At 72.1% G+C, this 375,500-nt stretch carries 390 protein-coding genes, 2 tRNA genes, 5 pseudogenes and 2 riboswitches; of the genes and pseudogenes, 122 read left to right on the forward strand and 275 right to left on the reverse strand.

The genetic code is table 11. The annotated features are described in order from the left end of the window. Window positions 1–148: 148 nt before the first annotated feature. From ACF061_RS00015 to ACF061_RS00035, 5 genes are all read right to left on the reverse strand, one after another. On the reverse strand, window positions 149–988 hold the full coding sequence (locus ACF061_RS00015; protein WP_392264460.1) for a carbohydrate ABC transporter permease: 840 nt from the start codon (window positions 986–988) through the stop codon (window positions 149–151). Then, window positions 985–2,361 (reverse strand): ABC transporter permease subunit, encoded by a 1,377-nt coding sequence (locus ACF061_RS00020; RefSeq protein ID WP_392264461.1) that lies wholly within the window; start codon window positions 2,359–2,361, stop codon window positions 985–987. Before ACF061_RS00020 ends, ACF061_RS00015 begins: the two co-directional genes overlap by 4 nt. Window positions 2,362–2,367: 6 nt before the next feature. Next, window positions 2,368–3,699, reverse strand: coding sequence for an ABC transporter substrate-binding protein (locus ACF061_RS00025; RefSeq protein WP_392264462.1), 1,332 nt, complete (start codon window positions 3,697–3,699; stop codon window positions 2,368–2,370). Window positions 3,700–3,740: 41 nt separating this feature from the next. Then, window positions 3,741–5,375: an alpha-amylase family glycosyl hydrolase gene (locus ACF061_RS00030; protein ID WP_392264463.1), complete on the reverse strand. Its 1,635-nt coding sequence runs from the start codon at window positions 5,373–5,375 to the stop codon at window positions 3,741–3,743. A 212-nt stretch (window positions 5,376–5,587) separates the two neighbouring features. Continuing rightward, a complete protein-coding gene (locus ACF061_RS00035; protein WP_392264464.1) occupies window positions 5,588–6,859 on the reverse strand; it encodes an ABC transporter substrate-binding protein in 1,272 nt (423 codons plus the stop codon). A 128-nt stretch (window positions 6,860–6,987) separates the two neighbouring features. On the opposite strand from ACF061_RS00035, the gene ACF061_RS00040 reads away from it, so the two are divergent. The 3 genes from ACF061_RS00040 (at window position 6,988) to ACF061_RS00050 (ending at window position 10,632) form a co-directional block, all read left to right on the forward strand. Further along, window positions 6,988–7,503 (forward strand): PadR family transcriptional regulator, encoded by a 516-nt coding sequence (locus tag ACF061_RS00040; RefSeq protein ID WP_392264465.1) that lies wholly within the window; start codon window positions 6,988–6,990, stop codon window positions 7,501–7,503. Next, on the forward strand, window positions 7,500–8,279 hold the full coding sequence (locus ACF061_RS00045) for an ABC transporter ATP-binding protein (RefSeq protein ID WP_392264466.1): 780 nt from the start codon (window positions 7,500–7,502) through the stop codon (window positions 8,277–8,279). The genes ACF061_RS00040 and ACF061_RS00045 overlap by 4 nt, the downstream gene beginning before the upstream one ends. A 76-nt stretch (window positions 8,280–8,355) precedes the next feature. Next, on the forward strand, window positions 8,356–10,632 hold the full coding sequence (locus ACF061_RS00050; RefSeq protein WP_392264467.1) for an FtsX-like permease family protein: 2,277 nt from the start codon (window positions 8,356–8,358) through the stop codon (window positions 10,630–10,632). Window positions 10,633–10,810: 178 nt separating this feature from the next. Here the strand turns inward: ACF061_RS00050 and ACF061_RS00055 are convergent, their stop codons facing one another. The 11 genes from ACF061_RS00055 to uvrC form a co-directional block, all read right to left on the reverse strand. Then, window positions 10,811–12,091, reverse strand: coding sequence for an MFS transporter (locus ACF061_RS00055; RefSeq protein ID WP_392264468.1), 1,281 nt, complete (start codon window positions 12,089–12,091; stop codon window positions 10,811–10,813). Between the two features lie 347 nt (window positions 12,092–12,438). Further along, on the reverse strand, window positions 12,439–12,774 hold the full coding sequence (locus tag ACF061_RS00060) for an RNA polymerase-binding protein RbpA (RefSeq protein ID WP_006349936.1): 336 nt from the start codon (window positions 12,772–12,774) through the stop codon (window positions 12,439–12,441). A 288-nt stretch (window positions 12,775–13,062) separates the two neighbouring features. Continuing rightward, the gene (gene secG / locus ACF061_RS00065; protein ID WP_392264469.1) at window positions 13,063–13,299 is read right to left on the reverse strand and encodes a preprotein translocase subunit SecG; all 237 of its coding nucleotides are present in this window, start codon (window positions 13,297–13,299) and stop codon (window positions 13,063–13,065) included. A gap of 162 nt (window positions 13,300–13,461) precedes the next feature. Continuing rightward, window positions 13,462–14,238, reverse strand: a complete 777-nt coding sequence (gene tpiA, locus ACF061_RS00070; protein ID WP_392264470.1) for a triose-phosphate isomerase — start codon at window positions 14,236–14,238, stop codon at window positions 13,462–13,464. Between the two features lie 6 nt (window positions 14,239–14,244). Beyond that, the gene (locus tag ACF061_RS00075) at window positions 14,245–15,456 is read right to left on the reverse strand and encodes a phosphoglycerate kinase (protein ID WP_392264471.1); all 1,212 of its coding nucleotides are present in this window, start codon (window positions 15,454–15,456) and stop codon (window positions 14,245–14,247) included. A 186-nt stretch (window positions 15,457–15,642) separates the two neighbouring features. Next, window positions 15,643–16,650, reverse strand: coding sequence for a type I glyceraldehyde-3-phosphate dehydrogenase (gap, locus tag ACF061_RS00080; RefSeq protein WP_392264472.1), 1,008 nt, complete (start codon window positions 16,648–16,650; stop codon window positions 15,643–15,645). A 249-nt stretch (window positions 16,651–16,899) separates the two neighbouring features. Then, window positions 16,900–19,854, reverse strand: a complete 2,955-nt coding sequence (locus tag ACF061_RS00085; protein WP_392264473.1) for a M14 family zinc carboxypeptidase — start codon at window positions 19,852–19,854, stop codon at window positions 16,900–16,902. A 1,065-nt stretch (window positions 19,855–20,919) separates the two neighbouring features. Further along, window positions 20,920–21,909, reverse strand: coding sequence for a DNA-binding protein WhiA (gene whiA / locus ACF061_RS00090; protein WP_392264474.1), 990 nt, complete (start codon window positions 21,907–21,909; stop codon window positions 20,920–20,922). Continuing rightward, window positions 21,900–22,967, reverse strand: a complete 1,068-nt coding sequence (gene yvcK / locus ACF061_RS00095) for a uridine diphosphate-N-acetylglucosamine-binding protein YvcK (RefSeq protein ID WP_392264475.1) — start codon at window positions 22,965–22,967, stop codon at window positions 21,900–21,902. The genes whiA and yvcK overlap by 10 nt, the downstream gene beginning before the upstream one ends. Continuing rightward, entirely contained in the window at window positions 22,964–23,965 is a 1,002-nt protein-coding gene (rapZ, locus tag ACF061_RS00100) for an RNase adapter RapZ (protein WP_392264476.1), read from the reverse strand. The genes yvcK and rapZ overlap by 4 nt, the downstream gene beginning before the upstream one ends. 17 nt (window positions 23,966–23,982) lie before the next feature. After that, on the reverse strand, window positions 23,983–26,175 hold the full coding sequence (gene uvrC / locus ACF061_RS00105) for an excinuclease ABC subunit UvrC (RefSeq protein WP_392264477.1): 2,193 nt from the start codon (window positions 26,173–26,175) through the stop codon (window positions 23,983–23,985). A 369-nt stretch (window positions 26,176–26,544) separates the two neighbouring features. On the opposite strand from uvrC, the gene ACF061_RS00110 reads away from it, so the two are divergent. Then, window positions 26,545–27,492, forward strand: coding sequence for a hypothetical protein (locus ACF061_RS00110; RefSeq protein ID WP_392264478.1), 948 nt, complete (start codon window positions 26,545–26,547; stop codon window positions 27,490–27,492). A gap of 33 nt (window positions 27,493–27,525) precedes the next feature. Here ACF061_RS00110 and ACF061_RS00115 read toward each other — a convergent pair whose 3' ends face one another. Beyond that, the gene (locus ACF061_RS00115; RefSeq protein WP_392264479.1) at window positions 27,526–27,948 is read right to left on the reverse strand and encodes a Rieske (2Fe-2S) protein; all 423 of its coding nucleotides are present in this window, start codon (window positions 27,946–27,948) and stop codon (window positions 27,526–27,528) included. A 281-nt stretch (window positions 27,949–28,229) separates the two neighbouring features. Here ACF061_RS00115 and ACF061_RS00120 point away from each other — a divergent pair, with 281 nt between their 5' ends. Next, window positions 28,230–29,141, forward strand: a complete 912-nt coding sequence (locus tag ACF061_RS00120; protein ID WP_392264480.1) for a carbohydrate kinase — start codon at window positions 28,230–28,232, stop codon at window positions 29,139–29,141. 72 nt (window positions 29,142–29,213) lie between these two features. On the opposite strand, the gene uvrA is transcribed toward ACF061_RS00120, so the two are convergent. Then, window positions 29,214–32,225: an excinuclease ABC subunit UvrA gene (gene uvrA, locus ACF061_RS00125; protein ID WP_392264481.1), complete on the reverse strand. Its 3,012-nt coding sequence runs from the start codon at window positions 32,223–32,225 to the stop codon at window positions 29,214–29,216. 234 nt (window positions 32,226–32,459) lie between these two features. On the opposite strand from uvrA, the gene ACF061_RS00130 reads away from it, so the two are divergent. Then, on the forward strand, window positions 32,460–33,146 hold the full coding sequence (locus tag ACF061_RS00130; RefSeq protein ID WP_392264482.1) for a maleylpyruvate isomerase family mycothiol-dependent enzyme: 687 nt from the start codon (window positions 32,460–32,462) through the stop codon (window positions 33,144–33,146). Between the two features lie 66 nt (window positions 33,147–33,212). Next, window positions 33,213–33,869, forward strand: coding sequence for an MBL fold metallo-hydrolase (locus tag ACF061_RS00135; RefSeq protein ID WP_392264483.1), 657 nt, complete (start codon window positions 33,213–33,215; stop codon window positions 33,867–33,869). Between the two features lie 353 nt (window positions 33,870–34,222). On the opposite strand, the gene aroQ is transcribed toward ACF061_RS00135, so the two are convergent. The 7 genes from aroQ to ACF061_RS00170 all read right to left on the reverse strand — a co-directional run bounded on the left by aroQ (window position 34,223) and on the right by ACF061_RS00170 (window position 43,321). Further along, window positions 34,223–34,696, reverse strand: a complete 474-nt coding sequence (gene aroQ / locus ACF061_RS00140) for a type II 3-dehydroquinate dehydratase (protein WP_392264484.1) — start codon at window positions 34,694–34,696, stop codon at window positions 34,223–34,225. A 107-nt stretch (window positions 34,697–34,803) separates the two neighbouring features. Then, the gene (locus ACF061_RS00145) at window positions 34,804–35,904 is read right to left on the reverse strand and encodes a calcium:proton antiporter (RefSeq protein ID WP_392264485.1); all 1,101 of its coding nucleotides are present in this window, start codon (window positions 35,902–35,904) and stop codon (window positions 34,804–34,806) included. Between the two features lie 126 nt (window positions 35,905–36,030). Beyond that, window positions 36,031–37,032, reverse strand: coding sequence for a TerC family protein (locus ACF061_RS00150; RefSeq protein ID WP_392264486.1), 1,002 nt, complete (start codon window positions 37,030–37,032; stop codon window positions 36,031–36,033). Window positions 37,033–37,326: 294 nt separating this feature from the next. Continuing rightward, entirely contained in the window at window positions 37,327–39,387 is a 2,061-nt protein-coding gene (locus ACF061_RS00155) for a TerD family protein (RefSeq protein WP_392264487.1), read from the reverse strand. A gap of 74 nt (window positions 39,388–39,461) precedes the next feature. Beyond that, window positions 39,462–40,040, reverse strand: a complete 579-nt coding sequence (locus ACF061_RS00160; RefSeq protein ID WP_392264488.1) for a TerD family protein — start codon at window positions 40,038–40,040, stop codon at window positions 39,462–39,464. Window positions 40,041–40,242: 202 nt separating this feature from the next. Continuing rightward, on the reverse strand, window positions 40,243–42,408 hold the full coding sequence (gene uvrB, locus ACF061_RS00165) for an excinuclease ABC subunit UvrB (protein WP_392264489.1): 2,166 nt from the start codon (window positions 42,406–42,408) through the stop codon (window positions 40,243–40,245). A gap of 40 nt (window positions 42,409–42,448) precedes the next feature. Beyond that, the gene (locus ACF061_RS00170; RefSeq protein WP_392264490.1) at window positions 42,449–43,321 is read right to left on the reverse strand and encodes an MHYT domain-containing protein; all 873 of its coding nucleotides are present in this window, start codon (window positions 43,319–43,321) and stop codon (window positions 42,449–42,451) included. A 280-nt stretch (window positions 43,322–43,601) separates the two neighbouring features. On the opposite strand from ACF061_RS00170, the gene ACF061_RS00175 reads away from it, so the two are divergent. Both ACF061_RS00175 and ACF061_RS00180 read left to right on the forward strand, forming a co-directional pair. Next, on the forward strand, window positions 43,602–44,474 hold the full coding sequence (locus ACF061_RS00175) for a glycerophosphodiester phosphodiesterase (protein ID WP_392264491.1): 873 nt from the start codon (window positions 43,602–43,604) through the stop codon (window positions 44,472–44,474). A gap of 78 nt (window positions 44,475–44,552) precedes the next feature. Beyond that, window positions 44,553–45,125: a methylated-DNA--[protein]-cysteine S-methyltransferase gene (locus tag ACF061_RS00180; protein ID WP_392264492.1), complete on the forward strand. Its 573-nt coding sequence runs from the start codon at window positions 44,553–44,555 to the stop codon at window positions 45,123–45,125. A gap of 19 nt (window positions 45,126–45,144) precedes the next feature. On the opposite strand, the gene ACF061_RS00185 is transcribed toward ACF061_RS00180, so the two are convergent. Beyond that, window positions 45,145–45,573 (reverse strand): VOC family protein, encoded by a 429-nt coding sequence (locus ACF061_RS00185; RefSeq protein WP_392264493.1) that lies wholly within the window; start codon window positions 45,571–45,573, stop codon window positions 45,145–45,147. Window positions 45,574–45,676: 103 nt separating this feature from the next. On the opposite strand from ACF061_RS00185, the gene ACF061_RS00190 reads away from it, so the two are divergent. Then, window positions 45,677–46,582, forward strand: a complete 906-nt coding sequence (locus ACF061_RS00190) for a pseudouridine-5'-phosphate glycosidase (protein ID WP_392264494.1) — start codon at window positions 45,677–45,679, stop codon at window positions 46,580–46,582. Window positions 46,583–46,602: 20 nt separating this feature from the next. Next, a pseudogene (locus ACF061_RS00195) lies at window positions 46,603–46,884 on the forward strand (PfkB family carbohydrate kinase); the annotation flags it as partial. Here the strand turns inward: ACF061_RS00195 and ACF061_RS00200 are convergent. Together ACF061_RS00200 and ACF061_RS00205 are read right to left on the reverse strand one after the other, a co-directional pair. Continuing rightward, window positions 46,872–47,672: a methyltransferase domain-containing protein gene (locus ACF061_RS00200; protein WP_392264495.1), complete on the reverse strand. Its 801-nt coding sequence runs from the start codon at window positions 47,670–47,672 to the stop codon at window positions 46,872–46,874. The pseudogene ACF061_RS00195 and the gene ACF061_RS00200 sit on opposite strands and share 13 nt — an antisense overlap. 38 nt (window positions 47,673–47,710) lie before the next feature. Continuing rightward, on the reverse strand, window positions 47,711–48,343 hold the full coding sequence (locus ACF061_RS00205) for a uridine kinase (protein WP_392264496.1): 633 nt from the start codon (window positions 48,341–48,343) through the stop codon (window positions 47,711–47,713). A gap of 65 nt (window positions 48,344–48,408) precedes the next feature. Between ACF061_RS00205 and ACF061_RS00210 the strand changes: the two genes are divergently transcribed. Both ACF061_RS00210 and ACF061_RS00215 read left to right on the forward strand, forming a co-directional pair. Beyond that, window positions 48,409–49,104, forward strand: coding sequence for a DUF2293 domain-containing protein (locus ACF061_RS00210; RefSeq protein WP_392264497.1), 696 nt, complete (start codon window positions 48,409–48,411; stop codon window positions 49,102–49,104). 125 nt (window positions 49,105–49,229) lie between these two features. Beyond that, window positions 49,230–50,717, forward strand: coding sequence for a glutamate synthase subunit beta (locus ACF061_RS00215; protein WP_392264498.1), 1,488 nt, complete (start codon window positions 49,230–49,232; stop codon window positions 50,715–50,717). Window positions 50,718–50,970: 253 nt separating this feature from the next. Here ACF061_RS00215 and ACF061_RS00220 read toward each other — a convergent pair whose 3' ends face one another. After that, the gene (locus tag ACF061_RS00220) at window positions 50,971–51,246 is read right to left on the reverse strand and encodes a DUF397 domain-containing protein (protein WP_392264499.1); all 276 of its coding nucleotides are present in this window, start codon (window positions 51,244–51,246) and stop codon (window positions 50,971–50,973) included. Then, window positions 51,247–52,107 carry a helix-turn-helix domain-containing protein gene (locus ACF061_RS00225; RefSeq protein ID WP_392264500.1) on the reverse strand — a complete coding sequence of 287 codons (861 nt, stop codon included), beginning with the start codon at window positions 52,105–52,107 and terminating at the stop codon, window positions 51,247–51,249. It lies immediately after the preceding gene. A gap of 205 nt (window positions 52,108–52,312) precedes the next feature. Between ACF061_RS00225 and ACF061_RS00230 the strand changes: the two genes are divergently transcribed. From ACF061_RS00230 to ACF061_RS00240, 3 genes are all read left to right on the forward strand, one after another. Further along, window positions 52,313–53,002: an ATP-binding protein gene (locus ACF061_RS00230; RefSeq protein ID WP_392264501.1), complete on the forward strand. Its 690-nt coding sequence runs from the start codon at window positions 52,313–52,315 to the stop codon at window positions 53,000–53,002. Continuing rightward, a complete protein-coding gene (locus ACF061_RS00235) occupies window positions 52,993–53,508 on the forward strand; it encodes a hypothetical protein (RefSeq protein WP_392264502.1) in 516 nt (171 codons plus the stop codon). Before ACF061_RS00230 ends, ACF061_RS00235 begins: the two co-directional genes overlap by 10 nt. Before the next feature lie 306 nt (window positions 53,509–53,814). Next, window positions 53,815–55,752: an ABC transporter ATP-binding protein gene (locus ACF061_RS00240; RefSeq protein WP_392265358.1), complete on the forward strand. Its 1,938-nt coding sequence runs from the start codon at window positions 53,815–53,817 to the stop codon at window positions 55,750–55,752. Between the two features lie 58 nt (window positions 55,753–55,810). Here the strand turns inward: ACF061_RS00240 and ACF061_RS00245 are convergent, their stop codons facing one another. The 3 genes from ACF061_RS00245 to ACF061_RS00255 all read right to left on the reverse strand — a co-directional run bounded on the left by ACF061_RS00245 (window position 55,811) and on the right by ACF061_RS00255 (window position 58,010). After that, entirely contained in the window at window positions 55,811–55,996 is a 186-nt protein-coding gene (locus ACF061_RS00245) for a hypothetical protein (RefSeq protein WP_392264503.1), read from the reverse strand. 426 nt (window positions 55,997–56,422) lie between these two features. Next, window positions 56,423–57,184 (reverse strand): nucleotidyltransferase domain-containing protein, encoded by a 762-nt coding sequence (locus tag ACF061_RS00250; protein ID WP_392264504.1) that lies wholly within the window; start codon window positions 57,182–57,184, stop codon window positions 56,423–56,425. 97 nt (window positions 57,185–57,281) lie between these two features. Beyond that, a complete protein-coding gene (locus ACF061_RS00255) occupies window positions 57,282–58,010 on the reverse strand; it encodes a uracil-DNA glycosylase (protein ID WP_392265359.1) in 729 nt (242 codons plus the stop codon). 73 nt (window positions 58,011–58,083) lie between these two features. Between ACF061_RS00255 and ACF061_RS00260 the strand changes: the two genes are divergently transcribed. Then, window positions 58,084–58,638 carry an RNA-binding S4 domain-containing protein gene (locus ACF061_RS00260; RefSeq protein WP_392264505.1) on the forward strand — a complete coding sequence of 185 codons (555 nt, stop codon included), beginning with the start codon at window positions 58,084–58,086 and terminating at the stop codon, window positions 58,636–58,638. Between the two features lie 34 nt (window positions 58,639–58,672). Here ACF061_RS00260 and ACF061_RS00265 read toward each other — a convergent pair whose 3' ends face one another. Next, on the reverse strand, window positions 58,673–59,080 hold the full coding sequence (locus ACF061_RS00265; protein WP_392264506.1) for a DoxX family protein: 408 nt from the start codon (window positions 59,078–59,080) through the stop codon (window positions 58,673–58,675). 66 nt (window positions 59,081–59,146) lie between these two features. After that, a complete protein-coding gene (locus tag ACF061_RS00270) occupies window positions 59,147–59,827 on the reverse strand; it encodes a class I SAM-dependent methyltransferase (RefSeq protein WP_392264507.1) in 681 nt (226 codons plus the stop codon). Between the two features lie 126 nt (window positions 59,828–59,953). Here ACF061_RS00270 and ACF061_RS00275 point away from each other — a divergent pair, with 126 nt between their 5' ends. Further along, a complete protein-coding gene (locus ACF061_RS00275; protein ID WP_392264508.1) occupies window positions 59,954–60,223 on the forward strand; it encodes a DUF6343 family protein in 270 nt (89 codons plus the stop codon). 49 nt (window positions 60,224–60,272) lie between these two features. Here ACF061_RS00275 and ACF061_RS00280 read toward each other — a convergent pair whose 3' ends face one another. The 4 genes from ACF061_RS00280 to rpsA form a co-directional block, all read right to left on the reverse strand. Next, on the reverse strand, window positions 60,273–60,653 hold the full coding sequence (locus tag ACF061_RS00280; protein WP_392264509.1) for a tetratricopeptide repeat protein: 381 nt from the start codon (window positions 60,651–60,653) through the stop codon (window positions 60,273–60,275). Window positions 60,654–60,703: 50 nt separating this feature from the next. Next, window positions 60,704–61,324, reverse strand: a complete 621-nt coding sequence (coaE, locus tag ACF061_RS00285) for a dephospho-CoA kinase (protein WP_392264510.1) — start codon at window positions 61,322–61,324, stop codon at window positions 60,704–60,706. A 57-nt stretch (window positions 61,325–61,381) separates the two neighbouring features. Beyond that, on the reverse strand, window positions 61,382–62,320 hold the full coding sequence (locus ACF061_RS00290) for a PAC2 family protein (RefSeq protein WP_392264511.1): 939 nt from the start codon (window positions 62,318–62,320) through the stop codon (window positions 61,382–61,384). 151 nt (window positions 62,321–62,471) lie between these two features. Beyond that, window positions 62,472–63,968, reverse strand: a complete 1,497-nt coding sequence (rpsA, locus tag ACF061_RS00295) for a 30S ribosomal protein S1 (protein ID WP_392264512.1) — start codon at window positions 63,966–63,968, stop codon at window positions 62,472–62,474. A 369-nt stretch (window positions 63,969–64,337) separates the two neighbouring features. On the opposite strand from rpsA, the gene ACF061_RS00300 reads away from it, so the two are divergent. Further along, window positions 64,338–65,150, forward strand: a complete 813-nt coding sequence (locus ACF061_RS00300) for a class I SAM-dependent methyltransferase (protein WP_392265360.1) — start codon at window positions 64,338–64,340, stop codon at window positions 65,148–65,150. Between the two features lie 106 nt (window positions 65,151–65,256). Next, the gene (locus tag ACF061_RS00305) at window positions 65,257–67,938 is read left to right on the forward strand and encodes an ATP-dependent RNA helicase (protein ID WP_392264513.1); all 2,682 of its coding nucleotides are present in this window, start codon (window positions 65,257–65,259) and stop codon (window positions 67,936–67,938) included. A 354-nt stretch (window positions 67,939–68,292) separates the two neighbouring features. Here ACF061_RS00305 and ACF061_RS00310 read toward each other — a convergent pair whose 3' ends face one another. From ACF061_RS00310 to polA, 3 genes are all read right to left on the reverse strand, one after another. Continuing rightward, window positions 68,293–70,113, reverse strand: a complete 1,821-nt coding sequence (locus ACF061_RS00310) for a lytic transglycosylase domain-containing protein (RefSeq protein ID WP_392264514.1) — start codon at window positions 70,111–70,113, stop codon at window positions 68,293–68,295. Window positions 70,114–71,294: 1,181 nt separating this feature from the next. Beyond that, entirely contained in the window at window positions 71,295–71,738 is a 444-nt protein-coding gene (locus tag ACF061_RS00315; RefSeq protein ID WP_392264515.1) for a hypothetical protein, read from the reverse strand. 316 nt (window positions 71,739–72,054) lie between these two features. Further along, complete coding sequence (polA, locus tag ACF061_RS00320; protein ID WP_392264516.1) at window positions 72,055–74,781, reverse strand: DNA polymerase I; 2,727 nt, start codon at window positions 74,779–74,781, stop codon at window positions 72,055–72,057. 322 nt (window positions 74,782–75,103) lie between these two features. Here polA and ACF061_RS00325 point away from each other — a divergent pair, with 322 nt between their 5' ends. The 9 genes from ACF061_RS00325 to ACF061_RS00365 all read left to right on the forward strand — a co-directional run bounded on the left by ACF061_RS00325 (window position 75,104) and on the right by ACF061_RS00365 (window position 85,337). Then, on the forward strand, window positions 75,104–77,383 hold the full coding sequence (locus ACF061_RS00325) for an FdhF/YdeP family oxidoreductase (RefSeq protein WP_392264517.1): 2,280 nt from the start codon (window positions 75,104–75,106) through the stop codon (window positions 77,381–77,383). Between the two features lie 51 nt (window positions 77,384–77,434). Beyond that, entirely contained in the window at window positions 77,435–77,923 is a 489-nt protein-coding gene (locus tag ACF061_RS00330; protein WP_392264518.1) for a hotdog fold thioesterase, read from the forward strand. 242 nt (window positions 77,924–78,165) lie between these two features. Continuing rightward, the gene (locus ACF061_RS00335) at window positions 78,166–78,588 is read left to right on the forward strand and encodes a hypothetical protein (protein ID WP_392264519.1); all 423 of its coding nucleotides are present in this window, start codon (window positions 78,166–78,168) and stop codon (window positions 78,586–78,588) included. Continuing rightward, on the forward strand, window positions 78,585–79,202 hold the full coding sequence (locus ACF061_RS00340; RefSeq protein WP_392264520.1) for a hypothetical protein: 618 nt from the start codon (window positions 78,585–78,587) through the stop codon (window positions 79,200–79,202). The genes ACF061_RS00335 and ACF061_RS00340 overlap by 4 nt, the downstream gene beginning before the upstream one ends. A 287-nt stretch (window positions 79,203–79,489) precedes the next feature. Beyond that, a complete protein-coding gene (locus ACF061_RS00345; RefSeq protein ID WP_392264521.1) occupies window positions 79,490–80,722 on the forward strand; it encodes a branched-chain amino acid ABC transporter substrate-binding protein in 1,233 nt (410 codons plus the stop codon). Between the two features lie 121 nt (window positions 80,723–80,843). Next, window positions 80,844–81,776 carry a branched-chain amino acid ABC transporter permease gene (locus ACF061_RS00350; protein WP_392264522.1) on the forward strand — a complete coding sequence of 311 codons (933 nt, stop codon included), beginning with the start codon at window positions 80,844–80,846 and terminating at the stop codon, window positions 81,774–81,776. A 5-nt stretch (window positions 81,777–81,781) separates the two neighbouring features. Continuing rightward, the gene (locus ACF061_RS00355) at window positions 81,782–83,611 is read left to right on the forward strand and encodes a branched-chain amino acid ABC transporter permease (RefSeq protein WP_392264523.1); all 1,830 of its coding nucleotides are present in this window, start codon (window positions 81,782–81,784) and stop codon (window positions 83,609–83,611) included. Between the two features lie 5 nt (window positions 83,612–83,616). Beyond that, window positions 83,617–84,624 carry an ABC transporter ATP-binding protein gene (locus ACF061_RS00360; protein ID WP_392264524.1) on the forward strand — a complete coding sequence of 336 codons (1,008 nt, stop codon included), beginning with the start codon at window positions 83,617–83,619 and terminating at the stop codon, window positions 84,622–84,624. Then, window positions 84,621–85,337: an ABC transporter ATP-binding protein gene (locus ACF061_RS00365; protein WP_392264525.1), complete on the forward strand. Its 717-nt coding sequence runs from the start codon at window positions 84,621–84,623 to the stop codon at window positions 85,335–85,337. Before ACF061_RS00360 ends, ACF061_RS00365 begins: the two co-directional genes overlap by 4 nt. A 79-nt stretch (window positions 85,338–85,416) precedes the next feature. Here the strand turns inward: ACF061_RS00365 and ACF061_RS00370 are convergent, their stop codons facing one another. Continuing rightward, a complete protein-coding gene (locus tag ACF061_RS00370) occupies window positions 85,417–86,091 on the reverse strand; it encodes an ANTAR domain-containing response regulator (RefSeq protein ID WP_392264526.1) in 675 nt (224 codons plus the stop codon). Window positions 86,092–86,195: 104 nt separating this feature from the next. Between ACF061_RS00370 and ACF061_RS00375 the strand changes: the two genes are divergently transcribed. Both ACF061_RS00375 and ACF061_RS00380 read left to right on the forward strand, forming a co-directional pair. Continuing rightward, window positions 86,196–86,270 (forward strand) — tRNA-Leu (locus tag ACF061_RS00375). Window positions 86,271–86,376: 106 nt separating this feature from the next. Next, window positions 86,377–87,147, forward strand: coding sequence for a helix-turn-helix domain-containing protein (locus tag ACF061_RS00380; protein ID WP_392265361.1), 771 nt, complete (start codon window positions 86,377–86,379; stop codon window positions 87,145–87,147). Between the two features lie 5 nt (window positions 87,148–87,152). On the opposite strand, the gene pyk is transcribed toward ACF061_RS00380, so the two are convergent. Together pyk and ACF061_RS00390 are read right to left on the reverse strand one after the other, a co-directional pair. Continuing rightward, window positions 87,153–88,589 (reverse strand): pyruvate kinase, encoded by a 1,437-nt coding sequence (gene pyk / locus ACF061_RS00385; protein WP_392264527.1) that lies wholly within the window; start codon window positions 88,587–88,589, stop codon window positions 87,153–87,155. Window positions 88,590–88,751: 162 nt separating this feature from the next. After that, on the reverse strand, window positions 88,752–89,486 hold the full coding sequence (locus tag ACF061_RS00390) for an SIMPL domain-containing protein (RefSeq protein WP_392264528.1): 735 nt from the start codon (window positions 89,484–89,486) through the stop codon (window positions 88,752–88,754). 149 nt (window positions 89,487–89,635) lie between these two features. Between ACF061_RS00390 and ACF061_RS00395 the strand changes: the two genes are divergently transcribed. Continuing rightward, the gene (locus ACF061_RS00395; protein ID WP_392264529.1) at window positions 89,636–91,468 is read left to right on the forward strand and encodes a bifunctional metallophosphatase/5'-nucleotidase; all 1,833 of its coding nucleotides are present in this window, start codon (window positions 89,636–89,638) and stop codon (window positions 91,466–91,468) included. Between the two features lie 46 nt (window positions 91,469–91,514). On the opposite strand, the gene ACF061_RS00400 is transcribed toward ACF061_RS00395, so the two are convergent. Together ACF061_RS00400 and ACF061_RS00405 are read right to left on the reverse strand one after the other, a co-directional pair. Then, a complete protein-coding gene (locus tag ACF061_RS00400) occupies window positions 91,515–92,945 on the reverse strand; it encodes a lysine N(6)-hydroxylase/L-ornithine N(5)-oxygenase family protein (RefSeq protein ID WP_392264530.1) in 1,431 nt (476 codons plus the stop codon). Then, the gene (locus ACF061_RS00405) at window positions 92,942–94,327 is read right to left on the reverse strand and encodes a pyridoxal phosphate-dependent decarboxylase family protein (RefSeq protein ID WP_392264531.1); all 1,386 of its coding nucleotides are present in this window, start codon (window positions 94,325–94,327) and stop codon (window positions 92,942–92,944) included. The genes ACF061_RS00400 and ACF061_RS00405 overlap by 4 nt, the downstream gene beginning before the upstream one ends. A 212-nt stretch (window positions 94,328–94,539) precedes the next feature. Between ACF061_RS00405 and ACF061_RS00410 the strand changes: the two genes are divergently transcribed. Next, window positions 94,540–95,091: a GNAT family N-acetyltransferase gene (locus ACF061_RS00410; protein ID WP_392264532.1), complete on the forward strand. Its 552-nt coding sequence runs from the start codon at window positions 94,540–94,542 to the stop codon at window positions 95,089–95,091. Between the two features lie 139 nt (window positions 95,092–95,230). On the opposite strand, the gene ACF061_RS00415 is transcribed toward ACF061_RS00410, so the two are convergent. From ACF061_RS00415 to ACF061_RS00425, 3 genes and pseudogenes are all read right to left on the reverse strand, one after another. Further along, a complete protein-coding gene (locus tag ACF061_RS00415) occupies window positions 95,231–96,064 on the reverse strand; it encodes an NAD(P)H-binding protein (protein ID WP_392264533.1) in 834 nt (277 codons plus the stop codon). A 139-nt stretch (window positions 96,065–96,203) separates the two neighbouring features. After that, entirely contained in the window at window positions 96,204–98,711 is a 2,508-nt protein-coding gene (pepN, locus tag ACF061_RS00420) for an aminopeptidase N (RefSeq protein WP_392264534.1), read from the reverse strand. Window positions 98,712–99,176: 465 nt separating this feature from the next. Then, a pseudogene (locus tag ACF061_RS00425) lies at window positions 99,177–99,287 on the reverse strand (chorismate mutase); the annotation flags it as partial. Between the two features lie 537 nt (window positions 99,288–99,824). On the opposite strand from ACF061_RS00425, the gene ACF061_RS00430 reads away from it, so the two are divergent. Continuing rightward, window positions 99,825–100,055, forward strand: a complete 231-nt coding sequence (locus ACF061_RS00430) for a helix-turn-helix domain-containing protein (RefSeq protein ID WP_392264535.1) — start codon at window positions 99,825–99,827, stop codon at window positions 100,053–100,055. A gap of 105 nt (window positions 100,056–100,160) precedes the next feature. Here ACF061_RS00430 and ACF061_RS00435 read toward each other — a convergent pair whose 3' ends face one another. Both ACF061_RS00435 and ACF061_RS00440 read right to left on the reverse strand, forming a co-directional pair. Next, window positions 100,161–100,370, reverse strand: a complete 210-nt coding sequence (locus tag ACF061_RS00435) for a hypothetical protein (protein WP_392264536.1) — start codon at window positions 100,368–100,370, stop codon at window positions 100,161–100,163. Next, on the reverse strand, window positions 100,367–100,567 hold the full coding sequence (locus ACF061_RS00440) for a hypothetical protein (RefSeq protein WP_392264537.1): 201 nt from the start codon (window positions 100,565–100,567) through the stop codon (window positions 100,367–100,369). Before ACF061_RS00440 ends, ACF061_RS00435 begins: the two co-directional genes overlap by 4 nt. Window positions 100,568–100,727: 160 nt before the next feature. Between ACF061_RS00440 and ACF061_RS00445 the strand changes: the two genes are divergently transcribed. Beyond that, window positions 100,728–100,949, forward strand: a complete 222-nt coding sequence (locus ACF061_RS00445) for a GntR family transcriptional regulator (RefSeq protein WP_392264538.1) — start codon at window positions 100,728–100,730, stop codon at window positions 100,947–100,949. 55 nt (window positions 100,950–101,004) lie between these two features. Here the strand turns inward: ACF061_RS00445 and ACF061_RS00450 are convergent, their stop codons facing one another. Genes ACF061_RS00450 through ACF061_RS00460 form a run of 3 tightly spaced genes read right to left on the reverse strand, consistent with a single transcriptional unit; the run spans window position 101,005 to window position 102,568 of the window. After that, window positions 101,005–101,697 carry a hypothetical protein gene (locus tag ACF061_RS00450; protein WP_392264539.1) on the reverse strand — a complete coding sequence of 231 codons (693 nt, stop codon included), beginning with the start codon at window positions 101,695–101,697 and terminating at the stop codon, window positions 101,005–101,007. Between the two features lie 32 nt (window positions 101,698–101,729). Further along, window positions 101,730–101,966, reverse strand: a complete 237-nt coding sequence (locus ACF061_RS00455) for a hypothetical protein (protein WP_392264540.1) — start codon at window positions 101,964–101,966, stop codon at window positions 101,730–101,732. Then, entirely contained in the window at window positions 101,966–102,568 is a 603-nt protein-coding gene (locus ACF061_RS00460; RefSeq protein ID WP_392264541.1) for a hypothetical protein, read from the reverse strand. The genes ACF061_RS00455 and ACF061_RS00460 overlap by 1 nt, the downstream gene beginning before the upstream one ends. A 113-nt stretch (window positions 102,569–102,681) precedes the next feature. On the opposite strand from ACF061_RS00460, the gene ACF061_RS00465 reads away from it, so the two are divergent. Both ACF061_RS00465 and ACF061_RS00470 read left to right on the forward strand, forming a co-directional pair. Next, window positions 102,682–102,960: a sigma-70 family RNA polymerase sigma factor gene (locus ACF061_RS00465; protein ID WP_392264542.1), complete on the forward strand. Its 279-nt coding sequence runs from the start codon at window positions 102,682–102,684 to the stop codon at window positions 102,958–102,960. A gap of 34 nt (window positions 102,961–102,994) precedes the next feature. After that, a complete protein-coding gene (locus ACF061_RS00470) occupies window positions 102,995–103,192 on the forward strand; it encodes a hypothetical protein (RefSeq protein WP_392264543.1) in 198 nt (65 codons plus the stop codon). 161 nt (window positions 103,193–103,353) lie between these two features. Here the strand turns inward: ACF061_RS00470 and ACF061_RS00475 are convergent. Then, window positions 103,354–103,430: transfer RNA gene (locus ACF061_RS00475), tRNA-OTHER, on the reverse strand. A 126-nt stretch (window positions 103,431–103,556) separates the two neighbouring features. On the opposite strand from ACF061_RS00475, the gene ACF061_RS00480 reads away from it, so the two are divergent. Further along, window positions 103,557–103,757, forward strand: a complete 201-nt coding sequence (locus tag ACF061_RS00480) for a hypothetical protein (protein ID WP_392264544.1) — start codon at window positions 103,557–103,559, stop codon at window positions 103,755–103,757. Between the two features lie 72 nt (window positions 103,758–103,829). Here the strand turns inward: ACF061_RS00480 and ACF061_RS00485 are convergent, their stop codons facing one another. Together ACF061_RS00485 and ACF061_RS00490 are read right to left on the reverse strand one after the other, a co-directional pair. Continuing rightward, on the reverse strand, window positions 103,830–104,006 hold the full coding sequence (locus ACF061_RS00485) for a hypothetical protein (protein WP_392264545.1): 177 nt from the start codon (window positions 104,004–104,006) through the stop codon (window positions 103,830–103,832). A gap of 20 nt (window positions 104,007–104,026) precedes the next feature. Further along, a complete protein-coding gene (locus ACF061_RS00490; protein ID WP_392264546.1) occupies window positions 104,027–104,239 on the reverse strand; it encodes a hypothetical protein in 213 nt (70 codons plus the stop codon). Between the two features lie 23 nt (window positions 104,240–104,262). Between ACF061_RS00490 and ACF061_RS00495 the strand changes: the two genes are divergently transcribed. Then, entirely contained in the window at window positions 104,263–104,601 is a 339-nt protein-coding gene (locus tag ACF061_RS00495) for a DUF6233 domain-containing protein (protein WP_392264547.1), read from the forward strand. A gap of 475 nt (window positions 104,602–105,076) precedes the next feature. Here ACF061_RS00495 and ACF061_RS00500 read toward each other — a convergent pair whose 3' ends face one another. The 3 genes from ACF061_RS00500 to ACF061_RS00510 form a co-directional block, all read right to left on the reverse strand. Beyond that, the gene (locus ACF061_RS00500; protein ID WP_392264548.1) at window positions 105,077–105,544 is read right to left on the reverse strand and encodes a hypothetical protein; all 468 of its coding nucleotides are present in this window, start codon (window positions 105,542–105,544) and stop codon (window positions 105,077–105,079) included. 283 nt (window positions 105,545–105,827) lie between these two features. After that, complete coding sequence (locus ACF061_RS00505; RefSeq protein ID WP_392264549.1) at window positions 105,828–106,007, reverse strand: hypothetical protein; 180 nt, start codon at window positions 106,005–106,007, stop codon at window positions 105,828–105,830. Next, window positions 106,004–106,591 (reverse strand): recombinase family protein, encoded by a 588-nt coding sequence (locus tag ACF061_RS00510; protein ID WP_392264550.1) that lies wholly within the window; start codon window positions 106,589–106,591, stop codon window positions 106,004–106,006. The genes ACF061_RS00505 and ACF061_RS00510 overlap by 4 nt, the downstream gene beginning before the upstream one ends. A gap of 93 nt (window positions 106,592–106,684) precedes the next feature. Between ACF061_RS00510 and ACF061_RS00515 the strand changes: the two genes are divergently transcribed. The 4 genes from ACF061_RS00515 (at window position 106,685) to ACF061_RS00530 (ending at window position 108,429) form a co-directional block, all read left to right on the forward strand. Further along, window positions 106,685–107,017, forward strand: coding sequence for a hypothetical protein (locus ACF061_RS00515; RefSeq protein WP_392264551.1), 333 nt, complete (start codon window positions 106,685–106,687; stop codon window positions 107,015–107,017). A 172-nt stretch (window positions 107,018–107,189) separates the two neighbouring features. After that, window positions 107,190–107,333: a hypothetical protein gene (locus ACF061_RS00520; RefSeq protein ID WP_392264552.1), complete on the forward strand. Its 144-nt coding sequence runs from the start codon at window positions 107,190–107,192 to the stop codon at window positions 107,331–107,333. Continuing rightward, window positions 107,330–107,641, forward strand: coding sequence for a hypothetical protein (locus ACF061_RS00525; RefSeq protein ID WP_392264553.1), 312 nt, complete (start codon window positions 107,330–107,332; stop codon window positions 107,639–107,641). The genes ACF061_RS00520 and ACF061_RS00525 overlap by 4 nt, the downstream gene beginning before the upstream one ends. Window positions 107,642–107,790: 149 nt before the next feature. Next, window positions 107,791–108,429, forward strand: a complete 639-nt coding sequence (locus tag ACF061_RS00530) for a hypothetical protein (protein WP_392264554.1) — start codon at window positions 107,791–107,793, stop codon at window positions 108,427–108,429. Between the two features lie 160 nt (window positions 108,430–108,589). Here the strand turns inward: ACF061_RS00530 and ACF061_RS00535 are convergent, their stop codons facing one another. The 18 genes from ACF061_RS00535 to ACF061_RS00620 all read right to left on the reverse strand — a co-directional run bounded on the left by ACF061_RS00535 (window position 108,590) and on the right by ACF061_RS00620 (window position 123,711). Continuing rightward, complete coding sequence (locus ACF061_RS00535) at window positions 108,590–109,357, reverse strand: hypothetical protein (RefSeq protein ID WP_392264555.1); 768 nt, start codon at window positions 109,355–109,357, stop codon at window positions 108,590–108,592. Window positions 109,358–109,422: 65 nt separating this feature from the next. Continuing rightward, window positions 109,423–109,593, reverse strand: a complete 171-nt coding sequence (locus ACF061_RS00540; protein WP_392264556.1) for a hypothetical protein — start codon at window positions 109,591–109,593, stop codon at window positions 109,423–109,425. 3 nt (window positions 109,594–109,596) lie between these two features. Further along, window positions 109,597–109,926 (reverse strand): hypothetical protein, encoded by a 330-nt coding sequence (locus ACF061_RS00545; RefSeq protein WP_392264557.1) that lies wholly within the window; start codon window positions 109,924–109,926, stop codon window positions 109,597–109,599. Continuing rightward, window positions 109,923–110,153, reverse strand: a complete 231-nt coding sequence (locus ACF061_RS00550; protein WP_392264558.1) for a hypothetical protein — start codon at window positions 110,151–110,153, stop codon at window positions 109,923–109,925. Before ACF061_RS00550 ends, ACF061_RS00545 begins: the two co-directional genes overlap by 4 nt. Continuing rightward, window positions 110,116–110,436: a hypothetical protein gene (locus ACF061_RS00555; RefSeq protein ID WP_392264559.1), complete on the reverse strand. Its 321-nt coding sequence runs from the start codon at window positions 110,434–110,436 to the stop codon at window positions 110,116–110,118. The genes ACF061_RS00550 and ACF061_RS00555 overlap by 38 nt, the downstream gene beginning before the upstream one ends. Window positions 110,437–110,468: 32 nt before the next feature. Next, on the reverse strand, window positions 110,469–110,825 hold the full coding sequence (locus ACF061_RS00560) for a hypothetical protein (protein WP_392264560.1): 357 nt from the start codon (window positions 110,823–110,825) through the stop codon (window positions 110,469–110,471). 23 nt (window positions 110,826–110,848) lie between these two features. Continuing rightward, window positions 110,849–111,754: an endolysin gene (locus ACF061_RS00565; RefSeq protein WP_392264561.1), complete on the reverse strand. Its 906-nt coding sequence runs from the start codon at window positions 111,752–111,754 to the stop codon at window positions 110,849–110,851. Between the two features lie 2 nt (window positions 111,755–111,756). After that, the gene (locus ACF061_RS00570) at window positions 111,757–112,566 is read right to left on the reverse strand and encodes a hypothetical protein (RefSeq protein ID WP_392264562.1); all 810 of its coding nucleotides are present in this window, start codon (window positions 112,564–112,566) and stop codon (window positions 111,757–111,759) included. Window positions 112,567–112,625: 59 nt separating this feature from the next. Beyond that, window positions 112,626–113,246: a hypothetical protein gene (locus tag ACF061_RS00575; RefSeq protein WP_392264563.1), complete on the reverse strand. Its 621-nt coding sequence runs from the start codon at window positions 113,244–113,246 to the stop codon at window positions 112,626–112,628. A 14-nt stretch (window positions 113,247–113,260) separates the two neighbouring features. Next, window positions 113,261–113,875, reverse strand: coding sequence for a hypothetical protein (locus ACF061_RS00580; protein ID WP_392264564.1), 615 nt, complete (start codon window positions 113,873–113,875; stop codon window positions 113,261–113,263). Beyond that, complete coding sequence (locus tag ACF061_RS00585) at window positions 113,872–114,891, reverse strand: DUF5047 domain-containing protein (RefSeq protein ID WP_392265362.1); 1,020 nt, start codon at window positions 114,889–114,891, stop codon at window positions 113,872–113,874. Before ACF061_RS00585 ends, ACF061_RS00580 begins: the two co-directional genes overlap by 4 nt. A gap of 77 nt (window positions 114,892–114,968) precedes the next feature. After that, the gene (locus ACF061_RS00590; RefSeq protein WP_392264565.1) at window positions 114,969–117,200 is read right to left on the reverse strand and encodes a hypothetical protein; all 2,232 of its coding nucleotides are present in this window, start codon (window positions 117,198–117,200) and stop codon (window positions 114,969–114,971) included. An 11-nt stretch (window positions 117,201–117,211) separates the two neighbouring features. After that, complete coding sequence (locus ACF061_RS00595) at window positions 117,212–121,381, reverse strand: hypothetical protein (RefSeq protein WP_392264566.1); 4,170 nt, start codon at window positions 121,379–121,381, stop codon at window positions 117,212–117,214. A gap of 21 nt (window positions 121,382–121,402) precedes the next feature. Then, the gene (locus ACF061_RS00600; protein ID WP_392264567.1) at window positions 121,403–121,675 is read right to left on the reverse strand and encodes a hypothetical protein; all 273 of its coding nucleotides are present in this window, start codon (window positions 121,673–121,675) and stop codon (window positions 121,403–121,405) included. 137 nt (window positions 121,676–121,812) lie between these two features. Then, window positions 121,813–122,232, reverse strand: coding sequence for a hypothetical protein (locus ACF061_RS00605; protein WP_392264568.1), 420 nt, complete (start codon window positions 122,230–122,232; stop codon window positions 121,813–121,815). Window positions 122,233–122,320: 88 nt separating this feature from the next. Beyond that, window positions 122,321–122,929: a phage tail protein gene (locus tag ACF061_RS00610; RefSeq protein ID WP_392264569.1), complete on the reverse strand. Its 609-nt coding sequence runs from the start codon at window positions 122,927–122,929 to the stop codon at window positions 122,321–122,323. A gap of 57 nt (window positions 122,930–122,986) precedes the next feature. Further along, a complete protein-coding gene (locus ACF061_RS00615) occupies window positions 122,987–123,379 on the reverse strand; it encodes a hypothetical protein (protein ID WP_392264570.1) in 393 nt (130 codons plus the stop codon). After that, entirely contained in the window at window positions 123,376–123,711 is a 336-nt protein-coding gene (locus tag ACF061_RS00620) for an HK97 gp10 family phage protein (RefSeq protein ID WP_392264571.1), read from the reverse strand. The genes ACF061_RS00615 and ACF061_RS00620 overlap by 4 nt, the downstream gene beginning before the upstream one ends. Before the next feature lie 35 nt (window positions 123,712–123,746). On the opposite strand from ACF061_RS00620, the gene ACF061_RS00625 reads away from it, so the two are divergent. Beyond that, window positions 123,747–124,067, forward strand: coding sequence for a DUF4429 domain-containing protein (locus ACF061_RS00625; protein ID WP_392264572.1), 321 nt, complete (start codon window positions 123,747–123,749; stop codon window positions 124,065–124,067). On the opposite strand, the gene ACF061_RS00630 is transcribed toward ACF061_RS00625, so the two are convergent. The 36 genes from ACF061_RS00630 to ACF061_RS00805 form a co-directional block, all read right to left on the reverse strand. Continuing rightward, window positions 124,064–124,435, reverse strand: a complete 372-nt coding sequence (locus ACF061_RS00630) for a hypothetical protein (protein WP_392264573.1) — start codon at window positions 124,433–124,435, stop codon at window positions 124,064–124,066. The two genes, ACF061_RS00625 and ACF061_RS00630, sit on opposite strands and share 4 nt — an antisense overlap. After that, window positions 124,435–124,851 (reverse strand): hypothetical protein, encoded by a 417-nt coding sequence (locus tag ACF061_RS00635; RefSeq protein WP_392264574.1) that lies wholly within the window; start codon window positions 124,849–124,851, stop codon window positions 124,435–124,437. Before ACF061_RS00635 ends, ACF061_RS00630 begins: the two co-directional genes overlap by 1 nt. A 9-nt stretch (window positions 124,852–124,860) precedes the next feature. Further along, window positions 124,861–125,892 (reverse strand): glycosyltransferase family 4 protein, encoded by a 1,032-nt coding sequence (locus ACF061_RS00640; protein ID WP_392264575.1) that lies wholly within the window; start codon window positions 125,890–125,892, stop codon window positions 124,861–124,863. Window position 125,893: 1 nt separating this feature from the next. Next, the gene (locus tag ACF061_RS00645; protein ID WP_392264576.1) at window positions 125,894–126,847 is read right to left on the reverse strand and encodes a phage major capsid protein; all 954 of its coding nucleotides are present in this window, start codon (window positions 126,845–126,847) and stop codon (window positions 125,894–125,896) included. A gap of 12 nt (window positions 126,848–126,859) precedes the next feature. Continuing rightward, a complete protein-coding gene (locus ACF061_RS00650; RefSeq protein WP_392264577.1) occupies window positions 126,860–127,513 on the reverse strand; it encodes a hypothetical protein in 654 nt (217 codons plus the stop codon). 60 nt (window positions 127,514–127,573) lie between these two features. After that, window positions 127,574–128,290, reverse strand: a complete 717-nt coding sequence (locus ACF061_RS00655; protein ID WP_392264578.1) for a hypothetical protein — start codon at window positions 128,288–128,290, stop codon at window positions 127,574–127,576. Between the two features lie 40 nt (window positions 128,291–128,330). Beyond that, a complete protein-coding gene (locus ACF061_RS00660; RefSeq protein ID WP_392264579.1) occupies window positions 128,331–129,794 on the reverse strand; it encodes a phage portal protein in 1,464 nt (487 codons plus the stop codon). After that, window positions 129,791–131,467, reverse strand: a complete 1,677-nt coding sequence (locus ACF061_RS00665) for a terminase TerL endonuclease subunit (RefSeq protein ID WP_392264580.1) — start codon at window positions 131,465–131,467, stop codon at window positions 129,791–129,793. Before ACF061_RS00665 ends, ACF061_RS00660 begins: the two co-directional genes overlap by 4 nt. Before the next feature lie 4 nt (window positions 131,468–131,471). Next, window positions 131,472–131,960, reverse strand: coding sequence for a hypothetical protein (locus ACF061_RS00670; protein ID WP_392264581.1), 489 nt, complete (start codon window positions 131,958–131,960; stop codon window positions 131,472–131,474). Window positions 131,961–132,385: 425 nt separating this feature from the next. Beyond that, complete coding sequence (locus tag ACF061_RS00675) at window positions 132,386–132,649, reverse strand: hypothetical protein (RefSeq protein ID WP_392264582.1); 264 nt, start codon at window positions 132,647–132,649, stop codon at window positions 132,386–132,388. 4 nt (window positions 132,650–132,653) lie between these two features. Continuing rightward, complete coding sequence (locus ACF061_RS00680; protein WP_392264583.1) at window positions 132,654–132,875, reverse strand: hypothetical protein; 222 nt, start codon at window positions 132,873–132,875, stop codon at window positions 132,654–132,656. Between the two features lie 2 nt (window positions 132,876–132,877). Next, window positions 132,878–133,171, reverse strand: coding sequence for an HNH endonuclease signature motif containing protein (locus ACF061_RS00685; protein WP_392264584.1), 294 nt, complete (start codon window positions 133,169–133,171; stop codon window positions 132,878–132,880). Then, window positions 133,168–133,896, reverse strand: coding sequence for a hypothetical protein (locus ACF061_RS00690; RefSeq protein ID WP_392264585.1), 729 nt, complete (start codon window positions 133,894–133,896; stop codon window positions 133,168–133,170). The genes ACF061_RS00685 and ACF061_RS00690 overlap by 4 nt, the downstream gene beginning before the upstream one ends. Then, a complete protein-coding gene (locus ACF061_RS00695; RefSeq protein WP_392264586.1) occupies window positions 133,896–134,072 on the reverse strand; it encodes a hypothetical protein in 177 nt (58 codons plus the stop codon). Before ACF061_RS00695 ends, ACF061_RS00690 begins: the two co-directional genes overlap by 1 nt. A 25-nt stretch (window positions 134,073–134,097) precedes the next feature. Further along, window positions 134,098–134,646: a DUF6221 family protein gene (locus tag ACF061_RS00700; RefSeq protein WP_392264587.1), complete on the reverse strand. Its 549-nt coding sequence runs from the start codon at window positions 134,644–134,646 to the stop codon at window positions 134,098–134,100. Window positions 134,647–134,671: 25 nt separating this feature from the next. Next, a complete protein-coding gene (locus ACF061_RS00705) occupies window positions 134,672–134,974 on the reverse strand; it encodes a DUF305 domain-containing protein (protein ID WP_392264588.1) in 303 nt (100 codons plus the stop codon). A 215-nt stretch (window positions 134,975–135,189) separates the two neighbouring features. Further along, window positions 135,190–135,744 (reverse strand): class I SAM-dependent methyltransferase, encoded by a 555-nt coding sequence (locus ACF061_RS00710; protein ID WP_392264589.1) that lies wholly within the window; start codon window positions 135,742–135,744, stop codon window positions 135,190–135,192. Window positions 135,745–135,752: 8 nt separating this feature from the next. After that, on the reverse strand, window positions 135,753–137,102 hold the full coding sequence (locus tag ACF061_RS00715; protein WP_392264590.1) for a hypothetical protein: 1,350 nt from the start codon (window positions 137,100–137,102) through the stop codon (window positions 135,753–135,755). Continuing rightward, entirely contained in the window at window positions 137,099–138,214 is a 1,116-nt protein-coding gene (locus ACF061_RS00720) for a hypothetical protein (RefSeq protein ID WP_392264591.1), read from the reverse strand. The genes ACF061_RS00715 and ACF061_RS00720 overlap by 4 nt, the downstream gene beginning before the upstream one ends. A 10-nt stretch (window positions 138,215–138,224) precedes the next feature. Beyond that, entirely contained in the window at window positions 138,225–138,611 is a 387-nt protein-coding gene (locus ACF061_RS00725) for a hypothetical protein (protein ID WP_392264592.1), read from the reverse strand. A gap of 205 nt (window positions 138,612–138,816) precedes the next feature. Further along, window positions 138,817–139,059 (reverse strand): DNA-binding protein, encoded by a 243-nt coding sequence (locus ACF061_RS00730; RefSeq protein ID WP_392264593.1) that lies wholly within the window; start codon window positions 139,057–139,059, stop codon window positions 138,817–138,819. Window positions 139,060–139,191: 132 nt separating this feature from the next. Beyond that, window positions 139,192–139,521, reverse strand: coding sequence for a hypothetical protein (locus ACF061_RS00735; protein WP_392264594.1), 330 nt, complete (start codon window positions 139,519–139,521; stop codon window positions 139,192–139,194). Beyond that, the gene (locus ACF061_RS00740; RefSeq protein WP_392264595.1) at window positions 139,518–139,754 is read right to left on the reverse strand and encodes a hypothetical protein; all 237 of its coding nucleotides are present in this window, start codon (window positions 139,752–139,754) and stop codon (window positions 139,518–139,520) included. The genes ACF061_RS00735 and ACF061_RS00740 overlap by 4 nt, the downstream gene beginning before the upstream one ends. After that, the gene (locus ACF061_RS00745) at window positions 139,751–140,146 is read right to left on the reverse strand and encodes a hypothetical protein (protein ID WP_392264596.1); all 396 of its coding nucleotides are present in this window, start codon (window positions 140,144–140,146) and stop codon (window positions 139,751–139,753) included. Before ACF061_RS00745 ends, ACF061_RS00740 begins: the two co-directional genes overlap by 4 nt. Beyond that, complete coding sequence (locus tag ACF061_RS00750) at window positions 140,143–140,865, reverse strand: hypothetical protein (protein ID WP_392264597.1); 723 nt, start codon at window positions 140,863–140,865, stop codon at window positions 140,143–140,145. Before ACF061_RS00750 ends, ACF061_RS00745 begins: the two co-directional genes overlap by 4 nt. A 146-nt stretch (window positions 140,866–141,011) precedes the next feature. Next, complete coding sequence (locus ACF061_RS00755) at window positions 141,012–141,350, reverse strand: hypothetical protein (RefSeq protein ID WP_392264598.1); 339 nt, start codon at window positions 141,348–141,350, stop codon at window positions 141,012–141,014. 7 nt (window positions 141,351–141,357) lie between these two features. Beyond that, window positions 141,358–141,582 carry a hypothetical protein gene (locus ACF061_RS00760; RefSeq protein ID WP_392264599.1) on the reverse strand — a complete coding sequence of 75 codons (225 nt, stop codon included), beginning with the start codon at window positions 141,580–141,582 and terminating at the stop codon, window positions 141,358–141,360. 7 nt (window positions 141,583–141,589) lie between these two features. Beyond that, window positions 141,590–141,778: a hypothetical protein gene (locus tag ACF061_RS00765; protein ID WP_392264600.1), complete on the reverse strand. Its 189-nt coding sequence runs from the start codon at window positions 141,776–141,778 to the stop codon at window positions 141,590–141,592. Continuing rightward, window positions 141,775–141,939: a hypothetical protein gene (locus tag ACF061_RS00770; protein WP_392264601.1), complete on the reverse strand. Its 165-nt coding sequence runs from the start codon at window positions 141,937–141,939 to the stop codon at window positions 141,775–141,777. The genes ACF061_RS00765 and ACF061_RS00770 overlap by 4 nt, the downstream gene beginning before the upstream one ends. Window positions 141,940–141,943: 4 nt before the next feature. After that, on the reverse strand, window positions 141,944–142,237 hold the full coding sequence (locus ACF061_RS00775; RefSeq protein ID WP_392264602.1) for a hypothetical protein: 294 nt from the start codon (window positions 142,235–142,237) through the stop codon (window positions 141,944–141,946). A 126-nt stretch (window positions 142,238–142,363) separates the two neighbouring features. Next, window positions 142,364–142,663 (reverse strand): hypothetical protein, encoded by a 300-nt coding sequence (locus ACF061_RS00780; RefSeq protein WP_392264603.1) that lies wholly within the window; start codon window positions 142,661–142,663, stop codon window positions 142,364–142,366. Further along, the gene (locus ACF061_RS00785; protein ID WP_392264604.1) at window positions 142,657–143,022 is read right to left on the reverse strand and encodes a hypothetical protein; all 366 of its coding nucleotides are present in this window, start codon (window positions 143,020–143,022) and stop codon (window positions 142,657–142,659) included. The genes ACF061_RS00780 and ACF061_RS00785 overlap by 7 nt, the downstream gene beginning before the upstream one ends. Next, a complete protein-coding gene (locus ACF061_RS00790) occupies window positions 143,019–143,291 on the reverse strand; it encodes a hypothetical protein (RefSeq protein ID WP_392264605.1) in 273 nt (90 codons plus the stop codon). Before ACF061_RS00790 ends, ACF061_RS00785 begins: the two co-directional genes overlap by 4 nt. Before the next feature lie 8 nt (window positions 143,292–143,299). Beyond that, the gene (locus ACF061_RS00795) at window positions 143,300–143,713 is read right to left on the reverse strand and encodes a hypothetical protein (RefSeq protein WP_392264606.1); all 414 of its coding nucleotides are present in this window, start codon (window positions 143,711–143,713) and stop codon (window positions 143,300–143,302) included. 60 nt (window positions 143,714–143,773) lie between these two features. Next, window positions 143,774–144,103 (reverse strand): hypothetical protein, encoded by a 330-nt coding sequence (locus ACF061_RS00800; protein WP_392264607.1) that lies wholly within the window; start codon window positions 144,101–144,103, stop codon window positions 143,774–143,776. Window positions 144,104–144,160: 57 nt separating this feature from the next. After that, complete coding sequence (locus tag ACF061_RS00805; protein WP_392264608.1) at window positions 144,161–144,592, reverse strand: hypothetical protein; 432 nt, start codon at window positions 144,590–144,592, stop codon at window positions 144,161–144,163. 88 nt (window positions 144,593–144,680) lie between these two features. On the opposite strand from ACF061_RS00805, the gene ACF061_RS00810 reads away from it, so the two are divergent. The 3 genes from ACF061_RS00810 (at window position 144,681) to ACF061_RS00820 (ending at window position 145,790) form a co-directional block, all read left to right on the forward strand. Beyond that, window positions 144,681–145,004 carry a hypothetical protein gene (locus ACF061_RS00810; RefSeq protein ID WP_392264609.1) on the forward strand — a complete coding sequence of 108 codons (324 nt, stop codon included), beginning with the start codon at window positions 144,681–144,683 and terminating at the stop codon, window positions 145,002–145,004. Then, a complete protein-coding gene (locus ACF061_RS00815) occupies window positions 145,001–145,510 on the forward strand; it encodes a GIY-YIG nuclease family protein (RefSeq protein ID WP_392264610.1) in 510 nt (169 codons plus the stop codon). Before ACF061_RS00810 ends, ACF061_RS00815 begins: the two co-directional genes overlap by 4 nt. Before the next feature lie 82 nt (window positions 145,511–145,592). Next, the gene (locus ACF061_RS00820; protein ID WP_392264611.1) at window positions 145,593–145,790 is read left to right on the forward strand and encodes a hypothetical protein; all 198 of its coding nucleotides are present in this window, start codon (window positions 145,593–145,595) and stop codon (window positions 145,788–145,790) included. A 1-nt stretch (window position 145,791) separates the two neighbouring features. Here ACF061_RS00820 and ACF061_RS00825 read toward each other — a convergent pair whose 3' ends face one another. The 15 genes from ACF061_RS00825 to ACF061_RS00895 form a co-directional block, all read right to left on the reverse strand. Then, window positions 145,792–146,094: a hypothetical protein gene (locus tag ACF061_RS00825; protein WP_392264612.1), complete on the reverse strand. Its 303-nt coding sequence runs from the start codon at window positions 146,092–146,094 to the stop codon at window positions 145,792–145,794. A 10-nt stretch (window positions 146,095–146,104) separates the two neighbouring features. Continuing rightward, complete coding sequence (locus ACF061_RS00830) at window positions 146,105–146,623, reverse strand: hypothetical protein (RefSeq protein WP_392264613.1); 519 nt, start codon at window positions 146,621–146,623, stop codon at window positions 146,105–146,107. Further along, the gene (locus ACF061_RS00835; RefSeq protein WP_392264614.1) at window positions 146,620–146,805 is read right to left on the reverse strand and encodes a hypothetical protein; all 186 of its coding nucleotides are present in this window, start codon (window positions 146,803–146,805) and stop codon (window positions 146,620–146,622) included. Before ACF061_RS00835 ends, ACF061_RS00830 begins: the two co-directional genes overlap by 4 nt. A 90-nt stretch (window positions 146,806–146,895) precedes the next feature. Further along, on the reverse strand, window positions 146,896–147,300 hold the full coding sequence (locus ACF061_RS00840; RefSeq protein WP_392264615.1) for a hypothetical protein: 405 nt from the start codon (window positions 147,298–147,300) through the stop codon (window positions 146,896–146,898). Window positions 147,301–147,523: 223 nt separating this feature from the next. Continuing rightward, window positions 147,524–149,623 (reverse strand): hypothetical protein, encoded by a 2,100-nt coding sequence (locus tag ACF061_RS00845; RefSeq protein ID WP_392264616.1) that lies wholly within the window; start codon window positions 149,621–149,623, stop codon window positions 147,524–147,526. Between the two features lie 8 nt (window positions 149,624–149,631). After that, window positions 149,632–151,023, reverse strand: a complete 1,392-nt coding sequence (locus ACF061_RS00850; RefSeq protein WP_392264617.1) for a hypothetical protein — start codon at window positions 151,021–151,023, stop codon at window positions 149,632–149,634. A gap of 23 nt (window positions 151,024–151,046) precedes the next feature. Beyond that, window positions 151,047–151,247 (reverse strand): hypothetical protein, encoded by a 201-nt coding sequence (locus ACF061_RS00855; RefSeq protein WP_392264618.1) that lies wholly within the window; start codon window positions 151,245–151,247, stop codon window positions 151,047–151,049. Between the two features lie 91 nt (window positions 151,248–151,338). Next, window positions 151,339–151,542, reverse strand: a complete 204-nt coding sequence (locus ACF061_RS00860) for a hypothetical protein (protein WP_392264619.1) — start codon at window positions 151,540–151,542, stop codon at window positions 151,339–151,341. A 34-nt stretch (window positions 151,543–151,576) separates the two neighbouring features. After that, window positions 151,577–151,843, reverse strand: coding sequence for a hypothetical protein (locus ACF061_RS00865; RefSeq protein WP_392264620.1), 267 nt, complete (start codon window positions 151,841–151,843; stop codon window positions 151,577–151,579). 20 nt (window positions 151,844–151,863) lie between these two features. After that, the gene (locus tag ACF061_RS00870; protein ID WP_392264621.1) at window positions 151,864–152,106 is read right to left on the reverse strand and encodes a hypothetical protein; all 243 of its coding nucleotides are present in this window, start codon (window positions 152,104–152,106) and stop codon (window positions 151,864–151,866) included. A 45-nt stretch (window positions 152,107–152,151) separates the two neighbouring features. Then, a complete protein-coding gene (locus tag ACF061_RS00875) occupies window positions 152,152–152,430 on the reverse strand; it encodes a hypothetical protein (RefSeq protein WP_392264622.1) in 279 nt (92 codons plus the stop codon). 97 nt (window positions 152,431–152,527) lie between these two features. Then, window positions 152,528–152,680 (reverse strand): hypothetical protein, encoded by a 153-nt coding sequence (locus tag ACF061_RS00880; protein WP_392264623.1) that lies wholly within the window; start codon window positions 152,678–152,680, stop codon window positions 152,528–152,530. After that, window positions 152,680–152,898 carry a hypothetical protein gene (locus ACF061_RS00885; RefSeq protein WP_392264624.1) on the reverse strand — a complete coding sequence of 73 codons (219 nt, stop codon included), beginning with the start codon at window positions 152,896–152,898 and terminating at the stop codon, window positions 152,680–152,682. The genes ACF061_RS00880 and ACF061_RS00885 overlap by 1 nt, the downstream gene beginning before the upstream one ends. Window positions 152,899–152,939: 41 nt before the next feature. Further along, the gene (locus ACF061_RS00890) at window positions 152,940–153,104 is read right to left on the reverse strand and encodes a hypothetical protein (protein WP_392264625.1); all 165 of its coding nucleotides are present in this window, start codon (window positions 153,102–153,104) and stop codon (window positions 152,940–152,942) included. After that, window positions 153,101–153,433 (reverse strand): hypothetical protein, encoded by a 333-nt coding sequence (locus ACF061_RS00895; protein WP_392264626.1) that lies wholly within the window; start codon window positions 153,431–153,433, stop codon window positions 153,101–153,103. Before ACF061_RS00895 ends, ACF061_RS00890 begins: the two co-directional genes overlap by 4 nt. A 253-nt stretch (window positions 153,434–153,686) precedes the next feature. On the opposite strand from ACF061_RS00895, the gene ACF061_RS00900 reads away from it, so the two are divergent. The 8 genes from ACF061_RS00900 (at window position 153,687) to ACF061_RS00935 (ending at window position 158,209) form a co-directional block, all read left to right on the forward strand. Beyond that, on the forward strand, window positions 153,687–153,941 hold the full coding sequence (locus ACF061_RS00900) for a hypothetical protein (protein WP_392264627.1): 255 nt from the start codon (window positions 153,687–153,689) through the stop codon (window positions 153,939–153,941). Between the two features lie 145 nt (window positions 153,942–154,086). Further along, window positions 154,087–154,722 (forward strand): NUDIX domain-containing protein, encoded by a 636-nt coding sequence (locus ACF061_RS00905; RefSeq protein ID WP_392264628.1) that lies wholly within the window; start codon window positions 154,087–154,089, stop codon window positions 154,720–154,722. Further along, complete coding sequence (locus tag ACF061_RS00910) at window positions 154,719–155,126, forward strand: NUDIX hydrolase (RefSeq protein ID WP_392264629.1); 408 nt, start codon at window positions 154,719–154,721, stop codon at window positions 155,124–155,126. Before ACF061_RS00905 ends, ACF061_RS00910 begins: the two co-directional genes overlap by 4 nt. A 266-nt stretch (window positions 155,127–155,392) precedes the next feature. Continuing rightward, window positions 155,393–155,692: a hypothetical protein gene (locus ACF061_RS00915; RefSeq protein ID WP_392264630.1), complete on the forward strand. Its 300-nt coding sequence runs from the start codon at window positions 155,393–155,395 to the stop codon at window positions 155,690–155,692. 140 nt (window positions 155,693–155,832) lie between these two features. After that, window positions 155,833–156,087: a hypothetical protein gene (locus tag ACF061_RS00920; RefSeq protein WP_392264631.1), complete on the forward strand. Its 255-nt coding sequence runs from the start codon at window positions 155,833–155,835 to the stop codon at window positions 156,085–156,087. Window positions 156,088–156,584: 497 nt separating this feature from the next. Next, window positions 156,585–157,412, forward strand: coding sequence for a hypothetical protein (locus ACF061_RS00925; protein WP_392264632.1), 828 nt, complete (start codon window positions 156,585–156,587; stop codon window positions 157,410–157,412). Then, entirely contained in the window at window positions 157,412–157,699 is a 288-nt protein-coding gene (locus tag ACF061_RS00930; RefSeq protein ID WP_392264633.1) for a hypothetical protein, read from the forward strand. Before ACF061_RS00925 ends, ACF061_RS00930 begins: the two co-directional genes overlap by 1 nt. A gap of 12 nt (window positions 157,700–157,711) precedes the next feature. Further along, window positions 157,712–158,209 (forward strand): CopG family transcriptional regulator, encoded by a 498-nt coding sequence (locus tag ACF061_RS00935; protein WP_392264634.1) that lies wholly within the window; start codon window positions 157,712–157,714, stop codon window positions 158,207–158,209. Window positions 158,210–158,328: 119 nt separating this feature from the next. On the opposite strand, the gene ACF061_RS00940 is transcribed toward ACF061_RS00935, so the two are convergent. The 19 genes from ACF061_RS00940 to ACF061_RS01030 all read right to left on the reverse strand — a co-directional run bounded on the left by ACF061_RS00940 (window position 158,329) and on the right by ACF061_RS01030 (window position 169,524). Next, window positions 158,329–158,571 (reverse strand): hypothetical protein, encoded by a 243-nt coding sequence (locus tag ACF061_RS00940; protein ID WP_392264635.1) that lies wholly within the window; start codon window positions 158,569–158,571, stop codon window positions 158,329–158,331. 108 nt (window positions 158,572–158,679) lie between these two features. Next, window positions 158,680–158,964, reverse strand: a complete 285-nt coding sequence (locus ACF061_RS00945) for a hypothetical protein (RefSeq protein WP_392264636.1) — start codon at window positions 158,962–158,964, stop codon at window positions 158,680–158,682. Between the two features lie 146 nt (window positions 158,965–159,110). Continuing rightward, on the reverse strand, window positions 159,111–159,506 hold the full coding sequence (locus ACF061_RS00950; RefSeq protein WP_392264637.1) for an SLOG family protein: 396 nt from the start codon (window positions 159,504–159,506) through the stop codon (window positions 159,111–159,113). Further along, the gene (locus ACF061_RS00955; RefSeq protein ID WP_392264638.1) at window positions 159,503–160,000 is read right to left on the reverse strand and encodes a helix-turn-helix transcriptional regulator; all 498 of its coding nucleotides are present in this window, start codon (window positions 159,998–160,000) and stop codon (window positions 159,503–159,505) included. Before ACF061_RS00955 ends, ACF061_RS00950 begins: the two co-directional genes overlap by 4 nt. Next, complete coding sequence (locus tag ACF061_RS00960; protein ID WP_392264639.1) at window positions 159,997–160,611, reverse strand: hypothetical protein; 615 nt, start codon at window positions 160,609–160,611, stop codon at window positions 159,997–159,999. The genes ACF061_RS00955 and ACF061_RS00960 overlap by 4 nt, the downstream gene beginning before the upstream one ends. Next, on the reverse strand, window positions 160,608–160,856 hold the full coding sequence (locus ACF061_RS00965) for a helix-turn-helix transcriptional regulator (RefSeq protein ID WP_392264640.1): 249 nt from the start codon (window positions 160,854–160,856) through the stop codon (window positions 160,608–160,610). Before ACF061_RS00965 ends, ACF061_RS00960 begins: the two co-directional genes overlap by 4 nt. Beyond that, window positions 160,853–161,092, reverse strand: coding sequence for a hypothetical protein (locus tag ACF061_RS00970; RefSeq protein WP_392264641.1), 240 nt, complete (start codon window positions 161,090–161,092; stop codon window positions 160,853–160,855). Before ACF061_RS00970 ends, ACF061_RS00965 begins: the two co-directional genes overlap by 4 nt. Window positions 161,093–161,152: 60 nt before the next feature. Continuing rightward, entirely contained in the window at window positions 161,153–161,545 is a 393-nt protein-coding gene (locus ACF061_RS00975) for a hypothetical protein (RefSeq protein WP_392264642.1), read from the reverse strand. A gap of 82 nt (window positions 161,546–161,627) precedes the next feature. Continuing rightward, the gene (locus ACF061_RS00980; RefSeq protein ID WP_392264643.1) at window positions 161,628–162,035 is read right to left on the reverse strand and encodes a hypothetical protein; all 408 of its coding nucleotides are present in this window, start codon (window positions 162,033–162,035) and stop codon (window positions 161,628–161,630) included. Beyond that, window positions 162,028–162,633: a hypothetical protein gene (locus ACF061_RS00985; protein ID WP_392264644.1), complete on the reverse strand. Its 606-nt coding sequence runs from the start codon at window positions 162,631–162,633 to the stop codon at window positions 162,028–162,030. Before ACF061_RS00985 ends, ACF061_RS00980 begins: the two co-directional genes overlap by 8 nt. Before the next feature lie 70 nt (window positions 162,634–162,703). Then, window positions 162,704–163,183 (reverse strand): hypothetical protein, encoded by a 480-nt coding sequence (locus tag ACF061_RS00990; protein WP_392264645.1) that lies wholly within the window; start codon window positions 163,181–163,183, stop codon window positions 162,704–162,706. A 168-nt stretch (window positions 163,184–163,351) separates the two neighbouring features. After that, window positions 163,352–163,732 carry a DUF4326 domain-containing protein gene (locus ACF061_RS00995; RefSeq protein ID WP_392264646.1) on the reverse strand — a complete coding sequence of 127 codons (381 nt, stop codon included), beginning with the start codon at window positions 163,730–163,732 and terminating at the stop codon, window positions 163,352–163,354. 86 nt (window positions 163,733–163,818) lie between these two features. Next, window positions 163,819–164,841, reverse strand: coding sequence for a hypothetical protein (locus ACF061_RS01000; protein ID WP_392264647.1), 1,023 nt, complete (start codon window positions 164,839–164,841; stop codon window positions 163,819–163,821). A gap of 83 nt (window positions 164,842–164,924) precedes the next feature. After that, window positions 164,925–165,107 (reverse strand): hypothetical protein, encoded by a 183-nt coding sequence (locus ACF061_RS01005; RefSeq protein WP_392264648.1) that lies wholly within the window; start codon window positions 165,105–165,107, stop codon window positions 164,925–164,927. After that, window positions 165,104–166,285, reverse strand: a complete 1,182-nt coding sequence (locus tag ACF061_RS01010) for a DNA cytosine methyltransferase (RefSeq protein ID WP_392264649.1) — start codon at window positions 166,283–166,285, stop codon at window positions 165,104–165,106. Before ACF061_RS01010 ends, ACF061_RS01005 begins: the two co-directional genes overlap by 4 nt. A gap of 88 nt (window positions 166,286–166,373) precedes the next feature. Then, entirely contained in the window at window positions 166,374–166,544 is a 171-nt protein-coding gene (locus ACF061_RS01015; RefSeq protein WP_392264650.1) for a hypothetical protein, read from the reverse strand. Window positions 166,545–166,562: 18 nt separating this feature from the next. Continuing rightward, the gene (gene dnaB / locus ACF061_RS01020; protein ID WP_392264651.1) at window positions 166,563–167,939 is read right to left on the reverse strand and encodes a replicative DNA helicase; all 1,377 of its coding nucleotides are present in this window, start codon (window positions 167,937–167,939) and stop codon (window positions 166,563–166,565) included. Continuing rightward, on the reverse strand, window positions 167,936–168,523 hold the full coding sequence (locus ACF061_RS01025; protein WP_392264652.1) for an ATP-binding protein: 588 nt from the start codon (window positions 168,521–168,523) through the stop codon (window positions 167,936–167,938). Before ACF061_RS01025 ends, dnaB begins: the two co-directional genes overlap by 4 nt. After that, window positions 168,523–169,524 (reverse strand): helix-turn-helix domain-containing protein, encoded by a 1,002-nt coding sequence (locus ACF061_RS01030; RefSeq protein ID WP_392264653.1) that lies wholly within the window; start codon window positions 169,522–169,524, stop codon window positions 168,523–168,525. The genes ACF061_RS01025 and ACF061_RS01030 overlap by 1 nt, the downstream gene beginning before the upstream one ends. A gap of 126 nt (window positions 169,525–169,650) precedes the next feature. Here ACF061_RS01030 and ACF061_RS01035 point away from each other — a divergent pair, with 126 nt between their 5' ends. Beyond that, window positions 169,651–169,959, forward strand: a complete 309-nt coding sequence (locus ACF061_RS01035) for a type II toxin-antitoxin system prevent-host-death family antitoxin (RefSeq protein ID WP_392264654.1) — start codon at window positions 169,651–169,653, stop codon at window positions 169,957–169,959. Between the two features lie 168 nt (window positions 169,960–170,127). Here the strand turns inward: ACF061_RS01035 and ACF061_RS01040 are convergent, their stop codons facing one another. Then, complete coding sequence (locus ACF061_RS01040) at window positions 170,128–171,207, reverse strand: DNA-methyltransferase (RefSeq protein WP_392264655.1); 1,080 nt, start codon at window positions 171,205–171,207, stop codon at window positions 170,128–170,130. 34 nt (window positions 171,208–171,241) lie between these two features. On the opposite strand from ACF061_RS01040, the gene ACF061_RS01045 reads away from it, so the two are divergent. Beyond that, window positions 171,242–171,757 carry a hypothetical protein gene (locus tag ACF061_RS01045; RefSeq protein ID WP_392264656.1) on the forward strand — a complete coding sequence of 172 codons (516 nt, stop codon included), beginning with the start codon at window positions 171,242–171,244 and terminating at the stop codon, window positions 171,755–171,757. A 98-nt stretch (window positions 171,758–171,855) separates the two neighbouring features. On the opposite strand, the gene ACF061_RS01050 is transcribed toward ACF061_RS01045, so the two are convergent. The 20 genes from ACF061_RS01050 to ACF061_RS01145 all read right to left on the reverse strand — a co-directional run bounded on the left by ACF061_RS01050 (window position 171,856) and on the right by ACF061_RS01145 (window position 180,729). Next, window positions 171,856–172,095 (reverse strand): WhiB family transcriptional regulator, encoded by a 240-nt coding sequence (locus ACF061_RS01050; RefSeq protein WP_392264657.1) that lies wholly within the window; start codon window positions 172,093–172,095, stop codon window positions 171,856–171,858. After that, complete coding sequence (locus tag ACF061_RS01055) at window positions 172,092–172,940, reverse strand: hypothetical protein (RefSeq protein ID WP_392264658.1); 849 nt, start codon at window positions 172,938–172,940, stop codon at window positions 172,092–172,094. The genes ACF061_RS01050 and ACF061_RS01055 overlap by 4 nt, the downstream gene beginning before the upstream one ends. Beyond that, complete coding sequence (locus ACF061_RS01060) at window positions 172,937–173,152, reverse strand: hypothetical protein (protein ID WP_392264659.1); 216 nt, start codon at window positions 173,150–173,152, stop codon at window positions 172,937–172,939. The genes ACF061_RS01055 and ACF061_RS01060 overlap by 4 nt, the downstream gene beginning before the upstream one ends. Then, entirely contained in the window at window positions 173,149–173,511 is a 363-nt protein-coding gene (locus tag ACF061_RS01065; protein ID WP_392264660.1) for a hypothetical protein, read from the reverse strand. Before ACF061_RS01065 ends, ACF061_RS01060 begins: the two co-directional genes overlap by 4 nt. After that, on the reverse strand, window positions 173,508–173,777 hold the full coding sequence (locus tag ACF061_RS01070; RefSeq protein WP_392264661.1) for a hypothetical protein: 270 nt from the start codon (window positions 173,775–173,777) through the stop codon (window positions 173,508–173,510). The genes ACF061_RS01065 and ACF061_RS01070 overlap by 4 nt, the downstream gene beginning before the upstream one ends. 71 nt (window positions 173,778–173,848) lie before the next feature. Continuing rightward, complete coding sequence (locus ACF061_RS01075) at window positions 173,849–174,247, reverse strand: hypothetical protein (RefSeq protein WP_392264662.1); 399 nt, start codon at window positions 174,245–174,247, stop codon at window positions 173,849–173,851. A gap of 63 nt (window positions 174,248–174,310) precedes the next feature. After that, window positions 174,311–174,988 (reverse strand): hypothetical protein, encoded by a 678-nt coding sequence (locus ACF061_RS01080; protein WP_392264663.1) that lies wholly within the window; start codon window positions 174,986–174,988, stop codon window positions 174,311–174,313. 66 nt (window positions 174,989–175,054) lie between these two features. Continuing rightward, entirely contained in the window at window positions 175,055–175,882 is an 828-nt protein-coding gene (locus ACF061_RS01085; protein ID WP_392264664.1) for a hypothetical protein, read from the reverse strand. Continuing rightward, on the reverse strand, window positions 175,879–176,733 hold the full coding sequence (locus ACF061_RS01090) for a PD-(D/E)XK nuclease-like domain-containing protein (RefSeq protein ID WP_392264665.1): 855 nt from the start codon (window positions 176,731–176,733) through the stop codon (window positions 175,879–175,881). The genes ACF061_RS01085 and ACF061_RS01090 overlap by 4 nt, the downstream gene beginning before the upstream one ends. Beyond that, window positions 176,730–177,017, reverse strand: coding sequence for a hypothetical protein (locus tag ACF061_RS01095; protein ID WP_392264666.1), 288 nt, complete (start codon window positions 177,015–177,017; stop codon window positions 176,730–176,732). Before ACF061_RS01095 ends, ACF061_RS01090 begins: the two co-directional genes overlap by 4 nt. Before the next feature lie 123 nt (window positions 177,018–177,140). After that, window positions 177,141–177,335: a hypothetical protein gene (locus ACF061_RS01100; protein ID WP_392264667.1), complete on the reverse strand. Its 195-nt coding sequence runs from the start codon at window positions 177,333–177,335 to the stop codon at window positions 177,141–177,143. A gap of 108 nt (window positions 177,336–177,443) precedes the next feature. After that, on the reverse strand, window positions 177,444–177,695 hold the full coding sequence (locus ACF061_RS01105; RefSeq protein ID WP_392264668.1) for a hypothetical protein: 252 nt from the start codon (window positions 177,693–177,695) through the stop codon (window positions 177,444–177,446). Beyond that, the gene (locus tag ACF061_RS01110) at window positions 177,695–177,937 is read right to left on the reverse strand and encodes a hypothetical protein (RefSeq protein ID WP_392264669.1); all 243 of its coding nucleotides are present in this window, start codon (window positions 177,935–177,937) and stop codon (window positions 177,695–177,697) included. Before ACF061_RS01110 ends, ACF061_RS01105 begins: the two co-directional genes overlap by 1 nt. Beyond that, on the reverse strand, window positions 177,934–178,203 hold the full coding sequence (locus ACF061_RS01115; protein ID WP_392264670.1) for a hypothetical protein: 270 nt from the start codon (window positions 178,201–178,203) through the stop codon (window positions 177,934–177,936). The genes ACF061_RS01110 and ACF061_RS01115 overlap by 4 nt, the downstream gene beginning before the upstream one ends. Continuing rightward, window positions 178,200–178,811 carry a hypothetical protein gene (locus ACF061_RS01120; protein WP_392264671.1) on the reverse strand — a complete coding sequence of 204 codons (612 nt, stop codon included), beginning with the start codon at window positions 178,809–178,811 and terminating at the stop codon, window positions 178,200–178,202. Before ACF061_RS01120 ends, ACF061_RS01115 begins: the two co-directional genes overlap by 4 nt. Beyond that, window positions 178,808–179,533 carry a hypothetical protein gene (locus ACF061_RS01125; RefSeq protein WP_392264672.1) on the reverse strand — a complete coding sequence of 242 codons (726 nt, stop codon included), beginning with the start codon at window positions 179,531–179,533 and terminating at the stop codon, window positions 178,808–178,810. Before ACF061_RS01125 ends, ACF061_RS01120 begins: the two co-directional genes overlap by 4 nt. Next, the gene (locus tag ACF061_RS01130; protein WP_392264673.1) at window positions 179,530–179,790 is read right to left on the reverse strand and encodes a hypothetical protein; all 261 of its coding nucleotides are present in this window, start codon (window positions 179,788–179,790) and stop codon (window positions 179,530–179,532) included. The genes ACF061_RS01125 and ACF061_RS01130 overlap by 4 nt, the downstream gene beginning before the upstream one ends. A 5-nt stretch (window positions 179,791–179,795) precedes the next feature. Continuing rightward, window positions 179,796–180,140, reverse strand: coding sequence for a hypothetical protein (locus ACF061_RS01135; RefSeq protein WP_392264674.1), 345 nt, complete (start codon window positions 180,138–180,140; stop codon window positions 179,796–179,798). An 86-nt stretch (window positions 180,141–180,226) separates the two neighbouring features. Then, window positions 180,227–180,517: a hypothetical protein gene (locus tag ACF061_RS01140; protein WP_392264675.1), complete on the reverse strand. Its 291-nt coding sequence runs from the start codon at window positions 180,515–180,517 to the stop codon at window positions 180,227–180,229. Continuing rightward, window positions 180,514–180,729 carry a helix-turn-helix domain-containing protein gene (locus tag ACF061_RS01145; RefSeq protein ID WP_392264676.1) on the reverse strand — a complete coding sequence of 72 codons (216 nt, stop codon included), beginning with the start codon at window positions 180,727–180,729 and terminating at the stop codon, window positions 180,514–180,516. The genes ACF061_RS01140 and ACF061_RS01145 overlap by 4 nt, the downstream gene beginning before the upstream one ends. A gap of 219 nt (window positions 180,730–180,948) precedes the next feature. Between ACF061_RS01145 and ACF061_RS01150 the strand changes: the two genes are divergently transcribed. The 3 genes from ACF061_RS01150 (at window position 180,949) to ACF061_RS01160 (ending at window position 183,229) form a co-directional block, all read left to right on the forward strand. Beyond that, complete coding sequence (locus ACF061_RS01150) at window positions 180,949–181,452, forward strand: helix-turn-helix domain-containing protein (RefSeq protein WP_392264677.1); 504 nt, start codon at window positions 180,949–180,951, stop codon at window positions 181,450–181,452. Between the two features lie 101 nt (window positions 181,453–181,553). Next, entirely contained in the window at window positions 181,554–181,955 is a 402-nt protein-coding gene (locus tag ACF061_RS01155; protein WP_392264678.1) for a hypothetical protein, read from the forward strand. An 11-nt stretch (window positions 181,956–181,966) separates the two neighbouring features. Continuing rightward, complete coding sequence (locus ACF061_RS01160) at window positions 181,967–183,229, forward strand: hypothetical protein (protein ID WP_392264679.1); 1,263 nt, start codon at window positions 181,967–181,969, stop codon at window positions 183,227–183,229. Window positions 183,230–183,273: 44 nt separating this feature from the next. Here the strand turns inward: ACF061_RS01160 and ACF061_RS01165 are convergent, their stop codons facing one another. After that, window positions 183,274–183,624: a chorismate mutase gene (locus ACF061_RS01165; protein WP_392264680.1), complete on the reverse strand. Its 351-nt coding sequence runs from the start codon at window positions 183,622–183,624 to the stop codon at window positions 183,274–183,276. Between the two features lie 240 nt (window positions 183,625–183,864). On the opposite strand from ACF061_RS01165, the gene ACF061_RS01170 reads away from it, so the two are divergent. Continuing rightward, window positions 183,865–184,800, forward strand: coding sequence for a hypothetical protein (locus tag ACF061_RS01170; protein ID WP_392264681.1), 936 nt, complete (start codon window positions 183,865–183,867; stop codon window positions 184,798–184,800). Window positions 184,801–184,932: 132 nt separating this feature from the next. Here ACF061_RS01170 and ACF061_RS01175 read toward each other — a convergent pair whose 3' ends face one another. The 3 genes from ACF061_RS01175 to ACF061_RS01185 form a co-directional block, all read right to left on the reverse strand. Further along, window positions 184,933–186,396: a glutamate synthase subunit beta gene (locus ACF061_RS01175; protein ID WP_392264682.1), complete on the reverse strand. Its 1,464-nt coding sequence runs from the start codon at window positions 186,394–186,396 to the stop codon at window positions 184,933–184,935. Continuing rightward, window positions 186,389–190,900, reverse strand: coding sequence for a glutamate synthase large subunit (gltB, locus tag ACF061_RS01180; RefSeq protein ID WP_392265363.1), 4,512 nt, complete (start codon window positions 190,898–190,900; stop codon window positions 186,389–186,391). The genes ACF061_RS01175 and gltB overlap by 8 nt, the downstream gene beginning before the upstream one ends. 483 nt (window positions 190,901–191,383) lie before the next feature. Then, window positions 191,384–192,115, reverse strand: a complete 732-nt coding sequence (locus tag ACF061_RS01185) for a VIT1/CCC1 transporter family protein (RefSeq protein WP_392264683.1) — start codon at window positions 192,113–192,115, stop codon at window positions 191,384–191,386. 283 nt (window positions 192,116–192,398) lie between these two features. Between ACF061_RS01185 and ACF061_RS01190 the strand changes: the two are divergent. The 6 genes and pseudogenes from ACF061_RS01190 to ACF061_RS01215 all read left to right on the forward strand — a co-directional run. Next, window positions 192,399–193,637, forward strand: a pseudogene (locus ACF061_RS01190) (ADP-ribosylglycohydrolase family protein); the annotation flags it as partial. Window positions 193,638–193,837: 200 nt separating this feature from the next. Continuing rightward, on the forward strand, window positions 193,838–194,959 hold the full coding sequence (locus tag ACF061_RS01195; protein WP_392264684.1) for an ADP-ribosylglycohydrolase family protein: 1,122 nt from the start codon (window positions 193,838–193,840) through the stop codon (window positions 194,957–194,959). 8 nt (window positions 194,960–194,967) lie between these two features. Next, complete coding sequence (locus tag ACF061_RS01200) at window positions 194,968–196,200, forward strand: ADP-ribosylglycohydrolase family protein (RefSeq protein WP_392264685.1); 1,233 nt, start codon at window positions 194,968–194,970, stop codon at window positions 196,198–196,200. Next, window positions 196,188–197,567 (forward strand): ADP-ribosylglycohydrolase family protein, encoded by a 1,380-nt coding sequence (locus ACF061_RS01205; RefSeq protein ID WP_392264686.1) that lies wholly within the window; start codon window positions 196,188–196,190, stop codon window positions 197,565–197,567. Before ACF061_RS01200 ends, ACF061_RS01205 begins: the two co-directional genes overlap by 13 nt. Beyond that, the gene (locus ACF061_RS01210; RefSeq protein WP_392264687.1) at window positions 197,564–198,850 is read left to right on the forward strand and encodes a CaiB/BaiF CoA transferase family protein; all 1,287 of its coding nucleotides are present in this window, start codon (window positions 197,564–197,566) and stop codon (window positions 198,848–198,850) included. The genes ACF061_RS01205 and ACF061_RS01210 overlap by 4 nt, the downstream gene beginning before the upstream one ends. Beyond that, a complete protein-coding gene (locus tag ACF061_RS01215; protein WP_392264688.1) occupies window positions 198,847–199,701 on the forward strand; it encodes an HpcH/HpaI aldolase/citrate lyase family protein in 855 nt (284 codons plus the stop codon). Before ACF061_RS01210 ends, ACF061_RS01215 begins: the two co-directional genes overlap by 4 nt. A 252-nt stretch (window positions 199,702–199,953) precedes the next feature. On the opposite strand, the gene lgt is transcribed toward ACF061_RS01215, so the two are convergent. The 11 genes from lgt to hisI all read right to left on the reverse strand — a co-directional run bounded on the left by lgt (window position 199,954) and on the right by hisI (window position 209,184). After that, window positions 199,954–201,054 carry a prolipoprotein diacylglyceryl transferase gene (gene lgt, locus ACF061_RS01220; RefSeq protein WP_392264689.1) on the reverse strand — a complete coding sequence of 367 codons (1,101 nt, stop codon included), beginning with the start codon at window positions 201,052–201,054 and terminating at the stop codon, window positions 199,954–199,956. Window positions 201,055–201,183: 129 nt separating this feature from the next. Continuing rightward, the gene (locus tag ACF061_RS01225; RefSeq protein ID WP_392264690.1) at window positions 201,184–201,957 is read right to left on the reverse strand and encodes a DsbA family protein; all 774 of its coding nucleotides are present in this window, start codon (window positions 201,955–201,957) and stop codon (window positions 201,184–201,186) included. 129 nt (window positions 201,958–202,086) lie between these two features. After that, complete coding sequence (gene trpA / locus ACF061_RS01230; protein ID WP_392264691.1) at window positions 202,087–202,905, reverse strand: tryptophan synthase subunit alpha; 819 nt, start codon at window positions 202,903–202,905, stop codon at window positions 202,087–202,089. Then, window positions 202,902–204,185: a tryptophan synthase subunit beta gene (gene trpB / locus ACF061_RS01235; protein ID WP_392264692.1), complete on the reverse strand. Its 1,284-nt coding sequence runs from the start codon at window positions 204,183–204,185 to the stop codon at window positions 202,902–202,904. The genes trpA and trpB overlap by 4 nt, the downstream gene beginning before the upstream one ends. Window positions 204,186–204,285: 100 nt before the next feature. Then, the gene (gene trpM / locus ACF061_RS01240) at window positions 204,286–204,486 is read right to left on the reverse strand and encodes a tryptophan biosynthesis modulator TrpM (RefSeq protein ID WP_392264693.1); all 201 of its coding nucleotides are present in this window, start codon (window positions 204,484–204,486) and stop codon (window positions 204,286–204,288) included. A 46-nt stretch (window positions 204,487–204,532) separates the two neighbouring features. Beyond that, window positions 204,533–205,342, reverse strand: coding sequence for an indole-3-glycerol phosphate synthase TrpC (trpC, locus tag ACF061_RS01245; protein ID WP_392264694.1), 810 nt, complete (start codon window positions 205,340–205,342; stop codon window positions 204,533–204,535). Between the two features lie 172 nt (window positions 205,343–205,514). Next, window positions 205,515–205,967, reverse strand: a complete 453-nt coding sequence (locus tag ACF061_RS01250; RefSeq protein WP_392264695.1) for a DUF2752 domain-containing protein — start codon at window positions 205,965–205,967, stop codon at window positions 205,515–205,517. 124 nt (window positions 205,968–206,091) lie between these two features. Continuing rightward, the gene (locus tag ACF061_RS01255; protein WP_392264696.1) at window positions 206,092–206,340 is read right to left on the reverse strand and encodes an HGxxPAAW family protein; all 249 of its coding nucleotides are present in this window, start codon (window positions 206,338–206,340) and stop codon (window positions 206,092–206,094) included. Window positions 206,341–206,481: 141 nt separating this feature from the next. Beyond that, window positions 206,482–207,129 (reverse strand): TIGR02234 family membrane protein, encoded by a 648-nt coding sequence (locus ACF061_RS01260; RefSeq protein ID WP_392264697.1) that lies wholly within the window; start codon window positions 207,127–207,129, stop codon window positions 206,482–206,484. 70 nt (window positions 207,130–207,199) lie between these two features. After that, window positions 207,200–208,705, reverse strand: coding sequence for an anthranilate synthase component I (locus tag ACF061_RS01265; protein ID WP_392264698.1), 1,506 nt, complete (start codon window positions 208,703–208,705; stop codon window positions 207,200–207,202). A gap of 11 nt (window positions 208,706–208,716) precedes the next feature. After that, window positions 208,717–209,184 (reverse strand): phosphoribosyl-AMP cyclohydrolase, encoded by a 468-nt coding sequence (gene hisI / locus ACF061_RS01270; RefSeq protein WP_392264699.1) that lies wholly within the window; start codon window positions 209,182–209,184, stop codon window positions 208,717–208,719. 136 nt (window positions 209,185–209,320) lie between these two features. Here hisI and ACF061_RS01275 point away from each other — a divergent pair, with 136 nt between their 5' ends. Then, window positions 209,321–209,956 carry a TIGR03085 family metal-binding protein gene (locus ACF061_RS01275; RefSeq protein WP_392264700.1) on the forward strand — a complete coding sequence of 212 codons (636 nt, stop codon included), beginning with the start codon at window positions 209,321–209,323 and terminating at the stop codon, window positions 209,954–209,956. A 14-nt stretch (window positions 209,957–209,970) separates the two neighbouring features. Here the strand turns inward: ACF061_RS01275 and ACF061_RS01280 are convergent, their stop codons facing one another. The 10 genes from ACF061_RS01280 to hisD form a co-directional block, all read right to left on the reverse strand. Further along, window positions 209,971–211,224 carry an MFS transporter gene (locus tag ACF061_RS01280; protein ID WP_392264701.1) on the reverse strand — a complete coding sequence of 418 codons (1,254 nt, stop codon included), beginning with the start codon at window positions 211,222–211,224 and terminating at the stop codon, window positions 209,971–209,973. Window positions 211,225–211,237: 13 nt separating this feature from the next. Continuing rightward, window positions 211,238–211,825 carry an ArsR/SmtB family transcription factor gene (locus ACF061_RS01285; RefSeq protein WP_392264702.1) on the reverse strand — a complete coding sequence of 196 codons (588 nt, stop codon included), beginning with the start codon at window positions 211,823–211,825 and terminating at the stop codon, window positions 211,238–211,240. A gap of 210 nt (window positions 211,826–212,035) precedes the next feature. Beyond that, window positions 212,036–212,791 carry an imidazole glycerol phosphate synthase subunit HisF gene (gene hisF, locus ACF061_RS01290; protein ID WP_392264703.1) on the reverse strand — a complete coding sequence of 252 codons (756 nt, stop codon included), beginning with the start codon at window positions 212,789–212,791 and terminating at the stop codon, window positions 212,036–212,038. Further along, a complete protein-coding gene (locus ACF061_RS01295; RefSeq protein ID WP_392264704.1) occupies window positions 212,788–213,192 on the reverse strand; it encodes a RidA family protein in 405 nt (134 codons plus the stop codon). Before ACF061_RS01295 ends, hisF begins: the two co-directional genes overlap by 4 nt. Next, complete coding sequence (gene priA / locus ACF061_RS01300; RefSeq protein ID WP_392264705.1) at window positions 213,189–213,914, reverse strand: bifunctional 1-(5-phosphoribosyl)-5-((5-phosphoribosylamino)methylideneamino)imidazole-4-carboxamide isomerase/phosphoribosylanthranilate isomerase PriA; 726 nt, start codon at window positions 213,912–213,914, stop codon at window positions 213,189–213,191. Before priA ends, ACF061_RS01295 begins: the two co-directional genes overlap by 4 nt. Window positions 213,915–213,917: 3 nt before the next feature. Next, window positions 213,918–214,571, reverse strand: a complete 654-nt coding sequence (gene hisH / locus ACF061_RS01305) for an imidazole glycerol phosphate synthase subunit HisH (protein ID WP_392264706.1) — start codon at window positions 214,569–214,571, stop codon at window positions 213,918–213,920. After that, window positions 214,562–214,726: a hypothetical protein gene (locus tag ACF061_RS01310; protein ID WP_392264707.1), complete on the reverse strand. Its 165-nt coding sequence runs from the start codon at window positions 214,724–214,726 to the stop codon at window positions 214,562–214,564. Before ACF061_RS01310 ends, hisH begins: the two co-directional genes overlap by 10 nt. Beyond that, window positions 214,723–215,325 carry an imidazoleglycerol-phosphate dehydratase HisB gene (gene hisB / locus ACF061_RS01315; RefSeq protein WP_392264708.1) on the reverse strand — a complete coding sequence of 201 codons (603 nt, stop codon included), beginning with the start codon at window positions 215,323–215,325 and terminating at the stop codon, window positions 214,723–214,725. The genes ACF061_RS01310 and hisB overlap by 4 nt, the downstream gene beginning before the upstream one ends. Then, window positions 215,322–216,437 (reverse strand): histidinol-phosphate transaminase, encoded by a 1,116-nt coding sequence (locus ACF061_RS01320; RefSeq protein WP_392264709.1) that lies wholly within the window; start codon window positions 216,435–216,437, stop codon window positions 215,322–215,324. The genes hisB and ACF061_RS01320 overlap by 4 nt, the downstream gene beginning before the upstream one ends. Next, on the reverse strand, window positions 216,434–217,759 hold the full coding sequence (hisD, locus tag ACF061_RS01325; protein ID WP_392264710.1) for a histidinol dehydrogenase: 1,326 nt from the start codon (window positions 217,757–217,759) through the stop codon (window positions 216,434–216,436). The genes ACF061_RS01320 and hisD overlap by 4 nt, the downstream gene beginning before the upstream one ends. Window positions 217,760–218,007: 248 nt before the next feature. Here hisD and ACF061_RS01330 point away from each other — a divergent pair, with 248 nt between their 5' ends. From ACF061_RS01330 to ybaK, 4 genes are all read left to right on the forward strand, one after another. Continuing rightward, on the forward strand, window positions 218,008–219,588 hold the full coding sequence (locus ACF061_RS01330; protein WP_392264711.1) for an oxidoreductase: 1,581 nt from the start codon (window positions 218,008–218,010) through the stop codon (window positions 219,586–219,588). A gap of 286 nt (window positions 219,589–219,874) precedes the next feature. Then, window positions 219,875–220,936: a hypothetical protein gene (locus ACF061_RS01335; RefSeq protein WP_392264712.1), complete on the forward strand. Its 1,062-nt coding sequence runs from the start codon at window positions 219,875–219,877 to the stop codon at window positions 220,934–220,936. 11 nt (window positions 220,937–220,947) lie between these two features. Then, window positions 220,948–221,688 carry an LON peptidase substrate-binding domain-containing protein gene (locus ACF061_RS01340; protein ID WP_392264713.1) on the forward strand — a complete coding sequence of 247 codons (741 nt, stop codon included), beginning with the start codon at window positions 220,948–220,950 and terminating at the stop codon, window positions 221,686–221,688. A 29-nt stretch (window positions 221,689–221,717) separates the two neighbouring features. Then, entirely contained in the window at window positions 221,718–222,221 is a 504-nt protein-coding gene (gene ybaK / locus ACF061_RS01345) for a Cys-tRNA(Pro) deacylase (RefSeq protein WP_392264714.1), read from the forward strand. A gap of 309 nt (window positions 222,222–222,530) precedes the next feature. Here ybaK and ACF061_RS01350 read toward each other — a convergent pair whose 3' ends face one another. From ACF061_RS01350 to ACF061_RS01365, 4 genes are all read right to left on the reverse strand, one after another. Then, on the reverse strand, window positions 222,531–223,187 hold the full coding sequence (locus ACF061_RS01350; protein ID WP_392265364.1) for an AAA family ATPase: 657 nt from the start codon (window positions 223,185–223,187) through the stop codon (window positions 222,531–222,533). A 205-nt stretch (window positions 223,188–223,392) separates the two neighbouring features. Then, window positions 223,393–224,220 carry an ABC transporter permease gene (locus ACF061_RS01355; protein WP_392264715.1) on the reverse strand — a complete coding sequence of 276 codons (828 nt, stop codon included), beginning with the start codon at window positions 224,218–224,220 and terminating at the stop codon, window positions 223,393–223,395. Window positions 224,221–224,288: 68 nt separating this feature from the next. Beyond that, window positions 224,289–225,263 (reverse strand): ABC transporter ATP-binding protein, encoded by a 975-nt coding sequence (locus ACF061_RS01360; RefSeq protein ID WP_392265365.1) that lies wholly within the window; start codon window positions 225,261–225,263, stop codon window positions 224,289–224,291. Window positions 225,264–225,423: 160 nt separating this feature from the next. After that, window positions 225,424–226,644, reverse strand: coding sequence for an NYN domain-containing protein (locus tag ACF061_RS01365; protein ID WP_392264716.1), 1,221 nt, complete (start codon window positions 226,642–226,644; stop codon window positions 225,424–225,426). Between the two features lie 249 nt (window positions 226,645–226,893). On the opposite strand from ACF061_RS01365, the gene ACF061_RS01370 reads away from it, so the two are divergent. After that, a complete protein-coding gene (locus ACF061_RS01370; protein WP_392264717.1) occupies window positions 226,894–227,067 on the forward strand; it encodes a hypothetical protein in 174 nt (57 codons plus the stop codon). Between the two features lie 118 nt (window positions 227,068–227,185). Here the strand turns inward: ACF061_RS01370 and dnaE are convergent, their stop codons facing one another. Then, window positions 227,186–230,725 carry a DNA polymerase III subunit alpha gene (gene dnaE / locus ACF061_RS01375; RefSeq protein ID WP_392264718.1) on the reverse strand — a complete coding sequence of 1,180 codons (3,540 nt, stop codon included), beginning with the start codon at window positions 230,723–230,725 and terminating at the stop codon, window positions 227,186–227,188. Between the two features lie 268 nt (window positions 230,726–230,993). On the opposite strand from dnaE, the gene ACF061_RS01380 reads away from it, so the two are divergent. From ACF061_RS01380 to ACF061_RS01395, 4 genes are all read left to right on the forward strand, one after another. After that, window positions 230,994–232,322: a DUF2252 domain-containing protein gene (locus ACF061_RS01380; protein ID WP_392264719.1), complete on the forward strand. Its 1,329-nt coding sequence runs from the start codon at window positions 230,994–230,996 to the stop codon at window positions 232,320–232,322. 69 nt (window positions 232,323–232,391) lie between these two features. Continuing rightward, window positions 232,392–233,093 (forward strand): hypothetical protein, encoded by a 702-nt coding sequence (locus ACF061_RS01385; protein ID WP_392264720.1) that lies wholly within the window; start codon window positions 232,392–232,394, stop codon window positions 233,091–233,093. Between the two features lie 80 nt (window positions 233,094–233,173). After that, window positions 233,174–234,016, forward strand: a complete 843-nt coding sequence (locus ACF061_RS01390) for a thioredoxin domain-containing protein (RefSeq protein WP_392264721.1) — start codon at window positions 233,174–233,176, stop codon at window positions 234,014–234,016. Between the two features lie 106 nt (window positions 234,017–234,122). After that, window positions 234,123–235,805, forward strand: coding sequence for an alkaline phosphatase D family protein (locus ACF061_RS01395; protein WP_392264722.1), 1,683 nt, complete (start codon window positions 234,123–234,125; stop codon window positions 235,803–235,805). A 6-nt stretch (window positions 235,806–235,811) separates the two neighbouring features. Here ACF061_RS01395 and ACF061_RS01400 read toward each other — a convergent pair whose 3' ends face one another. Next, window positions 235,812–236,381, reverse strand: a complete 570-nt coding sequence (locus ACF061_RS01400; RefSeq protein ID WP_392264723.1) for a dienelactone hydrolase family protein — start codon at window positions 236,379–236,381, stop codon at window positions 235,812–235,814. A 161-nt stretch (window positions 236,382–236,542) separates the two neighbouring features. Here ACF061_RS01400 and ACF061_RS01405 point away from each other — a divergent pair, with 161 nt between their 5' ends. Then, entirely contained in the window at window positions 236,543–237,736 is a 1,194-nt protein-coding gene (locus ACF061_RS01405; protein WP_392264724.1) for a mechanosensitive ion channel family protein, read from the forward strand. A 12-nt stretch (window positions 237,737–237,748) separates the two neighbouring features. Here ACF061_RS01405 and ACF061_RS01410 read toward each other — a convergent pair whose 3' ends face one another. From ACF061_RS01410 to ACF061_RS01435, 6 genes and pseudogenes are all read right to left on the reverse strand, one after another. Further along, window positions 237,749–238,489 carry an SDR family NAD(P)-dependent oxidoreductase gene (locus ACF061_RS01410; RefSeq protein ID WP_392264725.1) on the reverse strand — a complete coding sequence of 247 codons (741 nt, stop codon included), beginning with the start codon at window positions 238,487–238,489 and terminating at the stop codon, window positions 237,749–237,751. A 70-nt stretch (window positions 238,490–238,559) separates the two neighbouring features. Then, window positions 238,560–240,146, reverse strand: coding sequence for a Na+/H+ antiporter (locus tag ACF061_RS01415; protein WP_392264726.1), 1,587 nt, complete (start codon window positions 240,144–240,146; stop codon window positions 238,560–238,562). Between the two features lie 90 nt (window positions 240,147–240,236). Next, the gene (locus tag ACF061_RS01420) at window positions 240,237–240,713 is read right to left on the reverse strand and encodes a GNAT family N-acetyltransferase (protein WP_392264727.1); all 477 of its coding nucleotides are present in this window, start codon (window positions 240,711–240,713) and stop codon (window positions 240,237–240,239) included. Beyond that, window positions 240,710–241,654: an RluA family pseudouridine synthase gene (locus ACF061_RS01425; protein WP_392264728.1), complete on the reverse strand. Its 945-nt coding sequence runs from the start codon at window positions 241,652–241,654 to the stop codon at window positions 240,710–240,712. The genes ACF061_RS01420 and ACF061_RS01425 overlap by 4 nt, the downstream gene beginning before the upstream one ends. Window positions 241,655–241,717: 63 nt before the next feature. Then, window positions 241,718–242,422, reverse strand: coding sequence for a signal peptidase II (lspA, locus tag ACF061_RS01430; protein ID WP_392264729.1), 705 nt, complete (start codon window positions 242,420–242,422; stop codon window positions 241,718–241,720). A 61-nt stretch (window positions 242,423–242,483) separates the two neighbouring features. Continuing rightward, window positions 242,484–243,026, reverse strand: a pseudogene (locus ACF061_RS01435) (TraR/DksA family transcriptional regulator); the annotation flags it as partial. Between the two features lie 1,736 nt (window positions 243,027–244,762). Here ACF061_RS01435 and ileS point away from each other — a divergent pair. Beyond that, the gene (gene ileS / locus ACF061_RS01440) at window positions 244,763–247,942 is read left to right on the forward strand and encodes an isoleucine--tRNA ligase (RefSeq protein ID WP_392264730.1); all 3,180 of its coding nucleotides are present in this window, start codon (window positions 244,763–244,765) and stop codon (window positions 247,940–247,942) included. Window positions 247,943–248,301: 359 nt separating this feature from the next. Here the strand turns inward: ileS and ACF061_RS01445 are convergent, their stop codons facing one another. From ACF061_RS01445 to rsmH, 16 genes are all read right to left on the reverse strand, one after another. Continuing rightward, window positions 248,302–249,567 (reverse strand): DivIVA domain-containing protein, encoded by a 1,266-nt coding sequence (locus tag ACF061_RS01445; RefSeq protein WP_392264731.1) that lies wholly within the window; start codon window positions 249,565–249,567, stop codon window positions 248,302–248,304. Window positions 249,568–249,619: 52 nt separating this feature from the next. Then, window positions 249,620–249,910 carry a YggT family protein gene (locus ACF061_RS01450; protein ID WP_009188102.1) on the reverse strand — a complete coding sequence of 97 codons (291 nt, stop codon included), beginning with the start codon at window positions 249,908–249,910 and terminating at the stop codon, window positions 249,620–249,622. A 51-nt stretch (window positions 249,911–249,961) separates the two neighbouring features. Then, complete coding sequence (locus tag ACF061_RS01455) at window positions 249,962–250,603, reverse strand: cell division protein SepF (RefSeq protein WP_392264732.1); 642 nt, start codon at window positions 250,601–250,603, stop codon at window positions 249,962–249,964. Window positions 250,604–250,730: 127 nt separating this feature from the next. Beyond that, window positions 250,731–251,450 carry a YggS family pyridoxal phosphate-dependent enzyme gene (locus ACF061_RS01460; RefSeq protein ID WP_392264733.1) on the reverse strand — a complete coding sequence of 240 codons (720 nt, stop codon included), beginning with the start codon at window positions 251,448–251,450 and terminating at the stop codon, window positions 250,731–250,733. Window positions 251,451–251,456: 6 nt separating this feature from the next. Next, complete coding sequence (gene pgeF / locus ACF061_RS01465) at window positions 251,457–252,188, reverse strand: peptidoglycan editing factor PgeF (protein ID WP_392264734.1); 732 nt, start codon at window positions 252,186–252,188, stop codon at window positions 251,457–251,459. Then, window positions 252,185–253,387, reverse strand: coding sequence for a cell division protein FtsZ (gene ftsZ, locus ACF061_RS01470; protein ID WP_392264735.1), 1,203 nt, complete (start codon window positions 253,385–253,387; stop codon window positions 252,185–252,187). Before ftsZ ends, pgeF begins: the two co-directional genes overlap by 4 nt. Before the next feature lie 279 nt (window positions 253,388–253,666). Beyond that, window positions 253,667–254,461: a cell division protein FtsQ/DivIB gene (locus tag ACF061_RS01475; RefSeq protein ID WP_392264736.1), complete on the reverse strand. Its 795-nt coding sequence runs from the start codon at window positions 254,459–254,461 to the stop codon at window positions 253,667–253,669. A 28-nt stretch (window positions 254,462–254,489) separates the two neighbouring features. Then, entirely contained in the window at window positions 254,490–255,578 is a 1,089-nt protein-coding gene (gene murG, locus ACF061_RS01480; protein ID WP_392264737.1) for an undecaprenyldiphospho-muramoylpentapeptide beta-N-acetylglucosaminyltransferase, read from the reverse strand. Between the two features lie 6 nt (window positions 255,579–255,584). Further along, window positions 255,585–257,072, reverse strand: coding sequence for a putative lipid II flippase FtsW (ftsW, locus tag ACF061_RS01485; protein ID WP_392264738.1), 1,488 nt, complete (start codon window positions 257,070–257,072; stop codon window positions 255,585–255,587). 96 nt (window positions 257,073–257,168) lie between these two features. After that, window positions 257,169–258,590, reverse strand: a complete 1,422-nt coding sequence (gene murD / locus ACF061_RS01490) for a UDP-N-acetylmuramoyl-L-alanine--D-glutamate ligase (RefSeq protein ID WP_392264739.1) — start codon at window positions 258,588–258,590, stop codon at window positions 257,169–257,171. After that, complete coding sequence (mraY, locus tag ACF061_RS01495; protein WP_392264740.1) at window positions 258,572–259,645, reverse strand: phospho-N-acetylmuramoyl-pentapeptide-transferase; 1,074 nt, start codon at window positions 259,643–259,645, stop codon at window positions 258,572–258,574. Before mraY ends, murD begins: the two co-directional genes overlap by 19 nt. Next, window positions 259,642–261,057 (reverse strand): UDP-N-acetylmuramoyl-tripeptide--D-alanyl-D-alanine ligase, encoded by a 1,416-nt coding sequence (gene murF, locus ACF061_RS01500; protein ID WP_392264741.1) that lies wholly within the window; start codon window positions 261,055–261,057, stop codon window positions 259,642–259,644. Before murF ends, mraY begins: the two co-directional genes overlap by 4 nt. 28 nt (window positions 261,058–261,085) lie before the next feature. Further along, a complete protein-coding gene (locus tag ACF061_RS01505) occupies window positions 261,086–262,741 on the reverse strand; it encodes a UDP-N-acetylmuramoyl-L-alanyl-D-glutamate--2,6-diaminopimelate ligase (protein WP_392264742.1) in 1,656 nt (551 codons plus the stop codon). 104 nt (window positions 262,742–262,845) lie between these two features. Further along, window positions 262,846–264,804, reverse strand: coding sequence for a peptidoglycan D,D-transpeptidase FtsI family protein (locus ACF061_RS01510; protein ID WP_392264743.1), 1,959 nt, complete (start codon window positions 264,802–264,804; stop codon window positions 262,846–262,848). Window positions 264,805–264,809: 5 nt separating this feature from the next. After that, window positions 264,810–265,385: a septum formation initiator family protein gene (locus ACF061_RS01515; protein ID WP_392264744.1), complete on the reverse strand. Its 576-nt coding sequence runs from the start codon at window positions 265,383–265,385 to the stop codon at window positions 264,810–264,812. A 13-nt stretch (window positions 265,386–265,398) separates the two neighbouring features. Next, window positions 265,399–266,355, reverse strand: coding sequence for a 16S rRNA (cytosine(1402)-N(4))-methyltransferase RsmH (rsmH, locus tag ACF061_RS01520; RefSeq protein WP_392264745.1), 957 nt, complete (start codon window positions 266,353–266,355; stop codon window positions 265,399–265,401). A gap of 424 nt (window positions 266,356–266,779) precedes the next feature. On the opposite strand from rsmH, the gene ACF061_RS01525 reads away from it, so the two are divergent. The 4 genes from ACF061_RS01525 (at window position 266,780) to ACF061_RS01540 (ending at window position 272,583) form a co-directional block, all read left to right on the forward strand. Then, entirely contained in the window at window positions 266,780–267,328 is a 549-nt protein-coding gene (locus ACF061_RS01525) for a beta-class carbonic anhydrase (RefSeq protein ID WP_392264746.1), read from the forward strand. Between the two features lie 292 nt (window positions 267,329–267,620). Continuing rightward, window positions 267,621–268,658, forward strand: coding sequence for an AAA family ATPase (locus ACF061_RS01530; protein ID WP_392264747.1), 1,038 nt, complete (start codon window positions 267,621–267,623; stop codon window positions 268,656–268,658). Then, on the forward strand, window positions 268,658–270,205 hold the full coding sequence (locus tag ACF061_RS01535) for a DUF58 domain-containing protein (protein WP_392264748.1): 1,548 nt from the start codon (window positions 268,658–268,660) through the stop codon (window positions 270,203–270,205). The genes ACF061_RS01530 and ACF061_RS01535 overlap by 1 nt, the downstream gene beginning before the upstream one ends. Beyond that, the gene (locus tag ACF061_RS01540) at window positions 270,202–272,583 is read left to right on the forward strand and encodes a DUF3488 and DUF4129 domain-containing transglutaminase family protein (protein ID WP_392264749.1); all 2,382 of its coding nucleotides are present in this window, start codon (window positions 270,202–270,204) and stop codon (window positions 272,581–272,583) included. Before ACF061_RS01535 ends, ACF061_RS01540 begins: the two co-directional genes overlap by 4 nt. Before the next feature lie 430 nt (window positions 272,584–273,013). Here the strand turns inward: ACF061_RS01540 and ACF061_RS01545 are convergent, their stop codons facing one another. From ACF061_RS01545 to ACF061_RS01555, 3 genes are all read right to left on the reverse strand, one after another. Then, window positions 273,014–273,403, reverse strand: coding sequence for a DUF3040 domain-containing protein (locus ACF061_RS01545; protein ID WP_392264750.1), 390 nt, complete (start codon window positions 273,401–273,403; stop codon window positions 273,014–273,016). A 294-nt stretch (window positions 273,404–273,697) separates the two neighbouring features. Beyond that, complete coding sequence (locus ACF061_RS01550; protein WP_392264751.1) at window positions 273,698–274,525, reverse strand: methyltransferase; 828 nt, start codon at window positions 274,523–274,525, stop codon at window positions 273,698–273,700. 352 nt (window positions 274,526–274,877) lie between these two features. Beyond that, window positions 274,878–275,468, reverse strand: coding sequence for an SAV_6107 family HEPN domain-containing protein (locus ACF061_RS01555; RefSeq protein ID WP_392264752.1), 591 nt, complete (start codon window positions 275,466–275,468; stop codon window positions 274,878–274,880). Window positions 275,469–275,848: 380 nt separating this feature from the next. Between ACF061_RS01555 and ACF061_RS01560 the strand changes: the two genes are divergently transcribed. After that, window positions 275,849–276,478 (forward strand): TetR/AcrR family transcriptional regulator, encoded by a 630-nt coding sequence (locus ACF061_RS01560; RefSeq protein WP_392264753.1) that lies wholly within the window; start codon window positions 275,849–275,851, stop codon window positions 276,476–276,478. A gap of 441 nt (window positions 276,479–276,919) precedes the next feature. Further along, window positions 276,920–278,437: a phytoene desaturase family protein gene (locus tag ACF061_RS01565; RefSeq protein WP_392264754.1), complete on the forward strand. Its 1,518-nt coding sequence runs from the start codon at window positions 276,920–276,922 to the stop codon at window positions 278,435–278,437. A 150-nt stretch (window positions 278,438–278,587) separates the two neighbouring features. On the opposite strand, the gene ACF061_RS01570 is transcribed toward ACF061_RS01565, so the two are convergent. The 6 genes from ACF061_RS01570 to ACF061_RS01595 all read right to left on the reverse strand — a co-directional run bounded on the left by ACF061_RS01570 (window position 278,588) and on the right by ACF061_RS01595 (window position 283,699). After that, entirely contained in the window at window positions 278,588–279,571 is a 984-nt protein-coding gene (locus tag ACF061_RS01570; protein ID WP_392264755.1) for a hypothetical protein, read from the reverse strand. 56 nt (window positions 279,572–279,627) lie between these two features. Continuing rightward, a complete protein-coding gene (gene metF / locus ACF061_RS01575) occupies window positions 279,628–280,551 on the reverse strand; it encodes a methylenetetrahydrofolate reductase [NAD(P)H] (protein ID WP_392264756.1) in 924 nt (307 codons plus the stop codon). Window positions 280,552–280,812: 261 nt separating this feature from the next. Beyond that, window positions 280,813–281,469: a thiamine phosphate synthase gene (thiE, locus tag ACF061_RS01580; protein ID WP_392264757.1), complete on the reverse strand. Its 657-nt coding sequence runs from the start codon at window positions 281,467–281,469 to the stop codon at window positions 280,813–280,815. A gap of 144 nt (window positions 281,470–281,613) precedes the next feature. Beyond that, window positions 281,614–281,979 carry an Rv2175c family DNA-binding protein gene (locus tag ACF061_RS01585; protein WP_392264758.1) on the reverse strand — a complete coding sequence of 122 codons (366 nt, stop codon included), beginning with the start codon at window positions 281,977–281,979 and terminating at the stop codon, window positions 281,614–281,616. Window positions 281,980–282,058: 79 nt separating this feature from the next. Further along, complete coding sequence (locus tag ACF061_RS01590) at window positions 282,059–283,288, reverse strand: NAD(P)/FAD-dependent oxidoreductase (RefSeq protein WP_392264759.1); 1,230 nt, start codon at window positions 283,286–283,288, stop codon at window positions 282,059–282,061. Between the two features lie 72 nt (window positions 283,289–283,360). Continuing rightward, a complete protein-coding gene (locus tag ACF061_RS01595) occupies window positions 283,361–283,699 on the reverse strand; it encodes a hypothetical protein (protein WP_392264760.1) in 339 nt (112 codons plus the stop codon). Between the two features lie 54 nt (window positions 283,700–283,753). Then, window positions 283,754–283,865: riboswitch (TPP riboswitch) on the forward strand. On the opposite strand from ACF061_RS01595, the gene thiO reads away from it, so the two are divergent. The 5 genes from thiO (at window position 283,863) to ACF061_RS01620 (ending at window position 289,228) form a co-directional block, all read left to right on the forward strand. Further along, window positions 283,863–285,029, forward strand: coding sequence for a glycine oxidase ThiO (thiO, locus tag ACF061_RS01600; protein ID WP_392264761.1), 1,167 nt, complete (start codon window positions 283,863–283,865; stop codon window positions 285,027–285,029). It overlaps the preceding riboswitch by 3 nt. Further along, window positions 285,026–285,226, forward strand: a complete 201-nt coding sequence (thiS, locus tag ACF061_RS01605; protein WP_392264762.1) for a sulfur carrier protein ThiS — start codon at window positions 285,026–285,028, stop codon at window positions 285,224–285,226. Before thiO ends, thiS begins: the two co-directional genes overlap by 4 nt. Window positions 285,227–285,229: 3 nt before the next feature. After that, window positions 285,230–286,024 carry a thiazole synthase gene (locus ACF061_RS01610; RefSeq protein WP_392264763.1) on the forward strand — a complete coding sequence of 265 codons (795 nt, stop codon included), beginning with the start codon at window positions 285,230–285,232 and terminating at the stop codon, window positions 286,022–286,024. 282 nt (window positions 286,025–286,306) lie between these two features. After that, window positions 286,307–288,244 (forward strand): Stk1 family PASTA domain-containing Ser/Thr kinase, encoded by a 1,938-nt coding sequence (pknB, locus tag ACF061_RS01615; protein WP_392264764.1) that lies wholly within the window; start codon window positions 286,307–286,309, stop codon window positions 288,242–288,244. Between the two features lie 84 nt (window positions 288,245–288,328). Next, a complete protein-coding gene (locus tag ACF061_RS01620; RefSeq protein WP_392264765.1) occupies window positions 288,329–289,228 on the forward strand; it encodes a deoxyribonuclease IV in 900 nt (299 codons plus the stop codon). A 36-nt stretch (window positions 289,229–289,264) separates the two neighbouring features. On the opposite strand, the gene ACF061_RS01625 is transcribed toward ACF061_RS01620, so the two are convergent. Then, window positions 289,265–289,933, reverse strand: a complete 669-nt coding sequence (locus ACF061_RS01625; RefSeq protein WP_392264766.1) for a sulfite oxidase-like oxidoreductase — start codon at window positions 289,931–289,933, stop codon at window positions 289,265–289,267. A 152-nt stretch (window positions 289,934–290,085) separates the two neighbouring features. Here ACF061_RS01625 and bfr point away from each other — a divergent pair, with 152 nt between their 5' ends. Further along, window positions 290,086–290,604 (forward strand): bacterioferritin, encoded by a 519-nt coding sequence (gene bfr / locus ACF061_RS01630; RefSeq protein WP_392264767.1) that lies wholly within the window; start codon window positions 290,086–290,088, stop codon window positions 290,602–290,604. Between the two features lie 100 nt (window positions 290,605–290,704). Here bfr and ACF061_RS01635 read toward each other — a convergent pair whose 3' ends face one another. From ACF061_RS01635 to ACF061_RS01645, 3 genes are all read right to left on the reverse strand, one after another. Next, entirely contained in the window at window positions 290,705–290,962 is a 258-nt protein-coding gene (locus tag ACF061_RS01635) for a bacterioferritin-associated ferredoxin (RefSeq protein WP_392264768.1), read from the reverse strand. Window positions 290,963–291,118: 156 nt separating this feature from the next. After that, window positions 291,119–292,471, reverse strand: a complete 1,353-nt coding sequence (locus tag ACF061_RS01640) for a class II 3-deoxy-7-phosphoheptulonate synthase (protein ID WP_392264769.1) — start codon at window positions 292,469–292,471, stop codon at window positions 291,119–291,121. A 94-nt stretch (window positions 292,472–292,565) separates the two neighbouring features. Next, entirely contained in the window at window positions 292,566–293,789 is a 1,224-nt protein-coding gene (locus tag ACF061_RS01645; RefSeq protein ID WP_392264770.1) for a glycoside hydrolase domain-containing protein, read from the reverse strand. 359 nt (window positions 293,790–294,148) lie between these two features. Between ACF061_RS01645 and ACF061_RS01650 the strand changes: the two genes are divergently transcribed. Both ACF061_RS01650 and ACF061_RS01655 read left to right on the forward strand, forming a co-directional pair. Continuing rightward, complete coding sequence (locus ACF061_RS01650; RefSeq protein ID WP_169435375.1) at window positions 294,149–294,211, forward strand: trp operon leader peptide; 63 nt, start codon at window positions 294,149–294,151, stop codon at window positions 294,209–294,211. 121 nt (window positions 294,212–294,332) lie between these two features. Then, window positions 294,333–296,294 carry an anthranilate synthase family protein gene (locus tag ACF061_RS01655; protein WP_392264771.1) on the forward strand — a complete coding sequence of 654 codons (1,962 nt, stop codon included), beginning with the start codon at window positions 294,333–294,335 and terminating at the stop codon, window positions 296,292–296,294. Here ACF061_RS01655 and ACF061_RS01660 read toward each other — a convergent pair. The 5 genes from ACF061_RS01660 to ACF061_RS01680 all read right to left on the reverse strand — a co-directional run bounded on the left by ACF061_RS01660 (window position 296,246) and on the right by ACF061_RS01680 (window position 301,435). After that, window positions 296,246–297,241: a 2-hydroxyacid dehydrogenase gene (locus ACF061_RS01660; RefSeq protein WP_392264772.1), complete on the reverse strand. Its 996-nt coding sequence runs from the start codon at window positions 297,239–297,241 to the stop codon at window positions 296,246–296,248. The genes ACF061_RS01655 and ACF061_RS01660 overlap by 49 nt on opposite strands. An 85-nt stretch (window positions 297,242–297,326) precedes the next feature. Further along, complete coding sequence (locus ACF061_RS01665) at window positions 297,327–298,355, reverse strand: 6-phosphofructokinase (RefSeq protein WP_392264773.1); 1,029 nt, start codon at window positions 298,353–298,355, stop codon at window positions 297,327–297,329. A gap of 164 nt (window positions 298,356–298,519) precedes the next feature. Continuing rightward, a complete protein-coding gene (locus ACF061_RS01670; RefSeq protein WP_392264774.1) occupies window positions 298,520–299,227 on the reverse strand; it encodes a response regulator in 708 nt (235 codons plus the stop codon). Further along, window positions 299,224–300,531 carry a MacS family sensor histidine kinase gene (macS, locus tag ACF061_RS01675; RefSeq protein ID WP_392264775.1) on the reverse strand — a complete coding sequence of 436 codons (1,308 nt, stop codon included), beginning with the start codon at window positions 300,529–300,531 and terminating at the stop codon, window positions 299,224–299,226. The genes ACF061_RS01670 and macS overlap by 4 nt, the downstream gene beginning before the upstream one ends. Before the next feature lie 28 nt (window positions 300,532–300,559). Beyond that, window positions 300,560–301,435 (reverse strand): 1-acyl-sn-glycerol-3-phosphate acyltransferase, encoded by an 876-nt coding sequence (locus tag ACF061_RS01680; RefSeq protein ID WP_392265366.1) that lies wholly within the window; start codon window positions 301,433–301,435, stop codon window positions 300,560–300,562. A 210-nt stretch (window positions 301,436–301,645) separates the two neighbouring features. On the opposite strand from ACF061_RS01680, the gene ACF061_RS01685 reads away from it, so the two are divergent. Both ACF061_RS01685 and ACF061_RS01690 read left to right on the forward strand, forming a co-directional pair. Continuing rightward, window positions 301,646–302,425, forward strand: a complete 780-nt coding sequence (locus ACF061_RS01685; protein ID WP_392265367.1) for an alpha/beta hydrolase — start codon at window positions 301,646–301,648, stop codon at window positions 302,423–302,425. Next, window positions 302,418–303,086 carry a hypothetical protein gene (locus ACF061_RS01690; protein WP_392264776.1) on the forward strand — a complete coding sequence of 223 codons (669 nt, stop codon included), beginning with the start codon at window positions 302,418–302,420 and terminating at the stop codon, window positions 303,084–303,086. Before ACF061_RS01685 ends, ACF061_RS01690 begins: the two co-directional genes overlap by 8 nt. Before the next feature lie 136 nt (window positions 303,087–303,222). On the opposite strand, the gene ACF061_RS01695 is transcribed toward ACF061_RS01690, so the two are convergent. The 6 genes and pseudogenes from ACF061_RS01695 to ACF061_RS01720 all read right to left on the reverse strand — a co-directional run bounded on the left by ACF061_RS01695 (window position 303,223) and on the right by ACF061_RS01720 (window position 308,674). Continuing rightward, window positions 303,223–303,981 (reverse strand): endonuclease/exonuclease/phosphatase family protein, encoded by a 759-nt coding sequence (locus ACF061_RS01695; RefSeq protein WP_392264777.1) that lies wholly within the window; start codon window positions 303,979–303,981, stop codon window positions 303,223–303,225. An 81-nt stretch (window positions 303,982–304,062) separates the two neighbouring features. Continuing rightward, complete coding sequence (locus ACF061_RS01700) at window positions 304,063–305,016, reverse strand: ROK family glucokinase (protein ID WP_392264778.1); 954 nt, start codon at window positions 305,014–305,016, stop codon at window positions 304,063–304,065. Window positions 305,017–305,137: 121 nt separating this feature from the next. Next, the gene (locus tag ACF061_RS01705; RefSeq protein ID WP_392264779.1) at window positions 305,138–305,662 is read right to left on the reverse strand and encodes a DUF5304 domain-containing protein; all 525 of its coding nucleotides are present in this window, start codon (window positions 305,660–305,662) and stop codon (window positions 305,138–305,140) included. Window positions 305,663–305,718: 56 nt separating this feature from the next. Then, the gene (locus ACF061_RS01710) at window positions 305,719–306,888 is read right to left on the reverse strand and encodes an ArsA family ATPase (protein WP_392264780.1); all 1,170 of its coding nucleotides are present in this window, start codon (window positions 306,886–306,888) and stop codon (window positions 305,719–305,721) included. A gap of 172 nt (window positions 306,889–307,060) precedes the next feature. Continuing rightward, window positions 307,061–307,504, reverse strand: coding sequence for an SRPBCC family protein (locus tag ACF061_RS01715; RefSeq protein WP_392264781.1), 444 nt, complete (start codon window positions 307,502–307,504; stop codon window positions 307,061–307,063). 334 nt (window positions 307,505–307,838) lie between these two features. Beyond that, a pseudogene (locus ACF061_RS01720) lies at window positions 307,839–308,674 on the reverse strand (metallophosphoesterase). A 315-nt stretch (window positions 308,675–308,989) separates the two neighbouring features. Here ACF061_RS01720 and ACF061_RS01725 point away from each other — a divergent pair. Continuing rightward, a complete protein-coding gene (locus ACF061_RS01725) occupies window positions 308,990–310,786 on the forward strand; it encodes an AMP-dependent synthetase/ligase (RefSeq protein WP_392264782.1) in 1,797 nt (598 codons plus the stop codon). Between the two features lie 493 nt (window positions 310,787–311,279). Here the strand turns inward: ACF061_RS01725 and ACF061_RS01730 are convergent, their stop codons facing one another. From ACF061_RS01730 to ACF061_RS01755, 6 genes are all read right to left on the reverse strand, one after another. Beyond that, a complete protein-coding gene (locus ACF061_RS01730; protein WP_392264783.1) occupies window positions 311,280–312,422 on the reverse strand; it encodes a glycosyltransferase family 4 protein in 1,143 nt (380 codons plus the stop codon). A gap of 132 nt (window positions 312,423–312,554) precedes the next feature. Further along, entirely contained in the window at window positions 312,555–313,745 is a 1,191-nt protein-coding gene (locus tag ACF061_RS01735; RefSeq protein ID WP_392264784.1) for a hypothetical protein, read from the reverse strand. A 32-nt stretch (window positions 313,746–313,777) separates the two neighbouring features. Then, on the reverse strand, window positions 313,778–314,809 hold the full coding sequence (locus ACF061_RS01740; protein ID WP_392264785.1) for an NlpC/P60 family protein: 1,032 nt from the start codon (window positions 314,807–314,809) through the stop codon (window positions 313,778–313,780). A gap of 243 nt (window positions 314,810–315,052) precedes the next feature. Then, window positions 315,053–316,108: an NlpC/P60 family protein gene (locus ACF061_RS01745; RefSeq protein ID WP_392264786.1), complete on the reverse strand. Its 1,056-nt coding sequence runs from the start codon at window positions 316,106–316,108 to the stop codon at window positions 315,053–315,055. 525 nt (window positions 316,109–316,633) lie between these two features. After that, a complete protein-coding gene (locus ACF061_RS01750; protein ID WP_392264787.1) occupies window positions 316,634–317,983 on the reverse strand; it encodes an NYN domain-containing protein in 1,350 nt (449 codons plus the stop codon). A gap of 60 nt (window positions 317,984–318,043) precedes the next feature. Further along, a complete protein-coding gene (locus tag ACF061_RS01755) occupies window positions 318,044–318,283 on the reverse strand; it encodes a hypothetical protein (RefSeq protein WP_392264788.1) in 240 nt (79 codons plus the stop codon). A gap of 154 nt (window positions 318,284–318,437) precedes the next feature. On the opposite strand from ACF061_RS01755, the gene ACF061_RS01760 reads away from it, so the two are divergent. Both ACF061_RS01760 and ACF061_RS01765 read left to right on the forward strand, forming a co-directional pair. After that, complete coding sequence (locus ACF061_RS01760; RefSeq protein WP_392264789.1) at window positions 318,438–319,241, forward strand: rhomboid family intramembrane serine protease; 804 nt, start codon at window positions 318,438–318,440, stop codon at window positions 319,239–319,241. Next, window positions 319,238–319,519 carry an Lrp/AsnC family transcriptional regulator gene (locus ACF061_RS01765; RefSeq protein ID WP_392264790.1) on the forward strand — a complete coding sequence of 94 codons (282 nt, stop codon included), beginning with the start codon at window positions 319,238–319,240 and terminating at the stop codon, window positions 319,517–319,519. The genes ACF061_RS01760 and ACF061_RS01765 overlap by 4 nt, the downstream gene beginning before the upstream one ends. Before the next feature lie 32 nt (window positions 319,520–319,551). Here ACF061_RS01765 and ACF061_RS01770 read toward each other — a convergent pair whose 3' ends face one another. The 6 genes from ACF061_RS01770 to ACF061_RS01795 form a co-directional block, all read right to left on the reverse strand. Then, window positions 319,552–320,940 carry an aminotransferase class V-fold PLP-dependent enzyme gene (locus ACF061_RS01770; protein WP_392264791.1) on the reverse strand — a complete coding sequence of 463 codons (1,389 nt, stop codon included), beginning with the start codon at window positions 320,938–320,940 and terminating at the stop codon, window positions 319,552–319,554. Window positions 320,941–321,159: 219 nt separating this feature from the next. Continuing rightward, window positions 321,160–321,276: riboswitch (SAM riboswitch) on the reverse strand. 161 nt (window positions 321,277–321,437) lie between these two features. Then, window positions 321,438–322,502 (reverse strand): anthranilate phosphoribosyltransferase, encoded by a 1,065-nt coding sequence (gene trpD, locus ACF061_RS01775; protein ID WP_392264792.1) that lies wholly within the window; start codon window positions 322,500–322,502, stop codon window positions 321,438–321,440. A 148-nt stretch (window positions 322,503–322,650) separates the two neighbouring features. Continuing rightward, entirely contained in the window at window positions 322,651–324,291 is a 1,641-nt protein-coding gene (locus ACF061_RS01780) for a cytochrome bc complex cytochrome b subunit (RefSeq protein WP_392264793.1), read from the reverse strand. Continuing rightward, complete coding sequence (locus tag ACF061_RS01785) at window positions 324,288–325,346, reverse strand: Rieske 2Fe-2S domain-containing protein (protein WP_392264794.1); 1,059 nt, start codon at window positions 325,344–325,346, stop codon at window positions 324,288–324,290. Before ACF061_RS01785 ends, ACF061_RS01780 begins: the two co-directional genes overlap by 4 nt. Then, a complete protein-coding gene (locus tag ACF061_RS01790) occupies window positions 325,343–326,152 on the reverse strand; it encodes a c-type cytochrome (protein ID WP_392264795.1) in 810 nt (269 codons plus the stop codon). Before ACF061_RS01790 ends, ACF061_RS01785 begins: the two co-directional genes overlap by 4 nt. 62 nt (window positions 326,153–326,214) lie before the next feature. Continuing rightward, window positions 326,215–326,835 (reverse strand): heme-copper oxidase subunit III, encoded by a 621-nt coding sequence (locus ACF061_RS01795; protein ID WP_392264796.1) that lies wholly within the window; start codon window positions 326,833–326,835, stop codon window positions 326,215–326,217. Between the two features lie 202 nt (window positions 326,836–327,037). Between ACF061_RS01795 and ACF061_RS01800 the strand changes: the two genes are divergently transcribed. Next, a complete protein-coding gene (locus tag ACF061_RS01800) occupies window positions 327,038–327,439 on the forward strand; it encodes a hypothetical protein (protein ID WP_392264797.1) in 402 nt (133 codons plus the stop codon). 101 nt (window positions 327,440–327,540) lie between these two features. Here the strand turns inward: ACF061_RS01800 and ACF061_RS01805 are convergent, their stop codons facing one another. The 4 genes from ACF061_RS01805 to coxB all read right to left on the reverse strand — a co-directional run bounded on the left by ACF061_RS01805 (window position 327,541) and on the right by coxB (window position 332,178). Continuing rightward, window positions 327,541–328,809 carry an Ig-like domain-containing protein gene (locus tag ACF061_RS01805; RefSeq protein WP_392264798.1) on the reverse strand — a complete coding sequence of 423 codons (1,269 nt, stop codon included), beginning with the start codon at window positions 328,807–328,809 and terminating at the stop codon, window positions 327,541–327,543. Between the two features lie 284 nt (window positions 328,810–329,093). Next, window positions 329,094–329,492 (reverse strand): cytochrome c oxidase subunit 4, encoded by a 399-nt coding sequence (locus ACF061_RS01810; protein WP_392264799.1) that lies wholly within the window; start codon window positions 329,490–329,492, stop codon window positions 329,094–329,096. After that, window positions 329,489–331,222 (reverse strand): cytochrome c oxidase subunit I, encoded by a 1,734-nt coding sequence (ctaD, locus tag ACF061_RS01815; RefSeq protein ID WP_392264800.1) that lies wholly within the window; start codon window positions 331,220–331,222, stop codon window positions 329,489–329,491. Before ctaD ends, ACF061_RS01810 begins: the two co-directional genes overlap by 4 nt. Beyond that, window positions 331,219–332,178 carry a cytochrome c oxidase subunit II gene (gene coxB / locus ACF061_RS01820; protein ID WP_392264801.1) on the reverse strand — a complete coding sequence of 320 codons (960 nt, stop codon included), beginning with the start codon at window positions 332,176–332,178 and terminating at the stop codon, window positions 331,219–331,221. The genes ctaD and coxB overlap by 4 nt, the downstream gene beginning before the upstream one ends. A gap of 362 nt (window positions 332,179–332,540) precedes the next feature. Between coxB and ACF061_RS01825 the strand changes: the two genes are divergently transcribed. Then, window positions 332,541–333,917, forward strand: a complete 1,377-nt coding sequence (locus ACF061_RS01825; protein WP_392264802.1) for a cysteine desulfurase/sulfurtransferase TusA family protein — start codon at window positions 332,541–332,543, stop codon at window positions 333,915–333,917. A gap of 76 nt (window positions 333,918–333,993) precedes the next feature. Here ACF061_RS01825 and ACF061_RS01830 read toward each other — a convergent pair whose 3' ends face one another. Beyond that, window positions 333,994–334,968 (reverse strand): carbohydrate kinase family protein, encoded by a 975-nt coding sequence (locus tag ACF061_RS01830; RefSeq protein WP_392264803.1) that lies wholly within the window; start codon window positions 334,966–334,968, stop codon window positions 333,994–333,996. 176 nt (window positions 334,969–335,144) lie between these two features. Here ACF061_RS01830 and ACF061_RS01835 point away from each other — a divergent pair, with 176 nt between their 5' ends. Beyond that, window positions 335,145–335,357: a hypothetical protein gene (locus ACF061_RS01835; RefSeq protein ID WP_392264804.1), complete on the forward strand. Its 213-nt coding sequence runs from the start codon at window positions 335,145–335,147 to the stop codon at window positions 335,355–335,357. Window positions 335,358–335,521: 164 nt separating this feature from the next. Next, window positions 335,522–337,216 (forward strand): hypothetical protein, encoded by a 1,695-nt coding sequence (locus tag ACF061_RS01840; protein ID WP_392264805.1) that lies wholly within the window; start codon window positions 335,522–335,524, stop codon window positions 337,214–337,216. A gap of 120 nt (window positions 337,217–337,336) precedes the next feature. Here ACF061_RS01840 and erpA read toward each other — a convergent pair whose 3' ends face one another. Further along, window positions 337,337–337,693 carry an iron-sulfur cluster insertion protein ErpA gene (gene erpA, locus ACF061_RS01845; protein ID WP_392264806.1) on the reverse strand — a complete coding sequence of 119 codons (357 nt, stop codon included), beginning with the start codon at window positions 337,691–337,693 and terminating at the stop codon, window positions 337,337–337,339. Between the two features lie 311 nt (window positions 337,694–338,004). Here erpA and nadA point away from each other — a divergent pair, with 311 nt between their 5' ends. Next, window positions 338,005–339,189: a quinolinate synthase NadA gene (nadA, locus tag ACF061_RS01850; protein WP_392264807.1), complete on the forward strand. Its 1,185-nt coding sequence runs from the start codon at window positions 338,005–338,007 to the stop codon at window positions 339,187–339,189. Between the two features lie 151 nt (window positions 339,190–339,340). Here the strand turns inward: nadA and ACF061_RS01855 are convergent, their stop codons facing one another. The 5 genes from ACF061_RS01855 to ACF061_RS01875 all read right to left on the reverse strand — a co-directional run bounded on the left by ACF061_RS01855 (window position 339,341) and on the right by ACF061_RS01875 (window position 345,797). Next, window positions 339,341–342,445: an efflux RND transporter permease subunit gene (locus tag ACF061_RS01855; RefSeq protein ID WP_392264808.1), complete on the reverse strand. Its 3,105-nt coding sequence runs from the start codon at window positions 342,443–342,445 to the stop codon at window positions 339,341–339,343. 202 nt (window positions 342,446–342,647) lie between these two features. Then, window positions 342,648–343,328, reverse strand: a complete 681-nt coding sequence (locus ACF061_RS01860; protein ID WP_392264809.1) for a response regulator — start codon at window positions 343,326–343,328, stop codon at window positions 342,648–342,650. Beyond that, window positions 343,325–344,572, reverse strand: coding sequence for a sensor histidine kinase (locus ACF061_RS01865; protein WP_392264810.1), 1,248 nt, complete (start codon window positions 344,570–344,572; stop codon window positions 343,325–343,327). The genes ACF061_RS01860 and ACF061_RS01865 overlap by 4 nt, the downstream gene beginning before the upstream one ends. Window positions 344,573–344,648: 76 nt before the next feature. Beyond that, complete coding sequence (locus tag ACF061_RS01870; RefSeq protein ID WP_392264811.1) at window positions 344,649–344,927, reverse strand: hypothetical protein; 279 nt, start codon at window positions 344,925–344,927, stop codon at window positions 344,649–344,651. A 78-nt stretch (window positions 344,928–345,005) separates the two neighbouring features. Beyond that, the gene (locus ACF061_RS01875) at window positions 345,006–345,797 is read right to left on the reverse strand and encodes a PspA/IM30 family protein (protein WP_392264812.1); all 792 of its coding nucleotides are present in this window, start codon (window positions 345,795–345,797) and stop codon (window positions 345,006–345,008) included. Between the two features lie 252 nt (window positions 345,798–346,049). Between ACF061_RS01875 and ACF061_RS01880 the strand changes: the two genes are divergently transcribed. From ACF061_RS01880 to ACF061_RS01890, 3 genes are all read left to right on the forward strand, one after another. Then, entirely contained in the window at window positions 346,050–346,679 is a 630-nt protein-coding gene (locus ACF061_RS01880; RefSeq protein ID WP_392264813.1) for a DUF3043 domain-containing protein, read from the forward strand. Window positions 346,680–346,759: 80 nt separating this feature from the next. After that, entirely contained in the window at window positions 346,760–347,500 is a 741-nt protein-coding gene (locus ACF061_RS01885) for a methyltransferase domain-containing protein (RefSeq protein ID WP_392265368.1), read from the forward strand. A gap of 359 nt (window positions 347,501–347,859) precedes the next feature. After that, window positions 347,860–348,975, forward strand: coding sequence for a S1C family serine protease (locus ACF061_RS01890; RefSeq protein ID WP_392264814.1), 1,116 nt, complete (start codon window positions 347,860–347,862; stop codon window positions 348,973–348,975). Window positions 348,976–349,213: 238 nt separating this feature from the next. On the opposite strand, the gene ACF061_RS01895 is transcribed toward ACF061_RS01890, so the two are convergent. Further along, window positions 349,214–349,432, reverse strand: coding sequence for a hypothetical protein (locus tag ACF061_RS01895; protein ID WP_392264815.1), 219 nt, complete (start codon window positions 349,430–349,432; stop codon window positions 349,214–349,216). Between the two features lie 114 nt (window positions 349,433–349,546). On the opposite strand from ACF061_RS01895, the gene ACF061_RS01900 reads away from it, so the two are divergent. Beyond that, window positions 349,547–350,749 (forward strand): bifunctional adenosylcobinamide kinase/adenosylcobinamide-phosphate guanylyltransferase, encoded by a 1,203-nt coding sequence (locus ACF061_RS01900; RefSeq protein ID WP_392264816.1) that lies wholly within the window; start codon window positions 349,547–349,549, stop codon window positions 350,747–350,749. A gap of 88 nt (window positions 350,750–350,837) precedes the next feature. Here the strand turns inward: ACF061_RS01900 and ACF061_RS01905 are convergent, their stop codons facing one another. Next, window positions 350,838–351,920 (reverse strand): class I SAM-dependent methyltransferase, encoded by a 1,083-nt coding sequence (locus tag ACF061_RS01905; RefSeq protein ID WP_392264817.1) that lies wholly within the window; start codon window positions 351,918–351,920, stop codon window positions 350,838–350,840. Window positions 351,921–352,099: 179 nt separating this feature from the next. Here ACF061_RS01905 and cobT point away from each other — a divergent pair, with 179 nt between their 5' ends. The 5 genes from cobT (at window position 352,100) to ACF061_RS01930 (ending at window position 357,853) form a co-directional block, all read left to right on the forward strand. Beyond that, window positions 352,100–353,212: a nicotinate-nucleotide--dimethylbenzimidazole phosphoribosyltransferase gene (cobT, locus tag ACF061_RS01910; RefSeq protein ID WP_392264818.1), complete on the forward strand. Its 1,113-nt coding sequence runs from the start codon at window positions 352,100–352,102 to the stop codon at window positions 353,210–353,212. A gap of 85 nt (window positions 353,213–353,297) precedes the next feature. After that, window positions 353,298–355,178 carry a phosphatidylglycerol lysyltransferase domain-containing protein gene (locus ACF061_RS01915; protein WP_392264819.1) on the forward strand — a complete coding sequence of 627 codons (1,881 nt, stop codon included), beginning with the start codon at window positions 353,298–353,300 and terminating at the stop codon, window positions 355,176–355,178. Between the two features lie 10 nt (window positions 355,179–355,188). Then, window positions 355,189–355,926 (forward strand): hypothetical protein, encoded by a 738-nt coding sequence (locus ACF061_RS01920; protein WP_392264820.1) that lies wholly within the window; start codon window positions 355,189–355,191, stop codon window positions 355,924–355,926. Between the two features lie 184 nt (window positions 355,927–356,110). Then, window positions 356,111–356,902, forward strand: a complete 792-nt coding sequence (locus tag ACF061_RS01925) for an adenosylcobinamide-GDP ribazoletransferase (protein ID WP_392264821.1) — start codon at window positions 356,111–356,113, stop codon at window positions 356,900–356,902. Between the two features lie 84 nt (window positions 356,903–356,986). Next, window positions 356,987–357,853 carry an RDD family protein gene (locus tag ACF061_RS01930; RefSeq protein WP_392264822.1) on the forward strand — a complete coding sequence of 289 codons (867 nt, stop codon included), beginning with the start codon at window positions 356,987–356,989 and terminating at the stop codon, window positions 357,851–357,853. Here ACF061_RS01930 and ACF061_RS01935 read toward each other — a convergent pair. Next, complete coding sequence (locus tag ACF061_RS01935; protein WP_392264823.1) at window positions 357,813–358,697, reverse strand: endo alpha-1,4 polygalactosaminidase; 885 nt, start codon at window positions 358,695–358,697, stop codon at window positions 357,813–357,815. The two genes, ACF061_RS01930 and ACF061_RS01935, sit on opposite strands and share 41 nt — an antisense overlap. A 277-nt stretch (window positions 358,698–358,974) precedes the next feature. Between ACF061_RS01935 and ACF061_RS01940 the strand changes: the two genes are divergently transcribed. The 7 genes from ACF061_RS01940 to ACF061_RS01970 all read left to right on the forward strand — a co-directional run bounded on the left by ACF061_RS01940 (window position 358,975) and on the right by ACF061_RS01970 (window position 369,786). After that, window positions 358,975–360,501 (forward strand): leucyl aminopeptidase, encoded by a 1,527-nt coding sequence (locus ACF061_RS01940; RefSeq protein ID WP_392264824.1) that lies wholly within the window; start codon window positions 358,975–358,977, stop codon window positions 360,499–360,501. Window positions 360,502–360,746: 245 nt separating this feature from the next. Beyond that, complete coding sequence (gene lpdA, locus ACF061_RS01945; RefSeq protein WP_392264825.1) at window positions 360,747–362,135, forward strand: dihydrolipoyl dehydrogenase; 1,389 nt, start codon at window positions 360,747–360,749, stop codon at window positions 362,133–362,135. 62 nt (window positions 362,136–362,197) lie between these two features. Further along, window positions 362,198–364,039: a 2-oxoglutarate dehydrogenase, E2 component, dihydrolipoamide succinyltransferase gene (gene sucB / locus ACF061_RS01950; RefSeq protein ID WP_392264826.1), complete on the forward strand. Its 1,842-nt coding sequence runs from the start codon at window positions 362,198–362,200 to the stop codon at window positions 364,037–364,039. A 269-nt stretch (window positions 364,040–364,308) separates the two neighbouring features. After that, complete coding sequence (locus tag ACF061_RS01955) at window positions 364,309–364,932, forward strand: GntR family transcriptional regulator (RefSeq protein ID WP_392264827.1); 624 nt, start codon at window positions 364,309–364,311, stop codon at window positions 364,930–364,932. Window positions 364,933–365,279: 347 nt separating this feature from the next. After that, the gene (gene aceE / locus ACF061_RS01960) at window positions 365,280–367,982 is read left to right on the forward strand and encodes a pyruvate dehydrogenase (acetyl-transferring), homodimeric type (protein ID WP_392264828.1); all 2,703 of its coding nucleotides are present in this window, start codon (window positions 365,280–365,282) and stop codon (window positions 367,980–367,982) included. Between the two features lie 80 nt (window positions 367,983–368,062). Then, entirely contained in the window at window positions 368,063–369,145 is a 1,083-nt protein-coding gene (locus tag ACF061_RS01965; RefSeq protein ID WP_392264829.1) for a helix-turn-helix transcriptional regulator, read from the forward strand. A 122-nt stretch (window positions 369,146–369,267) separates the two neighbouring features. Further along, on the forward strand, window positions 369,268–369,786 hold the full coding sequence (locus tag ACF061_RS01970; RefSeq protein WP_392265369.1) for a DUF4240 domain-containing protein: 519 nt from the start codon (window positions 369,268–369,270) through the stop codon (window positions 369,784–369,786). Between the two features lie 72 nt (window positions 369,787–369,858). On the opposite strand, the gene ACF061_RS01975 is transcribed toward ACF061_RS01970, so the two are convergent. Further along, window positions 369,859–370,629 carry a peptidoglycan recognition protein gene (locus ACF061_RS01975; RefSeq protein ID WP_392264830.1) on the reverse strand — a complete coding sequence of 257 codons (771 nt, stop codon included), beginning with the start codon at window positions 370,627–370,629 and terminating at the stop codon, window positions 369,859–369,861. Between the two features lie 294 nt (window positions 370,630–370,923). On the opposite strand from ACF061_RS01975, the gene ACF061_RS01980 reads away from it, so the two are divergent. Then, window positions 370,924–372,108, forward strand: a complete 1,185-nt coding sequence (locus ACF061_RS01980; protein ID WP_392264831.1) for a MarP family serine protease — start codon at window positions 370,924–370,926, stop codon at window positions 372,106–372,108. A gap of 41 nt (window positions 372,109–372,149) precedes the next feature. On the opposite strand, the gene ACF061_RS01985 is transcribed toward ACF061_RS01980, so the two are convergent. Continuing rightward, on the reverse strand, window positions 372,150–372,647 hold the full coding sequence (locus ACF061_RS01985; protein ID WP_392265370.1) for a GNAT family N-acetyltransferase: 498 nt from the start codon (window positions 372,645–372,647) through the stop codon (window positions 372,150–372,152). 62 nt (window positions 372,648–372,709) lie between these two features. Here ACF061_RS01985 and ACF061_RS01990 point away from each other — a divergent pair, with 62 nt between their 5' ends. Together ACF061_RS01990 and ACF061_RS01995 are read left to right on the forward strand one after the other, a co-directional pair. Further along, window positions 372,710–373,606, forward strand: coding sequence for a TIGR01777 family oxidoreductase (locus tag ACF061_RS01990; RefSeq protein ID WP_392264832.1), 897 nt, complete (start codon window positions 372,710–372,712; stop codon window positions 373,604–373,606). Window positions 373,607–373,818: 212 nt separating this feature from the next. Continuing rightward, window positions 373,819–375,327 (forward strand): NAD(P)/FAD-dependent oxidoreductase, encoded by a 1,509-nt coding sequence (locus ACF061_RS01995; RefSeq protein ID WP_392264833.1) that lies wholly within the window; start codon window positions 373,819–373,821, stop codon window positions 375,325–375,327. Window positions 375,328–375,500 lie beyond the last annotated feature (173 nt).

A 375,500-nucleotide genomic window follows, 5' to 3' on the forward strand; every position in this document is an offset into this window, starting at 1 on the left:
GGGGGGCCCCCCCCCGGGGGGGCGGGGCGCCGGGGGGGGGGGCCCCCCCCCGGGGGGGGGGCCGCCCCCCCCCCCCGCCCCCCCCCCGGGGGGGGGGCCCCCCCGGGGGCCCCCCCCCCCCCTGCTCTTCCCCCCGCGTGGCGGACCGCTACTTAACCGACCCCGCCATCACGCCCTGCACGAAGTGCCGCTGGAAGGCGAAGAACACCACCACCGGCACCACCAGCGACAGGAACGCCCCCGGCGCCAGCACGTCGATGTTGCTGCCGAACTGCCGGATCTGCGACTGGAGTTCCACCGTGAGCGGCTGTGCGGAACCGTCCGCGAACAGCAGCGCCACCAGCATGTCGTTCCACACCCACAGGAACTGGAAGATGGCGAGGCTGGCGATGGCCGGCCGTCCCACCGGCAGGACGAGCTGCGCGAAGACGCGCCACTCCCCGCCCCCGTCCATCCGCGCGGCCTCCAGCATCTCCTTCGGTATCTCGGCGAAGTAGTTGCGCAGCAGGAACACCGCGAACGGCAGCCCGTAGGCCACGTGGAAGAGGACGACCCCCGGAATCGTCCCGAACAGCCCGAGCTGCCCGAAGAGTTTGGCCACCGGCAGCAGGCCGATCTGCACCGGCACCACCAGCAGTGCCACCACCAGCAGGAACAGCGGTTCGCGGCCGGGGAAGTCGAGCCAGGCGAAGGCGTATCCGGCCAGCGCCGCGATGACGACGACGAGGACCGTCGCCGGCACCGAGATCAGCACCGTGTTCCAGAACGCCTGGGTCATGCCGGCGTTCTTCAGCAGGGCCGAGTAGTTGTCGAAGGAAAGCTGCCCGGGGCTGCTCAGGGCCGTCCACCAGCCGCCCTTGGCGGTGTCCTGGGACGACCGCAGCGAGGAGACGAACAGCCCCGCCAGCGGGGTCAGCCAAATCAGGCCGACCACCACCAGACAGGCCTGCACCAGCCCGTTGCCCAAGCCCCTGCGGACCGCGTTCATCGCTGACTCCTTCGGAAACGGCGGACGTTGAGGACCATCGCCGGGATCACCAGGAGCAGCAGCAGGACACCCAGCGCGCTGCCGAGCCCCTGGTTGTTGCCACCGCCGAAGGACACCAGCCACATCTGGGTCGCGAGCACGGTGGCGTCCTCCTGCACCGGGCCGGGCGCGATGATGTAGACGAGGTCGAAGACCTTCATGACGTTGATGACGAGGGTCACGAAGACGACCGTCAGGACGGGGGCGAGCAGCGGGACCGTGATGCGACGGAAGACCTGCCACTCGTTGGCCCCGTCCATCCGGGCCGCCTCCAGCGCGTCCCGCGGCAGGCTGGACAGCCCCGCGCCGATCAGGACCATCGCGAACCCGGTCCAGATCCACAGGTAGGCCCCGATGATCGCCGGCGTGACGAGGGTCGGTCCGAGCCAGGAGATGCCCTGGTAGGGGGGTGCGAAGTTGGACTTCGGCAGCTTGAGCGTGTACGACCCGGCGGACAGGCCGGAGAAGTGGAAGGAGCCGTCGGAGGCGGTCGTCGTGCTCGCGACGCTCCGTCCGTCGCGCAGTGCCTGGACCTTCATGCCGGGCAGACCGCTCTCCTGCCGGTCGACCTTGCCCTGGGTGCCCGCTCCGCCGGGGGTGAAGTCCAGGTAGACGACGCCGCGCAGCTCGCCGGGGGCGGCCTTCCGCCCGGCCGCCGGGTATGCGGACGAGGCGCCGCCCGGCAGGTCCTTGGGCAGCACGCCGACCATCGGGAGCGCCACCGAGGCGCCCGGCGAAACGGCGGTGTTCGTGGTGTAGGAGCCGTCGCGGCCCTGGGTCAGCAGCCCCTGGGGGCCGGTGCGGGCCCGCGCCGTCGGGTACGACGACGTGCCGGTGAAGGCGTCGTGGACAGAGACGGCGGCGGCGTTCAGCACGCCCTTGTCGGGGTCCTGGTCGTAGGCGAGGCGGAAGGTGATCCCGGCGGCGAGGAAGGAGACCGCCATGGGCATGAACAGCAGCAGCTTGAACGCCGTCGCCCAGCGGACCTTCTCCACCAGGACGGCCAGGATCAGACCGAGGCCGGTCAGCAGCGTGGGGGCCACGACGATCCAGATGACCGTGTTCCGGATGGCTTTCAGCGTCGCCGGGTCGCGGAACATCTCAGCGTAGTTGTCGCCGCCGACGAACCGGGTGCCGGAGGCGTCGAAGAAGCTGCGGCCGATGGAGAACAGCACCGGGTAGACGACGAGTGCGCCGAGCAGCAGCAGTGCGGGGAAGGCGAACAGCACGGCGATGATCCGTCCCCGCCGCCGGGCGCGCCGTGCGTTCTCGGCGTGCGCGGCGGGCGGCGGGGGGCTCGTCGCCTTGTCCTTGGTGAGGGTGGCCGTGGTCATGACGGCTCAGTCCTGGGCCCGGTAGGCCTTGGCCGCGGCGGCCTCGAGCTTCGCCGCGGTGCCCCTGGGGTTCGACGGGTCGCTCAGGAAGTCCTGGAGCAGCTTCCACTCGCCGGTGCCCTTGGTGCCGCCGAAGGCCGCCGGGGCCTGGTCGGACATGTCGAAGCGGACCGAGTCGCCGGCGCCGATCAGGGACTTGGCGGTGGCGCGGGTGACGTCGTCGCCGTAGTTCTTCAGGTCGAGGCCCTTGTTCGGGGAGAGGAAGCCTCCGGCCTTCGCCCAGACGGCGGCGGCCTCGGGGGTGGCCAGGTACTCCAGGAGCTTCATCCCGGCCTTGGCGTTCTTGGCGTCCTTGAGGACGACCGCCGCGTCGCCGCCGCTGACCACCGGCGCCTTGCCGCCGTCGACCGCGGGGAAGGGGAAGAAGTCGGCGTCCTTGCCGATGGTCCTGCCGAACTGGTCGTGGGCGACGCCGGCGACGAAGTCGCCCTCGTAGACCATGCCGGCCTCGGGCTTGGGTCCGAAGACCTTCTCGACCGAGCCCGGGAAGTCGGTGTTCAGGGCCTCCTTCGGGCCGCCGGCGATCAGCTGCTTGTCCTTGAACAGCCTGCCGAGCGTGCCGAGCGCCTTGATGACGCTCGCGTCGGTCCATTTCAGCTTGTGGGCGGCGAGGGCGTCGTACTTCTCCGGTCCGGCCTGGGAGAGGTAGATGTTCTCGAACCAGTCGGTGAGGGTCCAGCCGTCCTGCCCGGCGACGGCGAACGCGGCGAGTCCGGAGTCGGAGACGGTGTGCCCGGCCTTGAGCATGTCGTCGTAGGTCGCCGGCGGCTTGACGCCGGCCTGGGCGAGGGCGTCGGGGCTGTACCAGACGGTGGACTTGTGGGCGGCCTTGAAGTACAGGCCGTACAGGGTGTCGCCGACGCTGCCGTACTTCTTCCACACGGGCGCGTAATCGGCGGTCACCGACTGCTGGGCGGTGGCGGACAGCGGTGTGAGCCAGCCCTTCCGCGCGAACTGCTGGAGCACGCCGACCTGCGGGACCATCACCACGTCGGGGGCGTTGCCGCCCTCGATCTTGCTTCCGACGACCGTGGAGACGTTGTCGCCGGTGGAGACGAACTGGGTCTTGGCGCCGGTCTTCGCGGTGAAGGCGTCCAGCACCTTCTGGAAGTTCTTCTGCTCGCTGCCGGACCAGACGCCTGCCACGGTGACGGTCTGGCCGCTGAGCGCCTTGTCGCCGCCGCCCGCGGAGACGGGGTCGTCGCTGCCGCAGGCGGTGGCGCCGAGGGCGAGGGCGAGCGCTGTGCAGCCGGTGAAAAGGTGGGTACGTCGTCGCATCGTCGTGGGTGTCCTCTCGATGGGTGGGAAGTTGACGGAGTTCAGCGGTCCTCGGTGTCGTCGGCGATCCACCAGGCGGCGGTGGAGCCGGCGAGCACTCCGGGCGGGCAGGGGCCGCTGGCCAGCAGCGGTGTGCCGGGAACCGGTGCGGGCGTGGGGGCCGTGCCGAAGTTGACGGCGCAGACCAGTCCGTCGCCGCGGACGAACCCGAGGACACCGGGCGGGGTTTCCAGCCAGCGCAGGGTGCCCTCGCCCAGCTGGGGCAGAGCGGCGCGCAGTTGGAGACCGTCGCGGTACAGGTGCCAGAAGGAGCGGGTGTCGGCGAGGGCGCGGTCGGTGGCGTACTCGGCGAAGTACTCCGGTTGCGGCAGCCAGGGTTTGGCGCTCTCCGCTCCGGGGGTGAAGCCGAACGGGGAGGCCTGGCCGGACCAGGGCAGCGGCACCCGGCAGCCGTCCCGGATGCGGGCGCGGCTCCCGGTGCGGCGGAAGATCGGGTCGGTGAGCACGTCGTCGGGCAGGTCGACGACCTCGGGCAGGCCCAGTTCCTCGCCCTGGTAGACGTACGCGGCCCCGGGCAGCGCCAGCATCAGCAGCGCGGCGGCGCGGGCGCGGGCGGCGCCGAGGCCGCTGCCCGCGGGCGCGGGCTCGCCGTAGCGGGTGACGGTGCGGACCTGGTCGTGGTTGTTGAGGACCCAGGTGACGGTGGAGCCCGTGCCGGCGATGTCCTGCATGGCCTCGGAGACGACCTTGCGGAAGGCGTCGGCGTCCCAGGGGGCGCTGAGCAGGTCGAAGAAGAAGGCCTGGTGGAGTTCGTCCGGGCGGACGTAGCGGGCGTGTTCGCGGGCGTTGGGCACCGACACCTCGCCGACGAGGAGGCGTTCGCGGCCGTCGCGGGCGGTGTACTCCTCGCACACGGACCGCCAGTGCCGCCACACGTCGTGCACCTCGGGCTGGTTCCAGGCGAGCGGGTTGACCGAGTCACGGGTGCGGGCGTCGGCCTCCGGGTCGTCGGAGTCGGGCAGTTCGGGGTGCTTGTAGAGACCGGCGGCGACATCGATGCGGAAGCCGTCGACGCCCCGGTCCAGCCAGAACCGCAGCACCTGGTCGAACTCGGCCGGGATCTCGGGGTTGCGCCAGTTCCAGTCGGGCTGTTCGGGCGTGAACATGTGCAGGTACCACTGGCCGGGGCGGCCGTCGGCCTCGGTGACCCGGGTCCAGGCGGGGCCGCCGAACATGGCGTGCCAGTTGTTGGGCGGCTCGGCGCCGCCGGGGCCGCGGCCGTCGGCGAAGTGGAAGCGGGCGCGGGCCGGGCTGCCGGGTCCGGCGGCGAGCGCCTCGCGGAACCAGGGGTGCTCGCTGGAGCAGTGGTTGGGGACGATGTCGAGGAGCACCCTGATGCCCAGCCGGCGGGCGGCGGTCATCAGCCGGTCGAACTCGTCGAGGTCGCCGAAGAGCGGGTCGACGCCGCGGTAGTCGGCCACGTCGTAGCCGTGGTCGTGCTGCGGGGAGGGGTAGAAGGGGCTCAGCCAGATCCCGTCGACGCCGAGCTTCTTCAGGTACGGCAGCCCGGCCCGGACCCCGGCCAGATCGCCGATGCCGTCGCCGGTGCTGTCCAGGAAGCTGCGGACGTACACCTGGTAGATCACCGCGTCACGCCACCAACGATGCCTGTTCAACCCAAGGACCTGTCTCTGTGGAGGGGACAGCTGGACGCCAGCCGTTATGCATGCATGTTAGGTAGGCGTGTCACGAGAGTGTCAATGAGGAGAACGCAGGCTACCGGTCAGTCGCCTCGCCAAACAGGGCCATACCGGGGCAGGGCGAACCCATCCGTGATGCGCGCGTTACCCAACAAGTAACTAGCGAGCGGGCGACGGGGTCGAATCGGCTACCGACGGGCGATGGCGTCGAGTTCCCGCGCCAGCCGCCGGACCGCGCTCTCGGGCGTCTGGCGTCCGGTCAGCGCGTCGTGCACGACCGCCTGCACCGCCAGGCTGACCTGGTCGTAGTGCGGGCTCTTGGGGCGCGGCGCGGCCGAGAGCACGGCGGCGCGCAGGGTCGGCAGGTAGGGGAACCGCCGGACGAGCGCGGGGTCCTCGTAGAGATCGGCGCGCACCGGCGGCAGCGCGCCCGCGGTGAGCACTTGGCGCTGGACGCGTTCGCCGGTGAGGTACGCGATCAGGCGCGCGGCGGAGTCGGGGTGCCGGGCGTGGGTGTTGACGGCGAGGTTGGACCCGCCCAGGACGCTGGTGCCCGGACCGTCCGGCCCCGGCAGCGGCACGGCGCCGATCCTCCCGGCGACCTTCGAGCCCGGGGCGGAGGCGACGGCGTACGCGTAGGGCCAGTTGCGCAGGAAGAGCAGCCGGCCGTCCTGGAACGCCTGCTTGGACTCCTCCTCCTTGTAGGTCAGGGCCGCCCGGGGTATCCAGCCCTCGCGGAAGCCGCGCACCAGGAACCCGATGCCCTCGCGGGCCGCCGCGGAGTTCACGGTGACGCGCTGGCCCTCGTCGCCGAGGACGGTGCCGCCCGCCGAGTACACCGCCTCGGCCGCGTTGACGGTCAGCCCTTCGTAGGGCAGGAACTGGCCCGCGTAGCCGTCGAGTCCGTGCCGGGGCGCGATGGTCCTCGCGTCCTGCTCCAGCTCCGCCCAGGTGCGCGGCGGCGGCACGCCCTCCTCGGCGAGGACGTCCTTGCGGTACAGCAGCAGACCGGCGTTGGTGACGTAGGGCACCGCGTACAGCCGGCCCTCGTACGTCGCCGTGTCGACGACCGGCGGCAGGAAGGACCGCAGCGGGAAGCGGTCGCGCGGCAGCGGACGGATCCAGCCGGCCGCCGCGAACTCCGAGGTCCAGTTGACGTCGATGTTGAGCACGTCGAACCGGCTCCGGTCGCCGCCGCGCAGGTCGGTGCTCATCTGCGCGTGGGTCTCGTCGGCGGAGTCGGGCAGCTCGACGAGGGTGACCTCCTCGCCGGGGTGGGTGCGGTTCCAGCCCTGGAGGAGGGGGCCGAGGTAGCCGGTGAGGTCCCCGGCGGTGGCCAGGGTCAGCGGGCCGCGCCCGGCGCCGCCGCCCTCCTCGGCACGGGCGCCCGAGGCGACACAGCCGGTCATGACCACCGCCCAGACCAGGAGGCCCCTACCGGCGGCACGCATCCACCGCATAGGTTCCTCCTTGCACACCGGCGCCGGGCACCTTCGCCGGACGTCAGGCCATGTATACCCGTTAGGTATGGGCGATACTAGGGCCTGGAGCACATCAGACAGATGACGGAGCTAGGAGGACAGCACGAGTGCGCCTGCCCCTCCTGGCACTCCTCGCGCGCGGCCCCGCCCACGGCTACGAGCTCAAGCAGGATCTTGAGCAACTGCTGGGCTCCGCGTACCCTCAGCCGAACGTCGGCCAGATCTACGTGACCCTGGGCCGCCTCGAGAAGTCGGGGCTGATCGAGGGCGAGGAGGTCGAGCAGTCAAGCCGGCCCAACAAGAAGATCTACCACCTCACCGACGCCGGACGGGACGAGCTGCGCGGCTGGTTCGCGGAGCCCGAGGACGAGCCGCGGGTGCGCGACGAGTTCTTCATGAAGCTCGCCCTCGCCCCGCGGACCGGTCTCGCGGACCAGATCGCCCTCATCAACAAGCAGCGGCGCCAGTACCTCAACACCATGCGCAACCTGTCGAAGCTGGCCGCGGCCGAGGACCGGGACAACCGAATCGCCCATCTGCTGATCGAGGGCGCCATGCTGCACCTCCAGGCCGACCTCGACTGGCTGGAGCGGTGCCAGGAGGAACTGGAGGAGCCGCAGTGAGCGACGGCCACGCTCCCGAGCCGCCGGCCGAGGGCCGCCCCGTGCCCGTGCTGCGCGCCGAAGGCCTGGTCAAGACCCATCACGGCGAGGGCGCGCCCGCCCGTGCCGTGCGCGGCGTCGATCTGTCGGTGCGGCGCGGCGAGTTCGTCGCCGTCACCGGCCCCTCCGGCGCCGGCAAGTCCACGCTGCTGCACCTGCTGGGCGGGTTGCAGCGGCCGGACGAGGGCAGCATCTGGCTCGACGGCCGGTGCACGGACTCCTACGGCGAGGCCCGCTGGGCCGAGGAGCGCCGGAGGCACATCGGCATCGTCTTCCAGTTCTTCAACCTGGTCTCCAACCTGTCGGTCGCCGACAACGTCGAGCTGCCCGCCCTGCTCGCCGGCCGTTCGCCCCGGCAGGCGCGCGCCGAACGGCGGGAGTTGCTGGCCGAGCTGGGGCTCGACGGCAAGGAGCGCAGCATGCCCGGCGAGCTGTCCGGCGGCGAGCAGCAGCGGGTCGCCCTCGCCCGCGCCCTGGTCAACCATCCGCCGCTGCTGCTGGCCGACGAGCCCGCCGGCAGTCTGGACAGCAAGGGCACCCGTGAGGTGATGCGGCTGCTGTCCCGCTTCCACCAGCGGGGGCAGAGCATCGTCCTGGTCACCCACGACGCTCGGCTGGCGAGCGCCGCGGACCGGGTGATCAGCTTCTTCGACGGCCGGATCGCCGACGACGCGGAACTGGACGGGACTCCCGCGCGGGGCGCGGGGATCTCGGGTGTGCTGGAGCTGAGGGACTGAGTGCGGTGCGCGAACACCTGACGTCCCCGCGCCCGGCGTACCGGGCCGCCCGCCCCGGGCCGAGGGGCTGAGGCCGGTGCGAGCCACGTTGCGCTGGGCGCACTCCGATCTGCGCACCCACCGCGGGGAGGCGCTGTTCATCGTGCTGGCCACGGCCGGCATCGTCGTCTCGCTGCTGCTGGCGACCGCGCTGTTCGGATACGCGACCAACCCCTGGCAGCGGGTCTTCACCCAGTCCCGCGGCGCCCATGTGTGGATCCACACCCTCAAGTCCGCGGACACGGCCCGGATCGCCGGGCTGGACGGGGTGCGGGCCGTCGCCGGGCCGTACGAGACCGAGACCGTCACCGTCTCCTCGCGCGGCGCGCGCGCCACGGTGGAGCTGCGGGGCACACCGGCGCCGCCCTCCGTGGGCCGCCCGCTGCTCACCGCCGGGCACTGGCTCGACGTCCGCGACCCCGGCGGCGTGGTGCTGGAGAGCAGGCTCGCCCGCGCGCTGCTGGCCGAGCCCGGGGACGCCCTCACCGTGCCCGGCACCGCGCGCACCCTGACGGTGGTGGGCGTCGCCGAGAGCGCCGAGTCGCGCTACCGTCCGGGCGAGCAGCCGGGCCTGGTGTGGGCGCCGCCGGCCGCCGTGCACGACTTCGGCGGCCGGGTGGTCGGGCTGCGGCTGTCCGACCCCGCCGACACCGACTACGCGGTCCAGCGCGCCGTCACGGTGCTCGGCGCGGGAGCGGTCGGCGAGGTGTCCACCTGGCAGCAGGCGCGGGCCGAGGCCCAGGGCGACAACCGGCTCCTCGGGCAGGTGATGGGCCTGTTCGGGCTGGGCGCGCTGGTGGCGGCTGGGTTGGCGGTGCACGGCGCGATCGGCACCCGGATCCGCGGTCACCTGCGGGACATCTCGGTGCTGAAGGCGATCGGGTTCACCCCCGGTCAGGTGGTCCGCGTCTTCCTGCTCCAGCACGTGGCGTACGCGCTGCTCGGCGCCGTGGCCGCGGCGGCTCTCACCCAGGGCCTCGGTACCCGGGTGCCGGGGCGGCTCGGCGACGCGGTCGGCGTGTGGCAGGGGCTCCCGGAGCACACCCTCGCCCTGTTCGCGGTGCCGGTGGGCGCGGTGCTGTTCATCGGCGCGGTGACCGCCCTCGCGGCCTGGCGGGCCGGACGGGTGCCCCCGGTGCCGCGCGTCGCGGCACCGGCCGGCGGACGGCTGTCCGGCCCGGCCCGCCGGGCTCTCGGCCTGCGGCTGCCGCCCGGGCTGGTCCTGGGCTGGCACCGGGCCTTCACCCGCCGCCCGCGCACCCTCGCCACGGTCGGCCGGCTGGCGCTGCCGCTGCTGCTGATCGTGGTCGCGATGAGCGCCTGGACGACCATCGACCGCTTCCACCGCAGCCCCGAGCGGCTGGGCCTGCCGGCCGCGCTCACCGTCCGCGCGGACAGCGCCCTGGACGACCGGGAGACCCGGAACCTGCTGGCGCACGAGCCGCGGGTCGCCACCGTCTATCCCGGTGTGCAGACCGCCGCACTGGTGCCCGGCCAGACGGCCACGATCGCCCTGCGCGGCCTGGGCACCCGCCAGGACCCCTACCCGTACACCCTCGCCGAGGGCCGCCCGGCGAGCGGTCCCGACGAGGCCGTCGCCGGGCAGGGTCTGCTCGACCTCCTCGACGTGCGGGTCGGCGACTGGGTGCGCATGACGGTGGGCGCCCAGCCGCAGATCCTGCACATCGTGGGCCGCAGCATCGAGCCGGAGAACGCCGGCCGGGTCATCTCCACGTCCCTGGACACCGTGCGCGAGAACGACCCGAGCCTGAGCCCCACGCTCTACCAGCTGCGGCTGCGCCCCGGCACGGACCCGCACCAGGTGGCCACGGCCCTGCTCGCGGCCGGCCGCGGGCACCTCGACGTGCACGCCGTGACCAATCCGGCCGACGGACTGTCCCCACTGCGCGCGGTCGTCGCCGGGCTGGTCTGCGTCCTGGCCCTGATCGGGCTCATCGAGCTGCTGACGGCGATCGGCGGCACGGTCCGCGAGGGCGAGCGGGACCTGCTGGCCCTGAAGGCGATGGGGCTGACGCCGCGCCAGATCACCGGGATCACGGTGACGGCGACCGGCTGCACGGCGCTGGCGGCCGTGCTGGTCGCCGCGGCGGCCGGTCTACCCCTCGCCCACTGGCTGATCGACGCCCAGGGCCGCTCCAGCGGCATCGGCGCCGGAATCGCCGCCCTCCCCCCGGTCCCGCTGCTGCTGCTGTTCGGCGCCGCCGCCGTGCTGGGCGCCGCGGCCCTCGCCGCCGTGCCCGCCTCCCGGGCCGCCCGGCGCCGCATGGCGGACACGCTGAGCGCGGTGGCCTGAGCGCGGCGGCCTGAGCGCGGCGGCCTGAGCGCGGCGGCCCGGGCGGGCGCGGGCCGGGCGGGCGCGGGCCGGGCGGGCGCGGGCCGGGCGGGCGCGGGCCGGGCAGACCGGCGGAGCGGCCGTAGGTGTCCGGAGCGCCCCGCGGGGCCGGGGGTGCCGCCGGCCCCGACTCGGTCGGTCAGCGGTCGCCCTGAACGGCCGTCACCTCCTCGTCCCCGGCGTCCCGCGCCCGGAGCCGGTCGCGCGCGAGGAGCAACGCGGCGACGGACAGGACGAAGAAGGCGGCCGTGAGCAGAGCGGGGGTGTTCGGGCCCCAGGCGGTGGCGACGACGCCGCCGAGCAGCGCGCCGAGGGGCGCCCCGGCGACCGCGAGGGTCCGGAAGGCGGCGCTGACCCGGCCCAGCATGCCGACGGGGCTGCGCTGCTGCATCAGTGTGGTGATGTTGACGTTCCACACCATGCCCATCAGCCCGAAGACGGCCATCGCGGCCACCAGCGCGGACAGGTGGCGCACCGAGCCCATCACGACCAGGGCGGCGATCTGCACCGTGCCCGCCAGGAGCACGGCCCGAAGACCGCCCAGGCGTCCCACGGCACGGCGGTTGACCGCGCCGCCGGCCAGGCTGCCGAGGGTGTAGGCGGTCATCGCCGCCGCGTATCCGCCGGGCCCGGCGTGCAGCCAGCCGGTCACCAGGACCACCAGGGCGGCTATGAGGGCGCCCATTCCGACGTTGCACAGGGCGGTGGCGGCGCACAGCGCCCGCAGCGTCCGGTCCCGTGCGAGGACGCGCAGACCCTCGGCGATCTCGCGGCGCAGGGTGCTGCCCTCCGGGCGCGGTTCGCGCCGGGGCGCGGGGGTGCGCAGCGAGGCCACCAGTGCGGCGGCCACCAGGAAGGTGACGGCGTCGGCGGCGAACGGGGCGGCGACGGTGACGGCGATCAGCAGCGGCACGACCGGGCCGCCCAGCAGTCCGCCGGCGATGCGCTGCCCGGTCATCAGCCGGGTGTTGGCGACGCCGAGCGCCTCGCGTTCCACCAGGGCGGGCAGCAGGGCCGTGGCTGCGTTGTCGAAGAGCGTCTGGAGCGTGGTGAGCGCGAAGGCGAGGGCGATCAGCAGGGCGATCGAGGCGTGTCCGAGCGCGACGGTCACCGCGAAGCCGCCGACCAGTACGGCCCGTACCGCGTCCACCGTCCACATCGCCCGCCGCTGGTCCACGCGGTCGGCGACGGCCCCGCCGATCAGTCCGAAGACGAGCCAGGGCAGGTAGCCGCAGGCCGTGACCGAGACGATGAGCAGGGGGTCGCCGGTCAGGGTGGCGGCGAGCAGGGGCAGCGCGGCCGTACGCAGCGCGTCACCGAAGCTGGACAGCACCGCGGCGCTCCACAGCCGCCCGAAGGCCCCGCCCCACGGGAGCCGCTCCGCGGTCTGGGCGGCCCCCGCCGTCCCGGTCGTCGTCACCGCTGCCGTCCCCCTCACGATTCGCGCCGATGCGCACACCGTAGGAGACGCCACTGACAATCGGTCAGCCGCGGCGGGCCGCGCGGGGGAACGGGTCCGGCCCGTGCCCGTCCGGCCGGGCGTGGAGGAGGTGTCGGGGTCTTCCGTTCGGAGCAGGCCGGATCAGTGGCCGGGGCGTCGCGAGCCCGGCGTGGTCCGAACGGGGAGGACCTAGTGCCGCGGCGGGCGACGTTCGCCCGTCTAGGAGCGGCGTCCGGTGCGTGCTCTCTGGGGGTCCCCCCCTGCTCGAAGAGCCCGGGGGAGGCGTGCCGGGCGTCGCGACGGGGCGAACGCTGCCTGCCGCGGCACTAGATCTCGCCGCGCAGCTTGGCGAGGGCCTCGGCGAGGATCGCCTCGCCGTCCGCGTCGCTGCGCCGTTCCCGTACGTACGCCAGGTGCGTCTTGTACGGCTCGGTGCGGGGCGGGTCCGGCGGGTTGTCCTGGTCCTGTCCTGCCGGGAAGCCACAGCGCGGGCAGTCCCAGGTGTCGGGGACCTGCGCGTCGCTGGCGAAGCTCGGCTGGGTCTCGTGCCCGTTGGAGCACCAGAAGGAGATGCGCAGACGCGGCGCGGACTCGCCGCGCTCGGCCTCGCCCATCGGCCCCGCCCCGACCCGGCTTCCCCGGATCGCGTTGCCACTTGCCACGGTCGTAACTCCCTGCGTGATGGTGCCGCGAAGCGAGTCGGCGTTTCTCTTCACTGCGAGCGCCTCAGTCTACGTAAGGCCCAACGCGCGTCCAGTGATTGGAGTTACCGCCCCCCACACACAGACGCAGGCCCCATGATAGGCCGCGCTCACAGGCGCGTACCCACCATGGGGCCTTACGTGCGGAATGTGCGGTGTCCGCGGCCGGCGACCGGGACCGGCTGTTCGCCCAGCCGTTCGTCAGCTGTCCGGCTCAGTCGTCGGCGGGGTGTTCGTCAGCCGTTCGACTCAGCCGTTCGACTTCATGAGGATGCCGAGGACGACGATGCACGCCAGCCACAGCAGACCGATCACCAGGGTGATGCGGTCGAGGTTGCGCTCGGCGACCGAGGAGCCGCCGACGGACGACTGCATGCCGCCACCGAACATGTCGGAGAGGCCGCCGCCCTTCCCCTTGTGCATCAGCACCAGCAGCATCAGCAGCAGGCTGAAGACGATCAGGGCGATCGAGAACCCCAAAACCACGGCTGGACCAACTTCCTCGGATACGGATGGACGACAGGGGCACGGCAGGCGCCACGCGGCTGGGCCGCATGTCGGCACGCTTGCCATGCCCCCGCAAGGGTACGACGGATCGCCGCTACCGCATACTCACAGCTCGGCCCGCCGTCCGGCGTACCGCCGCCGTCACTGCTCGCGGAACCGGACGATCTTGACGAACTCGTCGGCGTCCAGCGAGGCACCGCCGACCAGTGCGCCGTCGATGTCGGCCTGCGACATGATCTCGGCGACGTTGCCCGACTTCACGGAGCCGCCGTACTGGATGCGGACCTTGTCGGCCACCTCCTGGGAGTACAGCTCGGCGATCTTGCCGCGGATGGCGGCGCAGACCTCCTGGGCGTCCTCCGCGCCGCAGACCTTGCCGGTGCCGATGGCCCACACGGGCTCGTAGGCGATCACGACCGTCTCGGCCTGCTCGGCCGTGAGGTCCTTCAGGCCGCCCTCGACCTGGGCGAGCGTGTGGGCGACGTGGTTGCCCGCGTCGCGGACCTCCAGTTCCTCGCCGACGCACAGGATCGGGGTCAGGCCGTGCTTGTAGGCGGCCTTGACCTTGGCGTTCACCAGCTCGTCGGTCTCGTTGTGGTACTGCCGGCGCTCGGAGTGGCCGATCGCCACGTAGGAGCACTTGAGCTTGGCCAGCATCGGGCCGGAGATCTCGCCGGTGAAGGCGCCGGAGTCGTGCTGCGAGATGTCCTGGGCGCCGTACTTGATCTTGAGCTTGTCGCCGTCGACCAGGGTCTGCACCGAGCGCAGGTCGGTGAAGGGCGGCAGGACGGCGACCTCCACGGCGTCGTAGTCCTTGTCGGCCAGGGCGAAGGCGAGCTTCTGGACGTGCGCGATGGCCTCGAGGTGGTTGAGGTTCATCTTCCAGTTGCCCGCCATCAGCGGCGTGCGGGTGGTCATTGAGGTTCAGTCCTCCAGTGCGGCGAGGCCGGGGAGCGTCTTGCCCTCGAGGTATTCGAGGGAGGCGCCGCCGCCGGTCGAGATGTGGCCGAATGCCGACTCGTCGAAGCCCAGCGTACGGACGGCCGCGGCGGAGTCGCCGCCGCCGACGACGGTGAAGCCGTCCGAGTCGACGAGAGCCTGGGCGACGGCCTTGGTGCCCTCGGCGAAGTCGGGGTGCTCGAAGACGCCCATCGGGCCGTTCCAGAACACGGTGGCGGCGTCGGCGAGTTTCGAGGCGTACAGCTCGCGGGTCCCCGGACCGATGTCCAGACCCTCCTGGTCGGCCGGGATGGCGTCCGCGGCGACGGCGGTGGGGTTGGCCGGGGCCTTGGTCCTCAGGTCCGGGAAGTCCGGCGAGACCAGCGCGTCCACCGGCAGGACCAGCTCGACACCGGTCTTCTCGGCCCGCTCCAGGTACTCCTGGACGGCCGGGATCTGGTCCTCCTGGAGCAGGGACTTGCCGACCTCGTACCCCTTGGCCTTGAGGAAGGTGTAGGCCATGCCGCCGCCGATGAGCAGCCGGTCGGCCTTGCCGAGGAGCTGGTCGATGACGGCGAGCTTGTCGGAGACCTTGGCGCCGCCGAGGGCGACGACGTAGGGCCGCTTGAGGTCCTCGGTGAGCTTCTTCAGGACGCCGACCTCGGTGGCGATGAGGTAGCCGGCGTAGTGCGGCAGGCGGCCCGGCAGGTCGTAGACCGAGGCGTGCTTGCGGTGCACCGCGCCGAAGCCGTCGCCGACGTAGATATCCGCGAGGGCGGCGAGGGCGTCGGCGAACTCGCCGCGCTCGGTGTCGTCCTTGGACGTCTCGCCGGGGTTGAAGCGCAGGTTCTCGATGACCGCGACCTGGCCGGGCTGGAGGCCGTTCACGGCGTCGTGGGCGGCGGGGCCGACGGTGTCCTGGGCGAACGCCACGGGTGCGTCCAGCAGTTCGCCGAGGCGCTCGGCGGCGGGCAGCAGCGAGAAGGCGGGGTCCGCGGCGCCCTTGGGGCGGCCCAGGTGCGAGGCCACGACCACCTTGGCGCCCGCCTCGGCGAGGGCCCTGACGGTGGGCAGGACGGCGCGGATGCGGCCGTCGTCGGTGATGACGCCGTCGGACAGCGGCACGTTGAGGTCGGCGCGGACGAAGACCCGCTTGCCGTTCACGCCTTCGGAGAGAAGTTCGTCGATCGTCTTCATGGATGGGACTCCTGGGGAGGGGCTCTTGATCGTACGAGGGCTGATCGATCCGCACGCGAACCGGGGTCGCGCACCGGCACGGGACCGGCGTCGTGGCCCGGCCCGCCGTACGTGCGTCAGGGCCCGGGCGGCGCCGTCGTGCGCTGCCCGAGCCCTGATCTCACATCGAGGTGCCTGCCCTGCCGATCAGAGCTGGTTGCCGACGAAGACCGTCAGGTCGACGAGCCGGTTGGAGTAGCCCCACTCGTTGTCGTACCAACCGATGACCTTCACGTTCTTGCCCTCCTGGACCATGGTCAGGGAGGAGTCGAAGGTGCAGGACGCCGGCGCGTTGACGATGTCGGAGGAGACGATCGGGTCCTCGGTGTACTCGAGGATGCCCTTCAGCTCGCCCTCGGCGGCCTTCTGGAAGGCGGCGTTGATCTCCTCCTTGGTGACCTCGCGGGAGAGCTCGAGGACGAGGTCGGTGACCGAGCCGGTGGGAACCGGGACGCGCATGGCGATGCCGTCCAGCTTGCCCTTGAGCTGCGGCAGCACCAGGGCGGTGGCCTTGGCGGCGCCGGTGGTGGTCGGGATGATGTTCTCGGCGGCGGCACGGGCGCGGCGCAGGTCCTTGTGCGGGAAGTCCAGGATGCGCTGGTCGTTCGTGTACGCGTGCACCGTGGTCATCAGACCCTTGACGATGCCGAAGTTCTCGTCGAGGACCTTCGCCATCGGCGCCACACAGTTGGTGGTGCAGGAGGCGTTGGAGATGACGTGGTGGTTCGCCGGGTCGTACTTGTCCTGGTTGACGCCCATCACGATGGTGACGTCCTCGTTCTTCGCCGGAGCGGAGATGATGACCTTCTTGGCGCCGCCGGCGATGTGCTTCTCGGCGTCTTCCTTCTTGGTGAAGATGCCGGTGGACTCGATGACGATGTCGACGCCCAGCTCGCCCCACGGGATGTCGGCGGGGTTGCGCTCGGAGAGGACCTTGATGGTCTTGCCGTCGACGGTGATGGTGTCCTCGGTGTGCGAGACCTCCTGCTTGAGGCGCCCGAGGATGGTGTCGTACTTCAGCAGGTGAGCGGTGGTCGCGGTGTCACCCAGGTCGTTGACAGCCACGATCTCGATGTCTGCACCCTGCTCCAGCAGCGCGCGGAAGTAGTTACGACCGATGCGGCCAAAGCCGTTGATGCCTACGCGGATCGTCACGAACCGATCTCCTCGTTGGTACGCCGGTTTCGACACCGGCGAGCTGTATTGGGATGTCCCCGACCACCCCCGACCCTACCCCTCACAGGCCCCCGAAGTGACATTCGGCGGCCCCCCGCACGGCACGGCGGTCCGTACCCGTCAGTAGGGGTACGGACCGCTCGCGCCGAGCGTCCGGATCACTCCTTTTCGCTACCTATGTCGGTACCGGGTTGACCGCATTGGTCACTCTTTCGTGAGCACCTCGGCTCACATGTGAAGTGCCGCGATCGCCTTGCCCATCAGGGCCGTCCGCTCGGCCGCCGACGGCAGGTGTTCGAGGCCGAATCCGAGCAGCACGGTACGGTCCGTGGTGACCGCTCCATAGGTCTTGAAGAGGGTCCCGGAGCGGGTCCAGTCCCTGAGCACGGCCGGGCTGCCGGGGGGCGGTCCGGACACGGTCCAGGGGCCCAGCGACGTCTCGAACCCCTCGGTGTCCCGTGCCGTGCCGCCGACCACGAGCGAGGCGTCGTCGGCGAGGACGCCGTGGCCGCCGGCGCCCGGGTCGGTGACGTAGGCGAGGGAGACCTCCACCGTCCTGCCGGCGTACGCGCTCAGGTCGAAGTCCGCCCGCTGCCAGCCGCCGGAGGACCCGGTGAAGGCGTTCCACGCCCCGCTGGTGCCGTGCGGCTCGCAGCCGCCCGGTCCGAGCGTCAGATAGTGCCTGAGCCACGGGTGCTCGTCGACCAGGAACCCGGCACCGCAGTCGGCGGGCACCGCCGCGCCGGACCGGCCGCCCGCCTCCGGCAGCGTCGTCCAGTCGTCCGCGCCGGCGGTGCGGATCTCCAGCAGCGCGTGGTCGTAGCCGGGCTCGGTGTCCCACAGGAGCCGGGTGCTGAGCGTGGGTCTGTCGGCCGCGGCGACCCGGGTGAGGTCGATGGTGCGGGTGAGGCGTTTGTAGGCGTCGTCGGTGTGCACGGCGGCGGCCATGTAGGCGCCCGTGTAGGGGCCGTACGGATTGACGGCCCCGGCGAACTGCCCGGCGCCCGCGCTCGCGAACCGCGGGTGGTCCGCGACCGGCAGCTCGTCCGAGGTCACCCCGTAGGCGCCCGCCTGGCCCAGCGGGGCGCCCGGTGCGTCGCCGAGCGCGCCGGTGAACCCGGACAGCTTCCCCGAACCGGTGAACCCGGTGACGCCCCGGGTCGGCGTACGCGAGTAGGCGCCCAGGTAGTACTGGCTGAAGTCGTCGGAGAGGGTGCCGCCGCCGAGGTCGACGCTGCCGCCGGCCCGCTCCCCCGCCTCGATCAGCCTGCCGCCCTCGTTCAGGTAGGCGCGCAGCTGGAGCTGGGTGGCGTTGCCCGGGCCGCCGGCGCCCGAGTAGTGGACGACCGTCCGGAAGTGCTTCAGCACCCCGAGCGCGTCCGGAGCGCCCTGCGCGGCGACGTCCCAGACGACCGCGCGGCGCCCGTTCGCCCCCAGCGCGTCCACGTACGTGCGCGCCTGCGTGGCGCTCGTGCCCTCCTCGGCGACCACGAGGGTGTCGGCCCGCGGCCGGCGCGCCACCGTGTAGGTGAAGTGCCCGCTCGACGTCTTCCCGCCGCCGCTCGCCCGGCCGGTGAACCACACCTCGACCTCGTCGCCCGGGTTCGCGCCCTCGACCCGGGCCCGGTACTCGTCGAAGTAGAGGTGGTCCGATCCGCCGTAGGTCGTGCCGCCCTTGAAGGCACGCAGCGTCGCCTCGTGCGTACGGCCGCCGTTGACGCGGTAACGGAGCTCCTTGTCCCGCACGGACTTGCGCACGACGACCGACACCTCCTGGCCGGCTCCGCGCGCGTACGACGTCGGGAAGGCGGCCGGGGTGAAGTCGGGGGCGCTCAGGCCGACCGGGGAACTCGGCCGGTCGGGGTGGGCGGCGGTCTCGGCGACGGAGAGCGCGAACGGGACGTTCTTCTCGAACTCCTGCTCGATCAACTTCTCGTCGTCAGGGAAGTTGAAGACGGAACGGCAGTCGGCCGCCTTCCAGGCGTCGTCCGGGTCCGCGTCGGAGGCGGTCTGACAGGTCGACATCTCCGGGGTGAACATCGCCATCCCGTTGACGTTTCCGGCGTGGCCGTCCGCCTCGCCGTTGGTGGTGTACAGCTCGGAGGAGACCTGCGAGTGGTAGCCCGGCACGGCGGGCTTGTCCGGGGTGCCGGCGAGCGCCCTGTAGAGGACGTCGTCCGGGGTCGGGGTGGCCACCTGCCAGCCGACGCCGTAGAGGAGCAGTTCGGCGGCGGAGTGGTAGTTGATGCCGTAGCGGAAGCGGACGCGCTTCTCGAACCGGTCGAGCGCCTGTGTCTCGGGCTCGGAGGCCGGGGCCCCGCCGCGGTAGGTCTCACTGGTGGGGTTGGGCGACGAACCCTCGTCGTCGTAGCCCCACTTGTAGGGGAAGTTGCGGTTGAGGTCGACGCCGTCACCGGTGGAGACGACGCCGTCGCCGTTGACGTCCCGCATGTTCTTGCGCCACAGACGGGTCGTGGGGTCCTTGAAGGTGTAGTCGTACCCGTCGGGGTTGGCGGAGAGCACGAACCACAGTTCGGTGGTGTCGACGATCTTCCTGACCCGCTTGTCGGTGTCGTAGTGGTCCAGGTAGTGGTGCATCAGCCGGCGGGTCGTCTCCGGTGTGATCCACTCGCGCGCGTGCTGGTTGGACATGTACAGCACGGCGGGCCTGGAACCGTCCTTCACGCGCCTCGCGTTCGTCGTGAGCTTGAGCGCGAGGATGTCCTGCCCCCGGACGGTCCTGCCGATGGAGACGACCTTGGTGAGGCCGGGGTGCTCCTGCCCGGTCCGCAGGATTTCCTCCTTGAGGCCGCCCGCGCCGCTGTAGGGCCGGAACACGCCCTGCGAAGCGCTCTTCACCCTGGTGGTGGCGCCGGTCGTGAGCGTGCGCTCGGTGAGCCGGACGCCCTGTTTCCGGAGACTCGCGGCCTGTGCTCCGGTGAGGTAGAGCTCGACGGCGGTCCGGCCCCCGCCGGTCACCCGGTCGCCGAGTTCGTGGCCGTCCTGGCCTGCCTTCAGGAGCAGGGGTACCTGCTGTTCGGTGACATCGGCGCGGAAGACCCTCACCTCGTCCGGATCCGGTCCGGGTGAACTCCCGCTCTGCGCCTGTGCGACGGGCGCCAGGCCCGCGCCGCCGAGCAGGAGCGCGCCGACAGCGAGGATCGATCTCGCTCTGTGTCTCATGAAACCCCCTGGCGGTGGTCCGCCACAGCGGCGAACGGCTGCCAGGTTCATGTCACTTCTTGATCGAGTCAAGGGTGCCTCAAAGACAGGGAAACACCGGTGCTCGCGGCCTCGTACGACTTCGGGCACCGGCGTGTCGGCCAAGGGGGAAGGTGGGGACGCGGAGGGAGCGCGGAAGGGGCGGTAGCGGGTGGAGGAGAGCTCCGGCCGCCGCTGGGCGGCGGTGCCGTGGGTGCGGCGGCGCTGTGGGTGCGGCGGGGCTGTCGGGGTGGAGCCGTGTGGGGCGGTGCCGTCGGGGCGACTCCGTGGGGGCGGCGGTTCGGCGGAGTCGTAGCGTGCCGCGGTGCGGTGCGGTGACTCGGTGGCGGCGCCAGAGTACGGGCGTCGCCACCGACCGGGCGGCCGCGGCACGCACGCCACGGCCGGTACCGCGCGGACGGCGTACGGCGTCCGACGAGCGGCGTACGGCAAGTGGTGGACGGGCGTACGACATGCCGACCGAGGCGTACGGCGCGGGGCGCGCGGGCGGAGGCACGGGGCTTGCGGGCGCGCGCGGTACGGCGTACGGCTCATGGCGTACGGGCGAACCGGCGAACGACGTACGGCTGAAGGGTGCGGGGGGAGGGCCGGCCGATTGTGGCGGGGTGAAGGGCGTGCGGGTGAAGGGCCGGCCGACTGTGGCGGTGGGCGGGACACCCCCGCCCTGCGGCCGGGGTCCGGCGACGGCCGGTGGGCCCGCCGGACAAGGGCCCCGGGGGTCCGGCCGAGCAGGCTCTCGGCGCGCGTCGTCGGCAGCCGGACGGACCGACGACCGCGAGAAGGCCCGACGCCCCTACCGGCCCCGGAACGCGGAAACCCGCGATCACCCGGCCCGACAAGCCCTGAGCATCGTCGGCAGCCGGACGGACCGACGACCGCGAAGGAGCCGGCACCCCGGCAGCCCACGAACTGCGGAAGAGCCCGCGCTCACTCAGGCGGACGCGCCGGAGTGCGCACCGGCCCCGACCGGCGCCGTGGGAGCGGCGACACGCGCTCCCCGCTCCCGTCCGCCCGCGGGTGTTCGGGTCAGCCCGCGAGGTTGTCCGCCAGTTCCTCGGAGAGGTTGGCCTCGGTGCTCGGGATCCCCAGGTCGGCGGCGCGCTTGTCGGCCATCGCCAGCAGCCGGCGGATACGGCCGGCGACGGCGTCCTTGGTGAGCGGCGGGTCGGCGAGCGCGCCCAGCTCCTCCAGGGACGCCTGCTTGTGCTCCATGCGCAGGCGTCCCGCGGCGGCCAGGTGCTCGGGCACGTCGTCGGCCAGGATCTCCAGGGCGCGCTGGACCCGGGCGCCCGCGGCGACGGCGGCGCGTGCCGAGCGGCGCAGGTTGGCGTCGTCGAAGTTGGCCAGCCGGTTGGCCGTGGCGCGGACCTCGCGGCGCATCCGACGCTCCTCCCAGGCCAGCACGGACTCATGGGCGCCGAGGCGGGTCAACAGCGCGCCGATGGCGTCACCGTCGCGGACGACGACCCGGTCCACCCCGCGCACCTCGCGGGCCTTCGCGGCGATGGACAGCCGACGGGCGGCGCCGACGAGGGCGAGTGCCGCCTCCGGACCGGGGCAGGTCACCTCCAGCGACGAGGAACGGCCCGGCTCGGTGAGCGAGCCGTGCGCCAGGAAGGCTCCGCGCCAAGCGGCCTCGGCGTCGCAGGTGGCCCCCGAGACCACCTGCGGCGGCAGGCCCCGGATCGGCCGGCCCCGGCCGTCGACGAGCCCGGTCTGGCGGGCCAGCTGATCGCCGCCCGCGACGACGCGCACCACGTAGCGCGAGCCCCGGCGCAGTCCGCCCGGGGCCATCACGATCAGTTCGGAGCTGTGCCCGAAGATCTCCAGGATGTCCCGCTTCAGGCGTCTGGCCGCCATCGCGGTGTCCAGTTCCGCCTCGATCACGATGCGCCCGCTGACCAGGTGGAGGCCGCCGGCGAACCGCAGGATGGCGGAGACCTCCGCCTTCCTGCAGCAGGTCCGGGTGACGGGGAGCCGGGAGATCTCGTCCTTCACCGCTGCCGTCATCGCCATGGGCCGATCCTTCCATGCATCCGAAAAATACGGTCGTACGCGGCGGCCAGCTGCTCCGGGTCGTGCCGCGGAGTTCCGTCCCTCCGGGCCACCGGTGCGAGCTCGACCGCGGCGCCGAACCGCTTGGCGGCCTCGGTGAGCACTTCGCGGTCGGGCACGGCGGCCTCGTCGGCCAGCACCACGTCCAGGGCGAGTTTAGGGGCGTGTCGTCCCAAAACCTCCAAATGACGCTGCGGTGAGAAGCCGTCCGTTTCTCCCGGCTGCGGAACGAGGTTCAGGGAGAGTACCCGGCGCGCCTTGGTCTCGGTGAGCGCGTCCAGGAGCTCGGGCACCAGCAGGTGCGGGATGACCGAGGAGAACCAGGAGCCGGGGCCGAGCACCACCCAGTCCGCGTCCAGGACCGCCGCGACGGCCTCGGGCACGGCGGGCGGGTCGTGCGGGACGAGGTGCACGGACTGCACCTCGCCGGGGGTGAGCGCGACGGTCGCCTGGCCCCGGACGGTGTCGACGTCGTCGGGCCGGTCCGGGTCGTGCCCCTTGACCAGTGCCTGGAGCTCCAGGGGCACGGCGGACATGGGCAGCACCCGTCCGTGCGCGCCCAGCAGCTTGCCGACCAGGTCCAGTGCCTGGACGTGATCGCCCAGCTGCTCCCACAGGGCGACGATCAGCAGGTTGCCGACCGCGTGGTCGTGCAGGTCGCCCTGCGAGGCGAAGCGGTGCTGGATGACGCGAGCCCAGGTCTGGCCCCAGTCGTCGTCACCGCACAGCGCCGCCAGCGCCTTGCGCAGGTCGCCGGGCGGCAGGACGCCCAGTTCGTCGCGCAGGCGCCCGCTGGAGCCCCCGTCGTCGGCCACGGTGACGACGGCGGTGAGGTCGCCGGTGATGCGGCGCAGTGCGGCGAGCGAGGCGGACAGGCCCATGCCGCCGCCGAGGGCGACCACCTTGGGCTGGGCGCCCCGGCGGCGCGGCCGGGCGCCGCGGGCCTCCACGGGCCGGTCCGCGCGTCCCTCGGGCACCGCACGGCGCAGCCTGCCCAGCCGCAGAGTACGTCCGGTCACTCGCGCCCCATGTCCCGGTGGACGACGACGGTCTCCACGCCCTCGGCCGCGAGCCGTGCGGCGAGCTTCTCCGACATGGCCACCGAGCGGTGCTTGCCGCCCGTGCAGCCGATGGCGATGGTCACGTAGCGCTTGCCCTCGCGGCGGTACCCGGCCGCGACGAGCCGGAGCAGCTCGGCGTAGCGGTCCAGGAACTCCTTGGCGCCGGGCTGGTTGAAGACGTACGCGGCGACCTCCTCGTTGAGGCCGGTGTACGGGCGCAGCTCCGGGACCCAGTGCGGGTTGGGCAGGAACCGCATGTCCGCGACGAGGTCGGCGTCGACCGGGAGGCCGTACTTGAAGCCGAAGGACATCACCGTGGCCCGCAGCTCGGGCTCCTCCTCGCCGGCGAACTGGGCGTCCATCTTGGCGCGCAGCTCGTGCACGTTGAGGCTGGAGGTGTCGATGACGAGGTCGGCGTCGCCGCGCAGCTCGCGCAGCAGTTCGCGCTCGGCGGCGATGCCGTCGACGATGCGGCCGTCGCCCTGGAGGGGGTGCGGGCGGCGCACCGACTCGAAGCGGCGCACCAGGGCGTCGTCGGAGGACTCCAGGAAGACGATGCGCCGGGTGACGTGCTTGGCCTCCAGGTCCGCCAGGGACTCGCGCAGGTTGTCGAAGAAGCGCCGGCCGCGGACGTCCACGACGACCGCGATGCGCGCGACATTGCCCTGCGAACGGGCGCCGAGCTCCACCATGGTGGGGATCAGCGCGGGCGGCAGGTTGTCGACGACGAACCAGCCGAGGTCCTCCAGACACTTGGCGGCCGTGGACCGGCCGGCTCCCGACATGCCGGAGATGATCACCAGCTCGGGAATGGCCGCGTCGGGGACGCCGGCCGTGTCGATGCCCGTACTCACCTGTGCTCCGTACTCCTGGACCGCGTGCTGCCGCTGGTCCTCGTGTGTTTCCTCGTGAGCCTGATCTCGTCCCGCTGTGGGCCGTGTCTCGTGCTCGGTCATCTTTCCTGCCCCCGTCGTCACTCGTCCGGGGCGCCCGTGGGCACGGGCTCCCCCGCGACGTCCCGCGTCGTCTCCGACGACGGGTCCGCCGCGTCTTCCATGATCTCTCCGGTCGCCGTGTTCACGGCGGGTGCGGCCGGGGCCGCCTGGGCGAGGGCCGCGGCGATGGTCTCGGCCGTCTTGCGGCCTATGCCGGGCACCTCGCGGATCTGGTCGATCGTGGCGGACCGGAGCTTCTTCACCGAGCCGAAGTGCTTGATCAGAGCCCGCTTGCGGGTCTCGCCCAGGCCCGGCACGTCGTCCAGGGGGCCGGCGCGGAACCGCTTGGCCCGCTTGGTGCGCTGGTAGGTGATGGCGAAGCGGTGGGCCTCGTCGCGGACGCGCTGGAGCAGGTAAAGCCCCTCGCTGGTGCGGGGCAGGACCACCGGGTCGTCCTCGCCGGGCAGCCAGACCTCCTCCAGTCGCTTGGCCAGGCCGCAGACGGCGATGTCGTCGATGCCGAGTTCGTCCAGCGCCCGCCGCGCGGCGGCGACCTGCGGCTGCCCGCCGTCGACGACGACGAGCTGCGGCGGGTAGGCGAAGCGCTTGGGCCGTCCGTCGTCCTCGGTGAACGGCGGTCCGTCGGCCCCGTCGGCCGTGCCCGGCCCGCCGGTCCCGCCCGCGGAGGAGCCGTCGGCGGTGGCGCCGGGGGCGACGGCCGTGCCGAGGGGCACGGCGCTCTCGGCGGTCGGCACCGCCGTCCCGTCCGCCGGGAGCGCCGTCCCGGCGGCGTCGGCGGTCTCCTCGCCGTCGGCCCACTCGCCGGTCCGTTCCTTCTCGGCGAGGTAGCGGCGGAAGCGGCGGGTGATCACCTCGTGCATGGAGCGGACGTCGTCCTGACCCTGGAAGCCCCTGATCTGGAAACGGCGGTACTCGCTCTTGCGCTGCAGGCCGTCCTCGAAGACGACCATGGAGGCCACCACGTCGTCGCCCTGGAGGTGCGAGATGTCGTAGCACTCGATCCGCAGCGGGGCGCTGTCCAGGCCGAGTGCCTCGGCGATCTCCTCCAGGGCCCGGGAGCGGGTGGTCAGGTCGGAGGCGCGCCTGGTCTTGTGCAGGACGAGCGCCTGCTGGGCGTTGCGCTGCACGGTCTCCATGAGGGCCTTCTTGTCGCCGCGCTGCGGGATGCGCAGCGAGACGCCCGAGCCGCGGCGGTCGGTGAGCCACTGCTGGACCGGCTCGACCGGCTCGGGCAGGGCCGGGACGAGGACCTCCTTGGGGACGGCGTCCCCGCTCTCCTCGCCGTACAGCTGCTGCAGGGCGTGCTCGACGAGGGCGCCGGTGGTGACCTCCTCGACCTTGTCGGTCACCCAGCCACGCTGGCCGCGCACGCGCCCGCCGCGCACGTGGAAGATCTGCACGGCGGCCTCGAGTTCGTCCTCGGCGACGGCGACGAGGTCGGCGTCGGTCGCGTCGGCGAGCACGACCGCGTTCTTCTCCATGGCCTTCTTCAGGGCCTCGACGTCGTCGCGCAGGCGGGCGGCCCGCTCGTACTCCATCTCCTCGGCCGCCCGCATCATCCGCTCCTCCAGGCGGCGCAGGTACGCGCCCGTGCGGCCGGCCATGAAGTCGCTGAACTCCTCGGCCAGTTCGCGGTGGTCCTCGGCGCTGATCCGGCCCACGCAGGGCGCCGAGCACTTGCCGATGTAGCCGAGCAGGCAGGGGCGGCCGGTGCGGGCGGCGTTCTTGAAGACGCCGGCCGAGCAGGTGCGCACCGGGAAGACGCGCAGCAGCAGGTCGACGGTGTCGCGGATGGCCCACGCGTGCGCGTACGGCCCGAAGTAGCGCACGCCCTTCTTCTTGTGGCCGCGCATCACCTGTACGCGCGGGAACTCCTCGTTCATCGTGACCGCGAGGTACGGGTAGCTCTTGTCGTCGCGGTACTTGACGTTGAACCGGGGGTCGTACTCCTTGATCCAGGAGTACTCCAGCTGAAGCGCCTCGACCTCCGTCGACACCACCGTCCACTCCACGGACGCGGCCGTGGTGACCATGGTGCGGGTGCGCGGGTGCAGGTTCGCCAGGTCCTGGAAGTAGTTCGCCAGGCGCTGGCGCAGGCTCTTCGCCTTTCCGACGTAGATCACCCGGCGGTGCTCGTCGCGGAACCTGTAGACCCCGGGAGAGTCCGGGATGTCTCCCGGCTTGGGGCGGTAGCTGGAGGGGTCGGCCATGTCTCACACCCTACTGGCGGGGGCCGACAGCGCGGCGATCCTGTGGACAACGCGGGCGGCGGCGCCACCGACGGCCCGACTGGTGTACGACTACCTGCTGTGACCGGCGTTCTTCGCCCGGTGCGCGCCCGCGGCCCTGGGCGCCCCGGGTCGTCCGCCCCGGGGGTGCGGACTCGGCCAGGAGTGCGCGCCATCGGGTCACAGGTGTTGTCGGGGCCTGGTCGACACGCTTCAATGCGTGGGAAGTCGGGGCCGGGAACGACGGCGTACGGATGTGAAGAGGCCCTCCGCCCGCACCACAGGTGCGTCCCGGCGACGCGCGTGAACCGGCCCGACCGGCCGCCCGCACCTTCACAGAGAGGCCCGTGCATGCCGTACGCCCCAGAGCAGGCGGACGTCGCCACCGCGGAACTGGACGCGGCCCTGCGGGGCGGCCCCTTCCACGTGGCGCTGCGCGCCGCGATCGCCGCCCGCGGGCTGCCGTTGCAGCGCGTGCAGCACCATCTGTCGCGCCACGGGGTCAGGGTCGGGGTCACGAGTCTGAGCTACTGGCAGCAGGGTGCCCGGCGCCCGCAGCGTCCGGAGTCTCTGCGGGCGGTCCGTGCCCTGGAGGAGATACTCCGGCTGCCGGAGGAGTCGCTGATCCGCCTGCTGGCCGAGGCCGGGGAGCCCACGGCCGACCGCCGGCCCGCCGCCCGCTCCTACCGGTCGCTGGTCGAGGCGTCGGACGTGCTGCGGCGGCTGCTGGCCCAGCTGGACGCCCCGCCCGACGGCGGGCTGCAGACGCTCGGGCACCACGAGCGGGTACGGGTCGGGGCGCGCCGCGAACTGTCCGGACGCGAGTCGCACCACATCGTGCGCGCCCACCGGGACGGTGTGGACCGCTTCGTGGCCGTCCACCACGGCGACCCGGGGTGCGTGCCGGAGCGGATGGCCGTGCACGCGCTGGAGAACTGCCGCGCCGGGCGGGTGCGGTGGCACCACGACACGGGGGTGCTCGTGGCCGAGCTGCTGTTCGACACCCGGCTGCGGGCGGGGGACACGTTCCTCTTCCGGTACGCGGTCGAGGACGGCACGGCCGGTGTGGCGCGCGAGTACGTCCGGGGGGCCGACACGGCGGGCGGGCAGTACGCCCTGCAGGTGCGGTTCGACGCGGGCGCCCTGCCGGTGCGCTGCCACCGGTTCACCCAGCAGTCGGCGGCGGCCCCGCGCGCCGGCCGGCGGGAGCTGCCGGTGAGCGAACGGCACCGCTCGGTCCATCTGGTCGAGCCGCGGCTGCGGCCGGGGATCGTGGGGATCGGCTGGGACTGGGAGTAGCGGCCGGTCACCGCGGGGGCGCGCGGGCTGGAATCAGGCGCCGGGCCCCGCCACGATCTTGCCGCCCTCCGCCCGGACCGGAAGCTCGGCCAGCGGTTCCGTGGCCGGGGACCGCACCACCTTGCCGGTGGTGGCGTCGAACTCACTGCCGTGACACGGGCAGACCAGAGTCGTGCCGCGCAGCTTGTTGATGGCGCACCCGGCGTGCGTGCAGATCGTGCCGTACGCCTTCAGGGCTCCGTTCGTGTCCCTGCTGACGACCACGTTGTGGTCCCGGTACAGCTTGGCCCCGCCCTCGGGTACCTCGCTCTCGGCGCCGAGGTCGACCGGGGCCGTCGGGGTCGCGGGGGTCGAGGCGCCGCCCGGTCCGCAGGCGGCGATCCCGAACCCGGCGACGGGCGTGAGGGCCGCTCCTCGAAGGATCGTTCGACGGCTCGTGGGGGGACGGCCGGGCATGAGGAGCTCCACTGGTCTGGCGTGCTTGACATTCCGACGATACCCACCACGCCCACCGCGCCCTCCGCGGGGTCGCCCCGGCTCCTGAGCCGGGGCGGGGCACCCCGTCCGCCGTGCCGTGCCGAAGGCCCCTCGCCGTGCGGGTGCGGGCCGGTTCCGCCGCGGTGGGTGGGCCCGCCTCGCGGCGGCGGGCCGGGTCGCCGTACGGTGCGACTGCCCCGTGGCGTCGTCCGCCGCACGTCCCGCGGTCGCCCCGCGCATCCGGAGAAAGGAACCCACTCGTGATCGTCGTCGCCGGTGAGGCCCTGATCGACCTGGTTCCTCGGGGCACGGGCGCCCTCGCGGACCTCAAGCCGGCGCTCGGCGGCGGCCCCTACAACACCGCCGTCGCGCTCGGCCGCCTCGGCTCCCCCACGGCGTTCTGCTCGCGCACCTCGTACGACGCCTTCGGCCGGGCGCTGCTCGACGGGCTGCGGCGGGCCGGAGTGGACGTCTCCGGGGTGCAGCGCGGTGACGAGCCGACCACGCTGGCGGTCGCGACGGTCGGCGCCGACGGCTCGGCCGCCTACTCGTTCTACGTCGAGGGCACCGCCGACCGGCTGTTCACGGCGCCGGCCGCGCTGCCCCCGGGCACCCGCGCGGTGTCCTTCGGCACCTGCTCACTGGTGCTGGAGCCGGGCGCGAGCGCCTACGAGGAGCTGATGCGGACCGCCGCCGCCGAAGGGGTGTTCACCGCGCTGGACCCGAACATCCGGGCCGGGCTGATCCCGGACCCGGACGCCTACCGGGTCCGCTTCCGCGGCTGGCTTCCCTCGGTGTCGCTGCTGAAGCTCTCCGAGGAGGACGCGCGGTGGCTGGGCGGCACACCGCGCGAGTGGCTGGCGGCCGGGCCCTCGGCCGTCGTGATCACCCACGGGGGCGACGGGCTCACCGCGTACACCAGGGAAGGCGCGGAGCATTCCGTGCCGGGTGAGAAGGTCGAGGTCGTCGACACGATCGGCGCGGGCGACACGGTGAACGCGGCCCTGCTGCACGGGCTGGCCGCCCGCGACGCGCTCTCCCCGCAGGGCCTCGCCGCGCTGGACGCCACGGGCTGGGTCCGGCTGCTGCGGTTCGCGGCCCGCGCGGCGGCGATCACCTGTTCCCGCGCGGGCGCGGAGCCGCCGTACGCCTCGGAGGTGGGCGAGCCGTAGCCGCTGGGGAGATACGGGCCGGCGCCCCGCGGGAGAAGGTCCCACGGGGCGCCGGTTCCGGAAAGCGGTGGCTCAGGCCTTGCGGGCCCGCGCCGTCTTCTTCGCGGGCGTCGCCTTCTTGCTCGCCGTGTTGTTGGCGGTCCTGGCCGTGGCGGTCCTCCGGCCGGTCGCCGAGGCAGCCGCCACCGCCTTCCTGGCGGCGGCCTTGCGCGGGGCCTTCACCGGCTCGGCGTCGCTGATCCGGTCGGCGTCCAGGATCTCCCGCAGGAACTTGCCCGTGTGGCTGGCCGGGACGGCGGCGACCTGCTCGGGGGTGCCCTCGGCGACGACCAGACCGCCGCCCGCGCCGCCCTCCGGGCCCATGTCGACGATCCAGTCCGCGGTCTTGATCACGTCGAGGTTGTGCTCGATGACGATGACCGTGTTGCCCTTCTCGACCAGGCCGGACAGGACCTTCAGCAGCTTGCTGATGTCCTCGAAGTGCAGACCGGTGGTCGGCTCGTCCAGGACGTAGACCGTGCGCCCGGTGGAGCGGCGCTGCAGCTCGCTGGCGAGCTTGACGCGCTGCGCCTCACCGCCGGACAGCGTGGTCGCGGACTGGCCGAGGCGGACGTAGCCCAGGCCGACGTCCTTGAGGGTCCTGAGGTGGCGGGAGATCGCCGGAACCGCCTCGAAGAAGTCGGTGGCCTCCTCGATCGGCATGTTCAGCACGTCGGCGATGGACTTGCCCTTGTAGTGGACCTCCAGGGTCTCCCGGTTGTACCGGGCGCCGTGGCAGACCTCGCACGGGACGTAGACGTCCGGGAGGAAGTTCATCTCGATCTTGATCGTGCCGTCGCCCGCGCAGTTCTCGCAGCGGCCGCCCTTGACGTTGAAGGAGAAGCGGCCGGGCAGGTAGCCGCGGACCTTCGCCTCGGTGGTCTCGGCGAACAGCTTGCGGATGTGGTCGAAGACGCCCGTGTACGTCGCCGGGTTGGACCGCGGGGTGCGGCCGATGGGCGACTGGTCGACGTGCACCACCTTGTCGACGAGGTCGTCGCCGTCCACACGGGTGTGCCGCCCCGGCACGTTGCGCGCGCCGTTCAGCTCGCGGGCCAGGTGCGTGTAGAGGATGTCGTTGACCAGCGTCGACTTGCCGGATCCGGACACGCCGGTGACGGCGGTGAAGACGCCCAGCGGGAAGGACACGTCGATGTCCTTGAGGTTGTTCTCGCGGGCGCCGTGCACGGTGAGCTGCCGGGACGGGTCGAGCGGGCGCCGGACGTCCGGCAGCGGGATCGACTTCCGGCCGGACAGGTACTGGCCGGTCTGCGACTCGGTGTTGGCGAGCAGCTCCTTCAGGGAGCCGCTGTGCACGACCTTGCCGCCGTGCTCGCCCGCGCCGGGGCCGATGTCGACGATCCAGTCGGCGACCTTGATGGTGTCCTCGTCGTGCTCGACGACGATGAGCGTGTTGCCCATGTCGCGCAGCCGCACCAGGGTCTCGATCAGCCGGTGGTTGTCCCGCTGGTGCAGGCCGATGGAGGGCTCGTCGAGGACGTACAGGACGCCGACGAGGCCGGAGCCGATCTGGGTGGCCAGGCGGATGCGCTGGGCCTCGCCGCCGGAGAGGGTGCCGGCCGCGCGGTTCAGCGACAGGTAGTCCAGGCCGACGTCGACCAGGAACCGCAGCCGCTCGTTGACCTCCTTGAGGACCCGCTCGGCGATCTTCTTGTCGCGGGCGGTGAGCTTCAGCTCGCCGAGGAAGTCCGCGCAGTCGCTGATCGACATCGCGGAGACCTCGGCGATGGACTTGTCCATGATCGTGACGGCGAGGACGACCGGCTTGAGGCGGGTGCCCTGGCAGCCGGGACAGGGCACTTCGCGCATGTAGCCCTCGAAGCGCTCGCGGCTGGCGTCGCTCTCCGCCTCGCTGTGCCGGCGCTTGACGAAGTTGACGGCGCCCTCGAAGGAGGCCATGTAGACGCGCTCGCGTCCGTACCGGTTGCGGTAGCGGATCTCGATCTGCGTCTTGTGGCCGTACAGCAGGGCCTTGCGGGCGCGCTGCGGCAGGCCGGCGAAGGGGATGTCGGTGCGGAAACCGAGGGCCGCGGCGAGGGCGTTGATCTGCCGGTCGAAGTAGTCCTTGGTGTGCCCGTGCGACCAGGGGTGGATCGCACCCTCGTCGAGGGTCTTGTCCGGGTCCGGGACGATCAGCTCCGGGTCGACCTCCATGCGCGTGCCGATGCCGGTGCACTCGGGGCAGGCGCCGAAGGGCGAGTTGAAGGAGAACGAGCGGGGCTCCATCTCCTCGAAGGACAGGTCGTCGTACGGGCAGTACAGGTGCTCGGAGTACATGCGCTCGCGCTCGGGGTCGTCCTCGGGGAGGTCGACGAAGTCGAGCACGACCATGCCGCCGGACAGGCCGAGGGCGGTCTCGACGGAGTCGGTGAGCCGACGCTTGGCGGAGTCCTTCACCGTGAGGCGGTCGACGACCACCTCGATGGTGTGCTTCTCCTGCTTCTTCAGCGTGGGCGGACTGGACAGCTGGACGGTCTCGCCGTCCACGCGCGCACGGGAGTAGCCCTTGGTCTGGAGATCGGCGAACAGGTCGACGAACTCTCCCTTGCGCTCGCGCACCAGCGGCGAGAGCACCTGGAACCGGCTGCCCTCGGGCAGTTCGAGGACCCTGTCCACGATGGCCTGCGGCGACTGGCGCGAGATCGGCCGGCCGCACTCGGGACAGTGCGGCTTGCCGATGCGGGCGAAGAGCAGGCGCAGGTAGTCGTAGACCTCGGTGATGGTGCCGACCGTGGAGCGCGGGTTGCGCGAGGTCGACTTCTGGTCGATGGAGACCGCCGGGGAGAGTCCTTCGATGAAGTCGACGTCCGGCTTGTCCATCTGCCCGAGGAACTGCCGGGCATAGGAGGAGAGCGACTCCACGTAGCGCCGCTGGCCCTCGGCGAAGATGGTGTCGAAGGCCAGGGAGGACTTGCCCGACCCGGACAGGCCCGTGAAGACGATGAGCGAGTCCCGAGGCAGGTCGAGCGAGACGTTCTTCAGGTTGTGCTCGCGCGCGCCACGGACGATGAGACGGTCGGCCACGCCGGTCCGCACCTTTCTTGAGAGAAGTGACAGGGGCGGGGCCCCCGTCGTTCTTCAGACTAGGGGGAGCCACTGACAACGCCGGGTGGGATTCCCGGATCCGCCCGGTTGCACAACAATCCCCGGCTCTCCAGCATGCCCGACGCCACGTCCGACCTTATAGCACGTACATTCGATTTATGGCCCAGGTCGGCCGCCTTCACCCGAAGGTGTGGCGGGGCTAGGGTCGGCGCCATGATGGATCACGTGCGCGACCTGCGGTCTGTACACCTCGCCACCGAACGACTGCTCACCGCGGTCGCCGAACTGGACAACGCCGCTGTGACCGACCAGTCACGGCTGCCCGGCTGGACCCGCGGTCACGTCCTCGCCCATGTCGCCCGCAACGCGGACGCGCTCGTGAACGTCCTCCAGGGGCGTCCCATGTACGTCTCCGGCGCGGCCCGCGACGCGGACATCGAGCGGGACGCCCCGCGCCCCCTCGACGCCCAGCTCGCCGACGTGCGGGCCAGTGCGGCCCGGTTCGACGAGGCCGGGGCCGCGCCGGCCGACTGGTCGCGCACCGTGGAGCTGCGCAACGGGGTCACCGACTCCGCCTCGCGGGTGCCCTTCCGGCGCTGGGTGGAGATCGAGCTGCACCATGTGGACCTCGGGATCGGATACGAGCTGGAGGATCTCCCGGAGGAGTTCACGGAACGGGAGATCGACTTCCTCGCCCAGCGGTTCACCGGCGCCCCCGACGTGCCGCCGGTCCGGCTGACGGACGGCACCCGCGCGTGGCGCACGGGCCGGGAGGCCGCCGAGCCCGCGATCACCGTCACGGGCGGCCCGGCGGACCTGCTCGGCTGGCTCGCCGGCCGCCGGGACGGCTCCGCGCTCTCGGCGGCCGGCGGCCCGCTGCCGTCGCTGCCCGCGCTCTAGCGCGCCAGCGCCGCCGCGGTGCGCGGGCGGGCCCCGGAGCGGCTCCGCGGCGATAGGCTGATCACCATGACGTACAGCGGAGAGGTGCGGGTCGGCGGCCCGGCGGACGTGCACGAGCTGAAGGACCTGATGATCACCAAGATCGCGGTCGGTCCCATGGACAACAACGCTTATCTGCTGCGCTGCCGGGCCACGGACGAGCAGTTGCTGATCGACGCGGCCAACGACGCGCACACGCTGCTCGGCTCGATCGGTGACGACGGCATCGCCTCCGTCGTCACCACCCACCGGCACGGGGACCACTGGCAGGCGCTGGCCGAGGTCGTGGCGGCCACGCGTGCGCGCACCTACGCGGGCCGGGACGACGCCGAGGGCATCCCGGTGCCGACCGATGTCCCCGTCGAGGACGGGGACACGATCCGGGTGGGGCAGGTGGAACTCACCGCCCGCCACCTCGTGGGCCACACCCCCGGCTCGATCGCCCTGGTCTACGACGACCCGCACGGGCATCCGCACGTCTTCACGGGCGACTGCCTCTTCCCCGGCGGCGTGGGCAACACGCACAAGGACCCGAAGGCCTTCGCCAGTCTGATCCACGACGTCGAGACGAAGATCTTCGACGCCCTGCCGGACGAGACCTGGGTCTACCCCGGTCACGGCAACGACACCACGCTGGGCGCCGAGCGCCCACACCTGCCGGAGTGGCACGCGCGCGGCTGGTGAGGCGCCGCACGCCCGCACCGCGGTCGAGGAGGGCACACCCCGGTACGCCCGCGCCCGAGTCGCAGGCGGTGGACCGCTCCGTGGCCGCGGCCGGTGAACCGGGGTGCGGGCGCGCGCCCTCGCACCCCGTGTGAACCCCGCGCACGCGCCGGCCGCACGCGCGCGCTCCCCGCTCGGCGCCGTGCGCGGTGAACTGGTGACAGCCCCGCGCAGGAAGACGCGGCTCCTGGGCGGCACGGGCCGCCGGCCTCATTCCCCGTCCCCGACCGGCGGCCCCGGCTCCTGCCCGCGCCCCAGCCCCAGCCCCAGCCCCAGCCCCAGCCCCAGCCGGGCACGTCCCGTCCCGGCGGGGTCTACGCGTCCGCCCGTGCCGCTCCGGCCAGCGTCGCGACCCGGTCCACCGCGAAGGCGTAGCCCTGCACCCCGCAGCCCGCGATGACGCCGTCGGCGCGCAGGGAGACGTAGGAGTGGTGGCGGAACGACTCGCGCTGGTGGACGTTGGAGATGTGGACCTCCACCACGGGCATGCCGTCGCAGGTGTTCAGCGCGTCCAGGATCGCGACGGAGGTGTGGGAGTAGGCCGCGGGGTTGATCACGATGCCGCAGTGGTGCAGCCGCGCCTCGTGGATCCAGTCGACCAGTTCCCCCTCGTGATTGGTCTGCCGGAAGTCCACGGTGCCGCCGTGCGCCGCCGCCGCCTTGACGCACAGGGCCTCGACGTCCGCGAGGGTGTCGGAGCCGTAGATCTCCGGCTGCCGCTGCCCGAGCAGGTTCAGGTTGGGGCCGTTGAGAATCATGATCGGCGCGTCGGCCGGGGTGCGGGGCACGGTTCCTCCATGTCCGTCGGACGTACGGCGGTCCGTGGAGGACCGCTGCTCGCACCCGGTCTATCACGGCTCCCGGAGGGCGAGACCCCGAACCGTGGGCTGCCGCTCTAGGGGTTGATCGCCAGCTCCAGGTAGGCCGCGAAGATCACCAGGTGGACGCCGCCCTGGAGCGGTGTGGCCCGGCCCGGCACCACGGTCAGCGAGCCGACCACCACCGTGAGCAGGAGCAGCAGCATGTGGGTGGAGCCGAGGCCGAGCACCAGCGGGCCCGGCAGCCACACGGAGGCCAGCGCGACGGCCGGGATGGTCAGGCCGATGCTGGCCATGGCGGAGCCGAGGGCGAGGTTGAAACTGGTCTGCACCCGGTCCCGCCGCGCGGAGCGCAACGCGGCGATGGTCTCGGGCAGCAGCACCAGCAGGGCGATGATCACGCCGACGACCGCGTGGTGGAGTCCGGCCGCCGCCACCCCGGACTCGATGGTCGGCGAAACCCCCTTGGCCAGGCCGACGACGCCGACCAGGGCGAGGCCGAGCAGTCCCAGGCTGGTCCAGGCCGCCCGCGCGGAGGGCCGCGCCGCGTGGTCCTCCGAGGTGATCACCTCGCCCTGCCGGGTGATCGGCAGGAAGTAGTCGCGGTGGCGCACGGTCAGGGTGGCCACGAACAGGCCGTACAGGATCAGTGAGGACAGTGCCGCGAAGGTGAGCTGCACACCGGAGAACTCCGGGCCCGGCTTGCTGGTGGTGAACGCCGGGAGCACCAGGCTGAGGGTGGCCAGGGTCGCCACGGTGCCGAGTGCGGCGATCGTGCCCTCGGCGTTGAAGACGGCGACGTTGTGACGGACCGAGGCGACGAGGAGGCACAGTCCGACCACGCCGTTGCAGGTGATCATCACCGCCGCGAAGACCGTGTCCCTGGCCAGGGTGGTGCTCTTCGCGCCGCCGTCCGCCATCAGGGTCACGATCAGCGCGACCTCGATGACGGTGACGGCGATGGCGAGGACCAGGGAGCCGAAGGGTTCGCCGACCCGGTGGGCGACCATTTCGGCGTGGTGGACCGCGGCCAGGACCGAGCCGGCGAGCACCACGGTCACCAGCGCGACGAGCCCGACAGGCAGGCCGCGCCCCCAGGTGAGGGCGAGCAGGACGACCGCGAGCACTGGCACGACGGTCGTCCACGCCTTGGTGAGCGCCCTGAGCCGCGTGATCATGCTGCGATCGTCGCAGAGGCCCGGCGGGTTCGCATTCCGGTCGCCGCCCGGGGGCGGGCCCCCGGCGCCTTCGTTCCACGGGGCCCCGCTCCGGTCGCGGCGCGGGACGGGGCTCCGTCGCGGCGGTCAGGCATCGACGCTGTCCTTCGCGACGCCGTCGCCCTGTCGTTCCGCCACCTCCTGCGCCGCCCGGTTCCTGGTGACCGTCAGGCTGGTGATCGTGGTGACGGCCAGGACCGCGCAGATCACGCCGAGGGAGACGGGGATGCTCACCTCGGGGACGTGGACGCCGGACTCGTGCAGCGCGTGCAGCACCAGCTTGACGCCGATGAAGCCGAGGATGACCGACAGGCCGTACGACAGGTGGACCAGCTTCTTCAGCAGGCCGCCGATCAGGAAGTACAGCTGCCTGAGGCCCATCAGCGCGAAGGCGTTGGCGGTGAACACGATGTACGGGTCCTGGGTCAGGCCGAAGATCGCGGGTATGGAGTCGAGGGCGAACAGCACGTCGGTGGTGCCGATGGTGAGCATCACGACCAGCATCGGCGTCATCACGCGCTTGCCGTTCTCCCGGATCCACAGCTTGGTGCCGTGGTACCGGTCGGCGACGCCGAAGCGGCGTTCGGCGGCCTTGAGCAGCTTGTTCTCCTCGAACTCCTCGTCCTCGTCGCCGGACCGGGCGTCCTGGATCAGCTTCCAGGCCGTCCAGATCAGGAAGGCGCCGAAGAGGTAGAAGACCCACGAGAAGCTGGCGAGGATCGCGGCTCCGGCGGCGATGAACACCGCCCGCAGCACCAGGGCTATGAGCACGCCGACCAGCAGCACCCGTTGCTGGTACCGCGACGGCACGGCGAACTTCGCCATGATCAGGACGAAGACGAAGAGGTTGTCGACGCTCAGCGACTTCTCGGTGATGAAGCCCGCGAAGAACTCCCCGGCCGGCCGGCCTCCGCCGAAGAGGAACAGGCCGAGGCCGAAAAGGCCGGCCAGGGTGATCCAGGCGACGGTCCAGATCCCGGCTTCCTTGACGGACACGTCGTGGGGCTTGCGCCCGATGAAGAAGTCGACCGCGATCAGGGTGGCGAGGCCGACGATGGTCAGGACCCACAGGGTCGTCGAGACTTCCACTGCTGCTCCTCCGGCAGGTGCGTACGTCATGGCAAATGTGTCAGCGTCGTCGCTGCCGGAGGTCTCTTCCACCCGGGACGGGTCGGCGCCCCGGGACCGGGGCCGATCCGGTATGGATCCGATCCGGTCCGTATTGACGGGCACGCCGCAGCAGATAGGGAGTACTCCCCTCCGTACGAAAAACAGTACCGAATCCCCAAGGATTGGTAAAGGGGAAGGCAAAGAAAGATCAAAAGTCCCTGGTCGGGGCGGCTTTACTCGTACTTGGGATGAGGTCGGCCGGAGTGTGCGCGGTCACCCGCGCCGGTCGCGGCGAGCCGCGGCGACCTGGGCGAGCACCTGCTGGAGCACCTGGCTGCCGGACGGCACCCGGGACGGCTCGTACGTCCAGGCGTGTCCGACCCACGGGTCGGCGAGGTGGTCGTCGGGGACCGGTGTCAGTCGCAGCAGCGAACGCCACAGCGGGTCGAGCAACGGACCGTAGCCGGCGGCGTCCTCCCGGTCGGCGACCATCATCAGGTGGACGCCGACGGCCGGTCCCTCGTCCGCCAGGTAACGCAGCCGGGTCACGGCACGGTCGTCGAAGCCGTGCGGGAAGTCGTTGACGATCAGCAGTTGCCCGGAGGTGTCGAAGTCGGGCGGCAGCGCGTCGGACGCTCCACCGCGCACCGCCATCTGCACCAGGTCGACCCGCTGGGTGAGCCGGTTCAGGACGTCGGTGACACCCGCGGCACCGGTCGCGGGCGGCCCCGCCAGCACGCCCGCGCGCACCAGTGGCGCGAGCGCCCGCGCGGCGGACCCGGCCGGATCGACGACGTGCAACGCGAACTCGCCCGCCGGGTACACGGCGAGCAGCCGCGCCGCGTGGACCACGGCCGCTTCCATCGCCAGACGGCGCAGCTCCCCCTCGTCGCCGAAGTCCTCGTCCCACGCCCCGGAGCCGCCGCTGTCGATCCACAGGCCGCGCTCCAGCGGCAGCCTGACCAGCATGGGAATGCGCAGGGAGGGGTCCTCGGGCAGGTGGAGGTCGCCGAGGCGGACGGCCATCGGCATCTCCATCGGCACCCGGTAGCCGTGCCAGACCGGGTTGTCCCAGCCGGCGTACGCGGGCGGCAGCGCGGGCTCGACCACCTCGGACTCCGCGGTGAGCTGGGCCAGGTCGCGGTCGAGAGCGGCTCTGGCCTGATCGACCAGCTGCGTGTGCCGGTCGCGGGCCGCCTCCCGCGCGGCGTCGCCCGGCCCGCCGATCCTGCCGCGCGGGTCGGCCAGGGCCTGGTCCAGCTCCCGCTCCAGCCGTGAGTCGGCGAAGTCCACGGCTCCGCGGTACGCGGCCATGGACCGGGCCAGGTCCTCGAACATGCCCCAGACCTGGTTGTAGAGCCGCTCCTCCATGGACCAGCCGGTCGCGTCCCCCGCGACCGGCTGCGCGGGCCGTCCGGGCGGAGCCGGGGGCGCGGCCGGCGGGGGCGGTTGCGGGGCGGTCGTACGGCGCCGCGGGTGGCTGTAGTCGATCGGCCCGCCCTCGGGCGCGGCCGGCCGGTGCCCGGCCGCGGGGTCCGGTGGCGCGGATCCGTCCGGGTACGACGGCCGCGGGGCCGCGCCGGCCGGGTACGGAGGCTGCGGGGCCGGCTGTGCGGGTCCGCCGGCCGCCTGGCCGGTGTACGCCGACCCCGCCTGCGTCTGCGGGCCGGCCGGGGCGGTCTGGGCCGGCCGCGGGGCCGCCGGGGTGGCCCGGTCGGAGGCGGGGGGCTGCGGCGAACCGTCGCCGTCACGGCCGCGGCTCGGCGGGACGGCCGCCGGGTGGGCCGGGCCCTGCGCCACCGCCTCGGCGATGGCGCTCGCCACGCGATGCGCCTCGGGGAGTCCGCGGTCGGCCAGGAGCTCGACGAGGCCGCCGGCGTAGCCCTGGCCGACGGCCCGCACCTTCCACGCGTCCTGCCTGCGGTAGAGCTCCAGGGCGATCACGGCCGACTCGGCGTCCAGGCCGGTGACGGTGTACTCGGCGAGCCGGGCGCCGGTGGGACCGGTGACTCCGACGAACGGAGCGGCGACCGCGCCGAACCGGCTCGGTCCCTGGCCGCCGGGCAGAGCGAGCAGCACGTCGACGCGGTGCACCGTCTCCGGCAGTGCGCTCAGGTCGACGGCGAGCCGGTGCTCGGCGGCGGCCCGGCGGGGGACCTGCACGCCGGGCAGGACGGGCGAGCCGGGATGGGCCACCCGGTCGGCGTCGCGTACCCTGCCGTGCTCGTCGGCGGCCGTGACGGCGGCCACGACCGGCGTGCCGGCCGAGACGCGGATGTCGAGACGCGTCTCGGAGAGCGGGTGGTTCTGCCCCCGCACCAGCTCGGCCGTCATCGCCTTCTCCCCCTGTGCCGTCTCGTGTGCCGTGTCCGCCCGCCGGTCGTCGCCGCCGGCGCGTTCCGCCGGCCCTACAGGTGCGGCAGGATCGCCGGCATCAGGTCCTGGAAGGTGCGGCCGTTGGCCGGGCTGCCGAGGGCCGTCATGGTCCAGCCGGTCCCCGCCCGGTGCACCTTCGCCATCACCTGGGCGGTGTAGTTGCCGCCGCCGGCCAGGGTGTAGCGGGCGAGTTCCTGGCCGTTGGTCTCGTCGACCAGGCGGCAGAAGGCGTTCTGGACCTCCTGGAACGTCTGGCCCGTGAAGGAGTTCACGGTGAAGACGATCTGGTCGATGTGGACCGGGACGCGCTGCAGGTCCACGAGGATGGCCTCGTCGTCGCCGCCCTGGCCGGCACCGCCGACCAGGTTGTCCCCGGTGTGGCGCACGGAACCGTCGTCGCTCACCAGATGGCGGAAGAAGACGACGTCGACCGGCTGCTTGTCGGCGAAGAGCACCGCGGAGGCGTCGAGGTCGATCTCCCGCGTACGCGAGCCGAACAGGCCGCGGCGCGGGGCCGCCTGCCAGCCGAGACCCATACGGACCGCGCTCAGGCTGCCCCCGTCGTTCTTCTGCAGACTGATGGCCTGACCCTTGGTCATGTTGACGGTCACGGCTGCTTCCCCTCTCGTGCTTCTCCCCTGTTGCCGCGCATCGCGCGGTTGACCAGAACCCTACGCAGAGGCCCCCGTTCCGCCGGGCACCGGTCCGCACTTTGTGTCGGTCTTGCAACACAGCGCCTGCGGAGACGGGCCCGGGGACGACGGCGCGTGCGGGGGCGCCCGGTTCCGGCCGGCCCGGGCTCCCCCGACGGAATCAGGCCAGGCCGGCCTCCCGCATCTGGCGCAGTTCCTTCTTCATCTCCGAGATTTCGTCGCGCAGCCGGGCCGCGACCTCGAACTGGAGCTCGGCCGCGGCGGCGCGCATCCGCTCGGTCATCTGCTCGATCTGCTCGGCGAGCTGGGCCGCCGGGCGGTCGGTGGGCACCGTCTCCGCCGCCTTGCCCCTGGCCGACTTCGCGGACTTGGCGGACTGCCCCGCCTTGGCGCCCTTGACCGCGTGGTCACCGAGCGAGGGCACCGGGGCCTTGGCGCCCTTGCCGTCCTTGCCCTTGCGGTAGCCGGTGCCGAGCAGCTGCTCGGTGTCGACCTCCTCGCGGGCGATCTGCGCGACGATGTCGTTGATCTTCTTGCGCAGCGGCTGCGGGTCGATCCCGTTCGCCTTGTTGTAGGCGATCTGCTTCTCCCGGCGGCGGTTGGTCTCGTCGATGGCCTTCGCCATCGCCGGGGTGATCTTGTCGGCGTACATGTGGACCTGGCCGGAGACGTTGCGCGCCGCGCGGCCGATGGTCTGGATGAGCGAGGTGCCCGAGCGCAGGAAGCCCTCCTTGTCGGCGTCGAGGATGGCCACCAGGGACACCTCGGGCAGGTCGAGGCCCTCGCGGAGCAGGTTGATGCCGACCAGCACGTCGTACTCGCCGGAGCGCAGCTCGCGCAGCAGCTCGATGCGGCGCAGCGTGTCGACGTCGCTGTGCAGGTAGCGCACCTGGATGCCCAGTTCCAGGAAGTAGTCCGTGAGGTCCTCGGCCATCTTCTTGGTGAGCGTGGTGACCAGGACGCGCTCGTCCTTCTCGACACGGCCCCGGATCTCGTGCACCAGGTCGTCGATCTGCCCCTCGGTGGGCTTGACCACGACCTCCGGGTCGACGAGGCCGGTGGGACGGATGATCTGCTCGACCTGGCCGTCGGAGCGGGACAGCTCGTACTGCCCGGGGGTGGCCGACAGGTACACCGTCTGGCCGATGCGCTCCTGGAACTCCTCCCACTTCAGCGGGCGGTTGTCCAGGGCGGAGGGCAGCCGGAAGCCGTGGTCCACCAGGGTGCGCTTGCGGGAGGCGTCGCCCTCGTACATCGCTCCGATCTGGGGGACCGTGACGTGCGACTCGTCGATGACGAGCAGGAAGTCGTCCGGGAAGTAGTCGAGCAGGGTGTTGGGCGGGGTGCCGGGGGCGCGGTCGTCGAAGTGCATCGAGTAGTTCTCCACGCCGGAACAGGTGCCGATCTGGCGGAGCATCTCGATGTCGTAGGTGGTGCGCATCCGCAGCCGCTGGGCCTCCAGCAGCTTGCCCTGCTTCTCCAGTTCGGCCAGGCGCTCCTTGAGCTCCTCCTCGATGCCCCGGACCGCCCGCTCCATGCGCTCGGGGCCGGCGACGTAGTGCGAGGCCGGGAAGACGTACAGCTGCTGGTCGTCGCTGATGATCTCGCCGGTGAGCGGGTGCAGGGTGGACAGCGCCTCGATCTCGTCACCGAACATCTCGATGCGGACGGCCAGCTCCTCGTAGACCGGGAAGATCTCGATGGTGTCGCCGCGCACCCGGAAGGTGCCCCGGCTGAAGGCCATGTCGTTGCGCGTGTACTGGATGTCGACGAAACGGCGCAGCAGCTCGTCGCGGTCGAGTTCGTCACCGACCCTGAGGGGGACCATGCGGTCGACGTACTCCTGCGGTGTGCCCAGGCCGTAGATGCAGGAGACGGAGGCGACCACGACGACGTCCCGGCGGGTGAGCAGCGAGTTGGTCGCGGAGTGGCGCAGCCGCTCGACCTCCTCGTTGATCGAGGAGTCCTTCTCGATGTAGGTGTCCGACTGCGGGACGTAGGCCTCGGGCTGGTAGTAGTCGTAGTACGAGACGAAGTACTCGACGGCGTTGTTGGGCAGCAGCTCGCGGAACTCGTTCGCCAGCTGGGCGGCCAGGGTCTTGTTCGGCGCCATGACGAGCGTCGGGCGCTGGAGCTTCTCGATCATCCACGCGGTGGTGGCGGACTTGCCGGTGCCGGTGGCGCCGAGCAGGACGACGTCCTTCTCGCCTGCCTGGACGCGCCGGGCGAGCTCGGCGATGGCCTGCGGCTGGTCGCCGCTGGGCTGGTAGGGGCTGACGACCTCGAAGGGCGCCACCGTGCGTTCGATCTGGGAAACGGGCCGCATGTCATCCACCGTACGACCCGCCACCGACAACGGGCCCCGGTCAGCGGTTCTGGGGGGTGCGCGAGGGGTGCGCGGCGCGCCGGACCGGGATGCGGGCGGGGTCCGGGCGCCCGGCGGAGTACGGGACGAGTTCGCGCGCGGGCACGCCCGGCTTGCGCTCCACCGGGGTCCAGTCGGCCCTGCTCATGACCATCAGCGGGTCGAACATCACGACGACGCCGGCCAGGAGCAGGAAGGCGAGCGGGCCGATCAGCATGGGCGCGAGGAGGGCGGCGGGGGCCTCCCCGGCGACGGGGTCGCCGCCGGCGTCGTGCAGGTGGACGCTGAGGGCGGCCATGCCCATGTAGTGCATGCCGCTGACGGCGAGCCCCATGACGAGGCTGGCTCCGACGCTCCACAGCAGTCCCCTGACCTGTCCGGCCGCCCACAGCGCGGCGGTGGCGGCGACGACGGCTATGACGACGGAGGCGGAGACGGTGAGGACGTTGTACTCGAAGACGCCGTCGAACTGCATGCCGGCCATGCCCAGGTAGTGCATGGAGGCGACGCCGAGCCCGGTGATCGTCCCCCCGGTGAACAGCGCCGACCCGTTCGCGCCCTTGTAGCCGACGATGAATATCCCGACGCCGACCATGACGATGGCGACGACCAGACTGGCGTAGGTCGTCGGCCGGTCGTAGTGGATCGGCGCTCCTTCGACGCTGAAGCCGGTCATCGCCACGAAGTGCATGGTCCAGATGCCCGAGCCGATCGCCGCGGAGGCGAGGGCCAGCCAGCCCGGGCGCCAGGAGCGCGCGACGAGGGCGCGGGTGGTGCAGCGCAGTCCCAGGGCCCCGCCCAGGCAGGCCATGAGATAGGCCACCAGCGGGGTGACCAGCCCGTAGCTGAATCCGTCGACCGTGCCGTCGTGCATGCGCGGTTGCCTTTCCGCCCTGTTGAATCGCGATGAGGTGAATCCGCCCCCGCTTCCCGACCGTCCCCACGGTCGGGGTTGACGCAGAGAGTATGACCCCCACCGGATCGGCCGAACGATTTTCCGGCAAAGAAACACGACCTTGCCGCAGATGTGCGGCAGCGGTGAGCGGTCGGCGACCACTCCCTCGATCAAGTGGCCTCTCCGCACCCGGCCCGCGCCGGTGACCGCGTGCTGTCACGCTTGTGCTGTCCGTGATCGCACGACGCGAGGAGTACGCATGCACGCGCGCGTAGTCGCCGCCACGACGGCCGCCCTCCTGGGAGCCATGACGCTGTCGCCCGCCTCCCAGGTCCGGGCGGCGGGGGCCGCGCGGCAGCCCGTGATCGTCGCCCACCGGGGCGCTTCCGCCTACGCCCCGGAGAACACGCTGCCCGCGATCGACAAGGCGGCGGAGCTGGGCTTCCGCTGGGTGGAGAACGACGTGCAGCGCACCAAGGACGGCGAGCTGGTGGTCCTGCACGACGACAGCCTGCGGCGGACCACCGACGCCGCCCGGGTCTTCCCGGACCGGGCGCCCTGGAAGGTGAAGGACTTCACCGCCGCCGAGATCGCCCGTCTGGACGCGGGCAGCTGGTTCTCCCCCACGTACGCGGGCACGCGCGTGCCGACGCTGGAGCAGTACATGCGCCGGGTGGAGCGCGACCGCGAGAGCCTGCTCCTGGAGGTCAAGAATCCCGAACTGTATCCGGGCATCGAACAGCAGACCCTCAAGGTGCTGGGCGAGGAGGGCTGGCTGGACCACCGGCACCTGGCGGGCCGGCTGATCGTGCAGAGCTTCAGCGCCGCCAGCGTGCGGACCGTGCACGACCTCGCTCCCGCCGTCACGACCGCCCTCCTGGGCCGGCCGGACACGGCCGACCTGGACCGGTACGCCGGCTTCACGGATTCGATCAACCCGTCCTACGGGACGCTCGACGCCGACTACGTCTCCGCCGTGCACGCGCTCACCGGGCCGCACGGCGACCCGGTCAAGGTCTTCACGTGGACGGTGGACGACGCGGTCCGGGCCCGGACCGCCGCCGGATACGGCGTGGACGGCCTCATCACCGACAGACCGGATGTGGTGCGGGCCGCCCTGGAGGGCCCGTGACCCCTCTCGGCGGTGCCCGCGACGGAGCGGAAGCGCAGGTAGCGGGGCGTTGTCAGTGGAGGGTCGTACGGTAGCGGCATGGACAGCCTGGACAGTCACGAGCGAGCCGGGAACAGCGGGCGGCAGGTCGTGTGGACGGTGGCCGACACCGGCATCGGCCCACTGCTGCTGGCGGCGACCGACGACGGCCTGGTCAATGTCGTGTTTCATGCCACCGGCACGGTGCGGGAGCGGACGCTCGACCGGCTGGCGTCACGGCTGGGCGCCGAGCCGGTCGAGGCGCCCGGCTCGGCGCTGCTGGCGGAGGCGATACGCCAGCTGGAGGCGTACTTCGCGGGCGAGCGGCAGGACTTCGAGCTGCCCCTGGACTGGTCCCTGATATCGGGCTTCAACCGGCGGGTGCTGCGCGAACTGGCGTCGGGTGTCCCGTACGGCACGGTCGTGGGCTACGGCGATCTGGCCGGGCGGGTCGGTCAGCCCGGGGCGGCCCAGGCGGTGGGCGCGGCGATGGGCGCCAATCCGCTGCCGGTGGTGGTCCCGTGCCACCGGGTCGTGGAGAGCGACGGGGGCATCGGCGGTTTCGGCGGGGGCCTGGAGACCAAACGCACCCTGCTCGCACTCGAAGGGGTGCTTCCCGAGCCGCTGTTCTGACCGCACCGCACGCGAGGAGCTAGTCGTAGTGCCGGGCCTCGAAGACGTTGCCGTCCGGGTCGCGGAAGTAGAAGCTGCGCTTGGCGTTGCCGCGGGCTCCTGAGGAGTCGTAGGAGAGTTCGGAGACGGGGACGTCGTTCTCCTCCAGGCGGGTGCGCAGCCTGTCGAAGGCGGCGGCGGGCAGGGACAGGCAGACGTGGTTCACCGGGTGGCCCGCGCTGCCCGAGGCGCCGGGGAGCATGTTCATGCGCGGGGCGAGGTCCAGCGGGGCGAGGTCGAGGATCGTCTCGTCGTTGACCCGTACGGAGGGGAAGGACACCTCGCCCGCGGTGAACTCGTCGACGTTGATCGGTTCCAGGCCGACCGCCCGATCGTGGAAGCGGGCCGCGGCGGCGGGGTCCCGCACCCACAGGACGACGTGGTCGAGGCGTGTCGTGTTGTCCGTCATGCGTCCAGGCTGGTGTTGTGTTCGCCCGGGCCGCAAGGGTTTGACCGGGTCCGCGGCCCGCCAGAGATGAGGAGGGAGGAGCCGACCGAGGGGAGGCAGGCACGTGCTGGTGGTGTCCGAAGAGGTGCGGGAGGCGCTCGCCGCGCGCCGCCCGGTGGTGTCCCTGGAGTCCACGATCATCGCCCACGGGCTGCCGCGTCCGCGCAATCTCCAGGTGGCGCTGGAGCTGGAGGACACGGTGCGGGAGGAGGGCGCCGTACCGGCCACGATCGCCGTGCTGGACGGACGGCCCCATGTGGGCCTGGACAAGGGGCAGCTGGAGCGGGTCGCGAACGAGGAGGGGATCCGCAAGCTGGGCCACCGCGACCTGCCGCTCGCCGTGGCCGCTGGGGTGAGCGGGGCGACCACGGTGTCGGCGACGGCCTGCCTGGCCGCGCCGGCGGGCATCCGGGTGTTCGCCACGGGCGGGCTGGGCGGGGTGCACCGGCAGTGGACGGTCACCCAGGACGAGTCCGCCGACCTCGCACTGCTGGCGCGTACCCGGATCACCGTGGTGTGCGCCGGGGTGAAATCGGTCCTGGACGTGCCTGCCACCCTGCAACGGCTGGAGACGCTGGGGGTCGCGGTGGCCGGGTACGGCACGGACCGCTTCCCCGGCTTCTACCTCAGCGACTCGGGCCATCCGGTGGACTGGACGCTCGGAACGCCCGAGGAGGTGGCCGAGGTGATGCGGGCGCAGAACGCGTTGCGCGCACCGGAGTCGGCGCTGATCGTCGCCAATCCGGTGCCCCGGGAGGAGCAACTGGACCCGGAGCTGCACGCGCGCGTGCTCACCGAGGCGCTGCGCGCGTGCGAGGAGCGGGGGGTCACGGGGCAGGCGGTCACCCCGTTCCTGCTCGACCACCTGGTACGCGGCACGGACGGCGCCTCGCTGCGCGCCAACCTGGCCGCCGTGCGCGGCAACGTCCGGCTGGCGGCGCGCATCGCGACGGCCTGGACCCGCGTGTGACACCGGACGACACGACCAGCGCGGACGCGGCGGCCAAGCTCAGCCGCCACGTCCCGCTGGTGGTGGCCAAGCAGGGCGCCGAGGGGGCGCTGGTGGCCCGTTCGGGCGCCGTGTGCGCCCGGGTGCCCGCCGTCCCCGCCGCGCCCCGGGACACCACGGGTGCCGGTGACGCGTTCACGGGGGCGTTCCTCGCCGCGCTGCTCGGCGGCGCCGACGCCGGGAGCGCGGCGGCGCGGGGCTGCCGGGCGGGTGCGCTGGCCGTGGCCCGGGTGGGAGCGAGACCTCCGCGTCAGGCCTTGTAGCCCCAGGCCGAGATCATCGGCGCCGTGGCCAGGTCCATGGAGCCGGAGGCCACATTGGCCAGGTGGCGGTCGATCTCCTCGTCGGTGGCCAGTCCCGCGCCGACGAGCCGGTCGCGGATGTGACGGACCGTGGCGGATTCCAGGGCGGTGCAGGCCGCCGAGGCGACCGGGAAGTACGCGTCGGCCTCGACCCGGCGCAGCCCCGCCTCGCGCAGCAGCCTCGGGAGTCTGCGCCCGTAGGACAGGTCGGCCCCGCGGTCGGCGAGGAGCCGGCGGAAGCCGCGCCGCAGCCGGTTGGCCAGTTCCTCGGCCGGCCCGTGTTCGTCGGGGCAGAGCAGCGGCTGCAGTGCGGGGTCGGCGTCCTCGATCAGCAGCCGGCCACCGGGGCGCAGCGCCTCGATCATGGACCGCAGCGCCCGGTCCCGGTCCGGTACGTGGACCAGGACGAGCCGGGCGTGCACCAGGTCGAAGTCCGCCCCCGGCGGCTCCTCGGCGCCCACGTCGTGGACCCGCACCTCGACCGGCGGGCGGCCCGCCGGGGCGACCCGCGAGGTGTCGATGTCGGTGGCGACGACCCGGCCGGTGGGACCGACCCGCTCGGCCAGCCAGGAGACGACCGACGTACCGCCGGCGCCGACCTCCCAGCACCGCCCGCCGCGCTCCACGCCGAGCCTCTCCAGGTGCCGGAAGGTCGTGGGGTCGAAGAGCCGGGTGAAGGCGTCGAAGCGCTCGCCGGCCTCGTCGCGCCGGTTGTCGAGCAGGTATCCCTCGTCGTCGCCGTGTGTCATGCCGCGATCATCACGCACTTCGCGGGCCGTTCCGTGTCTCAGCCGCGCCAGGCCGGGTGGCGCGGGTCGTCGGCGCGGACCAGCACGTCCGCCGTGCCGGCCGGGTCGGCCTCCGCCTCGTAGCGTTCGAAGGCGGGCAGCGTCCAGTGGTCCTCCTCGGGGGTGCGCCGGCGCAGCGCGCCCGGGGAGAGCATGAGGTGGACGCTCAGGTCGAAGGGGAACCAGTGCCGCAGCAGGAGGGGGCCGTGCAGCAACAGCAGCCCGCCGGGCGGGAGCCGGACGCGGGGACTGCGGGTCGCGCGGTCCGTGGCGGGGTCTCGCAGGTCGGGCAGGACGCGGCCGTCGCCCCCGGGTTCGAGCGGCCCGAAGACCTCCCGCCACAGGGCGCCGGTGTCGAGCCAGCCGTCGTAGTACGACTCCACGTCCCGGTGGCCGTGTTCCAGCCGCAGGGACGCCGGGCGCAGGAAGCCCTCGGCGCCGACGACCAGCGAGGGGCGGCCGAGCGGGCGCAGCGCCTGCGAGACGCGCTCGGCCAGGTCGCCCGGCCGGGCGGCGGGGGCGCCGTCGAAGGCGACGCGCGGCCAGGGGCCGGCGTCGCCCGGTTCCAGATCGAGCAGTCGTTCGGCCAGCAGGTCGCCGAGCCGTTCCCAGGTGATCGCTTCGAGTCGCACACGGCCATGATGCGCCCGGCCGGGTCACGGGTGCCGCAGGGGGCCGGAGCGGGCATGTACCTCCTATGGCCCGCCTCCCAACTCCCCCATTCCGCTTCGGGCTCGTCGTCGTCCAGCCGCTCCGGGGCAAGCGCTGCGCCCAGTGCCGCCGCGGACCGCTGCCCATGATCGTCCTGGAGGAGGGGGCACCCCGCTGTCTGGTCTGCGCCGACCTCGGGCACCTGGTGTTCCTGCCGCGCGGCGACACGGCGCTGACCCGCAGGGCGCGCGAGGAGAGCGGACTGTCCGCGGTGGTCGTGCGGTTCAACCGGCGCAAGGCGCGCTACGAGCGGCAGGGCGTACTCGTCGAGGAGGCGGCCCTCGCCCGGGCCGAGCGGCGGTGTCTGGCGGACGCCGAGGCGCGGCGCCGCCGCCGGGCCCGGGACGCGCGGCGGCGGGCGGCTCAGGACGTGCGGTTCACGGCCGCGTTCGCGGCGGAGATCCTCCGGCTGTTCCCGGGGTGCCCGCCCGGCCGGGCCCGCGAGATCGCCGCCCATGCCTCGGTGCGCGGCAGCGGGCGGGTCGGGCGCAGCGCGGCGGGACGGGCGCTGGCCGAGGGGGCGGTCGTCCCGGCCGTGCGGGCCTCCGTACGGCACCTGGACACGCCGTACGACCGTCTGCTGATGGACGGCGTGGTCCGGCACGAGGCCCGGCGGCGGACAGCGACGGACGTGGACTCCGTGCTCCGCGGGTGGCGTGCGCCGGACGGTGCCGGGGGCTGACGGCCGGGCCTCCCGCGCGCTCTGCGGGTGCGGCCCGGCGGACGTATCGTGACCGCAAGGCCCGAGGACGCGCAGCCGTCGTCCGCCCGTCATTCAGCCCGTGTGCGCACGCAAGGGGGACGGCCATGGCCGATCCCAAGGGATTCCTGTCCACGCCCCGCCGGGAGTGGCCCCGCAGGCCGGTGGAGGAGCGGGTCCGGGACTGGGACGAGATCTGTGTTCCGGGTGCGTTGCTGCCGATCATCGCCAAGCAGGCGGACCGCTGCATGGACTGCGGCGTCCCGTTCTGTCACGACGCCTGTCCGCTGGGCAATCTGATCCCGGAGTGGAACGACCTGGTCTCCCGGGAGGACTGGCGGGCGGCGAGCGACCGGTTGCACGCCACGAACAACTTCCCCGAGTTCACCGGCCGGTTGTGTCCGGCACCGTGCGAGGCGGGGTGCGTGCTGGCGATCAACCAGCCGGCCGTCACGATCAAGAACGTGGAGTGTGCCATCGCCGACCGGGCCTGGGAGGAGGGCTTCACCGCGCCGCGGCCGCCGGACCGGCTGTCGGGACGGACCGTCGCGGTGATCGGTTCGGGGCCGGCCGGCCTCGCCGCGGCCCAGCAGCTGACCCGCGCTGGGCACACGGTCGCCGTGTTCGAGAAGGACGACCGGCCCGGCGGCCTGATGCGGTACGGCATCCCGGAGTTCAAGATGGAGAAGCGCCGTCTGGAGCGGCGGCTGGAACAGATGCGCATGGAGGGGACCAGGTTCCGCACCGGCACGACGGTCGGGCGGGACGTCGCGGCGACGGAACTGCGGGCGCGCTACGACGCGGTGGTGATCGCCACGGGGGCAACGGCCTGGCGCGAGCTCGACGTGCCGGGGCGTGGGCTGGCCGGTGTCCATCAGGCGATGGAGTACCTGCCGCACGCCAACCGGGTGTGCGAGGGGGACGTCGAGGTCTCGCCGCTGTCGGCGGCGGGCCTGCACGTGGTCGTGGTGGGCGGCGGCGACACGGGGGCCGACTGTCTGGGCACCGCCGTGCGTGAGGGCGCCGCCTCCGTGACCCAGCTGGACATCTACGCCCGGCCCGGCACGGAGCGTGACGAGGACGCGGAGCCGTGGCCGACCTACCCGAAGATCTACCGGCTCTCGGGCGCGCACCAGGAGGCCGGGGAGCTGCGGACCGCGCCCGTCGCGGACGCGGACGCACGCCTGTTCGCCGCGTCGACGCTGCGGTTCACCGGTGACGCGGACGGGCACGTGCGTGAGCTGCACCTGGTCGAGGTGGACGCGCGGCGGCGTCCCCTGCCCGGCACCGGACGGACGCTCCCGGCCGGCCTGGTGCTGCTCGCGCTCGGCTTCTCGGGGCCGAGCCGGGAGGACGGCCTCATCGACCAACTGGGACTCGAACTGGCGCCGCGCGGCACGATCGTGCGCGATCCCGGCTTCGCGACCGGCGTCCCCGGCGTGTTCGTGGCCGGGGACGCCGCGCGCGGGCAGTCGCTCATCGTGTGGGCGATCGCGGAGGGACGCGCGGTGGCGGCGGCGGTCGACCGGTACCTGACGGGCAGTTCACGACTGCCCGCCCCGATCGGACCGTACGACCGTCCGATGACCGCGTAGTCACGCCGCCCGGTGAGACCGCCGACCGTTCCCGGCCCGGCACGGTGCCGCGCGGCAGGGCCGGGAGTGTGCCGGCCCCTCTCCTCGTCGCCGGCGATCGTCCTTGCCTCCAGGGTGTCGGTCGTGGGTGCGGGTGGGACGCGGTCTGCCGGTGTGCGAGCGATGGATGTCGGAAGAGGGAGGGGGCGTCGAGTCGGAAGTGTTCAAGTTGGTGCCAAGGCTTAGGAATTGAGCAAACAAAAGGCCGCGCCGGTCAGGAGAGAAGGAAATCGGCCTCCCCGGCCTTGGCCCCCTCGATGAAGGCGGTCATCTCGTCCGTGGTGTAGATGAGGGCCGGCCCGTCCGGGTCGGTGGACTGGCGCACCGCTATGCGGCCGTCGGCCAGCTTCATCGCCTCCAGGCAGTTACCGCCGTTGCCGCCGCTCCAGGGCTTGTGCCAGCCATCGCTGCCCAGGTCACGGGCGGGCATGCCGTTGTAGATCCGCCCGCCGCCGATCCGCGGCCTGGGCTGGGATGTCCTGCGATCCATTCACAACTCCTTGCGGAGATCCCGGAGGATCTCCTTCGTGCGATGTGCCGTGGCGGCCTGCGCCGCCATGCGGTCCATGACCTCGAGGTGGGTCGCCACCTCGCTGCGCGCGTCCAGGTAGACGGCGCCGGTCAGGTACTCGCTGTAGACCATGTCCGGCAGTTCCGGCATGGCGAATCGGAACAGCACGAAGGGCCCGTACGTGCCCGGGTGCGGCCCCGAGGAGAACGGGGCGACCTGGAGCGTCACGTTGGGCAGCTTCGTGGCGTCGAGCAACTTGTCGATCTGGGCACGCATCACCTCCGGGCCGCCGACCGGGCGGCGCAGCGCGGTCTCGTCCAGCACCGCCCAGAACCTGGGCGCGTCGGGGCGGCTGAGCAGGTCCTGACGCTGCATGCGCAGCGCGACATGGCGTTCGATGTCCTCGGGGCTGGTCTGGCCGATCGCCCCCGACCTGAGCACCCCGCGCGCGTAGTCCTCGGTCTGCAGCAGGCCGGGCACGAAGTGGGGTTCGTAGGACCGGATGAGGGAGGCGGCGCCCTCCAGGCTGACGTACATGGAGAACCAGCCCGGCAGGATGTCGTGGAACCGCTGCCACCAGCCGGGCCGGTTGGCGTCCTCGGCGAGCCGTACGAAGGCCTCGGCCTCGTCGTCGCAGACGCCGTACGCCTTCAGCAGGACTTGCAGGTAAGGGATCTTGAGGGCGACCTCGGCCGTCTCCATACGGCGGATCGTGGCGGGGGCGACCCGCAGGACGCGGGCCGCCTCCTCGCGCTTCAGCCCCGCGCGTTCCCGCAGGTCGAGCAGGCGCCGGCCGAGCACGACCTGCCCGACGGTCGGCGCGGACCGCGGTTCGCTCACGCTCCACCTCCACCACCGCCGAAGAGTCCTGACAGCCCTGCGGCGCCATTCGAAGATCTATTCGAAGACCCGTGGATCCCCGCCGATCCCAACTGGCGCCGCGCTACGTGCTGTTACGAGCAGTGTGCCATGGCCCCTCACCGCGTCATACAGCACTCTGCATTTTTCAGAGTGACTCTTGCCAAGTGTTCATGGCGGGGAGATAGTGGCAAGCGTGATTCCGTCCTCGCCCTTAGGAACAGTCGCCGCCGCGGGCCTCCTCGACCCCGGCGCCCCCACGGCAACGGGCCCCGACGCAGCCGGCGCCCAGCGCCGGTTCCGCTTCGAGCTGGCCGCCCACCCGGGTTCACCGGCCCAGGCCAGACGCCTGACCAGGGCCCGGCTGACCGGCTGGTCCGTGTGCGAGGACACCTGTGACACCGCGGCCCTGGTCGTCTCCGAGCTGGTCACCAACGCCATCGTGCACACGGCCAGCAGCCATGTGGTCTGCGAGCTGTCCGACGGCGCCGGCCTGGTGCGCATAGCCGTGCGCGACGAGGGCTGCGCGCCGGGCGAGCCGCACCCCTCCCCGCAGCGTCCGGAGGAGGAGCACGGGAGGGGGCTGCTCCTCGTCGAGGCGCTGTGCCTCGCCTGGGGCACCCAGGAGCACGGCCCGGGGCTGGTGGTGTGGGTGGAACTGCCGCGCACGGCCGCGCCCGCGGCGCAGGAGACGTACGAGGCCCGGCCCGCGGACAACGGCGAGGCACGGTGCGACCTCGGCTGGGGCGCGCCCAGGCCCGCCCCGGACCACCGGCCGCACCCCGGCGGCGAGGACGCGCCGCGCGAATCCACGCCCGGGACCGCGCACGCGGCACCGCACCGAACGACACACGGAACGGGGGCCGCATGGCTGTGAGCGGTGGCTTCGGCTCGAATCGGACACTGAGCCTGGACACCCTCGTACGCCTGGGGCGCGAGACGCGCGCGCCCGGCGCACCGGACACCACCGCGCGGTCCGGCGGAGCCGGCGCGTCCGGCGCAACCGCGGCGTCCGACGCGCCCCTCCGGCTGCGGCTGCCCGAGGGCATGACGCTCCCCCTCGGCTGCGACGCGGTGGCCGTGCCCGCCCGCCTCGGCCCCGCGCTGATGCCGCGGCTGCCGCGCGTGGGCTGCGTCTACGCCGACGACACGCACTGGTGGTGGATCGTCCCGGCCGACTCCGACTACGCCCTGCGCTGGCCGGCCCCCGCGCACTACTCGGCCGGCGCGGTCCTTCCCGACGCCTCGCCCGCGAGCGGGCCCCCCGCCCTCGTCCACCGGCCCGCCGGCCCGGTGCCCTACACCCCGCCGATCCCGCTGTACCTCGCGCTGTGCCGTGTGACGGGCACGGCCCCGGCCTGGTCCCGTCCGGTCAGCGCGTGAGCACACGGGCACGCGGGCACCATGGGTACGTGAGCCGCGCACGCGCCTGAGCCGCGTGCGCACGTGAGCCGCGTGGCCACGTGGGCGACGGGCGGCCGTACGCGCCGTGCGCTTCGTCCGCCGGGTCACGCGCCCTGCCCCAGGCGGTCCCGCCCCGCGATAGTGGCCTGCATTCGCGATCGGGGGAGGCCATCGGTGAAGACGAGGCGCGGGCGGCTCGGCAGGAAGACCTCACCACAAGCACCCGCACCGGGAGCGCCCGCAGGCGGAGGGGGACCGGTCGGGGAACCCGCCGCCGGCCCCTCGATCTCCGAGTCCGAGCGTCTGCTCTTCGGCGGCCCGTTGCGCTACGACACCGGCTGGAGTCAGCACAACGACGCCTTCCTGGAGCTGAACTTCCGCGGCATGGTCCGGCGGCTGCCCGGTCTGCTGGCCGCCAGCTTCCGGCTGGCCCGGCAGGCCGACCGGCGGGCCACGAACACGGTGCTGACCGCCGAGGCGGTCCGGGGCGTGACGCAGGCGATCGGCCTGCTCGCGGTGAACAGCGTCCTCAGCCGGGTGATCGGCGGCGGCGCCCTGGCGGACCGGCTGCGCGGCGCCGTGCCCGCGCTGGTCGTCATGGCGGCGGTGACACTGCTCGGCGCGCTGCTGCGGGCCGCCTCGACGTACGCGACCGGCCGGCTGGAACCGAAGGTCGAACGGGTGGCGACCGAGCTGTACCTGGAGCGGGCGGCGGGGGTGGAACTGGCCGCGATCGAGGACCACGCCTTCCACAAACTGCTGGACACCGCGCAGTACGGCGCCTCGTCCGCGCGCCGGATGATCATGTACGGCGCGCGGGTGGTGAACGCGATGATCTCGCTGGTCGCGGCGGCGGGCGTGCTGACCGTGCTGCACCCGGTGCTGCTTCCGCTGCTGGTGACGATGACCCTGCCGAGCGCGTGGAGCGCGCTGACCAACGCCCGGCGCCGCTACGAGTCCTTCCACGTCTGGGTGCAGCACGCGCGTGCGGGACATCTGCTCAGCGGCCTGCTCACCGAGCCCGCGGCGGCCCCGGAGATCCGGGTGCACGGCGTGGGGCCGTTCCTGCTGCGCCACTACCGGCAGATGTCGGAGACCGCCGAGGCGGAGCAGGCCCGGCTGGCCCGGCTGGCGGCCCGCACGGGACTGTTCGCGGCGGCCTGGACCGGGCTGGCCACGGTGGCGACGTACGCGACGCTCGGCGGGCTGCTGCTGGCCGGGGCGATGGCGCTGTCGGTCGCCGGCACGGCGGTCATCGCGATCCGGACCGGCTCGGCGAGCCTGGACACCCTGGTCCTGGAGGTGAACCAGCTGCACGAGGAGGCGCTCTTCGTCGGCGATCTGCACCGCCTGTACGCCGAGGCGGCGAAGCGGGCTATCCCGGCCGGCGGGGAGTCGCTGCCGGAGGATCCGCGCGAGATCCGCTTCGAGCACGTCACGTTCAGCTATCCCGGCGAGGCGGGGTGCGGCACGGCGACCGCCCGCCCCGCGCTGGACGACGTGTCGCTGACCGTGCCGCTCGGCCGGATCGTGGCCCTGGTCGGCGAGAACGGTTCCGGCAAGACCACCCTGGTGAAGCTGCTGGCCGGCCTGTACACCCCGGACCGGGGCAGGATCCTGTGGGACGGCGTGGACGCGGCGCGGGCGGACCGGCACGCGCTCGCCGAGCGCATCGCGATGGTGGCGCAGGACTTCAAACGCTGGCCCTTCACCGCCCGGGTCAACGTCGCGGTCGGCCGGCCCTCGGCTCCGCTCACCGAACAGCGGCTGGCCGCTGCGGTCGCCGACGCGGGCGCGGAGGAGCTGGTCGCGGAACTGCCGCGCGGCCTGGACACGCTGCTGGCGCGCCACTTCAGCGGCGGGCACGAACTCTCCGGCGGCCAGTGGCAGCGGCTGGGCATCGCGCGGGCCGCCTACCGGCGCGGCCGGATCCTGATCGTGGACGAGCCGACGGCGGCGCTCGACGCCCGCGCCGAGCTGGAGGTGTTCGAGCGGATCCGGAAACTGGCGGACAGCGGGCAGACGGTCGTGCTGATCACCCACCGGCTGGCGTCCGTGCGCCACGCGGACCTGGTGCACGTCCTGGACCAGGGCCGGCTGGTGGAGTCCGGCCCGCCGGAGGAGCTGCTGGCCACCGGCGGCCTGTACGCGGAGCTGTACGCGCTCCAGGCGGGGCAGTTCGCGGCGAAGGTCCCGGCCCCGGCCGTACCGAAGACCGGCTGACCGCGGGGGACCTCCGGCCAAGTCGTGTTCACGTCACCCAGGAGATCCACGGCGCCGCTCAGGGGCCGGCGTCGCCGCCGCCCTCCGTTCCCCGGACGATCACCAGGAAGGTGTCCGTCGCGAGGTCCATCACGACCTCGGCGGGCAGGCCCTCCAGACGCCGCGCGTGCGCGAACTCCTCCGCCGGCCACGACCCGCGCGGCCCGCCGGCGGGAAAGCGCTCGAGCACCGTTCGCCCGTTCACCCTGCACCTCCACACAATCCCGTACTCAGAGATTCAAACGCCAAGCATGGGGTGTTCGGCCCGCTCAGTGACGCTACTGAGACGTACGCGACACGAGTTCAACGCCGAAAGTGCGTCCGACCTCACACTTCCGGCTCAGTCGATCACTTTCCGCGTCAATCGCAGTGCACTCGGTGTTCACCTTTTCGGGGTAATGCCGCTGGACGCCGCCGTCGGCCGCCACCCCCTTCCGAGGCCCGACCGGGCGCCGCGCGGGCATCGCGGTGCCCCGGGACCGGCCGACGGCCGTGGACGCCGGTGCGTCCGGTGCCGCGCGTCGAACGGCCGGGCCCGGAGCGCGACGGCCATACCGGCGTCCGAGTGCGCCCGCGCTCGCTGCCGGGCCGCCGGGCCCGCCCGCCCGAGCCGCTTGCCCGCCCCCTGCCGTCACCCGAGGGACGCCCGCAACAGCGCCTCGGCGTCGGCGCAGGCTGCGGCCAGCGCAGCGGGCTCCGGCCGCAGCCCCGCCACGATGTCGTCGACCGCGCACAGTCCCGCGCGGGCGAGGAGGCCCTTGTCATTGGTGGTCCACTCCCCGCGTGCGGCCAGGACCGCGTGGGCGGTCTGGGTAGCGGCGAGGGCGAGGGCCCCGGCGACCTGGGTGAGGGCGCCCTTGGGGGCGTGGCCGTCCTTCGCGTAGGCGAGGGTGGCGACGGCCAGGCCGTACCAGTGCCCGGGCGCGGCGCGGCGCAGGGCGGGCGGATAGGCGGCCGGGCGGGGCAGCTCACCGCGCAGCACCCGGTTGACCGCGAGCTCCGCGACGACCAGGTAACTGGGGATCCCGGCGAGGTGGAACATCAGCGGCTCCACCCGGAACCGCCCTTCCCCGGCCTGGACCCACTCGTGCTCGACGACGTCCAGGTCCCGGTAGTGCACATCGACCCGCCGCCCGTCGACGGTCAGCCACGCTCCCCCGTTGAACACGCCCCCGCCCCACTCCCCGATCCCGGAGACCTCGCCCTCCCAGCCGACGGCGCGCAGATCGGCGGGGTCGAAGCGGTGGCGGTAGTAGACGGCGAGGTCCCAGTCGCTGTCGGGACGGTGGGTGCCCCGCGCCCGGGAGCCGCCGAGGGCGACGGCCCGCACTCCGGGCAGGGCGGCGAGACGGTCGGCGATGGTGTCGAGGAAGGTCTGCTCCGGCTTCGTCATCGGTTCCTCCGGGTCGTTCCGCCCGGTTTCCCGGGAGGCCGGGACGTCGGTCCTCGGGACGGGGGCACCGTAATCGCCGTGCGGCGCCTTCGTCACCTCACTTCTCCCCGGGCCCGCCGGGCGAGTAGGCCGGAAGGTCCGCCGCCCGCGCCGCCGTGCGCAGGACGTCGCGGAGCATGCCGGGGGTGAGCCTGCCGGTGAAGGTGTTGCGCTGGCTGACGTGGAAGCAGCCGAACAGGTCGATGCCGTCGAGGGCGACGCGGGCGCCGTGGGCGAAGGCGGGGCGGGGGCGGGGCACCGCCCAGCCGGCCTCCGTGAACGCCGGCAGCGCGGCCTGCCAGCCGAAAGCGCCCAGGACGACCACCGCTTTGAGGGTGGGGCGCAGCAGGTGCAGTTCCTGGACCAGCCAGGGGCGGCAGGTGTCCCGTTCGCCGGGTGTCGGCTTGTTGGCGGGCGGGGCGCAGTGCACGGGTGAGGTGATCCGTACGCCGAACAGTTCCAGGCCGTCGTCGGCGGAGACAGCGGTGGGCTGCGAGGCGAGCCCGATGTCGTGGAGCGCCTGGTAGAGGACGTCGCCGGAACGGTCCCCGGTGAACATGCGGCCGGTGCGGTTGCCGCCGTGCGCGGCCGGGGCCAGTCCCACGATCAGCAGCCGGGCGTCCGGCGGCCCGAAGCCCGGTACCGGCCTGCCCCAGTACGTCCAGTCGGCGAACGCGGCCCGCTTGGTGCGGGCCACCTCCTCCCGCCAGGCCACCAGACGTGGGCAGGCCCGGCACTCGGTGACCCGCCGGTCGAGAGCGGCGAGGCTGCCGCCGGCCGTATCCATGTCCATGCCGTTGCCCATGGTTCCACCGTAAATTCCTCCGGCACGGGCGGTCCAAGAGGCTAAGGTCGGGGCCATGGCTTCCGAGGACGGCAGGGACCGCGAGCAGGACGGGCACGAGGGCGGCGAGGACTCCGCCGGGACGCCCTCGACCGCCACCGCCGTGGACCCGAAGGTCGCCGCTGCCATCGCCGCCGCCGAGGCGGCCGGCCCGGCGAGCGGTGAGACCGTGCGGATCGACAGCTGGATCTGGGCCGTCCGCCTGGTGAAGACCCGTTCCGTCGGCGCCACCGCCTGCCGGGGCGGCCACGTCCGGGTGAACGGTGAGCGGGTGAAGCCCGCCCACTCCGTGCGCGTCGGCGACGAGGTGCGCCTGCGGGGCGAGGGCCGGGAGCGGATCGTCGTCGTCAAGCGGCTCATCCGCAAGCGCGTCGGCGCCCCCGTGGCCGTGCAGTGCTACATCGACAACTCCCCGCCGCCCCCGCCCCGCGAGGCCGTCGCCCCCCTGGCCGTCCGCGACCGCGGCGCCGGCCGCCCCACCAAGCGCGACCGCCGCGAGCTGGAACGGCTGCGCGACATGGGTGGCCTGGACGGCCCGAGCGGCCCGGTCGGCCGGCCCCGGAGCCGCTGACCGTCCCCTGAGGCCCCCGCGCGCCGGACGGCCGTCAGGCCTGCCGGCGGACCAGCCGCAGCAGCTCCGCGTTGTGACCGCGGCGGGTCCAGGCGATGAGGGCCAGCGGCACGATCAGGACGAGCGGGGTCGCCGCGTTCTGCCCGTCGAAGGCCGTGAGCTGGACGACGAACGCGCCCACCATCAGCGCGCTCAGCGCCGTCGCCGCCACCGACTGCAGCACCGGGACCAGCAGCGCCACTCCTCCGGCCAGTTCCAGCGCGCCGATGGCGTACATGCCCGCGCTGCTCCAGCCCATCCGGTCGAAGGACTCGACCGCCGACGGATGCGCGATCAGCTTGGGCAACGCGCTCGCCAGCCCGAAGAACAGGGCGAGCAGCACCTGCACCACACGCAGGGCGCGCAGGGCGAGGGACGGGGCGGGGGCGGTGGTCTCGGACATGCGGGTCTCCTCCGGGAAGCGCTGCGCTGTGCTGTCACCGAGATGGACCGGGCCGAGCGCCGGAACTCATCGCACGGGCACCGCCCGGACCCAGATTCCGTCCTCCGTCAGATACCGGTCGACCCTCAGCCCCGCCTCCGCCAGCGCCTCCTCGAACTGCTCCCTGGTCAACGGCCGGGCCAGGAACGTCTGGGTCCAGGTGGCGTCCGGGAACTCGTACTCCGCGCGCACCGAGTTCACTCCGTCCCCGACCGGCTCGGACGACGCGATCCGCACCGTGAAGCCTTGGGGGTCGATCCGCTCGCGCGGCAGATCGGTGTGGTAGTCCGCCCCTTCCCGCTGGATCAGTACGCAGCCGTCCTCCGCGACATGCCGGGCGCAGGTGCGCAGCAGCCCTCGCCGTACCTCGACGTCGCCGGCGTGCACGAGGAAGGAGGCGAGCATCACGACGTCGAAGGTCTCCCCCAGGTCCAGGTGCTCGATCGGACCGCATATGGTCCGCGCGCCGCGCACCCGCCGCAGCATCTCCGGTGACTCGTCCACCGCCGTGACGCCGAAGCCGCGCTCCAGCAGCGGGTGGGTCACCCGGCCCACCCCGCACCCCAGCTCCAGGATGCGCGCTCCCTCGGGCACGGCCCCGGCGACGATGTCCGGCTCGTCGTCCACGGGCAGCCGGGCGTACAGCTCGACCGCGCAGCCGTCCGGCGTGATCGCCCCCGGTCCGGTTCCCTGATACCCCTGACGCATTCTCAGCTCCATGCCCGGACAACGGCCCGTGCCCGCACGCCCGTTCCCGACTCGCACTGGTTCACCCGTACGAGTGAGAGGAGGGCGGGAGAGGAGTACGTTGCAGAGGAGGAGTGGTGAGCGGTCATGCGTACGGGCAGTGAGCCGACGACCGCGCGCAGTGCTCTGCGGGCGCGGTTCTGGCTGAGCGTGTGGGGGCTGGTCTGGGCGATGTTCGGCACGGCCGTGTTCGTGCTGGTCGGACGGCCCGGATGGGCGGCGGCCTGCGGGGTGCTGTGGCTGGTGATCGCCGTCGACTTCACGCTGATCGTCCGGCATCTGCGGCAGGGTCCGCACTACCAGCCGGACCGGGACGTCCCGCCGTACCGGCCGCCGGGGGACCGGGGCGGCCCGTAGGCCCGGGTGTCACTTCGGCGGGCCGGCTCGTCGGCGGGCGGGGCGCCGGTCAGGTGTCGAACCGCGCCCGCTGCAGGTACTCCGGGTTCGGGTCCAGTGCGGCCGCCAGCCGGAAGTGGCGCTTGGCCTGGTCGGCGCGGCCCTGCCGCTCGTAGGTGCGGGCGAGCGCGAAGTGCGCGAACGCGTTGTCCGGCTCGCGCTCAAGGACGATCGTGAACTCCAGCTCGGCGGGTCTCAGTTGCGCCGCCGCGAAGAAGGCCCGGGCACGCAGGAGACGGGCCGCCGTGTTCTCCGGGTGCGCGGCGATGACCCCGTCGAGCAGCTTCACCGCGCCACGCGGGTCCCGCGCGGCGAGCAGCTGCTCGGCCGCACGGAAGTCGATGACATGCGTTTCCGGAGTACGTCCGGTCGAACCGCTGGTGTCGGGCACAGCAGAGTCCTTCCCTCGCCGACCGGGTTCAACGCCCCGCGCGGCGGCCACTATTCCTCGGACGCCGCCCGGGGGGCGTGCGCTCGCCGCACGAGGTCGGCCCATACCCGCGTCACCCGCCGCCGCAGCTCCTCGAGCGGAACGTCGTTGTCGATGACGACGTCGGCGATCTCCAGTCGCTCGTCGCGCGTCGCCTGGGCGGCCATGCGGGCGCGGGCGTCCTGCTCGGTCATACCGCGCAGCCGTACGAGCCGGTCGAGCCGGGTCTCGGGGCTCGCGTCCACGACGACCACGAGGTCGTAGAGCGGGGCCAGGCCGTTCTCGGTGAGCAGCGGGACGTCGTGGACCACGACGGCGTCCTCGGCGGCGGCCTCCTCCAGCCGGCGGGAGCGGGCGCCCACCAGCGGGTGCACGATCGAGTTCAGCTCGGCCAGCCGGTCCGGGTCGGCGAAGACGATGGAGCCCAGTTTCGGCCGGTCCAGGCCGCCGTCCTCGGCGAGCACGTCCCGGCCGAAGGCCTCGACGACCGCCGCGAGGCCGGGCGTGCCCGGTGCGACGACCTCGCGCGCGATGCGGTCGGCGTCGATCAGCACGGCCCCGCACTCGACGAGCAGCCGCGACACCTCGCTCTTACCGGCTCCGATGCCCCCGGTCAGGCCCACCTTCAGCATGTGCGGCAGCTTAGGGCCTGCCGCCGGCGACGCAGCCGGGGGGCCTCGGTTCCCGGCTCAGTTGTCGCCCTCTCGTTCGGCGAGGAACTTCTCGAACTCGCGGCCGATCTCGTCCGCCGACGGGATGTCGACGGGCTCGGCGAGCATATTGCCCCGGGTCTCGGCGCCCGCTGCCGCGTCGTACTGGTGCTCGAGCCCCTGGACGAGGGAGGTGAGTTCCTCGTCGCCCTCGCGGATCTGCCGCTCGATCTCCGTCTGGGTGCGGTGGGCGTCGTTGCGCAGGGAGTGCGCGAGGCCGGGCAGGACCAGTCCGGTGGCCGACGTGATGGCCTCCAGGACGGTCAGCGCGGCGTCGGGGTAGGCGGAGCGGGCGATGTAGTGCGGCACGTGCGCGGCGACGCCCAGGACGTCGTGTCCGGCCTCCGTCAGGCGGTACTCCACCAGCGCCTCCGCGCTGCCGGGCACCTGCGCCTCCTCGAAGGGGCTGCGGTGGCCGGGGACGAGGTCGCTGCGGTTGCCGTGCGGGGTGAGGCCCACCGGGCGGGTGTGCGGGACGCCCATGGGGATGCCGTGGAAGTTCACCGACAGGCGTACGCCCAGCCGTTCCACGATCTCCCGCACGGCCGCCGCGAAGCGCTCCCACTCCACGTCCGGCTCGGGCCCGGCCAGCAGCAGGAAGGGCGCGCCGGTGGCGTCCTGGACGAGGTGCACCTCCAGGGCGGGTTCCTCGTACGCGGACCAGTGGTCGTTCTTGAACGTCAGCAGCGGGCGGCGGGCCCGGTAGTCGACGAGCCGGTCGTGGTCGAACCGCGCCACGACCTGGTGGGGAAGCGAGTCGAGAAGTCCGTCGACGATCTGGTCGCCGGTCTCTCCCGCGTCGATGTATCCGTCGAAGTGGTAGAGCATGACAAGGCCGGCCGACTCCTGGGCGAGCGCCATGTCGACGACTGCCAGGCCCTTCGGCTCCCATGCGTACAAACCCTGCGGATCAAGCACTTGTGACCGCCCCTCCTCGTGTTCACCGGTGTACAACCAGGAACGGGACGCCGGCATTCCCCGCCGGGGAGGGCGGCGTACAACGGGCCGCGGCCCGCACCCCGGGGGGGGTGCGGGCCGCGGCCGTCGGCCGATGCCTGGCGGTGAGCGATCAGCTCTGGCCGCCGGCCAGCTTCTCACGCAGAGCGGCCAGCGCCTCGTCCGAGGCCAGGGCGCCGGAGGTGTCGCCGCCCTCGGAGGAGTACGAACCGCCGGACGCGGCCGGAGCGGCACCCGCGGCGCCGGCACCCTCGGCCTCGGCCTGGGCGTCCGCCTCGCGGGACTTGATGACCTGCGCCTGGTGCTGCTCGAAGCGAGACTGCGCCTCGGCGTACTGGCGCTCCCACTCCTCGCGCTGCTTCTCGTAGCCCTCGAGCCAGTCGTTGGTCTCGGGGTCGAAGCCCTCGGGGTAGATGTAGTTGCCCTGGTCGTCGTAGGACGCGGCCATGCCGTACAGGGTCGGGTCGAACTCGACCGCCGACGGGTCGGCACCGAAGGACTCGTTGGCCTGCTTCAGCGAGAGGCTGATGCGACGGCGCTCGAGGTCGATGTCGATGACCTTGACGAAGATCTCGTCGTTGACCTGGACGACCTGCTCCGGGATCTCCACGTGGCGCTCGGCCAGCTCGGAGATGTGGACCAGACCCTCGATGCCCTCGTCCACGCGGACGAACGCACCGAACGGAACCAGCTTGGTGACCTTGCCGGGGACGACCTGGCCGATCTGGTGGGTGCGGGCGAACTGCTGCCACGGGTCTTCCTGGGTCGCCTTCAGCGACAGGGAGACGCGCTCGCGGTCCATGTCGACGTCCAGGACCTCGACCGTGACCTCCTGGCCGACCTCGACGACCTCGGAGGGGTGGTCGATGTGCTTCCAGGACAGCTCGGAGACGTGGACCAGACCGTCGACGCCACCCAGGTCCACGAAGGCACCGAAGTTGACGATCGAGGAGACCACGCCGGAGCGGACCTGACCCTTCTGCAGGGTCGTGAGGAACGTCTGGCGGACCTCGGACTGGGTCTGCTCCAGCCAGGCACGGCGGGACAGGACCACGTTGTTGCGGTTCTTGTCCAGCTCGATGATCTTCGCCTCGAGCTCCTTGCCGACGTACGGCTGGAGGTCGCGGACGCGGCGCATCTCGACGAGGGAGGCCGGCAGGAAGCCACGGAGGCCGATGTCGAGGATGAGACCACCCTTGACGACCTCGATGACGGTACCGGTGACGATGCCGTCCTCTTCCTTGATCTTCTCGATGGTGCCCCAGGCACGCTCGTACTGGGCGCGCTTCTTCGAGAGGATCAGGCGGCCTTCCTTGTCCTCCTTCTGGAGGACCAGGGCCTCGATCTCGTCGCCCACGGCGACGACCTCGTTCGGGTCGACGTCGTGCTTGATCGAGAGCTCGCGGCTCGGAATGACACCTTCGGTCTTGTAACCGATGTCGAGCAGGACCTCGTCCCGGTCGACCTTCACGATGACGCCGTCGACGATGTCGCCGTCGTTGAAGTACTTGATCGTCTCGTCGATCGCTGCGAGGAAGGCTTCCTCGTTACCGATGTCGTTGACCGCTACCTGCGGGGTGGTGGCGGTGGTCTCGGTGCTGCTCGTCATGTGGGAAAGGGCTCCGGTACGGACATTGAAGTCGTAGGTACTGCTTACGCCGAAAGCCCGTTTCGCTCTGCAGAAGCCGGACAGCCAAGGAAGCACCACCCGAAAACGCTGGTGGCGCCTCGAAAACCGAGGGGACATACAACAGACGCGAGCGCAGCCTGCTAGGTCTGAGGAGCGCAGGCTCGCAGCGCAACTTGTAGCATACGGGGGCAGCCGGACAGGGTCAATGCGCGAAGCCGCACACGCGGGACGGTTCGCCGCATTTCCGGCACAAAACCTGCCTCCCGAGGGCCTGCCGGCACCCGGACACCCCTCCGACGGCGCACCACCGGGCGGCGGGTTGGACGGAAGAGTACGACGAGGGAGCCGATCATCCAAGAGCCAGAACTGTTCGAGCCGGAGGCCACCCGCCGCGCGGCAGGTGTCACGGAGAGCACCCGGGCCAACCGGGGCTGGTGGGACCGGAACGCGGACGAGTACCAGGTCGAGCACGGCACGTTCCTCGGCGACGACCGCTTCGTGTGGTGCCCCGAGGGACTGGACGAGGTGGAGGCGGAGCTCCTCGGCCCGTCGGAGGACCTGAAGGACCGGGACGTCCTGGAGATCGGCGCCGGCGCGGCCCAGTGCTCGCGCTGGCTGGCCGCGCAGGGCGCGCGCCCGGTGGCCCTGGACCTGTCCCACCGCCAGCTCCAGCACGCGCTGCGGATCGGCGGACCGTTCCCGCTGGTGTGCGCCGACGCCGGCGCGCTGCCCTTCGCGGACGGCTCCTTCGACCTGGCCTGCTCGGCTTACGGGGCGCTGCCCTTCGTCGCCGACCCCCGGCTGGTGCTGCGCGAGGTACGCCGGGTGCTGCGGCCGGGCGGCAGGTTCGTCTTCTCGGTGACGCACCCCGTCCGGTGGGCCTTCCCGGACGAGCCGGGCCCGGAGGGGCTGTCGGTGTCCGCCTCCTATTTCGACCGCACGCCGTACGTCGAACAGGACGACGAGGGCCTGGCGGTCTACGTCGAGCACCACCGCACGCTGGGCGACCGGGTCCGCGACATCGTGACGTCGGGCTTCCGCCTGGTGAACCTGGTGGAGCCGGAGTGGCCCGACTGGAACACCTCCGAGTGGGGCGGCTGGTCGCCGCTGCGCGGGCACCTGATCCCGGGGACGGCGATCTTCGTCTGCGAGCGGGACTGAGGGCGCCGCGCCCGGACGCCTCCCGAGTGCGAGGGGTGTCCGGGCGTACGCGTCGTGCGAACGGCCGCCCTGCCGGGCGGCCGTTCGCACGTACGACACTGGGGGCGTGATCCGTTACGACGCCCTGGAGGCGCTGCCCGTACGCGGTGCCCTGCCCGCCCTGAACGACGCGCTGGAGGGCCGCGGCACCGCCGTGCTCGTCGCCCCGCCCGGCACCGGCAAGACGACGCTGGTGCCGCTCGCGCTGGCCGGGCTGCTGGGCGAGGGCCCGGCACGGCGGGTGGTGGTGGCCGAGCCCCGGCGGATCGCGGCGCGCGCGGCGGCCCGGCGGATGGCGTGGCTGCTGGGCGAGCAGCCGGGCGGGAGCGTCGGCCACACGGTCCGCGGGGAGCGGGTGGTCGGACGGGACACTCGCGTGGAGGTCGTCACGACCGGTGTGCTGCTCCAGCGGCTGCAGCGCGACCAGGAGCTGACCGGCGTCGACGTGGTGGTGCTCGACGAGTGCCACGAGCGGCACCTGGACGCGGACACGGCGGCGGCGTTCCTGTGGGACGTCCGCGAGACGCTGCGGCCGGAGCTGAGGCTGGTCGCCGCGTCGGCGACCACGGACGCGGCGGGCTGGGCACGGCTGCTGGGCGGGGCAGAGGTGGTCGAGGCGCCCGGCGTGTCCCATCCGGTGGAGGTGGTGTGGGCGCCGCCCGCGCGCCCGGTACGGCCGCCGCACGGACTGCGGGTGGACCCCGCGCTGCTGACGCACGTGGCGTCGGTGGTGCGCCGGGCGCTCGCCGAGCGGACCGGGGACGTGCTGTGCTTCCTGCCGGGCGTGGGCGAGATCGGTCGGGTCGCCGGACAGCTCGGGGAGCCCGGGGACGTCGACGTGCTCCAGGTGCACGGGCGCGCGCCGGCGGACGTCCAGGACGCGGTGCTGGCGCCGGGGCCGCGGCGCCGGGTGGTGCTCGCCACCTCGGTGGCCGAGTCGTCGCTGACGGTTCCCGGGGTGCGGGTAGTGGTCGACTCCGGGCTCGCGCGGGAGCCGCGCGTGGACCACGCGCGCGGACTGAGCGCGCTGACGACCGTACGGGCTTCGCAGGCGGCCGGGCGGCAGCGGGCGGGCCGGGCCGGGCGGGAGGCGCCGGGTGCGGTGTACCGCTGCTGGGCGGAGGCCGAGGACCGTCGCCTGCCGCGTTTCCCGTCGCCGGAGATCAAGGTGGCCGATCTGACCGCGTTCGCCCTGCAAGTGGCGTGCTGGGGAGACCCGGACGCCTCCGGGCTGGCGCTGCTGGATCCTCCGCCGGGCGGGGCGATGGCGGCGGCGCGGGGCGTCCTGGCCGCCGTGGGCGCGGTGGACCGCGCCGGCCGGGCCACGGAGCGGGGGCTGCGGCTCGCCCGGCTCGGGGTGCATCCGCGGCTGGGCCGGGCGCTGCTGGACGCCTCCGGCGGGCCGGCCTCGAACCGGTCGGCCTCGGACCGGTGGGCCTCGGACCGGTGGGCCTCGGACCGGACGCCCGCCGGCGGGCCGGCCTCCGGCGGACCGGCCTCCGGCGGACCGGGCGAGGCCGCGGAGGTGGTGGCACTGCTCAGCGAGGAGGCGCCCCGGGAGTACGGCGACGATCTCGCCGCCGCCCTGCGGGCCGCCCGGCGCGGGGGCGACGCCTACGCCGCGCGGTGGCGTGCGGAGGTGCGGCGACTGCGGGCCGCCACGAACGAGGTCTCCCGCCCGCCCGCCGGTGCCGTCGGTGACCGGGACGACGCCCGGGCGCCGTCGGGCGTCCCCGGCGGGAACGGCGGCGGCTCGGGAACCGCCGGCGGGGAGCGGGGCGATCGGGTCGTCGGGCTCGTGGCCGCTCTCGCGTTTCCCGAGCGGGTCGCCCGACTCGACGGCGGGTCGTACCTGATGGCCTCCGGTACGCGTGCGGAACTGGCCGACGGGTCCCCGCTGCGCGGGACGCCCTGGATGGTCGTCGCCGTGGCGGACCGGCCGCTCGGCAGGGCGCACGCGCGCGTGCGGCTCGCCGCGACGATCGACGAGGACACCGCCCGGTGGGCGGCCGGGGCGTTGTTCGAGGAGCGGGCGGAGGTCCGCTGGGCCGCCGGGGACGTCGTCGCACGGCGTGTGGAACGGCTGGGGGCGGTGGAGCTGGCGGCGCGCCCGCTCGCCGATCCCGATCCCTCGCTGGTGCGCGAGGCACTGCTCGACGGGCTGCGGCAGGAGGGGTTCGGGGTGCTGCGGTGGTCCGCCGAGGCCGGCGTGCTGCGGCAGCGGCTCGCCTTCCTGCGCCGGCGGCTCGGCGAACCGTGGCCCGACGTGTCGGACGAGACGCTGCACGCGCGCGTGGCGGAGTGGCTGGAGCCGGAGCTGGGCCGGGCCCGGCGGCGCGCGGACCTGGCCCGGATCGACGCCGGGCAGGCACTGGCCCGCCTGCTGCCCTGGGCCTCGGGCGAGGCGGCCCGGCTGGACGAGCTCGCTCCTGAGCGGATCACCGTGCCCAGCGGGTCCAGGATCCGGATCGACTACACGGATCCGGAGCGGCCGGTGCTCGCGGTGAAGCTCCAGGAGATGTTCGGTCTGGAGCGGTCACCGGTCGTCGCCGGGGTGCCGGTCGTCGTGCACCTGCTCTCCCCCGCCGGGCGCCCCGCCGCCGTCACCGCCGACCTGGCCTCCTTCTGGCGCGACGGCTACCGGGGCGTACGGGCGGACCTGCGCGGCCGGTACCCGAAGCATCCCTGGCCCGAGGACCCGGCGACGGCGGAGCCGACCCGGCACACCAACGCCCGGCTCGGGCGCTGAGCGAGGCCGCGGAACCGGCCGGGGCCGTACCCGGCAACAGCCCACGACCACCGGCGGGGCCGACTTCGCCGCCGCGCCGGCCGACCCGGGTGCCGTCGCCCCGCGCCGCGGGGCTCCTCGCGTTCCCGTGCGTGCCACGACGCCGGGGCGGAGTGCCCCGGCGTCGTGGCGGAGGACGCTCCTGGTCCGGGCCGCCGAGCCTGGCCGGGGCGCTCGCGTCTTGTGCGGGCCGCCGCGCCCTGCCCGAGCCGCCGTGCCCTGTCCGGGCCGCCGTGCCTTGTGCGGGCCGCCCGCCGGGTGAGCGCCAGCGCGGTTCACGGGGGCGCGGCGCCCGTCACAGGGACACGGCTCGGTTCACGAGGCCGCGGTGGAACCGGTCGACGGGCTGGGGTCGGTCGACGGGTCCGCCTCCGGGCTCGGGTCGGCCGACGGGCTCGGGCTCGGGCTCGGGCTCGTCGAGGTGTCGGCCGCGGCGACCTTCAACTCCACGGTCAGCGTCGCGCCGCCGGTGGTGGTGATGCGGAGCAGGAAGGTGCCGGTGGTGTCGTCCGCGTACAGCTTCGGCAGCTTCAGCAGGCCCTTGGCGTCCGTGCCGAGGTTCTTCAGGGTCCGTACGGGCTTGCCGTCGGCGTCCTTGAAGTAGGGGCCCTCGTCGTTCTCGGCGGGGTCCTCGGCCGACCTGACCAGGGTGGCGGTGGCCGCGACCTTGTCCGCGACGGCGCCCTTGTAGGTGGCCCTCACCTCGACCTGGTCGGCGAACTCGCCCCCCGGGACGCAGGTGAGCGGGGTGGCGCTGGTGCGGACGAGGGTGTCGGCGGCGCGGGCGGTGACGGTGGCCGTGTAGTCGAGGCCCCCGACCGTACGGCCGACGACCAGGGCCCGGACGGTGAACTTCCCGGTCTTCTCGCCGGCCTGGAGCGCGGGCGCGGTGGCCACGCCGGAGCCGTTGGTGACGACCGCGGCGACCTTCTCTCCCCCGGCGAAGGTGGCGTCGGTGTCGCCCTCGATCACGAACCGGACCCGGACCTTGGCGACCGACTTGCCGGTCTTGGTCTCGGCGCGGGCGGTGATCCGCTGTGTGAACGCGTCGCCGGCCATGGCGGTGAGCCGGGGCGTGTTCGCGTCCTTCAGGTGGTCCACGATGTCGGTGCGGGTGGGCGGCGGGGCGGGCTTGGACGGAGGGGTCGGCTTGGACGGAGGGGCCGGCTTCGACGGCTGGGTCGGGCTGGGGTCGCCGCTCGGCTTGCCGGGCTTGCTCGGCGTGTCCGGCCGGCTCGGCGTGCCCTGCGTGGGGCTGCTGGGCAGCGGCAGCGTCGGCTCGGGGCTCGTTCCGGCCGTGCCGCCGCCGCGGTGGGACGGCAGCGGGCCGGTGCCGTCCGGGACGGAGTGGCTGCCCTTGCGGTAGTACTCGAGCCAGGACAGGACGGTGTTGAGGTAGTCCTCGGACTTGTTGTAGCTGAGGATCGCGCTCCGCAGGTCGCCGGCGTCGGCCAGGTCCCAGCCGAAGCGGCAGAGGTAGTGGCCGGTGGCGAGAGCGGCGTCGTAGACGTTGTTCGGGTCCTTCTTGCCGTCGCCGTTGCCGTCCTGGCCCGCCCACTTCCAGGTGGAGGGGATGAACTGCATGGGGCCGACCGCGCGGTCGTAGGTGGCGTCACCGTCGTAGGCGCCGTGGTCCGTGTCGCTGATGTTCGCGAAACCCACGCCGTTGAGGACCGGGCCGAGGATGGGGGTGAGCGTCGTGCCGTCGGCGGTGACCCGGCCGCCGCCGGCGTGGCCGGACTCGACCTTGCCTATCGCGGCGAGCAGTTGCCAGGGCAGGTTGCAGCCCGGCTTGGCGGCGCGCAGTTCGGCCTCGGCCTTCTTGTAGGCGTCCAGCACGGTGGCGGGGATGCCGGCCTCGGACTCGGTCGGCGTCGTGACGGCCGGGGCGCCGGCGGTGGGCATCGGCTTGGGGCTGTTCAGCGGTGGCAGCGCCGTGTAGTAGTCCGAGTTGCCCGTCGCGGTGTCGCCTGCGGCGGGTTCGGGGGCGGGCGTCGCGCCGGCGGCGGTCTGTCTTCCCTGGTCGCTGACTGTCGCGCCGGGAGCCTCGGAGGCGGAGAGCGCCGCGACCGCGACCGCGGCCACGGCCGTGGTCGCCGCCCCCTTGTACAGCCTCCTGCCGAAATGCGCCGCCATGGAGTGAACCCCTCCCGTGGACGCCGAGCGTCCGTCCGTGCCTGCCTGTTCGCCCTGTTGTGACGGTTGACCCGCGGTACTGGTTGCCCTCGTGGGACCTTCCGGTTGTACGAACCCAGGTGACCCTACGACAACTTCCTTTATGGCGGGACCGGTTCGTGCCCGGTTTTCACCGATTGGCCACTTACCGTTGTCCGGGGTGCGCGTACGGGGCGGGGCGCGCACGGTTCCCGCTCTCTGGACCGTCGCGATCGTCCGGGCCGACGGTCCCGCCGACGCGTCCACCGGGGTGCCTGGTTGCCGTTCGCTTCGACCTGTGCGGCGACCGTGCCGGGCGCGGCGACGTTCCGGGACGGCGGCGGCCGGCAGCGGCGGCGCTCGTGGCGGGTTCCTCCTCGCCGGGCCTGACCTGCTGCGCGGCGGGGGTCCCGTCCTGGGCGATGGAGTTCGGCACGGCGGTACGTCCCCGCCGTGCCGGGAGCGCCGACGCGTGGTGCGGGGGCCCTCCCGGACCTCGATTCGGTTGGGGCGGTGCGGGGTGTCGCCGGTGCCGGGCCGACGGGTGGCGAGCTCGCCACTCCACCGGTGCCTGCGCTGCGATGGTTCGGCGGTGGCCGCTGCGGTGATCAACACGCTCGTGGTCCACCACGCTCGTAGGCCCACCGCGTTCATGGCCCTCGCGCCGCGGCTGACGCCAGCGGGCGGGCCGGCCGAGGCCGCCGTCGGTCGCGCGAGGGCCGGGGGGCTGAAGGTCACCCGGTGGCGGTCCGGGGACGGCAAAGGGGGACGCCCGGGGAGTCAGGGACACCAGGAGGACCCCCGGGACGGAGGGACACCCGGTGGCGATTCCGACGTGGAAGGTCACCCGGTGGCGATCCGGGCACGACAGAGGGACGCGCGGGGACCGGGGACGAGAGAGGGGCCCGGGGACCGGGGACGAGAGAGGGGCCCAGGGACCGGGGGGACGGCCGGGGACCGTGGGGACACCCCGCAGCGATCCGGAAGGTCACCCCGTGGCGATCCTGGCGCGGAAGGTCACCCCGTGGCGATCCTGGCGTGGAAGGTCACCCGGTGGCGATCCGGGCGCGGGCCGTCGGCCGGTCCGCGTGATGCGGTGCCGGTCGTCTGCTTCCGCGCGGGCGTCGGACCGGCGCCGGACCTGCCGGCGTACGCCTCGTGGGTCAGGGCACGGGGTCCGGTCCGGGTCCCTGCCGGGGGCGGTCCGGGTCCGGGCGGTGCGGACGATGGGGGTGCCGTCGAGAGCGGTCCGGGCGTGGCCGTCCCGACGGCGGGCCGCTCGGGCGGCCGCCGGCCGGGAACGGGGGCGTCGCGACGAAGACCGTGACGGTGTGCGCCTGGCCCGGCCTCGGAAGACGGGTGAGCAGGAGGGCGACATAGCCGCGGGGCAGGTCGGCCCACAGCCGCCAGGGCAGCGGCTCGCGGAGGGTGAGGCGACGGCGCAGGCCGGTCGCGGCACGGCGCACGGTGGCCGCGAGGTCGGTGGGGATGCGGGCGGTGCTTGCGTCGGCCGCTTGGGCCGGAACCGGCGGGAGCGGCGCGGCGAGAGCCGCGCCGACGGCTGTCTGGGGTGCCGCCGGCCGGTGGTTGAGCATGCGTATACCCATGCCCGCATCCTGGCGGTCCGCATGGGCGGCTGCGTTTCTGCGGGGGCCACGTGAGTGACGGGGCGGGGCGGGGCGGGAAGGCCGCGGAGCGGGGCCCCGTGCCTGCCCGGCCGCGACCTCCGTACGGCCTGACGTACGCACCACCGCGCGCCCCGCCCTCGCGGGCTGCGCGCACCCCCGCAGGCGCCGGCGCGCCCTCCGGTACCGGTGTTCCCCTCGCGGGACGGGCCCGAAGCGCCCGGCACGCCGAGAGCGCGCACCGGACGCCGCGGGGCCGCCCTCCCGGCGACCACGGGAATGTGAGGACAGGCCCTTCTTAGTGCGCCGCCGACTCCCAGTCCGTGCCCACGCCCACCGAGACGTCCAGTGGCGCCCTGAGCCGGACCGCGCCGGACATCTCGCGGCGGACGATCTCCTCGGCGGACTCGCGCTCGCCGGGGGCGATCTCCAGGACGATTTCGTCGTGGACCTGCAGCAGCATGCGGGACGTGAGACCGGCTTCGCGCAGCGCCCGGTCCACGTGCAGCATGGCGATCTTCACGATGTCCGCCGCCGTGCCCTGGATCGGCGCGTTCAGGGCCATGCGCTCAGCCGCCTCACGGCGCTGGCGGTTGTCGCTGTTGAGGTCGGGCAGGTAGCGGCGACGACCGAAGAGCGTCGCCGTGTAGCCCGTCGCCCGTGCCTCGTCGACCGCCCGGCGCAGGTAGTCCCGCACACCTCCGAAGCGCTCGAAGTAGGCGTCCATCAGGGCGCGGGCCTCGGCCGCCTCGATGTTCAGCTGCTGGGAGAGGCCGAAGGCCGACAGCCCGTACGCCAGGCCGTACGACATCGCCTTGATCTTGCGGCGCATCTCCGCGTCCACCGCCGACCGGTCGACGCCGAAGACCTGCGAGGCCGCGGTGGTGTGCAGGTCCTCACCGGAGGTGAACGCCTCGATCAGACCCGCGTCCTCGGAGAGGTGGGCCATCACCCGCAGCTCGATCTGGCTGTAGTCGGCGGTCATCAGCGACTCGAAGCCCTCACCGACCACGAAGCCGCGGCGGATGGCCCGGCCCTCGTCGGTGCGGACCGGGATGTTCTGGAGGTTCGGCTCGGTGGAGGACAGCCGGCCGGTCGCGGCGACGGTCTGGTTGAACGTGGTGTGGATACGGCCGTCCGCCGCGATCGTCTTGATCAGGCCCTCGACGGTGACGCGGAGCTTGGCCTGCTCGCGGTGGCGGAGCATGATCACCGGCAGCTCGTTGTCCGTCTGGGCCGCCAGCCAGGCCAGGGCGTCGGCGTCGGTGGTGTAGCCCGTCTTGGTCTTCTTGGTCTTCGGCAGGGCCAGCTCGCCGAAGAGGACCTCCTGGAGCTGCTTGGGCGAGCCGAGGTTGAATTCGTGCCCCGCTGCCGCGTGCGCCTCCTTCACGGCCTGCTGCACCGCACCGGCGAACGTCTGCTCCATGGCTTCGAGATGCGTCCGGTCCGCGGCGATGCCGTACCGCTCCATCCGCGCGAGCAGCGCGGAGGTGGGCAGCTCCACGTCGCGCAGCAGGTCCGCCGCGCCGACCTCCTCGAGCCGGCCCTCGAACGCCTCACCGAGGTCGAGGATCGCCCGCGCCTGGATCATCAGGGCCTCGGCCTCGGCGGCCTCGTCCGCACCGAAGGCCAGCTGGCCGTCGGCCGCGGCGGCGGGCGCCAGCTCCCGGTGCAGGTACTCCAGGGAGAGCGCGTCCAGGTCGAAGGAACGGCGGCCCGGCTTGACGAGGTAGGCGGCGAGCGCGGTGTCCATGCGCACGCCCTCGACGCTCCAGCCGTGCTCGGCGAGGACCCGCATCGCGCCCTTGGCGTCGTGGAAGACCTTGGGCCGCTCGGCGTCGGCCAGCCACGAGGCGAACGCCCTCTCGTCCGACTCGTCCAGCTGGGACGGGTCGAACCAGGCGGCCGCTCCCCCGGCCGCGGCCAGCGCGACCTCGGCGACCGAGCCCGCGCCCAGCGCCCAGGCGTCGACCGTGGCGACACCCAGCCTCTGCGCACCGTGCCCGGCCAGCCAGCCGGCCAGTTCGCCGGTGCCGAGCACCGTGCCGTCCAGTTCCACGCCCTCCGCGACGACCGGCGTCGCCTCGGCCTCCTCCGCGCCCGGGTCGACCGCGAAGAGCCGCTCGCGCAGCGACGGGTTGCGGATCTCCAGGGAGTCCAGGACCGTCGCGACGGCCTTGCGGTCGTACGCCGTCCGGGCGAGGTCGGTGACCGCCTTCGGCAGCTCCACGTTCCGCTCCAGCTCGGTGAGCCGGCGGTTGAGCTTGACGGCCTCCAGGTGGTCGCGCAGGTTCTGCCCGGCCTTGCCCTTGACCTCCTCGACCCGCTCGACCAGCTCCGCGAACGAACCGAACTGGTTGATCCACTTCGCGGCCGTCTTCTCGCCGACGCCGGGGATGCCCGGGAGGTTGTCCGACGGGTCGCCGCGCAGCGCCGCGAAGTCCGGGTACTGGGCGGGCGTCAAGCCGTACTTCTCGACGACCTTCTCCGGGGTGAACCGGGTCAGCTCGGAGACGCCCTTGGTCGGGTACAGCACCGTGGTGTGGTCGGAGACCAGCTGGAAGGAGTCGCGGTCGCCGGTGACGATCAGCACCTCGAAGCCCTCGGCCTCGGCCCGGGTGGCGAGGGTGGCGATGACGTCGTCCGCCTCGAAGCCCTCGACGGCGAAGCGGGAGGCGTTCATCGCGTCGAGCAGCTCGCAGATCAGCTGCACCTGGCCCTTGAACTCGTCCGGGGTCTTGGAGCGGTTCGCCTTGTACTCCGTGAACTCCGCCGAGCGCCAGGTCTGACGGGAGACGTCGAACGCGACCGCGAAGTGCGTGGGCGCCTCGTCACGCAGCGTGTTGGCCAGCATCGACGCGAAGCCGTAGATCGCGTTCGTCGGCTGGCCCGTCGCGGTCGTGAAGTTCTCCGCGGGCAGCGCGAAGAACGCGCGGTAGGCCAGCGAGTGCCCATCCATGAGCATCAGCCGGGGACGGGTGCCGCCGGGGGCGTTGTCGGTCTTCTTCGGTGCTGTCTCTGCCACGTCCTCGATCCTGCCACGCCCCACCGACAGTCGTGGCCCGGCCGCCCCGGGGCCCGCTGCCCCGCGCCCCGGCCCGGCGGAGAGCCGGGACCGCACGGCCGGGCTCCGACGGACGGACCGACGGATCGCATCCCCCGCCCCCATGGACACCCGCCCCGACCCCCGCCCGCCGTTCACGCAACCTCTGTTCCCGGCCTCCGCCCGCCCGGCCGGGTTCGTCGTCACCGCGGCGTGCGAGGATCGGAGGGCTCCGGGGCCGGCCCGAGAAACACCTCACGTGCCCGGGAACACACCGCGAAGCGCAGTCGAAGGGGAGGGTGCGATGGCCACGAAGCCGCCCAAGGGTGATCCGGTCCAGGACGCGCCGCAGGTCGCCGAGCCCAAGCACGCGGCGGCGGGGCTGCCGGCCATCGGGCACACCCTGCGCATCGCCCAGCAGCAGATGGGTGTGCGCCGCACCGCGCTGACGCTGCTGCGGGTCAACCAGAAGGACGGCTTCGACTGCCCCGGCTGCGCCTGGCCCGAGCCGGAGAACCGGCACCGGGCGGAGTTCTGCGAGAACGGCGCGAAGGCGGTCGCCGAGGAGGCCACCCTGCGCCGGGTCACACCGGAGTTCTTCGCCGCGCACCCGGTCGCCGACCTGGCCACGCGCAGCGGCTACTGGCTGGGCCAGCAGGGCAGGCTGACCCACCCCATGTACCTGCCCGAGGGCGCCGACCGCTACGAGCCGGTCACCTGGGAGCGGGCCTTCGGCATCGTCGCCGAGGAGATCGCCGCGCTCTCCTCCCCCGACGAGGCCGTCTTCTACACCTCGGGCCGCACCAGCAACGAGGCGGCCTTCCTCTACCAGCTGTTCGCCCGCGAGCTGGGCACCAACAACCTGCCCGACTGCTCCAACATGTGCCACGAGTCCTCCGGCTCGGCGCTGTCGGAGACCATCGGCATCGGCAAGGGCAGCGTCCTGCTGGAGGACCTGTACCAGGCCGACCTGATCATCGTGGCCGGCCAGAACCCGGGCACCAACCACCCGCGCATGCTCTCCGCGCTGGAGAAGGCCAAGGCGAACGGCGCGCGGATCATCAGCGTCAACCCGCTGCCCGAGGCCGGCCTGGAGCGCTTCAAGAACCCGCAGACCCCCAAGGGGCTGGCCGCCGGCGCCGCGCTCACCGACCTGTTCCTGCAGATCCGCATCGGCGGCGACCAGGCCCTCTTCCGCCTCCTCAACAAGCTGATCCTCGAGACCGACGGCGCCGTCGACGAGCTGTTCGTCCGCGAACACACCCACGGCTTCGAGGAGTTCGCCGCCGCGGCGCGCGCCGCCGACTGGGACGAGACGCTCGCCGCGACCGGCCTCACCCGCGCCGAGATCGACCGGGCGCTGAGGATGGTCCTCGCCTCGAAGCGCACCATCGTGTGCTGGGCGATGGGCCTCACCCAGCACAAGCACTCCGTGCCGACCATCCGGGAAGTGGTCAACTTCCTCCTGCTGCGCGGCAACATCGGCCGCCCGGGCGCGGGCGTGTGCCCGGTGCGCGGCCACTCCAACGTGCAGGGCGACCGCACGATGGGCATCTTCGAGCGCCCGGCGCCCGCCTTCCTGGACGCGCTGGAGAAGGAGTTCGGGTTCGCGCCCCCGCGCGAGCACGGCTACGACGTCGTACGGGCCATCCGCGCGCTGCGCGACGGCGAGGCGAAGGTGTTCTTCGCCATGGGCGGCAACTTCGTCTCCGCCTCCCCCGACACCGAGGTCACCGAGGCGGCCATGCGCCGCGCCCGGCTGACGGTGCACGTGTCGACCAAGCTCAACCGCTCCCACGTCGTCACGGGCGCGCGCGCCCTGATCCTGCCCACCCTGGGCCGCACCGAGCGCGACGTGCAGAGCAGCGGCGAGCAGTTCGTCACCGTCGAGGACTCCATGGGCATGGTGCACGCCTCGCGCGGCCGGCTGGAGCCCGCAGGGCGCCACCTGCTGTCCGAGCCGGCCATCGTCGCCCGGCTCGCGCGCCGGGTGCTCGGCGAGGACAGCGTGGTGCCCTGGGAGGAGTTCGAACAGGACTACGCCGCCGTCCGCGACCGGATCGCCCGGGTGATCCCCGGCTTCGAGGACTTCAACGCGCGCGTGGCCCGTCCCGGCGGCTTCGCCCTCCCGCACGCCCCGCGCGACGAGCGCCGCTTCCCCACCGCCACCGGCAAGGCCAACTTCACCGCCGCGCCGGTCGAGTACCCGCGGCTGCCCGAGGGCCGGCTGCTGCTGCAGACACTGCGCTCGCACGACCAGTACAACACCACGGTCTACGGCCTCGACGACCGCTACCGGGGCATCCGCAACGGCCGCCGGGTGGTCCTGGTCAACCCCGAGGACGCGCGCGGGCTCGGGCTGGCCGACGGCTCGTACGTCGATCTCGTCGGCGAGTGGCGCGACGGGGTGGAGCGGCGCGCCCCGGGATTCAGGGTCGTGCACTACCCGACGGCCCGGGGCTGCGCGGCGTCGTACTACCCGGAGACCAACGTCCTGGTGCCGCTGGACGCCACCGCGGACACCAGCAACACCCCGGCCAGCAAGTCCGTCGTGGTGCGTCTGGAACAATCGGCGACCGACTGAGCGTTTGCTCAGTGCCTAAGTGGCCGATCGACGCGAACGGAGCCGGATCCCATGGGCGAGCAGCACGACGTGAAGTTCCCGCAGGAGGTCGTCGACGAGTACGCCGCGCTCGGCGTCGACCTGCCCTCCCTGTTCTCCGCCGGGCACCTCGGCACCCGGATGGGCGTCGAGATCCTCGAGGCGTCCGCCGAGCGTGTCGTGGCCACCATGCCGGTGGAGGGCAACACCCAGCCGTACGGGCTGCTGCACGGCGGCGCCTCCGCGGTGCTGGCCGAGACCCTGGGTTCCATCGGCGCGATGCTGCACGGCGGCAGCTCCAAGATCGCCGTCGGTGTCGACCTGAACTGCACCCACCACCGCGGCGTGCGCTCCGGGCTGGTCACCGGCGTCGCCACCCCACTGCACCGGGGACGCTCGACGGCCACCTACGAGATCGTGATCAGCGACGAGCAGGAACGACGGGTGTGCAGCGCCCGCCTGACCTGTCTGCTGCGCGACGTGAAGCCGGCCGACGGCGGCCGGACGTCCGCGGCCGGCTGACCCGCCGCCCCGACGCCGCGGCCTGCCGGCCCACGCCCCGGCTCACGGCAGGCCGGCGCCCCGCCACCCGGCCGGGGGCGGGGCACCGGCCGGGTCGAGGGGCACACCGGCCGGGTGGCGGGGCGCCCCCTCCACCGGGCCACCGGCCGCCCGGTCCAGCCCTCCGTGGCGCCGGCCGACCGTCAGGTTCCGCTTCCGTCGCCGCCGTTGCCCCTCGGCGCCGCGCGCCCTAGCGTCATGGCATGGGAACGCGAGGAGCCCCGCGGTCCGGGGCGACGGCACTCGGGGCGCGGCTCGCGCCGGTGTTCCTGGCGGGCGTGCTGACGGCCGGCTGCGGCGGTGGCGCGACGGGCACCGGTCACGGCGCCCCGCCCCGGTCGCCGTCCCCACCGCCCTCTTCGACCATGTCCGCCGAGGAGCTGTGCGTCCGGATCGTCACGCACTGGTCCGAGGAGGTGCTGGACGGCGACACCTACGGCGACTACCAGTCGATGGGCCTGTCCAACGGACAGTACGAGATCCTGCGCCGGACGGTGGCCGCCGCACGTACCGTGGAGCGGCGCCAAGGACGCGAGGCCGCCCACGAGTCGATCGAGCGCCGGGCACGCGCCGGCTGTGCCGCCCGGTACCGCCGCGGCAATCCGGGCACGGAGCCGTGGCGGTGAGCGGCGTCGGCCCCCCGGAGCCGGGCGAGGGCACGCGCGCGTGGAACGCCCCCGACCCGGACGGCCCGCTCGTCGCCGGTCCGCCGTCCCGGCGTCCGGTCCGGCTCGGTCACCGGCGCCGCCGCACCGCGCTGACGGCCGCGGCGCTCGCCGCCCTCCTGGCCGGCGGCGGCTCGCTGTACCTCACCCGGGAGCGGCAATCCCCGCCGCCGGCACCGCCGTTCCCGTCCCAGGTGGTCGACGTCTCCTACCTGGACCCGGCGCCCGTCCCGCGCGACGCACCTCCGGGGAGCTTCGGCTTCGCGCTGCTGCTGAGCGTGGAATCCGGCCCTCCGGTCACCGTTTTGGCGATGAAACAGCCCTATGCGGGACTTTCCCTGATCTCCGTACCCCGCCCCCCTTTCCGGACGAAGTCCGGCACCGCCCGCAAGATCCTCATCACCATGCATGTCACGGAATGCGGGAGAGTACCGGAGAATGCCGGACTCCCTTTCGTGGATGTGACACTGCGTAACGCCCGCGCAATGGAGGTCCAGAGTTTCATCCTGGGGTCACGCTATGCGCACGCGCTCTCCGAGGCGTTGCAAGTCGCCTGCGGCAACGATTCTCGGTAATCACCAAAACCCCTGACACACCTGAACTCAGCCCGGTTCGTCCTGCGGGTTCTCAGAATGCGGACAGGGCGAATCGGCCTGAATTCCGCTGTTCCACCCGTCGAGTACCGCTCCGCAATACGTCGTGTCATAACAAGAACGTCACAGCCTTGGCCAGACCCTCCTCCCCGTTCCCCGCACACGCCTAGAGTCACGGCCAGTCACCGCGCGGTCGGAAATCCTCTTCGGGCCGGCGCTCGACTCGGCCCCTTCCAGGGGGGAGGGCCGTGCCAGGGAAAGGACTGATCGTGCGTCAACGTTCGCTCATCGCCATCACCGCCGCGCTGGCGGCGGGAGCACTCACCCTCACCGCCTGTGGCTCCCGGGACGGCGGCGACAAGGACTCCGGCTCCGGCAACGACGGAACCACCGTCACCATCGGCGTCGACGCCCCGCTGACCGGCGACCTGTCCGCCCTCGGCCTCGGCATCAAGAACTCCGCAGACCTCGCCGTCAAGACCGCCAACAAGAAGAACTACGTCAAGGGCGTCACCTTCAAACTCGACGCCCGCGACGACCAGGCCCAGCCCTCCTCCGGCCAGCAGAACGCCACCACCTACGTCGCCGACAAGAGCGTCCTCGGCGTCGTCGGCCCGCTGAACTCCTCCGTCGCCGAATCCATGCAGAAGGTCTTCGACGACGCCAAACTGGCCGAGGTCTCCCCGGCCAACACCGGCCCCTCCCTCACCCAGGGCCCCGACTGGCGCACCAAGAAGGTCCGCCAGTACAAGTCCTACTTCCGCACCGCCACCACCGACGCCATCCAGGGCCCGTTCGCCGCCCAGTACGTCTACAACGACGCCAAGAAGAAGAAGGTCTTCGTCATCGACGACAAGAAGACCTACGGCGCCGGCCTCGCCGGAACCTTCACCGACGAGTTCAAGAAACTCGGCGGCCAGGTCGTCGGCACCGAGCACATCAACCCCGACACCAAGGACTTCTCCGCCGTCGCCACCAAGGTGAAGAACTCCGGCGCCGACGTCGTCTACTACGGCGGCGAATACCCGCAGGCCGGCCCGCTGAGCAAGCAGATCAAGGCAGCCGGCGCCAAGATCCCCCTGGTCGGCGGCGACGGCATCAACGACGCCACCTACGGCAAGCTCGCCGGCCCCGCCGCCGCCGGCGACCTCGCCACCTCCGTCGGCGCGCCCGTCGAGAAGCTCGACTCCGCCAAGCAGTTCGTGACCGACTACAAGGCCGCCGGCTACAAGGAGGGCTACGCCGCCTACGGCGGCTACTCCTACGACTCCGCCTGGGCCATCATCGAGGCCGTCAAGAAGGTCGTCGACGACAACGGCGGCAAGCTCCCCGACGACGCCCGCGCCAAGGTCACCGAGGCCATGGCGAACGTCTCCTTCGACGGTGTGACCGGCAAGGTCTCCTTCGACGAATACGGTGACGCCACCAACAAGCAGCTCACCGTCTACAAGGTCGACAACGGCACCTTCGTGCCCGTCAAGTCCGGCACCTTCACCGGCTGACCCACACCCACACCGCTCAACAGCCGCGCGGGGCGCTGTTCCACTGGCGCCCCGCGCGGACTGGCATCCGGTCACAACCGGTCACATCCGTCGAACGTCCGAAAGTCTCGGAGGACATGCGGTGAACGAACTGCCGCAGCAGCTGGTCAACGGCCTGCTACTGGGATCCATGTACGGCCTCGTCGCCATCGGCTACACAATGGTCTACGGCATCGTCCAGCTCATCAACTTCGCCCACGGCGAGATCTTCATGACCGGCGCCTTCGGCGCCCTCACGGTCTACGCGTACATCCTGCCCGACGGCACCTCCATGTGGGTCGCACTGCCCCTCATGCTCCTCGGCGCCATCATCGTCGCCGTACTCGTCGCCGTAGGAGCCGAACGGTTCGCCTACCGCCCCCTGCGCACCGCCCCCCGCCTCGCCCCCCTCATCACCGCCATCGGCCTCTCCCTCGCCCTCCAGCAAGCCGTATGGGCCTGGTACCCCGACGCCAAATCCGCCCGCCCCTTCCCCCAGATCCCCGGCGGCCCCTTCCACATCGGCAGCGTCACCATCCAGACCGGCGACATCTTCCTCCTCCTCGCCGCCCCCATCAGCATGGCCATCCTCGGCTACTTCGTCATGAAGACCCGCACCGGACGCGGCATGCAGGCCACCGCCCAGGACCCCGACACCGCCAAACTCATGGGCGTCAACACCGACCGCATCATCGTCGTCGCCTTCGCCCTCGGCGCCGCCTTCGCCGCCGTCGGCGGCCTCGCCGACGGCCTCAAATACGGCCAGATCGACTTCAAAATGGGCTTCATCCTCGGCCTCAAAGCCTTCACCGCAGCCGTACTCGGCGGCATCGGCAACATCTACGGAGCCATGATCGGCGGCCTCACCCTCGGCGTCGCCGAAACCCTCGCCACCGCCTACATCGCCGATATCCCCGGCATGGACAAATTCGGCAGCAACACCTGGGCCGACGTCTGGGCCTTCGTACTCCTCATTCTCGTGCTCCTCTTCAGGCCCCAAGGCCTGCTCGGCGAGCGCGTCGCGGACAGGGCGTGACACCGATGACCACACAGACCACCACACCCGAAACCCCCAGCGCCCCCACCCACGGCGCCACCCGAACCGGCCTCATCGGCATACCCGAACACCTCGGCCGCGCCCTCGCCACCGGCGGCAGCGTCCTCACCATCGCCGCCACCTTCCTCGCCTGGACCTGGACCACCGACTTCCCCGGCGACCTCACCGTCTACGGCTACCCCGGCGGCCTCCAAGTCCTCGTCCTCATCGGCGCCACCCTCACCACCCTCCTCGCCCTCGCCTCCTACGGCATCAAGGGCCTCGGCTGGCTCACCCCCGCCGGCGCCGACGCCGCCGTCAAACTCGCCGCCCTCGCCACCTTCGCCACCGCCTGGTACACCGTCATCTCCATCAGCGTCGAACTCGGCGGCGTCGTCAACCTCGAACCCGGCGGCTACATCGTCGCCATCACCACCCTCACCACCCTCCTCGGCGCACTCGCCCTCCCCTTCCAACGCCCCGAACCCGACCCCATCGACCCCGACACCACCGGCTGGGACCGCTACAAACACCACCTCGGCCACACCTGGGAAACCACCAAAGCCGTCTTCACCGCCCCCACCCCCCGCCCCCTGCCCCCACTCCCCCCCTACGCCGAAATCCTCATCATCGTCGCCGTCATGGCACTCGGCCTCACCGTCTTCACCTACGGCATCGGCACCCCCTACGACGAACTCTTCATCGGCTTCCTCCTCCTCGCCGGACTCGGCTTCGCCGCCCTCAACAAATCCGGCCTCATCCCCCACCTCTCCCAGATCACCGCACGCCACCAGTCCATCTCCACCTGCGGCGCCTTCATCACCGCCGCCCTCTTCCCCTTCACCCAGACCGACGACAAATACGCCACCCTCGGCGTCTACATCCTCATCTTCGCCACCGTCGCCCTCGGCCTGAACATCGTCGTCGGCCTCGCCGGCCTCCTCGACCTCGGCTACGTCGCCTTCCTCGGCGTCGGCGCCTACGCCGCCGCCCTCGTCTCCGGCTCCCCCACCTCCCCCTTCGACGTCCACTTCCCCTTCTGGGCAGCCGTCCTCGTCGGCGGAGCCGCATCCCTCGTCTTCGGCGTCCTCATCGGCGCCCCCACCCTCCGACTCCGCGGCGACTACCTCGCCATCGTCACCCTCGGCTTCGGAGAGATCTTCCGCATCACCGCCAACAACCTCGACGGCACCTCCGGACCCGACCTCACCAACGGCTCCAACGGCATCGCCTCCATCCCCAACCTCGACATCCTCGGATTCGACTTCGGCATCCCACACGACGTCGCCGGCTACACCATCGGCCGCTTCGCCAACTACTTCTTCCTCATGCTCATCATCACCGCCGTCGTCGTCCTCGTCTTCCGACGCAGCGGCAACTCCCGCATCGGCCGCGCCTGGGTCGCCATCCGCGAAGACGAAACCGCCGCCCTCGCCATGGGCATCAACGGCTTCCGCGTCAAACTCATCGCCTTCGCCGTCGGCGCCTGCCTCGCCGGCCTCGCCGGCACCGTCCAAGCCCACGTCACCTACACCGTCACCCCCGAGCAATACCTCTTCGCCGGAGCCGTCCCCCCCAACTCCGCCTTCCTCCTCGCCGCAGTCGTCCTCGGCGGCATGGGCACCATCGCCGGCCCCCTCATCGGCGCCGCACTGCTCTTCCTCATCCCCAACAAACTCCAGTTCCTCGGCAACTACCAGCTCTTCGCCTTCGGACTCGCCCTCATCCTCCTCATGCGCTTCCGCCCCGAAGGCCTCGTCCCCAACCGACGCCGCCAACTGGAATTCCACGAAGAAGCCGACGCGCCCGCGGCCCTCGGCAAGACAGGGGCCTGACCACCATGACCACCGACACCACCACCAAGGACACCACCCCGGGCCCCACCACCCCCGGCACCACCGTCCTCGACGCACGCGGCGTCACCATGCGCTTCGGCGGCCTCACCGCCGTACGAAACGTCGACCTCACCGTCAACAGCGGCGAAATCGTCGGACTCATCGGCCCCAACGGCGCCGGCAAAACCACCTTCTTCAACTGCCTCACCGGCCTCTACGTCCCCACCGAAGGCGAAGTCCGCTACAAAGGCACCCTCCTCCCACCCAAATCCTTCAAAGTCACCGCAGCCGGCATCGCCCGCACCTTCCAGAACATCCGCCTCTTCTCCAACATGACCGTCCTCGAGAACGTCCTCGTCGGCCGGCACACCCGCACCAAAGAAGGCTTCTGGTCCGCCGTCCTCCGCGGCCCCGGCTTCCACCGCGCCGAAAACGCCTCCCGCCAACGCGCCATGGAACTCCTCGACTTCGTCGGCCTCGCCGACAAAGCCGACCACCTCGCCCGCAACCTCCCCTACGGCGAACAACGCAAACTCGAAATCGCCCGCGCCCTCGCCAGCGAACCCGGCCTCCTCCTCCTGGACGAACCCACCGCCGGCATGAACCCCCAGGAAACCCGCACCACCGAAGAACTCGTCTTCGCCATCCGCGACATGGGCATCGCCATCCTCGTCATCGAGCACGACATGCGGTTCATCTTCAACCTCTGCGACCGCGTCGCCGTCCTCGTCCAAGGCGAAAAACTCATCGAAGGCGACAGCACCACCGTCCAGGGCGACGAACGCGTCATCGCCGCCTACCTCGGCGAACCCTTCGAAGGAGCCCCCGGCGACGAAGAAGCCGCCGAAGTCGCCCACGCCGAAGCACACGCCCACACCACCACAGCCACCACCCCCGACCACACCCCAGCCAACCCCACGCCCGGCGACACCACCCCCGACGACACCACAGCAGCCCCCACGCCCGGCGACACCGGCGACCACGCCACGCCCGGCAAGGAGAACGACCGATGACCACACTGCTCGAAGTCGAGGACCTCCGAGTCGCCTACGGCAAGATCGAAGCCGTCAAGGGAATCTCCTTCAAGGTCGACGCCGGCCAGATCGTCACCCTCATCGGCACCAACGGCGCCGGAAAAACCACCACCCTGCGCACCCTCTCCGGCCTCCTCAAGCCCGTCGGCGGACAGATCAAGTTCAACGGCAAGTCCCTCAAGAAGATCCCCGCCCACCAGATCGTCTCCCTCGGCCTCGCCCACTCCCCCGAAGGCCGCCACATCTTCCCCCGCATGACCATCGAGGACAACCTCCGCCTCGGCGCCTTCCTCCGCAAGGACAGGGACGGCATCGAAAAAGACATCCAACGCGCCTACGACCTCTTCCCCATCCTCGGCGAACGCCGCAAACAAGCCGCCGGCACCCTCTCCGGCGGCGAACAGCAAATGCTCGCCATGGGCCGCGCCCTCATGTCCCAACCCAAACTGCTCATGCTCGACGAACCCTCCATGGGCCTCTCCCCGATCATGATGCAGAAAATCATGGCGACCATCGCCGAACTCAAATCCCAGGGCACCACCATCCTGCTCGTCGAACAGAACGCCCAGGCCGCACTCTCCCTCGCCGACCGCGGCCACGTCATGGAAGTCGGCAGCATCGTCCTCTCCGGCACCGGACGCGACCTCCTCCACGACGAATCAGTACGCAAGGCCTACCTCGGCGAGGACTGACCCACCGCCCCACACACGACGAGGCCCGCACCCCGACCCGGGGTGCGGGCCTCGCCCCGCGCCTACGCCAACCAGCGGCTCAGCCCTCCTCGGGCCTCGCACCACCCTTCGCGGCCTTCTTCTCCTCGCTGTCCTGAATGACCGCCTCCGCCACCTGCTGCATCGACATACGGCGATCCATCGACGTCTTCTGGATCCAGCGGAACGCCGCCGGCTCCGTCAGCCCGTACTCCGTCTGCAACACCGACTTCGCACGATCCACCAGCTTCCGCGTCTCCAACCGCTGCGAGAGGTCCGCGACCTCCTTCTCCAGCTCCTTCAGCTCCGTGAACCGCGACACCGCCATCTCGATCGCCGGCACCACATCACTCTTGCTGAACGGCTTCACCAGATACGCCATCGCACCCGCGTCCCGCGCCCGCTCCACCAGATCACGCTGCGAGAAAGCGGTCAGCATCAACACCGGCGCGATCCGCTCCTCGGCGATCCGCTCCGCCGCCGAGATACCGTCCAGCTTCGGCATCTTCACATCCAGGATCACCAGATCCGGCCGATGCTCACGGGCCAGCTCCACCGCCCGCTCACCGTCCCCGGCCTCACCCACGACGGAGTACCCCTCCTCCTCCAGCATCTCTTTGAGATCCAGCCGGATCAGCGCCTCGTCCTCCGCGATGACGACACGGGTCGTCAGCGGAGGCACGTGCGACTTCTCGTCGTCGGGCACGTCAACGGGCTGGGGCGACTCGGCGGTCACGGGGGCGCTCCTTGTTCCGGGGGAGGCAGATGCTGCTCCCAAGAGCCTACCTAGCTGCGGTAAGGTAGTGGGCACGGAGTCACGGGTAACCTTTGATTCCATGGGCCCCGGTAGTCCAATTGGCAGCAGACGATGGTCTCAAACACCATACAGTGTGGGTTCGAGTCCCACCCGGGGCACTTTTCCTTAATTTCCAAGGTTGCTTTCGGCAGGTGAGGGATCACGTTCGCGTGATCCTCACTCTTTTGCCGCGCGTCACTCCGTCCCATGACGCACCGTGTCCGTGTGAACCAGTACGGCACACAAGTGCGACAGACGGCCCTGGCCCTGCTGAGGGACGGCGTGAGGAACGCGGACGTGGCAAGACGACTTGACGTCCCCCTCGGAACGATCAGCTACTGGAAGCACGTGGACCGCGCCAAGCGTGGAGAGTGCCCGGGCGCGCACCAGTCAGCGTGCCCACGGTGTGACCGAGACTTGAACGAAGAGGCTTACGCCTACCTTCTCGGTCTGTACCTCGGTGACGGGCACATCATCCAGAACCGGGCCATGCGAACACCCAGCCTCTCCGTCGCCTGCACCGAGTCGTGGCCCGGGCTCATGGACGCCTGCGAGGAGGCCATGCGCTCGGTGTTCCCAGGCAACTCCGTCTGCCGCGTCCGCCGTAAGGGCTGCAGAGAGGTCAAGCTCTACTCGAAACATCTCTGGTGCCTCTTCCCCCAGCACGGCCCCGGCAAGAAGCACGACCGCCGCATCGCCCTCGAACCGTGGCAGCGAGAGATCGTCGACGCGCACCCGTGGGACTTCATCCGGGGCCTCATCCACTCGGACGGCTGTCGCATCACCAACTGGGCGACCCGTCTCGTCGGCGGTGAGCGCAAGCGCTACGAGTATCCCCGGTACTTCTTCACCAACCTGTCGGAGGACATCATCCGGCTGTTCACGGACACCCTCGACCGGGTTCACGTCGACTGGAAGGCGAACGGCCGCAACATCTCCGTCGCCCGCAGAGCCTCCGTGGCCCTGCTGGACGCCCATGTGGGCCCCAAGCACTGAGGGGACTACTTCGGACTGTCGTCCTCTCCGATGTGGTGCACCCGGACCAGGTTCGTCGTGCCCGCCACGCCGGGAGGGGAGCCCGCGGTGATGACCACCACGTCGCCCTTGCGGCAGCGGCCGTACTTCAGCAGCAGTTCGTCCACCTGGTCGACCATCGCGTCGGTGGAGTCCACGTGCGGTCCCAGGAAGGTCTCCACGCCCCAGGTCGCGCTGAGCTGGGAGCGGGTGGCCGGTTCCGGGGTGAAGGCCAGGAGCGGGATGGGCGAGCGGTAGCGGGAGAGGCGGCGGGCGGTGTCGCCGGACTGGGTGAAGGCGACCAGGAAGCGGGCGCCGAGGAAGTCGCCGATCTCCGCGGCGGCGCGGGCGACCGCGCCGCCGTGGGTGCGGGGTTTGTCGCGGTCGGTGAGCGGGGGGAGGCCCTTGGCGGGGAGGTCTTCCTCGGCGGCCGCGACGATCTTGGCCATGGTGCGGACGGTTTCGACCGGGTGCTTGCCGATGCTGGTCTCGCCGGAGAGCATGACCGCGTCCGTGCCGTCGATGACGGCGTTGGCGACGTCGCTGGCCTCGGCGCGGGTGGGGCGGGCGTTGTCGATCATGGAGTCGAGCATCTGGGTGGCGACGATCACCGGTTTGGCGTTGCGTCTGGCCAGTTTGATGGCGCGCTTTTGGACGATGGGGATCTGTTCGAGGGGCATTTCGACGCCGAGGTCGCCGCGGGCCACCATGATGCCGTCGAAGGCGGCGACGATGTCGTCGAGGGCTTCGACGGCCTGGGGTTTCTCGATCTTGGCGATGACGGGGAGGCGGCGGCCTTCGTCGTCCATGATGCGGTGGACGTCGAGGACGTCTCGGCCGCTGCGTACGAATGACAGGGCGATGACGTCGAAGCCGGTGCGCAGTGCCCAGCGGAGGTCGTCTTCGTCTTTCTTGGAGAGGGCGGGGAGTGAGACGGCGGCGGAGGGGAGGTTGAGGCCTTTGTGGTCGGAGACCATGCCGCCTTCGGTGACCGTGGTGTGGACTCGGGGGCCGTCGATGTCGGTGACTTCGAGGACGACTCTGCCGTCGTCGATGAGGATGCGTTGGCCGGGGGTGACGTCGTCGGCGAGGCCGGCGTAGGTGGTGCCGCAGATGTGGCGGTCGCCCTGGGTGCCTTCTTCGACGGTGATGGTGAAGGTGTCGCCGCGTTCGAGGAGTACGGGGCCTTCGCGGAAGCGGTCGAGGCGGATTTTGGGGCCTTGGAGGTCGGCGAGGGTGCCGACGCTGCGGCCGGTGGCGTCGGCGGCTTGGCGTACGTGTTGGTAGCGCGCCTCGTGTTCGGCGTGGGTGCCGTGGCTGAGGTTGAGGCGGGCGACGTCCATTCCGGCGTCGACCAGTGCTTTGATCTGGTCGTATGTGTCGGTGGCGGGGCCAAGGGTGCAGACGATTTTTGCTCGGCGCATGGTGTGAGCCTAGGCCTTACCGTTCGGTAGGGGTTTGGTGTGGGGTTACTGTCCAACGTCCTTTGGGTGAAGGTGTGTTGACTTTCGTCGGGGTGTGCGGGTGGTTGTTCCCGGGGGTGTTCGGGGTGTTCCTCGGTCGGTCGTCGGGGGGTTCTGATGTGGTTACAGTTTGGGCGGTTTCATGGTGAATCGCGCGTTGAGTTGCGCGTATACGTGCTGCCGTTCGGGTTCCAGGTCGAGGGGGGCTGGTTCGTCGGGCGCCGCGGGCGCGCCGTAGGCGGCCATGGCGCGCATGCGGGTGCCGGTTGCGCCGGGTGGGTGGGGTGGGGGGTTGTCCGCGGCGGTGTCGGCGATCTCGGTGAGGGCTTGGAGTGTGGTGCCGAGTGCTTCGGCGTATTCCTTGGCGCGTTGTACGGCTTCGCGTACGGCTTGTTGTCGGGCTTGTCGGTGGGTGGGTGAGTCGGGGCGCAGTGCCCACCAGGGGCCGTCCACTCGGGTGAGTTCGAGGTCGGCCAGTCGGGTGGTGAGTTCGGCGAGGGCGGTGAAGTCGTTGAGTTCGGCGGTGAGGTGGGTGGTGCCGTGGTAGGTGCGGATGCGTTCGCCGCGGCCGTGTCCGGTGAGTTCGGGGGTGAGGGTGAGGGTGCCGGTTTCGAGGCGTTCGACGGCTTGGCCGTAGGTTCTGACGAGGTCGAGGGCGGCGGTGTTGCGCCGGGTGAGGTCGTTGAGGGTGGAGCGGCGGTCTTTGCCGCGGGCGGTGACGGTGATGGTGATGCGGGCGATTTCAGGGTCGACTTCGAGGTGGGCTTCGCCGCGGACGGCGATGCGGGGGGTGTCGGGGGTGCCGTAGGGGGTGTGGGGGTGGGTGGGTGGGGGTGGCTCTTCGGGGTGGTGGGTCATGTGTCCCACTGTGTCAGTCGTGGTGGGTCCGGTGGTTGTGGGTCATCAGATCGCAACCTGCGGGGGGTGTTGCGGTTCGCGGTGTTCCGGTCAGAATCTACGCGCGTCCATCTACGCGCGTCGTTGATCTTTCGCTAGGAGAACCAGACATGGCGTTGAACCGCCGGAAGTTCCTGAAGAAGTCCGCGGTGACCGGGGCGGGGGTGGCGTTGGCGGGTGCGGCGGCGGCTCCTTCGGCGGAGGCTGCGGAGGCTGCGGAGGCTGCGGAGGCTGCGGCGGGGCGTGGCCCGGGTGGGCGCTCCAAGCGGTACTCGTTGACGGTGTTGGGGACCACGGATCTGCACGGGCATGTCTTCAACTGGGACTACTTCAAGGACGCGGAGTACGTCGACAAGGCGGGCAACGCGCAGGGTCTGGCCCGGGTCTCGACGCTGGTGAACCAGCTGCGTGCGGAGCGGGGGCGTGAGAACACGCTGCTGCTGGACGCCGGGGACACGATTCAGGGCACGCCGTTGACGTACTACTACGCGAAGGTGGATCCGATCACCGCCGAGGGCGGTCCGGTGCATCCGATGGCGCGGGCGATGAACGCGATCGGGTACGACGCGGTGGCGTTGGGCAATCATGAGTTCAACTACGGCATCGAGACGCTGCGGAAGTTCGAGCAGCAGTGCGATTTCCCGCTTCTGGGCGCCAACGCGCTGGACGCGAGGACGCAGCGGCCGGCGTTCGCGCCGTATTTCATGAAGACGTTCAAGGTGCACGGTGGTCCGCCGGTGAAGGTGGCCGTGCTCGGTCTGACCAATCCGGGCATCGCGATCTGGGACAAGGCCTATGTCCAGGGGAAGCTGACGTTCCCGGGGCTGGAGGAGCAGGCGGCCAAGTGGGTGCCGAAGCTGCGTTCGATGGGTGCGGACGTGGTGATCGTGTCGGCGCACTCGGGTACTTCCGGTGTCTCGTCCTACGGTGACCAGTTGCCGTACGTGGAGGATGCCGCGGCGAACGTGGCCAGGCAGGTGCCGGGTATCGACGCCATCCTGGTGGGCCATGCCCATCTGGAGATCCCTGAGCTGAAGGTCGTCAACGAGAAGACCGGGAAGACGGTCGTGCTGTCGGAGCCGCTGTGCTTCGCGGAGCGGCTCAGTGTCTTCGACATCGAGCTGGTGTTCGCCAAGGGCCGGTGGGAGGTGGAGTCGGTCGCCGCCTCGCTGCGGGACTCCAGCACGGTCGCCGACGACCCGAGGATCACCGGGCTGCTGGACGACGAGCACGAGAAGGTCGTGGCGTACGTCAATCAGGTGGTGGGCCGGGCGACCGACACCCTGACGACGGTGGAGGCCCGTTACAAGGACGCGCCGATCATCGATCTGATCACCAAGGTGCAGGAGGACGTGGTCAAGGCCGCGCTGGCCGGCACCGAGTACGCGGCGCTGCCGGTGATCGCGCAGGCCTCGCCGTTCTCCCGGACCTCGGAGATCCCGGCCGGGGACGTGACGATCCGGGATCTGTCGAGCCTGTACGTGTACGACAACACGCTGGTGGCGAAGTTGATGACGGGTGCGCAGGTGCGGGCGTACCTGGAGTACTCGGCGGAGTACTACGTGCAGACGGCGGCGGGCGTGGTCGTCGACGTGGAGAAGCTGACGAACGCGAACAACCGTCCGGATTACAACTACGACTATGTGTCGGGGCTGGCGTACGAGATCGACGTCGCGCAGCCGGCGGGTTCGCGGATCAGGAACCTGACCTTCGGTGGGGCGCCGCTGGACGACGCTCAGCAGTTCGTGCTGGCGGTGAACAACTACCGGGCCAACGGCGGTGGTGCGTTCCCGTACGTGGCGTCGGCGAAGGAGCTGTGGTCGGAGTCGACGGAGATCCGTACCCGGATCGCCGAGTGGGTGACGGCGAGGGGTGTGCTGGACCCGAAGGACTTCGCGTCGGTGGACTGGAGGCTGACGCGGAACGGCACGCCGGTTTTCTAGTCCTGGCGGCGGTGCCGGGGTGAGCCGGCGGTGAGGGGGCGCGGCCTCAGATTCCGTCCGCCAGGGGTGAGAGGGTTTTCATCCGGTGGGTGTGCGGGATCTGGGGCCGTCGTTGTTCGAGGCCGAAGGTGGTGAAGGCGGTGCGGGCGGGCAGGGGGTAGGTGTCCTTTCCGGTGACCGAGTTGAGGATGGTGGCGCTGCGCCAGGCGGCGAGGCCGAGGTCGGGGGTGCCGACGCCGTGGGTGTGGAGTTCGGCGTTCTGGACGTGGACGTGGCAGCCGGTGGCGGTGATGGCGGGGTCGAGGACGAGGCGGTGGCGTTCGTCGACGCGGGGCCGGCCGCGGCTGTCGCGGCGCAGGTGGGGGTCGAGGCCGGCGAGGAGTGGGGTGAGGGGGCGCCTGCGGTGGCCGGTGGCCAGGACGACGGCGTCGGTGGTGAGCCGGGTGCTGGTGCCCTGCTGGGTGTGTTCGAGGTGGAGTTCGATTTTGTGGGGGCTGGGGCGGCGGGCGGTGCGGACGCGGATGCCCGGGGTGAGGACGGTGTCGGGCCAGCCGCCGTGCAGGCTGCGGCGGTAGAGCTCGTCGTGGATGGCGGCGAGGGTGTCCGCGTCGACGGCCTTGTGGAGCTGCCACTGGGCGGGGACCAGCCGGTCGCGGACGGGCTCGGGCAGGGCGTGGAAGTAGCGGGTGTAGTCGGGGGTGAAGTGTTCCAGGCCGAGTTTGGAGTACTCCATGGGGGCGAAGGCCTCGGTGCGGCCGATCCAGTGGAGGCGTTCTCGTCCGGCGGGGCGGTGGCGGAGCAGGTCGAGGAAGATCTCGGCGCCGGACTGTCCGGAGCCGATGACCGTGATGTGGCCGGCGGTGAGGAGGGCGTCGCGGTGGTGGAGGTAGTCGGCGGCGTGGACGGCGGGTGCGCCGGACGTGTCGAGGAGGGGGCGTAGCGGGGCGGGGACGTGGGGTTGGGTGCCGACGCCGAGGACGACGTGGCGGGTGTAGGTGCGGCCCAGGGCTTCGGTTTCGCCGTCGGTGTCGAGCTGGGTGAAGTCGACTTCGAAGAGGTGGTGTTCGGGGTTCCAGCGGACGGTGTCGACCTGGTGGCCGAAGCGGAGGGCGGGGAGGTTGCCGCAGACCCAGCGGCAGTAGGCGTCGTATTCGGCGCGTTGGATGTGGAGGCGTTCGGCGAAGTAGAAGGGGTAGAGCCGGTCGTGGGCCTTCAGGTAGTTGAGGAAGGACCAGTGGCTGGTGGGGTCGGCGAGGCTGACGAGGTCGGCGAGGAAGGGCACTTGGACGCGGGCGCCGTCGATGAGCAGTCCGGGGTGCCAGTGGAAGCGGGGGCGTTGCTCGTAGAAGGCGGTGGACAGTCCGGTGAGCGGGTGGGCGAGGGCGGCGAGGGAGAGGTTGAACGGTCCGATGCCGATGCCGACCAGGTCGCGGGGGGTGGCGGGGGTGTGGCGTGGTGGGTGCTGGGGGTGGTTCATCCGAGGGTGGTTCCTTCCACCAGTTTCAGCAGGGTGGCCAGGTCGTCGGTGGTGGTGTCGGGGTTGAGGAGGGTGGCCTTGAGCCAGAGCCGGTCGTCGAGGCGGGCGCGGCCGAGGACGGCGCGGCCTTCGCCGAGGAGTCTGCGGCGGACGGTGGCGACGGTGTCGTCGGTGGCGTCGGTGGGCCGGAAGAGGACGGTGCTGATGGTGGGGCGGTCGTAGAGCTCGAAGCCGGGGTGTTCGAGGACGAGGTCGGCGAGTTCGCGGGCGTGGGCGCAGACTTGGTCGACCAGGGCGCCGAGGCCGGTGCGGCCGAGGGTTTTGAGGGTGACGGCGATCTTGAGGATGTCGGGGCGGCGGGTGGTGCGCAGTGAGCGGCCGAGGAGGTCGGGGTAGCCGGCTTCGGTGTCGTCGTCGGCGTTGAGGTAGTCGGTGTGCTGGTGGAGGATGTCGAGGTCGCGGGGGCGGCGGACGGCGAGGAGTCCGGCGGCGGCCGGTTGCCAGCCGAGTTTGTGCAGGTCGAGGGTGACGGTGTGGGCGGCTTCGAGGCCGGTGAGTTTGTCGCGGTGGCGGTCGCTGAGGAGCAGGCCGCCGCCGTGGGCGGCGTCGATGTGCAGTCGGGCGCCGTGGGCGGCGCACAGTCCGGCGATTTCGGGGAGCGGGTCGATGAGGCCCGCGTCGGTGGTGCCGGCGGTGGCGGCGACGAGGAGGGAGCCGCGGGGGCCGGCGATGTCGGTGAGGGCTTCGTGCAGGGCGGCGAGGTCGATGGTGCCGGAGGGGGCCGGGACGATGACGGGGTCGGGCAGGCCGAGCAGCCAGGCGGCGCGGGGCAGGGAGTGGTGGGCGTTGGCGCCGCAGACCAGGCGGACGCCGCCGTCGTGGGTCTCGCGGGCCAGTAGCAGGGCGAGTTGGTTGGCCTCGGTGCCGCCGGTGGTGACGACGGCGTCGGCGAGGCCGGCCTCGTGGGCCAGTTCGCGGGTGACGAGGGCTTCGAGTTCGGAGGCGGCGGGGGCCTGGTCCCAGGAGTCGAGGGACGGGTTGAGGGCGCCGGCGGCGAGGTCGGCGGCGACGGCGACGGCGAGCGGCGGGCAGTGCAGGTGGGCGGCGCACAGGGGGTCGGCGGGGTCGGCGGCGCCTTCGGCGAGGGCGTGGACGAGGACGCGCAGGGCTTCGGGGTCGCCGTGGTCGGGCAGGACGTCTCCCACGGCGTCGCGCAGCCGGGCGGCGACGGCGTCGGGTCCGCCCGCGGGCAGGGGGCCGCCGCGGGCGCGCCGGCCGCTGTCGAGGGCGCCGAGCACGGTGTCGAGCAGCGGTCGCAGGGCGGCGGGGCCTTGGGGACCGGAGGCGAGGGCCCGGAGTGCGGGCGGGGGCGGGGTGCTCATGGGCTGTCCTCCGGGCGCGCGGGCAGGGAGGTCCAGCTTGTACGGCGGGGGTCCGGTGTGCCCGGAAAGCCGGGCGAGCGGAACCCGAAAGGGGGTACTTCCGTACGGGTAGGTGGTGTTGGGGCCGGTGAGGGCCCTGCCGTCGCCGGCTGTCCGGACGGATGGGCGGGGGCGGGTGGACGGATGAGTGGAGGGACGGGGTGGACGGGTCGATGGATGACGTCTTGTCGGTCGACGTGCCGGGTGAGCGGGTGGTGGTGCGGGAGCCGGGGCCGCGGGACGAGGGGCCGTTGCTGACCCTGTTCGAGGAGTGCGAGGACTGGTTCGTGGCGGCGACGGGGCTGCCGTCGGGGCCGGGTGATGTGCAGAGTCTGTTCTACGCGCTGCCCGAGGGGGCGGATCCGGATGCCAAGACCTTGTGGGTGGTGGAACGGGACGGGTTGGTGGCGGGTCTGGTGGACGCGGTGCGCGACCATCCGGAGCCGGGGGCGGTGGCGGTGGGTCTGTTCCTGCTGGCGCCCTGGGCGCGGGGGCGCGGGCTGGGCCGGGCGGTGGCCGAGGCGTTGCTGGCGCGTGCGGGGGGTGTGACGCGGGTGACCGCGACCGTGCCGTGCGGCTGGCGGTCCGGGGAGGGTTTCGTCGAGCGGCTGGGTTTCACGCTGGAGGACGTCTCGGCGCCGTCCGCGGCGGTGGGCGACCGGCGGGCCGGGCCGCGTGGAGGCGGGCTGCGCAGGGCCGTGTTGCGGCTCGGCCCGCGCTCCTGAGACCGCGGGGCCCGCGGAGCGCCGGACCGGGCGGCCGATCCTTGCGGCACGTGGACCCCGCGGCCCGTACGGTCCACCGGGGAGTGGGCCGGTGCGGGGTGCTCCGGTCCGGTGTGGTGGTCCGTGCGGGGTTGTCCGGTCAGGCGCGGAAGTCGGCCGTGTGGTCCTCGGCCCAGCGGGCGAAGGCGCGGGCCGGGGAGCCGGTGATCTTCTCCACCGTGTCGGTGATCTCCGGGGTCGCGTCCACGGCGGCCCGGAAGCTGTCCAGCAGGCCCTGGAGCATATGCGGGGGCACGTGCGGGAAGAGTTCGGGGCCGGCTTGCTCGGGCGGCACCTCGACGAAGCTCAGGTCGCGGCCAAGGGCGCGGCCGATCGCGGCGACCTGTTCGGCGTTGCTGGTGGCCTGCGGTCCGCTGAGGCGGAGGACGGCGCCCTCGTGGCCGGTGTCGAGGAGGGCGCGCTCGGCGACGGCGGCGATGTCGTCCTCGTGGATGGGGGCGGACCGGGCGCCGACGAAGACCCCGCGGACGGTGTCCCCGGCGCGGATCTGCGGCGCCCACTGGAGGGCGTTGGTGGCGAAGGCGCCCGGCCGCAGGAAGGTCCACTCCAGTGCGCTGTCCTGAATCGCCCGCTCCACGGTGGCGTGCATGACGTGGATGGGGTGGGTCTCGTCGGCGCCCTCGGCGATGATCGCGGAGGAGAGCAGGACGACGTGCCGGACGCCGGCCTCGTGGGCGGCCCGCAGCAGGTCGGCCGGCTGCGGGCCGGCGGCCTGGGCGTAGAGGAACAGCTTGGTCGCCCCGGTGAACAGGGCGGCCGGGTCGTCCGGCCGGAACCGCACCACCTCGGCCCCTGCGGGCAGGCCGGCCCGTTGCGGGTCGCGGGTCAGGGCCCGCACGGGCCGGTCGGCGGCGAGGAGGCGTTCGAGGAGTGCACGGCCGACATTGCCGGTGGCGCCGGTGAGTACGATCACGGTTTCCTCCGTGGCTCGGGCTGATCGTCCTGTTAGACGTGCCGAGCCTAGGAAGAAGGCCCGCCCCGGCGCATCGTCGTCGGGGACCAGGCGTGTCGTACGTCCCGGGGACTACGTCCGCGCCTGGCGGGTCCGAGCCCTACCGGGCCTCCCGTGCCCGCAGTGCCCGCGCCAGGTCGTCGAGCTGGTCGACGAGCCGGCGGCGCAGGGCGGGTACCGGGTCGCCGTCGCGCAGGCAGGCCTCGCCGAGGGTCAGGTGCGCGGCGTCGACGGCGTGGGCGGGGAAGGCCCACCGGCCGGCGGCGGCGGCGATGGCGGGGCCGCGGCGGGCGGCGGGCGCGAGTACGTCCTCGTAGTAGCGCGGCACGTAGTCCCGTACGAGGTCGGCCTGTTCGGGCTGCCAGAAGCCCTGGGCGGTTGCGGTGAAAAGGTAGTTGGAGAGGTCGTCGCCGGAGAACATCGCCGTCCAGGCGGCGCGCTTGGCGTCCGGGTCGGGCAGGGCGGCGCGGCAGCGGGCGGCGCCCTCCTGGCCGGTGGCGGACGGGTCCCGCTCGAGTTCGGCGGCGATGGCGGCCTCGTCGGTGGCGCCGAGGACGGCGAGCCGGGCCAGGACGCGCCAGCGCAGTTCGGGGTCGAGTTCGGGGCCGCCGGGGACGGTGCCGTCGGCGAGCCAGGCGGCGATGGTCTCGGGGTGCGCGGCGACGTCGATGAACTGGCGCACGGCGATCAGCCGCAGTCCGGGGTGGTCGCCGTCCTCGGTGCGGCGGATGAGGTCGCGGCACAGGTCGGCGAGGGTGGCGAGGGCGGCGGGCCGCTGCTCGGGGGTGAGGTAGCGGTCGGCGATGTGGACGCGGGCGAAGGCGAGGACGGCTTCGGCGAGGGCGAGGTCGGTCTCGTGCGGCAGGTGGACGCGGGCGGTCTCGAGGTAGGCGGTGGCGGGGAGTTCGCCGTCGCGTACGGCGTCGCGCAGCGCGTTCCACACCACGGCGCGGGTCAGCGGATCGGGCAGGCCGGACAGGCCCTCGCGGATCGCCTGGGAGGACTCGGGGTCGAAGCGGACCTTGGCGTAGCCGAGGTCGGCGTCGTTGAGGAGGAGCAGTGCGGGGCGCTTGCCGATCGGCTGGGGGCCGGTCTGCGGCACGTCGAGGTCGAGGCGGGTGCGCAGGGTGAGGCGGCCCTCGTCGGTGAGGTCCTGGTCGTACAGGCCGACGGCGATGCGGTGCGGGCGGCTGCCCCGGTGGTCGACGGTGAGGGCGCAGGTGCCGTCGGCGGTGGGGGCGACGCGCGGGCTGAGGGTGTCGACGCCGGTGGTGCGCAGCCAGGCCTCGGCCCAGGCGTGGACGTCGCGGTCGGTGGCGGAGGCGAGGGAGTCGATGAAGTCGGCGAGGGTGGCGTTGGCGAAGCGGTGTCGTTCGAAGTGGGTGTTGATGCCGGCGAGGAAGTCCTTCTCGCCGAGCCAGGTCACCAGTTGGCGCAGCGCGGAGGCGCCCTTGGCGTAGGAGATGCCGTCGAAGTTGAGCAGTGCGGAGGCGGTGTCGTCGACGGCTTCGGGGGCGACGGGGTGGGTGGAGGGGCGCTGGTCGGCGTCGTAGCCCCAGGCCTTGCGGGAGACGCCGAACTCGGTCCAGGCGCCGGTGAAGCGGGTGGCGTCGACGGTGGTCTGGTAGCCCATGTACTCGGCGAAGGACTCGTTCAGCCAGATGTCGTCCCACCACTTGAGGGTGACGAGGTCGCCGAACCACATGTGGGCCATCTCGTGGGCGATGACGACGGCGCGGGTCTGCCGCTCGGTGTCGGTCACGGCGGAGCGGAAGACGAACTCGTCTCGGAAGGTGACCAGTCCGGGGTTCTCCATGGCGCCCGCGTTGAACTCGGGGACGAATGCCTGGTCGTAGGAGTCGAAGGGGTAGGGCTCGGTGAACTTCTCGTGGTAGCGGTCGAAGCAGGCTCGGGTGATGTCGAGGATCTCGTCGGCGTCCGCGTCGAGGTGCGGGGCGAGGGAGCGGCGGCAGTGGATGCCGAAGGGCAGGCCGCGGTGTTCGGTGCGCACCGAGTGCCAGGGGCCGGCGGCGACGGCGACCAGGTAGGTGGAGATGCGGGGGGTGGTGGCGGCCCGCCAGACGCCGTCGCCGGTGTGCTCGGTGATGCCGTTGGCGAGGACGGTCCAGTTCTCGGGGGCCTTGACCGTGAGGTCGAAGACGGCCTTGAGGTCGGGCTGGTCGAAGGCGGCGAAGACGCGCTGGACGTCCTCCATGAACAGCTGGGTGTAGAGGTAGGTCTCGCCGTCGGCGGGGTCGGTGAAGCGGTGCATGCCCTCGCCGGTGCGGGAGTAGCGCATGGCGGCGTCGATGCGCAGTTCGTGCTCGCCGGGTGTGAGGTTCTTCAGCGGCAGGCGGTTCTCGATGAGGCCGCCGGTGTCGAGGGGTTGTCCGTCGAGGGTGGCGGAGCGCAGTTCGGCGGGCTTGAGCTCGACGAAGGTGTCCGTGGCGTCCTGGCCCGTGCCGGGGCCGGTGCGTACGGTGAACCGGATGACGGTCAGGGAGTCGAAGGTGTCGTCCCCAACGGTCAGGTCGAGGTCGACGGTGTAGCGGTGGACGTCGAGGAGCTGGGCACGGGTCTGCGCTTCGTCGCGCGTCAGTACGGACATGGACGACATGCTGCCTGATGGCACGGGCAGGGCACGAGGGGGTTACGGGGACAGGTCGGGCGGGGGACGCCGCCCGCGCGCGCCGGGTGGGGTCCGGCGCGCGCCGGGGCCGTGTCGTGGGCGCGGGGTCCCGTGTTCGGGGAGCGGGGAACCGGGCGCCGGGTGCGTCGTGTGCGTCGTGTCATCGGGGGCCCGGTCCGGTGCCGTGTACCCGTGCCGGGGCTGTGCCGCGTACGCCGGGTCCGAACGGACCGCCCGTGCTGTGCCGCGTACGCCGGGTCCGAACGGACCGCCCGTGCTGTGCCGCGTACGCCGCGCCGGGACCGGGCGCCTGTGCCGTGCCCGGGCCGGCCGCCCGTGGCGTGCCGCGCACGCCGTGCGGGGCCGGGCGCTGCCCGGCGTGCCGTCGGGCTGGTCGGCGCTCCCCCGGCGTCTCCGGGCGGCGGCGGTGTGTCCCGGCCGGGGTCAGCCGACCGTCGTCGGGTCGCCGCCGGCGGAGTCCTCGGCGATGCGCTCGTGGTGGCGGATCACCTCGGCGATGATGAAGTTCAGGAACTTCTCGGCGAACGCCGGGTCTGCAGGCTGCAACCCCGGAAGGGCAGGTCAGACGCGTTACGCACTGCACCATCCTGCTTCATCTGCCATCTTCACTACATGCTGCCCACGTATCCAATACAGGGTCGCCACGCAGTGTCGCCCCCTATCCGTCCCCTAAATGATCACAGCATCACGGCAGGTCACAGGGGGAGTTCACGAGCAGACGGCCCCTCGCTTCCACCCCCCGGTGATCGGCGAGGGGCCGCTCCTCGCGTGCCAGGGAACCGCCGAGGGGGGCCTACCCAAGTTCGACGGTTCCCGGCACGTATCTGTCGGCTATCCGTCTAACCAGACGGATGCAGCCGATTCCCCAGTTCACCCTTTCGAGTGAACGTATGTTCGTATTCGAACACTACCTACCACCCTGCGGCGCACGCCAGGACCGCAGGGCTACATGTGGGGGTAGGCGCCGCCTCCTGACGCCGGACGGCGCCGCTTCCTGACGCCTAACGAAGATCAACTAATGCCGCAAAACTGCTGCTGACTTAGGATCAAGATCGCTAAAGCGTTGATCGGGTGCCAGCCTCTGATCACCCGCAGTGGATTACCGACGCCCGTCGGGCGGCCGGCGACCGCATACGAGTGCGGCGGCTGCACCAGAACATGACTCAGGAGTCCCTGGCCTACGCCAGCGGAGTCGACCGGTCGACGATTCAGCGCATGGAGGCTGGACAGGAGATGAAACTGAGCCACATCCTGGCGGTCGCGCACGCGTTGAGAGTGCACGTCACGGACCTCCTCCACTGATGTTGTTCAGTACACAACATCCTGTTGAACCATTCCGCAAGGGTGAAGGTGGCACGTATCTCACCCGTTACCGTGTGATCGATTACGGCGCGTGTAGGCCCTGGCTTACATCTGCCTCCCAGGCAAGTTGTGGGCGCCGTCTTTTGCCTGCCAGGTCCGGTTGGTGCGCACCCGGCCGCGGTGGCAGCGGCACGAGCAGCGCAGCAGCGGCACGGCCGGGCCGGGGCCCGCGAGGAGGTCGATGTTGCCGGTGCAGTGCTGGTGCTGGCCGAGGCTGCACGCGGCCTCGAGGCCGTCGTCGGGGCGGGTGGTCATGCGGCAGGCCCCGCGTACTGCTCGCCGAACAGGGGCGCGTCGTCCGGGCAGGCGTAGATGGACCGGCCGGCCCCGGACGGGGTGTACGCCTCGCCGACGAGGACCGGCTGCCGGGTGAGGCCGCCGCAGTGGCAGCACAGTTGCGGGATCACGTCGGCGGTCTGGCGCCCGGGCGTGGGATCCGTAGGGTGAGTCATCGTCGACGCTCCCTGAAGCGTTGGCCATGCCCCCGGGGTGGCGGCCCACGCTGCCCTGGGGGTCTTTCCTGCTCAGACGGTACCGCTATATGCCGCTACATGGTGCCCCATACGGCCACCTGCGGATGCTCGGGGTGGGGTGCCGCCCTACGGTCCGATCATGAGTGAGGAGCCGATCGGCTACGTGTACGTGCGGGTCGCCGACCAGGTCGAGGCGGAGATCCGGTCCGGCCGGCTACCGAAGGGTGCCCGGCTGCCGAACGAGCGGGACATGGGCGCCGAGTACGGGGTGGCTCCCGGTACGGCTCGGCGGGCGGTGCAGGAGCTGCGCGACCGCGGCTTGGTAACCACCTTGCCAAATAAGGGGACCTACGTCTTGTAGGCCCCAGGCATGGCGATGCCCCCCGACGGAGGACATCTCGCTGTCAGGCTGCCTGCTAGTCCGACTGGGGATCACTCAGGCGGGCGAGAGCATCTGGGTCTGCGCCTGTGGTCAGTGCCCGCTGCGGCGTCCAGCCATGACTCAGCCTCCACTGGATGGTGCCCGCCTTCATCCCAAGCAGCTCTGCCCACTCGGCGAGCGCCTTGGTCTGACCTCGGAAGGTGACGAGCCGGTTGTTGCGCTTATTGCGCTGGTTCGCAACGTGCGGTATCCAGCGGACGTTCCCGGGCTCGTAGCCTCGCGAGTTGTCGATCCGGTCGATTTCGAGCCGAGGGTCGAAACCATCGGTCACGTCGCGCGCGAACGCCTCGAACGACTCTCGCCACTCCGGATACACCGTGATGCCTCGGCCGCCATAGTTGGCGTAGCTCTTGCTCCTCGGGTCGGTGCAGCGCTGGATCATGCTCTGCCAGATCACGTGCAGGCGTGTTCCGCTCTGGCCGTGGGTCCGCCTGCGGGCGGCGGACTGTTCGCGGTGGTAACAGCCACACGAGAGAGTCTTTCCGGTGCGAAGGCGAGTCCCCTGCACCACGACCTGGCGGCCGTCACATGAGCAGCGGCACCGCCATAGAGCTTTCCCCTGCTTGTCGAAGCCGACATGCTCCAGGGCTGCGAGGCGGCCGAACTGGAGGTTCGTCAGGTCGACGATACGGGTGCCGGGTATGTAGCGGCGCGCGGGTTTGCTCACGTCATCCTGCCTTTCAGGGGGCGGGTGGTCGTTCAGGCCACGATCTTCAGTGCGCTCTTCGGTATGCCGCGCTCGATCATCAGGTTCCGCAGCCATTCGGCATCCTCGATGTCTTCGCAGGCCACCTCGACCAGGTCTCCCGGTATCGCCGCGGTGACCGTGGTAAACCGCCAGTGCGGCCCGCGGGCCCTGTACAGGGCCCACCAGCTGGCTGCATCGCGTGAGCAGTAGAGGTTCACGATGACTTCGTTGACGCGGAGGGCTGCCATCAGGCGGCCTGGGCGTAGAGCTCGGTGCGGAGCTGGGCGAAGAAGCGCTCGCCCTCGCCGACGTTCGAGATGCCGGCGTCGATCATGTCGCCGAGGAGGGCGCAGAACTGGTAGGGGGTCAGGCCCTTGATGTGGGAGATGACCTTGCAGTCGGCGCGGTAGCCAGCGATGTGCTTCTCGTAGGACATCCAGGCACCGAGGGCGGTACGGAAGGTCTCCTGGCGGGCCGCATCGTGGGAGCCCTCGTGCCAGGCGGCGCTGGTGATGGACTCCAGGATCTGTGCGTGGAGGTCACTGCCCTTGCGGTAGCGGCGGGTGCGGGCGCCGATGTGAAGGTGGGTGCGCATCTCACGGGCGAAGTTCTGGCCCTTGGTGGAGCGGGCGGCGAGCTTGGCGGCCTTCTCGCTCTTGCGCTCGGCGGCGAGGAGGTCGTCGATGGCGGCCTGGGCGGTGTCGCCGCAGCCGGCGAGCTCGCCGCGAGTGGCGCGCCAGGTCAGGTTGGGGCGGAGACGGAGGTCGATGCTCGAGGCGGTCCAGGTCACGGCGCTGGTGGCGGTGAGGGTGGCCTTGATGCCGTTGATGGTGATGGACTGCTCGATCATCTCTGTCTCCTCGCCTGCTGTTCCCGATGAGCCCAAATTTAGTGGGTACCCATCAATCATGTCAAGTGGGTACCCACTGGATTGTCTGGCGGGTACCCACTACCCTCACCCCCATGGACAAGCCGCCCGCCCCCTTCACGCAGCTCGCCGACCTCCTAGCCGGCGCCGAAACCATCGACCAAGCCAAGCTGCTCACCGACGCCCTCAGTGCCGTGCCCGACCTGCAGAAGTGGCTCCGCGAGCGCCGGCAGCACGTCGTCCGCACCCTGCATGAACGCGACGGCATGAGCTACACCGACATGGCACCGCACCTCGGCGTCAAACCCGAACGCGTCAGCGGCATCGCCCGCGGCCACAGCCGGAGCCCGAGGAAGCCGCGCGACGATTCCTAGGTACCTGTCAGACCTCGGCCGTAGGATCGGGTGCATGTCCTCGTCTTCCCCGGTGCCGGGTGGTGCGGTGCGGCCTGCTGCGGTCGTGAACGCGGACATTCGTGCGCTCGTGCTGTCGTGCGGCGGCTGGCTGTACGGGGAGGCCCGTCAGCGGTACGAGCTGTTGGTCGCGGAGTGGACTGTCGCGTGCGCGGCCGAGCGTGGACGTGAGGACGTCGTCGCCGCGGCTTAGCTTCTTGCCGGGGTCGGCAAAAAGCGTGGTCAGGTAGCCAGCACGCACGAGCGCCCGCCTCCTGTGGGGCGGGCGCAAGGCGATCGTCTCCGGGGGCCGCTCCAGCCCCGCCTGCGGCGGGAGGGTCCAGTTGCCTGGTCCCGACCTGATCCCGGCAGACGCGTGCGGGGCCGGAGTTGAACCGGCGTCCGTGCCGGGGATGAGTCCGGCCGCTCTGTACCCAGTGAGCTACCCGCGCCCCCAGGATGCCACGGGGTGGAGGCGCTGAGCCGGGCCAGCGACTTGATCGCTTTACGGGTGCCCGTAGAGCGATGCGTCACCGCTGGTCACAGCCGATGGGGCGGCCCGGACGTAGACTCCGCTCGTGAGCGCCATCGACTTCCCTGACGACCTGCTGGCCTTGGAGCGATCTGCCTGGGAGGCACAGCAGGCCGGGACCCTCACCTCCGAGCAAGCCGCCGCCGTACAGGCCCGCGTGACCGCGTTCGCGGCCGAGCAGGGACTCGACCGGTATCAGGTGGAGATGGAGCTCAAGCGGGCCGTCCGGCACCCGGAAAGCGACTGACGCAGCAACGCCCCGCCCGGGCGCTGTACCGGGCGGGGCGTCTCAGCGCCAGAGCATGGGCTGATTGATGACTCAACTGTACGAGCCGCCGCCGACAATCCCGGGGCGCCGAGTCGACAGCACGTACACGCCGGGCCCCGCCGACAGGACCCGGCCGGCAGGCAGCAGACGGTCCGGCAACTCGTTGCGGTGGCGGCGCATGATCTGCCGCAGCGCGCGGGCACGGACCGGGTACGGGCGGTGAGTCATGACCCGCATCATGGCAGAGGTCACGGCTCGTCCGGCCACGTCGTCAACGTCGCGCCGGTCGTCTCGTCGGTGAGGGTGATCCGGGCGCCGGGCATGCTGCCGTACTCCCCCACCCAGCCGACGAACTTCCGGCGGGCGGTCGCCTCGCTCCCCCACCAGCCGTGCTGCACCGGCCGGCCGCCAGAGGAGAGCAGCAGGTGGTACCGGCTGGGGGTGTCGGATGGTGCTGTCACCCCGCCATCATAGAATCGAACTTGTGAACGATTTGCCGCCCGATCTGCCCCGGCTCCGCACCCTGGAGACGTGGCTCGCCCTCCAGCTCGACCAGGTGCGGCAGCGGATCACGGCAGTCGAGCGGCAAGAGCAGGAGCGGCAGCAGGGCATCGACGCCCGGCCGCCCGTCCCGGACTGGGTCCTCGAGCGCGGCCTCAACCGCGACTCGCCCCCGGCCACCGTCCACGTCGGAGACTGCCCCATGGCCGGCAAACGGGGCCAAGGCGTACCGCGGGACGTCGCACTCCGGGCACTCGCCGAAGGAGTCGAAGCCTGCGGGCACTGCCGGCCGGACTCGGAGCTCGGATTCGTCGACGGATGACGGCAGCCGCAAAGCCTCCCGTGGGGAGCCGGGAGGTGCGGCGGGCCCCGCCGTCCGCAGCGGACGGCAGGGCCCGAGGAGGGGCGTCCCCTGGGGGATTGGAGGGCGTCCCGTGCGGACCACCATGCACCACAACCAGCCAGAGAGAAAGAGATCAGCCACGGGAATCTGTGCAGCACGGACAGCGCCCGCCAGGACGGGGGGCCTGACGGGCGCTGCGGTCAGTGTGGCACTAGGTGGTGACAGGACGGGCCAGTTCCGCGTAGCGTGTCCCCGCGGCCTGCCTCGTTCGCAGCGACCCCTTCGGGGGCGTGGGGAGTAACCCCCCGGCAGGCCGCACCTTCGTCTCTACAGTCCGATGTCCTCGGATGCGGCGTCGGTCCACTTGTCGGCTTCGCGGATGTAGCCCCAGAAGGTGGGGCTGTTCGCAGCGTGCCCTGACTGGGCGCGGATCTCCTCCTCGCGCCTCCGCGCGCTAGTGGTCCCATGGCAGATCGCGCCACACTCGCCCAGTCCGGATCATCGACACCAGCGAGGAAGTGACGCCGTACTCCTTGGCCAGCTGCGGGTTCGTCATAGTCCCTAGCTTGCTTTTGATCTGCCGGACTTCCTCCTCGGTGAGCTTCGCGCCGGAGCGTGACCCATCACGCAGGGAGACACCTCGCTTCCTGAGCACCCGGCCAACCTGGGTCTTTTCCATGCCGAAGCGCTCCGCGATGTCCCGGAGGCTGAGCGCCTCCTCCTCGTACAGGCGCTGCATTTCAGCCCTCTCCGTCTCTATCCCCTCCCTGGGCGCCGGGAGAGGAAGGTGCCCATCACCGATACGCTCCTTCAGCTGGCTTCGGCGCTGCTCGGAGTAGTCTTCGTCGCAGATGCTGTCCTTTCGTCGCAGGCCTGCGAGGCGCCGCAGTTCCTCGGGGCCGATGCCGTGCGTCTTCGACACGTGGCCAGCCAGCATCGTCCAAGGCCCCAAGCCGCACACCGGGCACATCTGGGACTCAATCGCCTGACGGTACGCCTCCGGAGTCGTGGGGAGTACGTGCTGTGCCTGGCTCGCGGCAGCGTGCCGCATCCGTTGCGCCTGGGACAGGTTCCGGTACCCGCGAGCCCGTGTCCTTTTCGCGCCTCCCTCGAAGGATCCCGACTCCCTACCCGTCATGAGCGCCCCGGATGGGGGTAGATGGCGGTGCAGGGGACGCCGAGCTCGCCGGTGACGTCTTGGCGCTTCACTTCGCCTCCCGGGTCATGGCAGTGACGACGGGCGCGAAGATGACACGCAGGGTGGCCTTCTGCTCGACAGTCAGCGGCGGAGCAGTGGCGGCGTTGCGCTCGACGCGTGCCCAGTAGGCGGCATTGCGGACCGGGTCGGCGTCGCGCACGGGGCGGTCGGGGCGGTTCTCGCTCATCGGTTCTCCTTCTTGCGGGCGTTGTCGGTTGAGCGGTCAAGGTGTCCGTACACGGTGGTGCGAGGTACGCCGAAGAGATCGGCGATCTCCTGCACCGTCTTCTTTCGCTCGTCGTACAGCTCTTGCGCAAGCGCAGCCTGATCGGCTGTGAGCTTGGGGCGACGCCCTCCGATGCGCCCGCGAGCCCGTGCAGCAGCAAGGCCGTCCATCGTGTTCGCCAGGATGAGCTCACGTTGCAACTCGGCCATCACACCGAGCATGCCGAACATCGCACGACCTTCGGGGGTCGAGGAGTCGATGCCCTGCTCGATGATGTGCAGCCCGATTCCGCGCTCTTTCAGTTCGGCGCCGAGCGTGACGAGATGGAGGAGCGAGCGAGAGATGCGGTCCAGGCGCGTCGCCTTGAGCGTGTCCCCTTCACGCATCCGCTTCATGAGGATGTTGAACTCGGGCCGGGACGCCTTGGCGCCACTGGCGTAGTCGATGTGGATGTTCTGTTCGTCGACGCCCACGCGGCGGAGGGCGTCTATCTGGTGGTCCGGGTTCTGGTCAGCAGTGGAGACCCGGGCGTATCCGAAGTCCATGACGACAACCGTACACGGCTACCGTTCTCCGTCATAGATTTTCGACACGAGTTATCGACAGCAACTTGCTGCAGCGATAGGCTCGTTGACGAGATGACGACAGACGGTGGTTTGTCGTCGAACTTCGATCTTGGGGGGGCAGTGGGAAGAAGTGAGCCGAGAGCAGCCGTGGCGCTGAAGGCGAGGATCGACGCGACCACGCAAGGATTGGCCTACCAGTGGGCTGAGGTGTGGCTGGAGAGGAATCCTGGAGCTACCGCTAAGGAGCTCCTCCTGTTCCTCGCCGAGCGTGCGGAGGCTGCTCGCAGGACTGCTATTCAGGCAGAGATGGAGGCGGGCAAGCTGGACGAGCTAGAAGCGGCCCAACTGGTCGACAAGTACATGGACTACCGCGACGCCATCATCGGAGAGCTGGACGAGGGCTGATCCCGAACGCCACGCGGGGCCCCGCTCCGAGAGGAGCGGGGCCCGCGATATGGCATGTTATCGAGGGTGCCGTCGCCCAACCGGGCACGCTTCAGGGAACGTTATGCGCTACTCCATAGCAACTCATGACGGCAAGTCTTGACGTCAAGTCTTGGCTTGCTAACCTGAGTTCATGCCTGCCTATCGAATGAACCTGACCGTCTACTCCGAGGCCGACACCGCGAGCGAGGCCGCAGCGGAGTTCCTGGCCGCGACCGAGGACGCCGACATCTCCTTCGACATCCTCGAGACCGTGAAAGCCGAGGCCAGCCAGTGAGCGACAAGCCCCGCCTCCTGCCCACTGGCAACTGCTGGTGCGGTTGCGGCCGCGAGGTCGGCTTGGGGAAGTTCTTCGCTCAAGGCCACGACAAGACCGCCGAGTCCGCTCTCATCGCCCTCAAGTACGAGGGCAGCGTGCCGCACTTCCTGCACGCGCACGGGTTCGGTCCTCAGCACTCCGTCACGGGGGCCGCAGTCGACAAGACCGACTGGGAGGAGTGCGACGAGTGCGTCAGCAGGCCCGGCTACCGAGGAGCGCCTGCCAGCATCGCCAAGCACAAGCGCAGGTACCACCCGCCGGCCTAGAAGCCCATACGCCGAAGCGCCCCCGCTCCCCTGCCGGTTGGCAGAGGTGAGGGGGCGTTGTCATGTCACAGCCTGGTGACGGGCGTTCACGTTTCCTTCACGGGTGCTCTAGCGTGTGCCGCCTGTACTAGCTTCATCCGGGGGGACTCGTGCGTACCCGCATCATTAGCGCTGCCCTGCTCTGCGCTGTCGCAAGCCTGACTGTCGCCTGCCAGCCGAACGACACCAACTCCAGCGACAGTGGCAGCGGCTCGTCGTCGGCGCCCAGCAGCGCCTCATCCAAGGACGACAAGCCTGCCGGGGCTGTGTCGAAGACCGTGCAGAACTTCGTCGGGATGGGCCTGCAGTCCGCGCAGGACGCCGCGCAGGCCGACGGGTTCTACTCGCTGAAGTCGCATGACGCGCTCGGCCGTGACCGCATGCAGGCCTTCGATCGGAACTGGAAGGTGTGCTCCCAGAACGTGGCCGTCGGGAAGTCCGTGCCGACGGACACCACTCTGGACTTCGGAGCGGTGAAGCTCGAGGAGTCGTGCCCTTCGAAGGACGAGAAGGAGCCGACTGTCTCGGGCGGCAGGATGCCGGACTTCGAGGGCAAGTCGGTGAAGGCGGCGCGGGCCGCGCTGGATTCGGGGACGTCGTTCACGGTGAAGGACGCCTCCTCGGACAGCCGGTGGATCCTGGTGGAGAGCAACTGGCAGGTCTGCTCCCAGACGCCGGCCGCAGGTGCCTCCCTGAACGGGCAGCCGGTCGCGCTCACCGCGGTGAAGTTCGGTGAGACCTGCCCGTAGCCGCATGGAAGACGCCCCGTTCCTGCTGAGCAGGAACGGGGCGTCTGTCATTCGCTGTCGTCGGCCGGCAGTGCCGGGTGCGGGTAGCGCGGCTCGAGGAACGGCCACGGGCTGAGCCAGAACGGGGTGCCGTCGTCTTCGTCGTCCACGATGCCCGCCCTCATCCGGCGCTGTAGTTCGCGAGGAGCTGCTTGAGCCCTGGGACGTCGAAGGCGGTCGAGAACTTGCCTGCTTCCACCGAGTAGGCCGTCCTGCCGGTCGAGTCGCTCGTGACTGTGGGCAGGGGGTTCCCGCGGTTCGGGGAGCACATGATCGGCTTGAGGCCGGTCGAGGTCTGGACGCACTCGCCGGCCGCCACGGTGCCGTCGCCGTTCAGATCCTGGTTGGGGTGGGCCAGCCCGAGGGCGTGTCCCAGCTCGTGCGTGACCGCGTCGCGCTGCCGGGCCGTGTTCACCGTCGGGTCGCTGGAGAACCAGCCCGGGACCGTCCAGTATTCGGAGTCGATGAGCAGGTGGCCGCCCCAGGCGCTGCCGTCGGCGATGGCGTGGCAGGCGTAGGTCTGGGACATGCCCGCGGTGCCAGCAGGCCGGTACAGGTAGTGCACGACGATGCGGTGCCGGGGCGGGCACGCGTCGACGGGGGTGGTGTCGAGGGTGTCGGTGACGGTGATGGTCACGCCGACCGCGTTGGTGACCTGTGCGGCCGGCATCTTCAGGTACGGGGCGAGCTGGGTGCGGGCGGTGTCGTCGGCGAACACGACCTCGTAGGGGTCGGGGCTGAGGCTGACGATGCTGTTGTCGGTCCATGCCCGCCAGCCGGTGCCCGAGTACAGGGCGGTCGCCGCGGTCGCCTGCCCGCTCGTGAAGAGCAGCAGCAGGGCGGCGGCGAGGGCGGGCAGCAGGGTGTAGCGGGCGCGGGCTCGGCGCATGAAAAGTCTCCGGGAATGACGAAGACCCCGCCGGATTCGGCGGGGTCTTCGAGGGGTTGGTCAGGTCAGGCGGCGGGCGGCGGGTCGTCGCTCGGCGGGTCGTCGCTCGGCGGAGGGTCCGGCTCGTCGGCCGGCGCGGGCACGGGGGGCGGGTCGACGTGGCCGAGACGGACAAGGCTGCCCACGTCCGCGGCCGTCTCGTCGACGCGCGGCGGCAGCGGAATCGGATCCGGCACCAGTCACACTCCAGTTCGGTCATGGTGGTCCCGCTGGGCTTCCAGCAGCAGCCAGATCCGCTGCACCACCAGGACGCCGACTGCCAGCCGGACGGTGATGCTGATGATGCGGAGCACGAACAGCAGGCGCTCGTTGCCCTGCCCGACCGTGGCCAGTGCTGTGTACAGGCACAGCAGGCCGATGACGGCGATGAACGCCATCTGGTTGCGGCCCACTTCGGATCGCCACCATGTGGCGCGCAGGTGGTAGATGGTGACGAACGCAGCGCAGGCCGCCGCGTCCAGCGCCGAGACGACCGCGTTCATCCAGGCATCAGTCCCCAGATCTGTCATTGCGCTGCTCCTCTGCGGGCGGCATACGCGGCCTCGATGCGTTCCGCCCAGTGGTTGTCCACGCGGGCCCGCCGGATGGGGGCGACGACTGACTCGACGATGGAGCGTCGTTCCTCGGCCTGTTGGCGGGCGGTCCGTGTCCGTTCGAGGGCGGCTTCGGAGTCGGTCTGCTCGGCCTGGGAGGTCGGCTCAGAGCCGTGTGCGAGGCGCCGGATCCATCCGAGCATCGGCGTTCACCTCCTCCTCGTCCGCCTGCCCCGGGCGGGGCAGTGCGGTGAGGATGTGGCCGCCCAGCTTCGCCAGTTCCAGCAGTTCCTCGACCTGCTCGTGCTCGACCGCGCGGGCCTTCTCTGACTCCATGAAGGCCGACCGCCAGTTGTCGCGGTCGGCGAGGAGGTCTTCGTGGGTGCGTCTGGGTACGAGGCCGCCTCTGAGAATCAGGAGGACGACGAGGGTGAGGAGCGCGCCGAGCCCGATGTCGCTGGGGTTGATGCCGAACAGCTCGCTCACCGTGCCCTCCCCTGCTAACCAGTTCACTGTGCTCAGACGGCCGTCGGTCCCGTCGGTGTGGACGGACTGGACGGTGTCACCTGCGCTCGCGTGAGCAGGGTGAGCACGGCGAGGACGGCCGTGTTGACGGCGCCGGCGGTGGTCTGGCTGACGTCGTAGCCGAACGCGGCGACGAGGACGGCCCCGGCGGCGACGACGGCGGTGAATGCCTGCGGGGCGATCGGTCGGGTCATGGCGGCGGCGATGGCGCCGAGGATCGCGGAGACGGCGGCGACGATCGCGCCGGCCTGCTCGGCGGTCAGGCTGGTGATGCCCAGGCTGACGATCAGGCCCAGGACCGCGGACAGGGTGTTCAGGATGACGACCGGCTCGCGCCCGAACAGTCTCATGATGGTCTCGCTTCTCGTGGTGGTCAGTTGGTGACGGTGAAGCCGTGCTTGTCGCCGAGGCGGACGAGGCTGGTCTTGCCGGGGATGCCGTCGGCGTCGGAGCCGGTGTAGCCGTAGCGGCGCTGGAGGGCCGCGTAGGCGCTGAGCGTCTTCGTGCCGAACGAGCCGTCGACCCACTGCGAGGCGAGCAGCCCCTCTGCCTGGAGCGCCTTCTCCACCAGCAGCACCTCGGTCTTGTAGGTGGCGTGGCCCTGTGTGGCGGCCGGGTCCTTGTGGGCTGCGGCGACGACGTGGGTGAGAGACACCGACGGCTTGCTGGTCGGCGTCGGCGGCTTGGCGGGCGTTGAGGTGACGAACGGCGGCCAGGACCCGGGGTCTTGGTGGTCGTTCTCCGGCACCTGGCTGTGCCCGTACCAGCCGGCCTGCTTCTCCCACACCGACTCGCTGCGATGCGGAGTGAAGTCTGTGGGCCGCCCCATGGGCCATGTGTTCGGCACGCCCCAGGAGTGCACCCAGTCCTGCAGCTGCTGCCAGCCCTTGCACGGGGTGTCCGAGAGCTTGGCGTACACCTTGCCGTCCACCCGGCAGTAGGGGAAGAACAGGGCCTCGATCTGGATGACCACGCTGCCGGCACGGTTGGTGCGGGTGCCGCCGGGCGCGTCGACGAGGCTCTTGGAGCGGGAGTTGGCGGGCACGAACTGGGCCACGCGGCCGTCGAACGGGTTCCAGAGGAGGTGTGGAGCGACGCCGGCGCCGCCACCGGAGAAGTAGGAGCGGAGTGCCTCGAAGGAGACGATGTCGGCGGGCTTGGCCGCGGTCGCGTTGCGGTCCCACGTGATGTGCGCGATCGCCTTGGCGGGGCCGCCGTCGGTCGGGGCGTGGTCGCCGATGTCCAGCTTCTGCGCGCCGGGCATCCACAGGTCGGGCATGGTCAGACTCCGTTCTGGGTGAACAGGCCGCGTATCTGGTCGGCGAGGTCTTCAGCCGTGATCGCGGGCTTGGGTGCCGGTGTGGGGTCGGGCTGTGGTGCGGCGACCCAGGTGGGGACGGTGACGTCGCCGTCCTGGGCCAGGAGCCAGGCGAGGTTGGTCTGCGTGAGCCAGGCGGAGCCGCGGGCGGCCCAGGATTCGCCCCAAGAGTTGTCGATGCGGTACGCCTGCCGGTTCACGTCGTAGGCGGAGATGACGTACTCGTGGCCGCCGGCAACGCTGCTCTTGCGGTCGACGACGACATAGCCGTCGGGGTCGACGTCGAACATCGACTCCATCCAGACCGTGCCGACCATGACGGGCCCCGTCTGGAGCGCGGACTTGAGGGCGTCGACGGAGAAGGCGTGCTTGTAGGCGGAGGCCAGCCCGAGCTTGATGAGGGCCTTGGCGGCGCCGAGTCCGGATGAGCCGGTGTCGTCGGGCGGGTAGACGCCCTGGATGTCGTCGAGCTGGGTGGCGAGCGAGTAGACCTGCGTGGCGAGGGTCTCGTCGACGGGCAGGATGTGCCCGCTGATCTCGACGGAGGTGAGACCGGTACGGGCCGCGCAGTCAGTGCCGACGAGGCCGGCCGCGGCGTTGCCTGTGCAGCTGCCGGTGCGCCCCTGGTCGAAGATTGGCGCGCGCCGGGTCCAGTCGACGGACCTGATCGCCGACTTGGGGAGGACCCCGTGGGCGTAGGTGAGGGACCGCGGGTCGTGCTGAACATGCCGGCCCAGGCGGGGGTCCGTCGGCTCGTAGTGGTGCGTGCGCAAGAGCCCTCCTGGGCATGAAAAAAGCGCCCAGGTCGGGGCGCGTCGGGGAAGTGCGTGGGCTAGAGGCTGGCGAATACGCCGTTGAAGGCGACCCACGGTGGTTTGGTGTCGGCCTGGGTGCCCCACAAGCTCAAGTGGCCATCGGCCTGCACGTCCATCTTCAGGCTGATCCGGACGCTGTTGACGTCGGAGCAGGGCACACTCACGGTGCGCTTCGTCGACGGGCGGGCGGATGAGGGCAGCGGCGTGGAGGTGAGCGTCCACGAGCCGGGCACTGGCGACGGGTACGACGCCCTGGAGATCCCGCCTCGGAACTGGATGATCTCTGCACCGGCCTCGTTCACCAGCCGGTACTGGAAAGTTCCGTTGTCGCTGCCGTTGTGGGCCCAGCCAGAGGCGAGGGGCACCGTGGTCCACGCACGGTTGCCGACGGAGACCGTCACCCAGGTGGTGCCATCCCACATGTCGAGGCGGCCCACGTCGGTGAGCCAGGTCATCATGCCGGGGATCGGTGTCGCGTCCTTGACGAGGGTGGCGCCGCGGGCGGACGCGGACGCGAAAGTCAACGTCAGCCGCGGCAGCACGCCCTTGGCGAAGAGCGCGATGGCGTCGGGGATGCTGGGCGCGTCGGTCATCTGCCAGAGGCCGATGCCCTGCCCGTAGCTGTCTGGTGTGGGCAACGTAGCCCCCTCTCTCAGATGAGCCGGTAGTGGCTGAAGACGTCGTACTGGGCGAGCTTCTGCCCGGTCGTGTTCAAGGTGGCGCTGAAGTCGCCGAGGGTGATGTTGCCGTTGGGGAAGAGAGTCATGGCGGCGAAAATGCCGGTCACGACCTCGACCGTGCACCGCACCTGGCTCGCCGGGCACGCCTCGGCGGGGAGGGTGGCGACGGTCGTACCGGAGGTGAGGGTGCCGGTCATGGAGGCCATCCCGCTCAGGCTGGCGGTGCCGTCGTCCCACAGCCGGTACGCCGGCTCGTAGTAGGCGGCGAGCCGGGTCCAGCCGGACGCCAGCGGCAGCGTCGTCCAGGCGCGGGTGACGGTGGCGAGCCGGTTGAGGGCGATCCACTGGCCGCTGCTCGACTGGCTGACGATGACGACGTCCCCGGCCTTCGGCGCCGTGTAGGCGGTGAGGCAGCGGCAGGTGATCCCGTCGGTAGTGGTGATCGTGCCATCGCCGGGAGCGGTGGCGACGACGCCCTGCCGCCAGTCCGCGCCCCGCACGGTCGCGTTGCGCTCCCCCGCCCGTTTCGCCTGCTGTTGCAGGGCCCACGTCAGATCCCGCAGGCTCCCTTGGGTGGACCGCGTCACCCGTCCTCCTTCGCGCTGATCGTCGAGATGGGGAAGTCGCCGCCGACGTCCAGCGGCACGGTGAACGCGGCGACTTGGTGGAGCTCGCGGGAGTCGTCCTCGTGCGTGACCCGCAGGACGTCGCCCGGCTCGAGCGCCGGGTTCGGCAGGCTCTTGAGGTCCCCGGTCGCATTCGGGGTCTTCGTCAGCGCGAGTCGCAGGTTGGCTGCCTGCTGACAAGCGGCCACCGACGTCAGCGTGCTGGACGAGTAGAAGTCTGGTCTCCGCCCGTAGGGGCCGCCCCAGTACGTCGGCGAGTTGGGGTCGTTGTCGACGGCGAGGTAGGAGACGGGCGGGACGTTGTCCGTGGTGTTCTCCCCGCGCGCGAGGACCCCGTTGAACACTTTGTCGCTGGTCATGGCCCTGTTGGCGGATATGTAGACGCCGCCCTCGACGGCTTCGACAGCCCACACGGGCGGGGTGGTCAGCAGGTCCGGCAGCGTCGCGATGACGAAGCTGCCGTCCGCGTTGCAGTACACCTCGGCTCCGGCTGCTGCGGCGATCTCCTGGCAGCCAGCCCACGGGTCGGCCTGGTAGTCGTAGACGCGGCTGCCGATGCTGGCATCGGTGATCCGGCTGATGACGTCGGCGTCGGGCAAGCTCCGCTGGATCAGTGCGGTGATCGCGCCGGCCACGGTCCCAGATGCCTTGTACGGGGTCGTGAACTTGTCGTCGGCGACACAGGCTGCCAGATCCTTCCCTTGCAGGTTGACTGGGCCGTCGTTGACGTCGCCGTCGACGCTGTCGAGCCGGAAGACGCCGAGCGGCACCAGCTCGGTGGAGCCGTCGCCGTAGTCGACGCCGCGGAAGATCCGTAGCCGGGCGCCGTAGGTGGCGAGCTGGTCGGCCGGAGTCCGCGGGATCAGCGAGACGTCGCAGCCGGTGACGGTGCAGGTGCGGCGGATCGCTTGCGCCCGGTCCACGGTGACGCTGCCGCCCGTGTGCTCCAGGTCGATGACCTGGCCCGTGGTGAGCATCAGCTGCACTCGGGTTGCGACCGTGTGCGATTCCGCGAGCCGGGCCAGGAACCGATCCGAGACGGGGTACAACGACATCACCCCCGGCGGTCGAGGAGCAGTGCCTCGCTTGTGGCGTAGGTGGCCAGTACGTCCGCGCACGTCGCGAACTCGGCGACGACGTCGATCCAAGTTCGGCCGGCCGCCCCGTTCACCGCGATGGTCGTCGGCATGTCCACCTCGGTCAGCGGGAGCGTCCACGTCCGCCACGGCTCCTGCGCGAGCGCAACCGAGCGGGCCTCGGTGACCGAGGCGACCGACACGTACATGTCCGTGACGCCCATGCCGGGCGCCGCCTGCCACAGCAGCGTGTTGCCGGAGTCCAGGAGGAGGTGCAGCCGGTCCCGGTCGTCCTCGCTGCGGGTCCATACCTGCAGCTCGCCCTCACGGCCCTGCCGCGGCCCGCTGAGCACGACCTTGTTGCGGCGCCCGCGGACCACGTAGGAGCTCTGCTCGATCGGGCGCTGCCAGTCCGGCGCTTTCGCCACCGAGACCAGTGTGTTGCGCTGCGGGTTCGCGGGGTCCTTCAGCCACGCTGTATTGACGTCGCCGAGCGTGAGTGTCACCGGCGACGAGGACCGCGTCGACGACACGACCCCGGCGCTCGAATACAGGACGATCCGGTAGAAGAAGGGCGTGTTCAGCGGTGCCTCGTGGTCCTCGATGACCATGGCGTCGGAGGTGATGGGCTGCTGGTCGATCAGCCCGCTCTCACCCCGGACCAGTGTCATCACGCGGTTCGCGCCGATGCGGTACACGCTCAGCAGGTAGCCGGCCGGGAGCTCCCGCAGGGTCAGGGTCAGGTAGCCGCCGTCATCGACGGCCTCGACCGCGGTCTGTGGCAGCACCTGCCACAGGGCGACCGTATCCACGTACATCGCGGACGAAGCGGCCGACGCCGTGCCGACGACCTCAACAGCCGCCTGAGTGGTGCCCGCGGGCGCGACAGCGTCCGTGGACATCAGCCACCAGCCGCTGCCCGGCAGCACGTACTGGCTGCCGCCGCTGACGCCGAGGTCTCCGCCAGCGTCGTCGTACCAGTGCACCTTGACCGTGACCGACGGCCACGACCCGGCAGCGTTCGACGTGGCGATCCGAGCCCGCCAGTTCAGCCCGGGGGCATTCGGGACGGGGAACAGCGGAGAGCGGAGCGTGGACGACGTCGCAGTCGACGAGCTCACTCGTAGCGAGTAGTTACCGTAGTAGGAGGTTGACGCCCACGGCGTGGACCGGGCCAGCGTCGCCACCCCGGTCACGGTCGACCAGCCACCCGTGCCAGCCTCGAAGTTTCCGCTCTCCCAAGTGACGACGCTGCCAGCCACAATCGGGGAGGGCCGGGTCACCACGAGCGTTTCCACACGCAGTACCTGGCCGGCCGACGCGCCGTCCAGACCCACGGCTATACCGCAGGTGGCCGCGTTCGCGGGCGCTGTGCCTGAGACCATCTGCCGATAGAAGCCCGTCCCCGGCGGGGCGAGGACGGCTCTGGTCGCCTGGATCTGGTTGCCGTTGGCGTCGTAGTACCGCAGTTCGATCCACGCTTGCGATGCGAGAGTGGGCGGCTGCAGGTAGGCGTATGCCTGGTATTCGGCACCAGGTGTCACCTTGGGCCGGTCCACCGTGCGAATGGCCGCGTTACCGGCGGCAGTCGCGGTCATCGCGATGGTGTGACCGCCAGCCGTGTACCAGCCCACACTCCAGATGATGGCAGGCACCTGGCGGCTGATCGTCGCGTTCGCCTCGACCATCCACGCCGAAGCGTCGACCTCGGCGCTCTCCGCGTTGAACCCGAACAGGTTGCCGGTCGTTCTGATGGGCAAGCCGAGGTAGACGTTCTCGAAGTAGGAGACGACGCCTGCCGCTGCCGGGGTGGACGACAGCAGTACCTGCGCCCGCTCGGTTCCCATGGGCGCCACCCCGGCCACGCTAATGCGGTGCCAGAAAGACGCTGCTGTCAGCGTGGTCAGCGACCACGTGATGCCCAGCTCGGCGCCCCCGTGGTCGAGCCAGCGGATCCCGATCCGCTCCGGGACCGTGGCCCCGGAGGCGTCCGCGAATGTCTCGTACAGGGTGCCCGCTGTGACGAGGACAGAGCCGACGATGCGGGCCTGCATCTCGCCCGCTGCGAGGCTCTTGACGGCGAGACAGCCGTCGCCGTTCCGGCCGCCCGTCCCCTTGCTGATCGTGCAGTTGCGTTGGGGTGTCCAGCCCGTCACCACCGGATCCATGGACTCGGTTGACGGCGCCAGGAGGTTCCCGGGGATGGCCATGAGGCACCTCCTCAGCTGGCGTTGATGACCTGGATGAGCTTCTGCTGGTGGTTCTGGACGCGGACGTCAATGAAGTCGCCGAGCGCGCCTTCCTTGGCGTGCAGTTCGACGATGAGCGGCTGCTGGGCGCCGTCACCGCCGCGGGTGGCGGCACCGTGGATCGCGCTCCACTGGCCCGGCGTCAGCACCGCCTCCGGCTGGCCGAGCCCGTTGTACATGAGGTTCATGCCGGGGGGCATCCAGCCGCCGGAGTCGTAGCCACCCGGCCGGTCATACGCCCGCGACAGGCTGCCGTAGGCGCCGAGCGCGTACCGCATCGACGAGTACACGTTGGCGAGCGGGTCGACGGAGACGCCGTAGGAGAACGGGCCCCGCCTCAGGTACTTCCCCGCGTAGGAGCGGAACGTCGGCCCGATGACCTGCATGAGGCCCACGGACGGTGTGCCGCGCTGCCAGTTGGAGTCCCACTTGTTGACGATCGTCGGATTGCCACCCGACTCCTGGTTCATACGACGCAACGTCGACCCGGCAAGGCTGGACGGCTGCCCCACCTCCCTGAGGGATTGCAGGACGACAGGCCGCCACTGCGCGACGCCAGCGCCCGGCTTGTAGTCGACGTTCGGCGAAGCCTTCTCGTCGCCCTTCGTGCCCGCGCCGACGAGCCGGGCTACCGCGCCCTTCATCAGGTCTTTCAGGAGGCCGACGAAGCCGATACTCCCACCGGGGATCTTCTCGATGAGTGGGTTGACGACGTGCGTCACACCAGCCTTGAGAGCCCCACTGAAGCTGTCCTTCAGCCAGGATGCCCCCTTCTTGACCTTGTCCCAGGCTCCCGACAGGACGTCGCCGATGCCGTCGAAGATCCCGCCGTCCTTGAACCCCGGCAGGCCGAGGGCGCGCTGCACTCCCGTCACGCCACCCGCCCGGGCCGCCGCGTTCATGCTGTGGACGTAGCCGGCGCCGACCGCGCGGGTCCACTCCGGCCGCATGATCGCCTCACCGCCGGACAGGGCCGCCAGATGCACGTCACGGCCCGGCGTGTAGCCAGGCAAGATGCCGCCCGTCGCGAAGGTCATCGGGTCCAGATGCTTGCCACCGAACGCGTCGGTTACAAGATTCCAGACTTTTCGGATTCCCTCGTTGTAGACAGTGTCCACGATGAACTTGACCGGGGCCTTCGCAATGTCCTTGATCTTGTCCCAGGCGGTCTTGATGCCAGCGCGGGCATTGTCGAACGCGCCGACGATCTTGTCGGCGAGTGTGGTCCCCCAGCCGGGAATCGTCTTGGTGAAGAAGTCCCGGATCGGGTAGATCACCCAGGTCTTGATGTTCGACCAGGCGGTCGACACGCCCGAGCGGGCAGTGTCGAACGCGTCGACGATCCGCCGCCGCAGCGTGTCGCCCCAACCTGGGATGGTCTTCGTGAAGAAGTCCCCGATCGGGTAGATCACCCAGGCTTTGATCTTGCCCCAGGCGTCGCTGACAGCGCCCGGTAGCGTCTTCGCGAAGAAGTCGACGAAGGGGCCCTTGAACCAGTTGTAGACGGCGACCGCAGCCGTCTTGATGCCAGACCAAGCCACTTGCACTGCGGTACGGAACCAGTCGAAGTGCTGATAGGCGTAGATCACCGCCACGACCAAGGCCATGATCGCGGTCACGATGAAGCCGATCGGGTTGGCCTCCATCGCAGTGTTCAGCGCCCACTGCTCACCGGTGAAGATGTTCGTGACCACCGCCGCGAGCTGCACTGCAATCCGCCAAGCGCCCAAGGCGAGCGCAGCCAGCTTCGAGCCGATCGCGATCGATGCGAACGCGACGCCCACCGTGGTGAGTACGCCGACCGGCAGGGCATTGATCACGCCCGCAATCGCCGTGATGAACGAGGTGGCGGTCCCCGCCATCGGCGCCAGCGCCAGCCCCAGCTTGAAGACTGCTCCGAAGAGTTGACCGAACATCTGCCCCAAGATCGGGGCCTGCTGCGAAGCGTAGGACAGGAAGTGCTCGAACTCAGGACTGCCCTTTAGGTTCTTGCCCCAGGTCGCGAACCGCTGCGTGATCGTCTGCATCCGGGTCGAGATGCCGTCCATGTGCGGCAAGAAGGCGTTGATGATGCCTGCCATGCCGGTCATGACGTTCCCGAAGGCGACACCGAGACCAGTGATCGCAGGGACCACACCGGCCTGCAAATCTCGCCTGAATCCCTGCCAGAACGGCGACTTGATCTGCTGTGCGAAGCGGTCCTGGAGCCCCTTGACGGCGCTGGCAGCAGCCAGCACGAGCGGCGTCAGTCCAGGCAGAGCTCTCCGCATCCCGTCCAAAGCGCGCGTGAAGATCGGCATGACCGCCGGCTGGAGGCTGCGTGACCACGCGCTGAAGGCGTCCTTCAGGCTCACGAACGCGTTCAGCGTGCCCCGCGCGCTCGGCGTGAGCTTCGCCAGCGCCTCCTGATACTTGGCCTGCGCGATGGCAGCCTGATCAACGCCCCCGGCCGCCGACAGCGACGCGGAGGCAATCTGACGCTGAGCAGACGCGATGGAATCCGCAGCGGACTGCTGCGCAGTGGCGAGACGCTCCTGAGCGACCGCGACCGCCTCAGCGCCGGCACGCTGCGTCTCCGCGACGTTGGCCTGCGCCGCAGAGAGCTTCTGCTGCGCGTCCGCGATAGCCCGCGTGTTCTGGATCTGTGTCTTCGCGGCGGCAGCCTGGGCGTCCTTCAGTGCCTGTGTCTTGTCGGTGACGTCCTGCTGAGCCTGGGAGACCCGGTCCTGGGCGTCCTTGACGGTCTTCGACCCGTCGACGCCGGCCTTGTTCGCTGCGTCCGTCTCGTCCTTGAGCCGGGTTGTCTCGGTGGTCTGTTCCTTGAGCCGCTGCACCGCCTGGTCGTAGGCCAGCAGCGCTTTCTGCTTGTCCAGCTCGGTGGCGTTCGCGTTCTTCAGGACCGCGTCGCGCTGCTTCGTCGCCTCCTCGAGCGCGATCTCCGCGTCCCGCTGCGACAGCTGCGAGTCGGTGAGCCTGTTGTTCAGGTCTTCCAGCTGCTGCGCGGCATCCTTCCTGGCCTGCGTCAGGTCGACCTGGGCCTGCTGCGCAGTCTTCTGCGCTGCCGCGAGATCCCGCTCGGCGGACGTGACCTGTCGGGTCGCCTGCTCCATACGGTCCGCGGCCTGCTGGTAGGCGTCCGCCAGCGACTGCTTCGCCTGCTTGACCTGCTGCGCGGCCTGCGCGTTCGCCTGCGCCGCCTGCCGTTCCGCGTCCGTCACCCCGCGCTCGGCGTCAGAGATCTGCCGGGCAGCATTCCGCTGCGCCGTCGCCAGAGACTGCGCAGCAGACGCCTGCTGCAGCGCGCGCTGCGCCGACTGCGACGACGCCTGCCCACCCCGAAGAGTGGAAGTCGTCGCCGCATCCTGCGCCGCCTTCTGCGCCTGCAGCACGGTGCCGATCTGCTTAAAAGCCGGCACCGCCACCAGTGCAATGCCGCCGATGCCCGCAGCGGCAGCCGTCGCAGCCGCGGCAATCGCACCGAGACCAGCGGCCACTACCGGCAGAGCCGGGATTATGGCAGGGCCAAAAGCCAGCGCCGCTGTCGTCAGAGCAGAGAAACCGCCGACTGCTTGCTGAGTGCTGATGTCGATGCTCTTGCCGTCCACGGCATCGACCACAGCGCGCACAGCGGCAAGCTGCGCCAAAGCCGCCGCGGTATCCACCCGTACCTGCACGTTAGGGTGCTCGGCACCCAGCCTCTTCAGCCGCGCCTCAATGTCCGTGACCTCGGCCAGGGCACGTGCCGCATCGATGTCGACGCCGATCCGCTTGTTCGACAGCGTTTCCATGCGGGCCCGTAGCCGGGCTAGGTCAGCGTCCACCCCGGTGTCCGACAGGCGGATGTCCGCCTTCGGCAGGGACCGGAACGCGGCCTCAAGACGCGCCTTCAGTGACCGGGCGAACGCGCCACCCGTCTCCTCGCCGCCACGGACCGCCGCCGGCTGGGCAGTACGGGCACCGCGCTGCAGCCCGTCCCGGATCGACGAGGCGACGTGAGACGTCAGGTAGCGGCCGATGATCCGACCGACCTCGTCGCCTACCTCGTTGGCGGCCGGGACGAGCTGGTTCTGCAGCCGCTGCCGGACACCCTGAGCGTTGGGTACGACATCGACCTCTACCGAGCCGACACTGATGGCAGGCACCAGGAGCCTCCTCCCAGCGCCCTATCCGGCGCCCCCGTTGATCAACTGGAACAGGAAGTTCGCGCTGCTCTCGTTGAGCTTCGCCTTCGGCCGGGCTTTCTTGGCCATCGGCCGACGAACAGGCTCTGGAGGTGCCGGCTGCTTCGCCTTGCTCGCTACGTGCGCAGACACATAGACGTGCTCCAGCATCGCGATGCGGTCGACGACCATCGCGAGAAGCTGCTCCACATGCGACCAGCGGCCCTTCTCCGGCTCCGCCTTCTCCGCCTGCTCGGCCAGCTCCTCCTCCGACATCCCATTGCGAAGGGCGGTCCACGTCGCCGATTCGGACGGCAGGTGCTGAATGAGGACCCTCAGCCGCCGCCACGACATCCGCCCGCGGTGCACATCCAGCAGGTCGACGCCGTTGTAGTAGCGGAGCAGGTCGGCCTCTACCGCCTCCGCGTGCTTCGAGACGACTTGGCGGGTCCACGCGAGTTTCCCAGGCTCTCACCGGCCCGCTGCGCCGCTCCCTCGGTGAACTGGAACCACTCCGCCATCGTGGGATCGAGCTCCAGGTACAGCGCGAAGTCGTCCGGGTGCAGGACCTTCTCGGCGAAGGCGTCGATCTGCCCCTGGTTCAGGAGCCGCTGCCACGATGCCCGCCACGCGGTCGGCGGCACGACCTGCACTTCCTCACCGCAGAGGTCTGCGGTGATGTAGTGACCCTCGCCCTCGATCTCCTGCGCCTCGACGGCAGACACCTCCGGCTCGTCGACCTCGGGCTCGACGGCCGGTCGAGTGGACGGGCGGGATGCGGCACGGGCAGCGGTGCGCGGCTTCCTGCTGGTGGTGGTACGCGTGTTGGCCACGGCGCGGGCCTCCTCTATTCAGGGCGCGGGCAAGGGGGTGAAGGTGGACGGGCCGGGCCCGCGCCAGGGTGGCGGCCCGTCCACCAGCTCAGGAAGCGCTGTACGCGGGCGTGGTCGGCAGCTTGTCCGTGTGATAGACCGTGTTGCCGGCCTCGTCCGGGTAGGCGGTGATGGTGATCTCGTAGCCGCTCATTTCGTCCTGCTTGAACGTGACGTCCGAGCGGTCGCTGACCTCGCCCTGGGGGACGTAGAAGCCGCGGGCGGTCTCGCCGTCGAGGACGACGAACCACCAGGCGCGGCGGTCGGCCGAGGGGCTGGCGGTCTCCGCGAACGAGGTGAGGCCGGACTCGCTGTCGGGGGCGAGGTCGCCCTCCGGGATCCGGTACATGATCGACTGGACGCTGATCCTCGCGGTCTCCCAGAGCGTCATTTTGAACGTGCGCACCGACTTGGTGACGACCGTCCGGAACGGGCTGGTCTGGCCCCACGGCGTGAACTCCTGCGAGTCCTCGTCGAAGCCGTACACGAGGCCGTCGTCGCTCACCGCGCCGAGCGGCTTCCACGGGGCGACGGGCTGGTCGAGCGGCGACGTCGGTGCCGTGGTGCCGGTCGCCGACACCCAGCCCCCGCCGTTGGCGCCGATGACGGTCAGGTCCGCCGCGCGAGTGATGTTGACCATGATGGGGTCTCCAGACATGCGAAAACCCCGCACGGCGGCGGGGTCGGATACAGGGTCCGGCGCGGGCCCAGCCGGTCAGGAGACCGGGTGACAGTAGATCTCGTAGGTCGCCCCGACACGACGGAGCGCAGTGTTCTCGTAGGGACGCACAGCAGGCAGGGTGATAGCTCCCGTGCGGCCGATGACCGCAGTACTGCTGGTACTCCCCCGCAGTTCGCGCGTCACCCAGTCATGGACCTCGCGGGCCAGGGTGATCGCGTCCGCGCGCTTGGGCGCGTACACGTCGATGTCGACGAGCATCCGGGCCAGCCGGACGCCGTCCTCAGAGCCCGCCGGGACCTGCTGGATCTGGATCGTCGGCAGTTCCTCGAGGAGGCGGTTGTCGAGCTCGTCCCGCACCACCGCGGCCGGGAACCGGGCCGTGGCCCGCGTGATGAGCTCCAGCTCGATGTCGATGAGCGCGGTCACTGGTTCCGACCGCCCATCGCCGCAGCCCGCAGCAACACGTGATGTGCCGGCCCGGACGGCTCCCCGTTCCCGTACTCCACCCAGCGCGCGTAGTAGGCCGTGTTCCGGACAACCGCGACCGCACGATCCCGGCGACGGCCACCCCGGTTAGTGCTGTCCGTCTCCCAGGAGTCCTTGTAGTGGCCCGGGTGCGGGCCCTGCTCGTCCACCGGAGACAAGGCGATCGCGATGCCCTTGATGACCTCCGCGCGGCGCAGCATCTCCGCCTGCATACCCGGCATCCGCAGCATGTCGCCGACGCCTTTGCGCTTCATCTTGAACCGTGCTGCCATAGCCCCTCCACTAACTCAAGCCACAGGGGGCGGACATGGACGTTCAGGGCGTACTCGGCAGCATCAGCTTCGACGGAACCTGGGTCACCATCACCAAAACGCGTGCCGGGTCTCGGCCGGCACCCGTGCGGCTGCGGGCCGCGGACATCACCGGCACCCGGTTCAAGCCCGGCAGCCGGCTGATGCACGGCTACGTACAGTTCCTTGTGCCTGGCAGCATCGCGGCAGGCGAACAATCCGGAGTGATGCAGGGTGGCAGGCCGCCGTACTCGGACCCGCACAGCCTGTCCATCCCCCGCAAGTCGAACGACGCCGCGGAGAAGCTCGTCGCTGCTATCGAGCAGGCGCGCGGCTAGCCGGTCACTCGGTCCGCCGCGAACTGGATCGGCCCGCGGGCCCCGGTGAACGGGGAACGCCCCCAGTCGCCGGGCTCGCCCGTGATGTCGCACGTGACGCCTCGCACCACCGCGCGGTCGGTGGTGCGGAGCGGCATCCGTGGATGCCCAGGCGGCGCGTACACGGTCCAGCCGACGATGACCGTGTCCCGGCCCTGCTGCTCCGACCCGCCCACCTGCGGGCTCTCCGCGCGCGGCGTGACCACACAGCCCTCCAGGTCGAAGGACTCGTCCGGGCCGGGCAGCGGCTGACCGCGAGGATCCCGGCCCGGCGACGGGCCGGTACGCAGGATCCGCACCGTCTCCCCGAACGGGAACGGGAAGGGCATCAGTAGTACCCCCAGCCCGGTTCGAAGTCCGTGAACTCGGCTCCGTCCTCGTCATACGGGTACGTCGGCGACGGGGACGCCTCCAGCGGCGTCGGGTCTACAGTGAACGCACCCCCGCGGCCGGCCAGGCTCTTGAGGGCGGTCCTGTCGGCCTTCGTCAGGTACAGGCCGCCAGAGCCCTGAGGCCGCTGCACCGACATCGGGCCGATCGTCTCGTAAGACACCTGCTGCGGATTCACGTAGGCCCGGCCCGAGACGCTCAGCACCACGGCTTCCGCACCCTCTGGCAGCGGCTTGACGATGGTCTGGCACAGTTGGATCGCCGTCTGGATCAGGAGATCCGCCCGGGCCCCGTCGATCTCCCCGAGCCCCAGATACAGGCCCAGCTGCTCGGCCGTCGGAGGGGTGAATGCCACGGCAGCCTCCTACGCTCGCAGGGCCTCGACTGCACTGCACCACGCCGCCAGATCCGCCGACGGATCCAGCTCAGCACTCCGTGTTTTGGCTCGCTTCGACGCCAGCCGGTACTCCGACGGCTGCATGAGCTTCCGCAGCACCGCCTCGTAGCCGTCGACATCGCTGCGGTCGACGAAGACGCCGGCCTCGCCGAGCGACTCGCACAGACCCGGCGTCGGATGGGCGACCACCGGGATTCCCGAAGTGAGCGCCTCCACGCCGGCGCGGCCCCACGACTCGTAGGACGACGGCATGAGCAGCACCCGCGTGCGGGCATACACGCGGTCCCGCATGTCCGAGCCGTCGACGTGGTCGACGACCTCAACGTTCGGCAGATCCGGCAGGATCTGCTCCCCGTAGGCGCCCTTGACGGCGAGGAACTGCTGATCCGGCATGCGTTCGGCCAAGGCCTTGAGTACCTTGCCGCCCTTCTCCGGATTGCAGTTGACCAGCGTGATCGCCTTCCCGGGGCGCGTCGCGTACTCGTCGGCGACCACCGGCGGGCGCACGATGATGCTGCCCGTCGGGCGGATCGCCTGCGGGTACTCGGCGAAGAACAGCTCCGCCTCCCGCTCCATCCAGCGCGAGTTGTAGACCGCCAGCGCCGTCCCGCCCGACGCCATGTCACGGAACGTTGGCCTGTGCGTGTTGTGGCAGAGCACCACCAGCGGCCGACCGTACCCGCGGGCCAGGCTCGCCGTCGACGGGACCGTCTCCAGATGCGCCACCAGCAGATCCGCCTTCCGGGCGGCCGTAGGCCAGTCCAGACGAGCCTCCAGAGGCACCACCCGGATGTCCCGGTAGTCGTACACCTGGTGGGCTTTGCTGTAGCGGGACAGCCACACCGACACGTCATGCCCGCGCTCCACCAGCGGACGCAGCATGCTGACGAGCATGTGCTCGGCGCCCGCGTTGTGCTCCGGCGGCATCGCATGCGCACGCACCACCACCCGCAGCGGGCGCGCGGTCCCGCCCGGCGCGGAAGCCGGGACCGCGGCCACCTCAGGACCCCGAGGGAGCGTTGGTGTACTTCACGAACGCCTGCTCGTCGCCGAGGACGAAGCCGTAGTAGGCCTCCGCCAGCAGCAGCACCAGGTTCTCCTGGAACGCCGAGTGGACGCCACCGTCCTCGTCCACGTAAGTGGCCTCCTTCGAGATCCGCACAGTGATGTCCATGCCGATCCCGTAAGCCGCCTGCGACCAGTCACCGCCGATCGCCCGCAGGCCCGTGTCCACCGAGGTGGACTGGCGCCGCTGCTTGCCCGACACCGACCGTGAGTAGGCAAGCGGCTCGCCGATCAGGGTGCCGGCCGCTGCCATGTTCGTGCCCGGGGTCTGCGTATCGACGAGGATCGGCTGACCGTTGGCATCGGTCGCCCGCAGCAGTTGCGGCTTCAGTCGGTGGTCGGCCACGGTGCCGGTGTAGTCCCAGTCGCCATCGACGACCAACTCCATGCCGTCGACGAAGTCGGCCCAGATGCCGCCCTCATCCCTCGGCGCGCTGCCCAGCGCGATGCTGTTCGTCGTCGCTGCCAGGTAGTCCTGGAAGGGGCCAGTGGCACCCTTCATCGTCTTGCCGTGGATCGCGGCGTGGTCGAACGCGCGGGCGAACGCGGTCGGGAGATCGCGCTGAAGCTGCGTCCACAGACCGCCCGCATTGGTCGTGACAACCTCTTCTGCGACCGGGATGAGGACGGCAACCTTCTTCGCCTGCATCTGCTTGACGCCGACGCCGCCGGACGACAGCGGCTTGCGTGCCGCCTGCCCGACCCAGTCCGCCTGCGGCACGTCCATCGGGATCGGCACGCTGGTCGTCGCGTCCAGCGCCAGCGGCGCCGGTCGGGCCAGCTGCATGACTGCGCTGGTCTCGACAGACTTCTCGAAGATGGGCCCCGCCAGAGTGCGGGGCAGTAGTGCGTCGTTGACGTCGGACAGCTTGAGAGCGGCCGTGGCCATGGTCTACCTCTTTCAGCGGCGCAAGAGCCGCGAGTTCATGAACCCCTCGAACTCGTCCGCGGGGTTGAGGGTCCGTTGCTTGTTTGCGCCGGACGCCTGAGTGCGGTCCGGTGCGGGACGCCGCGGGCCCTCCTGGGGCGGGGCAGGCTTTGCCCAGTGCGGCTTGCGCTCGAGGAGCGCGTCGAGGTCTGCCTTGATGGCCGCCTCGTCGATGTCGCCGTCGGAGTCGATGTACGAGTCGAGATCCAGCGCGCCGACCGCGTCCTCCGGGTCCGCGAACGAGAGCCCGGCCAGTGCCTGCACCTGCGTGCGCACCAGCTTCTGACGCGTCCGCGTGATCTGCTCGTTCGCGGCGGTGAGCTGCGCGTTCAGGCGCTCGGACTCCGACATCTCGGATTCCTTGATGCGCTGCAGTTCGGCCGCCTTCGGCTCCAGCTCCTTCAGACGCTTGCGGAGGTTCGCAGCCTCGTTGTTCGCCTTCCGGATCTTCGCCTCGGCCTGCTTCCGGTCGAACGGCTCCTCGCGCTTGCCGTCGGCCGCCTCCTGGGCGCCCTCGACCTCGCTGGTGCCACCCGCTCCGGCCTCGCTCGCCGTCGACTCGTCGACGGTCTGCTCGGCCTCGGAACCGGACTGCTCGGTGCTGGACTCTGTTGTCTCTTCAGGCATGACGAAACAGCCCTCCAGGGGCTCGAAAACGGGAACGGCCACCACCAGGGCAGCCAGGGATCAGTGAGCGCCGGGCAGCGGATTGCTGTCGTGCTCGGCGAGCGCCCGACGGAACAGGCGCAATTGGTCACCGGAGTGGCCGGCGGCATACTCCTGGTACAGCCGCTCCCACTCCTTCGCATGCGAGGACAGCTCGAACCGCTGCCCCCGGAAGATCGGGATCACACCGCAGTGGCAGCCGTCATGAGCCCGGAAGTCGACCGTGTCCTGCTTGTAGACGGCCCCGCGGGTGGCGAGCAAGCGGCAGAAAGCGCAGGAGCCGAGGGCTGCTGCGCGTGCCCAAGCCACCGCCTGTCGGTCCCGCCGCACCGCCTCTTGGACAGTGCCGCGGCCCGTGTCGGTGACCAGCTTCTGCGCCACCTGCTCGGCCTTCTTCTCCGCCTGCGCCAGCCGCACATCCACCGGCTGTCGCTGCGCCTCCGTAGTCCGGTCATCCTCCGGATCGCGCGGCCACAAGTCCTTCGTCGCCCACCGCAGCGACGCCTCCGTCTGCTCCGGCGGAGGAGGATCAGCGACCGGCACCGTGAACACGCCCGGCACGCCAGCCGCGTCCCGCTGCCCGTCGTAGAACTCGGCCGCCAACGCCGACGACGTCCGCGCGTACTGCTCCACCACCGCGTTCATCGCCGCCAGCCAATCCGGCACCGACGACTGCAACCGAGACGGAATGATCAAACGACGCAGACCGCGAACATCCCGCACCAGCAGACGAGTCAACCCGAGCTGAGCAGACCGGAAGCGACGAGCCGACTCCCCACTATCCGAGACCGTCGCCGCCACCCGACACCTCCGCCGCGGCCGGCAGGTTCCCGGCCGGCCGCTCGTTCAGTGCGGCGAGGCGGTCCAGGAGACCGCCGCCAGTCGCGGCAGCACTCGAACGCCGACGGTCTGCAGCAACACGCTGCCGCTGCTCCTCCGTCAACCCCGCCATCTCCAGCGCAACGTCAGAGTCAGCGGGAAGGATCCCGGTCGTGACCAGCTTGGTGACCGCGTCGACCTGAGCTGCCAAGGTCGGCGTCGCAGGGTTCCGCCACACCGTCTCGATCCGCCGCGTCTTGTCCGGCGCCTCACCGTGGCGCACCCACAGAGCCAGCCGCATCGCCTCACGCCACGACGCCCCGAACCGCCTGATGCGCCGCTCGGCCTTCTTCACCAGCATGGCCTCGCTCGAACGGATCGCGTCCGCGGAGGCCGGGTTGTCGCTGGTGTAGCCCAGCATGTGCGGCGGCAGCCCCAACTGCGTCGCCATGATCCTGGCGTACAGGTCGATGATCCGCGTCATCGCCGTCGGGTCGTGCGCCGCGAACTGGCCCACCGCCGGCACCTGGCCGTCCTCGTCCCGCTCCAACGCCAGGACCCGACCGATGTACGTCTCCCACGCCGACTTCGCGTTGCCCTCAGCGTCCTGAAACGCCGACTCCGACGCCCCCAGGATGTACCGCTGCGGCGCCCCGAAGAACTCCGCGGCAACCTCCATGCCCATCAACCGCCGGCACGCCGCGTCCGTGATGGACATGACCTCCGGGGTGATCTCGCTCCGACCCACGCGATCCGCGGTGCGCTGCCGGTTCGCCATCCTGATCACCGGCACCACACCAAGGTTGTGGATGTCCCGGTCGACGACCACCCAGCCTGTGCCCTGCTCGTTGGGCACCGCGTACACCGTCTGATCCGGCAGATACAACACGATCATCTTGTCGTCCGTGCTGCCGCCCAGCCAGTCCGGCTGGCACTCCCGCAAGGCGGCCGTACCCATCCGCAGCCGGGCATCCCACTGGAGGGTCATGTCCAGCGGCGACTCCACCGTTATGAGCGGCGGAGCATCGTCCCCGTCGGCAGAGCCGACCGCCAGGTACTCACGGCCGTAAGTGAGCGCGTCCAGATGCGCGAGCGAGGCCTCGTCAAAGAGGTCGTTCGCGTCGGCGATCTCCGACAGCTCGGCGGCGTCCGAACCGTCCGCCCACCGGAACGCCTCCAAGTCGAGGCGCTGCTCCAGGGCCTCCACACCGATCCGCGGCCAGCCGATCACCGTGTGCAGGCCTCGAAGTTGCGGCGGGATGCTGATGCCGAGATCCCGAACCAGTTGCTCGCCGTTGAAGTACGCGTCCCGCAACGCCAGGTTGTACCGGTCCGACAGCAAGTCCTGCCGCAGCGCCTGCACCAACGCCAGCTCATCATCCGACAGCGTCAGCAGAGGCAACTCGGGGATGGAGACGGTCACCGCAACACCACCACCCGTCCCGACTTGCCGGCCTTCTTGCGGCCGAGCCCCTTAGCCATCGCATCCACGCGGCACTGCCAAGCAAGAACAGCGGCGATCGCCGCGTCGATCTTCCGCGGGCTGTCTGGATGCTCCTTCATGATCTGTATGCCGCTACGGGACTCGCGGCGCCGCGCGTTGAGGATGTGCCGCGTGAGAACGCTCGACCCATCGTGTGACAACTCGCCGTCCGCCACGCTCGACCTGAACTTCTCCAGGGCGCGCACGATCTGCACTGCCCGGCCGCCGGTCATCCACCACTCGATCGGATGGTTCGTCGACGCCTTCACCTTCAGCCGGCGCCCGAACTTTGCTTCCCAAGCCGCGATGTGCGATTCCCACTTCGCAGGGTCCGCGTACATCCCGACCACCCGGTAGTCCCTGAACGCGTCCTCGACTGCGGCTAGCACCTCGACCGTGGGCACCTGCCAGTCCTGGCCGAACGGCCCCTCCGGCTGCTCCCAGCAGCCCAGCAGGAACAGGTGCCCGTCCGACACCCGGCAACCGACCAGTGCAGTCGCGTCCGTCACGCCACGGTTGCGGCGGCGAGATCCGTCGAACCCGAGAACCACTTCATCCTGATCCGCGATCACCTTCTCGACCGCTGCAACGCTGGCCCATTCCGGCTGGCTGATCCATCCATCTGTGGCATGCGTGACCTGGTTGAGGTAGTACCGACGAGCGTCCTGGGGGTCCGTGTCCGGGTCCCAGTACTCGGCCAGTAGGCGGCGCAGGTTTACCCAGCCGCCGTTCCTGTCCGCCGAGTCACCGTAGGCGACCGCCAAGCCGTTCATCAGCGACCGCTCGTTCGCCGGGTCCGTCTCCGCAGGGGCCTCGCGGTGATCGAATAGCAAGCCCTCGTCCAGCTTCAGCTTGCCTTCCTGCTGCTTCGTCCACGCCTCAAACGACCGCTCGGCTACCGACCCATCGCCCGGGATGAAGGCGTTCGGCGTCTCCACAGAGCAGCCGTTCACCTTGCCGAGGTTGCGGCGGATGGTTGCCGCGAGCTTACGACCGCCATTGGACGGGGTCCACGACTCCGTCTGGTCCATCGCCGAGAACACGGGACGGAATCCCTCACGGCTGGTGCCCGAACTGGTCACGAACTCGACACGTCCGCGGGGGACGTTGACGAAGGTCTCCATCGGCTCGATGTCGTAGGCGTCCAAGACAGGGCCGCCCCGCGCCATCTCCAGCAGGGGGTCCCAGGTATTCGCCGTCTGGTCCTCCGACACTGCGACGATCTGCACCTTCGCCTTGAAGCCCAGAGAGGTCCACGGCCGCCCTACCGGCTCCCCCTCCGCGTCCCATCCATCCGGAACGACGTCCGCCAGCGCCTCGGCCAAGCACAGTGCCGCAACCAGCGGCGACTTCCCCCAGCCCTTCGGCCTGGACAGCACCGCACGCCGGATCCGGCGCCCATTACGCAGCGCGCGCCCTCCGACGGCTGGCCCCTCAAAGTGGGGGTCGATGGCGTAGAGCTGGAGCACGAACATCGCCTGCTCGTCCGTAAACTCCAGCGGCTCGCCGGCCGCGGGACCGTCGGGAACAATCAGGTGCTCGGCGATCCAGCCGAGGATCTGGTAACCGAGGGTTGGGATCTCCCCGGGATAGCTAGGGCCACGCCATGGCATTGGATCACCCCCCGGAAGCTTCACCCTCCTTGCCGGGCTTGATAACCCGCAGCTTCGCGTACCGCTCCTTCGCCGCCTCGGCACCCGACGAGCCCTGCCCCCCGTCCGCGCCATCAGCCTCGGCGAACGCCATCCGCAGCCGTGCCCGATCCTCCATCGTGGCTCCATGCTTGGCCACCCGAAGGCGAAGCTCAGCAGCCACGGACAAGTCCCCACACCAAAAGCGCGCATGGATCAATGCCGTATCCAGCAGGAAGTCCCAGTCGGTCGACCCGAAGTGCTCGGCCTGCGGCGAGTCGATCCACATCTGCCACCACTCGCGGGTGCGCTCGGGCCAGATGAACTCGACCAGGTCGCCATCTTTCTCGATCCGAAAGTCAGGCAACTCGGGGGCTTCCGCCCGTTCGAAGCGAAGGATCGTCTGAGGCTGCGCCTCCTTGTTCCGGCGAGCCCTCCGGGAGGGATCCTTCGGAGCCGGCCCGGTGCCTGCCATAAGACCACCTCCCAGAATCCCCAGACCCGTACAGAAGGACAGCGTGTATACGGCCCCGATCCGAAAGGATCTTGGGGTGGGGGGCATGCCCCCTATGTCCGATTAGGGCATCTTGAGTGACTTTGCATCACTACAGGCCACAAATGGACCAACGCCCGCATTGATGTGATCTTAGATCATTAGCTTCACTCGTGAAGCATTCGACGTTTTAGCCTCTTGATGACCAAAGTCGTTGAGCTCGCAGCACGATGACCATGAGCGCATCGGCCTGCCTCGCCCGTGCCTGCCCTGCCCACCACCCAGGCCTGCCCCACCCAGGTAGGGGCGGCCGGCGGGCTGGGCACCACCTACCCCCTCGGCCTACTCACCGAGAGAGCAGTGCGCTAGCAGGAGCCTGTCGGCTTGGGTCGTGCGTCCTCGACTGGTCACCGCCGCTTGCGGGTTCCGCCTCGCGTGGCCTTGGCGTGCGCGCTGGTGGTCATGCCGGTCGCGGCCATGTGCCGGAGCTGGCAGTAGCCCTTGGCTCGCGGGCCCATGTACTTGCTGACCTGGCGGACGCAGCGGGACCAGTCACCGGGAGTTCCCCATCGGATCTTGGCTGCTCCGGTTCCGTGGGTCCAGTAGTCGCGGAGGGTCTGGGCGTTGCCGCCGCCTCCGCGCCGGCCGTTGCCCTGTCGTCCGCGTGCCATGGCGTCACTCTCCCTCGGGCTGGGGCGCGGGCTTCTGTTGGTCGTCTACCCGTTCGATGCGGGCGACTTGTGCGGCGGGGATGGCGATGGCGACCCGGTTGGGTTGGTCGGGCCCGCGGTCGGTGAAGAGGACCCAGCCGTCAACGAACTCGACGGCGAGGTCAGGGTCTTCGATGAGCTGGTCGTCGCCGTGGCGTTCGGGGTGGATGACGAGGTAGGCGGGCACGGTCACCTCAGTCCGGGGTGTGGTTCCTCGGGCCGGCGCCGTCCGGCCCTGGGGTTGGCGCGCTGGGCGTCGTTGCCTTCCCGGCTGCTCTTCAGTCCGTGGCAGGTGGCGCAGACGCCTTGGAGCCGGTCTTCGGCGTGGGCGTCGGTCTTAGCTTCGATGTGGTCGCAGTGGGTGCTGGGCCTGACGCCGCAGATCTTGCAGATGGGATCGCGGTCGAGCACCTTGCGGCGGATGGTCGCCCAGTTCGACGGCAGTCTCGCCTTGCGGTCGGACCCGGCCCAGCCGCCGCTCATGACTGGTTCTTCTCGCCGCTGCCCGTCGCCGGTGTGGGCGGGTAGGTGGCGCGCTTAGCTTCGCGGACAGCGACGCCGTAGCCGTGGAGGTAGCCGACCGAGTCGGGATGCTGGGCGTCCATGATCTCGGGCTGCTCAGGCAGCCGACGGACGCGGCTGAGCGCTTCGTCGTACTCGGCTGCCTGCTTGAGGTGCTCGCAGGTGTCGATGTGCGGTGGCCACTCTTCGGTGAGCCATGCGGGCGCGACGCCGTGGTCGGTCCATCCGCAGTGGCGTTGGCCGATCTCGTAGCCGTGCCGCGCCCAGGTGCGGGCTTCGTGGCAGTCGGCGGTGAGCCGCTCGATCCACTCGTTGGCGGCTCGGAGTTCGGCGTCCTTGTCGCGGGCCTTGCCTTCGTCGGGTCCGTACCACCGCGTGGCGTACTCGACGCCCCGCCGGACTGCTTCTTCGGCGTCGCCTTCGATGTGCACCTGGACCGTGGCAGGTGCGGTCTGCCGGGTGTCGAGGTAGGCGCTGGTGTCGTTGGCGGGGATGTCGACGGTCTCCGGCGTGACGATGACGCCCCGTGCTCCGATGCGGTCGGCGAGGGCCTGCCAGTAGTCGCCGAAGGTGGCGTCAGCCTTGAGGGCGATGCGCTGCGGTACGCACTCGTCCACGACGAGAATGAACGGCGGCTGGTCGTCGCTGCTGCCTGCGGGGAGTTCGAGGATCTGCAGGCGGGCCATCAGTCGGTCGCCGCCTCGTCGTCCTGGAGGATGATGCTGCGGACGTTGGCGCGCGGGATGTGAGCGACGATCTTGCCATTCACATACCCGGTGTACTGGTAGCCCTCTTCGTCGACGGTGTCAGCTTCAATGGTGTCGGTGTCGCCGGTCAGGTAGTTGATCAGGTACTGGGCCATGGCGCGGGCTCCGTGGTTGGTGGGGTCAGGGTGTCCAGTTGGGGCCGCGTAGCGCGGCGGGCACGTCCCGCATCGGTGTGTACGGGGCGAGGATGTCGGCGAGGCTGCGCGGCTTCACCTCGGGCGCCTGGGGTCGGTCGAGTCCGGCGAGGATGTCGTCAGTGATGCCGTGCGCGTGGGCGAGGTCCAACAGTTCCGGGCAGTCGTTGATGTTCTGGGTGACGGGGTCGTCGCAGTCGCCTTCGGTTCCGCATCCTCGGCAGGCGGTAGCGAACAGACGGCTGTCAGCAGCAGCCGGGTCGACTGCGTGTCGGGCGAGGATGCGCCGGTCGGCGTGACAGCGGCGGAGGACGGTCGCGGGGTCATTCATGGCGATGTGTCGGGCGTCGGCTGCCGACTGCTTGGGGTCGTCGTCGGGTCCGCCGGTGAAGGCGACCCACTCGGCCTCGTCCGTTGTTCCGACTCGGAAGCCGTGTTCGGGTGAGGTCTCGTCGCGCCAGCTGTGCGGTGTCGCATCCAGGGCAGCGACCTGGACGCGGTCGACTTGCTGGGTGATCCAGGCGTGGAGGTCCATGGGCGCGGGCCTTCCGGTTGTGGGGTTACATGCCGCCGCACTGGCAGCCGTCGGGCGTGTCGCCTTCGTCGCCGTTGTCCTCGCCGTCGCCCTGGTCGCCCTCTCCGTCGTCGGCGGGGAGTTCGATCCCGGCCTGGGTGAGCCAGGACCGCATGTCGGTGGCCGCCTGCCCCTGCGTGTCCACGACGGACCGGGCGAGGTCGGCGATCCGCGACTGGCGCTGCGCCGGGCTGCTGTTGTCGAGGTAGCCCTGCGCGATCCGCACCCCAGCGTCGCTGTGCTGGATCATCAGGTCGAGGAACTGGACGTCATCCATACTGATCGCCACGGCGGGTCTCCTCTCGTCAGCGGCGGGGGTGGTCTCGGCGGGCCCGACAGGTCTCGTTGTGCCAGCCGAACAGGCGGCAAGCCAGACGGCGGGGAGCGCAGTAGGCGAAGTCGCGCGGCTCGTAGATGGCGTACCCGACCCAGTACGCGAGGCCGCGGCGGACCATCCACTCAGCGCGCGGGTCCGGCCTCCCGCGCGGCAGCAGAGCTGACCTGTCAGGCACGGCGGGACCACCACCAGACGCCGAGCGTGTTCCCCCTCATCGACTCGGTCTTGCCGCCGAGCTGGGCGAGGACCTGGTCCATGTCGTCGGGGTCCCACTGGTGGAGGTGGGCTTCGTGCGGGTTGCCGTCGACCTCACCCTGCGGCGAGTCGACGATGGGCAGACTGACGAGGATGTTCCACGCGCCGGCTGCTTCGGCCCGCTGGAGCAGGGTCACCGCGTCATCGCGTTCGACGTGCTCCAGGACGTCACCGAAGATGACGAGGTCGCGGTAGTAGAGGTGGTCGGGGGCCTCGCGGGCGTCGAGGTTGTGCACCTCGTCGTACATGTCGGTCCGCTTGGCCGTGTTCTTCAGCCCATAGCGCCGGATGTACGGCTTGTGGATCTCCACTGCCGTCCACCACACGCCGGGCTCGTCGGGCCCGTGGGGCCGGAACAGCTTGGCGTAGGTGCCCTCTCCGGGCCCGACGTCGCACACGGTCTTCGGCAGGTGGCGCTTGAACCGTTCGAGGGACCAGTCTTTGCCCTCGGCGTCACTGGTGGGCATCAGGTCTCCTAGCTGACAGCGGCCCAGACGTTGTTGGCGTCCGGCGTGTATCCGGACAGGGTGATGCTGGCGGGCAGGCTCGTCTGCCCGGACGCGGAGCGGCAGAACCGGTAGCTGCCGGCGGCGAGGTTCGCGTTGCCGGGGGTGAAGGTACTGCCGAACGTGGACCCGGCCGCGAACGTCGGGCTCGTGGTGCCGTTGAAGAGCATCGCGATGTAGTAGCGGCCAGCCGGCGCCGAGTACGAGCCGGTGAGGCTCATGGCCTTGTTGCCGACGCTGTTCCACGTCGTCGACATGTCCGCGGTGATGCCGCGGCGGGTGCCGGCCGAGTCGTACAGGCCGGCGAGGCACTGGCCTGCGGTGAGCGTGGCCCCGGCGGTACCGATCACCGCATTGACCTTGCTGATCGTGGTGGCCTGCCGCAGCACGACCCCGAGCAGGTAGATGAACCCGGCGGACAGCGTGGTGCCGGTGGTGGTGCAGGCGGCCGGGTCCAGCGACCAGGCGATCAACCCGTGATCCGATGGCGTCCACACGTTGCCGAACGTGGCGAGCCCCGCGTACAGGCCGTCTGCTGTGGTCTGGGTGAGCGCGCCGATCGATGCCGGACTGACCGGGTCGCTGCCGCCCGATGCGTGCGTCGAGGCGTGCGCGGTGGGGGTGCGCGCGTTCGTCAGCCGGGTGTCGTCGCCCGCCGCGACGGTGCCCGTTGTGGTGCCGACGTTCAGTGTCGCGGCCCCGCCCAGGCCCAGGTTGGTGCGCGCTGTGGCCGCTGACGCTAGATCAGACAGGTTCGATGCCTTCTGCGCGGCGCCGGTGAGCCGGCTGTCGTTGCCCGCTGCAACGGTCCCGGCCGCGGTGCCTACGGCGAGCGTGGCGGCGCCGCCGAGGCCGAGGTTCGTGCGGGCGGTGGATGCGCTGCTGAGGTCGGACAGGTTCGCGGTCTTCTGCATGGCGCCTGTGAGCCGGCTGTCGTCTCCGGCGGTGACGGTGCCCGTGCTGGTGCCGATGTTGAGGAGGGCTGCTCCGCCGAGGCCGAGGTTGCTGCGGGCGGTGCCGGGGTTCGCTAGGTCGGACAGGTTCGCCGTCTTCGACAGCTTGTTGGTGTCGGCGTAGGCGCGGTCGCCGTGCGGGTCGGTAGCCGCGGTGTGCGTGTTCACCGCGGTGGTGGCGGTGCCTGCGGGGTCGGCTCCGACGCTGCCTGCGTCGAGGGTGACGTCGCCGGCCTGCCCGTTGACGGAGGTGACGTCGCCGCCGCCCGTGCTGATCGCCGTGTCGACTTCGATGACCTTGAACGGCTGCCCGCCGGTTACGTCGATCGCGTCGGGGTCGGCTTCGCCGGTGACTTGGATCCTCACCGGGTCACCTCCAGCGACACGACGACTTTGCCTTGCAGGATGCGGACGACGGTCGTGCCCTTGGCCATCTCCAGGTCCCACACGCCGTTGCGGGTGAGGGTTTCGGTGACGGTGGCGGGGATGGACAGGCGGACGCTGGGTCCGTCGACCACGAGGTGCGGTTGCAGGTCGAGGAGGAGCGCGCCCTGGTCGGCGGGCATGGACCGGATCTGCGCCCGCGCCGACCATCCCTCCCATGTCCATCCGTCGTCGAGGACGGTGTACGTCTGCATGAACGTGGCGCCCTGTTCGATGAGCAGGTCGTGGGTTCCGGCGGACAAGGCGGCCACCTCCGGAATGCCCTCGGCGGAAGCGTCGGCCGTCAGGTCGGACCCGGCGGTGAGGGTGGCGGCACCGTGCTGGACGAGGACCGCGCCCGCGGTCAGGGCACTGTCCGCGCCGAGTACGGCGCCGGCTTCGGCGGTGACTTTCCCGGCTGCTGTCAGCCTGCTGTCTGCGGCAAGGCTGGCTGTGCCGGTGATGACAGCACCGTTGGCGAGGGTGTTGGCCAGGTCGTATTCGGCGTAGTCGGCGGTCCCGGCATCGCGGTGCGCGGACATGTCGAGGGCGCACTGCTCGACGGAGCTGGCGACCCAAGCCGGGGTGGCGAGGGTTCGGCGGTTCGTCCACGTGGTGCCGTCCGGGGACGTGTCCCAGTAGACGTTGCTGCCGTCCTCGCGGAGCCGCAGGAATGCGTGCGTCGTCGCACTGTAAGTGATCTCGACGGCGGACGGGTCGGTGCCTGCGGTGTCGGACTGCATCCGCAGCATGCCGGTCACGGCGTTGACGGTGAAGCCGATGCGGGTTCCGCTGGTGTCGTAGTCGGGGGCGTTGACGTACACCCCGCAGTACGCGGTGGTCGCGGTGCTCTTGGCGGGGGTCGTGACGACCTTCACGTAGAAGGTGGCGCCGGCGAGTGTCCAGCTGTAGGCGGTCTGGTAGCCGGCGTATCCGGTGGCGCAGGGGACTCTGGCCCGGCCACCGGTCTCAGTGACGCCACCGTAGGAGTTGCCCCAGTTCGGCCCGATGACCCCATCGTTGAAGTTGTCGACGAGAGTGGAGAGGGACGGCACAGCGCCTCCCCTACGTGAGCGCCAGCTGCAGCGAGGACGCGACGAGCTTAAAGTCATCCCCGGCGTTGACCGTCTTGCTGGCGGTGAGCGCCCCGTACCAGAGCCGCACCGGCGTGCTGGCGGAGTCCCAGACTTCCACGCCGACGACGGTGCAGGCGGGCATGGACGACCAGACGAGGTCCGTGCTGTTGGCGGTGGCGCCGCCAACGGACGCGGCGACGGTAAGGGACTGCCGCGAGTACCCGCCGCCGGTCACCTCGGTTCCCGCGGTGGCGTCGTCGCCGGACGCGGTGACGAGCGCGACCTTCAGCGGGGTGGTGGGCCTGGTCGGGGAGCCGACCCCGTTGATCCAGTCCAGGGCCAGATTCTCGGCGGTGTTGCTGAGCGCGTCGGGCACGGCGGCACTCCTTCATGCTGGGCGCCGCGCGGCGCTGGTCGGGTCCCGGCGCCCGGGGCAGGGTGGGCGGCGGGCCGGGGCGTAGGACCGGACACGCCCCGCTCGGGGTTGTGTTGTCCGCCCGGCCCCCCACTTGGGCCGGGCGGACAACAGGGCCGAGCGCGTGGCGCTACGAGGCCCGGCCTGCGCCACCGCGCGCAGGAGATCAGGCGGCGAGTAACCCGGCGTCGATGATGTCGGGGGTGGGGCCGGGTTCGATGAGTTCGCGGGTGTCGGGGTTCCGCTTGGCTTCGGGGAGTTCGGCGAGGTCGTAGAGGACGCCGTTGCGTCGCCGTGCGGGGTCGTGGTGCCGGGTGAGTCGGCCTTCGGCTGCCCAGCGCCGGATGGTGGTGGCGGGGCGTCCGGTCCAGTAGGCGGCGAGGTCTTCGGTGACGAGCTGCGGGGGCATTCGATCACCCCCTAGATGCACGGAAGGGCCGCCCGTGGCGGCCCTCCAGACACAGCGAGATCGATTGGAGCACACCATACGCTCAGTGCTGATCAGATGGCAACCCCTGTTGCTGAAGTTGCAAGACGTGTGTCAGGCGGGCCGTACAGTGAGCGCGCGTCCGTCCCACGCAAGCGTGTCGCCGATCCCGGCGACGAGCGGGGTTTCGTCGTCGCGCTGGATGACGAAACCGCCGATTCCTGCGATGGCCCGGTAGCCGTGTTGACGGCACCAGCGGTCGGGGATGTCGAGGAGCGTCGACATGGTGATGGTGAGCTGTGCTGGGTCGGCGGCTTGCCGGTTGCAGACCATGCGGCGGAAGAGGGAGGACGTGTTGCGGCAGTCGTCGCGGGTCTGCTGCCAGAGGCAGCGGGATGCGCGTCGGTCGTAGTCGGCGGCTAGGCCGAGCAGCGTGTCGCTCATGCCGCCTCCGTGGTGTGGGCGATGGCGCGTGCTTCGAGTGCGTCGGCTTCGATGTCGATGGCTTCCCCGGCGCCTCGGAGGGTGCAGTCGGGGTCGTCGGCGAGGTTGCGGCAGGACTCGGCGACGGCCCGCAGCAGCGCGAGGACGGCGTCGCAGGCGATGTACGGCTGCCCGTTGCTGGCGGTCACGATCGGCAGCCGGTCCGCAGCGTGCGGCAGGGGCGGCCGGCTCATGCCGTCTGCCCATCCACGGGCACCTGCCAGCACTTGCTAGTGCAGTCCTCCCCATCGTGGGGCAGCCCGGCGTCGTGCATCTGCTCGAACGGCACGGCCTTCATGGCTTGCAGGCACCAGACGCCCTTGGTTGTGAGCCACGACCCGTTGATCGTGGAGCCGTGCTCGGTGAGCTCTGCCGTGTCCAGGAGGGACAGGGCGATCTGCTGCGCCGCTCCTCCCCCGGTGAGGGCTTCAGCGAGCCGCCAGCCGTCGTTTTCATAGAGCGGGCAGAGGGCGAGAAGGTCACGGACCAGGACGTAGACGTCTTCCGGGTTCCCGCACCCGCAGATGCCGAGGTCTTCGTAGAAGATCCGGTACAGGTGGTCCAAGACGTGCTCGCCTGGGGTCACGCTGCCGCTCCTTGCTGCTGCTCGGCCACGGCCTCCTGTGCGGCGTGGAGGTCTCGCCACTCCCCCAGCGTTTCCCACCTGCTGCCGCAGCCGATGCAGCGGACGCGGTGGCTGGCGGCCGTGGCGGTGAGCGGGGTGCCGCAGTAGCCGTCGCCGACCGGGACGGGGCAGACGCCGATCTGGACGCGGCCCGGGCGGCGTTCGCCGGCGACGAGGGCGGTGCATTCGGCGTGGAGGCGGCGGATCTCCTCGATGTCCTGCCCGACCGACTCGTAGGACGAGCATGCCCACAGCAGGTTGTTGGTGAGGAACTGCACCTGGTGCGGGACGGCTTGGGCGGGGTTGCCGCGCCAGGCGGCGATGCCCCAGCCGAGCGCGGCCCGCCACGAGTCCTCTACCGCGGCGAGTCGGGCGGAGATGCCGCCGGGGCCGACGAGGGCAAGGACGTCGAGGCGGGGCGGGATGGGTGGCGTCTTCGATCCGCTACCGCCGCCGCTGCCGGGCGGGCGCGCGCCACGCATGAGGGCCGCCGTGGTGTTCAGTTGCCGGAACAGGCCGGTGAGTTCGCCTATTCGCCGAGCGGTTTTTGTTTCGCAGGGTCGGCAGACGAGTCGGTCGAGTTCGTCGGTCCACAGGGGGTGGGCGCCGTGTCCGTGGGTTGGGCCGGCGGCGCATGTCGGCCAGTCGTAGCCGTCGTCGTTCGGGGCGTGGTCGTGCATGGTGCGGCTCCTCGGCGGTGGTGCGGGAAGCAGGGGCACTACTGAGCCAATGGTGCACCACAGGGTTGACGACGGGAGCCAATGGTCCAGTCGAACGCGCCCGTGGCCCGCCCCGGACGGTGGGGCGGGCCTCGACGGCGGAACGGTCAGGCGCCGCGCAGGATCTGGTACCTGCGCTCGGCTTCGGGTGACCGTTCGAGCAGCCAGCCTTCGCCGTGCTGGTCGCAGTACCGGCTGTCCTCGTCGCTGCCTCGGTGGAGGAAGCAGAGGTTGTGTTCGTTGACGCGGGGGCAGCAGCCGCAGGTGGCTTCGCAGCACTCCTCTTCGGGGGTGCAGTCCTCGCAGCGGTCGCCGGTGCAGTAGGGCTGGCCGCTGGTGCGCTGCTCGTCTTGCCCGGCCAGGTAGACGCCGGGTTGGATCTGGGTGGGTGGTCCGAGGTGGCAGTGGCAGGGGATCACGGTGTGGCAGGTCCGGCAGAGCGCCATTCTCGCCTCACTTCTCGGCGGCGGCGTCACGTACAGCGGCGACGGTGAACGGTCCGCCGCTGGTGATGCCCTTCGCGTCGGCCTGGTCGCAGAGCGCCAGGACGGCGTTGAGCCGCAGCCGTAGGGTGCTGTTCTGGGCTTCCATCTGCCGCATCAGTTCGGCTGCGGCGAACTCGGCTCGCGCGTCGAGGGCGTCGGCAGTCTCGCCCGGATCGATACCGATCATGCTCACGGTGTCCTCACTTCTCGTCTCGTGTGACGGTCGCGTGCTCCCAGACCCATCCGTCGAGCTCGTCGAAGTCGCCGGGGTTGACGATGAGACGTCCGGCCTTGTCGCGGACGATGTCGCGGACCCTGACGGTCCGGCCGTCGGTGTGGACCAGGTCACCGACCTGGAAGTCGTCGGCGGGGAGATAGAGGTCGGTCACGTGCGGGCCTCCCAGTGTGGGCAGTTGGTAATGGGCTGGTTGAGCGTCTCGGGTCCGTCCTGGTGGCAGCAGGCTTCGGGCCAGGAGTCGCATCCGCAGTCGAGGCCGGGGATGCACTGGTGGCTGGTGACGACGACCGGGATCGGCAGGACGACGGGCATCGGTTTACGCTTCATCGGCGGCGCGTTCGGCGAGCCGGGCGAGCGCGGTCGCGTAGTCGGTGACCGTCCCGGCGAAGCCGCCACCCCGCCCATAGGCGCACGTGGACTGGTTCGGAACGCACGGGATGCTGATGGAGCCGACGAAGGCGTCATCGGTGGGCTGGCCGCCTTTGAACAGCCACATATAGGGGGTGCCGAGGCTGTCGGTGCCGGTGGCGATGCTGTGCCCGGGCGGGGTGTCATCGTCGACTCCCTGCCAGTTGATGGTGCAGTGGGCGGAAGAGAACTTCGCGGGCATCGGTCTACTCCTCAAATCGGTCGGTCCAGTAACGGCGGTCAAGGCGTGCGGCTTCGGCGGGGGTCTCCCACCATGCCGGGTCTGGCGGGGGCGGTTCCTCGGCCTGGGCCGGCTCGGGCGGGGCGGTCACTGTGTCGCCGCCGTGGCCCAGCGCAGCCAGTCGGCGAGTCCGCGGGCGGCGGCCTGTTCGCGGGTGGTCTCGCGCCGGGCGTCTCCGGACGGACCCAACTCGGCGATCCACCACCGCCACCCGTTCCGGCCGCTACGCGACGTACCGCCGTAGGACGGGGCAACCACGACGATCAGCCGGCCGTCGGAAACGACATGCCACCGACGGGACTCCGACCAGTCCGACGCCTTCACCAGGACGGCTGCCTCGATGACGGTCCGGGCCGCGCGGGCGGAGAGCGGCTTGCGGGTCACCATGGCTCCTCGTCGTAGTCGGCGGCCAGGAGGACGGTCCGTGCGGCGGCGCGCTCGGTGTCGAGGCGGTTCTGGATGCGCCAGTAGCGGGGGCAGTCGATGCGGTGGCAGGTCGCGCAGATCGGGTCCCCGCCGGTGCCGGGGTACGCGTCCGCGTGCACCGCCCGCATCCGGTCCTGAGCGGTGACCGGGCGGGCGGGCCGGGCGGCACGGCGACGCTGCATCCGGTCGAGGATCAGCTCCTCGTCGGGCGGCGTCCACGAGTGCACGCCGACGCTCGACCTCCAGCGCCGCCCGTGAAGGTGGCGCTCCTCACCGCACCACAGGCAGCCGTAGGGGACTGCGAAGTCCAGGCGGGTCACGAGCTACCCAACTGCGTGCTGGTGATCAGCGGGTGCGGCTCCAGGGAGACCCAGTCGCATCCGCCGTGGGCGTGCACGGCTCCGTCGTCGTCCTGCCAGGCGCTGTCGAGGTCGAATGGGATGCGCTTAGCAGCCTCAACGAACGGACCCTTGGCGGCTTCTTTGTTGGCGTAGACGCCGAGGACGGTGCCGCCTTCGTGGTCCTCTCCCTGGGACAGGATCCAGACGACCGGGCCGGCTGGTTGCTGACGGTTGGCGAGTGCGCTCACGAGTTCTCCTAGGCGGTGAGTTCGCGGGGGATGGTGAGGAGGAGCATGTCGGGCCGGTAGGTGGTGCAGCCGTCGACGGTCCAGTAGCCGGAGTCGGCGCTGATACCGAGGACGTAGGCGTTGTGCGTGCACCAGTCGCAGTGCCCGGGGTTGAACGGGCGCGCCCCGCCAGCCTGCGGCCGACTGGTGTGGGAGAAGTACGACACCCACTGGGCGCGGTCGACCGGGTTGAGCTGGTGGTCGTAGTGCGGCTGGATGGTGCCGACCAGGGCGTCACCGGGGCGAATCTCGGCGACCGGGGTGATGCGCACGGCGGCCGGGTCAAAGCTGCCCTCGGGCGGGGTGGCCATGCGCCAGCCGGACGCGGTCTCGGTACTGGGCGCGCGCACGATCACCCGGTGGAAGGGGATGAGCTCGGGCATCAGGGGCTCCTTACGCGACAACAGTGGGCCCGGCCTGCCGCGGCCGGGCCCCTGGATGGTTCAGGCAACCTCGCGGGCGTAGGCCACGGCCTGGGCGAGCATGCCGGGCACCTCGTCCGCTCCGTCGCCGTTCCAGCCGGCGAGCGGAATCCAGCGCTTCGCCGCTGCGTCGTCCTCGTCGCGGGGGTCGATGTCGTCGGCGGTCGAGGTGCGGAACGTTTCGACGGTGTAGGGGGACCAGCGGTTGTTGGGCTCTGCGGTCGCCACGATGAACACGGTGCCGACCCGCTGGACATCCAGGATGCGGGCGTCGACCGGGACGCCGATGTCGGTGAGGGCGCGACGGGCGATGGCTTCGCGGAGCTGGGTGATTCGGGCGGTGGTCGTCAACGTGGGCTCCTCACGGATGGTGCTGGCCGGGTTCGTCTGGTGCGCCGTGAAGTTGGTTTAGGCGGCCTCCGTGTAGGCGGCCTGGAAGAGGGAGGGCTGGGCGAGGTGCTTGGTCTGCTTGTAGGTGACGAGGCCGACGTAGAGGGCCATGTCGAACGGCCGGTAGACGTGGACGTGGATCCAGCGGCCGGTCGACCGGTGGCGGACCCAGCAGCGGACGGGCTCGGTGCCGGTGGCGGCGATGTGGGCCTTCTTGACGTGCCGGCCGTACCAGGACTGGTAGCCGTCCTTGAGGTCGCTGGCGCCGAGGCGGTCGAGGACGTCGCCAGTGCGGATCAGCAGTCCGGCTTCGACCTGGGTGATGATCTGGCCGCTGCGGGCGCGGTAGGTGAGGGCCTTGCAGACGCGGCGGGCCGCAGCGTGGGTGCGGCGTATGACGGTGATCGCGCGGGCCTTGACGATGCGGCGGCTGCGGTTCGAGCTGAGCATTGCGGGTCCCCCCTGGTGCGGCTTACTGCCAACTTTCTTGGCACTTCGATAGTGACACGACCAACCAGCGGAGTGCAACATAGTTGGCATGACGAATCCCCGAATCACTGCCCACTCAGTTGGCGTCGAGCTGCCTACCGACTTGGCAGCCACGCGTGAGACGATCTGGGACATGACGCCACGCCCCGACCCGCAGACCGAAGCCTCCTGGCTGCGCAAGCTCGACCGAGCAACGACCGCCCACGAGAAGGCGCGCGCTGCCCTGGACGAGCTGATCGCCGACGCGCGGGCGGCCGGTGTCCCACTCATGACCATCGCCAAGCACACGCCCTACAGCCGCGAGTGGGCACGGAAGATTGCCGACCGCATCGATAACGAACGGTCAGCTCAGGCCGGAAAGGATCAGGCATGACTGCGGGCGCGGTCCGTACCTCTCTCTATCGCCTTTACGACGCGGGTAACGTGCTGCTGTACGTCGGCATAGCCGAGGACCCTGCGAAGCGATGGGCCGAGCATGCTGCGAACAAGACATGGTGGCCGAACGTAACCCGCCGAGATGTCGAGTGGTTCCCCGCCCGCGAGCTAGCGGAAGACGCTGAACGCATCGCCATCACCACCGAGCGCCCTGCACACAACATCCGCCATGCTGTACCCCACCTCTCCGACAACGAGCGCGCTGATCTGTTCGCTCGGTACAAGGAAGCAGTCAGAACGGAGCGCGACCTGCGCCCCCAGGTGAAGGAGGCCGCAGTGCAGGAGATGTTGGCCGGCGCCTCGGTCACCCAGCTCGCCAAGCTCACCGGCATGACCCCCGAGGTGTTCCGCCGCATCGCGCGCGCCGAAGGAGTAGAGCGGAAGCGGGAGCCCACAGTCGGCCGCGAGGTCGAGGCGAAGCGGGCCGGCAGGGATGCCTCGTGACCGCGGACCTGCCAGAGTGGCGCCCATAGCCGTTTCCCGTTTCCCGTCCCGCTCCCCCACTGTGCTGGGGCAGACTGCGGTCATGGCGCTGAGGTTCACGGTGCAGGGCGAGGACGAGCAGGAGACGGCGGAAGGGCTGCGGCTGCTGCTGGCGGCCGGTCTGAGTCTGGCGATGCCGCCCCGGCAGATGGTCGGCAACGGCTGGATGGCCCGCGCTGTACCTGTACGCAACACGGAAGCCCCGACCCGTGAGGGCCGGGGCTCTGTCGTGTCTGGGTAGGTCAGTCCCACACCCAGTTCTGCCGGGCTTGCGCGGCCCGGTTCGCGGCGCCGCCGAGGAGTGTGGCGAGTTGCGCCCACTCCGGGTTCATGGCCCGGCTGCTGGCCGCTTTCATGAGGAGCGCGGCGACCCGGCCGGCCTCGGCGGGCGGCGTGACGAGGGGCGTGTACAGCCGCCCGTCGAACAGGTGCCGGACCTCTCGCCACTCCGAGCTGGTGAGGGTGTGGGCGAGGTGCTGGCCGAGGGTGGCGATGGTGGTGGCGGACCGGGTGTTCGGCACGCCGTGGCTGATGCTGATTCCCATGGGGGTCTCCTTAGAGGTTGCGGGTGTGGGCGAGTTCGGCGGCGCGGTCGAACGCGAGGATTACCGGGGCGGGGCTGGTCTGGGCGTCCTGCCAGGACGGGATGGTTTCGGCGTCGGGGAAGCCGCGGCGGATGGCTTCGAGGAGGACGGCGCAGGCGTCGTCGGCTTGGCCGCGGTTGGCGGCGACGGCCCGGATGTGCCCGATGGCGCAGGCGGCGCCTTGCTCGTCACGTAACTGGCCGCGGAGCCAGCCGTTCTGCTGGAGCCGGGTCTGCGCCTGGTGGAGCACGGTGGCGAGCGGCGTGGTGTACGGGCAGGGTGTCGGCTGCGGGACGAGGTGCGGCGGGGCGGTGATCTCGGGCAGCGGGTCCGCGGCGGGCAGGTGGGCGGTGTTCACGTCGACGGCCAGGTGCGCGAGGGTGATCCGCTCGTCCATGACCGCGCCGACGAGCGCGAGCCGTGCGTCGAGGTCGAGGACGGGCGCCGCCTCAGGCGGAGCGGCGACGGCGACGGCGGCGGCGGCGGTCACGGCTTGGCCTTCCCGGTGCCGTCGCACTCGGAGCAGGGCACCGAGAACTGGTCGCCGCCGAAGGCGCTGAACAGCCGACGCTTGCCGGAGCACTTCCAGCACAGGCCGCGGGCGGTGGCTTGGGCGGGTGGGAGGCTGCCGTTCTGGGCCTCCCATTCCTCGTCGGTCATGGGGTGGGGCATGATGGTGTCTCCTCGTCTGATCTTGGATTGGGTTGAGGAACCGGGCCGCCCCTGGTCGCTTCCAGGCATTCGAGGGGCGGCCCGGCTTGGTCAGAGCCGCCAGGAGCCGAGGGGCCGGCGGGTACGCGGGTCGGAGCCGTTCCGGACGTGCTTCTCCAGGCCGCGGATCTCGGCTTCGTCGAGGATGCCCTCGTAGTCGTTGGAGCCGAGCGGGCCGGTGACCTGCGGGCCGGGCTCACCGGAGCGCCGCATCCGCGGCTTGGTGTCGTAGACCGGTCCCCAGTTCCGGCAGAGTTCGGTGGCGGTCATGCCGCCGTCGGTGCGGGGTGTGCCGGTGAGGCGGGAGCACTCGGTGAAGATGTGCTCCTCGTACCGCTGGGCGTCCTCGAACGAGGCCCGGCGGGTCTCCAGGTCACGGATCACGTAGTAGGGCTTGCCGAGCTTCAGTTCGCGGGCGAACTTCTTGTCCTGGTGGGGCTGCCACGTCTGGGCCATGATGTTGATCTCCATTCCGGTTTGTGATGGTTTGTCCTTGCTGATCTGTGGTGCTCGTCGGGAGAAGCCGCAGGTCAGGCGCACCCTGCCCCCTGATCGGCCGCCGCTCGGAGCGTGAGCCGATCAGGCGCCGATCAGCGACTCACGTGTCCGTGACCTGCGTGTTTGTCGGACGAGCAGCGCCGAGCGGCGGCCGATCAGTGGGGCATTAGGGATTTAACGGTCACAGCAGGTGGCGGAGACGATCACGCTTGAAGCCGCGCGGGTTCTTCTCCTCGCCGATCGGACCGAGCGTGATCGGCGAACCCGCGCCTGCCTGCTTCATCAGCGCCTTCAGCTCCTCGGCACCCATCTCCCCGTAGGTGTCGGCGTCGAAGTCGCGGAGCGCCGCGAGCAGCACCTCGGTCTTCATCCGGTCGACGCCCGCCTTCTCCATGACGGCGACCGCGTCCTCAACCGCGGCCCGCGCCGGACCATCCGTCAGCTCCGCGCCCGCGGGCGGCTCGGCGCCACACAGGCGCAGCAGCCGTTCCCACGTCAGGAGTTCGACCGGCGCCGGCTTCTTCAGGTCGCCGTCCTTGTCGTACTCCGGCTCGACGTACTCCGGCAGGTCCACGGTGCGCATCGCATCGAGGCTGTCCTGGTCCGGCTCGACCAGCCCGGCCTCCAGGCGCTCCGCGGCCAGCTTGCGCAGCGTCTCGGACGGCGTCTCGTGGACGGCGTACTCGATCGGCTCGTCGGGCCGACCCGGCACGCCCTGGATGTACACGTGCCCCGCGTCCTTGGGGTCGGTGTCGGTGGCCGGGGACAGCTTGTGCGGCAGCCAGCCCTCGGCGACGGCCCCGTCACCGAACACGGCACGGGTGTCGCCGACCTTGCACGGGCCGACCGCCTTCAACGCGATCATCTGGGCGATGTTCTCCCCCAGGTAGAGCTTGGTGCCGCCCTGCGACGCGATGATCAGGGTGACGGCTTCCTTGCGGCCGACGAGCAGCAGGTCGAACGCGAGCCGCTTGGCCAGCTCGGACCCCTTCGGGAACTCGTCGAAGACGATCGTGAAGTGGGGATGTTCCTTGCTGACCTTCCACTTCTTGCCCATGCCGAGCTTCGCCCGCAGTCGGGCGCGTCCCTTGGACAGCATCAGGAAGAACAGCAGGACGGCTTCGATCTGTTCGTGGCTGCGGCCGGTGACGCGTACCGCGTCGTGCAGGTCTTCCAGGCCGTCGCCATGCGGGTCGAGGTCGATGGTGATGTTGTCGTAGCAGGCGGTGGTGATCTCGCCGATCGCCTGCAGCATGCCGGTCTTGCCGCCACCGGACGCGGCAACGACCAGGCCCATGACGCCGGCGAACGCGGCGTCGAGGGAGTCCCCGCCGACCGACGTGCCGAGGCGGGACTTGTCTGTGATAGAGATCGACTTCGGGGCGCGGTAGGGCAGCCCGGGTGCGGTGGCGAACGGATTGCCCTCGACCAGGCGGAGGATGGCGCAGGCCCGGCGCTCGACTACCGGCTGCGGTCGGACGCCGTTAGTGGGCAGGTCGAAGCGGGTCTCGAGGCCGCCAGCCTTGGCGATGATGGCCTCAGGGGTGCCTTCGCCGACGCGGACCTTGCACTGCCAGCCCCACGGCTGGCGTTCCATGTCCCACACCTCGACGACGGGGACGTTCTCGGCGACCATCGCGAGGAGCACGCATACGGCGGCCTGCTGCGGGGTCTCGGCCCGGCGGATCGGGAACGGCCGGGCGCCCTCGGGGAGGTCGTCGAGGGTGACGGAGCCGTGGGTGCGGGCGGTGTCGTCGGCGGGCAGGCCGAGTGCTTCCTCGACGCCGGGCTCGCTGCGGTCGCGGCCGTGGAAGGCGCCGATCCCGAAGGCTCCGAGTCCGGCGATCAGGTCGATCCAGAGGCTGCCGGTGACGGCGCCGAAGCCGACTCCCCCGGCGACCGCGCCGGCCGCGGTGGCGGTCTTGCCAAGGAATGTCTTGCGGTGCTGCCTGTACTCGGCGCGGTGCTTGTCGGCCTCCTTCTTCCAGGTCCCTGCCAGAGCCGGGTCGCCGGCTGCTTCGCGGACCGCCCGGTCGGCGTCGGCGATCAACTGCGGGTAGTGGTTGTGGTAGCGGTCGAGCCACAGCCGGCCGAGCTGCTTGTAGCCGCGGACGGTGTGCGGCAGCCGGGCCAGGTGCGCGACCCGGTTGGTGTGGGCGGCGACCTTACGCACCGACTCCAGCGGCTTCCGGGTGGCCGGCTCGTCCTTGAAGACCGGGGCCGCGGCGGGCGACGGGACGAGCGTCAGGGTGGGGCGCTCGTCGTACAGCGGGGTAGCCATGGCGGGTGTCAGTCCTTCGTCTCGAGGGCGATCTTCGCGGCGGTCTGCTTGGCTGTGATGGCGGCCTGACGGCGGGCGCCGGGCGTGTACTTCACGTCGCCCTTGGTGCGGCGTCCGCGTCGCGATGGCGGGTTGTAGACGCGGGACTTCTTCGCACCGGGCACTTGCGATGCGACCTGCTGTGTTGATCCGTTTACGGGGCGCTTCTGGCGGGCCGCTTCGACCCTCAGTTCGGCCGCGTTGCGCATCCGCAAAACCTCCGCGGACTCGCCCGGCTTGGCGCCTTCGACGTCGAGCTTGGCGCGCTCCCAAATGGCCTGGGTGACGGTCGTCTCGCCGAGGTCCGCGGCGAGCTTCACGGCGTGCTCCCACACCTTCGGGAAGTGCGTCTTCCGACGCTCCGCCAGCTGCTTCGAGGTCTCCGCCGTGGCCTTCGCGGCAGCCTCCTTCTGGGCCTGCTGTTGTGCCTCTTCGGCGGCCCTCTGGGCGGCCTCTGCCTTGGCTGCTTTCTCCGCCGCGCGCCGCTCCCGCCGGCTGGGTACGCCGTCGCGCTTGCGGATCCGGCCGTGCTCGTGGAGGTCCCAGACGCCGGGGCCGGCGATCGACGCGAACGCCGTACCGATCGCGGTCGCCGGGTCGAAGGCGCTCAGGCCGTGCCACAGGTTGATGCCGGCGGCGAGGAACGCGAGCATCCAGGCGATCAGCCGGTAGTGCCAGTGCGGCCGGTGGGAGGCCACCGCGGCGGCGGCGCCCTTGAGGACGACCCAGGCGCCGCCTTCGAGCATGAGCGGGGCGGCCATCAGCCACAGCGCCTTCGGGTTGTAGAAGGCGGCTACCTGTACGGGCAGGGCGACGATCGCGCAGACGATGTAGAAGCTGCGGGCGTAGCCGCGCCACCGGTCTTCGGCCTCGGTGATCTCGGCTGCCTCGGCGGCGGCTGCGGCCTGCTGTTCGGCGGCCCGCCGGTCGGCGTCCTCGCGGGCGCGGTCGGCGTCGGCCTTGCGCTTCCGGCTCTCCGCGATCCGCGCCTCGGTAGCGGCGTCGTCCTCGCGGGCCTTGCGCTCCTGCCGGTCGTTGGCGAGGCGCAGCTTCCGCGCCTCCTCCTCCGCCTTCGTGCGGATCGCGTCGGCCTCGGCTTCGGCCAGCTTGAGCGCGGCTTCCTTCTCGGCTTCGGCGGCGAGGCGCTGCTTCTCCGACTCGGCCCATGCCTGGGCGCGGATTGCTTCGGCCTGCGCCTGGGCGATGATGTCGCTCTCCGGCTGCGCCTCGACCGGCTCGGGCACGGCTGACTTGGGCTCGGTGGTGGGGGTGGCGGCGGCTCCTATGGGCTGCCAGTCCCCCAGCACGGGCACCGGCTGCGGCCTGGTGTGGCCGTTGACCTTCGGCGGGCTGGCAGTCATGGCGGATCAAGTCCTCTCAGGTGTCAGGCGGTCTGGGTGGCGGGTGCGGGCTGGTGCTTGCGCCAGGCGATGCCGGCAGCGATCAGCCAGACCGGGCCGGGGACGAGTCCGGCGATCACGGCGAGTCCGGCGAGGAGCAGGGTGATCGGGGCGGCGGCCGGCGGCCACAGCCCGACGGTGATCAGGTACAGGGCGAGCAGGGTGAGCAGGATGATGCGGATCATGACGACCTCACTCGGGGTCGGAACGGATGGTGGGGGTGCTGGTCAGTTCTCCTTGGCGCCCGGACCGGGGCCGGACGCCGCGGGCAGCCGATCAGCTGGAGCGGCTGGCGGGGGCGAGGTCGTCGTCGGTGAACGCGTAGCCGACCAAGCCGCCGAGGAGGCCGAGGCCGGTGACGATGTTCAGGTCGTTCTCGTGCAGGGTGACGGTGCCGGTGCGGCCGATCAGCCGCTTGGCCCGGGGAGACGGCAGACGGCTGGTGCTGACCACGGTGACGCGGGTGCCGATCAGGTACATGAGGCGCTCCTCTCGGGTCGGGTCGGGCGGCCGGTCAGGCGGCGGTCTCGGTCTGGAGGTCGGCGAGCTTCTGCCGCAGTCGCCGATTCTCGGCCTCCAGTCCCGCATTGACGGTGCGGAGGCTGTCGGCGCTGGTGGCCAGGCGTTCGGCGTGGTCGGACATGGTCCGGAGCGTCTCCGTCAGCCGGACCATCAGCACCGTGACGGCCTGGCGGGGCAGGTCCGGGTTGGTGATGTCGGCGGCCTCGGCCTCGCCGATCACGCGGCGACTGTCCTCGACGTAACGGGCGGTGAGATCCATCGGGGCGGCCCTTCCGGGGGTCAGGCGGCGGCCGGGTAGTGGAAGCCGTCGAGCTCGGCGAGCAGGTCGGCGTCGGCGGCGAGCCGGATCGTCGCCATCCGGGTCCGGTCGCCGGACGCGACGGCGGCGGCGTAGTCGGCGAACAGGTCGGAGATGCTGCGGACGTTCACCTGCGCGTCCAGCTCGGCGACCGTCGTGGTGGCGCGGACGTGCCGGCCGATGTCGGTGGAGCCCAGGTCGGCGGAGATCAGGTACGGGGACATGACGGATCACGGATCCTCTCGGGTCGGTGGTGCTGGGGGTGGTGGTCAGGCGGTGACGGGGGTCAGGTCGAAGCGGGTGACGGTGACGAGTGCGAGGTCGACGTCCTCGCAGACCTGGCGGACGAAGTGGTCGCGGATCACCTCGCGCCCCGCGTGCTCGGTCAGGTCGAATTGGCCGAAGGCGTACCGGACCCCGGTCGTCAGCTGCGCGTCCTCGTTACGGAACTCGGGGGGCGTGTGCTCGGGAATGTAGACGCTGGGGAACTCGACCTTCAGGTCGTAGTCGTAGCGGCCGGGCGCGATGATCTCGCCGGAAACGGGCATGGCTGTACTCCTCGGTTGGTCATGCCGGGATCGGATGGGGTGCCGCGGGTGGCGGGACGGGGGCGTCGGAGACCGCCACCCGCGGCGGATCGGGGGGTTAGCGGGGCCGGTTCTCGGACCGCTTGTTGGCCTCGGCGACCTTGCGGGACAGTTCGGCGTGGCCCGCGTCGTCAAGGCAAAGGATGAAGCCGGGGTGACCGCCGCGCGGACGGGTCGGCAGGGGCTCCTTCGCCCGCTCGTGCTCGGCCATCACCGGCCCCGCTTCTTCTCGTCGCGGAACGTCGCGTAGTCGCCGGGCGGGTAGACGTAGTTCGTCAGCGCACCCTCAGCGGCCACAGCAGCGGCACCAGCGGTCGCGATCACGGCAGCGGTCCCGGCGTGCCCGTGGTTCGAGGCTGCCTGCGCGGCCACCGACGCCACCTGCGTGGCGCGACGAGCGGAGGCGGGCGAGCCGTCAGCGGTGTTCATCGCTCCGTAGAGAGCGTCACGAGCCCTGTCACGTAACCCCATCACGCCGCCCCCTCGACGACGACGAGGAAGGTGTCGTTCGGCAGGTCGAGTACCACCTCAGCGGCTACGCCGTTGCGGCGCTGCTCGGCGGCGAACTCCTCGGCCGGCCGGGAGCCGCGCGGGTGGCCGGCCGGGAACTCGGCGAGGACCGTGCGGGCGCTCACCGAGCCAGTCCGATCAGGTCCAGGAGGTCAGCGTCGGCCAGGACAGCGCGGGCACCGGCCATCAGGTCTACGGCGGCGGCCAAGCTGTCGGCGTCCAGGTCCGTCATTCGGCCCGACGCGGCGACCGCGGCCAGGTCCCGGGCATGCTCGGCGGCCACCTCGTACTCGGTGACCGCACGGACCACGTCCGGGTTCATCGGCAGGGCCAGCGCCCAGCCGAGACGGCGCATCGCGGCGACGGCGGCCGGCGACGCCGGCTCGGTCAGGACCGGCGCGGTGGCCGGGTGCTCGGCGCGCACGGGCGTGCCGATAAGATCGGTGGTAGCCACAGGGTCTCCTTCACAGAACCTGGTGGTTAGGGCCGACCTGCGAGGTGAGAGTCGCGGTGTTCGGCCCGATCTTCTTTTGTGCACCGTTCGCGGACTGGGTCCGGTGAGAGTGAACGGCGAAGCCACCTTCAAGGTGCTGCCTTGAAGGGCGACTGATACGACCGTAGAGGTCTCCACGGGGCGAGTCAAGCGCACAACTCGACTCTTCTAGCTGAGCCTTGAGCAGTCGTCGGATCGCCCGTACTCTCGCGTCATGGCCGACTCCCCCGACTCTCCTTACGCCCGGCACGACGAAGAACTGCGCGCCATCACGGACCTCACCGAGCGCTGGTCCGCCTACCTGGAGCGCGCCGCTTTCCTGGAAGACGAGTTGGAACTGTGGCGCCGCCGGCAGCGGCAGGAGATCGCGCTGGGATTCCGGGAGCAGGGAAAGACCTGGAAGGAGATCGGCCAGATCATGGGGGGCGTCACGTTGCAGCGCGCCCACCAGTTCGGCAAGGGCGAGTGAAGCATCCATGGGTCCAGTCAACGCGTGCGCCCACGCGATGCCCATGAAGCAGCAGTGCAGCACCATGCAGTGATCTGCAGCGGCCCATGCAGCAGCATGCAGGCCCGCCGCAGCCAGGCCCACGACCGCGGCCCGGAGGCCGATAGTGGACAACGTTCAGTGGACCGGGCAGACAGCTGCCCGACTCCAAGACGCGTTCGAAATGACCCAGGAACAGTTCGCCGGGAAGCTCGGGGTGTCGGTGCGCAGCGTCGCCGCATGGCGCGCCAGCCCCACCATGGTCCCCCAGCCAGAAACCCAGCGAATCCTGGACACGGCCTACAGGAGGGCAGGTGATGCGGTGCGCCGCCGGTTCATCCACTTGTCGCGGATAGCGGCGCCGCAGCCGGAAGCGCAGGCGCTGCGGGTGGCGATCGCTGTGGTCCGCCGCAACGGCGACGTGCTGCTGGTGTGCCGGCAGGACGGCGACGACATCGCCTGGCAGTTCCCGGCCGGCATCGTGAAGCCGGGCGGCTCCCCATCGAAGGTCGCCGTCCGGGAGACGCTGGACGAGACCGGCGTGCACTGCCTGGTCCGCGAGCATCTGGGTGAACGGCTCCACCCTCGGACGCGCGCAATGTGCGACTACTTCGTCTGCGACTACGTGCACGGCGAGGCGGTCAACGGGGACGCCTCCGAGAACGTCGCCGTGGCCTGGGCTCCGATCCGGGAGCTCTCCCGGTTCATCCCCGCCGACCGTATCTACCCGCCGATCCTCGACGCCCTGGAGGCGACCGTATGACCACCGAGAAGAAGCCCGACGTCAGTGCCGCGATCATCACCGACGGGCAGCGCGTGCTGATGGTGCGCCGCCGGGTCTCCGAGGGCGAACTGTCGTGGCAGTTCCCGGCCGGCGGTGTCGAGGACGGGGAGACGGCGGAGCAGGCCGCGGTCCGGGAGACGCTCGAGGAGACGGGGCTGACCGTGAAGGCGGTCAAGTACATCGGAGACCGGGTGCACCCGAAGACCGGGAAGTTCATGGCGTACACCGCCTGCGAGGTCGTCGAGGGTGAGGCTCGGGTCGCGGATGTCGAGGAGCTGGACGCGGTGACGTGGGCGCGGCACGAGGAGCTGCCTGGCCTGGTGCCCTACGGGCTGTTCGAGCCGGTGCAGGCCTACCTCGACGACGTACTGCCGCACGCGTAGGCGGCTTTCCGTCACCTCGCTCAGTGACGGCCGACCGTCATCCGGTCACAGGGTGTTCCGCCGCCCAGCTCATAGCTATGACCTGCGGAAATCCCACTCTACTGCGCCAACTGTCTCTCGATTCGATCTAGCCTCCGACGTCCAGCACGGGCGGCGAAAGGCGGATAGAACTGGAACGGCCGGGTGCGCGAACACCCGGCCGGTTGAACCGGCGAGCGCGAACTCGCCGATCACGCAATCCCGTCTCGTCAAAGAAGGACTACAGCATGAAGGTAGCAGCCTCCCCCTGCCCCGCGCCGCTCGCTTTGTCGACACAGCACCTTATGGATACGCCGCTCGACGCGCTCCTCGCCGAGCTGGACGTGGATGTGTCGGTGCTTGAGGCAGGCCCCGGTTTCACGGGCGGCACCTATGTCCGCGACGACGGCTCGGTGCTGCTCGCCCGGCCGGCGGGCCGTCCCGAAGCGGAGTGGGAGATGCTGGCCCGCGCGATGCTGGGCTGCCTGCTGCGGGTGCCGATGCCGCCTCTGCCGGAGCCGTACCAGCTGACAGTGATCGCGAAGTAGGCCGTTCGCGTGACGGTGCGCCCCCGACCGGGATGGTCGGGGGCGCTTCGCGTGCGCCGGTTTCGCGCTCTTGTGGCCGCACCGCCCTCCCCCGACCGTGGTGCACGACTGCAGTTGCACCGCGACGATAGGGGGCTTTCGTGCGGCGTAGGTGGGATGACGCGGTGGGCTGGCTGCTGCTGCGGCTGGCCGCGGTGCTGCACCGGAGGGTGGCGAGCCGGTCGGCGTGGGGGCGGTGGCAGGACCGGCGGGACTGGGCTATCCGGACGGCGGAGCGGAAGGGGGTGCCGGTGGAAGCGTTGGCGAAGCGGATGCGGTTGACGCCGGGCCGGATCCGGCAGGTACTCAGCGGGAAGAGGCTGGACGAGCCGCCTGCCGTCGAGGATGCCGCCTGACGAGTCTGGCCCCGCTCAAGGTGGCGCGGGTCTGAGTAGCCGGCCATCCCACTCTGCAGCGCCGTCGGAGTGGGCCAGGCGCGCGTTCTCCTGCGGGCTGTCAGGGCCCTGTGCCATAGTGGCCATGCCATCGGGAGACCGGTGGCTGCTCCCCGCCGATGCGGGGGTGGCCCGAGACCTATAGGGGCTTTGCGTTGCTCCCCATGCACGTGGGGATGGTCCCAGGCTCAAGGGCCGTGGTAGATGCTCCCCGCCGTTGCGGGGGTGTTCCAGTGGATGGGCATGGCGATCATTCGTGATGGCCGTTTTCCCCGCCGATGCGGGGGTGTTCCCGTTCACTACTTGCAGTTGTCCCCGCCTCCGCGGGGTTGAGCCCCGGCCTTTGGGTCGGGGCCTTTTCCGTTCCCCCTCACCAACCGGTTGACGCATGCGGTTACCCCTGCCATCATCGAGACAGTAAACGCATGCGGAAACCATCCGCATGGAGAGGGGGACCGATGAACACCACCACCGCCGCCACCCAAGCGCACGTCACCGTCGCCACCATCCGCACCTGGTGCCGCCGCGGAGTCATCACCGCCACCAAGACCGCCGGCCAGTGGGTCATCGACACCGCCTCCCTCAACCACCGCATCGCCATCGGCCAGAGGAAGGCCCGCATGACCGCCACCACCTACCGCATCGAAAAGGGCACCACCGTCAAGTACGGCACCGAGCACACCACCTGGACCATCACCCGCACCGACGGCACCCCAGCCGGCTACGGCCCCGGCAAGGACTCCCGCATCTACGACGCCACCTTCTACAGCCGGGAAGCCGCCGAGTTCTACGCCAAGTTCTACGAGAACACCCCCGCCGGCTTCCGTCTCGAGAAGACCATCCCCCGCGCCGGCCGCATGGACAGGTCCACCTACTGGCGGATCACCGGCAGCACCAACGGCGACCCCCGCGACATCGACCAGAAGATCAACGCCGACAGCGACCCCTTCGACACCGCCAAGGCCGACATCCTCATCCAGTGGGCAACCCAGCACGCCGCTGGCGCCCCGGACCGGATCGCGAAGAAGGCCGAGGCGGACGCTATCGCCGCCGCCGAGGCCACCGTCCGCGAGGCCCGCGAGGCGCAGCTCAAGGAAGCCCGCCGCCAGAAGGGCCCCCTGGCCACCCCGAAGCAGGTCGACTACATCCTCACGCTCCTCGCTCGCCGCGAACGGACCGGCGAAGGCGGCGGCTTCTTCTACGGCCCCACCGACCGCGCCGGGCTGGAGCTGCTGTCCCGCAGCGACGCCTCCTCCTACATCACCTCCCTGAAGGGCGACTACTGATGAGCCGCGACGACAGCCGACCCCTCACCGGTGACGAGCCCATCGAGACAATGACTCTGCGGGACGTCATCGCCAGCTACGACAAGCGCAACGTCGGCATCGTCCACGGCCAGCGCTTCACCTGGGTCCACGGCTACAACGTCACCAACCCGCAGCCCCTCATCGGCGGGGGCACCGGACCCCGCATGGTCTACCTCACCGACTGCTACGGCGACGAGATCCCCGGCACCTACGGCTACCGGGCTGCCGAAGTCCAGACCGTCGTCACCGAGCACCCCACCGCCTGACCAGGAGCGACCATGAACCGGATCACCATCTACAGCACCCAGCCCAACGATCAGGGCGGTTACGACCGGCTCGGCTGGTTCGACCTCGACGCCGCCGAACACATCCTCGAGGAGGACTCCCGCTGGGACGGCCAGAACATGCGCGGCGTCATCTCCGGCATGCAGATCAACCGGGCGCAGCTGTATCGCACCAGCAGCGGCCGGTGGGTCGAGAACCAGGACGCCCGCCCCGAGTTCAACGGCCCCGACCAGTGGCGGTTCCTCACCGACGACGAAGCCCGCGAATGGATGATCAAGAGCGGCGACCGAGAGGCCGAGGAGGCCCTGGAGAAGTGGTTCCCCGACACCCCCGACGAGTCCGGGCCCAACCTCGGCGGCCGGCCCACGGTCGGCCCGAAGGTCGAGGTACGCCTCGCCCCCGAGGTCCTCGCCAAGGTCGACGCCCGCGCCGCCGAGGCAGGCGTGAAGCGCGCTGAAATGCTCCGCCGGATCATCACCGACGCCGTCTGACCACACCGCCCCAGAGAGGAACGACACCAGGGCCGCCGACTTCCGGGCGTTCACCACGACTCACTGACCTGACAGACGAAGGAGCCCCCGGCCGCGGTGTGCGGTCGGGGGCTTCGTCGTCAGCCGAGGTAGGTGATCTGGAAGATGGTGATCACGTCCTCCTGCTTGCCGACCATGAGAACGGCGAAGGCCTGCGGGGTGATCAGCATGCGAGTGATGCCATCGTCTACGCCCCAGGGCTCGGTGACCGCGAAGGGGTCGTGGCAGGCGTCGGCAAGCGCGAGGGTCAACGCTTCACTGGCGGCCGGCGGCATCGCCTCGTGGACGGCTTCGGCGGCAGGGTCGTACTTGAGGCGATACATTCGCGGGCCTTCCTGCGTGCACGTGATCTCCCAGTTGCCCCGATGACTTGCGTGCCCCGATGATGCGGAGTGTAGCGAATGGGTGACTGGGGGTGTGACGTGTTGCGATCAGGCTACGCCGCGAGCGCGAGCACGCTCCGCTTCACCGAGGACCCGCTCAGTAGCGTCGGTCCAGTCGGCGGTTGGATCCTCGCCCCGCTCCTGCGCTGCCGCGATGTCCCGCCCGCGTTCGACGGCGACGACAATGTCCTTGGCGATGCGCTCCCAGCGGGCGAAGACTTGCAACAGCTCGTGGGCTGGCGCGCGATTGATCTCACGGAGAAACCGCTGGGCTAGGGCCGGGTTACCGAGGGCGTCGCGAATGGACTCGATAGTCCACTGCTGCTCGCTCATCGTCGCCTCCTGGGCCCAGCAGAATTCATGGAGCGTGATATCACCGTAGCGCACGGCCTAGGCCGAGATGACGGCACCAGCCCGGAACATCGCTAGGTGGTGATCTGGCGTATGCCGTCGGCATATGCCCTAATGCCGCTCCCTCGTCACGCCTCCCACCGCCGCACTGGGATGCCAGCGGCTTCGGCGAGCCGGGCGGTGTGGCTGGCGCCACGGGAGCCGTCGCGGACGAAGGCCAGGCAGACGTCGGCGCCGAGCTGGACCATCGCGGCGTTGCGGCGGAAGCCAGCCGACCGGTCGAGGAAGCCACCCGGCCGCCAGTCCGCGGGATGCGGCTCCTCGATGACCCCGTCGGCGAACTGGGCGGCGACCGCAACCCACTCGGCGGCCTGCGCGTCGGCTCCTCGAAGACAGGCGCCGTGCACGACGACCAGGCGCCGGCCGGCGAGCAGCGCCTCGTGCAGGGTGTCGTTGAGGGCGGCCCACACCACGCCGGGCGTGGGCCAATCCCTCGAGCCGGTCACCAGGACCCGGTAGGTCACGGCTGCTCCTGGTCGAGTCGGATACGGATGCGCTGCCCGGCGAGTTGGGTGATGCGGTCGGCCCAGGTCAGGCTGAGGGTGGAGCCGCCGTTCAGCATCATGCTCAGGTGCTTGGTGCTGATGCCGAGGCGCCGGGCGACCGCGGCTTGGGTGAGGCCGGCGTCCGCGAGTGCCTGCCGGACGAGGCGGCGCACCTGGCCCTCGAGGCCGTTTGCTGGTTCGGGCAGACTCTCGGTCCGCGGAGTGACGGACTCACCTCGTCCGCGGGCGGTGAGCTGGTAGTAGCGGCGCGGCGGCCGACCAGGGTGCGGGCTGTCCTCAAGCCAGGCTTCGACCCAGCCGTGCCCATTGAGCCGGTTGAGGATCGGGTAGATCGTCCCGGACTTCAAGCCGGTCGTGCGGCAGATGTCGAACCCCCAGACCGGCTCGTCCGCGTCGCGGAGCGCGGCGAGGACCAGCCGGGTCGGGGTGGTCAGACGGAACGGGGCAGTCACGGCCGCTCCCGGCCGGCGTCGTAGGCGGGCTGCCGCGCACCCGGACCGGGCAGCGCCGGGTCAGCGGGCGCGGGCCCGGATTCGCCGAACTGCCCCGGCTGGCCGGTCTCTTCGGTCCCTGACCTGCTGGTGGCCGACCGTTTTCCGCTGAGCGCTTCGGCAAGTGCCGCCTCTGCCCGTTCGGCGCGCTCCAGCTCTCGGATGCTGGCGTCGAGCACGCGGGCACACGACGTGCAGGTGGTCATCCAGTTGATGGCGTTCTCGTACTCGGCGAGCGCATCCAGCTCGCGCTTCAACTCGGCGAGGACGGCGTTGGCGACCTTGCGACGTGCGGAGAGAGGCAGCCACTCCCCGGCATCACGCAGCGCAGGCAGGACCGCGTTGAAGGCCCGGGCTTCAAGTCGGTTCCAACTGGCGGCCTGCTCAGGCGCTTTGGCCCCTGCCGTCACCCGCTGCCGGCTCTCCGCCGTGTCCGGATGCCCGGGGCACAGGAACGGGTAGGGCGGGTTCGGGTCGGTGCACAGCGGGCAGTCCTCCGCGTTGCCGTTGCAGCACCAGTGCGTGCGCTCCGGCTCAGCGTCCAAGTCGTCGAGCGTGGGACGGTCGGTCATGCGGCACGCTCCTGGCTTGTGGGTTGGGCGATGGTGGCGAGGTCGGCGAGGCTGATGTCGCCGCACCAGATGGCGAGGGCGACGGCGTGGGTGCGGTCCCGGGCGCCGAGGCGGCGGTAGGCGGTGCCGAGGAGTTCGTTGACGGTGCCGCTGGTGATGCCGAGGCGGGCAGCGATGGCCGCGTTGGTGTTGCCGCCGGCGGCGAGGAGCAGTACCTGCCGCTGTCGCGCGGTCACCCGGGTCACGACTGCGCCTCCTGCCGCGCCTGCCGGATGGGCACGACGGGTGCGAGGGCGTCCCGCAGGTCGGCGAGCAGCTGGTCGCGCTCGACCTCGTCCATGTCGGGCCGGACGGACAGGTGCAGGCGGGCGTCGAGGGTGCCGTCCTGCCAGCCGATGTCGATCGGGTCTCCGTGCGCGACCAGACCACCAGTCGGGGCGCTGGTGGCGGGTGGGACGGGCACGGGCGTCTGGTCGGTCATGACGTGCTCCTGGTGGGTTGGGGTGGGGCCGCCGCGGGTGCGGCGGCCCCGTCGGGTGGGCTACTGGCGGTCGGGGTCGACGTCGGGGTGCGTGAACTGGACCGGCTTGCCCAGGCTGCGGGCGTAGGCGATCTCCGAGCGGGTGGAGTCGCCGATGTAGTCACCGACCACCAGCACCTCGTCAGCGAGGCGGATCTTCGCCCGGTGCAGACCATCCAGCCGGACCTTCCCGGCCTCCGCTTCGACCGGGTCCGCCCACAGGTCATGCGGCGTCTTCATGTCGCAGCCGGGCTTGACCACGATGTGCCCGGCCCAGGTCAGCTCCCGGTCGGCGTCGGCCATCTCGCGCATGAAGCGGGTGCTGCCGCAGATGACGGTGATGGTGGGAATGTTCAGCTGTGCCTTGCCGCCGGCGAGCTTCTCGGCCGGGGTGAGCAGTTGCGGGTACGTCACGGTGATCTCCTTCGGGTGATGGGTTGGTTGGTACGGTGCGGGCGGGTCCGGCCGGATGCCCGCCGGCCGGACCCGGTCGGCGTCACGGGGTGGGCTGCTGCGCCTTGGCCTGCTCGTAGCGGCGGCGGGCGGCGATGAACTCGGCGTCGGTTCCGCCGCGGTCCGGGTGCGCGTCGGCCATCTCGGCACGCAAGGCCCCAAGGTCCGGCTTGGCCGGCTGCTCGAGCTCGGGCGGGTTCAGGTAGACCGTCGCGTCGGGCTCCCACCAACCAGCCGAACGCCGCCGGACTTCACCGTCCCGTTCCAGCGCGACCCGGTCCACGAACCGCTGCACGGGACGCCCCCAGTTCTCGGGGATGTAGTAGATCCGCTTCGGGGTCTTCTTCGTGATCCGGAACCGGACGATGTGGGGCGGCTCGTAGAACCGGTCGTCGTCGGCCACGCTGCTGTCGACGCCGTACAGGAACTCGGTGCGCTCCAGGTCAGCCACTGTGCGCCCCGCCCTGCCGCGCCTCGTCGGCGGGCTGGTGCTCGGCCTCGACGGTGTACGTGGTCGTCTCCCGGACGAGGCGGCGCTCCACGGGCGTGCCGTCCTTCCACGCCGGAGCGTGCTGGATGGCAGCCTCATAGCGCTGCACGGCGTGGTGCCGGTTGAGGAATCGGGTGCCGGGGATCCACTCGTCCGCGACCGGGTCACGGAACTCGGCGGCCCAGCGGTGGGACGGCGGCTGGTGCTCGACGGGCCGCGCCTCGTCGGCCATGCGGCGCAACTCGGCGGCCACGGTCTGCCACTCGGCGTAGGTCTGGCTCTCCGGCCGCAGAATGGCAACGGCTCGGGCCTCAAGATGGCGGGCGATCGAGCTCAGGGTGTGCGGGCGCACCGAGGCGAAGGTGGCGGCCCGGTCCACGGGCGGCTGCTGCACGGCGGGCGCACCCAGCAGCGTCCGCAGGGCGGCCAGCCCCTCGGCGGTGAGACCCACGTCGGCGGACCACACCTGCGTGTCCACGTGGGTGATCTCCGGCAGGTGCAGGATGACGCCATCGCCATCCGGGTTCGGCGTGATGGTCGGGGCGGTCTGGTCGGTCATGGTTGGCCTTTCGAGTCGGGGTGGGATGCCGGCCGCCCACCAGCAGGCAGGCGACCGGCAGGAGGTGGCGTCAGGCAGCGACGAGGGGACACGACTCGAGGGCGTACTCACCGCACTCGCGGCGTCGGCAGCTGCACGTCGTCTCCTCGCGGATGTGGGAGCAGACCTCTACGTCCGGGCGCTCGTCGCCGTCATCGGTGAAGTACTCGTCGCACTCCCGCTCGACGCAGTCGATGCCGCCCACCCAGACCTGGACGGGCTGGTGCTCGGCGTCCGGGTTGGGCACCATGCCGCGCTTCGGACGGACGTGGTCGCGGCCCTCGCAGCGGTCCCACGGAACCGGGTCGCCGTGTTCGGCGGAGCAGGCCGGGCAGCAGATGCCGGCGGGCGCGTCGAGGCAGATCGGGCCGTCGTCGCTGGACGGGTGCCGGTCCCGCCACAGGTCCCAGGCGTCGCCCTCGGTCTCGTAGTCGGGCTGGGTGTGGGGGCAGTCGTCACTGTCGGCAGACCAGTAGAACTGGGCGGCTTCGTGGTCGTAGTACGCAGTCATGGTTCGCGTTCTCCTTCGAATCGTCTCTGTGAGCGCCTGAGCGGCGCTGTGGGTTGAGTCGCGGGTGACGGGCGAGCGGGGCGAGTTAGGCCGCCAGACGGGCACACAGGCCCCTTCACGCCCCTCCCAGCGGGCAGGCACGCGACCCCACACCACACCGGTCACCCCTCACGCGGGCGCCTCGGACGGCGAGTTCGCGGCGGCGAGAAGGACCGCGGCGTGACAGTGGTCGGGGTCGCCCGGCTCCGGCAGCGGGCACCAGCACATGAGGTCCCGGCCGGCAAACTGACGGCGGACCGCGGCGTACAGGCCCGGCTTGCTCGCGAACCAGGCGCGGTACCAATCCACGGCAACCCGGCGGGCGTCGGCCTCGTCGCGGCTGCCGTAGATGACTCCGCCGGTACGCGAGTCGATCACCGAGTGGGTGGGGCCGCACTTGGTGACCTTGTACGGGTTGCCCCAGCGGGTGCCGCGGCCGACGTACACGGCCCCCTCAGGCGCGCACCAGCCGCGGACTCGGCGGCGCTGGATTCGGGTGGGGCTGCTCACGGTGTCCTCCAGGAAGTCGGTAGGGTCTGGGCCAGGCCCGGAGCGCGATACCAACGCGCTCCGGGTCGCCGCGTTCATGGGGTTGGTCAGGCGGCGTCGGGGGTGACGGGCTGGCCGGAGCGGCATGCCCACGGGGAGCAGCCGTCGGGGTCGCCGTTCTCGGCGAGTTCGGCGTCGTACACGGCGTCGAAGAAGTCGTCCTGCTGCCACTCGGACGGGCGGATGCGGTCGATGGGCGCCTCACTGAGCGGGAGCCGGGAGATGTGCAGGAACCGTTCGTGGCGGAGGCCTGGCCCGGTCCGGTACTGCTTGTCGAACTCGACGGCCTGCTGCCACGACTCGGGATCGGTGTCCCGCATGCGCCGCCACTCGGCGTTGCCGTGGAAAGGGCACCCGATGCAGCTGCTCTTCTCGACGCTCGTCCAGCCGCGGTGCTTCAGGTACGACGAGCACTGCGTGCGAGACATGTTGAGCTCCAGCAGCGGATGCCGGGACTTCGAGTAGCGGGTGTCGCCGTTGGTGGACACGCGGGTGATCTCATCGGTGGAGAACCCGATCCACTGCTCGGCCCACGCGCCGGCCGGAGGCTGCCCGACCCGGACGAGGGAGCCGGTGCCGTTGCAGACAGAGCACGAGCCGGACGTGTAGTCGCCACGCTTGGCCCTCCACGGGGCGATCCGCTCGCCGCTGCCGTCGCAGTACCGGCACGGCTTCGGGTCGGACGTCTTCGCGCCGAGCAGCAGTCGGGTCTGCCTCAGGATCGGGGTGAGCTTGTACGTCTGCGTGCACCGCCGGTTCAGCATCCCCAGGTCGCCGGTCTCCGGGTCGCGGGTGTGGGCGGGAAGCGAGCGCTGCTTGTCCGGGTCGAGGACGTCGTCCTGGATACGGCCGGTCGACACCCGGTAGATCGGGATGCCAGCGGGCCGAGCGATCTCCTCCTCCAGCCGGTCGAGGTGCTCGTACACGGCGCGGGGCTCCCAGCCGGTGTCCGAGAAGATCGCAGCGTCCACCTTCGGCAAGGTGCCGTCCGCGGACAGCATGAGCAGGGTGGTGGACTGCACGCCGGCCCCGAGGGACAGCAGACGCAGGGTGGGCTGGTCGTCGGTCACGGGTTCCTCCAGTGGGTCTGTGCGGCTTCGTGGCCGCGGGTGTGTGGTGCGGGTGGGGTGTGGCGGGAGCAGACGCGCACGGCTCAGGCGGCATGGTCGGGGCACAGGTCCCGGCCGTCTCGGGTGCGGCACCAGCCGCGGTCTTCCTTCAGCAGCCGGCGGAGTTCGCGGTGCGTGTGCGGCTCGAACCGGACCGGCCAATGCCCTTCGGGCCGCTCACAGCCGGGGTGATCGCACAGGATGACCAGGTAGGCATCGGCGGTCACGCAGCCACCCCCAACTGCTGTTCGGCGAGCGGGATGCCGGTGGCGGCGGACACGACGTGCGCGGCCAGCAGCGGCGGCACGGCGTTGCCGACCTGCTCGAACTGCTTCGTCTTCGTGCCCTGGAACGGGTAGTCGGGCCGGAAGCTCTGCAGGACGGCCGCCTCGGCAACGGTGATGCGGACGGTGTCGGGGCTGGCGAACTGGGACTCGCCGCCGGCGTCGCGGTTGCGGTGCCCGGGCGGGGCGATCCGGTTCGTGGCGCAGACGGTGGTGGCGGGCCGCTTCAAGACCCACTGGCCGCCCGCCTTCGCCGTGAACGCCGGAGCCGGTGCGCCGTGCGGGTCGGTGGTTTGCCGACTGCCGTCGGGCCGCTGGTCGCGGTTGGTGTGCAGCACCCACGCCCCGCGTTCCTGGGCAGCGAGCAGGGCGTTGCGGGCCTGCGAGGGGAACGGCTCCGCCCCGCCCGTCTTGCCACCGCCGGCGGTCACGGTGGGCGCCACCCGCTCCGTCGCCCCCCAGCCGAGCGCGTCGGCCATGGACACCCACGACTGAAGGCACTCCCCGAACAGGTCCAGCTCCGGCGCCTTGGCGTGCGTCGGGTCCGGGGCGGTGACCTTGCGGACGCGGGAGGCGATGAGGATGGCCCGCTTCCTCGTCTGCGGTACCCCGTAGTCGGCGGCGTTCAGAACCCCGCACCACGTGCTGTAGCCCCACTGCTGCAGGTACAACGCGTACTGCTTCCACAGCGGGAGGACGTCGGGGACTTCCTCCATGCACACCCACTCCGGGCGCAGGTCGTACAGCCAGCGCATCGGCTCTGCGGCGAGCAGGGACCGCTCGTCCTTGCAGGCGGCCCGGACCTGGGCGCGGTTGTCGCGGCCGTGGGCGAGGTCGTGGACGGTCTGGGTGACGAGCGGCTGGTCCTCGAGGCCGCCGCGCTTACCGGCACGCAACCACGCCTGGCACGGCGGGGAGGCGATCAGCCCTGTGATCCGTCCGGCGAACGGGGCGGTCGGGTAGGCGGCCACATCGGTCTGGATGGTGGCGTGCCCGGCGGCGTGCGCGGTACGGCAGGCGGCCGTGTCCCACTCCAGGCCGACATCGGCGAGGCCGAGCATGCGCAGGCCCTCGGCCCATCCTCCTGGGCCTCTGAACAACTCGACAATGTCGGCGCTCATGCGGCTCCTTCCTGGTGCGTTGTGGCGGGCTGCTGGTGGTGGGGGCAGGTGCAGGCGTCGGGCGGCGGGGTCGGACCGGACGCGGCGGTCATGCGGCGTCGTCGTTCTCGGCGGCCCACCCACAGGTCCAGATCGAGCCGCAGTCGGGGCAGCGGTAGGTGGCGAGGACGGAGCCCGGACCGTTCGGCGCGATCTTGGCGGGGGTTATGGGCTGGCTGTCTTCGGTGAGGCAGCGGTCGCAGGTGTCGAGGTAGGGCACGGTGGTTCTCCTCTCGGGTCAGGTGGCGGCCATGTCGACGAACCGGGCGTAATGACCTTGGAAGGCGACGGTGATGGTGGCGGTCGGGCCGTTGCGGTGCTTGGCGACGATCAGGTCGGCCTCGCCGGCGCGCGGGGATTCCTTGTCGTAGGCGTCCTCGCGGTGCAGGAGGATCACGATGTCGGCGTCCTGCTCGAGCGATCCGGACTCGCGCAGGTCGGACACCATCGGTTTCTTGTCCTGCCGCTGCTCCGGCCCCCGGTTCAGCTGGGACAGGGCGATGACGGGGACCTGAAGGTCCATGGCGAGGGTCTTCAAGCCGCGGCTGATCCGGGAGACTTCCTGCTGCCGGTTGTCGTTCTTGCCGGTGGATTCGCCGCTCATGAGCTGCAGGTAGTCGATGACGACCAAGCCGAGGCCATGACGGCGCTGGACGCGACGGCAGTGCGAGCGAATCTTGGCGAGGGTGATGCCGGTGTCGGCGACGATGTGCAGCGGCGAGGCCTGCATGTCCTTGCCCGCCTCGATCAGCTTCATGATCTTCGCTTCGTCGAGGGGGCCCTTGTTCTTCATCCAGTGCAGCGGATAGGTGGCGTGCGCGGACAGGAACCGCTTCTCCAGCTCCTTGCGACCCATCTCAAGGGAGAAGAACACCGTGGGGATGTCGTTGCGGATCGCGGTGTGCCGGGTGAAGTCGCCCGCCAGGACCGACTTGCCCATCGCCGGCCGGGCGGCGACGAGAACGAACTGGCCGGGCTGCAGGCCGCCGGTGAGGGAGTCGAAGTCGGCGAACCCGGTCTTGAGGCCTTCCTTCGGCCCGTTCTCGCGGATGTCGACGACCTCGGCGACGGTGTCCAGGATGTCGACGCCGATGGACAGGTCGTCGGCTCCGACGTCGGACAGGCCGGCGAGTCCTTCGAGGGTGTCGTAGGCGTTCTGGATGATCTCGTCGGGGCTGTGTTCGCGGCCGTGGACGCTGTTGGTCATGCCAGCCGCGGCGGCGAGCACTTTCCGCAGGATGGCCTTCTCACGGACGATCTCGGCGTGCGCTTCTGCGTGGGCGACGGTGACCACGGCCTGCACGAGGTCGTGGAGGTAGGAGCGTCCGCCGCAGCGCGTGAGGTCGCCGTCCCTCTCGAGCCGGTTGCCGAGGGCGATCGGGTCGTGGGCTTCGCCAGCCGCATGGATGTCGACGAGGGCCCGGTAGATGGTCTCGTTGGCGGGTCGGTAGAAGTGCTCGGGCTCAAGGATCTCGATGACTTCTTCAGCCGCGCGAGCGGAGAAGATCATCGATCCGAGGACGGACATTTCCGCTGCCTCGTCAAACGGCGGCTGCTGTCGGCTGGTCGGCCGGTCGAAGCCGTCATCGAGCGGCTGGTCGTTGTCGTGGGTCACGCGTGGGTCCTCCTGTGGTCGGTGCCGGTGAACTTCGCGGCGATGGAGCCGCCGTCGGCGAAGCGGGACGTGGTCCGCGGGCCGAGCGGCTCGAGAGTCGGCAGGTTGGTGGAGATCAACGTGGGCAGCTGGTTCTGCCAGCGCCCGTCGATGAGTTGGGCGATCGCGTCGACGGTCCACGGGTACAGCTGGGTGGCGCCGAGGTCGTCGAGGGCGAGGAGCGGGGCCTCGCGCCAGGCGGTGAGCTTGTCGTGGTTGACGGGCCGGTCCGCGGCGGCTTTGAACTCGAAGTCGCTGACGAGGTAGAAGCGGCCGAACCAGCCCCGGCGGATCAGCTCTTCGCCGATCTTCCACAGGTGCCAGGTCTTGCCGGTGCCGGGCTCCCCGCGCAGCAGCAGAGAGGCGTGGGAGCCAGCAAGGTAGCCGTCGATCCAGGTGCGGACCTCGGGCCGGATGTCGCCGTCGGTGGCGAACGCCCTGGGCCGGCGGGCGAGGTACCGGTCGAGGGTCTGAGCGCGAATCTCGGCGCGGGCCGCGGCCTGTACGGCGTCGTGGCGGGCTCGACGTTCGTCAGCGGTCGTCATCAGAAAGGCCTCGCATTCTCGTAGTCCTCCGCGGTCGGTACAGGAGCGGCAGCACCAGTGGCGGGGTGGGGGCGGTTCGTGCCCTCCCACCCGCCGGCCACGGCGCGGAGAGCAGGGCGGCCGGGCTGGGGGTCGGGCTCGTCGTCGTAGCAGCCCTTGTTCAGCCAGGTGGCCGGGTACTTCGTGTACTGGGCGTCCTGGCCGGCGCGTTCGCGGGCGTAGTCCTGGGCGCGGTCGACCATGTGCTGGGGGGCGACGCCACGTTCAATGGCGGCGATCCACGCCTTCTTGGCTTCCTCGCGGTCGCGCTTCTTCGGGTAGTTGATCCAGAAGGCGCCGAAGGCCTCGAGGTGGTGGTCCTTCTTCTCGCTGCTGTCCTTGCTCTGGCCGGCAGCGGCGGGGGCTTGCTGCTGGTCGCGGTCGGCTGCGGGAGAAGAAGAGTCTTTTAGTAGTTGGTTGTCTGACGGTTGTTGGTGGTTAGGGCTGCGTTCCGTGCGTGACGAACGGACTTTAAGTGCGTGACGAACGGACGCAGAGTGCGTGACATCGGCGGTCACGGATTCTCCGTGCGTGACAGTCACGCCTTCTGTGTCTGTGACGGTCACGGACTTTCCGTGCGTGACACCCTTCGCTCGGGACCGGCGCTTGCGCTCCGCCGCAGCGGCCCGGAACTCGTCCTCCTCCCTCTCCAGGTCGCTCCAGTCGGTGACCGGGCGGCGCAGTTCCATCGCGAGCTTGTACCGGGTCCGGCCATCCCGGGTTCCGTCCTTGGCGATTAGTCCGGCCTTCTCCAGCCGGCGCAGGGCGCGCTGCACGGTGGCCCGGTCGTAGCCGGTTCGGTACTGGATGCGGAGCACCGAGGGGTGTGCGTCGGTGCCGGTCGGACTCGCGTGCTCGGCGAGCACCTGCAGGACGTGCCGGGCGGTGGTGTCCGGCTTGCCCTTCTCGGTGCGCAGCATGGGCGCGCGGTCCATGGCCCAGTCGACTGCCTCGGTACTCAACGGCTTCATCCTTCGGTCGTGCCGAACCTGCGTGGCTTGGCGTCTTGGCAGCGCTGACCTCGCACTGCCATACTACTTTAAAGATTGGAAAGAATGGAAGGATTGGAAATGACTTACACTCTTGCCATGGCTGCTGACCAGGGCATTCAGATCACCGAAGACGGCGTCGCGGAGGTCTCGATGACCTACGCCCGCGCGAACCTCACCCAGCTGTTGCGCGAGGTGCGCTACGGGAAGCGCCCTGGTGCCTTCACCGAGCGCGGCGACCGCAGCGCCTACGTTGTGCCGGCGGACTTCTACAAACAGGCTCTGGAGGATCGGAGCACTGTGGCCGCCATGCTGCGGATGATCGACGAGATCCCAGACGAACGGCGCCGTGAAGCTTGGGCGCGCGACCTCATCCGCTACCGCAACGACCTGGTCCACGGGACCTGATCGCATCTCCCCTCCTCTCTGGCCCCGCCGTGGCGGGGCCTTCGTCGTGTGCGGGCTAGGCGGCTTGCTGCTGGGCGGCCTCACGGCAGGCAGGGCAGACGGGTGTGCACTGGTAGGGCGTGGCCTTCGGTTGGGGTGGCGGCGTGACGGTGATCTGCGGTTTGTCGGTCATGCGGCGCCGCCGAAGTCGATGACGCCCTGGGCGAATCGCTCCTTGGCGAGGTCGTGGTAGGCCGGGTTCAGGTCGACCCCGATGTACTTCCTGCCTAGTTGCCGGGCTGCGGCGCCGGTCGTGCCCGAGCCGCTGAACGGGTCGAGGACGGTGCCGCCGGGCTTGCAACCGGCTTTGATACAGCGCAGCGGCAGGTCGATCGGGAAGACCGCAAAGTGGGCGGCCGGATAGGGGCGGGTCGTGATCGACCAAACGTCGCCAGGGTTGCGGCCCTTGGTCGACTCCCCCGAGCCGTACACGCTGACATTGCCGCCACTGCGCCGTCCGGATCCGCCGAGCTTGCCGCCAGGGCCTTTGGCGCCGCCGAAGACGATGCCCTCGGTGAGCGCTTCGGGTCGGGCGAGCGGCTCGCGGATGGCGTCCAGGTCGAAGTGGTAGCGCGGCGACTTTGAGAACATGAACAGGTGCTCGTGCCGGTTGCTGAGCCGGTCGCGGACTGACTCTGGCATCGCGTTCGGCTTCGCCCAGATGATCTCGTTGCGGAGTATCCAGCCGTCATCCTGCAGCGCGAACGCGGTGCGCCACGGAATGCCGAGCAGGTTCTTCTCGGGCAGGCCGGGCTCGAGCCTGCGCGGGGCGAAGTAGGAGCCCTCATGCTGCGTGCCGACAAGAGTCGACTTGCCCTGGCCGCCGCTTCCCTTGGTCGTGCTCGCGTAGCTGTCGCCGAGGTTGAGCCACAGCGTCCCGTCGTCGGCGAGCACCCGCCGCGCCTCGGCGAACAGGGCGCGCATCGTCTCCACGTACTTAGCCGGCGACGACTCCAGCCCGTACTGGCGGTCCTTCTTCACCCCGCCGCAGCGCACACAGACGTAGTCCAGCTTGTCGCCCATCTGGTGCTCACAGTCAGGGTCCGCGTCGACCCATACGGCCGTGCCGTAATCGCGAAGCGAGTAGTACGGCGGAGAAGTAACGACGCAGTTCACCGAGCCGTCAGGCATCTGCTGCAGCGTTTCGAGCGCATCTCCAAGCCACAAAGTGACCTGCTCGTCCGCGTAGTAGATCTTCGGCTTGTCCATACTCTCAACACCCCCGCAGCGTAGGATTAGTTACATGCAGACTGACGCCGCTGTCGCGGCTTACTTGGCTGGAGCGTTCGACTCCGACGGAACGATCGGCATCCGCAGGTCGACATACGCGCAGCGAGTTCGAGGCGACGCCGGAGCGCCCGTTTACAGCGAGCGCATAGGGCTGAAGCAAGTCACCCCACAGATCCCTGAACTTCTGCGAGAGACGTTCGGCGGGTCGCTCATGATCCAGAGATCGTCGACCACCAAGGGCCGCCCGCTGCACTACTGGGAGGCGACGAACCGGGTGGCCGCGGAGGCGCTGCGCATGATGCTTCCGCACCTGCGCATCAAGCTGCTTCAGGCCGAGGCATGCCTGGCGCTGCGCGCGAGCAAGGACTTGCCGAGGTCCGAGCAGCGCGTGCAGAACGAGGAGCCGAGCATCAGCCGCAACCGTTGGGGCGACACTGCAATCCGTCGATGGGTCGTTGCGCCTCATGTCCTCGCCGAGCGAGAGCGGCTGTACCTGCTCGTCAAGGAGCTCAACCGGGTTGGCGCATGAGGTGACGATGCAGTCGACGGATCCGTCCGGCAGGGTGCGCAGATTCTCCAGCGCGTCACCGAGGAGCAGGGTCACCTGGTCGTCGTTGTAGTAGATGGTCACGTGGCATCCCTTGTCTGCCGGGCGCGTCGTCGTTGTCGGCTGGTGGCCCCGCCCCAGATGCCGGGGATGCGGGCGCCGTCGTGCTGCTCGAGGGCCGCGGCGTGCGCCTCGCAGGCGGGCCGGACGGGGCAGCGGGCGGTCTGGCTGCCGCCGCCGCGCTTGCCCGCGGTGAACAGGTCCGGGTCCGTCTGGGCGCAGAGGGCGGCGGTCATCCACGCGTACCGGCCGGCGGTCATGCGGCCACATCCACCGCGTACTCGGGGTGGTCGCGGAACGCGTGCTCGACGTAGGACTTGGAGACGCCGAGTCGTTCGGCCGCGGCCTGCCTGTCGATGCCGGTGGTCCGCATGACCCAGTTGGCGTCCTGGGCGATCAGCTCGCGGCGGGTGATCCCGTACATGGACTCGAAGTGCGGGTCGTCGATGACATCCAGGCGGTCGTTCCAGTAGGAGACCGGCGCCCAGTTCTGTCGCTTCGCCCAGTTACGGGTGCGGTCGGCCTGCACTTTGTCGACGCCGTGCCGCTCCGGCTTCTTGTTCCTCAGGTAGTCGTAGGCGGTAGCGATGGCGTTGGCGGTGCCGGCGAAGACGGTCTCGCGGCGGAGCAGGTCGCTGGGGGTGGGCCGGCTGAGCTTGGCGTGGGCGGCGATGTGAATCAGAGGCCAGCCTGCCGCGGCGAGGGCTTGGATGCGCCGGTGTGTTCCGGCGGCGGGGCGGCGTCCGCGGGTGTGGTTGTCGACGGTGACGGCGAGGATCTTCGCGGCGATCTCGGGGGTGGTGCGGTGCCGCTTGCCACGGCGCTTGTCCCGTCGGGGGCGGGTGAAGTCGATGATGGTTTGGATGGGCAGGCCGGTCGTGTAGGCGACGGCGCCGGGTCCGATGTTTTCAACGGCAAGGGCGAGGAGGTGCTGTCGGATGGGATCGGCGTCAACGAGGCCGTTCCAGGTGCCGTCTTTCTGGGCTCGGATGCGGGCCATGTTCCGGTCGTTGTAGCGGGCGACGCATTCGGGGAGCCGGCACTTGTAGTCGGTGTAGCAGGTGAGGGTGTTGTGGTTCGGGGGTTCCCCGGTGCGGCGGGTCACGGCGTCTCCTTCCGGGCTGGTGTGGGTGTGGTGTGCTCGAGGAAGTCGGCCTGCCAGTCGCCGGCGTGTCGGTTCTGCCGGCGCCTGATGGCGTCGATGCCAACCCCAAGCGCGAGCCAGGCGGCGAGGATGACGACGGCCATGCCGAGGGTCACGGGGATCGCGCCGTACACGGCAATCAGGTCGCAGAACCAGTCCAAGACGGGCTTCACGCGGCGGCCCTCCAGGCAGCGGTGCCAGTCCACTGCTTGCAGATGGACCCGTGGACGGTGGCCCGCTTCGACCGGACGAAGCCGGCTTCCTCGATGACTCCGGCACGGGCGGCAGCCATGAACGCGGCACCCCAGCGGGCCGGGCTGTCGGGTTCGTCGACGAGGCCTTCGGCGATCAGGTCGGCGGCCTGGAACGGCTGGGTGCGGCGGGCCATGAGTTCTATCGCGGCGCGGCAAGCGGCGGCCCAGTCCGGCGGGGTGTTCGCGGCGGCCCGGGCCATGCCCTCTGCCTTCGCGGCTTCGCCGGCCGCGACGGACACGGTTCCCTGGGCGACGATGGGGAGCTGGAGCTGCGTCATCGCTGCCCCCGGTCCTGCTCGAAGTGGACGGTGGTGAGGGCGGCCAGCTCCTGTTGGTGGCGGCGCTGCATGGCCTCGAGGGCCGCCCTGTCGGGGTGGCAGAGGGCGAGTGCGCCCCAGCCGGGCCGCATCTTGGGGATCCAGGTGGCGCCGTAGCCGCCGCAGTTGTTGCAGCGGAGGTTCCAGCCGATACGGCCCGCGGTGGCGGCTTCCTCCGCAGTCGGCAGGGGCGGTCCGAAGCGGTCGCGAGTGGTGGTGTTGTCCATGGCGTGTGCTCTCCTGGAGTGGTGGCCGGGGAGCCCCGCATTACGGGTGCGGAGCTCCCCGGCGGGGCGGGTTAGATGGCGGTGGCCACGGCGAGCTGCTGCTCGACGGCGGCGATCAGGGCGGGTGCGGGGGTCCAGATGCCGAGTCGGCCGCTGGCGGGGATCGGCTCGGGCAGCGCGGTCACGTCGGTGAGCGTCCAGTGGTAGGCACGCTCGAAGCCCCACGGGCCGCAGCAGGTGCCGTCCTCCGACCAGTGGCAGCCGGTGACCGTGGCGACGGCGACGACGGCGCCGTACACGCCGAGGTGCGGGCCGTACACCTGGGCGTCGCGGTCGAGCTGGGCTCCGGCGTGGATGAGGATGCGGGCACCCTCATGCTTGACGGGCAGCTTCCAGGAGCGGTTCTCCACACGCTTCGACTGGTGGGCGATCGATCCCGCCCACGGCTGCCGGATGGTCAGTGCCTTCATGTCTGTGCTCTCCTTGAGGTGGGCCGCCCCCGATTCCCGCGGGGGCGGCCCGTCGTGTGCGGGCTAGAACGGGGGCTCGAACGGGTCGCGGCCGAGGGTGAGGTCGGTGATGCGGGCCTTGATCGCCTCGGTGAGGTCGACGCCTTCGCGCTTGAGCTCGTAGGTGATGCCGCGGACCCACTTCTGGATCTCGCTGTCGCGGCCGTCGATGAGGGCTTCAGCGAGGTGGCCGGCGATGACGCGGCGGACGGGCTCGGGGATCTGGTCGGTGATGTCCGGGGTCGGTGCCCACGGGTCGCGCTCGGTGGTCTTCTCGGCGGTGTGGGCAATCCATCCGCCGCCGCTCCCTGCCGGGGCGCTCCAGGGCGTCTTCGTGTCGTAGCCGTCGTCGGACAGGCGGGCGTCGATGAGGTCGTCCAGGTTGTTGTGGGTCTCGTCGAGGGCCTGGGCGAGGTCACGGGCGGCCTTCCAGCGGTCCTTGTCGCGGCTTGTGAGGCCCTGCGCGATGTGCGCGGCGACCAGGCTGCGGGCGTCGTACTCGCGGCGGCGGATCGAGTTGAGTGCCTCTCGCAGGTCCGCGGTCCGGGCGGCCTGTTCCTCGTTGCGGGCGAGGGCGGCGTGGACCTGGGCTTCGGCGATGAGCCGGTCGGCTTCGGGGTTGTGGCCTTCGTAGGTGGTGTTCTTGTCCTCGCGGGAGGCCTGCAGCAGGCTCAGCGCCTCGGCCCTGTGGTCGATGGTCACGTTGTGTGGTCTCCTTCTGGGAGGCCGCCCCGCATAGCCCGCGGGGCGGCCGTCTGCGGGTGCGGGCTACTGCTGGTCGTCCTCGGGCTGCCAGTCGGTGGAGTCGTTGATGGCGTCCTGGTCCCAGGCGCCGGGCGCGGGCTGGTCGTCGCGGGTGACCGAGTACGCGGGCTCATCGGCCGGGGCGGGCAGGGGCCGCTGCACTCCGGCGGGAGTCGGCGGGTTGGTGAAAGCGGCCACCGACAGGGGCGCCTTGGTCCGGAACTCGGTGCCGCCGACCGTCACGATCTCGGCGTGGGTGGTTCCTTCGAGCTCCTCGGAGACGTAGGCCATGCCATGGAGGGCGTCGGAGGCGATCAGCCGGGAGAGTTCGCCCGTAGCGCGGGCGACGAGCATGCCCTTCGGGTTCTTCTTCCACTGGTCCTTGTTGAGGAGCCCCATCAGCCGGGCGCGGTCGATGACCCACTCGACTTCCTGCCAGGCGTCGGAGCCCTTGCGCCGGCCGCGCATGACACAGCGGGTATCTGTGGACTCCATCAGCTCGATCTCGTGGCCCTGCTGCTGGACGATGGCCCGCATCGCGTGGGCGCGGAGGGCGGGGGTGCCCTGGATGACGTCGATGGACTTGAGCGTCGCCATCGGCTTCATCCCCAGTTCCGAGCCGACGAGGATCGCCGCGGCGATGTCCCCGGGCTTACCGCGCAGCGACTGCGGGACGAAGGAGGTGGCGGCGAGCTTGGTCGCCATCTGGTAGGCGAGGTCAGCTTCCTGCGCCCACTGCATGAGGGCGGTGGTGCCCGCGGTCGGCGCCGGGGCGGGCAGGGTGTTCGCCGGCTGGTCGGTGGTGGCGACGGCCTGCTGCTCGTCGCGCTGGGCGATCTCGTTGCTGGTCAACGGAGGTACTCCTCGGCTTGGCGGATGGTGTCCCAGGTCGGCATTCCGATCTGGGGGATTTCGGTGACGGGGCCGGTCCAGTCGGGCCAGTGGTCGTTGGCGACGCAGTCGGCGTAGATGCGAAGCGCGCGCTCGTTGCGGGCGCGGCCGATGTCCCGGTCCTGGTCGGTGAGCTCCCGCACGGTGATCAGGTAGGGGGCCTGCTTGGACTGGAAGACGAAGACGAAGCGGGCGCCGTCGGGGGCGAGGCCGGCGGCTTCGACGCCGTCGATGTAGAAGGCGTCTTGCTGGTGATACGAGCGGTCCTTGATGGCGCGGCTGATGGTGTCCGGCGACGCATCCTTGATCGTCTTGTAGTCGACGATGATCGGGCCGCGACGCCAGTCGGGACGCACCCGGCAGCGGACGCCGGTAGCCGGGTCGGTCCAGTAGATGGACTGCTCGGCCACGCCGCTGCCGGGCGTAAACAGTGGGCCGGCGATGGGGTGCTGGCGGATCGCATCGGCCATCGCAAGGACCATGTCGTGGTCCTTTGTGAGCAGCGGCACCTTGCCCGCGAGGTAGGCCTCGTCGCGCTGGATCTGGGCGTCCTTCTTCCGCCAGTCGGGGAAGTCGATGACCTCCAGCTCCGGGCCCTCCCCCAGCACGTACAGGTGGGCGGCGTGCCCGAGGTCGAACTCCTTCTTCGGGGCGGGCGGGTTGTCGCGGTCGTACTTGAACTGGGCGGGGCAGCCGGGGGCGAGGAGGGCGCGCAGGCCGGACGATGAGATCGACGTGGTGTCCGCGTGGTACTCGTCCGCCGGGAGACCGTCCACGATCTGCGGCGCGTCGACGGCTATCGCGGCGGTCATCGGGTGCGTCCGTGGGCGAGGTTGTCGACGATGCGGGCGGCGCTCTCGCAGCCGGGGACCGTGCGGAGGGTGGCGGCGGCCTCGTGCAGGACGGTGGCGGCGTAGTTGTTCATGAGGCGGAGTGCCTTGTCGTCGAGCCAGCCGCCGTCTTCCAGGGCGCTGCGCAGTTCCGCCGCGGGTGTGCAGTCCTCGCAGAGTCCGCTCGCCGTGAAGGGCCCGGCCGTGTTGCCGCAGCCGCGGCAGCCGAGTGGCCCGGTGGGTTTCGTGGTGCTTTCGGTGCTCATGTGACGCTCCTGAGGGTGTGCTGATGGGTGGGCCGCCAGCCCTGACCGGGGTGGGTGCAGGGCTGGCGGCCCTGGAGGGGCGGTGCGGAGCGGGGGACTCGACGCGACCGCCGGCTGGGTGGGTCAGGCGGTGGCGTCGGTGCGCTTCTCGGCGGCGGCCTGCAGTCCCGCGATGAACTCGTCGAGGCGGTCGACGGGGATGTAGCAGCCGTCCGGGGAGGTCTGGAGCCAGAGGACGGGGCCCTGGTCCTTGTCGTTGATGAGCTCGGCGCCCGCGACGTCCTGGTCCTTGTCGATGAACTGGTAGGTCTTCTGCATGGCTTCTCCGTGGGATGCTGGTATTGGATCCCCGGGCGATACGAGCGCTCGGGGGTTCTTGCTTCGCCGGCCGGGCGGGTCCTGCTCTTCACCGCCCGGCCGACGAGCTCAGTGGCGGCCGGGGTCGAGGAGTCCGGCGTCGCGGGCCGCCCACAGGGTGCGGACCTGGAAGGGGCCCGTCTCCTCGTCGTCGAGTTCGTACAGTCCGCGGGCGATGGAGTCGATGGCGTCCGGGTCGGTGACCCAAGCCGGGACGGGACGGCGGTGGTGCTCGGTGACACCAAGGGAGGGCAGCAGGCCCCGCACTATCACCGGCGCCGCGGATATCGGCGTAGGCGGCAGGCCGAGGAGGTCCACCATCACGCCACCTCGCGGAGGGAGCGGCACCCGGCGGCGACGGCGATGGGCTCCGTCTGCTGCGGCAGCCTCGCGTCGATCGCTCCCAGCAGCGCCGACACAGCGCCGGACAGGGCCGCGCAGTCCGCCGACGTGACGCCCCCGCCGTCCTTGTCGAACTGGATGGCCAGCGCGATCGGGGCATGCACTTCGCGGACGAAGTCGACGACCGCGGCGAGACCAGCGTCCAAGTCGAGGTTGTTCACGACGCCTCCTGCGTGGTGGTGTGGTGGCCGAGATAGCGGGCGTCGACGCGGACGCCGAACTCGGTCATTTCGGTGCGGGGCTCGAAGTGGCCAGCCGTGTACGGGGACGGGCCGTTCGGCCACTGGCCGGTACGGATCGTTTTCGCGGTGCCGTCCGCGCTGGCCCTGGTGCTGTACTCGCCGACGGGCAGCCACACGCCGGGCTGGGCGCGCAGCCGGTCTGCGGCGGCGTGGTGGTCGGTCTGGCGCCGCCGGTAGCGCGTCACCGGACCCGCTCCCGGTCCTGGCGCTTCGCCTCGACGGCCGGCCGCTCCAGCTCGGCGATGCGGTCCCGGTTCGCCCGCAGCGTCTCGGCCGCGTCGGACAGGGCCTCGTTCGTCGTGTGCCGCTCCGCCTCCAGCTCGGCGACCCGGGCCAGTGCCTGGTCGCGTTCCGCGCGGACCGCAGCCAACTCGGCGAGGAGCGCGGCGCGGACGGCGGGCATCACGGCGTCAGCGATAGCGAGCGTCCGCTCGGTGTCACGCTGGCCGTAGGTCGGGTAGATCAGCTCAGCGATGTGCTTCCGCGTCTCGGCTTCGCGCTCCGGCGACAGACGGTCGGGCGCGAGCTGGACCTCCGGCTCGGCCTGCTTCTCCGCCGCCCGCGCTTCCTCCCACACGTCCTCCGGCACCGGGTCCACGTGGGTCAGGGAGATGTAGGATCCTTCCCCCTCGACCCAGACGACGCCGTCACCGTCCAAGCCGACCGTCTTAGCCTCGGTACGGGTGCGGGTCACGAGCCGGCGGGCGGACGGAATGTCCTCCGGCCGGGCACCCGGGTAGGCGAACACCAGCGTCCCGACCGGGTGGAGCTTGTTCCACTGCTCGGCGTTCACGCGGCCACCGCCTTCCGGGCGGCGTCGTACTGGGCGATGGCCCAGGACGCGGCGTGGCACTGGTAGGCGAAGTGGTAGTTGACCTTGTCGAGGCTCCAGTCGCCGACATCCGAGAAGGCGAATCCACCCGTCTCGCGGACCTTGACCGTGTGGTCGCCTGCCGGACGGTGCCGGTAGAACTCCCAGATGGCGGCCTCGTCGTAGGAGTTGTGGTCCTGGAAGGCGCCGCAGGTGCACTCGGCGCGGTAGGTGACGCCGTGCTCGAAGTCGTTGACCATCTGCATGGCCCAGTCCCGCGAGTGCAGACGGTCGCTCTCCAGGATCTGCTCCCGGACCGCAGCCCGCAGACCGCGCGGGGCACCGTCCTTCACAGCCTCCGCGACCTCGGCCTTGACCTGGGCGACCAGACGCTCCCGGTCGTACTCGCGGACACTGTCCGCGCCGTTGACCAGCTTCGACGCCCAACGGTCCGGCTCGACACGGATCCCGCGCAGCCAGTTGAACATGTCCTCGGTGTCCGGTCCGAACCGCTCGAAGTGGTACGAGCCATGCGAGCCGGCCACCAGCAGGTTGTACGGCCAGGTGACGAGGATGATCCGAGTCCAGCCCTTCAAAGCCGTGAACTCGACGTGCCGGTACAGGCCGTCCTCGCGGAGCGAGGTCAGCTTGCCGTCCTGCACGTCACGGGCGACGTGCGCGGCGATCTCTGGGTAGTCGCTCATGACAGGCTCCTCAGGTGGGAGCCCATGCGCTCCGGGTTGGACGAGACGACCTTGTCCGCGCGGCGGTGCATCGCGATCACGTCCTCGCGGTCCGCCATGTCCTCGACGGACAGCGGGTCCACGGCGCGCCCCAGCTCGCGGGCCGCGAACTGCATCTCCCGCTCGGCCGCCACGACGTGCGCCGGCATGTGGCGCTCCGCGAACTTGCGCACTCCGGCCGGGACCGGCTCGTACACCGGCGGCTCGGTTGTCGGCATCAAGCTCATCGGGCACCGCCCTCGACGGTCTCAGCCACGATTGCGTCGGAGAGGTCGAGGAAGACCCGACTGCCCACCCAGTCGTGGGCGTACCGGATGTGACGGCGCCGGAGAGCAGGGGTCACTTCGAGGACGGTGCCGTCGGCCTGGTGTCCGTTGGGCTGCAGGACGATGTGACCCTGCTCGTTCTCGGTGACGTCCAGCCAGAGCGGGACGTTGCGCCTCCACCAGGTCAGCGAGCGAGGGAAGCCCGGCGCTCCCCGCTGGATGAGCTCATCGACGACGCGGACTTTCGACTGGTCGATGACGATGTGGGCGCCCTGGCCCGTCAGCGTCTGGGATGATGGCATGGATCTGCCCTTCTGTTCACGGATGGTGTGGGTGGATCGGAGGTCGCCTCGGGGTCGCATTCGGGGCGGCCTCTTCGTTTGGCCGGTCAGGCGGCGGCGCGGGCCGGCTGACGGCGGGAGCGGCCGGCCTTGGGCTCGATGAACGGTTCGACGGCACCGAGACGGCTGTTGCGGAGGATGTCCTCGGCGGTGAAGGTGATCCGGCCACCGTCCTTGTGGTGGTAGATCTCCTGCTTGTATGCCTTCTCGCGGAGCATGCGGGCCGAGTAGGGCATGTAGTGGTTGTCGGCCACCTGTTCGGGGCTGTACCGCTTGAGGGGGTCGAGCGGGGGGATTTCGAACTGAGCCGGAGTGGGGGGAGGCTCGGGCAGGGTCACGTCGTCTTCTCCTCGGTGATGGTTATGGCATCGACCGGGACCTTCAGGGCGGCAGCGATGCGGTGCAGAGTGGTGCTCGCCGGATTGCGTACCTCGCCTCGCTCGATGCGGGAGAGATGGCCGCGATCGATCCCAGCGCGTTCGGCCAGCGCTCGAAGGCCAAGGTTCTGGCCGTTTCTTATGTCCCGGATGGCGGTGCCGTGCGGTCTCACGAGGAAGACGGTAGGCCCAGGATGCCTACGCTTGCAACCCATGATGCCTACTTTTATAGGCAGCCTTCGCTGGGACGAATCGTTGGCCAAGGGTTAGGGATGGCTAAATTGCACACCTACCGTGCAACCATCCAGCGCCTCTAGCCTCATAAGTAGGCAGGTCAGGCATGTCTGAGTAGGCATGCGTGGTTGCACACACATGCGGCATGATGAGGGGCCATGGACCGCGACTGGAGTCGACTCGGCGCCAAACTGGCGCAGGCACGCAGGACAATGGGGCTCAAGCAGCCTGAACTGGCGCAGCGCATCAGCGTCGGCCGAGCCACTATCCAGAACATCGAAGCGGGCAAATCGTTCAAGAACATCACCCCCGCCATCCGTGCCTACGCGGAAGCAGTCGGCTGGACCCACGACTCGGCGGCCCGCGTCCTCGCCGGCGGGGAACCTGAAACGGCCCAGCCGCTGGCCGACACCGACGCTCACACCGGGGTCTCCGACCTGCCGCCCGACGTGGCTATGGAGCTGCGCAACGGGCGCACCCTCGGTAGCACCGTCGTCCACCTAGGGCCGAAGGGCACCGACGCCCGCATGGTCGTCCTGCTGAAGGGCGGCGTGGACATGACTCCGGAGGAAATCAACGAGGCGCTACAGGAGTGGCGCCGCCGCCGCCGGCACCTACAGGAGACCACCCCGGACACAGGTGCCCCGACTGACGAAAGGTGATCAGTTCGGCACGGATGGTTTCCTGTGCAACATGGTTGTGATTCCATACCAGGACACCGCCGAGGGGGGCCACTGCTCGGATCGGGGAGAACGTGTCGGTCTTGCACGTCGAGCGTGTCAGCGGACGCTACATAGAGCCTGAAATAGTCGACCTCGATGACGGATGCCTCTTCCGCATCCACAAGAGAGACGTCGGTGAGACTGGTGCGGCCTGGCTCGCGCAGGTACTCGCCGGCATGACGCAGTGGTGGGGTCTTCGCCCCTCCGACTCCCCGCTTGGCCCCGTCGTCCCCGTGCGCTTCGAGCGGGTAAACGACCTTCCCGAACCTTTCGGCATCGTCGTCGACCACAGCAGTCGGTTCATCACCTACGCCGTCGACGAGAAGACGGTGTCTCTCACCCAGTACGCCGCCGACAGACTGAGCCGCCTCGCCACCGAGCGAACCCCGCGGTGGCAGCCTCTCCCCCGCGATGGCCGCGAGAGACTGTCCGACGAGCACTGACGCAAGGGGGCATGGTGGCCTACGCCGAGAAGGTCTTCAAGGTCAAGAACGGGAAGAAGACCACGAAGTTCACGTGGCGATCGCGGTACAAGAAACCCGACGGCACCTGGGGCTCGGAGCCCGGCTTCCCCACCAAACGGCTCGCCGAGGAGTGGGGGGAGCGCCAAGAGGTCGCGATCAGCGAGGGACGCTGGGTCGACCCTGAACTGTCCCGTAAGAAGTTCGGTGGCTTCGTCACCGAGTGGATGGCCGCCCAGAAGCCGCGCGGCCGGACCACGATGAACCGGTGGGAGCGGCTGGAGTCTCACGTCCTCCCCCGCTGGAAGGACACCCAGCTCGGCGCATTCAACTGGTTCGACGTCGAGGCGTGGGCCCGCGAGCTCGCCCTCACCGCGGCCCGGAGCACCGTGCGGGACTGCGTGCAGTTGATGAGCCGCATCATGAACGGTGCCGTCGACAAGCGGTATGTCACCGTGAACCCGCTCGCCGGCCGACGCTTGACGGGTCTTCCTGCGGACACGGTCAAGCGCAAGAGCGACGAGGAGACCGTCGCGGAGCCGGAGGTCGTGCTGCAGCTCGCGCGCCGGCTCGGGCCCGTCTACGGGCTGCACGTCATCACCGTGGCGTGGACGGGGCTGCGGTGGGAGGAGCTGGCGGGCCTGCACCGGCGCAATGCCCTGCTGGAGCGGAGGCAGAAGCACGACGGCGGGGTCTTCACCTGCCCGGTCATTCGCATCGACGAGGACGAGGGCGTGCTCGCCGAGTACACGGTGCGCGACGAGGACGGCAAGCGGCGCGCCTTCCGGGCGCTGGAGCCGCCGAAGAACGCCAAGAGTGCGCGGGACGTGGACGTGCCGCCGTTCCTGGCTCAGCTGCTGGAGAAGCACCTCGCGGACTGGCCGCACGACTTCGTGTTCACGACGAAGACGGGCAAGTGGTGGTGGCGGAGCTACTGGTTCGAGGTGCTGCGGCCGGCGGCGGACGGGCGGGACGAGCGGAAGCCGGGCCGCGGCCGGCCGGCGAGCCCAGCATGGGAGTCGATCATGCGGGGGTTGACGATGCGGGACCTGCGGCATACGCACGACTCGTGGCAGGAGGAGATCGGGGTGGCGCCGGTGTTGGGGTATGAGCAGATGGGGCACAAGTACCCTGGCATCAAGGGCACGTACCGGCACCCGACGCCGCCCATGCGGAAGTTCCGTCTGGAGGGGTTGCAGGGGTTGTACGAGCGGGCGATGCGGAACCTGGGCTGGGAGAGTGTCTGGGAGGGGTGACCCCCTAAGAATCTCCTAAACGATCAGTTTCCGCAGTGGACACGTCAAAAGTCCGAGTCGTTGCCGCTGTTCAGAGGCCCTTCCGCGATCCGTTCATGGTGCCTGATGACTTCAGCGATGATGAAGTTCAGGAACTTCTCGGCGAACGCCGGGTCGAGTTTGGCGTCCTCGGCGAGGGAGCGCAGGCGGGCGATCTGGCGGCCCTCGCGGGCGGGGTCGGCGGGCGGCAGTTGGTGGGCGGCCTTGAGGTGGCCGACCTGCTGGGTCGCCTTGAAACGTTCGGCGAGCATGTGGACGACGGCCGCGTCGATGTTGTCGATGCTGTCGCGCAGTCGGGCGAGTTCCGCGCGGACGGCGGAATCGACGTCACCGGTACCGGTGCTGCTGGTGGTCATGGGGCAACCCTAAGGGGTGTGCGCGCCCTTGATCAGGGGGCGGACGGCGGGGAGCGGCGGTGTCGTCGCGGCCGCCGACGGCAGCGGTGCTCCGCCCTGTGGCGGGGCGCGAACGCCGCCGGCGTCTTGGCTGTCCGGGGCGCGGAGGACGGCCCGGTGGACGTGGTGGAACACCGCGACGGCCTCGTCCGGCTCCGCATAAAGTGGGAAGGGGTTCAGGGCGTCTTTGGGGGTACGGGCGTGGCGGACGACGGACCGGTCGAGCACGGTTACCCGCATCTGGAGACGGTGCGGGCCGCGATCACGGCGCTCTACAGACGGTTGTCGTACGAGACCGTCCGGACGTTCTCCACCAGTGTGGCCCCCGTGGACGTGGCGTTCTGCGACACCGACGACCTGCACCTGGGCGCGCAGCGGGTGGCCCGGGAGCTGGTGCGGCACTATGGCCTGCCGGACGCCCGGCTGATCGTCAGCTTCCGGGAGATGAGGCACGCGGCGAACGTGGAGCTGGCGGCGGGCCCGGAGTACTTCGTGGAGCTGAACGACCGTTTCCGCACCCATCGCCGGGACATCGGCGCGGCCCTCGCGCACGAGGTGACGCACGTGTATCTGCACCGTCTGGACCTGTCCTTCCCCGGCATGCGGGACAACGAGATCCTCACGGACACGGTGGCGACGTACCTCGGCGCGGGCTGGCTGCTGCTGGACGCGTTCCGGCAGGACGGTGTGTCCTCGCAGAAGCTCGGCTATCTCACGCCGGAGGAGTTCGGCTATGTGCTGGCCAAGCGGTCGTCGGTGTTCGGCGAGGATCCCTCGACGTGGTTCACCAGTGCGCGGGGCTACGAGGCGTATGTCGCGGGGGCGGCCCGGGCCCGCCGTGACGCGCAGCAGCCCCCGCTGACGGCCGCCGGCTGGGCGGGCCGCCGCCGCTACGCCCGCGATCGGCGGCACGCCCAGGACCACGGGCAGGGCGGTGGGGGTGCCGGAGGAGGGGACCGGGACCGGGCGGCGGGTGCGACGGCGGGGGCGCCGTACTCGTTCACCTCGGCCGGGGCGGAGCCGCTGCGCGTGTCGTTCCCGTGCCCGACCTGCCTCCAGCGGATCAGGGTGCCGGTGCGGGGCAGGGTGCGGGCGCGCTGCGGGCTGTGCCGGACGGTGCTGGAGTGCGACACATAGGGACGGTGGGCGGCGTCGCGGGTGCGGCCGGGTGTGCGACGGCGCCTGCCCAGGTGTCCGGTCGGGGACGGGCGGGCAGGCGCCGTCGTTGTTCCGTACGCCGTTGTACGGGACGTCTGGTGCGGCCGCGGGTCAGACCGTCAGCGCGCGGTCCGTCGGGCGGATCGGGGCCGGCAGGTCGCTGGCGCCCGTGAGGTACCGGTCGGCGCCGCGGGCGGCGGAGCGGCCCTCGGCGATCGCCCACACGATGAGCGACTGGCCGCGGCCGGCGTCACCGGCGACGAACACGCCCGGCACGTTGGTCTGGAAGTCGGCGTCGCGGGCGATGTTACCTCGTTCGTCGAGTTCCAGGCCGAACTGGTCCACCAGGCCGTTGGCCCGGTCGGTGCCGGTGAAGCCCATGGCGAGGGTGACGAGCTGGGCGGGGATCTTGCGTTCGGTGCCCGGCTTCTGGGTCAGCTTGCCGTCGACGAACTCGACCTCGGCCAGGTGCAGCCACTGGACGTTGCCGTCCTCGTCGCCCTCGAAGTGGGTCGTGGACGCCGCGTAGATCCGCTCGCCGCCCTCCTCGTGGGCCGAGGTGACCTTGTAGAGGATCGGGAAGGTCGGCCAGGGCTGGGAGGCCGGGTTCCGCTCCTCGTTCGGGCGGGGCATGATCTCCAGCTGGGTGACGGAGGCCGCGCCCTGGCGGTGGGCGGTGCCCACGCAGTCCGCGCCGGTGTCGCCGCCGCCGATGACGACGACGTGCTTGCCCTCGGCGGAGATCGGGGTGGTGACGTAGTCGCCCTCCTGGACCTTGTTGGCCAGGGGCAGGTACTCCATCGCCTGGTAGACGCCCTTGAGCTCGCGGCCGGGGACGGGCAGGTCGCGGGCGGTGGTGGCGCCGGCGGCGATGACGACCGCGTCGTAGCGCTTCTTCAGGTCCGTGGCCTTGATGTCGCGGCCGACCTCGACCCCGGTGCGGAACCGGGTGCCCTCCGCGCGCATCTGCTCGATGCGGCGGTTGATGTGCCGCTTCTCCATCTTGAACTCGGGGATGCCGTAGCGCAGGAGACCGCCGATGCGGTCCGCGCGCTCGTAGACGGCGACGGTGTGGCCGGCCCGGGTGAGCTGCTGGGCGGCGGCCAGGCCCGCCGGGCCCGAGCCGATGACGGCGACGGTCTTGCCGGACAGCCGCTCGGGGATCCGCGGGGCGACGTCACCGGTCTCCCACGCCTTGTCGATGATCGAGACCTCGACGTTCTTGATGGTGACCGGCTGCTGGTTGATGCCCAGCACGCACGCCGACTCGCAGGGGGCCGGGCAGAGGCGGCCGGTGAACTCGGGGAAGTTGTTGGTCGCGTGCAGGCGCTCGGAGGCGGCGGCCCAGTCCTCGCGGTAGGCGTAGTCGTTCCACTCCGGGATCAGGTTCCCGAGCGGACAGCCGTTGTGGCAGAACGGGATGCCGCAGTCCATGCACCGGCTGGCCTGCTTGCTGATGATCGGCAGCAGCGAGCCGGGGACGTAGACCTCGTTCCAGTCCTTCTTGCGCTCCTCGACCGGGCGGGACCTGGCGACCTCGCGGCCGTGGTTCAGAAAGCCCTTCGGGTCAGCCATTGATCGCCGCCTCCATCATCTTCTCGGTGATCTCGGTCTCGGAAAGACCGGCTCGCTCGGCGGCGTCCTTGGCGGCGAGCACTGCCTTGTAGGTGCTGGGGATGATCTTGCTGAAGCGCTCGACGGCGGTGTCCCAGTCGGCCAGCAGCTTCTCGGCGACGGTGGAGCCCGTCTCTTCCCGGTGGCGGCGCACCACCTCGTGCAGCCACTGCTTGTCGGTCTCGTCCAGCGCCTCGACCGCGTCGAGGTTGCCGACGTTGACGTTGTCGCGGTCGAGGTCGATGACGTAGGCGACGCCACCGGACATGCCGGCCGCGAAGTTGCGGCCCGTCTCGCCGAGGACCACGGCGTGACCGCCGGTCATGTACTCGCAGCCGTGGTCGCCCACGCCCTCGGAGACGACCGTCGCGCCGGAGTTGCGGACGCAGAACCGCTCGCCCGTGCGGCCGCGCAGGAACAGTTCTCCGCCGGTCGCGCCGTAGGCGATCGTGTTGCCCGCGATCGTGGAGTACTCGGCGAGGTGCTCGGCGCCGCGGTCCGGGCGGACCACGATCCGGCCGCCCGAGAGGCCCTTGCCGACGTAGTCGTTGGCGTCGCCCTCCAGGCGCAGTGTGATGCCGCGCGGTACGAAGGCGCCGAAGGACTGGCCGGCCGAGCCGGTGAAGGTGATGTCGATGGTGTCGTCGGGCAGGCCGGCGCCGCCGAACTTCTTCGTCACCTCGTGGCCGAGCATGGTGCCGACCGTGCGGTTGATGTTGCGGATGGCGACCTGGGCGCGCACCGGCTGGGCGTCCGCCTGGGAGTCCGCGGCCAGGGCGTCGGCGGCGAGCTTGATCAGCTCGTTGTCGAGCGCCTTCTCCAGGCCGTGTTCCTGGGCGATGACCTGGTGGCGGGCCGCGCCCTCGGGCAGTTCGGGCACGTGGAACAGCGGCTCCAGGTCCAGGCCCTGTGCCTTCCAGTGGTCCACCGCGCGGGTCACGTCGAGGGCCTCGGCGTGGCCGACGGCCTCCTCGATGGAGCGGAAGCCCAGCTCTGCGAGGATCTCGCGGACCTCCTCGGCGATGAACTGGAAGAAGTTCACCACGTACTCGGCCTTGCCGGAGAAACGTTCGCGCAGGACCGGGTTCTGGGTGGCGATGCCGACCGGGCAGGTGTCCAGGTGGCAGACGCGCATCATGATGCAGCCGGAGACGACGAGCGGCGCGGTCGCGAAACCGAACTCCTCGGCGCCCAGCAGGGCGGCGATGACCACGTCGCGGCCGGTCTTGAGCTGGCCGTCGGTCTGCACGACGATGCGGTCGCGCAGCCCGTTGAGCAGCAGGGTCTGCTGGGTCTCGGCGAGGCCCAGCTCCCAGGGGCCGCCCGCGTGCTTGAGCGAGGTCAGCGGGGAGGCGCCGGTGCCGCCGTCGTGGCCGGAGATGAGGACGACGTCCGCGTGGGCCTTGGACACGCCGGCCGCGACCGTGCCGACGCCGACCTCGGAGACCAGCTTCACGTGGATGCGGGCGGCCGGGTTGGCGTTCTTGAGGTCGTGGATCAGCTGGGCCAGGTCCTCGATGGAGTAGATGTCGTGGTGCGGCGGCGGGGAGATGAGTCCCACGCCCGGCGTCGAGTGCCGGGTCTTCGCCACCCACGGGTACACCTTGTGGCCGGGCAGCTGGCCGCCCTCGCCGGGCTTGGCGCCCTGGGCCATCTTGATCTGGATGTCGTCGGCGTTGACCAGGTACTCGGAGGTGACGCCGAAGCGGCCGGAGGCGACCTGCTTGATGCTGGACCGGCGCGCCGGGTCGTACAGGCGCTCGGGGTCCTCGCCGCCCTCACCGGTGTTGGACTTGCCGCCGAGCTGGTTCATGGCGATGGCGAGGGTCTCGTGCGCCTCCTTGGAGATGGAGCCGTACGACATGGCGCCGGTGGAGAAGCGCTTGACGATCTCGGAGACCGGCTCGACCTCGTCGAGGGGGATCGGCGCGCGGTCGGAGGTGAAGCCGAACAGGCCGCGCAGCGTCATCAGGCGCTCGGACTGCTCGTTCACCCGGGAGGTGTACTTCTTGAAGATGTCGTAGCGGCCCGAGCGCGTGGAGTGCTGGAGGCGGAAGACCGTCTCGGGGTCGAACAGGTGCGGTTCGCCCTCGCGGCGCCACTGGTACTCGCCGCCGATCTCCAGCGTGCGGTGCGCGGGGGCGATGCCGCTGGCCGGGTAGGCCTTGGCGTGGCGGGCGGCGACCTCCTTGGCGACGACGTCGATGCCGACGCCGCCGATCTTGGTGGCGGTGCCGTCGAAGTACTTCTCCACGAAGGCGTCGTCGAGGCCGACGGCCTCGAAGACCTGGGCGCCGCGGTAGGAGGCGACGGTGGAGATGCCCATCTTGGACATGACCTTCAGGACGCCCTTGCCGAGGGCGTAGATCAGGTTGCGGATGGCCTTCTCGGTCTCGATGCCGGGCAGGAAGGTGCCCGCGCGGACCAGGTCCTCGACGGACTCCATCGCCAGGTACGGGTTGACGGCGGCGGCGCCGAAGCCGATGAGCAGGGCGACGTGGTGGACCTCGCGGACGTCGCCGGCCTCGACCAGCAGGCCCACGTGGGTGCGCTGCTTGGTGCGGATGAGGTGGTGGTGGACGGCCGCGGTGAGCAGCAGCGAGGGGATCGGCGCGTGCTCGGCGTCGGAGTGCCGGTCGGACAGGACGATCAGGCGGGCGCCGTTGTCGATGGCGGCGTCGGCCTCGGCGCAGATCTCGTCGATCCGCGCGGCCAGCGTCTCGCCGCCGCCGGAGACCCGGTACAGGCCGGAGAGGGTCGCGGCCTTGAAGCCGGGCATGTCGCCGTCGGCGTTGATGTGGATGAGCTTGGCCAGCTCGTCGTTGTCGATCACCGGGAAGGGCAGCACCACGGTCCGGCAGGAGGCCGCGGTCGGCTCCAGCAGGTTGCCCTGCGGGCCGAGCGAGCTGCGCAGGGAGGTGACCAGTTCCTCGCGGATGGCGTCCAGCGGCGGGTTGGTGACCTGGGCGAACAGCTGGGTGAAGTAGTCGAAGAGCAGACGCGGGCGCTCGGAGAGCGCGGCGATCGGCGAGTCGGTGCCCATGGAGCCGATCGGCTCGGCGCCGGTCTTGGCCATCGGCGCGAGGAGGACGCGCAGTTCCTCCTCGGTGTAGCCGAAGGTCTGCTGGCGGCGGGTGACCGAGGCGTGGGTGTGGACGATGTGCTCGCGCTCGGGCAGGTCGCCCAGCTCGATCTCGCCGGCCTCCAGCCATTCGGCGTAGGGCTTGTCGGCGGCGAGGGCCGCCTTGATCTCGTCGTCCTCGATGATGCGGTGCTCGGCGGTGTCCACGAGGAACATGCGGCCGGGCTGGAGCCGGCCCTTGCGGACCACCTTGGCCGGGTCGATGTCGAGGACGCCGACCTCGGAGCCGAGGACGACGAGGCCCTCGTCCGTGACCCAGTAGCGGCCGGGGCGCAGGCCGTTGCGGTCGAGCACGGCGCCGACCTGGGTGCCGTCGGTGAAGGTGACGCAGGCGGGGCCGTCCCAGGGCTCCATCATCGTGGAGTGGAACTCGTAGAAGGCGCGCCGGGCCGGGTCCATGGAGTCGTGGTTCTCCCACGCCTCCGGGATCATCATCAGCACGGAGTGCGGCAGCGAGCGGCCGCCGAGGTGGAGCAGTTCCAGGACCTCGTCGAAGGAGGCGGAGTCGGAGGCGTCCGGGGTGCAGATCGGGAAGATCCGCTCCAGGTTGTCGGCGCCGCCGAACAGCCGGGAGGCGAGCTGGGACTCGCGGGCGCGCATCCAGTTGCGGTTGCCCTTGACGGTGTTGATCTCACCGTTGTGGGCGACGAAGCGGTAGGGGTGCGCGAGCGGCCAGCTCGGGAAGGTGTTGGTGGAGAAGCGGGAGTGGACGAGGGCGATCGCCGAGGCGAAGCGGCGGTCGGACAGGTCCGGGAAGAACGGCTCGAGCTGGCCGGTGGTCAGCATGCCCTTGTAGACGAGGGTGCGGGCCGACAGCGACGGGAAGTACACGCCCGCCTCGCGCTCGGCGCGCTTGCGCAGCACGAACGCCTTGCGGTCCAGGGCGATGCCCTGGCTCGTGCCGTCGCCGACGAACAGCTGGCGGAAGACCGGCATCGTGGAGCGGGCGGTGGCGCCCAGCAGCTCGGGGGCGACCGGGACCTCGCGCCAGCCGAGGACGGTCAGGCCCTCCTCAACGGCGATCGTCCCGATGCGCGAGACGGCGTCCTCGGTGCCGTCCTCGGGCAGGAAGGCGATGCCGACGGCGTAGGCGCCGGCGGCGGGCAGCTCGAATCCGGCCACCTCGCGCAGGAACGCGTCGGGCACCTGGGAGAGCAGGCCGGCGCCGTCTCCGGAGTCGGGCTCGGAGCCGGTGGCGCCGCGGTGCTCAAGGTTGCGCAGAACCGTGAGCGCCTGCTCGACCAGCGCATGGCTCGCCTCGCCGGTGAGGGTGGCCACGAAGCCGACGCCGCAGGCGTCGTGCTCGTTGCGGGGGTCGTACATACCCTGCGCAGCAGGGCGAGCATCCATGAACGACCAGTTCTGGCCGTCCGTGGAGTGCTGGGACGGCTGGCGCGGCGTACGCATCGGCTCTCCCGTCGTCGTCATGTGGCATGTGCTGGTGCCGAGGGACGACGTTGGCCCTCTGCGTAAGTGCGAAATTTCGTGCAGGTTACATGATGGAACGGTTCTCGGGAACCGGATACTTCGTTCCAACATGCGGACACCGCAGGGTTGGCGGCGGGGGGTTTCCGCGCCCGGCGGCGGAGGTTTCCCGGGGGAGGCCGGCGCGGACGAGATCGGTCGGATCGGCGTCCGTCGGCAGTGCGGCGGGGGGATGGAGCGGCGGCTTCGCCGGCCGCTCCGAGGGGTGCGCGGCGGGCCTCGTTGCCCACAGCGCTTACGGCTCATGCCCGATGGTCCTGCGGTCGAAACCAGCGGGTAGTGGCTACTTATGCGGTCCCTCGCATAAGTTCCAGCCAGACGTCATCCTACGGCCGTTCCGAACAAGGTGCCCAGGACGTACGTCACACCGGCGGCGGCACCACCCAGGACAAGCTGCCGCAAACCGCTGTACCACCAGGTGCGCGCGGTCACCTTGGCCACCACCGCACCGCAGGCGAACAGCCCGACGAGGGCGAGCAGCAGGGCCGGCCACAGCACGGTGGCGCCCAGCAGGTAGGGCAGCACCGGCAGCAGGGCGCCGAGGGCGAACGAGCCGAACGACGACACCGCCGCGACCAGCGGGGAGGGCAGGTCGCCCGGGTCGACGCCCAGTTCCTCGCGGGCGTGTATCTCCAGGGCCTGCTCCGGGTCCTTGGACAGCTGCCGGGCCACCTCGCGGGCGAGCTCCGGCTCGACGCCCCGTGCCACGTACAGGGCGGCGAGCTCGTCCTCCTCGTCCTGGGGGTGCTTGCGCAGCTCGCGCCGTTCGACGTCCAGCTCGGCCTCGACCAGCTCGCGCTGCGAGGCGACGGAGGTGTACTCGCCGGCCGCCATGGAGAAGGCGCCGGCGGCCAGGCCCGCGAGTCCGGTGAGCACGATGGTCTCCCGGCTGACGGCGCCGCCGGCGACGCCGGTCATCAGGGCGAGGTTGGAGACCAGGCCGTCCATCGCGCCGAAGACCGCCGGGCGCAGCCATCCGCCGTTCACATCGCGGTGCGTGTGGTTGTCGCGGTGCGCCTCGTGCAGCGGCGCTTCGGTGTCGAGGATGGCCACGGAGTCCCCCTGGGAGCTTGAGCCAAGAGCTTAGGCAAGGCTTGCTTTTGGACGAGTTCTACTTTTTGACAACACCGAACCTACGCCGCCGATTCCGCCGCCGCCAGCAAGGAAAGGCTGGGCTAACCTGCGGTTTCGCGCCGTGACGCTCATTCGAGAGGGGGCACGCACAGATGTCGTACGGGTGATGCTGGAGACCTGGAGGCTGCATGGCGTCCACGAGCGGGGACAGTTCCGCAAAGGGTTCTGCGCCGTCACGGCGCCCTGGAGAGGAGAGCCCGCGATGGCATCGAGCGCCGCCGTCCCCGCGCGCCGGCTCCGGGACCGGGCGCGCGGCGCGCTGCTCGGCCTCGCCGTCGGGGACGCCCTCGGGGCGCCCGCGGAGAACCTGCGACCGTCCGAGATCCGCGCCCGCTGGGGCCGGATCACCGGCTACGTCACCGAGCACCCGGCCGGCACCGACGACACCGAGTACGCCGTCTTCTCCGGCCTCCTGCTCGCCCGGTACGGCTCCGCGCTCACCCCGGCCCATGTCGAGGCGGCCTGGCACGAGCACATCGCCGACCGCGCCGAGGGGCCCTTCCGCGGCGCCGGCTTCAGTGAGCGGGGGACCCTGGAGAACCTGCGCCGCGGGCTGGCCGCCCCGGCCTCCGCCCAGCACCGGCACGCCTGGAGCGACGGCCTGGCCATGCGGGCGGCGCCGTTCGGGGTGTTCGCCGCCGGCCGCCCGGCCGAGGCCGCCCGGCTGGTGGCGATCGACGGTTCGGTCAGCCACGAGGGCGAGGGCATCCACGGCGGGCGGGCGGTGGCCGCCGGGGTCGCGGCGGCCATGGCGGGCGCGCCGCCGGTCGCTGTGGTGGCCGCCGCCCTCGCCGTCGTCCCCGAAGACTCCTGGACGGCCCGCACGCTGCGCCGGGCCACGGCGGCCGCCCGCCGGGGCGAACGCGCGGTCCGCTCCGCCGTCGTCATCGGCGGCTACCCCTGGTCCGACCTGGCCCCGGAAGCGGTCGCCCTGGCCTTCGGCGCGTACGCCGCGGCCGACGGCGACTTCCGCGACGCGGTGCTCACCGCCGTGAACATGGGCCGCGACGCCGACACCACGGCGGCGGTCGCGGGCGCCCTGGCGGGTGCGACCCTGGGCGCGTCCGCCATCCCGGCCGAATGGGCGGCCCCCATCGGCCCGGCCCGGGGAAGCTGTCTGCCGTCGATGGCGGGGCAGCACGTGCTGGACGTGGCGGACCTGCTGGTGGCGGCGGGCGAGGCCGCCGCCGGGCGGGCCCCGGCCGAGGTCCGCCTCGACCTCGTGCGGCCGCACTCGCCCGCACTCCCCGACGCGCCCGCGCGGTCCCGCGTCGGGGCGCGCCCCGAGGCCCCCGCACAGCCGCCGGACGTGCCCGTCCGGTCCGACACCGCCGTCCGGGTCGGCGCCCAGTCGTGCCCCGACACTCCCGTGCATCCCGACGCACCGCCGGCCCCGGACGCGCCCGCCGGGGCCGGCGCCCCTGCCCGGGCCGGCGCCCGCGCGTGTCCCGGCGCTCCCGCGCGACCCGAAGCACCGGCGGCACCGGATGTGGTCCCCGGGCCGGACGCCCCCTCCTGGGCCGGCGCTCCTCCACCGCCCGGGGCCCCGGTCCGCTCCGGCGCGCCCGTCGCCCTGCCCGCCGCCGCGTCCGCCGTCCCGGCCGGCCAGGTCCTCGCCGTCGACGAGGGCGAGGCGGGGGCGTGACCGGCCGGCGTCGGGTCGAAGGGCTGCTGCTGGGGCTGGCGGCCGGGGACGCCGCCGGGTGGCCGGCCGCGCGGCACCGGGCCGCCCGGATGCCCGAGTGGACCCGGCGGCTCACCCGTGAGCTGGACGCCTTCGCCGAGCAGAACGCCACCACCACCCTGCCCGTCCCGACCGCGCTCAACCAGCCCCCGGAGCCGCTGCGCCTCGGCCCCTCCGACGACGCCGAGTGGGCGGTGTTCGCGGCGGAGGCCGTGTTGCGCGCCGGGGACGACGACGCGCTCGGCGACCTCGGCCGGGAGCGCCGGCTGCGGGCGGCGATCGACCTCACCTGGAACGCCGTGGCCGGCGAGGTGGCGGCGGCGGCCGAACGCGCACCCGATATGGAGTCCGCGGTGCTGCCGCTGCGTGCCCGTATCTCCGTGCGGGCCGGCCTCGGCAACCTCGCCACCGGACTGCGGCCGCCCGCCACCGGTCACGACAACCCGCACTACTTCGACGACGCGGCCTGCGTACGGGCCTGTGTGCTGGCCGCGGCCCACCCGGGCGACCCGCGCCGCGCCGCCGGACTGGCCGAGTTCGACGCCCGCTACACCCAGGACGGCGACGGCGTGCACGGCGCCCGGGCGATGGCGGCGGCACTCGCCCTGGCGCTCGTCGGCGCGGAGGTCGAGCACTGCGTCACGGCCGCGCTGGCCGAACTGCCCGAGGAGACGGAGATCGGCCGCAACGCCCGGCACGCCCTGCGGCTCGCCCTGGGCAGCGAGGACGCGTTCGCCCTGGTGCCGCTGCTGGAGCACCAGATCGTCGACCACGTCTACAGCTACGGCGTCGCCGCCGCCGAGACCGTTCCGGTCGCCCTCGCCCTGGCCGTGGCGGCGGGCGGGCGCCTCGCCCAGGCGCTGCCCGCCGCGGCCTGCCTGTCCCGCCTCGCCGACTCCGCCCCGGCCCTGGCGGGCGCGCTGACCGGCGCGCTGGGCGGCGGTGCGGCGGTCCCGGCCTCCTGGCGGGAGGCCTGCCGCACGCTGTCCGGCTGTGCGCTGCCCCGCCTCACCGGCACCGACCTGGTGGAACTCGCCGGGCTCCTGGAAGCCGCGCAACCGGCTCCACCAGGAGGATGATTCGGGGCATGACGCCCAAAGGACAAGAAAACCGGGGAACCGGCCGTGCGGCGGAAGCCGGCGACCCGGCGACCCGCGACCTGGAACCCGGCGACGCGGGTCTGGCGGAGCGGATCACCGGAGCGCTGGTCGGCGCGGCCGTCGGCGACGCGCTCGGCGGCCCCGTCGAGGGCTACTCCCCCGACCAGATCCTGCAGCGCCACGGCAGCCGGATCCACGGCGTGGTCGGCCCCTGGCACGGCGACGACTGGCGCACCGCCCGCCCCGTCGCGCCGTACCACAAGGGAGATGGCCACGTCACCGACGACACCTTGATGACCCACGCGCTGGTACGGGTCTACGCGCGGGTCCGCGACCACCTCGACGCCTACGCCGTCGCCGGCCACCTGGTCCCCGACCTGATGACGAACCCGCGCTGGATCCCCGAGCTGGAGACGGAGGCGCTGCCCCTGCACCGGGTCTTCCTGGCGGAGAAGTGGCTGGTGGCGCGGCTGCACTACGGTCATGTGGACCCACGCGAGGCCGGCGTCGGCAACATCGTCAACTGCGGTGCCGCGATGTACATGGCGCCGGTCGGCCTGGTCAACGCGGCCGACCCGCGGGCCGCGTACGCCGAGGCGCTGGACGTCGCGGGCGCCCACCAGTCGTCCTACGGCCGTGAGGCGGCGGGCGTCCTGGCCGCCGGGGTGGCGGCGGCGTGCGCGCCCGGGGCCACCCCGGACTCGGTGGTCGCGGCATGCCTGTCCCTGGCGAAGGACGGCACCCGGGAGGCGATCGAGGCGGTCTGCGAAGCCGCCGCCCGCTGCCCCGACTTCGAGTCCGCGCTGGGACCGCTGCGGGCGGCCGTCGCGCCGTACGACACGGTGGGCCCCGACTACCGCGCCCCCTCGCTGGGCGCCCGGCGCCCGTCCCGGCTGCACGCCGTCGAGGAACTGCCGGTCGCGCTCGGCATGCTGACGGTGGCCCGCGGCGATTTCCGGCATGCCGTGCTCGGCGCGGTGAACTACGGCCGCGACTGCGACTCCATCGCGACGATGGCCGGCGCGCTGGCCGGCGCTCTGGGTTCGGCGGTCCCGCGCGAGTGGTCGAAGACGGTGGCGGAGGCCAGCCGGCTGGACCTGTGGGAACCGGCGCGCACGCTGACCGGGGTGACCCGGGAGGTCTTCGAGAAGGACGTACGACGGCGGCGCGCCCACGAGCGGGCGTTCGCCGGGATGGGAGGCCCGCGATGCTCCGACTGACCTGGGTCCAGCCGGAGGACCTGCTCGGCCACGAGCTGCGCCAGGCGGCGCAGGACGGCCGCGAACCGAAGGCGATCGCCGCACGGTGGCGGGCGGCGGGCGGCCCCGAGGCCCCGGTCCGGTCGGGAGCCTCACCGCAGCCCGCCTCCCGTTACCTGCGCCTGCTCGCCAAGGACCTCCTGGACGAACTCGCCGAACTGCCGAGCGCTCTGGCCGACGCCGAACCGACCGACCTGGACCGGATCAAGGCGCTGTGCCCGAACTGGCCGGCGACGCGCCCGGCGGCCGGGACGGCCGCGGGACCGGCCCTGGGCCAGGACCGGCTGGAAGCCGCCTGGCTGGGCCGGGCGGTGGGCTGCCTGCTCGGCAAACCCGTCGAGAAGCTCCCCCTGGACGGCATCCGCCAACTCGCCCGGGCCACCGGCAACTGGCCCCTGACCACCTGGTTCACCGGTCGCGGCGTCCCGGAGGACCTGGCCGCGAAGTACCCCTGGAACCGCCGCTCGGCGACCACCTCCCTCGCCGAGAACATCGACGGCATGCCCGAGGACGACGACCTCGACTACCCGCTGCTCAACCTGCTCCTGCTGCGGCGCCACGGCAGGCACTTCACCACCGACGACGTGGCCCGGCTCTGGCTGGACGAACTCCCCGCCGGACGCACCTTCACCGCCGAACGCGTCGCCTACCGCAACCTCCTGCTCGGCATCGACCCGCCGCGCACCGCCCGCCACCGCAACCCGTTCCGGGAGTGGATCGGCGCTCTGATCCGCGCCGACGTGCACGGCTGGACCAACCCGGGCGACCCGGCGTCCGCCGCCGAGCAGGCACACCGCGACGCCATCCTCACGCACACCGCGAACGGCGTCCACGCGGCGATGTTCGCCGCCGCCGTCATCGCGGCCGCGGCGACCGGCGCCCACGACGTCCACTCCTGCCTGGCCACCGGCCTGACCGTCGTGCCCCCCGGTTCCCGGCTCGCCCGCGCGGTCCGGCACGCCGTCCGACTGGCCGGCGCCCACGAGGACTTCGACACGGTCGTGGACGAACTGCACGCCGCCCACTCCGCCACCTACCACTGGGTCCACGCCGTCCCCAACACCGCGCTGATCGCCGCCGCCCTCACCCACGCGGACGGCGACTTCACCGGCTCCGTCTGCCGGGCGGTGTCCGGTGGCTGGGACACCGACTCCAACGGTGCCACGGCCGGATCCGTCGCCGCTCTCCTGGCCGGTTCCCCCGCCGCGCTGCCCGAGGGCTGGACGGCCCCGCTGAAGAACCGGCTGGCCACGTCCATCGGCGACTTCAACGGCATCGGCTTCGACGCCCTGGCCCGGCTCACCCACCAGGAGGCGTCACGCCCATGACGCCGCACCCACCCGGCCCGAGGACCACGCCGCCCGCCGACCCGCCCTCCGACCCGGAGTCCGGTTCGGAGTCCGGGCCGCAGGCCGCCGCGCGGTCCGGACCGCCCCTCGCCGGACTGCGTGTCCTGGATCTCGCCACCCTCTTCGCCGGACCGATCGCCGCCACCATGCTCGGTGACTTCGGCGCCGAGGTCGTCAAGGTCGAGCACCCGGCCAAGCCGGACCCGGCACGCGGCCACGGCCCGTCCAAGAACGGCGTCGGCCTGTGGTGGAAACTGCTGGGCCGCAACAAACGCACCATCACCCTGGACCTGTCCCGGCCCAAGGGCCGCGCGACCCTGCTGCGCCTGGCCGCCACCGCGGACGTGATCGTGGAGAACTTCCGCCCGGGCACCCTGGAGAAGTGGGAGCTGGGCTGGCCGGAGCTGTCGGCCGCCAACCCGCGCCTGGTCCTCGCCCGGGTCACCGGCTTCGGCCAGTTCGGCCCGTACGCGCCCCGGCCCGGCTTCGGCACCCTGGCCGAGGCGATGAGCGGCTTCGCCGCGATCACCGGCGAACCGGACGCCCCGCCCACGCTTCCGCCGTTCGGGCTCGCCGACTCGATCGCGGGCCTGGCCACGGCGTACGCGGTGATGACCGCGCTCGCGGCCCGGGAGCGCACCGGAAAGGGCCAGATCGTCGACATGGCGATCATCGAGCCGATCCTGACCGTCCTCGGCCCGCAGCCCCTCTGGTACGACCAGCTGGGCTACGTCCAGCCGCGCACCGGCAACCGCACCCAGAACAACGCCCCGCGCAACACCTACCGCACCTCGGACGGCACCTGGGTCGCCGTCTCCACCTCGGCCCAGTCGGTGGCGGAACGCGTGATGCGCCTGGTGGGGCGCCCCGAGCTGATCGACGAGCCGTGGTTCGCGACCGGCACGGACCGGGCCGCCCACGCCGACGTGCTCGACGAGGCGGTCGGCGGCTGGATCGCCCGGCACAGCCGTACCGAGGTCCTGGCCGCCTTCGAGAAGGCCCAGGCGGCCATCGCCCCGATCCAGGACGTCCGGGACGTGATGGCCGACCCGCAGTACCAGGCCTTGGGCACCCTCACCACGCTGCACGACCCGGAGCTCGGCCGGCTGCGCATGCAGAACGTCCTCTTCCGGCTCTCCGCCACACCCGGCGCGATCCGCTGGGCGGGCCGACCGCACGGCGCGGACACGGACGCGGTGCTGACCGAGCTGGGCCTCACCCCGGAGGAGCTGGCCGCGCTGCGCGCGGAGGGCGTCCTGTGACGGCCACCGTCCCCCTCCCGCTCACCTGGCTGTACGTTCCCGGCGACCGGCCGAACGTCGTCGCCAAGGCGCTGGCCTCGGGCGCCGACGTGGTGGTGATCGACCTGGAGGACGCGGTCGCCCCGGACCGCAAGGAGTACGCCCGCGCCGCCACGGCCGAACTGCTGACCGAGCCACCGCCCGTCCCGGTCCATGTGCGCGTCAACACGGTCGACGGACCGCTGGCCGCCGCGGACCTGGCGGCGGTGGCTCCCCGGCCGGGCCTGACCGGGCTGCGGCTGCCGAAGGTGACCTCGGCGGAGCAGGTGGCACGGGTCGCGGCGGCGACGGCCGGGGCGGACCCGCCGCCGCCCGACGGCTCCGGTCCCCCGCTCTACGCCCTGCTGGAGACCGCCCTCGCCATCGAACGCGCCTACGCCATCGCCTCCGCGCACCCGTCCGTGCGGGGCATCTCGATCGGCGAGACGGATCTCCGTGCCGACCTCGGGGTGCGGCAGGACACGGGCCTCGACTGGTGCCGCGCCCGGGTCGTCGTCGCCGCCCGCGCGGCGGGGCTCGCCCCGCCCGCGCAGTCCGTGCACCCCGACATCCGGGACCTGGAGGGGCTCGCGGCCTCCTGCGCCCACGGCCGCGCCCTGGGCTTCCTCGGCCGCGCCGCCATCCATCCCCGCCAGCTGCCGATCATCGAACGCGCCTATCTGCCGACCGACCGCGAGCTGGAGGAGGCCGAGACGGTCGTCAAGGCGGCCGCCACGGACCGGGGCGCCCAGGCGCTCGCCGACGGCCGCTTCATCGACGCGGCGGTGGTCGCGGCGGCCCGGCGCACCCTGGCGCTGGCCCACAGATGCTGACCGCGTGCGACGAGGGCGCCCATGCCACGGGACCGGCCACACGTCGTGGTTCCGGCCGCACCGCATGGGACCGCGGCCGTAGGTCGTGGGACCAGCCGTACGTCGTGGGAGCGGCCGCACGCCGTGGGAGCGGCCGCACGCCGTGGGACCGGCCGCACGCCGTGGGACCGGCACCGCGGAACGGGTCCGGCCTCGTGCGACGAGGGCGCCCCCGGCAGTCCGGGAGCGCCCTCGTGTGCCTACGACCGTCCGTCAGCTCTTCTTCGCCGACCCGGCCCCGTCCTTGAGTCCGGCGTCCTCCGGGTCAGCGTCCTGCGGGGCGGTGTCCTTCGAGCCCGTGCCCTTCGGTTCGGTGTCCTTCGAGCCGCTGCCCTTCGGTTCGGTGTCCTGAGGGTCGCCGTCCCCGCTCTCCGGCGCCTTCTTCGCCCCGGCCGTGACCTGGGCCCTGGCCTTCGCCCGGTCGTCGGCGTCGGCGTCGGCCGCCTTCTCGCCCGTCTCCGTCCCGGCCTCGGTCCCGGCGCCCTCGCCGTCGGCGGACGCGCCCCGCTCGATCTCGGTCTCCCGGCCCGGCCGCTTCTTCGACGACACCCAGATGTAGGTCACCGCGAGCAGGAAGACGATCAGCGCGGTCCAGTCGTTGAGCCGGATGCCCAGGAAGTGGTGGGCGTCGTCGACGCGCATGTACTCGATCCAGCCGCGGCCCACGCAGTACGCGGCGACGTACAGCGCGAACGCCCGGCCGTGGCCCAGCTTGAAGCGGCGGTCGGCCCAGATGACCAGGAGACCGACGCCGACGCACCACAGCGACTCGTACAGGAAGGTCGGGTGGTAGTACCCCGGCACCCGGCCGTCCGCCGACGAGGTGATGTGCAGCGCCCATGGAACGTGCGTCTCCCGGCCGTAGAGCTCCTGGTTGAACCAGTTGCCCCAGCGGCCGATCGCCTGGGCGAAGGCGATGCCCGGCGCCACGGCGTCGGCGTAGGCGGGCATCGGGACGCCCCGGCGCCGGGCGCCGATCCACGCGCCCAGCGCGCCGAGCGCGATCGCGCCCCAGATGCCGAGGCCGCCCTCCCACACCTTGAAGGCGTTCACCCAGTCACGGCCGTCACCGAAGTACAGCTCGTAGTCCGTGATCACGTGGTAGAGCCGGCCGCCGACCAGGCCGAACGGCACGGCCCAGACGGCGATGTCGGCCACCGTGCCGGCCCGGCCGCCACGCGCGACCCAGCGCCTGTTGCCGAGCCAGACGGCGACGAAGACGCCGATGATGATGCAGAACGCATAGCCGCGCAGCGGAATCGGTCCGAGGTACAGCACCCCGCGCGACGGGCTGGGAATGTAGGCAAGTTCCATGGCAGGGTCGACGCTACCGCAGCCGGAGCGGGCCCACGGCAGCCAGTCCGGCAACGGGTCCATAACAGGCCCCCGCCGCCACCCGGCCCCGCCGCCCGCCGCGACGCTCACCGCTCGCCCGGGCCCCGCTCATCCTTTGCCCGCCCCTTCCACCATCTGCTTCAGCTTCGCCGGGGTCATGGTCCGGTCCTGTGCGATGTTCTTCCCGTTCAGCAGGACGGTCGGGGTACCCGAGAAGCCGCCGGCCTGGAACGCCTTGTTGGACTTGTCGACCCAGCCGTCGTGCGTCCCGCTCTCGACGCACTTCCGGAAGGCCGGTGTGTCCAGGCCGTTCACCTTGCCGGCGAGCTGGATCAGCTTGCCGTTGTCGGCGAACGCGTCGTCCGTCTCCTTGGGCTGGTTGTCGTAGAGCACGTCGTGGAAGCCGGAGAACCTTCCGGCGTCCTGGGCGCAGGCGGCGGCGTTGGCGGAGCGCAGCGAGCCGGTGCCGCCGAGGTTGTCGTCGATCAGCCTGACCAGGTGGTACTCGATCCGGAGCTTGCCGGAGCCGGTCAGCTGGTGGAGCGTCGAGCGGTACGTCGACTCGAAGGCCTGGCAGGCCGGGCAGCGGAAGTCCTCCCACACCGTGAGCGTCGTCCTGGCGCCGTCCTTGCCGACCGGGATCGCGAGGCTGTCCTTGCCCTGCGCCCCCGAGGGCACCACGACCGGGCCCGCGCCGCGGCTCTTGCTCTTGCCGGAGTTCGCGGCGAGCACGCCGATCACCGTCGCGAGGCCCAGCACACAGACCACGCTCGCGGCCACGATCAGCGTGCGCCGCCGCCGGTCCGAGGCCTTCTGCTTCTCGCGCTCGACCGCCAGCCGCTGACGGGCGGTGCGCTTTGCGTCATGGTTCTTCTCGCTCACACCACCAGAACGAACCGGGGAGGCGCATTGCGCCTCCCCGGTCCCATGACCACTCCTTCGGGTGACCCGCGGTCCCACCGTGCGCCGACGGCGGTGCCGTTCGGCGCGGGCGGGCCGCGATCCGGGCCGCTACGGCTTTCCGCGCACCCCGGCCGCCAGCTCGCCCGCGAGCGCGCGGACGGCCTCGATGCCGGCCGCGTGGTCCGGGGCGTCCAGCATCAGCTTGACGAACGCCGAGCCGACGATCACCCCGTCGGCGAAGCCGGCGACCTCCGCGGCCTGGGCGGGGTTGGAGACCCCGAGGCCGACGCAGACGGGCAGGTCGGCGCCGGTGTCCCGGGTGCGCCGCACCAGGTCCTGGGCCTGCGCGCCCACCGACTCGCGGGTGCCGGTGACGCCCATCAGCGAGGCGGCGTAGACGAAGCCGGAACCGGCCGCGGTGATCTCGGCGAGCCGTTCGTCCCTGCTGCTGGGCGCGACCACGAAGACCGTCGCGAGGCCGTGCTTGTCGGCGTGCTCCCGCCACAGGGCGGACTCCTGGACCGGCAGGTCCGGCAGGATGCACCCGGCGCCGCCCGCCTCGGCGAGCTCGGCGGTGAACCGCTCGACGCCGTAGCGGTCGATGGGGTTCCAGTAGGTCATCACGAGCACCGGCTTCCCGGTGGCCGCGTGGGCCTCGCGCACCGTGCGCATGACGTCCGCGATCCGGACGCCGCCGCGCAGGGCGATGTCGTCGGCGGTCTGGATGACCGGTCCGTCGAGGACGGGGTCGCTGTGCGGCAGGCCCACCTCCACGACGTCCGCGCCACCGTCGAAGACGGCCTTGATCGCCTCGATGCCGCCGTCCACGGTCGGGAACCCGGCCGGGAGGTAGGCGATGAGCGCGGCGCGGCCCTCCGCCCCGGCGGCGGCGAGGGTGTCGGTCAGCAGCCGGATGTTCCCGCTCACTTGGCGTCCCCCTCGATCTCGGCGGTGTCGGCTTGGTCGGCGGCCACCTCGGCGTCGGTGTCGTACAGGCCGAAGTAGCGGGCGGCGGTGTCCATGTCCTTGTCGCCGCGGCCGGAGAGGTTGACGACGATCAGCCCGTCCGGGCCGAGCTCACGGCCGACCTCCAGGGCGCCGGCCAGCGCGTGGGCGCTCTCGATCGCCGGGATGATGCCCTCGGTCCGCGACAGCAGGAGCAGGGCCCGCATCGCCGCGTCGTCGGTGACCGCGCGGTACTCGCCGCGGCCGGAGTCCTTCAGGAAGGCGTGCTCGGGGCCGATGCCGGGGTAGTCCAGGCCGGCCGAGATGGAGTACGGCTCGGTGATCTGGCCCTCGTCGTCCTGTAGGACGTAGGACCGGGAGCCGTGCAGGATGCCGGGCTCGCCGGCCGTCAGGGTCGCCGCGTGCTCGCCGGTCTCCACGCCGTGACCGGCCGGTTCGCAGCCGATCAGGCGAACGTCCTCGTCCGGGATGAAGGCGTGGAAGAGGCCGATGGCGTTGGACCCGCCGCCGACGCAGGCGACGGCGGCGTCCGGCAGTCGCCCGGCGCGCTCCAGGAGCTGACGCCGTGCCTCCACGCCGATGACCCGGTGGAAGTCGCGGACCATGGCCGGGAAGGGGTGGGGGCCCGCCACGGTGCCGAAGAGGTAGTGGGTGCGGTCGACGTTGGCGACCCAGTCCCGGAAGGCCTCGTTGATCGCGTCCTTCAGGGTGCGGCTGCCGGACTTCACGGCCACCACCTCGGCGCCGAGCATCCGCATCCGGGCCACGTTGAGGGCCTGGCGCTGGGTGTCGATCTCGCCCATGTAGATCGTGCACTCCAGGCCGAAGAGCGCGCAGGCGGTGGCGGTGGCGACGCCGTGCTGGCCGGCGCCGGTCTCCGCGATCACGCGCGTCTTGCCCATGCGCTTGGTGAGGAGCGCCTGGCCGAGCACGTTGTTGATCTTGTGGGAGCCGGTGTGGTTGAGGTCCTCGCGCTTGAGGAACACCCGGGCGCCGCCGGCGTGCTCGGCGAACCGCGGCACCTCGGTCAGGGCGCTGGGCCGGCCGGTGTAGTGGACGAGCAGGTCGTCGAGCTCGCGGGCGAACTCGGGGTCGGCCTTCGCCTTGTCGTACTCGACGGCGACCTCGTCCACGGCGGCGACGAGCGCCTCCGGGATGAACTTGCCGCCGTACGCGCCGAAGTACCCCTCGGCGCTGGGCACCTGGCCCCCGGGGTCGGGAATGAAGAACTCGCTGGGCATGCGGAAACCTCACGGTGAGTGTGCGGGAACGTGTCGCCGTGGGGAGACGGAACCGCTCGGGCCGCCGGGAACCGGCTATGGCCCGTCGCGCGCACGCGGCTCAGCGCGTGCGCGGCGGCTCCGCACCCCTGACGGGGCGCCATCGCATGCCGTTGACCTGGCCCGGTTCGTCGCCGATGACGTACCGCACCCGCCGGCCGTGCACGCGCCGCGCGGGCGCGCGGCAGCCCCGGGGCCGGCAGCCGCGCGCGAGGCGGGCGTACGGGTCCCTGACGGGCTCGGTGATCGGGAGGGTCGTCATCACGGCACACTCTACCGGTGCGCGGCCGCCTCGGTGGCGGGCGCGGTCAGCCCCGCCCGTGCCGCAGCGCGGGGTGAGCGCCGGCCGCGACCAGGTCGGCGACCGCCGTCTTGGGGTCGCGGCCGGTGACCAGCGACTCGCCGACCAGGACCGCGTCGGCGCCGGCGTTGGCGTAGGCGATCAGGTCGTGCGGGCCGCGGACGCCGGACTCGGCGACCTTGACGATGTGGTCCGGGATCTCGGGCGCCACGCGCTCGAAGGTGTCGCGGTCGACCTCGAGCGTCCTGAGGTTGCGCGCGTTGACGCCGATCACCTTGGCGCCGGCGTCCACCGCGCGCTCCACCTCGTCCTCGTCGTGAACCTCGACGAGCGGGGTCAGCCCGATGGACACCGCGCGCTCGATCAGCGACTCCAGGGCCTGCTGGTCGAGGGCGGCGACGATCAGCAGGGCGAGGTCGGCGCCGTAGGCCCGGGCCTCCCACAGCTGGTACGAGGTGACGATGAAGTCCTTGCGCAGGATCGGGATGTCCACGCGGGCGCGGACCGCCTCGAGGTCGGCCAGCGAGCCGCCGAAGCGCCGCTGCTCGGTCAGGACCGAGATGACGGAGGCGCCGCCGGCCTCGTAGTCCGCGGCGAGTCCGGCCGGGTCGGCGATCGCGGCGAGCGCGCCCTTGGAGGGGCTGGAGCGCTTGACCTCGCAGATCACCTTGACTCCGTCGCCCTTGAGCGCGGCCACCCCGTCCTTGGCGGCCGGTGCTTTCGCCGCGCGCTCCTTGAGCTCTTCGAGGCTGACGCGCGCCTGCCGTTCCGAAAGGTCGGCACGGACTCCGTCGATGATCTCGTCGAGCACACTCACGCGAGCGGCCCCCTTCCAGACGGTGGGATGTTCCAGCGGGTCGAGCGGCCCCCGGCGCCCGCTTGGCGGTGAATCGGGCGGAACCGGCGGTCACTGCGATGGTATCCGGAGCGGGAGCCGGGCCTCGCATCCGGTGGACCGCGGTCCCACCACCTGGACAGGCGCCGGCCGGTCAGGGGTGGAGCGGGCCGCCGAAGGGCAGGTTGCGGACCACGGTGAAGACCACGAGCAGCGCGATGGAGCTCCACTGGTGCACCGGCCGCGGATCGAGCCGCAGTCGCCGCCCGCGCACCGCCCGGACCACCCACACGGTCCACAGCAGGGCGCAGACCGGATAGCCCACGGCCGCCAGGGCGTTGTCCTGGAGGGCCGCGAGGAAGTCGCCGTGGACGAAGGCGTGGGCGCTGCGCAGGCCGCCGCAGCCGGGGCAGTAGAGCCCGGTGTGGCGCAGCAGGGGGCAGGCGGGGTAGTGGCCGGGCTCGTCGGGGTCCACCGTCCCGACGTACGCGAAGGCCCCCGCGGCGGCGGCCAGCACGGCGGCGGGGGCGGCGAGCCGCCCGAGGACGGAGCCCGGCGGGCGGGCCGGCGCTGTCACCGTGCGACTGTCGGCTCTCACGCCTCGCATTGTGCCCGGCGCGCGGCTCACGCGCGCGGGCGGCACCGGGGAGGGTGTCCGGCCCGGGCGCGCGTGAGGGGGCGGCACCGGGCCGCCCCCTGATTCACACCCGTACGGGTCCGCCGTACGGGTGTCAGCCCTTGGCGCCGGCCGGCTCGCCCTGGCCCGCGACCTTGTGCACCGGGTGCGCGTTCTTCTGGCCGAAGCCCATCACGCGCATGACGCCGCCCACGACGGCGCCCAGCAGCGTGAGTGCGATGCCGACCCAGAAGCCGACCGGCTGGGCCCCCACCATGAAGACGCCCGCGACGCAGAAACCGATGAAGGCGATGATGACACCGGTCCAGGCGGCCGGGGTGTGACCGTGGCTGCTGCCCGCCATGACTTGCTCCTCGTTGCTTGTACGTGTCCGAGCCGGACGCTCGAGGTCCATTGTCCCGTACCCGTGCACGGGACGTGAGCGGGGGTGGCTCCTCGCACCCGCTTCACCGCGAAGGGAAGCCGGGCCCCGGCGCGCCGCCGCTCAGGCCGGTTCGGTGCCGGTCGGGTCCTCGCCGCGGTCCAGGGCCTTCCAGAGGTCCTCGGGGCGCTCGGGGTCGACGGGCCGGGGCGCGCGGGAGCGGGGCGCGCCCGAGCGCTCGTAGCGGCCGGACATGGCGGGCCAGAGGCGGCCGTAGAGCAGGGCGAGCAGCCCGGCCAGCAGGATCAGCGCCCCGCCGGCCGCCGCGACGTAGGGCCAGCCGGTGTGGCTGAGCGCGGCGGCGGTCGCCGCGGTGTCGCCGGAGGCCCGGGCGGCCTTCTCGTCGAGCGCGCTGCCGTCGGAGGCGCCGGTGAGGGCCGCGGCGACGGTGCCCGCGCCGGAGAGCGCGAGCAGGGCGGCGACCAGGAAGCGGCCGGAGCGGCGGACGGCGAAGACGGCGACGAGCGCGGCCAGGCCCACTATGGCGAGCGCCGCGGGCACGCCCGTGACCTCGCTGCCCTTGGCGGTCAGGGGGAAGGCGCCGCCCGCCACCGTCGCGGTGCCCTCCGCCCAGCGCTGCCGGGAGGCCAGCAGCGCCACGGCCGCGCCGAGCGCGCCGCACAGCAGGGCGACGGCGAGGCTGCGGCGGCCGGACCGGACGGGGGCGGCGGCTTCGGTACGGGGGTGAGGTACGGCAGTCACGTACTCCACTATCGCCTGAACCCCGGGCGATTCGTCACCCGGGGTTCGTGTGGGGCACGTGAGAAATGCCCCACCGTTCCTACCGCGCCAGCCGGTTGGCGGTGTGCACCGCCCGCAGGACCGCGGCGGCCTTGTTGCGGCACTCGGCGTCCTCGGCCACCGGGTCGGAGTCGGCGACGATGCCGGCGCCCGCCTGGACGTAGGCCGTGCCCCCGCGCAGCAGGGCGGTGCGGATGGCGATGGCGGTGTCGGAGTCGCCCGCGAAGTCGAGGTAGCCGACGCAGCCGCCGTACAGGCCGCGCCGGGACGGTTCGAGTTCGTCGATGATCCGCATCGCGCGCGGCTTGGGCGCGCCGGACAGGGTGCCGGCCGGGAAGCAGGCGGTGAGCACGTCGAACGCGGTCCGGCCCGGCGCGACCCGTCCGGTCACGGTCGAGACGATGTGCATGACGTGCGAGTACCGCTCGACGGACATGAAGTCGACGACCTCGACGGAGCCCGGCTCGCAGACCCGTCCCAGGTCGTTGCGGCCGAGGTCGACGAGCATCAGGTGCTCGGCGCGCTCCTTGGGGTCGGCGAGGAGTTCCTCGGCGAGGGCCTGGTCCTGCTGCGGGGTGGCGCCGCGCGGCCGGGTGCCGGCGATGGGGTGCACCATGGCCCGCCCGTCCTCGACCTTCACCAGGGCCTCGGGCGAGGAGCCGACGACATCGAAGGCGTCCGAGTCCCCGCTGGGGAACCGGAACAGGTACATGTACGGCGAGGGGTTGGTGGCCCGCAGCACCCGGTAGACGTCCAGCGCGCTCGCCGTGCACGGCGTCTCGAAGCGCTGCGAGGGGACGACCTGGAAGGCCTCGCCCGCGCGGATGCGTTCCTTGACGTCCTCGACGGCGGCCCGGAAGTCCTCGCCGCCCCACCGGGCGGTGTACTCGGGCAGTTCGGACGGCGGGAGTGCCGCGGGCGGCTGGGGCACCGCCCGGGACAGGTCGGCCTCCATCGCGTCCAGGCGGGCGACGGCGTCGGCGTGGGCCTCGTCGACGCCGGTGTCGAGGTCGTTGTGGTTGATCGCGTTGGCGATCAGCAGCACCGTGCCGTCCCAGTGGTCGAGGACGGCGAGGTCGGAGGTGAGCATCATGGTCAGCTCGGGCAGCTTCAGGTCGTCCCGGTCGCCGGGGCCGATCTTCTCCAGGCGGCGCACGATGTCGTAGCCCAGGTAGCCGACCAGGCCGCCGGTGAAAGGCGGCAGGCCCAGGTCGTGGGCGAGGTCGCGGGGTGTGTGCAGCGCCTCGACGGTGGCCCGCAGCGCGGCCAGCGGGTCGCCCTCGACGGGGACGCCGACCGGCGGGGTGCCCAGCCAGTGGGCGTCGCCGTCCCGCTCGGTGAGGGTGGCGGAGCTGCGGACGCCGACGAAGGAGTACCGGGACCAGGAGCGGCCGTTCTCCGCGGACTCCAGCAGGAAGGTGCCCGGGCGCTCGGCGGCGAGCTTGCGGTAGAGCGCGACGGGGGTGTCGCCGTCGGCGAGGAGCTTGCGGGTGACCGGGATGACGCGTCGGTCGGTGGCCAGCTTGCGGAACGTCTCGAGGTCCATGGCGGCCGACCTTACTGATCCGAGGCGGGTGCGCCGGAACCGGCGCGGTCGCCGCGGGTGTCCTCCAGCAGCACGTCGGCGTCGAAGCAGGTGCGGTCGCCGGTGTGGCAGGCGGCGCCGACCTGGTCGACCTTGACCAGCAGGGTGTCGGCGTCGCAGTCCAGGGCGACGGACCTGACGTGCTGGACGTGCCCGGAGGTGTCGCCCTTGACCCAGTACTCCCGGCGGCTGCGCGACCAGTAGGTGCAGCGGCCGGTGGTCAGCGTGCGGTGCAGCGCCTCGTCGTCCATCCAGCCGAGCATCAGCACCTCTCCGGTGTCGAACTGTTGAGCGATGGCGGGGAGGAGTCCGTCGGCGCTGCGCTTGAGACGCGCGGCGATCTCGGGGTCGAGGCCGCTGGAAGGAACACCGGTGCGCGAAGCGCCTCGACGAGGGGCGGTGGCCGGGTGACGGGCGGGCGTGCCGGGCGTGCTGGTCATGGGTGCCATTGTGCCGCGCCGGACCGCCCGGGCCGGGTCCCGGTCCACTGGATGAACACGGCGGCGGCGTCCCGTCGCGGGGGCGGTGGCCGGGCGACGGGTGGGCGGGTGCGCGGCGCGGTCGTAGGCTGAGGCCATGTCGACCTTTGCCAAGCGTGAACGGCTCCTGCTCGCCGACCTCTTGGAGACCGCCGGCCCGGACGCGCCGACCCTCTGCGAGGGCTGGCGCACCCGTGACCTCGCCGCGCACGTGGTGGTGCGCGAGCGGCGTCCCGACGCGGCCGGGGGCGCGCTGATCAAGCCGCTGGCGTCCCGGCTGGAGAAGGTGCTGGAGGAGTACGCGGGGAAGCCGTACGAGGAGCTGGTCCAGCTGATCCGGACCGGGCCGCCGCGGTTCTCGCCCTTCCAGCTCAAACAGGTCGACGAGGCGGCCAACACGGTGGAGTTCTACGTCCACACGGAGGACGTCCGCCGGGCGCAGCCCGACTGGACGACGCGTGAACTCGACCCGGTCTTCCAGGAGACGCTGTGGTCCCGGCTGGAGCGCACCGCCCGGCTGCTGGGCCGGGGCATCCCGACCGGTCTGGTGCTGCGCCGGCCCAACGGGCAGACGGCCGTCGCCCACCGGGGCACTCCGGTGGTGACGGCGACCGGCGAGCCGTCGGAGCTGCTGATGTTCGCCTTCGGCCGGCAGAGCGCGGCCCGGGTGGAGCTGGAGGGCGAGCAGGCCGCGATCGAGCAGGTGTCGGGCACGAAGAAGCTGGGTTTCTGAAGCGGCGGCCCGGATCAGGGCAGCTCGGCGCGGCGCAGGTCGCGGGCTGCCAGGGCGACGACGCCACCGAGTCCGCACACCGTGGCGCTGGCGACGAACACCGGGCCGGTTCCCCAGGCTCCGACGGCGGCGGCGAACAGCGGCATGCTGAGCGGGGTCAGTCCGAGGCTCACCAGGCTGGAGACGGCGGTGACCCGCCCCAGGCAGGCGGCTTCGGCCTGGGTCTGCAGCAGCGCGCCGCACAGGGCCCCGCTGAGTCCGGCGAGGAGGCCGATCAGCACGGCCACCCCGACGGCGGCGACGACGTCCGGGACGTAGGCGAGGGCGCCGATGGCCGCGGAGCCGGCGAGGATCGCGTACGCCGCCACGTGGCCCGCGTGGGGCAGCCGGCCACGCGCGGCCAGCAGCAGCGAGGCGGTGCCGGCCCCGGTGCCGAAGCCGGCCAGCACCCAGCCCATGCCGGAGGCGCCCCAGCCGCGTTCGTCGGCCAGCAGGGTCAGGCCGACGTTGAGCGGACCGACGAAGCCGAGGTCGCCGAAGGCGATGGCCAGGATCAGGGGGGCCAGGACGCGGTGGCGGCGGATGTGGCGCAGACCGGCCACGAGGTCGCGCCAGGCGGTGGTGCGGGCCGCGTCGGCGGTTTCCCGCGGCGGCAGGTCGCGCACGCGTAGGCGCAGCAGCAGCGGCACCGACACGGCGATCAGCAGCCCGGCCAGCCCGAACGCGGCAGCCGGGCCGCCGAGGGCGATGCCGAGGCCGCCGAGCGGGGCGCCGGCGACGCTCGCGAACCGGATCGCCAGGCCCCGCATGCCCTGCACGCGTGCGAGCTGGTCCCGGCTCGTCACGCGCGCGGGCAGGGCGCCCACGGCGGGCACGAACACGGCGTCCACGGTGCCGAAGACGAGGGCGAGCAGGACGAGCGGCCACAGCCCCGGGTCGGCGAAGTACAGCAGGCCGGCGACCGCGAGGACGGCGGCGCAGCGCACGGCGTCGCTGCCGATGACGACCCGGCGCGGTCCGAACCGGTCCGCGACCACTCCCCCGCCGAGCATCAGCAGGGCCCTGGGCAGGGCGCTCACCGCCATGACGGCGCCGGCCTGCGCGGGTGACCCGGCCCGGACCGCCACCCAGGACAGGGCGAGGTAGTAGATGTTGTCGCCGACCATGGAGGCGGTGTAGGCGGCGAGCCAGCGCAGGACGTTGGCGTCGCGGTGGGCGGGGCGGCCGGCGGCCAGGGCGCCGGCGGGGGTCACGGGCACGGCGGTCAAGGCGGTGTCCCTCTCAGAGGCGGAACGGGAATCCGTACACGTGCAGCGCGACGTGCTCGCGCCCTTCGGTGTCACCGGCCGCCTCACGGGCGCGGCCCTCCTCGTCGTACTTCCTCAGCAGGTCGTGCATGTCCTTCTCCAGCCCGGCCAGTTCGTCGGCCGTCAGCCGCAGCAGCGACTCCGAGTCGTGGGCGGCCTCGTTCCACCGCGCTCCCCAGTGGGTGCGCTCGTCGAGGTAGGTGCGGTACATCTCGGCGCGCTGTTCGAGGAAGAGCCGGGAGGCCGCCAGGTGCGCCGCCACCTTCTCCGGCGCGTCCCGGAAGTCCTGGTCGCGGATGGAGACACCGTCCGAGGCGGGCTGCCACCAGCGTTCCCGCGCGTCCCCGCCGCGCTGCTCGGCCTCCTCGATCAGACCGTGCCCGGCGAGCTTGCGCAGGTGGTAGCTGACCAGCGACACCGCCTCGTCCACCTGCTCGGCCAGCTGGGACGCGGTCGCCGTCCCGGCCACGAACAGCAGCCGGTACAGCTTCAGGCGCAGCGGATGGGCGAGCGCCTTGAGCGTGCCCAGATCGGTGACGTCGCGACTCTCTTCACGTGGCATGTCCCGACCATAGATAGGAAAGAAAAACTGCACAATATTTTTTGCGCGACTTTTCTTTCGCATCAGGGGAGAGAAAGCCCCGGCCGCCTCATGGCGACCGGGGCTCGATCGGACGGGCAGGGCACCGGCGCTGCCGCGAACCACCGCCCCGGCTCCCGCACGCGCCGCCCCGGACCGACGCATCACGCGTCCAGGGCGGGCGCCACTTGGCTACCGGACGGGATGCCCCGCCGCGCGCAGCGTCTCCTTCACCTCGCCGACGCGCAGGTCGCCGAAGTGGAAGACCGACGCCGCGAGCACCGCGTCCGCGCCGGCCGCGACGGCCGGGGGGAAGTGGGCGAGGCTGCCGGCACCGCCCGAGGCGATGACCGGGACCGTGACGTGCTTGCGGACCGCCGCGATCATCTCCAGGTCGTAGCCGTCCTTGGTGCCGTCCGCGTCCATGGAGTTCAGCAGGATCTCGCCCGCGCCCAGCTCGGCCGCCCGGTGCGCCCACTCCACCGCGTCGATGCCGGTGCCGCGGCGGCCGCCGTGGGTGGTCACCTCGAAGGAGCCGGACTCGGTACGGCGCGCGTCGACCGACAGGACCAGCACCTGCCGGCCGAAGCGTTCGGCGATCTCCCGGATCAGCTCCGGGCGGGCGATCGCCGCCGTGTTGACGCCCACCTTGTCGGCGCCCGCCCGCAGCAGTCGGTCCACGTCCTCGGCCGTGCGGACGCCGCCGCCGACCGTCAACGGGATGAACACCTGCTCCGCGGTGCGGCGCACCACGTCGTACGTCGTCTCCCGGTTGCCCGAGGACGCGGTGATGTCCAGGAACGTCAGCTCGTCGGCGCCCTCGGCGTCGTACACCTTGGCCATCTCGACCGGGTCGCCCGCGTCCCGCAGGTTCTGGAAGTTGACGCCCTTGACGACCCGGCCGTTGTCCACGTCCAGGCAGGGGATGACTCGGACCGCCAGGGTCATGAATCCACGGCTCCTCTGAATGCTTCGAGTTCCACTGAGACCAGGACGCGCGGGTCGACGAAGCCCTCCACCACCAGCAGCGTCGACACCGGCCGCACCGAGTCGAACAGCTCCTTGTGGGCCCGGCCCACGTCGTCCACGTCGCGCGCGTGGCTCAGGTACATCCGGGTGCGGATCACGGACCCGATGCCGAGTCCGAACCCGCCGATCGCCTCGATGGCGGTGCTGAACGCCACCTTGGCCTGTTCGTACGGGTCCCCCTCCCCGTACAGGACATCGCCCCGGAAGGCGGTGGTGCCCGCCACCAGGACACGGTCGCCCGCCGCGACGGCGCGTGCGAAACCGAACGTGTCTTCCCAGGGAACTCCGCTCTGCACACGCCGTACGGCATCGGACGTCATGACGACACTGCCTCCAGGGCTTCCTCAAGGGTGAACGCCTTCGCGTACAGCGCCTTCCCGACGATGGCGCCCTCCACACCGAGCGGCACCAGCTCGGCGAGCGCCCGCAGGTCGGCCAGGGACGAGACGCCGCCGGAGGCCACCACCGGTCGGTCCGTCGCCGCGCAGACGTTCTTCAGCAGTTCCAGGTTGGGGCCCTGGAGGGTGCCGTCCTTGGCGATGTCGGTGACGACGTAGCGGGCGCAGCCCTCCTTGTCGAGGCGCGCCAGCGTCTCGTAGAGGTCGCCGCCGTCGCGGGTCCAGCCGCGGCCCCGCAGCGTGGTGCCGCGGACGTCCAGGCCGACCGCGATCTTGTCGCCGTGCTCGGCGATGACCTTGGCGACCCACTCGGGGGTCTCCAGGGCGGCGGTGCCGAGGTTCACCCGGGTGCAGCCGGTGGCGAGGGCGGCGGCGAGGGTGTCGTCGTCCCGGATGCCCCCGGACAGCTCCACCTTGATGTCCATCGCCCTGGCGACCTCGGCGATCAGCTCGCGGTTGTCGCCGGTGCCGAAGGCGGCGTCGAGGTCGACCAGGTGCAGCCACTCGGCGCCGGAGCGCTGCCAGGCGAGGGCGGCCTGAAGCGGTGAGCCGTAGGACGTCTCGGTCCCGGACTCGCCGTGCACGAGGCGGACGGCCTGGCCGTCACGGACGTCGACGGCGGGGAGGAGTTCGAGCTTGGCCATGGTCTACAGGGTTCCGATCCAGTTGGTGAGGAGCTGCGCTCCGGCGTCGCCGGACTTCTCGGGGTGGAACTGGGTGGCCCACAGGGCGCCGTTCTCCACGGCGGCCACGAAGGGCTTGCCGTGGGTGGCCCAGGTGACCTTGGGGGCGAGCATCGCCGGGTTGTGCGTCTGGAGCTGCCAGTCGTGGACGGCGTAGGAGTGCACGAAGTAGAAGCGGGCGTCGGCGTCGAGGCCGGCGAACAGCTCCGAGCCGGCCGGCGCCTCGACGGTGTTCCAGCCCATGTGGGGCACGACGTCGGCCTCCAGGGGCGCGACCGTGCCGGGCCACTCGTCCAGGCCCTCGGCCTGGACGCCGTGCTCGATGCCGCGCGCGAACAGGATCTGCATGCCGACGCAGATGCCCATGACCGGCCGCCCGCCGGACAGCCGGCGGTCGATGATCCAGTCGCCGCGCGCCTGCCTCAGACCGCGCATGCAGGCGGCGAAGGCGCCGACGCCCGGCACCAGCAGACCGTCGGCGTTCATCGCCGTGTCGAAGTCACGGGTGATCTCGACGTCGGCGCCGGCCCGGGCCAGCGCCCGCTCGGCGGACCGGACGTTGCCGAAGCCGTAGTCGAAGACGACCACCTTCTTGGCGCCACCGGTGCTCAACTCCACACCTCCAGCCGCATCACGCCGGCGACCAGGCACATCGCCGCGGCGATGGACAGCAGCACGATCAGGCTCCTGGGCATCTTCTGCTTGACGAAGGAGATGATGCCGCCGACCAGGAAGAGGCCGACGACGATCAGGATGGTGGACAGGCCGGTCACAGCGCGCCCTTCGTGGAGGGGAGGATGCCGGCCGCGCGCGGGTCGCGCTCGCTGGCGTAGCGCAGCGCCCGGGCCAGCGCCTTGAACTGGCACTCCACGATGTGGTGCGCGTTGCGTCCGTAGGGCACGTGCACGTGCAGCGCGACCTGGGCCTGGGCGACGAAGGACTCCAGGATGTGCCGGGTCATGGTGGTGTCGTACTCGCCGATCATCGGCGCCATGTTCTCGGGCTCGGTGTGCACGAGGTAGGGGCGGCCGGAGAGGTCGACGGTGACCTGGGCGAGGGACTCGTCCAGCGGGACCGTGCAGTTGCCGAAGCGGTAGATGCCCACCTTGTCGCCGAGCGCCTGCTTGAAGGCGGCGCCGAGCGCGAGGGCGGTGTCCTCGATGGTGTGGTGGGAGTCGATGTGCAGGTCGCCGTCGGTCTTGACGGTCAGGTCGAACAGACCGTGCCGGCCGAGCTGGTCGAGCATGTGGTCGTAGAAGCCGACTCCGGTGGCGATGTCGGTCCTGCCGGTGCCGTCGAGGTCGATCTCGACCAGGACGGAGGTCTCCTTGGTGGTGCGCTCGACCCGCCCAAGGCGTCCGTCGCGAGTCATCCGCTCAGCTCCTCTTCCTTCTTCAGATCGCGCACCGCATCGAGGAACGCGTCGTTCTCCGCAGGGGTCCCGGCCGTCACCCGCAGCCAACCCGGTACGCCGTTGTCCCGGACCAGGACGCCGCGGTCGAGGATCCGCCGCCAGGCCGCGTGGGAGTCCGCGAACCGCCCGAACTGGACGAAGTTCGCGTCCGACTCGGTGACCTCGTAGCCGAGCGCCCGCACCTCGGTGACCAGCCGGTCCCGCTCGCTCTTGAGCTGCTCGACGTACTTCAGCAGCGTGTCGGTGTGTTCGAGGGCGGCCAGGGCGGTCGCCTGGGTGATCGCCGACAGGTGGTAGGGCAGCCGGACCAGCTGGACGGCGTCCACGACCGCCGGGTGCGCGGCGAGGTAGCCGAGGCGCAGCCCGGCGGCGCCGAACGCCTTCGACATGGTGCGGGAGACGATCAGGTGGGGCCGGCCGGCCAGCAGCGGCAGCAGCGAGCGGCCGTGGCTGAACTCGACGTAGGCCTCGTCGAGGATCACCATGGACGGCTTCGCGGCCTGCGCGGCCTCGTAGAGCGCGAGGACCGTCTCGGGCGCGACCGCGTTGCCGGTGGGGTTGTTGGGGGAGGTGATGAAGACGACGTCCGGCCGGTGCTCGGCGATCGCCTTCTCGGCGGCGGCGAGGTCGATCGTGAAGTCCTCGCGCCTCGGTCCGGAGATCCAGCCCGTGCCCGTGCCGCGCGCGATGAGCGCGTGCATCGAGTACGACGGCTCGAAGCCGATCGCGGTGCGGCCGGGACCGCCGAAGGCCTGGAGGAGCTGCTGGATGACCTCGTTGGAGCCGTTGGCCGCCCAGACGTTCTCCACGGCGACCGGGTGGCCGCCGGTCCTGGTCAGGTACCCGGCGAGTTCGGTGCGCAGCTCGACCGCGTCCCGGTCCGGGTAGCGGTTCAGGTCGCGGGCCGCCGCGCGCACCCGCTCGGTGATCCGCTCGACGAGCGGTTCGGGCAGCGGGTAGGGGTTCTCGTTGGTGTTCAGCCGTACCGGGACGTCCAGCTGGGGGGCGCCGTAGGGGGACTTGCCGCGCAGCTCGTCCCGTACGGGGAGATCGTCGATTCCGAAGCTCACTTGCTCGCCGGTACCTTCCACCCGAACCTCGCCTTGATCGCCGCGCCGTGCGCGGGCAGGTCCTCCGCCTCGGCCAGCGTCACCACGTGGTGGGCGACCTCGGCGAGGGCGTCCCGGTCGTAGTCGACGATGTGGATGCCGCGCAGGAACGACTGCACGGACAGCCCCGAGGAGTGGCAGGCGCAGCCGCCGGTCGGCAGGACGTGGTTGGAGCCGGCCGCGTAGTCGCCGAGCGAGACGGGCGCCCAGGGGCCGACGAAGATCGCGCCGGCGTTGCGGACCCGGTCGGCGACGGCGGTCGCGTCGGCGGTCTGGATCTCCAGGTGCTCGGCGCCGTAGGCGTCGACCACCCGCAGGCCCTCGTCGAGTCCGTCGACCAGGACGATGGCGGACTGCCTGCCGGCCAGGGCCGGGCGGATCCGGTCCTCGATGTGCTTGGTGGCCGCGACCTGGGGTTCCAGCTCCTTCTCCACCGCGTCCGCGAGTTCGACGGAGTCGGTGACCAGGACGGCGGCGGCCAGTGGGTCGTGCTCGGCCTGGCTGATCAGGTCGGAGGCGATGTGCACCGGGTCGGCCGTCGAGTCCGCCAGGACCGCGATCTCGGTCGGGCCGGCCTCGGCGTCGATGCCGATCCTGCCGGTGAAGTAACGCTTGGCGGCGGCGACCCAGATGTTGCCGGGGCCGGTGACCATGTCGGCGGGCGGGCAGGACTCGGTGCCGTGGGCGAACATCGCCACGGCGGTGGCGCCGCCTGCCGCGTACACCTCGTCCACGCCGAGCAGGGCGCAGGCGGCGAGGATCGTCGGGTGCGGCAGGCCGCCGAACTCCGCCTGCGCCGGCGAGGCCAGAGCGATGGACTCCACGCCCGCCTCCTGGGCGGGCACGACGTTCATCACGACGGAGGACGGGTAGACCGACCGGCCGCCGGGCGCGTACAGCCCGACGCGCTCGACGGGCACCCACTTCTCGGTGACCGAGCCGCCGGGCACGACCTGGGTGGTGTGGGTGGTGCGGCGCTGCTCGCGGTGGACCAGGCGGGCCCGCCGGATGGACTCCTCCAGGGCGGCGCGCACGGCGGGGTCGAGCCGCTCCAGCGCGTCCGCGAGGGCCTGGGCCGGGACCCGTACGGATTCCAGCCGTACGCCGTCGAACTTCTCGGCGAAGTCGATCAGTGCCGCGTCGCCGCGATGATGCACGGCCTCGCAGATCGGGCGCACCTTCTCCAGGGCGGCCTGAACGTCGAAGTCGGCTCGGGGCAGCAGGTCACGCAGGGCGCGGCCCTCGGGGAGGGCGTCGCCGCGCAGATCGATTCGGGAGATCACGGTTCCAATTCTCTCAGACCGCGCACGGGGGCCGTCCGCCCGTATCAATGGCTGATACAGAACGCCCGCCGCTCGGGCACCTCGGGCACCGTGGCCGATTCCCGACGCCGGCCCGCCGTCGCACCGCGACCGGGCGCGGCCGCCGGAGGATCCGCCTCACCCTTTGCGTTCAGATCGTCACACAACGGGCATGACCGGTTGTACGAACCCACAGAACCCACGAGTAGCCGGGGAAGAAGGGGAGATCGGTGACCGAGGTGACCGGCCGCCGGGCCGGAGACCTGCCGGACGACCTGACCGACGTCGAGGCCGGGATGTGGCAGGCCTTCCGCAACGGCAGTGAGTACGACCTGCGCCACGGGGACGCGGCGGTGGACGATCCGCACGGCGACAGCCCGTGGGGTCCGGAGCGGACCGTGCGGGCGCGCGTCGTGTGCTGGCTGCTGCTGGACGGCCCGCCCGCGCTGGCCGGGCGGGTGTCGTCGCTGAAGCTGACCGGCATGCGCATCGAGGGCCCGCTGGACCTGGCCGGGGGCACGGTGGTGCCGTACGTGGAGATCAAGGGATGCCGCTTCGAGCAGGAGGTGCGGCTGCCCGAGGCCCGCTTCACGACCGTGCGGCTGGTGGACTGCGCGGTGCCGCGGCTGGAGGCGGCCCGGGTGCACACCGAGGGGGACCTGCACCTGCCCCGCTGCCGGTTCCGGCGCGGGGTGCGGCTGACCGACGCGCAGATCGGCACGGACCTGATGCTCAACCAGGCGATCGTGCACCGGGACCGCACCGGCCGGTCGGTGGCCGCCGACGGGCTGACCGTGGGCCAGGACCTCCAGGCGGAGCTGCTCCAGGCGTACGGCGAGGTCAGCCTGCGCAGCGCCAAGGTCGGCGTCTCGCTGAGCCTGCGCGGCGCCAGGCTGGCCAGCCCGTACACCCGGTACGCGCTCAACGCGCCCCGGCTGACCGTCGAACGCACCCTCTACCTGACCCCGGCCGGTCTCGGCGCCCCGCTGGTCGGCGGGGTGACCCCGGCCCGCGGGACCCGGATCCAGCACTTCGAGTGCCAGGGCGCGGTGCGGCTGGACGACGGGCGGTTCGGCGACGCGGTGGACCTGGAGCGGGCCCGGTTCGTCTTCACCGACGAGCAGGCGCTGTCGCTGCGCCGGGTGCAGGCGCCCGAGCTGCGCTTCCTCGGCGAGCGGCCGCTCCGCGGCCAGGTGCTGCTGTCCGGCGCGAAGATCGTCACCCTCGTCGACCGGGCGGAGAGCTGGCCGGGCCCGGGCCAGCTGCACATGGGCGGCTTCACCTACGAGAACCTGGTGCCGCGGGGCCCCTTCCCGCTGACCGAGCGCCTGGAGTGGGTGGCGGCGGCGACCGCCGAGTACAACCCGGAGCCGTACGAGCGGCTGGCGGCGGTGCTGCGGGCGGCCGGCGAGGACGAGGACGCGCGCGAGGTGCTGCTCGCCAAGCAGCGCCGCCGCCGCGAGACCCTGCCCCCGGCGGCCAAGCTCTGGGGGTACCTCCAGGACTGGACGGTGGCCTACGGGTACCGGCCCGGCCGGGCCGCGGTGTGGATGGCGGTGCTGTGGGCGGCCGGCTCGCTCGCCTTCGCGCACGCCGGGCACCCGCCGGCCGGCTCCGGCGACCCGCGCCGGCAGTGGAACCCCGCCCTGTACGCCCTGGATCTGCTCCTGCCGGTCATCGACTTCGGCCAGGCGAGTCAGTGGCAGCTCCGCGGCGGCTGGCAGTGGCTGTCGGCGGCACTGGTCCTGCTGGGCTGGACCCTGGCCACGACGGTGGCGGCGGGCGCGACCCGGCTGCTGCGCCGCGGCTAGGGACCTCGGTCCGGTGCACGCGGGCCCGACCGTCCCGGCCCCCTCCCCGCGCCGCCGGGCCCCTCCCCCGCGCCGCCGGCACCCTCTCCCGCGTCGCCTGCACCCGGCCCGCGCAATACCGCGTACGTCGGCGACCTGCGCCGGGGCGAACCGGGAGGCGGCCCGGGCGGGATCGTCCCGGGGCAGTTGTTGAACAGTCACCCTTTACTGGAGCTTGACCGGCCCGCGTACAACTTTCACCGGCTTGCCCGCACCCTCTGGCGCGTGCGCGACCTGCGGACTTTCAATGGTCGACACCATGGCTCAGCTGCCCCTGTTCATCCGCCCCACCCGGATGACGAGAAGCGCCCGGCGCCCCGCCGCCGGGCCACCCGCCGACGTACCCGCCGACGGACTGCCCGCCGACGACGAGGTGCTCCTCGACGCGCCCGACGACCGCCTCGGCCCGGCCCTGGTCGCCGCCGCCCAGGGCGCGTACGGCCCGGCCGCCCGGTTGCTCGCCGCCACCCGGGAGCGGGCCGAGTGGGAGGACCGCGACCGGTACGCGCTGCGGCTGGCCGCGTTCGCGCACTCGCGCCCGCAGTGGCTGCTGGACTGGCGCGCCGCCGCCCCGCACGACCCGGACGCCCTGCTGGTCGCCGCCCAGCTCGCCGTGGACCGCGCCTGGCCCTCGCCGGGCCGGGCCGAGCTGCTGCGCGAGGTCAGCCCGCTGATCACGGCCGCCGCGCGCGCCGACGCCCGGGACCCGGTGCCGTGGCGGGTCGCGCTCGACCACGCGCGCGGCAGCCGCGCCGGGCACACCTACTTCGGCGAGCTGTGGGAGGCCGCGGTCCGCCGCGCCCCGCACCACTACGGCTGCCATGTGGCCGCCCTGCGCTACCTGGCCTCCTGCTGGCACGGCTCCCACCGCGAGTGCTTCGACTTCGCGGACCTGGCCGCGCAGGACGCCCCGGCCGGCTCGCTGGTGCAGGCGCTGCCGGTGCGGGCCGCCTTCGCCTATCTGACCGACGGCTGCGGGCCCGGGGTGGAGCAGGCCCGGCTGGACGCGGCGGCCGACCGGGCCGTCGAGCTGTCCGGCCGCCTCCCGGCGGACCGGCCCTGGCCGGCGGCGGAGATCCGCAACCTGCTGGCCTACGTGCTGATCCGGCTCGGCCGCCGTCGGGACGCGCTCGACCAACTGCGCCTCATCGGGCCGTACGCCACCTCCTTCCCCTGGGACCGGGTGTCGGACGACCCGCTGGGCCTGTTCCTGGAACTGCGCGCCGACGTGCGCTCGGCACCGCTCGCGCTGCCGCCCGAGGCCTCCGAAAACGGACGCGGCCGACGGACCAGCGCCCGCGACCACTAGGCTTCTGGGCCGTGACCACCGTCCGGCTCCCGCTCTTCCCGCTGAACTCCGTCCTGTTCCCGGGACTGGTGCTCCCGTTGAACGTGTTCGAGGAGCGCTATCGCGCCATGATGCGCGCCCTGCTGAAGACACCCGAGGAGGAACCGCGCCGGTTCGCCGTCGTGGCGATCCGCGACGGGCACGAGGTGGCCCCGAGCGCCCCGGGCATGCCCGATCCGACGGCGCGCCCCGCCATCGGCCCGGCCGCCGGGTTCGGCCCCGACCCGGCCCGGGCGTTCCACGGCGTGGGCTGCGTGGCGGACGCGGCGACCGTACGGGAGCGGGCCGACGGCACCTTCGAGGTGCTGGCCACCGGCACGACCCGGGTGCGGCTGCTGTCCGTGGACGCCTCCGGTCCGTTCCTGACGGCGGAGCTGGAGGAGGTGCCCGACGAGCTCGGCGACGAGGCGGGGGCGCTGGCCGAGGGGGTGCTGCGCTCCTTCCGGCAGTACCAGAAGCGGCTGGCGGGCGCCCGGGAGCGGTCGCTGACCACGGGCGCGGACCTGCCGGACGAGCCGAACGTGGTCTCGTACCTGGTGGCGGCGGCGATGGCGCTGGACACGCCGACCAAGCAGCGGCTGCTCCAGGCGCCGGACACCTCCTCGCGGCTTCGGGACGAGCTGAAGCTGCTGCGCGCGGAGACGGCGATCATCCGCAGCCTGCCGTCGCTGCCGGCGGCGGAGCTGACGCGCGGCCCGACAAGCCTGAACTGACGTACGAGCCCGAGGGAAGACCGGCCGAGATGGCGAAGAAGGCGAAGAAACAGCAGCAGTCCGGGGGAACGCCCGCGACGGTGGCGCTGACCGCGGCGGGCGTGGACCACACCGTCCACTCCTACGACCACGACCCGTCCCACACCTCCTACGGCGAGGAGGCTGCCGAGGCGACGGGCGTCCCGCCGGACCGGGTCTTCAAGACCCTGGTCGCGGACGTCGACGGCACGCTGACGGTGGCCGTGGTCCCGGTGGCGGGGTCGCTGGACCTGAAGGCCCTGGCGTCGGCGGTCGGGGGCAAGCGCGCGGCGATGGCGGACCCGGCGCTCGCCGAACGCACCACCGGCTACGTCCGCGGCGGCATCTCCCCGCTCGGGCAGCGCAAGAAGCTGCCCACGGTCCTGGACGCCTCGGCGACGCGGCACACGACCATCTACGTCTCGGCGGGCCGCCGGGGCCTGGAGGTGGAGCTGTCCCCGCAGGACCTGGCGAAGCTGACGGACGCGGTGCTCGCGCCGGTCGGGCGCGCCTGACCGCGACCGGACCGGTCAACGCGGTCGCCACCGAGGCCGAGGTCCAGCCCTCCTCGGCGCCGGCCTCGACCGCTGCGGGCACCGATGCCGGCGGGGGCGTCGTCGGACGGCGCCGCGTGCCCGTCCGCGGTCGGCCGGGCATCGCACCGCGCCGCGCGACCGCGTCGGGGTGGTCGCGCGGTCCGACGTCGGCGGAGCGCCACCGCGCCCCGCGCGCGGGTGCCTACGGCGGCCCCCCGTACCGCCCCGGGCGTCGCGCGCCGAGGGTGGGGGCGCGGCCGCCCGCGGACCGTCCGCCCATCGGCGCTGCTACGGCGCGGAGGGAGACGTCTCCTCGTAGGGGTCCGGGTCCCTGGGCCCGAACAGCGCGGTGAGCCCCAGGTGCACCAGCAGCGCGGCCAGCGGCCAGGCCAGCAGCGCCCCCTTCGCCCCGAGCTTCAGCGGCGCGGAGAACGTCACGCCCCGGCCCACGGCCTTGGCGTGCGCGATGACGTCGTGCTCGGGGCCGAGCCACAGCCCGAGCCGCCACGCCAGCAGCGCCCCGAGCAGCCCGCCCACGCACAGCGCCACCGCCAGCGGCACGCCGCCGCGCCTGCGCATCAGGAAGGCGACCGCCCCGCTCAGCGCGCCGAAGGCCAGCCCCAGCAGCGTGAACGTTCCGTCCACGCCGATCGCCTGCTCCCCCTCGGAGTCCTTGAGGTAGACCACCCAGCTGTTGCCGGTGACGTCCCCGACCAGCGGCACCCTGGGAGCCAGCCACAGCCACAGCAGCCCCAGCAGCACACCGCAGAGCGCCCCGGCCACCGTGATCACGGCGGCCTCCCGGATCTCGGTCCTCATCCCGGGACCGCCCTGTCCGTACAGGGATCCCCCCGCCCCGGGCCCGCCTGCCGCCGGCGCCTGCCAGGCCTGCCCGTGCGCCTTTGGTGCGGGCTGACCCGCCTCCGCGGGCTGCGTCGCCTCCATGGGCTGACCCGCCTCCGCGGGCTGCGTCGCCTCCATGGGCTGACCCGCCTCCGCGGGCTGCGTCGCCTCCGTGGGCTGCGGCCCGGGCCGGGACTGCCCGGCCTCGCCGGGCCGGGAGGTGTCGGAAGGCCGCCCGTGCGGCTGCGGAGGTGGAGTCAACGGAGAGGTCACCCTGCCATCGTGCCAGTTGGGTCCGAGGGCCGCGTCACCGGACGGCCGCCCGGCGGTAGGCCCAGGCGGCCACGGCCAGCGAGACCACTCCGACCCCGGCGCACACCGCCATGTCCGTGGCCACGTAAGCCCAGTCGGGACGGTCCGCGAAGGTGCGCGCGTAGGCCTCCACGCCGTACGTCGACGGCAGCAGGTCGCGCGCCAGCCGCACCGCCTCCGGCATGCGCTCCGGCGGCAGCACGCCCAGCAGCAGCGCAGCCGACATGCCCAACTGGCCCAGCAAGGTGGCCAGTTCCGGGCGCGGGGCGAGCAGTCCGCAGGCGGCGCCCAGTCCGGAGAGCGCGGCGCCGGCGAGCGGGATCACCGCTACGAGCACCCACAGGTTGCCCAGCGGCAGCCCGAACAGCACACAGCCGAAGACCGCGGTGACGAGCGTGCCCGGCACCGTGAAGGACGCGTAGGCGGCCGCCGCGCCCAGCACCACGGCGGCGGGCGGCACGGGCAGCGTCGCGTAGTGGTCCAGCCCGCCGCTGGAGCGCAGTTGGCCGAAGTACTGGGAGAGCAGGTTAAGGGCGACGTAGGCGACGACGACGATCGACGCGCCGGCCACCACGTAGTGGGCCTCGCCGCCGCCGCTGACCACGCCCCGCATCATGATCATGATGCCCACGGACTGGAAGGTCGCCACGAACAACAGCGGGATCCGCGCCACCCGCGCGCGCGACAGCTGGGCCCGGTACACGGCCGCCAGCGACGGCCACAGCCGCGCCCGCGGCCCGAGCTCGGCAGCCGCCGGCCGCTCGGCGCCGCCGCCCGGCGCCGCCGCCCCGCGGGCCGGCGCGTCGGCGGATACGACACTCACGTCGAAGTGCTCCTCTTCCCTGCGTTCCCGGTGGCGCAGGCCGGCCCCGGGGCGTGGTTCGGCACCGCTCACGCCTTCACCAGCCCCTGGCGGGCGGCGCCGCCGAGCGCCAGGTAGACGTCCTCCAGGCTCGGCGTGGCGAGGGTGAAGTCGTCCAGGGCGGCGAAGGCGGCCCCGCCGGTGACCGTCGCCACGGCGGCGCGGGCCTCCTCGGGCGCGAGCCGCAGCGTCCAGCGGCGCCCGGACTCCGTCGCGCGCTCCCGCAGCGCGGCGACCTCCGGCACCTCCAGCGGCGCCCGTTCCCGCCACACCAGTTCCACCCGCACCTCGCCGGAGACCCGCTGCTTCAGGCCGGCCGGGGTGTCGCAGGCGATGACCCGCCCGCCGTCGAGGACGGCGACCCGGTCGAGGACGGTCTCGGCCTCGATGACGTTGTGGGTGACCAGCAGGACGGTGGTGCCGCGTTCGGCGCGCCGCCGGTCGACGGCGGACCAGACCGCCCGCCGGGCCACCGGGTCCATGCCGGTGGTGGGCTCGTCGAGCACCAGCAGCGGCCGCTCGCCGATCAGCGCGGCGGCGAAGCAGGCGAGCCGCCGCTGGCCCCCGGAGAGCTTCTTCAGGGGGCGTGAGGCGATCGGCGCGAGGCCCAGTTCGTCGAGGACGGCGTCCCGCTCGGCGCGTGCCCGCCGGTGGTCCAGACCGCGCAGCCGGCCGGTGGTCTCGGCGGCCAGCGAGACGGTCAGCTCGTCGAGGGCGCTGGACTCCTGGCCGAGGTAGGCGAGCAGGCGCGCGGCCCGCTCGGGGTGCGCCACGATGTCGTGGCCGAGGATCTCGACGGTGCCGCGGTCCGGGCGCATCAGCCCGGTGAGCTGCCGTACCAGGGTGGACTTGCCGGCGCCGTTAGGACCGAGCAGTCCGAAGATCTCGCCGCGCCGGACGTCGAGCTCGACCTCGTCGGTGGCGAGCACCTCGGGCGTGCCGGGGGCGCCGCGCCGGCCGCGGGCCGCGGGATAGGTCTTGGTCAGTCCGCGCACCGCGCACACGACGTCGTCCCCGGGCCGAAGTGCCTGTGCCACGCGCGTACTCACAAAGGACGAGAGTACGGGGTCCGCGGGCTTCGCTCGCCGTCGGGGCGTCCTCTCCCGGTTCCGTCCCGGGCCGCGCCGCGGACCGGAGCGCCGCGGTCGGGCCCCGCCGCGGGCCTCAGTCGCCCGCCGGGGCGTGTTCGACGCCCGTGCGTACGTCGATCTCGCGCCAGAAACCGGCCCGGATGGCGTAACGGTCGTGCTCGTCGATCTGGTCGTCCTTGTGGGCGAGCAGGCCGAACCGGGCGGCGTAGCGCAGCAGCTCGCCGTCGACGCGGTGCGGGACCCGGGGGTACATCGACGACAGCTTCTGCAGGTGCGACTGGTCGCCGAGCCGCTCCACCCAGCGTCGGGCGAACACCTGTCCCACCTCGTACGGGTCACCGCCGACGGTGGTGATGTCCTCCTCCCGGTCGGCCCACCGCTGCTCGGCCGTGGTCAGTTGCGCGAGGGTCGGCATCGCGGCGGCCTCGGCGGGTTCGGCGGCCGTGCCGGGCCGGTCCACCCAGCCCCGGTCGGAGGACCACCGCAGGGTCGCGGTGGGCGGGTGCGGGGCGGCCGGCTGGGCGCCGGGGGCGCGCAGGGCGGCGAGGTCCTTGGGCGTGGGCACGCCCTTGGCGGCCGGCAGCCGTTCCACGGCGCCGTCCCGCACCCCCGCCTCGGCGGGGTGCGGCCGCTCGTCGGCGGGGCGTTCGCCGGCCGGGGCGAGGGCGGACTCGGGCAGCGGCGCGGAGAGGATCGCGGCGATCTCGGGCCGGGGCTCGGGCGGTGGCGCGCAGATGCCGCCGAACTCCTTGGCCCGTACGGCCTTGGTGATCCACGTACGGTCCAGGACACGGCGTTCGTCGGCCTCGGCGACCAGGTCCTCCGACTGGTTGTAGTCGCCGTCGGCGGCCTGTACGGCCCACAGATGGACGGCGACGCCGTGCTCCTTGGCCGCCATCATGCCGGGCAGCAGGTCGCCGTCGCCGGTGACCAGGACGACGTCGGAACAGGCGCGGTTGCGGGCCAGTTCGGTCAGTTCGGCGTGCATGGCCGCGTCCACGCCCTTCTGTGCCCAGCGCCCGTCGCTGCGGGTGAGCGCGCCCAGCCGGACGGTGACCCGGGGCATCACCCGGAGTCTGCGGTGCTCGGGCTGCGGGACGCGGTCGGGGGCGCCGTCGAACCAGTAGATGCGCAGCAGCGGTCGACCGGTGTCGGATTCGGCCTGTTCGCGCAGTCCATGGACGAGCGCGGTGTGGTCGACGGTGATCCGGGAACGCGACGGCTCCCCGGCGAGGAGGCTGGCGGCGGCCCCCAGCAGGTACCCGGCGTCCACCAGGACGATGCAGCGGTCCACGCGCTCCACCCTCTTTCCGGGAGGTTGTTTCGGGTTTGGTGCTTCGGGGTTTGCTTCGGGCTTGCTTCGAGTCTGCCCGACCGCGCCGGGGTTAACGGCTTGAACTCGATCTTCGGCGTGGCGTTTTTGGGACCTGCCGCCCGATGACCCGCGTTACATACGGTAATTATCCGACATGCGTTCATTGTCGGCGTGTGTGAGTCTGAACGCGGCCCTGGCCCCTAGATCCCCCACAGGAGGCTGATCACCATGGCCAAGAACCGCAAGCAGGACCGCAGCCGGCAGAAGGCGTCCGTGGCCGCCAACGGCCCCCGGGAGACGGAGCACTCCACGACGGAGTCGCAGCCCGAGCACCACACGCCGCAGCTGAGTCCCACTGATATGGCCCGCAAGGGACGTCAGAAGCGCTTCGGCCACAACTGAGGCGGGCGCGTGGGCCGTTGAGCGGGCCCTGAACCAGGCGGCGAAGAGGGGCGTACCCGATGCGCACGGGACGCCCCTCCTCTCCTCTCCCGGCCGCGCCACCGAGCGGCCGCGGGCCTCAGCCCGCCAGGCAGGACGGGCCGAGCAGGACCTTCAGATCACCGAAGAGCGCGGGGTCGGGCTTGACCCGGTGCCGGTCCAGGCGCAGCACCGTCGTCCTGGACGGGCCCTGGAGCCTGATCCGGACCTCGCTGTCGCCCTTGTGGTGGGTGAGGATCTCGCCGAGGCGGCTGACCATCGGCGGGGTGACCCTGGTCGCCGGAATGGTGAGGACCACGGGCGCGTTGGCGCCCGCGTTCGACAGGTCCGGGACCTGGAGCTCCATGGCGACCAGGCGCGGCACGTCCTCGCGCTTGTCGAGCCGGCCCTTGACGAACACCACGGCGTCCTCGACGAGTTGGGTGGACACCAACTGGTACGTGGCCGGGAAGAACATGCACTCGATGGAGCCGGCCAGGTCCTCGACCGTGGCGATCGCCCAGGCGTTGCCCTGCTTGGTCATCTTGCGCTGGAGGCCGGAGATGATGCCGCCGATGGTGACGACCGCGCCGTCCGCGTGCTCGCCGCCGGTGAGCTGGGAGATGCCGGCGTCGGCCTTGTCGGACAGCACGTGCTCCAGGCCGAAGAGCGGGTGGTCGGAGACGTACAGACCGAGCATCTCGCGCTCCTGGGCGAGCAGATAGGTCTTGTCCCACTCCTCGTCGGTGAACTGCACGTCGAGGCCGAAGCCGGGCTCGTCGCCGGTCTCCTCGCCCATGCCGCCGAAGAGGTCGAACTGGCCCTCGGCCTCCTTGCGCTTGACCGCGACCACGTTGTCGATCATCGGCTCGTACTGCGCGGTGAGGCCCTTGCGGGTGTGCCCCATGGTGTCGAAGGCGCCGGCCTTGATCAGCGACTCGGTGGTGCGCTTGTTGCAGACCACGGCCTCGACCTTGTCGAGGTAGTCGGGGAAGGAGGAGTACTTCCCCTTGGCCTTGCGCGACTTGATGATCGACTCGACGACGTTGGTGCCGACGTTGCGGACGGCGGAGAGGCCGAAGAGGATCACGTCGTCGCCCTGGGCGGCGAAGTTCGACTCGGACTCGTTGACGTTCGGCGGGAGCACCCGGATGCCCATGCGGCGGCACTCGTTGAGGTAGATCGCCGACTTGTCCTTGTCGTCCTTGACGGAGGTCAGCAGGGCCGCCATGTACTCGGCCGGGTGGTTGGCCTTGAGGTAGGCGGTCCAGTACGACACCAGGCCGTACGCCGCCGAGTGCGCCTTGTTGAAGGCGTAGCCGGCGAACGGCACCAGGACGTCCCACAGGGCCTGGATGGCCTCGTCGCTGTAGCCGTTCTTCTTGGCGCCGGCCTGGAAGATGGTGAAGTTCTTCGCCAGTTCGTCGGGCTTCTTCTTGCCCATGACGCGGCGCAGGATGTCGGCCTCGCCGAGCGAGTAGCCGGCGATGATCTGGGCGGCCTTCTGCACCTGCTCCTGGTAGACGATCAGGCCGTAGGTGACGGCCAGGACCTCTTCCAGGGGATCCGCCAGCTCCTTGTGGATCGGGGTGATCTCCTGGAGGCCGTTCTTGCGCAGCGCGTAGTTGGTGTGCGAGTCCATGCCCATCGGGCCCGGGCGGTACAGCGCGGAGACGGCGGAGATGTCCTCGAAGTTGTCGGGCTTCATCAGGCGCAGCAGGGAGCGCATGGGGCCGCCGTCGAACTGGAAGACGCCGAGGGTGTCGCCGCGCTGGAGCAGCTCGAAGGTCGTGGGGTCGTCCAGCGGGAGGCCGAGGAGATCGATGTCGATCCCCTTGTTGGACTTCACCATCTTCACGGCGTCGTCCATGATCGTCAGGTTGCGCAGGCCGAGGAAGTCCATCTTCAGCAGGCCGAGCGACTCGCAGCTCGGGTAGTCCCACTGTGTGATGGTCACGCCGTCGGTGTGCCTGACCCAGACCGGGACGTGCTCGGTGATGGTCTCGCTGGACATGATCACGCCGGCCGCGTGCACGCCCATCTGCCGGACCAGGCCCTCGACGCCCTTGGCGGTGTCGATGACCTTCTTCACGTCCGGCTCGTTCTCGTACATCGAGCGGACCTCGCCGGCCTCGCTGTAGCGCGGGTGCGAGGGGTCGGTGATGCCGTTGAGGTCGATGCCCTTGCCGAGGACGTCGGCGGGCATGGCCTTGGTGATGCGGTCGCCCATCGCGTACGGGTAGCCCAGCACCCGCGCGGAGTCCTTGATGGCGTTCTTCGCCTTGATCTTGCCGTAGGTGCCGATCATGGCGACCTTGTCGGCGCCGTACTTCTCCGTCACGTACCTGATCACCTCGACGCGCCTGCGCTCGTCGAAGTCGATGTCGACGTCGGGCATGGAGACGCGCTCGGGGTTGAGGAACCGCTCGAAGATCAGGCCGTGCGGGATCGGGTCGAGGTCGGTGATGCCCATGGCGTAGGCGACGATCGAACCGGCCGCGGAGCCTCGGCCGGGGCCCACCGCGATGCCGTTGTTCTTGGCCCACATGATGAAGTCGGCGACGACGAGGAAGTAGCCCGGGAACCCCATCTGGATGATGACGTCCATCTCGTACTCGACCTGCTTCTGGCGGTCCTCGGGGATGCCGCCGGGGAAGCGGCGCTCCATGCCGCGGCGGACCTCCTCCTTGAACCAGGTGACCTCGGTGTAGCCCTCGGGGATGTCGAACTTGGGCATCAGGTCGCGCTTCTCGAACATGCCCGTGGTGTCGACCATCTCGGCGACCAGCAGCGTGTTGGCGCAGCCCTCCTGCCAGGCGTCCGAGGAGTCGATGGCGTACATCTCGTCCGTGGACTTCAGGTAGTAGCCGGTGCCGTCGAACTTGAAGCGGTCGGGGTCGGAGAGGTTCTTGCCGGTCTGGATGCACAGCAGCGCGTCGTGGGCGGTCGCCTCGTGCGCGTAGGTGTAGTGCGAGTCGTTGGTGACCAGCGGCGGGATGCCGAGCTTCCGGCCGATCTCCAGCAGGCCCTCGCGGACCCGGTGCTCGATGTCGATGCCGTGGTCCATCAGCTCCAGGAAGTAACGGTCCTTGCCGAAGATGTCCTGGTAGTCGGCGGCGGCCTTCAGCGCCTCGTCGGTCTGGCCGAGGCGCAGCCGGGTCTGCACCTCCCCCGACGGGCAGCCGGTGGAGGCGACGATGCCCTCGGACCACTGCGCGATGGTCTCCTTGTCCATGCGCGGCCACTTCTGGAGCCAGCCCTCGGCGTAGGCGTCCGAGGAGAGGCGGAAGAGGTTGTGCAGGCCCGTGCTGTTCACCGCCCACATCGTCTTGTGGGTGTAACCGCCGGAGCCGGAGACGTCGTCCCGCTTCTGGTGCGGCTGGCCCCACTGGATCTTGCGCTTGTTGCGCCGCGACTCGGGGGCGACGTACGCCTCGATGCCGATGATCGGGGTGACTCCGGCCTTCTTCGCGGAATGGAAGAAGTCGTACGCCCCGTGGAGGTTGCCGTGGTCGGACATGGCGATGTGCGTCATGCCCATCTCGTTGCACGCCTCGAACATGTCCTTCAGCCGCGCGGCACCGTCCAGCAGCGAGTACTGGGTGTGGACGTGCAGGTGCGTGAACGGCGGCTTCGACACGGTTCGGCCTCCTGGGAAAACGTACGGCGCCCGGTGGCGGGCGGTCTGGGGGGACAGCGTCGAAGTCTATGCCCCGGCGCCGACACCCGGCGGCTACCGTGGCGCCGAGCGCCCCGGCGAGGGGCGGGCGGCCGGGCGACGGGCGGCACCACGCCGCGCACCCCCCGCACGGAGCAGACGCGGGCACTTCCCGGCGGCGCCGAGCGTTGGCCCGGGGGAAGATCCGTCCCATACGTCATGTACCACGCGTACCAGGAGGCACCCAGCGATGTCGGTCCCCCAGCTCAGCGGCGAGCAGCGCGGCGAGGAGATCCTCTCCGTCCTCGACACCGCCTTCGGCGAGCTCCTGGCCGCCGACCCGGCCGCGTTCCGGGTGAAGTTCCGGAAGATGGCGGCCTCGGCGTTCGCGTTCTACCGGGGCACGGCCTGCCTCTTCTACCACGACCTGGGCGCCGAGAAGCGCGGCGGCCCGTACCTGGACGAGCGCACCTCGCGCGTGTGGATCCACGGCGACCTGCACGCGGAGAACTTCGGCACGTACATGGATTCGAACGGCCGGCTGGTCTTCAACGTCAACGACTTCGACGAGGCCTACGTCGGCCCGTTCACCTGGGACGTCAAGCGCTTCGCCGCCTCGATCGCCCTGGTCGGGTACGCCAAGGCGCTCAGCGACGACCAGATCACCGAACTGGTGTCGGTGTACGCCGCCGCCTACCGGGAGCGCGTCCACGCCCTGGCCACCGGAGCCAAGAGCGACGAGGTGCCGCCCTTCACCCTGGACACCGCACAGGGTCCGCTGCTGGACGCGCTGCGCGACGCCCGGTCGCTGACCCGGTTCGGGCTGCTGGAGACGATGACGGAGATCCGCGACTTCGAGCGCCGCTTCGCGCCCGGCGGCGGTTCCGTCGAGCTGGACGCCGCCACCCGCTACAAGGTGCTCGCCGCCTTCGACGGCTATCTGGAGACGCTGCCGGAGACCTCGCTGGCCCGCCCGGACTCCTACCGTGTGAAGGACGTCGTCGGACGCCGCGGCATCGGCATCGGCTCGGCCGGGCTGCCGTCGTACAACATCCTCCTGGAGGGCCACAGCGACGCGCTGGAGAACGACGTCGTGATCTACATCAAGCAGGCCCAGACCCCGGCCGTCTCCCGGCACATCACGGACCAGTCGATCCGCGAGTACTTCCGGCACGAGGGCCACCGCACGGTGATCTCCCAGCGTGCCCTCCAGGCGCACGCCGACCCGTGGCTGGGCTGGACCGAGCTGGACGGCGCCGGCCAGCTGGTCGCCGAGGTCTCGCCGTACGCCGTGGACCTGGACTGGGGGGACATCGACGACCCGGAGGAGATCGCGCAGGTCGTCGCGGACCTGGGCCGGGCCACGGCCACGATGCACGCGGCGGCCGACGACGAGAGCGGTCACTCGGAGCTCGTGCCGTTCTCCACCGAGCGGGCCATCGACGCGGCGATCGCGGCCGACGAGGAGGGCTTCGCACCGCTCCTGGTGGACTTCGCCCACGACTACGGCGCACGCGCGCGGGCCGACCACCAGATCTTCCTCGACCTGTTCCGCAACGGCCGGATTCCGGGTCTGTGACGAGACGGCCGCGCACAGGGACCCTTTAAGGACCCCTTACCGGTCCGCGTGACACACTCTCCTCTCGCTATGGACATATCCGGGACCCACCTCAGAGCCGTGCGCGCGGCGCTGTTCACGGCCGTGGTCGTGACGCTCAGCACCGCGTCGCACGTGCTGCTGTCCCGGGTCCCGCTGCCGCTGAACACGGTGACCGCGGTCGCGGCCTCCGTGTTCGCGCTCGCGTACGCGCTGGCCGGCCGCGAGCGCGGCTTCGGGCCGATCGCCGCCCTGCTGATCCCCATGGAACTGGCCGCCGACACGGTCCTCACCACCGGCCAGCACCTCTGCTACGGCCCCGCGGGCGGTCCGGTCGCCGGTCCGCTGCGCTCGGTCGGCTGGGACGTGCTGTGCGGCAACCGCCACGACGTCGGGACCCCGCTGGCCCGGATGACCGGAACGGACACCGACCGGCTCGCCCCGCTGCTCGCCCACGCCGATCCGGTGACCGCCTGGCTGCTGCTCGCCGCGCACGTCGGCGTCGGTCTCCTCGCGGCCTGCTGGCTGCGCCGCGGCGAACGGGCCCTGGCCCAGTTGCTGCGCGCGGCGGCCCAGACGGCCTTCACCGCGCTCCGGCCGCTGCTGGTCCCGGTGGGGACCGCCGCGGTCCGCCGGGAACGCCCGGTGCGCCCGGCGGTCCGGCCCGCACCGCGCCACGGCACCGCGCGCACCCGCCTCCTCGTGCACTCCCTGGGACGGCGCGGACCGCCGTGCTCGCCCGCCCTCGCCTGAACCACGGCGACGGCGCGGGCACGACCGGTCCCCCATCATCCCGCGCGGCACGGCCGCGCGCCCCACAGGAGAACACCACCATGAGCAAGCGGAACAGCCAGTCGGCGAAGACGGCGGCCCGGGAGCGGCTGCGCGTGGAGCGCGAGCGCGAGGCCAAGCGGGCCAAGGCGAGGCGGCAGATCGTCGTCGCCTGCTCGGTCGTCGCCGTGCTGGCCGCGGCCGGCGGCATAGGCTGGGCCGTCGTCCAGGCCAACAAGCCGGGCCACTGGGAGGCCGTGAAGGACGAGAAGGTCGTCGCCCCGGCCAACACCACGGGCAAGGACGGCACCACGGTCGTCCTCGGCAAGGACACCGCCAAGAAGACCCTCAAGGTCTACGAGGACCCGCGCTGCCCGGTCTGCGCCCAGTTCGAGCAGACCGTCGGCGCCACCGTGAAGAAGGACATCGACGACGGCAAGTACAAGGTCCAGTTCGTCGGCGGCACGTTCATCGACGGCGACGCGCTCGGCAAGGGCACGATCGGTTCGCGCGGCGAGGGCTCCAAGAACGCGATGAGCGCCCTGGGCGCCGCCCTCGACGTCAGCCCCGAGGCGTTCCTCGAGTACAAGACGGCGCTCTACTCCGCCAAGTGGCACCCGGAGGAGACCACCGACAAGTTCAAGAACGACGACTACCTCATCAAGGTCGCCGACACCGTCCCGGCGCTCAAGAGCAGCGCCAAGTTCCGGACCGCGGTGGAGAACGGCACCTACGACGCCTGGGCGCTGGCGATGTCGAAGAGCTGGGACACCAACAAGGACGGTGTGACCGGCACCCCGAGCTTCGTCATGGACGGCAAGGTCCTCACCACGCCGGGCTCCCAGAACCCGCCGATGACGGTGGACCAGTACAACTCGGTGGTCGACGCGGCGCTCAAGGGCTGACGCCCCGCGGCCACGCGCGCCGCGGCCCCGACCCGTGCTGAAGAGCGGGCGAACTTTTGCCGGTTCGCCCGCTCTTCGCGTCTACTGATCAGTAATCTGATCGCCCGTGACCAGTCGATACAGAGCAACCAAGGACGCCGGCTCGCGATCCGAGCCCGCCGACTCCCTTTCCCCGCGCCGCCGTACGGTCGTCAAGGCCGCGGCGGCCACGGCCGTGCTGGCCGCTCCGCTCGCCGCGGCACTGCCCGCGCGGGCCGCGGCCGAAGCGCCCGCGTTCCTGCACGGCGTCGCCTCCGGCGACCCGCTGCCGGACGGCGTCCTGCTGTGGACCCGGGTGACCCCGACCGCGGAGGCGATACCGGGCTCCGGGCTCGGTCCGGACACCGAGGTGAGCTGGGTGGTGGCCAGGGACAAGGCGTTCACGGACGTCGTCGCCAAGGGTTCCACCACCGCCACGGCCGCCTCCGACCACACCGTCAAGGCCGACATCCGGGGCCTCGCGCCGGCCACCGACTACTGGTTCCGCTTCTCGGCCGGCGGCGCCGACTCCCCCGTCGCCCGGACCAGGACCGCGCCCGCCCACGACGCCTCCGTCACCGGGCTGCGTTTCGGCGTGGTCTCCTGCGCCAACTGGGAGGCCGGCTACTTCGCGGCCTACCGCCATCTCGCCGCCCGTGGCGACCTGGACGCCTGGCTGCACCTCGGCGACTACATCTACGAGTACGCCTCCGGCGAGTACGGCGCCCGCGGCAAGGTCGTACGGCCGCACGCGCCCGCCGCCGAGATCACCACCCTCGCCGACTACCGCACCCGGCACGCGAAGTACAAGACCGACCCCGACCTCCAGGCGCTGCACCACAAGGCGCCGGTCATCGCGATCTGGGACGACCACGAGTTCGCCGACAACGCCTGGTCGGGCGGCGCGGTCAACCACACCGAGGGCGCCGAGGGGGCCTGGGCCGACCGCAAGACGGCGGCCAAGCAGGCCTACTTCGAGTGGATGCCGGTGCGCCCGGCGATCGCGGGCACCACCTACCGCAGGCTGCGCTTCGGCAAGCTCGCCGACCTGTCCCTGCTCGACCTGCGCTCCTTCCGCTCGCAGCAGGCGTCCACGGCCAGCGGCTCGGTCGACGACCCGGACCGCACGATCACCGGCCGCGCCCAGCTCGACTGGCTCAAGGCCGGGCTGAAGGCGTCCGACACCACCTGGCGGCTGGTCGGCAACTCGGTGATGATCGCGCCGTTCGTCGTCGGCTCGCTCTCCGCGGACCTCCTCAAGCCGCTGGCCAAACTGCTCGGGCTGCCGCAGGAGGGCCTCGCCGTCAACACCGACCAGTGGGACGGCTACACCGACGACCGCCGCGAGCTGCTGGCCCACCTGCGCTCCAACGCCATCCGCAACACGGTCTTCCTGACCGGCGACATCCACATGGCGTGGGCCAACGACGTTCCGGTGGACGCCGGCACGTACCCGCTCTCGGCGTCGGCCGCCACCGAGTTCGTGGTCACCTCGCTGACCTCCGACAACCTCGACGACGTCGTCAAGGTGCCGGAGGGCACCGTCTCGGCGGTCGCCGGGCCGGTGATCCGCGCCGCCAACCGGCACGTCCACTGGGTCGACACCGACCGGCACGGCTACGGCGTGCTGGACATCACCGCCGACCGCGCGCAGATGGACTACTACGTCGTCTCCGACCGCACCCGTGCGGACGCGACCTCCGCCTGGACCCGTTCGTACCGCACGCGCAGCGGCACCCAGCAGGTCGAGCGGGCGTACGACCCGGTGTGACCCCGGCTACAGGGACTCGAGGAAGCCGAGCGCCACCCGCCAGGTGGCCTCGGCGGCCTGCTCGTCGTAGTCCGGCAGGCCGGGGTCGGTGTAGATGTGCCCCGCCCCGGCGTACCGGTAGACCTCCACGTCCGCGCCGATCCGGCCCATCTGGAGGTACCAGGCGCTCAGCCAGTCGTCCGTCTCGAACGGGTCGGGCTCGGCCACGTGCAGCTGGACGGGCAGGTCGTCCACCCGCGCCCCCGGCGCGATGTCCGAGGTGCCGTGCAGGAGCAGCAGGCCGCGGGCCTTGTCGTCGCCGAGGGCGAGGGTCTGCGCGATGGAGGCGCCGAGCGAGAACCCGGCGTACACCAGGCCCCGCTCCGAGTAGGGCGCCGCCGCCAGCACGGCCCGCCTGAGCAGCTCGTCCTTGCCGATGCCGTCCTTGAAGGCCATGCCCTCCTCGACCGATTCGAACGTACGGCCCTCGAAGAGATCCGGTGTCCACACCTCGTGCCCCGCGGCGCGCAGCCGGTCGGCGGCCTCGCGCACGGCGGGCCCGAGGCCATGGGTCGAGTGGAAGAGCATGATGTTCATGAGGCCATGGTGCCAGCCGGGTACGACAGTGCCCCGCCGCGGGCGTACCGGCCGTTCATGTGAAGGTTCCGGGAGAGCCCCGCCACACCGCCCCGGCCCTACCCGCGAACCGGGCGAAGACACATGTTCGTGCCCGGCCGCCCGCGGTTAGGAGCGCAGGCATGGAGAACGTACTGCGACCGCTGATCGTGATCGGCGGCTCCGTCGTCCTCACCCTGGTCGTCGGCTGGGCCACCGACCTGCTGCTGCGCAAGGCGGACGAACGGCACCACGAGACACCGCTGTGGGGACTGCTGCGCCGTGCCCGCGTGCCCTACCAACTCGTCCTGTGCGCCGCCCTGCTGAGGGGCTCCTACGACCAGGCCGAACTGCTTCAGGAGCACCGGGGCGGCATCGGGCGGACTCTGACCCTGGTACTGATCGGGTCGGCCGCCTGGCTGGCCATCCGGATCGCCGCGGCCATAGTGGAGACCTCGTACTCGCGCTACGCCAGCGCCCGCGCCCACCGGGACCCCGCCCGGGTGCGCCGGGTGCGCACCCAGGTCGAGCTGATCATGCGCGTGGTCTCGGCGGTCGTCATCGTCGTGGCCGCCGCCTCGATGCTGCTGACCTTCCCGGCGATGCGGGCGGCCGGCGCCTCGCTGCTGGCCTCGGCCGGCATCCTCGGCATCGTCGCCGGCGTCGCCGCTCAGTCCACGCTGAGCAACATGTTCGCCGGGCTGCAGATCGCCTTCGGCGACATGGTGCGCATCGGCGACACCGTGGTGGTCAACGGCGAGTGGGGCACGGTCGACGAGATCACGCTGACCTTCCTGACGGTACGGACCTGGGACGAGCGCCGGATCACCATGCCGGTCTCGTACTTCACGTCCAACCCGTTCGAGAACTGGTCGCGCGGCACCCCGCAGATGACCGGCACCGTCTTCTGGCACCTCGACCACTCCGCGCCCCTGGAGGCGATGCGCGAGAAGCTGCGCGACATCCTGCGCGAGTGCCCGGCGTGGGACGGCCGCGCCTACAACCTCCAGATCACGGACACCACGCCGAACACCATCCAGGTGAGGGCGCTGGTGACGGCGAAGGACTCCGACGACATCTGGACGGTCCGGGTCGCGGTGCGCGAGGAGATGATCCGCTGGCTGTCCGAGCACCACCCGTCGGCCCTGCCCCGTGTCAACACCGCCGAGGCGGTACCGCCGCGGGGCCGCCGTCCGGACGGCCGCGTCCCGTCCCGCGACGGCGCCGCGGGGCAGTCGCCCGGCACGTCGCGGGACGGGTCCTCCGGCGGGTCCGGCGTTGCCTTCGACAAGTCCTTCGACAAGTCCTTCGGCACTTCGGGGCCGGGGCGCGGCTGAGCCGCCGAGCGCTCAGCAGCCGCGCTCGGCTCCGCCGTTGACCTGGACGATCTGCGAGGTGACGTGGCCGGCGGCCGGGGAGGCCAGCCAGTGCAGGGTGGCGGCCACGTCGCCGGGCGTGCCGGCCCGGCCGGTGGAGGTCTCCGCGATCAGCCGCTCCCGGCGGGCCGCGTCCATGGCGTCGCCGAAGAAGTCGGTGTCCTCGATGTAGCCGGGGGCGACCACGTTCACCGTGATCCCGCGCGGGCCCAGCTGACGGGCCAGGTCGTGGGCGTACGGGTGCAGCGCGGCCTTGGCGGCGGCGTAGGCGCCGCTGCCGGACCCCCGGTAGGCGGCGATGGAGCTGAGGAACAGCACGCGCCCGCCGGGCTCGGCGAGCCGGTCCTTCAGGGCCTCGGTGAGGAGCACGGCGGTCAGCGTGTTGATGCGGAAGTTGACCGTCCAGTTGTCGGCGACGAGGTCGAGCGGATCGTCCCGCTCCACCCGGGGTTCGAGTTGGCCGGATCCGCCGGCGCTGTGGACCAGCACGTCCACGGCGCCCAGCTCGTCGGCCACGAACCGGGCCACTCCCCGCACACCGTCGACGTCGCCGACGTCGGCGGCGTAGGTGAGCGCGCCCGGCACCTCCGCCTTGCGCAGCACCTCCTCCCGCCGCCCCAGCAGCAGGACCCGGTCCCCCTCCGCCGCGAACACCTGCGCGGCGGCCAGCCCGATCCCGGTGCCGCCGCCACTGATCACCACGTTGCGAGTCATGATCCGAGCCTAGGGCCGCACGCGGACACGGCAACCGAATTCAAGACACAAGCCGCGAAAGATCACAAGGTCACCGCAGGCTGCGCACGTCGAGATGGCGCAGCACCCGGTCCACGATCTCCGGGTCGGCCCCGGGCTCGCTGCGCGCCGCCAGCACCTCGTGCCGGGCCGCGCTCAGCATCTCGGCCTGGATCCGGCGCACCCGCTTGTAGCGCCGCACCCGGTTCTCCTGCGCCTCCCGGCGCTCCTCGTCACCGATCCGCGGGCTGATCCGCACGCCGATGTCGAAGGCCCGCCGTGCCATCTGCTCGGACAGCTCCTCCGGCAGCTCCTCGACCGACTCGATCTCCCGCAGCCGCCGCTTGGCCGCCCGCGCCGCCCGCACCGCGAGCTGCTTCTCGAACTCCTTCTCCCGCTCGGTGTCGGCCCGCACGCCCAGCCGCTTCACCAGCCAGGGCAGGGTGAGCCCCTGGACGACGAGCGTCACCATGATGACCCCGAACGCGATGAACACGATCTCGTCCCGGTCGGGGAACGGCGCGCCGCTGTCCGTCTTCAGCGGGATGGCGAGCGCCAGCGCCACCGAGGCCACACCGCGCATCCCGGACCACCACATGACGACGGTCTCCCGCCAGCTGGTCGGGATGTCCTCGTCGTAGTCCCGTAGCGCGTGCAGCCGTTTGGTCAGCCAGGTCGCCGGCAGCAGCCACAGCAGCCGTACGAACACCACCACGCCCACCACCACACCCGCCCAGCCGAGCAGCTCGCCCCACCGGCCGGCAGCGGTCCGCAGGGCGTTGTGCAGCTCCAGCCCGATCAGGCCGAAGGCGACGCCGGTGACGAGGGTGTCGACGACGTCCCAGACGGTGTGCCCGGCCAGCCGGGACATCACGTCGTCGGCGTCGGCCGCGTACTCGGCCAGGAACAGCGCGGTGGTCAGCACGGCGAGGACGCCGGAGCCGTGCAGCTCCTCCGCCAGGACGTACGACGCGAACGGCACCAGCAGGGTGAAACCGATCTGCAGGGTGGCGTCGCCCAGGAGGCTCAGCAGCTTGTTCGCGCCCCAGCCGAGGGCCACCCCGATCGCCACGGCGACCACCGCGGACAGCACCAGGTCGAGGCCGGCCTGCCAGACGGAGAACTCCCCGCTGACCACGGCGGCGATGGCGACGTGGTAGAGCACGATCGCCGTGACGTCGTTGAACAGCCCCTCGCCCTCGAGGATCGACACCAGGCGGCGGGGCAGCCCCAGTTGCCCGGCGACGGCGGTCGCCGCGACCGGGTCGGGCGGGGCGACCAGCGCGCCGAGCGCCACGGCGGCGGCGAGCGACAGCCCCGGCACGATGGTGTGGGCGACGGCGGCGACACAGAGGGTGGTGAGGAACACCAGTGCCACGGCCAGCAGGAAGATCGGCCGTTTGTTCGCCGTGAACTGCCGCCAGGAGGTCCGCCGGACCGCGGCGTAGAGCAGCGGCGGCAGCAGCGCGGGCAGGATCAGCTCGGGCGGGATGTCGACGTTCGGCACGAAGTCCAGGACCGCGAGGACGATCCCGAGGAGCGTCATCAGCACCGGCGCGGGCAGCCCGAGCCGGTCCCCGACCGGGACGCTGATCACGGCCCCGAGCAGTACGACGAACAGCAGGGCCAACTGATCCACGGTCAGCGCTCCGGGAGGTCGGACGATCACACGGCAGACTTCAAGCCTGCCATGCCGCTCTTCGCTCCCGTCGCTTCGGGCCTCCGGCGGCTACAACGCGCGCCGCATCGCCCGGTGCGGGATCCCGGCGTCCGGGAACCCGGGGCCGTACGCCTCGTAGCCCAGCCGCTCGTAGAAGCCCAGGGCGTGCGTCTGCGCGTGCAGATCGACCGCCGTCAGTCCGCGCGCGCGTGCCGCCTCCTCGATGGCACGCACCAGGGCCACTCCCACGCCCAGCCCGCGGGCCTCCTTGGCGACGGCGAGCCGCCCCAGGGAGCCGGTCGCCGGGTCGCCACCGGTCCTGTCCGCGGCGGCCTCCCCGTGCAGCAGCCGGCCGGTGCCCAGCGGTGTGCCGTCCGCCCGGACGGCCAGGACGTGCACGGCGACCGGGTCGAGGGCGTCGTACTCGATCTCCTCGGGAACGCCCTGCTCGACGACGAAGACCTCCCTGCGCACCGCGAAGCACGCCTCCCGGTCGGCCGGGTCCTCGGCGACGCGCACCTCGTAGGACCCGCTCGGCGCGCTCATGCGTAGGTCTCCTCGCGGACCTGGTCCAGGGCCCTTCGCAGGTCCTCGGGATAGTCGCTGGTGAACTCCACCCACTGCCCGTCGCCGGGGTGCTCGAAGCCGAGCCGCACGGCGTGCAGCCACTGGCGGGTGATGCGCAGCCGCTTGGCGAGGGTGGGGTCGGCGCCGTAGGTCAGGTCGCCGACGCAGGGATGGCGGTGGGCGGCCATGTGGACGCGGATCTGGTGGGTGCGGCCGGTCTCCAGCTTCACGTCCAGCAGGGAGGCCGCGCGGAAGGCCTCGATGAGGTCGTAGTGCGTGACGGACGGCTTGCCGTCGGCGGTGACCGCCCACTTGTAGTCGTGGTTCGGGTGCCGTCCGATGGGCGCGTCGATGGTGCCGCTGGTCGGGTCGGGGTGGCCCTGGACCAGGGTGTGGTAGCGCTTGTCGACCGTGCGCTCCTTGAACTGGCGCTTGAGCGACGTGTACGCGTACTCGGACTTGGCGACCACCATCAGGCCCGAGGTGCCGACGTCCAGCCGGTGCACGATGCCCTGGCGCTCGGCGGCGCCGGAGGTCGAGATCCGGTAACCGGCGGCGGCCAGCCCGCCGATGACGGTGGGGCCGGTCCAGCCGGGGCTGGGGTGCGCCGCGACGCCGACCGGCTTGACGATCACCACGACGTCGTCGTCGTCGTGCACGATCTCCATGCCCTCGACCGGCTCGGCGACGACCCGCACGGGCGCGGGCGCCTGCGGCATCTCGACCTCCAGCCAGGCGCCGCCGCGCACCCGCTCGGACTTGCCGACCGCCGTGCCGTCGACCAGCACCTTGCCCGCGGCGGCCAGCTCGGCCGCCTTGGTGCGGGAGAAGCCGAACATGCGGGAGATGGCGGCGTCGACGCGCTCGCCCTCCAGGCCGTCGGGCACGGGCAGGGTACGGATCTCGGGAAGCGTGCTCACCCGTCGAGTATGCCGGACGCCGCCGACGGCCCGGACCGGAGCCTGTGGACGACCGCCGGCCGGTCAGTCCTTGTGGACGGTTCCGTCCGGGTCCAGGCCGCGGAAGGAGAGCAGCACGATGAGGATGCCGCCGCAGACGATCGCCGAGTCGGCGAGGTTGAAGACCGCGAAGTGCCTGGGCGAGATGAAGTCGACGACCGCGCCGCGGAAGACGCCCGGAGCGCGGAAGATCCGGTCGGTGAGGTTGCCCAGCGCGCCGCCCAGCAGCAGACCGAGGGCGATCGCCCAGGGCAGGCTGTAGAGCTTGCGGGCGAGCCTGGCGATCACCACGATCACACCGGCGGCGATCACCGTGAAGATCACCGTGTAGGCCTCGCCGAAACTGAAGGCGGCGCCCGAGTTGCGGATCGCCTCGAGCTGCAGCCAGTCCCCGAGGATCCGCACCGGCGCGTGGTGCTCCAGCTTGGCGACCACGATCAGCTTGCTGATCAGGTCCAGGGCGTACGCGAACGCCGCGACCGAGAAGAGCACGGCGATCCGGCGCCCGCCGCGGGGGCGCTCGGCGCTCGCGGGGCCCTCGGACCCGCCCGCGCCGGAGACCGCCCCGGCCTCGCCGGACGCGCCCGCCGGGGCGTCCGACCCGGCCGTCGTGCCGTCGGCGCCGGACGGCTCGCCCGGCGCCGTGTTCCCGCCGGGCCGCTGCTGCCCGGGCCGCCGCGCGTCCGGGGTGTCGTCCGGCGTACCGATGATGCGCTCCGCCTCTGCCACGTGAGTCCCTCGACCTAGGTACCTGACTGGGGACGAGAGTACGGCACGCCCCGGGCCCGGTTCAGTACCGGCGTTCCTGCTTCTGCTTGCACTCCACGCACAGGGTGGCCCGCGGGAAGGCCTGCATCCGGGCCTTGCCGATGGGGTCGCCGCAGTTCTCGCACAGGCCGTAGGTGCCGGCGTCCAGCCGGTCCAGGGCGCGCTCGGTCTGGACGAGCATCTCGCGCGCGTTGGCGGCGAGCGCCAGCTCGTGCTCGCGCGTGATGTTCTTGGTGCCGGTGTCCGCCTGGTCGTCGCCCGCGCCGTCACCGGAGTCCCGCATCAGGCCCGCCAGCGACTCCTCCGACGAGCTGATCTCGGTGCGCAGCCGCTCCGCCTCGGACTGCAGCTCCGCGCGGGCCTGAGCGACCTCGTCCGGGGTCCACGGGTCCTCGCCCGGGCGGACCGCGAGGTCGCCCGGCTCCGCCGCCGCGCCGCCGCGTGCCTTGGGGACGGCGGTCTTGTCCGCCGTGGCCGTTCCAGGAGTCTTCTTCGCAACCACCGTCGTGGCTCCCGTCTGCTTCGCGGCCCGAGCCGCGCCCGCCTTCTTGCCCGTGCTCTTCCTGCCCACACCCGCCCCCGCCGCACCCTCCGGCCGGGCCGCGTCCGAGGGCGCCCCCTTCGCGGCGCCTCTCCCGGCCCGGCCCCCCGCGTCGGAGGCGCTCCCGGCGCGGGCGTCCCGTCCGGGGCCGCCCGACCCGGGCGCGCCGCGACCGGACACCCTCCGGCCGGACACCCGCGCCCCCGGCGTGTCCGGGCCGGGAGCGTCCGGCTCGGGGGCGCCGGGCCCGGGGGCACCCGGTCGCGGTGCGCCCGGCTCAGGAGCGTCCGGGACGGGGGCGCCCGGCTCAGGAGCACTCGGGTCGGGGGCACCAGGCTCCGGAACGCCCGGCCTCGGCGCGCCCGGCTCAGGAGCGTCCGGGCCGGGAGCACCGGGCTCGGGGGTATCCGGTCCCGGCGCGCCCGGCTCAGGAGCGCTCGGGTCGGGGGCACCATGCGTCGGTGCGCCCGGAGTGGGTGCTTCCGGCTCGTGGGCGTCGCGCGCGGGGGCGTCCGATCGCGCGGCGCTCCGCGCGCCGACGCGCTTGGCGGCGCCACGCCCGGCGGCGGCCCGCTTGCCGGTGCCACGCTCAGCGGTGCCACGCTCAGCGGTGCCACGCTCGGCGGTCACGGTCTTCTCGCGAATGGCGGTGCGCGCGGCCGCCGTCCTCCCCGGTGCCGTCCTCCCGGGGGACGTCGTCCCGCCCGCCGCCGCACCCCCGGCGGGCGGGACCCCGGAGGCGCTCTCGCCGGAGGCGGCCTTCGCCGGGGGCCGCTCCCCGGACGCCGGAGCCTGCTTGCCGGGGGCCGCCCCCACCGCGCGGACCCGTCGGCCGGCGCTCTTCTTCCCGGCGGCCTTCGTCCCGCTGCCGGTCTCCTCCGCGGCGGCCGCCGGCTTCCTCGCCGCCGCCGGCTTCTTCCCGGCCGACTTGCCGGGGGCCGCGGCCGCCCCGGCGGCGGCCGGCCCCGCGGGCACCGCCCGCTCGGCGGGCGCCGTGGAGTTCACACGCAACGCCGGCTCGGCGGTCGCGGGCCCGCCCCGGGCGTTCCCCGCCCCGCGGGCGCCTTCGGCCACGCCCCCGACGGCGCCCGCGGCATCCGCACTCCGGGACCTGCCGGACGCCGACTGCTCGGCAGTCTTCTTCGCCACCATGGCCGCGGCCCCTTCACATATTGTGATCTTGCTCGCGAATCGTGCTGGGACGATAAATCGACTCGAGTCCCGCGGCAACGGGGCACGCCGCCCGATTCGCCCGCCTCGCGCGAGCCGCGCGGCCGGCATGCATGCGTTGTGCCCAGCTCCCCGCCCGGTAATCCGTCCGGTCGCACGTCCCGCGATCCGTACCGGCGCCACGCGCCGTTCGGGTCACCGCGCGCCGCCGCCGGGCTCCGCCTCCGGCCCCGCCCGCGCGGGAAAACCGGTCGGCCGCCGTCCCCGGCGCGCCGTACACTGGGCGGAGCGAGAAGCGTGGATGGGGACGAGTAGCGGCGTACGCAGCCCAGAGCGACCCGGGGACGGTGTGAGCCCGGGGGCGAGCGCGACGTGAAGATCACCCCGGAGCCGCCGGAAGAACGCCCCAGCGAGGCCGCGGGGGCCAGTAGAGCCGGCATCGCGACCCCAATGAGGGGGCTCGTCGGAGCGTACGGCGCACCGGGGGGCCAAGGAGGGTGGTACCGCGGGAGCGCGCCGCACACGGCGTAGGAAGCACGAAGGCTCTCGTCCCTCCGACGGAAGGCAGCACGTCCGCCGGAGGAAGCTCGTTGAACACGCAGCCGCAGTACCGCCAGGTGCCCGCCCAGGTCGACCTGCCCGCGCTCGAGCACGCGGTGCTCGACTTCTGGCGCGAGCAGAAGATCTTCGCCAAGAGCCTGGAACAGTCCGAGGGCCGCCCCGAGTGGGTGTTCTACGAGGGCCCGCCCACCGCCAACGGCATGCCCGGCGCCCACCACATCGAGGCGCGCGTCTTCAAGGACGTCTTCCCCCGCTTCCGCACCATGCGCGGCTACCACGTGGCCCGCAAGGCCGGCTGGGACTGCCACGGCCTCCCCGTCGAGCTGGCGGTGGAGAAGGAGCTGGGCTTCAGCGGCAAGCCGGACATCGAGACGTACGGCATCGCGGCGTTCAACGACAAGTGCCGCGAGTCCGTGCTGCGCCACACGGACGCCTTCTCCGAGCTGACGACCCGCATGGGCTACTGGGTCGACCTCGACGACGCCTACGTCACGATGGACCCCGAGTACATCGAGTCCGTCTGGTGGTCGCTGAAGGAGATCTTCGGCAAGGGCCTGCTGGTCCAGGACCACCGTGTCGCCCCCTGGTGCCCGCGCTGCGGCACCGGCCTGTCCGACCACGAGCTGGCCCAGGGCTACGAGACGGTCGTCGACCCGTCCGTCTACGTCCGCTTCCCGCTCACCTCCGGCCCGCTGGCCGGCGAGGCCGCGCTGCTGGTCTGGACGACGACCCCGTGGACGCTGGTGTCCAACACCGCGGTCGCCGCGCACCCGGAGGTCACCTACGTCGTCGCGACCGACGGCCAGGAGCGGCTGGTCGTCGCCGAGCCGTTGGTCGGCAAGGCGCTCGGCGAGGGCTGGGAGACCACTGGCGAGACCTTCACCGGCGCCGAGATGGAGCGCTGGACGTACCAGCGTCCCTTCGAGCTCATCGAGTTCCCCAGCGACGGCGAGGGGACCGACGGGCAGGGCCCGGCGCGCGCGCACTTCGTCGTCAACGCCGAGTACGTCACCACCGAGGACGGCACGGGTCTGGTCCACCAGTCCCCCGCCTTCGGCGAGGACGACCTCAAGGTCTGCCGCTCCTACGGCCTGCCGGTCGTCAACCCGGTGCGCCCCGACGGCGCCTTCGAGGAGGACGTCCCGCTGGTCGGCGGGGTGTTCTTCAAGAAGGCCGACGAGAAGCTCACCGAGGACCTGGACGCCCGCGGCCTGCTGTTCAAGCACATCCCGTACGAGCACAGCTACCCGCACTGCTGGCGCTGCCACACCGCGCTGCTGTACTACGCGCAGCCGTCCTGGTACATCCGCACCACGGCCGTCAAGGACCGGCTGCTCGCCGAGAACGAGAAGACCAACTGGTTCCCGGACACGGTGAAGCACGGCCGCTTCGGCGACTGGCTGAACAACAACATCGACTGGGCGCTGTCCCGCAACCGCTACTGGGGCACCCCGCTGCCGATCTGGCGCTGCGAGGAGGACCACCTCACCTGCGTCGGCTCCCGTGCCGAGCTGACCGAGCTGACCGGTGCCGACCAGTCCGGCCTGGACCCGCACCGTCCGTTCATCGACGAGGTCACCTTCGCCTGCCCGCAGGACGGCTGCGACGCGACGGCCACCCGCGTGCCGGAGGTCATCGACGCCTGGTACGACTCGGGTTCGATGCCGTTCGCGCAGTGGGGCTACCCGTACAAGAACAAGGAACTGTTCGAGTCCCGCTACCCGGCGCAGTTCATCAGCGAGGCCATCGACCAGACCCGCGGCTGGTTCTACACGCTGATGGCGATCGGCACGCTGGTGTTCGACAAGTCGTCGTACGAGAACGTGGTGTGCCTGGGCCACATCCTGGCCGAGGACGGCCGCAAGATGTCCAAGCACCTGGGCAACATCCTCCAGCCGATCCCGCTGATGGACCAGCACGGCGCGGACGCGGTGCGCTGGTTCATGGCGGCCGGCGGCTCCCCGTGGGCGGCCCGCCGGGTCGGCCACGGCACCATCCAGGAGGTCGTCCGCAAGACGCTCCTCACCTACTGGAACACGGTCGCCTTCCAGGCGCTGTACGCCCGTACGTCGAACTGGGCGCCCTCCGGGGCCGACCCGGCCCCCGCCGCCCGCCCGGTCCTGGACCGCTGGCTGCTCAGCGAGCTGCACGCACTGACCGACCAGGTCACGCAGGCACTGGAGGCCTACGACACGCAACGTGCCGGCAAGCTGCTGTCCGCCTTCGTCGACGACCTCTCGAACTGGTACGTCCGCCGCTCGCGCCGCCGCTTCTGGCAGGGTGACAAGGCCGCGCTGCGCACGCTGCACGAGGTCGTCGAGACGGTGACCAAGCTGATGGCCCCGCTGACCCCGTTCATCACCGAGCGGGTCTGGCAGGACCTCGTCGTGCCGGTCACCCCCGGCGCCCCGGAATCCGTCCACCTGTCGGCCTGGCCCGAGGCGGACCTGTCCGCGATCGACCCGGAGCTGTCGAGGCAGATGGTCCTGGTCCGCCGCCTGGTGGAACTGGGCCGGGCCACGCGCGCCGAGTCGGGTGTCAAGACGCGCCAGCCGCTGTCGCGCGCGCTGATCGCGGCGGCGGGCTTCGACTCCCTGGACACCGAGCTGCACGCGCAGATCACGGAGGAGCTGAACGTCTCCTCGCTGGCGTCGCTGAGCGAGGTCGGCGGATCGCTGGTGGACACCACGGCGAAGGCGAACTTCCGTGCCCTGGGCAAGCGGTTCGGCAAGCGGGTCCAGGACGTCGCCAAGGCGATCGCCGGGGCCGACGCGGCCGCGCTGTCGCTCGCGCTGCGCGAGGGCACGGCATCGGTGGAGGTCGACGGCGAGACGGTCACGCTCGCGCCGGACGAGGTGATCATCACGGAGACCCCGCGCGAGGGCTGGTCGGTGGCGTCCGACTCGGGTGCGACGGTGGCGCTGGACCTGGAGATCACGCAGGAACTGCGCCAGGCCGGCCTCGCCCGGGACGCCATCCGCCTCATCCAGGAGGCCCGCAAGAACAGCGGGCTCGACGTCGCCGACCGCATCGCGTTGCGCTGGACGTCCACGGACCCGGAGGTCATCGCGGGCCTGTCCGAGCACACCGGTCTCATCGCGGACGAGGTCCTGGCGACGGACTTCGCCCAGGGCGAGGCCGACACCACGTACGGCGACGCGTTCACCGACGAGGGGCTCTCCCTGACGTTCCGCCTGCGCAAGGCGTGACCCCGCGGGGGCGCGCATCCACGGGGTGCGCGCCCCCGCCGGCCGTTCCGGTTCCCCGCGCCCCTCAAGGGGCGCGGGGAACCGTGCGTACAGCTCCCACCGCTCCCACGCCCGGCGCACTCCGCTGCCCGCCGGGTCATGGGGCCGGAGCCTCCTGGCGGGGTCGGGGAGTCGCAGCCCACGGGATAGTGCGGGCGGGGGTGACGGGGCGCGCCTTTCTCAGGGGCGCACAACCCTGGCGCGACGAGCGCACCGCCCGCCCCCACGCACACCACGAGAGAACGGCCCCGGAGGGAAACCCTCCGGGGCCGTTCTCACAGGCTGCCGACGCCTATTCACCGAAACCCGTCAGGGCTTCATCAGTTGTCGTCCTCGTCGATCAGGAACCCGCGCATCGGCGAGGGCGCCTGCCCCATCGGGGACGGGCCCTGCGGACGTACCGGCGCCATGGGCTGGGTCATCGCCGGCGACATCTGCTGCTGACCACCGTAGGACGGCGCGGACGGGCTGGGCGCACCGCCCATCGCCGGGTTGCCGCCGCCGTACGACGGGGCGCTCGCGCCGGCCGGTGCCATGGAGGGCGCCGGGGACGGCGGCAGCGAGGCGGTCGCCGGGGTGCGCGGCGGAGCCAGCGAGTCGTCGGCCTGGGTCTCCAGCTGACGCAGCTGCGACTCCAGGTACGACTTCAGCCGCGTGCGGTACTCGCGCTCGAAGCCGCGCAGGTCCTCGACCTTGCGCTCCAGCGTGGCGCGGGCGGACTCCAGGGAGCCCATCGCGACGCGGTGCTTCTCCTGCGCGTCCCGCTCCAGGGCGTCCGCCTTGGCACGGGCGTCGCGCTCCAGGCCCTCGGCACGCGAACGCGCCTCACCGACGATCTTGTTGGCTTCGGACCGGGCCTCCGCGATCGCCTGGTCGGCGGTCTGCTGGGCCAGCGACAGAACGCGCGCGGCACTGTCGCCGCCGGGACCCTGACCCATCGGGCCGGGACCGCCCATGGGACCGGGGCCGCCCATCGGGCCCGGACCCATCTGGCCCTGCATCGGGCCCTGCCCCATCGGGCCGGGACCCTGGCCCATCGGACCGGGACCCTGGCCCATCGGGCCGGGGCCCTGCGGGCCCTGTCCGCCGGGGCCGGCGGGCAGCTGCGGGGCACCGCTCGGCAGCTGGGGCGGGCCTCCCATGGGGCCACCCATCTGCTGCTGCGGCGGGCCCGATATCCCGGCGGGCACCGGAGCCCCGGGACCTCGCATACCCTGCTGGGGCATCCCGCCCTGCTGCATACCGCCCTGCTGAGGCATTCCGCCCTGCTGGGGCATACCGCCCTGCTGAGGCATACCGCCCTGCTGAGGCATTCCACCCTGCTGGGGCATGCCGCCCTGCTGAGGCATACCGCCCTGCTGCTGGTCCTGCTGCTCCGGGGGCTTGCGCATGTTCTGCTGGTTCTGGGCGGCGGCACGGGTGGCCGCGGCCAGCTTGGCGCGCAGGTCCTCGTTCTCGCGGAGCAGACGGGTCAGCTCGGCCTCGACCTCGTCGAGGAAGGCATCGACCTCGTCCTCGTCATAGCCTTCTCGGAGGCGGACGGTCGTGAACTGCTTGTTCCGCACATCCTCGGGGGTCAACGGCATCTCTTCACCTCAACGTAGTCATCGGCAGTCGGCAAGACCGTATCGTCCACAGTCACGTCGCGAGGTTCCCCACGATGTAGATCAGGATGTAGACGATGATCATCAGTACGAAGAAGGACAGGTCTAGCGCCACGCCCCCGAGACGCAGCGGCGGGATGAACCGCCGCAGAAGCTTCAACGGTGGATCGGTGACAGTGTAGGTGGCCTCGAGAACGACCACCATCGCCTTGCCGGGTTGCCACGAGCGGGCGAACTGGAACACATAGTCCATGACCAGTCGGAAGATCAGCACGATGAGGAACACCATCAGCGCGATGTAGAGAACCTCCATGGCCACGCCCATGATCGGTGCTTCCCTCTCCCCTGTTCCGTGCCTGTCGTCCGGTAGTGCTTCTCAGCTCTGGTTGAAGAACCCGCCCTCTGCGATGCGGGCCTTGTCCTCCGCCGTGACATCGACGTTAGCAGGCGACAACAGAAACACCTTCTGCGTCACCCGCTCGATGCTGCCGTGAAGACCGAACACCAAACCGGCCGCGAAGTCGACAAGTCGCTTCGCGTCCGTGTCGTCCATCTCGGTCAGATTCATGATCACCGGGGTGCCCTCACGGAAGTGTTCCCCGATGGTACGGGCCTCGTTGTAGGTCCGCGGGTGAAGTGTGGTGATCCGGTACGGCTCACGTTCGGACACGACCTTGGGCATGATCACCGGTGCGTTCTTCTCCAGGCTTGCGCGTTCTTGTGTGATGGATGCCACGGGCGCGATGCGCGCCGGACGCCCGGATTCCGCCGGGAGCGAAGAGGAATGCGACACGGGTTCGCGGGGTGCCGGAGGCTGCACCACGCGTACCGGTTCGTCCCTTTGTGGCTGATGCGTTCCATGCGGCTGGTGCGACGGTTCGTGCCGTCGGCGGTCCCTCTCGGGCTCCGGGTCGAGCTCGGGTTCGAAGTCGTCATCGGGGTCGAAGCCCCGGCCGTCGTACCCATCGTCCTCCACGAGGCCGAGGTAGACCGCCATCTTGCGCATCGCGCCGGCCATGCTCTGAGTCCTCCGCTCTGTGGTGGATCCGCTGACGACAGCCAAGTCCCCGCGATCCACGAGGTCGTTGCGCCTTCTTCGGCGGTATTGACCATATTTTCTGCTGTGGTCCGACTTCCTGGCGACGTTACCCGAGCCTGGGGCGGACTCCGAGTACCGAGGTGCCGACGCGCACATGTGTCGCCCCGGCGGCCACGGCCTGTTCGAGGTCTCCGCTCATCCCGGCCGAGACCATGGTGGCAGCCGGATGGGTCGCGCGCAGGCGGGTCGACAAATCCATGAGCCGCTCGAAGGCGGCCTGTTGACGGCCCGCGTACTCCCCGGTCAACGGGGCGACGGTCATCAGCCCGTCGAACCGCAGTCCCTCCGCACGGGCGATCGCGTCGGCCAACTCTTCGATTCCGCCCGGCCCCACGCCACCCCGCTCCCCCCGTCCGCTCTCGTCCGCGTCCAGGGCGACCTGGACGAGGCAGCCGACCTCGCGCCCCGCGCGCACGGCCTCCCTGGAGAGCGCCGTGACCAGCCGGGCACGGTCGACCGACTGCACCACGTCCGCGTAACCCACCACGGAGCGCACCTTGTTCGTCTGGAGCTGGCCGACGAAGTGCCAACTGAGGGGCAGGTCGGCGCACTCGGCGGCCTTGGGCGCCGCCTCCTGGTCCCGGTTCTCGGCGACCTGACGCACCCCGAGGTCCGCCAGGAACCGCACGTCGGAGGCCGGGTAGGTCTTGGTGACCACGATCAGGGTCACCTCCTGCCGCGCCCGGCCCGCGGCGGCGCACGCGGCGGCGATGCGCTCCTCCACCCTCGCCAGGTTCGCGGCGAGTTCGTCCTTACGTTCCGTCATGCTCCATCAGTCCAGCCAGACATAGCCCGCGAGACGACCGGTGGTGCGGTCGCGGCGGTACGAGAAGTGGTCGCGCGACTCCCGCGTGCACACCGGCGACTGCTCCCGGTCGCGCACCCCGAGGCGCTCGAGCTGTGCGTGCACTCCGGCGCTCACGTCGAGAGCCGGCGTGCCCCAGCTCGTCTCCGCGTGCGCCGCCGGCTCCACGGCGGACACCTCGGCGCGCATCGCCTCCGGCACCTCGTAACAGCGGCCGCAGACGGCGGGGCCGGTGCGGGCGGTGATCCGGTCCGCACGCGCGCCGAGTTCGACCATGGCGCGCACGGCGGCCGGGACCACCCCGGCCACCATGCCCGGCCGTCCCGCGTGGGCCGCGGCGGCGACGCCGGCGACCGGGTCGGCGAGCAGCACGGGTGTGCAGTCGGCGGTGAGCACGGCGAGGGCGAGGCCCCGCCGGGCGGTGACGACCGCGTCGACGGACGGGACGGCGTCCGCGGCTCCCCACGGTCCGTCCACCACCGCCACGTCCGAGCCGTGCACCTGGTTCATCCAGACCACCAGGGCCGGGTCGAGACCGAGGGACTTCGCGGCCAGCGCCCGGTTGGCGCGTACCGCCTCGGGGTCGTCACCGACCGCGCCACCGAGGTTGAGTTCCTCGTACGGAACGGCGCTCACCCCGCCCCACCGGTCGGTGAAGGCGAAGTTCGCGCCGTTCACGGTGTCGTGCCGTCCTATCACTTCAGGAAGTCCGGTACGTCCAGCTCCTCCGCCGCGCTGTCCGTGTAGGTACGCGGCGCGGGCGGGACCGGCGGGGCGGCCGGGATGTCGTGCACCGGCTCCGGCGCGACGGGCTCCGGCTCCTCCTTCGGCGTCACGCTGCCGAGCGAGCCGAAGGTGGGGCGGCTCTCGGCCTGGCGCGCCGGAGCGGGCTCCTCGCGGCGGGGCGCGGACGAGGCCGAGCCGAGGACGTTGTCCCGGCGGGCCGGCGGCTGGCCGCCGTCGAAGCCGGCCGCGATCACGGTGACCCGAACCTCGTCGCCGAGGGCGTCGTCGATGACCGCGCCGAAGATGATGTTGGCCTCCGGGTGGGCGGCCTCGCTGACCAGTTGGGCGGCCTCGTTGATCTCGAACAGACCGAGGTCGGAACCGCCGGAGATGGACAGCAGCACGCCGCGGGCGCCGTCGATGGAGGCTTCCAGCAGAGGCGAGGAGATCGCCATCTCGGCGGCGGCCACCGCGCGGTCGTCGCCGCGGGCCGAGCCGATGCCCATCAGGGCGGAACCGGCCTCGGACATGACCGACTTGACGTCGGCGAAGTCGAGGTTGATGAGACCCGGGGTGGTGATCAGGTCGGTGATGCCCTGTACACCGGACAGCAGCACCTGGTCGGCGGACTTGAACGCGTCGAGCACGCTGACCTGGCGGTCCGAGATGGACAGCAGCCGGTCGTTGGGGATCACGATGAGGGTGTCGACCTCTTCGCGGAGTTCGGCGATGCCGTCCTCGGCCTGGTTGGCGCGGCGCCGTCCCTCGAAGGTGAACGGGCGGGTGACCACGCCGATGGTGAGGGCGCCGAGGGAGCGCGCGATGTTGGCCACGACGGGCGCGCCGCCGGTGCCGGTGCCGCCGCCTTCACCGGCCGTCACGAAGACCATGTCGGCCCCCTTGAGGACCTCCTCGATCTCCTCCCGGTGGTCCTCGGCGGCCTTGCGGCCGACGGCCGGGTTGGCGCCGGCGCCGAGTCCGCGGGTGAGTTCGCGCCCCACGTCGAGCTTGACGTCGGCGTCGCTCATCAACAGCGCCTGGGCGTCGGTGTTGATGGCGATGAACTCGACGCCCTTGAGGCCGACCTCGATCATCCGGTTGATGGCATTGACACCACCGCCGCCGACACCGATGACCTTGATGACTGCGAGGTAGTTCTGCGGTGCTGCCACGTCGAAGGCCTCTCGCCTCGAATTACGTTGCCGTCGTTGCGCGGTTGCCCGCGCCGCGTCGGCTGATGCCGAATGGGACGGTCCGTAACGCCGACCCGAACCCTAACCCTGAAGTTTAGGGTTACCAGTGTGCCTGTTCCCTGAAGTCTTCTGAACAGGACACTAAGTCGACAAGCGGCGCCCGTTCAACGAACACGCCGAACCTCCCGTTTTTCTTTTCACCCTATGTGATCAGCCATAGCCGTGCCCAACCAGGGTGCTGGCCTGCTCGGATGTGCGTCAACTCCCTGATGACGCCGGGGCTGTGGGGACGCTGACGTCGAAGTGCCGCGCGGCGGGGGCGGCTTTCATCAGCGCGGTGAGCGCGCGGGCCTTCTCCCGGCCGCCGTCGGCACTGCCCCAGGCGACGGTGCGGCCGTCGGTCAATTCCAGCGAGATGTCGTCGTAGGTACGGACCTTGACGACGCGGGTGCGGTGGGCGACGGCGGCCGGGACCTGCCCGGCCACCGTGACCGCCGCGCGCACCAGCCGGCCCTCGCCGAAGCGCCGCAGACCGGCCGCCGAGGAGGCCTGGCGGGAAAGGGACAATTCCAGGACCGGCACGCCTTTGGGAACCTGGGAAACCGTGGCGAACCGGACACCGTCACGGTCCACTTCGGTGAACTTTCCGCCCTTTTCCTCCACCATGACCGCGGTGCGTTCGACCACTTTCAGGTCGATTCCATGGGGCCAGGAGCGAGTCACGTCGACGGAATCGACGCGGGGCAGCTCACGGCGCAGCCGGGCGGCGACCGCGTCGGTGTCGACGGAGACCAGCGGGTCCCCCACCGGGACGGCGGCGGCCCGGCGCACCTGCTCGGCGGTCAACACCCGTGTGCCCGAGACGGACACGCGCTCGACCCGGGTCCACTGGGAGCCGTAGAGCACCCAGGGGACGCCGACGCCGAGGAGCACCACGGCCAGCGCCAGGATGACGATCGTACGAGGGGGCAGCCGTCGCAGCCGGCGGACCAGAGGCGGGCCGGACGTCTCCTGCTGGCGTTCACCGCGCCGGGCGGTGGTCGGTCCGGCCACGCTCTCAAGTCCTTTCGGTCATATGGTCCTAACGGTGCGAGGCGATCGCCTTGTACACCATGCCGACGAGCAGGTCGTCGGCGTCCCGGCGGCCGAACTCACTGGCGGCGCGGGACATCTGGTACAGCCGGTGCGGATCGCCGAGCACGGGCAGGACGTTGTTCTGCACCCACTCGGGAGTGAGGTCCGCGTCGTCGACCAGCAGTCCGCCGCCGGCCTTCACCACCGGCTGTGCGTTCAGCCGCTGTTCACCGTTGCCGATGGGCAGCGGGACGTAGGCGGCCGGGAGTCCGACGGCGGAGAGTTCGGCGACGGTCATCGCCCCGGCCCGGCAGAGCATCATGTCGGCCGCCGCGTACGCGAGGTCCATCCGGTCCAGGTAACTTACCGGGATGTACGGGGGCATCCCCGGCATCTGCTGCACGCGCGGCAGTTCGTTCTTCGGTCCGACCGCGTGCAGGATCTGGATGCCCGCCTGCTGGAGCCAGGGCGCGACCTGCTGGACCACCTCGTTGAGCCGGCGGGCGCCCTGGGAGCCGCCGGAGACCAGCAGGGTGGGCAGGTTGGGGTCGAGTCCGAACAGCGCGCGGGCCTCGGGGCGCATGGCGGCCCGGTCGAGGGTGGCGATGGCACGGCGCAGCGGGATGCCGATGTACTGGGCGCCCCGCAGCTTGCTGTCCGGGGTGGAGACGGCGACCTGGGCCGCGTAGCGCGAACCGATCTTGTTGGCCAGGCCGGGGCGGGCGTTGGCCTCGTGGACCACGATCGGCACGCCGAGCCGCTTGGCGGCCAGATAGCCGGGCAGGGCGACGTAGCCGCCGAAGCCGACCACCGCGTCGGCCTTGGTGCGCTCCAGGATCTGCTCGGCCGCCTTGATCGTGCCGCGCAGCCGGCCCGGTACGGTGATCAGTTCGGGGGTGGGCTTGCGCGGCAGCGGCACCGCCGGGATCAGCCCGAGCTCGTAGCCCCGTTCGGGGACCAGCCGGGTCTCCAGGCCACGTTCCGTGCCCAGGGCCGTGATCCCCACGGTCGGGTCCTGCCTGCGCAGGGCGTCCGCGAGGGCGAGCGCGGGCTCGATGTGGCCCGCGGTACCTCCGCCGGCGAGTACGACATGCACCGAAATTCACCGCTCTCCGGACGAACGCGCCGCCGAGGCACGCCGTCGCATCGTGTTCCATCTCCGAGGCCCCTGACCGGACCCCTGACCCGATCCTTGCCCGGATCCCCGGCCCGACGCCCGGCCGGATCCCCCGCCGGTCTCCCGGCCGGGCTTCCGGCCCTGGGTGCGCCCGGGTTTGCGGCCGGTCTTCCGGCCGGCCGCGGAGCCTCCCGCCCGCTTTCTACCAAAGCGGGGTTGCCGCATGGCAAGCGCCGCCCGCGCAGCGGGCTCGTCGCGCGCGAAGGCGATCATCAGCCCGATGGCGAACATGGTCGGCAGCAGGGCGGACCCTCCGTAGGAGAACAGCGGGAGCGGGACGCCGGCGATCGGCAGCAGACCGAGCACCGCACCGATGTTGATCACCGCCTGCGCGACGATCCAGGTGGTCACGCCTCCCGCGGCGTACCTCACGAAGGGGTCCTCCGTGCGTCCGGCCACGCGGATGCCCGCATAGCCTAGAGCCGCGAACAGGGCGAGCACCGACAGCGTCCCCGCCAGGCCCAGTTCCTCACCGGTGACGGCGAAGATGAAGTCGGTGTGGGCTTCGGGGAGTTGCCCCCATTTTTCCACACTCGCACCGAGGCCGGAACCGAAGAGCCCGCCGGAGGCGAGGGCGTAGATGCCGTGCACCGCCTGCCAGCACTTGGAGACGTCGGTGGAGCCGACGCAGGCGAACCGGTCCAGGCGGTTGGGGCTGGTCTTGACGAGGACCAGGCCGATCAGGGCGGCGACCGAGAGCACGCCGACGAAGAGCCGGGTGGGCGCGCCCGCGAGCCACAGCAGGCCGAACAGGATGGCGGTGAGGATGATCGCCGTGCCCATGTCGCCGCCCAGCATGATCAGGCCGAGCAGCATGAAGGCGACCGGCACGAGCGGCACCAGCATGTGCTTCCACTGCGTGAGCAGCCGCTTCTCCTGCTTGCGGGCGATCAGGTCGGCTCCCCAGAGCACCAGCGCCAGCTTGCCGATCTCGCTGGGCTGGATCTGGAAGGAGCCGCCGAGCGAGATCCAGTTCTGGTTGCCGTTGACCGACATCCCTATCCCCGGCACCTGCACCAGCGCCATCAGGAACACCGCGCCCGCCAGGATCGGGTAGGCCAGGGCCCGGTGCAGCTTCACCGGCATCCTGGACGCGGCCAGCAGCAGACCGGCGCCGATCACGGCCGCCAGCAACTGCTTGCGGAAGAAGTACGAGCCGGGCAGCGCCATCTGCAGCGCGGTGACCTGGGAGGCCGAGTAGACCATCACCAGCCCCAGCACGGTGATCAGGGAGCTGCCGCCGAGGATCAGGTAGTACGCGGTGAGCGGCCGGTCCCATGCCTTGCGGGCGCGCGTGACGAGGGTGCGCACCGGGTTGTCGCGCACGGGCCGGCCGGCCGGGGGCCGCTTGACGGCCCGCTGCGCGGGCGGCCGGCCGGCTCGGCCGCCGGCGCCTTTGGGGTCAGCGGACATCTGCGCCTCCGCCGTACGTCGGCCGCGTTCGTCTGGCTCGGCTCGCGGATCCCACGCGTCCCTCCCAAGGTCGCCCGGCGGCGGGGGCGGCCGGGGTCAGCGGGCGCCGAGTTCGCGAACGGCCTCCGCGAACGCGTCACCGCGCTTGTTGTAGTTGGCGAACATGTCCATGGAGGCACAGGCCGGGGCCAGCAGCACCGTGTCACCGGGCCGGGCGAGCCGCCGCGCCTCCTGGACGGCCTGGAGCATCGCCCCAGTGTCGGTCCGGTCGAGGTCGACCACGGGGACCTCGGGCGCGTGTCGCGCCAGGGCGTCGGCGATCAGTGCGCGATCGGCGCCGATCAGGACGACGCCGCGCAGCCGCTTCGCCGCACCGGCGACCAGTTCGTCGAAGGTCGCGCCCTTCGCCAGTCCGCCCGCGATCCACACGATCGACCCGTACGCCGCCAACGACGCCTGCGCCGCGTGGGTGTTGGTGGCCTTGGAGTCGTCGACGTAGGCGACGCCGTCCACGTCCGCCACGTGCGCGATGCGGTGGGCGTCCGGGGTGAAGGACCTGAGGCCGTCGCGGACCGCCTTCGGCTCCACGCCGAAGGCCCGCGCCAGGGCCGCCGCGGCAAGGGCGTTGGCGATGTTGTGCGGAGCGGGCGGGTCGATGTCGGAGACCTCGGCGAGCTCCTGGGCGTTCTTCTGCCGGTTCTCGACGAAGGCGCGGTCGACCAGGATGCCGTCCACGACGCCGAGTTGGGACGGGCCGGGCGTGCCGAGGGTGAACCCCACCGCCCGGCAGCCCTCCTCGACATCCGCCTCGCGCACCAGGTCCTCGGTGGCCCTGTCCGCGACGTTGTAGACGCAGGCGACCCGATTCCCCTCGTAGACACGGCCCTTGGCGGCGGCGTACGCCTCCATGGAGCCGTGCCAGTCGAGGTGGTCCGGGGCCAGGTTGAGGACCGCGGCCGAGTGCGCGCGCAAGGAGGGCGCCCAGTGCAGCTGGTAGCTGGAGAGTTCGACGGCGAGGACGTCGTACCGCTCCTCGCCGAGGACGGCGTCCAGGAGGGAGACGCCGATGTTGCCGACGGCCGCCGTGCGCAGGCCCGCCGCCTTCAGGATGGCGGCGAGCATCTGCACGGTGGTGGTCTTGCCGTTGGTGCCCGTGACCGCCAGCCAGGGCGCGGCGTCGGGGCCGCGCAGCCGCCAGGCGAGCTCCACGTCACCCCAGACCGGTACGCCGGCCCGCTCGGCGGCGGCGAACAGCGGCTTGTCGGGCTTCCAGCCGGGCGCGGTGACGATCAGCTCGGTGCCTTCGGGCAGGGAGTCCCCGTCGCCGAGGCGCACGGTGACGCCCATGGCCCGGAGTTCGGCCGCCTGCGCCCGGGCCCGCTCGTCGTCGCCGTCGTTGACGACGGTGACGTGCGCGCCGAGGCCGTGCAGGACCTTGGCCGCCGGGACCCCGGAGACGCCGAGTCCGGCGACGGTGACGTTCTTCCCCTGCCAGTCGGTCACTTGTCCGCTGCCCATCCCGCGTAGAAGAGGCCGAGTCCGACGATCACACAGATGCCCTGGATGATCCAGAAACGGACCACCACGAGCACTTCGGACCAGCCCTTGAGTTCGAAGTGGTGCTGGAGCGGCGCCATCCGGAAGACGCGCCTGCCGGTGAGGCGGAAGGAGCCGACCTGGATGACCACCGACATGGTGATCAGCACGAACAGGCCGCCCAGCAGCGCGAGCAGCAGCTCGGTGCGGGAGCAGATCGCGAGGCCGGCGAGCACGCCGCCGAGCGCGAGCGAACCGGTGTCGCCCATGAAGATCTTGGCCGGCGAGGTGTTCCACCACAGGAAGCCGAGGCAGGCGCCCATCAGCGCGGAGGCGACGACCGCGAGGTCGAGCGGATCGCGCACCTCGTAGCAGGCTCCCGGGTTGGTCAGGGTCTGCGCGTTGGCGCAGGACTCCTGGTACTGCCAGACGCCGATGAAGGTGTAGGCGCCGAAGACGAGGACGGAGGCGCCGGTGGCCAGACCGTCCAGACCGTCGGTGAGGTTCACGCCGTTCGACATCGCGAGAATCATGAACAGCGCCCAGATCACGAACAGCACCGGGCCGATGGTCCAGCCGAAGTCGGTGATGAACGACAGCTTCGTGGAGGCGGGGGTGTTGCCGCGGTTGTCCGAGAACATCAGCGACAGCACCGCGAAGGCGATGCCGACGATCAGCTGCCCGGCCATCTTCGCCTTGGCGCGCAGACCCAGCGAACGACGCTTGACGATCTTGATGTAGTCGTCGAGGAAGCCGACCAGGCCCATGCCGGCCATCAGACCGAGCACCAGCAGGCCGGAGTAGGTCGGCGGCTTGCCGGTGATCACCTTGCTGAGGAAGTAGGCGACGATCGTCGCCAGGATGAACGCGATGCCGCCCATGGTCGGCGTACCGCGCTTGCTGGCGTGCTCGCGCGGTCCGTCGTCGCGGATGTACTGGCCGTAGCCCTTGCGGGCCAGGAGCTTGATCAGCAGCGGGGTGCCGATCAGGGTCAGGAAGAGGCCGATGACACCCGCGAACAGGATCTGGTTCATCATCGGGCGGCGACCTCACCCTCGGCACCGGTCTCCAGGAGCGCCTGGGCAACCCCCTCCAGACCCACCGAACGGGACGCCTTCACGAGGACCACGTCCCCCGGGCGCAACTCGCTGCGCAACAGGTCGATCGCCGCCTGTGCGTCGGACACGTGCACCGACTCCTCACCCCACGAACCCTCGTTGTATGCGCCCAGTTGCAGCCAGGACGCTTCCCTGCCCCCGACCGCGACGAGCTTGCTGACGTTGAGTCGGACGGCGAGCCGTCCGACCGCGTCGTGCTCGGCGAGCGCCTCGTCCCCGAGCTCGGCCATCTTGCCGAGCACCGCCCAGGTCCGCCGCCCCTTGCCCATGGCCGCGAGCGCGCGCAGGGCGGCCCGCATGGACTCCGGGTTGGCGTTGTAGGCGTCGTTGACGACGGTCACGCCGTCCGGGCGCTCGGTGACCTCCATCCGCCAGCGGGAGAGGGAGCCCGCCTCGGAGAGCGCGGTGGCGATCTCAGTTGCGGACATGCCCAGCTCATGGGCGACGGCGGCCGCGGCGAGCGCGTTCGACACGTGGTGCTCACCGTACAGGCGCATGGTCACATCGGATGCACCGGAGGGTGTGTGAAGCCTGAAGGAGGGCTGTCCGCTGTCCGTGAGTCTCACGTTCTCGGCGCGTACGTCCGCTTCGCCGGACTCTCCGAAAAGGATCACCTTCGCCTTCGTACGGGAGGCCATGGCCCGTACCAACGGGTCGTCGGCGTTGAGGATCGCCGCGCCGCCCTCCTCGGCCGGGGGCAGGCTCTCCACCAGCTCGCCCTTCGCCTGGGCGATCTGCTCCCGGCCGCCGAACTCGCCGATGTGGGCGGTGCCGACGTTGAGCACCAGGCCGATCCTGGGCGGGGTCAGCTCGGTGAGGTAGCGGATGTGGCCGATGCCGCGGGCGCCCATCTCCAGCACGAGGAACTTCGTCTCCTCGGTGGCGCTCAGAGCGGTCAGCGGCAGCCCGATCTCGTTGTTGAGCGAGCCGGGCGTGAACACGGTCGGCGCCTTGCGCCGGAGCACCTGCGCGATGAGGTCCTTGGTGCTGGTCTTGCCCGCGGAGCCGGTCAGGGCGACGAGGGTCGCGCCGAGCCGGCGGACGACGTGGCGGGCCAGGGCGCCGAGCGCGGCCTGGACGTCCTCGACCACGATCGCGGGCACGCCGACGGGGCGGGACGCCAGCACGGCGACGGCGCCCGCCTCGACGACGGCGGCGGCGTAGTCGTGGCCGTCCACGCGCTCACCGACGAAGGCGACGAAGAGGCTGCCCGGCCCCGCCTCCCGGGAGTCCCGGACGACGGGCCCGGTGACCTGGGCGGAAGGATCCGGTATGTCGTGCGTCTGCCCGCCGACGACTGCTGCGATCTCGGCGAGGGAGAGGGCGATCACAAGTTCATCCCCTGGGTCTTCTGGATTTTCATCCCTGGGTGTTCTGGATAGCTTCGCGAAGTACCTGGCGGTCGTCGAACGGACGGACCACCCCGGCGATGTCCTGGCCCTGCTCGTGGCCCTTGCCCGCGACCAGCACGGTGTCCCCGGGCCGGGCCCGGGCGACGGCGGCGGCGATGGCGGCGGCCCGCTCCTCGAACAGGAGCACGTCGCCGCGTTCGTGCGCGGGCACGGAGGCCGCGCCCTGGAGCATGGTCGCCAGGATCGCCAGGGGGTCCTCGGAGCGGGGGTTGTCCGAGGTCAGCACGGCCGTGTCGGCCAGCCTCGCCGCCGCCGCGCCCATGGGCGCGCGCTTGGTCCGGTCGCGGTCGCCGCCGCAGCCGAGCACGATGTGCACCCGGCCCTTGGTGACCTTGCGCAGGGCACGGAGCACCGACTCGACGGCGTCGGTCTTGTGGGCGTAGTCGACGACGGCGAGGTAGGGCTGGCCCGCGTCCACCCGCTCCAGACGGCCCGGCACGCCCGGTACGGCGGCGATGCCGTCGGCGGCGGCCTGCGGATCGAGGCCGGCGGCGGCCAGCGCGACGATCGCCGCGAGGGTGTTGGCCACGTTGAACGGGCCCGCGATCGGGGACTTGGCGGTGATCCGCCGCCCCTCGGGGCCGATCACCGTGAACGTCGAGTCCATCGGGCCGACCTCGACGTCCTCGGCGCGCCAGTCGGCGTCCGGGTGGCCCTCGGCGGAGAAGGTGACGACCGGGACGGTGGCCTCCCCGGCCAGCCGCCGGCCGTACTCGTCGTCGAAGTTGACCACGCCGAGCCGGCTGCGCTCCGGGGTGAACAGCTGCGCCTTGGCCCGGAAGTAGTCCTCCATGTCGGAGTGGAACTCCATGTGCTCCGGGCTGAGGTTGGTGAAGACGCCGATGTCGAAGACGCAGCCGTCGACCCGGCCGAGCACCAGCGCGTGGCTGGAGACCTCCATGGCGACCGCCTCGACGCCGCGCTCGCGCATGACCGCGAACAGCGCCTGGAGGTCGGTGGCTTCGGGGGTGGTGCGCTCGGACTTGATGCGCTCCTCGCCGATCCGCATCTCCACCGTGCCGATCAGCCCGGTGGACTTCGCCGTCCGCAGGCCGCCCTCCACGAGGTAGGCGGTGGTGGTCTTGCCGGAGGTTCCGGTGATGCCGATCTGGAGCAGGTCGCGGCCGGGCCTGCCGTAGATCGTGGCGGCCAGCTCGCCCATCCGCGCGCGCGGGTCGGCCACCACCAGGGCCGGCAGGCCGGTCGCGGCGACGCGTTCGACACCGGCCGGGTCGGTGAGCACGGCGACCGCGCCGAGGCTCGCCGCCTGGGTGACGAAGTCGGCGCCGTGCGCCCGGGCGCCGGGCAGGGCCGCGTACAGGTCGCCGGGGCGCACGGCGCGCGAGTCGTGGGTGATGCCCGTGACGTCTGCGGTGCGGTCCGGTCGCTCGGCACCCAGCTGATCGGCGAGCTCCGCGAGGGGTGTGGCGGAGACCTGAACCGGTCGCGGCGGTCCCGGGTATGTCACGGAAGCGCCTTTCTGGATGGTTTGGGTCTGATCAGCGTGTGGCACGGCGGTGAGCGTACCGGGCGTACCCGCCTGGGAGCGAAGCGAGGGCCGGGGGCCGGGGCGGTTCCCGGGGTCCGGGGTGATCGTTGTCACGGGCTGGTTCCTGGTGGTTCCGTGCGGGTGGTTCGGGTCGTTCGGGTCCGGTGCCGGGGGTGCGGGGGCGCCGGCGCGGCGTCCCGGCCGGGGCGCCGCGCCGGTCAGGGCTTGAAGTCGACGGGCAGGCTCGCGGCCTTCGTCCCGGTGGGCGGCACCTGGAGCGTCTTCAGCGCGAACTCCATGACCTGCTTGTAGATGGGGCCGCAGATCTGGCCGCCGAAGTAGCTGCCCTTGGTCGCGTTCTGGATCGCGCAGTAGACGGTGATGCGGGGGTTGTCGGCGGGCGCGAAGCCGGCGAAGGACGAGGTGTAGCCGCGGTATCTGCCGGTGGCCGGATCCACGCGGTTGGCGGTACCGGTCTTCCCTGCCACGCGGTACCCGGGGATGCGCGCCTTCATGCCGGTGCCCTGCTCGTCGTCCACGACGGACTCCAGCATCTGGGCGAGTTCCTTCGCCGTCCTCGTGCTCACCACCCGGCTGGTCCCGGGCTTCGGGGCGGGCGTGAAGCGGCCGTCGGCGCCCTTCGTGCCGCGCACCAGCGTGGGCTGGATCCGGACCCCGCCGTTGGCGATCGTCGAGTAGATGGAAGCCGCCTGGAGGGCGTTGATGGAGAAGCCCTGGCCGAAGGGGATCGTGTACTGCTGCGAAGTGGACCACTTGCCGGGCGGCGCCAGGATGCCCTTGGTCTCGCCGGGGAAGCCGATGCCGGTGTAGCCGCCGATGCCGAACTTGCTCAGGTAGGAGTAGAGGACCTGGTTGGCCTGCGCCTGGGTCTTGCCGAGCTGGCCGGTGGCCAGGATGGTGCCGATGTTGCTGGACTTGGCGAGCACTCCGTTGAGCGTCAGGTACCAGGTGTCGTGGTCGACGTCGTCCTGGAAGAGGCGGTCGCCGCGGTGCAGCCGGTTGGGCACGACGACGTGCGTGAGCGGCGTGGCCGCGTTCTCCTCCAGCACGGCGGCCATCGACATGAGCTTGGCGGTGGAGCCGGGCTCGAAGGCGTCCTGGACGGCGGCGTTGCCGAGCGCGGCCGGGTCGGCGTGGGACAGGTCGTTGGGGTCGAAGCCCGGGGAGTTCGCCATCGCGAGGATCTCGCCGGTCCGGGTGTCCTGCACGATCACGTAACCGCGGTCCGCCTCGGAGTCGCGCACCTGCTCGGTGATGGCGTTCTGGGCGGCCCACTGGATGTCACGGTCGATGGTGAGCTCGACGTCGGAGCCGGGCACGGCGGGCGTCCCGCTGGAGCCCACCGTGGGCACCTCGCGGCCGCCGGACTGGGCGTAGCGGATCTTGCCGGGCTTGCCGGACAGCTGCTTGTCCAGTTGCTGCTCGATGCCGCCGCCGCCCTTGCCCTCGGCGTTGACCCAGCCCAGCAGCGCGGCGGCGACGTCGCCGCCCGGGTACACGCGCTTGCTGCTGGGTTCGGAGAAGACGCCGGCCAGGACGTTGACGGTGGTCCTGTCGGTCTGCGCCTTCTTGGTCAGGGCGGCCTTGAGGTCCTTGATCTGCTTCCAGGTCTGCGGGGTCTGCCGGCGGGCGAGCAGGACGTAGCGCGTGTTCCGCGTCCTCAGCTTCTTCGCCAGCCCGGCCTGGTCCTGGCCGAGGATCGGGGCGAGCAGCGCGGCGGCCTGCTCGGGGCCGTCGCCGGTCTTCAGCGACTCGCGGGTGAACATGGTGGGGTCGGCGGTGATGTCCTCGGCGTCCACGCTGGTCGCGAGGGTGACGCCGTTGCGGTCGGTGATGCCTCCCCGTTCGGCGGCGATGGTGTGCACCACGTAGCGGTTCTCGTCGGCCTTGGCCGCGTACGCGCTCGCGTCGACGGCCTGCACCTGGAGCAGCCGTACGGCGAAGACCAGCAGCACCAGGGTCAGCGCCAGGGCGATCAGGCGCAGACGCGGGCGCGGGCTGCCCAGGCGCAGGACGCGCACCGGCGGGGGCCGCCAGGCGGAGTTCGGGCGGCGGGCCGGGCGGGCGCCCGGGCCGGGACGCGGCCGGCCGCCGCCGGGGCGGGCGGGCCTGGCGGGTCCGGGCACACGGCGGCGCGGCGGTTCCCTGTCGGTCACTTCCGTCACCTGCCGGGGGTCGTGGTCGTGGCGGGCCGGGGCGTCGCCGGGGCGGTCGGGGCGGTGGGCGCGAGGCCGTCCGGGGCCGAGGGGAGCGCGGGTCGCGGGGCGGCCGGGACGGCGGGGCCCGTGGGGGCCGGTGCGGCCGTCAGGCTCTCGGGCGGGCGTACCGACACCGGCAGGTCCTGGAAGCCGGCCTGTTCGGCGGCGGGCTGTCCGGCGGCGGCCGAGGGGACGCCCCGGACGGTGCCGTCGGGGTTCAGGAAGGCCGGGTCGCCGCCGGGCACCATGCCGAGTTCCTGGGCGCGGCGCTGAAGGGCGTCGGGGGCCGAGTAGGAGTCGATGTCCCGCTGGAGGGCCTGTTGCTCGTCGGTGAGGTTCTTGGTGTCCTTCTGGAGGTCGTCCCGCTGGAACGCGCCTTCGCTGAGCGCGGAGTTCAGCACCAGGAGCCCGATGAGGCCGCCGCCGAGCAGCAGCACGACGAGGAGGACGAAGGGGGCGCGGGCGGCCTGCCGCCGTTTCGCCGGGAAGAGCCGCGCCAGCCGGGCGGCGCGGCCCCTCAGTTCGGGTTTCCTGCTCAACTGTCCCCCTGCCTCACTCGACGTCCGCCCTGATGCGCTCGGCCCCGCGCAGCCGGGCCGGCGCCGCTCGCCGGTTCTCGGCGATCTCCTCCTCGGTGGGAAGTTCGGCACCGCGCGTCAGCAGCTTGAGCCGGGGCTGGTAGCGCTCGGGGACGACCGGGAGGCCGGGCGGCGCGGTGGAGGCGGCGCCGGCCGCGAACACCTGCTTGACCAGGCGGTCTTCGAGCGATTGGTACGACAGTACGGCGATCCGTCCGCCGACGTCGAGCGCCTTCATCGCGGCCGGGATCGCCCGTTCCAGGACGGCGAGTTCGCCGTTGACCTCGATCCGCAGCGCCTGGAAGGTGCGCTTGGCCGGGTTGCCGCCGGTGCGCTTGGCAGCCTGCGGCAGCGCGTCGCGGATCAGCTCCACCAGCCGTGCGCTGTTGTCGAACGGCTCCTTCTCGCGCTCGCGCACGATCGCCGCCACGATCCGCTTGGCCTGCTTCTCCTCGCCGTAGGCCCGCAGGATGCGGACCAGCTCACCGGCCGGGTAGGTGTTGAGGACCTCGGCGGCGCTGATGCCGGTGGACTGGTCCATGCGCATGTCCAGGGGGGCGTCCTGGGCGTAGGCGAAGCCGCGGTCGGCCTCGTCGAGCTGCATGGAGGAGACGCCGAGGTCGAACAGGACGCCCCGCACCCGTGGGATGCCCAGCCGGCGCAGCACGCCGGGAAGCTCGTCGTAGACGGCGTGCACCAGGGTGGCCCGGTCCCCGAACGGGGCGAGGCGCTCGCCCGAGAGGCGCAACGCCTCCTTGTCGCGGTCGAGGGCGACGAGGCGGGCCTCGGGGAAGCGGGTGAGCAGGGCCTCGCTGTGTCCGCCGAGGCCGAGGGTGCAGTCGACGACCACCGCCCCCGGCCGCTCCAGGGCGGGCGCCAGGAGGTCCAGGCACCGCTGGAGCATCACGGGGACGTGTCGGCTGTTGCTCAAGGGGCCCTCTCAGGTCCGGCGCGTCCCGCACGCACCGACGGGCCCCGGACCGCTCGCGGACGGTTGGGCCCTGCCGGCGCCGGAGGCGTCGGCCGACCGGAGCGGGAGGAGGCCGCGCCGTGCGTACGCGCCGCGCACGTGGGGAGGCCGTTCGGGTGTATGCCGGGGCCTTCGGGAAATGCATGTCCAGCGGGGAGAGCGGCGCCTCCCGCTTCGCGTCACTTTAGTCCACCCTGTGGCCCGGTCAATCAACCGGCCTGCGCGTCGCCCGGTGGAGTGCCGGTGACACGACGGTCCGGCGGGTTTCACCCGTAAGGAGGCGGGACCACTGAGCGTGTGGAGTCGATCGCAATGAGCCACTGTGATGTTTTTTGTCCCGGGTCACGACAGGACCGCCATGCGCTCGACCAGTAACGTCATGAGTATGACGACTTCTGCATCAGTTCCCGCCGGATCCGAGGGTGCCATAACGGGTGGCGCCGTCACCGACCGCCTCGTGGCGGCCAACACGGCCTACGCCGACGCGTTCACCGACCCCGGGATGGACGCCCGCCCCGTCCTGCAGGTGGCGGTCGTGGCCTGCATGGACGCCCGGCTCGACCTGCACGCCGCACTCGGTCTGAAGCTCGGCGACTGTCACACCATCCGCAACGCCGGCGGCGTCGTCACCGACGACGTCATCCGCTCGCTGGCCATCAGCCAGCGGGCGCTCGGCACCCGCCGGGTGGTGCTCATCCACCACACCAACTGCGGCATGGAGTCCATCACCGAGGACTTCCGGCACGATCTGGAGATGGAGGTCGGGCAGCGTCCCTCCTGGGCCGTGGAAGCGTTCAAGAACGTCGACCAGGACGTACGGCAGTCGATGCAGCGGGTGCGCACATCGCCGTTCCTGCCGCACACCGACGACGTGCGCGGCTTCGTGTTCGACGTCAAGACGGGCCGGCTGCGCGAGGTCGACCCCGCCGCCTGACCCGCGGGCCCGCCCCGGAGCCCCAGCAGTCGGCCCGCGACCGCCACCTGGACGGCGCCGCGGTACGTCAGCTGCGAAAAGTCATAAGACCCGACATATCGCGGCCAGTTGTCCACAGGCGAGTGACACGAATCGGTAACGGCGGCAAGAATGCGGGAGTGACGTCACGCGGAACACTCCGGCGTGCCGTCCTTGTTCGGGGTGGGCCGGTCCGCGCTGCGGGGCGTCGGCCTGGAAAGCTGGGGAACCCCCTGCCCGCCGCAGGGCACGGGGAAGGGCCGAGGAGGGCCGGGTGACGACCTATGACGATCGAGCGAGCCTCACTGATCTGACCGCCACTGTGGAGCGGGTCCGCGGTTCGGTGGAAGGGGTGATCGAGGGCAAGCCCGAGGTCGTACGGCTCGCGCTGACCGTACTGCTCGCCGAGGGACACCTCCTGATCGAGGACGTCCCAGGGGTGGGCAAGACGATGCTCGCCAAGGCGCTGGCGCGGTCCATCGACTGCTCGGTGCGGCGCATCCAGTTCACACCCGACCTGCTGCCGTCGGACATCACCGGTGTGTCCATCTGGGACCAGCAGCGCCGGGACTTCGAGTTCAAGCCGGGCGCCATCTTCGCGCAGATCGTGATCGGCGACGAGATCAACCGCGCCTCGCCCAAGACCCAGTCGGCACTCCTGGAGTCCATGGAGGAGCGCCAGGTCACCATCGACGGGCAGAGCTACGAACTGCCCAGCCCGTTCATGGTGGTCGCCACGCAGAACCCGGTCGAGATGGAGGGCACCTATCCGCTGCCCGAGGCCCAGCGCGACCGCTTCATGGCCCGCGTCTCCATCGGCTACCCCAGCCCGGAGGCCGAGTTGCAGATGCTGGACGTGCACGGCGGGGCGAACCCGCTGGACGACCTGCAACCCGTGGCGCACGCGCACGACGTCGTCAAGCTGATCGACGCCGTGCACGGGGTGCACGTCGCGAGCGCCGTACGGCGGTACGCGGTGGACCTGGTCGCCGCCACCCGCACCCACCCCGATCTCAGACTCGGCGCCTCACCGCGCGCGACGCTGCACCTGCTGCGCGCGGCGAAGGCGTCCGCGGCCCTGAGCGGGAGGGAGTACGCCCTGCCCGACGACGTGCAGGCACTGGCCGGGGCGGTCCTCGCCCACCGGCTGCTGCCCACCGCCCAGGCCCAGCTCAACCGGCGCACCGCGGAACAGGTGGTCCAGGAGATCGTGCGGCACACCCCGGTGCCCGCGGCGGCCCAGGCCGGCGGTGGCCTCGGCGCGGGTCACACCACGCCGGAGTTCGGCCGGCAGCAGCCGCGGAGGCTGTGATGACCGACCCGGGGACGGCGCGCCCGGAGGACGACCGGGAGGGCGGGGGCGGTGTGCGCACCGCGCTGGCCGGTCTGACCACCCGCGGGCGCTCCTTCCTCGCCGCCGGAGTGGCGGCGGCCGTCTGCGCGTACGTCCTCGGCCAGCCCGACCTGCTGCGGGTCGGGCTGCTGCTCGCCGTCCTTCCCCTGGTCTGCGCGGGCGTGCTGTACCGCACCCGCTACCGGGTCGCGGGCAGCCGCCGGCTCGCCCCCGCGCGGGTGCCGGCCGGCACCGAGGCCCGGGTGCACCTGCGGATGGACAACGTCTCCCGGCTGCCGACCGGGCTGCTGATGCTCCAGGACCGGGTGCCGTACGTGCTCGGGCCGCGCCCCCGCTTCGTGCTCGACCGGGTCGAGCCCGGCGGCCGCCGGGAGGTGTCCTACCGGGTCCGCTCCGACCTGCGCGGCCGCTACCCGCTGGGCCCGCTGCAACTGCGCCTGACCGACCCGTTCGGCATGTGCGAGCTGACGCGCTCCTTCGCCACGTCCGACACCCTGACCGTCGTCCCGCGGGTGGCGCCGCTGCCGCCGGTGCGGCTGGGCGGCGAGGCCAAGGGGTACGGCGACGGACGGCAGCGCTCGCCGGCACTGGCGGGCGAGGACGACGTGATCCCGCGCGAGTACCGCTACGGCGACGACCTGCGCCGCGTGCACTGGCGATCCACCGCGCGCCACGGCGAGCTGATGGTGCGCCGCGAGGAGCAGCCGCAGCGCGGCGCCCGGTGCACGGTGCTGCTGGACACCCGGGCGCTGGCCTTCCGGGGCGCGGGCCCCGACTCGGCCTTCGAGTGGGCCGTGTCGGGCGCCGCCTCGGTCCTGGTGCACATGCTGGAGCGGGGCTTCTCGGTGCGGCTGCTGACCGACACGGGCGACTCGGTGCCGGGCGAGAGCGCCGACGGGTTCGCCGGAGCCGGCCAGGAGTCGGCGGACGCGGCCGGGCTGATGATGGACACCCTCGCCGTGATCGACCACTCGGACGGGGCGGGTCTGTCCCGTGCGTACGACGTACTGCGCGGCGGCCACGAGGGCCTGCTGGTCGCCTTCCTCGGCGACCTCGACGAGACGCAGGCCTCGGTGGCCGCGAAGATGCGGCAGCGCAGCGGCGGCGCGATCGCGTTCGTGCTGGACGACGACGCGTGGACCCGGGAACGGGCCGATGTGCCCGGCCCCGGGGACCGCGTCGGCGGCCTGCTGAGGATGCTCCGCGACGCCGGCTGGACCGCGGTGCACGTTCCCCGCGGCGCCGCCGTGGAGGAACTCTGGCGCCGGGCGGACCAGGAGCGCACGAGCGTGGGCACGGCGGGCGCGGGCGGCTGGGGAGCCGGCCACGGCAACGGCTTCGGCCCGGGCTCCGGGAGCCGCCACGCGGCGGACGGCGGCCCGGTCCTCGGGGCGGGATCCGGTGTGACCACCGGGTCCGGCGGGCCTTCGGCCACCGGGGCCGGCCGTGGCGGCCCGGGCGGCGCCGGCCACGGCGGGGCGGGCTTCGGAGAGGGGCGGGCATGAGCGGGCGGACGCGGCTGGCGCTGTGTGCCGCGGCGGCGACACTGATGGCGGCCTGCGCGCTGCTGCCGCTGGTCGATTCCTCGGCGTGGATCCTCCAGGCCGTGCTGTTGCTGGCGGTGCAGTCGGTCGTGGGCGCGCTGACCCGGCGGGCGCCGCTGGCCCGGCCGCTGACCGTGGCGGCGCAGGCCCTGGCCGCCCTGGTCCTGCTGACCCTGGTCTTCGCCCGCGGCCAGGCCATCGCCGGACTGATCCCGGGCCCCGAGGCGTTCCGTCATCTGGCCGACCTGCTGCGCCAGGGCGCGGACGACGTCGGGCGGTACGCGATCCCGGCGCCGCTGTCCGACGGCATCCGGCTGATGCTGGTCGGCGGGGTCCTGGTGATCGGGCTGATCGTGGACACCCTCGCGGTCACCTTCCGCGGCGCGGCCCCCGCGGGTCTGCCCCTGCTCGCCCTGTACTCCGTGGCCGCCGGACTGTCCGACGGCGACTCGGACTGGCTGTGGTTCCTCGTCGCGGCCGCCGGTTATCTGATGCTGCTGCTGGCCGAGGGCCGCGACCGGCTCTCGCAGTGGGGCCGGGTGTTCGGCGGGGCGTCGGCGGCGGGCGGGGAGCGCCGCGGCATCGGGGCGCCGTTGCGCACCGGGCGCCGCATCGGCGCCCTAGCGCTGGGCGTCGCCCTGGTGGTGCCGCTCGCCCTGCCGGCCATGCGGGGCGGTCTGCTGGGCCCCGCCGGGACGGGCGTCGGCTCCGGAGCCGGGGACGGCGGCACGATCTCCGCGGTGAACCCGCTCGTCTCGCTGCGCGACAGTCTGAACGTCAACGAGGACCGCACGGTCCTGAGCCTGCGCACCAACGCGGCGGACGCCTCCGACCTGTACCTGCGCATCGTGTCCCTGGACGACTTCGACGGCACCACCTGGAAGCCCTCCCAGCGGCACATCGTCGGTGTGCCCGACCCGCTGCCCGCCCCGGCCGGTCTCGGCGCCGGCGTCAGGCGCGCGGAGATCACGACGACGGTCTCCGCGGCCGACTGGTACGCCCAGGACTGGCTCCCGATGCCGTACCCGCCGAGCGGCGTGCGGATCAAGGGAAGTTGGCGCTACGAACCCGTGGGCATGACGCTGGTCGGCGACCACGGACAGAACACGCGCGGCGCGACGTACCAGGTGAAGAGCCTGGACGTACAGCCGACGGCGGAGCAGCTCGCCGCGGCGCCGAGCCCGCCGTCGGCGCTGAGGCGCGAGTACACCAAGGTGCCCCGGTCGCTGCCGGGAGTCGTCGCGGTGACCGCGCGCGCGGTCACCGACGGAGCGGCCGACCACTACGAGCAGGCGGTCAAGCTCCAGAACTGGTTCGCCTCCGACGGCGGCTTCCAGTACGACACCCAGGTCGAGGCGGGCAGCGGCTCGCAGGCGATAGCGCGGTTCCTGAAGGACAGACGGGGCTTCTGCGTGCACTTCTCCTTCGCGATGGCCGCGATGGCCCGCACGCTCGGCATCCCGGCCCGGGTGGCGGTGGGCTTCGCGCCCGGCTCGCCGCAGGGCGACGGCACCGTCGCGGTGAGTCTGAAGGACGCGCACGCCTGGCCCGAGCTGTACTTCGAGGGCATCGGCTGGACCCGCTTCGAGCCGACCCCGACGCGCGGCACGACGCCGCAGTACACCCAGTCCGAGACACCGGGCACGAGCCTGCCGAACCCGACGACGCCCTCCGAGCAGGCGAGCGCCGCGCCGTCCGCCGCACCCTCGGCGAGCGCGGAGTGCCCGCCGACGCTGAAGCGGCTGCACGAGTGCCCGGACCCGTCGCCGCAGGCCGCGGCGCCGGTCGGGGACGGTGGTCCCCGGTGGTACGCGGTGGCGGCGTGGACCCTGGGCGGAGCGGCCGTCGTCGTGCTTCCGCTGCTGCCGCTGCTGTGGCGCAGGCGGATGCGCTCCGTCCGGCTCGGCGCGCACCGGCGGGGCGCGGCGGACGCCGGACCGCACGTCCTGGCCGTCTGGCAGGAACTGACCGACACCGCCTGGGACTTCGGGATCCCGCCGGACGACTCGCAGACCCCGCGCAAGGCGGCCGAGCGGATCGTCCTGCTCGGGCGGCTCGCCCCGGAGGCCGCCGCCTCGGTGCACCGGCTGGCGGACGCCGTGGAGCAGGTCCTGTACGCTCCGCGTCCCCGTCCGGTGGCCGGCCTCGCCGAGGACGTCCGCCGGGCCGCCGGGGGGCTGCGGGCCACGGCCTCCCGCGGCGCCCGGGTGCGCGCCGTGCTCGCCCCTCGCTCCGCCGCCCGGCTGATCTGGGCGCTCTGGTCCCGGTGGGCGACGCTGAGGTCCCGGGCCACGGCCCTGCGCCCGGCCCTGCGCCGCCCGTCGCGCCAGCAGGGCTGACGCGCGCCCCCGCCGGCCGGCGCCCTGCCGTAGCGCGCCGGGCCGGCGCCCTTCGGTAGCGGCGAGCAGCGCCCCGCCCGGCGGGGCGCTGCTCCTACGGGCAGGGGCCACCGCCCCGGCGGCGGGCCGGCGGCTGTACGACCCGGCGACGGTGGCAGGCCCGGCGACGGTACCGACCCGATGGCAGGGGCCGGGCCGAGGGGCGGAACCGAGCCGGCGCGAGCGAGCGGCCCCCCGGCCGGTGCGGGCCGACAGCGGCCCGGCAGCGGGACGGCTCGCGGACGCCGGTCGTGCGGGCGGGTGTGCGGGACCGGCGCCGTGGCGCGCGAGTGCCCGCGCCCCGGGGTGCGATCGTTCGCGGACATGGGTGAGGGGCCGACCACCCGTGGTGATCAGCCCCTCATCGATGGCTCGGTTCCGGCTTCGCCGCCTAGTGGCCCTGCTCGTCCCGGCGGCGCTGCCAGCGCTGTTCGATGCGGTCCATCATGGATCGCTTCGGTCTGACCTGACGGCGGGCATGCGGGCCGCCGACGGGCTGCTCGCCCGGCTTGGGGGCCTTGCGCCAGCCGGTCACGGCCAGCACCGCACACCCGAGCATGACCAGGAAGCCCACCACGCTCACCCACGTCCGCTGGGTGACCACACCCGCCATGAGGAGCGCGATACCCACGAGGAAGCCCGCGACCGCCTGGTAGACCCGCCGCCGGGTGTACGTACGCAGCCCGCTTCCCTCGAGCGCCGACGCGAACTTGGGATCTTCGGCGTACAGCGCTCGCTCCATCTGCTCGAGCATGCGCTGCTCGTGCTCCGAGAGCGGCACGGAGTCCTCCTCATCGTGCAGTCGCCGGGGCGACCCGGGGGGTCCCTTCAGGATAGGCAGGGAATCGCCCCCGTGAAACCCGCCCCTCTACGCCAATTGGCCAACCCGGTCCGCCACGGCGGCCCCGGCTCGCTGAGGCTTCCATTCCCCAGCGGCGGACCCGTCATGCCGGACGGTCTCCCCCGATCATACGGCGCGCCGTCCGGGAGCGGGGGGCCTGTGGTGACTCCATGCCCGGCCGCGACGCCGGTCAGCGCCCCGTCGCCCGAGCGGCCCCGGGCCCCGGGGTAGGACTCAGGCCCCCGCTGTGCCCCCGGTCTCACCGAGCACATGCAACTGCGTGGCCACGGAGTGGAACGCCGGCAGCTCGGCCGCCGCCGCCTCCAGTTCCAGCAGCGCGTCCAGGGCCCCGGGCTCGGTGTCCACCAGCACGCCGGGCACCAGGTCGGCGAAGACCCGCACGCCGTGCACCGCGCCCACCGTCAGCCCCGCGCCCTCGACGAGCGCGGTGAGCTGCTCGGTGGTGAAGCGGCGCGGCACCGGATCGCCCTCGCCCCAGCGTCCGTCGGGGTCGCCCAGGGCCTGCCGCGCCTCCTTGAAATGACCGGCCAGGGCACGTGCGAGCACGGCACCGCCGAGACCCGCGGCGAGCAGGCTGAGGACGCCCTCGGCGCGCAGGGCGGCGACCGCGTTGCGCACGCCCTCGGCGGGGTCGTCGACGTACTCCAGGACACCGTGGCAGAGCACCGCGTCGTAGCCGCCGCGCTCGACCACGTCGAAGAGCCCGTGCGCGTCGCCCTGCACGCCTCGCACCCGGTCGGCGACACCGGCCTCCGCGGCGCGGCGCTCCAGCGCGAACAGCGCGTTCGGGCTGGGGTCGACGACGGTGACCCGGTGGCCGAGGTGGGCCACCGGGACGGCGAAGTTGCCGCTGCCCCCGCCGGTGTCGAGGACGTCCAGGGACTCCCGGCCCGTGGCCTTGACCCGCCGGTCGAGGGCGTCCCGCAGGACCTCCCAGACCACGGCGGTACGGACGGAGGCGCGAGGGCGCGAGGGGTCGGAGCGCAGCGACGTCGATCGAGCGTGGTGGTGGGAGACGGGCGGGCGCATCGGGTCCGACACGGCAGTTGACTCCTCGAGGCGGCACCGCCTCTGGCACGGCGGGGCGATCGGGCTGCCTGCCCGGCCCGGGAATCGGGAGGCGGGAAGGCTTCAGGCGCCTTCCACCCTATTGCCTCCTGCGCCCGTCCCGCCCGCCGCCTCGGAGCCGGCAGCCGCCCAGCCCGCCGCCTGGAAGCCGGTGACCGTCCCGCCCGCCGCCTCGGAGCCGCTGACCGCCCAGTCCACCGCCTCGGACCCGCCCGGTCCGCGCGCAGCCTCGGAGCCGCTGACCGCCCCGCCCGCCGCCGCGGGCCCGCCCGGTCCGCCGGATCCCCCGGGTCCGCCCGGACCGTCGCCCCGTCCCGACGGCCGCTCAGCCCGCGTCGGGGAGGTCGCGGCGGCCGATCGGGCCCGCTCCGGGGGCGCCGGGACGGGCGGCGCCGTCCTCCTGGGGACCCGGGCGGGGCTGCGGCAGTACCGGTTGGAGGACCAGCAGCCGCTCCACGATGCGGACGAACATCGACACGTCGCGTATCAGGTCGTCGGCGTCCCGGCGGCCGGCCGCGCCCTGGACGCCGGCCTCGGCCAGCGCGCGGCGGCGGGCGCCGGAGGCGAACAGGGCGCTCCACTCGGTGAGTTCGGGCGCGATCTCGGGGAGGACCTCCCAGGCGCTGCGGATCCGGGCGCGACGCCTCGGGCTGGTCTCGGGGCGGCCGCGTGCGGCGAGCACGGCCGCGGCGGTGCGCAGGGCGGCGAGGTGGGCCGTCGCATAGCGCTCGTTCGGTGTGTCCAGGACGGTGGCCTCCTCGAGCCCCGCGCGGGCCTGGGCGAGCAGGTCGAGTGCGGCGGGCGGGGCCGTGGCCCGGCGGAGCACGGGGTGCACGTCGCTCGCCGGGCCGGTCAGTGAGGGGGCAGGGCCGGAAGCGCGGCGCCGGCCGGCGGCGGCTGCGGACGAGTTGGCCATGACGAACCTCCTGTCGTCTGGGTGACGGCACAGGTGCCGTATGTACCCATCGTGAGGTATGCCACTGACAATCCGTTCTGACCTGGGCTTTTTGCTTGGGTCGTGAAATCGGGGGCATGTTCCGCACCGATCGGCCGGTGAGAACTCTTCGGGGAGAGGCCGGTCACCGGCGACGGCCGAGGCCCGGTCCGGACGGCCCGCGCGGTGCTCGCGGGCTTCACCGCGGCCGCCCTGACGCCGACCGCGCCGCCGGCCACGCCCCGGCGGGCGCGGCCCGTGGACCGGCCGCTCCCCGGGCCGAGCGTGTGACCGCGTCGCCCATCCGCCCTCGCACCCCCGTCCGGCCCGCCGGGGAGTCGGCACCTGTGAGAATCGGGGCCATGGAACGCAGCAGCACCGCGCCGGGCGGCCGTACCCGCCGCGAGGCCACTCGGCAGAAGCTCTACGAGGCGGCCGTCACGCTCATCGCCGAGCAGGGCTTCTCCGCCACCACGGTGGACGAGATCGCCGAGCGGGCCGGGGTCGCCAAGGGCACCGTCTACTACAACTTCGCGAGCAAGTCGGTCCTCTTCGAGGAGCTGCTGCGGCACGGCGTGGGACTCCTCACCGCCTCCCTCCGCGAGGCGTCCGAGCGGACGCGGCAGGCGGGCCGCGGCCGGGTCGACGCCCTGGACGCGATGATCCGGGCCGGGCTCGTCTTCATCGACCGCTATCCCGCGTTCACCCAGCTGTACGTGGCCGAGCTGTGGCGCACCAACCGGGCCTGGCAGTCCACCCTCATGGTGGTCCGGCAGGAGGCGGTGGCGGTCGTGGAGGACGTCCTGCGCGAGGGCGTGGCGAACGGCGAGTTCAGCGAGGAGATCGACGTCCCGCTGACCGCCGCGGCGCTGGTGGGCATGGTGCTGGTGGCCGCCCTGGACTGGAAGTCCTTCCAGCCCGAACGTTCCCTGGACGACGTCCACGCGGCGCTGTCGCGACTCCTCCAGGGCAGGGTCAGCGGCACCCGCTGAGGCCACGCCGTCGAGCCTCCGGCATCGGCGGGGGCCTCCGCACGGCCGGGGACGCCGGGGAGCGCCGGTCCGCCGCGGCCCGTTCCTCCCCCGTGGGCCACCGCGCACCGGCGCTCTCCCGCTCCCCCGCCGGGCCCCCGATCGGTCCGTTCCGGGTTCCCCCGTGCCTCGCTCCCGCCGACGCGAGCCGGCGGAAGGAGCGGTCCGGGGTGGCGCCGTTCCGCCGCCCCGTGTCGGCGGTGCGGCGCCGTGCCCCTTTCCGTGCCCCCACTCTCTCCTCAGCGCGGGCCGGGCCCCATCCGCGCGCGTACTCATCTCCGTGCCTAGGTACCCGTACTCAGCCCTGGGCGCCCGCCCCGGACAGCGCGCCACCGACCGCGGAACCCGCTGGTCACCGCCCCGGAGCGGGGGTTGCCCGCGGTGGCCGATAAAGTCGCCGGCATGGCACGGATTGCGGTGATCGGCGCCGGGCTGGGCGCGATGGCGGCCGCCGCCCGGCTGGCCGTCGCGGGCCACCGGGTGACGGTGTACGAACGTACGGAGACCTTCGGCGGCGCGGTGCGCCGCTTCGAGCGGGACGGCTTCGCCTTCGACACCGGCCCGGGACTGCTCCCGCTGCCCGCGGTCTACCGCGACCTGTTCGTCAAGACCGGCAAGGAGCCGTTGGAGGACCGGGTCGACCTGGTCCAGGTCGACCCGTCGGCACGGCACGTCTTCGCGGACGGCACGACCGTGGCGCTGCCCAACGCCTCGCGCGCGGGTGTCGTGTCCGCGCTGGACGAGGCGCTCGGGGCGGGGGCCGGGCAGCGCTGGGGCGACTTCCTGGTGCGGGCGCGCGAGGCCTGGGACCGTACCCGCAGGCCGCTCCTGGAGGAGCCGCTGTGGCCCAACTGGTCGGTGCTGGCCGAACGGGAGCCCTACCCCGCGGTGCCGCACAAGCGGCTGCTGCGCACCCGGCGGGCCGCCACGCTCGCCGAGGTCGGCGCCTGGGAGCTGCGCGACCCCCGTCTCGCCGCGCTGCTGGAGAGCCACGCGCTCGCCTACGGCCTCGATCCCCGGACCGCTCCGGCGAGCGCGGCCGTGCTGCCGTACATGGAGCACGCCTTCGGCATCTGGTACGTCCGTGGCGGCCTGCGCGAACTGGCCCGCGCGGTCCACGAGCGGTGCTTGGCCCGCAGGGTGGCGTTCGCCTTCGGCGCCGAGGTCGCGCGGGTCCTGGTGCGCGGCGGCCGGGTGGCGGGCGTGGAGCTGGCCGACGGGAGCACGGCGGAGGCCGAGTTCGTGGTCGCCGGTGTCCCGCCGGAGGAGCTGAGCCGCTTCGTCGGGGGCGCCGCGGTGCGCGACGGCGGAGCGGTGCCGCCGCGGCACGGGCTGCCGAGCCGCCTGACCGTGCTGCTGGCGCTGCGCGGCGGCCGTCCCGAGGGGACCGCCCATCGCACGGTGGTGCACGCACCGGAGCGCGAGGCGGAGTTGGAGGGGCTGTTCGGCACGCCGTCGGGGACGGCCGCCCGCCCGACCGTGACCGTTCTGCGGCCCGACGACACGGGCCTGGTTCCGGACGCCGGCCACGAGGCGGTGACGCTGACGTCGCTCGTGCCCGCTCGGCCCGGTGCGGGGGGCCGGGCCGAGGAGCAGGGCTTCGACGACCACGTCCGAGACATGATCGCGGTCGCCGAGCGCGCCGTGCCCGGACTGCGCGACCGGCTCCTGTGGCACGAGGTCCGCACTCCGGCCGACATCGCCCGGGAGACCGGGGCGGCGGGAGGAGCGGTGCCGCCGCCCGCGCTGGCCGCCGCTCGGGGACGGCTGCTGCACCCCGCCAACACCACTGGGGTTCGGGGGCTGTTCGCCGTGGGCGGCTGGTCGCACCCGGGAGGCGGGCTGCCGCACGCCGGGATGTCGGGGGCGCTGGTGGCCGGACTGATCGTGGAGGGGCCGGAGTTCCGCGGCTCGCAGTGAGCACGGCCCGGCGCTCGGCCCGCTCCGGCGGTGAGCCGGACCCGGCCGCCGGGCCGTGCCGACGACTCCCGGGACTCGCACGTCCGCTCCGGCGGTAGGCCGGGGCCGGCCCGGCCCCGGCCCGGCGGTGGGACGGCGGTGGGACGGTCCTCAGAAGCGGTACTGCTCGTCGAAGCCGGCGCCGTGCTGCGTCTGGCCCTGCCCGTTGCCCTGGTACGGGTAGGGAGGCTGCTCCGGCGGGAGCCCGCCGCCGGGCGAGCCGTCCCCGCGCTGCTGCGGGACCCACACCCCGCCGGCCGGCGTCTCTCCGCCGTAACCACCCGTGGCGTACGGGTCCTGCGTGGCGTAGGGGGTGTCGTAGGAGGCGCCGCCGTAGGTGGTCTGGTCGCCGCCGTACGGGTCGGCGTAACCGGCGTGGCCCGGCTGGCCGGTGCTGCCGTCGTAGCCGTAACCCTGCTGCCCGTAGCCGGAGTAGTCGTATCCGTAGCCCTGGTCGGCGCCCTGGGCGGCGGCGTAGTGCTCCTGGGTTCCGTAGACGCCGTAGGAGCCGGTGTCGTCGGGCAGCGGCAGCGGTTCGTAGACGGCGGTGGTGGCCCCGGCCGCCGCGGGCTCGACCGGGCGGACGGGGGTGAACACGTCGTCGCGGTCGAGGTCGTCGTCGTGCCCGTAGGCCGGGACGTGAGCGTCGCCGCCGGGCAGGCCGCCCGCCGTGTCCGGGCCGTCCGCGTGGCCGGTGGCGTCCGTGCCCCGCACGGTGTCCGCGGCGTCGAAGCCGCCGTCGGCGACGGCCGTCTCGACTCCGGCGGTCTCCGGGCCCGCTTCCTTGTTCTTCCGCTCGGCCCTGCCCCGGCGGCGCTTGGCGCCCTCACCGTCCGGCCCCGGCCGGCTGACCGCCCAACCCGCCGCGAAACCCCGGCGGAAGGACAGCGTCACATAGGTCTGCCCCACCGCGAAGGCGGCCGTGCCCAGGCCGATGACCAGGACGGAGGGCATCAGCACGCCGAGTACGACGCACAGGAACCCGGCGAACGCCAGGAGCCGCCAGCGCAGCCGCGCCTTGTACTGCAGCAGCACCTCGCCGAGCAGCCACAGCGCGACGATGCCGAACGCGATGTAGAGGACCGTCCAGCCCATGTACGCCCCTCTCCCAGTGGCCGCTCCGCAGTGTGTCGTACGCGGGTACGGCCGGTCTAGGCCCGCGGCGGGTGGTGCAGGCCCAGGTTCTCGTAGATTTCCAGGGTCGCCGTGGAGTTGTTGAGCGTGATGAAGTGCAGTCCGGGCACTCCTTCGGCCAGCAGCCGCGCGCAGAACTCGGTGGCGAACTCGATCCCCATGGAGCGTACCGCCGTTGGATCGTCCTTCGCCGCGAGGATGCGTTCTTTCAGGGCGTCGGGGATGGCGGCGTTGCTGAGCTTGGGCAGCCGTTCGAGCATCTTCACGCTCGTGACCGGCATGACCTCGGGGATGACCGGGGTCTCGCAGCCGGCGGCGGCGACCCGGTCGCGGAGCGCGAGATAGGACTCCGGCTGGAAGAACATCTGGGTGATGGCGTAGTCGGCGCCCGCGCGGCACTTGTCCACGAAGTGCGCGACGTCCGTGTCCCAGTCGGCCGAGCGCGGATGCATCTCCGGGAAGGCCGCCACGCCGACGCAGAAGTCACCCGACTCCTTGATGAGCCGGACGAGTTCGGCCGCGTAGGTCAGCCCGCGCGGGTGCGGGACCCAATCGGCCATCGGGTCGCCCGGCGGGTCGCCGCGCACGGCGAGCATGTTGCGGATCCCGGCGTCGGCGTACTGGCCGATGATGTTGCGCAGTTCGGCGATCGAGTGGTTGACGGCGGTGAGGTGGGCGACCGGCGTGAGCGTGGTGTCGGCGACGATCTGCTGGGTCGCCCGGACCGTGCCCGCGCGGGTGGAACCGCCGGCGCCGTACGTCACGGAGATGAAGTCGGGGGCGACCGCCTCGACCCTGCGCAGCGCGTTCCACAGGTTGCGCTCGCCCTTCTCCGTCTTCGGTGCCCAGAACTCGAACGAGTAGGTGCTCTTGCCGGCAGCGAGCATGTCACGCACGGTGCGTGCGCGATCAGTCCTGGTGGATGCGGTTCCGAGGGCCATAGTCGCAGGCTATCCACAGGGCGGCGGTCCCCCAACCGGGCACCGGAAATTTGACCGAATTGTCGTCTTCTTGTCCACCCATCGGACACCGCGGGCCCGGAAGCCGACCGTGGGGCCGGCTCGCGTCCGGAGGCCGGGCGGGAGGCAACGGCCGGCCGCGCGGGCACGGCCGGCGGGGCGGGCTCCGCCACGGCCGCCGGGCCGGCACTGCCGGTCGGAGCGGGCTCGGCCGGCCGCCGGGCGAGCGGGACGGGCCCGGCCCTAGGCGAACTGCCGCAGCCGCTTGGCGAACTCGGCCGCGGCCGCGCCGGGGTCGTCGGCCTCGGTGACGGCCCGCACCACGACGACCCGCCGGGCGCCGGCCTCCAGCACCTCGTCGAGGTTGCCGAGGTCGATGCCGCCGATGGCGAACCAGGGGCGGTCGGTGCCCAGGGAGGCGGTGTACCGGACCAGACCGAGACCGGGGGCGGGGCGCCCGGGCTTGGTGGGGGTGGGCCAGCAGGGGCCCGTGCAGAAGTAGTCCACGCCGTCCTGCGTCGCGGCCGCGGCCGCCTCGGCCTCGGCGTGCGTGGAGCGGCCGATCAGGACGTCGTCGCCGAGTATCGCGCGGGCCGCCGGAACCGGCAGGTCGCCCTGGCCGAGGTGCAGGACGTCGGCGCCGGCGGCGTGGGCGACGTCCGCGCGGTCGTTGACCGCGAGGAGCCTGCCGTGGCGGGCGCAGGCGTCGGCGAACACCTCCAGGTGCTCCAGTTCCTCCCCGGCCTCCATGCCCTTGTCCCGCAGCTGCACGACGTCCACTCCGCCGGCCAGCACCGCGTCGAGGAACTCGGGCAGGTCGCCCTGGCTCCTGCGGGCGTCGGTGCACAGGTACAGGCGCGCGTCGGCGAGCCGGTCGCGGGCGGCTGCGGTGTCGGACATGTGTGGGTCCCCCCGGTGTCGGTGCTGTGCCGTGCGGCACGCCGGCGCGCCGCCGGCGGTGTGGTGGAGGCGTACGGGCCGCGGCCCGGGCGGGCCCACGGCCCGGCCGGAGCCGCGGCCCGTACGCCGGACGCGGTCACCCGGTCAGACGGCGAGCGCCTGGGCGCGGCGCTTCACCTCCGTGCCGCGATTCTCGCTCAGGGCCTGCGCGGGAGTGCCGGGCAGGGTCGGGTCGGGGGTGAACAGCCACTCGATCATCTCTTCGACCGTGAAGCCGTCGTCACGCAGGAGCGTCAGGGTCCCGGACAGGCCCTTGACGACCTTGTCGTCGTCGATGAAGGCGGCGGGGACGTGCAGGGCCCGGTTCTCACCCCGGCGTACGGCGATGAGCTGGCCCTCCTTGACCAGCTGCCGCACCCTTGTCACCTCGACGCCGAGCATTTCGGCGATGTCGGGCAGGGTGAGCCAGGTGGGCACTAGAGCATCGATCTTGGCGTCAATCTCGGTCACGGAACCAAGCGTGCCATCTGCCACCGACAGTCGGAAGTCAGCCCCGCCCGCCCGGGAGGACGTCACCCGGTGTGAAGACCTACGCGGTCGCCGCCTTCAGCGGTCGCGCCGGGTCCGCCAGCAGCTCCGGATCCATCACCGCGCCGGCCTCGATCAGCCGCCGGCCCTGCGCGAGATCGCGCGGTCGGCCGACCGCCAGCAGAGCGACCAGCCGGCCCTCGCGCAGCCAGCAGACCGTCCACGCCGGCCCGGAGGGCTCGCCGCGCCAGAGCAGTGTGTCGGCGGCGGTGTGGTGGCCGGCGTACTGCACGAACCGGCCGAACTGCTCGGACCAGAAGTACGGCACCGGGTCGTAGACCGCCGGGGTCAGACCGACCACGTTGGCGGCGACCGTGCGCGGCCCCTGGAGCGCGTTGTCCCAGTGGTGCACCAGCAGACGCTCGCCGTACCGCCCCGAGGGGAAGGAGGCGCAGTCGCCGACCGCGTACACGTCCGGCACGGAGGTGCGCAGACGGTCGTCGGCCAGTACCTCCCCCCGCTCCCCCAGCTCGATGCCGCTGCCGGCGAGCCAGGCGGTGGCGGGACGGGCGCCGATGCCGACGACGACGGCGCCCGCGGACAGCCGCGAGCCGTCGTCGAGCACCACCGCGCCGGGCTCGACGCGCTCCACGCGGGTGTGCGTGCGCAGCTCGGCGCCGCTGTCGGCGTACCAGGCGGTCATGGGCGCGGCCACCTCGGCGGGCACCGCGCCCGCCAGCGGGCGGTCGGCGGCCTCCACCACCGTCACGGCGCAGCCCGCCTCGCGCGCGGCGGTGGCGAACTCGGCGCCGATCCAGCCGGCGCCGACGACCACCACGTCGTGCTGCTCGGCGAGGACCGGCCGCAGTCGTTCGGCGTCGTCCAGGGTGCGCAACAGGTGCACGCCCGGGACGCCTTCGGCGCCCGGCAGCCGGATCGGCTCGGCGCCGGTGGCGAGCACCAGGACGTCGTACGGCACCGGCCCGGCGGAGGTGTCCAGGACATGCGCCTCGGGGCGGACGGCGAGCGCCTCGCGGCCGAGCCGCAGTTCGAGGCCGAGCGCCTCGAAGTCGACGTCGAAGGCGGACCCCTCGGCCTTGCCGAGCAGCACGGCCTTGGACAGCGGCGGCCGGTCGTAGGGCTGGTGGGGTTCGGCGCCGATGAGGGTGACGTCGCCGGCGAAGCCCTGCTCGCGCAGGGCGACGGCGGTCTGCACGCCGGCCATCCCCGCGCCCACGACGACCACGCGCCGCGGCTGTGACGTGCCCTGTTCCTGCGTCTGGTCGCTCACCTGATCACCATAGTCAACTGACGGTCTGTCAGGCAGAGGGCGTGCGCGGTGACCTGCCGCACAGCCGGTCGGCTATCCGACCTGCTCCACCACGCTCGTCCCGCTGCCCGGCTGCGACTCCCACTCCCAGCTCTCCTCCAACCGCACCCGTCCGTCGGGCAGTTCGACCACCGTCGACTCGCAGTGCCCACTGGACGTGGTCCCGTCGTGCTTGAGCTGGACGTACCGGAAGTCCAGCCGGTCCCCTTCCCGGGTACCCACCAGATGGCCGCGTACGACGTCGCCGCCCGCGTACTCGGCCCAGATCTCCCCGTCCTTCTCGTGGTAGACGAAGCGGGTCCGGGTGCCCACCTGGCCCGGGGCCTGGTCGGCGACGGGGGCGAGGACGAGACCGTCCAACGAGCGTGACATGGCGGGAGACTCCCTTTACAGAATCGTTGCTGCGCAGGCTAGGGTGGCCACCGTACAAGCACTCGCGGGAGCCCGGACGCACCGGGCTGAGAGGGAGGCTGGCGGCCTCCGACCGTACGAACCTGATCCGGGTCATGCCGGCGAAGGGAGGGGCTGGACGCCCATGTCGTTGCCACGTACGCCGGACGTCCTCGTCGTCGGGGGCGGGATCATCGGGCTCGTGACGGCCTGGCGCTCGGCGCAGCGCGGGTTCGCCACGGCCGTGGTCGATCCCGAGCCGGGCGGCGGGGCCGCGCAGGTCGCCGCCGGGATGCTGGCCGCCGTCACGGAACTGCACTTCGGCGAGGAGACACTGCTCGGACTCAACCTGGCCTCGGCCCGCCGCTATCCGGACTTCGCGGCCGAGCTTGCCGAGCTGACCGGTCATGACCTCGGCTATCGCCGGTGCGGCACGCTCGCCGTGGCGCTGGACGCCGACGACCGTGCCCACCTGCGCGAACTGCACGCCCTGCAGTGCCGGTCGGGCCTTGAGTCGGAGTGGCTGTCCGGGCGGGACTGCCGGCGCCTGGAGCCGATGCTCGCGCCCGGGGTGCGCGGCGGGCTGCGGGTGGACGGCGACCACCAGATCGATCCGCGGCGGCTGGCCGGCGCGCTGGTGGCCGCGTGCGAGCGGGCGGGAGTGGTCTTCCACCGCTCGTGGGCCGAGCGGCTCACCGTGGAGCGGGACCGGGCCACGGGCTGCGTGCTGCGCGACGGCACGGCGCTCGGCGCCGCTCGGGTGGTGCTCGCGGCGGGCAGCCTCAGCGGGCGGCTGGCGGGGGTGCCGGACGAGGTGCTGCCACCGGTGCGGCCGGTGAAGGGGCAGGTGCTGCGGCTGACGGTGCCGAAGCGGTACGCGCCGTTCCTGAGCCGTACGGTGCGGGCCGTGGTGCGCGGCAGCCACGTGTACCTGGTGCCGCGGCTCAGCGGCGAACTGGTCGTCGGGGCCACCAGCGAGGAGCTGGGCTGGGACACGACGGTGACCGCGGGCGGTGTGTACGAGCTGCTGCGCGACGCGCACGAGCTGGTGCCCGGGATCACCGAGCTGCCGCTGACCGAGACCCGGGCCGGGCTGCGCCCCGGCTCCCCGGACAACGCGCCGCTGCTCGGCCCGACCGAGCTGGCCGGGCTGCTGCTGGCGACCGGGCACCACCGCAACGGCGTGCTGCTCACGCCGGTCACCGGTGACGCCATGGCGCACGTCCTGACCACCGGCGACCTGCCGGACGAGGCCCGGCCCTTCTCCCCGCGGCGCTTTCGCGCCGCCGACCGCACGGAGCAGCCCGTATGAACATCTCCGTCAACGGCGAGCCCCGCCGCGTCGAGCCCGGCACGGCTCTCGACACCGTCGTGCGGCTCCTGACCCCGGCGTCCTCCGGGGTGGCCGCCGCCCTCAACGAGACCGTCGTCCCGCGCGCGCAGTGGCCGTCCACGGCTCTGGCCGAGGGCGACCGCGTCGAAGTGCTCACCGCCGTCCAGGGAGGCTGACCCATGGCCGACGACCTCTTCGTCCTCGGTGGCGCCTCCTACACCTCCCGTCTGATCATGGGCACCGGCGGCGCGTCCAGCCTGGAGTCGCTGGAGCGGGCGCTGCTGGCGTCCGGCACGGAGCTGACCACGGTCGCGATGCGCCGGGTCGACGCCTCGGTGCGGGGTTCGGTGCTCTCGGTGCTGCGCAGGCTGGGCATCCGGGTGCTGCCCAACACGGCGGGCTGCTTCACCGCGGGCGAGGCGGTGCTGACGGCGCGGCTGGCCCGTGAGGCGCTGGACACCGATCTGGTCAAGCTGGAGGTCATCGCCGACGAGCGCACCCTGCTGCCGGACCCGGTCGAGCTGCTGGAGGCGGCGGAGACGCTGGTCGACGACGGCTTCACGGTGCTGCCGTACACGAACGACGACCCGGTGCTCGCGCGCAGACTGGAGGACGTGGGCTGTGCGGCGATCATGCCGCTGGGCTCGCCGATCGGCTCCGGGCTCGGGATCCGCAACCCGCACAACTTCGAGCTGATCGTGGAGCACGCGCGCGTGCCGGTGATCCTGGACGCGGGCGCCGGCACCGCCTCGGACGTGGCCCTGGCCATGGAGCTGGGGTGCGCGGGCGTGATGCTCGCCTCGGCGGTGACCCGGGCCCAGGAGCCGGTGCTGATGGCCGAGGCGATGCGGCACGCGGTGACGGCGGGCCGCCTGGCCCGACTGGCCGGCCGCATCCCGAAACGCCACTTCGCCCGGGCGTCCTCCCCCACGGAGGGTCTGGCCGGGCTGGACCCCGAACGACCGGCCTTCTGACCCCCTCACCCGTCGGCGGGGCGCCGCGGCACCGCCGCCGGCCGCCCGGCGCACCGGCACGCTGCCGCGCCACCGGTCCCCCGGCGCACGCCGGCACGCTGCCGAGCCACCCGCCCGGGGCGCCTGTCACGGCCCCGGGCCCCCGCCCGACGGCCGTGCCGGCGGTGTACCGAGCGGTACGGGGGCCGTCGGGCGTGTGAAGCGTCACAGGACGGCTTCAGTCCCGCCGCAGGGCTCCGCGGGGAGGCGTGGGCGTCCGTGGCGGCTCGTAGACTCCACTGCGTGGATACGACCCTTCAGGACCCTCTCGTCGGGCAGGTGCTCGACGGCCGCTATCGCGTCGACGCGCGGATCGCCGTCGGCGGGATGGCGACGGTCTACCGGGCTCTGGACACCCGCCTGGACCGGGTCCTGGCCCTCAAGGTGATGCACCCCACGCTCGCCGCCGACGCCTCCTTCGTCGAGCGGTTCATCCGGGAGGCCAAGTCGGTCGCCCGCCTCGACCACCCGAACGTCGTACAGGTCTTCGACCAGGGCACCGACGGGTCGTATGTCTACCTCGCCATGGAGTACGTGGCCGGCTGCACCCTGCGGGACGTGCTGCGCGAGCGCGGGGCGCTGCAACCGCGCGCGGCGCTGGACATCCTGGAGCCGGTGCTGGCCGCGCTGGGCGCCGCGCACCGCGCTGGGTTCGTGCACCGGGACATGAAGCCGGAGAACGTCCTGATAGGGGACGACGGCCGGGTCAAGGTCGCCGACTTCGGGCTGGTGCGGGCCGTGGACACGGTGACGAACACCACCGGCGCCGTCCTCGGAACCGTCTCCTACCTCGCCCCGGAGCAGATCGAGAACGGCACCGCCGATCCCCGCGTCGACGTGTACGCCTGCGGTGTCGTCCTCTACGAGATGCTGACCGGCGGCAGACCGCACCAGGGCGACAGCCCGGCCCAGGTGCTCTACCAGCACTTGAACGAGGACGTGCCGGCCCCGTCGGCCGCCGTGCCCGGGCTGCCGCGGGAGCTGGACGGGCTGGTCGCGACGGCCACCGCGCGCACCCCGGACATACGGCCGCGCGACGCGGTGGCGCTGCTCGCACTCGCCCGCGAGGCCCGTGCGGCGCTGAGCACCGGCCAGCTCGACGCCGTGCCGCCGCAGGCCCGCACGGAGCGGCACGACAACGCCGAGGACCGGACCAGCGTGATACCCCGTGCGCTGACGGTCCCGCGCCGGCTCCCCGTCGACGGGGACGAGGAAGCGGCCCTGCACCGCACCAGCCGGCTCCAGTCCCCGCCGGTCCCGCCGGGACGCGGGCCGCACCGACCCGGCGGCCGACGGCCCCGGCGCGGTCCGCTCGCGCTCCTCGTCGCCGTCCTGCTGGTCCTCGGCGTGGCGGGTGGCGTCTGGTACATCAACTCCGGCCAGTTCACGAAGGTGCCGCCGCTGCTGGCGAAGACCGAGTCCCAGGCCAGGGACCGGCTCGACGAGGCCGGCCTGAAGGTGAAGCGGGTCAAGCACGCCTACAGCGACACGGTCGAACGCGGCACGGTCATCAGCACCGACCCCGCCGCCGGCGCCCGGATCCGCAGCCACGACTCCGTGACGCTCACGGTCTCCGACGGACCGGAGACCGTGCGCGTGCCCGACCTGAAGGGCCTGGCGCTCGACAAGGCGCGCAGCCGGCTGAAGAAGGCCGGGCTGGAGCCGGGCATGGTGAGCCGGGCGTTCAGCGAGGACGTCGCCAAGGGCTCCGTGATCAGCACCGGCCCCGGGGCGGGCACCGAGCGGCGCGCCGGTTCGGCGATCGCGCTCGTGGTCAGCAAGGGCCGCCCGGTGGACGTGCCGGACGTCACCGGCGAGGACCTGGACCAGGCCACCTCCGACCTCGAGGACGCGGGCCTGAAGGTGAAGGTCTCCGCCGAGCGGGTCAACTCGGAGTTCGACGACGGGCAGGTCGCCCGGCAGGCACCGGGCGCCGGCGGCAGGGTGGCCGAGGGCGACACGGTCACGCTCACCCTGTCCAAGGGCCCGGAGATGGTCGAGGTGCCGGACGTCACCGGCGACAGCGTCGACGAGGCGAAGAAGGAACTGCGGGACGCCGGCTTCAAGGCCGACGAGGACCGCGGACTGCTCGGACTGTTCGGCGACACCGTGAAGAAGCAGTCGGTGCGCGGCGGCGACCGGGCGCCCAGGGGATCGACGATCACGATCACCATCAGGTGACCCCGTGGGGACGGGGCGGGCGGCGAGACCGGGATCACCACGGCCCGTGGCCGGCGCCCGCCGGACCCATGACACCCTGAACGGGTGAGCAGTCAGCAGTCCTCCACCCCTCCCGCCCTCACCGGCCGCGCCCGCAACCCCGTCGGCGGGCACGTGCCCGTCGCGGGCGGGCTGAGCTCCGTGGGCCTGTCCTACGCCCGTGAGCTGAGGGCCGAGACCGTGCAGGTCTTCGTCGCCAACCCGCGCGGCTGGGCCACGCCCGCGGGCAACCCGCGGCAGGACGAGGCGTTCCGCGCGGCCTGCGCCGAGGAGTCGATCCCGGCGTACGTCCACGCCCCCTACCTGATCAACTTCGGCTCGCACACCGAGGCGACCGTCGAGCGGTCCGTGGAGTCGCTCAGGCACTCGCTGCGCCGCGGCCGGGAGATCGGCGCGCTGGGCGTGGTCGTGCACACCGGGAGCGCGACCGGCGGCCGCGACCGGTCGGTGGCGCTGAAGCAGGTGCGGGAGCACATGCTGCCGCTGCTCGACGAGCTCACCCACGACGACGACCCGTACCTGCTCCTGGAGTCGACCGCCGGCCAGGGAGCCTCCCTGTGCTCGCGCACCTGGGACTTCGGCCCGTACTTCGAGGCGCTGGACGCCCATCCGAAGCTGGGCGTCTGCCTGGACACCTGCCACATCTTCGCCGCCGGGCACGACCTGACCGGGCCGAGCGGCATGCACCGGACCCTGGACCTGCTGGTGGAGACCGTCGGCGAGGGCCGGCTGCGGCTGATCCACGCCAACGACTCCAAGGACGTGACCGGCGCCCACAAGGACCGGCACGAGAACATCGGCGCTGGCCACATCGGCGAGGACCCGTTCCGCGCCCTGATGACGCACCCCGCCACCGAGGGCGTCCCGCTGGTCATCGAGACGCCCGGCGGCAAGGAGGGCCACGCGGCCGACGTGGAGCGCCTGAAGAAGCTCAGGGACGGCTGAACAGCCCGCCGGGGGGACGGGTCCGCTCCGGGCCCGTCACAGCTCGGGGCCGTCCCCCGGTTCCTCCTGGTAGGAGTAGCGCTGTTCCTTCCAGGGGTCGCCGACGTTGTGGTAGCCGCGTTCCTCCCAGAAGCCGCGGCGGTCGGCGGTCATGTACTCGATGCCGCGCACCCACTTGGGGCCCTTCCAGGCGTACAGGTGCGGGACGATCAGGCGGAGCGGGAAGCCGTGCTCGGCGGTGAGGAGCTCGCCGTCCTTGTGGGTGGCGAACAAGGTGCCCTCGGCGGTGAAGTCCGCGAGGCGCAGGTTGGAGCTGAAGCCGTACTCCGCCCAGGCCATCACATGGGTGACCCCCGGCGCGGGCGGCGCGATGTCCAGGACCGCACGGGCCGGGACACCGCCCCACTCGGCGCCGAGCATGCTGAACTTCGTCACGCAGTGCAGGTCGGCGACGACGGTGGCGTACGGCAGGGCCGTGAACTCCTCGTGGCTCCAGCAGTGCTTCGCACCGTCGGCGGTGGCGCCGAAGACCCGGAACTCCCAGCGCTCCGGCCGGAACTTGGGCACCGGCCCGTAGTGCGTGACGGGCCAGCCCCGCTGCAGCCGCTGCCCGGGTGGAAGCTCCGGCTGTGCCGCTCCTCCCGACGCTCCCCTCGGCTGCGCTCCCGACGCGTCCCCAGACGCGCGTTCCACCGGCTGACCCATGACTCCATCCTGACAGACCCGGGGCGGTGCACATGACCAGCCCCGGGATGATTCGGTCATATCGCACTAAGTGTGCACTTACTGGACGGTTGTGTGCGGCGGTGGAATCATGCGGCGCTAACGGCTCAGACGCACAGAAGGAGTCCAGCAGGATGCAAGGCGACCCCGAGGTCATCGAACTGCTCAACGAGCAGCTGACCGCCGAGCTCACCGCGATCAACCAGTACTTCCTGCATTCGAAGCTGCAGGACCACAGGGGCTGGACCAAGCTCGCCAAGTACACCCGCGACGAGTCCTTCGACGAGATGCGGCACGCCGAGCTCCTGACCGACCGCATCCTGCTCCTGGACGGACTGCCGAACTACCAGCGGCTCTTCCACGTCCAGGTCGGGCAGACCGTGACCGAGATGTTCCGGGCCGACCGGCAGATCGAGGTGGAGGCCATCGACCGGCTGCGCCGCGGGGTGGACGTGATGCGCAACAAGGGCGACATCACGTCCGCGAACATCTTCGAGGCGATCCTCGCGGACGAGGAACACCACATCGACTACCTGGACACCCAGCTGGAACTGGTGGACAAGCTGGGCGAGGCGCTGTACCTCGCGACGGTCATCGAGCAGAGCCAGCCGGACCCCTCGGGTCCCGGCACGCACGGCTTCTCGACGCCCTAGTCGTGGTGCCGCGGCGGCCCCGGTTCCGGTTCCAGGCGTGGCCACCGGTCCCGTCGCGGCCGCAGAGGTCCCACCGGGAGGCTCGCGACGTCCGGCGCGCCTAGGCGGCGTCGCGCTCGGCCGGGTCCTCCGCGCGCGGGATGCGCGGGATCTGCGTGAGGGCCGGGACCCCGCGGTCGATCAGCTCCCGGCGGGGGCAGGCGCCGCGGCCGAGCAGGGCCTGAATGCGCCGGACGCAGCCGCCGCAGTCGGTGCCGGCCTTGCAGGCCGAGGCGATCTGGCGGGGCGTGCAGGCGCCGTCCTCCGCGTGCTGCTTGACCTGCTGCTCGGTGATGCCGAAGCAACTGCACACGTACACGCGGCTCACCTCCCGCCGGTTCGGATCAGTGGTACCCCCCGGCTCCCCGGTGAGGCAAACCTAACCTTACCTGCCGTACCGGGGCCGCAAAAGCGGCTGGGGCGCGGACCGTGTGTGATCCGCGCCCCAGACGACGCCCGGCGAGGGGCGGCACCGCTACTGGTCGCGGTACATCTCCGCGACGAGGAAGGCCAGGTCGAGGGACTGGCTGCGGTTCAGACGCGGGTCGCAGGCCGTCTCGTAGCGCTGGTGGAGGTCGTCGACGAAGATCTCGTCGCCGCCGCCCACGCACTCGGTGACGTCGTCGCCGGTGAGCTCGACGTGGATGCCGCCCGGGTGCGTGCCCAGCGCCTTGTGCACCTCGAAGAAGCCCTTGACCTCGTCGAGCACGTCGTCGAAGCGGCGGGTCTTGTGGCCGGAGGCCGCCTCGAAGGTGTTGCCGTGCATCGGGTCGGTCACCCACGCCACGGTGGCGCCGGAGGCGGTGACCTTCTCGACCAGCTCGGGCAGCTTGTCGCGGACCTTGTCGGCGCCCATGCGGACGATGAAGGTCAGCCGGCCCGGCTCACGGTCGGGGTCCAGGCGCTCGATGTACTGCAGCGCCTCCTGGGCCGTCGTGCTCGGGCCGAGCTTGATCCCGAGCGGGTTGCGGATCCGCGAGGCGAACTCGATGTGCGCGTGGTCCAGCTGCCGGGTGCGCTCGCCGATCCACACCATGTGCGCCGAGACGTCGTAGAGGTGCCCGGTGCGCGAGTCGACGCGGGTCAGCGCCGACTCGTAGTCGAGCAGCAGCGCCTCGTGCGAGGAGAAGAACTCGACCGTCTTGAACTCCTCCGGGTCGGTGCCGCAGGCCCGCATGAAGTTCAGCGCGTTGTCGATCTCCCGTGCCAGCTGCTCGTAGCGCTGGCCCGAGGGCGAGGACTTCACGAAGTCCTGGTTCCAGGCGTGCACCTGGCGCAGGTCGGCGTAGCCGCCGGTGGTGAAGGCGCGCACCAGGTTCAGCGTGGAGGCGGAGGCGTGGTACATCCGCTTCAGCCGCTCCGGGTCGGGCACCCGGGCGGCCTCGGTGAACTCGAAGCCGTTGACGGAGTCGCCCCGGTAGGTCGGCAGCGTCACCCCGTCACGGGTCTCCGTCGGCTTGGAACGCGGCTTGGAGTACTGGCCGGCGATCCGGCCGACCTTCACCACCGGCACCGAGGCGGCGTACGTCAGCACGGCGCCCATCTGCAGCAGTGTCTTCAGCTTGTTGCGGATGTGGTCGGCGGACACGGCGTCGAACGCCTCCGCGCAGTCGCCGCCCTGGAGGAGGAACGCCTCTCCCCTGGCCACGGCCGCCATCCGGGCGCGCAGCTGGTCGCACTCGCCCGCGAAGACGAGCGGGGGATACGACTCGAGCTCCGCGATCACTGCGCGCAGAGCCTCGGCGTCGGGGTACTCGGGCTGCTGCGCCGCGGGCAGGTTCCGCCAGGTGTTGCCAGCGCTCGTGCTGGTCTTAGCGTTCACGGTCACACTCTCCACACTACGGGGTCGGCCCACGGGGTCCGACCATCTGCTCATCCATTGAGACGGAGGGTGATCGTCCGCGAACAGTGCGGCGCGGCGCTCAGGCGCCCGGGCCGACGTCCAGCTGGTCCCGGTCGATGTCGATCCGCGCTCCGCCCCAGGTCTCGGTCCGGTCGCCGGAGTACTGGTGGACACGCTGGTGGTCGGCCCACAGAGCGGCCGGCAGGGCCTCGTCGGTGAGGGCGGCCCGGTCGTTCCAGCGGGCGAAGTGGATCACATCGGGCAGGGTCGTGCCCGACGCGTTGCCGACCAGGTCCGCGACGAGGGAGGAGACGCTGCCGTACGCGCCGGACCGGTATCCCAGTTCGTGCAGCCGCTTGGTCCAGGCCTCCAGGTAGCCGAGCACCCGTGCGGTCAGGGCGGCGCCGGGCGGGTACTGCTCCAGGTCGTTGTAGAGCACCGAGCCCTTGCCCAGGCCGAGCGCGCCGGCCCGGGCGGCGGCGTCCTCGGCGGCGGCCCTGCCCTGCGGGGCCGGATCGGTGATGGAGGCGCAGTCGTCCGCGCAGCTCCCGGCGCCGGAGGTGGGCTGCGGGCCGACGTAGAGCGGGAAGAACCGCCAGCCCTTCGTGTACTGGGTCCGCACCCACTGGGCGGTCAGGTTCGCCTGGGCGCAGCCGCGGTTGACACCGCCGACGTAGATGCCGACCGCGCCGTAGGGCGAGTTCTTCTTCCAGGCGTCCATGGTGCTCTGGCCGGGCGCGGCGCAGGTGTCGAATCCGGGGCCCTGGTGGGCGGTGGCGTCGACGGGCACGGCCGGGGCGGCGGACGTCGTGCCCGGCGGCTCGGTGCGGGCGGCGGCTACGGGCAGCCCCGCGCTGCTCAGCACCCGCGCGGCCGTGGCGCGGTCCGCGCGGTAGGTGGCGGTGACGGCGATGCCCTCGGCGGGCGCGGTCGCCCGGAACTCGCGGGCGGTGCGGTTCTCGGTGACGGCGGCCTTCGCCGCCGTGGCCGGCCGCACCCAGAGTGCCTCGGTGCGGCCGGTGACACGCGCGGGGCAGTCCTGCCGTTCGCCGGGAGTGCCGAGGTAGACGGCGTGCCGGTCGAAGCGGACGCAGGCCGTCGGCCTCTTCGCGAGGTCGACGACCTGCCAGCCGGCCGGCACGGTGAAGGCGTGACCGCGGTAGACCACGGTCCTGGTGGCCTCTTGGGAGGCGGTGCGGGCGAGGGCCGGCGAACCGGCGCACAGGAGCGCGCCGGCGGTGAGCGCGGTCAGCGCCCGCAGGGCCCCCCGCCCGGTGCGGTGCGGCGATCGTGGTGCGGACATGGCGTACTCCTCCATCGGGCACGGCTGTGCGGCGGGACACCGGACGGGATCGGCACGCGGCCGACGGACGCCCTCATTCCACCTGCCGCGCCCGCCGGAAACCGGTGTGTGGTGCGTCCGGGCGAAGCGGGAACGGGCCGGACGGGGGGGCCGGTGCGGGTCCGGACGGCCACCGCAGCGGGTCCGGTGCGGGTTCGAAAGGGGCCCGGTGCGCGTCCGGACGGGGATCGGACCGGGTCCGGACGGTGACCGCAGCAGGCCTGGAGCGGGTTCGAACGGGGCCCGGTGCGGGCCCGGATGGGGCCAGGGCGGGTTCGGACGGGGCCCGGCTCGGGTCCGGATGGGGTAGGGTGCGGGGCGTGTTCGCGCATTCGACCCTGAACCAGAACTGGTGGTGGACCGCTTCTCCGGCGGCCCGCTGACTGCGCGTATCCCAGACTTCGCGAAGGCCGCCCGAGGGGCGGCCTTCGGCGTTTGCGACGTCCGGGCCCGTTCCTCACCGGCAAGTCGGCCGACACCGGCCAAACCGACGGAAGAGGAACCATGGATCTGGCACAGCTCCTGCACGACCCCCGCCCCTTCGCCCTGCTCCACCGCCGCACCCCGGGGCACGACCAGGAACTGGTCGAGGTGCTCATCGGCCCGGTCTCCGTCCACGAACGGCTCTCCGAGCTGCCCGACGAGGGCCTCGCGCTGATCCCGTTCCGGCAGATCCGGGAGCGCGGCTTCGAGGTGCGCGACGACGGCGCCCCGCTGGCGGTGCTGACGCCGCAGGAGACGCACACGGTCCCGCTCGCCGACGCGCTGGCGCAGCTGCCGGCGCACGACGTCCGGGTCGAAGGGGGCGGCTTCGACGTCGGCGACGAGGAGTACGCGGAGATCGTCGGGCGGGTCCTGCGCGACGAGATCGGCGCGGGCGCGGGCGCGAACTTCGTGATCCGGCGGACGTACGAGGGGCGGATCGAGGGGTTCGGCAGGGCCGACGCGCTGGCGCTGTTCCGGCGGCTGCTGGAAGGGGAGCGGGGGGCGTACTGGACGTTCGTCGTGCACACCGGGGATCGGCACGGGCCGGGGCGGGAGACGGGCGGGCGGACGCTGGTCGGCGCGAGCCCGGAGGTGCACGTGCGGATGTCCGGCGGCGGGGGCGGGAGCGAGGCGCTTGCGGCCGGGGACGGCGGGAGGGGCCCGGGCACCGTCGTCATGAACCCGATCAGCGGGACGTACCGCTACCCGGCCGGGGGGCCGACTGCCGAGCACCTGTTGGACTTCCTCGCCGACGGCAAGGAGATCGAGGAGCTGTCGATGGTCGTCGACGAGGAGCTCAAGATGATGTGCACGGTCGGCGACATGGGCGGGGTCGTGGTCGGGCCGCGGCTGAAGGAGATGGCGCACCTCGCGCACACCGAGTACGAGCTGCGCGGGCGGTCGTCCCTGGACGTGCGGGAGGTGCTCCGGCAGACCATGTTCGCCGCGACCGTCACCGGCTCCCCGGTGCAGAACGCCTGCCGGGTCATCGAACGGCACGAGGTCGGCGGACGCGGCTACTACTCGGGCGCCCTGGCCCTGCTCGGCCGCGACCGCGGCGGGGCGCAGACCCTGGACTCCCCCATCCTGATCCGCACCGCCGACATCGACGCGGCCGGGCGGCTGCGGGTCGCGGTGGGCGCCACCCTGGTGCGCGGCTCGGACCCGGCGAGCGAGGTCGCGGAGACGCACGCCAAGGCGGCGGGCGTGCTGGCGGCTCTGGGCGTACGGCCCGCCCGGCCGCGTGCCGAGCGGGCGCTGCCCCGGCTCGCCGACGACCCGAGGGTGCGGGCGGCGCTGGACGGGCGCCGCGCCTCGCTCGCGCCGTTCTGGCTGCGGATGCAGGAGCGGTCCGACTCCCTCGCCGGGCACACCCTGGTGGTGGACGGCGAGGACACCTTCACCGCGATGCTCGCGCATGTGCTGCGCATGTCGGGGCTGGAGGTGACCGTCCGCCGCTACGACGAGGACGGACTGCGCCAGGCGGTGCTCTCGCACGAGGGACCGGTCGTCCTCGGACCCGGCCCCGGCGACCCCGCCGACCTGGCGGATCCCAAGATGCGCCTGCTGCGGGGGCTGACCGCCGAGGTGATCGCCGGGCACCGGCACGGCGTCCTCGGCGTCTGCCTCGGGCACGAGCTGATCGCGGCCGAGCTGGGGCTGGAGATCGTCCGCAAGGAGGTGCCGTACCAGGGCGCGCAGACGACGGTCGACCTGTTCGGGCGCCCGGAGACCGTCGGCTTCTACAACAGCTTCGTGGCGCGCTGCGACGACGGGGCGTGGGCCGAGCTGGCCGCGCACGGCGTCGAGGTGAGCCGGAGCACGACCGGTGAGGTGCACGCGTTGCGCGGGCCCTCCTTCGCCGGGGTGCAGTTCCACCCGGAGTCGGTGCTGACGCTGAACGGCGCCGCGATCGTGACCTCGCTGATGGGTCAGCTGTGCGGCACCAGCACGTTCTCCGAGCGGCGGCCCGCCTTGTAGTCGAGGACGTTGCGCACCGTGGCGTCCACGATCTGCCGGAGGGCGTCCTCGGTGTAGTACGCCTGGTGCGAGGTGACCAGGACGTTCGGGAAGGTGACCAGGCGGGCCAGTATGTCGTCCTCGATGGCCTCCAGCGACCGGTCGAGGAAGAACAGGCCCGCCTCGGACTCGTACACGTCCAGGCCGACGCCGGTGAAGCGGCCCTCGCGCAGTTCGGCGACGAGGGCCGCGGTGTCGACGAGGCCGCCGCGGCTGGAGTTCACCAGGATCGCGTCGTCCTTCATCGCCTTCAGGGCGTCGGCGTCGATCAGGTGCTGGGTCTGCGGCATCAGCGGGACGTGCAGGGAGACCAGGTCGGACTCGGCGAGGAGCTGGTCCTTGTGGACGTACTTCATGCCGAGTTCCATGCAGGCGGGGTTCTCGGCGATGTCCCAGCCGAGCAGTCGCATGCCGAAGCCGTGGGCGATCCTCGCGAACGCCTCGCCGATCTTGCCGGTGCCGATCACGCCCGCGGTGCGGCCGTGCAGGTCACGGCCCATCAGCCCGTCGAGGCGGAAGTCGAAGTCGCGGGTGCGGGTGGAGGCCCGCACGATGCGCCGGTTGACGGCGAGGGCGAGCGTCCAGGCGAACTCGGCGACCGCGTACGGCGAGTAGTACGACACGCGGGCGACCGTCATGCCGAGCCGCTCGGCGACGTGCAGGTCGATGTTGTTGAAGCCGGTGGAGCGCTGGGCGATCATCCGGGTGCCGCCCGCCGCCAGGGTCTCCAGGACGCGGGCGCCGAGCTCGGCGTTGACGCTGGTGGAGACGATCTCGTAGCCGGCGGCGATGGGCGCCGTGTCGTCGGTGAGGAAGACGTCCAGGCAGCGGATCTCGTGGTGGTCCCGGAAGGCGTGTTCGATCAGGGGCTTCTCGTCGGCCTGCACTCCGAAGGCCAGGATCTCCACGGTGGCTCCCGTTCTGTGGGGGTATGGGCCGAGAATAGACCCATACCCCTGTGCCGCCGGTCCACCGCGGGCGGCGGGCCTGCCGTCAGCCGAAGAAGACCCCGGCCTCCTCGTACAGCTTCGGGTCGACCGTCTTCAGCCTGGCGGTGGCCTCGGAGATCGGGACGCGGACGACGTCGGTGCCGCGCAGGGCGACCATCTTGCCGAAGTCGCCGTCGCGGACGCAGTCGATGGCGTGCAGTCCGAACCGGGTGGCGAGCCAGCGGTCGAAGGCGCTGGGGGTGCCGCCGCGCTGGACGTGCCCGAGGACGGTGGTCCGGGCCTCCTTGCCGGTGCGCCTCTCGATCTCCTTGGCCAGCCACTCGCCCACCCCGGACAGGCGCACGTGCCCGAAGGAGTCCAGCGAGTCGTCCTTGAGGACCATCTGCCCGTCCTTGGGCATGGCGCCCTCGGCGACGACCACGATGGGGGCGTAGGAGGCCCGGAACCGGGAGGTGATCCAGGCGCACACCTGGTCGACGTCGAAGCGCTGCTCGGGGATGAGGATGACGTTGGCGCCGCCGGCCAGCCCGGAGTGCAGGGCGATCCAGCCGGCGTGCCGGCCCATCACCTCGCAGACCAGCACCCGCATGTGGGACTCGGCGGTGGTGTGCAGCCGGTCGATGGCCTCGGTGGCGATGGAGACCGCGGTGTCGAAGCCGAAGGTGTAGTCGGTGGCGGACAGGTCGTTGTCGATGGTCTTCGGCACGCCGACGCAGGGCACGCCGTACTCGTCGCTCAGCCGCGCGGCCACGCCGAGGGTGTCCTCGCCGCCGATCGCGATGAGCGCCTCGACCTCCTGCTTGGCGAGGTTGTCCTTGATGCGCCGGATGCCGTCGTCCTGCTTGAGAGGGTTGGTGCGCGACGATCCGAGGATGGTGCCGCCCCGGGGCAGGATGCCGCGCACCGCCGGGATGTCGAGGCGGACGGCGTCGTTCTCCAGCGGACCCCGCCAGCCGTCCCGGTAGCCGAGGAAGTCATAGCCGTACTCCTGCACGCCCTTGCGGACGACGCCCCGGATGACGGCGTTGAGTCCGGGGCAGTCGCCGCCTCCGGTCAGTACTCCGACGCGCATGGAAATGTCCCTTCGCCACGGTTGCCTGGTGAGGGTCACGCTAAGGGTGACGCACATCACTCGGGCACGGGCGGTTCGGTCAATTCCGGTGAAATGTCCGGTAGTTGATCACGGCAAATACACTCGAAAGAGTGACTGTGCCGGGTATGTGAGTCGACGCCGCGCTACTCGCCGTCGAGCCCGCGTTCGATGGCGTACCGGACCAACTCGACGCGGTTGTGCAGCTGGAGCTTGCCGAGGGTGTTCTGCACGTGGTTCTGGACCGTGCGGTGGGAGATCACCAGGCGCTCGGCGATCTGCTTGTAGCTCAGGCCCTTGGCCACCAGCCGCAGCACCTCGGTCTCCCGCTCGGTCAGACGCGGCGCCTTCGGCTCGTCCACGCCCGCACCGCCGCCGGTGGCGGGCGCGGGCTCGGCGGCCAGGCGCCGGTACTCGCCGAGGACCAGTCCGGCCAGTCCCGGGGTGAACACCGGGTCACCGACGGCGGTCCGGCCCACCGCGTCCAGCAGCTCCTGCGTCGAGGCCGACTTCAGCAGATAGCCCGTGGCGCCCGACTTCACGGCCTCCAGCACGTCGGCGTGCTCGCCGCTCGCGGACAGCACCAGCACGCGCAACGCCGGGTCGTGCGCGACGAGTTCCTTGCAGACCTGGACGCCCGGCCGGACCGGCAGATTGAGGTCGAGGACGAGCACGTCGGGCGCGGTGGCCCGGGCGCGGCGCACCGCCTGCTCGCCGTCGCCCGCCGTGGCGACCACCTCGAAGCCGGCCTCGGCCAGGTCGCGGGCGACGGCGTCGCGCCACATCGGGTGGTCGTCGACCACCATGACCCGCACCGGCGCGTTCCGGTCCCGCTGTCCGTTCTCCGCCGTCATCGGCTCTCCGCCTTCCCCCGTGCCGCGCCCCGGGCGCCGCGGCCGTCGTCCGCCGCTCCCGGGTTCCGCGGGCTCTTCCTGTTCTTCGCATTCGTCATGTTCGTCGTGTTCTTCGGTACGTTCAGCTCGACCTCGGTGCCCTGGCCGGGCACCGAGATCAGCTCGGCGGTGCCGCCGACGTCGCGCAGCCGGCCGCGGATCGACTGGGCCACGCCGAGTCGGCCCTCGCCCTCGGCCTGGGCGAGCCGGCCCTCGGGGATGCCGGGCCCGTCGTCCCGCACGGTCACGAGCACCGACTCCGGTTCGTCCTCGACCAGGATCCAGGCCCTCGCCTGCGCGCCCGCGTGTCTGCGGACGTTGTCCAGCGCGGCGCCGACGGCCGCGGCCACCTCCCGGGCGACGGCGGCCGGCAGCCGCACCGGCGCGCCCGGCTCGGCCAGGGCGACCCGGGAGCCGGCGTACGGGGCGAGCAGGGCGCGCAGGTCCAGCGGCTCGTCGCCGGACGCGTCCGGGTCCTCCTCGACCAGGCGCACGACCGCGCCGTCCGCCGCGTTCTTCGAGACCCGGAGGACGGGGACCGGTCCGCCGGAGACCAGCGTGCGCAGCGCCACCTCCTGCTCCCCCGCCAGCCGGCCCAGCTCCGCCGCCTCCCCGCCGATCACCGCGCCGCGCCGCTGCACCATGGCCAGCACCTGGAGCACGCCGTCGTGGATGTCCCGGGCCAGCCGCTCCCGTTCCCGAGTCGCGGCCTCGATCTCCAGGGCGCGGGCGAGGGTGCGCTCGGAGGCGCGGGCGACCTCGACGACGTAGCCGATGGCGATGGAGGCGACCCAGACCAGGATGACGTTGTGCACGGTGTCGCGGGCCGGGGCGCCGCGCTCGATGAGGTTGGCGACGGCGATCGCGGTGGAGGCGACGGCGGCCCACCGCCAGCCGCCCTTGACCGCGAAGGCGAGGACCGATCCGGCGGTCCATATCGACGGCAGCGTCGGGCCGCCGTCCGCGATCCGGGCGTGGGTGTCGGCGACGGGCGTCAGCAGGATGCCGGAGACCGCCACGACCAGGTCGGCGGCGAGGAAGGCCCTGGTGCAGCTCGCGGCGTTCGCGACCCGGGGCAGCGTGGTCAGGGTCCACCCGCACAGCACGCAGTAGTACGCCACGGCGATCCCCGGGCGGGGGAAGCGGTCGTAGGCGGTGGCGAACAGGCCGACCGCGTAGAACATGGTCAGCACCCGGTAGCCGGCGAGCGCACGCCACATGGGCTGCTCCACCGACATCCGCATGACGCGCTCGCGCGCGGGCATGGGCCCTCCCCCCCGTTCCGCGGTTCGCCTACTCCGCGGTCCGCTCCTTCTCGGCCTGCTCCTTCGCGGCCTGCTCCTTCGCGGTCCGCTCCTTCTCGGCCTGCTCCTTCGCGGCCTGCTCCTTCGCGGTCCGCTCCTTCTCGGCCTGCTCCTTCGCGGCCTGGTCCTTCGCGGCCCTGTCGAGCGCGGCAGTCGCCGCCTTCTCGGCCTTGCCGGCCTCCTTCTGGGCCTTGGCGGCCTCCGCGATCTGCCGCTTGGCGGCGGTCGCGTAGATGTCGACGTACTCCTGGCCGGAGAGCTTCATGATCTCGTACATGACCTCGTCGGTCACCGCGCGCAGCACGAAGCGGTCGTGCTCCATGCCCTGGTAGCGGCTGAAGTCGAGGGGCCTGCCGATGCGGATGCCCGGACGCATCAGCTTGGGCACGACCTTCCCGGGCGGCTGGATCTTCTCCGTGTCGATCATGGCGACCGGGATGACGGGCGCCCCGGTGGCCAGCGCCACCCGGGCCAGGCCACCCGGCTTGCCGCGGTAGAGGCGGCCGTCGGGCGAGCGCGTGCCCTCCGGGTAGATGCCGAACAGCTCGCCTCGCTCCAGCACCTCTATGCCGCTCTTCACCGCCGCCTCGCCCGCGCCGCGCGCGCCGGAGCGGTCCACGGGCAGCTGGCCCACGCCCTTGAAGAACGCCGCCGTCAGCCGGCCCTTCACGCCGGGAGTGGTGAAGTACTCCGCCTTCGCGATGAAGGTGACCTTGCGGTCGAGCATCACGGGCAGGAAGAACGAGTCCGAGAACGAGAGGTGATTGCTCGCCAGGATGGCGGGGCCCTCGGCCGGGATGTTCTCCAGCCCCTCCACCCAGGGTCGGAAGGCGAGCTTCAGCGGCCCCCCGATGGCGACCTTCATCGTGCCGTAGAACAACCGAGTCCTCCCGTGTCTGTCGATCAGACCATAACCCGGAGCGGCACCGAAGGGACCGACGGCCCTGGTCGGTGTCAGTGCCGTCGCGTACGGTGAAGTACCCGCAATCGACGGCCGCCCGCCGCCGGCGGGTCACCCTGCCTCGACGAACCTGTCATCGACGTGCCGAGTCCCCTTCACGAACAGGAGACCGATGTGCCGGTCCTGCCCGGAGCAGAGCCGTTCCGCCACCAGGGCGGGGAGGTCGGCGTCCTCCTCTGCCACGGCTTCACCGGCTGCCCCCAGTCGCTGCGCCCCTGGGCCGAGTACCTGGCCGGGCGCGGTCTGACGGTCTCGCTCCCGCTGCTGCCCGGGCACGGCACGCGCTGGGAGGACATGGCGATCACCGGCTGGCAGGACTGGTACGCCGAGGTGGACCGCGAGCTGCGCGTCCTGCGCGAACGGTGCGCGCACGTGTTCGTGGCCGGGCTCTCGCTGGGCGGCGCCCTGGCGCTGCGGCTGGCGGCCAGGCACGGGGACGCCGTCGACGGGATCATGGTGGTGAACCCGGCCAACAAGGTGCACGGCCTGTCCGCTCACGCCCTGCCCGTGGCCCGGCACCTGGTGCGCACCGCGAAGGGCATCGCCAGCGACATCGCCAAGGAGGGCGCGGCGGAGCTGGGCTACGACCGGGTGCCGCTGCACGCCGCGCACTCGCTGAGGCTCTTCTTCCGGCTGGTCGACGGCGAGCTCCCGCAGGTCACCCAGCCGCTGCTGGTCCTGCGCAGCCCTGAGGACCATGTCGTCCCGCCGGCCGACTCGGCCCGGATCCTCAGCCGCGTCTCCTCCGTGGACGTGACCGAGGTGCTGCTGGAACAGAGCTACCACGTCGCGACGTTGGACCACGACGCGGACCGGATCTTCGAGGAGAGCCTCGCCTTCGTCGCCCGGCTCGCACCCAGCGTCGGCAAGGAAGGGACGGCCCAAGGTGGCTGAGCACGACTCCGACCGCGAGGGCCGTGAGAACCGCGAGCCGGTCGAGCCCGTCAAGCCCGTCGACCCGGTCAAGCCGGTGGAGCCGGTCAAGCCGGCCGCTCCGGCGGGGAAGGCGGACGGCGTACCGCTCGACGAGGCGGCCGCCTGGGCCGCGATCGTCGCAGGGTACGGCGAGGAGCCGCCGGACCCGCCGGGGGCGCGGCCGTTCCGGCGCATCGAGGATCTGGCGCTGCCCGACCCGCCGGAGGCGGACGACGAGCGTGCTGGGGAGGGACGGCCCAAGGACGGCAAGCCGGACCCGGCCCGGCCGCTGGGCGGCTCGGTCTCCTTCGCGCCCGGCGTCGGCACGGCCGGCGGCCCGCGCGACTACTCGCCGCGCGAGCCGTCCGACGACGACTTCGACGAGGACGACGAGGGCCACTTCGTCCCGCCGGAGCCTCCCCCGCTGCCCGAGGCGGACGCGACCTCGAAGTTCGCCTGGCTGGGAGTGGTCGGCGGTCCGGTCCTGCTCCTGCTGGCCGTCCTGCTCGGCTGGGACATGACCTGGTGGCTGACCACCCTGTGCGTCGGCGGCTTCCTCGGCGGCATCGCCACGCTGGTGGCCCGGATGAACCCCGGCGACGACGAGAACGACGACCCGGGACGCGGCGCCGTGGTCTGAGCGGCGCGGGCGACTCGCGGCGCGGGGGCCCGTGGCTCCGGCGGCCGCGGGAGCCCGTGACTCCGGCGGTCGCGGGGCGGTGGTGCGTGGGGGCGGGGCCGTACGGGCGTACGGCCCCTGTTCCCGTGCCGCCTTCCTATGCCGCCGCCGGGACCCGCAGGGCCGCCAGCACGGGCAGGTGGTCCGTGGCCGCCCGCAGGTCCGCCTCGCTCACCCCGGGGTGGCCCAGCGGCACTCCGCAGCCGAGGACCTCGATGCCCCGGCTCGCGAGGACCGCGTCGATGCGCCGGTGCGGCCCGGTGGCGTTCCAGGTGTGCTCGGCGCCCCGGGGGGCGGTGGCCCAGCCGTCCTGGAGCGCGCCGGCCAGCCGCCGGAACGCCGGCCCCTCGGGGCCCTCGTTGAGGTCGCCGCCCGCGACGACGTGCTCCACGCCCAGTCCGGCGAGCCGGTCGAGGAGCATGCCGCTCTGCTCGTGGCGCTCGTTGGCGTCGAGCGAGAGGTGGCAGCTCAGCACGCCGAGCCGGGCGCCCCCGAACCGGACGACCGCGGTGGCGAAGCCCCGCCGGTGCTGCCCCGGGGTGAGCGGCAGCAGCACGTCCTCGGTCCGCTCGACGGTGGCCCGCAGCGAGCAGAGCACCGCCGGGCCCGCGGCCGTCGCGCCCCCGGTGAGGATCACCAGGTCGGAGGCCGCCGCGAGCCGCGCCAGCTTCTTGCGCCAGCGGAAGAACCTCGGCGCCTCCTGGAGCAGGACGAGATCGGGTGCGCAGGCGCCGATCACGCGGGCGAGGGCTTCGGTGTCGTCGTGCATCGAACGGATGTTGTAGCTCAGGACGCGGACGACGGCGGAACCGTCGGGTTCCGTTCGGGAGTTGGGCAGCAGCATGACGATCAACATACGCCGCTGGGGACCGGCCCCGTACGGCAGCGCCCACCGGCCCGGACGGAGGGGGCGGTGGGCGCTCGGGAAGGGTCCCGCTCACATGACCGGGTCGGGCTCCCGGGCCAGGTCCGCGGCGCCGACCATGCCGGCCTTGTTGCCGAGCTGTGCGGCGATCACGTCGGCGACCGGGCGCCAGTTGCCGCCGACCAGCCAGCGCTTGTACGACTTGCGGATCGGGTCCAGGACCAGGTCGCCCTCGTCGGAGAGACCGCCGCCCACGATGAAGGCGGACGGGTCGAAGAGGGAGGCCAGGTCGGCCAGGCCCGCACCGGCCCAGCGGGCCAGCTCGCGGTAGGAGTCGACGGCGACCGGGCAGCCCTGGCGGGCGGCCATGGAGATGTGCTTGCCCTCGATGCCGTCGGGGGTGCCGTCGCCGAGCGCGAGCAGCACCTCGGCGCGCTCCGGGGTGGCGTTGGCACGCTGCTTGGCGTACCTGACCAGGGCGCGTCCGGATGCGTACTGCTCCCAGCAGCCCTGCGAGCCGCAGCCGCACAGCAGCCCGTCCGGGACCATCCGGATGTGGCCGAACTCGGCGGCCACGCCGAAGTGGCCGCGGCGCAGCTTGTTGCCGATGATGATGCCGCCGCCGAGGCCGGTGCCGAGCGTGATGCAGATGACGTTGCGGTGGCCCTTGCCGGCGCCGAACCTGTATTCGCCCCAGGCCGCGGCGTTGGCGTCGTTCTCCACGACGACGGGGAGGCCGACGCGCTCCTCGACCTTCGCCTTGAGCGGCTCCTGGCGCCAGTCGATGTTGGGCGCGAAGTAGACGGTGGAGCGCTGCCGGTTGACGTACCCGGCGGCGCCGATGCCCACGCCGACGATCTCGTGCCCCGCCCGTGCCCCGTCCACCGCCGAGGCGATGGCGTCCACGATGGCCTCGGGCGTGGTGGGGGTCGGCACCTTGAAGGTCGAGAGGATGTTGCCTTCCTCGTCGACCACGCCGGCCGCGATCTTCGTGCCGCCGATGTCGACGCCGATGGTGAGTCCCATGAATCCCTCAGTTCCGGTCGAGCCCCGCTACGGCCAACCGTACCCGAGGAGCCACCGTCGGATCGGCGGCGTCCACCCGCCGAGCAGGCGCGGATCCGGCGGCGGGACCCCGAGGGGGCTCTCAGTCGAGATCGATGCGTTCCCCGGCGCCGGTGCCCTCGCCCCGGTCACGGCGGTCGCCGGGGCCGCCCGGGCCGTCCTCCGGGTCGCCGTCGGGGCCGCCGGTCCAGCGCCGTTCCTGGGACTGGACGGCCGAGCGGTAGGCGGCGAGCAGTTCGCCGCCGGCCGCCGCGAGGTGGTCGAAGACGTCCGGATTGCGCTCCATGACCGGCTCCACCGTGGCCCTGGCCTGCTGCACGACCTGTCGCAGCACCTGCTGGGCGGCGGGTCCGGCGACCGCGCCGAGCAGCGGTGACTGGAGCGAGGACAGCTTGTCGGCGATCGTGTCGACGAACTTGCGCAGTTCCTCGGCGGCCGAGCCCGGGGGCGGCCCGTGCTCGGCGCGGCGCCGGGCCTTCTCCTCCGCGAGGTCCTCGGCGCAGGCGGTGGCCCAGGCGTCGGCGTCGGCGTGCGGTTCCCGGCCGGTGGTCTCCTCCTGAGCGGCGTCGTCCCGAGCGGCGTCGGAAGGTGGGCGCTCTTCGCTCATGACGGGCTCCTGACTACGGTTCGTCCTTCGACGTTACCCGAACGACCGCGGGCGGTTCATCCCTCGCGGGGCCACAGCGCGGGGTCCGGCGCGAACCGGATCCGCAGCCCGCCGTCGCGCAGGGCGGCGCCGTCGACGGCGCACCGGCGCAGGGCCGAGGGCAGCGGGACGATCCGGCGGAACGCTCCGGCGGTGAGGACGAGTTCGTCGCCGCGCCGGACGAGGTCCAGTTCCTCCCGTACCGCGCCGGGCAGCGGGATGTTCCACACCAGGACGCCGTCCTCGGCGAGCCGGTCGGCCACCGGCCACTCGACCGGGCCGTGCGCCGGACCGGCGGCGGGCACCGCCAGAGCGGTCAGGTCCTCCCGGCCCCTCGGGTCCCGGCCCAGATGGGCGGACGGGTGGACGGCGTACGTCTCCCGCCACTCCGCCAGGGCCTTGCGCTGCTGGGCGACGGGGCCGGCGAGCCAGGAGTCCGCGGGGGCCTCCGGCAGGACCCGGGCGGCGACCACGGACTCCACGGGCAGCGCGCGCACGGCCAGGCCGAGGGCGGCGTCGCCGATCGCGTCGGCGCCGGCCGGGCCGGGCTCGGCGACCAGCCGTACGGCGGTGCCGGGGTCGGCGAGGACCGCCTCTACCGCGGCGAGCTCCGCCTCCCAGCGGGCGGCGGTCTCGTACAGCCATTCGGCGGGCATGGGCACGCCGGCGAGGCGGCCGAGGACCGGGCGCAGGGCGCGGGCCGCCTGCCGCTCGGGCGGGAGCAGCCGGCGCAGGTAGCGGCGCAGCTCGGCGGGGAGGGCGAGCAGGGCGAGGGCCTGCGGGGCGGGCGGCAGGTCGACGACCAGTAGTTCGAACCGTTCGGACAGGGCCGCGTCGCGCAGGGCGCGCAGCAGCGCCAGCTCCTCGGCGCCGGGCAGCGGGGTCAGCTCCTCGGCGTCCAGCCGGGCGGCCCCGAGGAGGTCCAGGACGTTCGCGGCACGCTCCTGGAAGGCGGCGAGGTCGGCGCGGAAGCCGGCCGCCGCGTCGGGGCGCCAGGCGGTGAGCTCCGGCGCCACGGGAACCGGTTCCGCGCCCGTCGGCGTGCCGAGGGCCGCGCCGAGGGTGTCCGTACGGTCGGCGCTGAGCACGAGGGTGCGGACGCCGTCACGGGCGGCGGTGAGCGCGGTGGCGGCGGCCACGGTCGTACGACCGCCGCCGCCCGGGCCCGTGATCAGGAGGGTGCGCATGGGGGTGAACGCTAGCCGTGTGCGACGGCCCGTCCACCGGCGGGGCGCCGGGGCCGGTCCCGGGCCCCGGCCGGGCGTGGTGGCCCGATGCCGGTGACGGTCCCATGCCGGTGACGGCCCGGTGCCGGTGACGGTCCCATGCCGGTGACGGCCCGGTGCCGGTGGCGTGGGTCTACTTCGCGCCCGACTCCACGCGCTTCTTCAGGCCGGCCAGGGCGCGGTCGATGATGACCTTCTCCGCCTTGCGCTTGATCATGCCGAGCATGGGGATCTTGACGTCCACGGTGAGGCGGTAGGTCACCTCGGTCGCGCCCGCTCCGGCCGGCCGGAGCAGGTAGGAGCCGTCGAGCGAGCGGAGCATCTGGGACTTCACCAGGGTCCAGGAGACCTCGTCGTCGCCGGTCCAGGTGTAGGCGAGGGTCTGGTCGTCCTTGATGGCGCCGGCGTCCATGACGAGGCGGACCTGCTCGGCGCGGCCCCGCTCGTCGACCGCGATGACCTCGGCCTCCTTCACCTCGCCGGTCCAGTCGGGGTAGCGGGCGAAGTCGGCGATCACCCCCATGACGTCGGCGGGTGCCGCCTCGATCGTGATGCTCGAGCTGGTGTGTTCCGCCATCGCCGTGGCTCCTCCAGATGCGGACCGGAAGTCGGGTCGTCCTGCGCACGTGTGTGCAGCGGAAGGCTACCGCGCAGGCGGGCGGCGCACTGAACCCCACCTGCGGACATGGCGGGAAGGGGCGCCCCGGTCACGCGGACGCCCCCTTCGCCCGCTCCGCCGCCGCGGTCGGCCACGGCTTCGGGCGCACCGGTCCTCGGCGCGGGACTCCCCCGTCGCCAGAGGCTCCTGAGCCACGCCCGACCCACCGTCACCAGCGGTGCCTCCCACGGCCGTCACGGACACTCCGTCACCGCCGTCACCGGACGCGCGACGGGTCACCGCCGCGCCGTGCTCACCATTCGAGGGCCCAGGGGCGGCCCGTGCGCGCGAAGTGGCCGACGTTCACGCACTCGGTCGTCCCGATCCGCATCCGCCGGGCCAGCGGCTGGTGGACGTGGCCGAAGAGGGCGTAGCGGGGACGGGTGCGGCGGATGGCGGCGAGCAGCGCGCGGCTGCCCCGCTCGAAGCGGCGGGCGACGGTGTCGTAGACGAGTTCGGGAACGTCGGGCGGGATGTGGGTGCACAGCACGTCGACCTCGCCGACCGCCTCGACCTTCGCCGCGTACTCCTCGTCGCCGATCTCGTAGGGGACGGGGGTCCCCCCAGCGCGACCGGAGTTGGGAGTTCGGGGGAGCGCGGGGCCGCGAAGCCCACCGCCGACGAAGCCGAAGACCCGGCCGGCGATCTCCACCCGCTGCCGTCCAGCACCGTGATCCCCTCGCGGACGTACTCCGGCCACAGGGGCGGCATGTCGACGTTGCCGTAGGTGGCGTACGTCGGCGTGGGGAAGGCGGCGAAGAGTTCGTCGTACTGTTTGCGGACGGCGCGTTCGATCACGGCGGCCCGGTCGCCGTCGACGCCGGCCCACAGCCGGGCGCCGAACTCACGGGCCTCGGTGAAACGGCGGGCGGTGCGCAGTTCGACGATGCGGTGGGCGTTCTCGACGCCGAACAGGTCGGGGAAGATCCCGCGCGAGTGGTCGGCGTAGTCGAGGAAGAGGATCAGGTCGCCGAGGCAGACCAGCGCGTCGGCGCCGTCGCCCGCCCGGGCCAGGTCTCGTGCGTTGCCGTGCACGTCGCTGACCACGTGGATCCGGGTCCTGCCGTCACCGGCCGGTGTGGCTGCCATGGCGATCAAGCGTATGCGGAGCGATGCTGCTGTGAACAGTGGCGGCCGGGTCCCGGTTACTGGCCAGTTGTTCAGCCGGTCGACTACTGTGCGCGAGGAAACACCCGACGTGTGACGCAGCGAACATCTCGCCGGGCCCTCTGTCGAAGAAGCCATACCGGCGGGTAACCTCCGGGCAGTCCAGTCGTGCTCTGGATTTCAACCACCGGGGCCGAGCAGGCTCCTGGCGAAGCCCTGGGCACCAGACCGAGCCTTGGACCGCACCGTCGCATCACACAACGTCGTGGCGCCGGCGCCCTATGAGGAGCAGCAGTCTTGCGCGAGTTCAGCCTTCCGGCCTTGTACGAGGTCCCTGCCGACGGGAATTTGACCGACATCGTCCGCAGAAACGCCGCGCAGCACCCCGACGTCGCCGTGATCGCCCGCAAGGTGGGCGGCGTCTGGCAGGACGTCACCGCACGGGACTTCCTCGCCGAGGTGCACGCCGCCGCCAAGGGTCTGATCGCCTCCGGCGTCCAGCCCGGCGACCGGGTGGGTCTGATGTCCCGGACCCGCTACGAGTGGACGCTGCTCGACTTCGCGATCTGGAGCGCGGGCGCCGTCACCGTACCGGTGTACGAGACCAGCTCGCCGGAGCAGGTGCAGTGGATCCTCAGCGACTCGGGCGCGACCGCCTGCGTCGTGGAGCTGGACACGCACGCCGCCGCGGTCGACTCGGTGCGCGAGTCCCTGCCTGCCCTCAAGAGCGTCTGGCAGATCGAGGCCGGCGCCGTGGCGGAGCTGAACCGCGCCGGGCAGGACGTCAGCGACGCGACGCTCGACGAGCGCGGCTCGCTGGCCAAGGCCGACGACCCGGCGACCATCGTGTACACCAGCGGCACCACCGGCCGCCCCAAGGGCTGTGTGCTTACGCACCGCAGCTTCTTCGCCGAGTGCGGCAACGTCGTGGAGCGGCTGCGCCCGCTGTTCCGCACCGGTGACTGCTCCGTACTGCTCTTCCTGCCGCTGGCGCACGTCTTCGGCCGGCTGGTCCAGGTCGCCCCGATGATGGCGCCGATCAAGCTGGGGTGCGTGCCGGACATCAAGAACCTGACCGACGAGCTGGCCGCGTTCCGCCCGACGCTGATACTCGGCGTGCCGCGCGTGTTCGAGAAGGTCTACAACTCGGCGCGCGCCAAGGCGCAGGCGGACGGCAGGGGCCGGATCTTCGACCGGGCCGCGGACACGGCGATCGCGTACAGCAAGGCGCTGGACGCCCCCTCCGGGCCGTCGCTCGGCCTGCGGATCAAGCACAAGGTGTTCGACAAGCTGGTCTACAGCAAGCTGCGCGCGGTGCTCGGCGGGCGCGGCGAGTACGCCATCTCCGGCGGCGCCCCGCTCGGCGAGCGGCTCGGTCACTTCTTCCGCGGCATCGGCTTCACGGTGCTGGAGGGCTACGGCCTGACCGAGTCGTGCGCGGCGACGGCCTTCAACCCCTGGGACCGGCAGAAGATCGGCACGGTCGGGCAGCCGCTGCCCGGCTCGGTGGTCCGCATCGCGGACGACGGTGAGGTGCTGCTGCACGGCGAGCACCTGTTCAAGGAGTACTGGAACAACCCGGGCGCGACCCGGGAGGCACTGGCCGACGGCTGGTTCCACACCGGGGACATCGGCACCCTCGACGAGGACGGGTACCTGCGGATCACCGGCCGCAAGAAGGAGATCATCGTCACCGCGGGCGGCAAGAACGTCGCTCCGGCCGTGATCGAGGACCGCATCCGGGCGCACGCGCTGGTCGCGGAGTGCATGGTGGTGGGCGACGGGCGGCCGTTCGTGGGCGCGCTGGTCACGATCGACGACGAGTTCCTGGGCCGCTGGTGCGCCGAGCACGGCAAGCCGGCCGGCTCCACCGCCGCGTCGCTGCGCGAGGACCCGGACCTGCTCGCGGCGGTCCAGTCTGCGGTCGACGACGGCAACGCCGCGGTGTCGAAGGCGGAGTCGGTGCGCAAGTTCCGTGTCCTGTCCGCCCAGTTCACGGAGGAGTCGGGCCACCTGACCCCGTCGCTGAAGCTGAAGCGGAACGTGGTGGCCAAGGACTACGCGGACGAGATCGAGGCGATCTACGCGAAGTAGCGCACCGGTCGGTCCACGGCGCGGTGTCCCGCGGGGGGCACCGCGCCGCCGTGTTCGTGCGCCGGGCGACCACCGGCCGCCTGCGCGACGGCCCGGCTCGCCGGACAGGCCCACGTGGCCCGGGGCCCCGCGAATCCGGCGGGCCCACACGTCCGGCAGCCCCACATGCCGGGAGCCCCACATGCCGGGAGCCCCGCGTGTCCGGCGGGCCCATATGCCGGGAGCTCCGCGTGTCAGGCAGCTCCACATGCCGGGGCCCCGCGTGTTCGGCGGGCCCATATGTCGGGAGCTCCGCGTGTCAGGCAGCTCCACATGTCGGGAGCCCCGCGTGTCCGTGGGGCCCGCGTGTCCGGGGCCTTCACGGATCCGGCAGCCCGTGTGCCGCAGGGCCGCCGGGGACCAGCGGCCTCGTGGCCCCGGCGGCGTGTCCGTGCGGCCGTCTCACCTGTCCGGCGCTCTCCTCCGCCCTGCCGCCGTGCGGTGCGGCGGCCCGCTACAGGAGTCCCCGGAGCCGATCCGCCAGCAGGTCCCAGCGCCACTTCTCCTCCACCCACCGCCGGCCCCGCTCCCCCATGCGCCGGCGCAGTTCGGCGTCGCCCAGGAGCACGGCGACGCGGTCGGCGGTCTCCTCGGGCGAGTCGCCGCGCACGACCCAGCCGGTCTCGCCGTCGAGCACCGCGTCGGGCGCGCCGCCCGAGTCCCCGGCGACGACCGGCAGCCCGGTCGCGGACGCCTCCAGGTAGACGATGCCGAGCCCCTCCACGTCGAGGCCGCCGCGCCGGGTGCGGCAGGGCATGGCGAACACGTCGCCGACGCCGTAGTAGGCGGGCAGGTCCGCCCAGGGCACCGCGCCGGTGAAGCGCACGGCCCGGGCCACCCCGGTCCGTGCCGCCAGCCTGTGCAGGTCGCTCTCGTACGGGCCGCCGCCGACGATGAGCAGCACCGTGTCCGGTTCGGCGGCCAGGATCCGCGGCATGGCCCGGATCAGGGTGTCCTGCCCCTTGCGCCGGACCAGCCGCGAGACGCAGACGACCACCGGCCGGTCGGCGAGCCCGAGCGTGGCCCGCAGTCCGGCGCCGCCCGACCCCGGGTGGAAGGTCTTCTCGTCCACCCCGGGCGGCAGCCGCACCATGCGCGCCGCGGCGGCGGGCGAGAGCGCGCGGGCGATCCGGGACCGGGTGTACTCGCCTAGGTAGGTGATCGTGTCCGTGGACTCCCCGATGCTGTGCAGCAGTCGACGTGCGCCGGGCAGCAGCGCCCACCCGGCCTCGTGACCGTGGGTGGTGGCCACCAGCCGCTCGGCGCCCGCCCGTCTCAGGGCCGGGGCCATCAGCCCGAGCGGGGCCGCCGCGCCGAACCACACCGACGTGCAGCCGTGCTCCCGCAGCAGCCGCGTGGCGCGCCGGGTCGTCTCCGGTGTCGGCAGCAGCATCGTCGTGGGGTCCCGTACGACGGTGAAGGGCTGCTCGGCGTCGAAGGCGGCCGTCGCCGCGCGGCCTTCCGCGCTCCGCTTCCAGGTGGAGGCGTAGACGACCAGCCGATCCGGGTCGAGACGCAGTGCCATGTTGTGCAGGAAGGCCTGGATGCCGCCGGGCCGGGGTGGGAAGTCGTTGGTCACGACGAGGGTCTTGCGCATCGTCGTGACCCTATCGAATTCAGCCACCACCGCATGGGTTCGGCCACGCGTTCCCGTCCGGCCCCGCTCCCGTGGTCCGGGCACCGGCGGCCGGTGACCACGGGACCGGGCAGGACACGGGCCGGCCGCCGCTCACCCCAGTTGCGCCCGCAGGTACTCCCGCCACCGGTCGGTGAACTCCTCCAGGGTCGTGCCCAGCACCTCGCGCAGCGCGCCCTCGACCGCGCCCGCCCGCTCGCCGTGCGCGCCGACGGCCCGGTAGAACGCTTCCAGCCGGTCCTCGCCCCAGTGCGCGGCGATCATCCGGCAGGCCAGCCAGCCGCCCTCGTAGGCCCGCGCGAGGCGGGCCGCGTCCCCGGCGAAGCCGAAGTCCCCGTCGGCGGGCAGGGCGGTCGGCACGCGGCCGCCGGACACCGCGCGCTGGAGTTCCGGCGCGACCTGCTCGGGGGTGCGCCCGGCGCCGCGGTAGCCCACCCAGTCGGCGTAGCCCTCGGAGAGCCACAGGGGGGTGGCCGCGTCGGTGTGGGCGCGGGTGGCGACGTGGGTGGTCTCGTGGGTCAGCACGACCTGCTTGCCGAGCGGTCCGAGCACGCCGTACGCGTCCGGGTTGACGATGATCCGGTCCGCGGGCCCCCGGTCCCCGCCGCCCGTCTGGCCGGTGGTGACGGCGGCGATCCCCCGGTAGTCGGCGGCGGGCGCGCCGAGCAGCGCGGCCATCCGGTCCAGGGAGCCGGGCACCAGCACCACGACCCGGCGGCTCCAGTCCGTGCCCCACGCCCGCGAGACCGCCGGCACCGCGCGGTCGGCCAGGCCCGCGTAGCCGCGCAGGGAGGCGTCGCTCTGCCCGGCGCCGAGGACGATGCTGTGCGCGCCGCGGACCACGGTCACCGGGCCCTGGTCCCACAGTTGCTGGGCGGACTTCCGCGCGGGCCGGTCGGAGGTGACGTACCACTTGCCGTCGGCCGTGGTGGACAGGGTAAGAGTACGGCCCACGGTGACGGGCGCCTTGTCGTAGCCGGTCACCCGGTAGCGCAGCTCGGCGTCGGCGGTGGCCGTGCCGGCGCCCCGGCGCAGCGCGGTCACCCGGTAGGACCAGGCGTCGAAGGGCACTGCCTTCAGGGCGGCGTACGGCGCCCGGGCGCCGGTGGCCGCGTACGCCGCCGGGTCGTGGTGCAGGACCGCCGCGGCCCGCAGGTCGAGGAGCTGCTGCACCTGGCGCCGGGCGGTGTCGGCCGGCGGGTGCCCGCCGCACGCGGTCAGTGATGCCAGCAGCAGGCACGCCACCGCCGCCGAGGAGCCCGACAACCGCCTTCGACCAGCCATTTCCCGATCGTACGGTGGGAGGCGGGCGCCCGTCAGACCCTGGTGACCGAGGACACCGGCATCATGTTCACCGGGTCGTAGCGCACGGGGGCGCCCGGGTAGGGGGCGTGGATCACCCGGCCGTGGCCCACGTACATCGCCACGTGGCCGGCGTCGGACCGGTAGACGACGAGGTCGCCTGGCCGGGCCTGGGAGAGCGGGACGCGCCGGCCGGCGTACCGCTGTTCCTGCGAGGTGCGCGGCAGCCGCACCCCGGCCTGCCCGTACGACCACTGCATCAGGCCCGAACAGTCGAAGCCCGAGGGCCCGTTGGCACCCCAGACGTAGGGGCGGCCCAGTGCGGAGCGGGCGGCGGCCACGGCGGCGGCCGCCCGGGCCGAGGCGGCCGGACCGCCGTCGAGGCCGGGCAGGAAGGCGTCGCGGCCGAAACGGGAGGTCCGGCCGTAGGCCGCCCGCTCGGCCGGGGAGAGGGAGTTGAGCAGCTTCCGGGCGCGGGCCAGTTTCCGCTCCACGGTGTGCTTGTGGGAGAGCACCGCCGTGCGGCTCCTGCGCAGCTCGACGAGGGCGCGGGTGGCCTCCGTGCGCTCCTGGGCGAGTTCACGCAGGGCGGTGCGCAGGGCCCGCAGTTCCTCCGCCTGGTGCGCGCCGATCCGGTCGAGCGTGGCCGCCTTCTCCAGGTAGTCGGCCGGGTCCCGGGCCAGCAGCAGGGCGACGGACGGGTCGAGGCCGCCGGAGCGGTACTGCGCCCCGGCGACGGAACCGAGCTGGTCGCGCAGGGTGTTGACGCGCTGCTGCCGCCGGGCGATGCGGTCCTGCGCGTCGCGCACCTGACGGCGCAGCACTCCGGCGTGCTCGGCGGCCCGGTCGTAGGACTCGGTCGCCTTCTCGGCCTCCTGGTAGAGCCGGTCCACCTCGGTACGGGCGTCACCGTGCGGCGCGGCGGCGGAGGTCGCCGGCAGGCTGCCGAGGGCGGCGGCCGCGACGGAGAGCACGGTGACGGCCGAGCGCGTGGCGCCGGCGCTCCGGACGGACCCGGACGGTGCAAGGCGACGATGGGACCCCACGGGAAGCCGAACTCCCTCCACTGGCGGACGCGGACCGTTTCCCCGCCGTCGGGGGGCGGTGCGCCCCGGCGGCGGGGAAACGCGGCAGACAGTAGCCGCGCGGACCCGCGCCGGCCAAAGGGACTTTGTCCCGCGCACAGCACGGCGCCCCGCCTCCGACACAGGTCAGGGGCGGGGCGGGGGGTCGGCGGAAGCCGTGGCGATTCGCCCGTTCGGGCGGACGGCCGCTCTCCGGCGGGTCCGTCAGACGCGGACGCCGAACATGAACGGGCCGCCGATGGTGCTCATGGACTCGTAGCGGACGACCGTGCCGGTCCGCGGGGCGTGCAGGATCTGGCCGTTGCCCGCGTAGAGCCCGACGTGGTGGATGTCGTTGAAGAAGAACACCAGGTCGCCGACCTGGAGCTGGCTCTGCGAGTAGATGCGCGTGCCGATGTTGGCCTGCGCCTCCGAGGTGCGGGGGATGGACACGCCGGCCTGGGCGTAGGCCCAGGAGGTCAGGCCCGAGCAGTCGAAGGAGGACGGTCCGGTGGCGCCGTAGACGTACGGGGTGCCGATCTTGCTCTGGGCGGCGGAGAAGGCGGCGCCGGCCCTGCCGGAGGCGTGGGAGGAGGCGGGCGGGGCCGTGGGGTCGCTCAGGGCGGCGCGCTCGCTGGCGCGGCTGGCGCGGCTCTGCTCGGCGGCGAGCTGCGCCTTCTCCTGCGCGGTGAGGGAGTTGAGCAGCTTCTGCGCCTCGGCGAGCTTGCCCTGGACCTGCTTCTTCTTGTTGCCCAGTTCGGTGCGGGTGGCGGCGAGGTCCTTGAGCTTGGCGGTGGCCTCGGCACGGTCCTGGGCGAGTTCGCGCTGCTTGTCCTGGATCTTCTTCAGCGCGTCGGCCTGCTGGCCGCTCAACTGGTCGAGCGTGGAGGCCTTGTCCAGGTAGTCGTCCGGGTGCGAGGAGAGGAAGAGCTGGAGCGAGGCGTCGATGCCGCCCGAGCGGTACTGGCCGGCCGCGAGCGAACCCAGGCTGTCACGCAGCTTGTTGAGGTCCTGCTGACCGCGGGCGACGTTGTCCTGGATGGTGGAGATCTCCTTCTGGAGCTTCTCCTGCTTCTCCTTGGCCCCGTTGTACTTCTCGGTGGCCTGCTCCGCCTGCTCGTAGAGCTTGTCGACCTTGGACTTGACCTCGTCCTTGCTCGGCTTCGCGCTGGGCGCGGCGTTGGCTGCCTGTGCGCTGATCGCGACGGCTGCTGCGGCTGCTGTGGTGAGCACGGTCACACGTGCGCGGCTGGGCTGTCTGGGTCGACGGTGGGACGCCACGGAAGCGAGCTCCTTCTTCTGAGTGATCACCCGCTCGGAGGTTCGAGGCCGACCCTAGTGACCTCATCGTGATTAATTCAAATCCCACAGCAGAAAATCCTGTCGCGCAACACGTTTCCTTGCACGTAACTCACAAGAAGTGAAGTCAGGTTGACGCTACGTCGCGCACCACTGCCGCCAATTCGGGCATAAAGGGCCTGCGTTGGTATTGCGGCGGAACTGCCTTATGCCCGTTTCCGGCCGCTCGTCCCCGATCGCCCGATCCCGGTCGGGCGATCCGCTCGCCCGCTCGCGAACGCCCGCCTCGGCCGCACGCCCCACTCCCTGCCGCGGGCGCACGGCCGTCCGCTCCTCCGGCACGCCCCCTCGCACCTCCGGCCCGCCCGCATCGGCCGCCGGCTCCCAGCCGTGCGGGAAGCGCCGTCGCGCGGCGTCAGCCGCGTGGGAATCGCTTCACGGCATCGCCGACGCGAGAAGCACCGTCGCGCGCCCCCCGGGCCGCGCGGGAAGCGCCGTCGCGCGGCGTCAGCCGCGCGAGAGGCGCTTGAGCAGCATCGCCGACGCCACCGGCCGCGCGCCCGCCTTGGCGACCCCGTCGGCCACCTCGCGGTCGGTCGAGGCGACGATGACCGGCCGGCCGGGCGGCTCGGCGCGCACCAGCTGGCGGATCAGCTCGTCCGCCGTGACGCCCGGCTTGGAGAACAGCACCCGGATCCCGCGCGGCGGCGCCAGCAGCACCGGCGCCGCCAGCTCGGCCCCGTCGAAGACGCAGGTGACCTCGGCCCCGGTCTGCGCGGCCAGCTGCGAGAGCTGTCCGAGCAGCCTGAGCCGCTGCTTCTCCAGCGGCATCTGGGGATAGCCGGTCTTGGTGACGTTGTAGCCGTCGACGACCAGGTGCGCCTGCGGCAGCGCCAGCAGCTGGTCGAGGACGGCCGGGTCGTGCTCGGACAGGGCGCGGGCGGCGATGTCCTTGGGGGTCATCCGCCCCGGCTCGACCGCGTCCACGGTCTCGGCGGGCCGTACGGACACCGGCGGCAGCGCCAGCTCCCGGCGCAGCCCCTGGGCCGCGTCGAGCACGGTGTCCAGCAGCAGCCGCACCCTCATGTCCTCCACGCTGCGCCCCTCGCGGGCCGCCCGGCGGGTGGTCTCCAGGGCGGACTCCGCCTCGGCCAGGCGCGCCTTGAGCCGCCGGGTCTCGCTCTCGGCGGCCGACACCTGCGTCTGGCCCTCGGCGCGCGCGGCCTCCGTCTCGCCGCGCGCCCTGCGCAACGCCGCCTCGCCGCGTTTGACGTCGCTGAGCGCGGCGCGCAGCTTGCGGTGCAGCGACTCGGTCTCTTTCCTGGCCGCGTCCAGTTCGGCGCGCAGCCGTTCGGTCTCCGTGCGGGTCTGCTCGCGGGCCGCCGCGAGATCCGCGCGCAGCCGTTCCAGCTCGGCGCGGCTCTCCTCGTCGGCGCGCTCGGCGTGGGCCCGCTGGACCTCCTCGCCGGCGGCGGTCACCAGCTTCACCCAGCCCGCCGGCCGCAGTACGTAGGCCGCGGCCGCCACGTCGAGCGGGTCCGCGGCCGGGGGCGGGGAGCAGGAGTCCAGCGCGTCGGACAGTTCCGGCTGGTCCTCCCTGAACTTCTCCCCGACCCGCTGCCGGAACAGGGGGTCGCTCTCCAGCGCCGCCGCCATCGCGTTGCCCGCGAACTTCGCCCGGCGGTTGGGGGCGAACCGGGCGTACTGCCGCAGCTGGGCCGGCAGCTCGCCGACGGTCAGCCGGCCGAAGGCGTCGGCCACGATCTGCACGACCCGGCGGCGCACGCCGTCGGGCAGCGGACGGTCGAGCACCTCAGCGGCGCCGTCGCCCGGCTCCCCGCCTCGTGTCTCCGCCATCCGTCACCCCAATGCCTAGCCCGGCCCCCCGGGGGGCCGCCTGTGCGGGAACCGCTCCGCTCAGGAGCCGGCGCCCGGCCTGTCCACGAGTTCCACCTGGTCCAGTGCGTTGCACCAGCGGCAGCGCACCGACTCGATGGTCTCACTGACCACTTCGCGCTCCTCGACCGTGGGTTCGCCGGCCAGATCGAGGTGGACGTACTCGACGACCTTCGACGAACGCGTCACGTCGAAGCGGGTGAGGTTGCCGCAGAGGGTGCAGCGCCACCGCGTCGTGGCGGTCGGCGGGGGAACCGTCATCGTGGCCGCTCGCTTTCTTCTCGTGTCCGTGACGCGCCGGCCTTCCCGGGCGTTGGCTCGTAACCCTACGGCCTGCCGGGCACTCGCCGCCCGGGTGTCCACGGCGGCGAGGCGGTCCGTGCCGATGCGTCCCGTTACGCCATGCTCTGTGCACATGACCAGCTACAGGAACACGGTGGCCGTCCGGACGGTCAGGGCCCTCAGGGCGGTGCGGACGACGCCGGCGCCGGTCACCTCCGCCCTCATCGCCCTGTGCTGCCTGGTCTTCGTGATCGGTCCGGCAGCCGGTCTCGATCCGGCCCACGGCACCGGAGAGGGGCTGCTGCGCGCCCAGCGGGCCTACTTCCGGCGGTGGGGCGTGATCCCCGCCGACCTGTTCGCCGGCTCGCCGCGGGCCGCCCTCACTCCCGCCACGGCCCTGTTCGTGCACGGCGGCTGGGTGCATCTGCTCGGCAACATGCTCTTCCTCCACGTCTTCGGGGCGATGACCGAGGAACGCATGGGCCGCGTCCGGTTCACGCTGTTCTACGTCGGCTGCGGCTACCTCGCCCTGCTGGGCTACGCCGCCGCCCACGCCACCTCCGAGCAGACCCTGGTGGGAGCCTCGGGGGCGATCTCCGCGGTCCTCGGCGCCTTTCTCTACCTGTTCCCCCGGGCCCGGGTGACAAGTGTGCTGCCCTTCCTGTTCTTCCTGCCGCTGCGGCTGCCCGCGTGGATCGTGCTGCCGTTCTGGGCGGCCCTGCAGTGGCTGGGGGCCGGCCGGGCCACCCAGGGCCCCGGCGTGGCCTACCTGGCCCACGTGGTGGGTTTCGGCCTGGGCTTCGCCTACGCCTGGGCGCGGTTCGGGAGGGGGCGGGCGCCGCGGCGCCGTCCCGGCGGGGCGGCGGCCGCGGACGGACGGGAGACTAGAGTGAAGTCCGCCCCTGCTCCGGCCCCCGAGGGAGAGAACCAGCCGTGATCACCGCGATCGTCCTCATCAAGACCAGCGTGGACCGGATTCCCGAGATCGCCGAGCGGATCGCCGCGCTGGAGAGCGTGAGCGAGGTCTTCTCCGTCACCGGGACCTACGACCTGATCGCCATGGTGCGGGCGGGCCGGCACGAGGACCTGGCGGAGATCATCCCGGGCCGGATCAGCAAGATCCCCGGTGTGGAGGCGACGGACACGCACGTCGCGTTCCGCACCTACTCGCAGCACGACCTGGAGGCGGCGTTCGCGATCGGACTGGACTCCTGACCGCCTGAACACCGCCTCCGTGGGCCGTCGGGTCACACCGCGGGGACGCAGCGGCCGTCCTCGGTGCGGTACCGCCACTTCGCGCCGTCGCGGACCAGCTCCCGCACCGCCGTCACGAAGCGTTCGACGTGCTCGTCGGGGGTGCCGGCGCCGAAGCTGACGCGGACGGCGTTCAGCGACCTCTCCCCCGGCGCGGCCTCGGGGGCGCCGCACTCGCCCTGGGCCTGCGGGTCACCGCCGAGCAGCGTGCGCACCAGCGGATGGGCGCAGAACAGTCCGTCGCGCACGCCGATGCCGTACTCGGCGGAGAGCGCGGCGGCGAAGTGCGAGCTGTTCCAGCCCTCGACGACGAACGAGATCACCCCGACCCGCGGGGCGTCGTCCCCGAACAGCGACAGCACCCTGACCTCGGGCACCTCGGCGAGCCCGGCGCGCACCCTGCCGATCAGGTACCGCTCCCGGGCCACGAGGGCGTCGAAACCGGCCTCCGTCAGCGCCTTGCAGGCCGAGGCGACGGCGTAGGCGCCGATGACGTTCGGGGAGCCGGCCTCGTGGCGGGCGGCGTCCTGGTGCCACTCGACGTCCACTCCCCCGTCGGCGCGCCGGCCGACCCTGCGGCTCGCGCCGCCGCCGGCCAGGTACGGCTCGGCCTCCCGCAGCCAGTCCGCGCGGCCCGCCAGCACGCCGGCGCCGAACGGGGCGTAGAGCTTGTGGCCGGAGAAGGCGACCCAGTCGACGTCGAGATCCGTCACCGACACCGGGTGGTGCGGGGCGAGCTGGGCGGCGTCCAGGACGATCCGGGCGCCGTGCGCGTGGGCGACCGCGGCCAGCTCCCGTACCGGCCACAGCTCACCAGTGACGTTCGAGGCGCCGGTGACGCAGACCAGCGCCGGGCCCTCGGGGTGCTCCCCGTCCGGGCGGCCCGGCTCGCGGTCGGCGAGGGCCCGCTCCAGGGTCGCCACGGCCTGCTCCGGGGTGCGCGGGGCGTCGAGGTACGTCACCCGCGCGTCGCGCCACGGCAGCAGCGAGGCGTGGTGCTCGGTCTCGAACACGAACACCCGGCAGCCGGCGGGCAGGGCGCGGGCCAGCAGGTTGAGGGAGTCGGTGGTGGACCGTGTGAACACCACCTGGTCCTCCGCCCGGCAGCCGAGGAACTCCGCGACCGTCCGGCGGGCGTTCTCGAACAGGTCGGTGGAGAGCTGGGAGAGGTAGCCTGCGCCGCGGTGGACGCTGCCGTAGTACGGCGCGTACGCCGCCACGTCGTCCCAGACCCGCTGGAGGGCGGGGGCGCTGGCCGCGTAGTCGAGGGCGGCGTAGGGCACCGTGCCACCGGTCACCAGCGGCACGGTGACATCCCGTCCCAGAACGGGCAGCGGGGCGCGAACGGAACGGTCGGCGGCGGCGGCGATGGAGACAGACATGGGGGAACTCCCGTGCGAGCAGGCTGAATTCACCGCGCGAGCGGCCGTTTCACGGGTACGGTCGACGATCCGGTCGCGGCTGCGGCTCGGCGCGGGGAAAAGGTGAAAGGGGATACGCGGAGGCGGGGCTCTGCGGCCCTAGCGCATTCGCTTGCTCACGGAAGGCTCCCTCGTACGACCAGGACCCCTGGCCCCACGCTTTCCGAGAAGCGTGCGAGGGGTCCGCGCTTGCCGTAGACCTCGCTGCCTACGACCTGGTCTTCACCCGGGGCACCCCGCCACGGACGGAGGGTTGCCGGACAGCCGGCCGGGGCCACATGGCTGTCACTCATGACCTGGACAGGAACGTACGCGAAGTGATCGCGGTCCCGCAACCCGTGTCCGGATCGCGGGACCGCGCGCTCGCACGGCCCGTCGGGCGCCGCCCGGCGGGCCGTGCCGGGCCGGGGCGTCAGGCACCGGGGCCCTCGGGCCCGGCGGACGCCCTCGCGGGGGCGCTACGCGTTGCTGGCCGCCACCCAGCGGTCCAGCGTGCGCCCGGCCGCACCGCTGTCGATCGACTCCGCCGCCCGCTCCATCCCGGCGCGGATGCGTTCCACCAGCGTCCCGGAGCCCGGCTCCAGGGCCACCAGGGCCGCCGCCGAGTTCAGCAGCACGGCGTCGCGCACGGGGCCCCGCTCGCCGTCCAGCAGCCGGCGCGCGACCTCGGCGTTGTACGAGGCGTCGGCGCCGCGCAGCGCCTCCACCGGCACCAGCTCAAGACCGACGTCCCGCGGGTCGAAGGTCTCCTCGGTGACCCGGCCGTCCTGGACCACCCACACCCGGGAGGTGGCGGTGGTGGTCAGCTCGTCGAGGCCGTCGTCGCCCCGGAAGACCAGGGAGGAGTTGCCGCGCTCGGCGAAGACGCCCGCCACGATCGGCGCCTCGTGGGCCACGGCGACGCCGACCGCCTGCGACCTGACCTTGGCCGGGTTGGTCAACGGGCCCAGCAGGTTGAACACCGTCCGGATCCCCAACTGACCGCGGGCCGCGCCCACATGGCGCAGTGCCGGATGGAACTTCACCGCGAAGCAGAAGGTGATGCCGGCTTCCTCGGCGACCTCCACCACCCGCCGCGGGGTCAGGTCGAGGTTGACGCCCAGCTTCTCCAGCACGTCGGACGCTCCGGAGGCGGAGGAAGCGGCCCGGTTGCCGTGCTTGACGACCTTCGCGCCCGAGCCGGCGACGACGATCGACGACATGGTGGAGATGTTCACCGTCTTCGCGCCGTCGCCGCCCGTGCCGACGATGTCGACGGTGGCGCCGGGCACCTGGATCACGTTCGCGTGCTCGTACATCGTGCGGACGAGCCCGGTGATCTCCTCGACGGTCGCGCCCTTGGCCCGCAGCGCCACCGCGAACCCGGCGATCTGGGCGTCCGTCGCCTCGCCGCCCATGATCCTGTCCATGGCCCAGGCGGTGTCGTCGGCGGTGAGGTCCCGCCGCTCCAGCAGGCCGTTCAGCAGGGCGGGCCAGGAACGGGCCGCCGCGGTGTCGCCTCCAGCGGGGGTCACAGCGCTCATAAGCCGCTCCTGGGTCGGTGTCCCGGCCCGCGGGACACATGTCTCGAACAGGTACCACCCTATCCAGCCCCGGGCACCGCGAAGGGCCCCGTCCGGGGTTCGGACGGGGCCCTTCGACCGTGGCGTGGCGACGCTCAGGGTTCAGTGATCAGTGGTGGCCGTGGCCACTCGTGATCTCCTTGTACTCCTCGACAGTCGGCTTCGGGATCTGGTTGTCCTCGCCGTAGTAGGCGTTGCTGAGCTTGGCGCGCAGCTTCGCCGTACCCGCGACCTTGCGCTCGACACCGTTCTCGTCGACCGTCGGGCCGATCTCGACCGGCTCGTACTGCGTGTGGGCCGTCAGGGTGTAGAGCTGCTCCTGGCTGAGCGGCTCGTGGACCTCGATGAACTCGCCGTGCGGCAGGCGCTTGATGATGCCCGACTCGCGGCCGTGCAGCACCTTGTCCTTGTCCCGGCGCTGGAGGCCGAGGCAGATCCGCTTGGTGACGACGAACGTGACCACCGGCGCCACGAAGAACGCGATGCGCACGAACCAGGTGATCGCGTTGATCGACAGGTGGAAGTGGGTGGCCCACAGGTCGTTGCCACCGCCGACCAGCAGCACGAAGTACCAGGCGATCCAGGCGGCGCCGAAGGCCGTACGGGTCGGGACGTTGCGCGGACGGTCCAGGATGTGGTGCTCGCGACGGTCACCGGTGACCCAGGCCTCGATGAACGGGTAGAGCGCGATGGCCGCGAGGACCACGCCGAACAGCGCCAGCGGGATGAACACGCCCAGGACCAGGGTGTGGCCCCAGAAGTTGATCTCCCAGCCCGGCATGGCGCGGATCAGACCCTCGGCCATGCCCATGTACCAGTCGGGCTGGGCGCCGGTGGACACCTGGTCCGGCCGGTAGGGGCCGATGGCCCAGATCGGGTTGATCTGCGCGATCGCCGCGATGGCCGCGATGGCGCCGAAGACCAGGAAGAAGAAGCCTCCGGCCTTGGCCATGTAGACCGGCAGCAGCGGCATGCCGACGACGTTGTTGTTGGTCTTGCCGGGACCCGCGAACTGGGTGTGCTTGTGGTAGAAGACCAGGATCAGGTGGCCGACCACCAGGCCGAGCATGATGCCCGGCAGCAGCAGGATGTGGATCGAGTAGAACCGGGCCACGAAGTCGTGACCGGGGAACTCGCCGCCGAAGAGGAAGTACGAGATGTACGTGCCGATGATCGGCACGGACAGGATCGCGCCCTCCATGAAGCGGACACCGGTGCCGGAGAGCAGGTCGTCCGGGAGCGAGTAACCGGTGAAGCCGGTGAACATGCCCAGGACGAACAGCAGGAAGCCGAACAGCCAGTTGACCTCACGCGGCTTGCGGAACGCGCCGGTGAAGAACACGCGCATCATGTGCACGAACATGCCGGCGAGGAAGATCAGCGCGGCCCAGTGGTGGATCTGCCGGATGAGCAGACCACCGCGCACCTCGAAGGAGATGTGCAGGGTCGAGTTGAACGCCTCGCTCATCAGCTGTCCCTGGAGCGGGACGTAGCTGCCGTGGTAGACCACCTCGTTCATCGACGGGTGGAAGAACAGCGTCAGATACACACCCGTGAGGATGATGATCAGGAAGCTGTAGAGGCAGACCTCACCCAGCATGAACGACCAGTGGTCGGGGAAGATCTTGCGCATGTTGGCCTTGGCCAGGCTGTAGATGCCCAGCCGGCCGTCGGCCCAGTCGGCGAGCTTCTCGCCGGCCGGTGCCTTCCCGCGCGAGCGGGTCGGCTCGTTGCTCGCTGAAGTACTCATCCGCGCTCCCAGAATGCAGGACCGACGGGCTCCTCGAAGTCGCCGAGCGCCTGGAGGTAACCCTCACTGTCCACGCCGATGCGCAGCTGCGGCAGGGCGTGACCGGCGGGACCGAAGATCACTCGGGCTCCGTCGGAGAGGTCGAAGGTGGACTGGTGGCACGGGCACAGCACGTGGTGCGTCTGCTGCTCGTACAGGGAGATCGGGCAGCCCACGTGGGTGCAGATCTTCGAGTAGGCCACGACACCCTGGTGGGACCAGTCCAGCTCGCGCTTGTCCTTGATGTTCTCCGGCTGGAGCCGGACGATCATCAGGGCGGCCTTGGCGATCTCGGTCTGGAAGTCCTCGTTCGCCTCCTCCAGGCCGTCGGGCTTGGCGAAGGTGAGAGAACCGACCTGGACGTCCTCGGGACGCAGCGGCAGGTTGGTGTTCATGTTCACCAGGCGCTTGCCCTTGGCCCACATCGTGTGCCGGAGCGTCTCCTTGGGCAGCGGGCCCAGGTCGCGCAGCAGGAACAGACCGGAGAACGGCACCAGCGTGAGCGCGCCCAGCATGGTGTTGCGGATCAGCGGCCGGCGGCCGATCGCGGACTCCTTGGCACCCTGCTTGAAGTCCGCGTGGACCTTCGCACGGACTTCGGGCGACGCCTCGATCGGGTGACGCTCGTCGGCGACCTCCGCGTCCGACATCAGCGTGCGCGCCCAGTGGACCGCGCCCGCGCCGATGCAGAACAGCGCCACGCCCAGCGTCAGGCCCAGCGCGAAGTTCATCGCGCTGATGTGCCCGAGCGGCCAGACGTAGATCGACTTGTCGTTCGGGATCGCCACGTAGGAGACGATGAAGCCGATGGTGGCCAGCATCGACACCGTGAACAGCATGGCGACGACGCGCTCGGACCGCCTGGCGGCCCGCTCGTCGACGTCCTGGATCCGGTGCTCGTGCGGCGGCAGGCCCGGGTCGGCGAACGGGTTCTTCTCGTCCGCGACGCCTACGGCGCCGTGCGCCGTGCCCTGCTCTGCGGGCAGGTTCTCTTCTGGAATGTCTTGGCTACTCATGACTTCTTGGCCTTTGCGGTCCGGGCGGCGACCCACACGGCGACGGCGATCAGCGCGCCGAGTCCGAAGATCCAAGCGAAGAGACCCTCACTGACCGGCCCGAGGCCGCCCAGCTCGAGACCGCCGGGGTTCTCCGTCTTGTCGCTGTTGACCGCGTTCAGGTACGCGATGATGTCCTTCTTGTTCTTCTCCGACATCGTGGTGTCGGGGAAGGAGGGCATGTTCTGCGGGCCGGTCTGCATGGCCTCGTAGATGTGCTTCGGCTGAACGCCCTCGAGGTCCGGGGCGAACTTGCCGTGCGTGAGCGCACCACCCTTGCCGGTGAAGTTGTGGCACTGCGCGCAGTTGGTGCGGAACAGCTCACCGCCCTTGGCGATGTCCGCGCCCTCCGGGCTGTACTGGTTCTTCGTCGGCACGGCGGGACCGGCGCCCAGGGAGGCGATGTACGCCGCCAGCTGGTCGATCTCGGCCTGGGTGTAGATGACCTTCTTGCGCGGGATCTGCGCGCCCGGCTGCTGTGCCGGCATGCGGCCGGTGCCGACCTGGAAGTCGACTGCCGCCGCGCCCACGCCCGCGAGGCTCGGACCGTCAGTGGTGCCCTGACCACCCTTGCCGTGGCAGCTTGCGCAGCCGACCTCGTAGAGCTTCTTGCCCTCCTCGATGGTGAGGGACTGGGCGGAGTCGTCGGCCTTCGCCTTGCTCGCGGGCGCGAACGCGGTGTACAGCCCCCCCGTGGCCGCCAGCGCGAGAAGTAGGACGACGACCGCCGCCAGCGGATGGCGTCGTCGTGCGGAGAGCTTTTTCACGGATTACCCCGGTGTCAGGATCTTCTGCGTCGATGCAATGCGGACTTGGATCGGTTCGTCGGCTACTTGATCAGGTAGATCGTGGCGAAGAGGCCGATCCAGACGACATCGACGAAGTGCCAGTAGTAGGACACGACGATGGCCGCGGTCGCCTGCTCGTGGGTGAACCTCCGGGCCGCGTAGGTGCGGCCGAGGACCAGCAGGAAGGCGATGAGACCGCCCGTCACGTGCAGGCCGTGGAAGCCGGTGGTCAGGTAGAACACCGAGCCGTACGGGTCGGAGGACAGGGAGAGCCCGTCCTCCTTCACCAGGCTGGTGTACTCGTAGATCTGACCGCCGATGAAGATCGCACCCATGATGAAGGTGAGGATGAACCACCCCCGGAGCTTCTTCACGTCACCGCGCTCCGCGGCGAAGACGCCGAGCTGGCAGGTGAGGGAGGAGAGCACCAGGATCGTGGTGTTCGCCGACGAGAAGGGGACGTTGAGGTGGTCCGCCATCTCCTTCCAGTGCGCCGGACCCGTCACCGATCGCAGGGTGAAGTACATCGCGAAGAGGGCCGCGAAGAACATCAGCTCGGAACTCAGCCAGATGATGGTTCCGACGCTGGTGAGGTTCGGCCTGTTGACCGACGGGTGCGCGTGCCCGGTTTCTACTGTCGTTGCTGTCGCCACGACCGACATTATGTCGGTCGCTTATCCCGCCCTCACTCCGGGGGGTGCCGTTCGGAGTGTCTGGGGGGTGTGTCCAGCCCGTATGGCCCATCGAAGACGTGTTCCAGGCGGTGTTGACCACGAGTCGGGAGGAGTAGCATCCGCGCCATCGGTACCCGGAAGTTCCCGATGAGTTCCCGACCAATGCTGTTCTGAGATGCGTGGAGGAACAATGCAGGCGACCGCCACGGTGCTGGTCTACAGCGACGACGCAGGCACCCGGGAGCAGGTCCGGCTGGCCACCGGCCGCAGGCCGGCCCAGGACGCGCCCGTCGTGGAGTTCCTGGAGTGCGCCACGCCCGCCGCGGTGCTCAAGGAGCTGGACAGGGGCGGGATCGACGTCTGCGTCCTGGACGGCGAGGCCGTGCCCATGGGCGGCATGGGACTGTGCCGGCAGATCAAGGACGAGGTGTTCCGGTGCCCGCCGGTGCTGCTGCTCATCGGCCGGCCCCAGGACGCGTGGCTGGCCACCTGGAGCCGGGCCGACGCGGCGGTGACGCTGCCGGTGGAGCCGGTGGAGTTCGCCGCCGCGCTGGCGGGGCTGCTGAGGAAGAAGGCGCTGGCGGGGGCCTGACGGCTTGGGACGGCCCGGTCCCGCGGCTCCGGGCCGCGCGCACACGAGGCGGGGGCCGCACACCGGTGCGGCCCCCGTTCCCTGCTCCCGGGTGGGTCGCCTCAGAGGCTCATCGGGCGCAGTACGGCCGTGTCCGTCCGGGTACCGGCGCCCTGGGCACCGCCGTGCAGGGCGCTGCCCTGCTGCCACTTCTGCCAGGCCAGGTTCCAGTCGCCGAAGCCGTTGTCGAAGGTCTCCATCGGCCGGCCGTTGGAGTTGACGACCTGGACGATGTCGCCCTCGTGGACGAAGTCGAAGAACCACTTGGCGTTGGGGGTGCTCATGCCGGTGCAGCCGTGGCTGACGTTGGCCATGCCCTGGGAGCCGACGGACCAGGGGGCGGCGTGGACGAACTCCCCGCTCCAGGTCACCCGGGCGGCGTAGTACACCGACAGGTCGTAGGAGTCCGACGAGCCCGCCGCGATGCCGATCGTCGAGCTCTTCATCCGCACGAGGTACTGCTTGGCCAGGATGACCTTGACGCCGTTGCGGGTCTCGAAGCCGGGCTTGCCCGTGGTGATGGGGATCTCCTTGACCTTCTCGTCGTTCCGGTACACCGTCAGCCGGTGCGCGGCGGCGTCGGTGACGGCGACGACGCGGTCGCCGGTGGTGAGGGTCAGCGGCTTGGCGGCGCCGCCCCACAGCCGGTCGCCGATCCGGATGTTCTCCAGGTCGCTGCGGACCGCGACGGTGGCGTGGGCGGGCCAGTAGCCCTTGGGACGGTAGTGCAGGTGCTTGTCGTCCACCCAGTACCAGGAGCCCTGCACGGCGGGCGTGGACTCGACCCGCAGGCCGCGCTCCACGACGGTGCGCTGGGCCTTGTCCTTGACGGGCTGGTCCAGTTCGGCCGTGATGGGCTGTCCGACGCCGTAGGTGCCCGCGTCCGGCCCGAACTTCACGTTCAGGTGCTTCTGGGCGGTGGGCTTGCTGGTGTCGAAGGTGAGGACCTTGCGGCCTGGTGCGCCGTCGTCGTCCTCCGTGCTCACCGTGACCGTGTAGTGGGTGCCCGCGGCCAGCGCCGAGGTGCTGTGCCAGCGGCTGCCGTCGGCGGCGAGCTCACCGGAGACGTGACGGCCCGTGGAGTCCGTGGCCGTGACGTCCGTGATGCGTCCGTCCGAGCTCTCGGCGGTGACCACCAGGGGCTTGTCCGGATCGGCCTTCTTCCCGGCGTCCGTGGGACCGCTGAAGGAGATCTCGTCCGCCGCGTCGTACGGGGTGGCGGCCAGCGGGTTGCCGCCCGGGCCGCAGGCGGTGGCGCCCGCGCCGAGGGCGGACACCAGCAGGGCGCAGCTGACGACGGTGCGGGTACGCGTGCGCGGAGTGGTGCTCATGGCATCACGCTAGGTAGCTCCGTCAACTTCGGCGCGATAAATCGACCGTTCGGGCGACGCTCGTCCGGCTCCCGTACACGGCTGCGGCGGGCTGCCGTGCGGCCGTGGGGGCGGCTCCCGTACGGCCGCGGAGGGCTGCCGTGCGGTGGCCGGCGTACGGCGTCGGCGGCTGCCGTGCGGTGCGCGGTGAGACCGCTGTGCGGCGGGAGGACGAGGAATGGGGCGGAGAACGAGGAACCCGGGCCCTCCCTGCGGAGGGCCCGGGTTCCCGGGTGTTCAGCGTGTCACTGGGTGCGGTTCTCACCGCGGTAGTACTCGAAGACCCAGCCCCACAGCCCGATCAGGACGAGCGGGGCGCCGAAGTACAGCAGCCACCAGCCGAGCGCCACGCCGAGGAAGGCGAGCGCGCCGCCGACGCCGAGGGCGAGCGGCTGCCAGCTGTGCGGGCTGAAGAAGCCCAGCTCGCCGGCGTCGTCCGCGACGTCGGCCTCCTTGTTGTCCTGAGCGCCGGCGTCCACCCGCTTGGCCGTGAAGCCCAGGTAGAAGCCGACCATGATGCTCAGGCCGAAGGACAGGAAGAGAGCGGTGGTGCCGGCAGGCTCCTTCGACCACACGCCATAGACGATGGCCATGACGAGGAGGAAGACGCTCAGCCAGATGAACATCTTGCCCTGGATCTTCACTTGCCGGCCTCCTTGCCACCAGCGAGGGCCTTCTCACCGTGACCGGCGTTCTCGAGCTGGTCGAGCGCGGCGATCTCCGGGTGGTGCAGGTCGAACGCCGGGGATTCACTGCGGATCCGCGGCAGGGTGAGGAAGTTGTGCCGCGGCGGCGGGCAGGAGGTCGCCCACTCGAGCGAGCGGCCGTAGCCCCACGGGTCGTCGACGCCGACCGGCTTGCCGTACTTGGCCGTCTTCCAGACGTTGTAGAAGAACGGCAGGATCGACAGGCCGAGCAGGAAGGAGAAGATCGTCGAGATCGTGTTCAGCGCGGTGAAGCCGTCGGCCGCCAGATAGTCGGCGTACCGGCGCGGCATGCCCTCGGCGCCCAGCCAGTGCTGGATCAGGAAGGTGCCGTGGAAGCCGATGAACAGCATCCAGAAGGTCATCTTGCCGAGTCGCTCGTCGAGCATCTTGCCGGTGAACTTCGGCCACCAGAAGTGGAAGCCGGAGAACATCGCAAAGACGACGGTGCCGAAGACGACGTAGTGGAAGTGGGCCACCACGAAGTACGAGTCGGAGATGTGGAAGTCCATCGGCGGCGAGGCCAGGATGACGCCGGTCAGACCACCGAAGGTGAAGGTGATCAGGAAGCCGGTCGCCCACAGCATCGGTGTCTCGAAGGACAGCGAGCCCTTCCACATGGTGCCGATCCAGTTGAAGAACTTCACACCGGTCGGTACCGCGATCAGGAAGGTCATGAAGGAGAAGAACGGCAGCAGCACACCGCCGGTGACGTACATGTGGTGGGCCCACACGGTCACGGACAGACCCGCGATGGCGATGGTCGCGCCGATCAGGCCCATGTAGCCGAACATCGGCTTGCGGGAGAAGACCGGGATGACCTCGCTGATGATGCCGAAGAACGGCAGCGCGATGATGTACACCTCTGGGTGTCCGAAGAACCAGAAGAGGTGCTGCCACAGCAGGGCTCCGCCGTTGGCGGCGTCGAAGACGTGGGCGCCGAACTTGCGGTCGGCCTCCAGCGCGAACAGGGCCGCGGCCAGGACCGGGAAGGCCAGCAGGACCAGCACCGCGGTCAGCAGCACGTTCCACACGAAGATCGGCATGCGGAACATGGTCATGCCCGGCGCGCGCATGCAGATGATCGTGGTGATGAAGTTGACCGAGCCGAGGATCGTGCCGAAGCCGGAGAAGGCCAGACCCATGATCCACATGTCGCCGCCGATGCCCGGCGAGTGCACCGCGTCCGAGAGCGGCGCGTAGGCGAACCAGCCGAAGTCGGCCGCGCCCTGCGGGGTGAGGAAGCCGCCCACCGCGATCAGCGAGCCGAACAGGTACAGCCAGTAGGCGAACATGTTCAGCCGGGGGAAGGCCACGTCCGGGGCGCCGATCTGCAGCGGCATGATCCAGTTCGTGAAGCCGGCGAACAGCGGCGTCGCGAACATCAGCAGCATGATCGTGCCGTGCATCGTGAACGCCTGGTTGAACTGCTCGTTCGACATGAACTGCAGGCCAGGACGGGCCAGCTCGGCGCGCATGATGAGCGCCATCACGCCGCCGATGCAGAAGAACGCGAACGACGTGACCAGATACAGCGTGCCGATCGTCTTGTGGTCAGTGGTCGTCAGCCACTTGATCACCACGTTGCCGGGCTGCTTGCGCCGCACCGGCTGTGCGCTCTCGTAAGAGCCCTCAGCCGCGGCGCCCTGAGGTTCGTTGAGGATGCTCACAGGTTGTTCGTCTCCCGGTTCTTCTCGTGGCTCGTCTGCGCGATGCCGGCGGGAACGTAACCGGTCTGCCCCTTCTTAGCGAGGTCCTTGAGGTGCTGCTCGTAACGGTCCGGCGAGACGACCTTCACGTTGAACAGCATCCGGGAGTGGTCCTGGCCGCAGAGCTCGGCGCACTTGCCCCGGAAGGTGCCCTCCTGGTTGGGGGTCACCTGGAAGGAGTTGGTGTGGCCGGGGATGACGTCCATCTTCATGAGGAACGGCAGCACCCAGAAGGAGTGGTTGACGTCCCGAGAGGTGAGGATGAAGCGGACGGTCTTGCCCTTGGGCAGCCACAGGGTCGGGCCGGGGTTGCCGTTCTGCGGGTTCCGCGTGCCCGGCGTGCCGTAGTCGTAGACACCGCCGGCGCTCGCCGGGAAGTCCTTCTTGAACCGGTCCGGAATGGCCAGCAGGTTCTTGTCGGTCTTCGCGTCACCGGTGGAACCCGCGACGGGCGCGACGTAGTTGAAGGCCCAGCTCCACTGGTAGCCGACGACGTTCACCGTCACGTCGGGCTTCTTGGATTCGTCGAGGAGCTTCGACTCGTCGCGGGCCGTGAAGTAGAAGAGCACCGAGACGATGATGAGCGGGACGACCGTGTACAGCGCCTCGATGGGCATGTTGTACCGGGTCTGCGGAGGGACCTCGACCTTGGTGCGGCTGCGCCGGTGGAAGAAAGCACTCCACAGGATCAGACCCCACACCAGCACGCCGACCGCGATCGCGGCCGCCCAGGAGCCCTGCCACAGGGAGAGGATCCGCGGAGCCTCTTCCGTGGTCGGGGTGGGCATACCCAGCCGGGGGAAGTCCTTGTATGTGCAACCGGTTGCGGTCGCCAGGACCAGGCCCGCAGTCAGTGCCTGCAGCAGCTTCCGCCGCATCGGGCGCCGCGGCGAGCGGTCGGAGCCGTTGGGACTCACGTAGCGCCTTCCCGAGAGTCTCGCCCGCGCGGTTGGCTGCGGCCTGCCTTCTCGCTGGTCGGTCGCCGCCCTGCGTCGGGCAGGGGTTTGGATGTTTATGCGGACCAAACCCTACTGGACGCCTTCCGGCGGGTCGCGGGGAGGGTGCCATACGCGCCGCGGGTCACCCTGAAGGGGTGGGATGCCCCCCGCTGGGCAGATATGTGACGGGGGTTGAGGCGTCCGGGGCACCCGCGCGTCCGTCCGCGCGACGGCTCGGCGGAACCGGTGCGTCCGCCCGCGCGACCGCCGCGATCCGGTGGGGGCCCGCCGCGCGGTTCCCCGCGCCCCTCCCGTGTCCCGGCAGGTCGTAGCGTTGCCGTGTGGTCTACTTCGACGCTGCTTCAGCCGTTCCCCTGCACCCCGTGGCCCGGCAGGCCCTCCTCGCCTCCCTGGACGAGGGCTGGGCCGATCCCGCGCGTCTCCACAAGGAGGGGAGGCGGGCGCGGTTGCTGCTGGACGCGGCCCGGGAGGCGATGGCCGAGGCGGTGGGGTGCCGGGCCGACGAGCTGAGCTTCACCGCCTCCGGCACCCGGGCCGTGCACACCGGGGTCGCGGGGGCGCTCGCCGGACGGCGCCGCGTCGGACGTCACCTGATCGTGTCAGCCGTCGAACACTCCTCGGTGCTCCATTCGGCCGAGGCCCACGAGGCGGAGGGCGGGACGGTCACCCGGGTCCCGGTCGACCGCGGGGGCTCGGTGGACGTCGTGTCGTACACGCAGGCGCTGCGGCCGGACACCGCGCTGGCCTGTCTCCAGTCGGCCAACCACGAGGTGGGCACCGAGCAGCCGGTGGCGGAGGTGGCCGGGGCGTGCCGGGCGGCGGGCGTGCCGCTGCTGGTGGACGCCGCCCAGTCGCTGGGCTGGGGCCCGGTGGCGGGCGACTGGTCGCTGCTGACGGCGAGCGCGCACAAGTGGGGCGGGCCGTCGGGGGTCGGGCTGCTCGTCGTGCGCAAGGGGGTGCGGTTCGCGGTCCGGGGGCCGGTGGACGAGCGGGAGTCGGGCCGGGCGGCGGGGTTCGAGGACATTCCGGCGATCGTGGCCGCGGCGGCGTCGCTGCGGGCGGTGCGGGCCGAGGCGGCCGGGGAGGCGGCGCGGCTGCGGGAGCTGACGGAGCGGATCCGGGCCCGGGTGCCGCGGCTGGTGCCGGACGTGGAGGTGGTGGGCGATCCGGTCCGCCGGCTGCCGGGCGTCGTCACCTTCTCCTGTCTGTACGTCGACGGGGAGGCGCTGCTGCACGAGCTGGACCGCGAGGGCTTCTCGGTCTCCTCCGGTTCCTCCTGCACGAGCAGCACACTGACGCCCAGCCACGTGCTGCGGGCGATGGGGGTGCTGAGCGAGGGCAACGTACGGGTGTCGCTGCCGCCGGGAACCGCCGAGGAGGACGTCGAGCGGTTCCTGGCGGTGCTGCCGGGGGCGGTGGCCGGGGTGCGGGACAAGCTCGGGGCGCCCGCCCCGGCGGCGGCCGCGCGCCGGGCGGAGCTGGTGCTGGACGCGCTCGGCAAGCGCTGCCCGATCCCGGTGATCGAGCTGGCCAAGGTCATCGGGGACGTCCCGGTCGGCGGCACGGTGCGGGTCCTGGCGGACGACGAGGCGGCGCGGCTGGACATCCCGGCGTGGTGCGAGATGCGCGGACAGGAGTACGTCGGCGAGGAGCCGGCGGACCAGGGCTCGGCCTACGTCGTCCGCCGGCTCGCCTGACGGAGCCGGTCGCGGGAGCCGTGGGGCGCGCCCCGGGCGGGGCGCGCCGGCTCGGACCGGACGCGGGGTCCGGGCGTCAGGCGAGGTGGGCGCGGACCTCGCGGGCCGCGTCGTCGCCGTAGGCCTTGGTGAAGCGCTCCATGAAGTGGGCGCGGCGCAGCTGGTACTCCTGGGTGCCGACGGTCTCGATCACCAGGGTGGCGAGCATGCAGCCGACCTGGGCGGCGCGCTCCAGGTCGACGCCCCAGGCGAGGCCGGAGAGGAAACCGGCGCGGAAGGCGTCGCCGACGCCCGTCGGGTCGGCCTTGCGCTCCTCGTCGGGGCAGCCGACCTCGATCGGGTCCTCGCCGACCCGCTCGATGCGCACGCCGCGGGCGCCGAGGGTGGTCACCCGGTGGCCGACGCGGCCGAGGATCTCGGTGTCGGTCCAGCCGGTCTTGGTCTCGATGAGGCCCTTCTCGTACTCGTTGGAGAACAGGTACGTCGCGCCGTCCAGCAGCGTCCGGATCTCCTCCCCGTCCATCCGGGCGATCTGCTGGGAGAAGTCGGCGGCGAACGGGATGGAGCGCGAGCGGCACTCCTCGGTGTGCCGGAGCATCGCCTCGGGGTCGTCGGCGCCGATCAGCACCAGGTCCAGGCCGCCGACCCGGTCCGCGACGGCCTTGAGCTCGATGAGCCGGGCCTCGCTCATCGCGCCGGTGTAGAAGGAGCCGATCTGGTTGTGGTCGGCGTCGGTGGTGCACACGAAGCGGGCGGTGTGCAGGGTCTCGGAGATGCGGACCGAGGCGGTGTCGACGCCGTGCCGGTCCAGCCAGGCGCGGTACTCGCCGAAGTCGGAACCCGCGGCGCCCACCAGGACCGGTTCGGAGCCGAGCTGACCCATGCCGAAGGCGATGTTGGCCGCGACCCCGCCGCGCCGCACGTCCAGCTGGTCGACGAGGAAGGAGAGCGAGACCGTGTGCAGCTGGTCCGCGACGAGCTGGTCGGCGAAACGGCCGGGGAACGTCATGAGATGGTCGGTGGCGATGGAGCCGGTGACTGCGATACGCACGGCGTGGACTCTCCTGCGGTAAGAGGGGCGCGCGTCAGCGCTCATTGGACGGGGGGTGGGACACGGCACGGCGGTTCGAGAGTTCACGCTACCGGGTCGAGACGAACGGTGAAGAGGGCGAAACTACCCGATAGTAGATCTTTCTGGGGCACCTGTGGCGTGTTTACGGTACGTCCATGACGAACCTCAGGACCCATGCCGCCCCCGCTCCGGCCGACGGCGACGACGACCTGGCCGAGCTGCGCGGGGACTGCGCCCGGATGGCCCCCCACTGGGCGGCTCCCGCTCCGCGTGCCGCCCGGCCGGTGCCGCCCTCCCGCATCCACGGGGTGTCCGTGCCGGCCTCCTCCGCCCGGCTGCTGGACGCGATGTCGGACTACGGGGACTGAGCGACCGGCGCGCGGGAGGGGAGCGGGAGGGGAACCGTGCGCTCCCCCGCCACGTCCCATCGCCGTCCTCCGTGAGGAGGACGCGGGACACGACCCGCCGCCCGGCCGCATCGTCGGGGCCGGGCCGGTCCCGGGGACCGACGCGCAGCCGAAGGAGCGATGCGGTGGACACCGAGCGACCCGACCACGACGACGCGGCCGAGGCCGCGCCCACGGGCACCCCCGCGGGCGGCGCCCAGAAGCCCTCGGGACGGCCGGGGGCACCGGGGCCCGAGGTCGCGCGGGAGACCGGCGGGCCGGACGGCACGGCCGCGGCCGGAACCGACGCCGGCCCCGAAGCCGCGACCGGGACCGGGCGGAAGCAGGGGGGCGGGGGCTGGTTCGGCCGGCGGCGGTCGCCGCTGGCCGCCGTGTCGGTCGCCGCCGCCGTGCTGCTGGTGGGGGGCGGCGGGGCGTATCTGGCGACGGGCGCGTCCGGCGGCGGTACGGAGCCGGTGGCGTCCGACGGGAACGGCACTCCCCCGCCGCTGGTCCTCGACGACTCCCCCGGGGCGAGCACGGGCGGCACCGGCGGCACCGGCGGCATCGCACCGGGCGAGCCGAACCCCTACGGCGTCACCTACCGGGCGGCCGGCCCGCTGCCCACCGGTCCCGGGTCGGCGCCGGTGTACGCGGCGCGCGGCGCGGTCTCCCGGGACGAGGTGGCCCGGCTCGCACGGGCGCTCGGCGTCGAGGGCACGCCGGTGGCCGACGCGCAGGCGTGGCGGATCGGGGCCGGGAAGGACGGGGCGGGCCCGCTGCTGCGGGTGAACCGGCAGGCGCCGGGGGGCTGGACGTTCAGCCGGTACGCGCCGGGCACCGACGACTGCAAGGGCGTGCTGTGCGCGCACGACCCGGGCACGCCCGCCGTCCACCCGGTGAGTGCGGCGGCCGCCCGGAAGGTGGCCGCGCCGGTGCTCGAGGCCGTGGGCCAGGACGACGCGAAGGTGGACGCGAGCCGGACCATGGGCGCCCAGCGGGTCGTCGACGCCGATCCGCGGATCGGCGGACTGCCCACCCACGGCTGGACGACGGACCTGGTGGTGGACGCCCAGGGCGAGTTGGTCGGCGGCAGCGGGCAGCTGAAGGCGCCGGTGAAGGCGGACACCTATCCGGTGCTGGGCGCGCGGGAGACGCTGGAGCTGATGAACGCGGCTCCCCGCACCGACCACCGCATGGGCATCGGCGGCTGCGCCGATCCCGTACCGCTGAAGGACCGCCTGGAGGCGCCGTGCGGCACGGCCGCCCGGGGCGACGCCCGGGGCGACGCCCTCACCGTCGAGACGGCCGTGTTCGGTCTGGCCTCGCACTTCTCGGACGGGCGGCGGACGCTGGTGCCCTCCTGGCTGTTCCAGGTGCGCGCGGCGGCCGGGGGGGACGGCTTCACGGTGGCGTATCCGGCCGTCGCCCCGGAGTACCTGGCCGGGGCCGCCACCGCGTCGGCGACGCCGTCCGGGCGGCCCGAGCCGCGGCCGAGCGGTTCGGCCACCGGCGCCCCGGTGACCCGGGAGGTGCCGGTGACGGGCTACCGCGCCCGGGGCGACGGTCTGACGGTGACCTTCGAGGGCGGTGTGTGCTCCGACTACGGGACGGCGGTGCGGCAGGGCTCCGACCGGGTGACGGTCACGGTGACCGAGACCCGGTGGCCGGACCGGGTCTGCATCGAGATCGCCAGGGTGTACCACCGGACGGTGCGCCTGGACCGGCCGCTCGGCGAGCGCGAGGTGGTCGGGCCGGGCGGGGCCCCGGTCCCACCGGAGCGGGCCGGCTCCGGGCTGCCCGGCTCGCCGCCGGCCGATGACGGCCGGCCCGTCGGGTGAGCGCGGGGCCGGGGCGCGTGCGGCCCGGCGCACACGGAAGGCGGCGGCCCCTGGAAGGGGGCCGCCGCCTTCTCCGTCAGGTCCCGCCGGGCGCCTCGCGCGAGTCCGCCCGGGTCCCGGTCAGCTGAAGGAGTCGCCGCAGGCGCAGGAACCGGTCGCGTTCGGGTTGTCGATCGTGAAGCCCTGCTTCTCGATGGTGTCCACGAAGTCGATGGTGGCGCCGCCCAGGTACGGGGCGCTCATGCGGTCGGTGACGACCTTGACGCCGTCGAAGTCCTTGACCACGTCGCCGTCGAGGGAGCGCTCGTCGAAGAAGAGCTGGTAGCGCAGGCCGGAGCAGCCGCCGGGCTGGACGGCGACACGCAGGGCGAGGTCGTCACGGCCTTCCTGGTCCAGCAGGGCCTTGACCTTCGACGCGGCGGCGTCGGTCAGAACGATGCCGTCGGTGACGGTGCTGGTCTCGTCCGATACGGACATCTACATCTCTCCCGGGTTGTACGGAGACTGCTTGCCGACGAGTGCAACCGGCAAGGCCGCGGATTCATTCCGGGCCGAGCACTTGCTTCGTTTTCTCTTGTCCATGCTCGTCCCCTTCATGCTCGCACACGGGCGCCGGGGCGGACAGCGCCCCGCGGGCGGGCGGGCCCGGCACGACGGCCACGGCAGGCGCCGCGGCCGGCCGGCGACCGGGATTCACGTCACACCGACGCAATGGGCATCGTCAAAGTGACGTGAAGCGGATATGATAGATAGCGTCAATTAGACGAAAAGTAGAAAGGGTGCGTGTCGTGACCACCGCCCAGCCCCAGGAGCTCGACGTCCAGCCGACGCCCCTCGCCCTGCTGCTGCTCGGCCGCGAGGCCGACCCGAGGAGCGAGCGCGGCGTCGAGTGTCCCGGTGACCTCCCCTCGCCTTCCGACCCGGACCTGGTGGCGCGCGCCCGCGCGGCCAAGGAGAAGCTCGGGGACAAGGTCTTCGTGCTCGGCCACCACTACCAGCGCGACGAGGTCATCCAGTTCGCGGACGTCACGGGCGACTCCTTCAAGCTGGCCCGGGACGCCGCGGCCCGGCCGGAGGCCGAGTACATCGTGTTCTGCGGTGTGCACTTCATGGCCGAGTCGGCGGACATCCTGACCGCCGACGAGCAGAAGGTCGTCCTGCCGGACCTGGCCGCCGGGTGCTCCATGGCCGACATGGCGACGGCCGAGCAGGTCGCCGAGTGCTGGGACGTGCTGACCGAGGCCGGCGTCGCCGACCAGGTCGTACCGGTGTCGTACATGAACTCCTCGGCCGACATCAAGGCGTTCACCGGCAAGCACGGCGGCACCATCTGCACCTCCTCCAACGCCAGGCGCGCCCTTGACTGGGCGTTCGAGCAGGGCGAGAAGGTCCTGTTCCTGCCCGACCAGCACCTGGGCCGCAACACGGCGGTGCGGGACATGGGCATGTCCCTGGAGGACTGCGTCGTCTACAACCCGCACCGGCCCAACGGCGGGCTGACCGCCGAGGAGCTGCGCGCCGCGAAGATGATCCTGTGGCGGGGCCACTGCTCGGTGCACGGCCGCTTCAGCCTGGAGTCGGTGAACGACGTCCGCGAGCGGATCCCGGGCGTGAACGTCCTGGTCCACCCCGAGTGCAAGCACGAGGTGGTCGCCGCCGCGGACCACGTCGGCTCGACCGAGCACATCATCAGGACGCTGGAGGCGGCCCCGGCCGGCTCCAAGTGGGCCATCGGCACCGAGCTCAACCTGGTACGCCGCCTGGCGAACCGTTTCGCCCCCGAGGGCAAGGAGATCGTCTTCCTCGACCGGACGGTCTGCTTCTGCTCGACCATGAACCGCATCGACCTGCCCCACCTGGTCTGGACCCTGGAGTCCCTGGCCGAGGGCAACCTGGTCAACCGCATCCAGGTCGACAAGGAGACCGAGGCGTTCGCCAAGCTGGCGCTGGAGCGGATGCTGGCGCTGCCGTAGCGGCGGCGCCGACAGCGGTGCCCCGGCCGCCGCCCAGCGAGCCGGGGCACCGCGGTACCGCACCCACGACGCTCACCACCGGCCCGATGGGGCGTGGGAGCAGCGCGACGGCCGGGTCTCCAGGAGACCCGGCCGTCGCCGTCACACGGCGTCAGACGCCCGCGGGCTCCAGCTCCTCCGCCTTCGCCTGCCGCTTGGCCGCGCGCTTCTTCGCCCGGCGCTCCTTGCGGAGCTCCAGCATGGCGTAGAGGGTCGGGACCAGCAGCAGGGTCAGCAGGGTGGAGGTGATCAGGCCGCCGATCACGACCACCGCCAGCGGCTGGGCTATGAAGCCACCCTGGCCGGTGACCCCCAGGGCCATCGGGAGCAGGGCGAAGATGGTCGCCAGGGCCGTCATCAGGATGGGCCGCAGCCGGTGCCGTCCGCCTTCCAGCACCGCCTCCACGACCCCGTACCCCTGCTTGCGGTACTGGTTGACGAGGTCGATCAGGACGATGGCGTTCGTCACCACGATGCCGATCAGCATCAGCATGCCGATCATCGCGGGGACGCCCATCGGGGTGCCGGTGATGATCAGCAGGCCGAGCGCGCCGGTGGCCGCGAACGGGATGGACACCAGCAGGATCAGCGGCTGCGCCAGCGAACGGAACGTCGCGACCAGCAGCATGAAGACGATCGCGATGGCCGCGAGCATCGCCAGGCCGAGGTTCTTGAACGCGTCGTTCTGGTCGGAGGTGACACCGCCGATCTCCGCCGTCGCGCCCGCCGGGAGCTTCAGCGCCTTGATCCTCGACTGGAGCTCGGTGCTGACCGCTCCGGTGTTGTCGCCGGTCGGCTTGGCGGTGACGGTCGCCGCGCGCCGACCGTCGATCCGGGTCATCGAGACCGGGCCGTCGACCAGGTTCACGGTGGCGACGTCACCCAGCTTCACCGGGCCCAGGCGCAGGTTCCTCAGCTCGTCCAGCGTCCGGGCCGGCTTGGCGGACCTGATGACGACGTCGCGCTCGGTGTCGTCCAGGATCGCCTTGGCGGCCGTGTTGCCCTTGACCGACTCGGCGACGGCCAGGCCCAGGGTCTGGTCGGTGAAGCCGGCCGCCGCCGCCTTGTCGTTGGCGCGGACCGAGATGCGGGGCACGCTCTGGGAGAGGTCGCTGGTGACGTCGGTGACGTCGTCCAGGCCGGCGACGGTCCGGCGGACCTGCTCCGCCGCCCGGCGCAGCGCGTCCTCGTCGGGCGCCTTGACGACCACCTTCAGGTCCTGGTCGCCGAAGCCGTCGCCGGCGTTGACCGTGGTGGCGCCGATGCCGGACAGCTTGTGCAGGCCGTCCTGGATGTGCTCGCGGACGTCGTCCGCGGACGCCGAGTCCTCCAGCATGATCTGGTAGGAGGCCTGGTTGCTGTCCGTGGAGCCGCCGAAGGCCGCCATGAAGCCGGAGGAGCCGATCGTGACCTGGTAGTCCTTGACGCCCTTCGTCGCGGCGAGCAGGTCCTCGACCTTCTTCGCCTGGGCGTCGGTCGCGGCCAGGCTGGTGCCGGGCTTCAGCTTCTGCTTGACGCTGAGGACCTTCTGGTCGCCGGAGTCGAAGAAGTTCGTCTTCAGCAGCGGGGTCATGCCGAAGGTGCCGACCAGCACCACCACCGCGATCAGCACACTGGTCAGACGGCGCCGGGTGGCGAAGCGCAGGACGGGGACGTAGACGCGCTGGAGGCGGCTGTTCGCCTCCTTCTCCTCGGCCCGGCGGCGGGCCTCCTCGGCCTCGGCGGGCGTGCCCTTCGGGGCGCGCAGGAACCAGTACGACAGCACCGGCACGACGGTCAGCGACACCAGCAGCGAGGCCAGCAGGGCGGCGGTGACGGTGAGGCTGAACGGCCCGAACAGCTCGCCCACCATGCCGCCGACCAGGCCGATCGGCAGGAACACGGCGACCGTGGTGAGCGTGGAGGAGGTCACCGCGCCGGCCACCTCGCGCACCGCGTTCAGGATGGCCTCGCGCCGCTCCTCGCCGTAGCCGAGGTGCCGCTTGATGTTCTCCAGGACCACGATCGAGTCGTCGACGACGCGCCCGATGGCGATGGTCAGCGCGCCCAGCGTCAGCATGTTCAGCGACAGGTCGCGGGTCCACAGCACGATCAGGGCCAGCACCACGGAGAGCGGGATGGACACCGCCGTGACCAGCGTGGAGCGGACCGAGGCCAGGAAGACCAGGATGACGAGGACCGCGAAGAGCAGACCCAGCGCACCCTCGGTGGTCAGGCCGTCGATGGACTTGGCGACGGCCGGGCCCTGGTCGCTGACCGTGGTGATCCTCGCGTCGCCGCCGAGCGCCTCGCGCAGGTCGGGCAGCTTGTCCTTGACCGCGTCCGAGATCGCGACGGCGCTGCCGTCGTGGTCCATGGTGACGGCGACGGCGACACTGGGCCTGCCGTCGGTGCGGGTGATGGAGTCGGCCTTGGCCGGCTCCTGCTTCACGGTGGCCACGTCGCCGAGGCGGACCGGCTTCTTCGCCGCGTCGCCCTGGCCGGCCACCATCAGGTCCTCGATCTGTCCCAGCGAGGTGAAGCCGCCGCCGACCTGGACGGTGCGGTTGGCGCCGCCCTCGTCGAAGGAGCCGGCCGGGACGGTGGCGCCGCCCGCCTGCAGGGCCTGGGACAGCGCGGCGGAGGTCAGGCCCGCCGCGGCCATCTTCCGGCCGTCCGGGGTGACGGTGACCTGGAGGTCCCGGACGCCGTCGACGTTGACCTGGCTGACCCCGTCGATGTTCTTCAGCTCCGGCACGACCGTCTTGTCGAGCTGGTCGGCCAGCGCCTGCTGGTCCTTGCCGGAGGTGACGGCCAGGACGACGGTCGGGATGTCGTCGGTCGAACCGGCGATGACCTGCGGGTCGACGTCGTCCGGGAGCTGGGCGCGGGAGCGGTTGACGGCCTGCTGGACGTCGGCGACGAGCTGCTGGGTGTTGTTGCCGTAGTCGAAGGACGCCGTGATCACGGCGCTGCCCTCACTGGCGGTCGAGGTGACGCCGGTGATGCCGTCGACGGCCTTGAGGTTGTTCTCCAGCGGCTCGACGACCTGCTTCTCCACCACGTCCGGGGAGGCGCCCTGGTAGGGCGCGAGCACGGACACGATGGGCAGCTCGATGCTGGGCAGCAGTTGCTGTTTGAGCTGGGGTATGGCGATCGCCCCGAAGACGAGCGCCACGACGGACACCAGTCCGATCAGGGCCCGTTGCGCGAGGCTGAACCTGGACAGCCAGGACATGGGTCAGGGTCTCTCTTCCGTGATCGGCGGTGAGCGGAGCAGGCGGCACGGGCGCGCAACTGCGCCCACCCCTACACCCTGGGTCATCGCCGGGGGGTGTTCCGTAGGCCCCTGGTCCATTTCCCTACGGCGCTCATACTCCCCGCGCAGTACGCCCGGGCCGAGGGCGCTCCACCCTCGGACGTAGCGGGGTGGAGGCGGCTCACTCCGCCCGGGGGCGGACCAGCCCGGACTCGTAGGCGATCACCACGAGCTGGGCGCGGTCGCGGGCGCCCAGCTTGGCCATGGCGCGGTTCACGTGCGTCTTGACGGTCAGCGGGCTGACCTCCAGGCGCTCGGCGATCTCGTCGTTGGAGTGCCCGCCGGCGACCTGGACGAGGACCTCGCGTTCGCGTCCGGTCAGTGCGCCCAGCCGGTCGGAGCGGGCCGGGTCGCGGCCGTCGTCGGCGTCGCCCTGTGCGAGGAACCGGGCGATCAGCCCCTTGGTGGCGGCCGGGGACAGCAGGGCCTCTCCCCCGGCGGCGATGCGGATGGCGTTCAGCAGCTCCTCGGGTTCGCTGCCCTTGCCGAGGAAGCCGGAGGCGCCCGCGCGCAGTGACTCCACGACGTAGTCGTCGACCTCGAAGGTGGTCAGGATGACCACGCGGACGTGGGCGAGGGCCGGGTCGGCGCTGATCAGGCGGGTGGCGGCGAGGCCGTCGGTGCCCGGCATGCGGATGTCCATGAGGACCACGTCGGCGCGTTCCTCCCCGGCCAGGCGCACCGCCTCGGCGCCGTCGCATGCCTCGCCGACCACCTCCATGTCGGGCTCGGAGTCGACGAGCACGCGGAAGGCGCTGCGCAGCAGGGCCTGGTCGTCGGCGAGCAGGACACGGATCGTCATGCGGCATCCCCCGGGGCGCGGGTGCGGGTCGTGACGGGAAGGATCGCATGGACGCGGAAGCCGCCGCCGTAGCGGGGGCCGGTGGTGAGGGCGCCGCCGAGGGCGGTGACCCGCTCCCGCATGCCGAGCAGCCCGTGGCCGCCGCCGGGTGCGGGTGCGTCACCGCCGCCGGCGCCGTCGTCGAGGACGGTGATCTCGACGTGCGGTCCCACGCGCACCACGCTGATCTCGGCCCTGGCGTCGGCGCCGGCGTGTTTGCGCACGTTGGTCAGGGCCTCCTGGACGATGCGGAACGCGGCCAGGTCGACGGCGGCGGGCAGGGGGGTGGCGCCGTCGGCGCGGGCGACCTCGATGTGCAGGCCGGCGCTGCGCAGGGTGCCGACGAGCTCGTCGAGGCGGTCCAGGCCGGGAGCGGGCTCGGTGGGGGCCTCGGGGTCGTCGGACTGCCTGAGCAGTCCGACGGTGGCGCGCAGCTCGTCCAGCGCGGACCGGCCGGCCTCCCGGACGTGGGCCAGGGCCTCCTTGGCCTGGTCGGGGCGCTTGTCCATCACATGGGCGGCGACTCCGGCCTGCACGTTGACCAGGGCGATGTGGTGGGCGACGACGTCGTGCAGGTCGCGGGCGATGCGCAGCCGCTCCTCGGCGACCCGGCGGCGGGCCTCCTCCTCGCGGGTGCGCTCGGCCCGCTCGGCGCGTTCCCGCATGGCCCGGACGAAGGCGCGGCGGCTGCGGACGGCGTCGCCGCCGGCGGCGGCCATGCCGGTCCAGGCGAAGATGGCGAGGTTCTCCTGGGCGTACCAGGGCAGCGGTCCGGCGAGCATGGCGGCGCCGGTGAGCAGGCTCATGGTGGGCAGTCCCAGGCGCCAGGTGGTGGTGCGGTCGGTGGCGGCGGCGACGGTGAAGAGCGCGACGACGGCCGACATGGCGACGGGGGAGCGCGGGTCGCCGGTGACGCACTCGACCAGCGAGACGCCGCCGGTGACGGCGAGGACGGTGCGCGGGGCGCGGCGGCGCAGGACGAGCGCGGCGGCGCCGAGGGTCATCAGGACCAGGCTGAGCGCCTCCGGCCGGCGCACGGCCCAGCTGACCCCGTGCTGGCCCCGTGGGTCCACGAAGGACCCGGCCACCATGCACACCAGAACCACGGCCGCGAGCGCCGCGTCCAGGGCGAGGGGGTGCGCCTTCATACGGCAGCGGGCGCGGTCGAGGGTGCTGTTCACGGCTGTGTGGGTCGCGGGGTCCATGTGCGGGGTCCGGCCGGGGGCGGCGGCGCTCACCGTCGTACGGCGGCGTCGGGCGTCGGCGCCGGGCGGCGAGCGGTCACCCGGGGATCAGACCGTCGTCGCTCAGCAGGTCCCGGACCTCCTCGAGGGTGGCGTCCGGGCCGGGCAGGATGAGCTCGGACGGCTCCAGCGAGTCGTCCGGGACGGCGTCGCCGAGCTCCCGGACCCTGTCGAGCAGGGCGCCCAGGGTGCGACGGAAGCCCGGGCCGTCGCCCTTCTCCATCTCGGCCAGGAGTTCGTCGTCCAGCTGGTCGAGCTCGGCGAGGTGGCCGTCGGCCAGCCTCACCTGCCCCTCCCCCATGATCCGTACGATCATGTCGCCCTCCTCGGCGGCGTGCGCCCCGGCTGTCGGTGACGTGGCCACGGCACGTGACGGCTCACGGCGCGCGGTGGCTCACTGCTTGTCGAAGCGGGGGGTGTCCTGCGGCTGCTGCTGGGGCTGCGCCTGGCCCTGGCCGCCCTCGATCGCCTGCTGCGGCGAGCCTCCGGCCAGCTCGGCCTTCATGCGCTGCAGTTCCAGCTCCACATCCGTACCACCGGAGAGCCGGTCCAGCTCGGCGGCGATGTCGTCCTTGGCCATGCCGGTGGGGTCGTCCAGGGCGCCGGAGGCGAGCAGTTCGTCGATCGCGCCGGCGCGGGCCTGGAGCTGCTGGGTCTTGTCCTCGGCGCGCTGGATGGCCAGGCCGACGTCGCCCATCTCCTCGGAGATGCCGGAGAACGCCTCGCCGATCCGGGTCTGCGCCTGGGCGGCGGTGTAGGTCGCCTTGATGGTCTCCTTCTTCGTGCGGAAGGCGTCCACCTTGGCCTGCAGGCGCTGAGCCGCCAGGGTGAGCTTCTCCTCCTCGCCCTGGAGGGTGGAGTGCTGCGTCTCCAGGTCCGTCACCTGCTGCTGGAGCGCGGCACGGCGGGAGAGCGCCTCGCGGGCCAGGTCCTCGCGGCCCAGCGCCAGCGCCTTACGGCCCTGGTCCTCCAGCTTGCCGGACTGCTGCCGCAACTGGTTCAGCTGGAGCTCGAGGCGCTTGCGGCTGGTCGCGACGTCGGCGACGCCGCGGCGCACCTTCTGCAGCAGCTCGAGCTGCTTCTGGTAGGAGTAATCGAGGGTCTCGCGCGGGTCCTCGGCCCGGTCAAGGGCCTTGTTCGCCTTCGCGCGGAAGATCATCCCCATACGCTTCATGACACCGCTCATGGGCTTCGCGCGCCCCCTTCTGACGGACTCCAGCTCACAGCTCTGCGACAGAACCCACAGTACGGGCCCTGCATCCATTACCGCACTGTTCGGGAGCGGATGCGGTCATCCCCAAGGACGACTGCGTACTGCTCCGCTCCGGCGCAGGGAGTAGGTGACCCCCGGGACCGCCGGACCGCCCGGGCGCGCCGTCCCCCTGTCCTCCTACAGACGACCGGTGTTGCCGGATCGTTCCCCGCCGGGCTGTGGTCCATGCGGGTCAAACCCTTACCCTTGGGATTTGTGTTCCGTAGCCGTGCCAAGGAAGAGAAGGCCCCGGCCGCCGACAAGGCGCCGGTGAGCATCTCCAAGCAGCCCCGTGACCCGCAGGCCCCCAAGGGCCGTCCCACCCCGAAGCGGAGTGAGGCCCAGTCCCAGCGACGCAGTGTCGCCACCACGTCGATGACGCGCAAGGACGCCGCCAAGCGGCAGCGCGAGGAGCGCCGCGTCCAGATGGAGCGGCAGCGCCAGGCGCTGGCGAGCGGCGACGAGCGCTACCTGCCGGCCCGGGACAAGGGCCCGGTGCGCCGGTTCGCGCGCGACTTCATCGACTCGCGGTTCAACATCGCGGAGTTCTTCCTGCCGATGGCCGTGGTCATCCTCGTGCTGAGCATGGTGCGGGTGGGCTACCTGCAGAACGTCGCGCTGCTGCTGTGGCTCGTGGTGATCGTCCTGATCGTGCTGGACTCGGTGGTCAGCGGCTTCCGGCTGAAGAAGCGGCTCGCCGAGCGCTTCCCGGACCAGAACAAGAAGGGCGCGGTCGCCTACGGCCTGATGCGCTCCCTGCAGATGCGACGGCTGAGGCTGCCCAAGCCGCAGGTCAAGCGGGGCGAGCGGCCCTGAGTACGACCGCTTTCCCGGGGGGTGGCGCGAACGTCCGGCCGCACGGGCCGGGCGGACTGCGCGAGGCCGTGCGGCAGGAGCTGGTCGCCCGGCAGCTGGAGGAGCAGATAGCCGGACGGTTCCCGGTCGGGCAGCGGCTGCGGGTGCTCGACGTGGGGATGGGCCGGGGCGCCCAGGCGCTGCGGCTGGCGCGGGCCGGTCATCAGGTGACCGGTCTGGAGCGCGACGAGGAGATGATCGCCGCGGCGCGCGCGGCGCTGGCCGGCGAGCCGGAGGGCATCCGGGAGCGGATGCGGATCGTCGAGGGCGACGGCCAGGAGACCGGGGTGCACTTCCTGCCCGGCGGCTTCGACGTGGTGCTGTGCCACGGCGTGCTGATGTACGTCGAGGAGCCGGACGCGCTGCTCGCCGGGCTGGCCCGGATGCTGGCACCGGGCGGTCTGCTGTCGCTGCTGGTGCGCAACGGCGACGCGCTGGCGCTGCGGCCCGGCCTGTCCGGCGACTGGGCGGGGGCGCTGGCCGCGTTCGACGCGACGGCGCACCTCCCCCATTCTCGAACGGACTCGAACGGGGGGACCCCCGCCCCTCTGGGGCCGGACGGTCGGGCGGACCGCCTCGCCGATCTGACGGCGACCCTCGCCGGGATCGGCGCGCCGCTGCACGCCTGGTACGGGGTGCGGGTCTTCACCGACACGGCGGCGGACGGCGCGGAGCCGCCGGCCGACATGACGGCGCTGCTGGACGCCGAGGAGCGGGCCGGGCGCACGGACCCGTACCGCTCGGTGGCCGCCCTGCTGCACCTGTGCGGGGTCCGCGGCTGAGACCGCCGGACGGCCGCGATCGCGTACCCCGGCCACCGCGGCCACGGCCGCGTACGACCGGTCATCGGCCACCGCGCACCGCCGGGCTCATCGGCCACCGCGCACCGCCGGGCCGCCACGGTCCCGGCCCGCCGATACCGCCTCCGGGGCTGCCCACCGCCGATCCGTCGCGAGCACGCACCGCCGGATCACCGCACGGTCCCAGCCCACCGGCAGCACTCCGGCGGACGCACACCGCCGGACCGTCGCGGCCACTCACCGCCGGACCGTCGCGGCCACTCACCGCCCGGCCGCCGCGCCGGCGCTCGTTCGGGTGAGCTTCGCGGGCCCGGTGCGCGGTACGGGGCCAGACTCGGATCATGGACGTCTCTCGTGCCCGGGCCCTGTCGCGCCGGCTGACCGGTCCCCTCACCGCCTCCGTCTGCTGTGCCGCGCTGCTGTCCGGGTGCGAGGGCCCGACGGCGCCCGAGGAGGCGGCCTCCGGGACCAAGGACGGGGCGTCGGCCACCCAGGACGTCCCCGGCGGCCGGCCGGCGGTCGCGCCCCGGAGCGCGAACGACCTCCAGAACGACTACCTCAGGGTGATCAGGGACGTGCTGCCGTCGGTCGTGCAGATCCAGGCCGGCAACGAACTGGGGTCGGGGGTCGTGTACGACGACAAGGGGCACATCGTCACCAACGCGCACGTCGTGGGGAACGAGAAGCGGTTCCACGTGACCACGGCCGGCAGCGAGGCGACGTTCACCGCCACCCTCGTCTCCTCCTATCCCGAGCAGGACCTCGCGGTGGTCAAGCTGGACAAGGTGCCGCACGGGCTGAAGGCGGCCTCCTTCGGCGACTCGGAGAAGGTCGAGGTCGGGCAGATCGTGCTGGCCATGGGTTCTCCGCTCGGGCTGTCGTCGAGCGTGACCCAGGGCATCGTGTCGGCGACCGGGCGCACCGTCAGCGAGGGACAGGGCGGTGGCGGCACGGGGGCGACGATCGCGAACATGGTGCAGACGTCGGCCGCGATCAACCCGGGCAACAGCGGGGGCGCGCTGGTGAACCTGGACGGCCAGGTCATCGGCATCCCGACGCTCGCCGCCACCGATCCCCAGCTCGGCGGCAGCGCCGCGCCCGGCATCGGCTTCGCCATCCCGGCGTCGATGGTGAAGACGATCGCCGGGCAGATCGTGAAGTACGGCAAGGTCGTCGACTCCGGCCGGGCCGCGCTCGGCATCACCGGGCGGACCGTCGTCGACTCGGCCTACCAGCCCGCCGGGGTCGCCGTCGCCGAGGTGAAGGCGGGCGGCGCGGCGGACCGGGCCGGCATCCGGGTCGGGGACATCATCACCCGGCTGGGCGGCACCGGCATCACCACGATCACCTCGCTGTCGGAGGCGCTGGCCGCCGACCGGCCGGGGCAGCGGACGACCGTGACGTTCACCCGCGACGGCGCACGGCGGACGGTGGCCGTGACGCTGGGCGAGCAGTGAGGCGACGGGTGGGCGGGGCGGCGGCCGGCGCCGCCCCGCCCACCCGGGGCACCGGCCCTCCGCCGGGCCGGGCCGTGCCCCACGAGCCCGGCGTGGTCCGGACGAGGGGCACCGGGTACTTCCGACCGGACCGGGTCGGGTCGGACCCGGAAGTCCGGCCTGATCCGGACCACGGCCCGAACCCGACCGGCCCGGACCGGGCAGCCCGGCCTGGTCCCGGCCGCGGCGGGCCGCGGCCTCAGGCCTCGGCGCCGTCGGCGTGCAGGCTCATCGGGCCGTAGATCTCCGTCGCGTCCTCGAACAGCCGCACCCGGTCCGCGCCGCCGTCGAGCAGGGCCTTCCAGTTCTCCCCGATCCAGGACTCGGCGTCGCCCTGCGTGGTGAACTCCTCCGGCTGCACCGCGGGCTGGACCTCCGTCCCGTCGGCCGCCTCGAACCGCCACGTCCATGCCGCCATGTACGCCTCCCTGATGTGAGCACACTGCACAGCGGGAGCCGGATCTTGGTCCGGCTCCTGCCCGCAGCCTAGCCGGGTGCGCAAGACCCGCGGCGACACGGGAAAATCGGGTCCGTGGACGTGACTCTGCTCGGCACCGGTGCCCCCGCGGGGCTTCCCCGCCCCCACTGCCCCTGCGCGGCCTGCGCGACGGCGCTCGGCGCGGACGCCCGGGCGGCGACCGCGCTGCTCGTGGACGGGGCTCTGCTGCTGGACCTGGTCCCCGGCGCGGCGCTGGCGGCCGCGCGCGCCGGGAGCTCGCTGGGCGGGGTGGCCCAGGTGCTGCTGACGCACCCGCACGACGGGCCCGCGGTCGAGGTGCCGGCCGGGCTGCCGCGGCCCGGCCGGGTGCCGGACGGGCGTGAGCTGGCCCTGCTGACGGGCCATCGGGTGCGGGCGGTGGCGATGGACTCGCCGGGCACCGGGTACGCGGTGACCGGACCGGACGGGCTGCGCCTGCTGTATCTGCCGCCGGGCGGCGCGCCGGCCGGTCTGGAGGAGGACACGGCGGAGACGTACGACATGGTGCTCGCGGACGTCGTGGGCCGGCCGGACGCGCTGGCGAAGCTGCGGGCGGTGGGCGCGGTGGGCCCGGCCACGGACGTCGTCGCGGTCCATCTGGACCACGACGTGCCGCCGGGGGCCGAGCTGCGCCGACGGCTCGCGGCGGCGGGCGCGCGGACCGTGCCGGACGGCACGACGCTGACGGTCGGGGCGTACGAGGACGTACCGGACGTGCCCCGGCGCACGCTGGTGCTCGGCGGGGCGCGGTCGGGCAAGTCGGTGGAGGCGGAGCGGCGGTTGGAGGCCTTCCCCGGCGTGCTGTACGTCGCCACGGGCGGCACCCGGGGCGGGGACACCGAGTGGGCGGCCCGGGTCGCCACGCACCGGGAGCGGCGGCCGGGCTCGTGGCGTACCGCGGAGACGTGCGACCTGGTTCCGCTGCTGGCGCAGGAGGGCCCTCCCCTCCTGGTCGACTGCCTGTCGCTGTGGCTGACGGACGCGATGGACTCGGTGGGCGCCTGGGACGACGCCGAGTGGGCGGACGGCGGCGAGCGGGCCCTGCGGGAACGGGTGGCCGCCCTGACGGCCGCCGTGCGGGCCACCTCCCGGACCCTGGTCGCCGTCTCCAACGAGGTCGGCTCGGGCATCGTCCCGGCCACCGCCTCCGGCCGCCGCTACCGCGACGAACTCGGCCGTCTGAACGCGGCCTTCGCCGCCGAGTGCGAGCAGGTGCTGCTGGTGGTGGCCGGCCAGCCGCTGGTGCTGCGCGGGTGAGGGCCGCCGGGGCCGGTGCCCGGGCGGGGACGGCGACGGGGGCCGGGGCGGCGGCGCGGGCCGGGCGCCGCGCCGGAGCGGGGGGCGGTCAGGCGACGTCCCTCCGGGCGACGACGCGGTAGGCGTTGGACAGACCGGGAGTACGGCGCAGCAGGGGGGACAGCAGGAGGTCCACCACCGACGCGGCGTCCACCAGGGGGCCGGTCGCGGCCGACAGGACGGCGCGCAGGGCGCGTTGGAGGGCGGACGGCGGGGTGTGGCGCCACGGCGCGTCGGGTGCGGGCAGGAGGCGGGCGAAGGCCAGGGCGAGGGCCGCCGAGAGGTCGTTCGGGGTGTGCGGGGTCCGGCGGTCGGTGACGAGGACCGTGCAGCCGGCCGACTCCAGTTCCGCGCGGAGGTTGCGCAGGGGCAGCAGGTGCAGGTGGCGGGGCTGGCCGTGCGGCAGCCACCACTTGCCCAGCAGCAGGGCGAACGCGCTGCGCGGGTCGGGCAACTCGATCAGCAGGTGGCCGCCGGGGCGCAGCGCGGCGAGGGCCCCGCGCAGTTCGGCGCGGGGGTCCGGGGCGTGCGCCAGGTGGTGGAAGACGCTGACCACGTCGTAGCGCCCGCGCAGGCGGGCGGCGATGTGCGGGTCGGCCAGATGGCCGACGTGGGCCTCCTCGATCCGCCCGGCCGCCCGGGCCCGCTCCACGCGCGGGGTCGGGTCCAGGCCGTCGAAGGAGGTGTACGGGAACACCTCCCGCGCCGCGGCCGGGAAGTGGGCGTGGCCGGTGCCGACGTCGAGCCAGCTCTCCGGTTCCCCCACGTCGCGCAGCAGGCGTGCGTCGCCGCGGTGCCGGCGGTGGCTGCGGCGGGCGGCGAGCACCGGGTCCGGGAGACCGTCGGGGTCGCTCTCGTCGAGGTCCCGGTGGTAGAAGGCCAGGCCCGCCGGGGTGAGCCGGGGGTTCTGGAAGGCGTGCCCGCAGTCCCGGCACTGGTCGAGGGCGAACGTGCCGGGTTTGCGCTGGAGCAGGTCCGGGGCGCGCAGCCGGGTGCGCAGCCGGGCCGAGCCGCACCAGGGGCAGTCGGTGCGGCGCGGCTCGTGGAACCGGTCCGTCCCCCGGGCGAGTTCGGCGGCGTACGCGATGCGACGGGGGTCGTAGACCCGCGGGGCGTACGGCAGGGGCGGCATGGGCGGCTCCCGGTGGTGCGTCGGGTCGTACGACGGCCGGGACGCACCGACCCGCCCACCGACGACAATTCACATCAAAGGGAACGTATGGGATCACGCTCCCGGGCGGGAAGAGGCCGTACGGGTGTGGCGGCGACGTGGCTCGGCCGTGTCCGACCGGGGCCGGTACTGTTCGGCGAATGAGCTCGCTGAATCTCGACGACTTCACCGATCTGATCGAGCGTCCCGACGGCGGTGTGCGCCGTGATGCCGAGGCGCGCCGGGAGCGTCAGAGCGTGCCGCCCGGCGCGCTGGGCCGCCTCGACGACCTGGGTGAGTGGCTGGCCGCGGCGCAGGGCGCCGTGCCGGTGCGGCCGGTCGAACGGCCGCGGGTCGTTCTCTTCGCCGGCGACCACGGCATCGCCCGGCACGGCGTGTCGGCGCGGTCGGCGGGCGGCGCCGAGCAGTTGGTGCGGGCGGTGCTGGACGGCGGGCGGCCGGTGTCCGTGCTGGCGCGGCGGCTCGGGGTGCCGGTGCGGGTGGTCGACATGGCGCTGGACTGCCCGCCGGAGGCGCTGCCCGCGGACGTCGTACGGCACCGGGTGCGGCGCGGCAGCGGGCGCATCGACGTCGAGGACGCGCTGACGCTCGAGGAGGCGGAGGCCGCCTTCCGGGCCGGGGTCGCGGTGGCCGACGAGGAGGCCGACTCCGGTACGGACCTGGTGGTGCTCGGCGATGTGAGCGTGGGCGGGACCACCCCGGCGGCCGTGCTGGTCGCGGCGCTGTGCGGGACGGACGCGTCCGTGGTGACCGGGCGCGGCGGGGAGCCGATCGACGATCTGGCGTGGATGCGCAAGTGCGCCGCGATCCGGGACGCGCTGCGCCGGGCGCGGCCGGTGCTCGGGGACCAGTTGCGGCTGCTGGCCGCGGTGGGCGGGGCCGACCTCGCGGCGACGACCGGCTTCCTGCTCCAGTGCGCGGTGCGCAAGCTGCCGGTGATCCTGGACGGCGTGGTCTCGGCCGCGTGCGCGCTGGTGGGCCAGCGGGTGGCGTTCCGGGCGCCCGACTGGTGGCTGGCGGGGCACGCCGGCGGGGAGCCGGGGCAGGCCAAGGCGCTGGACCGGATGGCCCTTGAGCCGCTGCTCGACCACGGGGTGCGGGTCGGCGAGGGCGCGGGCGCGCTGCTGGCCCTGCCCCTGGTCCAGGCCGCGGCGGCGCTGGCGGCGGAGCTGCCCGAGACGCCCGCCCGGCCGGAGGAGGACGGGAAGGACGTCGAAGGGGGCGCGGAGGCGGAGCACGCCGAGGAGGCCTGACCCGGCCGCGACGGCAGGCGGCCGGTCACCCGCCGGGAACGGAAAAGAGCGTTCCGCCGGGGTGGCGCCCATATGATCGATCTTCATGGGAGATGCCCGATTCGCGGCGCGCCAGGTGCGGGACGCGCCCCGCACGACCGGCACGGGACGGCCCGCCGCGAACACGACGGGGCCCGTCGGCGCCGCCGCGGGCCCCGGTGGGAAGGCCGCGCGTCCCGGCGGCACCGCGCGGACGGCCGGCGGCGCCGCCTCTCGGCGGGCCGCCGCGTCCGCCGTCTGGTACCTGCGGGCCGTCGCGTCCGTCAACTTCCTCAGCGCGGTCTGGGTGTCCCTGGGCCAGGACGTGCGGCGGCACAACCAGGAGAACCTGTTCACGCCCTACCTGCTGACCGCTGGCTTCGCCTCCGGCGTGTTCACCGCCTTCCTGGCCGTCACCATGCGACGGCGCAAGCGGGCCGCCTGGATCCTGAACCTCGGACTGAGCGGGCCGTTCCTCGCGCTGTTCGCGTACTCGATGACGTTCCCGGAGATCCGCGGCAGCGCGCAGAACTGGATCTCCCTGGCGCTGACCGCCGCGTTCGTCACCGCGCTGCTGGTGGGCCGCCGCGAGTTCTACGCCCGGGGCGACCGCGCCAACCCCCGGCTCGCCGCCGGCGTCGCGGCGGCCGGGCTGCTGGTGGCCTCGGCGCTCGCCACCCTGCTGGTGACGGTCACCAACCAGGCGCCGGACGCGGCCCGTTCGTCCTACCTCCAGCGCTGGCACTACGGCACGCTGCGGCTGGTGTCGGTCGCCGCCTCCGAGGCCCGTTTCCCCGGCATCGCCACTCCCAACTGGGCTGACGTCGCCGTCAACGTCCTGTCCACGGCCCTGGTGCTGGCCGTCCTCTACGCCGCCTTCCGCTCCCGGCGCGCCGTCGACCCGCTCACCGCGGACGACGAGAAGCGGCTGCGGGCGCTGCTGGAACGGCACGGCGAGCGGGACTCGCTGGGCTACTTCGCGCTGCGCCGGGAGAAGAGCGTCATCTGGTCGCCGACCGGCAAGGCGGCCGTCGCCTACCGCGTGCTGGGCGGGGTGTCCCTGGCCTCCGGGGACCCGCTCGGCGACCCGGAGGCCTGGCCGGGCGCGATCGGGCCGTGGCTGGCCGAGGCCCGCGCGCACGGCTGGATCCCGGCCGTGGTGGGCGCGGGCGAGGAGGCGGGCACGGTGTACGCGCGACACGGCCTGGACGCGCTGGAACTGGGCGACGAGGCCGTGGTGGAGATCGCCGAGTTCAGCCTGGAGGGACGGGCCATGCGCACCGTGCGCCAGGCGTACAACCGCGTGCGCCGGGCCGGGTACACGGTGCGCATCCGCCGCCACGAGGACGTCCCGGCCGACGAGATGGCCTATCTGGTCGAACGGGCGGACGACTGGCGTGACGGGGCTACCGAGCGCGGGTTCAGCATGGCGCTGGGCCGGCTCGGGGACCCGGCGGACGGGCGGTGCGCGGTCCTGGAGTGCCACGACGCCCGCGGCGAGCTGCGGGCCCTGCTCTCCTTCGTGCCCTGGGGACCGTGCGGGCTCTCGCTCGACCTCATGCGCCGCGACCGGCGGGCCGAGAACGGGATCGTGGAGTTCATGGTGCTGGACCTGCTGCTGCGCGCCCGGGACCTCGGGATCACCCAGGTCTCGCTGAACTTCGCCATGTTCCGTTCGGTCTTCGAACGCGGGGCGCGGCTCGGCGCCGGTCCGGTGCTCCGGCTGTGGCGGTCGCTGCTCGGACTCTTCTCCCGCTGGTGGCAGATCGAGTCGCTGTACCGCGCCAACGCCAAGTACCGGCCCGCCTGGGAGCCGAGGTTCCTGCTCTTCGAGAAGAGCGCGGACCTGCCGCGCATCGGCCTCGCGGCAGCGCGCGCGGAGGGGTTCCTGGCACCGCCGGGACGGCCCGGGCGGCCGCGCCGCGGACAGCTGGAGACGCGCCGATGAGGACCGCCCGGTGACCGGGCCCGCCCTCTGGGCCCGCGCCGAGTGGGGAGTGCTGTACGCCGCCGTGCGCGGGTCGCCGGCCGGGCGCGGGCCGCGGGCGGTCGCGGCGACGCTCGCCGCGGTCTGCCTGACCGCGCTGCTGCACTTCGCGCAGAGCCGGCCCTGGGGGTACGGGCTCGTGCAGCGGATCGGGGCGGTACGGGCCGAGGACCCGCTGTGGCTGGCGCTGCTGCGCACCCCGCTGTCGCTGTTCGTCCCGGCGCTGGACCTGCCGGTGTGGGGCGCGCTGGCGCAGATCCTGTGCGTGTTCGGCGTCGCCGAGGTCTGCCTGGGCCGGCGCCGCACGCTCGCCGTGGCCTATGTCGCCACGCTGGCCGGCACCCTGTACGCGCGCGCCGGCGTCGCGCTCGGCCCGCACCGGCCGCTGGGCCTGCCCGGCACGGACGCGCACGTGGTGGACACCGGCCCGTCCGCCGCCGTGGTGGGGCTCGCGGTCTACGTCGGCCTGCGCTACGGCGCCTTCGTCACGGCGGCCGCGGTGACCGCGGCGATGGTGGTCGAGGTGGTACTGAAGGAGAATCTGGCCGGCCGGGAACACCTGGCGGCGATCACGGCCGTGGCGCTGGTGTGCGCGCTGTCCGCTGCCCGGCGCCGGTGGCCGAACGGGCGGCGCCGGGCCGTCCGCTCCCGGTCCGGGCCCGGCGGCCGGACCGCCCGCGCGTCCGGCCCGCCGCCGGTCCGGCCCTGACCGCGGGCCGGGGAGCCGCCCGGCGCCGGCCGGGGCGACAGGCGCTCGGCCGGGCCCGGCCCGGGCACGCGGGCGGCGACCGCAGCGGCGTCGGGTACCGGTCGAGGCGGACGCGGGACGCTTCGTCCCTCCCGAGCTCCGCCCGCCCGTCCGCGGGCGTGCGGCCCTCCCGTAGGCTGCCCGCGTGTCCGCCCCCGCCTCGACCCCCGCGCTGCCCGGCCTCCGCTTCGCCTTCGGAACGCTGACCGTCCTCCCGGTCCGGGTGAGCCGCTGGGACCGGGAGGCGGCGCGCGGCGGAATGCTGTGCGCTCCGCTGGCCGGGCTGGTGGTCGGCGCGGCGGCGGCGGCCGTGGGCCTGCTGCTGCTGTGCTGCGGCGCGGGCCCGCTGCTCGCCGCCGTCGCCACCGCCGCCGTGCCCGCCGTGCTGACCCGCGGCCTGCACCTGGACGGCCTCGCCGACACCGCCGACGGGCTCGGCAGCGGCAAGCCCGCCGAGGACGCGCTGCGCATCATGAAGCAGTCGGACATCGGCCCCTTCGGGGTCATCTCCATCGTGTTCGTGCTGCTCGCCCAGGTGGCCGCCCTGGCGCAGGCCTACGCCGACTCGTGGGCCCGGGGCGCCCTGGCCGCCGTCGTCTCGGCGACCGCCGCCCGGCTGGCGCTCACCCTGGCCGCCCGCACCGGGGTGCCGGCCGCCCGGCCCGAGGGGCTGGGCGCGGCGGTCGCGGGCGTGGTCCCGGGCGCCGGCGCCCTCGGCGCCGCCCTCGCGGTCACGGCGGCGGCCACCGCGGCCGGGGCCGGCCTCGGGACGCGCCCCGCCCTGCTCTCGGCGGGCGCGGTGCTCGCCGCGCTCGCCGCCGCCGAACTCCTCCTGCGGCACTGCACGCGCCGCTTCGGCGGCGTGACCGGTGACGTCTTCGGCGCCCTCGCCGAGACGGCTGCCACCACCGCGCTGGTCCTCGTGTCACTGGGCTGAAACGATCCGGGCCGCTCTCTCCGCGGGCGCGCGCCGCCCCGCTAGTCTGGGCCGCCGAACAGACACGCGATCGGGGGGACGTCCGTGCTGAAGCTGCGCCGCGCCGTGGCCTGGCTCATCGACTTCGCGCTGGTGGTCGCGGCGGCCTGCGTGCTGGCCGTGCTCACCTTCCACCGGATCTCCGCGCTGGTCACCGACGTACCGGAACTCGCCACCCGCAGCGGCCTGGACCTGCTCTCCTCGCGCGGCGACGTCCTCGGCGCCTCGGAGCGGTTCGGGTTGTCGCTGTGGGACAGGACGGTGCAGTACGTCGAGGAGGCGTTCGGGCTGCTGGTCCTCGCCACCTTCCTGTACCAGTGGGTCTGCCTCGCCCTGGCCGGGCGGACGGTCGGCAAGGGGCTGCTCGGCCTGCGGGTCGCGCCCGTCGGGCCGTTCCCCGCGCGCCGGGCGCGTCCGGCCGCGCTGCGGGCCGCCGTCACCACCGCCGCCGACGTCGCCGTCTACGCCGTCGCCTGCGTGCTGCTGATCGAGGGTCACCTCCTGCTGTCGGTGCTGGTGTGGCTGCTGGCGGTGCTGGTCTTCCTGCTCAACGCCGTGCCGGTGCTGCTGCCCGCCCGGCGGTCGCTGGCCGACCGGGTCGCGGGCACGGTGGTCAGCGGCCTCGGCCTGCCCCCCGCCCCCGGCACACCGGGCGGCCCGGGCCACAACCCGCCCACCGGACCCGGTTACGGCCCGCCCGCGTATCCGGGCTACGGGACCACCGGCGGCCCCGGCCACGGCGACCCCGCCGGTCCGGGCTACGGCCCACCCACCGGTGGCCACGCGGGCGGACCCGGCTACGGCCCACCCGCCGGCCCGGGCTACGGCAACCCGGGCGGGCCCGGCCGCGGCACCACCGCCGGACCCGGCTTCAGCACGCCCGGCGCCACACCCCCAGCTCGTACTTCTTGAGCAGCGAGCTCAGGCGCAGGCGGCTGGAGGAGGCGCAGAAACTGCTCGTCGGCAGCTCGTACTCGACGTGGAACACCGCCTTGCCGGCCGCGACGAACGGCTTCAGCGCGTCGCACTCGCCGTACTGCGCGCACTGTTCGTTGACCGCGAAGTCGAAGTCCCCCACCAGCTCCGGGATCTGGTCCAGGTCGTTCTTCAGACCCACCGACATGCCCCGCTCGTGGGCCAGCCGGGCGACGAGCCGGTTGTAGCGGAGCTGGTCGGACGCCTTCAGGGGGAAGCCGGTGCGGTTCTTGTAGCCGTCCATGTTGTCCGGCTCCACCGCGTCGAAGCCCTTCTCACGGCACATGTCGAGGCGGGCCGCCATCAGGGGCTCCAGCACGTCGGTACGGCGGATGTCGAGCCAGCGCTCGCCCTTCCAGCCGTTGCCCTCGCCGAGCACCGACCTGGGGAACTTCCCCGCGTCCGGCCGGAACTCCTCCCAGGCGCCGGTGGAGACGTAGCAGATGACCTTGCGGCCGGCGCGGTGCAGCGCGGTGACGGTCGCCCGGGAGTGGTCGAAGCCGTCGATGTCGTAGACCGTCGCCCGGACGGAGGTGTCGAGCCGGCCGCTGAGCTGCCACTGCCAGCTCGTGCCGGGGCGCGGCCGCCAGCGGGCGTCGGCGGACGGTCCGGCGCCGGCGGACGAACCGCCGCCCTCGCCGGAGCCGCCGCCCGCGGGCGAACCGCCGCCGTCGTCCGGCCGGCCGGCGCAGCCGGCGAGCAGCAGGAGCGGGAGCGCGACGGCCGGGAGGAACCGGCGTCGCGACCTGCGGGGCGTGGGGTGATGCGGGGGAACGTGCACCCGACGATCATCGCCGATCCGCCCCGCGTCCCCGGGAGTTGCCCCGGACACACGCTCAGCGGCCGCCGCGCGGACGACCGCGCGGGACCGCGGCGGCACCGGTCGGCGGCCGCCCGCCGGTCCGACCGGCACGGCGACGCGCGTAGGCTCGTGGCGGGTATTTGCCCGCCCGGGTGGAGACCGCACCGCAGGAGGCATCTAGGGTCGGTCGTCGGGCCGGTCGACCCACCCGTATTCGGCCACACCAAATTCCACAGGGAAGCGAGATTTCACCACCGTGACTGCTCTCACTCTCAGCACCGCCGCGGTGCCCGGCCTGCGCGCCGACGCGATCGTCGTCGGTGTCGCCAAGGGCGCCAACGGCCCGGTCGTCGCACCGGGCGCCGAGGCCGTCGACGCGGCGTACGACGGCAGGCTCGCCGTCGTCCTGGAGACCCTCGGCGCCACCGGTGCCGAGGGCGAGGCGACGAAGCTGCCCGCGCCGTCCGGTTTCAAGGCCCCGATCGTGCTGGCGGTCGGCCTGGGCGCCGAGCCCGAGAAGGACGCCGGCTACGGCGCCGAGGCGCTGCGCCGGGCCGCCGGCACGGCCGCCCGCGCGCTCTTCGGGGCGAAGAAGGCCGCGTTCGCGCTGCCGCTCGCCGACGCCGCGGCCGTCGGTGCGGTCGGTGAGGGCGCGCTGCTCGGCGCGTACTCCTTCGACGCGTACAAGGAGAACGGCAAGGACGCCAAGGGCCGGCCCGCCAAGGCGCCGCTCGCCGACGTCGTGCTGCTCGGCGGCAAGCCCCGCGACCGCGCCCACAAGGACGCGGTCGAGCGCGCCCTCGCGCTCTCCGAGGAGCTCAACCGCGCCCGCGACCTGGTCAACACGCCGCCCAACGACCTCAACCCGGCCGCCTTCGCCGCCCTCGCGCAGGACGCCGCCAAGGCGAACGGCCTGAAGATCCAGGTGCTCGACGAGAAGGCCCTCACCAAGGGCGGCTACGGCGGCATCCTGGGCGTCGGCTCCGGCTCGGCGTCGGCCCCGCGGCTGGTGAAGCTGTCGTACAGCAGCCCCAAGGCGAAGAAGCACCTGGCGTTCGTCGGCAAGGGCATCACCTACGACTCGGGCGGCATCTCCCTCAAGCCGGCCGGCCACAACGAGACGATGAAGTGCGACATGGCCGGCGCCGCCGCCGTGCTGGCCGCCGTCGTCACCGCCGCCCGGCTGGGCCTGGAGGTCAACGTCACCGGCTGGCTGGCACTGGCCGAGAACATGCCCTCCGGCTCCGCCGTCCGCCCCGGTGACGTGCTGCGCATGTTCAGCGGCAAGACGGTGGAGGTGCTCAACACCGACGCCGAGGGCCGGCTGGTGCTCGCGGACGCCCTGTGGGCGGCCTCGCAGGAGAAGCCGGACGCGATCATCGACGTCGCGACCCTGACCGGCGCGATGATGGTGGCGCTCGGCAACCGCGTCTTCGGCGTCATGGCCAACGACGACGCCTTCCGCGGCGCGGTCCACGAGGCCGCCGGGGAGGTCGGCGAGGAGGCCTGGCCGATGCCGCTGCCGGAGCACCTGCGCAAGGGCATGGACTCCCCCGTCGCCGACATCGCCAACATGGGCGAGCGCATGGGCGGCGGCCTGGTCGCCGGTCTGTTCCTGCGCGAGTTCGTCGGCGAGGGCATCACCTGGGCGCACCTGGACATCGCCGGGCCCGCCTTCAACGAGGGCGGTCCGTTCGGCTACACGCCGAAGGGCGGCACCGGTACCGCGGTGCGGACGCTGGTGCGCGTCGCCGAGCTCACCGCCGCGGGTGACCTGGGCTGAGGTTCGTCCCTCCGCCACGACGGCCTCGGGCGCCCTGTGCGCCCGGGGCTGTTTTGTCCGGTTGCGCCCCGCGGGTGGCACGTCTCACACCCCGGCCCGGCGTCTCGCTCGCCCCCGACAAGTGCGAAGATGGAGCCCGGCAGGACAGGGCCCCCACCTAAGGGCCGAAGAACGAGCGGCCGGACACCAGCCGCCAGCCGGTCACCGACGACCGGCGTACGGCGCACATGCATGGAGGACGTGACGTGGCGAACGACGCCAGCACCGTTTTCGACCTAGTGATCCTCGGCGGTGGTAGCGGTGGTTACGCCGCGGCCCTGCGCGGGGCTCAGCTGGGCCTGGACGTCGCCCTGATCGAGAAGGACAAGGTCGGCGGTACCTGCCTGCACCGGGGTTGCATCCCCACCAAGGCCCTGCTGCACGCGGGCGAGATCGCCGACCAGGCCCGCGAGAGCGAGCAGTTCGGTGTCAAGGCCACCTTCGAGGGCATCGACGTACCGGCCGTCCACAAGTACAAGGACGACGTGATCTCGGGCCTGTACAAGGGGCTCCAGGGGCTCATCGCCTCCCGCAAGGTGACCTACATCGAGGGTGAGGGCCGGCTGTCCTCCCCCACCTCCGTCGACGTGAACGGGCAGCGGATCCAGGGCCGTCACATCCTCCTGGCGACCGGTTCCGTGCCGAAGTCCCTGCCGGGCCTGGAGATCGACGGCAACCGCATCATCTCCTCCGACCACGCCCTCGTCCTGGACCGCGTGCCGCAGTCCGCGATCATCCTGGGCGGCGGCGTGATCGGCGTCGAGTTCGCCTCCGCCTGGAAGTCCTTCGGCGCCGACGTCACGGTCGTCGAGGGCCTCAAGCACCTGGTCCCGGTGGAGGACGAGAACTCCTCGAAGCTGCTGGAGCGCGCCTTCCGCAAGCGCGGGATCAAGTTCAGCCTCGGCACCTTCTTCCAGAAGGCCGAGTACACCCAGGACGGCGTCAAGGTCACCCTCGCCGACGGCAAGGAGTTCGAGGCCGAGGTCCTGCTCGTCGCCGTCGGCCGCGGCCCGGTCTCCCAGGGCCTGGGCTACGAGGAGGCCGGGGTCGCCATGGACCGCGGCTACGTCCTCGTCGACGAGTACATGCGCACCAACGTCGAGACCATCTCCGCCGTCGGTGACCTGGTTCCCACGCTCCAGCTCGCGCACGTCGGCTTCGCCGAGGGCATCCTGGTGGCGGAGCGCCTGGCCGGCCTCAAGGTCGTCCCGATCGACTACGACGGTGTCCCGCGGGTGACGTACTGCCACCCGGAGGTCGCCTCCGTCGGCATCACCGAGGCCAAGGCCAAGGAGCTCTACGGCGCGGACAAGGTCGTCGCCCTGAAGTACAACCTGGCGGGCAACGGCAAGAGCAAGATCCTGAAGACCGCGGGCGAGATCAAGCTCGTCCAGGTCAAGGACGGTGCGGTGGTCGGCGTCCACATGGTCGGCGACCGCATGGGCGAGCAGGTCGGCGAGGCCCAGCTCATCTACAACTGGGAGGCGCTGCCGGCCGAGGTCGCCCAGCTCGTACACGCCCACCCGACGCAGAACGAGGCGCTCGGCGAGGCCCACCTGGCGCTGGCCGGCAAGCCGCTGCACTCCCACGACTGACGCCCTCAGTCATCGGGCGCGACGACACAGACTTCCGCACTTCGTAAGGAGCAACCGAAACCATGGCGGTTTCCGTAACCCTTCCCGCGCTCGGCGAGAGCGTCACCGAGGGCACTGTCACCCGCTGGCTGAAGGCCGAGGGCGAGCGCGTCGAGGCCGACGAGCCGCTGCTCGAGGTCTCGACCGACAAGGTCGACACCGAGATCCCCTCGCCCGCCGCCGGCGTGCTGGCCTCCATCAAGGTCGCCGAGGACGAGACCGTAGAGGTCGGCGCCGAGCTGGCCGTCATCGACGACGGCTCGGGCGCCCCCGCGGCCGCCCCGGCGCCCGCCACCGAGGCCGCCCCCGAGCCGGCCCCGGCCCCGACCGAGACGGCCGCCCCCGCCGCCCAGGCCCCGGCCGCGCCCGCCACCGAGCAGGCCGCCCCCGCCCCGGCGCCGACCGCCGAGGCGGCCGCCGGCGCCGGTTCCGCCGAGGGCACGGACGTGGTCCTGCCCGCGCTCGGCGAGTCCGTCACCGAGGGCACCGTCACCCGCTGGCTGAAGTCGGTCGGCGACTCCGTCGAGGCCGACGAGCCGCTGCTCGAGGTCTCCACGGACAAGGTCGACACCGAGATCCCGGCGCCCACCTCCGGTGTGCTCCTGGAGATCGTGGTCGGCGAGGACGAGACCGCCGAGGTCGGCGCCAAGCTCGCCGTCATCGGCGCCCCGGGCGCCGCTCCCGCGGCAGCTCCGGCCCCCGCCGCCCCGGCCCCGGCCCCCGCCGCCGAGGCTCCCGCCCCGGCCCCCGCGGCTCCGGCCGCTCCGGCTCCGGCCCCGCAGGCCCCGGCCGCTCCGGCCCCGGCGCCCGCCCCGGCTCCGCAGGCCCCCGCCGCCCCGGCTCCGGCCCCGCAGGCCCCGGCCGCTCCGGCCCCGGCGCCCGCCCCGGCTCCGGCGGCTGCCCCGGCCGCGCCCGCTCCGGCCGCCCAGGCGACCGACGAGGGCGCGTACGTCACCCCCCTGGTGCGCAAGCTCGCCGCCGAGAACGGCGTCGACCTGGCCGCCGTCAAGGGCACCGGCGTCGGCGGCCGGATCCGCAAGCAGGACGTGCTCGCCGCCGCCGAGGCCGCGAAGGCCGCCCCGGCTCCGGCCGCTGCCGCCGCCGCGCCCGCCGCGAAGAAGGCCCCCGCCCTGGAGGCCTCCCCGCTGCGCGGCCAGACCGTCAAGATGCCGCGCATCCGCAAGGTCATCGGCGACAACATGGTCAAGGCGCTGCACGAGCAGGCGCAGCTGTCCTCGGTGGTCGAGGTCGACGTGACCCGCCTGATGCGGCTGCGCGCCCGGGCGAAGGACTCCTTCGCGGCGCGCGAGGGCGTCAAGCTCTCCCCGATGCCGTTCTTCGTCAAGGCGGCCGCGCAGGCGCTGAAGGCCCACCCGGTCATCAACGCCAAGATCAACGAGGCCGAGGGGACCATCACCTACTTCGACACCGAGAACATCGGTATCGCGGTGGACTCCGAGAAGGGCCTGATGACCCCGGTCATCAAGCACGCCGGCGACCTCAACATCGCCGGTATCGCCAAGGCCACGGCCGAGCTCGCGGGCAAGGTCCGGGCCAGCAAGATCACTCCGGACGAGCTGTCCGGCGCGACCTTCACCATCTCCAACACGGGTTCGCGCGGCGCGCTGTTCGACACGATCATCGTGCCGCCGGGCCAGGTCGCGATCCTCGGCATCGGCGCCACCGTCAAGCGCCCGGCCGTGATCGAGACCGAGGAGGGCACGGTCATCGGCGTCCGCGACATGACCTACCTGACCCTCTCCTACGACCACCGTCTGGTGGACGGCGCCGACGCGGCCCGTTACCTGACGGCGGTCAAGGCGATCCTGGAGGCGGGCGAGTTCGAGGTCGAGCTCGGCCTCTGACGCGGACCGCGGGACCCGCACGAGATCGAACTCGGGCCCCGGTCCTCCCCCTCCCGGGAACGCCTGGGAACAGCTGTACGGCGCCCCCGTCCGGAGCACTCCGGGCGGGGGCGCCGCGTTTGCCGTTTCTTGGCCATCACGGCGTGTAAGCCTCGTCTCACCTGCACGAAAGCGCACGTATGAGCCCTTCCGCCCCGCGCCGACCGCCGTATTGTTACTCAACGTCAAACGCCCCAGGGGGCCGCCGGGTCCCGTTTTAAGGAGCCCTCATGACCGCGCCCGTCGTCCACTCGCTGCGCGAACAGATCCGCGAGCACATCGTGGAGGGGATCGTCAGCGGGCGCTGGAAGCCGGGCGAGCGGATCGTGGAGCGGCGGATCGCCACCGAACTGGAGGTCAGCCAGACGCCCGTGCGGGAAGCACTGCGGGAACTGGAGTCGCTGCGGCTGATCGAGTCCGCGCCGAACAAGGGCGTCCGGGTGCGCAACCTGACCGCCGCCGACCTGGAGGAGAGCTACCCCGTGCGGGCCGGCCTGGAGGCCATCGCGGCGGAGCTGGCGGCGGAGCGGCTGGCCGAGGACTGCTCGGCCCTGGAACCGCACGTCAGCGCGCTCTACGAGGCCGACCGGCGAGCCGACGGCACCGCCCAGGTGCGGCACACGGTGGGCTTCCACCGCGAGCTGGTGCGCGCGGCCGGCAACTCGGTGCTGCTGCACACCTGGGAGGGCCTGGGGATCGAGGTCTTCACCGCGCTCTCGATCCGCTGGCTGGGCACCGTCCAGCAGTCGTACGCCGAGGAGCACGAGGAACTGGTGCAGGCGTTCCGCCGACGCGACCCGCGCATCCCCGAGCTGGTGAAGGCGCACGTCCTGGGGTGCGCGCCCCGGCCGTGAAACGGCCCCGGACTGCCTCGGAGCGAGTCGCACCAGCGCCCCGGCGGCCCGTGTCCGACCAGTCGAGCACTTCCCCGCTCACCTGCGGAAACCCTTCGAAAACAAGGCACCGGGTGCCTGTGGGACAGGCACCCGGTGCCTACTTTCTCGGAATCGAGAGGTTTTCGCCCTCAACCCTTTGATCGATCATCGATCAGGGGGTTACAGTCACCGACGGGCCACGCGCCGGAGCCGCACAAACGATTTCGCGCGCCGGGGCCCCGCGCCCTGTCCTGCCAAAGACCAAGGGCACCCCCGAACCCTTACGCAGATGAGGGAACCCCCCTTCGACTGAGGAAGGCGGCGACATGACCGACCCCAACGCCATCCAGCCGAGCGAGCTCGACCAGCTCCCGGACCGCGACCCCGAGGAGACCGCCGAGTGGCGGGCCTCCCTGGACGCCGTTGCCAAGGCGGCCGGGCCGCACCGTGCCGCGTACCTGATGCGCCGCACGCTGGAGCGCGCCGAGGGCGCCGGCGTCACCCTGCCCAAGCTCCTCGAGACGGACTACGTCAACTCCATCCCGACCGCCGCCGAGCCGGCCGTCCCCGGTGACGAGGCCATGGAGGCCCGGATCACCGCGTGGAACCGCTGGAACGCGGCCGCGATGGTCACCCGTGGCGCGAAGCACGGCGTCGGCGGCCACATCGCCACCTTCGCCTCGGCCGCCTGGCTCTACGAGACCGGCTTCAACCACTTCTTCCACGGCAAGGAGGGCGACGGCTCCGGCGACCAGCTGTACATCCAGGGCCACGCCTCTCCCGGCATCTACGCCCGCGCCTTCCTCGACGGACGGCTGAGCGAACAGCAGCTGGACAACTTCCGCCAGGAGGCGGGCGGCAACGGCCTGCCGTCCTACCCGCACCCGCGCCGACTGCCCTGGCTGTGGGAGTTCCCGACCGTCTCGATGGGCCTCGGCCCGCTGTCGGCGATCTACCAGGCGCGCTTCAACCGCTACCTCACCAACCGCGGCATCAAGGACGTCTCGTCCTCGCACGTGTGGGCGTTCCTCGGCGACGGCGAGATGGACGAGCCCGAGTCGACGGCGGCCCTCGCGCTGGCCGCCCGCGAGGAGCTGGACAACCTCACCTTCGTCATCAACTGCAACCTGCAGCGCCTGGACGGCCCGGTCCGCGCCAACTTCAAGATCGTGCAGGAGCTGGAGGCCCAGTTCCGCGGCGCCGGCTGGAACGTCGTCAAGACCCTGTGGGGCTCCGCCTGGGACGAGCTGTTCGCCCTGGACACCACGGGCGCGCTGGTACGCCGGCTGCGCGAGGTACCGGACGCGCAGGTGCAGACGTACCAGACCCGTGACGCCGCCTACATCCGCGAGGACTTCTTCGGCAAGGACCCGGCGCTCGCCGAGATGGCGAAGCTGCTGAGCGACGACAAGATCATCGAGGTCTTCCACTTCTCGCGCGGCGGCCACGAGTCCCGCAAGGTCTACGCCGCCTACAAGGCCGCCCTGGAGCACAAGGGCGCCCCGACGGTGATCCTCGCCCAGACGGTCAAGGGCCACACCCTCGGCAGCGGCTTCGCGTCGAAGAACGCCAACCACCAGATGAAGAAGCTCTCGGTGGACGAGTTCAAGCAGATGCGCGACCTGCTGGAGCTGCCCATCTCCGACAGCCAGTTCGTCGACGGCCAGGTCCCCTACGGCCACCCGGGCGCCGACTCCCCCGAGGTCCGCTACCTCCAGGAGCGCCGCGCGGCCCTCGGCGGCCCCGCCCCGGCCCGCCGGGTCCAGCCCCTCGCGCCGCTGCCGGCCCCGGCCGACAAGGCGTTCGCCTCCTTCGACAAGGGCTCCGGCTCGCAGAACGTGGCCACCACCATGGCCTTCGTCCGCCTGGTCAAGGACCTGGTCCGCGACAAGGAGACGGGCAGGCGCTGGGTGCCGATCGTCCCCGACGAGGCGCGCACCTTCGGCATGGAGAGCCTGTTCCCCTCCCTCGGCATCTACTCGCCCAAGGGCCAGACGTACGAGCCGGTCGACCGCGACCAGCTGATGTACTACAAGGAGGCCAAGAACGGCCAGATCCTCAACGAGGGGATCACCGAGGCCGGCTCGATGGCCGACTTCATCGCCGCTTCGTCGTCGTACGCGACGCACGGCGAGGCGATGATCCCGTTCTACATCTTCTACTCGATGTTCGGCTGGCAGCGCACCGCCGACCAGATGTGGCAGCTCGGCGACCAGCTCGGCCGCGGCTTCCTCGTCGGCGCCACGGCCGGCCGTACGACGCTGACGGGTGAGGGCCTCCAGCACGCCGACGGCCACTCGCCGGTCATCGCGGCGACCAACCCGGCGGCGCTGTCGTACGACCCGGCGTTCGCGTACGAGATCGCGGTCATCGTCAAGGAGGGTCTGCGCCGGATGTACGGCGAGGCCGCCGAGGGCGAGGACCAGAACGTCTTCTACTACCTCACCGTCTACAACGAGCCGCTGCCGCAGCCGGCGAAGCCCGCGGGCGCCGGTGTGGACGAGGGCATCGTCAAGGGCCTGTACCGGTTCAACACGGCCGAGACCGCTGGTCTGACCGCTCCGGCGAACGCCCCCCGGATCCAGCTCCTGGGTTCCGGCACGGCGATCCACTGGGCCCTGGAGGCCCAGAAGCTCCTCTCCGAGGAGTGGGGCGTGGCCGCCGACGTGTGGTCCGCGACCTCCTGGGGCGAGCTGCGCCGGGACGCCATGGAGGCCGACGCGGCACTGCTGCGCGGCGAGGAGCGGGTGCCGTACGTCCGGCGGGCGCTGCAGGGCGCCGAGGGCCCGGTCCTGGCCGTGTCCGACTACATGCGCCAGGTCCCGGACCAGATCGCGCAGTGGGTCGAGCAGGACTACTCCTCGCTGGGCGCCGACGGCTTCGGTCTGTCGGACACCCGTGAGGCCGCCCGCCGCCACTTCGGCGTCGACGCCCAGTCGATCGTCGTCGCCGCCCTGGCCCAGCTGGCCCGGCGCGGCGAGGTGAAGGCCTCGGCGGTCAAGGAGGCCCGGGAGAAGTACGGCCTGTAAGGACCGGGTACGACCAGGACGAAGGGGCACGGTTTCGGCCGTGCCCCTTCGTCGTCGGTGGGGGGCGGCATCATGAGGTCATGCGTGCCGCCCGTCTGATCAGAATGGTGCTGCTGTTGCAGTCCCGGCCGTCCATGACCGCGGCCGAGCTGGCCCGGGAGCTGGAGGTGTCGGAGCGCACCGTCACCCGGGACGCGCAGGCCCTGTCTGCGGCGGGCGTGCCGGTCTACGCCGACCGGGGGCGGGCCGGGGGGTACCGGCTGATCGGCGGCTACCGTACCCGGCTCACCGGCCTGGCCCGCGACGAGGCCGAGGCGTTGTTCCTCAGCGGTGTGCCGGGGGCGCTGACGGAGATGGGCCTGCGGGACGCCGCGTCGGCCGCCCGGCTGAAGGTGTCCGCCGCGCTGCTCCCCGGCCTGCGCGACGCCTCCCGCACGGCGGCTCAGCGCTTCCACCTGGACGCGCCGAACTGGTTCCGGGAGCCGGAGACGCCCGAGTCGCTGCCGGCGGTCGCCGGGGCGGTGTGGGACGACCGGCGCGTGGTCGCGCGCTACCGGCGCGGGGAGCGGGAGGCGGTACGGGACCTGGAGCCGTACGGGCTCGTCCTGAAGGCCGGCGTGTGGTACCTGTGCGCCCGCGTGCCGGAGCCGGGCGGGGACGGTGCGCGGGGCGGGGACGGTGCGCGGGGCGGGGACGGTGCGCGGGGCGGGGACGGCGGGAGCGACCGGCACGGCCGGGACGACGCCCGGGGCGGGGGCGGCGTCTTCCGGGTCTACCGGATCGACCGGTTCACGGCGGTCACCGCCGGTGAGTCGCGGTTCAGCCGGGACGCGGAGTTCGACCTGCCCGCCTTCTGGGCCGAGCACTCCGCGCGGTTCGCCCGTTCCATCCTGCGCGCCGAGGTCGTCGTGCTGCTGTCCGAGGAGGGAGTGCGCAGGCTTGCGCACGCGGTGGACCCGGTGGCGGCCCGGGAGGCCCTGGCCGGCGCGGACGCCCCCGACGAGGACGGACGGGTGCGGGTGACGCTTCCGGTGGAGTCCGAGGATGTCGCCCACGACCAGCTCTCCTCGCTCGGCCCGGAGGCCGAGGTGCTGGCCCCGCGAACGCTGCGGGAGCGGTTCGCCCGGGACGCGGCTCGGCTCGCCCGGATGTACGACACCTGATCCTCGGCCGGGGGCGCGCCCCCGGGGCGCGTGAACTCGTCCGTGGGGCGGGTGGGGTGCGTGTAACGATCCGCTGTACTCCGCGTGCGCCCCCTGGGCCGAGGGCCGATGCTTGACCCGTGATGGACGAGACGGAGTTCTGGGAGCTGATCGACGCCGCGCGCGGGGCCGCCGAGGGGGACCCGGAGGAGCAGGCCGACCTGCTCGTGGAGCGGTTGCTCGACCGCGAACCCGAGGTGGTCCTGGACTTCGCGCGCCATTTCGAATCCCGTTACAACCGGGCCTACCGCTGGGACCTGTGGGGCGCCGCCTGGGTGCTGCTCGACGGGGCGAGCGACGACGCGTTCGACTACTTCCGGTGCTGGCTGATCGGCCAGGGCCGGGAGGTCTTCGAGGGGGCCCTGCACGACCCGGACTCGCTCGCCGACCTGCTGGGCGACTTCGACGAGGAGATCGACGGCGACGGCGAGGAACTGGGTTACGCGGCCGACGAGGCGTACGAGCAGCTCACCGGCACCGTCGCTCCCGACCTCGGCGTCCCGCCCGCCCCGGCCGAGCCGGAGGGCACGCCGGTCGAGTTCGAGGACGACCGGGCGCTCGCCCAGCGCTATCCCCGGCTGTGGGACCGGTTCCGCGAGTAGCGCCACGCGCGCCCGCGCCCCGTGCGGGTCACGCCGCCGACCGCCGTCGCTCCCCCCGCCGCTCCCCGGGGTTCAGTACCTGCCCTGCAGCCGTGCCGCGGCCTCGCGGATCGCCGGCAGGCGGACCGCCAGGGCCGCGCCCGGGCAGTTGGTCGGGAAGCCGTCCGTGTGACCGGCGAGGGCCGGGAGCAGCGCGGTGGTGCCCGGCTGGTACCGGCTGAGGCGGTTGCTGGAGACCAGCGCGACGCTCGCGCGCGGGTCGACGCCGGCCAGGCCCAGCTTCCAGGCGGCCAGCGCGGCGATCGCGTCCGTCATGACTTGCGGCACGGGTGCTCCGGCGGTGAACGTGCCGATCGCCGCTATGCCCGCGGTGCGGTGGTTGAAGCCCTGGGTGTGGGCTCCGGTGACGGCACGGTCGACACCTCCGGCGCGCCCCTCGTATATGGTGCCGCAGCGGTCGACGAGGAAGTTGTAGCCGATGTCGTCCCACTGGCGGACGCCCGTCTGACCCGCGTACAGATGGCGGATGACGGACGGGGCGTCGGCGCAGGCGTAGCCGTTGGGCGAGTCGGTGTGGTGGACGAACACGGCGACGACCTTGTCGTCGTAGCGCGGGGGCGGCTGCGCGTGCCGCGCGGTGGCGTCCAGCCAGACCGACCTGGGCAGGATGCGCGGCCTGGGCGCGCCGTGCGCGGACATGCCGGACCGGGGCTCGACCGCAGGCGCGGAGCCCGCCGCGGGCGCCTGTGCGTGCGCCGGCGAGGTGAGCGTACGGTCGACGCCCCGGGCGCCCACCAGCAGTCCGCCGACGGCGGCGGCCGGCAGACAGCACAGCAGCGCCACGCCGGCGCCACGCAACCGCCGGGGACGCCGGCGGGCCGTGGCGGCTCGGCGCGGTCCCCGTGGACTCCGTCGGAGCCGGGCGCGCCCGGCCTTCCCCTCTGCACGCATGAGCCCACTGTCACCCCCATCCGGTCCGCCCGCGATGTGTGGTGTGCCACCTGGTGGAACCATCGTCCTGGTCCGGGACGTTTCTGCGGGTACACGTACGCGTGGTCGGTTTCCGGGCGCACGTACGCGTGACCGATCGCCGGGCCCGTCCCGCGCGTGTCCGGGTCCGGGAGAAAGGCGGCCTGAGTGGACCTGCTCGATCTCGTGCTGTTGCTGGTGATCCTCCTCTACGCGGCCTCCGGTTACCGGCGCGGGCTGGTGGCCGGCTGCGTCTCCCTGGCCGGGTTCGTCGGCGGCGCGGTCGTCGGCGTGTGGGTGCTGCCCTGGGTGATGGGCCTGGTCACCCGGGGGACGGCGACGGCGACCGTCACCGCCGTGCTCACGGTGCTGGTGCCCGCGGTGGTGGGCCACGAGCTGGCGGGGCGGCTGGCGTTGCGGCTGCGGCGCGAGCTGGACCGCGGGCCGCTGCGGGTGGCCGACGGGATCGGCGGGGCCGCCGCGAACGCGGTGGCGGTACTGATCGTGGCGTGGGTGGCCGCGAGCGTCCTGGGCGCCTCCTCCTCCCCGGTGGTGACCACGGCGATACGCGACTCGAAACTGCTGGGCACCGTGCAGAACGCGATGCCGGACACCACTCCGGCCTGGTTCTCGCGGGCCACCTCCGCGCTCACGGAGGCCGGCTTCCCCCAGGTCTTCAACCCGTTCGAGAACGAGCCGGCGACGGGCGTCGCCGAGCCCTCGGGCGACAGCGTGACGGCCGGCGTGACGCGGGCCGCCCGGCTCAGCACGGTGAAGATCGAGGGCTCCTCGGGCAACCAGGGCCGCGAGGGCAGCGGTTTCGTGTTCGCGAGCCGGCACGTGATGACCAACGCGCACGTGGTGGCGGGCATCGACCAGCCGTTCGTGCGGATCGGCGGTGTCGGTCGGTCGTACGAGGCACGGGTGGTGCTGTTCGATCCGGACCGGGACGTGGCCGTGCTCTACGTCCCCGGTCTGCGCGCCCCCGTCCTGCGGTTCGACGGCGCCGCGGCGCGCGGCGCCCCGGCCGTCGTCGCGGGCTATCCGCAGGACGGCGGCCTGAACCTGCAGGCGGCGACGGTGGCCAACCGGATCCGGGCGACGGGCCAGAACATCTACAACGACGCCACCGTCACCCGTGAGATCTACTCGATCCGCTCCACCGTCCGGCCCGGCAACTCCGGCGGCCCGCTGCTGACCACCGACGGCCGCGTCTACGGTGTGGTCTTCGCCCGCTCCACGTCCAACAGCGGGACGGGTTACGTGCTGACGGCGGCCGAGGTCGCCCCGGACGCGCTGCGGGCGGCGACGGCGACGACCCCGGTGGACACGGGCGCGCTGGTCACCTCCTGAGGCACGGCGCGGACGCCGGGGCCGTCGCCGGGGCGCGGAGGTCAGACGGAGCGGCCCATGAACACGTCGTCGACGTACTCGCCCTCGATCAGGAACTCCTCCGGCAGGATCCCCTCGACGACGTAGCCCTCTGACTCGTACAGCTTGCGGGCCGGGGTGTTGTGCCCCAGCACCCGGAGGGTGATGCGCCGCGCGCCCTGCCGCCGGGCCTCGTCCCGGCCGGCCCGCAGCAGGGCCCGGCCGACTCCGGCGCCCCGTGCCCGGTCGGCGACGGCCAGGCCCCGGATCTGGCGGACGTGCGCGTTGCACTCCAGCGGCGTGGCGAAGGCCAGTCGGAGGTAGCCGACGACGGCGCCCGCCACCTCGGCCACGATGATCTGGTCCGGCCCGGAACGCTCGGTGAAGAAGGGCTCGTACGGCGGCTGCGGACGCGGCTGCACGGAGTGCAGCGGGGACCAGGTGGCGCGGTCGAGCCGTGCCAGGGCCTCCTCGTCGACGAGGGTGGCGGGACGTATGTGCGGAACCGGCATGGCGGTCACTCTACGGCGCGGACGTGCGGCGCTCACCGGGGTTTTCGCGGCGCAGCGGGCAGGATGGGGACATGGAACGTTCGCGAATCGCGGTGGCCGGGGCGTCCGGTCTCATCGGCAGTGCCCTGGTGCGGTCCCTGGTCGCGGACGGGCACGAGGTGCGCCGCCTGGTGCGCCGTCAGGCCCGGAGCGGGGACGAGGTGCGGTGGGACCCGCAGCGGCAGTACGTGGACTCGGCCGGGCTGGCCGGCTGCGACGCCGTGGTCAACCTGGCGGGCGCCGGGGTGGGCGACCACCGCTGGACGGACGCGTACAAGAAGACGATCCGGGACAGCCGGGTGCTCGGCACGGCCGCGCTCGCCGAGGCCGTCGCCGCCCTGGACGTGCCGCCTCGGGTCTTCGTAGGCGGCAGCGCGATCGGCTTCTACGGCGACACCGGCGACCGGGCCGTGGACGAGGACGCGCCGCCGGGGGACGGCTTCCTGCCCGAGGTGTGCGTGGAGTGGGAGGAGGCCGCCGCCCCGGCGCGGGAGGCGGGCATCCGTACGGTGTTCGCCCGCACCGGACTGGTCGTGGCCCGTGAGGGCGGGGCCTGGGGGCGGCTGTTCCCGCTGTTCCAGGCCGGACTGGGCGGCCGGCTGGGGAGCGGGCGGCAGTACTGGTCGTTCATCTCGCTGCACGACGAGGTCGCGGCGCTGCGGCACCTCATCGACACCGAAACCCTGTCGGGGCCGGTCAACCTCACCGCGCCGCGTCCCCTGACGAACCGGGAGATCACCGCGGCGATGGGCCGGGTGCTGCACCGGCCGACGCTGTTCTCCGTGCCGGCGCCGGTCCTGCGGACCGTGCTCGGGGAGATGGCGGGCGACGTGCTGGGCAGTGCGCGGGTGCTGCCGGGGCGGCTGCTGGAGACGGGGTTCTCGTTCGCGTTCCCGGGGATCGAGGACGCGGTCCGGGCCGCCCTGTGAGGCGCCGGGACCCCGGCGGACGGCGCTGTGCCGCTCCGCGGGGCACCGGCGAAAACTTGCGACCGTATGCGACCGTCATGCGACCGTGCCCCTGTCGGTGCGCGACTGTCCCGGACCGGACGCGGACCTAACCTCGTGTCGAACTCGGGTATCCCTCAAGCCGGTCGAGGGCATCACTGCTCCACCGGCCGCGCAACCTCGAGGAGGGGCACGTGCTTGAGCCCGCGTACCAGGTCGATGTCGTCGTCGTGGGAGCCGGGGTCGCCGGGCTCTCGGCGGCGCACCGGCTGACCAGCGCAGGAGTAACCACCGCGGTCCTGGAGGCCGCCCCTTACGTCGGCGGCCGCATGTCGACGGAGAAGGTCGACGGGTTCCGGCTCGACCGGATCGGACAGCTGCTGTTCACGTCCTACCCCCAACTGGGCCGCAGCCCGGGGCTGGACGCACTGGTGCTGCGCCCCTTCGCGCCGGGGGTCCTGCTGCACAGCGAGGGGCGTCGTCACCGTGCGGGCGCCCCGGTGGGCGTCAGGGGCGCGCGGAGCGCGCTCCATGCCGTACGCGCCCTCGCGAGCGCTCCTCGGCCGCCCACGGCGCTGCCCAGGGCACGTGCCCGGGCCCGCGCCCTGGGTCCCGTCGCGCCCACCGCGACCGCGCCGTACGGGGCCGTGGGCACCGCCGACGCCCGGCGGTTCGGCGCGGAGGTCCCCTTCCTGGACGGGCCGCCTCCGGCCCGCACGGGCCGGGCCGTACTGACCGACCGTGCCCAGCCCTTCGGTATCGGCGCCCCCCTGCGGCTGCGCGCCGCGCTCGCCCGGATCGCCGCCACCCCGGTCGAACGTCTGCTGGCCCGGCCCGAACTGTCCGCGGGTCAGGCGCTGGCGGCCCGCGGGCTGCCGCCGCGCACCGTCGACGGCTTCCTGCGCCCGCTGCTCGCCGCCCTGCTGTGCGACCCGGATCTCACCACGTCCAGTCGCTGCGCGGACCTGGCGCTGCGCGCCTTCGCGAGCGGCCGGCTGTGCCTGCCGGAGGGCGGCGCGGAGGTCCTGCCGGAGCTGCTCGCCGGCTCGCTGCCGCCCGGCACCGTACGCACCGGCGTCCGGGTCACCTCGGTCTCCACCAACTCGGTGACCACCGCCGAGCACGGAGTGGTCCGCTGCCGCGCGGTGCTGGTCGCGACCGGCGCGCGCACCGCCGCCGCACTGCTGCCCGGGCTGCGCGTGCCGGACTTCCACCCGGTGACGGTGGTGCACCACTCGACCGACGAGCCGCCGGCGACGGGCGGATACCTGCTGCTCGACGCGGACCGCGGCGGGCCGGTCGCGCACACCGCGGTGACCAGCCGGGTCGACCCCGCACGCGCGCCCGCCGGACGGGCCCTGGTCTCGTCGACGGTCCTGGGCGAGCCGGCGGCCGACATCGACGCCGCCGTGCGCCGTCACCTGTCCCGCCTCTACGGCGTCCCGACCGCGCGCTGGGAGACGCTCGCCGTCCACCACACCGCCGAGGCCGTTCCCGCGATGCGCCCGCCGCACGACCTGAGGCGCCCGGTGCGACTGCTGGCGGGGCTGTACGTGTGCGGCGACCACCGCGACACCAGCACCCTCCAGGGCGCCCTGCACTCGGCCCGCCGGGCCTCCGCGGCGATCCTGGCCGACCTGGGCTGCGGCCGGCCGATGCACACCGCCGACCCGCTGCCGACGGCCTCCAAGGCGGCTGCCTGACCGGGGCGCGGGATCCCTGGGTCCCCCGCCCCGCGCCGACCCGGGCAGGGGTGCGCGAGGCGCGGGGGGGGGGGGGCCCCCCCCGGCCCCCCCCCCCCCCCGCCCCCGGGGCCCCCCCCCCCGGGGGCGCGGGGGGCCCCCCCCGCCACCCACCCCCGCCCCCCCCCCCCGGC

It is taken from the genome of Streptomyces sp. NPDC015220 (assembly GCF_043079345.1).
Classification (GTDB): Bacteria; Actinomycetota; Actinomycetes; order Streptomycetales; family Streptomycetaceae; genus Streptomyces.

What these genes read in the sequence shown, in the direction of transcription:
- ACF061_RS01335 (WP_392264712.1), top strand. Translation starts at nt 219,875, where the DNA reads ATGGTCGACACCATGGCTCAGCTGCCCCTGTTCATCCGCCCCACCCGG.
- ACF061_RS01200 (WP_392264685.1), top strand. Translation starts at nt 194,968, where the DNA reads ATGACGCCCAAAGGACAAGAAAACCGGGGAACCGGCCGTGCGGCGGAA.
- sucB (WP_392264826.1), top strand. Translation starts at nt 362,198, where the DNA reads ATGGCGGTTTCCGTAACCCTTCCCGCGCTCGGCGAGAGCGTCACCGAG.
- hisB (WP_392264708.1), bottom strand. Translation starts at nt 215,325, where the DNA reads ATGACTCGCGACGGACGCCTTGGGCGGGTCGAGCGCACCACCAAGGAG.
- ACF061_RS00265 (WP_392264506.1), bottom strand. Translation starts at nt 59,080, where the DNA reads ATGTCCGAGACCACCGCCCCCGCCCCGTCCCTCGCCCTGCGCGCCCTG.
- ACF061_RS00860 (WP_392264619.1), bottom strand. Translation starts at nt 151,542, where the DNA reads ATGTACCTGATCGGCACCCGCGTCACCGTGGTCAGCACCAGCCGTCTG.
- ACF061_RS00695 (WP_392264586.1), bottom strand. Translation starts at nt 134,072, where the DNA reads ATGGCCCAGTACCTGATCAACTACCTGACCGGCGACACCGACACCATT.
- ACF061_RS01535 (WP_392264748.1), top strand. Translation starts at nt 268,658, where the DNA reads ATGACCGACCCGGGGACGGCGCGCCCGGAGGACGACCGGGAGGGCGGG.
- pyk (WP_392264527.1), bottom strand. Translation starts at nt 88,589, where the DNA reads ATGCGCCGAGCAAAAATCGTCTGCACCCTTGGCCCCGCCACCGACACA.
- ACF061_RS00945 (WP_392264636.1), bottom strand. Translation starts at nt 158,964, where the DNA reads ATGAGCGAGCAGCAGTGGACTATCGAGTCCATTCGCGACGCCCTCGGT.
- ACF061_RS00650 (WP_392264577.1), bottom strand. Translation starts at nt 127,513, where the DNA reads ATGCCTGAAGAGACAACAGAGTCCAGCACCGAGCAGTCCGGTTCCGAG.
- ACF061_RS01100 (WP_392264667.1), bottom strand. Translation starts at nt 177,335, where the DNA reads ATGCAGAAGACCTACCAGTTCATCGACAAGGACCAGGACGTCGCGGGC.
- ACF061_RS01090 (WP_392264665.1), bottom strand. Translation starts at nt 176,733, where the DNA reads ATGACCGCCGCGATAGCCGTCGACGCGCCGCAGATCGTGGACGGTCTC.
- ACF061_RS00870 (WP_392264621.1), bottom strand. Translation starts at nt 152,106, where the DNA reads ATGTCCCCGTACCTGATCTCCGCCGACCTGGGCTCCACCGACATCGGC.
- ACF061_RS00685 (WP_392264584.1), bottom strand. Translation starts at nt 133,171, where the DNA reads ATGAGCGGCGGCTGGGCCGGGTCCGACCGCAAGGCGAGACTGCCGTCG.
- ACF061_RS00925 (WP_392264632.1), top strand. Translation starts at nt 156,585, where the DNA reads ATGAACACCACCACCGCCGCCACCCAAGCGCACGTCACCGTCGCCACC.
- tpiA (WP_392264470.1), bottom strand. Translation starts at nt 14,238, where the DNA reads ATGACCACCCGCACGCCGCTGATGGCGGGCAACTGGAAGATGAACCTC.
- ACF061_RS00805 (WP_392264608.1), bottom strand. Translation starts at nt 144,592, where the DNA reads ATGCTCAGCTCGAACCGCAGCCGCCGCATCGTCAAGGCCCGCGCGATC.
- ACF061_RS00455 (WP_392264540.1), bottom strand. Translation starts at nt 101,966, where the DNA reads ATGGCAGCCCTCCGCGTCAACGAAGTCATCGTGAACCTCTACTGCTCA.
- ACF061_RS01875 (WP_392264812.1), bottom strand. Translation starts at nt 345,797, where the DNA reads ATGAGCGGTGTCATGAAGCGTATGGGGATGATCTTCCGCGCGAAGGCG.
- ACF061_RS01595 (WP_392264760.1), bottom strand. Translation starts at nt 283,699, where the DNA reads ATGTCACGCTCGTTGGACGGTCTCGTCCTCGCCCCCGTCGCCGACCAG.
- murD (WP_392264739.1), bottom strand. Translation starts at nt 258,590, where the DNA reads ATGGGCAGCGGACAAGTGACCGACTGGCAGGGGAAGAACGTCACCGTC.
- ACF061_RS01035 (WP_392264654.1), top strand. Translation starts at nt 169,651, where the DNA reads ATGGCTGCTGACCAGGGCATTCAGATCACCGAAGACGGCGTCGCGGAG.
- ACF061_RS00210 (WP_392264497.1), top strand. Translation starts at nt 48,409, where the DNA reads ATGGCCCGCCTCCCAACTCCCCCATTCCGCTTCGGGCTCGTCGTCGTC.
- ACF061_RS00935 (WP_392264634.1), top strand. Translation starts at nt 157,712, where the DNA reads ATGAACCGGATCACCATCTACAGCACCCAGCCCAACGATCAGGGCGGT.
- ACF061_RS01205 (WP_392264686.1), top strand. Translation starts at nt 196,188, where the DNA reads ATGCTCCGACTGACCTGGGTCCAGCCGGAGGACCTGCTCGGCCACGAG.
- ACF061_RS00275 (WP_392264508.1), top strand. Translation starts at nt 59,954, where the DNA reads ATGCGTACGGGCAGTGAGCCGACGACCGCGCGCAGTGCTCTGCGGGCG.
- ACF061_RS00735 (WP_392264594.1), bottom strand. Translation starts at nt 139,521, where the DNA reads ATGAGCGACACGCTGCTCGGCCTAGCCGCCGACTACGACCGACGCGCA.
- ACF061_RS00270 (WP_392264507.1), bottom strand. Translation starts at nt 59,827, where the DNA reads ATGCGTCAGGGGTATCAGGGAACCGGACCGGGGGCGATCACGCCGGAC.
- ACF061_RS00845 (WP_392264616.1), bottom strand. Translation starts at nt 149,623, where the DNA reads ATGGCTACCCCGCTGTACGACGAGCGCCCCACCCTGACGCTCGTCCCG.
- ACF061_RS00630 (WP_392264573.1), bottom strand. Translation starts at nt 124,435, where the DNA reads ATGCCCTTCCCGTTCCCGTTCGGGGAGACGGTGCGGATCCTGCGTACC.
- ACF061_RS00620 (WP_392264571.1), bottom strand. Translation starts at nt 123,711, where the DNA reads ATGGCAGCACGGTTCAAGATGAAGCGCAAAGGCGTCGGCGACATGCTG.
- ACF061_RS01105 (WP_392264668.1), bottom strand. Translation starts at nt 177,695, where the DNA reads ATGGTGGACCTCCTCGGCCTGCCGCCTACGCCGATATCCGCGGCGCCG.
- cobT (WP_392264818.1), top strand. Translation starts at nt 352,100, where the DNA reads ATGAGCTCGCTGAATCTCGACGACTTCACCGATCTGATCGAGCGTCCC.
- ACF061_RS01570 (WP_392264755.1), bottom strand. Translation starts at nt 279,571, where the DNA reads ATGGGCTGGACGGTCCTCTACATCGCGTTCGGCATCGTCGCGCTGTGG.
- ACF061_RS00930 (WP_392264633.1), top strand. Translation starts at nt 157,412, where the DNA reads ATGAGCCGCGACGACAGCCGACCCCTCACCGGTGACGAGCCCATCGAG.
- ACF061_RS01610 (WP_392264763.1), top strand. Translation starts at nt 285,230, where the DNA reads ATGGCCGACGACCTCTTCGTCCTCGGTGGCGCCTCCTACACCTCCCGT.
- ACF061_RS00600 (WP_392264567.1), bottom strand. Translation starts at nt 121,675, where the DNA reads ATGTCGGAGGAGGAGCTGGCCGAGCAGGCGGAGAAGGCGGAGCCGGAG.
- ACF061_RS01350 (WP_392265364.1), bottom strand. Translation starts at nt 223,187, where the DNA reads ATGGAGGCGACGCAGCCCGCGGAGGCGGGTCAGCCCGCACCAAAGGCG.
- ACF061_RS01755 (WP_392264788.1), bottom strand. Translation starts at nt 318,283, where the DNA reads ATGACGGTTCCCCCGCCGACCGCCACGACGCGGTGGCGCTGCACCCTC.
- ACF061_RS00910 (WP_392264629.1), top strand. Translation starts at nt 154,719, where the DNA reads ATGACCACCGAGAAGAAGCCCGACGTCAGTGCCGCGATCATCACCGAC.
- priA (WP_392264705.1), bottom strand. Translation starts at nt 213,914, where the DNA reads ATGGCCAAGCTCGAACTCCTCCCCGCCGTCGACGTCCGTGACGGCCAG.
- ACF061_RS01700 (WP_392264778.1), bottom strand. Translation starts at nt 305,016, where the DNA reads ATGGGACTCACCATCGGCGTCGACATCGGCGGCACGAAGATCGCGGCC.
- bfr (WP_392264767.1), top strand. Translation starts at nt 290,086, where the DNA reads ATGCAAGGCGACCCCGAGGTCATCGAACTGCTCAACGAGCAGCTGACC.
- ACF061_RS00740 (WP_392264595.1), bottom strand. Translation starts at nt 139,754, where the DNA reads ATGAGCCGGCCGCCCCTGCCGCACGCTGCGGACCGGCTGCCGATCGTG.
- ACF061_RS01075 (WP_392264662.1), bottom strand. Translation starts at nt 174,247, where the DNA reads ATGAAGGCACTGACCATCCGGCAGCCGTGGGCGGGATCGATCGCCCAC.
- ACF061_RS00325 (WP_392264517.1), top strand. Translation starts at nt 75,104, where the DNA reads ATGGCCACGAAGCCGCCCAAGGGTGATCCGGTCCAGGACGCGCCGCAG.
- ACF061_RS00710 (WP_392264589.1), bottom strand. Translation starts at nt 135,744, where the DNA reads ATGCCCACCAGTGACGCCGAGGGCAAAGACTGGTCCCTCGAACGGTTC.
- ACF061_RS00400 (WP_392264530.1), bottom strand. Translation starts at nt 92,945, where the DNA reads ATGAACCACCCCCAGCACCCACCACGCCACACCCCCGCCACCCCCCGC.
- ACF061_RS00035 (WP_392264464.1), bottom strand. Translation starts at nt 6,859, where the DNA reads ATGCGGTGGATGCGTGCCGCCGGTAGGGGCCTCCTGGTCTGGGCGGTG.
- ACF061_RS01250 (WP_392264695.1), bottom strand. Translation starts at nt 205,967, where the DNA reads ATGCGAGGCGTGAGAGCCGACAGTCGCACGGTGACAGCGCCGGCCCGC.
- ACF061_RS01295 (WP_392264704.1), bottom strand. Translation starts at nt 213,192, where the DNA reads ATGACGTCCGATGCCGTACGGCGTGTGCAGAGCGGAGTTCCCTGGGAA.
- ACF061_RS01680 (WP_392265366.1), bottom strand. Translation starts at nt 301,435, where the DNA reads ATGAAGGTCGCCATCGGGGGGCCGCTGAAGCTCGCCTTCCGACCCTGG.
- ACF061_RS00730 (WP_392264593.1), bottom strand. Translation starts at nt 139,059, where the DNA reads ATGCCCCCGCAGCTCGTCACCGAAGACCTCGCCGCCTACTGGACCGGA.
- ACF061_RS01540 (WP_392264749.1), top strand. Translation starts at nt 270,202, where the DNA reads ATGAGCGGGCGGACGCGGCTGGCGCTGTGTGCCGCGGCGGCGACACTG.
- lgt (WP_392264689.1), bottom strand. Translation starts at nt 201,054, where the DNA reads ATGGAACTTGCCTACATTCCCAGCCCGTCGCGCGGGGTGCTGTACCTC.
- ACF061_RS00875 (WP_392264622.1), bottom strand. Translation starts at nt 152,430, where the DNA reads ATGCCCGTTTCCGGCGAGATCATCGCGCCCGGCCGCTACGACTACGAC.
- ACF061_RS00200 (WP_392264495.1), bottom strand. Translation starts at nt 47,672, where the DNA reads ATGACACACGGCGACGACGAGGGATACCTGCTCGACAACCGGCGCGAC.
- aceE (WP_392264828.1), top strand. Translation starts at nt 365,280, where the DNA reads ATGACCGACCCCAACGCCATCCAGCCGAGCGAGCTCGACCAGCTCCCG.
- ACF061_RS00820 (WP_392264611.1), top strand. Translation starts at nt 145,593, where the DNA reads ATGGCGCTGAGGTTCACGGTGCAGGGCGAGGACGAGCAGGAGACGGCG.
- ACF061_RS00755 (WP_392264598.1), bottom strand. Translation starts at nt 141,350, where the DNA reads ATGGCGCTCTGCCGGACCTGCCACACCGTGATCCCCTGCCACTGCCAC.
- pepN (WP_392264534.1), bottom strand. Translation starts at nt 98,711, where the DNA reads ATGTCCGTACTGACGCGCGACGAAGCGCAGACCCGTGCCCAGCTCCTC.
- ACF061_RS01625 (WP_392264766.1), bottom strand. Translation starts at nt 289,933, where the DNA reads ATGGGTCAGCCGGTGGAACGCGCGTCTGGGGACGCGTCGGGAGCGCAG.
- ACF061_RS00750 (WP_392264597.1), bottom strand. Translation starts at nt 140,865, where the DNA reads ATGCACGACCACGCCCCGAACGACGACGGCTACGACTGGCCGACATGC.
- ACF061_RS01070 (WP_392264661.1), bottom strand. Translation starts at nt 173,777, where the DNA reads ATGGACAACACCACCACTCGCGACCGCTTCGGACCGCCCCTGCCGACT.
- ACF061_RS01450 (WP_009188102.1), bottom strand. Translation starts at nt 249,910, where the DNA reads ATGGGCGTGGCCATGGAGGTTCTCTACATCGCGCTGATGGTGTTCCTC.
- ACF061_RS00510 (WP_392264550.1), bottom strand. Translation starts at nt 106,591, where the DNA reads ATGGACTTCGGATACGCCCGGGTCTCCACTGCTGACCAGAACCCGGAC.
- ACF061_RS00840 (WP_392264615.1), bottom strand. Translation starts at nt 147,300, where the DNA reads ATGGCCCAGACGTGGCAGCCCCACCAGGACAAGAAGTTCGCCCGCGAA.
- ACF061_RS01730 (WP_392264783.1), bottom strand. Translation starts at nt 312,422, where the DNA reads ATGCGCAAGACCCTCGTCGTGACCAACGACTTCCCACCCCGGCCCGGC.
- ACF061_RS00565 (WP_392264561.1), bottom strand. Translation starts at nt 111,754, where the DNA reads ATGCCCGACCTGTGGATGCCCGGCGCGCAGAAGCTGGACATCGGCGAC.
- ACF061_RS01210 (WP_392264687.1), top strand. Translation starts at nt 197,564, where the DNA reads ATGACGCCGCACCCACCCGGCCCGAGGACCACGCCGCCCGCCGACCCG.
- ACF061_RS01130 (WP_392264673.1), bottom strand. Translation starts at nt 179,790, where the DNA reads ATGCCGACAACCGAGCCGCCGGTGTACGAGCCGGTCCCGGCCGGAGTG.
- ACF061_RS00560 (WP_392264560.1), bottom strand. Translation starts at nt 110,825, where the DNA reads ATGAGACTGTTCGGGCGCGAGCCGGTCGTCATCCTGAACACCCTGTCC.
- ACF061_RS01695 (WP_392264777.1), bottom strand. Translation starts at nt 303,981, where the DNA reads ATGTTGATCGTCATGCTGCTGCCCAACTCCCGAACGGAACCCGACGGT.
- ACF061_RS00985 (WP_392264644.1), bottom strand. Translation starts at nt 162,633, where the DNA reads ATGACCGACCAGACCGCCCCGACCATCACGCCGAACCCGGATGGCGAT.
- ACF061_RS00135 (WP_392264483.1), top strand. Translation starts at nt 33,213, where the DNA reads ATGACGTACAGCGGAGAGGTGCGGGTCGGCGGCCCGGCGGACGTGCAC.
- ACF061_RS01405 (WP_392264724.1), top strand. Translation starts at nt 236,543, where the DNA reads ATGGAGAACGTACTGCGACCGCTGATCGTGATCGGCGGCTCCGTCGTC.
- ACF061_RS01715 (WP_392264781.1), bottom strand. Translation starts at nt 307,504, where the DNA reads ATGGCGGAACACACCAGCTCGAGCATCACGATCGAGGCGGCACCCGCC.
- ACF061_RS00145 (WP_392264485.1), bottom strand. Translation starts at nt 35,904, where the DNA reads ATGATCACGCGGCTCAGGGCGCTCACCAAGGCGTGGACGACCGTCGTG.
- ACF061_RS00390 (WP_392264528.1), bottom strand. Translation starts at nt 89,486, where the DNA reads ATGACCCACCACCCCGAAGAGCCACCCCCACCCACCCACCCCCACACC.
- ACF061_RS00690 (WP_392264585.1), bottom strand. Translation starts at nt 133,896, where the DNA reads ATGGCCCGCCTGCAGATCCTCGAACTCCCCGCAGGCAGCAGCGACGAC.
- ACF061_RS01860 (WP_392264809.1), bottom strand. Translation starts at nt 343,328, where the DNA reads ATGACGATCCGTGTCCTGCTCGCCGACGACCAGGCCCTGCTGCGCAGC.
- uvrC (WP_392264477.1), bottom strand. Translation starts at nt 26,175, where the DNA reads ATGGCCGACCCCTCCAGCTACCGCCCCAAGCCGGGAGACATCCCGGAC.
- trpB (WP_392264692.1), bottom strand. Translation starts at nt 204,185, where the DNA reads ATGCCCAGCGAGTTCTTCATTCCCGACCCCGGGGGCCAGGTGCCCAGC.
- ACF061_RS00260 (WP_392264505.1), top strand. Translation starts at nt 58,084, where the DNA reads ATGGCTTCCGAGGACGGCAGGGACCGCGAGCAGGACGGGCACGAGGGC.
- ACF061_RS01455 (WP_392264732.1), bottom strand. Translation starts at nt 250,603, where the DNA reads ATGGCCGGCGCGATGCGCAAGATGGCGGTCTACCTCGGCCTCGTGGAG.
- ACF061_RS00810 (WP_392264609.1), top strand. Translation starts at nt 144,681, where the DNA reads ATGACGAATCCCCGAATCACTGCCCACTCAGTTGGCGTCGAGCTGCCT.
- ACF061_RS00505 (WP_392264549.1), bottom strand. Translation starts at nt 106,007, where the DNA reads ATGAGCGAGAACCGCCCCGACCGCCCCGTGCGCGACGCCGACCCGGTC.
- whiA (WP_392264474.1), bottom strand. Translation starts at nt 21,909, where the DNA reads ATGGCGATGACGGCAGCGGTGAAGGACGAGATCTCCCGGCTCCCCGTC.
- ACF061_RS01970 (WP_392265369.1), top strand. Translation starts at nt 369,268, where the DNA reads ATGGACGAGACGGAGTTCTGGGAGCTGATCGACGCCGCGCGCGGGGCC.
- ACF061_RS01150 (WP_392264677.1), top strand. Translation starts at nt 180,949, where the DNA reads ATGGACCGCGACTGGAGTCGACTCGGCGCCAAACTGGCGCAGGCACGC.
- ACF061_RS00545 (WP_392264557.1), bottom strand. Translation starts at nt 109,926, where the DNA reads ATGACAGATCTGGGGACTGATGCCTGGATGAACGCGGTCGTCTCGGCG.
- ACF061_RS00775 (WP_392264602.1), bottom strand. Translation starts at nt 142,237, where the DNA reads ATGCCCGCGAAGTTCTCTTCCGCCCACTGCACCATCAACTGGCAGGGA.
- ACF061_RS00795 (WP_392264606.1), bottom strand. Translation starts at nt 143,713, where the DNA reads ATGCCCGAGCTCATCCCCTTCCACCGGGTGATCGTGCGCGCGCCCAGT.
- ACF061_RS01780 (WP_392264793.1), bottom strand. Translation starts at nt 324,291, where the DNA reads ATGAGTACTTCAGCGAGCAACGAGCCGACCCGCTCGCGCGGGAAGGCA.
- ACF061_RS01760 (WP_392264789.1), top strand. Translation starts at nt 318,438, where the DNA reads ATGACCAGCTACAGGAACACGGTGGCCGTCCGGACGGTCAGGGCCCTC.
- ACF061_RS01800 (WP_392264797.1), top strand. Translation starts at nt 327,038, where the DNA reads ATGCAGGCGACCGCCACGGTGCTGGTCTACAGCGACGACGCAGGCACC.
- ACF061_RS00915 (WP_392264630.1), top strand. Translation starts at nt 155,393, where the DNA reads ATGAAGGTAGCAGCCTCCCCCTGCCCCGCGCCGCTCGCTTTGTCGACA.
- ACF061_RS00535 (WP_392264555.1), bottom strand. Translation starts at nt 109,357, where the DNA reads ATGCGCCGAGCCCGCGCCCGCTACACCCTGCTGCCCGCCCTCGCCGCC.
- ACF061_RS00435 (WP_392264536.1), bottom strand. Translation starts at nt 100,370, where the DNA reads ATGACCACCCGCCCCGACGACGGCCTCGAGGCCGCGTGCAGCCTCGGC.
- ACF061_RS01890 (WP_392264814.1), top strand. Translation starts at nt 347,860, where the DNA reads ATGGACGTCTCTCGTGCCCGGGCCCTGTCGCGCCGGCTGACCGGTCCC.
- ACF061_RS00025 (WP_392264462.1), bottom strand. Translation starts at nt 3,699, where the DNA reads ATGCGACGACGTACCCACCTTTTCACCGGCTGCACAGCGCTCGCCCTC.
- ACF061_RS00410 (WP_392264532.1), top strand. Translation starts at nt 94,540, where the DNA reads ATGGATGACGTCTTGTCGGTCGACGTGCCGGGTGAGCGGGTGGTGGTG.
- ACF061_RS00020 (WP_392264461.1), bottom strand. Translation starts at nt 2,361, where the DNA reads ATGACCACGGCCACCCTCACCAAGGACAAGGCGACGAGCCCCCCGCCG.
- ACF061_RS00315 (WP_392264515.1), bottom strand. Translation starts at nt 71,738, where the DNA reads ATGGGTATACGCATGCTCAACCACCGGCCGGCGGCACCCCAGACAGCC.
- ACF061_RS00335 (WP_392264519.1), top strand. Translation starts at nt 78,166, where the DNA reads ATGGGAACGCGAGGAGCCCCGCGGTCCGGGGCGACGGCACTCGGGGCG.
- ACF061_RS00395 (WP_392264529.1), top strand. Translation starts at nt 89,636, where the DNA reads ATGGCGTTGAACCGCCGGAAGTTCCTGAAGAAGTCCGCGGTGACCGGG.
- ybaK (WP_392264714.1), top strand. Translation starts at nt 221,718, where the DNA reads ATGGCGAAGAAGGCGAAGAAACAGCAGCAGTCCGGGGGAACGCCCGCG.
- ACF061_RS00515 (WP_392264551.1), top strand. Translation starts at nt 106,685, where the DNA reads ATGACGACAGACGGTGGTTTGTCGTCGAACTTCGATCTTGGGGGGGCA.
- ACF061_RS01990 (WP_392264832.1), top strand. Translation starts at nt 372,710, where the DNA reads ATGGAACGTTCGCGAATCGCGGTGGCCGGGGCGTCCGGTCTCATCGGC.
- ACF061_RS01525 (WP_392264746.1), top strand. Translation starts at nt 266,780, where the DNA reads ATGACGACTTCTGCATCAGTTCCCGCCGGATCCGAGGGTGCCATAACG.
- ACF061_RS01380 (WP_392264719.1), top strand. Translation starts at nt 230,994, where the DNA reads ATGTCGGTCCCCCAGCTCAGCGGCGAGCAGCGCGGCGAGGAGATCCTC.
- ACF061_RS01265 (WP_392264698.1), bottom strand. Translation starts at nt 208,705, where the DNA reads ATGGACCTCGAGACGTTCCGCAAGCTGGCCACCGACCGACGCGTCATC.
- ACF061_RS01285 (WP_392264702.1), bottom strand. Translation starts at nt 211,825, where the DNA reads ATGCCACGTGAAGAGAGTCGCGACGTCACCGATCTGGGCACGCTCAAG.
- rpsA (WP_392264512.1), bottom strand. Translation starts at nt 63,968, where the DNA reads ATGACGAGCAGCACCGAGACCACCGCCACCACCCCGCAGGTAGCGGTC.
- ACF061_RS00610 (WP_392264569.1), bottom strand. Translation starts at nt 122,929, where the DNA reads ATGTCTGGAGACCCCATCATGGTCAACATCACTCGCGCGGCGGACCTG.
- ACF061_RS00780 (WP_392264603.1), bottom strand. Translation starts at nt 142,663, where the DNA reads ATGGTGACCCGCAAGCCGCTCTCCGCCCGCGCGGCCCGGACCGTCATC.
- ACF061_RS00235 (WP_392264502.1), top strand. Translation starts at nt 52,993, where the DNA reads ATGGCTGTGAGCGGTGGCTTCGGCTCGAATCGGACACTGAGCCTGGAC.
- ACF061_RS00185 (WP_392264493.1), bottom strand. Translation starts at nt 45,573, where the DNA reads ATGACGGACAACACGACACGCCTCGACCACGTCGTCCTGTGGGTGCGG.
- ACF061_RS01175 (WP_392264682.1), bottom strand. Translation starts at nt 186,396, where the DNA reads ATGGCTGACCCGAAGGGCTTTCTGAACCACGGCCGCGAGGTCGCCAGG.
- ACF061_RS01385 (WP_392264720.1), top strand. Translation starts at nt 232,392, where the DNA reads ATGGACATATCCGGGACCCACCTCAGAGCCGTGCGCGCGGCGCTGTTC.
- ACF061_RS01880 (WP_392264813.1), top strand. Translation starts at nt 346,050, where the DNA reads ATGCGGGTCAAACCCTTACCCTTGGGATTTGTGTTCCGTAGCCGTGCC.
- ACF061_RS01125 (WP_392264672.1), bottom strand. Translation starts at nt 179,533, where the DNA reads ATGAGCGACTACCCAGAGATCGCCGCGCACGTCGCCCGTGACGTGCAG.
- ACF061_RS00130 (WP_392264482.1), top strand. Translation starts at nt 32,460, where the DNA reads ATGATGGATCACGTGCGCGACCTGCGGTCTGTACACCTCGCCACCGAA.
- ACF061_RS00960 (WP_392264639.1), bottom strand. Translation starts at nt 160,611, where the DNA reads ATGACCGACCGTCCCACGCTCGACGACTTGGACGCTGAGCCGGAGCGC.
- ACF061_RS01445 (WP_392264731.1), bottom strand. Translation starts at nt 249,567, where the DNA reads ATGCCGTTGACCCCCGAGGATGTGCGGAACAAGCAGTTCACGACCGTC.
- ACF061_RS01895 (WP_392264815.1), bottom strand. Translation starts at nt 349,432, where the DNA reads ATGGCGGCATGGACGTGGCGGTTCGAGGCGGCCGACGGGACGGAGGTC.
- ACF061_RS00825 (WP_392264612.1), bottom strand. Translation starts at nt 146,094, where the DNA reads ATGGGAATCAGCATCAGCCACGGCGTGCCGAACACCCGGTCCGCCACC.
- ACF061_RS00900 (WP_392264627.1), top strand. Translation starts at nt 153,687, where the DNA reads ATGGCCGACTCCCCCGACTCTCCTTACGCCCGGCACGACGAAGAACTG.
- ACF061_RS01965 (WP_392264829.1), top strand. Translation starts at nt 368,063, where the DNA reads ATGCGTGCCGCCCGTCTGATCAGAATGGTGCTGCTGTTGCAGTCCCGG.
- ACF061_RS01135 (WP_392264674.1), bottom strand. Translation starts at nt 180,140, where the DNA reads ATGCCATCATCCCAGACGCTGACGGGCCAGGGCGCCCACATCGTCATC.
- ACF061_RS01710 (WP_392264780.1), bottom strand. Translation starts at nt 306,888, where the DNA reads ATGCGCACCCTCCTGATCACGGGCCCGGGCGGCGGCGGTCGTACGACC.
- ACF061_RS00880 (WP_392264623.1), bottom strand. Translation starts at nt 152,680, where the DNA reads ATGGCCGAGCACGAGCGGGCGAAGGAGCCCCTGCCGACCCGTCCGCGC.
- ACF061_RS00310 (WP_392264514.1), bottom strand. Translation starts at nt 70,113, where the DNA reads ATGGCGGCGCATTTCGGCAGGAGGCTGTACAAGGGGGCGGCGACCACG.
- ACF061_RS01040 (WP_392264655.1), bottom strand. Translation starts at nt 171,207, where the DNA reads ATGGACAAGCCGAAGATCTACTACGCGGACGAGCAGGTCACTTTGTGG.
- gltB (WP_392265363.1), bottom strand. Translation starts at nt 190,900, where the DNA reads ATGTACGACCCCCGCAACGAGCACGACGCCTGCGGCGTCGGCTTCGTG.
- ACF061_RS01835 (WP_392264804.1), top strand. Translation starts at nt 335,145, where the DNA reads ATGACGAACCTCAGGACCCATGCCGCCCCCGCTCCGGCCGACGGCGAC.
- thiO (WP_392264761.1), top strand. Translation starts at nt 283,863, where the DNA reads ATGTCGTTGCCACGTACGCCGGACGTCCTCGTCGTCGGGGGCGGGATC.
- macS (WP_392264775.1), bottom strand. Translation starts at nt 300,531, where the DNA reads ATGCCCGCGCGCGAGCGCGTCATGCGGATGTCGGTGGAGCAGCCCATG.
- ACF061_RS00625 (WP_392264572.1), top strand. Translation starts at nt 123,747, where the DNA reads ATGGACGTTCAGGGCGTACTCGGCAGCATCAGCTTCGACGGAACCTGG.
- ACF061_RS00250 (WP_392264504.1), bottom strand. Translation starts at nt 57,184, where the DNA reads ATGACGAAGCCGGAGCAGACCTTCCTCGACACCATCGCCGACCGTCTC.
- ACF061_RS00885 (WP_392264624.1), bottom strand. Translation starts at nt 152,898, where the DNA reads ATGAACACCGCTGACGGCTCGCCCGCCTCCGCTCGTCGCGCCACGCAG.
- ACF061_RS01555 (WP_392264752.1), bottom strand. Translation starts at nt 275,468, where the DNA reads ATGGCCAACTCGTCCGCAGCCGCCGCCGGCCGGCGCCGCGCTTCCGGC.
- ACF061_RS01255 (WP_392264696.1), bottom strand. Translation starts at nt 206,340, where the DNA reads ATGGCGGGCAGCAGCCACGGTCACACCCCGGCCGCCTGGACCGGTGTC.
- ACF061_RS01275 (WP_392264700.1), top strand. Translation starts at nt 209,321, where the DNA reads ATGTCGACCTTTGCCAAGCGTGAACGGCTCCTGCTCGCCGACCTCTTG.
- ACF061_RS00155 (WP_392264487.1), bottom strand. Translation starts at nt 39,387, where the DNA reads ATGACGGCCGAGCTGGTGCGGGGGCAGAACCACCCGCTCTCCGAGACG.
- ACF061_RS00110 (WP_392264478.1), top strand. Translation starts at nt 26,545, where the DNA reads ATGCCGTACGCCCCAGAGCAGGCGGACGTCGCCACCGCGGAACTGGAC.
- ACF061_RS00365 (WP_392264525.1), top strand. Translation starts at nt 84,621, where the DNA reads ATGACCACACTGCTCGAAGTCGAGGACCTCCGAGTCGCCTACGGCAAG.
- ACF061_RS01855 (WP_392264808.1), bottom strand. Translation starts at nt 342,445, where the DNA reads ATGTCCTGGCTGTCCAGGTTCAGCCTCGCGCAACGGGCCCTGATCGGA.
- ACF061_RS00485 (WP_392264545.1), bottom strand. Translation starts at nt 104,006, where the DNA reads ATGACTCACCGCCCGTACCCGGTCCGTGCCCGCGCGCTGCGGCAGATC.
- ACF061_RS00405 (WP_392264531.1), bottom strand. Translation starts at nt 94,327, where the DNA reads ATGAGCACCCCGCCCCCGCCCGCACTCCGGGCCCTCGCCTCCGGTCCC.
- ACF061_RS01065 (WP_392264660.1), bottom strand. Translation starts at nt 173,511, where the DNA reads ATGACGCAGCTCCAGCTCCCCATCGTCGCCCAGGGAACCGTGTCCGTC.
- ACF061_RS01420 (WP_392264727.1), bottom strand. Translation starts at nt 240,713, where the DNA reads ATGAGCGCGCCGAGCGGGTCCTACGAGGTGCGCGTCGCCGAGGACCCG.
- ACF061_RS00355 (WP_392264523.1), top strand. Translation starts at nt 81,782, where the DNA reads ATGACCACACAGACCACCACACCCGAAACCCCCAGCGCCCCCACCCAC.
- ACF061_RS00255 (WP_392265359.1), bottom strand. Translation starts at nt 58,010, where the DNA reads ATGGATACGGCCGGCGGCAGCCTCGCCGCTCTCGACCGGCGGGTCACC.
- ACF061_RS01750 (WP_392264787.1), bottom strand. Translation starts at nt 317,983, where the DNA reads ATGGCGGAGACACGAGGCGGGGAGCCGGGCGACGGCGCCGCTGAGGTG.
- ACF061_RS01045 (WP_392264656.1), top strand. Translation starts at nt 171,242, where the DNA reads ATGCAGACTGACGCCGCTGTCGCGGCTTACTTGGCTGGAGCGTTCGAC.
- ACF061_RS01770 (WP_392264791.1), bottom strand. Translation starts at nt 320,940, where the DNA reads ATGTCTGTCTCCATCGCCGCCGCCGCCGACCGTTCCGTTCGCGCCCCG.
- mraY (WP_392264740.1), bottom strand. Translation starts at nt 259,645, where the DNA reads ATGATGAACCAGATCCTGTTCGCGGGTGTCATCGGCCTCTTCCTGACC.
- ACF061_RS00075 (WP_392264471.1), bottom strand. Translation starts at nt 15,456, where the DNA reads ATGAAGACGATCGACGAACTTCTCTCCGAAGGCGTGAACGGCAAGCGG.
- ACF061_RS01390 (WP_392264721.1), top strand. Translation starts at nt 233,174, where the DNA reads ATGAGCAAGCGGAACAGCCAGTCGGCGAAGACGGCGGCCCGGGAGCGG.
- ACF061_RS01735 (WP_392264784.1), bottom strand. Translation starts at nt 313,745, where the DNA reads ATGGCTGGTCGAAGGCGGTTGTCGGGCTCCTCGGCGGCGGTGGCGTGC.
- ACF061_RS01025 (WP_392264652.1), bottom strand. Translation starts at nt 168,523, where the DNA reads ATGACGACCGCTGACGAACGTCGAGCCCGCCACGACGCCGTACAGGCC.
- ACF061_RS00445 (WP_392264538.1), top strand. Translation starts at nt 100,728, where the DNA reads ATGAGTGAGGAGCCGATCGGCTACGTGTACGTGCGGGTCGCCGACCAG.
- ACF061_RS01655 (WP_392264771.1), top strand. Translation starts at nt 294,333, where the DNA reads ATGGATCTGGCACAGCTCCTGCACGACCCCCGCCCCTTCGCCCTGCTC.
- ACF061_RS00990 (WP_392264645.1), bottom strand. Translation starts at nt 163,183, where the DNA reads ATGACTGCGTACTACGACCACGAAGCCGCCCAGTTCTACTGGTCTGCC.
- ACF061_RS00550 (WP_392264558.1), bottom strand. Translation starts at nt 110,153, where the DNA reads ATGCTCGGATGGATCCGGCGCCTCGCACACGGCTCTGAGCCGACCTCC.
- ACF061_RS01645 (WP_392264770.1), bottom strand. Translation starts at nt 293,789, where the DNA reads ATGTCCGCACCACGATCGCCGCACCGCACCGGGCGGGGGGCCCTGCGG.
- ACF061_RS00940 (WP_392264635.1), bottom strand. Translation starts at nt 158,571, where the DNA reads ATGTATCGCCTCAAGTACGACCCTGCCGCCGAAGCCGTCCACGAGGCG.
- ACF061_RS00520 (WP_392264552.1), top strand. Translation starts at nt 107,190, where the DNA reads ATGCCTGCCTATCGAATGAACCTGACCGTCTACTCCGAGGCCGACACC.
- ACF061_RS00850 (WP_392264617.1), bottom strand. Translation starts at nt 151,023, where the DNA reads ATGACTGCCAGCCCGCCGAAGGTCAACGGCCACACCAGGCCGCAGCCG.
- ACF061_RS01915 (WP_392264819.1), top strand. Translation starts at nt 353,298, where the DNA reads ATGGGAGATGCCCGATTCGCGGCGCGCCAGGTGCGGGACGCGCCCCGC.
- erpA (WP_392264806.1), bottom strand. Translation starts at nt 337,693, where the DNA reads ATGTCCGTATCGGACGAGACCAGCACCGTCACCGACGGCATCGTTCTG.
- ACF061_RS00590 (WP_392264565.1), bottom strand. Translation starts at nt 117,200, where the DNA reads ATGGCCATCCCCGGGAACCTCCTGGCGCCGTCAACCGAGTCCATGGAT.
- ACF061_RS00440 (WP_392264537.1), bottom strand. Translation starts at nt 100,567, where the DNA reads ATGACTCACCCTACGGATCCCACGCCCGGGCGCCAGACCGCCGACGTG.
- ACF061_RS01865 (WP_392264810.1), bottom strand. Translation starts at nt 344,572, where the DNA reads ATGGACCCCGCGACCCACACAGCCGTGAACAGCACCCTCGACCGCGCC.
- ACF061_RS00970 (WP_392264641.1), bottom strand. Translation starts at nt 161,092, where the DNA reads ATGACCGACCAGACGCCCGTGCCCGTCCCACCCGCCACCAGCGCCCCG.
- trpM (WP_392264693.1), bottom strand. Translation starts at nt 204,486, where the DNA reads ATGACGACCCTCCCGATCACCGAGCCCGTCAGGGACCCGTACGCCCGC.
- ACF061_RS01160 (WP_392264679.1), top strand. Translation starts at nt 181,967, where the DNA reads ATGGTGGCCTACGCCGAGAAGGTCTTCAAGGTCAAGAACGGGAAGAAG.
- hisI (WP_392264699.1), bottom strand. Translation starts at nt 209,184, where the DNA reads ATGACCAGCACGCCCGGCACGCCCGCCCGTCACCCGGCCACCGCCCCT.
- ACF061_RS01905 (WP_392264817.1), bottom strand. Translation starts at nt 351,920, where the DNA reads ATGCCGCCCCTGCCGTACGCCCCGCGGGTCTACGACCCCCGTCGCATC.
- ACF061_RS01665 (WP_392264773.1), bottom strand. Translation starts at nt 298,355, where the DNA reads ATGCGCGTCGGAGTACTGACCGGAGGCGGCGACTGCCCCGGACTCAAC.
- ACF061_RS01400 (WP_392264723.1), bottom strand. Translation starts at nt 236,381, where the DNA reads ATGAACATCATGCTCTTCCACTCGACCCATGGCCTCGGGCCCGCCGTG.
- ACF061_RS00170 (WP_392264490.1), bottom strand. Translation starts at nt 43,321, where the DNA reads ATGCACGACGGCACGGTCGACGGATTCAGCTACGGGCTGGTCACCCCG.
- ACF061_RS00180 (WP_392264492.1), top strand. Translation starts at nt 44,553, where the DNA reads ATGGACAGCCTGGACAGTCACGAGCGAGCCGGGAACAGCGGGCGGCAG.
- ACF061_RS01460 (WP_392264733.1), bottom strand. Translation starts at nt 251,450, where the DNA reads ATGACGGAACGTAAGGACGAACTCGCCGCGAACCTGGCGAGGGTGGAG.
- ACF061_RS00460 (WP_392264541.1), bottom strand. Translation starts at nt 102,568, where the DNA reads ATGATCGAGCAGTCCATCACCATCAACGGCATCAAGGCCACCCTCACC.
- ACF061_RS01370 (WP_392264717.1), top strand. Translation starts at nt 226,894, where the DNA reads ATGGCCAAGAACCGCAAGCAGGACCGCAGCCGGCAGAAGGCGTCCGTG.
- ACF061_RS01565 (WP_392264754.1), top strand. Translation starts at nt 276,920, where the DNA reads ATGGCACGGATTGCGGTGATCGGCGCCGGGCTGGGCGCGATGGCGGCC.
- ACF061_RS01870 (WP_392264811.1), bottom strand. Translation starts at nt 344,927, where the DNA reads ATGATCGTACGGATCATGGGGGAGGGGCAGGTGAGGCTGGCCGACGGC.
- trpD (WP_392264792.1), bottom strand. Translation starts at nt 322,502, where the DNA reads ATGAGCGCTGTGACCCCCGCTGGAGGCGACACCGCGGCGGCCCGTTCC.
- ACF061_RS01560 (WP_392264753.1), top strand. Translation starts at nt 275,849, where the DNA reads ATGGAACGCAGCAGCACCGCGCCGGGCGGCCGTACCCGCCGCGAGGCC.
- ACF061_RS00865 (WP_392264620.1), bottom strand. Translation starts at nt 151,843, where the DNA reads ATGGATCTCACCGCCCGTTACGTCGAGGACAGTCGCCGCGTGATCGGC.
- ACF061_RS00215 (WP_392264498.1), top strand. Translation starts at nt 49,230, where the DNA reads ATGGCCGATCCCAAGGGATTCCTGTCCACGCCCCGCCGGGAGTGGCCC.
- thiS (WP_392264762.1), top strand. Translation starts at nt 285,026, where the DNA reads ATGAACATCTCCGTCAACGGCGAGCCCCGCCGCGTCGAGCCCGGCACG.
- ACF061_RS00585 (WP_392265362.1), bottom strand. Translation starts at nt 114,891, where the DNA reads ATGCTCACCACGGGCCAGGTCATCGACCTGGAGCACACGGGCGGCAGC.
- ACF061_RS00470 (WP_392264543.1), top strand. Translation starts at nt 102,995, where the DNA reads ATGTCCTCGTCTTCCCCGGTGCCGGGTGGTGCGGTGCGGCCTGCTGCG.
- ACF061_RS00700 (WP_392264587.1), bottom strand. Translation starts at nt 134,646, where the DNA reads ATGGACCTCCACGCCTGGATCACCCAGCAAGTCGACCGCGTCCAGGTC.
- ACF061_RS00175 (WP_392264491.1), top strand. Translation starts at nt 43,602, where the DNA reads ATGCACGCGCGCGTAGTCGCCGCCACGACGGCCGCCCTCCTGGGAGCC.
- ACF061_RS00220 (WP_392264499.1), bottom strand. Translation starts at nt 51,246, where the DNA reads ATGGATCGCAGGACATCCCAGCCCAGGCCGCGGATCGGCGGCGGGCGG.
- ACF061_RS01670 (WP_392264774.1), bottom strand. Translation starts at nt 299,227, where the DNA reads ATGACGGCGGAGAACGGACAGCGGGACCGGAACGCGCCGGTGCGGGTC.
- uvrB (WP_392264489.1), bottom strand. Translation starts at nt 42,408, where the DNA reads ATGCGGCCCGTTTCCCAGATCGAACGCACGGTGGCGCCCTTCGAGGTC.
- ACF061_RS01805 (WP_392264798.1), bottom strand. Translation starts at nt 328,809, where the DNA reads ATGAGCACCACTCCGCGCACGCGTACCCGCACCGTCGTCAGCTGCGCC.
- ACF061_RS01410 (WP_392264725.1), bottom strand. Translation starts at nt 238,489, where the DNA reads ATGACTCGCAACGTGGTGATCAGTGGCGGCGGCACCGGGATCGGGCTG.
- ACF061_RS00465 (WP_392264542.1), top strand. Translation starts at nt 102,682, where the DNA reads ATGGACAAGCCGCCCGCCCCCTTCACGCAGCTCGCCGACCTCCTAGCC.
- metF (WP_392264756.1), bottom strand. Translation starts at nt 280,551, where the DNA reads ATGGCCCTCGGAACCGCATCCACCAGGACTGATCGCGCACGCACCGTG.
- ACF061_RS01705 (WP_392264779.1), bottom strand. Translation starts at nt 305,662, where the DNA reads ATGAGCGAAGAGCGCCCACCTTCCGACGCCGCTCGGGACGACGCCGCT.
- ACF061_RS01795 (WP_392264796.1), bottom strand. Translation starts at nt 326,835, where the DNA reads ATGTCGGTCGTGGCGACAGCAACGACAGTAGAAACCGGGCACGCGCAC.
- ACF061_RS00360 (WP_392264524.1), top strand. Translation starts at nt 83,617, where the DNA reads ATGACCACCGACACCACCACCAAGGACACCACCCCGGGCCCCACCACC.
- rapZ (WP_392264476.1), bottom strand. Translation starts at nt 23,965, where the DNA reads ATGACCGAGCACGAGACACGGCCCACAGCGGGACGAGATCAGGCTCAC.
- hisF (WP_392264703.1), bottom strand. Translation starts at nt 212,791, where the DNA reads ATGACCCTGGCGGTCCGAGTCATCCCCTGCCTGGACGTGGACAACGGC.
- ACF061_RS00645 (WP_392264576.1), bottom strand. Translation starts at nt 126,847, where the DNA reads ATGGCCACGGCCGCTCTCAAGCTGTCCGACGTCAACGACGCACTACTG.
- ACF061_RS00815 (WP_392264610.1), top strand. Translation starts at nt 145,001, where the DNA reads ATGACTGCGGGCGCGGTCCGTACCTCTCTCTATCGCCTTTACGACGCG.
- ACF061_RS01010 (WP_392264649.1), bottom strand. Translation starts at nt 166,285, where the DNA reads ATGAGCGCCGACATTGTCGAGTTGTTCAGAGGCCCAGGAGGATGGGCC.
- ACF061_RS00665 (WP_392264580.1), bottom strand. Translation starts at nt 131,467, where the DNA reads ATGCCATGGCGTGGCCCTAGCTATCCCGGGGAGATCCCAACCCTCGGT.
- ACF061_RS01165 (WP_392264680.1), bottom strand. Translation starts at nt 183,624, where the DNA reads ATGACCACCAGCAGCACCGGTACCGGTGACGTCGATTCCGCCGTCCGC.
- ACF061_RS01095 (WP_392264666.1), bottom strand. Translation starts at nt 177,017, where the DNA reads ATGAGCACCGAAAGCACCACGAAACCCACCGGGCCACTCGGCTGCCGC.
- ACF061_RS00115 (WP_392264479.1), bottom strand. Translation starts at nt 27,948, where the DNA reads ATGCCCGGCCGTCCCCCCACGAGCCGTCGAACGATCCTTCGAGGAGCG.
- ACF061_RS00835 (WP_392264614.1), bottom strand. Translation starts at nt 146,805, where the DNA reads ATGCCCCACCCCATGACCGACGAGGAATGGGAGGCCCAGAACGGCAGC.
- coaE (WP_392264510.1), bottom strand. Translation starts at nt 61,324, where the DNA reads ATGCTGAAGGTGGGCCTGACCGGGGGCATCGGAGCCGGTAAGAGCGAG.
- ftsW (WP_392264738.1), bottom strand. Translation starts at nt 257,072, where the DNA reads ATGTCCGCTGACCCCAAAGGCGCCGGCGGCCGAGCCGGCCGGCCGCCC.
- thiE (WP_392264757.1), bottom strand. Translation starts at nt 281,469, where the DNA reads ATGTCCGACACCGCAGCCGCCCGCGACCGGCTCGCCGACGCGCGCCTG.
- ACF061_RS00015 (WP_392264460.1), bottom strand. Translation starts at nt 988, where the DNA reads ATGAACGCGGTCCGCAGGGGCTTGGGCAACGGGCTGGTGCAGGCCTGT.
- ACF061_RS01955 (WP_392264827.1), top strand. Translation starts at nt 364,309, where the DNA reads ATGACCGCGCCCGTCGTCCACTCGCTGCGCGAACAGATCCGCGAGCAC.
- ACF061_RS00855 (WP_392264618.1), bottom strand. Translation starts at nt 151,247, where the DNA reads ATGATCCGCATCATCCTGCTCACCCTGCTCGCCCTGTACCTGATCACC.
- ACF061_RS00085 (WP_392264473.1), bottom strand. Translation starts at nt 19,854, where the DNA reads ATGAGACACAGAGCGAGATCGATCCTCGCTGTCGGCGCGCTCCTGCTC.
- ACF061_RS01785 (WP_392264794.1), bottom strand. Translation starts at nt 325,346, where the DNA reads ATGAGTAGCCAAGACATTCCAGAAGAGAACCTGCCCGCAGAGCAGGGC.
- ACF061_RS00670 (WP_392264581.1), bottom strand. Translation starts at nt 131,960, where the DNA reads ATGGCAGGCACCGGGCCGGCTCCGAAGGATCCCTCCCGGAGGGCTCGC.
- ACF061_RS00330 (WP_392264518.1), top strand. Translation starts at nt 77,435, where the DNA reads ATGGGCGAGCAGCACGACGTGAAGTTCCCGCAGGAGGTCGTCGACGAG.
- ACF061_RS01050 (WP_392264657.1), bottom strand. Translation starts at nt 172,095, where the DNA reads ATGACCGCCGGCCGGTACGCGTGGATGACCGCCGCCCTCTGCGCCCAG.
- ACF061_RS00770 (WP_392264601.1), bottom strand. Translation starts at nt 141,939, where the DNA reads ATGCCCGTCGTCCTGCCGATCCCGGTCGTCGTCACCAGCCACCAGTGC.
- ACF061_RS00675 (WP_392264582.1), bottom strand. Translation starts at nt 132,649, where the DNA reads ATGGCACGCGGACGACAGGGCAACGGCCGGCGCGGAGGCGGCGGCAAC.